We start from the raw sequence: 461,373 nt of genomic DNA, 5'->3' as shown, positions 1-461,373 counted from the left end.
ATGTTAATACTGTCACCGAAACTTTAGAAGCCTGTGACGATGATTTAAACAATTACTCCTTTTTCGATTTAACGGCTTTCGAAAATTTATTTACTTCAGAAATTGGAGCCGCTTTTAGATATTTCAATACCAGAATAGATGCTAATTTGGAGCAAAACCAAATTCCTAATCCAACAGTACATCAAAATGTAAATCCAAATTCGCAAACTATTTTTGTTCGAGTGTCTGTTCCCGATAAATGTGATAATATTACGACTTTCAATATTGAGACTATTCATATTACACCACCAACATTAACAAAAGCAACTTTTTGCGCGGGTACTTCTCTGGTTTTAGATATGGGGCCAAATTACTCAACATATACCTGGAACACGACAGAAACCACGCAATCCATTGAAGTTTCCGTTGCAGGAACGTACAGCATAACTTTAGAAGACAGCGATGGCTGTATTGGCACATTTGATGTTGAAGTTGAAGAGTTACCTCTACCAAACGTAATTGCAACCTCTATTACAGAATGCGATTATACAGGTGTTGCCGATGGGTTAATGCAATTTAATCTTCATGATTATGACAATCAAGTTACAGGCAACAACAGCAACGTTACAACTCACTTCTACTTATCACAAAGTGCATTAGACAATGATTCCAACGAACAAAGCGCAACGTTTACAAACACAACAAATCCGCAAACCATTTACGTAAAAGTTATTGATAATACTACCGGTTGTTTCGATTCTACAACGCTAACCTTAAATAGTAGTTTTATAGAATTAACGCCAAATACATACCAAATTTGCGATACTGATTTCGATGGTAATTACAACTTTAACCTTAGTGAATTAAACACTTTAGTAGTTGCAAACACCACTGACCTAGCTTTTGAATATTACAATTCGCAAACCAATGCCGAAAACCAAAACGGAGCACTTTCCAGTATTTACACCATCCCTAATAATAACCATGATGTTTATGTTCGTGTGCAAAACAGTTTAGGTTGTGCTTATATCACTTCCGTTGAAATACAACACAGAGCAGACACTTCCGTGGAAACGGTTACTGAAATACTAGAATCTTGTGATGATGATTTAGATGATTATGCCATATTTGATTTAACGGCTTTCGAAAACTTATTCACTACCGAAGTTGGAGCTACTTTTAGATATTTCAATACCAAAATGGATGCTAATTTGGAGCAAAACCAAATTCCAAACCCAACAGTACATCAAAATGTAAATCCAAATTCGCAAACTGTTTTTGTTCGAGTGTCTGTAGCTGATAAATGTGATAATATCACGAGTTTCAATATTGAGACTATTCATATTACACCACCAACATTAACAAAAGCAGCCTTTTGCGCAGGCACTTCTGTGGTTTTAGATATGGGGCCAAATTACTCAACATATACCTGGAGCACAACAGAAACCACGCAATCCATTGAGGTTTCCGTTGCAGGAACGTACAACGTAACTTTAGAAGACAGCGATGGCTGTATTGGCACCTTTGATGTTGAAGTTGAAGAGTTACCTCTACCAAACGTAATTGCAACATCAATTACAGAATGTGATTATGCAGATGTTGCCGATGGATTAATGCAATTTAATCTTCATGATTATGACAATCATGTTACAGGAAACAACAGCAACGTTACAACTCACTTTTACTTATCACAAAGTGAATTAGACAATGATTCCAATGAACGAAGCGCAACGTTTACAAACACAACAAATCCGCAAACCGTTTACGTTAAAGTTGTTGATAACACTACCGGTTGTTTCGATTCTACAACGCTAACCTTAAATAGTAGTTTTATAGAATTAACGCCAGCCATATTATATGTTTGTGATGAATTAAATTCTGAAGACGGATTAAACACCTTCGATTTAAGCTTAGCGTCTCCTCAAATTTTAATAAATTCAACTGAAAATTTTGACGTCGCTTATTATGACACCTATCAAAATGCAGAACAGCAACTAGATATATTAGCAAATAATTATCAAAATACAGAAGCTTATTCTCAAACCATTTATGCTCGTGCTGAAAATAACGAAGGATGTTATTATATTGAAGAAGTTCTACTAGTTGTAAATAGCTTACCAAATATTGAAGTTGCTCATGAAACTATTTATTGTCTAAACACCTACCCTGAAACCATTATCTTAGATGCTGGTTTAATTACGGGTTCTACAAATAGTTTCACTTATTTATGGAACACTAATGAGACAACTCCTGAAATTGAAATTAACGAAGTTGGAGCATATAGCGTAACTGTAACATCTTTAGAAGGCTGTTCGAAAACAAGAGAAATTATTGTTTTACCTTCAACTATACCAACTATAGATCGTGTAGATATTATGGATGCTATGGACATACAAACCGTTAACGTTTATCTTAACGAGAATAGTATTGGAGACAATGAATATGCTATAGACAGCGAATTTGGACCATACCAAGACAGTAATATATTTAATAATGTAGAAGGCGGATTGCACACCATTTACGTTAGAGATAAAAATGGTTGTGGTATAGATTCTGAAAAAATTTCGGTTATAAATATACCTAAATTCTTTACACCAAATGGAGATGGTTTTAATGATACATGGCAGCCTTTGGGCATATCTAGAGAATTCCAAACAGATGTTTCTATTTACATTTATGATAGGTATGGAAAACTATTAAATATTTTAGATCCCTTTGGTCCAGGATGGGATGGCACTTTTAAAGGAAACGTAATGCCTTCTTCAGATTATTGGTACGCTGTTGCTTTTCAAGAAATTTTTAGCGACAAACATCGTCAATTTAAAGGTCACTTCACTTTAAAACGATAAAAATCAATCATTTAAATCCTTCTTAAAATATAAAAAAAATAATTTTTAAAATATTTCATTCACAATAAAATTCACAGCTACATATTAAAGCAATTATTGCTTACATTTGTAGTACAATAAAAAAAACACTTCAGTTAAATATAGTGTGGTATTCCATAAGAATTTAGAAAGATTAGCATAATGATTTATACCGTAATTGATGTTGAAACCGCTGGACCAGGAAATAAACTTACTGAGATTTCTATTTTTAGATATGAAGACGATGAGTTAATAGATGAATTTACATCGCTTGTAGATCCTCAACAGTTAATCCCGGAATACATTACCGATTTGACAGGCATTGACGATTTGATGGTTGCTAAAGCACCAACATTCGCAGAAATTGCAGAAGATATTTTATCGATTACCCAAAACGCCATTTTTATAGCGCATAATGTGAGTTTCGATTATAACGCTATACAAAATGAATTTGCAGCAATAGATATAAAATTTATTAGAAAGAAACTCTGCACCGTTAGACTTTCTAGAAAATTATTACCAGGCCACAAAACCTATAGTTTGGGTAAACTGTGTGCTAAATTAGATATTCCCATAGTAGGCAGACACCGCGCAAGAGGCGATGCTGAAGCTACAGTTATCCTATTTAAAATACTACTAAACCAGCCAACGGCAGCCGAAGTTATTGAGTCCTTTTTAAAGAAAGCCACTAAGGAAACTAAAGTACCAAAACATCTTAAACAAGAAACTTTTAATCAGCTACCAAGCACTACCGGAATCTATTATTTTAAAGATGAAAATGATGCTATTATCTACGTAGGCCGAGCAAAAGACATTAAAAAACGCGTACTAAGCCATTTTACGAGTAAAGCAGAAAAAGAGATTAATTTATCTAAAGAATTAACCGATGTAGATTACGAGCTTTCAGGTAGTGAAACCATTGCATTACTTATGGAAGATGCGGCATTAAAGGAGCATCAGCCAAAATACAATCAAGCACCAAAACGCGCTCCTAAAGCGTATGCTATATTCAGTTATCAAGATAGAAATGGCATAATACATTTAGCTTATAATACACTAAAATCAACACCAAATGCCATACAAATACTATACAGTATTCAAGAATGTCGTAATTATTTAGAAGTGCTTTGTAAACAGTTTAACTTATGTCCAAAATACACGCATCTACATGAAAGCACTCCAAATTGTTCGCTCTACCCTATTCAATCTTGCAAAGGTATTTGTGATAAAAAAGAATCGATGGCTTTATATAATCTTCGTGTTAAACAAGCTATAGATTATCTTAAAAACATGTCTAAAAATGTGATTGTAAAACAAAAAGGACGATATGAAAATGAAGAAGCTTTTATTTTAATTGAAAACAGCAGCTACAAAGGTTACGGTTTTATTGATAAGTACGAGCAAATTAATACTTCGGAAGATTTAGAATCTTTTCTAATCCCTCAACAAGACAACATAAATATTCAAAGAGTTTTGAATAAAATATTGATTAGTCCTGACCAGAGTGTGATTCAAACTAATTAACATTTTTTAATCTACAGAAAACAAAAAAGCAACCTATCTATATAGGTTGCTTTTTTGTTTTTATTATATGATACCGAATTTACTAACTAACAGCTTTCTTCAATTTAATAATATGTAGTTTATCTAAAACAACCATAATACAATACGTAATATCAACCTCAAACCAACGCACTCCAAAATTTGCACGTCCACTGTGAGAATGATGATTATTATGATAGCCTTCACCCATCATTAAAAAATCGAATGGTAATAAGTTTTTAGACGTATCGGCAACTTTAAAATTTCTATACCCATAAATATGAGCAAACCAATTTATAATTACGCCGTGTATTGGTGCCATTAAAAAAGCTACAGGTAAAAATAACCATTGCCACCAAGCAGTTGCAAAGAAAATAAAAAACACAGTGTATAAAGCAGCCCAAACTAATCGAGACACTCTAGAACTTGCAAACTTATCGAAAGACTCCCATTGTGGAACGTTTTTAGTAAACTTATCGGCAACCTCAATTCGTTTTTGATTTATATCTTGATAAATGTTCTTTGTACGCCACATCATAGAAAACACATTGGCATCATATTTAGGCGAATGCGGATCTTTTTCTGTATCGGCATAAGCATGGTGCATTCTATGCATAACGCCATAGCCATAAGCACTTAAATAATTAGAACCTTGAAAAACCCAAGTTAAAAAGAAACATATACGCTCTGCTATTTTAGACATGGTAAAGGTTTGATGCGCCGCATAACGATGCAAAAAGAACGTTTGAAAAAACAAACCTGTATACCATAAAATGATAATAAAAATAAGAATACTCATAATCTTTGTTTAAATAACAAAGGTCATATTACTTTATGGAAATTACAATGAACCTAGGTTAAGAAATTCGTTTCCTAATTCGGCTTAAAGCCTGGGCTGTAACCCCGATATACGAAGCAATATATTTTAAAGGTACTTCTTTAATTAAGTTCGGTCGCTCTGTAAATAATTTAAGGTAACGCTCTTCTGCAGTTTCATTTAAAAGCGATTGTTCTCGTTTAGATTTTATTAAAAATAGACGCTCTGACGACATGCGCCCAATAACATTACCAACAAAACTTTTTTCATATACCTCTTGTAAATCTTTATAAGAAATGCTCCAGATAACCATATTGGTAAGCGCCTCTATTTGGTAGAGCGATGGTTTGTGTGTTAAAAACGAATCGTAAGCGCTTATAAATTCATTTTCAAAACAAAATCCGAAAGTGATTTCTTTCTCTTTATCTTCCTTAGGAATTAAAAAACGTGCTATACCAGATTCTATAAAAGAGATGTAGTTTTCCACCTGACCAACATCGGTAAGTTTATCTTTTTTATTAAACTCACGCTTAATTAATTTAGATGAAAACAACGTCCAATCGGTATCATTTACCGTTATGGTCTCTTCTATATAGGCTCTAATATTTTTCATTTAAAACTATTCTAGTTCTCGAAAAACTCTGGATAAAATATGAATTAAAATTATTTTATATACACATTAAGTAACTCTTTCAAAAGTAATATATCTTGTTCTTTATTACGTACTAAACGATTTTCTTTATCATTTTCAAAAGCAGCATAATCAATCTCAACTAAATGAATTTTCTTCTTTTGAAGGACGTCTCTACGTCTTTTATTATATTTTTTTATTTGTTCAGCTCTAGTTATACCACTAACCGTCATTACGTTCAGTTTCTCTTCATCTTGATCAGCTTCACTTTCCTTTTCTAAAAACTCAATAACTAAATTAGCTTCTTTATAAAAAGCTGCTAATGGCAATTTAGTTCTCGTTTTTCCTCTTTTATGCATATCTCCTAGTAAAAAAGGAAAGGTATGTTTACGCGATGCTTTTTCGCTAAGCACCTCATCACATAGGTCTAAAACATAAAACTCATCACTATTTTCTCTTGTTTCTTGTGCTTTTTCTTTTTTAGAAACCGCACCAATAGCTTCATTCGGTACAAACTCTGCTCCTTCTCTTAATAAATACCAATAAACAGCTGTTTCTGTACGTTCTGCATGTACAGCAGGAATTTTATCTAATGCTTTTTCTTTATCTAAAGCTCTAAAAACTTTACGAAGCGGTAACCCTTTTTTTGTGTCTTTTGTAAAAACTCCTGCCTCTATTAAATCGGACATAATATCCTTAGCCGGAATCGAGTTTTTTTCCGTATTTGTATTAAAATAATTCTCTATTACTTTATTAATTTGAGCGACTTGATCTTCGCTAATATTACTATTCTTCATGATTATAACTTTTATGCTAATTGTAGCAACTACAATTAAAACGGCCGCAAGATAAGCCATTATAATTATACTACCCGTTTAATTAATTTTTGAGGTATTATTTTAACATCTATTAGGCTAAGCATATTGCTCAACAGACTAAAAAACTACAAATAAAAAAGCTCAACACCTAAAACAGGTGTTGAGCTTTTTGTAAACAACTTTGCGGTTACTATTTATAAATTATTATTCCCAACCTGGGTTTTGTATTAGGTTAGGGTTAAGTTGTAATTGATCTAAAGGTATTGGTGATAAATAAGCTCTAGATTCATCAAAGTTATAATTACCAAAGTTTGAAAAAGGTAATAAGAATCCTTCTGCATCTAATGGTGTTGCCAATGGTAAAGTGTTTACTACACCATCGTTATAAAAAGCGCCTCTTGGTTGATCTCCATCAATTAAAGCATGTGCTCTCCATCTGTTTAAATCATCAGTTCTAAATCCTTCAGCCATAAGCTCAACAGAACGTTCTCTACGAACCTCGTATATAATAGATGTTAAAGTATAACCATAGTTTGGCCAATTAGGATCTGTTGTAATGGCTCCTAGAGTAATTCCCGGCATACCAACACGAGTACGTAATAAATTTACAGATTTATCTAAATCTGACTGTGTAATTGAGCCTAATTCTGCTTTAGCCTCAGCAAATATTAGTAGTACTTCAGCATAACGCATAATGATTCTAGATGTGTTTAAAGTAAAATTACTGAAAGCAGCATCATAATTTACATTTCTATATTTTTGGCTTTCATAACCTGTATTACCCGTGTTGGCATCCGTCCAGTCTGGGAATTCCCATACAGAGGTTACACCATCTCGTATTTCTACTTCGTCTCCTGGTACCATTATTAAGGCCGCTAACCTAGGATCTCTACCAATTTCAATAGTATTTAAGTCTGTACTACTTCCATCAAGAGTACTAACTGCAGTAGGTAAACCATCTGCAGCTAAATAGCTATCAACAGCAAACTTAGTATACCCACAACGATTAGGCCAAGATATTTGTATTACATTGTCGTTTGAGAATTGTATTGCGTCATAATCTCTCCAAAGCATCACCTCTGTATTATCACTTAATCCAACTTGGTTAAATAATGTACTGTAATCATCATGTAAAGAAAATACTCCACTATTCATTACAGCTTCAGCGGCATTGGCAGCTATTTGTAAATACGTTGAACCATCAGAACCAGCTACACCAAAGTCAGTACCACTATGGTACTTTTCCCAAGTTCCTTCATATAAGGCTACTCTTGCTTTGAAAAGCTGAGCAGCTTCTTTACTAATTCTTGGGTGACTAGAAATTTCTGGATAAGATTGCATTAAACTTATAGCTGTATCTAAATCTGAAAGCATAAAATCAACAACTTCATTTCTAGGATCTCTAGCTTTATAAAGCAATTCCGTATCAGTATTATCAAAATACTCAGGATATATCGGCAAATCACCGTAGCTGTTTAATAAATTAAAATAATAGTAAGCTCTGAAAAAATAAGCTTCACCTGAATATTGATCAACTAAAATTTGATCTCCTTCACTACTTGCTACTGCTTGATCTAAATGATCAATAAGCCAGTTTGCCTCTCTTACTTCATCCCAGCTCCATATGCTGTTAGTTGCCGCAGAGGGAACTTCTAAACTTAGCCCGCTTAGTCTATTACTTGGGTTTTCGGTTAATCCCATATCGGTATTACTATCCGGCAAAGTGTTAAATCCAACTCCAGTACTTGCCCAACCAGGTAAATCATTATAAAAGCCATTAACGGCTGCTTGAAGGTCTGATGAATTTTGATAAAACGACGCTTCAGAAACTGTGTCCAAAGGAATTTTTTCTAAAAAATCTTCACAAGATGTCAAAGAAAATATTGAACTCAGAATAAGTAATTTTAATATATTTTTCATAATTATTCTTTTTTTAAAGTGATACATTAACTCCAAATGAAACTATTTTTGATAGTGGATAAGATGATGCGCTACCTAATAAATCATTGCTTCCTCTTACTGTTTCTGGATCGAAAAAGATTAAGTCAGTTGCAGTAAATAGGTTTTCACCTGTAACGTACATTCTAATATTATTGATGTTTAGCTTGTTTGTTACAACCTTAGGTATTGTATATCCTATCTGTATACTTTTAAGTCTAGCATAAGCACCGCTTTGTATAAAGTGTGTTGTGTTTTGACTATAGTTTTTGTTTGTTCTACCTCCACCATTTAAATATGGTTTAGGAAAATAAGCATCTGTGTTAGCTCCTAACGGGCTAGTAGTATCATCTGGTCTAAAATAATCTAAATGACCTTCCCAAACAAAGGCATGAAATGGTCCGTTAGATGGACCTCTAAATCCTTGAGAATTTCCTTGAACTAAATTTACATCACGTTTTCCAACACCTTGTATAAAAGCGTTAAAATCGAAGTTTTTATAATTCATACCAAGTGTAATACCATATTGGTATCGTGGCGTATTGTTACCTATAACCATAAGATCGCCACTTTCATCAGCAGTACCATCTCCATTATTAATTACACCATCTCCATTTTGATCTACATATCTTAAATCTCCAGCCTCATAAGTAAAGCCATTAATAGCAGTTTGATTTACTTCTGCAGTATAAGCATCAGCTTCTTCATTGGTTTGAAATAAACCATCAGTTTCATAACCATAAATATCTCCTAAATCTAATCCTACGAAATTACTAGTAAGTAAATTAGTTTCATTTGGAAATTCTGTAACCGTACGTTTGTAATCATTTAATACACCTCTCACACTATAACCAAAATCTCCTAATTGTTGTCTCCAATTTATTTCAAGATCAAAACCTTGAACTCTAACGGTTCCAACATTTCGTAAAGGAGGAGATGCTCCTAATGTTGCAGGTAACTCCAAACCTTGTCCAATAACATCTTCAGTATCTATTCTATACCAAGAAAATGCCATAGTTAACTTATTATTAAAAGCACCTAAATCAAAACCAATATCTGTTGTTTTAACTGTTTCCCAAGTTAAACTTTCTGTTGTAAAACCTGGTGTTTGAGCAAAATTACCTTGTTGGCCATCAAATAAAAATCCTGTTTGATTATCCGTGTCTATTAGCGATAGGTAACCGTAATTTGGTGCAACTTGTTGACTACCCAAAGAACCATAAGAACCTCTTAATTTAAAAGTGTTAATACTCTCAAAAGGCCAAAAATCTTCTCTAGCAACATTATAACCAGCAGAGAAACTTGGTAATCCTACCCATCTGTCTTCTGGAGCAAATCGAGAAGCAGCATCCCTTCTGTATGTAAACTCTAGCAAATATTTTTCATCATAATTATATCTAAATCTACCAAAATACCCCATAGTAGACCAGTTTGTTATAGATTCATTAACCGTTTGGTCATCATCTAACGATGCATTTAAGGACACTATGTTGTTTGTAATTAAATAATCTGTGGTTGCCCCAAGCGAATAAAAGTTGTTTAACTCACTAGTAATACCTGAAGTTACATTAACATTATGCTTGTTAAAAGATTTATCGTATGTGGCATAAAAATTTGGCGAAAAATATTCTGTTCTACTTACAGTTGGTGAATACGACGATTGTTCTTGACTTCTTCTATCAACAAGTCCATTTGGAACAATTTGTTGATGAGCTAACACTGTCTCTTCTCTAAAAACGTTCGTTTTTCTATAATTTAAATCTAAGTTTAATTTCAGGTTCTTAGACGCTTGAATAATAAATTTAGGTGATAGTATTACCTGATCTGTTCTAACTTTTAAACGTTGAAATTCCCAAAATGGATAATACGCGTGTTGCAGCAGTTCTTCACCATAAATAGGATCAAATTGAGGTAAGGTTGGTTTTATTTTAGTAATTAGATCTAATACTCTAGTTTTGTTACGAATGTCACTACCTTGACCTGTTTCTGACGGGAAATCTGTATAACTTTTTAAGAATTTACTGTACAATTCAACAGTTAGCCATTTATTAGCTTGTGCACTAAATTTTGCGTCTAAATTATACCTTTGGAAAGACTCATCGCCAACAGCTAATAATCCATCCTCATCATAGGCACCAGCAGAAAGGTAGTAGTTCATTTTTTGATCTCCACCAGATATGCTTAAATCGTGTTTTGTTCTTAATGCTGTTTTTTTCAAAATAATCTCATCCCAATTTGTAGCGCCAGTACCCTGAATACCAATTGTTCCATAGTTCCAACCATTTCCAGAAGCATTACTCTCAATAGAAGGTGCGCTACCAGGGTTTGCCATGTTAGATATAATATTAGCTAAATCAGTTTCATCATAATAAACGCCTTGACGGTTATTAGTACGCGCATCGTTAATAGCATAAGCAAAATTTATAGGGCTTGCAGCATCCGGATACGTTGTTGGTGATGTAAAGGATACATTACTTCTATAACTTACCCTAGCTTTTCCATTTGAATTTTTACCGCTTTTAGTAGTAATTAAAATAGCACCCGCCGAAGCGTTAGAACCATAAATAGCAGCAGCAGCAGCATCTTTAAGCACAGATACAGATTCGATATCTTCTGGGTTAATATCGCTTAAGCTCATACGAATACCATCAATTAATACTAATGGGGGGTTATCTTGAATACCACCATTACTTGTTATGTAACCACGAATGTTAATGCTAGAGTCAGCACCAGGTTCACCACCAGCTGTTGAGTTAGAAACAACTAAACCTGGAACGGTACCTTGTAAAGAACGAGCCGCATTTGCTGTAGGTCTATCAGCAAAAACTTCCGTTCCTACTACAGAAACAGCAGCTGTTAAATTCACTTTTTTCTGTGTACCATAACCAACAACAACAACCTCATCTAATTGAGAAATATCTTCATCTAAAACAATTTTAAGGTTAGTTTGGTTACCAATAGGAACTTCTTTTGTAACAAAACCAACAAATGAAAATACTAACACTGCATTTGCATTGGATGGTGTTATCGAGAAACCTCCATCAAAATCAGATTGAGCTCCATTAGCTGTGCCTTTTTCAACAATATTAACACCGGGTATTGGTTGACCGTTAATATCGGTAATTGTTCCTTTTACTTGTTGTTGTAAATAGTTAGTAGTTTTTTTAAATTCTACACTCGTAATAGGTTCCAAACCATAACTGGTAGAAACGCACGAAAAAACTAAAACGCTCAAGAAAAAACTTAAGTGCTCTTTTTTTCGATAGAAAGAGAAATTTTTTAATTTAATTTTCATAGAAATGTGAGTTAATTAATAATTAAAATTTTAGTAATTAGTTATTATTCTTAACAATATGTATGTTCTAAAAATGAATCTTAGATAACAATTGGAGATTTTAACGTTTATGTTAAAAAAATTCAAAATATATGTTAATAACAGAATAAACTTATATATTCTTAATGTTAATTAGATAGAAATTTCGACCAACAACCTCTAGGAATCGATAAATAATTATAAATGAATTAAAATAAAACCATTAAATCTCGAAAAGCGTGTTTATCCTAATACTTATAAATCCAGTTTTATTTTGCTCTTACCTGTTATAAATAAAAATTACCATATATATATATTGCCTTACATAGGTTCAACTAATATACGATTACCCACTTGCAAAAAATCAGATAAAATTATAAATAAATGAATTTCAATTACACTCATCTATTAATCAACTAACAACTTAACATTACATAGCCCAGATAAAATTAATTCTTAATATTCATCCTAAATATTATAAATCATATACATTCGCTTATAATATCATCTTCAAAAGCAAAACAACATTAAAGAAAACACTACCTTAATCTTTACTAGAAGGTTATTGGTCGAAATTATAGCTAAAGAAATCTTAATAAGCATATTTTTATCCCCATCATTACTTACAATCACTATATTACTTTTCCTATATTCTAGCTTAAGATTGAACAAATTTTTAAATCATTAACCAAAACATGAGTACCCTTTTTAGAAAGATAAAAAGCACATTAACCCCCTACTTATTATGTTTCTTATTAACACTTACATCATGCGATAAAAAAGAACTTAAAGTAGGAAAAACTGCAATTATCCCGTTACCGGCAGAATTAATAGAGGGCGACGGCCATTTTATTATTAACGAGAAAACAACTGTATCGGTTAATAATGAAGAGCAAAAAATTATTGCAACCAATTTTTTCAAAACATTTGAAATGGCATCCGGATGGATCCCAGAAATAAGTATAAATAATGAACAAGCAGATATTGTTTTTTATAATAAAAAATCCCTCAACCCTGAAGCTTACGAATTAGTCATTAATACAGGGGGCATAAATGTAAAATCGGCCACACCAGCCGGTTTTTTCTATGCTATGGAAACCATTGGTCAATTACTCCCAACAACATTTTATTCCAAAGAAAAACAAACAAATACTATTTGGGGTATTCCATCTGTTATTATTAAAGACGAACCGGCTTTTAAATGGCGTGGTTATATGCTCGATGTTTCTCGTCATTTTTTCACAAAAGAAGAAGTAAAAGATGCTATCGATTTTATGGCAGAGGTAAAACTAAACCGTTTTCACTGGCATTTATCAGACGATAATGGATGGCGCATAGAAATTAAAAAATATCCAAAATTAACAGAAGTTGGCGCTTGGCGTGTAAACCAAAATGAGAAAGACGAAAGCACCTCTAATTGGTGGGGACGCCCAACGCAGCAACCTGGCGAAAAAGCAACATACGGCGGTTTTTACACACAAGACGATATTAAAGAAATTGTTGCTTACGCTAAAGCGCGTTATATTGAAATAATTCCGGAAATAGATATGCCTGGTCACTCACTGGCAGCTATAGCATCTTATCCAGAAATCTCATGTTCTACAGGTCCTTTTTACGTCGGCACTGGCGGTGTGGTTAGAAATAACACCTATTGCCCAGGAAAAGAAATCACCTTTGAGTTTGTTGAAAATGTACTAGGTGAAGTTATGGATTTATTCCCATTCGATTATATGCATATTGGTGGCGATGAGTGTAATAAAGAAGCTTGGGAAGTGGACCCAGATTGCCAACTCCGCATGAAAGAAGAAAATCTTGCCGATACACACGAGCTACAAAGCTATTTTGTTAAACGTGTAGAAAAAATAGTAAATGCTCATGGTAAAAACATGATTGGCTGGGACGAAATTCTAGAAGGCGGTTTAGCTCCAAACGCAACAGTTATGTCTTGGCGCGGAGAAAAAGGAGGCATTGCAGCAGCCAGACAAGGCCACGATGTAATTATGACGCCTTCACGCTACTGCTATTTCGATTTAAAACAAGGTGACGACGATTTAGAGCCCAACCTTGGCTACTCCTACTCTTTTTTAAAAGATACCTACAACTATAAAATAATTTCCGATAGTTTAACTACCGAGCAAGGCAAACATGTCTTAGGTCTTCAAGGTAATTTATGGACAGAGTCGCTTAGAAATTGGAGCCAAATTACATACATGACTTTTCCACGTTTATACGCTGTGGCGGAAAATGGATGGACCAGTCAATCCAACAAAAACTGGAATGATTTTACAAACCGTTTACTCAACCAATTTAAGCGTTTAGATCAAAAAGGCGAGCGTTATGCAACAAGTGCTTATAATGCCAGAATATATCATACAGGACAAAACAATGGCAGTATAGAAATTGCTCTTAAAACCGAAGTTAATGGTATGGATATTTACTACACATTAGATGGCACAGAACCTTCGCTAGCCTCTACAAAATATGAGAATCCTTTTACTATCCAAAACACAACTACTTTAAAAGCAACCACGTTTTACAAAGAGGAACAAATAGGCAATATTTCAGAAAAAACCTTCCTTATACATAAAGCTGTTGGAGCAAAAGTTATTTATCATGCACCAAAAATTACCGATACACAAGAAACAAACAAGTTAATAGATTTAAACTTCGGAAAATTAAACCGTGGCGATCGTAATTGGCAAAACATTAAAGGTGATTTAGATGTCGATTTAATCTTCGAAGAACTTACAGACATTCAATCTCTAGAAATTACTAGCCTTAGGTTTACAAACTCTAGTGTTTATGTTCCTGAATATATCGAGATTTACGGTTCTAAAGACGGTAAAAACTTTACCAAACTTGGCGAAACTAAACAACTAGAAGCCAGCCATACTCAAGGCAGAAACAAAGTAAAATCTACCATAGCATTCAAAAAAACAAAAGTAAAATCTATAAAAGTAAAAGCTAAAAGCGTTAACCCTATTCCAGAAGGTCACCGCAGAGCTGGTAATGCTTCGCTAATTCTAATCGACGAACTTATTGTTTTTTAAACATTTAAAACTAACAACACACTCATAATGAAAAACACTCTACTAATTGCGCTGTGCATCATCGTTTCAGCCTGCTCAAACAAGTATGCTAAGGTTATTAATACCAAAGCCGATTATCTCATTATTCCAAAACCAACGTCATTACAAATTTCCGATGGCCGTTTTTTGTTGGATGAAAACACAACGATTACCGCAGAAACCACTTTAGAAAACGAAGGACAATACCTTTCTGAAATACTAAGTACTGTTTCTGGTAAACGCATTCCTTTTTCAAAAGAAACCGAAGGCAACATTCTATTAAAACTAGATGATACCATAGAGAATAACGAAGGATATACGCTTTCCGTAAGCTACAATCAAATTACAATTACCGGTAAAACAAGCGCTGGTGTGTTTTATGGTATTCAAACCTTAAGTCAGTTAATTCCCTCACCAGCAACTGCTAGCAACACTCAAGCGGAAGTTTCAATTCCTGCAACAAGCATTACTGACAGTCCAAAATTTGTTTATAGAGGCATGCACTTAGATGTTGCTCGTCATTTTTTCCCAGTGTCGTTCGTAAAAAAATACATCGACATATTGGCCATGCACAAAATGAACACTTTTCATTGGCATCTAACCGAAGATCAAGGATGGCGTATAGAAATTAAAAAATATCCAAAACTTACATCTATTGGTAGCATTAGAAAAGAAACTATTGTTGGTCATGGTAACACATGGAACAAACCCGAGGTAGAATACGATGGTAAACCCTACGGTGGTTTTTACACCCAAGAAGATATTAAGGAGGTTGTCGCTTACGCGGAAACAAGACACATTACCATAATTCCAGAAATTGAATTACCCGGACACTCTCTTGCTGCCATTACGGCTTACCCAGAACTTGGAAACACAGGCGAACAATATGAAGTTGGTAAAAGATGGGGCGTATTTCCAGAAATATATGCACCAAGCGAAGAAACTTTTAAATTTTTAGAAGATGTTTTAACTGAAGTTATTTCACTTTTCCCTAGTAAATTAATACATATTGGAGGCGATGAAGCTCCGAAAACACAATGGAAAACAAGCAAATTAGCTCAAGACATTATAAAAAAAGAGGGCTTAAAAGACGAGCATGAATTACAGAGTTACTTTATTAGACGTATTGAAAAGTTCTTAAACTCAAAAGGTAGAAATATTATTGGTTGGGACGAAATTCTAGAAGGTGGTTTAGCCCCTAACGCTGCGGTAATGTCTTGGCGAGGTGAAAAAGGAGGTATTCAAGCAGCAAAAATGCACCATAATGTAGTTATGACGCCAACAGGGTTTTGTTACTTCGATTTTTATCAAACTAAAGATAGAAAAAACGAACCACTTGCCATAGGAGGTTACACACCCGTAGAAAAAGTGTATAGCTATAATCCGCTTCCAAAAGAACTAACTAAAGAAGAGCAAAAGTATATTTTAGGAGCCCAAGCTAATGTTTGGAGTGAATATATGAAAACACCAGAGCATGTAGAATATATGGTTTTACCAAGGCTAACAGCACTATCTGAGGTGGTTTGGTCTACTTATGAAACCAAAGACTGGGGAGATTTCCAAACACGCCTAATTCACTTAGCAAAAAGGTATGAAGCTTTAGGGTTCAATTACGCAAAACATAGCTTAGAGATTACATCAGAAGATTAAACTCGTTTTTATAAAACATGTCACTTAACTGTTTTTTTTGTCTATGACCTGAAGTTACTGGTCGAAATTATAAGGTAAAAAAGCAATAAAAAGATAGTTTTGAGTCACTAAGCACAAATTACAAGTAATATGCAAACAGAACTTATTAAATACAAAGAAGCCGGTAAATTTGAAGAAACACGTTTTGAAAAAATACACAACGTAATTTTCGAATCATCACAAGAAGCCTCAATTATTGTAGCACAAGAAATAGCGACTTTAATTAAAGAAAAAAGCGCCGCAAACAAACCTTGCGTTTTAGGTCTTGCAACAGGATCTTCACCAATAAAAGTTTACGAAGAACTAGTAAGAATGCACAAAGAAGATGGCCTAAGTTTTGCTAACGTGGTATCTTTTAATTTGGATGAATATTATCCTATGGATAAAAACAACATTCAAAGTTATTACTACTTCATGCATGAACACTTATTTAATCATGTTGATATTCTTCCTGAAAATGTTAACGTACCAAACGGTACTGTAAGCCCAGACGATTTACACCAATATTGCATTGATTACGAAAATAAAATTACAGAATTAGGAGGCTTAGACTTTCAATTATTAGGTATAGGTCGAACAGGACATGTGGGCTTTAATGAACCTGGATCTCACTTTAATTCTAGAACACGTAGCATTATACTCGATCATATTACAAGAGCAGATGCTGCACCTTCTTTTTTAGGGATAGATAACGTGCCTAGAAAAGCAATAACAATGGGTGTTGGCACCGTAAGAAGCGCTAAACGAATTGTTTTACTTGGGTGGGGTTTAAACAAAGCTAGTATTCTAAAAGATACTATTGAAGGAGACGTTACTGGTCAAGTTCCTGCAACGTATTTACAAGAACACAACAACACAACATTTGTATTAGATCAAGGCGCATCGGCAGAACTTACTCGTGTTAAAACACCATGGTTGGTAGCTTCATGCAAATGGACCGAAGAATTAGAACTTAAAGCTGTTGTTTGGTTAAGCCAATTAACAGAGAAGCCTTTCCTTAAATTAACAGACAAAGATTATAATGATAATGGCATGTCTGATTTAATAGCTGAAGAAGGCTCTGCATATGATTTAAACATCAAAATGTTTAACAAGATGCAAAAAACCATTACTGGTTGGCCAGGAGGAAAACCAAATGCAGACGACTCTAGCCGTCCAGAACGCGCTACACCAGAAAGAAAACGCGTTATTATATTTAGTCCACACCCAGATGATGATGTTATTTCTATGGGAGGTACTTTTGATAGACTAGTTCAACAAGGACATGATGTACATATTGCATACCAAACCTCGGGAAACATTGCGGTTTCTGATGAAGAGGCTATGAAGTTTGCCGAAATAGCAAAATCGTTTAATGCGGATTCCAAAGAACCTCAAGCTATTATAGATTACCTAAACAACAAAACAGGTAACGAAATAGACTCTCTTGAAGTAAGAAAGCTGAAAGGGCGTATTAGAAGAAGTGAATCTCTTGGTGCAACACGTTATTTCGGATTAGACGATGATCATGTTCACTTTTTAGACCTTCCGTTTTACGAAACTGGAACCATAAAAAAGAATAATTTATCAGAAGATGATTTTACCATTGTAGCTAACCTAATAGACAACATAAAACCTCACCAAATATATGCTGCTGGCGATTTAGCCGATCCGCATGGTACTCACAAGGTTTGTTTAGACGCTATATTTATAGCTTTAAAAACATTAAAACCTAATAGCTATATGGACGATTGTTGGGTTTGGTTATACCGTGGTGCATGGCACGAATGGGAATCTTACGAAATAGAAATGGCTGTACCAATGAGTCCAGATCAAGTTTTAAGAAAAAGACATGCGATATTCTATCATCAATCTCAAAAAGATGGTGTTATGTTTCAAGGAGATGATAACAGAGAGTTTTGGGTAAGAGTTGAAGATAGAAATAGACTAACAGCAAAAAAATACAACGATTTAGGATTAGCTGATTATGCAGCAATTGAAGCCTTTAAACGTTATCATTTTTAGGATTTATTAATAGCAAATAAAACCAACCAAGGTCTTATATAGAGGAGTTCAATATTTTTTGTTTAACTTCTTCAATATAAGACCTTCCTATTACATACCTAAGGCCTTCTATCTCTACACTATTACCTTCTACAGCATCAATTTTATCTAAAGCCACTGTGTACGATCTATGGATACGCAGAAAATCGTTTGATGGTAGTAAATTTGTAAAATCCGATAATGTACTGTGTATAATATATTTCCCCGTAAGGGTGTTTATTTTCAGATAATCTTTTAACGATTCCACAGTTAAAATTTCATCTAAAAAGATTTTTTTCATTTTCTTCTTATCAATTTTAACAAAAATATAAGGTCTATCCTTAGAAGTATCTACTATCACTTTATTGTTCTCTAACCTCCTATTCACCTTGTTTAAGGCCTTCATAAACCTCGGGAATTCAATAGGTTTAATTAAGTAATCTAAAACATCAAGTTCATAGGTTTCTACAGCAAACTCATCGTAAGCACTTGTAATAATTAAAAGCGGCGGGTTCTCTAAACTCTTAATAAAGTTTAAACCATCGAGTACAGGCATATTAATATCCAAAAAGATAACATCTACAGTGTTACTTTTTAAAAAATTTAAACCATCTATAGCATTATTAAACGTACTAATAAGTTCAAAATCTTCTATTTGCTCCAAATAGTTTTTAATAACATTTATTGCGAGAGGTTCATCGTCTATTATTAAGCATTTTATTTTCATGGAGGTTGTATTCGTTTTTAAGAGACTCTTATTTTAAGCTGAACAACAAACTTGTCGTTATCACTATTAATATCTAATTTATAATCATTTTTTTGATAGCCTAATGCTAACCTTTTTTTCACGTTTTCCAAACCAATCCCACTAGATTCGCTAAACGTTTCCTGATACTCCGTTATCAACGGCATAGGATTAGAAATTGTAAAATACAGAAAATCTTCTTTAATAGATAAATCAATTTCAATTTTAACTTCTCCTATATTTTTATGTACACCATGCTTAAATGCATTTTCTATAAAAGACAGAAGAATTATTGGAGCAATTTCTTTATCTGAAATATCACCAGAAATAGACATATCTATCTCTAATTCATCATTATGCCTTACGCGCTCGAGGTCTAAATAATTTTGAATGCAAAGTATTTCGGCTTCTAAAGATTGTCGCTTATTTTTTGTTTCATAAAGTAGATAACGCATTAATTCTGCCAACTTCAGAATAATTTTTGGGGTTTTCTTTGAATTTTCTACCGATAAAGAATAAATATTATTTAATGTATTAAAAAAGAAATGAGGAGAAATTTGCGTTTTTAAAAACAATAACTCGGTTTCTAATTGCGTTTTTTCCAAATCGGCAACACGTCTATGTTCTTCTAAAAAATCTAAAGTTACTTTAATTGCCGTAACAAACGTAACAACATAAAGCTCGCCAAACATCATGTCTATAGTATAATTAAGCGATAGGTTCGTTATGGTCTCTGGTCCCTCTGGCCATACATTTTGACTCACCATAAAATAGGTTAAATTAAATTTTATAACCACCATAATAAAAATAGCAGACAGCATAAGCACGATATAGGAAACATACTTTTTCTTAAAAGCCAGCTTAGGCATAAGTACATAAATATTGAGATAACATAATATCATATGTATCGGGAATCCCAAAGTATTTGTTTTTAATGAATACCAGTAAGGAAACTTTAAAACACCTTCAAAAGAGACATCATCAAAGTAACTGCCCCAGCGTAACGTGTTTAGAGTAAAATATACTAACCAAAAAAGAATATGGTGTTTTAAGGATACTTTATAGAGGTGATTTGATATAAAATCCACGAGAGTAAAAAAAATTATAGGTATTTTTTGATGTTTACCTGAGTTAATACGTTATCCGTCTAAATAACTTTTAATATTGGCTAAATTTATGAAAATTTAAATAATTAAACCGCTTAAATCATTTTATGAAAAACTTTACACTACTTTTTTTCTCTATCCTTTTAATCACAAGTTGCAACAAAAGTATCGAAAAAAAGCATCCTAAAAATGATTCTATTACCAAACATGTAAATCCTTTTATAGGTACTGGTGGTCATGGACATACTTACCCAGGTGCAACAGTACCATTTGGAATGTTACAAGTAAGCCCAGTAAACGGAAAAAGCAGTTGGGACTGGTGTTCTGGTTACCATTACTCCGATTCTATAGCTGTTGGTTTTAGTCATTTAAGCTTAAGTGGCACAGGTATTGGGGACTTAGCCGATGTGTTATTTATGCCTGTAAATAAAGCTGTAGATATATCTACAACACCAAAATCGCGAGATTCTCTTAGCTATAAATCTACATATAGCCATAGTAACGAAAAAGCAACTCCGGGTTATTATCAAGTTTTTCTTGAAGACCATAATATTAATGTTGAATTAACAACATCACTACGCACAGCATACCACAAATACACATTTAAACCAGCAGACATTCAAACCATAGTTGTGAATTTAGGTTTTGGAATTAATTGGGATAAAGCCACGCAAACCTCTATAGAAATTGAAGACGAGTATACCATAAGTGGTTACCGACACAGTACAGGTTGGGCAAAAAATCAAAAAGTGTTTTTTGTTGCTAAATTCTCCAAGCCTATCACAAAACAAACTTTAGTTTCTGATACAAAGACTATTGAAAGTAATATTGCCAAAGGCATACAAACAGCTACACAACTATTTTTTAAAACAGATGATAATAATGAGCTTCTTGCCAAAGTAGCCTTATCATCCGTTAGTGTAGATAACGCTAAAGGCAATTTAGAAGCTAATGATTTTAATTTCGAAACTGTAAAAACACAAGCAGAATCTACATGGGAAACTGCTTTAGCTAAAATAAAAGTAGAAACCGATATAGATTCTTTAAAAACCATTTTTTACACCGCTATGTATCATGCTCAATTAGCACCTGTTACTTTTAGCGATAAAAATGGGCAATTTAGAAAAGAAAATGATAGTGTTGTAACTGCCTTAGATTATACAGCGTATTCCACGCTCTCACTATGGGATACGTTTAGGGCAGAACACCCTCTACTTACACTAATAGCTCCGGAAAAAGTATCAGATATAACCAACACCATGTTGGCCTATTACGACACTAAAAAGATTTTACCTGTTTGGACGCTTTACGGCAATGAAACAAACACCATGACAGGTTACCACTCTATTCCGGTAATTGTTGAAGCCTATTTAAAAGGTATTCGAGGTTTTGATGCTGAAAAAGTATACGAAGCCATGAAAACCACTATGATGCAAGATGAACGTGGTTTGAAATTCTATAAAGAATATGGATATATTCCTTATAATTTATTAGACGAATCGGTTACCATAACACTAGAATATGCTTATGATGATTGGTGTGTAGCACAAATGGCTGAGGCTTTAGGAAAAACCGAAGATTACAATTATTTCTCAAAACGCTCACAAGCTTATAAATTTTTATTTGATAATACAACAGGCTTTATGAGAGGAAAAGCAGAAGATGGAACATCTTGGCACACACCCTTCGACCCCAAGTATTCAAACCATAGAGAACATACCGATTATACCGAAGGTAATGCTTGGCAACACAGTTGGTTTGTACCACACAACGTTGAAAATTTTATTGAATTACACGGTAGTAACGATATATTCACCGACCGCTTGGAGCAATTATTCACCGAAAGTTCTGAAATTACAGGTACAAATACCTCGGCAGATATTTCGGGATTAATTGGCCAATATGCGCATGGAAATGAACCTAGTCACCATATTGCATATATGTTTAATCATGCCGATAAACCTTGGCGCACACAGTATTGGTCTCGCTATATCCTGGATACACAATACAACACCACCCCTAATGGATTAAGTGGCAATGAGGATTGTGGACAAATGAGTGCTTGGTACGCTTTAAGTTCTATTGGTTTATACCCCATGAACCCCGCATCTACCGAATATGAAATTGGCAGTCCTATTTTTGATACAGCCACTATTAACATTTCAGAAAATAAAAGTTTTACAATTGAAGCAGAAAACGTTTCAGCAGAAAACATTTACATACAATCTGCCAAACTTAATGGTAGCCCTTTCAATCAATCATTTATTTCTCATCAAACTATTTTAGAAGGAGGAACACTTCATTTCACAATGGGAAATACGCCAAACAAATCTTGGGGAATTAACAAAAACAGCGGAAAATAATGCACAGTATAGATGTAATAATAATTGTACTCTATATCCTTTTAACCCTCGGTGTTGGTATTTGGATATCTAAACGTGCATCAAAAGGCTTAGACTCTTATTTTTTAGGAGGCAAAAGTATAAAATGGTATTACCTAGGGCTTAGTAATGGCTCCGGAATGTTTGATGTTTCGGGTACCGCTTGGATGGTTGGCCTACTCTTTTTATATGGTGCAAAAAGTTTCATGTTTATGTGGATGTGGCCTATATGGAATCAAATTTTCATTATGGTTTTTCTAGCCGTATGGATTAGACGTTCTAACATCATGACTGGTTCCGAATGGATTTTAACGCGCTTTGGAGATGATAGAGCTGGCAGGGCCTCGCACCTTATTGTGGCTATTTTTGCCATTGTAGCTTCAGTAGGTTTTATTGCTTATTTCTTTGAAGGTGTTGGCAAATTTATGTCGGTTATTCTTCCTTGGGATATCGCCTTAATAATAAATGATGCCATCCTACTAACTTCAAGCCAGAGTTACGCCTTAATCATAATATTTTTAACCACCATTTACACCATTAAAGGTGGTATGTTTTCTGTAGTTGCTACCGAAGTACTCCAATACGGCATCATGGTTTTATCGGGTGTATTAGTTGCTATTTATGCCTTTATCGCAGTTTCAGATGCTGAGATAAACAATATCATTTCAACAGAATGGAGTACTATTTTCTTCGGAAATTCTATTGAAGGCTCTTGGACGGGTAAACTCACAGCTTTTAATAACCTCGTAGATACGCAAGGCTACAAAATGTTTGGCGCTTTTATTGGCATGTGCTTATTTAAAGGCTTTTTTGCAAGTATTGCAGGACCAACCCCAAGTTATGATATGCAACGTATTTTATCGACACGCTCGGTAAAAGAGGCGGCTTACATGAGTGGTTTTACAAATCTTATTTTATTTATACCACGCTATTTACTTATTGGTGGTATTGTGGTTTTAGCCTTAGTGTATTTAGCTCCATCTATGGCAGCTTCGCCAACATTAAGTCTTAACGATTTAGAAATTATACTTCCCACAGTTATTAACAATCATGTACCTGTTGGTATAAAAGGACTATTACTCGCTGGGCTTTTAGCTGCTTTTATGTCTACATTTTCTGCCTTTGTTAATTCTGGGCCAGCCTATGTTGTAAATGATATTTATAAAAAATATTATAAACCAGAAGAAGAAGAGTCTCATTACATAAAAGCTAGTCATATCACATCATTTATTATTGTAATTCTTGGTGTTATCATGGGCTTCTTTGCGGAATCTATTAACGCCATAACACTTTGGATCACTAGTGCGCTTTATGGTGGTTATGTAGCATCTAATTTCTTAAAATGGATTTGGTGGCGTTTTAATGGGTGGGGATACTTTTGGGGAATGACTTCTGGATTAATTATCGCAACCCTCCAGTTTTTATTAGACATGAATAAGGCAAATTTTGAAGTAGGCTCTTGGTTGTACCATTGTGCAAACATTGAAGTTATTTATATATTTCCAATTATATTTGCAGTATCATTATTAGGTTCTTTTTTAGGCACCTATTTAACAGCACCAACCAATATGGAAACCCTAAAAGCGTTTTACAACAACGTTCGCCCTTGGGGTTGGTGGCATCCTGTCTACAAAGCATTAAAACAAGATAAACCGGAAGTTATTAAAAACACTGATTTTAAAGCCGATATGCTAAATTGCTTAGTTGGCATTATCTGGCAATCGAGTATGGTTTTATTACCTATTTATTTTATGATTAGGGATTATCCAAAAACATTAATAGCTCTTCTAGTTTTTGTAGTAACTTCGGTTATTCTAAAATTTACTTGGCTAGATAAAGTTCGAAAACTTCCAGACACAGAAGAAGTATTAGACGTATAAAATTAATTTTAAAGTTATAAAGAATGAAACAAATACCTTGGCAAGATAAACCAAGTAACAGTAACGATGTTATGTGGAGATATAGCGAAAATCCTATTATAGATAGGTATGCTATTCCATCGTCTAATAGTATTTTTAATAGCGCTATTGTGCCTTTTAAAGATGGTTTTGCTGGTGTTTTTCGCTGCGACAATAAAGCAGTGCAAATGAATATTTTTGCAGGTTTTAGTAAAGATGGTATTAACTGGGATATTGAGCACGAACCTATCCAATTTCAGGCTGGAAATACTGAAATGATAGACTCTGACTATAAATACGACCCGCGTGTTGTTTTTATCGAAGACCGCTATTGGATTACTTGGTGTAATGGTTACAATGGTCCAACCATTGGTATTGGTTATACTTTCGATTTTAAAGAGTTTTTTCAATGTGAAAATGCTTTTTTACCCTTCAACAGAAATGGTGTTTTGTTTCCGAAGAAAATAAACGGGAAATTTGCTATGTTAAGCAGACCAAGTGATAATGGCCATACCCCTTTTGGAGATATTTATATTAGTTACAGCCCAGATATGAAATACTGGGGTGAACACCGTTGTGTTATGAAAGCTACAAACTTTGAAGATAGTGCTTGGCAATGTACCAAAATAGGCGCTGGCCCAATCCCTATTTTAACTAATGAAGGTTGGCTTATGCTCTATCATGGCGTTATAAATACGTGCAACGGCTTTAGATATGCTATGGGCTCTGCACTTTTAGAAGAAGATGCTCCAGACCAAGTAAAATACAGAACACAACCTTATTTATTAGGTCCTGCTGAAATTTACGAGCAAGTAGGTGATGTACCAAACGTGGTGTTCCCATGTGCCGCTTTACATGATATTGAAGAAGACAAATTGGCTGTATATTATGGTGCAGCAGATACTGTTATTGCTTTAGCATTTGGTAAACTTAGCGAGGTAGTAGAATTCACTAAAAACAATAGTTTATAAACCGAGATAGATGCAGTTAAAGCTCACATTTTTATTGTTATTAAGTTGTAGTATTTCAACTTTAAGTTGTGCTCAGGAAGAAACAACCATTATTCCCGAAACGTATACCGCTTATAAAACTTCGGATGCTATAACTATTGATGGTGAATATAATGAAGATGCCTGGAATAAAGTCGCTTGGACAAACCCATTTATAGATATTGAAGGCAAAAAACAGCCTAAGTACAAAACGGAAGTTAAAATGCTTTGGGATGATACTTATTTCTATGTTTTAGCAAAAATATACGAGCCACATGTTTGGGGCGATATCACGAAGCGCGATGCTATTATTTTTCATAATAATGACTTTGAAATTTTTGTAGACCCAACCGGAGACACTCATAATTACTACGAGCTTGAGATCAACGCATTAAACACCGCTTGGGATTTATTTGTAAGCAAACCATATAGAAATTCCAATGTGGCATTAAACGATTGGAATATTACCGGCTTAAAATCGGCTGTAAAAGTTAATGGCACCATCAATAACCCAAACGATATTGATACAGGTTGGGTTTTAGAAGTTGCTATTCCTTGGGCGGCATACAAAACAGGTTACTTTCATAAAAACGTACCGACTGATAAATTTTGGAGAGTGAATTTTTCTCGCGTAAATTGGGATTATCAAATAACAGAAGATGGCAAATACGAAAGAAAAAAAGATGCCAACGGAAAGCGTTTACATGAGTATAACTGGGTTTGGTCCCCTATGGGCGTTATAAACATGCACGAACCTGAAAAATGGGGTTATGTATTTTTCTCTTCCGAAGCACCTCAAAAAGAAAATAATTTCACAATTCCTCAAGACGATAAAATAAAGTGGGAATTGTATAAAATGTATCGTATTCAAACTGCGCATTTTAAAGAAAATAAAACCTACTTTACTTCCGTAGAAAATTTAAAAACATCAGAAATTAAAATAGAAGGAAAAATAATAGAACCGAAATTAGAAACCCACAGCATGGGATGGAACATATCAGTAAAAAGTCCATTCACAAATAAAATGCTAACGGTTAAAGAAGACGGAAAATTTATATCTAAATAACAATTAATATGAAATTAAGAATAGCAATAATTACCCTTGTATTAGGTTTTATATCTTGTAACAATGCATCAAAACAAAACACAATTGTTGATTCTAAAGTGATAACAGAAAAAACTGAAGGAAAATATAAATATTGGAAATGGATTGCTGTAGGAGATAAAGAATCAGAGTCTAGTATAGAAAAGAGATTTAGTATTTTAAAAGAAAACGGTATTGATGCTATTTTAATCAATACAAATGCAGATCCTAAAACATTATCTAAGGCAGCGCCAATAGCAAATAAGTTAGGTTTAGAGGTGCATGCTTGGATGTTTACCACAAATAGACCAGGAGATTCTATAGCGCAACAACACCCAGATTGGTATATGGTTAGCCGTAGCGGAAAGTCTTGTTTTGTAAAAGAAGAAAGACCGTATGTAGGATATTATCAATGGTTATCTCCAAGTCACCCAGAAGCAAGAAAACACATTTTAAGTTTGGTAGAAGGTTTAGCTAAGGTAGAAGGAGTGACAAGTGTACACTTAGATTATATACGTTACCCAGATGTTTATTTACCAATTGGATTACTTCCAAAATACGATTTAAAACAAGAGGAAGAATTAGCAGATTACGATTTTGATTATTCTGATGCGAGTATAGAAAAATTTATGGCACTTCACCACAAAGATCCTCGTAAAATGGAAAACCCTGCAATTGATATTGAATGGAAAAACTTCCGTTTAAATGAAATAAGATCTCTTGTAAACGAAGCATATGAAGTTGTACACAAACATGATAAAAAATTAAGTGCCGCCGTATTTCCTTACCCAGAAATGGCAGACCATATGGTGCGTCAACGTTGGGATAAATGGAATGTAGATATGGTTTTACCAATGATATATTACAATTTTTACAACGAAGAGTTAGATTGGATTGCTTATGCAACCAAACAAGGCGTTCAAGATTTGGAAGGAAAAGCGACTCAACTACATACCGGATTGTATACACCTAAATTAACGCCAGAAGATTTAAAAAAGGCTATTCAAATGGCAAAAGATAACGGTGCAAATGGAATTGCATTTTTTGATGATGGAAAAATGACAGAAGAGCAATTTGAAATTATTAAAAATTCTAAAGAATAAATACATGAATAAAAGTATTTACATTACGTTACTAATAATTTGTTGCTTATCATGTAAAAAAGAAAAAGCAGCAGAAACTAACCCCTTAGCGTTAACAACTTTTGTAAATACCTTTATTGGTACTGATGGCCCGGGAAATACATATCCCGGAGCTACAGTGCCTTTTGGAATGGTGCAATTAAGTCCAGATCATGGTATTCCGGGTTGGGATAGAATTGCTGGATATTTTTACCAAGATTCTATTATTTCGGGATTTTCACACACACATTTAAGTGGTACTGGCGCCGGCGATATGTACGATATTTTAATAATGCCAACCAACACTAAATCTTCTAAAAGAATAAAAGATAATAATTTCAAACCCTTTTCTAGCTTTTCTCACGACAGTGAAACGGCTTCTCCTGGCTACTATAGCGTAATGCTATCTGACTTTGGGATAAAAGCTGAAGTTACCGCAACACGCAGAACAGGAATTCATCAATACACATTTCCTAAAGATAGTTTGTCTCAAATTCATATCGATTTAGGGTATTCTTTAAATTGGGATAAACCAATTGAAACCTATTTTAATATTGTTGACGATAAAACCATAGAAGGCTATAGAATGTCTAAAGGTTGGGCTAGAGACCAACGATTGTATTTTGTTATTAATCTATCTAAACCATTTAAATCTTACACGTTATTAAGTGAAGGAGAACAAGTAGATTCACCTGTAAAAGGTGTAAACACAAAACTTATTCTTGATTTTAGCACTTTAGAAAACGAGAAAATCATTCTAAAAACAGGCTTATCAACGGGTAGTATTGATGGTGCATACAAATCGATTAAAACAGAAGCTCCAGATTTTAATTTTGAAACGATAAAAGCACAAGCAGATGTTATTTGGAACAAACAATTACAGAAAATAAAGATTGAAACCGATGATGTAGAAAAGAAAACAATTTTCTATACTATGATGTATCAATCTATGCTAGCTCCTACCCTACTAAGTGATTTAAATGGGGATTACAAAGGCGCAAACGATAGTATAATGAATGTAAAAGATTACGATCGTTACGATACTTTTTCTTTATGGGACACGTACAGAGCTGCTCACCCTTTACACACCATTTTACATCCAGAGCGTGTATCTAGCATGATAAATTCGCTTTTAGCACATTATAATGAAACAGGCTTACTTCCTGTCTGGTCTATGCAAGGGAACGAAACTAATATGATGATTGGTTACCACGCAGTTCCTGTTATTGTAGATGCTTATTTTAAAGGTATTAAAAACTTCGATGCTGAATTGGCATTTGAAGCATGTAAACAAAGTGCCATGGATAAAAGCAGGCAAATTGATGATTATATTACATATGGTTACGTACCTATAGATGAACATCACGAAAACTGGTCCGTATCTAAAACGCTCGAATACGCTTACGATGATTGGTGTATTGCGCAATTCGCTAAAGATTTAGGAAAAGAAGAAGACTATAAATACTTTTCGAAACGTGCAAACAACTGGAAAAATCTTTACGATTACAAAAGTACATTTATGCGCCCAAAGTATAAAGACGGTAAGTTTATTGAGCATTTTATTCCTAAAGAATATACACCTTATTTTTGCGAAAGTAACGCATGGCAATATGTATGGTCAGTACCCCAAGATGTTGAAGGTTTAATTGATACTATTGGAAGAGAAAGTGGTTTTGAGAAAAAACTGGATTCTATGTTTTCTTATTATCCTTTAGCTGAAGATAAACTACCTATTTTTAGTACAGGAATGATTGGGCAATACGCTCATGGTAATGAGCCAAGTCACCATGTAGGGTATTTATACAACTACATTGGTAAGCCATGGAAAACACAAGAAAGAATAAGAGAAATTTTAGAAACTCAATATAAAAATAAACCAAATGGGCATTGTGGCAATGAAGATTGCGGACAAATGTCGTCTTGGTATATTTTTAGTAGTTTAGGGTTTTATCCCGTTAATCCAGCTCAAGGTATTTATAGCTTTGGTTCTCCCCTCTTTAATAAAGCAACGCTAAATTTAGAAAATGGAAATACGTTTACAGTTTTAGCTAAAAACAATAGTAAAACTAATAAGTATATTCAATCTATTACTTTAAACGGAAAAGCCATTAAACAAAGTTATATTACACATAAAACCATTCTGGAAGGAGGAAAAATAGTTTTTACTATGGGAGATAAACCTAATAAAAATGATACCTTTATAATGGCTCCATCTGGGCAAGTATTTAATTAAAGATTTCGATGTTATGTCAGGTAGAAGAAAATTTATAAAAACAGCAGCTTTAGGCTCTGTAGGCCTTAGTACATTTAGTGCTTGTGCTACTCAAGCTGCAGAAGTTTTAAAAACAACAGCAGATAAGACTATAAAAAAGCCTGTAATAATTTCTACTTGGAACCATGGCTTAGCAGCTAATCAAGCGGCATGGGATACCTTAAAGAATGGTGAATCTGGCCTTTCTGCTATAGAAACAGGTTTAAAAATATCCGAAGCCGATCCAAAAGTAAGAAGTGTTGGTTATGGAGGTCTTCCTGATCGTGAAGGTAAAGTAACCCTCGATGCTTGTATTATGGATAAAAATAGCGATTGTGGTTCTGTATCTTTTTTACAAGGTATAAAACACCCTATTTCTGTCGCAAGAAAAGTTTTAGAAAAAACTCCACATGTTATGCTAACTGGTAAAGGCGCATTAAATTTTGCCTTATCTCAAGGTTTTAAAGAAGAAAACTTACTAACTCCAGAATCTGAAAAAGCCTGGAAAAACTGGTTAGAAAAATCTAAATATCAACCGGTAATCAATATCGAAAACCACGATACTATTAGCATGCTACTCGTAGATAGCGATGGCAATCTTACAGGCGGATGTACCACAAGTGGTGCCGCTTGGAAAATGCATGGTCGCGTTGGCGACTCGCCCATTATAGGTGCTGGATTATTTCTAGATAATGAAGTAGGCGGAGCAGCTGCTACAGGTCTAGGTGAGGCTGTTATTAGAACAGCAGGTAGCGCTATGGTTGTAGAACTTATGCGTCAAGGAAAATCGCCCAACGAAGCCTGTAAAATTATTGTAGAGCGTATTTATAACAAACACAAAAACCATAAAGACATGCCCCACTTACAAGTAGGCTTTATTGCTGTAAATAAACAAGGCGAATATGGTGGATACAGTTTAAGATCTGGTTTCAACTTCGCTGTTTGCGACGCAAAAAATGGCAATAGAATGGAAAAACCTGATTTTAAAATGACTTGGAAAGATTAAAATAACATCTTAATTAAATTAATATTTCTTGTTAATAAATAAAACAACATAATTAAACATTTAGATGTTGTAAAATATATCTACAAACATCATTATACTATGATAAAAAAGCTTTTTATTATATCGCTTCTCATAACTTCTTTTAGTACCCAGGCTCAAGAATTCACAAAATATGTAAATCCGTTTATAGGTACCTCTAACTTTGGGGCCACTAATCCTGGAGCCATTGCACCACGAGGTATGGTAAGTGTATCTCCGTTTAACGTGGCGGGAACTCAAAATACGTTAGAAAAAGATAGTCGATGGTTATCCAACCCTTATGTAAACGAAAACACATTTCTAACAGGTTATTCTCATGTTAATTTAAGTGGTGTTGGTTGTCCAGATTTAGGCGTTATCCTTTTAATGCCAACCACAGGCGATGTTGAAACCAATCATTTAAAATACGGAAGTACCTACACCAACGAGACTGCTAAAGCGGGCTACTACTCCAACGTTTTAACAAAATATAATATAAAAGTTGAAACCACAACAACAACCAGAACAGGTATATCTAGATATACTTTTCCTAAAGGGCAATCGAATATTTTATTAAATTTAGGATTAGGCTTAACCAATGAAGAAGGCGCTGCAATAAAAATAGTATCGCCTACCGAAATTGAAGGTATCCGAACTGTTGGGTCTTTTTGTTATTACAAACCCGAAGAAGCCTATCCCGTATATTTTGTTGCAAAATTTAGTAAACCTGCTACCAAGTATGGCGTTTGGAAGACACCCAAAACGTATAAAGGAGCTGAAGCAGAATGGATGCCTTATAATGGAAAACCAAGACTTATGGAAGGCTATAGTAAAGAGGTTATAGGCGATAGTATTGGCAGCTACTTCACTTATCATTTTGAAAAACCAACACAAGTTGAAGTAAAAATTGGAGTTTCATACGTGAGTATTGAAAATGCACGCGAAAATTTAGAGCAAGAAACACAAGATTTCAGTTTTGAAGCCATACACCAACAAGCTGAAGCGCATTGGGAACAGCAACTTTCCAAAATCAAGGTTGAAGGTGGTACTGAAGATGATAAAACCATTTTTTACACTGCACTTTATCACACTTTAATTCATCCCAATATTTTAAATGATTTTAACGGCGAATATCCAAAAATGGCAACTCGAGAAACTTTGAAAACAGAAGACACACGATTTACTGTATTTTCTTTTTGGGATACTTACCGAAACCTTCATGCTTTAATGTCTTTGGTTTACCCTAAGCAACAATCGGATATGGTTAAAAGTATGCTTGATATTTATGATGAAAGTGGCTGGTTACCAAAATGGGAACTCAACGCTACCGAAACTACCACTATGGTAGGCGATCCTGCAGGTATTATTTTAACGGACACCTATTTAAAAGGCATTACAGATTTCAATATTGAAAAAGCCTATGAAGCTATGGTAAAAAGTGCTGATGCTTTAGAAAATAATCCGTTGCGACCTGGTATTAAACCTTACATTGAAAATGGCTATTTAAATACCAATCAAATTGGTTCTGTTTCTACAACACAAGAGTATAACGCCACCGATTATTCTATTGCGTTATTAGCTAAAGCACTTAATAAAAAAGACGATTATAAACGTTTCTCTAAACGTTCCATTTCATATAGAAAATTATTCGACAAAAATTTAAAACTCTTACGTCCGCGTAATTCTGATGGTACTTGGCATGAACCATTCAATCCTTTAGCAGGCGCTAATTTCACCAAAAACATTGGTTTTATTGAAGGTAACGCTTGGCAGTACGCCTTTATGGTATCGCATGACATCGAAGGCTTAATGAAATTAATGGGAGGAAAAAAAAGCTTTAGTAAGCAACTTCAGAACGTATTTAGCAACAACCAATTCGATATGGCTAATGAACCTGATATTGCGTACCCATATTTATTCAATTATGTAAAAGGTGAAGAGTGGCGCACGCAACAATTAGTGCATAATTTAATGCGTGAATATTTTCAAAACAAACCTGCAGGCTTACCAGGTAATGATGATACAGGCACCATGTCGGCTTGGTTAATTTATAGCATGATGGGTATTTATCCTGTGTCTCCTGGAGACCCTATTTATACAATATCAACGCCTGTTTTCGATAAAATAACCATTGATTTAGATACCAACTATTACAAAGGTAAAACTCTAGTTATCGAAAAATCAGGTATAAAAAAGGGCATAATAAACACGATTCAACTGGATGGTAAGACACACAAAAGTTATTTCATAAACCATTCCGATTTAATAAAAGGTTCAAAATTAAAAATCAATTTAAAATGATATTAAGATTCTTAGCACTAAGCATTCTTCTAATTAGTAGTTCTCAAATTTTTTCACAAAACAAAATAGAAAAAGTAATATTTCAAGATCAACAACTTAATTTTGGAAAGCCAACAGTTGAAAATCCTGATATTATCAGACTCCAAGGCGGGAGAGTTATTATAAAAAAAGTAACGGTTCCAAAATTTAAAAAAGGTACCGATGTTAATATCAAATTATCACTACGTTCTAATGGTGACAAATGGGACAAATCGGGTTCTTGTTTTGTAATTACAAATCCAGATGATATTTCATTTTTAAATATAGCACAAGGTAAAGCTGAGTTTCCGAAACCATCTTATACTAGCGAAAAACATGGAGGCGTAAAAGCAACTAAAAATTACAAACCCGTAGTTGAATTATTGCGTTTTATGACCCCATTTGGTGTTGGACATTACAGTACAGATGAAGTAAAACACAGAAAACCCGTATATGTGCCACATTGGGAAAAAGAAGTAGTTTGGAATCAAGATATTTCAGACCTTGAAAGTATTGTGAGTGATACTTTTTATGTGGGCGTTTGGATTGATACCTGGACCAAAGTTGGGTATAAAGTCGATTTAAGCCTAATCTATTCTGGCAGACCAAAACAACAACGTGAAGTATTACCTTTAGTGAATGCGGTAAACTATGTTAAAGGGCAAGCTTTGCCTGACTTCTTTGCTAATAAATCTTTAGAACATACTTTCGTTTTAGATAAAAATATTAAAAACGCTAAACTACATTACATTACCACAGGACACGGTGGACATAGTGGTGGTGATGAATTTATAAAAATAAAAAACACGGTTTTAGTTAACGGCAAAACAGTAATAGATACTATCCCGTGGAGAGACGATTGCGCATCTTTTAGACGTTTTAATCCAACTTCTGGAGTTTGGTTACGTAAAGACTCTACTTATTACAGAGATAGAAAAACAAAAACATATAAGATTAAGGAAATTGAAGAGCGTTTAGCGTCTTCAGATCTTTCTCGCTCAAATTGGTGTCCTGGTTCTAAGGTAGAACCTTTTGTTACAGAACTAGGTGACCTAAAATCTGGCGAGCAATCTTTAACTATTACAATACCCGCTACAGCAGCCGGAAAAGATAAATCTAACCATTGGTTAGTGTCTGCTTATATCACCTACGACAAATAATTTTGTTGAATTAAATTCTTTTTAACCAACACCTTTTCAAACCTGTTATTCGTCGAACTAATTTTCTAATAATCTTTTATGTCACTTACTTTAGGGTAAGTTTATTTGAAGTTTAGTTTTGTTTTATTTTAAGTCTAAGGGAGGATCCTCATAACGTCCTCCCTTACTTAAAACAATAATATAGTTTCCTGCTAACTTAGTATTTGTTTCACTACATTATAACATCTAATTTAGTCAACAATTAAAACTATCTGCAAAATTCAAAAAAACAATTAATCGACTAAAGAATTAGAATGGGAACCAACCATTAGATTTTTTGTATTTTTTTTATTTATTCAGATTTAATAATAAAAATCAAAAAAAATATGCAATCACAAAAAAAAAGTAATTTAGTTCCAATCGTTATTATAGCGAGTTTGTTTTTCATTTTTGGATTCGTTACCTGGATCAACGGGGCGTTAATTCCTTTTATGAAAACCATAAACGAATTAACAGATGCGCAATCTTATTTAGTCGCTTCTGCATCATACATCTCTTTTGTTTTAATGGCATTACCAGCATCTTATATATTAAATAAGATAGGTTATAAAAAAGGTATGTCTTTAGGGTTAATCATTATGGGTATAGGTGCTTTACTTTTTATACCTGCAGCCGAAGCAAGAACTTATTGGTTATTTTTAACAGGTATTTTTATTCAAGGTGTTGGTATGACGCTTTTGCAAACAGCTGCCAACCCATACATCACAATTTTAGGCCCAATGGAAAGTGGAGCTAAACGTATTGCTATTATGGGAATAGCAAACAAAACAGCGGGAGCTTTAGGGTCTTTAATTTTTGGCGCATTACTACTGTCGGGTATAGATGAAGTTAAAGATAAATTAGGAAGCGTTTCTTTAGAAGAGAAAAATGTACTTTTAGATACCATGGCCGATAGCGTATTTATACCTTATTTAATTATGGCTATCGTTCTTTTTGTATTAGGTGTTCTAATTAGAATGGCTCCATTACCAAATGTTGAAGCAGAAGACTCAGAGGATACAATAGACGGTAAAAGCACTAAAACTAGTATCTTTCAATTTCCACATTTATGGTTAGGTGTTTTAGCCTTATTTGTATATGTAGGCGCAGAAGTAATAGCTGGAGATACTATTATATCTTACGGAATCTCATTAGGCTTTACAGGAGAAGAAGCTAAGTATTTTACAACATACACCCTTATGGCTATGGTAGCAACTTATGCATTAGGTGTGTTTTTAATTCCAAAATACGTTAAACAAAAAACAGCTTTGATAGTAAGTGCCATACTTGGTATTGTATTTAGTTTATGCATTTTATTCACTACAGGTTTAACTTCTATTCTGTTTGTAGCCGCTTTAGGTATCGCAAATGCCTTAGTTTGGCCAGCTATTTGGCCCTTAACATTGGAAGGTTTAGGTAAATTTACAAAAACCGCTTCTGCCCTATTAATTATGGCAATTTCAGGTGGTGCAATTATTCCACCACTATACGGAAGAATTGTAGATGCTAATAAAAACGAACTCATATTAAGTGGTATAGATCAAGTACAAGCAACTTCAAGCGCTGCAACAAGTAGTTATTGGATATTAATTCCTTGCTACGCTCTTATTTTGTTCTTTGCTGTATGGGGACATAAAATTGGAAAGAAATAAACATCTCATAGAATAAAAAAACACTAACAATTCAATTGATAAAAATGGCAAAACAAATTCTAAATACAACAAAACTGAATAATTCCTACTTGGTAGTTTTATCGGTTTTCATGTTATGCTTTAGCTGTAAAGATGAAGCTAAAGTTGAAGTTGAAACTCCTCAAAAACCAAATATTGTTTTTATAATGAGTGATGATCATGCTTACCAAGCCATTAGCGCTTACGGTCATGGATTAAACAACACGCCGAATATTGATAGAATTGGTAAAGAAGGTGCTATTTTTAATAAAGGTTTTGTAAATAATTCAATTTGCGCACCAAGTAGAGCAGCAATGCTTACCGGGAAACATAGCTTTAAAAATGGTAAGGTTGATAATATTCGCCCTTTTAATTGGGATCAAGATAACTTCGCTAAAGCATTGCAAAAAAACGGATATGAAACAGCTTTAGTAGGCAAAATTCACTTAGATGGTTTACCACAAGGATTCGATTATTCTAATGTACTTCCTGGTCAAGGTCAGTACTACTCGCCAGATTTTATCGAGAATGGTGTTAAGAAAACATATCCCGGTTACATTACCCATGTAACTACAGATATTGCTTTAGATTGGTTAGATACTAAGCGTAAAAAAGACAAGCCGTTTTTGTTAATGTATCATCAAAAAGCACCACATAGAACATGGATGCCAGAAGAAAAATACTTGACATTAATGGATAGCGTCACCTTTAATCCGCCTGCGAACTTCTTTGATGATTATGAGGATAGACCAGCTGCTGCTACTCAAGAAATGAGTATTTACAAAGATATGGACTTGGTTTACGACCTTAAAATGCTTGATAAGGAAGGTGAGCTTAAAACGAAATATAGAGGTATGTTTCAAAAGAGGTACGATAGAATGACAGATGAGCAAAAAGTCGCTTGGGATGCTTATTACGATCCTATTATTGCCGATTTTAAATCAAGAAACTTAGAAGGTAAAGATTTAGCTATTTGGAAATATAACCGATACATGCACGACTACCTTAGAACAATACAATCTGTAGACGACGGTGTTGGTCAAGTTTTAGATTATTTAAAAGAAAACGGTTTAGAAGAAAATACAATTGTTGTGTATACCTCTGATCAAGGTTTCTATTTAGGTGAACACGGTTGGTTCGATAAGCGCTTTATGTATGAAGAGTCTTTTAGAACACCTATTTTAATGAAATACCCAAAAGAAATAAAAGCGGGTACAGTAATTGATGAGTTAGTACAAAATATTGATTTTGCTCCAACATTTTTAGATTTTGCAGGAGTAGATATTGATAAAAACATACAAGGCGAATCGTTAAGAAAATTAGTAAATGGAGAAGCAAGTGAATGGCGAGATGCTATTTACTACACCTTTTACGAGTACCCTTCAGAACACAAAGTAAAGCGTCATTATGGAGTAAGAACAGATCGCTACAAGTTAATTCATTTCTATTATGATATTGATAAATGGGAGCTGTACGATTTAGAAAAAGATCCAACAGAAATGCATAATGCTTATAACGATGTTGAATATACCTCTGTAAGAGAAGATATGCACAAGCAACTTGAGAAAATGAGAATAAAATATGGTGATAGCGATGCTTTAAATGAAGAAAATTTAGAACGCTATTTAAGCGTAAAAAACATAAAACACTAATAAATTTTGATAAAAAAACACACCATTTTATTTACACTTCTATTATTAATAACCTTTGGCTTTGCCCAGGAGCCGGTTAATTATTTAGAAGAGTCTGAAGCCGATTTCACCAAAAGGATGCAATGGTTTACAGATGCTAAATATGGTATGTTCATTCATTTTGGATTGTACAGTCAATTAGGAGGAATATACAAAGGCAATGAAGAAGGTCGATATGCAGAATGGATACAAGGCAATCAGGATATTTCTGCAGATGAATACGCTCAATTAATTGATACCTGGAACCCCAAAGATTTTAACGCTAAAAAAATAGTAAAATTAGCGAAAAAAGCTGGTATGAAATATTTAGTAATTACCACAAAACACCACGAAGGTTTTTGTTTATGGGATTCTGAATATACAGATTTTGATATCTCATCATCTCCAATGAAGGGGCGTGATTTTATAAAAGAATTATCTGATGCTTGTAAAAAAGAAGGCCTTCATTTTGGAACATATTATAGTATCATCGATTGGCACCACCCAAGTCAGGTTGTGAAAATTAACGAAAAAACTAAAAAACATAATTGGGGACAAATTAGCATGAAAGAAGGCAGAAAAGCCGAATATGTTAATTACATGAAAAATCAAATTAAAGAGCTTATTGAGAATTACGATAGCGAAATTATTTGGTTTGATGCAGACTGGGTAGACTGGTGGACTTTAGAAGATGGTAAAGATTTGTATCAATATATAAGAACCTTAAAACCTAGTATTATTATTAATAACAGAGTTGCTAAAAGAAAGCTATTTAAAAAAGATTTCGGAACTCCAGAGCAGTTTCACCTAGAAGATAAAGTAAATTATAATTGGGAAGCCTGTTATACTTTAAATGATTCTTGGGGATATAAAATTAAAGATACAGATTGGAAAACTCCAGAAGTAGTATATGCTAAATTAAAAGATATTAATGGTAAGGGCGGTAACTTGTTATTAAATATTGGTCCTAATGGTGATGGAAATGTGCCAAAAGAATCTGTAAATATTTTAGTAGAAGTCGGGAAAATGTTAAAAAAAGAAGCGAAGTAATACATAAAACCTGGTATTTAGCAATAAGTAAAAAAGACACATAAATATGAAATTTAAAATCACATCTATATTAATCTGTCTATGTTTGGTATCAATTAAGTTGTATAGCCAAAGCATATCTGTAGATGAATACAACGTTTCTTGGACAGAGAAAAGTAAAATAGCTTCTGATGCCATGCCACTTGGTAATGGAACAACAGGTGCTTTAGTTTCTGTTTTGGAAGATGGCCATATTTGGATTTCTGTTAGACATATCGATGCTTGGTCTGAAGCGCACCGACTTTTAAAATTAGGAGATGTAGAAGTTGAAGTTACTCCAAATCCGTTTAACACTACATTCAAACAAGAACTTATTTTAAGTGATGGTGTTATTTATTTAGAAGGAAAAGACGGCTTTAAATCTAAAATCTGGATAGATAAAAATAACAGCGTTATTCATGTTGAAAACGATTCAGATTTAAAATTTAAGCTTAATATAAAACTTCATAATTGGAGAGATGAAGCTCAAGTTATTAACGAGACTAACCTTAAAGGCATTCCTGGAGGAGTAACCGAATCTGCAGATGTTATTATTCCAAATAATACAAACGCAATTACTTGGTATCATAGAAACAATACTACTAAAGCTTTCGATTGGACTATAAAAGCTCTAGAAATTCCGAAGCCCGAAAATTTAGATAACGTTTTAGAAAACCGAACTTTCGGGGCTATGATTGTTGGTGATAAAATGTCGAATATTTCAGATACGACAATGACATCAAAACCAAGAAAATGCAATCATTTAAAAATTTACACACTTAACAAGCGTACCAAAACTGTTGATAATTGGTTAGACGAAATAAAGGCTTCTTCTTCTAAAAAAGAAAATATAAAAACCAATTGGAAGGCCCACGCATCTTGGTGGAATACCTTTTGGAAAAGTAGTTACATTCACTTAACAGGTTTTAAAGAAGCAAAACAAACTAGCGCAGGTTACGCTTACACCATGTATTTAAATGCAATGGCTGGCGAAGGTGAGTTCCCTATAATTTGGAATGGTTCGATGTTTGCTCCAGATTTAAATGAGGTTTTACAAAGAAATCACACTGGCATAAAACATTTTAAAGATAAAGACCATCGTTCTTGGGGTAATTTAATGTTACATCAAAATGTGCGTTTACCCTTTTATTCCATGAATGCCGCTGGGCAATTTAAATATGCCAATTCTTTTATCAACCTATACATAAGAGGTTTTGATTTAATGAAAGAACACTCCAATACTGTTTTTGGTCATGAAGGTACGGTAATTAGAGAATCAACCACACTTTGGGGCGTTATTGCACCTGGCGTCTACGGTGTTGATAGAGAAGGATTAGAACCTGGACAACAACAATCGAGATGGCACAGAACCCATTGGAATGCAGGCTTAGAAGTAGCTTGGTATTTATCGGAACGTTTTGATTATACACAAAATGAAACTTTTGCTAAAGAAGAGTTTATCCCTTTTGCTTCAGAAATTGTAAAGTTTTTCGATTTACATTGGCCACATAAAGACGGGAAATTATACTTCCCAGATGTTCATGTACTAGAATCGTTTCGCGATGCAGATAACCCAATGCCGTTTATTGCAGGTTTACATTCGGTATTAAATAGCTTGCTTAAATTACCAAATCATTTAACTACAGAAACCGATAGAACGTACTGGAAAGCGTTATTAACTCGTGTGCCAGAAGTACCAACAAGAGATAGAAACGGAACTAAAATTTTAGCAAATGCTGAGGTTATAAAATCTAAAAAAGCAAATGTAGAAGTAGCAGAATTGTATTCTGTTTTCCCATATCACCTGTACGGTGTTGGTTTACCAGATTTAAAAATGGCACAAGACACCTATAAAAACAGAACCACTTTAGTAAACGATGTTGGTGGAGAAAACCCAAAATGGGCACCAGGTTACATTCGTGGTGGCTGGCACCCAGAAGCTATTATGGCTGCAATGGTTGGCTTAACAGATTCTGTTCAAAAAGAAGTTGTTTGGGCATTACATCGACCTGTTCCAGAACAGCGTTATCCAGGTTTTTTCATGTCTACGCATGATGGAACGCCAGATGTACAACATTCATCAGTAGCAGCAACAGCGTTGCAACGCATGATTTTACAAAATGTAGAAAATAAAATTGTCCTTTTACCAGCCTTTCCCTCAAACTGGAACTGTGAATTTAAATTGTATGCAAAACAAAACACCATAGTTGAAGGTAAAGTAGTAAATGGAGAAATTAAAAAACTTAAAATAACACCTTTCAATAGAAAAAAAGATGTTTTTATTGGTCAGAAATTAAAAACACCCAAACCAGAGATTTGGAATTAATACTAAAAGAACAGAAACATTATTTAATTAATAAAGGTTTAAAAACAAAAAATATGAGTAATTCCAAAAACCTAATGACATTAGTAGCTTTACTGCTGTTAGTAAGTATTTCATCTTGTAAAGAGAGTGTAAAAAAAGAAGTAGTAAAAGAAGAAAATAAAAGACCAAACATACTTTTCTTATTTACAGATGATCAAAGAGGTGGAACAATTGGAGCAATGGATAAGTACGATGTTCAAACACCAAACATGGATCAATTGGTTGATAATGGAACCTCATTCACAAATTCTTATATTTTAGGTGCTACTACTGCTGCTGTTTGTTCGCCAAGTAGAGCGATGTTAATGACGGGGCGTCATTATTTTAATATAGAACCAAATGTATACGCTCAATTTGCTTTTAACAAAGAGGATAAAGGAAAAAGTGATAAACTAACTTTTCCTGAATATTTCAAATCTAATGGTTATGAAACTTATGCAACAGGAAAACAACACAATGGTGAAATTTGGTTAGAGCGTGGTTTTGATAAAATTAAGTCTGCCTTTTTAGGAGGTATGACGAGACATTTTGGTACCAAAGTTAAAGATTATACACCTGAGACAGGATGGTCTGCCGGATATCAAAATAATGAGAAATTCAGTAGTGAGGTATTTGCTGATGCTGCTGTTGGTTTTTTAGACTCTTATAAAGAAGATAAGGAGAAGCCATTTTTAATATATGTTGCTTTTACAGCACCGCATGATCCTCGTACAGCACCACAGGAATTTCATGATATGTATCCTTCAGAAAATATAGCGTTACCTGAAAATTATAAGCCTCAACATCCTTTTGAAATTGCTGATGATCGCATTAGAGATGAAGTTTTAGCTCCATTTCCAAGAACTGAAGCTATTGTCCAAAAAGAAATTTCAGATTATTACGCCATGATTACTGCTACAGATACTCAAATTGGCAGAATTTTAAAAGCATTGGAAACTTCAGGTGAAGCAAATAATACAATTATTGTTTTAGCAGGTGATAACGGGTTGGCTCTAGGGCAACATGGTTTATTAGGAAAGCAAAATGTATATGAGCATAGTGTTAGTGTGCCATTAGTATTTGTAGGACCAAATATTCCTAAAAATAAAAAGACAGATGCATTGGCTTATCTACATGACGTTTTTCCAACATTATGTGGTTTAACAGGTTTAGAAATTCCTGAATCTGTGCAAACAGAAAATTTAACTCCTGTAATAGAAGGAACAGATACAAAAGTAAGAGAAAGTATGCTATACGCTTACAATTCATGGCCAGGAGATTTATTAAATAAAAACAGAAAACACAATCCAGGTGGAGGCCATAGAGCAGTTCGTAAAGGTGATTTTAAATTGATTGTTAGTGCAAAGCACGATGTGTTTACGTATCAATTATTTAATATTAAAAACGACCCTTGGGAATTAGTTAATTTAATTGAAGATGAAAACTATAATAATGTTAAAGAAGATTTAATATTAGAGTTAGAAAAATTAATAAAAGAAACAGGTGATCCAGCTGATTTGACTAAAAAAGAATTTGGACTTTTTGATCATCCTGAAGATTATAACTTCAAAGATAAAAAATAATGATTTTTAATAATTCATTAAAAAATAACCTTCAAAAAACAGTTGTATCTAACTTGTTTTTTGTGGGTTTATTAATGCTTCTAAATATCAATTTTGCTACAGCTCAAGAACAGGAATTATCTTGGGATGAACTTGCTGGCCAATATGAGTGCCCAGAGTGGTTCAGAGATGCAAAGTTCGGTATTTGGTTTCATTGGGGCCCACAAGCTGTACCAGAACAAGGTGGCGGTTGGTATGCACGCCACATGTATATGCAAGATGTAGGTAAGCAGAAGTTTGGTAAAATGGCAAATCCGTATCATTTACAAACTTACGGACACCCTTCAGAATTTGGGTTTAAAGATGTTATAAATGAGTGGAAAGCTGAAAAATTTGACGCTCAAGAATTAATTAAATTCTCAAAAGAAAATGGTGCTAAATATATTGTTGCCTTAGCCAATCATCATGATCATTTCGATTTATTTAACTCTACATATCACGAATGGAATTCTGTAAATGTAGGCCCCAAAAAAGACATTATTGGCGAGTTTGAAAAAGCAACACGTAACGCAGGTTTAAAATTTGGAGTTACAAGTCATGATGATCGTTTTTTAAACTGGTGGAAACCAGCTTTTGGTGCAGATAAAGAAGGAATTTACCAAGGTATACCTTATGATGCTCGTTTAACAAAAGAAGATGGTAAAGGCCTTTGGTGGGAAGGTTTAGATCCTAAAAAATTATATGGTCCTGCACCAGAAGATCGAACACCAGAAATTATAGAAGATATTAAGAAAAACTGGTTAAAACGCCACATTGAATTAGTTACTAATTACAAGCCAGACTTGTTGTATAATGATGGTTTTAATTTTACGTATGGCAATTATGGTAAAGAAGTTACTCGTACACTTTACAACAATAGTTTAAAAGAAAATGGTAAAATAGATGCTGTTATGCTCTTAAAAAGAAAAGCAGCAGGTACCGTTAATGAAGTAGAGTCTGGAGGTAGTAATACGTTGAGAGAATACCCTTGGCAGTCAGAAATCACTTTTACCGATTGGTTTTATAAAAAAGATCGTCATCTAACGCATAATGCACGTACCATTTTAGAAATGCTAATTGAAGCCGTTAGTAAAAACGGAAATTTGCTTTTAAGTATGGAGTTGAATCCCGATGGCACCATTCCGAATGAAATTAAAAAGAGTGTGAAAATTGTTGGAGATTGGCTTAAAATTAATGGTGAAGCTATTTACGGGACTAGACCATGGACTGTTTATGGGGATGGTAAAAGTGTTCGAGGAGAAGATGTTGAAATGGTTGAAGGAGAATTACGTAATGCTACAGAGTCTCAAAAACACGGCGAGCATTTTAACCAACGTACTACAGCAACACCTGCTTTCAATCATGATGAAGTACGTTATACAACCAAAGGAGACAATTTTTATATAACAGTAATGAATCCAAAAGGCGGTGAATTCATAATTCCTTCATTTGCAAAATCAAGTAAATTAAGTCCTGGTAGCTTAAAAAGCTTAACACAACTATACGACGGTAGAAAAATAACTTTTAAGCAAACCAATAAGGGTTTAACTATTAATATGCCGGCTGTTAATGGAGATAGTTATCCCGTAGTTTTGAAAGCTAAATTTAAAAAGAAACATTACAAAGCATAGAGGCAACAAAAGTATCGGTTAAGGTTAAAAATGTAGGAGACTTGGAAGGTGAAGAAGTTGTACAATTGTATATAAAAGATTTAGAGAGTTCTGTGAAACGCCCTTTAAAAAGTTTAAGGAAAATTGAAAGGATTTCTTTAAAACCAAGAAAATCTGTAATAGGAACTTTCAATATTATATTAAAAAATTTACAATGCTTTGATACCGATTTAGATAAGAAAGTTGTGGAGGCAGAAATGCTCGAAATTGGAATCGCTTTAACATTAAACAATTTCAATGTCGTAAAATTAGAGGTTACAAATTAAATTATTAAATAATGAAAAAATTACTTCAAATAGGTGCTTTAACTCTACTATCTATAATAGTAGTAACAGGCTGTAAAGGCAAACCAAAAGAAGAAAAAGCAGAAGTTAAGCCAGAAAGACCTAATATCTTGTTCATCATGTCCGATGATAACACAGCGCAAGCTTGGGGTGTTTATGGCGGTATTTTAAAAGATTACGTTCATACACCAAATATTGCACGTTTGGCCGATGAAGGAACGCTTTTGGAAAACTGTCTAGTTTCAAATTCTATTTGCACACCAAGTAGAGCAACTATCTTAACAGGTCAATATAGTCATGTTAATGGTGTTAAAATTTTAGATGCCGGTCTATCTCCTGCATATAATAACATTGCTAAAGAAATGCAAAAAGGAGGTTACCAAACATCTATAGTTGGTAAGTGGCACCTTAAACAAGAGCCTGCAGGTTTCGACTATTATGCCGTACTTCCTGGTCAAGGTGAATACCATAATCCTATTATTAAAACAGCAGATAATTGGCAAGATTATTACGAAGGTGGTAAACAATATGATGGGTATAGTACCGATGTTATTGCAGATATGACCATTGATTGGATAGAAAATCGTGATGAAAACAAACCGTTTATGGCCATGTGCCACTTTAAGGCAACTCACGAACCTTACGATTATCCAGAACGCTATGCTGATTTATATAAAGATCAAGAAATTCCTGCTCCAGACTCTTTTTACGATAGTAGTGCCTCTACAACAGGGCGCTCGTTTTTAGGTCAATCTATGGATAATCTCAAGCAACGATATTTAGATGCGACAGCACACCCAGAGTTACGTAAAGATTTTATGAACTATCCTGGTTTACCATTTTCAGTAGCGGGTTTAACCAACGAGGAAGCACGATATAAAACGTATCAAAAAATGATAAAAGATTTTATGCGTTCTACAGCTGGTGTTGATGATAATATTGGAAAGCTTTTAGATTATTTAGAAGAATCTGGCCTAGCAGAAAATACGGTTGTAATTTATACTGCAGATCAAGGTTACTTTTTAGGCGAACACGGATGGTTCGATAAACGATTAATTTTTGAAGAGTCTATGCACATGCCATTTGTTATTCGTTACCCTAAAGAAGTTAAGGCTGGCGCAAGAAATAAAGATTTAATTGAAAATGTAGATTTTTCAGCTTTGTTCGCTGATTATGCAGGTATAGAATATCCTAAAGATATGCAAGGCCGCAGTTTCCGTGAAAACTTAAAAGGAAATACACCTAGTGATTGGAGAGATTACGGGTATTACAGATATTGGGATCACTCAAAAGATAGACCTGGACATTTCGGAATACGAGGTAAACGTTACAAACTTGCTTTTTTCTACGGTAATGGATTTGAAGGTGCAGCACAAGATCAATTCTGGGATTTTTACGATTTACAAGAAGATCCAAAAGAATTGCATAACGCATACAACGATCCTAAATACAAAGACATTATAACAGAACTTAAAGCTCAAATTTTAAAGAAAAAAGAAGCTGTTGCCGATACTGATGCTGACACACCTGAAGTTCTTGATATTATAAAAAAACACTGGAACGACTAATTTTAACGAAAAAGTTGTTTAACAAAATTATACATGATTAATAAACTATTTACCATATTTTTTGTCGCTGCAAGCTTAACAAGTTGTAAGGCTCAAAGGCAAAATAAACCCAACGTCATCATTATTATGGCCGATGATATGGGTTATGGAGATTTATCATGTTATGGTAGTACCTTAATCAATACGCCTCACCTAGATAAAATGGCTGCCGAAGGTATTAAGTTTACCGATTTTCACTCTAATGGTTCCGTTTGTAGCCCAACACGTGCCGCAATCCTCACAGGTAAATACCAACAACGCGTTGGTATTGATGGTGTTGTAACTGCAAAACAACATCGTGATGTAGGACTAGCAACTAGCGAAAAAACATTTGCAGAAGCGATTAAAGGCGCAGGCTATGTTACGGGAATGTTTGGTAAATGGCATGTAGGTTATAAAACAGAATTCAACCCTATAAATCAAGGTTTCGATGAGTATATTGGTTACGTTTCAGGAAATGTAGATTACCATTCACATATAGATCAAGTGGGATATTTAGATTGGTGGGATGGGGATAAAATTAAAAATGAAGAAGGTTATTCTACAGATTTAATTACCGAACATTCGGTTAATTTTATTAAACGTCACAAAGATGAACCTTTCTTACTTTATATTCCTCATGAAGCGCCACACGGTCCTTTTCAAGGTCGTTTATCTAAAGAAGAACGCACTCTAGGCTGGAAAGATGGTGCTAAGCAAAAGGATAAAATGTCTGAGGAAGAGCTTAACAACATTTATAAAGAAATGGTTGAGGTTATGGATGAAGGCGTTGGTAAAGTAATGGCAACGTTAAAAGAATTGAATTTAGATAAGAGCACTTTAATTTTCTTCTGTTCAGATAATGGAGCTTCAAGAAAAGTTGGAAGCAATGCTGGTTTAAGAGGTTACAAATCTACCTTATGGGAAGGTGGGCATCGTGTATCTGCCATGGCTTGGTATCCTGGTAAAATTGAACCAAATCAGGTAAACAATGAAACCATTTTAACTATGGATTTGTTCCCAACAATTATGAGTTTTGTTGGTGCTGACACGCCAAAAGGATTAGATGGTGTTAACCTTAAAAACAATCTTACTACAGGAAAAGCTTTACAAGAAAGAGATGTCTTCTGGGGCTATTCGGGCAGAAAAGCCATGCGCCAAGGCGATTGGAAATTAATTCTAACCAGTAAAAATGCAGAGCCTTTATTATATAATTTAAAAGAAGATATTGAAGAGAGTAACAACCTTGCCAGTCAACATCAAGAAATGGTAAAGACCATGCTGAAAAAATTAGAAATTTGGAGTGATGATGTGAATTTAACTTCAAAAAAACAAAAAAGTTAGAGGCTTAATTCTATGAAAAAACAAAACAATAATTTAATTAAAAACATCTCATTACTAGGTTTATGCTTGGTACTAACTTTTTGCGCTAAACCTAAAGAAGAAGTATTACAGCAGGAAGAAGATTATAAACTTCAATACACAACGCCTGCCGAAAAATGGACAGAAGCTTTACCTATTGGTAACGGAAGCCTTGGCGCCATGATTTTTGGAGGTGTGAGTCAAGAACATATTCAGTTTAACGAAGAAACACTTTGGCGCGGAAAACCACATAACTATGCAAACGCAGGTGCTGGTGATTCTTTAGATGAAATTAGAAAATTATTAGCTACAGGCGAGCAACGAAAAGCTCAAAAATTAGCTCAAGATAATTTCATGAGCGACCCAATAAAGCAAATACATTACCAACCATTTGGTGATCTATATATCGATTTTATAAATCATGATAATTATACAAATTATAAACGCGAGATAAACTTAAATGATGCCATTAGTTCGGTATCATATACGGTTGACGGTGTCGATTATTCACGCGAGGTGTTATCGAGTTTTCCAGATCAAATTATAGCTATAAACTTAACAGCAAGTAAAAACAAAGCTCTTAATTTCGATTTATGGTTAGATGCTATTCATGAAGATAAATCGGTGATGACATCAAACAATTCTCAAACTTTAGTAGTAAAAGTAAAAGATGGAGTTTTGCATGGTATTTCAACTTTAAAAATTAATACTAACGGAAACATTTCCCATGCAAATGGTAAACTTGAAATTACAGAAGCTTCAAAAGCAACCATTTATTTAACGGCAGCAACAAATTATATTGATTTTGAAGATGTTTCTGGTCAACCGGAAAAAATAGTGCCGGAAACCTTATCAAAAGTTTCAAATTCAAACTACGAAGAGGTTAAATTAAAGCATATAACAGATTATCAATCACTATACAACCGCTTTAAAATAAGTTTTGGAGACAACGGTAAATCTGGAAATCCTACAGATCAAAGAATTCAAGATTTTTCAGAAACACCGAGTGATCCTCAGTTACTCGCTTTATATGTAGAATACGCACGTTATTTAACCATTTCTAGCAGTAGACCAGGTACCAAAGCCGCCACATTGCAAGGTATTTGGAATGATAAATTAACACCACCATGGTTTAGTAGTTATACTACTAATATCAATTTAGAAATGAATTATTGGCCGGTAGAAATGTATAATTTAAGTGAATGCCATGAGCCTTTATTCGATTTAATAGAAGATCTTTCTGTAACGGGTGCTAAAGTAGCTAAAGCACACTATAATACTGATGGTTGGATTGTACACCATAATGTTGATATTTGGCGAGGAGCAGCTCCAGTAAATGCATCGCATCATGGTATATGGCTAGGAGGAGCTGCATGGTTATCAACACACCTTTGGGAGCATTATTTATTTACTCAGGATAAAGATTTTTTAGAGAAAAAATATCCTTTAATGCGCAATGCTGCTTTGTTTTATTCTCAATTTTTATATAAGGATCCAAATACGGGCTATTTAATAAGTTCACCTTCAAACTCACCAGAAATTGGAGGTTTAGTTGCGGGCCCTACTATGGATCATCAACTAATACGAGCTTTGTTTAGAAATACTATTGAAGCTTCAAAAGTTTTAAATATAGATCTAGATTTCACATCCTCTTTAAAACCGATGATCGCTAAAATTGCTCCAAACAAAATAGGTAAGCACGGACAACTGCAAGAATGGATGCAAGATAAAGATGATCCAGAAAGTCATCACAGACATGTATCTCATCTATGGGCTGTTCATCCAGGAAAAGAAATTAATTATGAAGACACACCTGAATTGATGAAAGCGGCAAAGCAATCATTAGAGTACAGAGGTGATAATGGAACTGGTTGGAGTTTAGCATGGAAAATTAATTTTTGGTCTAGATTTAGAGACGGAGATCACGCCTATAAATTGTTACACAAATTATTGAGTCCAGCAGAAAGGCCTAACGGAAAAGTTGGCGGTGGCTCCTACCCTAACCTATTCGATGCTCATCCTCCATTTCAAATTGATGGAAATTTCGGTGGAGCTTCAGGTATTTTAGAAATGCTATTGCAAAGCCAGTTAGATAAAATTGAATTGTTACCAGCACTACCAAGCGCATTACCAGAAGGACATGTTTCCGGTATGGTAGCTAGAGGTGGTTTTGAAGTAAGTTTTACTTGGAAAGATGCAACGTTACAAAGTGTAGAGGTATTATCTAAAGTAGGTAATAAATGTATTTTAACCTATAAAGATAAATTGATAGAATTTGAAACCACCAAAGGACAAACATATCAATTCGATGGTACTTTAAACCAACAATAAAGAAACTAAACATGAATAAATTAGCATTAGTAATCATCATAATCTTTAGTTGGAGTAATTCTATTAAAGCACAAAGCAAATCAGACAAACCTAACGTAATTATCATTTTTACCGACGATCAAGGTTATAATGATGTTGGAGTCTTTGGTTCGCCACTAATTAGTACGCCAAACCTTGATAATATGGCTAAAAACGGTATGAAATTCACCGATTTTTACTCAGCTTCACCAGTTTGTTCTCCATCTAGAGCAGCGTTACTAACAGGTTCTTATCCTGCAAGAGTTGGTGTAAATGGTGTGCTTTGGCCTAATATACCAGGAGGATTACCAAATACGGAATTAACTATTGCTGATATGCTAAAAACCCAAAACTATGCTACGGGTTGTATTGGTAAATGGCACTTAGGAGATAAGGATCAATATATGCCAACGGCTCAAGGCTTCGATATGTATTACGGCATTCCTTATAGTAACGATATGTCGGTTTACCCACAAGCCAAAGTTTCTGAAAACATTTTGTTTAGAGAAGGTATGACTATCGACAGCTTAAGACAAGATAAATGGCGTGGCGGTGTTGTACCATTAACGGAACAAAACGAAATTATTGAGTATCCTGTAGATCAAACTACCTTAACACAACGCTACACAAGAAAGGCGTTAGATTTTATTGAAACTAATAAAGAAGAACCTTTCTTTTTATACTTAGCCCACTCAATGCCTCATATTCCATTATATGCATCAGAAGCCTTTAAAGGAAAAAGTAAACGTGGTTTATATGGTGATGTTATTGAAGAAATTGACTGGAGCGTTGGTGAAATTTTAAAAACATTAGAAGCACTTAATCTAGATAAAAACACATTAGTCATTTTTACTTCAGACAACGGTCCTTGGGATTTAAAAAACGGACATGGTGGTAGTGCATATCCACTTAGAGGATTTAAATTCGATACTTATGAAGGTGGTATGCGCGAACCAATGATAGCACAATGGAAAGGAGAAATACCTGCAAATACGGTTTGTTCTGAGATTACTTCAACCATAGACATCTTACCAACCTTAGCCTATTTAACCAATAGCGACTTACCTAAGAAACCCATAGATGGTAAAAATATTTGGAAATTACTATCAGGTAAAAAAAGTAAATCTCCACATAAAAAAGAAGGCTTTTATTACCACAATAAAAAATCGGTATTAGAAGGTGTAAGAGTAGACCATTGGAAACTTAGAGTTGTAAAAGAACAAATTGAACTATATAATTTAAAAGAAGATATTTCTGAAAGTAATAATGTGGCATCGCAAAACCCTAAAATTGTAAAGAAGTTACAAAAAATGATGCAAAACTTTGATGCAGATTTAAAAGCAAATACGCATTAAAAACTTCAAAAAAGATAATAGCCAAACCAAAATGACTAAGAACACATTTATTCTTTTAATAACCGGTTTTACTGTTTTTATGTCTTGTAAAGAGAACGAAAAAACAGTTGAAACATCCGTTTCAGGAAAACCAAATATTATTTACATTCTAGCAGATGATTTAGGCTACGGCGATGTTTCTATTTATAACCAGAACTCAAAAATACAAACACCAAACATCGACAATTTAGCTATAAACGGAGTGATGTATACAGATGCACATACCAGCTCTGCGGTTTGTACACCAACACGATATAGTATTTTAACAGGACGCTATAATTGGCGTACGCGTTTAAAAGAAGGTGTTGTTAGCGGTTACTCAAAATCTTTAATTAAACAAAACCGTACTACTGTTGCCGATTTAGTAAAAGAAAATGGCTACAACACCGCCTTTATTGGTAAATGGCACCTGGGATGGGATTGGGAAATTACACAATCTGATTCACTTGGTTTAGATATTGACAACCTAAAAGCAAGACCCCAAGTAGATTTTAGCAAACCTATTAAAAACGGGCCAAACGCACATGGTTTTGATTATAGTTACGGCTTTTGTGGCTCATTAGATATGCCTCCTTACGTTTGGGTAGAAAATAATATACCAACTAGTATACCAACAAAACTAACCAAAGGCAAAACTAAACAAGGTACTTGGAGAAAAGGTTTAACGGCCGATAATTTTGAGCATGCACAAGCTTTACCAGAAATTACAAAACGTACGGTAAGCTATATTAACGAAAATGCAAACCAAGACAAGCCGTTTTTTGTGTATATGCCACTTCCCGCACCGCATACACCAATTTTACCAACTAAAGAATTTCAAGGAAAAAGTAATTTAGATAATCCGTATGCCGATTTTGTAATTATGGTGGATTGGGTGGTTGGTGAAGTCACAAAAACTTTGGATGCCAACGGGATTACTGAAAACACTTTAATTGTATTTACGAGCGATAACGGGTGTTCTCCAACAGCAAACTTTAAACAATTAAAATCTAAAGGTCATAACCCAAGTTACGAATACAGGGGCTATAAATCTGATATTTTTGAAGGCGGACACCGCGTACCGTACATCATGACTTGGAAAAATAATATTAAACCAACAAAAACTAATCAGTTAGTTTGCACTACAGACTTTTTTGCCACGGTGGCCGATGTACTTAATATTGATATAGATGATAATGTTGCTGAAGATAGTTTCAGTCATTTAATTGAAACAGATGCGCTTAAACGTGAAAGTATTATACATCATTCTGTGCATGGTGAGTTTGCCTATAGAGAAGGAGATTATAAAGTAAATTTCTGTGTTGGTTCTGGCGGATGGAGTTTTCCAAATATTCATACAAAAAAAGCCATTTACGATACACTTCCTAAAGTGCAACTCTACAATATTAAAAATGATGTGGCTGAAACAAATAATTTACAAGCGGTACACCCGGAAATTGTAACGGCATTTAAAGCCGATTTATTGAAAATTATAAATGAGGGTAGAAGTACTAAAGGAACAATACAAGCAAATGATGGCGCAAGCGCATGGGCACAATTAGAAAAAATTAAGGACATAAAATTATAGTATAATGATGATGAGTAAATTAAAAATAAAACAGTGCTTTACACTGTTGGTTTTAGGAGTAATAGTAACGATTTCTTTATCGTTTACCGTAAAAAAAGATCCACCATATAAAAACCCAAAACTTCCTATTGAAGAGCGTGTACACGACTTGTTAGGTAGAATGACTTTAGAAGAAAAGTTCTGGCAAATGTTCATGATTCCGGGCGATTTAAGCCTTGGAAAAGATAAATTAAAACATGGTATTTTTGGTTTTCAAATATCATCAAAAGGATTAAATGATAATGCTGCAGAGCAAATTATGGACTACGGTTCTACAGGAACTGCAGAAAACATGGCCAATGAAATTAACGGACTTCAAAAATACTTTTTAGAAGAAACACGTTTAGGAATTCCCATTATACCTTTCAACGAGGCTCTACATGGTTTAGCCCGTGATGGTGCAACAACCTTCCCACAAGCCATTGCTTTAGCATCTACTTGGGATACCAATTTAGTGACTGATGTGGCTAGTGCCATTACAAAAGAAACAAAAACGAGAGGTATTCGTCAAATACTATCTCCAGTATTAAATATTGCTCGCGATGTACGTTGGGGTCGTGTTGAAGAAACCTATGGTGAAGATCCCTATTTAACAACTCAAATGGGCGTTTCATTCATAAGTCAATTTGAAAAAGCTGGTATAATTACCACGCCAAAACACTTTGTTGCCAATGTTGGCGCCGGTGGCCGTGATAGCTACCCTATTAGTTTTAACGAGCGTTTGTTAGAGGAAATTTACTTTCCTGCATTTAAGGCTGTCTTTAAAAAAGCTGGCGCACGTTCAGTAATGACTTCTTATAACTCACTAGATGGCACACCATGTACATCAAATGAATGGTTATTACGCACAAAACTTAAAGAAGAATGGGGTTTTAATGGCTTTGTAATTTCAGATGCAGGAGCAACTGGAGGCGCCAATGTTTTACACTTTACAGCGGCAAACTATGCTGAAGCTACAGAAGATGCCGTTGAAGCAGGTTTAGATGTTATGTTTCAAACCAACTACAATCACTATCCATTATTTTGGGAAGCCTACGAAAAAGGTATGGTCGATATTAAAGCAATCGATGAAGCTGTAAGCAGAATTCTAACAGCAAAATTTGAGCTAGGGTTATTTGAAAATCCTTATGTAGACGCGAAAGAAGCAACAATATGGAACGGACATAAATCACATCGTGAGTTGGCCAAAAAAGCAGCTTCAAAATCAATGGTTTTATTAAAGAACGAGAATAAAACCTTACCAGTTAATAAAGCAACTAAAAAAGTAGCACTTATTGGCCACGATGTAAAAACTGTAAGATTAGGTGGTTATAGTGGCCCAGGAAATAACTTAGTTTCTATGTACGATGGTGTTGCTAACAAAATAGGAAAAGAAAATATTAATTATGCACCAGGTGTTGCCCTTACAGAAGTAAAATATAAACCTATTGCATCTGCTAACTTATCTACAAAGAATGAAGGTAAAACAGTTGCAGGTTTAAAAGCAAATTACTTTGATAATATTACGTTAAGCGGAACACCAAAAGTAGAACGCATCGATAAGAAAGTAAGCTTTGGTTGGACTCTTTTTTCGCCACATGAAGATTTACCATACGATTGGTTTTCGGTACGTTGGACAGGACAAATTAAAGCGCCAAAAACAGGAAAAATTAATATCGGTATTGAAGGTAACGATGGTTACCGTATGTATTTGGATGGAAAGTTACTCATTGACAACTGGCAAAAACAATCATACAATACCATTTTAAAAGAATTTTATTTTGAAGAAGGAAAAGATTATGATGTAAAAATTGAGTTTTACGAATCTGCTGGAAATGCTAAATTTAAATTAGTTTGGGATGCAGAAATCCAAGATCAATGGGAACAAGAAATAGCAGAAGCTGTCGCTGTAGCAGAACAAAGCGAGGTCGCTGTAGTATTTGCTGGTATTCACGAAGGTGAGTTTAGAGACCGCGCCTTATTGGCATTACCTGGCCATCAGGAAGCACTTATTAAAGCAGTCGCCAAAACAGGTAAACCTACAGTGGTTGTTTTAGTTGGCGGTAGCGCAATTACAATGGCCAACTGGATTAACGATGTCGATGGCATTATCATGGCTTGGTATGCCGGTGAAAACGGTGGAAATGGCTTTGCAGATATTCTTTTTGGTGACGAAAACCCAGCAGGGCGTTTACCTATTACTTTTCCGGTAGATGAGGCACAATGCCCATTGTATTATAATAACAAACCAACTGGAAGAGGTGATAATTACCATAACTTAACGGGACAACCTTTATTCCCTTTTGGTTATGGATTAAGTTACACATCTTTTGAATATTCGAATATAAGTTTTAGTAAAAATAATATCAATCCAGACGATACTGTAAAAGTAACTTGTGATATTAAAAATATAGGAACCATTGATGGCGAAGAAGTCGTACAATTATACATCCGAGATGAATTATCATCTGTATCAAGACCAATAAAAGAATTAAAAGGTTTTACACGTATGGCGCTAAAAGCAGGAGAAACTAAGAGCGTAACTTTTGAATTGGGTCCAGATGAACTTTCTATGCTAGATAAAGATTTAAAGCGATTGGTTGAAGCTGGAGATTTTAGAATCATGATTGGCGCATCATCTAAAGATATTAAATTAAGAAAAATTCTAACGGTTAAATAAAAGAGTAATGAAAATATTTAAAAGTATTCTGGTATTAAGTTTAGTTGCTTTTTCTGCATGTAAAGAGGAAGAAAAAAGTTTAAACGTATCTTGGGTAAGCAGTACTGAAAATAATGTATGGGTAGAAAAAACATACACAACACCTTCAGAAAGTGCTACAACTCCCCTATCCATTAATATCAATACAGAAAATCAGGACCAAGAAATAACGGGTTTTGGCGGCTGCTTTAATGAGTTAGGTTGGGACGCTTTAGAAATGGTAACACCGCAAGAAAAACAACAAATTTTAAACGATTTGTTTAGTCAGGAAGTGGGGTGTAAATTTAGTTTATGCAGAATGCCAATTGGCGCCAACGACTATGCTGTAGATTGGTATAGCCATAATGAAACCGAAGGCGACTTTGCTATGGAAAATTTTTCTATTGATAGAGATAAAAAACGCTTAATTCCATATATACAAGAAGCCCAAAAAATAAATCCGGATGTAGCGGTTTGGGGCTCGCCTTGGTGCCCACCGTCTTGGATGAAACATAGTAAACATTATGCTTGTAAAGCTAATCCTGAATTTAATGATTTACCAGAAGAATGGAGTTCTACAGAAGAGTTAGTGTCTCGCTTTATAACAGAACCACAATATTTTGAAGCGTACGCATTATATTTTGCAAAGTTTGTTCAAGCTTACGCTGAAGAAGGTATAGATATTAGCGCTGTACATGTTCAAAACGAATACAACTCTGCTCAAAATTTTCCATCATGTGTATGGAGACCTGAAGATTTAGGGATTTTTATTGCAGATTATTTAGGTCCAAAATTTAAAGCTGAAAAGTTAGATACCGAAATTTGGTTAGGTACCGTTGAGCGTCCTCAAATAGAGCGCGTTTCTGATGTTGTGGAGTACAAAGATGCAAAAGATTATATTCAAGGCATTGGTTTTCAATGGGCTGGTAAAGGTGCTATTGAAGCCGTACATGACACATACCCGGAAATGCAGCTAATGCAAACAGAAACAGAATGTGGAGATGGTTCTAACGACTGGAAAGCGGCCGAATACACATTCAATTTAATGAAACATTACTTTGAAAATGGAGCCAACTCGTACATGTATTGGAATATGGTTTTAGATGAAACCGGAAAAAGCCAATGGGGTTGGAAACAAAACTCTATGATCTCTATTGACAGTAATTCTAAAGCAATAACCTATAATCCAGAGTTTTATTTAATGAAGCATTTAAGTGCTTTTGTAGCTCCTGGATCAGTTAAAATTGATACCGACGGAAATGATGAAAATGCTATTGTATTTTATAATAAAGCAGAAAACAAAGTAGTTGTTTTAGCTTATAACGATGCATCTGAAGATAAAGAAATTCAATTTAATATTAACGCCAAGCCAGTTAAAACGATGCTAGAAGCAAAATCTTTTAATACCCTAACTATTACTTTGTAAAAAATACATTATGAATAGAAGAAATTTCGTGAAATATTTAGGAGCCACTACCATTTTTGTTGGGGCGTCTTCCTGTGCTTCTATAAAGCTTTTTGGAAATTCTTATAATGATGAGGTATCGCGAGCAGCTTGGAAAAACCTAGCCAATAACGGGGAAGCTTTTAAATATGTAAGTCCTAATAAAAAATTACCAAATGTTTTTATTTACGGCGATTCCATTTCAATTGGATACACACCAACAGTAAGAAAAGCATTAGAAGGAAAGGCAAATGTATACCGAATTCAAAAAAATGGTGGATCAAGCGATACATTTATTCCTAAAATGGAAAAATTAAAGACTACCATGTTTCAACCACACTTAAAAGGTGGTTGGGACTTTGATTGGGATGTTATTCATTTCAACGTGGGGTTACACGATTTAAAATACCTAAAAGACGGTAAGTTAAATATTGAACATGGAAAACAAGTAAGTAGCATAAATGTTTACAAAACTAACCTAGACAATATTTGTAAATATCTTATAAAGGAATATCCTCAAGCTAAACTCATTTTTGCTACAACAACAGCAGTTCCTCAAGAAGGTGCCGATGGCAGAATATCAGGCGATAGCATAATTTATAATAAAGCCGCTAGAGAAGTTTTAACAAACTACCCTTCCATTCAAATTAACGATTTGTACGCCTTTACAAAGCCAAATGAAAAAGAATGGTACATAAAACCACAAAATGTGCATTATAACGAAACAGGAAAAGCAGCACAAGGTAAACAGGTAACAAAAGTTATCAGTCAAAATATATAATCATGAATAAAACACTATTTTTTATTGTCGCTATACTCTTTTCTCTTTCAGGAAAAACACAAGAGAATACGTTTATTCCGCAACCAGAATCTGTGATAATATCTTCTGGAGGTTTTAAACTAGATAAAGACACCAAAATTTTTATACCTAAAAAGTATCAGACAGATTTAGGATCGCTCGTAGTTGCAGAACTTAAAAAAGACACGCAACTAAATATTTCTATGCAAACGGGAAGCGTATCAGTATCTTCAAACTTCATACTTTTTCAAAAGGTTAAAGAATCATCAATAGATTCAGAAGGTTATATATTAGAAATTTCACCTTCAAAAATTATTATAAAAGCAACAGACTATGCAGGTATGTTCAACGGGTTTCAAACGTTAAGGCAAGCCATTCCTGTGGGAACAAACATGGAAACAGCTATTCCGAGTATGGTAATAACTGATAATCCAAGGTTTCATTGGCGTGGTGTTTTACTAGATGTGTCGCGTCATTTTCAAACTAAAGCCTTTGTTTTAAAACAAATTGAGGTCTTATCATCTTATAAAATAAATAAGTTTCATTTACATTTAACGGACGATCAAGGGTGGAGAATTGAAATAAAAAAATACCCAAATTTAACTAAAAAAGGTGCTTGGAGAGCCGACAGAACAGGTATTGCTTGGTGGTCTAGAGAAGCAGCTACGGCTGAAGAATCTAAAACTATTGGAGGCTTTTACACCCAAAACGATATCAAAGACATTATAGCATATGCTAAAACTAGAAATGTTGAAATTATTCCTGAGATTGATGTGCCAGCGCACAGTAAAGCCTTAATAGCATCTTACCCACATTTATTTTGTTATGACGAAGTTCCGGAAGGCGTGAATTTTGAAGTTGCTGTTGGTGGCAAAGCTCCAGATAACGCTTTATGTGCTGGAAAAGAAACTACCTATGATTTTTTAGAAGATATTATTGAAGAAATCGCAGATTTATTCCCAACCAAGTATTTCCATATTGGTGGTGATGAATGCAACAAAAGCAATTGGAAAAAATGTCCACATTGTCAAAAAGTAAAAGCAGATCATAACTTAAAAGATGAAGAAGAGCTTCAAAGTTATTTTATTCAAAGAATGCATAAAATAGTAACTGCTCAAAACAAAATAATGATTGGTTGGGATGAAGTTTTAAGCGGTAATGGCGTAAAAGGTGCAACTATTATGGCATGGAGAAGAGGTCGGCATACCCCCGAACTACAAGCTCCTAGAGAAGGATATCCTACAATAATGACATCATATTTACACTCATACATTAGCAGAGTGCAAGGTCCCACATTTATAGAGCCAGAAGGTCCAAATTCAGTTTTACCCTTATCCGTTGTTTACAATCATGAGCCTATTCCTGAAGAATTAACTCCAGAACAAGCTAGCCTAGTATTAGGTAATCAAGCTAGTTTATGGGGCGAATTTACACCTACAGAAGAACATTTTGAATACATGCTATACCCGAGAACTTTAGCTAGCGCGGAAGTATCATGGAGTAATCCAAAAGTAAAAAACTGGAAACGTTTTCAACATGCTTTAGAAAACGATCATTTCGAAAGACTAAAACAAAATAAAGTAAATGTAGCTAAAAGTTTATTTACAGTGTATCCTGTGTTTGGGATAGACCAATTACATAGCAAAGCTATTGTTTATTTAGAAACAGAAACTGTTGGTTACGACATATATTACACCACTAATGGTGACACTCCAACAATAGAAGCAAATAAATATAAAGGTAATTTTAAAACGACACCAAAATCACTTCTAAAAGCAGGGCTTTTTAATAAAGCAGGCGAATTACTAGGAGAAATAACAGAAGTAAGATTAAAATAATGAATATGAAAATCTCAAAATTAATAGCAATGTTTATGCTGATTGCGACTTATGCAACAGCGCAACAAAAACCAAATATTCTATACATCATTTGTGACGATTTAGGTTATGGAGATGTTCAAGCTTTGAACCCTAAAAAAGGAAAAATTTTAACACCGAAGATTGATGCTTTTGCAAAAGAATCTATGACGTTTACCGATGCGCATTCAGCTTCAGCTGTATGTACACCTTCGAGATACGCCATTTTAACAGGTCGATATTCTTGGCGTTCTAGATTGCAACAAGGTGTTTTAGGAACCGGTGATGAACTAGAACCTTTAATAGCTGAAGACCGAATGACGGTTCCAAAAATGCTAAAAGAAGCAGGTTATAAAACTGCGGCTATTGGTAAATGGCACCTTGGATTTAAGTTTGTTGACGATAAAGGTAATGCTGTACCTGTTTATGATGGTAAAAAAGTTATAGGCCCAGCCATTGGTTCAACAGTACCAAACGGACCAATTTCACGCGGCTTCGATTCTTACATTGGTTTTCACCACTCCAGAGTTATGAAAACAGTAATTAAAGATGATAAAGTTGTAGATAAAATGGAACCTATAAAAATGTTACAATTTTTAGGAGATCATGCCGAAGATTACATTGCAAACTCATCTAAAACAGAAGAGCCTTTCTTTATGTATTTAGCTTTAAATTCTCCACACAGCCCTGTAGTACCATCTAAAGCATGGCAAGGAAAAAGTGGTATGGGTGCCTATGCGGATTTTGTTATGGAAACAGATGATGTAGTTGGTCGTGTACTTGAGGCTTTAGAAAAAAATGGCATTGCAGATAATACAATTGTCTTCTTTACTAGCGATAATGGTTGCTCTGCTCCTGTTGCAAAAGCGGCAAAGTTAGAGAAAGAGTTTGGCCATTACCCAAGCGCCGATTTTAGAGGTTATAAATCAGACATTTGGGAAGGTGCACACCGTATCCCGTTTATAGTAAAATGGCCAGGTAAAATAGAAGCAAATACTACTAATGATAAATTAATTTGCCAAACTAGTTTAATGGCAACTTGTGCAGAAATAACAGGCTTAAGTTTAAATGATACATCTGGTGTAGACTCTTATAGTATTTTGCCAATGTTAGAAAACAAAAAAGCAAAAACCGATTATAACCTTGTAGTACATCATTCTATTAACGGAAAATTTTCCATCAGAAATAAAAAATGGAAACTAGAATTAACACCAGGTTCTGGCGGTTGGTCTAGCCCAAATGATAATAAAGCTATTAAAGAAAACTATCCAGACATTCAGTTGTATAACATGAAAAAGGATGCTCAAGAAACCACAAATGTTTATGATAATCATCCTAGATTAGTAAAAAAAATGACTGCAAAATTAGAACAAATTGTTAAAAATGGCAGAACAACTTCCGGGCAGTTACTACAAAACGATGTTACTGTAGATATTTACAAAAAAGGAGTCACTAAAAAAGCATCAGCACATTAATTTTTTAAAAGAAAACGAAGGCTCTATGAAAATTGAAAAAATGAAAATATCGATTTATTTCTGCTTAATACTTTCTGTATTAATTGCAATTTCCTGTACGTCTTCAAATAAAAACACTGAAGTTGGAGAAAACGGAAAACAAGCTGTAGATTACATAGACCCAATAATTGGAGCGGTAACTTATGGAGAAAAGTCTAAAGACGCGCATGGTTTTGGAAAAACATTTCCGGGTTCGGCAACACCATTTGGTTTGGTGCAACTAAGTCCAGATACGGTTTCGGATGGAGATAATGGTCCCGGCTACTCTTATGCACACACAACACTAGAAGGTTTTAGTTTTACCCACATGAGTGGTATTGGCTGGTTTGGCGATCTTGGTAACTTTTTAGTGACGCCAACCGTGGGTAAACTACAAACCAACAGAGGAATACCTAAAGAGCCAGAAAGTGGCTACCGCTCACGTTTTTCTCATAATACCGAAGTAACTCAAGCAGGATATTACTCAGTAGTTTCAGAAGATTATAAAGTAAAAACAGAACTAACATCGGCACCAAGAGCTGGTATTATTCGGTTTACATATCCTGAAAGCGATAGTTCACGTGTTCAGATCGATTTAGCGCGTCGTGTTGGTGGAACATCAACAGAACAATACATAAAAGTAGTAAATGAAAATACAATTGAAGGTTGGATGAAGTGCCCTCCAGAAGGCGGTGGCTGGGGAGCCGGTGCAGGTAATGCAGATTATGTGGTTTATTTCTATTGCCAATTTAGTAAGCCTTTAAAAGACTATGGAATTTGGAGTGCAGATATTCCTGATGTCCCTAGAAAAATGCGTTTTATTCGAAGAGATAATTATCAAGATGCCGTAAAAAATGCCGAAATATTTAAAGGCAAAAACGAAATGCAAGGCAAGCACTTGGGCTTCTACACTAACTTTGATACTAAAGCTGGAGAAGAAGTTTTATTAAAAAGCGGAATTTCTTTTGTTAGTATTGAAGGTGCTAAAGAGAATTTAGAGCACGATATTAACCATTGGGATTTTGACAAAACAAGGCAAGAAGCTCGTAATTTATGGAGTGAAGCCATTTCAAACATAACCGTTGCTGGAGCAACCGATGTCGAAAAGACTGTTTTTTACACATCGCTTTACCATACTTTAATAGACCCACGTGCTTTTTCTGATGTGAATGGAAATTACATGGGAGCCGATAAAAAAGTACATCAATCAAGCCATTTTACATACCGAACTATATTTAGTGGCTGGGATGTATTTAGGTCGCAATTTCCGCTACAAACAATTATTAACCCAAGTTTAGTAAACGACGAAATAAATTCGTTGTTACAAATGGCAGAGTTGAGTGGTCGAGAATATTTACCACGCTGGGAAATGTTAAATTCTTACTCTGGAGTTATGCTGGGTAATCCTGCTGTTTCAGTTATTAATGATGCTTATCAAAAAGGCATCCGTAATTATGATGTAGAAAAAGCATTTCAATATTCATTAAACACAGTAAATAACACAGGAAACGGTGAATTAGGCTATTCACATAAGCATATTTCAAAAACATTAGAATATGCTTATTCTGATTGGGCTTTAGCAACTATGGCAGAATCTTTAGATAAAAAAGAAATTGCAACAGAATATTTTAAACGTAGCAAAAACTACAAAAACATATGGAACGAAGAGGTCAATTGGTTTCGAGCCAAAGATAGTTCTGGCACATGGTTACCTTGGGAAGGAAAAACCAAACATGGCCAAGGATGTATTGAAAGTAATCCTTATCAACAAGGTTGGTTTGTACCACATGACATTGATGGTTTAAAGGAACTTATGGGCGGTGAAGAAGCTTTTAAAAATGAATTAATTTCTTTCTTTGAGAATACACCAGACGATTTTCTTTGGAATAACTATTATAACCATCCAAACGAACCTGTACACCATGTTCCGTTTATGTTAAACGAAGCCGGTGTACCGCATTTAACGCAAAAAACAACACGTACAATTTGTAGCGATGCCTATGGAATAGATGCTTATGGCTTATGCGGTAATGAAGATGTTGGGCAAATGTCTGCTTGGTACGTTTTAGCTTCAATAGGCATCCACCCTATTGCCCCTGGCGATAACAAATATCAAATAACAAGTCCCGTTTTTAGTACTGTTGAAATTAAATTAGATCAAGATTATTATTCTGGTAAAACATTTAAAATTATTGCCACTAACAATTCCCGAGAAAACATTTATATCCAATCCATTAAATTAAATGGTAAAACTTTAGATAGATATTGGATTTCTCACGAAGAAATTACTCAAGGAGGAACTTTAGAGATGAATATGGGGCCTGAACCAGCCAAGGGGTAATTAAAAAAACTAAAAGCTTTAATTGAAAATCTTTAATGAAGTATTAAAATGTAACTTCTATTATGACAAAATATAACATTCTTTACCTTTTAGTTTTTATTAGCTTTTTTTCTTGCAATGAAATTAAAACAGAAAAAAAACAACCCAACTTTATTTTTATATTAGTAGATGATCTAGGTAAAGAATGGTTTTCTAGCTATGGTGCAACCGAGGTAAATATGCCAAATATTGATGCTTTAGTTAATACAAGTATAAAGTTTAATAATGTGTATTCTATGCCGCAATGTACGCCTAGTCGCGTGGCATTAATTACAGGGCAATATCCATATAACAATGGATGGGTAAACCATTATGATGTGCCACGATGGGGACACGGTGCCAATTTCGACGCAGAAAGAAATCCAAGTTTTGCGAAATCATTACAGCAGGCGGGATACAAAACGTGCATTGCTGGTAAATGGCAAATTAACGATTTCCGTATCGAACCTAATGCCATGAAAAAAGCTGGTTTTGATGAATTCTGTATGTGGACAGGTTACGAATCTGGTATTGCTGAAAGTGATAAGCGCTATTGGGATCCTTATATTTTTACAGAAGAAGGTAGCAAGACTTATAAAGGTAAATTTGGACCTGATTTATTTTCTGATTTCATTATAGATTTTATGAATGAAAATAAAGAAAACCCATTTTGCATCTACTACCCTATGGTCTTAACCCATAGTCCCTTTGTTCATACGCCTCTAGAACCTGAAGTTAAAACAAAATATGAAAAGCACTTAGCTATGGTGCGCTATACCGATTTTATAATTGGTAAAATTCTCGATAATTTAGAAAAATCGGGATTAGCGGATAACACTTATTTGGTTTTAACAACCGATAATGGTACATCGCCTTCAATAATAGGAAAAAGAAATGGTGAATATATACGTGGTGGAAAGGCCTACCTTACTGAAAATGGTATTAATTCACCATTTATAGTTAAAACTCCAAACAACAAACATTTTATAACCAATGCATTAGTCGATTTCACAGATATACTGCCAACATTTTTAGATTTAGCTGGAGTTGATAAACCATCAAACATAAAGCTTGATGGACATTCGTTCGCTAAAGTATTAACGGGAAAAAATGATAAGAGTGAGCGTGATTATATACTTTCCATGGGTGGTTTACCTAGCCATATAAACAAAGATGGTTGGCTAGAAAACCCAATACTATTTAGAGATCGTGTGCTTAGAAATGAAAAGTATAAAATCTACATCGATACGCTTCAGCAAATTCATCGATTGTTTGACATGGAAAACGACCCATACGAAACCCACAATTTAATTGAAAATAAAGAAATGGAAACTGTTTTAAACTTATTCAAAACAAAAGTAGAGGCGCTTCCAACTTTAGATAATAACCCTGTATATACAAAAACGAAAGGCTTACCAACCGATGTAAATCCTGAATTTTTAAATAAAGCAGCCGAACGTACAAAACATCGTAAAAACAATATGATGGGCTTGGCAACCGAAGCTCAATTTTTAAAACTAAAAAATCAGCAAGTCATAAAATAAAATAACCATTGAAAAAACACAAACACATATTATACCTTTTAAGTTTAGTGTGCATGGGCCTAAATGCGCAACACAAATTATATGTTTCTACAAAAGGTAACGATGCCAACATTGGCAGTAAAAATGAACCTTTAGCTACTTTAACCGCAGCTCGAGATGCCATTAGAAAACAAAAGAGTGATCCTTCATTTCAAGATCAATCATTTTGGGTCATTGTAGAAGATGGTCGCTATTTTATGAAATCTCCACTAGTACTTTTACCAGAAGATAGCGGTACTGAAAACCACCCTGTAATTTACAAGGCTGAAGAAGGTGCAAACCCTATATTTAGTGGCGGAAAAATAATATCCGGTTTTGTAACAAATAAGTCCGGCTTTTGGGAAACTAATATTTCTGAAACCGCATATTATGGATGGAAATTCGATCAACTCTATGTTAATAATACTCGAGCAACTTTAGCCAGAACACCTAACAAAGGCTTTATAAAGATTGATACAGTAACACAAAATATTTGGAAACAAGGAGCCTCGAAAGTGGCAGAAAAAGCAGAACAACATATATTTTTAAAGGCCGAGGATTACAAAATACTATCACAAATAAAAAAGGCAGAGTTACGCAACGCCCGTTTTAAAGCTTACCATAAATGGGATTATACTTTAAGGCATATCGATGCTTTAGATCCAGACAGCCTAAAGATTGTAACATCAGGAAAAGGCATGAAACCATGGAACCCTTTAAAAAAAGATAGACGTTTAATTTTTGAAAATTACGAAAACGCTTTAGATGTTTCAGGCGAATGGTTTCTAAAAGACAATGGAACACTATTATACAAACCTTTCGAAAATGAAAGTATAGAAAATGCTGAAATAATAGCTCCTGTTTTAGAAAACCTGATTACAATTTCTGGTGATGCAGCGTTAAATAATTACGCAGAGCATATTTATTTTAAAGGTTTAAGCTTTAAACATTGTCATTATAAAATACCTTTAACTGGTTATGAGCCGAGCCAAGCCGCAGCTAAACTTAATGCTGCAATTCTAATTGAGGAAGCTAAAAATATTAAAATTACTAATTGTGAAGTTTCAGAAATAGGACAACATGCGGTTTGGTTCGGAAAAGGATGTAGCAATGCTTTAATAGAACACACTTACATTCATAATATTGGCGGTGGCGGTGTATACTTGGGAGATTTTAAACCTTTAGAAGGAAATTTGCATACGCATCATATTTCAGTAAATAATAACATTATACAAACTGGCGGACAAATATTCCCTACGGCAGTTGGTGTTTGGGTTGGCCATAGCTCGGATAATACGGTATCCCATAACGATATTGGCAACTTTTACTATACAGGGGTTTCTTTAGGTTGGGTTTGGGGATATAAACCCAGTTTAGCAAAACGCAATACCATTTCTTATAATCATATTCATCATATTGGATGGGATTTGCTTAGCGATATGGCAGGCATTTATACACTTGGCGCTTCCGAAGGAACGCAGGTTAAAAATAACGTTATTAATAATGTTCATGCCTATTCTTATGGTGGATGGGGTATGTATGCCGACGAAGGTTCTTCAGGAATTACCTTTAAAGACAACTTAGTTTATAATACTAAAACTGGCGGATTTCAGCAGAATTACGGAAAAAACAACGTAGTTGAAAACAACATCTTAGCCTTTGCTAAAAAGTATCAATTACAATGTACTATTTCTGAAAATCACAAGTCATTCACCTTTAGAAATAATATTACCATTTTTAAAGAAGGGCTTGTTGCTAAAGGCGCTTGGGATGATGTAAACGCCGAAATAGATAATAATATCTATTGGAATATTAATGGCAGTGATTACAACTTTAACAATCACGATTTTAAAGAGTGGCAAAAGTTAGGTTTCGATAAAAACAGCTTTATTTCTAATCCCTATTTTAAAGATGCTGAAGGCTTCAATTTTAACTTCAAAAGAAAAAAAACGTATCAAAAAATAAGTTTTAAACCATTCAACTATTCTGAAGCTGGAGTTTATGGCAGTCGTAATTGGATTGAAAAATCTAAATTACCTCAATCTATAACAAATGCCTTTGATAATGCTGTTGAAACTAACATGAAAATGAATATAAAAAGATAATTATGAAAAAATATATCACCCTTCTATTTTTAGCTTTGTTGTTTGCATCCTGCACACAACCCAAACCTTCATTTAAGCAAGAAGATATTTCTTTAATACCAAAGCCAACAAGCTTTAAATTAAACGAGAGTTCGTTTCGTTTTGATTCTAATACAGTAATGGTTGTACAAGATAAAAGCCAACAAAAGGCAGCAAATTACCTTAAAGGCTTATTTAGCAAAGCCGCAGGTTACAATTTGGCTCAAGTAACTTCAACTACAAATGAAGCCGTAATTTTCGAAACTATAGACGGCTTAAAAAATGGAGCTTATCATTTAATAATTACACCTACTTCAATAAACATAAAAGCAACCGAAGAAAGCGGTTTTTTTAATGCCGTTCAAACCATTCGCCAACTACTTCCAGTAAGTATAGAAAGTGAAATTGTAATTTCAGTAAATTGGGATGTACCATGTGTAGTTATTGAAGATGAACCTCGCTTTGAATGGCGTGGTATGCATAATGATTTTAGTCGTCATTTTATTGGTATAGATGAAGTTAAAAATTTCTTAGACTACATGGCGCTTTATAAGTTGAATACATACCATATGCATTTAACAGACGATCAAGGTTGGAGAATTGAAATAAAAAAGTATCCGTTACTAACTGAAAAAGGTGCTTGGAGAACTCCAAACAATCAAGATACTATCTGTATAGAAAGAGCCCAAGAAAATAAGCTATATACTATTGATGAAGCCAAGTTTAAAACCATTGATGGCGAACGTAAATACGGTGGTTTTTTTACACAAGAACAAATAAAAGAAATAGTTGCCTATGCTGATGATAGATGTATTACGGTAATTCCTGAAGTGGATATACCTGGTCACTTTAAGGCTGCCATTGATAATTATCCGTTTTTATCTTGTAATGAAGAATCTGGTTGGGATACCGTTTTTACTTACCCTACTTGTTTAGGAAAAGACACCACATACGAATTCATGAAAAATGTGCTAAGCGAAGTGGTAGAATTATTTCCTACGGAATATATACATATTGGAGGTGACGAGGTTAATATAAAATCTTGGGAAACATGCCCGCATTGCCAAAAAGTTATTACAGATAATAAATTAAAAGATGAGCACGAGTTACAATCGTTTTTCAACAGAGATATAGAACAGTTTTTACATAACAAGGGCAAAAAACTCCTTGGTTGGGATGAAATTGTTGAAGGTGGATTAACCAAAGATGCTACCGTAATGTGGTGGAGAGGTTGGAGACCTGAAGCTCCTAAAAAAGCTGCCGAAAATGGCAATAGTGTGATAATAACACCTACAGACGCTTATTATTTCGATTATTTAAATGAAGGCAACACCCTAGAAAAAGTTTATAATTACGAGCCTATTCCTAAAGATTTCACTACTGAAGAAGCTAATAATGTTTTAGGAATTCAAGCAAATCTTTGGTCAGAATGGATTCCAAGTTTCATAAGGTTACAATACCAAGCGTTCCCAAGAATGTTAGCTGTGGCCGAAAATGCTTGGGTAAATCAAGAACGCGATTTTAAGGCCTTTAATGGCAGAGTGGAAAAACAATATAATAGGTTGGATGTTTTAGGTATTTATTACTACATCCCCACAGTAAAAGGTTTAGATAAAACCATAGCTATGGTAGACAGCACAGAAGTAACATTAAGTTTGGCATATCCTCTAGATGGTGTAGAAATTTATTATACCACCGATGGCTCCATACCAACAAATAAAACCAACTTATACACAAAACCGTTTACTGTTAATGATACCATTGAAATAAAAGCAAGAGCTTACAAAGGTGACATTTTTAACGATATCAAGAAAACTAAAATCGAGAAAAAGGAATATACCGAAGCTATTAGTATAACTCCTAAAGAAAAAGGTTTAAAGCGTTTTTTAATATCAGGCAAACTTAAAAAAGTTGAAGATATTAACCTCAAAAAAGTAACAAAATGGGAAGCAGTAGATCGTGTTGATCTCGCAGAGTTTATAGATAAAAACCCTGTTAACATGATTTTTTCTGGATATTTTCATGCCGAAAAAGATGGTATTTATCAATTTGAAACCCGTTCTGATGGAGGCGACCATTTATTTATAGGAGATATACTTGTAGTTGATAATAGCGGATGGCACGGACCAAGAAAACGTTATGGCCATGTAGCTTTAAAAGCAGGTTGGCACCCAATAACCATAAAATACAGACCAAGCGATAAGCCAAGAGTAATAAATGCTTGGTATGGTTTACAAGGCGAAGTACTAAAGCCTATTAATAGTTCTGTTACAAGTTTTTAATTGAATAAAAATATAAAAATGAAACAATCTCGTTTTAAAATAACCATATGCTTTTTAGTGCTTTTTAGTTCGTTAGGAGCAAAAGTAGTCGCTCAAAAAACACCTTTAATTTTAGATATGGTACATCACAACCCTGGTGAATCTCCATATGAAACTAAATATAATAATCCGGCTGTAATTAAAGATATGGGGTATAATGGGAAAGTCTATTTTCTATTTGAATCTCCTGCTCTAGCCATTAATTGGGAATCTGTAGATCCGGATATTTTACCCAAAGGAACGGAAGACCGTAAATGGGTAGATAAAAAAGCCGAACAAATAAACCAAATGCATGCGAAATGTAAAGCAGAAGGAATGGCTATTTATGCCATGTCCGATTTGGTTTTGTTTCCTAAACGATTAATTCAAAAATTTGATATTAAAGACACTTTTGGAAATCCAAATGATCCATTAACTGAAAAATTGATACGCGCCCAAATTAATGAAATGTTTGATCAATTTCCAGATCTTGATGGTTTAGTAGTTCGTATAGGGGAAACATATTTGCATGACGCACCTTATCATCTTGGTTCTATTGAAGATAAAAAAAATCCCGAAAAAACAATTATTCCTCTCATCAATATATTAAAAGAGGAGATTTGCGAAAAAAGAGATAAACAACTTATTTTTAGAACTTGGGGTGCTTTTGATGTTGATTTAAAGGCGTACATGAAAGTAAGTAAAGCTGTAGAACCACATAAAAATTTAATAATAAGTGTTAAACACTGCGAAGGCGATTTTCACAGAGCTAATGCATTTAGTAAAGTTATTGGTCAAGGGCGTCATCGTCAAATTATTGAAGTACAATCTGCTCGAGAGTATGAAGGTAAAGGCGCGTATCCTAACTATATTGCTAATGGCGTTATAGACGGTTTTGAAGAACACGCTAGAATGCCTGAAGAACGTATTACTAGCATTCAAGAATTTGTAGATACAAAACCAGAACTATATGCTGGTGTTTGGACATGGTCTCGTGGTGGTGGATGGGATGGTCCGTACGTTAAAGATGAGTTATGGTGCGATATAAACTCTTGGGTGATGGCGCAATGGGGACAACATACAAATAATACAGAAGAATTTATTTTCAATAGATATGCCACTGAACGTTTAAACTTAAAAGATAATGATGTTGCCAAATTTAGAAAACTCTGTTTACTTTCGGCTGAGGCAGTTGTTAGAGGACGAAACAGCACATATAGAGATATGAATCCTTGGTGGACAAGAGATCAAGGGATTGCATGGCCTATGGTAGCTAAAGGTGATTTACAACAGAAGCGAAATTTACTTCAAAAAGATGAAGCCATAGATAAATGGAATGAAATAGTTAAATTGGCTAAATCTATAAATTGGCAAAATGAAGAGACTAAAAATCATGCAATAGGATCTGCTGAGTACGGTTTAGAACTCTACACAATATATAGAACACTTGTTTACATGAAATATGCAGACGATAATGGAAATAAAAAAGACGTTCAAAAGTGGATTAAAGCTTATGACAAAGCTTGGAGTAAATATAAGAAGTTAGCAACAGAGTATGCTACAATAGCAACACTTTATACTCAAGATTATGAGCGGCATACATCTAATAATGCAAATAAAAGAGTAGATAAATTAAGAAAAAAATAGAATCAATTACTAAAGTATACTACCCGAAAACGTTTGTAAGTTTTAAAAAAAGGCGTCTAAAAATACATTTTTAGACGCCTTTTTAATCTATACTTGAGCTGTTATTTTCTGTTTGCTTTTTTCGCCAACTTTGCAGCTTTCTTTTCTTTAGGCGTTAATGTTGCCTCTTTTTTTACATTCTTTTTTGAATCTTGTGATTTAGCCATAACGTATTTTATTAGGATTTTTTATTGTGGATTAAATGTAGTAAAAAGGATGCTATGAAAATTTTATTACCTCATTCTTTTATAAAGAATAATAGTAACGATTACTGCCTAGTAAAACCATTAACACAAATATTTATTTATTTTATTATTGAATGAGCGCTAAATTTAAAGGGCTTCTAGAAAACTTATTCTTCCCTCCTATTTTTTGATTTAAGTCGAATTGTTTTTATCATAGTGTTGTTAAACATTGAAAAAACATTATTACGAAAACATATCTATTCATTCAAAAATCAATATGCACAAAAACAAGCAAGTCCTCTTAAAATGAAAACAAGATTTAATAAACTCGAAAATTAAATAAAACTTATATAATTAAATTAATAATTTTTATTTACATTTATGCCTCAACAAGCTATAATCAAGCTTGTTACACATCCTCCCTATTTACTTTCAAAATTTTAAGCATATGCCAATTTTAGTATTTAATACTAAATATTGATGTAGAGCTGTTTTTGTTACTGCTCTAGAAACGAGAAATCGAACTTGGTTAAAAACAATTAATAAAACCACTTAAACGGCTATTAATAACGTTAATTATGAAAAAAACAACCAATCATCTTTCTTTAATTGCATTGCTTGTTGTAATAACTTTTACAACTCAAAGTTGCGAGCAAAAGAAAACTAACAAAGAAATTAAAAACGAAGTATTTATTGAATCTATAAAACCTGAATACTTTTTACTTCGACCAGAAGTAGAAAAAGCATATGGATATTCGCACGCTGTGAAAATTGGAAATGATATTAAAATTTCTGGTGCTGTGAGTATGGATGATCAAGGAAATCCAACTGCGATGGGCGATTTAGGACAACAAATGAAAAATTGTTATACCGACTTGGAAAAAATACTGAAATACTATGGTTGCACATTTGACGACGTAATTGTAGAAAACATTTTCACAACTAATATGGCATTATTTCTGGAAAATGCAGCTTACAGAAATAAAATTTACACGAAACAATTTCCAACAGGTTCTTGGCTTGGAGTAAAAGAATTGGCAATACCAGAGTTTATGATTGAAATAGAATTAGAAGTACATAAATCTAAATAATAGTACAAATGCAAAAAAACTATAAGCACATGCTTATCCTTATTGATTTTTAGTTAAGGAAGCCGACGAAGAACAAAATTCGTTAAGTGCTTTTTTCAAAGCTTTTGCTAAACTATACAAACTAACGACACTTTTTTACGAACCACTTAAAAAAACCATTAAATGTTAATTTCTATAAAAAACAAAAACACGATTATCATGAAAATCAAAATTTTAGTATTCTGTTTAACATTAATCATATTTTCTTGTAAAAAAGACAAAACAAGCCAAGTGGCAATCGACCGCGAAATTAAGCAATATACCATTGAGCAGTTTATGGATAATGAAGCTGTTTATGGCGGAAGCTTTTCTTCTGATAATAGTAATTTATTAATATCAAGCAACCGTTCTGGTATTTATAATGTTTACACAATTCCTATAAAAGGAGGAGAAATCACTGCTATTACAACATCTGATAGCACATCGATTTTCGCGGACTCATACTTCCCTAATGACAATAGAATGTTACTTAGTGCAGATGGAAATGGTGATGAAATTGATCATCTATTTGTACGAGAACTAGATGGTACAATTAAAGACATTACACCAACTGCAGATGCAAAATCCAGTTTCTACGGATGGTCTAAAGATCATAAATATTTGTACTATGAATCTAATAAAAGAGATCCTCGGTATTTTGATGTTTATAAACTTTCTATAGATAATTATGGTTCAGAACTCTTGTATCAAAATAATGATGGTTTAGATTTTATTCTAATGTCTGATGATGAGAACTTTTTTGCTTTATCAAAAAGCTTAAATACCAATGATTCTGATTTGTTTCTTTATAATGTAAAGACTGAAGAAATGATTAAAATTAATGATAATATGAGTGCTAATTCTGCTCAAGATTTTTCTGAAGATAATTCTGCGTTGTATTACACAACAGATGATGGTGGTGAATTTTCATACTTAATGTCTTATGATTTAAATTCAAAAGAAAAGAAAAAAGTTATTGAGAAATCCTGGGATATAGTGGGTAGCAGTCTTACATCCAACGGAAAATATATGGTAGTTTATACTAACGAAGATGGAAAAAATGCTGTTGAAGTATTAGATTCTAATACAATGGCACCTATAAACTTGCCCAATTTCGGAAATAAGAGCATTACCAGTGTAACCTTAAGTGACAATGAAAAGTGGATGAGAATGTATGTTGGAGGTTCTAATTCTCCTTCAGATTTGTACACGTACAATTTAGAAACTACAGAGCAACATAAATTAACTAGCGTTTTAAATAATGATATAGATGTTGAAGATTTAGTAACGGCAAAAGTAATTCGGTTTAAATCTTTCGATGGCACCGAAATTCCAGCCATTTATTATTTACCTCATCAAGCTTCAACAGATAATAAAGTACCCGCACTAGTATTGGTACATGGTGGTCCAGGAGGTCAAACTCGTCAAAATTTTAATTCTTTCACACAATATATTGTAAATCATGGCTATGCTGTTTTGGCAGTTAATAATCGAGGTAGTAGTGGTTATGGAAAAACCTTTTTTAAAATGGATGATAAAAACCATGGAGAGAAAGATTTACAAGATTGTGTTGAAGGTAAAAACTGGTTAGCAGAGCAAAATGAAATTGATGGCTCCAAAATTGGAATTGCCGGAGGATCTTATGGAGGTTACATGACGATGGCCGCATTAACCTTTACTCCAGAAGAATTTAATGTAGGTGTTAACCTATATGGTGTTACTAATTGGCTGCGCACAATGAAAAGTATTCCTCCTTATTGGGAATCGTTTAGAGAGTCATTATATTTAGAATTAGGTGATCCATTTTCAGCAGACTCTGTTCGTTTAAAACGTATTTCTCCTTTATTTCATACAGAAAAAGTAACCAAACCATTAATTGTTTTACAGGGTTCTCAAGATCCAAGAGTATTACAAATAGAATCTGATGAAATTGTTGCAGGAGTAAGAAAAAATAATGTTCCTGTAGAATATGTTTTATTTGAAGATGAAGGTCATGGTTTTATAAAAAAAGAAAATCAAATAGAAGCTTACAGCAGAATTTTAAAATTTTTAGATAAATATCTTAAAAATGAAACTTTACCTGTTGACGGTAAAACTACTAACATCGAAATTCCAGTAGTACAAAAAGAATAAAGCAGCACTATTAACTATAACATTGTCTCATGCTGAAGTTTAGGAACAACTATATATAATTGTTATTGATTAATAATAAAACATTCTCACATGAAAAATGTTTTTGGTAAATGCTTACACGATTAAAACAAACAATTTTCAATACTAATATCAAAGCTGTTAGGCTTCGTTATAATGAACACAGCTCTATTTAGAAATAAAAATTAAAGAACATATAATTATGAAAACTAAAAAAACATTGAAGTTATTGATGCTTTATACAATGCCTTTTCAACTGGAGATATGCCAACCGTTCTAGGATTTATGCATTCTAAAATTACATGGAACGAAGCCGAAAGTAATTCACTTGCAGATGGCAATCCATATATTGGTCCAAATGAAATTTTAGAAGGTGTATTCGCTTGTCTTGGAGCCAATCAAGATCACTTTACCCTGCAAAATAAGTTCACGGCATGATCGATAACATGGTGCTGGCCACTCTAAGATATGACGGTAAAGTAAAAGCAACAGGAAAGACATCTAATGCGCAAGCCTCACATTTATAAACGCTTAATGATGAAAATAAAATTATTGCCTTTCAGCAATATATTGATGCTAAAAAGTTGGCGGTAATAAGAAAAAACCATAGAACTAATTAAGAACATATGAAAATATTTAAGAAAACAGGAAAATGGTTTTTAATTTTACTGGGAGCAATTGTTGCGTTTATTTTAGTTGTATTGCTAATAATCCGAATCAATAGTTCTGGAAATGAAGAACCTTTTTTAGACGAAAAGGGTAATGTCCTTCCGAATAGTATCGCTACGCACGAGGATATGACAATAAATGGAGTACCACAAAGGATTACCATTAGAGGAAAAGACAAGAATAATCCCGTGCTACTAATAGTCCACGGAGGACCAGGAGCACCAATTTTACCCGTAATTTACAAACTCACAGGAGTTGATTTAGAAGATATATTTACAGTTTGTTATTGGGAACAAAGAGGCTCTGGACTAGCTTATAATGACAGCATACCTGATTCATCCATTACCTTAACCCATATAGTAGATGATGGTTTGGAACTATCAAATCACTTAAAAAAGACTTTCAAAAAAGATAAAATTTACATCGAAGGTTTATCGTGGGGAACTGCTGTAGCTGCTTATATGGTTCAAAAAAAACCTGAATTATATCACGCCTATATTGGTAGTGGTTTGATGGCTAACCTATCGCTTTCAGAAGAATTATCTTATGAATTTGCTATGTCAGAATCCCAAAAACATAATGATAGCATTTCAATCAATCAATTAAAACAAATTGGAAAACCACCTTATATTGAAAATTCAAAAAACACAGTATCTGAAGCCTTTGAAATAGAACGACAGATTGTAATGAAGTATGCACCAATAAAATTAGACACCGATTTTAATTTTATTAAAAATATGTTTTTAGATAATGGGTTGACGTTTAAGGAAAAATTTACTGATATGATAAATAGTCCTGAATCTTACTATCCTGCATCAAAGATTTTAGAATCTACTGCCATCGATATGAATCTAATGCGTGATATACCGGAATTTAAAGTGCCCGTTTATATATTACAAGGAGACAACGACCATTTTACCGAAACACCTGTAGCAAAAGCGTATTTTGATTCCATTGTTGCACCGTCTAAAAAATGGTTTTTATTTGAAAATGGAACACACGGTGTGCAAATTGAATATCCCGAAAAATATCGTTCAATATATATCAATGAAATACTTAAAAAATAATTACTACAGCCAACCATGCCTATAAGTAATTGCTTGTTATGGCCTACTTCTAAAAATCCTCGCGGATTTACAGTTCGGCGTGTACTTGCAAAGTTAAGAGCAAATCCAAGCAACTACTCATAGCCGAGATCGCTACACACTATTTAAAACACCTAGAAAATGACAGCTAAAAGATTTTTACTCATACTCTTTTTACTTTTGACCTATCAATTCGGTTTCCCGCAAGCAGATAATTTTAAGTCCTATTACATACCTGCCGTCAATGGAACCAAATTGGCCATGGACGTTTACTTTCCAGAAGATTATAACCATCAAAAACTTCCCGTACTCTTTGAGTTTACACGATACTGGAGAGGCAAGGAAGACCCGAAAACAGGAAAGCCAATTGCTTCACTCAACAAATTAGACAAGTATTTTCTTGACCATGATTACATCCTTGCAAAAGTTGATGTTAGAGGGACGGGTGCCTCATATGGAGTTCGTACAGCAGAATACTCGCCTACGGAGGTGAAAGATGCTTGGTACATTGTTGATTGGGTCGTAAACCAATCATGGTCCGATGGAAAAGTTGGAGCCTATGGCACCTCTTACTCTGGAACAACTGCAGAGCTTTTATGTGCTACCGAACACCCAGCCATTAAAGCTGTAATTCCAGGATGGTCCGATTTTGACGTATATGAAAGCCCTACACGTCCTTATGGAATGATCGCAACTAGTTTTATAGCGACATGGAGTCAATTTGTTGATTGGTTGGACCAAAATTCCGTGGAGAATCTGAGGGCAAGTGTGAGGCGTGTGAGTGAAGATTTTCCAACAGATGCCATCAAAGAACATAAAAACAACCCAATCGTATTAGAAACTGTTGCTAAAGCACCTTACAAGGATTCCAAATTTGGGGGTTTTAAATTCGAAGAAATTGATCCTTTGCATTGGAAAAAGGAAATTTCAGAATCAAATGTACCCATGCTTGTTCTTACGAGTTGGCTTGATGCTGGAACCGCTGAAGGCACTTTATTAAGATTACAGCACTTTACTAATCCGCAGAAAGTTGTATTGATGCCTACTTCACATGGCGGGAGGTCTCATGCCAGCCCATTTCTTGTTTCTGACAGTATTGTTGCCCCTGTTCCTTCGGTGACTGAACAACTTAGACTGCAACTGGACTTCTTTGACCATTATATAAAGGGGAATGATAAAGGAGTTGACGATTGGCCAACCATCAAGTACTATAATTTTGGGGAAGAATCATTTAAACAATCCGATATTTGGCCACCAAAGGGACAAGAAAGAATTAAATACTATTTAGATGCCAACGGAGAATTAAAAGCTTCAACCCCTAATGAACCTCAGGGTATGGATGAATATATCGTTGACTTTTCGGTAAGTACTGGTACAAATAATAGGTGGACAACCCAAATGGGAAAACCCATTCTTAACCTTGATAATCGCAATGCCTCCGATTCTTTAATGCTAACGTATACCACCGCACCTCTTGCAGAGCCCCTTCAAATTACAGGAACATCGGTAATCTCGCTCAGTTTGTCGTCCACACACGAAGAAGGGGGTATTTTTGTCTACTTGGAAGATGTTGACCCAACTGGAAAAAGCAGATATATCACTGAAGGAGGGCTTTTGCTTGAACATCGAAAATTATCCAAAAATGATATGTTCAAGGAGATACCGTATCATTCATTTAGAAAATCAGATGCATCACCAATGCCCATTAATAAAATTGAAGAAGTTAGTTTTAAATTACATCCAACATCTATTCTCATCAAAAAAGGACACGCTATAAGAATTGCTATTTCTGGGGCGGATAAGGACACATTTGATATAGTACCGACCGAAGGAACACCAACTTTAAACATCTACAGGAATAAAACAAACAAATCTTTTTTAGAATTACCAATAATAAAATAAAACATATGCATAACAATGGTTATAGGTAATTGCTTGTTCTCAAATACTTTAGAAAGTTAATCACTAAACCACGCAACTACTCATAGTCGAGACTGTTACCTTTTATTTAAACCGTTAATCAAAAATAAACTTCGTTTCTAAACTCTATATAATTATGTCTTTTAAAACGCCTATTGATCCAAATAAAAGAATTGCAATTATAGATATTCTTCGTGGATTTGCACTACTCGGAATCATTTTCATGAATATGAGCTTTTTTAGTGGTTACATGTTTATTCCTTTTGAAGAGCTAAAACAGATATCGAATTTTGGGTTAGATGAAAAGTTATATAATCTTTTGGCAATTGCGGTTACAGGAAAATTTTACACTATATTTTCAATATTGTTTGCTGTTGGTTTTTATATACAATTCAACAAAAACAGAGATAGTACTATCCATTTTCTAAAAACGTATCGGAGAAGATTGTTCATTTTGTTAATCATCGGGATCCTACACACTCTATTTTGGTATGGAGATATATTACTTACATATTCAGTATTTGGGTTTATTCTTATTTTATTTCGTAATGTAAAATCCAAAAATTTACTTCGATGGTCTTTATTTTTTCTGTGTGTACCATTTTTCTTGGATTTTGCTCTTTTGCCATTTACTGAAGCCTTGCTGAAAATTAATCCTCCAAGCACAGCACCATCTATAGCTCACGTCTCCTATCCGGACATATCCAATTCAGATGTTATTAATACTTTTAGAGAAGGTTCTATTGTTGAAATTTTCATGTTAAATATTCATAATTTTATATGGAAGAATTTAGCTTATATTCCATCAGGAGGCTATTTTAAATTTCTTGGTATTTTTCTTTTGGGCTACTATTTAGCATCAGTGGATTTCTTTAAGAAAGCATCGAAACCTACAGGGCTAATATTGGCCATATTAATCAGTGGGATTATGATTACCATTGCCTCAAAACTTTTAGGAGGCAATCCATATGGGGTACCAACTTTGCAAAACATTCGGTACAAATTCTTAACACTAGTTGCGCAACTGCTTATGAGTATTTCTTATATTATGACAATAATTAAAATTGCTCAAAATGTAATTGGTAAAAGAATACTTGAATATTTGATACCTGTGGGCAGAATGGCCTTGAGTAACTATATTATTCAAACAGTTTTAATGGTTGTCATTTACTATAATTTAGGATTTGGTCTGTTTGGTAAAACAGGATTAATCTCAACGTTTATTATTGCTATTATAATCGTTGTTTTTCAAATAATTCTGAGTAATATGTGGTTGAAATACTATCGATTTGGGCCTCTTGAATGGGTTTGGCGAAGCCTAACCTATAAAAAGTGGATAAAAATTCGCCATGAAAGAAACATATGAATTGAATTAAATAACGTCAAGCACAATTGAAATACCTTTAACAAAACTTTAAACAAGTCTAATAATCTTGGACTCCAAAATAAACCCACAATGAAACAGACACAATTAATTATTTTCTTTTTACTTATCACCGTAATCTCAAAAGCACAAACTAGTGAACTTGGCACATTTGCAGATCAAATTTATTTTAATGGAGAGATTTATACCATGAACGATAAAAGCCCAATAGTGGAAGCTGTGGCCGTAAGAGCCGATTCAATTCTATCTGTAGGAAGTAAAGAACTTGTCATGAAGTTAAAAGGGGATACAACCCAACTCTTTGATTTAAAGGGCAAGACCATGGTTCCTGGTTTAATAGAGGGGCATGCCCATTTGTATGGTATTGGAAATAATTTATTGGAAGTTGACTTGGGTGGAACTAAGAGTTATGAGGAGGCTATTGAGAAAGTGGCTAAAAAAGCAAAAAACACGCCGAAAGGAGAATGGATTATAGCTAATGGATGGCATCATGATAAGTGGGATACGCAACCTACATTAATCAAAGGGTATCCTACAAATAAGATGTTATCTGCTGCTATACCAGATCATCCTGTTATTCTTGTACATGCTTCTGGACATATTATAATTATAAACCATAAAGCGATGGATATTGCAGGAATCAATTCAAAGACGCCTCAACCAGATGGCGGGCAAATAGTTTTAGATTCAAATGGTGAACCAACCGGAATTCTTAATGAAACTGCAGGAGATTTAGTGTTCAAGTTTTTACCCGAACCTACAAAGGAAGATGTAAAAGAGACAATAATTCTGGCTTTAGAAGAGTGTTTTAAAAATGGTATCACCGGATTTCATGATGCTGGTTCAGGTGGCTACATGGTAAACCTTTTTGAAGAAATGGCCGCGCAAAACCTAATTAAACTAAGGCTTTATGTTATGCTTCGCGGAACACACCCTGAACTTCTAAAATATTATTTTAAGAAAGGTATTCAATTGAACTTATACGACAATCAACTAACCATTAGATCTATTAAACTAATGGCAGATGGGGCTTTAGGCTCAAGAGGCGCCTGGTTATTGGAAGAATATACGGATGCACCCGGAAAACATGGTCATAATGTTACTCCAATGGAGGATATTAATAGAATTGTTAAAAACGCCTACAAAAATGGTTTTCAAGTTGGTATACATGCCATAGGCGACAGAGCAAATCGTGAGGTTTTGGATATTTATGAGAGCACATTTAAGACTAAATCTACAAATAGTTCACAAGACCCAAGATTTAGAATAGAACATGCCCAACATTTCGACCCAGCAGACATTCTTAGGGTTGCTGAATTGGATGTTATTCTAGCAATGCAGGCTATTCATATGTCATCAGATAGACCTTGGGCCATTGATCGTCTAGGAGAGAAACGTATTACCGAAGGTGCCTATATATGGCAGACCTTATTAAAGTCTGGAGCAAAGATTGTGAACGGAACCGATGCACCTGTAGAACCCCTTAATCCTATGGCTGGCTTCTATGCGTCAGTATCCAGAAAAACCCTAAAAGGGTTGCCAGATGGTGGTTACGAACCTCTGCAAAAAATGACAAGGAATCAAGCGCTCAGATCTTATACATTGGACGCTGCCTATGCGGCATTTCAAGAAAATGACAAAGGAAGTATTGAAGTTGGAAAATGGGCAGATTTCACCATACTTGACAGAAATATTATGACAATTCCAGAAAATCGAATACTAGAAACTAAGGTCGCTATGACGATTATTGGAGGAGAAGTAGTTTTTAACAGTAAAAAAAATTGATTAAACATTCTCTAATCGATATAGGAAGTTGATTATTATAGATTGGTTTGAAAGTAGATACCTAAAATAATGTAAATTCGAAATCGATATTTTCAAATTATACTCAATGAAAACTTAACTAAACATTTTTCTTGAGAAACGTAAAACGATAGGGCTATTTAAAAAAATGAAATTATTAAGTCTACCTTCAAAACAAATATCAAAAGTTTCAGCAAAGGCATAGAGCTTATACTTAAACTTGTTTATATCATAGCTGAATTTTGTCCAATCTTTTTGTTGCTAATTATAAGTCATGAGCCGATTGCATTATTTAATTGGCTCAAAAACACACAAAATAATGAGCCGATTATCTAAATTAATCGGCTCATTATTAAACTATGCCTTCTTAAAACACAGTATTATTTTTACTATAAACTAAATATATAACAGACAAACCCCTTCTTACCTCCTATTAATTTAAACGAAGCTATTGAGTATTTATAAATTTTTCTGAATTAATAAACTCGCATTCATAATAGAATCGGAATCCTATTATTAGGATTATAAATTTTTTAATAAAAAACTAAAAAATCTTTACAGTTTATTTTTTTTATTTATATTTAAACTCCAATAAGTTGTAAGCAAGCTTATTACCCTCTCCCCCTATTTATTTTCATAATTATAAGCACAAGTCAATTTTAGTAATTAACGCTAAATATTGTCGATGAGTTATGTGTTTTTTACAGGCTCTTTGATTAATGTTTAGATTAAGGTAAATAGAATTATTTTATTCTGTTAAAAAGTAAAAATATCGTTTAACATAAAACCAATAACATGAAGCATTTTACTTATAAAGTATTTTTAATTTTCGCAATATTTGTAGTTTACCAACCTCTTTTCTCTCAAGACAGAACTATCATAATGGGGACCGCAACAATAAAAAACATTTGTAAGGATGGGAAAGTTTCTGGTGAAGGCGGTAAATGCGTTTTTGAAGTAAAATTTTACCCTCAGGATAATTTAACTCTAGATCAAGCTAAAGCTAAAGCTGCAGAATTTGGTTTGTCTTTAGCAACCCCAGAAGAACTAACCGAAGCTTATACATATTTAAAGTTAAATCAACATTCATATGGTCTATTAGCAAATGGCCAAATGGCAGTTCCAATTCAAGCTGATATCAGCACCTTTAAGAAAGGACCGAATATTGGCATTACAGGTGGTAATCAAGGTTTCTTTTATACTATGAAACCAGGTACGCCTATTGTGGCGCCTCCAAAACCAATTACAACTACAAATTCTGGATCTAATGTAATAAAACTTAGCGGAGACGCAGGTACCCCGGTAGTTATAGACCAAAGTAAAGATGGTTATTATAACCGTGAGTTTTTTAAATTAAATGGTATTAACTATAGTGATAGTCAAGCAGCAGTTTATGATGCATACGAAAAAAAATATGCAAATGGTGTAGGTAATATTATGCAAGATAAATGGGATGATGCAAATTATCAGCATATTTTGAACCGTTCGCTAGATCAATATATAAATGAAAAATTCCCTAACCGCTATAAAAACAACACGACTCACTTAAAAAGTTACCTAAAATATTTAATTACCAATAAAGATAACACCTGTAAATCGTGTAAATTAACACGATATGAGTTTGTTGGTTTTTTTGTTCCTGAATATTTAAAAACCCTAAGAACTGGAGCAAACCCAGTACTTAGCAAGCAATTTTCAGAATATGTAAGTTTTCATTTAGCTAAAGCAAATAGATATACGCTAGAATCTTGGAAATACTACTCTAGAAGTACAACTGCAGAATTAAATGATACTCCATTTATTCCGGGTTTACGTTTTAATGACGGTCCTACTCTTATAGATAGAGAAGATATAGAGCCTATTGTTTATGATGACACTGGCAGAGGAAGGTTTATAAAATCAGGAATTCCCTTAGGAGATAAAACAGTAAATGAGTTTAAGAGTAAAGGTATGCATGGTAGTCCTATGTATTTTACCCATAAGCAAAATATGACAATATTAGATTTTTCAATGCCACTTGTAGCCCAGTCATTTCCTGATGATCCTGAAGTGAGTGAGTTATTAAGTGTCCCAAATTACCTATCAAAAAATTTGAGTGCAGAAGCACAAGCCTTAAATATAGTATCAAGTCATGCTCAGAAAGCAGGAATTAGTTTTGCAACAGGAGCGGCAGTATTATTTTCAGCTCAGGCATTAAATGCCTTTTCAGTAGCATTAACTGCAGCAACGAATATATCAGGAGCTACTATAAATGGTGTTGTCATGACTTATACTATTCAAAGTGCTTCATTAGGAAGCAAAGCCATAGGGCCAGCATTATCATCGGCAATAGGGCCAGTTGCTGTAGGCGTAAGTGTTTTTATGGTAGGTTTTATGCCCACTGGCGGAAAGGCTATTGAAATTGCAATTTTTGAAAACAGTTTAAAAGAAGGTTGCTATATAAAACCTCGAAATGAAAATTGGCAAACAATGAGTGATCAAGAAAAAATTGAAAATTTTACTTTCTTATTCAAAATGCTTGTTCTTGATGCTAACGACTTTACTTATTTAATTCCTGATCATACTGCTAGTATAAGTGAGCAACGCAAACTAGAAACTGAAGCTGCAAATATGGTAAATAATGCTCAGCTTAAAAGTCAAATACTAGCGAGCATGGATACTCGATATAATACCCCTAACATGTACTATTATAGAGAAGCAAACCTTACATTAGAACAAGCTATAAACAAAGCAAACTTTAATCGTTGGCAATTAGCAAAAGAAGATGAAGTAAGAGAAGCTTGGATTTCTGGTTTCGACGCTTATGCGTTTCTACGCATGGCAGATGGTCGTTTTGCTGTACCTGCTCAATCTGATCACAGTAACTTTAAAAGAGGCGCTAATATAGACGCAAAAGGTGGTAATCAAGGTTTTTTGTATACTGTAAACAGAAAAGACTATAAGCGAATACAAAGCAGATTTAAAAAGCATTTATACATTGCAAGTCAAAATAATTCTCCTCTGGAAGTAATTAAATCAAATGAAGACGAGCAACTATGGAAAGTTATACCTGCTGGCAATGGCTGGGTAAGAATACAAAACCTAAAAAACCCAGAATTGTATTTAAACTTCAGCGGTCATAAATTAGAAATTGTTAAAATCTTACCTAACTGGGCAAGTGCTTTGTGGAAATTTCAACCTGGTTATGGTGAATATATTAGAATACAAAATAATTGGTATCCTGATAAATATATTCACAATGAAAATGGAAAATTAGAGGTAGGTCCAATAACAGATAATATGTGGAGTGCGATGTGGAAATTTGAATAACTAAATTATTTTATTTATAAATATTATCAAAAAATGATAATGAGCCGATCAACAAAATTAATCGGCTCATTATTAAACTATCCCTTCTTAAAACACAGTATTATTTTTACTCTAAACTAAATAAATAACAGACAAGCCCCTTCTTAACTCATATTAATTTAAACGAAGTTATTGAGTATTTAGAAATTTTTCTGAGTTAATAAACTCGCATTCTTTATAGAATCGGAATTATATGTTTTTTTAATAAAAAGAATAAAAAATCTTTACAGTTTATTTTTTTTATCTATATTTAAACTCCAATAAGCTATAAGCAAGCTTATTACACACTTTCCCTATTTATTTTCATAATTATAAGCACAAATCAATTTTAGTAATTAACGCTAAATATTGTCGATGAGTTATGTGTTTTTTACAGGCTCTTTGATTAATGTTTGGTGTTGTTACGAGAATAGAATTAACATGAACCAGCTATTATGAAAAACATTATTCTCGCATTTTTTTCGCTCTTATCAATCAATATTATAGCACAGGAAATTAATATTAACAAATCGCTTAAAGGTTTTGATAAGTATATGTCTAATGTTTTGACTGACTGGAATGAACCAGGTGCAGGTGTTGCAATCATTCATAATGGAGAACTTGTATTCGTAAAAGGATATGGCTATAGAGATTATGGAAATAAACTTCCTGTTACAAAAAACACGCTATTTCAAATAGCCTCTAACACTAAGCTCTTTACTACAATAGCTGCTGGTATGTTAGTAGAAAAAGGAGTTTTTAATTGGGATAAACCTCTTACAGAATCTGTTCCAGAACTTCAGTTTTACAATGATTTCTTAAACAGTAATGTTACACTTAGAGATATGTTGGGGCATAAAACCGGTATTTCTAGGCATGATATGATTTGGTTTCAATCCGATTTTTCACGTAAAGAACTTTTTGAACGTATTAAATACCTAGAACCATCTATCCCCTTACGCCAAGACTTTATATACAATAATCTCATGTATACAGCCGTGGGTTATTCAATAGAACTCAGAACCGGAAAGACATGGGAAGAATATGTCAAAGAAAATATTTTCACTCCACTTGAAATGAATAACACTGTTTTTTCCATTGACGAAATGCAAAAATCAAGTGATCATGGAGTTCCTTATAATGAGATAAAAGACACTACGCTTCTATATAAAATTCCTCTTAAAGAAGATGGTGCAGGTGTAGGACCCGCAGGAGCTATTATAACAAGTTTAGATGATCTTTCTCATTGGGTAATTGCACTTATGAAAGATGGAAAGTATAAAAACAAAGAGGTAATACCCGCCTCCATAATTAATGAAACCTTGAAACCAGGTATTGCGTTTAGAAATTCAGATCTAGAAGAAAAAGGCTATAAAGAAAAGCTAAATTCCACTTATGGTATGGCAAGAGAAATTGAGATTTATAAAGGCAATGTATTAACAAAGCACGGTGGGGCAATGCCAGGATTTCACTCGCAAGTAATAATACTTCCTTATGATGATATAGGAATTATAACGTTTTCAATAGGTGATCATGGGGCAAGTTTAGGCAATACAATTATAGCATATAACCTCGTAGATAGGCTTTTAGGATTGAAGCAAACAGATTGGAATGGTCGATTGTTGGCTGATCACCTTAAAAGGAAAGAAATGGGTAAAAAAGCCAGAGCTCAAGTTGGGTTTGATAATGTTAAAGGAACCTCTCCAACACATAATATAAATGACTATTTAGGCACTTATGTTAACGAGGTCTATGGTGAGTTCATTATTGGAAAAGAAAATGACTCCCTTTATTTCAATTTTAGGAGAACAATTTTACCTCTGCAACATTATCACTACAACCGATTCGACACGCCAAATGATGAAATTCTAGGAAAATGGAGTATTAATTTTAGCGTTAGTCCACAAGGTGAAATATCTACAGCCGTAATTTCAATTGATGAAGGCCAAGTTACATTCAATAAAAAAACAGATGAATCTCTATCTAGCCCAGAAATATTAAACCTATATACTGGCACATACGAATATGCTGGCTCCGAGTTTGAATTAAAAATAAAAGATAACAAGCTAACCATGCTAGGAACTACAGACGAGGTACTTATCCCTTATAAAAAACACATATTTAAAGTGGAAAAATTCGACGATATGCAAATTGAATTCACAGAAAAAAACAATAAGATTTCTGGTTTGAAATATAAAGCACCATCTGGAATATTTGAGTGTAAGAAGATAAAATAACTTTAATAATATCATGAAAAAGTAGTATAACCCTTAATAGATATATAGTTAAAACTAACTATTTACAATTGTTACCAATAATTAACCAAAAATCGAAGAAATATGAAAACCACTAACCAACTATTACTTGCATTACTATTTATTTCCTTTTCTAATTTTACTTTTGCACAAAAGCCTGGAGATATAATAAAATTAACAACTTACAATAAAGTATTAAAATTTGAGAATATTATTGGAACGAATAAAGATACTGTAAGATTTTTAGCCCCAAATATTTTATTCAGAGTTAACAAAGTTCTCAATGATTCTATTCAGTTAAAGGCTTTGAATTTTACAAACAATGAGGAAAAGAAAAAATTATATAATGATAAAATTTATTACATAGATAAAAATGACTTTGAAAGAAGTTATGAGGAATACGTGCCTGAAGATAAATTATCAGTTGGATTATTAACATTACCATTTAAAGCAAGACCACAAGATGACTTTTCTTTCGATACAGAATTTAATTTAAGTACAACCTTAAATTATAATTTTCACAAAATATATAACGCAAAATTAAATGCACAAATAGGAGCTGGAATTGGAAGCGTAAATTTGAATTCTAGCAACGCTTCTGGAATAACAGATGATAAAGCACAAGATGTAGCTACTTTGAATTTTTTTGGTGGTCTAATGCTTGAATACAAAAAAGTACAAGCTGGAATTTATGTAGGAGTTGACCAAATAAACAATCAAAGTGAATATAAATGGAATTCAAATGGTAATTTATGGTTTGGATTTGGAATAGGATTTAATGTATTTAAAATTTCGCTTGGGGAAGAAGACGAACAATAACTATTGGCAATAACGTATAAAAATAATAGGGCAATTATAGTAAAACCGAATGGTTTGGGCGCATTTGCAAAGTCGCCAAATTTTTAAATTTGGCTTATTGAGAAAAGAAAAATAATAAGAAAAATTTAAAAATTCGACTTGTGTTTCATCCGAATGGTTAGCGTGCAAATCAGCCCTACTATTCTTATACTAAACGTTATAAAAAATAATCAAATAGACCCATGAAAAATATAATATTTGTAATCTTCATTTTCACATCTGCGTTATGTAATGCTCAAAACTACTCGTTTGTACCAGATAGTTTGCGACTAATATCTTATGAGGAATTAATGAAAAATCCACCGTCTAATGTGGGATTGGTATATTACGAAAACGGAACACCTACAACATTTAAGGAGGTTATTCCATTAGTGATGCAGAAAAAATTGACACCTCAAATGTTTGTTGACAAGGATGGAAATCATAAGATACTTGTAGTTGTTAAAGCTGAAGTAAAAACAGAAAATATAACCATAGCCTATGAAGGCATGCCAGAAAAGTTGAAGAAATTAGGATATTCGTTTGGGAACTCAAAAAGTGATACAATAGTACTTATTACACAAGGAGGTCCTTTCCCTGGATTGTTTACGGATGAAGTGAAAGCTATTTTTAAAGATAATGGAGGAATTGATGAAAACAAATACTTCATTATAAACAGTCATCAAGCTCAGACTATTGAACCTCAAATGATGCTTGAAGAAGAAATGTCGTTTGAACAAGCCAAAATGTTGGGAATAAAAACTTCCGAAATGTTGAATGAGCTTGTTAGTTATTTTAAGTCCGAAAATAAAAAGGTTTTTATTGTGGGCATTTCGTATGGTTGTTTTGCAGGGCAAGACTATATTTCCAAGTTTGGTAATATTGCCGACGGTTATTTACTGATGGTAGGCAGATTAGACATTGCGGAAGAAGTTTGGATGGCATATTCTGAAGGTATAGACGCTGCTTTCGAAGAAGATGCTGTTAGTACAAAGGTAGAACAGAAAGCTGAGGATTTAATGATGATTAATTCACACAAGATTGCTGCTGCTTATGGTTATAAGCGATATTCCGAATTGTTGAAAAACACCGACCTATCCAATCTTATTTATTATCATGCCTTGAAGGATTCAAATGTTGGAAAACTAACTACAGACGAAATTGATTTCCTTAAGACTAAAGGTGCTAATGTTGTTGCATTTGATGATGTGCATACAGCTTGGAGGAAACATTTAAAGGAAGCTTTGGAATTGCTATTAGCTAAATAATTATAATCAATATTACTCTTTACAACAATTTATATTGTGCATAGCTTCCTATCGATAGTTACGACACTATATACTAATCGTAAATAATCAATATATTGCCCCCTAAATAAAGCTATATAACATGAAAACAGCACACTTTATAATAATACTTTTTTTCATTAGAGTTAATAACATTAATGCTCAAAACCCTGATACCGAAAACAACTCTAACAACGAAAAATTAGCATCAAAAATTTAATCATTAGGTTATGGTTCATGGAGCAATACTAATCCAACTGATGAGTTTGACACAGCAATTTTAAGAGAGGTTAGAAGTGATTTAAACGACCCTAAAAGAAAGAAAAAAGTGTCTGATTATTTAAATAAATATAGTCATATACTAATCTGTGGCGATGATGGTGTTGAAGGCATACGCGAAAGAGAACAATTACTTAAACGATCTGTTTCTAGTGGTTTGTATGGATATTTACAACAATTAGCAATCGACGAGGAGTATTCAGTTGATTTTAATAAATATGAAATTATTGATGGAAAAAAAGAAACCCTTCTAGATTTTATTTATCTCATTATAAGCGATGAAGAGTTAGCTGAAGATTATAATGTATACGAACTTGAAGGTTTAGCACGAAGTATAGTGAAGCGTGGTGGAAAAAGAGGAAAAGGATAATAGAATAACCTTGCACAACCAAATACCAAGGTAAAAGACAAAGGACATTTACACTAAATCGAAAGATCTGTTAATATTAATAAAGTCCGCTAAATTTGAAATTTAGCATTTATAATACAAAAGTCTCAAGACAGTCTGTAATGCATTTTCATTGCCATAATATTTCCCTTCTACAAATTTAAACAGCCATATTTTCTATTTACTTTCCGATACAGAAATAAACTTTTCTTTATTTACAAGGCTCAAGGAGAAATGAGGTACAAAAAGACACGGAAAGTCACCGGAAATTAGCACCTCGATTTCAAAGGTAATAATTAGTGCTATTTTTTATGATTAAAATGACTAAAAAAATTAATATTTCTATACCACATGAAATATATCATGAGAATTAGAAAAAGTTTACAACCTCAATTTTCACTACTAAAAATTAAAAGAGAAAAATTGACTCTAAAATTTCAGCGGAACTAAGTATAATAATTATATAACAACTATCAGTTTATATAGCTAAACGACTTCAAAACATGATAATTTGAGTTCGGTTTCGTCTAATCTTTATAATTTCTTAACTTTTAGAAAATAGTATGTTTTCAGATTTAATATAATTTTGATTGCAAAATTAATAGACTCCTAAATTGCATACTATCTCTGATAATTATTTACTTGATCGTATAAAACAGGATGACTACGATGCCTTTAATCAACTTTACAATACATATTGGGAAGAACTATATCTTTATGCTTATCGCTTAACAGGAGATAAAGAAAATGCCTTTTTAATTATACAAGATTTATTTGTAATGCTATGGGACAAAAGACAAACACACAAAATAACGTCATTAAAAAGCTATCTATTTCAATGTGTTAAATATCAATTTTTTAAACAATACAAAAAGGCTCGGGTAAATTTAGAAACACTTACCAATGAACTAGAAAATTTTGTATTTAACAACTTTGAAGAAACCAACCCTGAAATACTAGATTTACTAGGAAAAGGGTTAGATGAGTTACCTGAAAAACGAAGAGAAATTTTGATAATGAATAAATATCAAAACATGTCGGCTCAAGAAATATCAGACACATTAAATATTTCGATACAAACCGTACGAAACCAACTATCCTCTGCTCTTATTCAATTAAGATCTTTTTTTTCTAAGAACATCAAAGATATAGAATTAGTGATTTTTTTATTATTCTATTTCAAGTAATTTTAGACTTAACAATTAGGTAACCTTTCCTTAATTTTCAAACATAGTATAAATTTCTTTTCTGAACACTTATAGGTGAAAAGAAACATTATATGAAAAATAAAAACCCAAATTTTTTCTCGAATATATTAATAAAATATATTAATAATTCATCCTCCAAATCGGAAAAAAACATTGTTGATGATTTATTTAATTCGCTTAAGAAAGACTTAATTTGGGACGATAGTAAGTTAGGAAATAAAGTATTTTTAAAAGACCGATTAAAACATAGTATTCTAAGAGAAACCAAAACCACTAAACGACATTCAAATAGATTTGTATACTTTGCTGCAGCTGCTTGCATAACTATTCTGTTTGGAGTATTTAATCTAACACATTCTACTCCTCCCCCTAAAGTATTTGCTACAAATAAAACAATCGATAGTATATTATTGAAAGATGGTTCTAAAATAATTTTAGGTCCTAATTCAAGTATTGAATATCCAGAATCTTTTGCAAACACCCACAGAACAGTATCACTAAAAAAAGGTAATGCTTATTTTAAAGTCGCTAGAGATACCTCAAAACCTTTTACTGTGCAACACGATAAATTGAACACACAAGTTCTAGGCACTTCATTCAATATTAATTCAACATCAGATGATATTTGCGTATATGTTATAACAGGTAAAGTATCCGTTAAATCTCACCGTAACCAATCTATTACTTTGTTACCCACTGAGTCCGCAGACTTCAACTTTCAATCAAAAGCCTTAATCAAAAAGGCACAGGTTAATCATTTACCATGGTATAATAAAGAGCTTAATTTAAAACAAGTTTCCTTAGGGAAATTATCCTATATCATAAATAATAGATTTGGATATAAACTCAACTTCAATAACTCTGAACTTAAACATGATTTGGTAACCGTAACCATTAGTGCCCAAGATACCGTCGAAAGTTTAATGAACCAATTATCATATATAACCAATTTAAAAACAAAAATTAATGCCAATGATATAGATATCCAGAAATAAAAAAACTCGAAGTTGTTAGAGCAACTCCGAGCTTATATGTATAAGTATTGAAATAGTTAATATAAAAATTACAACACCTAAAAATGAATTACAAAAATACAAATTTTCTAACAATTATTTGTTTGTGTCTTGCATTCGTCACGGCAAATCTAAATGCTAAACCAGCAAATACTCTCAACTTTGAAAAAAGTACAGTAAGAGTAATATCATCAAACATTACATTAAACAAATTATTTGAAACTCTTGAAACTCAAATTTTATATAATTTTAGCTTAGGAGAAGAAATTATACACCATTCAAAAAAGTTTAATGTAAACTACAAAGATTGGAACTTAGAAGATGTTTTAAATGACATATCAATTCGAGCGAATTTAGAATACAAAATTGATGCTAATCTAATTCTAATAAGGCCAAACCCAAATTTCAAACAAGAACAATTAAATACGCAAGTTATAATTAACGGGACTGTTATCGATGAATTAGGAATACCTCTTCCCGGCGCCAATGTTTTGGAAAAAGGAACTTTAAATGGAGTATATACAGACTTCGACGGAAAATTCACCTTAAATTTATCTACAACTAACCCTGAATTAATAATATCATTCGTTGGGTTTAATTCCAAAACAGTTCCTGTAAATAATAATTCTGTTTTAAATATTACTTTAACTGCAGACACTAATGCTTTAGATGAAGTAGTAATTATTGGATACGGAGAGCAATCAAGAGCTAAAAACATTGGAGCTGTTGGAAAAATTAAAGAAGAGGAATTATCGAGAGTTGCATCATCTTCTTTTGAAGGTCAAATAGCGGGTAAAATGTCTGGTGTTGTTGTAAACCAATCAAGTGGACAACCAGGAGCTGCTTCTCAAATAGTAATTAGAGGAACTGGAACATTAACAGCCGGAACTAATCCATTAATTGTAGTTGATGGCTATCCTCTTACCGAGGGAAGTTCTCTTAATGACTTAAATCCTAACGATATTTCTGATATCAATATTTTAAAAGATGCAGCCTCTGCCTCTATTTATGGGTCAAGAGCTGCAAATGGTGTTATTTTGGTAACCACTAAAAAAGGTAATAAAAAATCTGAAACAGTAATTACTCTTGATACTTATGGTGGTATTCAAGAAAAATCTACTGGTGTGGAACTCGTCGATGCTTATCAATTTGCACAATTTATTACCGAAGCAAGAAACTGGGGTTATGTCTCTAAGGATCCTTCAAACAGAAATGAAAATGATCCAAATTATGTAAGAGTCACTAAAACAGTAAACGGACAAGGAATAGATGGAAGAGAACTTTATTTAGATTTTTTACAGCCGTACTTAGATGGTGAAGCAGGATTAACTAACACAGACTGGATGGATGTGGCTTTTCGTACTGCAAAAATCACAAATTATAATTTATCTGCCACTGGAGGAAATGATAAGACGAAGTATTATAGTTCTATAGGGTATTTTAATCAGGAAGGTATTGTAATTGGCACTGATATGGAGCGATATTCTTTTGCGACCAATTTAGAAACTCAATTAACTAAAAAAGTTAAAATGGGCTCTAATATAAAAACGACTTATATTGATCAAAATGAATTTAATCAAAGCAGTCGTAGTTCTGGAGCTATTGCTTTGGTTCCTCTTAACCTACCGTATTATAGTGCATATAATGCAGATGGCACAATAAACATTAGTGATCAAATTATAAATGAACAACGTGAAATCGAAGGAGTAAGAATAAACGGAACACCCGTGGAAAACTTACTAGCTACAGCTTCTAAAGTAAAAGATAACAGAACAAATTTTAGAACTTTTGGTAATGCTTATGTTGAGGCAGAAATATTTAAAAACTTAAATTACAAACTGTCTTTGGGTGGTGATTATGATAACTATACCCGTAATTATTACTATCCTTCTGATGTAGGCTCTTACAGAACCCCTGCTCCAAGATCTGATGCCAACGCATCTCAAACAAAACGAACGCGTTTAAACTACATCATAGAAAACACATTAATTTATGATAACACGTTTAACAAACACCACATTAATCTTTTGGGAGGTCATACTTTTCAAAAAGAAAAAATTAGTACTACTGTAGTCGATGGAACTGGTTTTGCCGACAATAATATTCAAAACATAGCTGGGGCAAGTGCAAATACTTCAACATACGACTTAGGTATTTGGACTTTAGAATCTTATTTTGCAAGATTAATTTATGACTATGATTCTAAATATTTGTTTTCTGCTGCAATAAGAAAAGATGGTTCTTCTAGATTTGGAAGTAATAACAGATGGGGTAATTTCCCATCTATATCTGGAGGATGGATATTTAGCAATGAGGACTTTTTATCAAATCAAAATGTTTTAACCTTTGGTAAAATTTCTGCAAGTTGGGGAAAAACGGGAAATAACCAAATAGGTAATTACGGATCTCAAGCGCTTGTAACCGAATCAAATTATGTCTACGAAAGCTCCTTAGCTCCTGGTTATATTACCACCTCATCACCAAACCCTAATTTAGGTTGGGAAATCGCTTCCTCAAACAATTATGGTTTAGAATTAGGTTTTTTTAATAAGCTAAACATAAGTGCTGCTTACTACAAAACAAACACAAAAGACCTTTTACTAGAAGTCCCTGTACCTCAACAAACTGGATATACTAATGTATTAGCAAATATAGGGGAAATGGAAAATAAAGGTTTCGAGCTAGAGTTAAGCTTATACAATTTAAGTTTAGGAGATGTTAATATTGGGTTTAATGCAAACATGACAACTTACCAAAATAAAGTTTTAGCCCTAGGACCTGGACAAGAACAAATAGCTACGGGTACCGATCAATTGTTTATTACCAAAGTTGGTGGCTCTATTGCTGAAATTTATGGTTACGAAGTAAATGGTGTTTATAAAACTCAAGCCGAAATCGACAATTCACCTCACCTATCAGGAACGTTAACTGGCGATTATATTGTAAAGGATATTAATAGTGATGGAGTTATAAACGATAATGATAAGGTTTCTAAAGGTACTTATACTCCAGACTTTACATATGGATTTGGTTCTACTATTACGTATAAAGGATTTGATTTTAGTTTTAATTTCACAGGCGTTTCTGGTCGTACAATGATGGATGGTGATATGGCTTCTTTAACAGAATCAGGCGAAGGATTTGCTGTACCAACTACATATTATTTTGAGAATAGATATCATCCGGACAACAACCCTAACGGATTTTTAGGTCAACCTAATTTCGGTAACTTTTCTAACTCTAGAAAACTTCTAAATTCTTCTGTTGTTGTAAAAGAAAATAATGGAGATTATATCCGTCTTAGAGACACAAGGTTAGCTTACAACTTTCAACCTTTATTATTAAGTAGACTAAAGCTAAAAGCATTACAAATTTACCTTTCAGGTAATAATGTATTTACTAAAACTAAATATAGAGGATGGAATCCCGATGGTACCTCTTCAAATATTCTTACCTCAGGGTACAACAATGGATCTAATTACCCTGTAGCGAAAACCTACCTGGTTGGATTAAAAATTTCTTATTAAATCATTAAAATAAATAATAATGAAAAAAATAATATATACAGTACTTGCTCTGACCTTAGTTATAACGTCATGCGAAGACCAATTAATACAAGAACCAAATACAAATAAAGTTTCGGAAGGGTTTTACACTAATGAAGCAGAACTGGAAGAGGCCATAAACTCTGCATATGCGGCTTTACAATTTAGTGGAAATTATGATATTGGTATCCCTTCTATAGGTGAAATTCCAGGTGAAGATGCCTATGATGAAACTCCTGCAAATGACGGTGGAAATTATGGAGAACTTGATCAATACTCTGTAATTGCCCAAAATTCAATTATTGCAAATATTTGGAATCATTCCTATCAAGGTATACAAAGAACTAATATCGTTTTAAACAGAATATCAGACATAAGTTTTGATGACGAAAATGTAAAAAATTCTCGCATGGGTGAAATGCTATTTATAAGAGCTCTTTTACATTTCAACTTAGTAAGGGTTTATGGAGATGTGCCGTTAGTGACTGAAGAAGTTAATAACCCTCAAGAATATTTTGGACAGACTAGAACGCCACAAAGCGAAGTTTACAATCAAATTATTAGTGATTTAATCTCTGCTATTGATTTATTACCAGTTAGAACTCAAACCAATAAAATGCGTATTGTAAAAACTGCTGGACAAACATTATTGGGCAAGGTGCAATTAACATTAGGTAATTACAATGAGGCTAAAGCACAACTACTTTCTGTAGTAAACTCTGGATCTCATAAGTTGTTACCTGTAGAAGATGTTTTTGCAGCGGATAATGAACTAAATGATGAAATTATATTCGCTGTACAATTTGCTTCCGGCATTAATGGAAATAGTGAAGGTACCGATGCTTATAGAATGTTCAACCCTACAGGAAGAATCGAAGGTAACATGACAGGAACTAAAGGTCACGGTGTTTTAAAACCAGATTTCTACACTTTGTATAGTGAAAATGATGGTAGAAAAGGTGTATATGTTGATGTTTTAGATTCAGGAATTGCATATAATAATAAAATTGCAATTCCATCTACCGTAATTGGAGATTCCGAAAGTGATTGGGTCGTATTACGCTATGCTGATGTTATTTTAATGCTTGCAGAAATAGATAACAACTTAGGAAACACAACAGAATCAATAAGCTACTTAAACCAAATAAGAACGCGTGCCAATCTTGCTAATTATGCAGGAGCAACAAGCTCCACAGAAATTTTTAACGATATAGATTTACAGCGTCGATTAGAACTTGTTTGGGAAGGTCATCGTTGGTTTGATTTAAAGAGACAAGGAAGAGCCTTAGATATTTTAGAGCTATCTGATGTAAATAGATTATTAATGCCATTACCTGCTAGCCAAATAGCAACAGATAATGCATTAGAACAAAATCCAGGATATTAACTATAAGCACATGAATATAAAATTTAAAATTTTAGGAATAGTAACAACAATGTTACTATTCCTAAACTGTAAAGAGGATACTAAAGCACCTTTAATAAGTGTTTCTAAAAATATAAAACCTGAAGAAATAGAAGGTACTAGAATCGAAAAATTAATAGCTAATTTAGAAGATTCTGAAAACAAAGACATCATAGTGATTGCTCATCGTGGAGATTGGAGACATGCTCCAGAAAACTCTCTTCAGGCTATTCAAAACTGCATAGATATGGGACTTGATATGGTTGAAATCGATATTAGAGAAACTAAAGATGGAAAACTTGTTTTAATGCATGACACTACTATAGAAAGAACTACAAAGGCCTCTGGCTTAGTGAAAGATTGGACTTTGGATAGTTTAAGAACCTTAAAACTAGTCGATGGTTTAGGTGTAGAAACCATGCACAAAATCCCTACTCTTGAAGAAGCTCTTTTACTTTGCAAAGGAAAAATATTAGTTAACCTAGATAAAAGTTATGAGATTTTTGATAAGTGCTTTGAAGTTGCCAAACGTACAGAAACCTTAAAACAGGTTATAATAAAAGGGGATAAAACAAAGGCTGAAGTCAAAAAAGAATTTGGAGCCTACTTAGATCAAGTCTATTTTATGCCTATAGTTAGATTGAATAACCCTAATGCAAACCAAATTATTCAAGAATATTTAGCAGAAGAAGCTCCTGTAGCATTTGAATTTACAGTGCCACAAGACACTATTGCGATTATAGACCAATTTGATGATTTTAGAAAATTAGGATCCGGGGTTTGGGTTAATTCGCTATGGACACAACATAATGGTGGTCATGATGATGAAAAAGCAGCCATAGATACTTCAATTTATGATTGGTTTATCGATAATAATATTGATATGATTCAAACTGATAGACCTGCGCTACTACTTGATTACCTTAGAAAAAAAGGCTTACACGATTAAAATCACAAAATAACAATATGAAAACACCAAAACTATTAATCCTAATAATAATACAATGTATTTGCGTACTAGGGTTTTCGCAATCACCTAAAGAATTAAAGACAAGAGCAGATTCTATCCTTAATCAATTACATCATCCATCAAAAAGCAAGGTACTTGCTGTTTCACACCGTGGCGCATGGAATTATGCTCCAGAAAACAGTCTTCTTGCCGTAAAAAGATGTATTGACTTAGGAATCGACATTGTAGAAATTGATGTAAGATTAACAAAAGATAGTCAACTGGTTTTAATGCATGACAAAACTATAGACAGAACAACTAATGGAACAGGAAAAGTATCGGATTATACTCTAGAAGAATTAAAAACGTTCAGACTTAAAAACGCCTGTGGAGTTCGTGGATCTCGACAACAGATTCCAACATTAGAAGAAGTTATGATTTTAAGTAAAGATAAAATAATGATTAATCTAGATAAAGTTGAAGGCGAAACGGTAAAAGAAGCTTATGCTGTTTTAAAGAAAACAGGTACTGTTAAGCAAGCCATTTTTAAAGGTAGAGAAAACGTAGCCACAATGATGAAAAAATATGGAGATATTATGAATGCTATAATTTATATGCCGATTGTTATAGATAATGTAAACGATCCATCTCAGTACGTTCAAGATTACAATAGCATCTTAAAACCGTTTGCTTACGAAGTAACGTTTGAATCGGTTGATTCTAAAAAATTCGAATTAATTAAAACTTTGAATAATGAGAATATTACTGTATTAACAATTCCACTATGGGATGCTTTAACAGCCGGTCACACCGACGAATTAGCCATGATTGAAGGCCCCGATGCAGCTTGGGGATGGTTAATAGACAATGGAGCTAATGCCATTATGACCGATAATCCTGATCAATTATTAAATTATTTAAGAGCCAAAGACTTGCATGATTAACTCATTAATCAGAGCCAAACGTTAGTTTATTTTTAGTTATATTATTTCTTTTATATAGGGTACGGAACTAAGTTCCGTACCCTATATTATTATCTTAATTTTAATCTATTTGAATAGATATCTCAAAAATAAATAGGAAATAATAGTAGAATGCTACAAAAATTGAAATGCTTTTACCATCAAACTCATTTACAACCAATACCCCCAGCAATAACCAGATCTATTTTAGCTAAATCATGATCTACTTTAAACTATACTAGGTTATTAAAAATTAATGTGATAAGATGTACTACGTCCATCTCCTTCAACTTTAAATATTTGTAAATCTACTAATTTTTGTAAATCTCTTGTAGCTGTTGGTTTAGATGTTTGACTAATTCGCATATACTTTTTAGCAGTCATACCTCCTTCAAATCCTTTTGGCCCTTCTTTAAGCATACGTTTAACCGCTTTTAATTGCCTATCATTTAATTGGCTCTCATAGCGGTCAAAAAGTTTAACTTTTTTCAAGGTAAAATCAATCAAGGATTCTGCTTCATCTTGTGCTTTCAATATAACATCTATAAAATACTCAAGCCAACCAGTAATTTCATTACTACTTTGCCCCTCTTTCAATGCATTATAATACGCTTGTTTATTTCCTTCTATAGTTGCAGAAAGACTCAATAGAAGTGGGTAGCCTATAGACTGTGATAATGCTTTTTCTGCTATAGAACGTCCAATACGCCCATTGCCATCTTCAAATGGATGAATAGTTTCAAAATAAAGATGAGAGATAGCACATCTTATAGCGGCATGTTTAATCATTTTAGCCCCATTAGGCGCCGTTTCATTAAACCAAAAGATAAAGTTATCCATCTCTAATGATACCTGCTTAGAAGGTGGTGCTTCAAAATGAACAACCGGTTTATCTATTCTTCCAGACACAACTTGCATAGGATCTTCATGTACCCTCCATCTGCCTACATGAATATTCGAAGCTGTGGGGAATATCATTTTATGCCAATCAAAAAGTTTCTCTTTGGTCAGTTTTTCTGCATAGCTATTTTGTACATCTGTTATGAGCGTTGCCATACCCTCTGCATTTTTGTCTTTAATATATTCTGGGTTAACATTAAGACCTAGATTATTACGGATTGAGGATAACACATCTATTCGACTTAAATACTCACCTTCAATTTCGGAAGTTTTAATGGCTTCAGAAACCATAATATTTATCATAGCCTGCACATGATCTTCTCTTGTCATGGCTTTTAAAATACCACTGATACGTCCTGATTTTTCAATAAAGGTATAGAGCTTATCCTCCAGCTTGTTTATATCATAGCTAAATTTTGTCCAATCTTTTTGTTGCCAATTATAAGTCATGAGCCGATTATATTACGTAATTGGCTCAAAAATACATAAAATAATGAGCCGATTAACAAAATTAATCGGCTCATTATTAAACTATGCCTTCTTAAAACACAGTATTATTTTTACTGTAAACTAGATATATAAAAGATAAAACCAATCTTACCTCCTATTAATTTAAACGAAGCTAATGAGTATTTAGAAATTTTTCTGAATTAATAAACTCGCAATTAAAATAGAATTGAAATTCTATGTTTTTTTAATAAAAAGACTAAAAAATCTTTACAGGTTATTTTTTTTATTTATATTTAAACCCCAATAAGCTATAAGCGAGCTTATTACACTCTCTCCCTGTTTTTTTTCATAATTATTAGCACAAGTCAATTTTAGCAATTAACGCTAAATATTGTCGATGAGTTATGTGTTTTTTACTGGCTCTTTGATTAATGTTTGGTGTTGATAAGATAATAGAATTAACAATAACGAATTTATTATGAAAATCAATATTCTAGTCACTCTATCTCTAATAATTTCCAAGAATAGTTCATTTGCAAAAAAAGAATTATGCACATTAGTTTAGATACCTATTATTATTTGGAAATCCCAACTTTCATCAGCAGGCCAAATTTAGTGCCATCTATAATGAATAATGTCATGATTAATTTTTCTTCTAAAGAACTTTCTTTGATAATAAATAAAGGATATCGAGATTTATTAGAATTAAATGAGTGTTTAGAGCGATTATATAAACAAGTTGTAAGTAATTTAAAAACAACCATTAATATAAATTTAAAACCAAGAAAAGATGAGCGACATTGACAAAAAAATTCAAGAAAAAATCAAAAAAAAAGAAGCTCTATTAAAAGAAAAAATTGAAGCACTACAAAAATCAGCAAAGAGCAGAATAGATGATTTAGAAGAACCAAATCCAAATGACTTTGAAGCTACAGTTGATTTACAATTTGATATTAAATGGAAAATCACTTCTATTAAATTTGATATTCCTAAATTCTCAATGGAGCTTGAAAAAATAAGCTTTGACGTTCCAGAAGTAAAAATGGAAACCGAAAAAATAAGTTTTGATGTTCCTGCGGTAAGAATGAAAAGAACTTGCCTTTTCAAAAAACCAGAATTCCACGGTTTCCCGCCAAAAGTTTATATGAAATGTGTCTATGGCGATAAACCAGAAGTTTACACAAAAAGAGTTGAATTTAAAACAGATATTCCAAAATTTAGCTCAAAGAGAGTTGAAATAAAATTTGACAAACCAGTCGTGAAAATGGAAACGATTGAAATAAAAATGCATTTACCACAATTTTATTTGACATCTGTTGAAGGAGAAATTAATAATTATTCTGAAGATGTCCAAGAAATAGGAAATGATATGAATTCTGAAGTTAAAAAACTATCTGATAATTTCAGTAGCGAAATAAATAAAGAATTAAAACAAGACATTAAAGACCTATTTGACGAAATTCAAAAACAATTAATTCAATCAAGAGATGAAATTTCAGCTAATTATAATAACGGGATTGCAAACATAAAAACATCAATCAAAAGGCTAAAAGAAGCTAACGCTACCGATAAAGTAAAAGAACTCGAATCACAACTTTCTCAATTGATTACTGAATTTGATAATGCTCTTAAAATGATAGATGCAAATTTAGAAGATTTAGCAAAGGAAGAATCAGAAGTATTTATGAATTTTAACGCAAGTATGTAAAAAAACCACTTACACCACTGTGTATAATTAATTGCTTTTTAGGCTTACTTACGAAAGTCCTCACGGACTTTCGTGGTTAGTTTTTATTTGCTAAATTATCTGATTAACCACGCAACTAATCATACACAAACACGTTATGTGTTATTTCAACAAACGAAAAATATGTCAGAAAACACTAATCATTTAAGATATATAGAGACCCAAATCCGACTGGGCAACTATCATGATGCGCTTGAGTCCTGTAGTAAAGCTCTTGGTGTGCTAAATGATATAAAATTAGAAGACAAAAAACCTACTACATATAAGCAACCTTGGTTATTAAAAGCTTTAGGACATAAGGATATTGAATCTGTTAATACTCAAAGAAACGACAGCTTAATTCTTGAGAAATTTAAAACGAAAATTTTTGAATCCTTATGCTTATTCTATTTGCATAAAACTGAGGCAGGAGTAAAAAAACTAGATAATACATTCAACGAGATAGAAAAAATAAAAAATCAATTATATCCAAATTACAAAGAAGATTTAATCAAGTTTATTGATAAAATTAACGAAGAGATTCAGGAATTATATCTTTTAAGTAATTATGTTAATACTTCAAGAAATAAACAAAAAAATGAAAATGAAAATATAAATATTAAAAAGTATTTGAACTTATCAGAAGATGAACTCTACATTAAAATAGGTGATTTAATAACTAAAGAAGTAAGAGATAGTTCAAAAATATTAAATAGTAGGATTTTGTTATTAAAATCAAATAATAGCATTTTACTTCCTCAATCATCTGATATAAAAAATGACAAGTTAGTTGAAAGTCATACATTCGGAAAGAAACTAACAAGTGCGTTAAAAAAGAGTTTGTATAATATTTTATGTAACCCTAAAGACAGAGTTGGTAAAAAATACGTAACAGTTGATAGTATTAAGACACTAGTTTCTGGAGCCTTAATTTCAATTGGACTAAAATATAATGCAGTGATAACACCTTTTGCTGCACTTATTTTGATGTTCGGAATAGAGACATATTGTGAAATGTCAAAACCAAAAGAAATAAACAACACATAACAATGGCTATAAGTAATTGCTTGTTCTCGCCTACTTCTGAAAATCCTCTCGGATTTTTAGTTTGGTGTGTACTTGCAAAGTTATGTGTTAAACCACGCAACTACTAATATCCGAGACCGTTAGGGTGTATTAAAACGAACATCTTTTCACCTTTATTAACTAAATTTAAGTTACATATTAAGTGAACAAATAATTAATTAGCTATTAATAAAGTTAAACTCTTTCTTCTATGAAAATCAAATATTACTTATTCTTTTTTATCTTATTGTTTACTTTAAACGGTTATGCTCAAAAGCCAAGCTATAAAAACATAAATATTAGATATGTCCAACCACCAAAAGAACCACTTCCTGTAAACGTTAAAACTTATTATACCCAAATTCTAAATGAAATTCCTGAAATAGTAGATATTAACAATTTTACTATGACAAAAATCACTCATACAGATGTTACTCTTGCTGGCTACAAAAAAACAACTGAAACAACTAAAGCACACATTCTCTTAAAAATGAATTTTCATTCAGCCAATTTTGTATCTAAAATTCATAAAACTACTACAAGGATAAAAAAAGATGGCAAACGTGTGGAAGTACCAGCAGAACAGTTAGTTATTACTGCATCCATTAAATCTGATATTTTAATGCGCGATGTTCTAAATAATAAAGATATAGTTATTCAAGATAATTTTGTTTTAGAACAAGTTTATGACTCAGGCGCTATTGAAGAAATTGGTTTAGCGTCTAAAATATTAAAACGTGATGGAAAACGTAAAGCATATGGAATGTATCGTAATATGTTAGATAAAAGGGTGCGTGAATTTTCAAATATGATTGACGAAAAATATGGTTATCCTATTAAATCAACAAAAATGAAAATTACAATAGGTAAAGGTAAAAAATATGATTATTCAGATTTAGAACAAGCCTATGATTCAATTAAAAAATTAATAAAAAATAACCCTAATAGTTTTCGCAGATATCAATATAATGAACAAATACAGACTTTAAATTATTGTATTAAAATTTGGAAAAACGCTATAAAAGAATATCAACCAAATTCCAAAAAAGCAAGAATAAATGATAAAATTGTTGGTGGTTTGTATAATAACATTGCTTGGGCAAATTTTCTTTTACGGGATTGGGACAATATATATAAAAGTACAGGGCAGAGCCTGTTATTTAAAGAATCTAAAAAAAATTCTGAAAGTATATCAAAATTCTTTAGGAGAATTCAAAAGTTAAGAGCCTTGAGTCCAACACGGTACGAAAAAAATTAGAAGTTTTGTAGAAATTAGCATTTGACAACTAAACGGGAAAAAGCGGAATTGAAATTTTTGCTCAATTAGCCGAATAAATTAAATAAGAATATAAAATAACGCACCCTAACATCGATTCTATTCAAATGTTATTGATTCTGAAATTAGAGTTCTAATTCAAAAATTAGCAAATAACTACTATTATGATTCATTAGTCAATTTAGATAGGTATAAACCCAGTGAAAAAGAACTTAAGAATACTAACGGTCCATTCTCAATGTATTTCAGAAATATTTCTGGAACTGGTGTCGATGATGAAAGATGGAAGTTTTATAAAGAACATATAGAAACAATTAAGCAAATTAAAATATTAAATGACAAAACAATCGCTAAATATAAATAAAGACATTGCGCTAACATTGCAGAAAAAAAAGCACATATTTTACTACTCGATTGATAATATATGCCCTTTTGTTAACTTCCGATGTTTTTATCAGAAGCTCCTTTCATAGAAAACAACATATAACATTGAAAGAACAAGTTTTAGTATATTTGAGAAAGCAAAAGAAATGACACAATTTCAAATAAACGATCCTAGTTTAGAGTCTCAATGGAGAGCTTTAATTCTATTTGGAAAAAATAGTGCTACATATAAATTTGCTTTTGCCAAAAGTTTACTAGAATTAGTAGATAAAGAAACCACAAACATTTCTTTAAGTAAATTATCTCAACCATTTTCTAAAAATATCGTTGAGCACTTAAAACAAAATGATAAACAAGGAAATGCAAAATCAAGTAGTTTTTTAAATGTATGTAGAAATCATATCAATGGGGAAATTTCAGATGAGGAGTTATGGTTAAAAACCGAAAAATTAGGTTTTGTGAATGTAGTAGATGCTTTTCAAAACCTTAACGGATCTCAAATTCCTAATATTTTTTATGAGAAAAATTATCAATCAGGTAAAAAAGAAATAGTTATTAAAGACAATCTCTTAAAATTGAAAGAATCTTTTCATTTTCAAAACTTTAATCAGGAAGTTGAGGCTCGTTGGAATTTAGTAGAAACCGCATGGAATCTTAATATAAACCCGAACCTACTTGAGGTTAAATACGACGAAAATAAATCCTTATTCTTCTTAGAAAATAATTTTATGAGAAGAACGGATATAACATCTGTTAGAGATTCTCTAAATGGATACCAGAAAGGTAAATGTTTTTTCAGTTTTAAAGACATTTCTGTTGTAAAAGGAGCTCCTAACTTATGTGAAGTAGACCATTTCTTCCCTCACACAAATAAAACGTTACACAATAGTTTTGGTGCAAATATAGACGGTGTATGGAATCTTGTGTTAGCAGATAAAGACGTTAATAGAAATAAGTCTGCTAGAATTCCAGAGAAAAGATTTTTACAAAGGTTATTTAACCGAAACGAATTTTACATTCAGAGTAAACACCCTTTAGCAGAAACAATAATTAATCAAACAGGTAAAACAACACAAAAAAGAATCGAATTTTTAAATAAACAATATCAATTAGCCTTAAATTCTACAATTATAACTTGGAAACCAGAATTTGAATTAAACGGAAATTTTTAATGAGTGTATTTAGCAATATCAAAGAAGACAAAACTATATATCAAGGAAATTACTTTTTCCTAATAGAAGATGGATACCCAGTTTCACCTGGGCATATTTTAATTATTTCAAATGCAGAAAAGATAGATTATTTTGAATTAAATAAGGATGAACGTATTGAGTTAACAGAACTAATTGAAAAGGCAAAAGAAATAATAGAATCCAAATACAAACCTGATGGTTATAATATAGGGATGAATTGTGGAGAAGTTGCCGGACAGTCTGTAATGCATTTTCATTGTCATATTATTCCAAGGTTTAAAGGCGATATGAAAAATCCAAAAGGAGGAATAAGACACTGTGTAGAAGGAAAAGGAAATTATTAAGTTACCTACCCAATTAAAAAACAAATTATAGCTTTTCCCCAAAAAACAAATATCAAAAGTTTCAGCAAAGACATAAAGCTTATCCTCAAGATTGTTTATATCATAGCTGAATTTTGTCCATTCTTTTATTGCCAATTAAAAGTCATGAGTCGATTAAATAATGTAATCAGCTCATGACTAAAAAATCCACCTAAAAATATATTAAATTTGCAACTGGAGAACTCATTCCTCACTCCGGTAAAACTAATAAAGCTATTTGTTGTTTATCAATTTTCACCTTAAGCTAAACTTATATACAATACTATAAATATCATATTATTTAGATTATTTTTTAAATAAAAAGACTACAAAACTCAAGGAGCTCAAATATTTTAACTATATTTAAATCCTTGTAATAGAAACTATTACATATCCTCCCTACGCATTTTTACAATTATTAGCAGAAGTCAATTTTAGTAGTTAATACTAAAAATTTTTAATGAGTTCTATTATTGAAACATGGACTCTTTAACATAGATACGATTTTATTTCAAAAAAAACCAACAATTATATAGAACAATAAACTTATTTTTATGAAAGTAAAAAAAATTAATATTCGAGATTTTATTTTTTTGATTTTTTTGTTTTCGGCTGTTCCCTTACAAAGTCAAAATAGTATTAAACAATTAGAATTAGAAACGCAAAAAACAATAAGAAAAGTCATCTTAAAAAATAAGAACCTGACAGAAGAAAACAGCGAATTGAAATCTAGTTTGGGTCTTTTATCAAAAACAACTACAGAGTTATATAAAAAACTAAAGCATGCAGATAGTTTAAAATTCGAAACAGACTCTTTGTTATTCCAATCTTTAGAAAACTCGCAAAAAACACTCGAAAATCTACTTACTCATTGGGAATCAAATTCCAAATCAAAAATCGTAATAGATCTAATTCAAAAAGACTATTTTTTAAAAACTTCAGCATCACCTTTAGGTATAAACTCGGGATTATTAAGCGTAGTACATGTATCTGTATTCACAAAAAATAAAGGTAGAGATTATGATGGCTATGATGTAAAATGTAATTACATATGGGACTATTCTCTTGAAAATGCCAAGTTTTCATTTAACAATCAAACAAATAATGCTTCCATGAATCTATCTCCTGGTTACTATACAATTTGGATTGAAAAAAAAGGTAATATAATTCAAAAAAAAGATAAAGTAGAAATTGGAAATCTTCAAGAAGAAAAAGAATCTATAATATTTCATCTATGAATACTATTCAAAAAAAAATCAATTTATTACAAAATTCTTGGAACCAAATAGCAGCATTGGGTGCTTGGTTAGGTACAATTGCTGGAGCAATACTTATTCCATTACCTGAGTGGGGAGATAGTGACCAATATTCTTCTCAAATTAAGTTCATATTATTTATCTCAACAGTTATAGCTGGTTTCATTTTAATATTAACATATTATTTTAAAAAAAAGCGTACATGGTTAATCATTTCAATTTCTCTTTTGTTTAGTTTAATATGTTCGTACTGTCTCTATAGTGAGAATATTGATAAAAGAACTATGAAATACTACAATTCAACAATTGTAATTGGAAACAAATTGAAAGAGCCAAACAAACTTGAATCAAAAATGAAAATATTGAATATAGATAAAAGTGAGCTTCTTAAGGCTGTCGGTGGAAATGCATCCAAAATTTGGACAGATCAAAGCATTAAAACTAATAAAAATTATTTAATATTTCTTCTCGCCTTTAACTACTGTCTATTTGCAATTTTTCTAGTTAGTTTTACGAATATGATTAAGCTATACACGTCAATAAATGAATAAATTATTTATATACTTTCTTTTTTTAGTAAACTCTTTGTTTTCTCAAAACGACTCAATCGTAGCCATAAATGAGCTTAATAAGCTCAACCAGACGTATGGCCACCGAATAAAGATGGATATAACTAAATCTGGGAATATAATCTCATTACCTAATAAGACCATTCGGCTAAATATAGATAAGATTAACAGCATTGTTAAATCTAGTAATTCCATTGTTAAAGAATATATCATTCGCTTCATAGTAGCACATGAATTCGCACATCAAATGCAATATCAAGCTTATAAAGATCATCCCAATTATATGAATAATGATTTAGTTTCAAGAACAATTATTGAAACTCAAGCAGATATATTAGCAAGTCTAATGTTACTTTATATTAATTTTGAATTGTTTGATTTCATTAAACAAAAACCTTTACTTATTAATGAAATATTTGAAGAGTTGCTAAATGTAGCTATTGAAATCGGTTCAAATGAGCATACAATTGGAACACATCCTAATAAACGCGACCGCGCACTTGCTTTTAGACTTGGATTTACAAATGGACTAGGATATATATATGACCAAAGAGTGAAAGCAAATCCCGCATTAAATATTAAAATGGGATTAACTCCTGAAATTTTTAAGAAGCAGATGGATTATATTTTAAATTTTGTTGATAATAAGAATGATGAAGAGTTATTTGCTTGGTCATATAGACAAGCTAAAAAAATCTTAAATTATGATAGAAAGGTATCGAATAATTTAGTTTTAATAACTCCTCCAAATCAAAGAATTACTTTTCACACCGGTAAATCTCACCCATATGTAGACTATGATTTAACATATAAAAATATTGGAAACAAAAGTATTATTATTGAAATGGAAGTTTTTGTTTCATTAATTAACCGAATTAACCCAAAATCAGCAAAATCATTTAGAAAACTAAATGTTAATCATTACTCATTTTACTTACCTCCCCAAGGAACTTACAGAATTCAAGATAAACTAAGATGGGATAAAGGCGAAAATGATCCTCATGGAATACTTGAAATATCTAAAGATCAAATGCCTTCAATTATTTACCCTAATATAAACACTCCTGATGCTATATACTCATGTAGTTATGTTAGTAAAGATTCTTTAAACAAGGTGCATCAAGAAAGCATTAAATATTTAAACCTACTAGAAAAAGAAGATATATCCTTAGATTTTATGATTTATATAAATTCAATTTTAAACACATGCTTAGTTGAAAATGAAGATATTATACAAGGACTGGGTGAGAAAAATTTCTTTCTTAAGAACACTCTGCTCTATGATTCCTCTATACAATATGGTCAAAACACAAAAACTACAGTTATAACAGATTTACAAAAACAAATTTTAAAGGTAGAATTGGACTTCCCTCATTACTCTTCTCAAAATAATCATGTGAAAAATTTTTATCAAAATTTAAAGAATACATTAGATACTGAATTCTCTGATTGTAATAAAACAGAAGGTCAAGATAGCTATAGCTTTTGGGTCACGTACAGATGTGACTCTTATGAACTTTTTCTTCAAGGAAAAAATAATAAAAAAGAAGATTATCCATTATATTTTAGCATTAATTTAAAATAGTAATAACAAGCAAAAAACATTATTATCTAGTGCTAAAACGGAAGTTTTTTTTGTGGGTTTTCAAAGTTATCGAGTCTTAACCGCACATAGAGCTTTTTTAATGTTACTTCTCTAGCTCTAGACGCTATTCTCGAAATGACGAACAACTAGAACAAAGAACAACAAGAAAACTAAAAACAGATTAAACTAAGCACCTAAAATCAGCACAGGTAAAAAAACTAAAGTAATCGAGTTCATTATTAAATACGACGACTATTAAATTTGATAAATGAAAACGTCTATCTCAGAAAGTAATTCTTAATACAGTTTATTAAATTATGGTAAGTAGTAAAGACAATGACTGTAAAACAGTATATTTATAACTTTAGAATAATAAGTGCTATTGCGACCTTTCAAAAACATTTTTTCATTATACCAATAAACCATATCAAATTTAAACAATACTCATCATCCTAAAAAACATAACAGTCTCAATTTATTGCGTATGAATGTAACATTTTTAAAAGCCTTTAATGGTGATTCGATATGGGTTTCTTTCAAGAATAATGAAAGTCATAAAAACATTTTAATTGATGGAGGAGTTGGCGACACATATAAGAGTACATCAAATGTAAAAGGTGAACTCTTTAACGTAATTGAACAAATCAGAAGAGATAAGCAATTCGTTGACCTCTTGGTTTTAACTCATTTTGATGATGATCACATTGGAGGGGTTTTGAGATGGCTAAATAAAGACAAAGAGGCTTCAAAACTTATAAAAAAAGTCTGGTTTAATTCAGGAAAAGAAATAGCAAAAAAGTTTGACATCGAAGAAAACAAAGATTTAGATATTGAAATAATCGATGGAGTAGACGATTTTAACACAAGTGCTAGACAAGGAATTAAATTTGAAAAATATCTTAGAGACAATAATTTATGGGAAGGGAAAATTATTGAACAAGGTGCAGAATTAGACTTATTTGGGTTACAATTCAAAATTTTGTCTCCAAACAACGAAAAATTAGATAGGCTTTTAAAATTATACAAGAAGCAAAAAGATTATTTTACAAGTGGTACTAAAAAAGATTTCAATACTTTATTAAAAAAATTTATTGATGAAGAGAATCAACCTGATTTTAAATTTAAAGAAGACACAAGTGTTGCCAATGGTAGTTCTATAGCTTTTATAGTGGAGTATGCAGATAAAAACTATCTTTTCTTGGGTGATGCTCATCCATCGGTTGTCATAGAAGGCTTAAACAAATTTGGTTATAATAAATTTAATGTATTAAATACAGAGTTTATGAAAGTGTCTCATCATGGAAGTATGTATAACACTAATAAAGAACTTTTGGAAATTGTAAAAACGAATAATTACGTGATAAGTTCAAATGCAACTAAACACGGATTACCTAATAAAAGGACTATTGCAAGAATTATTAATAACAATTCTGATGCTTTTATATACTTTAATTATAATTTAAAGGATGACATTTTTTCTGAGCAAGATTGGACAGATTACCCTTCTTTTAAATCTAAAATGCAAAATGATTTTTAATGGACGAAACCGACTTAAAAAAATACACTATCATTTTAGAAGGAGGTAGTGGTGTTTTATTTCAACCTTTAGATAAAACTAAAACATACATACTTTCTGCTAAGCATGTTTTTTATACGGATGTTCCTAATGATAGTGGGACAAACGAAAAGAAATTAAAAGAGAAAATTAGTTATTCTTTCTCAAATAAACAAAATGAACCAAATGAAGTTGAAATTATAAATAGCAAAAATTATTTTGAGCATTCTGATCCGAATGTAGATGCTGCTATTTTAATTTTAAATAAAAACTTAGGCTTCAATCAGATTTTTATTGATAATGACTGTATTACCTTTAATGAATGTTTGTTATGTGGTTACCCTAGTAAAATAGATGCTAATAAAAATGATCGATACAGTAATCATCAAATTAATCGTAAAATCGATAATACTAATAATGGGTACTTTAGATTAGAGACGAACTTTGGAAATCTAAATCACGAGGATATTAAAGGCTTTTCTGGAGGAGGTATTTTGAGGTTAAATAGAGGAAGCATAAATGTTATAGGAATTCAATCATCAAGCATTACTGATTACGCAAACGGTCAGATAGATATTGTTCCTATTCATAAGTTTATAGAAATAGTTGAGAAAAATAATTTATCGGAAATGATACCTTCTTTTTTAACAAGCTTTAATTTCTTAAAAGACAAAGCCTTTGATTTAGATGCGGGGATATTAGATCAAAACATTTCTTTTACAAAAAAGTTTCTTAAGGATAAAACAATCGAAGTTATTAATAGTAACATTACTCCACTTTTCATCAAAGATCTTTTTAATGATAGATTATTAATCAATGAAAAGAATCATGCTATACTTAATGACGAGTTAATTTATATTACTTGGTTAGAGTTCTTAACATTAATAAATATTGCTAAAGAAATTAGTTGTAATCAGGATGATCTTGAAGATATTTTTTCAATGACAAGATTGTTATATAAGAACACAAGTGATGATTGGCAAAGTGGTGATTTTTTAGGAGACTGCATGTCATCAAATTATTTGGGATTAACTGAAAATGGAACGGTCTTTATAAAGACAAAAAGCAATCCTATTGCTGGTAACATTGCTTATTATAAGTTAGAAAAAGGTAGTTTAGTACCGAGAATTAATACCATCAGAAACGAGTATGAAAATGGAACTTTAGAAGTTAACAATATTGGGAGTGCTGAATCAGAAATAGAGGAATTTGTTTTTGATAAGTATAATTTTATACATTTTGAATATTTAAAAAAATATATGCTCATTGAGAATAGTGAAGATTTTAAAACCTTTAAAAAATCTAATGAGGAAGAATTACTAATTAAACTAAAAGAAGAATATGGAAAAGTATTTGAAATATAGTAGTGACCTTATAGATCAATTAAAAGAAAAGCATACTACTTGTGATTTTGAATTTCATTTAGCAAGCTTCAATGTAAATATATCAGTGTTTTTTGTATTCGCTAATAGTTTGACTCTCTCTGAAGAAAATCTATGGAAAAATATTTCAAAAGAAATTGCATTAAAATATCAGTCAAAATTAGAAACAGTATATGATAAATGGAATCTCTATATTATATATGTTACTAGCGATGAAGTTCCTAAAGATGTCAAAAAACAAATTGAGAATGATAAATTTTCAAGTAGAAAAATTGTTGAAGATTCTTATGATAAACAATTTAATGAAGACGAAGCAAATCGTTTAATTGTAGAGCATATTACAAATACCGACCTAAAAGAAATTGTAGATGCAACTAAGCAAGCACCTATCTCAAAATACACTCCTAAAAATGCAGAACTATGGAAATTACTTATCAAAGAAGAAAAAGTAATTAGAGATAGAGAAGTACAAAAAGAAATCATTCAGAAAATAAATGCATTATGAAAATAAAAAGTGTTAAAATCACAGGATTCAGAGCATTTGAAAAAGAAGAAAACTCAACTTTTGATTTTACAAAAAATGGAGAGATAATGAATTTTGCTTCAATTTATGCTCCAAACGGTTTTGGGAAAACTTCATTTTATGATGCTGTAGAATGGGGCATTACCCATAAAATTCAACGCTTTGATAAAATGATTGATTTTGATAAAGTAAGGAAAGATAATAAAGCACCATTATTATTGAATAAGGATTCTAAAAATGGAAAAGTTATAGTTCAAACAAGTGAAAAATCTTTTGAAAACATAATAAATTTACGTAAAGTATACAGTGATAAAACGGAGATTGAGAATGAATATTTTAAGGATCAAATATTAACACAAGATTTAATAGATACATTTCTAAAAGAAGAGAAAGCGGAAGATAGATATGCTAAATTCCTCAAAATAGATGATGATTTAGAAAAAAAAGATTCTGCGTATAAGAAGATTATCCATTTGTTAAAATACATAAAAGACGAACGTAAATTTTTAACTGATCAAAAAGGAGAAGAACAAAATAAATTGCAAGGGGAGATTGATTTTGAACAAGAATTTCAAAAATTTGATGAAATTAATGAAGTAATTAGTTCACTTAACCAAGAAAATGAAAACTTAAAATTAATCGATCAAAAAATATTTAATGATGCTTCTTATGATAATTTATCTACAAATATTGATGTAAGATTATCTTCATTAGAAGATGAATTAATCAAAGCTAAATTACGTATTGAAACAATAAGTTTAGCAAGGGATGGAGAAGAATCTGAAGATGGTAAGTTAAAAGGAGGTGTGTTATTCTATCTTGAAAATAAAAGTAAAATTAATAAACTAGATGACCAGTTAAAAGAATTAGATCAAGTAGTAAAATGGTTTAATGAAAAAGAAAAGCTTACTAACGAGTCTAATGGCAATGATATAAATATAAAAAATAAGCAAAATAGATTAGAGAGAGCTCTAAAAATTGAAAGACAGTTTCAATCATTCCTAAACATACAAAAAGAGATAGAAAGTTTAAGTAACAATCTTGCAGAGTATAAGGATACATTACTTAAGGTTGAACATGATAAACTTAATGCGGAAAAGGAGAAAAATGATACATCAATAAAACTTAATGAAATAAAAACCTTACAAGAGGATAATAGATTTAAGCTTAATAATATTTCAGCTCAACAAAAGGAATTTGAATTAACTTCTCAAATTGTTTCAAATGCTCAAAAAACTCTTGAAAATTTATCAAAATCAATTGATAAAGAAGAAAAGAAAAAGAATGATTTAAAAATAATTTTAGATGAATTTGGATATTATGAAAATAAGATTAATGATGACATTGTAATTTTATCAGAATTTAAATTATTTGAAGAATATAAAGACTTAATCACAAACTATATTCTTAAGGAAAAAAATCTAGATGAATTAAAAAAAGATATTGAAGAAATTCAATTAAAGATTAATGATCAAAACCAGTTAAATAAAGAACTGAGTGAGTTTGTGAATTCAGGGTTAGAATTAGTAAATAAATCAAAAGAACCAGATTGTCCTCTATGTAAGCACAACTACTCTTCGTTTGAAGAATTATCTAAGAATATTTTATCTAATAAATTATTAGGTAGTCAGATACAAAGATTTTTAAAAGAAAAGACTACAAAAGAATCAGAAGTGAAAAATCTAATACTTGATTTGGCTATTGATAAAGAAGATATTAAAAAAAATATTTTTAGAGTTAAAGATCCGTATTCATTAGAATATAAAAACACACTAAATAGAATAGAAAAACTAAATTCTGAGAAAAATAACAATTTAGAAAAATTAAAAAAGAATCAAACGGTTTTAAACGATCTTAATTTATTATTAGGTAATTTAAAATCATTTGATGAATTGGCAACCAAAATAGAAAATGATTTAAAAAAAACAGAAAAGGAGGAATTAGAGTTATCTAATCAAATGAAAGAAAAAGAAAGGTCTTTTAAAGAGAAAGAAGCATTAATTAAATCAATTAAAGAAAAAATAGAAATTTCTGGACGTGAAATTTTAAAATATCAATCTTCTAGTGATTATAAGGAAATTAAAGAATATTTTATTAGCGAGCTAAATTCTAATGTATTTGAAAAACCTACATTGTCTAAATACATATCTAGTAACCAGTTAGATGTTTTTAATCTAAAAAAGGCTAAAGAAAACCTAATAAATTCATTAAATAAGTTAAATATAAAATTATCTAATTATACTTTATCCAAAGATTATTACGTCAAGAAAACTGAAGTCCTGAATAATGCTAAAAATTTAGTATTGAGAATTTATGACAAGTATGAAAACTATGTTCAATCAGAATTTAACTTAATACTAAAAGATAAAGATAAATCTCAAATTGAAAAAGAATTTGCCAATTTAATAGATGCTCAGAAAAAAACAGAAAAACAAGCTGAAATAAAAATAAAAAAATATAATACCGTTAGAATTTTAAATGATGCTTGTATAAAAGCTACAGAATCTAAAAAAATACAAGACCAAATTGATAAAATCAATGAAAAGTTAAAAGAACTAGCTAAGGGAGAAAAACTGTTATGTACTGAAAGAGATAATCTGAGTTTACACTTAAAAACTTCAATTGAAGCTTATTTTTACACGCCTTTAATTAATGCTATTTATAGAAAAATTGATCCTCATCCTGATTATAAAGAGATTTATTTTGAATGTGGTTTTTCTAAAGATAATAAACCTAGATTACAGATTTATACAATTTCTCATGATGAAGATGGTAAAAAAGTAAAATCAGTGCCTTCATTATATTTTAGTACAGCTCAAATAAACATTTTAAGTTTAAGTATTTTCTTAGCTCGTGCATTGAAAACCAAGAACCCTAAAACAGGTGATTCTGTAGATTGTATATTTATTGATGATCCAATTCAATCAATGGATAGTATCAATATTTTATCGTTTATTGATTTATTTAGGGGAATAACATTATCGTTAAATAAGCAGTTGATTATTTCAACTCATGAAGAAAATTTTCACCTTTTATTGCAAAAGAAAATTCCTTCTGAGTTGTTTAAATCAACATTTATAGAATTTGAAACCTTTGGAAAAGTAAAACTAATTGAGCCCTCAAGTTAACACCTCTCTTTGCTAATAATATATTAAACGAGTAATTATATAAAAACAGCAAACAAAGGACAGATAGCTTCAAACTCTTCATTGTATAATATATTAAATGTGTTTAATATTCTCATGAGATTAATAATTAATTTATAAATTCTTCCCTCCATATTTTAGCTCAAACATTAAACGTTTAATTTGTTTCATCTCTTCATTTAAGAGTAAAATATCATTTTTAGTTGCTGGTAGCGTATTTGGCATAAATGTTTTTTTTAATCCGTAAGCTATACTATCTGCTGCTGCCGTGCCAATCATAGTATTTTTAATGGAATCTAAATTTATACCACTTATTCTTTTTTCAATAGCAGCTAATTTCTCTTCAAGAACAACAGAATTATTAAGAGTATTTTCATCTGGTATTTTTAGTCCTGTTTCTTTTTTTTGATAATGACCTGATATATATTTATAATCATTTCGTTTATAACTCGCTTTTGTTTTGCAACTATTTGTGCAATACACATGGTTACTTCTTCTTGCTTCAAATTGCTCATGGCAATGTTTGCAGTTTTTTATCTTTTTCATAGGTTTTTGTGTAGTTTTTGGTGATTTAATGTGGCTAAAACGTTAAATAACATGTTATTTAACGTTTTAGCACTTCTTTATCTTCTTAAAAAAAATCAATTTAGTTCTGTAATTTGCCTTTATTGAACAATGCCTAAGTAGCTTGCATGTATTTAGATCCCTATACCACTCCCACTCTACAAGTGTTCGAAATAGCTTAACAAAGCCACCTTGTTCTATATTTACCATATCTTATGCTAATCTATTGTTTAAAAGATATTGATCGGCTTTGTTTTCTAGAGACGACCTTGTCTCTGCCTTCCCAGATTTTATCCAATCTAAAAGTTCTGATTTTTGGAAATAAAGGCGCTTTCCTTTTTTACTATAAGGAATCGACTTTTTGTGCACCAAACCATAAAGTGTTGGTTTGGATAACTTGACTAATTTTGCTGCTTCATCAATTGTTAAAAATTCGTTTTCTTGAATACGATTTTGAGATTCGTAACTCTTTTTTAAATTGTTTGTAATACGCTCTACTAGGTTTTCTATTTCGTCCTCTGTAAGCATAAAGAATTGTTTCTTCATTTATCATTTGTATTATAGTTAATAATACTGCAAACTTACTCCCGAAATCAGCTTTTGTCTAGAGACTGCGGAAGACCCGCGGAAGAACTACGGAAGAACTAAACCACTAAAAAACAATTACTTAAAAAACACAAAACGAACAAAAACAACACAAAACAACTATAAAGATTGATAAGAAAATATTAAATCAACTAACTTATTCTTCGTTTTTGTAGGTGTTTTGTTTTCATACGTTCTAATTCTGCGATTAAAATATCTATTTTAAAAGCTTGAAGTTTTAAAATTGTAGACTCTAGAAGTTCAAGCCGTTTACTAACACCATAATAACTTATTCCCTTTGCAACCTTACTGTAAGAAGTGTTACTTTTAGAATCTTGAGAAAAGATACTATTATCATTAAATGTACCAGCTAACCTTATTATCTTCATCATATTTGCACCTGTAATGTTGGTATACTGCACTTCCTCGTCTTTAACATCATTATTAATCAATTTATATAAAACATGAATAATTAATAAACGCTCATTGTCAGAAAATTGATTTATTAGCGACTCAACATTTGTCTGCTTTTCAGATTTTAATTTATCATCTTTAATTTCCTTATTACTATTAGGTTCTACTATTGGCTTTTTTATTGGCTCTAAATATTGTCCATTTACAAACTCTCCGATTAAATGATTAATATCAATATTGTACTGAGATTTATAATCCTTATTTTTTAAGACCTGCAAATCATTATCATTTTTCAAGCTTTCCTGATGATTCTTGAAGCCTACGGAAGACATGGACTTATACTCCTGAGAACTTTCAAAGCTGCAGTCAACAAAGTCCTTTAAATAAAAATAATGATAACAACCGTGCTTATAAATCAACTGGTAATAATTATAATAATTGCTAAAGTGCCTTCCAACTTCATTTAAACATTCACGTATAGCTAAGTCTTCTATAAAAGAACTATAAGGGTATTTAACCGTTTTAGAAAAAGCCTTTAAAGCTTCATCTTCCAATACCCAAGATATAACCTCACTTTTTTCTCCTTCATAAAGAGAATATCGATCTAAAAACACTAAGTAAGACTTTACTGCATACTCTTTTATACGAGCTTCAAACTTTTGGTCTCGAAAATGATTTAACTGCCGAAGGATATTATTAGCCATTGGGAGAAATGGTCTGTTTTTAGCTTTAGCCTTTTTAAACTCATCTATAAAAATAGATTTAACAGCATAAAATGTTATGTTATAATGATAATTATATACTTTAAGATAACCCATCTAAATCTAAATTTATTCTGTTAGCTGCTTCTACTTTATTCCTATCCATTACCTTGGTGTATATTTGAGTTGTGGATACATTTTTGTGTCCAAGTAATTTAGACACTGTGTAAATATCTGTTCCGTTAGCTAATTGCAACGTGGCATAACTATGTCTAAAATTATGGAAAGATATTTTTTTATTTATTTCAGCATCTTCTATCCACTTTTTTAAAGGTCTGCCTATTTGCGTATACTTTATACCTGCAAAAACAAAGCCTTCTATAGTTGGTTGAAGTTTTAAAATAGCATAAGCTGACGCTGATATGGGATGATTATTTATATTTCCTGTTTTTTGCTCTTTCAATTGCACATAATCGCCAAGATGCTTGTCTTTATAAATTTTCTCCCAGGTTAAATTTTTAATATCAACGAACCGTAAACCTGTTAAAGCAGAAAAAACAGCCATATGTTTTATTATATCGTGTTTAATATCTGTTTTCCACAAAAGTCCTAATTCTTCTTCTGTTAAATAAGCACGATGGGTTTCTTCTTCTTTTATATAATCGGCATGCAAAGCTAAGTTTGTAGTTGTTAAGTTTTGCTTATAAGCCTCTTTTAAAACGTAAACAAATTTTTTATAATAAGATGAAGCCGTATTTATTGCTAGATTACCTTTATTCGTTCTCAGGTTTTTAGTTGATAGTAAAAAAGCACGGTACTTTTTTAAATGCAAAAGACTTAATTGATGTGTACTTATTTTATTACCAGCAAAAGCTTTAAAGTAATTAAGTGAAGCTTTCCATGATAAATAATTATTATGGCTTCCTTTGTTTAAGTAGCCGTCAATGATAGTATCATAAAACGCTATAAAATTTACACTGAAATTAATGTTTTCTTTAAATCCGTATTCCTTATCTCTAATTTGAATTAATCGTTTAGATCTAATTAATTCTGCAAACTCTATGGTTTCTTTATTATGAGCTTTCTCTAATTCATTTTTAGGAGCTGCATGAATTTGAAGTTTTAAAAACTCCCTTCGTGTTTCTTTACCCGTAGTTGGGTTTATGATTGCAGGATAATAATCTAAGTATAAACTTAACTTACCATTTGCAATCGCTTTATGTCTTAATGTTACATTAGCCATTTAGTTCTTTATATTTGGTGCTCCGTATAATTTTCGAATATCGCTTTTTAGCACATAATTAAAACGACCTTTCTTTATTTTCTTTATTCCTTTTAATTTTAAATGCCGTTCCACGGTTCTCTGAGAAATTTTATAATAATTTGAAATTTCTCCCATAAAATAATAGTTCTTCTCATCAAACTCTTTTTCCTTTTTAGCTACCTTTTTCACTGTAGTTTTATTTATACTTTTTTTACATAGGGCATCTAAATCTTTTCGAGAAACCAATACGCGACCGAGTATTTTAAAACTTAATAAATCACCCTTCGAAATTAATCGCTTTATTGTTGAAGGACTAACATTTAATAAAATAGCACAATCATTTATACTCAAAAACTCTTTGATTTTAATGAGCTCTAAACGCTCAGAAAAGGGATGTCTCTCCGTAATTTCATCGGTTTTGGCGAGATGTTGTCGTGCTTTTTTCTCCTTATGCTTGTAATGCTTTTGGTTACAAGAATGGCTGCAATACTTAGTACTTACAGACTTTGCTTGAAATTTATCTCCACAATATGTACATCTTTTATTTACTAACATACGACACAATTTCACTTTTATTTTTAATTCTATTCGATTCTAACAAATTACAAAAAACCTCTATATGAGTCAAAAATATACGACATACGACAACTTTTAGACAAACATAACAAAAAAACAAAAACGAGGTACAAAATAGGTACAAAAAACAAGTAAAAACCACCTATTTTAACAAAACAACGAAAAACAAAAAACCCTTATAAAATAAGGGTTTTGTTTGTTTTATTATGTTTTGTTTTGTGTGATTATTTGCCGATACAGAAATTAGCAAAAATATTACCCAGCAAATCATCATTTGTAATTTCTCCGGTTATTTCACCAAAATAATAAAGTGCTTGCCTAATATCTATAGCCATTAAATCTCCAGATAAACCAGTTTCCAAACCTTCTTTCACCTTGCCTATTTCTTCAAAAGCTTTTAGAAGTGAATCGTAATGTCTTGTATTAGTAACAATAGTATCGTTATTTCTCAATGCGCCTGTATTTACGAAGCTTAAAAGTTTATCCTTTAAATCTTCGACACCTGTACCTGTTTTAGCCGAAAGTAGATGGATGTTTTCAATTTCTGCCTTAACGATATCCACTTGCTTTTCATCAAGCTTATCTACTTTGTTTGCAACAATCAATAATGGTTTTAGCGGATATTTATTTTTAATTTTTTCTATTTCAATTTTAAAAGATTTTAGAAAAGAAGTCTCTTTAAAGTTGCTACTATCAGCAAGAAAAACAACAACTTGAGCCTGATCTATTTTTTCAAAAGTCTTTTTAATACCAATACTCTCAACAACATCGGTTGTTTCTCGAATACCAGCGGTGTCGATAAAACGGAAACCAATACCACCTATCGAAATTTCATCTTCAATGGTATCCCTTGTGGTTCCTGCAATTTCGGACACTATGGCGCGTTCTTCATTTAAAAGGGCGTTTAAAAGCGTAGATTTACCTACGTTTGGCTCTCCAACAATCGCGACCGGAATTCCATTTTTAATCACGTTACCAACCGCAAAGGAATCAATCAATCGTTTTAATACAAACGTAATACGCTCGGTTAAATCTTTAAATTGTCCTCTATCAGCAAACTCAACATCTTCCTCTGCAAAATCGAGTTCTAATTCTATTAACGATGCAAAATTTAAAAGCTCCTCTCGTAACTTTGCTATTTCCGAAGAAAAACCACCACGCATTTGCTGCATCGCTATTTGGTGAGACGCTTCATTATCACTTGAAATTAAATCGGCCACAGCTTCTGCCTGACTTAAATCTAACTTTCCATTTAAAAAAGCACGTAATGTAAACTCACCAGGCGATGCTGTACGGCAACCTTTCCTGATAAATAATTGAATAATTTCTTGCTGAATATAATTAGATCCATGACACGATATTTCTACAACATTCTCTCCTGTGTAAGAATTTGGGTTTTTAAAAACAGATACCAAAACCTCATCTATAGTGCGCTTATTATCTATAATATGACCTAAATGTATGGTATGCGTTTTTTGAGTTAAAAGCGACTTGTTACTTTTAACAGATCTAAAAGCTTTATCAGCCATGGTAATGGCATCTTTTCCGGATAACCGAATTACAGCAATGGCTCCTGCACCAGATGGTGTTGCTAATGCTACTATAGTATCGTCATGTATCATTCAGCAAAAATACTAAAATTGTAAAGCTTACTGATATAACTTTATGCTCAAATTAATACACCTTCAACTTTTAATTTTTTTAATTAATGGGCTTTAACTCAATAAATTAAAAACCAACTTTAAAACTTAACTAAAAAATGTGACTTATCGCATATATAAGTGTCTCAATAATAAGTCCCTACAACTTAATAGTAAAACTTAATCCATTAAAAGTATGAAAATTATTGAATCTGATTTCTCTCAGCATATTGTAAAATCTGATAAATTACCTTTAGGTGACATCCATTTTTTTAACCACATCGCTGTTATTGAATTTAACGAAGGTGTGCACATAGATATTAATAATATATCCGAAATTTTTAAAAAACTTATATCGTATTTCGGAATTTCGAGACCTTTTGGCATTATTGCAAATCGTGTAAACTCCTACTCTATTAACTTATTAGATATCAATAGTTTTAAAGAAAAAATGAACAATTTATGTGCATACGGTGTAGTAAGCCATAATTCAGCTAGCGCCATGAATGCTGAAATAGAAAGCAAATTTTGCTCACGTGAAAATATACATTTCAAAAACATAAATTCCGGTGTGAATTTTGTTTACAGACGAGTTAAAAACAAAATTTCGGTCTCTTTAAACTAAATAAATACCGTCTGGTTTAATTTCGATTTGGCGTTGCTTGTAAAGTGTGCCAACGGCCTTTTTAAAATTCTTTTTACTCATTTGGAGCTGCTCTTTAATTGCTTCTGGACTAGACTTATCGGTTAAATTGATAAAGCCACTATTATCATGCAATTCATGCATGATTTTTTCGGCATTTGGCTCTATATTTCGATAGCCTATTTGACCTAAAGCAATATCTAATTTATTACCAGGGCGTATCTTTTTAACGATTCCTTTTAATCTATCGCCAATACTTAAATCTTTAAAAATTTGATCTTTGTAAATTAAACCAATATGCGTTTTATTTACAATAACATTCATTCCAATATCCGATGGATGAGAAACAATTAAATCTACCTCATCAAACTCACCAACGGTTAATTCACTATTATCTAAAAAACGCATCGTTTTACTAGAAGCTACTAATCTTTCGGTTTTTTCATCTAAATAGCAATGCACCAAGTACCAACCACCTGGTTTCATTTTAAAAGCTTGCTCTTGAAACGGACAAAACAATTCTTTCACTAACCCCCAATCTAGAAAGGCACCGTATTCGGTAACTTGATTACAACGCAAAAGTGCAAAACCGTCTTTCATGATATAAGGCATATCGGTCGTTGCAACCGGCCGCTCGTCATTGTCTAAATACACAAAAACCTCTAGCTTGTCGTAGATTTTAAACTCCTGCGGAACATATCTATTTGGTAACAAAACTTGGTTATCTTCATTATCTATTAAATAAGCACCATGCTCACTTTCACGAAGAATTTCTAATGTATTTACTTGTCCTAAATGTATCATGCTGCAAAGGTAATGATATTAGAAAAAAGAAACGAGGTTAAAATTATCAGAAAACAAAAAAAATATAAATGCAAAAAGGCGCTACACATATGTAACGCCTTTAATATCATAGAGAGATTTATACTGTAATATTAATATACAGATTCTTTGCTAAAATGCTTTGTTAATAGGTAATAAACAACAGCTCTGTATTTACTTCGGTTAGATTTTCCGTATTGTTCCAATACTGACTCAATGGCAGCATCTAAGCTAGCATCATCAGCTAATCCTAATTTTTTAATTAAGAAATTGTTTTTTACAGTAGCTAATTCAGACGCATCTGAACCAGAAACCGTAGAAGAGTCTTTGTTATAAATTGAAGGACCACAACCAATAGTTACTTTTTTCAATAAATCCATGTCTGCTTCTACACCACATTTCTCTTTTAAATCGGCTGCATACTTTACAATTAATTCGTCTCTTTTACTCATGTTTAGAATGTTTTTAAAAAGGGTTTATAAATTAAGTTATTAAGATAACTATTTTTAAGACACAAAATAAATCGATAGGTCACATTCTTATTTTAATTTTTTAAAATAATTAAGTAAAATCTCATCATTAATCGCTTTAGGCGTAAACACTTCCAATATTTTTGGTTGCTCACTTACTTCATAAAAAGTAGACAAGGTTTCTTTCAATTCTATTTTATTTGAAGCCGTTATATAGTCTAAACCATACATTTTAGCTAAATGTTCGGCCGTAAGATTATGTTTTGTTTCAAAATACGTATCGAAATTTTCTGTGTTTTTATGTCCTGGTAAAATTCTAAAAATACCTCCACCCTGATTATTAACAATAATAATTCTAAAATTTTTAGGAATATAATTATTCCAAAGCGCATTGCTATCGTACAGAAAGCTTAAATCGCCCGTAATAAAAACCGTTTGTTTTTCATTAGCCACGGCAGAACCAATAGCAGTACTAGTACTTCCATCAATCCCGCTTGTACCGCGGTTACAAAATACCTCTAAGCTTTTATTTAAATTGAATAATTGCGTGTAACGAATAGCCGAGCTGTTCCCTACTTGTAAAACAGTGTCATCTGGAATAGATTTTAAAACCTTATGAAACACTGTAAAATCGGAAAAAGGAATCTCCTTTAAATACTGTTTATGCTTTACCAATCGGTCTTGCCTTACAGCACTCCAAACGGCACTATAATTACTCTTTACGTAATGTGTTACTTTGGGTAAAAATTCCGAGAAAAACTGATTTGGAGCAGCTTTAACATGATTGTTTAAACAGAAAAAAGTGTCGTTAGCATCCTTTTCATCAATATGCCAATGTTGTTTTGGTTTATACTTTCGTAGGAATTGTTTAATTTTTTTAGATACAATTAAGCCTCCAAAAGTAATTAATATATCAGGTTGAAGTTGCTTTTGCTCCTCTTCTGATAAAGGCGCAATTAATTGATCGATGCTATTGAAAAAACTTGCTTGATGCAAATTTGAAGTGCTCTCTGTTAAAACAATAACACTATCATCTTCCGATAATTCATCTAGCCATTTTTGCTCAATACTATTCGGTTGATTTACACCAACCAAAATCATTTTTTTCGAAGCCGAATTCCAATCCTCAAAACACGATTTTAAAATATGCTCTTCAATTTCTGTTTCTTTAAAAGGAATTTCAATAACTTTTGGTGTAACACTCAATACTTCAACCATATTGTAAAGCGGCTCATCAAAAGGAATATTAATATGAACAGGTCCTTGTTTTAATTTTGCGATATTTATAGCTGTATTAATCTCCTCTTCATTAAAAGTCTGAATACCTTTTTGCAAACCTAATAAACGTTCAAATTTATCTTCTAAATTTTTAAAAATCGGCAACTCCTCATGGTTAGGCACATTCTTTTCATCTTTTAAATCGAGCTTTAAATTAGCTGAATATAAAATATGATTTTCAAATACATTCTTCTGGTTAATAGTTTGTCCGTCACCAATACCAATTAAATGTTTTGGTCTATCGGCCGATAACACAACCAACGGAATATTACTATAAAAAGCCTCTGAAACCGCAGGATAATAATTAAGCAACGCACTACCCGATGTACATACTACAGCAGTTGGCTCTTGCGTTCTTTGAGCAATACCTAATGCAAAAAAGGCTGCACAACGCTCATCAACAATACTGTAACTCTCAAAAAACGGGTCGTGAGTAAAACCAATAGTTAACGGAGCATTTCTGCTACCTGGAGATAATATAATATGTTTAATTCCTTTCGCTTTACACAACTGAATAACCGTTTGCGCAAGCGGAATTTTTGGATACATCATAAAACTTATAAATATCCTCAAAAATAAGAATTACTGCAATAAAATATGTGGTTACAGAACCTTTTTAATTACCAAAGATTTAGATACGGTTTCCTCCCATTCATTTTCAGGGTTAGAACTCTCTGTAATACCGCCACCAACATAAACCATGGCTTTGTTTTCTTTAAGCTGCATACAACGCAAGTTTACGTATAATTGCGTACTTTTTTTAGTAATAGCGTAGGCTCTATTTTCTATATTTCTTTTTCCGGAGCGTGGTGCCGAAGTAATTTCTAAATTTAATTCACCTAAAAAACCCGTGTAAAATTCACGGTTATAATGTTCTTCTTCTAAAATAAACTGTTTTGCAACCTCTTTAGGTAAACCACATACGGCTGGCGTTGGGTGCAAACTATATAGTAAATCTTTTAGGCTAATAGCATTGGATTTTAAAACGCCCCAAATTCTTGTTTTTAGATGCAGTAAATTACCAGCCTTTACGGTTTCTATTTTCGATACATTAATATTTTCGATGGTAGTCGCTATACTATCTAAAATAAAATCGGTTACATATTGCTGTTCTTGTAATTCTTTAGCCTGCCAAGTTACATCTAAACTCCCTCTATAATTTTGCGTACCTGCCAAAGCCATAATTGAAAAACGTTGTCCTTCAATTTTAACCAAAGTTTCGGGTGTTGCGCCTAACCATAAACCAACTTTTGGATGATACCAACAATACACAAATGCCGAGGCATAGTTTTGTAATAAATTATTAAAAATAGCAATAGGATTGTTTTCTGAAAGCGAAACAGATTCCGCTCGAGATAGTACTACTTTTTTAAACTGATTATTCTTTATAGCCTCTACGCCTCTTTCAACAAGCTTGATGTGTTTTTCCTTTTCAAGTGTGTTATCAATGTTAGAACGATTTTCAATACTATCAATAGCCTTGGATTCTGGAACAGTACTTTTTAATATCTCCGAAAGCTCCAAAGGCATTAAAACCGATTTTTCTGTGTTATCAAAAGGAGAAAACACAAAACCTTTTTCTGTAAAATTTTCGGTAAATATTAAATCGTTTGTTTCTTGCAGTAATCCATTAACAGCACTTTCATTTGGTTTTCTATAAATTACAAATGGTAACTGTGCGTTGTATTGCGTATCAATACGTTCTAAAAACTCGTTAAATGTCATCCTTATCTTTTAGGTAACGATATGGTTGACAGACGACAAACAGAAATTAAATTTTCATCATCATCCGTTACTTTAATATCTAATAATTGCGTTGTTCTACCTTTATGCAAAAAAGTTGCTTTAGCATAAACAAAACCACTCTTTACACTTTTTAGATGGTTGGCCGTAATTTCTAAACCACGTACAAATAATTTTTCGGTATCTACAAATACATGCGTAGCAAAACTCCCCACACTTTCTGCTAAAGCTGCGGTAGCGCCACCATGCAACACACCATCGGGTTGATGCACTCTAGAATCTACAGGCATTCTGGCTGTTAAGTAATCTTTACCAAAATCTACCATTTCAATTCTTAATGTTTCCATTAATGTATTTTTACAAGCTAAATTAGCTTTTTCTAAAACTGCTTTTTTAGATAATTCCATAAGAAATTGTATTTTTAATCGCGATTGCAAAAGTACAAAATTATAAGGGCATTTGGCTTTAGATGGCGAGAGCTTTTTATTACAACCACATCCCTATTAACACCCAATATTTTAAACGTTTTAATTATTTTATGAATACTCCAACTTTAGAAAATAACCGTGTAAAGCTTAGTCTTTTAACTTTAAATAATTATTCTGAAATTCTTAAAATTGGACAACAAGAAAACCTAGTACTTTATTCACCAAGTAAAATTGCAACACCCGAAGATTTAAAAAATTACACCGAAACAGCTGTTGCTGGTTACCAAAATCAAACCGTAATTCCGTTTATAGTTTTCGACAAACAAACCAATGCTTACGCAGGAACAACTCGCTTTGCGCATATAGATTGGCACAACAAAGTTTTACATATTGGTTGGACCTGGATTGGCCATGAGTTCCAAGGCACAGGTTTAAATATGAATATGAAATTTTTAATGCTTCAATATGCTTTTGAAGTCTTAAAGTTTGATAAAGTAGAATTCCGTGCCGATGAGCGCAACATAGCATCCCGAAAAGCCATTGAAAAAATTGGAGGCACTCTTGAGGGACTTCTACGAAAAGATATGCTGATGCTCGATGGTTTTAAAAGAAGTTCTTGCTGTTATGGTATTTTAAATGAAGAATGGCCTGTAATAAAAACAACCATTTTTAAAGATTTTGAATAATAATATAAACAAAAAAACTCAGAAAATATCTGAGTTTTTTATGTTCAAAATTATATTTTAACCGCTTAACGGCTACTTCATATATTTTCCTTTTTTACTGCCTTCATACATTACGTATTTAACTAAACGTGATTCCAATTTAGCATTAAATAAATGTATTTTTCTTGACGGACGTAAACCAACATGCTTTAAAGCATCGAGATTTGAAGTAATAAACCACGCATCGGTTCCTGGATAGTTTTGCTTAAGTGTATCTCCTATATTAGCGTAAAACTCTTCCATATCGATATTTAAACGTTCGCCGTATGGCGGATTAAACACCATGTGTAGTTTTTCGTCGCCACCTTTTTGGGTTTTAAAGAAATCTTCGTGTTTTATCTCAATAAAATCGTCTAGCTGAGCGTTTTTTACATTCTCTTTAGCTTTAGTAACTGCACTTGGTGCTTTATCAAAACCAATTATTTTATGATGAAAATCGCGCGTTTTTTTAAGTAACGATTCTTCAATTTTTTCGAACAACTCGACATCCCAATCTGGCCAACGCTCGAAAGCAAATTCTTTACGCATTAAGTTTGGTGGAATGTTACAAGCAATCATGGCCGCTTCTATAAGCATAGTTCCTGAACCACACATAGGGTCCATAAAATCCGTTTGTCCGTCCCAACCAGAAAGCATAATAAGTCCGGCAGCTAATACCTCGTTTATTGGTGCAATATTGGTTGCTGTTTTATAACCACGCTTGTGCAGAGAATCTCCAGAAGAATCTAAAGAGATAGTACACTTACGACGATCGATATGCACGTTTATTTTTATATCTGGAAATTTTAAATCAACATTAGGACGCACACCTTCTGTATCTCTAAATTTATCGACAACGGCATCTTTTGTTTTTTGTGCAATGTAGAGCGAGTGCGTAAATAAATCGGAATGGATGGTAGCATCTACAGCTAAAGTACCTGTAGCTTTAAGATATTTTGCCCAATCCATGGCATAAATTTTATCGTAAAGCTCTTTTTCGCTGTTTACATTAAAACTATGTATGGGTTTCAAAATTTTTACAGCAGTACGTAAACCTAAGTTACATTTATACATAAAACCTTTATCGCCTGAAAAAGAGACATTTCTAACGCCTTTTTTCACGTACAATGCGCCTAATTGTGTGAGTTCGTCTGCTAATAAATCTTCAAAGCCAAATAAGGTTTTGGCAACCATGTTGAAATTTTCTTCCATTTTTTTCGTCTACGTCTAATAGATTGCAAAAATAACTTAATTTTGCAGAAAGCAAGAGATATTAGCGGATAATGGGTTAGGGATTGCAGCGGCATCCTTTTTGCAAAGGTTTTAAAGCCTATTTTTAGGTAAAACCTGATGTTTAATTGGTGTTTGATTCTTAAAAATAATTAAAGAAGGCTTTGTAAAAAGATATAGCGGAAAGCCCGACCTCGCCCTAAGGCGTGGTAACCCCCAAAAAACAATATGGAAAAACAAGAAGAGGAATGGTTTACATCGTGGTTTGACACGCCGTATTACCATATTTTATACAAAGACAGGGATGATACAGAGGCGCATGCGTTTATGGACACCCTTAGTGATTATTTGAATATGCCTGAGGGCGGGAAAATTTTGGATTTGGCCTGCGGAAAAGGAAGGCACTCGGTATATTTAAACAAAATTGGTTATAATGTTACTGGTGTTGATTTAAGTGAAAACAGCATTAATTATGCTAAACAATTTGAAAACGATAGCTTGAAATTTGAGGTTCACGATATGTGCAACCCTTACTCTGAAACCTTTGATGGCGTTTTTAACTTGTTTACAAGTTTTGGGTATTTTGATGATGAAGCCGATAATTTAAGAACCATAAAGGCTATAAAAGCCAATTTAAACGATTATGGTTTTGGTGTTATTGATTTTATGAATTCGGATTATGTCATTGATAATTTAGTGCCAGAGGAAGTAAAAACGGTTGATGGTATCGATTTTTATTTGAAGCGCTACGTGGAAGATGGCTATATTATTAAGGATATTGCATTTAAAGACGATGGTAAGGATTTTAAATATCAGGAGCGCGTACGTGGTTTTACTTTAACCGATTTTGAAACGCTTTTTGAACAAGCCGACGTGCATTTACTTGATGTTTTTGGAGATTATAAATTGGGCCAATTTAGAAAAGCCTTCTCGGAACGTTTAGTAATGATTTTTAAATAAATAATTGCAACGTTTTTTGATCTAGAAAAACTTAAACACTCATTTTTTGAGCTTATTTTTAAATGAATAAATTTATATTTCCTGTAATTGCTGTTATTTTAGGCGTGCTAATAGCGACTATTACCAAGAATAAAAAGTCTTGGAACATGAAGCTTATGCTCTCTTTTAGTGGGGCTTTTTTATTGGCTTTAACCTTATTTGAATTATTGCCTGAAGTCTATGCGCATCTCGATTCTAAACAAACGGGATTGTTTATTATGATCGGGATTTTACTGCAAATTATTTTGGAGTTGTTCTCTAAAGGTGCTGAGCATGGGCATGTACACATACATAAAAACGAAACGCTTTTTCCTTGGTGGTTATTTGTAAGTTTGTGTTTGCACAGTTTATTGGAAGGTTTCCCGATACACGAGCATAACGATATGGTTTATGGTGTTTTAATACATAAAATACCAATTGCGACGCTTATAAGCATGTTTTTATTTCAGTCGAGTTTTAGTAAAACTAAAATTGCTGTGTTTTTAGTGATTTTTGCTTTAATGACACCGTTAGGAACTTTAATTTCGAATACAGCTAATTTAACAGAAACCTTTGCTCACGGTATTAACGCTGTGGTTATTGGTATGTTTTTCCATATATCGACTACTATTCTATTTGAAAGTAGCGACGGACATAAGTTTAACCTTAGTAAATTTGTGGCTATTATTTTAGGCGTTGGAATTGCTTATTTGATTTAGAATCTAAATCAAATAAGCATTCTGATTTTTATAGCATTCTGCCTAAGGCTTTGCAGAAATTGGGATAGATGTATATTTCTTAAAATGTCCAAGCTAGAATACGAGACACTTTATTTCCTTGTCCCATATTAATCACTTTAACTTCTGTAGCGCCTAGTTTTTTAAGCGATTTTTGCATTCCTTTTACTAAATCTTTTTTAGACACTAAGGTTGTAAACCATTTACAGCTTTCTTTATGCAATGAGCTTTCATATAAGTAAGTATGTAAAAAAGCTTTCTCGCCACCTTTATAACAAAGCTCATTATTGGTACCCGAAAAATTACGGACTATTTTATCTGTCTTTTTACCTAAATTCTTTAATTTTCTAGTGGTTGCTTCGTCAGCTTCTTCTTCAGAATTAAAAAACGGAGGATTACATATGGACACTGCAAAAGTCTCACCCTCATCTAAAATACCATTAAAAATTTCGGCACTATCTTCTTGATGGCGCAGCTTAATAGCATTACCCATCTTGTTTTTATCTATTATTCTTTGCGCATTTTTTAACGAAGCGCCATCAATATCTGTAGCCACAAACTCCCAGTTATATTCTGCATGGCCCAAAAGTGGATAAATACAACTTGCACCGGTACCAATATCTAATATTTTAACGCCGTTTTCTGTGTTTGCTTTTTTAACTAAATGTGCTATATGGTGCAAATAATCTACGCGGCCAGGAATTGGTGGACATAAATTCTCCTCAGGAAACTCCCAAAACTTAATACCGTAATCTTTTAGTAATAAAGCCGTATTAAGCGCTTTTACAGCCTTAGGTTTAGCAAAATCTATAGTTACCGTTTGGTGTCTATTTTCGAAAACAAAGGGCTTTAATTCTGGATATACATTACATAAAGCCTCTAAATCGTAACCCGATTTATGCTTATTTTTTGGATGAAAATTTGGAGTTGTTTTGATAATTTCTAGTTTAAAATTTCTATTATAATGCCAACACTACTAATAACTAAACACAACGGTGCATAATAGGTTGTATCCATGGTGCCAAAAGTAGTCTGTTTTACGTTCTTAAAAAAGCCAACATATTTAAAATCGCCAATAGCACGAATAAAAAACAACAATGCTATAATCCAGCCAGTGTACTCCATAACCCAATGGGGTAAATAAACCCTTACTACGCCCGACTTATAAAAGTAAAAACAACAAAATGATAATAGTGCAAAGCCAACAATAGCACTATCCATTTTTTTAGGATTTAAAACTCGCTCACCGTTTTCTTTCGTGGGTAGTGATACTTCAAAACCAAATGTTCCGCCAGAAAACCAATTAAAATGAATAACCGTAAGTACAAGAAATACAACACTTAATAATAGAGATAAAACAGCAACCATAATAATTAACGGAGTTTATACTACAAATTTAATAATTTGAACCTCGTTTTAGATATTGAAACGATTTCTTTTATCTTAGCTCCTAAATAAACTAGTTGAGATGTTAAAAGCTGTAATTTTCGATATGGATGGTGTAATAATAGATAGCGAACCACTGCACCACGCTGCGTATCACAAAATGTTTAGTGATGTTGGTGCAAATGTTTCTAATGAACTATACGAATCTTACACTGGGCAGTCTACACTTAACGTGTGCAAACAAGTTAAAGATCATTTTAATTTAGATGAAACCCCAGAAGCTCTCGTAGCGATAAAAAGAAAACATTACGAATACATTTTTGAAAACGATAAAGATTTCGATTTAATAGATGGCGTTTTAGATTTAATTAAAAACTATCATGCTAATGGGCTTACTCTGGTTTTAGCATCATCGGCATCTATGCCAAGTATTGAACGAATTTTTAAACGTTTCGATTTAAACCAATATTTTAAGGCCAAATTAAGTGGTGCCGATTTAAAAGCATCTAAACCACACCCAGAAATTTTTGTAAAAGCAGCCGAATCATCAGGCTTTAAAGCATCGGAATGTATGGTTATTGAAGACTCTACCAACGGTATTAAAGCTGCAAACGATGCGCATATATTTTGCGTAGGTTTTGATAGTGTACATTCAAAAAACCAGGATTATACCAATGCTAACCTAAAAATTGAAGATTTTAAAACTATTACCTTCGATAAAATTACGACGCATTTCTAGAACCTAATACCTAAATAATAGATTTCCTCTACCCTACACATTATAGATTTGTATGTTGCTATTATATGTTCTAATTTTAAATTTAGAGCTTTAATCTTCTTCTATTTTCAACTCCATTTTACTCGAATTTTCAATTAAATTTAAATTTACACAACCTAATATTTAAATTCGACACCCTATTTTATCTTAAAAAATAAAAATAACAACCTAATTATCAAAGCACTAACACTCACTTCCGTTTTTTGGCACGCTGTTTGTAATTACCTAACTGTATAACATTAAAACATACAGATATGAAAAAGTATATATTCTTATTAGCCGGATTGGTCCTTGCAGGATTCACCGCTAGTGCAGACACAACAACCGCCAACCAAACAAACGAAGCATCAAATATTAACAGAGGTTATGGCAGCTCTTTCATATTTGTTGAAAACGGAATAGAATTTTCGGTATTTGCTGATGGTCAATTCGACTTCAATTTACAACGTCAAACATCAAACGTAAATGTATCATTACATTCTAGAAATCTAGATTTAAGTTTTAACTCTGGGTACGATTATAATGCATATGTGCAGTACGATGAGTATGGTGCAATTATTCAAATAGAAAACACACCTATTTATTACGATTATTACGGTAGAATTTCTCAAGCCGGAAACGTAAACATAAACTACAACAACAATGGTTACATATCTAGAGTTGGTGGACTATATGTACACTACGATCGCTATAACAGATATTCTCATTATACTGGGTTTATCAACGTGTATAACCGTGGTTACATTTACCACCCATGGCACAATTATTACCGCACGCCATCAGTTAATTTCCGTGTAGTATTTAATCGTCCTTACCGTCAACATTATGCTCCAGTGCGTTATGTGTACAACCGTCCGTTTTACAATAACCACCGTCCATCATCAGCTATATATAGCCGTCGCGGAAACACTGTTGCCAGAAACCGTAATTACGCTACAGTAAATAGAAGTTCTAGAAACGTTACAAAAATTAACCGTAACGCACAAACCAGACGTAATGTAACAACTAATAATAACCGTCGTTACACTACAACATCACCAAATAGAAGTTCTAATACAAAAAGCACAAACCGTAATTATACACAACGTGATAATAGTCGTGTGGCAAGAACAACACCAAACAGAACGGTTACTAAAACAACAACTACTAGATCCACTAGACCTAATGCAAAGAGCACAAATACTAGAAATACAACTCGTACGAAAATAAATACGACATCTAAAAATCCAAATACAACTAAGGCTCGTACATATACTAGAAACAGCAATAATACTAGAAGCACTAAACGTGTAGCTACCGTTACTAAAGCACCAAGAACAAGCAATAGTAAAGCCACACAAAGTAGTCGTAAATCTAGCAACAATACAAGATCGACAACCACTACGCGTAGACGATCATAAAAATTTTGGTTGGTTAGTACGAAAATCCCTGTGAACAGTTTGCCTCAAAGCAACATCACGGGGTTTTTCATTTTTAATAGTTTGGGCGTTACCACAAGGGTCGGGCTTTACACTATATCTTTTTTTAGCTCGGGCTACTTTAAATAAATTTAGACTTCTAATTAAAACAAAAGCAAAACCAATACTATTTTCTTAATTCTTAAAAAAAGGATGCCGTTGCAATCCCTAACGCGGGATACGGCTGTGGTGACATATTTTAGAAAGATTACATTATATCCACCACACTCACTCCATTATTCTTTTTAGTAATTTGAATTTGGGTAGAAATACGCTCTTTTAAATTTTCAACGTGAGATATTATACCAATCATTTTACCTTGCGATTGCAAAGTTTCTAAAGTAGAAATAACCGTTTCCAAAGTATTTTTATCCAAGGTTCCGAAACCTTCATCAATAAACAACGAATCGATTTTTACATTTTTACTAGCCAAATCAGACAATCCTAAAGCTAAAGCCAAACTAATAATAAACTTCTCACCACCACTAGATGTGTCTACCAATCTGGCCTGATCTGTTTGGTAATGGTCTATTAAATTAAAATTAAGTTCCTCTTTAGGTTTGTAAGCCTCTTCCATTTTTAAAGAATAACGTTTATTCAATTTATACAAATGGACATTGGCAAGGTCTAATAAATGCTTTAAAGTTAGGCGTTGCACATATACGTTAAAGGCATCTTTAGAATTTCCTATAATTTTAAATAGCTCTCTCCAAACATTGCAAACCGTTTCTTGAGCATCTATTTTTTTATAGATTTCTTTATTTCTATCTCTAATTTCCTTATCCTTTTTAAAGGCTTGTATAATCTCACCTTTTGCCGATAGCAACGTTTTATTAGCTTTATTTAAGTGTTCTAAAGCCAATTTACTCTCGGCCTCAGTAATTTCAAATGTTTTAGATTTTTCTAAATCTACTTTAGCTTTTTCGTTAGATTCTCTGTAAGCTTTTAAACGAAGTTGCTTTTCTTTTATCGCTTCTTTGTGTTTAGTGAACCTCACCAAATCGGCATCTAGAAGTATTGCTTTCTGTACCAATTCTCTTGTATCAAAATCGCTAACTTTTAATTGAGTATTAAAAATAGAATTTAACGTGTCTAGCTTTTCTTTTAAAACTAATACTTCCTTATTCGTTTCTATTTTTAAAGCTTCTTTTTTGTTTTGTAAATCTAAAAACTCCTGGTGTTTCTGTTTACTGAACTCTACCTTTTTAGACAAAGCCATTCGTTCTGTTTGTAAAAGTTCTCGCTTCTGTTCTACAGAAATAGCAATAGGTAAAATAGCTTCACGCTGTTTTTTTAATTGTTCTATTTTAACAGTAGATACTGTAATCGTTTTAGAACAAGTTTCTTCTGCCTTAAGTTGTATTTCTAACTTCTCTTTGTTGTTTTCTAACTTAGTGTTTACAACCGATACACTCGATTTTAATAAGTCTAAATTCTTCTCCTTTTTATTAAAACCAGTAATTGACGTTTTAAGGTTTTCAATAAACTCATTACTCTTTTCTGTTGAAGGTAATTGGTAATTAAATTTAGATAATTTTGCTTCTAACGCGGTCTCTAAATTATTACAGATTTCTTTTAAATCAACAATTAGTTTTTGCTTTTCTGCAATATCCTTATTGCTATTTTTATTCTTTTCAACAAGCGTAGCTACACCATTTTTAATCTTATTAAACCTCTCACTTTGTATTTTAAAAGTATCGTTTAATTTATTACTATCCTTTTGTAATTGTTGAGCTACTTTCAACTTTTCATCTAATAATAAAATATCCTGCGTTATTTGTTTAACCTCAATTTCAATTTGAGCTGTATTCGATAACTCGCAATCTATATTTAATTGTTTCGTCTTTAATTTTAATGCTTTTACTTCATCATTAATTAGACCGTTACGTTGCGTTAAACCATCGATGGTTGTGTTCGCTACAACTTCTTTTTTCTCTAATTCGTTTTTTGAAACAATTAACGCTTGGAGCTTTTCTTTGCGTTTATTAAGTTCTAATTCCGATTTTGAAACACCTACCGAAACCAAATTTTCGGTAAACGGATGCTCTAATGAACCACACAATCCACAAGGTATTCCTTCAGTTAAACTCTGACGATCAGCTTCATATTTAGAAATACTTTTCTCTAAATTTAAAATTTTATCCGCATCTGCAACCGACTTTTCTTTAACTTCAATTTGCTGCTTAACCGCTTGTATTTCCTTTTTACTAACCTCTAATGCCTTTGTAAGCGCTTTTTGTTTCGTTAATAAATCAGTTTGTTCTTTTTCAATTTTAAGTATTTGCTCAGAAAGCGTTTTGAACTGTTTCCAGTTTGTTTCTTTAGTAGCTAATTTCGTTTTAGTAGCTAGTAAATCGGTTAAATTATTTTTAGATAATTTTAAAGTAATTTCAGCTAATAATTTTTCTGTTTTTTCAATTTCGTCAGTTTCAACTTTTAGTAATTTGTTACCATCTTTTAAGCGCGCTTCTGTTTTTTCTACCTCTTCTTTTTTTACAGAAACAAAATCTTGAACTTCTTTTAAACTTTCTTTTTTAGCTTTTAAAGCAGTTAATTCACTTGCCCAATTGGATATTTGTAAATCAACATCCTTCAATAATTTATGCTCAGAAATAAAGCTTTGATCTATTTTTATTTTAGCTTCAGTATCCGCTAAATCTTTATTCAATTTGGTTTGCTCTTCTCTTAAAAGCTTAATTTGGTTGGCTAACGCTTCTAATTCTAAAATTGATTTTTGCTTTTTTTCAGCTTCATTTTTAAGTTTACCATCTAAGCTATTTATAGCATCAAATTTAGGTAACCAATCCGCGAACGTTTTGTCTGCTACATTTAACAAATCCGTTTCTTTTTGAGTTTGTAAACTTAATTTTTCAATCTCTGGTTTTAAGGTTTTAAGCTCAGACTCTAAACGTTCTAATTGTTTAGATTTATCAACAAAATCTTGCTCTGTTCTCTTTAAATTACCAAGTAGCTCCTTAAAAGGTGCTGCTTTTTCATTTAAATCTAACTGTTCTAGCTCTTCTTTATGTTTTTCGATGAATAGATCAAGCTCCTTAGATTCTATTTCTAACTTTTCCGATTCATCAAGTATTTTCTGGAATTTCTTATACCATTCTACAATACTTTGAGTGGTTTTTATCTCCTTTTCAATCTTTAAAATTTCGGTATCGAGTGCTTTATCTGTTTGAGTTAACTCAACCTTAGCTTCTTCTGATAAAACATCATCAGAATTAATTCTAGACTGAATATCTTTAAGCGCATTTTCTTCTTTAGCTTTTCGTTCTTGAATGCTCTGCCCTATCTTTTTATAAATTTCTTCGCCGGTAATTTGTTCTAGCAGCTTTCCTTTCTCCGGGCCTTTAGCTGTTAAAAATGAAGCGAATTCGCCTTGGGCAAGCATTACAGAACGTAAAAACTGATTGTAATCTAATTGAGTCACTCGAACCACTTCTGATATTAAACTCCGTTTCTGACTCGCCAAAATAGCGCCTGTTGTTAAGTTCTTTAAACTAACTTCTTCCTTTGGGTTTTTATACTTTTTACCAGATTTATCGGCAACCTTCATACCCCAAAAGGCATCGTAAATTACATTATCATTTTCAAAAGTGACTCTACTAAAAGCATCATCGGCACCATGGCTAACCACATCTATCAAAGTGCCCTTAGAACCATTAAATCTTGGTACATTATGATATAACGCAATAGTAATAGCATCTAAAATAGTAGTTTTACCAGCTCCTGTAGAACCTGTAATAGCGTACAACCCCACATCTTTAAAATGTTCACTTTCAAAATCTATAACAATAGAAGTATCGGAGCGTAAAGAATTTATATTTTGTAATTCTATTTTTAAAATTTTCATAGTCCTCTACGCTTACTGATTTTTAACAGATTGTAAAATTTCATTAAAAGCATCTTCCACCTCTGGCCGGCTCTCTAAATCAAAACCAATTTCTTTACATTTCAATTTAAAAACTTCAGCTGGTAATAACTCTTTTATCGATTTTGTTTCTTCTAATAACTCCTCAATACCTTTTTGCCTACGCTGCGTTTTCAAAGCCATTTTTAATATTTCAAACGGATACTTTTCTGCTGCTTTTTTTAAATCATCAGTATTTATGGTATGTGTCTCATTAAGCACAATTTCTACCCATGGTGTTAATTGAAATGTATTAGAAACTATCTCTGGAAATGCATCTATACACTCTGCCATGGTGCCTGCCAACTTATAAAACTCTCTAAAACGCGGAACAACAACATCGTCGATGGTGCTTATTTTATTATCTTCAACGGTTAAAACAATAATGTTTTTATCATAAGTTATTTCACTGAAACTCAAAATATTTGGTGAACCTGAATAGCGTACTTTATCATTTTCTCCAATTATTTGAGGTCGATGCAAATGTCCTAAAGCAATATAATCGAAGTACTCAGGGAAATCTTCGGCACCAATATGGCCCAATGTTCCTACATAAATATTTTGCTCACTATCTGAAACAGAGCCTCCTGTTGCAAACAAATGCCCCATAGCGATGACGGGAGCATCGGTGGTATTTACTAGCTTACATTGCACGGCAGCTGCTTGATAATGATTAATTAATGCTGTTTTATATTTATCAATAAGTTCGTCGAAAGATTCTCCTGCAACGGCTCGTCTAATATCACCATCACGCAAGTATGGAACTGCAGCAACAACTACTTTTTCACCTTCGATATCAATTTCAAAAACTTCATCTTCTATCTCTTCAGTTGCTTTACCAACCACTTTAATAGATAAAGCATCCAGAATGTGTTTTGGTGCATTTAAAGTTCCTGCAGAATCGTGATTTCCTCCGGTAATAATAATGGATTTGCAACTTGTGCCTTTCAACTTGACCAAAAAACTATAGTACATTTCTAAACTTTGATTGGAAGGCGAACCCGTATCAAATACATCGCCTGAAATTAAGAGGACGTCTATTTTTTCGGTACTGATATACGTTTCAATCCAACTCAAAAATAAAGTTTGTTCGGCTACTTGAGATTGCTCGTGTAATCTATGTCCTAAATGCCAATCGGCTGTATGAAGTATTTTCAAGTGATGTATGTTTTGTGCTATTTTGGAAAACTCTAAAAAAAATAAGGTAGACAGTCTAAACCATCTTATTCAACGAATTTAGACAAATAAAACCTCAAAATCAAGTTTGAATTAAAGCTTCAAATACTTCTGAAGTAACTTAGAAATATCATCTGAAAATTTAAATTTGAAAACAATAAAACCATAGAGGGCCGCTATTATAATAGACTTTAATGCAATGTTTAAAATAGGGTGAAATGGAAAGTCCCAAAAGTAAAAAAGAACAGCAAAACCTGCAATAAACAAACCTATCTGCAAGGTTTTTGGCGAAAATGGTGAGATTTTAAATTTTGTATGAACAAAATATAACTTAATAGAATTGTATAAAAATACAGCTAAAAACGTAGCTAAACCGGCACCATTGATACCAAGAATAGGAATAAATAAAATATTAAAAGCTACCATAACAATAACTAGAACAACACCTAAAACAAGTACCATTCGGTAATAATCACTATTAAAAAGAATAGCATTGTTACTTCCTAAAAGTGAATCGTATAATTTAACAACACTAATCATAAATACCACGTAAAGACCAACATTAAACTCTTCGGGAATGATTAAATAAAGCTGATTAATATTTAAAACAATCAATAAAAAAATAAAACCACCAACAATAAACAAGTTCAATGAGCTCTTCTTATATAAATCTTCCAAAGCATCATAATCATGTTCGTTTAAAAACTTAGCCGTCATAGGCATGAGTAATTGATGCATAGCACGTTGCGGCACCGCAATAACCGCCGTGATAAATATAGCCACATTGTAATATGCAATTTCTTTAATTGGTATGTAATGCCCAAGCATTACTTTATCCACATCTAAAAGCGACGTGGCTATAGCTCCGGCAATAATTATGAGTCCTGAGTATTTTAAAATTCTACTTAAATCATTAATCTTTTTAAAAGTAAACTTTGGAAACTTTAAGGTAAAAGCATACACTTTCATAATCAACATTCTCACAAAGTAGACAGCAGCCAAACCCGCCATAAATGCTTCTAAATCTATGTAATTAAAATGAAAAGCAAATAACAACAGCATAGTACCAACACGGTGAAAAACTTCTTTCATGAAGTTACCAAAAACCGTTTGCATTTGCACTTTTGCCCAAGAAAAAAACAGCTCGAAATACGCCAAAGAAATCGCTATAACCACTGTATGCCATAAGTATTGTTTAATTATAGGATTTTTATTTGATAATAAATCGCCTATAAAACCATAACCAAAATACGTAAGTAAAACAATAGGAATAATAACGACAATTGGCATTAATAACATAAGTGTTAAAAAGCCATTTAGTGATTCGCGTGTTTTGAATGTTGTATAAAATTTAACTAAAGTATTATGCGCTCCAAAAGCCATTAACGGCATAATAACATAAGCTAAAGAAAGCATATAGCCTACCATACCGTAGTAATCATCACTTAAAAATTTAGTGTAAAGAAATAGCGTATTTATTGCCCCAATTAAAAACCCCAAATACGTAGAGATTATATTTTTAAAAGATTGAGAAGCAACTATGCCCATTATTTTTGATTCAATTTCATTATTAGTACTACGAAGTAAACGCGCAAAATGATAGATTATTAGGGCTTTTTTATAACCGAAGCTAATTTAGAAGTCAAGTTTTTTCTACTATATTTTTGCAAACCAATAACATGTACTTCTAAATTTTTATTTTGATAGCTCTTATAATGCGCCAAGATAGTCGATTTTAACGATTTATAATCTGTGTAGTTAAAGTAGTTTCCGGTATTGGTTTCTTTTATAATATTTTCCACATCGGAATCTTTAGGACCTAAAGCCAAAATAGGACGGTTAGACACCATATATTCAAACAACTTTCCAGGAATAATACATCGAGTTTCTTTAGAATCTATCTCGACTAACAATAAAACCTGCGAGCTTTTTTGATAAATAATAGATTCTTTATGCGATACGTATCCTACGTTATTAACATGCTTGATTAACCCTACTTGCTCTATTGATTTTAAAACGGTCTCACTTACGGCTCCCACAAAATTTAACTGTAAATCTTCCGAGAAATCTTTATTTTCCTGAACGAGTTCCGAGAGTACTTGCCACAGAATTTCAGGATTTCTTTTTGATAATAACGAACCAATATGAGCTATTGTAAATTTAATATCTAGTGGTTTAGCTTCTACCAATTCATAATCGTAGCCATTTGTAATAACCTCAATTGGCTTTTTGGTAATAGCTTCAAATTCTATTTTTGTTACAGAACTAGTAACAACAATATCGTCGGCAGTATTTAAAACCTGCTTTTCTAAAGCTTTGTGCTTTTGTTTAGATTTTTCAGTTAATTTTAACTGCTTATGGTAACCAATAGTAGTCCAAGGGTCTCTAAAATCTGCAATCCATTTTACACCTAATTTTTCTTTAAGCTTTAAACCAATAAGATGCAAACTATGCGGAGGCCCGGTGGTTATAATAGTTGAAATATTTTCCTGTTCTATATAATTTGAAAGATAAGCTACCGATGGTTTTACCCAACTTTTACGCGCATCTGGAATAAAAAAATTTCCACGAATATAAAGCATGGCTTTTTCAATAAAACTTTGCGTTTTCTGTTCGGGAATAATGCCTTTACTAATAGTGCTTGATGATTTTTTTGAAAACAAACTAGCCACCTTATAAGGTTCACTTATAGGCTGTTTTATAATGGTAACATCTTTTGAAACTTCTGAGATTAAACTCGCATCAATTAAAGGATAGTTAGGGTTTTCGGGAATATAAACAATAGGTTCAACATTAAAGTCGGGTAAATATTTTACGAATTTTAACCAACGCTGCACGCCTGGACCTCCTGCAGGTGGCCAGTAATAACTTATTATAAGTACTTTTAGTGCCTTCATTAAAAAAATTTCGATATGCGTAGAAATAAAAAACTATTTCTTTTGAAATCCGTAGAAAAGTCCGCCTAGTAATAAAAGTCCGAATAAAACAGAACTAGCAAGTGCAATTGAGCTTCCTGTTTTCACTACATCTGGATCAAACTTAAACACAATTTCATGTTTTCCTTCCGGGATTTCTAAACCACGTAGCGTATAATTAACACGTATATGCTCGGTCTCTTCACCATCGATAAACGTTTTCCAGCCGTTTCCGTAATACACTTCAGAAAACACTGCAAAACCTTTATTTGCGTTGCTAGAAGCGTATTTTAAATAGTTTGGTTTGTGCTCAACAATTTTTATACTTGCTAAAGAATCAACATTAAACTTTTTTGTTTCCGTTGGAATTATGTCATCTTTTCCTTTAGCAAAAACAGCAACATGCTTATTATCTAAACTATCCAAAGCTTTAATTTCTTCGTTAGCAGAATCTACCTTTTTAAGTTCGCTAATAAACCAAGCCGCACCATTCGCATCTCTATTGGTGTATGGAAAGGTTTCTCCTTTTTCACCTTGAGCAATAATATATTTGGTATTAAACATATTAAGCACATTCATATTATTTTGAGAAATATAAAAATCGAAAACCTCACGATAGCGCTTTAACTCAGCGGCATTATAACCATTTAAAGAATTATGAAAATATGATGGTTTTGATCGTCCTGAAACTAAATCGTAAACGCGATAATAACTTTTATCTTGTAAAATAGCTTTATCAACCTCGTTAGCTTCAAAAGGCTTGTTCATTTTAATAGAAGATACAAAATCGTCACTATTTACATATCTTTTATCCACTCCAATTAAATCGAACATTAATAGCACAGCAAAGCCTATAATCAGTAAGTTTTCTTTTAATTTTCCTTTTAAATAGTTCCAAATTAAACCAGCCGATAGCAGTACTAAAATTAAACTTCTAAGTGTATCTGTTGTAAAAACACTTTTTCTATCTTCTCTTATGGCATCTACAAAATCTTGTCCGTAATTCTGACGGTAAAAACCATCGTTAACGCCAACAAAATCAAATAAAGACGATTTCATTACTAAAAATAAAAGCGCTAAACCACCAGTAATTATTGTAGCATACTTTAACGCATTTAGCTTTTCTTCTTCTTTTTCAAAAGTATTGAACAAACGCACCAAACCAAAAATCCCTAATACTGGTATACATAACTCCAATAAAACTTGTATGGAAGTTACCGCTCTAAATTTGTTATACATTGGTACGTAATCGATAAAAAAGTTGGTTAAAAACCCTAAGTTTTTACCGTAAGACAATAATAAAGAAAATAGCGTGCCGCCAACAAGCCACCATTTTAAACGCCCTTTTACTAAAAATAAAGCAAATACAAACAGAAATAAAATAACAGCTCCTACATATGCCGGTGCTTCTACAATGGGTTGATCACCCCAATACAAGGGTGCTCGTTTTGCCTCCTCGGCGGCCTGAGTTGTTGTAGCTCCTAATTTTCTAAAAGCTTCATAAGTAGCAGAATCTTTACCAACATTTTCACCATTACCACCTCCCATAAATCGAGGTATAAATAGGTTAAAAGTTTCAGCAAAACCATAACTAAATTGCGTGATATAGTCTTTATCTAATCCGTTTGAAACTACTTTTGGAGATCCATCGGCATTAATGGTTAGTTCCGTTTTACCACGTGTACTTTCTTTTACATACTCTTGCGTAGCCATTACACCTGTTGCATTTAAAGCAATAGCCAAAATAACTGCTGCGAATAAAATACCAACCGATTTAAAAAAATGAGGTAAAACTTGCTTTTTATAGGCATCGACTAAATAAGCTATTCCTAAAATAAGCACGAGTAACATCAAATAGTAAGTCATTTGGAAGTGGTTCGATACAATTTCTAAACCCATTGCCAAAACGGTTAGTAAAAAACCAGCTATATATTTCCGCCTAAAAGTGAGTATTATTCCGCTTAAAACTAACGGCATATACGCAATAGCATGCGCTTTACTGTTGTGGCCTACACCTAAGATAATAATTAAATATGTTGAAAACCCAAAGGCTAAGGCACCCAAAGCTGCGAGTTTATAATCCACTTTAAGCACTAATAGCAGTACATAAAAACTCATTAAATATAAAAATAAATAATCTGCAGGACGAGGTAAAAATCGTAGTGCAGCATCAACTTTTTTAATGTAATTATGAGGATATCTTGCGCCTAATTGATAGGTTGGCATTCCCGCAAAAGCCCCATTGGTCCAATAGGTTTCTACGCCAGTTTCAGCTTTAAAATCCTTTTGCTGCTTGCTCATGCCTATAAACTGAACAATATCACTTTGATAAATTTCTTTTCCTTGTAAAACGGGGCTAAAATAAGCCAAAGACAATATTACAAACCCTAGAAGTACCAAGATATGCGGAAGTATGCGTTTAATTGAAAATTGCATAAAAGTAGTTTAAAACAATGAATGTGAAAATTAGTAATTATTTTCTTAGCATAGAAGTTCAACTCTAATTTTAAGAACATTATGCTTTCGCGGAAATAAAAAAAGAATTTGCCTTAATCTACTTCTTCGTAATCCACATAGTCACCAACATCTTTATTAGACGTTCGTGTATTCGGGATTTTATCGATAGTCACTTCTCCTTCTTTCTTTGCAGGCTGTTGTTGTTGTTTTTGAAACTGACCACCAAAACGCTCTTCTGCTTTTTTTACAGCAAACTTCATTAAAAAAGGTGCAAAGATTCTAGAAAGCACTTTAAATAAATAATAGACTAAAACAATTATAAATATGGTTCTTAATAAACCCATAAGTCAAACTTTTGATTAAAACTAACAACAAAAATACAATTCTATACGTTTAAAAAACATTGAAAAATGATAAAAAATATATAAAATATCTATATTTGAAAACCCTTAATCATTAGTACTTAAAATTATAAAATCTGCGCGTGTGCACAACGCGTTAAAAATTTCAACTATGAAAGCTATCAAATCGATTTTAATTCTCCTACTCACATTTTTTTCAACCCAAGCATTTTGCCAATATACCGATGTTATAAACTCTAACAGACCGGGTGTTTCCAGAAGTGCGTTTTCTGTAGGAACCAATGTAGCTCAATTTGAAGTTGGCCCCTATATAATTGAAGAAGAGCGCACGCCAGCCATAGGATATAAAGTCTCAGGATTTGGTGCCGATTTTGCTGTACGTTACGGGTTATTATGGGAACAATTAGAATTAAATTTTGAAGGAAACTACCAAAGTGACAATAAATCTTATTTTTCAAATTTAGATAACAAAGATCGTCGTTCTAATTTTAAATATTTAACTCTTGGAGCTAAATATTTAGTTTACGACCCTTACAAAAACGCAGAAGATGATAAACCGAACCTTTACAGTTGGAAAGCAAACCACACCTTTAAATGGAAATCGTTAATTCCTGCCATAGCAATTTATGCTGGTGCAAACTTTGATACACCAGATAATCCATATACTGCAGATGCTATAGAAGGTTTCAGCCCTAAAGTAATGATTGCTACACAAAACAACTTTTCTGGAGGCTGGGTTTTTGTAATGAATTTAATAAAAGACCGCATAGGCACAGATCAATCGGACTTTTCATACATCCTAACCTTAACGCATTCTTTTAGTCCACAATGGGTTGTTTTCGGAGAAACACAAGGTATTCAAAGTGATTATTACGCCGATAATTTGTTTAGATTTGGTGGCGCTTATTTATGGGGTAAAGATTTTCAGCTAGATACCGCTTTAACATTCAATACAAAAGATACACCATCTGTTTTTAGTGTAAATTTCGGAATGTCTTACCGATTAGATTTCCATAAAGATAAAGAAATTGATAATGGAAACTCAATTGAAGATACCGCTAAAAGATCAGGAAATAAAAAGAAAAAAAGCGGCAAAAAAGCAGCAAAAAAAACTACAAAAAAACCAAAAAGAGACGCTATAGATTTTGAAGATTAATTAAGATAAATCTATCATAAAAGTATTATGATTACACTAAAAGAAGTAAAAACTAAAAAAGACTTAAAGGTATTTGTAAAATTTCCTTTCACACTTTATAAAGACTGTAAATATTGGACACCTCCTATTATTAGTCAGGAGATGAACACCTTTGATAAAAATGAAAACCCCGTTTTTAAAGACGCCGAAGCACAGTTATTTTTAGCTTATAAAAATAATATTATTGTTGGGCGAATTGCAGCTATTACTAACAATTTAGAGATTGACAATCAAAACATAAAAAAAATGCGTTTTGGCTGGTTCGATTTTATAGACGATTTAGAAGTTTCTAAAACTTTACTTGATAAGGTTTCAGAAATCGGAAAAAGTAAAAACCTAGAATTTACAGAAGGCCCTGTTGGATTCTCTAACCTTGATAAGGTTGGTGTTATGACGGAAGGTTTTGATAGCATTGCACCCATGGTTACCTGGTACAATCATGCCTACTATATCAAGCATTATGAAGCGGCTGGATACGAGATTGAAAAATCTTATTCAGAAAGTCGTTTTCCTTTTGAAAATGTAAAACCAGAATTTTTTAAAAAGGCACAAGAACTAATAAAAAGACGCTACCAACTAAAAGCTTTAAAATTCACTAAAACGAGTGAAGTAATGCCTTATGTCGATAAGATGTTCGATTTATTTAACGCAAGCTATGCTTCGTTATCATCATTTGTAGCTATAAATGATATTCAAAAAGCATATTTTAAAAAGAAATTTATCAGTTTCGTAAATCCTGAATACATCAAATTTGTTGTAGATAAAAATGATGAACTGGTAGGTTTTGCTATTGTTATGCCTGCATTTGCCGAAGCTTTAAAAAAGATGAATGGAAAACTCTTTCCTTTCGGCTTTAGGCATATTTTGAGTGCTAAAAAAAATAGTAAAGATGTTATTTTCTATTTAATAGGAATTCATCCAGACTACCAAAACAAAGGTGTACATGCCGTAATTTTTAATGAGTACTACGAGACTTTTAAAGAAAAAGGTATACAAACCTGCTTTAGAACTCCAGAGCTTGAAGATAACCACGCCATACACCAAATATGGAAACATTTTGATCCGGTAGTTTATAAAAGAAGAAAAACTTATAAAAAGCTACTTTAGATTTATAATAAAACTAAAAAACCGATTCAATTAAAATTGAATCGGTTTTTTTATAATCTATTTTATTTGTGAAACTACTCACCCATTGCTGCCATAACTGAAGCAGATAAACGTTTGTAAGTTCCATTTTCTAAACGCTCTCTAATAGCATCAAATGCATTTAAAGTTTCAGAAACATCTTCTAATGTATGTGTTGCAGTAGGAATTAATCTTAATAAAATTAAACCTTTTGGAATTACAGGGTAAACAACTATTGAACAGAAAATACCGTAGTTCTCTCTTAAATCTTTTACTAAAGCCATAGCCTCAGGAATAGACCCTTTTAAATATACTGGTGTTACGCAACTTTGCGTTGTACCAATATCAAAACCACGCTCTTTTAATCCAGATTGTAATGCATTTACGTTTTCCCATAATTTTGCTTTTAATTCTGGCATAGTTCTAAGCATATCTAAACGCTTAAGAGCTCCAGCAACTAATTGCATTTGCAAAGATTTTGCAAACATTTGAGAACGTAAATTATATTTTAAATAATCGATTATTTCTTTATCACCAGCAATAAAAGCACCTGTACTTGCTAAAGACTTAGCGAAAGTTGCAAAATATACATCAATATCATCTTGCACGCCTTGCTCTTCTCCAGCTCCTGCTCCTGTTGCTCCCAAAGTTCCAAAACCGTGTGCATCATCAACAAATAATCTGAAAGTAAATTTCTTTTTAAGCTCAACTATTTCTTTTAAACGTCCTTGCTCTCCACGCATTCCAAAAACACCTTCAGAAATCACTAAAATCCCTCCTCCAGTTTGTTCTGCCATTTTAGTAGCACGCTCCAAGTTTTTCTCTAAACTTTCAATGTCATTATGTTTATAAGTAAAACGCTTACCCATGTGTAAACGCACACCATCAATAATACAAGCGTGAGCATCTACATCGTAAACAATAATATCATCTTTAGAAACTAAAGCATCAATGGTAGATACCATACCTTGGTATCCAAAGTTTAATAAATAAGCAGCTTCTTTACTTACAAAAGACGCTAATTCATTTTGAAGTTGTTCGTGTAAATCTGTATGACCAGACATCATTCTTGCCCCCATTGGGTAAGCAGAACCATATTGTGCTGCAGCTTCCGCATCTACTTTACGAACTTCTGGATGATTGGCTAAACCTAAGTAGTCATTAATACTCCATGTGATTACGTCTTTTCCTTGAAACTTCATTCTATTAGAAATTTCGCCTTCCAATTTTGGGAATACAAAATAACCTTCAGCCTGAGACGCCCACTTTCCTAGTGGTCCTTTGTCTTTATAAATCTTTTCAAATAAATCCTTCATCTATTATAAATGGTATTGCTATTAAACTTTAGATATAACTATAACCTATTAAACAACTTTTCAGGAACACAAACAGAACGAGTTGTTTATGAAAGAATCAAGAATGTTTTGGTTTTAGTCAGTCCGTGCAAAATTAAATATTTATATGGTTTGAACATAATTTTTTACCATGCATTTACGAAATATAGACAATAAAGTTAAAAAAATGAGCTATATCGATTTTTTAAAGCATAAAAAAAGTCCATATTTTACAAATTTGTAAATTATGGACCGGTATTATATTCTGTATTTAATTATTTTATGTATTGAATACTTTGCGCTGCTGCTTCATTTTGAGAATCAAAGAAACCTTGATCGCTCATCCATTTATCACTATAAACTTTGCTCATATAACGAGAACCGTGATCTGGATAAATTACAACAATTTTATCTCCCTTTTTAAACTCACCTAGTTCTCCAAGTTGTTTAATAGCTTGTGTTGCTGCACCAGACGTATAACCAACAAACATGCCTTCTGTTCTTGCAATTTCTCTAGCCGTATGCGCACTTTCTTCATCGGTAACTTTTACAAATTGATCTATTATATCAAAATCTGTAGCACCGGGAATCAAATTTTTACCTAAGCCTTCTATTCTATATGGATAAATTTCTTTTTCGTCGAATTCTCTAGTTTCATGATATTTTTTAATAACCGAACCAAAAGCATCAACACCAATTACTTTTATATTTGGGTTTTGTTCTTTTAAATATTTTGCTGTTCCAGAAATGGTTCCTCCAGTACCACTACACGCTACTAAATGCGTTATTTGCCCTTCTGTTTGTTTCCAAATTTCTGGCCCTGTAGAATTGTAATGTGCATCAATATTTAACTGATTGAAATACTGATTGATATAAACTGAACCTTTTAACTCCTCATGAATACGTTTTGCTACTTGGTAGTACGATCTTGGATCGTCTGCACTAACATGAGCAGGACAAACATAAACTTTAGCCCCCATAGTACGCAACATATCAATTTTATCTGGAGAAGATTTTGAACTTACTGCTAACACACACTCGTATCCTTTAATAATACTCACCATTGCAATACTAAAACCAGTGTTACCAGAAGTAGTTTCTACAATTGTATCACCAGGTTTTAAAATGCCTTTCTTTTCGGCTTCTTCTATAATATAAAGTGCTATTCTATCTTTTGATGATTGTCCTGGATTAAAACATTCTACTTTAGCGTAAAAATCTCCTTCGAACTTAGAGGTAATTCTATTTAGCTTTACTAAAGGTGTATTGCCAACTAACTCTAATACATTATCAAATACTTGATTTCTGTGTTTCATAAATTCAATTTACAAGTTGCACGATATAAAAAATCTATGCTTCTTAAAACTTGACAAAAATAAGACATTTTTTTTTATTAGCGCTTAATTCCCTCTAAATCTAGTAAAAATGCGTATTCTAGCGCAACTTCCTTAAGACTTTCAAAACGTCCGGAAGCGCCACCATGACCCGATTCCATATCGGTTTGCAACATTAATATATTACTATCTGTTTTCAATTCTCTAAGTTTTGCAACCCACTTTGCAGGTTCCCAATATTGCACTTGAGAATCATGTAGACCTGTTGTAACTAGCATATTGGGGTAGTCTTTAGCCTCTACATTATCGTAAGGTGAATACGATTTCATGTAATGGTAATACTCCTCATTATTTGGATTTCCCCACTCATCGTACTCGCCTGTCGTTAAAGGAATTGTATCGTCTAACATGGTAGTAACCACATCTACAAATGGTACGGCTGCCAAAACTCCATTGTACAATTCCGGATTCATATTAATTATAGCGCCCATTAATAAACCTCCTGCCGAACCGCCATAAGCATATAAATGTTTATTTGAAGTATAATTTTCTTCAATTAAAAACTGAGAGCAATCTATGAAGTCGGTAAAAGTATTTTTCTTGGTTAATAGTTTTCCAGTTTCATACCAATGGCGTCCTAAATATTCTCCGCCACGAATATGGGCAATGGCATAAACAAAACCACGGTCTAGTAAACTTAAACGAATTGTAGAAAACGAAGGGTCTGTTGTTGAGCCATAAGAACCATATGCATATTGCAATAATGGATTAGTACCATCTAACTTTATTCCTTTTTTATAAACTAAAGACATTGGCACTTTTACACCATCGCGTGCTGTTGCCCAAACACGCTTAGATTCGTAATTTTCTTTATTAAATTTCCCTCCTAAAACCTCTTGTTCCTTTTTAACTTCGCTCGTTTTAGTTTTAAAATTATAATCCATTACCGAACTTGGGTTGGTTAACGAATTAAACCCATAACGCATAACATCGCTATCAAAATCAGGATTATTACCAATGTAAGATGTATAGGTCTCTGAGTTGAAAGGTAGGTAATAATCTTCGCTCCCATCCCAACTTATTATTCTTATGTTATTTAATCCATTTTCACGCTCATTAACAACTAAATAATCTTTAAAAATCTCGATATCTTCTAATAAAACAGCTTCTCTATGTGGTAATAAATCTTTCCAATTTTCTTTCTCTGTAGCTGTTTCACTTGTTTTTAACAGTTTAAAGTTAGTAGCGCCATCACAATTAGAAATAACGTAAAACGCATCATCATAATGTGCGATACTATATTCCATATCATCAGTTCTTTCTTGAAACATTTTAAAGTCGGCATCCGGAGTATCTGCACTTAAAATTTGATACTCTGAAGACAATGTACTCGAAGAGCCTATAACAATATATTTTTTAGATTTTGTTTTGTAAACAAAGGTATTAAAGGTTTCATCGGCTTCCTGATAAACCTCAATATCTGCTTTAGAATCGCTATGTAGTTTATGCTTAAAAATTTTATGAGAACGCAATGTAACAGCATCCTTCATGGTGTAAAATAATGTTTTATTATCGTTTGCCCATGTGGCACTTCCGGTAGTATTTAAAATTTTATCGCTTAAAACTTCGCCTGTTTCTAAATTTTTAATTTGAACCGTATATTGCCTTCTGCTTACAGTATCTGTAGAAAAAGCTGCCATTTTGTTATCAGGACTTATAGAAATCCCTCCTAAACTAAAATAAGATTCGTTTTTAGCCATTTCATTACAATCGAATAAAATTTCCTCTTCAGCTTCTAAACTTTCTTTTTTACGAAGGTATATAGGATAATCTTTCCCCGTTTCATAACGTGTAATATACCAATACCCGTTTAACTTATAAGGTAAGGACGAATCGTCCTCCTTAATTCTACCCTTCATTTCTTCAAATAAATCTTTCTGAAAACCTTCGGTATGCTCCATCATAGCTTTAGTATAGGCATTTTCAGCATTTAAATACTCTATAACCTCAGGGTTCTCACGATTGTTTAACCAATAATAATTATCGATTCTAACATCATTGTGAATTTCTAATGTTTTTGATATTTTTTTAGCTGAAGGCATAGCGACTTCATTTGTAGATTTACTCATATTTATATTTTTACACGAAGCGGCAAAAGTAAAACTTAAGCATAAAAGAATAGTCGAAATTTTCATTTTTCATTTAAAATACAACAATTTGGCTTAGTATTTGATAAATTTGCATCACCAACCCCCTTAAAAAAAAATTAAAATATGTTTGGAGACATGATGGGCATGATGAGTAAACTCAAAGAAGCCAAGAAAAAAGTAGAAGAAACAAAAGCGCGTTTAAACACGGTTTTAGTAGATGAAGCCAGTAACGACAACAAGCTTAAAATTACATTAACAGCCAATAGAACTATTAAATCTATTGACATCGATGATGCTTTATTAGAAGATAAAGATCAACTCGAAGATTACCTTATTCTAACGCTTAACAAGGCTATTGAAAAAGCAACTGAGATTAGCGAAGCTGAACTTGCTGCCGCTGCCAAAGACGGCATGCCAAACATACCTGGTATGGATATGTTTAAATAATCTTGCGTATTAAAGTTTTACCAATTCACTCAAAAGTTTGTCGTGCATAGTATTAGTGTAATCTAAATGCGTTACCATACGCAACTTATTACCGCCCATACTTATAATGTGTATATTTTTATCGGCTAATTTTTGAGTGAATTCTTTTTCATTAACATTGCTATTTAATTCGAAAATAACAATATTAGTTTCTATAGGTTCTACAGATTTAATAATAGAAAGCGCACTTAAAACATTTCCAATTTCTTTTGCTTTCTGGTGATCCTCAGTCAATCTCTCTAAATTATTATCCAAAGCATATAAACCGGCTGCCGCTAAATACCCAACTTGGCGCATATTACCACCAAATATTTTACGGATTCTAATCGCATTTTTCATGATGGCTTTATCACCTACCAAAACAGAACCAACTGGGCAACCTAATCCCTTACTTAAACATACCGAAATGGTATCAAAAGCTTTTCCATACTGTTCCGTAGTTTCATTTTTTGCAACCAAAGCATGCCATAAACGCGCGCCATCTAAATGAAATCCCAAATTATTATCATCGCAAACGGTTTTAATTTTAAGTATTTCATTATAATCCCAACAGGAACCTCCTCGTCTATTTGCCGTGTTTTCAATTTCAACTAAACTCGTTTTACTGTAATAATAGGCATCTGGATTAATTGCATTTTTGACATCTTTAGCCGAAAAAATACCATTATTAACATCTAGCAAATTACAAGACACGCCACTATTAAAAGATGCGCCACCAGATTCGTAATTAAAAATATGTGCATATTTATCGCAAATAACCTGATCTCCAGGATTTGTATGTAATTTAATAGCGGTTTGGTTAGCCATCGTTCCACTAGGGAAAAACAATGCCATTTCTTTTCCAAACATAGTAGCAATTCGGCTTTCCAATGCGTTAACCGTTGGGTCTTCTCTAAACACATCATCGCCAACTTCTGCTTGCATCATCGCTTTTAACATGTCTTTAGATGGTTTGGTAACAGTATCGCTTCTTAAATCAATAATCATATCTTCAATTTGTGGATAAAGCTATAAAATTATATTCAGATTTGTTTTCTGCTGGGATAAAGAAATCTTATTTTTGTTCTAAATACATGATACATGATAACTTCCGATCAAATTAAAGATCTTAATACCCGCCTCGATAAACTTAGGCACTATCTTTGACATAGACGCCAAACTGATAGAGATACAAAACGAAGAAGAACAAACTTTTGACCCCAATTTCTGGAACGATTCTAAAGCTGCAGAAATTATAATGAAATCACTACGTGTGAAGAAAAAATGGGTAGAAGATTATAAAACAGCAAAAACCAGATTTGAAGATCTTGAAGTTCTCTATGAATTTTTTAAGGAAGATGAAGCCACAGCTGAAGACGTAGAAACACAATACAACATTTTAGCAACGCAGCTAGAAGATATTGAGTTTAAAAATATGCTCTCGGAAGAAGGTGATAGCTTAAGCGCCGTGCTACAAATTACAGCTGGTGCAGGCGGAACAGAAAGTTGCGATTGGGCAAATATGCTTATGCGTATGTACTTAATGTTTGCTGAAAAAAGTGGGTTTAAGGTAAAGGAACTCAACTTTCAAGAAGGTGATGTTGCTGGTATAAAAACCGTAACGCTAGAAATTGAAGGCGATTTTGCTTTTGGTTGGCTAAAAGGTGAAAATGGCGTGCATAGATTAGTACGTATTTCTCCTTTTGATAGTAATGCCAAACGCCATACTAGTTTTGCTTCGGTTTATGTATATCCGCTTGTCGATGATACCATTGAAGTGGAAATAAATCCTGCTGATATCGAGATTACAACTGCGCGATCTAGTGGTGCTGGTGGACAAAATGTAAATAAAGTTGAAACCAAAGTACAGCTTACGCACAAACCTACAGGTATTCAAATATCATGTTCGGAAACACGATCTCAACATGATAACCGATCGCGCGCTATGCAAATGCTAAAGTCGCAGTTATATGAAATTGAACTGCAAAAACAATTGGCACAACGTGATGATATTGAAGCAGGTAAAATGAAAATTGAATGGGGAAGCCAGATTAGAAATTATGTTATGCACCCTTATAAATTAGTTAAAGATGTCCGTACTGCCCACGAAACGGGTAATGTGGATGCCGTTATGGATGGTAATATTGACAGTTTTTTAAAGGCCTATTTAATGATGATGGGACAGAAAGTTGAAGACGACGGACAATTATAACAAACAATATAAATACAGCACGAGCTTTAAAACTCATGCTGTAGAATAACATATAAATAGCATGATTAAAATTTATCATAACCCACGTTGCTCAAAATCAAGACAAGGGCTAACTATTTTAGAAGAATCGGGAAAACCTTTCGAAATTGTAAAATATTTGGACGATAACCTTTCCGCGAAAGCATTAGAAGAAATAATAAGTCTTTTAAAAATAAAACCTTTAGAATTGGTTAGAAAAAACGAAGCCATTTGGAAAAGTAATTTTAAAGGTAAAGACTTAACTGACCTGGAAATTATTGAGGCCATGGTGCAAAACCCGAAGCTTATTGAACGCCCAATTGTGGTGAACGAAAATAAAGCTGTTATTGGAAGGCCACCTAGCTTGATTGTTGATATTGTTTAAATAGGATTCGTTAAGGATTATATATGAAAATATAATAAAAACTAATTTGGAAATCATAGAAGTTCATAATAACGAATACACTATTTCGACCGATAAGAATAAACTTGATGTTGCTGCAATTCACACTTTTCTTGCAAATGAAACCGACTGGAGTAACGGGATTCCACTAAACACGCTAAAAACATCTATTGAAAACTCTTTAAATTTTGGGCTTTATTACAAAAATAAGCAAATAGGATATGCTCGAATAATTTCAGACTATGCAACTATTGCATATTTAGGCGATGTTTTTGTACTAAAGGAGTATAGAGGGAAAGGGCTGAGTAAATGGCTAATAAATGAAATCATGAATCACCCTAATCTTCAAGGGTTAAGGCGCTGGATTTTACTAACAGATACGGCAGAATGGCTTTATAAAAAATTTGGCTTTACAGAATTACCTAATCCTGAATTTTATATGGAAAAACACATTCCGAATATTTATAACGTAATAAAAAAAATATAACTATTAGAAGCTTATGATAATTATAGGTGCGTCTAAAAGCTTCATTGAAGGCCTTTACACTTCCCTATCTACAAACGTTAATTTCGGTCATGTTAATTAACAAAGCTTTAACTGAAACACGCTCTATCAAGCCATAAATTTGCAGTCTAAAATTTTCAACCAAAATTATATAGACCTCCATGGTAAAACAACTATTTTTATTTTTTTTATTCAGCACATTCTCAACCATTGTTACCGCTCAAAAAGAAGTTACAATAAGCGGAAAAGTAATAGATAAAGAAACCAATCAACCTTTAGAATACGCTACAATTGCATTTTTCAACAAAACGGAGAATAAAATAGAAACTGGCGGCATTACAGATTTAAAAGGAAACTTCTCTATCCCTGTTCCTGTAGGTTTTTACAATATTACCATTGAGTACATCTCGTTTAAAACCATAACAATAGCTGATAAAAAAATAACTAAATCGGAAAATATTGGATCTTATTCTTTAGAAATTGATACCGAATCTTTAGGTGAAGTTGAAATTATTGCAGAGCGTACCACTGTTGAAATTAAACTTGATAAAAAAATCTATAACGTTGGTAAAGATTTAACCGTAAGCGGAGGATCAGTAAGTGATGTTTTAGATAATGTACCATCGGTTTCTGTAGATGCAGAAGGAGGTGTCGCTTTACGCGGAAATGACAATGTACGTATTTTAATAAATGGAAAACCATCTGGATTAGTTGGTTTAAATTCGGCAGAAGCCTTACAACAATTACCTGCTGATGCTATAGAAAAAGTTGAAGTTATTACTTCACCATCCGCACGATATGAAGCTGAAGGAACGGGAGGAATTATTAACATTATACTGCGTAGAAGCAAATTATTAGGATTTAACGGTTCTATAACAGCTAATGTGGGTCACCCTGATGCAGCAGGATTATCTGGAAATATTAATTATAGAACAGGAAACGTAAATATTTTTAATACAACCTCATACAGATACAGAGAAAGTATTGGTAAGTGGTATAACGATGTTAAATATTTTGATGATAATACACCAGATTTAGATGAAAAGCGAAACTGGACAGATACTCGAAAAGGTATTACAACTAATACTGGAGTGGAATGGTACATTACAGATTCGGCATCTTTAACAAACTCTGTTGTTTACAGCGATAATAATAGCCAAAACAACTCGGTGAATAACCTAGTGCAATTTAATAAACTTACCAACGAAACTAATACAAGTGTTCGTAAAGATCCTGAAAACGGTGACAGTAACACATTTCAATATTCTTTGAATTTCACCAAAGATTTTAAAACTTCTGGACATAAATTCTCTTTCGATTTTCAGTTTGAAAATTCGAATGATGATGAGTATTCATTAATTAATGTTGATGATATTGATACAGATATTTTGCAAACCTTAGAAGACGAGCAGCAAGTTTTATTACAGTCTGACTATGTATTACCATTAGGTGATAATAGCCAGATTGAAGTGGGATATAGGGGTGATTTTAGTACCACCGAAACAGATTATGAGGTTTCCTTACTTAATGAAGATACAGGAGCTTTTGAAATTAGCAGTGACTTATCAAACCTATTTAATTTTAAACAATATTTAAATGCAGCTTACTTTCAGTTTGGGAGTAAAATTGACAAATTCTCATACCTCTTAGGTGTTCGTTTAGAAAATACTAAAACCACTATAGACCAACCAACGACAGGAGAGTTTAAAAGGAAAAATTTAACCGGACTATTTCCTACTGTAAATGTAAGCTATAAATTTACAGAAGACGAAAGTATGACTATTGGCTACAATAGAAGGCTAAGAAGACCTCGTGGTTTTCAATTAAACCCATTCCCATCACGTTCTAGTTTAACCAATGTTTTTCAAGGAAATCCAGATTTAGACCCAACTTACTCTAGTGTTTTTGATATAGGGTACTTAAATCGTTTTGGAAAATTCACACTTAGCTCATCTGTTTACTACTCACACTCTACCGATGTTATTTCTTTTGTGAGTAGAAACAATGGAGATATAGTTACTATAAATGGTGAAGAATTTCCAGTAATAGAGCGTGGCCCAGTAAACCTAGCAACCGATGACAGGTATGGTTTTGAGTTTAATTTAAACTTTAGTCCTTCAAGAAAATGGCGTGTAAATACAGATTTTAATATTTACAAATTAGAGCGAGATGGGCGTTTTGAAGATATTGATTTAACCGCTAATAATTTAACTTGGAACGCACGTTTAACAAACAAACTTACACTTCCATATGCTATGGATTGGCAAACAAATCTAAACTATCGTGGTGCAAGTGAAGACTCTCAAAACGACAGACAAGGTAGCGGAACTGTAAATACAGCACTGAGCAAGGATATTATGAAAGATCAAGCATCAATAGCCTTTAATGTTAGAGATGTTTTCAATACAGGGGTGTATAGAAATGATATCACTGCAGATACGTTTACAGCATACCAAGAAATTCAATATAGAGGTGGCACAACCTATAACTTATCATTTACGTACCGATTTAACCAACAAAAGAAACAAGAACGCCAAGGTGGCTATGGAGAAGGTGGTGATAGTATGGAAATGTAAATCGACTTTATATAACACATTAAAAAAAGCGTTAAAGTATATACTTCAACGCTTTTTTTTAATTCTTAACGAAGGGTCTACCAACTTTAAGCAAAATAAAAAAGGAAACTCAATGAGTTTCCTTTTTATTATATTTTCAATTAAGTTTTAAGCATTTAATCGTTTTGCTTTCTTCTCTTCTTTAATCTCTTTTAATCTTTCAATTAAAGCACCTCCAACCCAGTAAGGAATTATAAAGGTTACTAAGAAAATCATTAACCAAAATCCTAAAGTTAATATACCTAAAAATGCTAAAAAGCCTAAATATTGATCAAAATCAAACATAATTGTTGGTGTCTTTTATAAATGTGCCACAAATATAGTATAAACCATTTTGTTTTCCAATAACAATATTAAGATTTATCAACAGGTTATTCACTAATCTAAATTAGGTTGTGGCGTCATGCGTAAATAAGGTTTTACTTCTTTAAATCCTTTTGGAAAAATTGCAGGAATATCTGCCGTTGCAATTGCTGGTACTACCACACAATCGTCACCATTCTGCCAGTTTGCAGGTGTTGCTACTTTATGATATGCTGTTAATTGTAGAGAATCTACAACACGTAATAACTCATCAAAATTTCTACCTGTAGAAGCTGGATAAGTAATCATTAATTTCACTTTCTTATTATTATCAATTACAAAAACAGAACGCACGGTAAGTTTGCTATCTGCATTTGGGTGTATCATATCATAAAGTTCAGAAACCTTTCCGTCTTCATCTGCAATAATTGGGAAATTTACTGTGGTATTCTGTGTTTCGTTAATATCTTTTATCCAACCGTGGTGAGATTCTACACCATCTACACTCAATGCTACAACTTTTACGTTACGTTTTTTAAACTCATCGGTATATCTAGCTACGGTTCCTAACTCAGTAGTACAAACAGGCGTATAATCTGCCGGGTGTGAAAATAGTATTCCCCAACTATCACCTAACCATTCATGAAAGTTAATTGTTCCTTCCGATGTTTCTGCTGTAAAATTCGGAGCTTCATCTCCTAATCTAATTGTTGCCATTTTTATATTTAGTTTAAAATTAATTACTATTTAAATTCATTATAAAGATAATTCATTTTTAACAGGGCAAATAATTTTAAATCTTATGAATTTGTTAAAAAATTTACGAGAAAAACTACGACATTCCTCATAATAAAACAGACTAAAACGATTAACTTTGTAACTTATAATTAAACCATTAATGTTATGAGTTACAGAATAGAAAAAGATACTATGGGTGAGGTAAAAGTACCTGCCGATAAACTTTGGGGCGCACAAACAGAGCGTTCAAGAAATAACTTTAAAATAGGACCGGTTGCATCTATGCCGTTAGAAATTGTTTACGGTTTTGCTTACTTAAAAAAGGCAGCCGCTTATACAAATTGCGAATTGGGTGTTTTAGATATTGAAAAAAGAGATTTAATTGCACAGGTTTGTGATGAAATTTTAGCTGGTAAACACGACGACCAATTTCCTTTAGTTATTTGGCAAACAGGTTCTGGCACACAGAGTAACATGAACGTTAATGAAGTGGTTGCTAATAGAGCACACCAATTGGCAGGAAAAGTTGTTGGCGAAGGCGATAAAACTATTCAGCCTAACGATGATGTAAACAAATCGCAATCATCAAACGATACGTTCCCTACCGGAATGCATATTGCAGCTTATAAAAAAATAGTTGAAACCACAATTCCTGGTGTAAAACAACTTAGAGAAACATTAAAGAAAAAATCTGAAGCTTTTAAAAATGTTGTAAAAATTGGACGTACGCATTTAATGGATGCTACGCCTTTAACATTAGGACAAGAGATTTCAGGTTATGTTGCACAGTTAGATCATGGCTTAAAAGCTTTAGACAATACTTTGGCTCACTTAAGCGAATTAGCTTTAGGTGGTACAGCTGTTGGTACAGGTTTAAATACACCTAAGGGTTACAGCAAACGTGTTGCTGAATATATCGCAGAATTTACAGGATTACCATTTGTAACGGCTCCTAATAAATTTGAAGCACTTGCTGCTCACGATGCTTTTGTAGAAACGCATGGTGCATTGAAACAACTTGCTGTATCATTAAACAAAATAGCTAACGATATTAGAATGATGGCCTCTGGACCACGTTCTGGTATTGGTGAAATTATAATTCCGGCAAACGAGCCAGGAAGTTCTATTATGCCAGGTAAAGTAAACCCAACACAATGTGAGGCTTTAACTATGGTTTGCGCTCAAGTTATGGGTAACGATGTTGCAGTATCTGTTGGAGGCATGCAAGGACATTACGAACTAAACGTATTTAAACCAGTTATGGCTGCTAATGTTTTACAATCGGCACAACTAATTGGTGATGCATGTGCTAGTTTTGAAGAAAATTGCGCTGTTGGTATTGAGCCAAACCAAGAAGTAATTACAAAGCTACTTAACAACTCGTTAATGCTTGTAACAGCTTTAAATACAAAAATTGGTTACTATAAAGCTGCTGAAATTGCAAATACAGCACATAAAAACGGAACAACTTTAAAAGAAGAAGCTGTTCGTTTAGGTTATGTAACTCCAGAAGATTATGATGCCTGGGTAAAACCAGAAGATATGGTTGGTGCTTTAAAATAGTGAACAATCTTTTTATATATTAGAAAAGCCGATAACATTTGTTATCGGCTTTTTTGTTACCGTAAATCTAAGGCTATTAAATTGTACAACTAAGTTCTTTTAGAATCACTTTAAAGCGCTTAATAGCTCTTTCTTATCACTTAATACAAGTCTTCTTGACATTCTACCATAACAGCAAATTCGGGACTTTATAATTGCAGCATTAGAATACTTCCTTTTTTAATTTTAATGCATAAAAAAAGCCCCTCATTTCTGAGGAGCTTTTAATTTTATAAATAGATTTCCGTTTTCACAGAAATTGAAAACTCATAATAAATTATGCTTTTCCGTCCATTTTATCTTTAAGCGCTTGTAAAGCATCATTAGCATCACCTAAAGTTGGTTTAGATTCTGCTGCTTGAGATTCTGCTTTTCTTACTGCTTGCTTAACCATTTTAGCTTCTTCTGCTCTAAATACAGCAGTGTGAGATGCTACAACTCTTTTGAATTCTTTGTTGAATTCAATAATTTTAAAGTCTGCAGCTTCACCTTTCTTAAGCTTAGTTCCATCTTCTTTCTCTAAGTGACGAGATGGTACAAATGCAACGATATCTTCGTTAAACTCGATAGTAGCTCCTTTATCAACAATCTCAGTGATTGCAGCGTTGTGAACTGTTTCTAAAGCAAACTCAGTTTCGTATTTATCCCAAGGATTAACAGTTGTTTGTTTGTGTCCTAAAGATAATTTACGACCTTCAACATCTAACTCTAATACAACCACATCCAATTTATCGCCTACAGCGCAGAATTCAGATGGGTGTTTAATTTTCTTAGTCCAAGATAAATCAGAGATATAAATTAATCCGTCAATTCCTTCTTCTAATTCAACAAAAACACCAAAGTTTGTAAAGTTACGTACAATACCTGTGTGCTTAGAAGCTAATGGGTATTTAGACGTAATATCTGTCCATGGATCTGCAGATAATTGCTTGATACCAAGAGACATTTTACGATCTTCTCTATCTAAAGTTAAGATTACTGCTTCAACCTCATCTCCTACAGAAACGAAATCTTGAGCAGAACGTAAATGTGTAGACCAAGACATTTCAGAAACGTGAATTAATCCTTCAACACCATCAGCAACTTCGATAAATGCACCGTAATCAGCGATTACAACAACTTTACCTTTTACTTTATCACCTACTTTCACCTCTTCTGCAAGAGCTTCCCATGGGTGTTTAGATAATTGTTTAAGACCTAATTGGATTCTAGATTTGTTTTCATCAAAGTCAAGAATTACAACATTTAATTTTTGATCTAACTCAACAATCTCATTTGGATGGTTGATTCTAGACCAAGATAAATCTGTAATGTGAACTAATCCGTCAACACCACCAAGATCGATGAATACACCGTAAGAAGTAATGTTTTTAACAACACCTTCTAATACTTGACCTTTTTCTAATTGACCAATAATTTCTTTCTTTTGGATTTCAATATCAGCTTCAATAAGAGCTTTATGAGAAACGACAACGTTTTTAAACTCATGGTTGATTTTCACAACTTTGAATTCCATTGTTTTGTTTACATACTGATCGTAATCTCTAATTGGCTTAACATCAATTTGAGATCCTGGTAAGAATGCTTCAATTCCGAAAACATCTACAATCATACCACCTTTAGTTCTGCATTTTACAAAACCGTTAACGATTTCTCCAGTTTCGTGTGCTTTATTTACACGATCCCATGCTTGGATTACACGAGCTTTTCTGTGAGATAATACTAATTGACCAGTTGCATCTTCACGCACATCAATTAATACTTCAACTTTATCTCCTACAGATAAACCTGGGTTGTAACGAAATTCGTTTAAAGAAATAACACCTTCAGATTTTGCGTTAATGTCAATAATAGCATCTCTATCAGAAATGTGTACTACTGTACCTTCAACAACCTCATCGTTTAATGTGTCAACGAAATTTTCAGCTACTAATTTTTCAAATTCTTCTAATTGTTGGCTATCAACTTCATCAATTCCTTCTTCGTAATTGTGCCAGTTAAAATCCGCTAAGAATTTTTCAGGGTTTGCTTTTGCTTCAGATACAACTGGAGCTTCAACATTGTTTGCTTCAGTTGCTTCAACTTCAGCTGGGTTTGCGTTTTCCGCCATTTAATTAAATTTAATAATGTGTTTTAAATACATCGCTTTCGCGGAAATAAAACAGCACTATGTTTTTGTATTCTATATGTTTTGGAAGATTTAAGCGAGTAACACACAGAAGTGTTATTTTTATATAAAGTTTCATTCCTTTTATCTGTTCCAATAAATCGCTAAAAGGAGTGCAAAAATACATATTTTCAATCAATTAGCCTAATTTCAATAAAAAATTTTAAACCACTGATTCTTAGCCAAATAATAAATATATAATATTTCTTCCAATTTGGCACCCGTTTTGCTATATTGAACCTGTAAAACAAACATAAAATCTACACTTATGACAATGAAAGCAAAGTACCAACCTGTATTAGATTTAGGCGAGGCCTTAAACATTCAAAATGGTGATGTTAAGGAAGAAAACGGACAACTAAAAGTTTACGGAACTGCCAATACGCCTTATGAAAAGAACCTAATTTGGGATAAAATAAAAGAAATAGGTGGTGAAAACCCATCGGATATTATGGCAGATATTAAGGTTGCCGACGAAACTGTTTTCCATAGACATACTGTAAAAAGTGGTGAAACTTTAGGAAAAATAGCGATTCAGTATTATGGTAAAGCTGCAAAATATCAAGATATTTTTAAAGCAAACTCTGATATTTTAAAGAATCCAGATGTAATTCACCCAGACCAAGAGTTAATTATTCCTAATTTATAAGGAAAACAAAAACGTTATAATAATAAAAAACGCCTCTCTAAATAATTTAGAGAGGCGTTTTTTATGTTTTATTTAAACTTTTATTTACGCGAGTTCGATTAATATAAATTATTGGTACTGTTTTTACGCTTATAGAATTTGGTATTAAGTATAAAAAAAAGGATTAATCCAATTTCTGAACACCTATTTTTTCAATATCAATAGGCACAATTCCCATTTTAAAAGCTGGAGACTCTTTTTTTAATCTAAAATCGTTTGTTTCAACATTATAAAATTCAGGATTAGCATACACATTGTGCTTTGCAAACTTATTGTTAAACTCTTTTTGCCAATCACTCGCACTTAATATTATTTTTTCACTTCTATAATTATAGGTCCCTACTTCACTAAATATTAAATTATAATCACATTCGGCTAATTTGGTGCTATTCCAAGTTCCAAAACTATAGATGTCTGCTTCACCTTTCATATAAATAATATTTCTTTTGTAAATATGAGATTTAACTTCCTCGCTATATTGAGTCACATTTCTTATTGCTGCTCTATTTGATTTTTCACAAATAATATAATTGTTTATTACAGTATTGTGAATGCCTTTGGCAAGTATTGGGTAAATCCAAGATCCTGAATTTATATTGTAAATAATATTATTTTCAACTTGCACAAAATCGGTAGCATCATCTAAATAAATAGCCATAGTTCCTCCTTCAACAGCTCTGTTTGTAATATCATGAAGCTTATTATTATATACAACGTTATCTTTTCCGCAGCCCCAAAAAGAAATAATGCCATTATCTTCAGAGTCTTCACTCACTTGGTAAATATCATTATATGCAATAAAATTTTCTCGTGAGTGAATAAAATCCCATTTATTATCTTTTGTAACAATCTCTCCTGTATTAATTTTTATAGGAGACTCGTCACCAAATTTGCCTCCCCAACGATGCCCTTTTACACAAATACCATAACGTGGCATATCATGTATTTCGTTATTGGTTAATTTATTTTGTCCACTAGCCCAAACAAATATGCCCGCACCATGACCAACAAGATCACCACAATGATGCAAATGGTTATTTGTTATTACATTTTTTTTATTAAAATCCGCTTTCGAACCAAATTCAGCTCTATAACCAGACAATAAAACAGCATGGAAACCACAATTTTTAATTTCAGAATTTTTAATGATGTTGTTTTGAGCATTCCAAACCATACTTACACCATTATAACCTGCATTACTTACAAGACAATTATCTAAACTACAGCTATTAACATTTTCAAAATAGATTAAGCCTTCTTTATTTGCGGGCTCGTTCCAGCCATTCGTTCCATGGGTTCCCTTTTTTGTTTCTGTAAAGAAAGCACCAAAACGTGATATGGTAAATTCTATACCACTAAATGTTATATTTTTAACAGGCGTATTTTTACCTACAAGCCTAATAACTGATTTAACAAGCGGAATAATAATTTCGCTATCATTAATGTTTTCAGAAATGGGACGGTAAAACAACTCCTTGTTTTCATTGTCATAATAAAATTCACCCGGCACATCTAAAGCTTCTTTAATTCCGGTAAGGTAATAACGTCTCGGGCTTCTCTTGTTAATATCCGTAACATGTAAAGTATCACTAACACTGATAATTCCTTCATTTTTATCAACTGCTGCTATAGGTACAAATGCAGAAAACCAATCGTTACCTGGCCATAAATAAATTCTACTTCGGTTATTAAAAGTAAAATCAGGTTTTATATCTTCTGGATTAACTGACAAATCGAGAGCATTATTTTTTACTTCTTTCTTAGTTCCTAAAAGATATCCTTTATTAGGATATCGCGCCTCAAAAGCTCTTTTTCCATTTTCGTAAATATGAAAAAATGCATCATCATTAATATCAACTGTGGTTTTAAAAAGTCCGTCGCTTACTTTTTCCCAATTGCTTAACGGTTTACCTCCTATAATTACTGGTTTTTCGCCTCCATAGGCTTTATATGTTACTTTAAACCCATCTTTAGCAGAATCTAATTCATCAAAAACAATAGGTTTATCCATATAATAGCGTCCGCCACGTATGTAAACAACAATATCTTTATCTTTTTTGCTAAGGCCACGAATAGCCATTTTCGCTCTATTAATAGTTGCAAAAGGCCTTTTTTTAGTTCCAGGATTTGTATCACTTCCGTTAGTAGCTACAAAAAAATGCATCGTTGAAAGTTCATAAGCTTCACCTGCAGTAAAGCACAAAAAACACAAAATAAATAATACGGCTTTTCTCATTTCTATAATTGAGTTAGAATTTGATTATTACTCCGAATTTCTAAAATAAATTGTTAAGAAAATTGTTTTTTAGATGAGTAACAGCTATTTTAATATAAATAACCATTTTAGAAAGTAAGCAAGAATATGAATAAATTGGGTATTGCTTTGTGTAGTAATTAAAAAACGCCTCAATTAGTTATAAAGTCTTTTTATTCGTGTTTTTTTTTAATGCTTAGTACTTTTTTACCACAGTCACTAGCCGAACGCTAACTGTAACGCGTAGATATAGTTGCTTAAATTTTTGTTGGCGTATATTGATTTTATGACTTAAATATCTAATATTAATCGAACTCTGCTTATTTCATCCTAATACTGTAATTGAAAATTTTATTTAGAGTCCTGAATCACTTTTTTAGTAATCGCCAAAATTTTATCGAATTGTTCTTCCAAACTCATATCCGAATTATCAATTTCAATAGCATCAGCAGCTTTAACTAAAGGTGAATCTTCGCGAGTAGAATCTATATGGTCGCGTTCTTGAACGTTTTTCAAAACATCTTCATACAAAACTTGATCGCCACGTTCAATAAGTTCGTCGAAACGACGGATAGCCCTTTTTTCCGCGGAAGCGATCATGTATAATTTAAGTTCAGCATCTTTAAAAACTACGGTCCCAATATCTCGACCATCCATAACCACGCCTTTATCTTGCCCCATTTTTTGTTGTTGCTCAACTAGTTTTTGTCTCACCTCCGAAATGGCAGCCACTTTACTTACAAAACTAGAAACCTCTAATGTTCTAATAGCTCTTTCTATATTCTCGTTATTTAAATATACTTCAGCAAAACCTAATTTATCATTAAATTTGAAGGATATATTGATGTTATTAAGCTGATAAATTAAAGCTTCAACATTAAAATCTTTTTTAGAAATTAATCCGTTTTGCATGGCATAATAAGTCACCGCACGATACATGGCACCAGAATCGACATAAACGTAACCCAAATATTTTGCTAGTTGCTTGGCTACGGTACTTTTTCCGGTTGAAGAAAATCCGTCGATGGCTATGGTAATTTTGTTCATGTATTTTTTTAAGTTGAAACGTGACTATTATAATGTACTTTGAATGGCTTTATTTTCAATTTTCAAAAATACTTAAAGAAATATAAAGCGAAAAGTAAAACGGTTTAAATTAAATAGAAAGTGAATGGCTATTGCAAATCTATTTGTAAACCAAAAAAGTTAGCATTTGCAGCACTAGTGTATTTGGCGTGGGTATAACTGAAACGCATTTTATTCATTTTAATAGAAATACCCGCCGAAATGCCCGAGAAATTTCGCTGATCCACAATACGCAACTCTTCACCTCTTCTAAAATTGTATCCTAAACGAATGTTAAAACCACTTTCGGGAAAAAGCTCGGCTCCTAAAATAGTATGCCTAATAACCTGACCTACAAAACCTATTTTTTCTGAAGAGCTTACTCCACTTAAATCACTTGTTTCTCTTGCTGGATTTGGTCTCCCAATGGGCCATTCTTGTAAATTCTCAAAAGTAACATGCCAACGTATAGGCACATGTTCTAACTTTTGAGATAAACCTAAACTAACCTCAAATGGCAACGACTCATTTAAGCCTGCATACGTGGTAATTTGCGACCCAAAATTCCGAACTACCAAGGCGGCAGTAAAATCCAAATCTTCGTCTATGTAAATCAAGCCCAAATCTACGGCCGCACCAAGTGAGCTATATTGCTCTAACTTAGAAGTTATTAATTTTAGGTTACCCCCAAAATAAAAATCTGAATATCCAATTTGCGTAGCATAACCAACAGATAGAGCTGTTTCACTTCCGCTGAAGGTTCCTGTAGAATTCCCTTCTTCATCATAACCATCAAACTGTCCATAATTTACATAAGTGATTCCTGCATGTACAGTTTGTGTGCGTCTATCTATAGTGTAAGCATAAGCCGCCGTTCCATAACCAATGCCTCCTAAATAACTTACGTAATTTAAAGCTAATTGATTATCCATTTCTATATTTATAGTTGCCGGATTATAAAGCCCTTGGGTTACATCGTAATCTACATTTGTTAATACCTTACCTCCTAATGCAGCTTGGCGAGGAGAAGATATTAAATTTAGAAATTGATATGTAGACTCGCCTCCTACTTGAGCGCTAGTTACAACACTAAATAACAAACAAAAAAGTGCAATAATTTTTCTTAACATATAGCGTACAAAGTAACTAAATCTATCTTAAAACGCTGGTATATATTATTTATTTTATTGCACTTTTAAATGTATAAATGAAAATATAATAATTCTAGTCTACATCTAGTACTTCTAAAATTTTATGAAATACTTGATTGTTTTCGTAAACACCTGTAAAATTTAGAGATCGTGCTCCATAAGCAAAAACAGGCACCATAACACCTGTATGATCGTGAGTAGAAAAATCGCCTTCAATAGTATGATTCGCAACATCACCATTAGGCATACTAAACCCTGAGGTTTCATGGTCGGCTGTAACTATTACCAACGTATCTTCATTTTCTTCAGCAAATTTTATAGCTTCAGTAATGGCTCTATCAAAATCTATAGTTTCAGAAATAACTCCTGCCGCATTATTTTCGTGCCCAAAAGAATCTATTTGCGCAGACTCTATCATTATAAAAAACGGTTTTTGTTGATGCTTAAAATATGCTAAACTCTTTTTAGTAGCTTCTGCTAATAAATTACCGCGTCCTGCTAAAACAGATAAAGGCTTCTCTTTAGAAATAAAAACCCCTACTTTTTTATTTGTATCGCTATTAAAAGTGTTTAAATCTGAGTGCAACTCAAACTTGGCATCTAGCTTTACCGATTCAAAATCGTTTGCACCACCACCAATAAATAAAGATAGCTTTGATTCTAATAACTCTTGAGCAATGGCACTACTATAATCTCTATCTTTTTGATGTGCATAAAAAGCAGAAGGCGTTGCTCCCGTCATTTTATCGGTTGTAATACATCCTGTTAAAAAACCTTTAGTACCTAAAACCTCCGTAATGTTTTTAATAGCGTTTCCATTTACATCTACACCAATGGCTCTGTTATTTGTTTTCTCTCCTGTTGCTAGCGCTGTGCCTGCTGCTGCAGAATCGGTTACAAAATCGTCTGCCGATTGGGTTTTTATTAAACCAATGTGCTTTAACTGCGTTACCGTCAAACCTCCTGAATTGGCCAAAACTGCTGAGGATATTTGAGATAAGCCATTACCATCTCCAATCATTAAAATTACATTTTTAATTGAAGATTCACTGCCGTCTTTTTTAAATGATGGCTTATATACTTCCGAAAAAACCTTTGAAGTATAAGTACGGCTTGATAACGTTTTTAAGTAGGCATGACACTCGAAAGGCATATCTGTGTTAATAAAATCTACCCCCATATCTGTAAAAAGTTTCCAGGCTGTTTTAGAATCTGGTGTTCCCCAAAAACGAAATGGTTTTTGTAAAACTTTGGCTTTTGCTATAACTGCTTTAACACGTTTCTCATCTTCGTGTGTTAATCGCCCTTTACCATTCCATACCGAATAGGATTTAAAATCTACACTTGTAAGTGCTACTTTACTTAAAACTTCATTTGTAAATGTTTCGTTTATATTTTGATTATCAAAATAAATATAATCGGGATAATCTACATATTGATTAACATTGGGTCTATTTCCCGAGATTACAATTTTTATATTTTTATTCTGAATAATACTTCGATACTCTTTTAATAGTTTAATTAAGTTTTTTAAAGTTGAAGTAGCCTCCGATTTAATATCGAACATTAAATAGAACTCATTAAACTTATTACTACTTAGATGTAAAGCATTTTCTAAAGGTTTTAAATATAGGGTTTCGACGGTTCTATCTTTTACTATTTCATCTAGAGTATGACAAACAAAAAGCTCATTATCTTTAAAAAAAACATCAATTTCTATTGAACGCGAACCACTCGAAAAAGCGGTCCAAAATGGGGTGTTTTGTAAATAATCGTTATGTGAGTGTATAATATAATTAGACTCATTTTGAGAAAAACTAAGTTGAAAAAATATAAGTGATATATAAAATATTATGATTCTGTGTGACATAAATAATAACTAATTAAAAAAGGTGCTGTACAAACACAGCACCTTTTAAGACTAAACTAAATAAAAAACTACCAATTTTGGTTTTGTGGAATCCCCGAAGACTCTATCGATCTGTTCGGTATTGGCCAAACATGCATAACATTGGGGTTAAATGTTCTCGCCGGCCAAATCTCTTCTACAGTGTATGGTGAATCTGGGTTCGATCTATCTGCATGTATTCTACCGTGTAAAGGTTTTGCATAGGTTGCTTGTGCATCTCCCCATCTTACTAAATCGAAATGTCTATTTGCAAATTCTCCAGCCAACTCTACACGTCTCTCGTGCTTTAAGTCGGCCATTGTAGCATTTGTAATAGGCGATAAACCTGCTCTATCCCTAACTAAATTTAAAGGTGCATCTCCATTTTTACCCTGCATAATTAAAGCTTCTGATTTTATTAAAAGAATCTCTGCATAACGTAATAATGGTACATTATAATCTGTAGTTGGGTTATCTCCGTTAGAGTTTACAAGGCTTCCTATAGCATCTTCAAACTGAAACTCGTACATGTATTTGTTAAATTGAAATCCAGATAAAGAATTCTCTGATTGATACCTTCTAGTTTCTCCGAAAAACTGAAATTCATCTCCAAATTTTAAAACAGTTACTGCACGTCTTGCATCAGCTTCTTCAAACTCATCATATAGTTCTGCAGTTGGCTGAAAATAGCCCCAACCGTTGTATTTACCCCAACCTTTGTTTTCTAACATTACGCCAGATAAAATGCTTCCGCCTTCCTCGCTTGAGTTAACAGACCAAAGATATTCGCTACCCCATTCGTTTACAGAGCTATGTAACATTCTGTAATCTGTACTTGGGTTATCTGTATCTAATAATGCTCTACCAGATCCCGAGTTTGTAACTGCATCTGCGTAAATAACTGCATCTGCATATTTAGTATTATCGTATTGTGCCCAATATAAATAGGTTTTTGCTAAGTATGCCAAAGCAGCATCTTTATGCGCTCTACCATACTCTGCTGCATCAAGATTTGTAAATAATGATAACAAATCTGCAGCCATTTTTAAATCTGCTGCTATTTGCGCATAATTTTCTGTTACGCTTGTAGGTCGAGAAAAACTACCAGCAGGATTGTTCATGTTGTCTACAGTAATAATTGGTACACCTCCATTTTCTCCATCATCTCCATAAGTGTGTGCCACCCAAAACGCACTAAAACCACGCATAAAATAAGCTTCGCCTAAAACTTTATTTTTTACAGTTTCAGAAATATCCATATTTGGAACATTTGCTAAAATGGCATTTGCTCTTCTAATTACTTTGTAGTTATCTACATACATGGCGTTAAATGCACCTTCGTCTCCTGTTAGGTTAAAATTCTTTGCATTATCTGCATAAGATTTTATTCTTCCTGTAATCATATCATCTGATGCATTCATGTACCAGAAAAAACCACGACCAAACACATTTTGAGATTTCATCTCTACATATAAGCTATTTGCAGCCTCTTCTGCATCTTGTTCTGAGCTCCAAAAGTTACCTGAAGACACGCTACCTATTGGTTCTAAATTTGTAAAATCATCAGAGCAAGAAACCACTACTAAACTTGTCACTAAAGTAAATAGTGAAACCATTGCTGATTTTATTATTGTATTTTTCATTTTATATTCTCTTTAAATGGTTTTTTATAATTTTAATGATAATCCTGCTGTTAATGTTCGAGACAACGGATAATTTGCAACATCTAATCCTTTTCCTCCTACTTCTGGATCTATCCCAGAATAATCTGTTATTGTAAATAAATTTTCTGCTGAGAAATAAACACGCAAAGACGAACCTTCTATGAATTTATCCATTGTTTTTACAGGAAGATTATAACCAATTGTTACGTTTTTAAGTCTTAAATACGATGCATCTTCTAAATACCAACTCGAGTTTCTACCAAAGTTATTATTGTTATCGCTTCTAGAAATTCTAGGAATATCTGTATTTGTATTTGTTGGTGTCCATGCGTTTAAAACTCTACTATCTAGATTATAACCTTGTAAAGCTGTATTATAAGTTGTGTATTTATAACCGTTAAAAGCTTCTGCTCCACTTACACCCTGAAGAATCATACTCATATCGAACGCTTTATAATCTAGGTTTAAGCCAAAACTATATGTAAAGTCTGGTTGGTAGCTTCCCATATACTTTCTGTCGTTACCATCAATACGCCCGTCGTTATTTGTATCTTCAAATTTAAAATCTCCAGGAACCGCTTCTGGCTGAATTAAGTTACCATCTTTTGTATAAGCATCAATCTCTGCTTGGTTTTGAAAAATACTTTGGTAAGGAATTAAAAAATAAGAGAACAACTCTTCGCCAACTCCTGATCTATATGGTCTTAAAACCCCACCTCTTACTTCTTCTTCATCATGAAGTACAAACGCAGTACCACTCTCACTAAACCCTTTAAGGTTTAACAACTTATTTTCTAATAAAGAGAAGGCATTTGCACTAACTCTAAAGTTTAAATCGCCAATATTATTACTGTAATTAATAGCAAACTCTAAACCTTTATTTATAACCTCACCACCATTAACTTTACCTGCTGTTATACCTAAATGGTCGTCTCCATCGCCATTTAAAATCATATCTTTTGTGCGTTTCTCAAAATAATCTATTACAAAAGACAAAGAATTGTTAAGTAAAGATGCATCTAAACCAAAATCTATAGACTCTGAGCGCTCCCAACCTAAACCTTCGTTAGACTGTATTTCTTGATAAAGTGCTCTATTATTATCTGTAGCTCCATCTCCTAAAAGCACTGTGTTACTTCTTAAAGGCACGTTAAAAGAATATCTATTTACAGAGTTTACGTTACCAATTTGTCCCCAAGATGCTCTTATTTTTAAATCGTCTATTAAATCGCTCTTAAAAAAATCTTCGTTAGATATTTTCCAACCTAAGGTTGCTGAATAAAAAACATCTGATTGGTTTTCTATAAATAATCTAGATGTTTCGTCTCGCCTTACACTACCACTAACAAAATACTTGCTATCGTAATTATACATTACCCTACCAATTGAAGATGTCAAAGCTTCCTCGTAAGCTGAAGAAATTGGTGTTTTAAAAATAGTTGCATTTCCTAAATACTGGTTAAAAGGAGCCTCATTACTAAACTCTTCCCCACGCTGACTTAAAGATTCGAATTTTTCTAATTGAGCTGAATAAATTGCGGTTAAATTCAAATTATTTTTACCAAAAGATTTTACATAAGATATTTGATTATCCCAAACCCATCTATTAGTTTCAGATTCGCTTTGCACTAAAGAATTACTTAAACTTGTTCTTCCTAACTCTGGTCTTCTAGGATTAAAAGATTTAGAATTAGAATTTGTTGAAGCATACGAATACGTTGTTTTAAAGTTTAAACCTTTAACTATTTCGTAATCTAAATATACATTCGCATTAATATACGTTGATGGTCTTTCGTTTACTGGCCTTAGTAATAATGCTAAAGGATTATAAACATCGCCATAGGCCCCAGCAAATTGAGATAAACTGTATGGTGCTACACCATGAAACTCGCCAAACTCATCGTAAGCAGGCGCAGCAGAAGGCATATATATAGCGTTAATAATAGTACCAGAATAACCGTTTTTAGTATCTGTACCTAAAGCTTCGTACTCTGAAAAGTAAACATTTTCTCCAATGGTAATTTTATCAGTTAAATCAAAATCAGATTTTACTCTAAAAGAATAACGTTCTGAATCTGTTCCTTTTAAAACACCTTCGGTAGAATTATACCCAAAAGATGTTAAATAATTAAAACTATCTCCTGCACCACTTATGTTTGCATTTAAATTTGTTGTGCTTGCATCTCTAAAAATAGTATCTACCCAGTTTGTTCTTGTTACTTGTCCCCAAGGGTTTTGAGCAGCATCGTGAGCAGATTGTCTTGGCGCCCCTGCTGCATCTGTTGCCATATTATAAACATCTGCCTGTTGCTTTGCATTTAAAGCTGTTGGCAAATTGGTAGCAGACCTAATACCTGTATAAGTATCAATACTAACTCTTGGCTTTCCTTTTTTTCCTTTTTTAGTTTGAATTACAATAACACCAGAACTTGCTAAAGCGCCATAAATAGAAGCTGCTGCTGCATCTTTTAATACAGATACAGATGCAATATCGTTGGGGTTAATTGCTGGTCCATAATAAGGTACACCATCTACAACTGTTAAAACACTTTCTGATCCTGAGTTTACAGAACCTAGACCTCTAATAACAACTTTACCACTAGAAGACGGATCGCCACCAGATTGTAAAACAGTTACACCAGGTACATTACCTTGAATAAAATCTGTTAAGTTAGAAACTGGTCTACTAGCAATACTTTCTATATTTTCAACTTTAGAAATAGCTGAAGTCAAATCTCCCTTTTTAGTAGAACCGTAACCAATTAATACAACCTCGTCTAAAAGGCTTGCTGATTCTTTCAAGATAATATTTAAAGCCTGATTCCCTTTATAATTTACCTCTTTGCTCTCGTATGTCATTGAGGAAACTTTTAAAACCCCTTCAATTTCATTTGTTTCTATTATAAACTTTCCATCAAAATCTGTAGCAACACCACTAAGTGTGTTTCCGTTTGCTATTATAGATGCTCCCGGAATAGGCATGCCATCGACTCCAACAACAGTACCCGTAACGGTTGCTTGCCCATAACCTATAACGGATATTAAAATTGTAATAATAAATAAATAAAGTTTTTTCATTTTTGATTTTCGTTTTAAATTCAGTCCAAAACTATCTTAACGGAAAACATAAAAGGGGTACAATTGTTTCAGAAAAAGGTGCAAATATTTCAAAATACGTGGGTAATTGCGTCCAATTCTACTACTATTGTTTCAATAATATTTAGGTAACACTGGGTTAATCTAGACGTAATATTTTTTATTGCATTTCTTTAATATAAGCCTTAGGCGTAATACCTTTATGCTTCTTAAAAGTCTTACTGAAATATTTAGGGTCATTAAAACCGCACTCAAAACCAACTTCAGAAATATTTAGTTTCTTTTCTCGTAATAAATACTCAGCCTTCTCTATTCTTAAACTCAATATAATTTCAGAGGGTGCTTGCTTAAGTGTATCTTTAAAAACGCGATAACATTTAATTCTAGAAATATCTAATAACTCAACCAAACGCTCAACATTAAAAGCTGCGTCACTTAAATTATCTTTTATAAAAAGTAGACCTTTTTTTACTAACTTTTCGTTTACACTTAAAAATTCATTATTCACGTTTATATGTTCATACAAACTTTCTTTTTCCTGCTTTTGATTAATTTTTTCTTGTTTTGCAAAAACTTTTTTCATCTTTTTTTGAAACACGTCTTCAGGAATAGGCATAGTTAATTTTAAATCTAAGTCTAACTCATTAAATTGCTGATCTTGAATAAGGCTAATTTGCTCAGATACATAAACTATAGGTATATACAGCTTATCTCTATTTTTATTCAAATTACTTAACAACGATACTAAACCATTAGTTAAACTAGTATTATAAAGAAAAAGCATAGACACTTTTAGATGACTAATAGCTGAAATTAATGCACGTTCTTCGCTTTCAAAAATTAATTTGTTATTACTATTATCAAGAAGTTGTTGAACAACATTAAAATCAGAATTATCAGAAAAAACCAAAATATTCTTTTTATTGATGGGCAATTCCTCATCTAATTTCATGTGTTTCCATAAAACAACTTCGGGTACTTTTTTTTCAGTAGATAAAGCCTTTACAGGAATTTTTAATTGTAAATCGAATCCGCTAGCCAAATCTAAATCTACAATAGCATCAATATCTACCATTAAAATTTTAGACGCCTTAAAGTATGGGCTGTAATGCGCTATTATATCCCAATTATCTATTAAAACACGACTGTTACTTTCTATTTTCAAGATTAAACTATCGTCTTTAAAATCAACGTTTAGATTTAATTCACTTTGGGACTCTGAATACTTAAAAATATCGTGAAATAAGTACTGAAACAAAAGTTTAAAACGTAAAGTATCTATTTCTATATAAGAAACCGACGATGTTTTTATTCGGTAATTAAAATTAATATCTGTTTTTTTAAGTTTAACGTGTAGAGCATTTATTACGTTGCTTAAAAGTTCCTTCAATAAAACGGAGGTTGCTCTAGAAGCAGCCAAATCTTTGGTATGATCTAGATAAAACCATTCATTTATTATATTAATAAATTTTTTAGACTCGCTGCTTATTACATCTTTTAACAAATTAACATCTTCAAGCTTATTTGCTGCTTTTTGAATTTTAGATATAGGTTCTTGAAACTCAGCAAAAGCAAAGGTTTTAAATTTTTCTAATTCGAACTCTTCAGTTTTTAAATTATTATGTACCGCTAAAAGTTGCTCTTTCTGCTTCAAAATTTCTTTATTCTTTTCATCTAGCTTAGCATTAGTTTTTTGAAGTGATTCTTTTTGCTTACTTATAAAATTTGTACGCTCTAAAATTTGCTCTTCTAAGTCTTTCTGCCTTTTTTGATGATTTATATTTTTTCTGTAAATAAAAATACCAAGCACCAAAACCAAAAACGCTGCAGAAGATAGGTAAAACCAAACCGTGCTATAATAGGGGTTGTTTATAGTTAAAACCAATTTAATTTGGGAAGAAGAATTCGCTTCTCCTTTATTTTTAATTTTAAATTGATAAGACCCTGAAGGTATATTGGTGTAATTAATTTCGGCAAAATCGGATGTTTCTTTCCATGTAGAATCTAAACCTTCTAATTTATACAGAATCTTCAAATTATGATCGCCAGAAAAATAAATTGGAGTGATTTCAATTTTTAATTTATTATTTGAATATGGCTTTACTAATTGGTCTTCAAATTTATCTTTTCCATCAATATTTAACTTTAATCTTGTTTTTTTTTTCGATAAATCCATAGCACTAGGCTGAAAATAACTAAAGCCATTTATACCTCCATAATAAATAAAACCTTTAGAATCTTGAAAATATGCTCCCTCAGAAAACTCTGCTGCTTGCCAACCTTCATGAGCAGGAAATCGTTTTACAGAATAATCATTTTTATCAATTGTAGCTATACCTTTTGAGGTGCTTATCCAAAATGTAGAATTATTTAATATTAAACTAAAAACAACATGACTTGGAAGCCCATCTTCCTCAGTAATATTTTTAACTACACCTTCCTGTTTATTAAAAACACTTATACCTCCAGAAGTTGCTATCCAATAATTATTAGTTAAATAATCTTTATAAACATAATAAACACTATCGGCCAAAATATTATCCGAGACTGAAATATGTTGTGTATCTCCCGTAATTGTATTTAAAAGAAAAACACCATGTAATTCTGTAGACACAATAACTTCATCTTCAAAAAAGCTAACGTGGCGTACATTGTATTCTAAAAACTGATTTTGTCCCTTAAAACTTTCAAACCGATTTGTTCTAAGGTTGAATTTAGCCAAGCCACTCCAACAAGCCACCCAAAGGTTTTCAGCATTATCTTCTACAATACTATAATTTCTATTATTAATAAAGTAAGCATGATTAGAGGCTGGAAATAATTGATACGTTTTATTAGAAATATTAATTAACCCAGCATATGTACCAATCCAAATAGTACCGTGGGAATCCAAAAACATACTTCTAATTCTATACCAATCGCTATTGACTTCGGCCTCTTTGATAGAAAACTGTTTGTATGCGTTTTTTAAATTATCAAAATAATAGATACCCTTTGTGTAATAACCAAGCCAAAGCGAATTATCGTTACTCTTTACTATTGCACGAACAGTTTCGTTAGGTAAAATTTTATTTTTTATGGGGTGTGGAGTAACTGTAGTAATTTTATCAGAATTAGCAAAAGCCATACTCAAACCTCCATCTTTATGAGCCAACCACACATGCCCCGTGTTATCTTCAAAAAGCTTTTGTATTTCGTTACTTTTAAAAGAATATGGGTTATAGGGATCGTGAACAAAGTTTTGCAAATTTTCTTTGTTGTTGGCATTTAGCTCAGTATTAATATAAAATAACCCGTGGTTTCTGGTAGCATACCAAATATTCCCTCTACTATCCTTTAAAACGTCATTTATAAGAACATCTGGTCGGTTTTCATTAAGTATTTTACGAAGCACTAAATCCCTACTAACGTAATAGCTACTAACCTTCTCAACTGGTATAAACTTGACACCATTGTATTCGTAATACTCGTTTTCACATACAACAGTAACTTTCTTGTTCTTAGAAATAAATATATCACTAGGAACACTTTTAAATTCAAAATTTTCAAATTTACCATTGCCAATATATTTACTGACTGACTTTTGTTTATTTTTAAGCCATATAAAACCATCGTGATCACGTAAAACATTCAAAATAAAATTACCAGATAACGATGAGCTATCGCCTTTTACATGTTTAAAAACTTTAAAAGTTGAACCATCATAATAATTTAAGCCATCGTTTGTGGCAATCCATAAACCACCATCGACATCATTCACTAAATCTCCTACCGTGTTATTAGATAAACCTTCGGAAGTTGTAAGCGTTTTAAATTTTATTTGCTGAGAGAAAATAGTATTACATAAAAACATGCAAAAACTTAATACAAAAAACCTAACCATTCAATTTTAAATTAATCTACTATAATACGACTAATCAATTATTGGAATGTTATCACTAGATTATGTAATTGTTGTAATTCTTTAACCTTAAAAACTACCTCAGAAAAATATATTCTATAACAAACAAAAAAAAGCCCCGACTAAGTCGAGGCTTTTTAGTATAAGCTATATTTTAACTATAACACTTTCGCATTTTTAACTTTTTCATCGGTAATCGCGTACTTAATAACGTCACTCATTTCTGTAACATAATGAAAGGTTAAACCTTTTAAATATTCAGGTTTAATATCTTCTATATCACGACGATTTTCTTCACACAATAAAATTTCTTTAATTCTAGCTCGTTTTGCTGCTAAAATTTTCTCTTTAATACCTCCTACAGGTAAAACCTTTCCACGTAGTGTAATCTCACCCGTCATAGCTAAACTTTTCTTTACTTTTCTCTGAGTAAATAAAGAGACTAATGATGTTAACATCGTTACACCTGCACTTGGTCCATCTTTTGGCGTTGCACCTTCTGGCACGTGAATATGTACATTATACTTATCGAAAACCGCAGGATCGATTCCAAACTCATCAGCATAAGATTTTATATATTCCATAGCAATGGTAGACGATTCCTTCATGACCTTACCAAGGTTTCCGGTAATAGTCATAACGCCCTTTCCTTTAGAAATTATAGATTCTATAAATAGAATATCTCCACCAACACTTGTCCATGCTAAACCTGTTACTACACCAGCAACATTATTATTTTCGTATTTATCACGTTCCATTTTAGGGCCACCTAATACTTCAATAATATCTTCGTTAGAAACTTTTACATTATAATCTTCTTCCATGGCAATGTTTTTGGCCGCATAACGAACCATTTTTGCCACTTGCTTGTCTAAACCACGTACACCCGATTCACGTGTATAACCTTCAACTATTTTTTCTAATTGAGGTTTTCCTATTTTTAAATTATCGGTAGTTAAACCATGCTCTTTTAATTGCTTTGGAAGTAAATGGCGCTTACCAATTTCTACCTTTTCTTCAATAGTATAACCTGTAACGTTTATAATTTCCATACGGTCGCGCAAGGCAGGCTGTATAGTGTTTAAACTATTTGAAGTTGCAATAAACATAACTTTAGAAAGATCGTAACCCATTTCTAAAAAGTTATCATGAAATTCACTGTTTTGTTCAGGGTCTAAAACTTCTAGCATAGCCGAAGATGGATCGCCTTGATTAGAATTTGATAACTTATCAATTTCATCTAAAACAAAAACAGGATTTGATGTTCCGGCTTTTTTTAAACTCTGGATAATACGGCCTGGCATAGCACCAATGTAGGTTTTTCGATGTCCGCGAATTTCAGCTTCGTCTCTTAAACCACCTAGTGAAATACGCACATACTCGCGCCCTAAGGCTTCAGCAATAGATTTACCTAAAGATGTTTTACCAACTCCAGGAGGTCCGTATAAGCATAGAATAGGCGATTTCATATCGTTACGAAGTTTTAAAACGGCTAAATATTCTATAATTCGGCGTTTAACATCTTCTAAACCAAAATGATCGCGGTCTAAAATTTTCATGGCACGCTTTAGGTCGAATTTATCTTTACTAAACTCGTTCCATGGTAAATCTAAAAACAGCTCTAAATAGTTGCGTTGTATAGAATACTCGGCTACTTGCGGATTCATACGTTGCATTTTAGCCAATTCTTTAGTAAAATGCTTACCTATTTTTTTATCCCATTTTTTTGTTTTAGCCTTCACTTTCATTTCGTCAATTTCCTCATCATGACTTACACCACCCAATTCTTCTTGGATCGTTTTCATTTGTTGATGAAGAAAATATTCACGTTGCTGTTGGCTCATATCCATTTGAACTTTGGACTGAATATCATTCTTAAGTTCTAATTTTTGAAATTCAACATTCATGAATTTCAAGGTTGCCAATGCACGAGATTTGAGATCGTCCATTTCTAAAAGTGACTGCTTCTCGGCCACCGACAGATTCATGTTAGACGACACGAAATTTATTAAAAACGAATTGCTTTCAATATTTTTTATAGCAAAAGACGCCTCACTAGGTATGTTCGGACTTTCTTTTATAATTTCTAAAGCTAACTCTTTTATAGATTCTATAATTGCAGAAAACTCTTTGTTTTTAATCGCAGGTTTAGCCTCTGCCATGTCGCGAATAGTCGCATTCATGTATGGCTCCTCAGTTAAAACCTCCGCCACTTTAAAGCGTTTTTTACCTTGAATAATAACCGTTACGTTGCCATCAGGCATTTTTAAAACACGTAAAATACGAGCTACAGTTCCTGTTTCGTGAATTTCACTTGCAGATGGATTTTCTACCGACTCATCTTTTTGAGCAACCACACCAATAACTTTTCCGCCTTTATTGGCATCATTTATTAGTTTAATCGATTTATCACGCCCTGCAGTAATTGGAATTACTACACCAGGAAACAAAACGGTGTTTCGTAATGATAGAATAGGAAGTGTTTCCGGCAATTCTTCATTATTTATAGCTTCCTCATCTTCAGGCGTCATTAAAGGAATTAATTCTGAGTTCTCATCGAATTCCTGTAGTGACAAACTGTCAAGAGTTGTAAATTTTGATTTTTTCATATATAATTTTGAGTCAATCTGTCATAAAAACACATTGAACTTTAAGTTTAACAATTTACATAAAATATTAAGCAACTAAAAATCAAGTTATTAAAACCGAACCTTTCCGCTCAACATTCATATAAATTCAATAGCTATGCCAATAATGATTTTATGAATTATTAGATTTTACCCATTTTTTTCATTACAAACAATAAAACAATTGGTAATGCCAATAAAACAACCATTAGCAGATTAGTCTGAAATATAGCAGGAACTAATAGTAAAGTAATAACATAACCGCCAATAGCACCCCCAAAATGGGCATCGTGACCAATGTTACCAATTTTATTTTTCATCCCATAAATAGAATATAACAAATAACCAATACCGAAAAGATAAGCCGGAATTGGAATTGGAATCATAAACATATATAGGCTCATATCTGGACGAAATAAAATAGCAGAATAAATAATACCACTTACCGCTCCACTTGCACCTACAGCACTATAATGATATTCGTTTTTATGAAAATAAAGAGACAATAAGTTACCAAACATAAGGCTACCAATATAAACCGCTAAAAACCCTACAATACCCAAAGCACTAGCTACACTACCTGCAAAAAAGTAAAGCGATACCATATTAAACAATAAATGCTGCATATCTACATGTAAGAATCCAGCACTGAAAAACCTTATTTTTTCTCCACGCTGTATACCACCAACATTGAATTTGTATTTCTCGAAAAAAGTATAATCGTTAAAACCCTTATAAGAGATTATTACATTTGCCGCAATAATAACCATGGTTATTAAATCTAATTTCCCCATACTCACTTTAATGTTTAAAATTGATTAACATATATTTGCAAATCTAAAATTATTTCATGCAATTAATAGCTTATATTATTCTTTATCCGTTTTTATGGTTAATTTCGATGTTGCCTTTTAAATTGCTTTACTTGGTTTCCGATGCGGTTTATGTTTTAATTTACCATATCATTGGCTACAGAAAAAAAGTTGTAACTAGTAATTTAAAGCTCGCGTTCCCTGAAAAATCTACAAAAGAAATTGCTTTAATTCAAAAAAAATTCTATCATCATTTATGTGATATGATTTTAGAGGCGGTTAAATCGATAACTATCTCTGAGGCCGAAATAAAAAAACGTTATATTTTCACTAATCTCGAAGAAATACATGAATTAGAAAAAGCAAATAAAAGTATTATACTTTTAATGGGACATTATGCAAGTTGGGAATGGATTTTTATTCTACAGGCGCACGTAAACCATAAAGGGTATGCTGTTTATAAGCAACTAAGCAATAAGTATTTTGACGCTCTAGTAAAACGTATTCGAGCAAAATATAACAGTCACTTAATTACCACAAAGGAAACTGTCCCAACACTTTTAAGAGCTAAAGTAAACAAAGAATTAACTTTAAACGGTTTTGTTTTCGATCAGTCTCCAAGATTAAGCAGCGCTTTACATTGGCAAGATTTTATGGGAGTAAATGTACCTGTACACGTTGGCGCAGAGGTTTTAGCTAAGCGGTTAGACATGGCCACTCTTTTTTTAAAAGTAAAAAAAATTAAACGTGGCTATTATGAAGCCACGTTTATGGATATCATTGAAGACACAAAATCAATAGAAAATTATGCCATAATCGATGCTGCCCTAAAGCGTGTAGAAGAACAAATTTACGAAGCGCCAGAATATTATTTATGGACGCATAAACGTTGGAAACATCGTAATAAAAAACCTGCTTAAAATAAAACAGGCCTTTTTACTGAACTTTCTTTTTTTTACTCTTTAAAATCAGGATTGACTAATACCTTCCCTTCTTTTTGAGCTTGCATATATACCGCTTTAGACGGTCTAGGACGAATACGATACTTTGTTGGTAAACCAGTAGCTCTAAAAAAATCGTCTGGAGTTCGTTGTTTAGGCATATAATCTTTAGTACTTGTTCTTATAGTTTCTAATCTTGAGCGCATGTTGTTTAACACATCAAAATAATCTTTATTTTGAGCGAGATTATTTAATTCATTAGGATCTGCTATAACGTCAAAAAGTTCTTCTTCTGGTCTTGGCATTTCAAAACAACGCATTTGAGCTTCGTTTAAGTTTCCTTTTTTATGTTCTTCCACCATACTCTTCCATGTTCTATCTCTTAAAACATCTGCAGACGGTGTATTTGGTAAATCTGGATAATAGTTTTTTATATATTTAAACTGTTGTGTTCTAACAGCCCGTGTATAATCTTCAAAATCATGAAAATGATCTTCTGCATAAATCTCACTATGCAATGCTTTGTTACCACCTAGCAACAAAGGCATAATATCCTCACCATCAAATTCTTCCAAAGGTTTTAAGCCTGCAGCACTCATGAACGTTGAAGCAATATCTGCGGAACTTACTAAATTATTATTTACACTACCTGCTTTAATTTTAGCTGGCCACTTAACAATCCAAGGTGTTTTAATTCCTCCATCGTAGAGTGTTGTTTTATCTCTTGGGAAAGCTCTACCGTTATCGGATATAAATAAAATCAATGTGTTTTCCGTTACACCCTGTTCATCCAATTCTGCAATAACCTGACCTATATAACTATCCATTCTAGAAATCTCATCATAATAAAGTGAAAAATCTTCTTTAACTTTATCCGTTTTAGGCATGTAAGGTGGTATGATGACATCTTTAGGCCCATAAGGATTATCTGATATCCCCGTATAAAAGGGTCTATGCGCATCAAAAGAAGCCAACCATGTAAAAAACGGTTTTCCTTTAGGTCTGTCTTTTAATAATTTAATCCATTCATCGCAACCGCTTCCATCTCCCACAAGTCTTCTATCTAATCCTATTGGTGCATCTTTCCACTGCATTTCTAATAATTCATCAAAATCATCTTTTGCAGGTTCTCCCATATGATATTTACCCGCTAAACCCGTCCAGTATCCAGCATTTTTTAATTGTTGTACAAATGTTTTTTTCCCTTCTGGCAATGGCCATGAGAGTTGTTCGGCATCTGTATTATGCGGATATAATCCAGAAATAATACTGGTTCGACTTGGACTACAAGAGCTTGTGGTTAAAAAGGCTTGATTAAATAACATGCCCGCTTTTGCCATTTTATTAAGATTTGGTGTTTTAATATTGGGATGTCCGTAAGGTTCTATATCGTTCCAACTAACGTCATCCGCAATAATTAAAACAATATTTGGTTTTTCATTGGTGTTTTTTTTCGGGACTACTTTTTCTTTTTTTGATTGACAAGACACCGTGAATATCAAGAGAAATAATAACGTAATTCGCGTATAGTTTTTTAAGTTCATAACCTTATTAAAATGTTTAGTTAATATAAAACTAGCAATTTCAAACCAAATCTTCTTTTGTTTTACCTCAATTGACCATTAGTTACATGGATTTGAACATAGATTACCTATTTAATCTAATACTGAGATAAAACCCTACTTTTTGAAACAAAAAAAAGCGCAAATAAATTGCGCTTTTGTAAACTTTTCAATGTTTTTAAATATTAAGTATTTGCTATAGCTCCAATCTCTTCAATAAATTTATCGGCTAAAGTATCTGCTTCATTTTGCGATTTTGCTTCAGTATAAATTCTAATTATTGGCTCCGTATTACTTTTACGTAAATGTGCCCAACTTTCTGCAAAGTCAATTTTTACACCGTCAATAGTTGTTAATTGCTCATTTTGGTAACGTGTTTCAATTTCCTTTAAAATACCATCAACATCTAAACCTGGAGTTAACTGAATTTTCTTTTTACTCATAAAGTAATCAGGATATGTCGCTCTAAGTGCACTAACAGACATTTGCCTTTCTGCTAATAAACTTAAAAATAATGCAACGCCAACAAGCGCATCGCGACCATAGTGAGAGTCTGGGTAAATAATACCTCCATTACCTTCACCTCCGATAACTACTTTATTCTTCTTCATTAAATTAACCACGTTCACTTCGCCTACTGCGCTTGCTTCGTAAGTTCCACCATATTTTTCGGTAACATCGCGTAAAGCACGAGTAGAACTCATATTACTTACCGTGTTTCCTGGAGTTTTACTTAGCACGTAATCTGCACAAGCAACCAAAGTGTACTCTTCACCAAACATGTTTCCGTTTTCGTCCATAAAGGCCAAGCGGTCTACATCAGGATCTACAACAATTCCAAAATCGGCATTATGCTTTTTAACTTCTTCAGATAAATCTGTTAAATGTTCTTTTAAAGGTTCTGGGTTATGAGGAAACTCACCGTTTGGCTCACAGTAAAGCTTAACGACTTCAACACCTAAACGCTCCAAAAGTAAAGGGATTGCAATACCTCCGGTAGAATTAACACCATCTACAACCACTTTAAATTTAGCGTCTTCAATATTATTAACATTAACTAAATCTAAATCGAGAACTTCAATAATATGTAAATCTATGTAAGCCTTATTTTTAGTGATTTTCCCTAAATCATCTACTTCAGCAAAATTCATGCTATCGCTTTCTGCAATATTCAATATTTTCTCACCTTCAATGGCATCTAAAAACTCGCCTTTTCCATTTAATAACTTTAAGGCATTCCATTGCTTTGGATTATGACTTGCAGTTAGAATAATACCACCATCGGCATGCTCTAAAGTTACAGCAACTTCAACAGTTGGAGTTGTAGAAAGCCCAAGATCTACTACATCAATACCTAAGCCTATAAGGGTATTCATCACTAAATTTTGCATCATTTTACCCGAAATACGAGCATCTCGACCAACAACAACTTTATAATTTTCTTTTTTACGGTTTTCTTTAAGCCAAACGCCATAAGCCGATGCAAATTTAACAGCATCTATTGGTGTTAAATTATCACCTACTTGTCCGCCAATGGTACCTCGAATCCCTGAAATTGATTTTATTAGTGTCATAGTTTTGTTTAATTTTAAACGACAAATATAGTATTTCAAATTCGGAATTCGTAAATTTCCACCATGAACTATTTAGCACATATTTATCTTTCAGGGGATAACGAATTAGTAACTGTAGGAAATTTTATTGCCGATGGTATTAAAGGAAAAAATTATAAAAAATACCCGAGAGACCTTCAAATTGGTATTTTATTACACCGCAATATAGATACTTACACCGATGCTCACAAAACAGTAAGGATAAGCACTAAAAGACTTCATGAAAATTACGGCCATTATTCTGGTGTAATTGTCGATATACTTTACGATCACTTTTTAGCTAAAAATTGGAGCACTTATAGCGATATACCTTTAGCCGATTATGTTGATACTTTTTACGATTCTTTAGAAGATAATTACAGCGTACTTCCTTCCCGAATTCAAAAAATGATGCATTACATGGTGAGTGATAATTGGCTACTAAGCTATGCTTCTATCGAAGGTATTGCTCGTGTTTTAGAGGGTATGAACCGGCGAACAAAAAACAGATCAGGAATGGATAAAGCCGTAAACGAACTCGAATTTTTTTATAAAGAATTTGAAACAGAATTTTCTTCGTTCTTTGATGAGCTTATTGTTTTCTCAAAGGAAAAATTAAAAGAACTTAACCAAACTATTTTATGAAGCATATTGTATACGCGGCACTTTTGTTATTATTTTTTATCTCCTGTAAAAAAGCAGTTAAAACTCCTAAATCAGAGAAACAAATAGGATTAATAACTAAAAATGCGATGGTTGTTTCCGCTCGAATTGAAGCTTCGAAAATAGGAACCGACATTCTAAAAAAAGGAGGTAACGCCTTTGATGCCATGGCGGCAACCGAGCTTGCTTTAGCCGTTGCATATCCATACGCTGGTAATTTAGGTGGCGGCGGATTTATGGTTTACCGCAAAGCCAGCGGAGAAACGGGGGCCATAGATTATCGTGAAAAAGCACCAATGGCAGCTACTAAAAACATGTATTTAGATGAAAAAGGAGATTTGATCGCTGAAAAAAGCACACTCGGTGCGATGGCCGTAGGTGTTCCTGGCACGGTTGCAGGTGTGTTTGAAGTACATAAAAAACTAGGCAGCTTACCTATTGAAGATATTTTAAATCCTGTAATTGCTTTAGCTAAACAAGGTGTTATAGTTACCGAAAAACAAGAAAAACGCATTGCACATTACCAACCTTTCTTTAAAAAAACCAATAAAGATTCCATTCTTTTTGATAAGGCATGGAAAGCAAACGACACCATTAAATACCACAATCTAGGCGAGACTTTAGAACGCATATTAAAGTATGGGAAAGATGGGTTTTACAAAGGGGAAACGGCAAAAAAACTTGCTAATTTCCTTCAGGATAATGGAGGTATACTTACCGAAGAAGACTTAGCAAGCTATGAAGCCAAATGGCGTACCCCAATTAGTTTTTTTTATGATGATTTAAAAATTATTTCCATGTCACCTCCTTCTAGTGGAGGCGTGTGTTTGGCACAAATAATGAAAATGATTGAACCTTTTCATTTGGATGAATATGGACATAATACAGAAAAAACAATTCAAGTGATCACAGAAGCCGAACGTCGCGCTTATGCCGATAGAAGTTTTTATTTAGGTGATCCTGATTTTGTTGAAATCCCTATTGAAACACTAATTAACGAAGCATATTTAGGAGGTAGAATGGACAATTTTTCATTTGAAAAAGCAACTTCTTCCAAAGATGTATCACATGGAAACATTGCCATCATTGAAAGTGATGAAACTACGCATTATTCTATTGTAGATCAATTTGGAAATGCTATTTCTGCAACTACAACGCTAAATGGTGCTTACGGTTCTAAATTGTACTGTTCTGAACTTGGCTTTTTCTTAAATAACGAAATGGACGATTTTAGTAGCAAACCTGGAGAACCTAATATGTTTGGACTTATTGGTGCTGAAGCCAATAGTATTGTACCTCAAAAACGTATGTTAAGCTCTATGACACCAACAATTGTTGAAAAAAACGGCGAGTTATTTATGTCTGTAGGCACACCAGGAGGTGCCACTATAATTACATCGGTTTTACAAACTATTTTAAATGTTCACGAATTCAAAATGACCATGCAAGAAGCAGTAAACGCGCCACGTTTTCATCACCAATGGTTACCAGATGAAATTAACATGGAACCTAATTCATTCAATAAAACCGTAATTGAAAACCTTAAAAAACTAGGTTATTCAATCAATGAAAAAGATTCACCTGTTATCGGAAAAGTAGATGGAATTCTTGTTTTAGACAATAATACTTTAGAAGGAGGCGCAGATTATCGTGGAGATGATACAGCCGTCGGATTTTAAGTGCTAAATCTCAATAAAACTTTTAACTTAGCGTTATAAAACAACAAAATTTTTCGAAATTGAAAACAAAAAAAATAACAAAAATCGTTTTAGGTATCATTGTGTTCCTAACACTACCAAGTCTTTTGCTTTTTAGTTTTGTTTATTTTAAATATAACGAAGACCTTCCAAAAGGAATTCAGGGAGAGCAAGCAGATGTATTAGCCGAAGATATGCTAAAAGCTCTAGATTTTGAAGCATACAAAAATACAGATTATATTGAATGGACTTTTAAAAACAGACACCATTACCAATGGCAAAAAAGCGAAAACAAATGTGATGTATTTTGGAAAGATTATAGAGTAGCTCTAGATTTAAACAACCACAATTTAAGCAAAGCCTATGTTCATGGTTTTATTTCAGATAGTGACATTGCCGACGAACTTAAAAACAAAGCACTCAGCTATTTTAATAATGACTCCTTTTGGCTTGTTGCTCCCTATAAAGTGTTTGATTCCGGAACCGAACGTCGCCTTGTAAAATTGGCAAATAACAAAGCTGCACTTTTAATTACCTATACCTCAGGAGGCTCCACACCTGGAGATTCTTATTTATGGATTTTAGATGATAATTATAAACCTTTATCATTTAAAATGTGGACTTCCATATTACCAATAGACGGCTTAGAAGCCACTTGGAGCGATTGGAAAACTACTGAAACCGGAGCATTATTACCAAATTTTCATAAACTTATGGTTTTGGGTCTAGAAATAGACCACCTTAAAACTTCAAACTAATACACCTTAACCTAGATTAACAAACTATTAATTTTAAGATTATTACAAGAGTTTTAAATTAAAATATGTAATTTTATTACACCCTAAACTGGAAGTTCAGGTTTCAATAAATCCAACAACTTCGATAATTATTAGCCAACTAATTAATAAAACCGATTTACAATGGCACATAAATTTGTAGGCTTATCGAAGGATCACAAAAAAATATACCTCTACGAGCTTAATACCAATACTGGCAAACTAAAAAAAGAGCGCCAAGTGCTTTGGGGAGATTGGCTTTCTATAAAAGACAATCACGATTTTAGTGAAATTGGTACAGGTTGGCTTGCTATAAATTGGTCGCCAAACACACCAAATGCAAAAACACTTTTTATAAAAGAAACCGACACTACCGATACACGACCATTAGAAATTATTTTTGTAGATGTAGGTCAAGGTGATGGAGCCGTATTAATTACGCCAGAACGCAATGAAGAAGAACGCATTATGGTTATTGATGCTGGTGAAGGTAAAAATATGAAAACCTTTTTAGAAGGTAGGTTTGCTCACCGTGGTTTTCAATTTGAAGCTGCTATCATAACGCATCCTGACATGGATCATTACTATGGATTTAAATCTATTTTTGAAAATAAAACCGTTGGCTTTAACACCATTTTCCATAACGGATTGGTAGAACGCCCAGTAAGCGGAACTTTTGACAAGGTAGGAGGCTATTTTGAAGATCCGTCCACCGGAAAAAAATATATTAAAAATTTAGCGATAAGCAAAACTGAAATAGAGGAACATTTTAGCGACACATCAACCTTTGGAAGATATGTTTTTCCAAGTGTAATAAATGCCGCGCTTACTAATCCTAAAATAAAGGATTTTAAAATGCTTTCGGTAGATTCTAGTCAAAGCACACATGAAAACAACAGAACTTACATGCCTGGCTTTGCACCTTCAGATGGAAAAAATTACAGCATCGAAGTTCTTGGTCCAGTAACTAATAAAGATGAAGATGGCAACTTACGCTTAGAAAAAATAAGTAGTTACGGCAAAACTAAAAATGGCCATTCCATAATATTAAGGCTCCACTATGGTAAATTTAAAGTGCTTTTTGGAGGCGACTTAAATAAGGCGGCTGAAAAATTTCTGTTAAAGCATTATACTCAAAGAAAATCTTTCCCAAAATCTGGAACCGAAGCTTCGAAAACTATGATTAACGAGGCTAAAAATTGGTTTAATGCAGAAGTAATGAAGGTTTGTCACCACGGTGCGGCCGATGTTACAGACGAATTTATGCTAGCCGTAAATCCTGCTTGTTTTGTAATTTCCTCTGGAGATCAAGAAGGACACGTACACCCAAGACCCGATTTATTGGGCCGATTAGGAAAACACGGCCGAGGAGATTCGCCTGTTTTACTTTCAACGGAATTACAGCGTTCTACACGAGAGCATGAAGATGAAAACATCATTACTACCTTAAAGAAAAATATTGCTAAAATGGTGGCCAAACCTACTGATAAACTTAACAAATTAATAGAAGAAGGCATTAATCATTTAGCAAAAACCAATGTAGATGTTTACGGTGCTATTTATCTAAAAACAGATGGCGATCGCTTAATAACGGCTTTTAAAATTGAAGAAAAATCGAAATTAAAAAAATGGTTTTATTTTGAATATAAAATTGACGATTCCGGAGAACTTACTTTAATAAGTTAAACTTATTTACTTCGCTGTCCAACAAAATTATTTGCCTTCGATTTAAACAAAATATTGAAACTGGTTAAACTGCCATAGATTCTAGTAATGTACTGTTGTAAATCTATCTTACCTTGTTCATCCATATCACTAGCATTAATCCGTTGCTCCATAACACGCAAACGATCACGAACCATAGTTATTTTATGAAAAAACTTATCAATAGGCAACTCATAAGGTCTCATACTTGTATCTGCAGGTTCTAAAATTAGTTTACCACCTTTATACTTATCCGCAATAGGCACAATTTCACTTACATCGCTCCATTGCTTTAAAATTTTAACCAAGCTACTTTCCACTTCAAAAAAGCTTACCGTATCCACATCACCATCGGCCGCCTCAATAACATCAAATTCACTATCTAAATCTATAGTTTCTAATCCATTTTCTATAAATGTTACCCAATAATGCTGTGACGTTACATTCGTTACAACACCTTTTCCATAAGTTGCGTGATTAATTCGAGAACCTATACCTAATAATTTCATCTAAAGTTGTTTTTTTATTTCCAACACAATAATACTAAAACAAAATAAATTTTACATCAAATATTTACATCAGAAATTCAGTAAAATATGCATTAAATCCAAAAAAAATCTAGCTTCAAACTAAAAATCTATTTAACAGAATAGACAATTAATCTTCACAAGATTTTAACATCAAAAATCGTAACTTTGCACTTTTGCCTATTTATGAGCCAATTTGATGATTTTATTGAAGTAAAAGGAGCGCGAGTTCACAACTTAAAAAATATAGATGTTTCTATTCCTCGAGAAAAGCTTGTAGTTATTACAGGTTTGTCGGGAAGTGGAAAATCGTCTTTAGCTTTTGATACAATTTATGCTGAAGGCCAACGCCGATATATTGAAACTTTTTCGGCTTATGCCCGACAATTCTTAGGTGGGCTAGAACGTCCGGATGTTGACAAAATAGACGGTCTCTCGCCTGTAATAGCCATAGAACAGAAAACAACAAGTAAATCACCAAGATCTACGGTTGGTACAATCACAGAGATTTACGATTTTATGCGCTTGCTTTTTGCGCGTGCCAGCGATGCCTATAGCTATAATACTGGTGATAAAATGGTGAGCTATAGTGATGATCAAATAAAAGCGCTTATTCTCAAAGATTTTAAAGGAAAACGTATTAATGTTTTAGCACCAGTGGTACGTTCTAGAAAAGGACATTATCGCGAACTTTTTGAGCAAATTGCTAAACAAGGCTTCGTAAAAGTCCGTACAGATGGCGAAATAAAAGACCTTGTAAAAGGGATGAAATTAGATCGTTATAAAAATCACGATATCGAAATTGTAATTGATAGATTAAAAATTGACGACACTGCAGATAACGATAAACGCCTTACCGAAACCATTAATACAGCTATGTATCATGGTGAAGATGTACTTTTGGTTATAGATCAAGACACCCAAGAAGCAAGATACTTTAGTAGAAGTCTCATGTGTCCTACATCAGGAATTTCATATCCAAATCCTGAACCTAACAATTTCTCGTTTAACTCACCTAAGGGCGCTTGCGATAACTGTAATGGTATTGGAGAATTGTATCAGGTTAACGAAAGTAAAATTGTTCCAGACGATAGTATTTCTATAAAAAACGGAGCATTAGCGCCACATGGTCCAGAAAAAAACTCATGGATTTTTAAACAGTTTGAAACTATTGCGCAACGCTTTAATTTTAAACTAACCGATGCTTACAAAGATATTCCCAAAGAAGCCAAACAAATTATTATGTATGGTGGTAACGATAAGTTTTCTGTAGAAAGTAAAACCTTAGGTGTAACTCGTGATTATAAAATTGATTTTGAAGGAGTAGCTAATTTTATTGACAACCAGTACAAAACGGCAGAATCCACCTCCTTAAAACGTTGGGCAAAAGATTATATGGACAAAATTACTTGTCCGGTTTGCGAAGGTTCACGATTAAAAAAAGAATCGCTTTATTTTAAAATAAACGAAAAAAACATAGCCGAATTAGCCAACAGTGATATTGTAGAATTGGCCGAGTGGTTTAAAAATTTAAATGAACATCTTTCTGAAAAACAATTAAAAATTGCAGAAGAAGTTATCAAAGAAATTAAATCTAGACTGCAGTTTCTGCTTGATGTTGGACTTAATTATTTATCTCTCAACCGAAGTTCTAAATCTCTGTCTGGTGGCGAAGCCCAACGTATTAGATTGGCAACTCAAATTGGCTCGCAATTAGTTGGTGTACTTTACATTTTAGACGAACCCAGTATTGGTTTGCACCAACGTGATAACGAAAAACTAATAAATTCTTTAGTCGCTTTAAGAGATATAGGGAACTCTGTAATTGTAGTTGAGCATGATAAAGACATGATTGAGCGTGCCGATTATGTTATTGATATTGGCCCGAAGGCTGGAAAACATGGTGGTAGCATTATAAGTATTGGCACCCCAGAAGAATTAAAAACGCACGATACTTTAACTGCCGATTACCTTAATGGTAAAAAAGAAATAGAAATTCCGAAAAAACGTAGACAAGGAAATGGTAAATTCATAGAGCTTAAAGGCTGTACGGGTAATAACTTAAAAAACGTATCCGTTAAACTTCCGTTAGGTAAAATGATTGGAGTAACTGGAGTTTCCGGTAGTGGAAAGTCTACTTTAATTAACGAAACCCTCTACCCTATTTTAAACGCTCATTACTTTAATGGTGTAAAAAAACCTATGCCATACAAAAGCATAAAAGGATTAGAGCATATTGATAAAGTTATTGATATTAACCAATCGCCAATTGGTAGAACACCAAGAAGTAACCCTGTTACTTATACAGGAACGTTTAGTGAAATTAGAGCTTTATTTGCTAAAATCCCCGAAGCCATGATTCGTGGTTACAAAGCAGGCCGTTTTAGTTTTAATGTAAAAGGGGGACGCTGTGAAACCTGCCAAGGCGGCGGTTTACGAGTTATTGAAATGAATTTCCTTCCGGATGTTTATGTGGAGTGCGAAACCTGCCAAGGGAAACGTTTTAATAGAGAAACCTTAGAAATTCGTTACAAAGGAAAGTCAATCAGTGATGTCTTGAATATGACCATTGATGAGGCCGTAGATTTCTTTGAGCACATACCAAAAATATACAGAAAAGTAAAAACTATACAAGATGTTGGCTTAGGATATATTACTTTGGGCCAGCAAAGCACAACACTTTCAGGTGGTGAGGCACAACGTATAAAATTAGCCACAGAACTTTCTAAAAGAGATACTGGCAACACATTTTATATTCTAGATGAACCTACAACGGGTTTACATTTTGAGGATATTAGGGTATTAATGATTGTTTTGAACAAATTAGCAGATAAAGGAAATACCGTATTGATTATAGAGCATAATTTAGATGTTATAAAAACTGTGGATCACGTTATTGATATAGGTTACGAAGGTGGTAAAGGTGGTGGCAAGGTTATTGTAGAAGGTACTCCCGAGGTTGTGGCTAAACACAAAAAGAGTCATACAGCGCGCTTTTTAAAACTAGAGCTCGAAAATGGAAAATAAAATTTAAAAAACTTTTAAAACAGAATAATATATATGAAAAAAGAACAACACCCAAAGGGTTGGAATGAGAATAAAACAAACGATTCATGGGCCATTTTTAAAATAATGGGCGAGTTTGTTAATGGTTTTGAAAAAATGAGTAAAATAGGACCTTGTGTTTCTATTTTTGGATCGGCACGTACTAAGCCAGATCACAAATATTATAAATTAGCAGAAAAGGTAGCTGGCAAAATTGTTGAGCATGGCTATGGCGTTATTACTGGCGGCGGACCAGGAATCATGGAAGCAGGTAACAAAGGTGCGCATTTAGGAGGCGGAACTTCGGTTGGACTAAACATTGAATTGCCTTTTGAACAACATGACAACCCTTATATTGACAATGATAAAAGTCTAGATTTCGATTACTTTTTTGTTAGAAAAGTAATGTTTGTAAAATACTCTCAAGGTTTTGTTGTTATGCCAGGTGGTTTTGGAACTTTGGATGAATTATTTGAAGCGATCACACTTATACAAACACATAAAATAGGGAAATTCCCGATAATTCTTGTTGGCACAGATTTCTGGAAAGGATTGATTGAATGGATAAAAACAACACTTTTAGACAGTTTTGAAAATATTAGCCCCAAAGATTTAGACTTAATACACTTAGTAGATACGGAAGATGAAGTTATTGATATACTCGATGCTTTTTACAAAGAATCTAGACTAACACCTAACTTTTAATATACACAGGTAAAGCTTCTAAAACAGCTGTAAATACTGGTTTTAGAAGCTAGCCCTGCGTTAGGGATTGAGGCTTTGTTGAAGCTCTTTTTGTGTGGTTGCACCTATGCAACACAAAAAAGCGACTGCCGAAAGCCCGACCCTTTTCGGGTAACGCCCAAACATAGGTTTTAGAGGTAACCTCTCTCAATGTTAGTTAAAGTTAAAACTAATATTTTTAAGCCACCTTATTTTATTATATTGCAGCGCCTTAAGCACTATAAACCTTATTAATGTTAAAATAATTTGAAGCTACATTTTTTATTTATTTTCGTGTTTTCTTCCATATGCCTTTCTGGTTTTAGTCAGAATAAAATTGACTTAAAGGCCAAGTTTGATATTGAAAATAAATCTATTGAAATTGTACAAACTATTACCTACCATAACGCAACCAAAGACACTTTAAAGACTATTTATTTAAGTGATTGGAACAATAGTTATTCTACAAAAAAAACAGCATTAGCAACACGAATTGCAGATGAGTATAAAAATGATTTTCACTTAGCTAAAAATGAGGACCGTGGCTTTTCGGTAGTAACATTAGTCAAGCAAAATGATGCAGTTTTAACCTTTTCACCTTTACAAGGCCAAATGGATATTTTACAGGTTAATTTAGTAAAGGCCGTTAATCCAAACAATAGTTATACCATTACACTTCAATACCGCGTACAGGTACCAAATAGTAAATTTACAAGTTATGGAATAACTGATTATGGGGATTTAAACTTGCGTTATTGGTATTTTACTCCCGCAATTTACGATGGTGAATGGCAGTATTACAGTAACAAAGATCTAGATGATTTGTACATTCCGTTGGCAGATGTAACCCTGGATATTGAATACCCAAAAGGCTACAGTATAACTTCGGAATTAAATATTACTGAAAGAAAAGAATTAGATAGTACGCAAACTATTAAATTAGAAGGAAAAGATAGAATTAACACTAAGTTATTTTTAAGTAAGCACTCTGATTTTAATACAATTAAGGGAGAAAATTTCACGATAGTTTCCAATATAGATGATGGCGGCTTAGAGGTTATTGATAAGGTTTTATTAACCGAAAAAATCTCTAAATTCTTATTAAAAACCTTTGATAAATATCCGCATGAAAAACTGTTACTTACTAAAATAGATTACGCAAAAGACCCTGTTTATGGGCTTAATTTTTTGCCTAATTTTATAAAACCTTATCCTGATAATTTTGAGTACGAACTTAAATTATTGAAGATTGCTTTGCACAATTATTTAGAAAACACACTGCTGCTAAATCCTAGAAAAGAGCAATGGTTAATGGATGGTATTCAAATTTATTACACCATTAATTATGTGAATGAGTTTTATCCAAACATGAAGTTTTTAGGCAGCATTAGTGATTATTGGGCTGTTCGCCCGTTTCATGCTGCAGACATGAAATTTAACGACAAATACACCTTAGCGTACATGTTAATGGCTCGAACTAATAGAGACCAACCTTTAACAATGGCCAAAGACTCTCTGTTGAAGTTTAACAAAAATATTGCCAATAAATACAAGGCAGGCGTTGGCCTTAAGTATTTAGATGAATTTGTAAATGGAGATGTAGTTGAAAATACTATAGAATCTTTTTTGAAGACAAATAAGCTAAAACCAACAAGTACAAAAGCTTTTGAAAAACTTATAAAATCTAACACAGATAAAGATATTGATTGGTTTTTTTCTGAATACATAGCGACTCGAAAAAAGATAGATTTTAAAATACAAAACGTTACAAAAACCGAAGATTCTATTACGCTTACCGTTAAAAATAAAAGAAACAATAGCATGCCTGTTTCGTTATATACTTTAAATAACGATAGTATAATTTCTAAAACTTGGTTAGAAGATATTTCGGGAAGTAAAACGTTTACTTTGCCACGAAACGGTGCTAATAAATTAGCTTTAAACTACGAAAACAGTATTCCTGAAAACAACTTAAGAGACAATTGGAAGTCGCTTAAAGGCTTCTTTTTTAATAACAAACCACTGCAGCTTAGAGTATTTCAAGATATTGAAGACCCACATTACAACCAGGTGTTTTTTATGCCAATTGTAGAATTTAATAACATTTACGATGGGCTTACACTTGGAGTAAGAGCTTATAATAAAACCGTTTTAAGAAAACTTTTTAATTATAGAATAGAGCCACAATACGCTGTAAAATCGAGAACTTTTACAGGTGGTATTTCTGCTTTTAAAACGCATTATTTTGAAAACAACGATCTATATGCTATAAATTATGGTATATCTGGAAGCTATAAATCTTATGCGGAAGATTTATTTGTCAGAAAAATTCAGCCGTCTATTTCTCTAAGCTTTAGAGAAGATTCTGATTTTAGATCTAATAGACGAGAATCATTAAGTTTAAGATATTTAGATATTCATAGAGACCAAGATCAAAATAGTATTTTAACAAATACTGAGCCTAATTATGCCGTTTTTAATGCGCGTTACACAAATTCTAATAATAACCTAATTAAGTATAGTAGTTGGTATTCTGATTTTCAGGCCGCTAAAAACTTTAGTAAGCTAGCATTCAACTATGAGTATAGAAGGTTATTTGAAAGTAATAGACAATTAAATATCCGTTTTTACACAGGAGCCTTTATAAAAAATAATTTACCGAGTAGCTCAAGCTATTTTAGTTTTGCTCTAGATCGCCCATCGGATTATTTATTCGATTATTCTTACTTGGGAAGGTCTGAAGCTTCGGGTATATTTAGCCAACAATATATAGAAGCTGAAGGTGGTTTTAAATCTAAATTAGATACGCCTTTTGCAAACCAATGGATTTCAACCGTAAATACAAGTACAACCCTTTGGAACTACATCTTACTATATGGAGATATTGGTTTGGTTAAAAATAAGCATCGTGATCCTCATTTCGTTTACGATTCCGGTATTCGAATTAATTTAGTAACCGATTATTTCGAAATTTATTTGCCTCTTTATTCCAACCAAGGATGGGAAATAGGCCAAGAAAATTATGACCAAAAAATCAGGTTTAAATTCACTTTAGACCCACAAGCACTACTTGGTTTGTTTAGGCGTCGATGGTTTTGATTTCTTATTGAATTATCAATATTTAATAGATATTAATACGAAAAATTCAATAGAAATAAACTTAATCATTATTTCATCAAATTAGCAACAATATTTTAACGACTCGAAATATTGTAAAAATCGTTAATATTAACTACTTTTGCAAAAAGGATAACATACAATATGCAGACAATTCCAGACGTGACAAACGACCTCTCTTTCGAAGATTTTAAAACAGAAGTTTTAAATGATTATAAAATCGCTATGGTTAGTCGAGAGTGCAGTTTATTGGGACGACGAGAAGTTTTAACCGGAAAAGCCAAGTTTGGCATTTTTGGAGACGGAAAAGAAGTACCGCAATTAGCTATGGCTAAAGCCTTTTTAAAAGGTGATTGGAGATCTGGTTATTATCGGGATCAAACTTTTATGATGGCTATTGGCGAATTAACCACCGAACAATTCTTTGCTGGTTTATACGCTAACACAAATTTAGAATTAGAACCTATGTCGGCCGGGCGCCAAATGGGAGGACACTTTGTAACCCACAGTTTAAACGACAATGGAAGTTGGAAAAATTTAACAGAACAATATAATTCTAGTGCCGATATATCGCCTACTGCAGGGCAAATGCCACGTTTATTAGGATTAGCGCAAGCGTCTAAAATTTTTAGAAACGTTGAAGATATAAATACTACAAATTTCTCTAAAAAAGGAAACGAAGTTGCCTGGGGAACTATTGGTAATGCCAGTACAAGTGAAGGTTTATTTTTTGAAACTATAAATGCCGCAGGAGTTTTACAAGTACCTATGGTTATAAGTGTTTGGGATGATGAGTACGGTATTTCTGTACACGCCAGACACCAAACTACTAAAGAAAATATTTCTGAAATTTTAAAAGGATTTCAACGTAATAAAAATGAAAAAGGATTCGAAATACTGAGAGTTAAAGGTTGGGATTATCCAAATTTAATGGAAACCTACCAGGAAGCTGCAAAAATTGCAAGAGAAGAGCATGTGCCGGTATTAATTCATGTTGTAGAATTAACACAACCGCAAGGTCACTCTACATCCGGATCTCACGAACGTTACAAAAATGCAGAACGTTTAGAATGGGAAAGCGACCACGATTGTAATACTAAAATGCGCCAATGGATTATTGAAAGCGGCATTGCAACCAACGAAGCCTTAGTAGAAATTGAGCGTACAGCTAAACGAAATGTTCGCGATGCTAAAAAGAATGCATGGAATACTTTTTTAAGACCCATAAAAAAAGAGCAATTAGAGATTGTTAGTATTTTAAAAAAAGTAGCCTCAAAGAGCGCTAACCGTGTTTTTATATCGAAATTAGCTAGTGATTTAGAGGCTATTGATGAACCGACTAGAAAAGATATTTTATCTACGTCTAGAAAAGTACTTCGCCACACACTTGCAGAAACTCATACAGAAAAAAACACTCTAGCTAATTGGATAAACGCAAATATTTCAAAAACACAACACAGCTTTAGTTCACACTTATATTCTGAAACACAACATGCCAACGTAAGGATTAAGGAAATAAAACCTACCTATGCAGACGATGCTGAATTGGTTGATGGCCGAATTATACTCCGTGATAATTTCGATAATATCTTTAGCAGTCATCCTGAAGTTTTAGTTTTTGGTGAAGACACAGGGAAAATTGGTGATGTTAACCAAGGCTTAGAAGGTTTACAAGAAAAATTTGGAGAATTACGAGTGGCAGATACTGGTATTCGTGAAGCAACTATTGTTGGCCAGGGTATTGGTATGGCATTAAGAGGCCTACGCCCTATTGCTGAAATACAATATTTAGATTATATTTTATACGCACTACAAATAATAAGTGACGATTTAGCAACGCTGCATTACCGAACTAAAGGTAAACAAAAAGCACCGCTAATTATAAGAACCCGTGGACATAGACTAGAAGGTATTTGGCATTCTGGATCACAAATGGGTGGTATTCTAAACTTAGTTAAAGGTGTACACCTTTTGGTACCAAGAAACATGACTAAAGCAGCAGGTTTCTATAACACCTTACTTAACGGAGACGACCCTGCTATTGTTGTAGAATGCTTAAATGGTTACCGATTGAAGGAAAAAATGCCAAACAACCTAAGTGCAATTAAAACACCTATTGGCGTTGTTGAAACTGTTAAAGAAGGTACCGATATCACCTTAGTGTCTTACGGATCTACTTTACGTATAGTAGAGCAAACAGCTAAAGATCTTTTAGCACTTGGTATTGATGCCGAAATTATCGATGTGCAATCCCTAATACCTTTTGATTTAAATCATGATATTGTAAAGAGTATTGCTAAAACAAACCGAGTTATGATTATAGATGAAGATGTACCTGGTGGTGCATCGGCATATATTTTAGATGAAATATTAAATAAACAAAATGCGTTTCAGTATTTAGATAGTGCGCCAAAAACACTTGCAGCAAAAGCTCACAGACCGGCTTATGGTAATGATGGCGATTATTTCTCCAAACCATCGGCTGAAGATATTTTTGAAGCAATTTATGCTGTAATGCATGAAACAAACCCAACAAAATATCCTAAATTGAGATAGTTAAAATCTTATTAGGAAACTTAACATACAAAAGGCTTTATCGGATTCATTCTGTTAGAGCCTTTTTTTTATTAGCTCCTTGTATACTACGAGCTGAAATATAATTCGGTTATACTTTCTATATTGAATCCCGTATTATTTTATTAAATTTAAAATCTAATGTATTTATAAATGAAAGCAGTTTCGGCCGTCGCTATTAAAAAAGAATTACAACACCAATCGCAAAGTGAATTAATAGCACTGTGCCTGCGCCTTTCCCGATTTAAAAAAGAAAATAAGGAACTTCTTACCTATTTACTATTTGAATCTGCTCACGAAGACGATTACATTCAATCGGTAAAAACATATATTGACGATGAGTTTGAAACGATAAATAGAGATAGCTTTTTTTATATTAGAAAATCGGTTCGAAAAATTTTAAGAAATGTAAAAAAGTTTGCTCGTTACTCTCAAAAAAAGGAAACTGAAGCCGAACTACTTATCCATTTCTGTAAAACATTAAAAAACTTTTCGCCAAGTATTAAACGTAGTACGCAATTGGTAAACTTGTATGATCGTCAATTACTGATGATAAAAAAAATAATTTCGGGTTTACATGAAGATTTACAATATGATTATAACGAAATGATTGAAGGCTTGTAAATAAATCTACTTTCAATGAAGTTGAACAATACACATACTCCAGTCTTAAAAAATAGTTTTATGTAAACGGTCTCATGTCTTTTTAACCAAACCATAGTTAATAGCCCCGCGTTAGGGATTGATGCGGCATCCTTTTTTATGTTATTAACTAGAATATTATTAATAACATAAAATTAATTACTAAAACTTATCCTTTTTAAAACGAGACCATCTAAAAAAAGATATAGCGGAAAGCCCGACCCTTTTCGGGTAACGCCCAAAATAATACGCATAAAAAAAGTCCAACCTTTCAGTTGAACTTTAATTTTATAATTCTGTTTGTATTACCTTGAATAGTTTGGTGATTCTTTAGTAATGGTTACATCGTGCGGATGACTTTCGTTAATTCCACTTGCAGTAATTTTAACAAACTGTCCTGTTTCTTTTAGCGTTTCAATATCTTTAGCACCACAGTAACCCATACCTGCGCGTAAACCACCGATAAATTGGTGAATACTTTCATAAAGATCTCCTTTGTAAGGCACACGACCAACAATACCTTCTGGTACTAATTTTTTAATATCGTCTTCTACATCTTGGAAATAACGGTCTTTACTACCTTCTTTCATAGCCTCAACAGAACCCATACCACGGTAAGATTTAAACTTACGCCCTTCGTATATAATAGTTTCTCCAGGAGATTCTTTTGTTCCTGCTAAAAGTGAGCCTAACATAACCGTATCTGCTCCTGCTGCAATAGCTTTTGGGATATCGCCTGTATAACGAATACCTCCATCGGCAATTACCGGTACTCCGCTGCCTTTAATAGCTGCTGCTACTTCTAGAACTGCAGAAAACTGAGGAAAACCTACACCTGCTACAACACGTGTTGTACAAATAGATCCTGGTCCAATACCAACTTTTACAGCATCGGCTCCGGCTTCTACTAAATATTTAGCAGCTGCACCAGTTGCAATATTACCTACAATAACATCTAGATCTGGAAATTTTTCTTTTATAGTTTTTAATACTGAAACCACACCTTTTGTATGCCCGTGCGCAGTATCTATAACTACAGCATCGACTCCAGCATTAACTAATGCTTCGGCACGTTCTACAGCATCAGCTGTAACACCTAAGGCAGCAGCAACACGCAAACGACCATATTGATCTTTGTTTGCATTTGGTTTCTGACTTAATTTTGTAATATCTCTAAAGGTTATTAATCCCGATAATTTAAAATTATCGTCTACAATTAATAACTTTTCAATTTTATGTTCTTGAAGTATAAGTTCGGCATCTTTTAAAGAGGTTCCTACAGATGCTGTTACTAAATTCTCACTTGTCATGACTTCACTAATAGCGCGCTTACCATTGTGCTCGAAACGTAAATCTCGATTAGTTACAATACCTTTTAAAGTACCATCTTCTGCAACAATTGGTATACCGCCAATACTGTACTCTGCCATGTATTTTTTAGCATCGCTAACTATAGCAGTTACTGGCAAGGTTACCGGATCGATAATCATACCGCTTTCTGCACGTTTTACACGACGCACCTTTAAGGCTTGTGCCTCTATAGACATGTTTTTGTGTAATACACCAATACCACCTTCTTGTGCCATGGCAATTGCCATTTTACTTTCGGTAACGGTATCCATTGCAGCCGAAATAATAGGGACGTTAATGGTGATGTTACGTGTAAATTTTGTTTGAATACTAACTTCTCTAGGGAGTACTTCGGAGAACGCTGGAACTAAAAGGACATCGTCGTAAGTTAACCCTTCTCCTACTATTTTATTTTCGTGTGCAGTCATGTTGCAATTACTGTTATAATTGCGTGCAAATCTAAGCATTTTTTTTGGTTTAAATTAGCTTTATTAAGATGAAATCCTTAATAAAGCCAATTCTTAACGTTTAGCTCATATAGTACACGATTTATTCAAAAAAAGGGGATATTATCTTCTGCGTCTTCCACCTCCATAACCACCTCTACCACTTGGACCATCTGGTCTTACATTCATATTCTGACCTGCAATTCTACCAAATTTATAAGAGAACGTTAACATAAAATACTGCTCTAAAATTTTGTTTTCTATATCTTGAATATAGGTTTCGGTAACCGAACGTCTGTATCCATTATTCTTGCCTAAAATATCGTATCCTACAAGGGTTAATGTACCTTTATTGTTCCAAAGTTGCACACCCAAACCAGCATTCCAAAATACAGCATCGCCATCAAAAGCATCTCCTACTCTACTATTATATTGGTATGCTATTTTATTAGAGAAAAAAGCATTTTTGAAGAAAAAGATAGAGGTGTCTAATTTTAAATTCTGAACAAAATATTCGTTATCATTAAAAGCATCCGTATCATACAAAGTTTCATTTACAGAATAGCTATAATTAATTCCGAAATCGAATCTATTATTATAAGAATACTTAAAACCTACAGAAGGCTTATAAACAGTATTTTTTCCAGAAAATTTTACTCCATTCTGAATAGAAATATTGTTATCGTATGATGCCGCAAACTTAGCACTCATATTAATATTTGTATTTTGACTGAAATACGATTTAGAAATAGAAGCATTACCACTAAGCGAATAATCGCCGTTGATATTATCATAGGTAGTGTACTTAATTAAATCGGCATCTGTAATGGTCGAGTTAATAATTTTATCTTCTACAAACTCTGCTTTTGTTTCTGCATTAATAGTAATATTATTAAAGGCAATATTGTTTTGATATCGGAATCTTAAATTATGACTTAAACCTGGTTCTAAATCTGGATTTCCGGTGTAAATATGTGTTTGATTACTTACATTAGCAACCGGTTGTAATTGTGTTGATGATGGCAAATCTACATTTTGATTATAATCTAACGAGATATTTTTATAGCCTTTATCATCACGATAACGAATTCTACTTGAATAGGTTATATAATCGAATTCTGCATTAAAATTTCTTTCAGTAATTAAATCATCGGTATATTTTCTAAAAGTATTTGTATACGCCCCTTCTACTTCAAACCTAAAATCTTTGTACTCGTATCTAAATCTTAATGCAGGTTTTAAGGTGGTAGTTACATATTTACTATCAAAACTTTGTTGCTCATTAAAATCGGTGTAATCATTATCAATTTCATTAAAATCGAAAACGTTTTTCTCATTTTTATTATGGTAAATGGTAGCACTATATTTTGGTATAATTCTGAAATTAGTAAATAGCTCCTTAAACCAATACCCATTAAAATTAATGTTTGAGGTTGAATTATCTGTGCTTCTAACCTGATCTTGAATTTCTGTTGTATTTCTTTGGTACAATATATTCTCTGAGTAATTTTTAGAATCACTCTCTGAGTTATCAAAATTGGTGCTTAATTTAAGATTGAAAAAATCGCGTCCTTTTCCTGTTCTTACAATAGCACCTATGGTATTATCGATGCTATTACTAATAGAAGTCGATTCACTATTAGCATTATAATCACTAATATCTTCGCCATCGTCAGATTTTGATTCTGTAGCAGAATCGGAAAAAGAATCGCTAGTATCTCTATTAAAATTAAGCTCGTTAGATAGCTGTATTTTATTGTTAGATGATTTATTTTTTGATGGAATAATAAATTTTAAATCCAAATCCCCACTATGGTTATCACTATCTGTAGTACTATTACTTGCCGTTTCGGTGGTGTAATTTAAGTCTGGTAAAAAGTTATCTCTAAAACTAAAACTACTATTATCTACATTATTCGCGCTGTATTTATAATTTGCGTTTACACGAGTTTCGTTCCATTTTCCTTTGGAGTAATTGGCTCCTACAAAATCAGATTCTACATAACCAGTGCTCGATTTGGCATCGGGCAAGGCCGTAAAACCACGGCGCATATTTATATTATTGGTTCCGGAAATAAACCCAATTTGTTTACCATCTATCATTTGGAATAAATTGGCATTGGCCTGATACTTATCATCGCTCCCTACTCCTCCATTTAAATCACCAAAAAAAGCTGTATTCTTACCTTTTTTAATTTTAATGTTAATCTCCTTGGTTCCCGAGTCGGACTCTTCACCTGTAAACTTTTGTAAATTTGTTTTATAATCGGTAACCTGAACTTTACTAATTACGTTACTTGGTAAATTTTTAAGAGCAATATCTCCCATTTTTTCACCAAAAAACTCCATACCATCTACATTAATAGCTTCTACAGCCACACCGTTTACAGTAATATTTCCGTCTATATCAAACTCTACGCCTGGCAGTTTTTTTAGTAAATCTTCTGCACGATCATTAGCCAACGTTTTAAAACTATCGGCATTATATTCAATAGTATCTTTTTTAATAACAATTGGTGGTGCCTTACCTATAATAGAAACTACATTTAATTGTTCTATTTGATCAGATAAGGTAACAGTACCCATATCAAATTTATTTTCCGTAGGCACATCAATATCTTTAGAATACGGTTGGTAGCCTAAATAAGCAACATTAAATAAAAGCTTTGTTTCTTCTTCCGCATTAATATTTATGGAAAACTGTCCGGTTTTATTAGTAATACCATAAGCCATGGTAATACTATCTTTAAGGCTTTGTACATAAACTGTTGCGCCCTCTAAGGTAATGGCGTCTGGATCTTTTACTTGACCTTCTAAAGTAAAACGTTGAGCAAATAGCGAGGTACTACAAGCTAAAAAAAGTAATAGAAATGAATGTTTCAAACTGATTGGTTTATTAGTGTGAAACTTAGACTTACCCTATATTCGAAGGTTTAGTCCTCAAATTATAAAAAAATGTTAAAATTTAATCTGTAATGTGGTATACCAATTTCTTGGTGATGAAGGAATAATTCCGGGTCCTGGATAACCCGTAGCTCTACGCGTAAAGTATGCGTTATCTAAAACATTATTAATGCCTGTTTCTAGTTTGAAATTTTTATAGCTATAAGAAAGCGATACATCTAAAATATCGTACTCAGGAATTTCACCTACAACACCGCTTTCACTAGCCTCTATAGAGTTTGTAGCATCGGTAAATTGGCTTCCTAAATAGCTATATTGAATATTAGCCAATAGGTTTTTATAACCACCGTTAAGTCCCATTTTTAAATTTAAATCAGGAACAAACTCTACTTTATTTCCTTTAACACCAGCTTTTTCAGAAGCTGTATATTCCGAATTAATAACCGATGTATTTATAAAATAATTAAGCTTAATATTATTATTTAAGTTGAAAATTTTCTTCAAATTAAAATCGAATAAAGATTCTACACCATACATTACAGCATCTCCAATATTACCACGTTCATTTTTAATACTTCCATCGGTATCTACAATGGTTACAAAACCGATTCTTTTTTTATAGAACAGTCCAAAAACACCCAAATCGTAAGACACCATATTATTGAAATTTCCACGAATACCTAAATCGGTTGTAAACCCTTCTTCGTCAGTAATATCTGGACTAATTAAAAACGCAGGATTATCAATATTTATATCCGAAAATGTCACCGAACGGTAGTTTTGAGAAACATTTCCATAAGCTTCAAAGTTTGTGTTAGGCTTATAACTAAGCCCCAAGCCTAATAAAATAAACGAACGCTCGAAGTTTTGGTTATCTTCAACCGTTTCTTCAAAAATAACATTCCCAGCAGCATCGGTATTTATGTTTTTATAAAATCCTTCACTTTGTGTTTTAATATATTCGAATCTAAAACCTGGTGTTACCGAGAACTCATCTGATACATAGAAAATATTTTCACCAAAAACAGAAACATTTAAGTTAGGTAAATCGAATTGAGATTGGTTTGGATAATTAGGGTATTCGTCGTTGGTAAAATCAAAATCTGGACCAATACCATCACTAGCCGGACCTTGTTCTTGATAGTTATCGGCTTTATAAAATTTAGAACCAATTAAAAACGTAGCATCTTTATTAAACGCTTTATATTTGGTAAGCAAACGCGACTCAAAACCAAAGTTTTTAAAATCACCTTTAATTAAATCGCGTTCTTGGTTAGAATCTACTTGACTCACACGGTTGGTTCTAAAACCTAAAGCATCACGAGAAGCATTCAATCCAAAAAAGTTAAATGTAAAATTTGTTTTATCAGAAAATTTATGATCTAATTTTAAATTATAAAGTATCCAATCTACCTGAAACCAGTTTCTAGCACGGTTACTTTGGTACGGATCTTCATTAAACATCGCATCGGTTAATCCACCAGCTTGTTGGGCTAAATAACGCATATAGGTTACCTCGCCTGTTAACTTTGTTTTTTTGTTAAATTGATACCCTAAATTTGCGAATACGTTTTTAGATTCAAACTCCGAATTTGGACGAAATCCATCTCCTTTCTTATAGTTGAAATAACTGTAATAACTCCATTTGTTTTTGGTACCGCTAACACTTGTAAAATTGGTATACAACCCATAACTCCCTAAAGTATTTCTAGTAATCACTTCTAGAGGTTTATTAGGGTTTGGTTCTTTCATTTTAAAATTAATTAAACCTCCAAACTGCGTTCCATATTGTAATGAAGCCGCACCTCGAATCACCTGAATTTCTGACAAACCCTCCGAAGCCGGTGTGTAATAACTTTCTGGATATCCTAAAACATCAGCACTAATATCGTAACCATTTTGTCTAGTATTAAAGTTAGCTGTACGGTTTGGGTCTAAACCACGACCACCAATGTTTAATTGCAATCCGGCGTCGTCATTTTGATAAATATTTAAACCTGCTACTTGACTATAAATTTGTCTTGCATTGTTAGATGCTAAATTCGCCATAGACTGCTCTACCAATACCACTTCCGTTTTTTTACCGGCATAAATAGCAGTTCCCTCAACATCATTTAAACGTTTTAATTCGAAAATGCGTTGCTTACGTGCTGTAATTTCAACTTCAGATAAATTCTGAGTTAAATCTTTTAAAGTAATATTTAAGGTTGAAGCGTTTTCGGTTTCAATAGTAACTTCTTCCACAGCATATTCAAAAGAGAAAAACACTAAAGTTAATTCTTTTTTAGACGTTTCAAATTTAAAAAACCCCGAATTATCAGTAGTTGCAAGAACTCCCGATGTTTTATCGTAAACTTTTACATCGGCCACTGGTGTATTTGTTTTTGAAAAAGTAACCGTTCCTGAAACGTTATGCTGTGCAAAACCGAACGCACTAATTAAAAATGCGAGTATAATTTTAAAGTCCTTTAATGTCATCCTTAAATGGTAAAATCCAATGCTTTGGTTTAAATGATTCTTTTTCCGCATACAAATCTACGGTTTTATTGATATATGGAGCGCTTAATCTGCCATTTAATGCCACATAGCTTTCAACAAAAACCTGAACATTTTTGTGTCCTTGCTCCGTAAAGTGATCGCCTAAATAATGTGCGTATTCCAAAATAAAATCAGGTTGAAAACTCATTTGTTTTTCCTGAAAAGGGGTTAAAAAATCTTTATTATTCACGTAAAAAAATCGTCCTGTATCGGCATCGACAATCTTAAACGTTGCGATACCCATTTTTTCCATAAGCATAACGCGCCATGAAAAACGATACCCTTCTTCCGTCCAAAACAACTCGTTTGGGTATAATAAATAACGAAACGGAAATACCAATTGAATACTAAAAAACAGCACAAATAATGGAATAATGAGCGATTTAGCTTTAAGTTGAAACTGGGAATAAACATTTAATTTGCTTGCTTGCAATGACGGCTTCCGCAGAGATAACGCATTTAATAGGCGTTTTAAAAGCCTTATAATATTCTGATGAAAACTAGCATCAAAAAATATTAAAGTTGAAACAATCATAATAAATGGAAACATACCAATAGGAAATAAAACCCGAGTAAACACATGAAAAACAACCACTAAAATAAAGGCAAACCAGCGTGTTTTTTTGTACAATAATAAAAACGGAATAAACAAATCGTATAGCATACCGCTCCAGCTCATCGCGAAATGAAACCAATTTTGCTGCATAAGGTTTTCGCCAATAAACGGTAAATCGTATTTTGAAGGCAACCAAATTTTTAAAGGCATCGCTTTAAATAACCAATCGCTATTAAGCTTCGCCAAACCTGCATAAAAATAAACAATACCTAATAGAAGTTTTATGCTATCAATAGTCCACTTAGGGATGTTTTGATATGTTTTTCTTCGGAATATATTATCTACAGAAAAATGCACATTGGCAGGTAAAAAAATCATTATAAAACTCAATAAAGTAATAAAGTAGTAATGATTTAAATAGGTGGTTTTATCCATTAATTCAATGTAAGTAAAACTTAAAAAGAATGTAATAATGGCTATCCTATATTTAAAACCCAAAGCCACAAAAATGGCTGCGATACCGCAAATTGCAAACAATACATAGGTATAAACGCCTAGTGGTTTTATAAATTCAAATCCGAAATACGTAAAGTGAAACTTGGGTTGTATATACAGTAAATCGATCCAGTCGTTATACCAAAATCGCACAATACTTAAACACATCATGATACCAAAGAAAACACGAAACACAGCCAATGGGGCTGCGCTTGTAGTTTTATTTAAATATGTGCTTATACTCAGTTTCATTAAAAAGTTTTTCTATTCAATTTAGTGATACGCAAAAAAGGTTGCCTTTTTATTAGACAACCTTTTTAGTAATATTTATATGTTTTTAATCGCCATCGGCATCAACATAATCGACGCTCACATTGAAAGCCTGTAGCATATCTACTTTTAATGATACTACTACTAATTGTAAAGCATCATAAGCTTCTGTCATTTTAACATTATCGCTATTTACTTGTGAGTAAAAATTATCATCTAAAAGATTAATTTTTGCTCTTGCTGCATCTATTCTTGTATTTAATAAAGTACTTAAATCGGTACGTTCCAATTCAGTTAAATAGGTTTTAAAACTTTCGCCAGTAGCACTAGAATTATAATAAGTACCGTTTAATGTATTTTGAAAAGCTGTTAAAGCTTCTAAAGCTAATGTTTTTGAAACTTCTTGATTATAGAAAGCTTCTACCTTTTCTGGTAAAGGATCTGTTGAAAAAACACCTCCTGGAATTCCAAACTTATTCGCTCTTAAACTTTTTTCGAAGTAAAAGATATAATCGTTTACAAACTTATTTAAAGAACTCGTTACTGTATTGGAAGTCGAGCTAACAAAAGTTGCACGGTAATTAGAAGTCCAATCTGTTAAAACAGTTTCGGTTAAGCTTTCCATTTGGTTTACTAAATCTGATAAATAAGCTTTATACTTATCATCTTCATACTTAGTTAAAATAGCAGCATCACTGTCTGCAACACCGTAAAGCATATAATCTACAGCAGGGAAACCAACGGCATCGTTATTATTAACGTGCGTTAAATCGGCATTTCCAGCAGAAATATTCGCTTCAACATCTGTTGTAGAAACCGGATAGATATTCATTTGAAAACTATAGGTTAACTCTTCAGCTTTACCAATATTGAACATTTCAACATGTTGCCAAACTTTATAAGCTTCTAACCAAGATGCTCTTAAGTTATCTAAATTAGTTTGATTTGCATCAGCTACGAAAGCATCTTTATCTGCTGTTAAAGTTTCTAATTTAGCCGATAAATCTTGATATGCAGGAATAATGATATTATCTGCCAAATTGGTTAATAAGGCGCCTCTGTCAAAATTATCGGGACTTACCGATGGACTATCATCTGATGATGATGAACTACATGCCACTATAAATGTTAAGGCTATTACTGCTAAAAAAATCTTTTTAATCATACTACACATTGTTTTAATTCTAAAAGGGCTTCTAAAAACTAAAGTTCTTAGTTAGAGGCTTCTTCTGTTGTGAAACCAAATTTAGCCGAAATCTCATCTGAAATTTCATCTAAAGTATTAGTCGTAACATCCCAGAAACCATTACCTTCCATAAGTTCTGCTAAATAAGCATCTACTTCTGTTTTTGTTAAATAAGGTGATGTTGAATTTGGTTGTCTTGTAAATTGAAGGCTGTAAATAAATCCGTAAGCTTCAGATAAACCATGGAATGCTGATGCATTATCCACACCTAAATTATTTTTTCCTGATTGTAAATAGTATACCGCTCTAACTGCTGGTATTACTGAAATATTTTCTTTAATAATTTCTGCTTGTGCATCACGAATTGCATACTCATTCGCAACAATTGCAGCACGACCTAACTTAAAAGCATTGTAAATTTTAGAAGCTATACCTGCAAAATCTTCGTCTGCTTCAACGCGGTCTAAATATTCACTTAAAAACTGATCTACATCTAATACAGGATTAGCAGCATCTGCTTCGCTACCGTATAAATATCCAAAAGCTTCATCCCATTTATGTTCCATAGAAGTGTATGTTTTACCTTCTTCTAAAACCACATTGTTATTGTCTTCAACATTTGTACCTGCATCTAAAACTGCTGGGCTTAAGTAGTTATTAAGGATTTGATCGATCATTAACCCACCAATTAAACCTTTAGCAAAAGCTTGGTTGTATTCTAATCCCTTTTCGTTTAAGTAACGAGTTGTACCACCACCAGCTTGTTGTAAAGCGCCTGCCTCTCCAGCTGCTGCTGTAAAGCTCCAGTTTGGAAAAACATCATTTACTTGCGATGCAATCCATCCGTCAAAATCAGCTTTAATTTCGTTAGCTTCTGTAGTGTTTGCTGAGAAAAAATCTGTTGAAGCTGCTACTTTACTACGCACACTTTTATCTGATGCGTTTAAATCTGCATCACTAAAATCACTTGCTCCTTCTACGTGAGCAAACATAGCATCTAAAGTCGCTTCTGTATTTGTTTCAACTTTTAATCCAGAAACTAATTCTTCTGCCATTAAAATTCTTGTGGTTTGTCCGCTATAACTTACCGACGAATTTCCATCTCTTAAAAAGGTATATGTTGTTGGTGCTTCTACTTGAGAGCTTCCACCTCCATCGTCGTCACTTGAACAAGATTGAAATAATGCCGATGCTACAAAAAGACTGAATACTATTTTTTTCATTATAAGTTATTATTTTATTTAGACTTATTACAAATAATTTTTAATTTGAAGTTGCAAATATAAAACACATAATAACTTCAACAAAGTTTATTTAGAACAAATTAAAATAAAGAAATAATTAATTTTTAATAAACCTTCATTAACTCATATAAATAAAGACTTAACAAAGATTATAGTAAATGAAATAAAAACCAATTAATTATAATATGAGTTATAGCAGACCATAATAACAGCCTATTTTAAAATACTATTATTAAGATTTAACTCACTATTTACAAACTGAAAACTAGAATTAATGATAAACTTTGAAGATTTTTGAAGCTTCATTATAAGCACTTTCAAAACTAAGCGCATTTAAATCATTATTCTTTTGTGAAGTAAAATACGATAGTAATTTTTCGGTTGGCATATTTCCTGTTAATTCATCTTTTGCCATTGGGCAACCACCAAAACCTTGTATAGCACCATCAAATCGGTAACATCCTGCTTTGTAGGCCGCATCGACCTTTTCAAACCAACTTGTTGGCGTGGTATGTAAATGTGCACCAAACTCAATTTCTGGATATTTAGGAATTAAATTTGAAAACAAGTAATTAATGCTTTCTGGATCTGATGTGCCAACAGTATCGCTTAAAGAAAGTATTTTAACACCCATATTGGCTAATTTCTCTGTCCACTCGCCTACTATATCTACATTCCAAGGATCACCATACGGATTTCCAAACCCCATAGAAATATAGACTACAACTTCCTTACTAGCTTTATCTGCATGCTCTAAAATTTCAGAAAGTGTTACCACAGATTCTGCTATGGTTTTGTGAGTATTACGCATTTGGAAATTTTCTGAAATCGAAAACGGGTATCCTAAATAATCTATAACATCTTCCTGACAAGCATCTATAGCGCCACGAGTATTAGCAATAATGGCTAATAATTTACTAGTAGTTTTACTTAAATCTAACTGCTCTAAAACCTGTGACGTATCGACCATTTGTGGAATAGCTTTGGGAGATACAAAACTTCCCACATCAATAGTATCGAAACCTACCCGCAAAAGCGACTGAATGTATTGCACCTTTTTTTCCGTTGGAATAAAAGCCTTAATACCTTGCATAGCATCTCGAGGGCACTCAATAATTTTTACGGGTTTTTGCATAAACAGTTAAAAATATAGTTGTTAAAAATACTATTATTTTCTGAAAAAAGAATGGATAAAACTATTGATTTAAATTAACTCATTGTCAACGAGCTACAACCAATTTTATGGAAGTATTAAAAAGCACATTATATCTCAAACGCTACTATTTGGCACCTAGGAGGCCTTTCATGAATATAGTACTGGAATTTCAAAACTTTTTAAACCCCAATAAAACCTATTGTTTTCATTTTTAAACCATTACAATGAAAAAATAAAGTTAAAATTTAACACTTTTAAACCCAAAAACCAATCACTTAGTACGCTAAACGAGTATAATATCAACTACAACGTTTTTTTTCTTACAAATACGAATTTTGAAATACATTTGATCAAATGTTTGCCCCCAAAATGAATATTTTCTTTAAAAAAACAACTTTACTATTTCTCTTCATTGTTACATTTTTTGTTAGCATAGATAGCTATGGACAAAGCGAAGTGGTACAAGAGTGCCAAACGGTAAGCTCTCCAGAAACTTTAAATTATTTTAAAACTCATAAAGCTGAATTAGCTACCTTTAAACAGAGCATGCTACAACAACGTTCTGCTAAGGTTAAGGGAGATATTACGGTAGCCCAAGATATCCAAATAAAAGTGCACGCGATTAGATATTCTAATGGTTCTGGTGGTTTACATGCATACGATTTAGAAAAGGCTTTTAGAAACTTAAACAATATGTTTGACGCTGCTGATGTAAACTTTATACTTTATGAAGGTATAGATTATATTGACGATAGTGAATTAATGCAATTTGAAAAAGGAGATGAAAAAACCTTACTAGAAAGTCATTACACACCCGGTATTTTAAATGTTTATTTTGCTGAGTATTTATATAATACATCAAAATCTTCCATTTGTGGTTACAGTGATAATGCAGATAACAGAGATATTATAGTCGTAAAAAACAGCTGTTCTATTAACGATTCTACTTTAGCTCACGAAATTGGACATATTTTATCTTTAGTACACACACATGGTATTAGCAACACGCAATTAACTACGGAGTTGGTTGATGGTAGCAACTGCGACACCGATGGAGATGGTATATGCGATACACCTGCCGATCCCGGATTATCTAGCGATAACGTAGATAATTTTTGCAACTACACCGGTAATGCTACCGATGCCAATGGAGATACTTTTAATCCAGACACTAGCAACATGATGTCGTATTCTTTAAAAGCATGTAGAACTTACTTTTCTACAGAGCAAATAATACGCATGTATGCTTATTTTACTTTAGAAAAAAACAGATTTACACAACCCGGAATTATTCCTGAAATTGCGACAGAAGAAGAAGCTGAAATAGCAACTTTAAATGCTGTTAAACTTTATCCTAATCCTGTGCAAAATGGTAACATTTACTTGTCTTCTACTTCGATAGATACACCAATAACTTTCAGGGTAATAAATCTACAAGGACAAGCCTTGATAGAAGGTTATGTTGAAAATAATGAAATTAATGTAAATAGATTATCTGCTGGAACTTATATTTTACAACTACAAAACGGAAACGCGACAGTATCTAGAAAGTTTATTAAATAATTAAAACTTAGCTAATATTGCTTTATTAATTTGTTTCACCAAACTTGGACCTTCGTAAATAAACCCGGTATAAATTTGAACTAGATCGGCTCCCGCATCAATTTTCTCTAAAGCATCTTTAGCAGAATGTACACCACCTACTCCAATAATAGGAAAGGCTTTATTACTCTTTTCAGATAAATATTTAATAACAGCCGTACTTTTCTCCTTTACAGGTTGTCCGCTCAAACCACCATTACCAATACTTTCCAAACGCTCTTGCGAAGCTTTTAAACCACTTCTATCCATAGACGTGTTACTAGCAATAACACCATCTAAATTCGTATCTTTTACCAATTCAATAATTTCGTCTAACTGCGCATTGTTTAAATCTGGTGCAATTTTTAAAACTATAGGTTTTTGCTTTGTAAACGTACGATTGGCTTTTTGAACTGCTCCAATTAATTCTTCTAAATAATCTTTATCATTCAACTTAGCATGCGATCCTACATTTGGGCAACTTACATTAAGTACAAAATAGTCCACATAAGGATGCAAGGCGTTAAAACATTCTAAATAATCCTTTGTATAATCTTCGGGTTTTGTTTGGGTGTTTTTACCAATATTTCCACCAATAATAAGTTTTCCCTTATTCTTTTTAAGTTGAACAATAGCAGCTTGTAAGCCTTCATTATTAAACCCCATTCGGTTAATAATACCTTGATCATGTTTTAAACGAAACAAACGTTTTTTAGGATTTCCCTCTTGCGCTTTCGGAGTTACAGTACCTATTTCAATAAAACCAAATCCAAAGTTTGCCAATTCATTATATAGCACGGCATTTTTATCAAAACCTGCAGCTAATCCCACTGGGTTTTTAAAAGTTAACCCCAATACATTTCGCTCTAATTTAGGGTTATCTATAACATATAAACTTCTATATATAGACTTAAAACCAGGGATTTTAGAAGTTAATTTTACTAATGAAAATGTAAAATGGTGAATTTTTTCGGGATCGAAAGAAAAAAATATCGGGCGCAGTAATTGTTTGTACATCAGGATTATTTGTGCAAAAATAGGTTTAATTAAAAAATTGAACAATTCTAACGCCTGAAAATTTAAATATTTGAATCTTGTATCCTAATTATTTGAATGAAAACATTCGCGAATTCATGGTTAAAAATCGTATTTTTGAAGTATTAAAATCAAGAACATTTTTTCCCTCAAATACATTAAAATTTTTCTAAAATGATTTCAAAAGAACATATCATAAAACGCTTTGTAGGTTACGTAACTGTCGATACCGAATCTGATCCAGAATCTCAAACTACACCAAGTACAAAAAAACAGTGGGATTTGGCTAACAAACTTGCCGAAGAACTTAAACAAATTGGTTTAGAAGATGTTAGCATCGACGAAAATGCATACATCATGGCTACATTGCCTAGCAACGTAGATCACAATGTACCAACTATTGGGTTTATTTCTCATTTTGATACGTCGCCAGATTTTACAGGAAAAAACGTAAAACCTCAAATTATCGAAAATTACGATGGAAAAGATATTGTTTTAAATGAAGCTGAAAACATTATTCTATCTCCAGATTATTTTGAAGATTTATTGCAATATAAAGGACAAACGATAATTACCACAGATGGCACAACACTTTTAGGCGCCGATGATAAAGCTGGAATTTGCGAAATTGTTTCTGCTATGGAGTACTTAGTGCAACACCCAGAAATTAAACATGGAAAAATTCGAGTTGGATTTACTCCAGATGAAGAAATAGGACGAGGTGCTCATAAATTTGATGTTGAAAAATTTGGAGCAGAATGGGCCTACACCATGGACGGAAGCCAGATTGGTGAACTAGAATACGAAAACTTTAATGCCGCTGGAGCTGTTGTAAAAATTAAAGGAAAAATTGTGCATCCCGGCTATGCTAAAGGTAAAATGATAAACTCCATGTACATTGCTACCGAGTTTATTAATTCTCTACCACGGATGGAAACACCAGAGCACACCACAGATTATCAAGGTTTTTTCCATTTACATAACATGGAAGGTGATGTTGAAGAAACCACTCTAAAATACATTATTCGCGATCACGATCGTGGCCATTTTGAAGCAAGAAAAGAAGTAATGCTAAAACTTACTGCTGAACTTAATTCGCAATACGGAAACGAGGTGATTACTACAGAAATTAAGGATCAGTATTTTAACATGCGTGAAAAAATTGAACCTGTAATGCATATTGTTGATATTGCAGAAAAAGCGATGAAAACTCTAGATATTGAACCATTAATTAAAGCTATTCGCGGCGGAACAGATGGATCGCAATTAAGCTATATGGGCTTACCTTGCCCTAATATATTTGCCGGTGGACATAACTTTCACGGTCGTTACGAATATGTACCTGTAGAAAGCATTATAAAAGCTACTGAAGTAATTTGTAAAATAGCAGAATTAACAGCAGAAGAAGCTCAAAACTAAAAACTTAAATACATATACTTATTTATACAAATAGCGCTAAAACCTTCAGGTTCTAGCGCTATTTTAGTTTATAAAAAAAGAGTTACTACTCCAAAAGATATAATAAATATATGCTACAGCAAGCCGCGTGCTTTAATTTCTAAATATTTATTTATTGTATCAATGGTTAAGTTTTCTGGTGTTGTTAAAATAGAATAAATACCGTATTTCTTTAATTCATTTACAATAAGTCGCTTTTCAAAAGCAAATTTTTCCGCAATTACCTTATCATACGCCTGTTGCACCGTTTCTGCGTTCTCATCAATTATACTATCTAGTTCTGTGTTTTTAAAGAAAATCACGACTAATAAATGACTTTTAGCAATTCCTTTTAAATAAGGTAATTGGCGATGCAAACCATCTAAGGTTTCAAAATTAGTATATAATAAAACAAGACTTCTTTGCGTAATATTACGTTTTACATCGGCATATAATCGACCAAAATCACTTTCGTAATAATCGGTGTTCACATTATAAAGCGCCTCTAAAATTAAATTCATTTGAGATGTTCTGCGCTCCGCAACGACTCTATTTTCTACTTTTTTAGAAAATGAAAAAATACCGGCTTTATCTTGTTTCTTTAAAGCCACATTAGATATTACCAAAGCCGCATTTATAGCATAATCTAGTAAAGTTAAGCCATCAAAAGGCATTTTCATAACACGTCCTTTATCAATTACAGAATATATAGGCTGAGATTTTTCATCTTGAAACTGATTTACCATTAACTGGTTTTTCTTGGCAGTAGCCTTCCAATTTATAGTGCGTAAATCATCACCTAAAACATAATCTTTAATCTGCTCAAATTCCATGGTGTGCCCTAACTTCCTTACTTTTTTAACTCCATACTGCAATAAATTATTACTTATGGCAAGCAAATTATATTTACGCAATTGAATAAAACTTGGGTACGTAGCAATCATTTGGTCATCATCAAACCAAAAGCGTCTTGCAATTAATCCAAAAACCGATGTGGCATAAATATTAAGTTTTCCGAATTGATACTCTCCACGCTCAGTTGGGCGCAGCTTATATTCTAATTCCGTTAAGCTAGAGGCATCTAACTTTCTATCTATTTTAAAACCCCGTACTTGGAACTGCAAAGGAATTTCATCAATAATTTGAATAAAAACAGGAAATGTATAGAAGTTTTCAATAGAAATACCAATAGCATTTTGATCTCCATTTGAGAATTTTTCGGGTAAATTTCGAGTTCCCTTTATTCCCTTTTTTGCTGCAAACAATAAAATAGCATCTAAAATGGTTAAAACAAATAGGCATAACAACAGTAGCTTCACCAAATTAAAAAGCCTAGGGAACACAAAACTTAACACAAACAAGACAATTACGGCCAAGCATGTGTAAAAAAATCTATTTTGTATATAAAATGGTTTAAGACGTTTCAATTTTTTGATTATTGGTTACTACTTGTTGTTGGTTACTAGATATTAATTATTTTTTTATTGAATACTTAGTACTTAAATCCTTACCTCGGAATCTCTACGGCTTCTATAATTTGCTTAATTATTTGTTTTGAAGTCACCCCTTCCATTTCGCGCTCTGGTGTTACAATAACACGATGTTGCAGTACTGGAATGGCTGCTTGCTTAATATCTTCAGGCGTTACAAAATCTCTACCGTTCATGGCTGCAAAGGCTTTACTTGCTTTTAATATTGCAATCGACGCACGTGGCGAAGCGCCTAAATATAAAAACGGATTACTACGCGTATTTACAATAATATCTGCTATATATTTTACTAAGTGGGCTTCGATAAGGATTTGACTTACTAAAACCTGAAATTTAGAAATATCTGCTTTACTTAAATGCGTCGTAATTTTATCGGTTTTGGCACCTCCTTGCAACGCTTGTTCTCTGTTTATAATTTCTATCTCTTCTTCTAAATTTGGATAATCTACATCTATTTTAAACAAAAAACGGTCTAGTTGGGCTTCTGGTAAACGGTAAGTTCCTTCTTGTTCCACCGGGTTTTGTGTTGCTAAAACAATAAAAGGTAAATCCATAACAAACTTATTACCATCGATGGTAATTTGGCGCTCTTCCATAACTTCAAACAAAGCTGCCTGTGTTTTTGCTGGGGCACGATTTATTTCATCAATAAGAATCATATTTGAAAAAATAGGGCCTTTTTTGAATTCAAATTCAGAAGATTTCATATCGAAAACAGAGGTTCCTAAAATATCGCTTGGCATTAAATCTGGTGTAAATTGAATACGGCTAAAACCAACATCTAATGATTTTGCCAGTAACTTAGCCGAAATTGTTTTTGCCACTCCGGGCACACCCTCTATTAATGAATGCCCGTTTGCCAAAATAGAAGCTATTAGCATATCTATCATCCCTTTTTGGCCAACAATTACTTTTCCTATTTCATTTTTTATGAGTGCGATACCGTTTTGAAGCTCACTTAAATCTATTCGACTTTTAAAATCTAAATTAGATTCTTCTGTGGCCTCTTTTCCCGAAAGGGTGTTTTCAAAACTTTGTTGTTCTGCTCCTAAATCTAAATTATCGTTATTTGGCGTGTTGTTTTCGTCCATAATTATTTATTATAAAAAGCTTCAATAGCTTTGTTTAATCTTAACAAATCGGCTTCTTCCAAATGGCGTTTGGCCTTTAATTGTAAAATTAAATTAATTAATCGTTTTATAGTATCTTCTTTTTTGTTCGATTTAAGACTCAAGTTTTTAATAAATCTTTCATCTAAAATCTGTGTGTCCAAAAAATATTCACGTCTTAAATATTCTAAAAAATAAGTGATTTTTTTATCAATAATAGTATCGTGCTCCTTAGTTTCGTAATACAAATTACCAATGGTTTTAGTGAATGCCACGGTTGTATTCTCATTCGGTTTTATAATTTTTACAATACGTTGCCTACGCTTTGCATTAAAAATCATAAAACAAACTAAAGCGAACAAAGCCAAATACCAAGCCCAGCGTAAGGCCGGAGTTTTTAGAATAAACCTTAAAGGTGAACTCCCCAAATCACTACCAATTTTATTAACCGAATCGAAATGTATGGTATCATTAGCGATATAAGATAGCGCTGCCTCGGCATATTTTTTATTGTTTTTTTTAAGTAAATGATAATTGGTAAAAACAACTGGTTGAAGGTGTAAATAGAAATTTCCTGCACCATATTCTACCTTTACATAATTAATATGCCTTATAGAATCGAATTTTTGGTAACCTAAAACTGTTGTTGATGCAGAATCTAACTCGGTAAAATAGTAATTACCCAATCCTTTTTCAATAGTGATAGAATCTTTTTTAAACCCAGAATTAGCAAAACTTAAAAGCGCTTTTCCTTTAAAACTGTAATCGTTTTTGATATCAACACCTAGTGAATCTTGAATGTTTTTAGATGGAAAATTAGAAGATATAAAAACATCATTCCCATGTGCCGCAAAATCTAATAATTCTTGAGCAGAAACATCATCTAAACCAGAAAAATTATTAACGGCCATATACGTACCGCTGGTGTTATAAATACTATCATCAAAATTGTAAAGCGCATCAAAATACTCGTAAGGTGTGGCGTGTATAGTTTTTATATGGCTTTCAGGAAACAGATTGTTTAGCTGCTCATAAAAAATAAAAGTACCATACGGAATTTTATCTGTTTCATTAAACGTTCTATTCCAGTTTATAGGTTGCTCCCTAGAGAATTCGATAGCTATTGCTCCTGCAAATAAAAACACGAGCAAAGCAATATATATTTTTATGGTTTTATTCATGCTTCTATCGATTTTATAAATTGAATAAAAGCATTTTTGGCCTTAGTAAACTCCTGCTCATTAACGTCAAACTCACCGTACCAAATGTAATTGTATAGGTATGATGTATATGAAAAGTTTTCTTTTAAATCTATAGAAGTAATCTCGTTTTGATAGTCGCTATTGGTTTTTTCAACATCATATTCAATAATTTCAGATGTAGTTAACCCCTTTAAAAGCCACAAATAGTAATAACGGATTGCTAACCTATAATTCTGTTCTGCTTCCGCGGAAGCGATAAGTGTTTTAAAATCTACAGCATGAATATTGGCTTCGATATCGCTAACAGGTATAATACTTTTATCAGATCCTTTCCCGAAAACCCACTTGCCTTCGCTATTCATCACAGCTTTAAAAATAAAGAAAATGACTAATAGAATAATGATTACTGCTCCTAGTTTAATTGCTATATCTGTAAATACAGAAGCCTCCTTTTCCCCTTTCATTTGGAAAAAATCCTTAAAGAGTTCATTCAACCATTCCTTAAATCGCGTCCACCAACCCGAGCTTTCCACGGTTCTATCGTAAACAAAATCTTCGCTAGTATAAATGGTTTTTAAGTTTTCAAAAAATCGCTTCTTACCATTAGTGGTATCAATCTGCAAACTATCATGCTCTACCAAAACAATCTCTAAAGTTGTAATGCTTTTAGCAGAAATAGTTTCAGTAGAAAAAATTAATCCGAAAATTAAAAAAACGATATGTAGAAATTGCTTTTTATTCACCCAAACCTATTTGATCGATAACACTCTTGGTATTAATATTTTCTTTTTCTTCCTTTAAACTATAAAATACAACACCTTGATTGAGTTGAACAATGTTACCCAAAATAGCACTTCCCAAAAAGCTTAAAAAGAAAACTACGAGCATTACAACCGTCATGGTAGAGCTAATATCTTCGTTAGAAGGTCCGTCTTGCACTGTAGCAAACATGCTTGCCATACCAAAAAAGTAAGGTATAATTGAAATTATATTTTGTATAATATAAATAATTAAGTAAAATAAACCCACGCTCCCAACTGCTGCCCAAAATTTAGATTTAAGCAAATCCCAAGAATACACAAAACACTCCCAAATTCCTTTTTTATTTTCTAAATACTCCATTAAAGCCATGCCATAAAAAAGCATAAAAGCACCAACTAAAAGCGGAAGCGCCATAATACCAACAATAGTAACGGTTAAAATCATTGCACCAATAAAAAAGACGATAAGCATAGGTATAGCGATAGCCAAACAACAAAGTATAAATATGGCTAATTTACCTACGCTTTCCTTGTAGCTTTTTAAAATATGGCGAGTTTCAAAATTGGCACCTCCATTATAATTATATATTTTCAAATAAATAAATGGAAAGGCGTAAGATACAATTCCGGCTACCATAGCAACAATTAAAAATACAACTAGCATAGCCAAGAAAAGCACAAAATTATCGTTCATATACTCATCTAAAAGTGTTGTACTCTTACTGTTTAAAATATCACCAAAAACTAAATCGGTATAAAATGTTGTGAAGAAATACCCTAAAACTGCCAATACCAATAAAAAGATACCGTTAACAATAAAATATTCTCTAAAAAAGTGTTTTCCGTTTAGTTTGATAAACGCGAACGTATCTTGAAAAAACTCACTAAAACCCCTTGATTTATATAATTCCATATGTTTTTTTAAGTTTTTTATTTACCATGAAGGGATAAACTAAATAGTAAAATGAAATAACGCCCAGTGTTACTAAAATAATACCAACCGATAACCAATTAGGCATTATATTAGAATATCGCGTTACAAAACCTTCTAAAAAGCCAGCTGAAATAGTAAAAGGAAATGTGCTAATTAATATTTTAACACCATCTTTCATACCTCTCTTAAAGCTTGTAACTCTAGAATATGTTTTAGGAAACAAAATACTCGCTCCTAAAATTAACCCTGCCGCACCTTCGATAACAATGGCGAAAATTTCCATAGCGCCATGAATCCATATACCACGAACACTCTCCCAAAGCACGCCATGTTTTTGGAACATAAATTGAAATGCGCCAAGCATGATACCATTTTGCAACAAAACATAACCTGTTCCAAGTCCGCCGAAAACTCCAAATATAAAAGACTTAATACCCACGTATAGATTATTGAGTGTAATACCAATAAAACTCCCCCAATTACTACCACTTTTATAAACTGCCACAGGATCGCCTTTTTCGATATTTTCGAGTGTCATGTTAACATAATGATCGCCTAAAATAAGACGCACAAAAGAATCGTCGAAAGCAGCAGATAAAACTCCAATAGCTACAAAAGTTAAAAAAATGGCAAAGGCATAAAGTACATATCGCCTACTTTGATAAACAATTAAAGGCACTTCTACTTTCCAAAATTGCACAAATCTATTGCTATCTTCCCGCTTAGTTTTATAAATTTTCTGAAAAGCTTTGGCCGCTAAGTTGTTTAAATAAAGAATTGTTTTACTTTTGGGATAATAGGTTTGAGCGTAAGATAAATCGTTTACCAAATGAATATAAAGAGAAGCCAATTCATCTGGATTTTTTAAAGTTTTTCCAAAAATAGCTTTTTCAAAATCTAGCCATTTTTCTTTATTTTGTTTAATAAATGCTACTTCTCTCATGTGTAACCAAATTAAAACAATTCATGGTAGAGTTACAAATAAATACTACACAAAATGTTAATATAAATTTTACAGCAGCAAGTGTTGGGGAGCGCATTTTAGCATATGGTATAGATTGGATTATAAAAATAGCCTACATTATTGTTGTATACCAACTGCTTTTTAACCTTTTTAATATCCCTGCCTTAATTGCAGACATGGACAATTGGTCCAAAGGCGCCATATACGTCACCTGTTATTTTCCTGTTATTTTTTACACCCTAATTTTGGAAACCCTTATGGACGGACAAACCTTAGGTAAACGCATTTTAAAAATAAAAGTGGTAAAAATAGATGGTTACCAAGCCACACTAGCCGATTTTTTAATACGCTGGCTTTTCCGTATTGTAGATTTAAATATGCTAAGCGGTGTAGTTGCCTTAATCGCCATTATTACAAGTAGTAAAAACCAAAGATTGGGCGATATTACTGCGGGAACATCGGTAATTACATTAAAAAATAATGTAAATATTAGTCATACCATATTAGAAAATTTACGAGAAAATTATAAACCTACCTATCCGAATGTGATAAAATTATCGGATAATGATGCCAGAATTATAAAAGAAACATTTACCACCGCAAAAGCATCACGAGATTATCCTACCTTAATAAAACTGCGTGAAAAGCTTATACAAGTTGTTGACATCAAAGAAGTAAAACAAAAAACGGATATGGAATTTATTGACGTTATTATGAAAGATTACAACTATTATACCCAAAATATGTAAGCGTTTTGGTTTTAATTTTGTAGTGATATTTTACAGTGTTATTACAACATAAAATCGAGCTCATGAAACTTAAAAACCATCCAAAAAAGCTTTATTTTTGCAACTAATGAGAGGTGTTGTTTAAAACATTAATTACAAGGGTAAATTAACCCATATCGCTATGCTCAACTTATTAAAAAAAAGATTTTCCATATATAAGTTATTAGAAGCTTTAAGAGAATCTCGAGTTAAAAATATCAGATAAAAAAAACCCGTTTTACAACCGCAATGTTAGACAGTAGCAGCTTTGCTACATGATAAAAAACACAATGAAAAAAAGTAATAGTCAACATAGCTTAAAGACATACAATATTTTAAACACTTCATCCTTACCATTATTAATTTTGGTTTTTATGTTTGTTAGCTGTTCATCTAAAAGCGCCTATCAAAATTACGAATCTGTTGTTTATCAAACATCACAGGCTGGAGACAACCTTAAATTAATAACCAGTAATGACGCTAAACCAACTTCGACAGAGATAAAAAAAGTAGCTTTACAACTTCTTCCTAACGAAGAATTTCAGAAATACTATGGTTTTGGAGCTTCTTTCACAGAATCTTCGGCATGGAACCTAGCCACAATTCCTGTTGACTTACGCAAAAACGTATTAACAAAACTTTTCAGCCCAACAGAAGGTGCTGGATTTACACTTACGCGAACTCATATTAATAGCAGCGATTATTCTAACACCCATTACACATACATTGAAGATGGCGATGAAGACCTTTCAACCTTCAGTATAAACGAAGATTTAAAAGGGTTTACTGGTGAAGAAAACGAACAAGTACAAGGAGTTGAGCTTATAGAACCTAGTTACGACCTAATCCCCATGATTTTAGAGGCTTCTAGCATTCCTGGTGCAGACATTAAAATCATAGCTTCGCCCTGGAGTCCTCCATCGTGGATGAAAACAGGAGAAACTTTGGAAATGACTAACGGAACCTTACAACCTAAATATTATGGACTTTGGGCAAAATATTTATCAAAATACGTAAGCGCTTACGCGGAAAAAGGAATTAAACTTTGGGGAATTACACCTCAAAACGAACCTCTTCATTATCATGATGCACGTTGGGATAGCAACGGGTTTACGCCAGAACAAGGCCGTGATTTTTTAAGAGATTATCTTGGACCACAACTTGTTAAAGATGGTCATCTAGATCTTAATGATTTAGATTCTGGCCTACATGTATTAATTTATGATCACAATAAGTCAACCATGAACGACTACGTAGCACCAACTTACCAAGATCCTGAAGCAGCAAAATATGTTTGGGGAACCGCTTTCCATTGGTATGCAAATTCTGAACTAAAAGAAAACAACTGGTATGCAGAAGAGCTAAGTAAATTGCAAAAAAACTGGCCAAACAAAGGTATTATTCATTCAGAATCTAGTATTGATCTTGATGCCAGTGCGCCTATTGCCCAATATTGGAGAGAAAGCACCGATTATGCGGGTACTTTTATACCTTTTGAAACCTATGCTTACGATATTATTACAGATTTAAATCACGGAACTCAAGGATACGTTGAGTGGTGTAGCATTCTAAGCGATAAAGGCCAACCGAACCCTTATGATAATTTTAATAGTGCTCCCATACTTATTAATCCTGTTACTGATGAAGTAATTTATACGCCACTCTATTATTTATTAAGTCACTTTAGTAAGTTCATTCGGCCTGGAGCTTATAGAATTACTTTGAAAGGTGAAGAATTAAAAGGACTTATTTACACTGCGGCAAAAAACCCCGATGGCTCAATTGCTATTGTTGTTTACAACAATAATGAAGAAGGTTATGAAGTATCCATAAAACTAGAAACTAAAACCTATACCTCCGAAATTGCGGCCAAAGCAATTGAAACTATCATTTTACAAGATAAATAAGATTTGGATCATCTAAACCTAGAATAAACGTTTAAGTTAATTGCTTTTTAATGAAGATTATGCATTACAAATAACGCAACCTAATGTATATTCTCAAAAAAATGCTCAGCATCAATTTATCTAATAAATTAGGTTAAGACCTAGCTTATCCCTTAAAATTTTAAAAAACTAAAAATTAAATTAATATGTTTTACATCGATATTTTAGGTATTGTTGCTTTCTCCATTTCGGGTGTTTTAATTGCACTAGAAAAAAAAATGGATATTTTCGGTATTTTAATCATTGCCTTTGTAACCGCTGTTGGCGGTGGTACATTACGCGATTTACTTATTGGCCACACACCCGTAAGTTGGATGAAAAACATCACGATTTCTTATATTATTTTAGGATCGACCATTATAGCTATACTTTTTAGAAGTAAAATTAATTACCTGCGCACCTCTCTATTTTTATTTGACACCATTGGTATAAGTATTTACACTATGGCTGGTATTGAGCTTGGCATTGAAGCTGGTTTACACCCATTAATTTGTATTGCCTTAGGCACAATAACGGCAAGTTTTGGTGGTGTAATCCGTGATATTTTATGTAATGAAATTCCTGTTATTTTTCGAAAAGAGATTTATGCTACAGCCTGTATTTTGGGCGGAATCACTTATTTTGTATTACGAGAATTCCCTATCCAAGAAAATTGGATTTTTATAATTTCCGCAGTAGTTGTTATTTTAATACGCTTACTTGCCGTAAAATTCAAAATATCGTTACCACGCCTTTACAAAGAAGAATTTGAGAATTAATTCTATAGCATCGAGAATGAGAGTTAATTAGTTTGGTACTAACTCACCCCACTCGGTCCATGAGCCATCATAAACCGATAAATTTTTATAACCAGAAATATCGGCAGCCAAAGCTAAAACACAAGCTGTTAAACCTGATCCGCATGAAAAGATAATATCGTCGTTTTTATCAGCTAGCATGTAAAATGCTTTTTCTAAATCAACTTTAGGTTTTAAAACACCATGGTCTAACAAATCCGTAAAAGGCAAATTCACAGAGTTTGGGATAGTTCCCATTCGTAAACCTTCTCGAGGTTCCGGTATTTCGCAGTTAAATCGTCCAGCGGAACGTGCATCTATAATAGTATGTGTTTTATTTGCTGAAGCTGTTTTTACATCATCAAAAAACTGCATGAATTGAGGTTGAAGCTTAGCTGAAAAATTGCCTTTATCGCCTTCGTAATTCGTCATAGCTTCTGTTTCGTTACTAGACTTTAGCCACTCGGGAAATCCACCATTTAAAACAGAGACGTTATTATAGCCAAACGCCTTAAACATCCACCAAACGCGAGCGCTAGAATAAATCCCTTTATCATCATAAACTACAATGGCACTATTGTTATTTACACCTAAAAGTCGAGCTTCTCTTTGGAACTGTTCTTTAGATGGAAAAGCACTAGGAAACGGATTCGATACATCGCTAAATTTCTTTTTAATATCGAAAAGTCGCGTACCGGGTATTTGTTTTTGAGACGCATTAAAAACCTTGTTTATGGTGCCATCTAGAACAATGACATTTTCAGTATTTAAATGCTCTTGAAGCCATTTTACTGAAACAATTGGAGTAGGTAAACTAATAGAAGTGCTCATGTTACTTTTGTGGTTTAATCAAATATAAAAAAAATTACTCAGTTTTTGGAGCTAAGATTTACAGGAGCTTAAACACATAAACTTATACTGAGCCCAAACTAAAACAATAACCAAATACAATTAGTTAATTTTTATTCTACTAGAATTTTGTAGATTCCTGTAGTGGTATCTAGCTCAAATTCAGAATTAGATACGGTAATTGCGTTGTATTCAGTATAACTACAACAATCACCAGTTTTTCTTTGAGCATCAACATAAAAATCAAAAATGCTCGTATTAGAAACACTAATATTTAAATCTACAATTTCTGTTTTCCAACCAATGGAACTAATATCAATGAGGTTAATATTATTTTCTGCAATGAATTTAAACCCAATGGGTTCATTATTATTTAAATTATCTGTTATTTTAATATTCACAGCATCATATGTGCCATTTGTGAATAAATTTTCTCCACTTAATTTATCTAGAATTTCAAAACTAAAACTTTGAGCAGGCGTAAAACATGCTCCACAATCATCGTGGTTACAATTTTGAAAAAGTAGTGTAAATAAAACTAATAGTAAGCCGATTTTTTTCATTTGTTTTTTTTACTTGGATCAAATCACCTTTATAAGGTTGCATTAAACACTAAAATTTAAACAAGTTATTCAATCTAAAATTTAACTTTTACTAAAAACACAACCGGATTAAAAATATAATCAATAGCATGGTCCGTTTCTGTTGTTTCAGGCTCATTTAATTCTGGAAGAACTTCAGACCACTGAGATGATGTTTTTTCTTCTTTTAAATTAAAAATAGTAAAATTACTTTCTAAGCCAATAAAAACATTTTTATGAATTTTATACTGTATTCCAACTGTTGGAGATAATCCTATACCGCTAGTTTTGCTTTCTATTTCGTTATAAAGTGCTGTAATTCCGCCTCCAGAAAATCGAGAAGATGTCGATTTTAAATAGCTAATATCTAATGCCAAATAAGGTGTTATCGCTTTTTGTTTAAAAACATATTCATAGCCCAATTTAAAAACCTGTTCTTTATAATCGCTATTATCATTCCAATTATCAAAAGACTTTTCGTTAGATTTATTAACGGGTCTGTAGTAAGTAAATCTAATAGCACTTTGTTTATTTAAAAACCTTTTGAACGTTAAATGACTAAAAGGAACGAAGTAATATGAATTTTCAAATAAGATATCTTGATTTTTAGGAGATTCCGCTAAGTTGATTAGTCCAACAGATATTTCATTCTTTTTAAAATCTGAATTTTGACTAAACCCTAAGTTTAGGATAAATAAAAAACTTAAAAACGCTAAAATGTTTTTCATAATTACTTTATTTCAAGATGAGCAATTAACCAAATGGTTGCGTTAAATATTTTAGAACAAGTATTTAAACCCCAACTCTACCCTTCCAAACTATTTAAATGATTAGCCAAAGCGACACCCATACTAAAACACCCCTGTAATAAATATCCACCAGTGGGCGCATACCAATCTAGCATTTCGCCAATAGCATAGGTGTTTTGTATTTTTTTACATTGAAAATTGGCATCAACTTCATCTAAAGCTATACCGCCTAAAGACGAAATAGCTTCATCTAAAGGACCTGCCGAGGTAATAACCACCGGAACCGCTTTAATAGTTTGCACCAACACATCGGGATTCGAAAAAGTGTGTTTATCTGTAAATTGTTTTAATAAACCTATAGCGGTTCTATCGAGATTTAAATCGTTTTTAAGAATATCGGTAACTTTAGAACGTCGAGCATTTTTATACTTACTACGTATTTGATTAACCGTCATTTTAGGTTTTAAATCTAAGTAGATAATCACTTCTTTTTCTGTAAGTAATCGATCTTGTATTTTTTGACTAAGCGCATAAATAGCGTTGCCTTCCAACCCGAATTTAGAAATTACCAACTCACCTTTTGCTAATACATTATTAAAAGTAAGTGCTATATTTTTTAAAGGTTTCCCTGCATGAATGCTTATAAAATCGGTTTGCCAATTAACACCAAAAGCACAATTTGCAGCTCTAAAAGGTAGAACATTTATATGGCGTTTTTCAAATTTAGATTTCCATGAACCTGTGGAACCTGTTACTTTCCAACTTGCGCCTCCTAATGCAAAAACTACAACATCTGAAGTTAGTGCATCTTCATTTTCAAAAGTTAAATCGCCTTGTGTATTCCAGCCCGTCCATTTTGTATTAAATTTAAATTGAACACCTCGTGCTACAACATAATCTACAATGGTTTTAAGCACTTCTATGGGTTTTACGCCTTGCTTTGGAAACACTCGATTACTAGAGCCTACAAAGGTTGAAATACCGAGTTGACTGAGCCAATTTATAAAATCGTGATTATTAAATTCACTAATAATGGGCGCCATAAATGCACTAGGGTGATATTGCTGTATTAACGCGTCTGCCGAAGTACTAAACGTGAGGTTTAAGCCGCCTTCTCCGGCTACAAGAAACTTACGTCCGGCAGTTTTTTTCTTTTCGTAAATAGTTACGCCATATTTTGCTGTATCTATTTGTGCCGCAAACATAAGTGCTGCTGGACCTCCGCCAATAATGGATACCTGTTTCATCTAAAAAAAGTAAAAGGTTTTAAATGAAATGCCCCGTTTGGGAATATGGTGTTATGCTGTGTCATATTTCGAAAATCTCAAGCTGAAAGCCGAAACTTAAGCATATAAATTGACTCTTAAAAATTTAGATAGTCGAATCATGTATTAATTTCAGATTTAGCGATAATTACTCATCTCTAGTTCTCTTCAAATTCATAAAAAAAGCAAAGCTCAAAAACAATGCCGCTTTTGAGCTTTTACAATATTATTTTTATACTTACGTGTAAACGTAAACAAACAAATCTACTATATTCTCTACAACTGAAATATTTTTTCCATAAGCATCCACTTCTCGCCTTCTTTGGCCATTGGTAGTGCTTGTTGGTAGTTCCACATCAATGTTTCCCATTCTTGAACTTTAGGATTATTAGCATCCATAGCGTTCTTCTGTTCGAATGAAAAACTATCGTTTACCACCATAATCATGAATAAACGATTTCCTACTAAATAAATCTCTAAATCTTCTATACCAGAATCTTTAATACTCTCTATAATTTCTGGCCATACCTTTTGATGGGCCACTTTATAATCTTCTATTAATTTAGCATCATCCACTAAATCTAAAGCAAAACAATGTTTTTCCATAATATAACTTTTCAACTCAATTTAAGCAACAGTTCCCTCGTGGTTCTTAAAAACATGCATACCATACCAAGCAATGTAAACAAAGCATAAAAGAGGCAGTACAAATGAGAAATTAACCTCGGCAACACCCATAATTTTAGTATCGGCAACACCGCTTCCGCCAGCATCGATAATCATACCTTGTAACATTGGTAATAAAGCACCACCAACAATGGCCATTACTAATCCTGCAGAACCTACTTTAGATTGCTCTTCGGTTAAATCGTTTAATGCAATACCATAAATAGTCGGGAACATTAAAGACATACAAAATGAAATACCTACTACACAATACAAACCAAAAATGCCTTCTACAAACATGCCGCCTGCAACACATGTCATGGCTAAGAGTGCAAATGTCATTAATAATTTACCCGGACTCATAACCCGTAACATGGCGGTCCCCACAATTCTACCAACTGTAAACAACACAAAGGCTATAAACTGATAAGCAAATACATCTATTTTCTCGAAACCAGGAACATCGGCATTCGATAAATCGATAGCTTCTGCATATTGGTAAATGTACGTCCAGGTCATAATTTGTGCACCAACATATAATATTTGTGCTATAACGCCTAAAACATATTTACTGTTAGACCCTAATTTTTTAAAGGTATGTCCTAAACTTGGCATAACACCTTCTTCTTTAGACTGTGGCATTTTGCTCACTAAAAACAACACAAATACAGCCGAAATCACTAAACCTAAAACTACATAAGGATCGCGAATAACTGCTAAATCGGCTACTTTTATCATGGCTCTTTTAGCATCGTCTAATGCGCTAAAATCAGCAATATCATCAGATTGAAGTTTATCGTAAACAAAATACTTTGCTACTAATAAACCTGCTATTAATCCTACCGGGTTTACCGATTGTGCTAAATTTAAACGTTGGGTTGCAGTTTCTCTAGCTCCCATTGCTAAAATGTATGGATTAGCAGCTGTTTCTAAAAAAGCTAAACCAAAAGTTAACACATATAAACCTAAGCAGAAAAACCAAAATTGCTCTGTAATAGCAGCTGGATAAAACAATAAGGCACCACCAGCATATAAACCTAAACCTATTAAAACCCCAACTTTATACGAGTATTTACGCATAAACATAGCTGCCGGTAAGGCCATACAAAAGTACCCCCCGTAAAATGCCATTTGTACCCAAGAGGCTTGTGTATTGGTTAATTCTAATACTTTTTTAAAGGCATTTACCATAGGATCGGTAACGGCATTTGCAAATCCCCAAAGGGCAAATAATGACGTTACAAGTATAAATGGAATAAGTACTTTTTTTGATACTACAGGTATTTTTGGTGTGGTATTCATATAAATTAGTTAGGATAGCTTATTAATTTTTAATTGAAAAAATGACGAATTATATAGAACGATCGAGGTGTGTGTAACCGCCGTCTACATAAAGTAATTGCCCCGTGGTATGGCTAGATTTACTAGATAATAAAAAAGCGACTGTATCGCCAATTTCTTCAGCCGTTGTCATACGATTTTCAAAAGGAATATTTTTTGTAATGGCTTCTAGCTTTTCTTCTTTATCTGGGAATGTGCTAATCCATTTTTCGTATAACGGTGTGTAACATTCGGCAACAATTAATGCGTTTACACGAATGCTATATGGCAATAACTCTACGGCCCATTCTCTGGTTAAAGCATTTCGCCCACCGTTTGATGCGGCATATCCCGAAGTACCACCTTGGCCTGTATCGGCTGTTTTAGAACCAATATTTACAATAGCGCCTTTACTCTTTTTAAGCTCTGGTAATGCATAATGTGCCATTAAGTAATAATGTACAACATTACGTTTTAAAGACTCCATGAAACCTTCGTAATTACCGCTTTCTAAGCCAACACCATCGTTAACGCCTGCGTTATTTACTAAGCCATCAATTTGGCCATATTTTTCTACTACAGCTGCCACTGCTTTTTCGCATTGTACAGGATCAGTAAGTTCTGCTAGTGCATAAAATATATCGATACCTTGTTTAGAAAATACGTCGATAACCTCGTCTACACTGGCTTTATTTCTAGTTATAATTACAGGTTTAGCACCTTCACGAATTAAGGATTCTACAATCCCTAAGCCGATACCTTTGGAGCCTCCGGTAACTATAATAACTTTATCTTTTAAATTTAAATCCATAATTTGAATTTTAGTTTTAGTTGTAGTTCTACGTTTATAAATTGTAAATCTTTATGGCATTTTCGCCCATAATTTGGCGTTGTTCTTCTTCCGAGAAATCGATAAAATATTTTTCAATAATGTGTAAAACACTTTTATATTCCGCAGCTAAAAGACATACAGGCCAATCAGATCCAAATAGTAATCTATCGGTTCCAAAAGCATCAATCATTGTATCTAAAAATGGTGTAAAATCTTCTGATTGAAAATTAAAATCTTCCGTTTCGGTAACCATACCCGAAATTTTGCAAGCTACATTTTTGAATGTGCCTAATTTCTTGATATGCTTTACCCAATCGGAATCTAATCCTTTTGAAATTTGTGGTTTTGCGATATGGTCGATCACAAATTGCTGTTTCGGAAATTTTTCGACCAACTTGACCACATTTGCCAAATGTTTTGGAAAAATTAAAACATCGTAAGCTAAGTTGAATTGACTTAGTTTACTAATACCTTCCTGAAAATCTTCGCGTAAAACAAAGTCTTCGTTTTCTACTTGTAATAAATAGCGAACGCCTTTAAACATCTTATTTTCAGAAAAATGCTTTAAGCGCGCTTCCACATTATCTGCACATAAATCGACCCAACCAACAACACCTTTTATAAAAGGATTTTTATCGGCTAAATCTAATAAAAATTGGGTTTCAGCTTCCGACGGATTGGCTTCTACCACAATGCACCCATCAATAGCATTGGCATCTAAAATAGGTTTTAAATCCTTCGGAAGAAAATCTTTTCTTATCACTTCCATAGAAGCATCAATCCAGCTATCTCTAACTGGATTGTAACTCCAAAAATGCTGATGCGCATCTATTTTCATTATTTTTTGTATGCTTTTACCGATTGCTTAGAAACCCCTAAACCTTCAATACCTAATTCCATAACATCGCCAGGTTTTAAGTATGTTGGAGGTGTTAAACCTAAACCAACACCAAATGGCGTACCTGTAGAAATAATATCTCCAGGAAGTAAGGTCATGAATTGACTAATATGACTTACCACGTGTTGTACGTTAAAAATAAAATCGGATGTTGAGCTATTTTGCATCATTTCTCCGTTAATTTTCAACCAAAGGTTTAAATTATTCGGATCTTTAATTTCGTCTGTTGTAGCAATAAAAGGTCCTACTGGCGCGAATGTATCACAACCTTTACCTTTACACCATTGTCCAGATTTTTCTATTTGAAAAGCACGCTCACTTACATCGTTATGCAATACATAACCTGCAATATGATCAATAGCATCTGCCTCTTCTACATAAGATGCTTTTTTCCCAATAACGATAGCTAATTCTACTTCCCAATCAGATTTTTCACTGTTCTTAGGAATAATAACATCATCATTTGGGCCTACTAAAGCAGTAGTCGATTTAAAAAATAACACTGGTTCTTTTGGGATATCCATACCAGCTTCTGCCGCGTGTTGTGCATAGTTTAAGCCCACACAAACAATTTTTGATGGTCTTGTTAATGGCACTCCTAAGCGCACATCGTCTGCCACGGTTGGGCAACTATCTTGGTTATCTTTTAACCATGCTTTTAGTTTTCCAATACCATCGTTTCCAAAAAATTCTTCATTATAATCTGTTCCAAATGCCGATACATCGATTATAGTTCCATCTTCTAATTGAACACCTGGTTGTTCGCTTCCTACTGCTCCAAATCTTATTAATTTCATCTGTATAAGTTATTTTTATGTTTGTAAATATATATTTTAATTACCGTTTAATGTTACAAAACCACCATCGATAGCATAGTTAGACCCCGTGATAAAGCCAGCTTCATCTGAGCATAAAAACAGTACTAAATCTGCCATTTCCTGAGGTTTACCCATTCGCCCGATAGGTTGAGTTGCCGATAATTTTTCGAACATCTCATCTTCTTTGCCTGGGTAGTTGTTTTTAATAAACCCATCTACAAAAGGTGTATGTACACGTCCTGGTGCAATACAATTACAACGAATTCCATCTTTTATAAAATCTTTCGCTATAGAATACGTCATGGTTAATACGGCTCCTTTTGTCATAGAATATGCAAAGCGATCGTTAATACCAACTGTAGATGCAATAGATGCTAGATTTAAAATTACACCGTTTCCAGTTTTCTTTAAAGCCGGTAAACATGCCCTAATACAGTTGTAAACTCCTTTAATATTTACGTTGTAAAGGCGATCTAAATCAGCTTCTTCACATCCTTCAATATTACCAATATGAGCAATACCTGCATTGTTAATTAAAATATCAATCGTTCCGCTTTCCGAAATCGTTTGTACAATACTTTCAACATTAGCTTGGTTTGCAACATCACATTTATGAGCTGCTGCTTTTTCACCTAAAGCTTCAATTTCTTTCACTGTTTGTTCTGCAGCTTCAAGATTAAAATCTAGAATATGTACTTCTGCACCTTGCTCAGCAAACGTTAAAGATATGGCTTTACCAATTCCGCTACCTCCTCCTGTTACAAGAGCTACTTTATTTTTTAAACTGAATTTTGTCATTTCTATATGCTTAATTTATGTTTTATAATTATTAGAGAGACATACCACGTTTCCACGGAATAAAATCGTCTTGTCTTAATTGTCTTGCTTTTGTTTGTTTACCACTAGCCACCTCGATAACAAAGTCTAAAAGTTCTTCGCCAGCTTGTTCTATGGTTTTAGAACCTTCGATTATTGATCCCGTATTGAAATCGATAATATCTCCCATTTTATTAAAAAGAGATGAATTGGTTGATACTTTTACAACCGGTGTTATTGGGTTTCCTGTTGGCGTACCTAAACCTGTAGTAAACAGAATAACGTTACAGCCAGACCCAGCCAAACCCGTTGTAGACTCTACATCGTTCCCTGGTGTACATAATAAATTTAAACCAGAAGTTACAACCTGCTCCGTGTAATCTAAAACATCTCGTACTGGCGATGAACCGCCTTTTTTAGCAGCTCCCGCAGATTTTATAGCATCGGTAATTAAACCATCTTTTATATTTCCGGGCGAAGGATTCATTGAAAATGCCGCTCCTAGAGCTTCTGCTTTTGAGTTGTAAGTAGACATAATATGCGAGAATTTTTTAGCCTTTTCTGTACTTGTACAACGGTTAATTAACTCCTGCTCTACGCCATTAAGTTCTGGAAATTCAGATAAAACCGTTGCTCCGCCTAATCCTACAATTAAATCGGAAACATAACCTAAAGTTGGGTTTGCAGAGATTCCTGAAAACCCATCTGATCCACCACATTCTAAACCAATTACTAATTTAGATAGATTTGCTGGTTTACGTTCTATTTTATTAGCTTCCATTAAACCAACAAAAGTTTTCTTAACAGCTTCTGCCAATAATTCTTTTTCAGATACACTTTGTTGTTGCTCTAAAATATAAACAGGCTTGTTATTAGCATCGGCCATTTTACCTAAAGCATCTTGTAATATACTTGCTTGTGCATGTTGGCAACCTAAACTCAAAACCGTTGCTCCTGCAACATTCGGGTTATTAATATAACCTGCTAAAAGATTACAAAGGGTTATCGCATCGGATGTTGCACCGCCACACCCACCATCGTGAGTTAAAAACTTAACACCATCTACATTCGGGAATAACAAGTTTTTGCTTGTGTCTTCACCGTCTGTCAATATATTTTTCTCTAGCATCGCTTCCGCGGAAACCCCAGATTTATAATCATTAATTAAGGCATCTACATCTAATCCTAAATGTTGCTTTTTACCATATCCTAATTTTTCAACTAGAGCTTGTTTTAAAACTTCTACATTTCTGTTTTGGCAAAATACCAAAGGAATAATTAACCAATTATTCTCAGTCCCCACTTTACCATCGGCTCTGTGATAACCATTAAATGTTTTATTTACAAATTTTGATACATCTGGAGCTTGCCAAACTTCTTTATCTTCGGAAGAGTTAACGCCGTACTTTTCAGTATCATGAATAAGGTTAGTAGTACTAATAATATCTCCTTTTATAATCTCCTTTTTAGCCTTTCCCACTAAAACACCATACATATAAACAGGATCGCCTTCTGCTAAAGTTTCAGTAACAAATTTGTGCTTCGCAGAAATATCGTTTTGAAGTTGATACACGTTATTCTCAAAGGTAATTTTATCTCCCTTTTTTAAATCCGTTAGCGCGACAATTACATTGTCTTTCTCGTGTATTTTAAGTACATTTTGTTTTGTTTCCATAAATACTGGTAAAATAAATTTCAGGTTTTACTGTGGTAAAAAATTGTGCATACAATAGTACTATAAGTAACCTATGAAATCTTCCAAAAATTTGACCAACACTAATACTATTATTGCATTTGAAACAGAATAAAGTTTCAAAATGCAATTTTAAAACCTAATTAACTCTTTTTTACTGATTCAGAATATGTTTAAAACTTACAACATCTCTATTTTAAAAATAATGTTAATCATTTACAGGTTCTACTTTAAAAGTTTCTTTCAATTTAATATCTACTGAAGAAGCTCCAATTAAAACCTCAAAATCTCCTGGTTCTACCGTCCAATTCAGGTCTATATCAAGCAGTTCCAAATCACTTGGTGTTAAAGTAAAATGAATGGTTTTAGTTTCATTTGGTTTTAAATGCACTCGATCAAAACCACGTAACATAGACTCGTAAGTCGTTACACTGCTCACCTTGTCTTTCAAATACATTTGCACCACCTCATCACCTTCGCGTTTTCCTGTATTTTCTATTTTAAAAGACACCTCAATATTCGCCTGAGCTTTTAAAGATGTTCTAGAAATAACCAAATCGCTATATTCAAAAGAAGTATAACTTAAACCGTAACCAAACGGATATAAAGGCCCTAAAACACGCGTATTTCCGTAACCATTTGGTCCTGCTCCCGGTTGCCCTGCTTGAGAACCTGGTTTGTAAGGAAAGTTTAAAGGAATTTGCCCTACCGATTTTGGGAAAGTTACCGATAGTTTCCCTCCCGGATTATAATCGCCAAACAAGGTTTCGGCAATAACTTCGCCGGCTGCTGTACTCGGGAACCATGCTTCTAAAATGGCTGGTAAAAATTTATTTTCCCAATTAATAGTTAGTGGTTGTCCGTTAATTAAAACTAAAACCACGGGTTTACCTGTTGCATAAAGCGCTTGTACAAGTTGAAACTGACGCCCAGGAAGTCCTAAACTTGTTCTCGATTTGGTTTCGCCAACACGTTTTTCATCTTCGCCAACTACGGCAATAATAATATCAGATTTTTTAGCTTGTTCTACAGCAGCATCAATATCTGCTTGTTCTTTTGCAGATAATGGCGTTGGAATAATTTCACTTCCTGGCCAATCGGGATCTACAATATCGCAACCTTTTACAAAACTAACATTAGCCTTATTTCCTGCATAATCTTTCACTCCTTTAAACACCGACGTAGACGGATTAAAAGCCGGACCATATCTACTAAAAGTAAAACTAAACTCATCGGCTAATGGACCTGTCACTAAAATATTATCGATTTTATCGACATCTAAAGGCAATAGGTTATTTTCATTCTTCAAAAGCACTAAAGACTCTCTATTTATTTGTTTTGAAAACGCCTCGTCTGCAGCTGTATGTACTGTTTTATCAGCCTCTTCAGGATTTTCAACATAAGGACTATCAAAAAGGCCTAATCTAAATTTCACTCTTAAAACATCAGCAACTCTAGAATCAATAGTTTGCATTGAAATTTTTCCTTCTGCAATTAATTCTCTTAAAGGTTCTACAAAAGATTCTGGAGTTCTAAACGTGGTTCTAACATTTAAACCAGCTTCTATAACTTGGCGTACTGCTTCTTTATAATCTACTGCAACATGATGCTTTTCCGAAACATATTCTACCGCTTCACTATCTGAAACCACATAACCGTTAAAACCAAATTGCTCACGAAGTAATTCGGTTAAAAAATAAGGACTAGCCGTAACTGGAACACCATCGTAATCATTATAACTACTCATAATTCCCATAGGCGCTGCTTCTTTTATAACTTTTTTGAAAGGGTATAAATGCAGTTGAAACATTTCGCGAGGCGCCACATGCGGATCCGTTCTCGCATCTCCATCTCTGGCGCCTTTTGGTACACTGTAAACAGCAAAATGTTTTAAAGTTGATGCTACACCTTCCGATTGAATACCTAAAACCATTTGTTTTCCCATTTCTGAAATATGAAACGGTTCTTCACCGTAACATTCCAAAACGCGTCCCCAACGCTGATCGCGAGCTACATCTAAAATAGGTGCGTAAACATTGGTATAGCCCAAAGCTTTTGCCTCACGGCCCACAATAGTTCCGGCTTTGTAAACCAAATCTTTATTCCATGTACTACCAATACCAATAGGTGCTGGCAGTGGCGTTGCTTTTTCGTGACATAAACCATGTACACCTTCATTTGTGAAATCTACAGGAATTCCCATTCTGGTTTCTTCAATAAACCACTTTTGAACGGTATTTATGGCTTCTGCATGCGTGCTGTATGGAAATGCATATTTGGTATGTGTTTTTTCTTGATTCCAAATGGTATTTAAATGTTCATCGATATTCGCAATTCCATCTTTCCAGACTCTCTGTTTCCATTTTGCATTTGGCATTTCGTCCTCCAAAACACGAGAATAACCATATAATGTAACTAATTGACAGGTTTTCTCATTAACATTCATCAATGAAATTAAGTTATTAACACGAGCTTCTAATGGGGCTTTGGAGTCCTCAAAAATATCCTTGGTGCCATTTTTATTAAAATCAATCCAATCTTTATGATAAATATTTTTATTCTCTGTTTTCATTCCTATAAAAAGAAATGACAAAGCAAATACTAGCGCTATTTTGGAGTACTTCATTCTTAAATAATCACTTATTCTAATATTAATTGATATACTCTAAAATTATCTGCAGTCATATGGTTTTTTACCGTTCTAAAGCCGAAATATCCCGAAGTATATGGATTAGCATCTACAAAATCAGATACCAATTGATTATCTCTATAATATTGAACAACACCGCTGTTCGAAATTATTTTTATGTGATACGTTTTGTTAGGTTCAAGCATAAATTTAGAATCGCTTAAGTCATGTTCTGGTAATAAAGGTCGCTCTCCATTTCCCAAATAACGTCTAAATCTTGTGGTTTTATTATGATTGCCACCTAGCCCCATATAGTATAATTTTAAACTATCGTAATTCGAAAATTTTCCACCACGCTTATCTGAGTTTGCAAATAAATCTGCTGGGTTTTCAGGATCGTTTGCCATCCAAAAACAATTAAGATCTGAAACGCGATCGTTTGCTCCACCATCTTGAATTACAAAAACATCATATTCTATAACTATTGGACCTTCAAACTTTTGCTTTAACCAAACAGTGCAACCTGAAACATCGTTAATTTCTAGTTTACTATTATCAACCTTAACAATACCTTCTGGCATTTGCTCTACTTGCCAGTTTTCCAAACCTTTATCAAAATTTTCCTTAAAGATTAATTTCTTTTTAAACGTTTCTCCTTTAATCTCAATACTTTTATTAATATTGAAACATGACACCAACACTAATAATAAAAATATTACTAATCCAACAGAAAGGATACTTTTGCTATATTTAGAGTTCTTCATATTTTTTTAATTAACCTGTTTGATTAAGACTAAGCTCCAAGGTGTAATCACGTGATTAATAATTAAAACCCCATTTTTATCAGCTTTTACAGATTCTGTTTTCATAGTATTTGCATAAGCTTTCATCACTTTAATTTCTTCGCGTGTTGGAGGTTCTGGTTTACCCATAGATTCCCAAAAGTTATGAATATTGCCATGATCTCTATCTAAAATTTCAATTTCAAACAAGGTATTGGCCTTTAAACCTGTTAGAGTAAAATCTAATTTTTTAGAGGTTCCTGACTCTCTTTTATCTGCACCAAACGGCACTGCATTTTCATATTCTAGTGGATAATTATATGCCAAAGCAACTACGTTTCCTGTTGAAGTTTCTTTACTAACAAAGAGATAATCATCTTTATATAGTTTTTTATCTCCTAATTCATGTAACATTCTGTAGGCATGATATGATGGTTTTACAAGTCCTTGAAAATTGATCATTCCAAAACCTCCATGGAAGATACTAGATGCGCCTCCTTTTTCCTCAAAAATATCCGTAAATGTCCAAAAGGCTAAGGAGTTTGTTAGACCAATACAATCTAAATTAGATTTAACAATATAAGCAGCCGCTGGCAAACGATCGTGCATTTCATCGCGACTACTCGGGCTAGTATTCCATTCTGTTAAATGAATTTCAACATCTGGATAATGACTTTTTTTAATAGTTCTATTCAACCATTCCAAATCTAATTTAAGCGACTTAGTAAAACGCGTTAAACCTTTACCCTTACCTGTTTCTGGATTAAAAGCATAATCGGTTGGGTAAGGATGTGTGGTTACAAAATCTACAGGCAATTTCTCTTTATGGCAATAGGTTAAAAAATCTTCAATCCATACGCCATGCCATTGCAAACCATTAATATCTTTGGTATTAAAAACTGCTTCTGAAGCTTCATCGTCAGTAGTTTCTCCATCAAAACGGGTGTCTGGAACAAAATTACTTGTGGATGGTCCGCCTACTTTTAAACGTTGGTCTACAGATTTTACCGCTAAAGCAGATTGCTTATACAATTCAAAATACTGCGATTTAGTACCATCCCAAAATAATGGATATAAGTTTGGCTCATTCCATACTTCAAAATACCAAGTAAGCACCTCTTCGGTTCCATAACGATCTACACAATGCTGAGTAAAGGCTTTTATTAGATCGTGCCATTTCTCGAAAGAATCTTCGGCCGGTGTAATATTAGCTTTCCACCAAAATACGGTTTTGGAGTTTTCGGCTGCCATACTTGTTGGCAAAAAAGCTAATTCTACAAATGGCTTTACGTTTAAATCTAACATACGATCGAATAAATCGTCGATATATTGCCAGTTATAAACCGTTTTACCTTTTTCAATAATCACAGGAAACATATCATCATGAAACAATCCGTGAAAACGCACATATTCAAATCCGCAATTTTCTTGAACTTGCCCTAACTGCTCTAACCATCCGGCTCTTAAACCTTCGTTAGCACGACCAGCGCCTACCATTTTACTCCAATAATGATCGAATTGTTCGCCAGTATCAGTTACATTCACCGAAATATTTTGCTGTGCATTAAGTGTTAAAACACCTCCTAAAATAAGTGCGAGTATGGCTTGTTTTAATTTTTTCATTTTATATAAATTATCTTTTTTTCAATTACAAAAGCAGCAGTACGAGCTTATACTTTTTTTTTATTTGTACTATTATCTTCAGGATTATTCCGTTAAAAACACAGCAGCCGGAAGCCCTTCTTTATTATATAAATTAGCCCCTTCTGGATTGCCAGACCAAGCGTAACGCACTTGGGTTGGATGCGCTATACGTTTATTCCAAACCTCAACAGTGTTATTAGATAAAATTTTTGCACGGGCTTTTTTCCAAATACCATTTGCTCCTTTAATTTCAAACCATTTTAAAGGTCTGTTCACCGAAACTGCATCTTCTAAAAGTGTTTTTTTACCCACCATTAAACCGGAACCTGTTTCTTCAAATTCAATTTCAATTTTATTAGACTTCACTTTCATAGATTTATACAAAGGACCACTTACCGCTGGAATTTCTATATTATAATCATTCTTTAAAGCCCATAAAGCCAAGCGTTTTCCAGCATCCATTTTATTGTGTGGATGAATATCTTTAGGTTCTCCAATGTCATACAAAACAGCCATACCTGTATTTGGTAGTTTTAAAGTGCGACGTAATTCATCGTTTACAGTTGCCCACCCCTTATCAGCTTCATCATCACCTCGATTACAAGCAGCTAATTGTACCCAATAAAACGGAAAATTGCCTCGCCCCCATTCTGCTCTCCAGCTGTTTATCATGGCAGTAAAATAAGTTTCATATTCGTTAGGCATAAATACCGCATTACTTTCTCCTTGATACCAAATACCTCCTTTTATAGCGTATGGAATTATGGCTGAAAGCATCGCATTGTAATCCGATGCTGGCAACTGTCTATCTTCTCTTGGGTCTATCGTTGGTTTTGGCTTTTTACCTTTTCTACCTTTTGCATTCCATTTAGCTAATTGCTCGTTATAAACCGTATCGACATAGTCTTCGGCATCCATAATATTTATGGTTTCTTTAGATTCTTTTCGGCTAGCTTCAAAATAAGCTTTCATATTCGGATCGGACATATAAGTTTCTTCTGAAATCCATGGTTGAATTTTTGTTCCACCCCAAGAGCATTCTAATAACCCGATAGGTACTTTTACATGGTTACGTACTTCTTTTGCAAAAAAGTAGCCGGTTGCCGAAATTTCGCCAATTTGTTCTGGGTTTGCACTTCGCCAATGATCTTCAAAGTTTAATTTCTTTTCGAATAAAGATGTGGCTTGAGGTACTTCAATATGTCGAATCCAATCATCGTTAGCCGTTGCAACTTCATTTCTAATATATTCTACTAAAGGTTGATGTTTTGGGTCTCTGGAGTCTCTAACAAATTTAGACATAGAAAAATCCATATTACTCTGTCCTGTGCAAATCCAAACATCGCCAGATAAAACATCTGTAATTTCGATTGTGTTTTTTCCGGAAACGGTAATTTTATGAGGCCCACCTGCTTGAGGTGTTTTTATATCTGCGCGCCACGTTCCATCTAAGCTTGTAAATACCAATACACTTTCTCCCCAACTTGTAGAAATTTCTATTTTTTCACTTGGATCTGCCCAGCCCCATATAGGTACATTAGCATCTCTTTGTATTACCATGTGATCAGAAAATAAAGCATTTAGTTTTACATCAGCAAAACTATTTTTTGGTAACCAAACAATTAAGAATACTAATATTTTAATACTGAATTTCATTTGTGGTTTTATTTAATTTAAACAATATAAAGCATACTGCAATTTGGTTAAAAAAACGTTATTAGAGTATAACTAGATACTCTTACACTATAAACAATGATTCATATTGCATATTTACACCTTAAAAGCCAATATTTTAATTGTAATTCACCAAAATATATTATTGAATTTCTAACATAACTACTAGCGCTATTTCTAAACTAACATCTCTAAAAAGCATCTTTATCAAACTAAAAATAGACTAATAAAATAGCCTATCTAGAATTAAAGTGCTCTTTAAATTCTTCTATTGCACACTTAACAAACCGACATTAATAATTACTAGATCTATATTTAGCTAAATTATTTATATGGCTTTTTATTTCATAAAAAGCACCTTTGTTCGATGTAAATTCTAGTTCATTTGCCATTAAAGCATAAAAACAACATTAAGAGTTATCTTAATGCTGTTTTTTTTTAATAAATATAACAAGACAAAACTTCGCTATAAACGTTGTTATTGTTTTACAATACGCTTAATAAACTCGTTGTTTGCTACTTTAAATTTAAGTAAATAAATTCCACAGGAAAGTTCTGAAATATCAATTTCTGATGATGTTCCATTAATACTATTCGTTGATAGAATTCTTCCATTTAAGTCATAAATACTAACGCTTGCATCGTTAAGTTGTTTGCTTTTTATTGACACCACCCCACTTGTTGGGTTAGGAAAAATGTTTAAATCTAACTCTCGATCAAAATTACTTGTACTTAATGTTATGGAGACCATGATATTTCCAAATTCCTTCCAAACATCAGCCGCTTCATAAGCCGTTTTAGCTTCTTCATTAGGCACAAATAATGTCGCATTAGCAAGATTGACACCTGAAAATTCAGAAGCTGTTATTGCAGCTGGAACTGGGTTTAAAACTTTCACTGTGCTTAAATTATTAAGATTTAAAAATGCACTAGCACCAATAGAAGTTACATTTTCTGGAAGAATTATAGATGTTATACCTGTGGCATCTCTAAAAGTTTGCGATGGAATTTCGGTTAACAAAATTGAAGCCGATAAATCTACTATTTTTAAATTTGTCATCCCTCTAAAAACACTTGTACCCATAGTTGATAATGTATTGGGTGTTGTTAGAGATGTTACACTTGAATTACCATTAAACGCTCCGCTACCTAAAGATTCTGTTTTACTTATAATATCGGTTATCTCGAGAAGTGCAGTAGCAACAAAAAAGCCTCTACCATCAATTACCGTGATACCGTTTGTTGTGGTAAATGTTACCGCTTTTAAACTTCCTCCTCTAAACGCTTGATAGCCTATTGATGTTACTGTAGTTGGTAATTCAATAGTTTCTGTACTACCACCGTTGAAGGCATTATCTCCTATTCTGGTAACCGTAAAAGGCGTATCTGTTTCTGGGCTTGTTGCTGTACTTGGCACAACCACATTAACTAATGAGCTAGATATAACTTCTGCCTCGTAAGGATCTAAATTTGTTACTTTATATTCTATATCTTCAACTGTAAATGTATCACCAATACTATTTTGCTCTGGTTCTACAACAACAATATTATCACAATCGGATACCGTATTAATAATATTTCCTGTTCCATTATCCGTAACTGTTCCGGTGGTATTAATAATGCAAGAGCTCACTGTAGATAAAATTTCAACAGGCATATCTGTACAAGTATTTAAAATGGTTCCAGAAGTTGATGTACTTCCTAATGGTGAAAACGGATTAGCTCCCGATGGTCTAGTAGCTCCTAATAAAATAGGATGTACTTGTGGCCGAGTTACATCGTTCCATTTTTTTAATGTTACGTTATGACTATTTCCACCAATAGTTGCAATAGCATGTAACGTAGTTGTTGCAATATTTTCCATTAACGAAAGTTCTACGGTTGAAGCGCCTCCGTTAAGATATAGTAATGGTCCATTAACAGCATCTCCTCTACTGTTTTCAATAGTTACTTCTTCAACTTGATAACCTGCTTCGCAACCTGTAGCTTCACAGTTTTGCATTAATACATCGCCACCATAACGCGTAAAAGCAAAACCTGAACGTGTGTTTTTTGCAACGCAATTAATAAGTGTAATAGCGCCTGTAGTATGGCCATCAACTCCACCTGCACCGTATGAGCGATAACCAACTTCACTTAACGACTTAGTATAACCTGGGGTGATGACTTTATTTCCTTCATAATTAGTATAAACTGCTGCAAAATCTCTATCGAAAGCAGGCCCTGATGTCTCAGCTAGCATATCATCAGTTGTTCTTGTTGCTGATTCCGCATGGCAATCTTCAAAAACCACATTTCTTCCGCCTTGTATAAAGAATAAATGCCCAAATGCCTGCGAATAAATAGAGCAACCTTTAATAGTTATATTTAATCCTTCGACCAGTAAACCACTATGTTTACGTAATGTAACTAGGTTACCGTCTCCTTTCCCTAAAAGATCTCCATAACCATAAGGGTAAGAACCGTTTATGTTTAGCGTTACATCTTCCATTGTGTTATTTTCTCCTGCAATAGTAACAGATTGCATTCCAGGACTCGAAGGTGCAGAATTCCCAATATCGGTTAATGTTAAGCCTTTAATGTTGACAAAATTCCCTGTAACATATAACTCGATAATACGCGTACCATAATCATTTAAAAGTTCTGAGTTTATTTCAATAGTAACACCTGTTAAATCGAAGTTGTTATTACTTCCGCTAAATTCAAGCATAGCGTGTCTATTGTTAGCATCAGGAATCGTATTGCTAATAATCTCCGGAGTTAAATAATCTTCCATTTGATAAACACCAGGTTCCATAACTATATTTTGGTTTGAATTGCCAGCCGCAGCAGCTAATTCGACAACACTAGTGATATTGGTTTGACCTATTACTCCAAAAGTAGTTAAGAGTGATAATGAAAAAAGGAGTAATGTTTTATTCATTTTAAATAATTGTAATTTTGTTTTCATATGTTTAGTTTATGGTTATTTAGTTAACAGTAATATTACTATTAACCACTCATTTTTTGTATAAATTATAACTTCATCACTTTAAATCATTACCTATTAAAGGTTTGTAATCTTGGTTAATCAGATAAAATTCTAAATAAAAAAGTTCTACCAAATAAATTTGATAGAACTTCTCACTTTAAATAATGATTGAATTGGTTGGTTAATTTGAATTACAACTTCACTATTTTTCTTGTTATATTTTTCGATGTATCGGAAATCATAAGCATATAAATCCCGCTGTTTAATTGAGACATATCTAGTTTTACTTGATTAGAACTCGGTTTTGTTTCCATAACTTTCTGACCACTTAGAGCAAATACCTCAATATGTGTTTCATTTAAATTCAAGCTTGATGAAGCCAATGATATATTAAGTTTATTTGATACCGGATTTGGATACATTTCTAATTGAAAATCTTCTGACTCATTGCTTAATGGAATACTTGCATATTCGATAACCAATACTGGTGTAAAATCACCAGAATCAAACTCTTTAGAATAAAAATCAACACCTTTTGCACTAGCTTCAGGGTCTATTGGATCTTTAACAACAGCTGTTATTATTTTGTCATTATTATATTCTTGAGCGGCGTATGAAGAAATATCCCATTCATTCCAAGTTGAATTTGTTGTAATACGAGCACGTTCATTCTCAAACGCTGGTTTAGTGTTCCAAGTAATTTCTGTTTCTTCCCAATTATCATCAGCAACATCATAAATACTACGATTATATTTAAAACCTGTTCTTTGATATATCCTTAACTTAGCAGATATTATTGGCCCAGGAATAGAGCTTAAATCAAACTTTAAATACCCGTAACGTCCAGACGCAACGGTTACTATTACTCCATCTGTGCCATAATTTCTATTAGCATTCCCTGCATCTCTAACATAGCTATCGTCAATTACTTCTAAACTCAGAGTACCTGCAACATTACTTACAACACGTAATTCTTGAGAAACACTGGCAGCAGCATTATAATAAGTATCACCATCTTGTGTAGCCGTAATTGTAGCAACTCCTACACCAACAATATGTACCATACCGTTTACAATAGTTGCAATTTCTTCGTTTGAACTTGTGTAACTTACTGGTAATAGAGCACTAGCTTTTGCTTCTGGATCAAAATCATCGCTGCCTATTACTTTGTTTGATATTGTGAAAAACTGAATGGTTTGATCTTCTTTTACAATGCCCGTTTGTTCTAAAGAAATATTATCTAATTTAAAAGCATTAGACACTCCAGAAAATGCAATTTTTAAACTTTGAACACCTTTTTCTAAAACTACATTATCTGCAATAATATAATTTTTCCAATCGGAATCACTAGTAGAGTTAGGAGTTCCAAAAGGCACCGTTTCGTCACCTGTTTTATCCACCCCGCCAAAGCTAAACTTTACGGCTCCGCCAGCTTGCAACGCTGCATACTTAATATTAATACTGTATTTAGCTGTTTCTGGAATAGACACTGTATACGTAAGCCATTCACCCGATTCTATAGAAGTTAAATTATAACCTCCATCTACAATAGCTTCAATATCTACATTATCCATGGCACGATATGCACCGCCCATGTTACTTGAGCTTAAGTCGTGATAAACGCGACCTTCTCCATTATTCAAGGGATCGTAATCAAAATTTTCGGCTTCAATTATGTTTTCTGCATCAGGATTATTTGTAATCACATGCATATTATAGACAGGTAAATTATTAGAATCGAAGCCAGTTATGGGATCACCGTAACAAAAAGCTGGTCTACGTGCTGTAAGTCCACCCCAACCAATAGCGTCATTGGTCCATCCGGCTTTTTCATAACCACTTAGCTCAATAGATTTATCGCGTGCGCGTAAGGTCCATTTTGCCTCTTCTTCTGTTTTAAAACCTCTACCAATATAATGAGCGACTGGCATTTCGAAAACGGTTCTAATTCCAGAGAACTCGCCAGCTCCAACCGGGCTCATTGCTTTTGAATACCAACGCCCTGTTCTATCAAACTTTTGAATAAATTCTTCTCCTGTTGGAACCCATGGAGTCGGTTGGTCTGCGTAGGTTTCTATAGCCGAAACATTATATCTCATATTATACTCTAAGCCAAGTAGCAATCTATAGTCTGCATGACTATATAGATCATCTCCTTGATTCCATGCCATTTCTGCCATAGACGTAAGTAAACCAATACCAAAAGCTGTATGCTGTTGGTCTCTTGAACTTTCTTGGCATTGTCCATTTTCCCAAATATAATTGGTCATAACTTCATTATAGCCATAATTAGGAATAGTATAACCTCTTGAAACATTATAATCGTCTGCATATTCATTAGAAGATGCTTCTTTTATGGATGTACTTGTATTTGGACCTGCGGGATAGGCTATATCATCTAGGTGAAGATCCAATTCTCCTGTTATATAACGATAAGCGCGGTCGTACATTTTTTCATTATCTAAAAATATTCCCATAGCCATAACCGTACGTAAACCAGATAAACCTTGATTGCCATGACGTATAGGATCTCCTTGGAAGGCCATCCAATAGAAAGTAACTTCTCCTGTTGGCTCGGTAGTAGTAGAATATCCTGGATACACCAACATGTCTTGAAAAGCTTGCAAATCGCTAGATTCCCAACCGGCGTAAGTACTTTTAATAATTTCGGCAGCTTCAATCATAATATAACCAATACCACCGCTTAAAGCATCTGTTCCTCCACTAGTAACCGATGTTAAATTAGACCAAGCTTTAAATATTTCGATAGCTTTTTCAGCGTGTCTGGCATCTCCCGTAATGTACCAACCAATAGCGTTGTAATAAGCGGCTCTAATATCACTATTCCATGCGCCCTCATTAACACCAGAATCTCTGCCAAGCTCAGTAAAGGTTTCATCTCCTTGTACAACATAATTGTAACTCGATTTAGTATCGGCAACCATATCCTGATACGATGTATACCAAGGCTCCTTTTCGGCTTCAACCATATATTTCATACGGTCTAAATCAGATTTTTTGTGTGTAATTCCGGGGTGAATAAATTGTGCCTGAGCAGCTGTCGCAAATAATAAAAGGAAAAACAACATATTTATTGCTTTCTTTTGTTTTAAGGGATTGGTTAATTCCTTTTGAGTAATGTTTTTGTTCATTTCTTCTAGTTTAGTTATAAAGTTATACCCTGATAATTATATTTTATTTCATCTAACCCAAGGCCTCTATAATGATAATGATTTAATAACAAGCTACTTATAAATTATAGGTCTTTACCTATAAATCAAAGTTCTTTTTTAGAAATTAATTCTTACAACAACTGATATTAACAAAAAAAAGCCCACTTATAGAAAGTAGACTTTAACATTTGATTTTTTTTGAGAATTTTATTTTTGAAAATCAGTCGTTTTTTAAACGACATTATTTTGGGTTTCACTAAGTTTAATCCTGCTCTATTTTATATTCGTAGAATTCGTAAAAGTAACTCCAACTATATGTTTCACCTGGAGCTACTTTTATATCAATATAAGTTTCCGGACATATCGTTGTTGCCGTTCCCCAAAGTCGGAATCGAGAAAGTGGTTGATTTCCACTAATTTTTACGCCTGCTCCCGTTTTAGCATTATGTATTCTAACATCAAAATTATCGACATTGTTATTTAATCCTTCCAAGTGTTTAATAGCGATAGATTCATCACCAACAATATCTCGCTTAAACACTAGACGTTTGTCTACAATGTCAAAAACATCACCTGAACCACGTCCTGTTCCAGTAACTTTAACAGGAAAAACCATTTCAAAATCTTTACCTATTCTTTGATTATCGATTACCAAAAAATTATGATTGAAACCGAAAGTTTTAATTTGCATCTTCCCAGTGTTTTTTAAAACATGAGAAATTACCATTTTTTGTTCATGTTCTATAAGCCGAATGGTTTTGGTGTATTGATACGATACCTTGTCGGTATTTAGCATATGTGTAAATTTAACTTCGTTGCCTTTAACTTTTACGCTGCGTTTTCCTGGATTTACAATCTCGTAATTTTTAAAATCACTGTAATTTTCATTTGATGCTTTTCTAAGTGCACCAACTCCTATTTTCACAAAGCTTTCGCCAACTGGAGCATTATTATAATTTACTGGAGCATAAGCTTCAACAGGCCCCATAATTGTAGCAAAAGGTGGCGCTTTATCTGTATCGAACCATTGTCCGAAATAAGTATGCTCATTAAATTCTAAGTTAGAAATAACGCCAGACCAATCAAACCGAGTGCCTTTGTAATAACCATTTTCAGCATCAGGTAAATATAAATTGGCTTTAATAATTCCGTTGCTAATTTCAACCTCTGGGTATTTTATATCCTGACTATTTCCGTGGAAAACACCGAATAATATAGCAAAAAGAATATGAAGACCTTTCATTTAAAAATACCTCGTTTAATTTCTATCTTTTAAATATTTCTTTTATTCCAAATTATATATAGCCTAATGGGTCTCTCCTAAATGAGAAAGCATAAAACTACTGCAACGCTCTGCAATCCCCTCGAAAGATGGAGATATATTTTTACCAGACATGCTATGCCCTGCATTTTTAACGGCTAACAATTGCGCATCGGCATTTTTTTCTTTAGCAACTTGCATCATATAAATTGAATTAATAATAGGAAGCGTAGTATCTTTTTCGCCGTGTACTAATAAAATAGGCAAACTGTTTTCATCTAAAAACTCAGTTGGACTAAGCAAACGAGCCAACTCTGGTTTTTCTTCTAAAGTTCCACCTAATAAACGATTAAATAGTTTACCATCTTCAAAAATAGAATTTGGTCTAATATCAGGATTTAAGCATGATGTAAACGGGAAAAAGGAAGTTACAAATTTATATTCCGGATGCATATCTGCTAAACTCGGTTCACCGGGAAAAGGTGCATCGGGAGCTAATGCCGTAACTAAACTCAGGTGCCCTCCTGCAGAACCTCCCCAAATACCATATTGCTCTTTATCTAGTTTAAATATATCAGCATTTTTTAAAAGAAATCTAGCTGCATCTTTACAATCTACCACAGACTCGTAGGATGTTACGGGTTTTCTTGCTAATCGATAATCTATAGTTGCACAAACCACACCGTTTTCTAAAAGCGTTTTTAGTGTCCCTAAAAAAGAATCTCTAAAAATATTCTCTTTAACACCGCCGGCCCAACCACCACCGTGCACAAAAACAACCCATGGGTTTTCATTTTGAAGCACATCGGCATTAGGATATAGAATATCCATAATTAAGGGTTTACCATCTACATTTTTATAAACCACATCTTTTTTATAATTCTCCCCTTCTACAAAACCAAAATCGCTAGCTACCTGAGCATGAAGCATAGACATAATTGAAAGAAAAAAAGAAAGAAGAATAGATATTTTTATTGATTTCATATCATTTGAGTTAAAGTAAAAAAAGTCTCAACTTTATTTATGTTGAGATTTTTATAAATATTATGATTTTTGATTCCAAAGACGGTAAGGATCATCATTAGCAACCATTTGCTCTAGTAATAAAGCTTCCATTTCGGCTAATTTCTCAGCATATTTTGGGTTTTCGGCTAAATCCGTTTCCATTTTACCTGTTTTTTTATGTTCAGGTAAATATTCGTTTGGATTTTCAGCTAAGTTAAAAAGTTGAGTTTCTCTAACTTTACCATCCATTACGTCGTACTTAATTAATTTCCAATCACCTTTTTTAACAGATCTCATACCTGGTTTTGTTCCGCCTGCATAAACACCGTACATCACGTCGCGAACCGTTTCTTTTTCTCCTTTAAAAACAGGTACCATACTTTTACCTTCTGCAGTTTCTGGAGCGGTAATTCCTGCTAAATCGCATAACGTTGGTAATACATCTAAAAGATACATATTCCCTGTTACACGTTTTCCTGAAGGAATCCCAGGGCCTTTAACGATAAATGGCACTCTCCAAGTATGCTCGTATAAGTTTTGTTTTCCTTGTAAACCATGACGACCAATAGCCATACCGTGATCTGAAGTATAAACAATATAAGTATTATCTAGTTCGCCCATAGCTTCTAATTTAGCTAAAACTTTCTCTAATTGATTGTCTACATTCTCTGAACAAGCATATTCTCTACCTAATTCATTTCTTATCGTTCTTTCATCTCTATTTTTCCAAACACCACTTACACGTTCCTCATCTCTAAGTTGTGGATGTCCATGAAAAAATGGGTGTGCCGCTAAATAATTATCCTGAAGTTCTGGTTGCTTATCATTTGCAGCAGGCAATGAATTTTGATCTTTATGATTGGTTGCTCCATACTTTTCTAACAATTCCGGCGTACCATTTCGAGTATCATGTGGGTGAGAAAATCCGAAATAGATAAAAAATGGATCTTCTTCTTTCGCAACTTCTCTATCTCCTAAATATTCTAGCACTTGCTTTGCATGCCAAGCACTTCCTGTTTCTTCTGTTCCGCCACGTTTTGTTGCATCGTGAACCACAGTAAATTGCTTATTTGCTCCTGGATAAGAGTTTCCTTTTTTACAAGTTCTCATGGTTTTATAACCCGCACGATTAAAAACAGCACCAATAGTTTGGTCGTCAATCTCGTTTGGATCGGTTTGCTTTTGAAATTCTGCACTTGGCGGTAAATGCCATACCGTTCTTCCAGACATAATCATGTGGCGAGATGGCGTACACACCGCTCCATTCATAGATCCCATGTGGCGTGCTTGCTCAACAACAACACCTTGGCTAGCTAACTTACTAATGGTTGGCGTTTCTAAAATTGAATTAGGATCGTAGGTTTGTAAATCAAATGGAGATTGATCGTCTACCAATACAAATAGAAAATTTGGTCGTTTTGGAGCTTCTGCAACTTCCGATTTTGTTTCTGCTTTATCTTTACAACTTGTAAAAGCTAAGACTAAAACTCCAGCTAAAAGGGTGTGTTTAAAAAATTTGTGCATATTAGTTATTGTTTGGTTTTTTAATTTTTTGATATTTCTATTTAAATGATTATTCAGATATATTTTTTTTGTTTTTCAACTTAACGAAAATGCAGTCAATTCGTCTATTAATGAAAGTATTTTTTATAAAACCTCATCAATAATTCGAGCCACCTCTTCACCTTGTTTATTAAAACCTATAGCTTTATAATGCACATTTCCGGGTGCTTGCTCCCAAGCTTCGCGATGTGGCTTGGTAAAAGTGTACAAATCGTTAATTATAATATCCGGATGATTTACTAAAACTTCTAAAGCTGCTTTATTGTACTTAATACTATCGCCTTTAAAGCGCCCTTTTGCATTTTCGGGAACCGGTGTTGTGGTTGCAAAAATTAATTTTGCCTTCGGAAATTTCGTTTTTAGATATTGACAAATACCCTCTAAATTTTCTTTGTATGTTTTAATGGACGCCACTTGCTTACCACCTTTTTTACTTAGATGCTTTCCTTTTAGGTACTTTAAATCGTGCAAACCAACATTGAAATGAATAACATCCCAATTGAATTTCCAACCTTCCTCTAAGCCGGGTTGAAACATACTTTCTTGAAGCTTTTCCATGTTTGGAATGAACTGATCGCTAGAACCACCATTCTTGAACAAGCGATATACATTCGCTTTTTCTCGTAAAAGCTTCATGACTGTAGATGAATACGCTATGGATATAGAATCTCCATAAATAAACACATTTGGTATTCTGTTTTTAGGGTGAACATACACAAATGCATCAGTTTTATAGATTTCACCTATTTTACCACACAAGGTATCCCAAGTGAGTTTACAAATGGCTTCGTTTGTTTTCTTATAAGTATTTTTAGCAAAAGCTAATGGAGCTATCCCCATGCCTAAAGTGCCAAAACCTATAATTTTTAAAAACTTTTTACGTCTCATAATTTCAATCCTTCAAACTTAATTACTCCAAACTTTAATTCTATTCTCTCCTATTTTTAAATTCTGAAATGGGCCCACTAATGGCTTTTCTGTAGTTCTTTCGCTTCCAAAATAATCTTCATTGATGATGAGTGCAGAGCCATCAGGATTTTCATATGGTGTCTCAGATTGAAAAGCAGCACCTAAAATAGCCGTATTTATAAATTGGGTTTTAACTTGCCTAAAACTCGCGTCTGCGGTAATATTTAAGTAATAACCATCGGCCGATTTAGTTAAACGAATAGCCGGATTTAAGGTTTTATTTTCAACAAGATTTGTTTCTATATTGGATGGTTTAGCTCTATTTAAATACAAATTAGCATCTATAAAAACGGGGAACTTCTGTGCATTATAGTTATTTAAACTACCAGGTGATTTCCATTGGTATGAAGCCGAAGGAAAATCGTTGTAAGCATCCAAACCATAATATTGACTCTTCTCTAATGACTCATTATTGGCCGCAAAAATATTATTATAAAAACGATCGTCACCAAGTATAACCGTCATCATTCCTAAAACTTCCGTAGAATGTGGGAAATGATAATGTGTAAACCTATTTGTTGCCGTTCTCATGTGTATATTTCCTGCAATTAAATTATTTACAAACGCTGTGCCTTGAGACGCATTAAGAATCCCTCTTTCTGAAAGTAAAATATTGTTATCAATTATCATAGGCCCGTGATTCACTTCTACAAACAAATCTTGATCTTCATTATTAAATAAAAGATTACCCGATACCCGAGCACCTTGTGCTTGCCAATCGAGCCAAATACCTCTGTGGTTATCGTGTATAAAATTGTTTTTTATAAGAACATCAATAGCTGCGTGCAGTTTAATTCCGGCAATTTCCCAACCATCAAACTGCTTTTTTACATTTATATTATAAATATGATTGTTCGAGATTTTACTAAAAACACAACCTAGATGACCTATTATTCCGCCCTGTTCACAATCTTTTATGGTATTGTTTCTAATGATATGAGAACCAATTGTTTCCTTAGACCATCCCATTTGTAGGGCTTTGAAAACAACTTCGCGCTCTCGTTGTGTACCATGCTTCTTTTTATCGCGACGCCAAGCATTTTGACCAGAACCCCGTTCTTTTCCTATAACAATTCCTGCACATTTAGAGTCTGTGATGAGGTTATTTTCAATAACCCATCCCTTGCTCCAGTTTGGACCTATTAAACCTTGTTGTTCTGCTGTTGGTGGAGCCCATTGCGTTGCTGCGTGTGCCATTTTAAATCCACGAACGGTGATATAGTTAATTCCTGTTTTCTTCGGAAAAAAGACAGTAGACCTCACGTTGATTTCTACGAGCTCTTTATTTGGGTTTTTATCGTGAAAATTGGCATATATCGTCGTCGTTTCGTTATTAGTTTCACAATACCACTTATATTTAGAACCTTCAACATCCGTTGCTCTTTTTAAAGGATTTAAAGACGCTACTTTAGATAAACTATCAATCTCATACAAAGCCTTTCCATTTACGTAAACCTCCCCTAAATGATGATCTCTGCCGTAAGTTTTTGTTAGCCAATCGCCATAAAGAATTTCTTGATACGGATTAAAATCTCCGAAGAAACTATTATCAATCACGACTTTCCAAACAGAGCCTTTATGCTTTTTCCAAGTACTGATAACTTCGGAACCTTTAATCCAAACCTCTTCGTTTTCGGCCGCCTGATAAACAATTCTGTCCCTTTCGTTTCTTCCTCCATAAAACGGATCTATGCGCTCCCTATAAACACCTTTGTGAACGATAATAAAATCGCCTGGTTGTGCTAATTTAGCTGCTTTGGAAATAGTTTTAAACGGAGCGCTCTGGCTTCCTTCATTAAAATCATTTCCTTTTTTTGATACATGAAAATCTTTTGCTTGAACCATAAAAGAACAAACAAAAAATAAGACTCTGAAAATGCTGACTTTTGCTCTCATTCTATTTATTTATTAGAATCAAATTCTATTATTATTTTAGAAATAATTTTATTCGCCAACATCACTAACTTCAATTTAAAAATTTCAATATAAGCTTACTTAATTTAAGCTCATCCATGTTAATTGTTCCCAATTTTCTTTTACAAAAGGTTGTGCTTCACCTTCAGTAGATCTTCCGCTTTCGATTATATGAGTGATTTTGGCTTTTAATCGTTCTACAACTTCTGGTTGTTCAAAATATAAATTTGTAGTTTCCCCAGGGTCGTTTTCTATATCGTATAGTTCAAACGGTGCTTCGCCTTCTTTTGGTTCTATAATTACAGGTTTTAAAGAACCACCAGAACCTCTAAGCATGTTTAACTTCCATTTCCCTTCGCGAATAGCGAAATGTCCTGTGAATGAATGGTGAATCACTGGTCTATCTGCTTTTTGTTTAACAGCTTCATCCTTAATCATTGGCCATAAACTATAACTGTCTTCTCCTGCATTATCAGGTATTTTAGCCCCAACAATATCAGCAATAGTAGCTAAATAATCGGTTTGACAAACCGGATCGTTTACTTGTGTTCCTGCTTTAATGGCATTTGGCCAACGCATTAAAAACGGTACCCGGTGCCCACCTTCATAAATATCACGTTTTCCCCCTTTAAAATTCATACAACTGTAATGTTCGTAGGTGTCTCTCTGATATTCGTAATTAGACTCGGCTCCATTATCCGATGAAAAAATAACCAAAGTATTTTCATCTAAACCATTTGCTTTTAAAGCTTCCAAAACTTGCCCGATGCGATAATCTGTTTCTTCCATAAAATCGCCATAATTTCCGCAATTACTTTTCCCTTGAAAATCAGGATGTGTACAATGCGGTAAATGGGGACTTGTAAGTGGTAAGTATAAAAAGAAAGGTTTTCCCGATTTGGATTCATCGGCAGCATTACCAATATATTCAACAGCCTTATCTGCAAACGTTTTAATTACCAATTCATCATTAAAAGAAGGTGCTACCTCAACATAACCTTTAGCTTTTTCTTCTTGATATGGCGGTGTCATTCTATAAGTTCGTGGTGTGACATCCATTTTCTTTTTTGTGAACAACGTTGGTGGATCTAGAACACGATTGTTTTCTAAGAATGTTAATATACCATAATTCATGGAGGCAGCAATTCCAAAGAAATAATCGAAACCTTTTTCAATGGGACCATCTGTAAAAGGTTTAGACCAATCGCGACCACCTGTTTTTACATCACCTTCAAATTCCATTTGAAGATGCCATTTACCAATCATAGCAGTACTATAACCTTGCTCACGAAGTAACGAAGCAATCGTCATTCTATCTTTTTCAATTAAACATGGGCCATCTGCACGTAACACATTTTTTTTCAAACTCGTTCTCCAACTGTAGCGTCCTGTTAACAAACTGTATCTAGACGGCGTACAAACCGCATCGCTACTGTGGCCATCGGTAAAAGTAACACCTTCGTTCGCTAACTTATCCATATTTGGGGTTCTAAATTTCGCTTCTGGATTAAGCGCACCGACATCGCCGTAACCTTGATCGTCGGTATAAATAATGACTATGTTTGGTTTTGTTTCAACATGTTTAGTTTGTTGTGTTCTACAGCCTACTAGTCCTAAAAAAGTTACTAAAACAATACAGCTTACTATTAACTTAATATTGACTTTTTTAAATCTTGATTCGATGTGCTTCATTGCTTTATACTTCAATTTCATCTTTATTAATACGCTTAATGTTATTATTTAAAACCTAAATTAACAGCTGGCATTTCTGCATTAACTTCTTTTTGCCATTTTTTTAGATTGGCCGCTAGTTCTTGTACTTTTATAGGATGTTTACTAAGCAAGTTATGTTGTTCTGCCATATCCTCTTTTAAATTGTACAGAAACTCTTTTTCTGTTTCAAACTCAACAATATACTTCCATTTTCCTTTTCGGATAGCTGCTCCCATTGACAACCCTTCCTTTCTATGATGTGGAAAATGCCAGTATAAAGATCTTTCTGTAAAAAAATTTTCACTATTAAATAAAGGTAACATACTAATCCCTTCTAATTTAGAGTGTGCAGTTGGATTTGCTCCTGCTAATGCTAGAAATGTTGGAAAAAAGTCCACACTACTTACAGGTGTATTACACACGCTCCCAGCTATAATTTTACCTTGCCAATTGACAATCATAGGCACACGAATACCGCCTTCATTTAACGTACCCTTTTTTCCTTTTAAAGGTGGATTGCCCCATAGACCTCCATTGTCTGAATAGAAGATAACCACAGTGTTTTCTAACAAATTTAGGGTTTCTAATTTGTTCATTACTTTGCCAACATTCTGATCTAATTTTTCAATCATAGCGAAATACTTATTGCCATCATGTCTTTCAACAAATTTATCAGGAGCTGCCAAAGGTGTGTGCACGGTATATGTTGCCAAATTCAATAAAAAAGGTTTATCCTTATTTTGTTCTATAAAAGTAACAGCTTCATCCCCCAATCTGTCTGTAAGGTATTCTCCAGTTGGTCCATCGCTAATAGTTCCATTTTTATAAGGGGAAAAATAACTATCAGGTTGACCATAAGCACAACCTCCAATGTTTAAATCAAAACCATGATAATCTGGATTAAACTTTGGATTAACTATTCCGTCTTCTGTATAAATAGACCCTTCTCCTCCTAAATGCCATTTCCCAATATACCCTGTAGAATACCCATGTGTTTTTAAAGCTTCAGCAATGGTGATTTCTTCTTGTGGTAAATGATCTAGAAAGAAAGCTTCTTTCAACTTTTTACCTTTGTTTAATTTCTCCAAATATTTATCCATTCCCATTCCTGGAATATGACATGTAATTTTAATGGCTGCAGGAGATTTCCCTGTAACAATACTCGCTCTGGTAGGAGAACAAACTGGTGCCGCTGCATAAGCGTCTGTAAACAGCATTCCCGTTTGAGTTAACTTATTAATATTTGGTGTTTTAACACCTACTTTTTGATTCATATATTCTACATCAGAATAGCCTAAATCATCCACTATAATGAAAACAATATTAGGTTTTCTTTCTATCGATTGAGAAACTTGTGACGAACAAATCGAAGAATAAAATAACAAGACTAATACAGTCTGTATGGATAAAAAAACACGTATTTTATACATATTTATTCGTTCATTTTTTTTATTAAAACACTTTTTTATTTCTAAAAACTAATTGATAACAGGTCTAATCCATATCGCATGTCCGCCACCTGGTGCCATCTTAATATTTAAAATATCTCCTTTTTTTACGATAAATTTTCTTATTTGATAAGCTTCCGGATTGGTTTCGCAATGTGTATCTTTGGTATCTTCATAAAAAGTGGCATCATACATTTGGTTCTCTTTTAGAAACTCTAAATTAATATCTAGTGCTCCTCCTTTTTGATTATAGACTGAGCCAACAAACCAATCATCACCATGTCTTCTAGCTGTTGAGATATATTCGCCTATTTTAGCATGTAACACCTTACTATCATCCCATTTGCCTACTGGCATTTTTTCTATAAATTCAAACAAATCCGCTTTTTTTGCATAGGCCTCAGGGGCATCTGGGATACACACTAATCCGCTATGAATAATTAATGTTCGCGCTACTTCTGAAGCTACTGTAGAAAAATAAGAATGTGTTTTTCTCGGGCCCTTTTGCCTGTTACCATTATTAATGTCTACTAGTGAAAAGTTACCGTTATTCATATCCAATGGTCCTTGCACAGCGTTAATTAGTGCCATTTTGATAAAAGTTTCAGGCGTAAAAGCTCTTCTAGAATCTTGCTGAGCATGGCAGTACTCTTTAGTTATTGCATTTGGCAATGTGCGCTCTATACCAGTGAAAGGAACTGGTCCGTCATGAAAATCGACTAACAGATGGTTTTCTGCGCTTTTTTCTATCGCATTACGCGTAAATAACACTTTACTACCCATAAAACCATATTTTATGCCACTCATACCAAGTGATTTGTAATACGGAAACAAGTTATCATCACCAAAATCACCTTTATGCCTATCATAATATAATATCAACTTTACATCTTTTGTTTTAGCATAAGCAGAAACTTTTTCTATATCAAGATTTTCTGTAATTTCAAGATGCCCACTAGTTGCTTTGGTGAACCAAAAATCGTCTATTAGAAAATACTCAATACCTTTTTCAGCTGCAAAATCTATAAAGCGCATATAACTTTTGGTGTCTATACCATAGGTAAAGCCGTCTTCTGCTTTATACCCATGAACTCGCCAATCCCAAAGGGTTTTACCGGGTTTTATCCAAGAAGTATCTTCTAATTGATTTGGTGTTGCTAGATTGAGAGGCATGGTATTAGTAACCAAGTCTCCTACCTTATCATTAACCAAAATAACGCGCCATGGGGTTGTTGTAAATGTGCCTTTTAGCTTGGTTTTGTTTGAAGAAACTAAAGTATTTTTGTTTTTATTAAAATTGAAATTTATAACTCCAAATTCTGGAGATGAATATAAATCTGACTCTAAAAGAGATAAAAATGTATTTTCAGAATTCTCAACAACCATGGGCATTACTAATTTAGGAGCTTTATCTATACTAGATAATTCTTTAATAGTAATTGGACCCAAAGGGACACCTTCCCCAGCTGGAAAATACAAAATATCTTTCTGACTTAAATTATATTCACAATAAAGCTCAGCTTCGGTTCCCTCATTATAACCATCTAATGTATATCTAAAACCAAGCCCTTCATTAAATACACGTACATAAAGTTTTGCTTGAATACCTTCAATATCTAAATCTAAAACAAGTTCATTGTATTGATTGTCAATCTCACTAAACTGCCCCCAAACTGGTTGCCACGTCGAATTTTGAGAATTTATTTTAGACCCTTTAACTTTCAGTCGGGCTCCACTTGATAAAATAGAAATTTGAGATGAAGTAATTAGCTCTTTTCCTTCTTTTAAGAGTGAATAACTTAAAACATTATTCGCTTCATTTATTAAAACTGATATTTTTCCTGTTGGCGAATTAACTTCAAATACCGTATTTGCAAAAGCACAAGAATTTGTTAAGCCAAATAACAATATAACACTAAAAATAGTTTGAAAACTTAATCTCATTCTTGATTAACACTTTATATTAATATAAATTATTTACAATTTCTCAACATAAACATAGTAAGCAGGATGCACTCTACCTCCTTCATCTATTAATTGCGCCTCCATATCGTATTTTCCAGCAGGTATTTTCCCTTTAAAGGTTACTTCATCTTCATTTGCTTTGATATCTAAAGTTTTAGAAATATTAGCAACGTATAAGAAAGCTTCTTTAAAATCCGATTTTACGCTAGCTGGCGATGTTTTATCGTACTCAATAGCTCCTTCTTGAGCCGGAAATGTCGCATTTATACCTAAGTTACTTTCTCTTGGAAACCTGCGCAAACTAATGCTGTACTCACCATCTTCTACGAATTCAATTTTCCATTTACCGCCTGCACGAGTTCCAGTAATAGCGCCATTTTGATGCCATGAACCACTATATTTTCCAACAATCATGTCGTGTGCAGAAATACGACTTGGGTTATCTTTTGAAGAGCCTACTTTAATATAGGCATAACGTTCATTTACTTCTTCATCTACAAAAGATTTCCACCATTTCTCATAGCCTACACTTAGCCGTGCTGCAACTTCCGGATGGCCCGAAATTATATTATTTTCTTGACCTAAATCTTTATCTATGTCATACAATTCTTTACCATCAACCAATCTCCAATTGGCATCCATAACGGTATATTTTTTATACTTTATAAGGTTCTGTTCTCTTTGGGTATCCATATATAAAATACGATTTTCCCAGGTAGCATGTCTATTTTCTAACAAAGGTGTTAAACTTTTACCATCCAATTTCTTGACAGGATTGAAGTCTAAACCTAACAAATCTACAAACGTTGGTAGTAAATCGTAATGTGCCACAAGCTCATCAATATCTTTTCCTCCAGTAAGTTTTCCATCTGGCCATCTAATATAAAGTGGTACACGGTGTCCTCCTTCATATTGACTCCCTTTGCCCCCTTTTAAGCCAGCATTGTAAACACTTCTTCCTGCTGCTGTTCCATTATCTGTAGTGAAAATAACGATGGTATTATCAGCGATACCTAAATCTTCTAATTTATCTTCTAACTTTTTAAAATTATCATCAATATTGGTAATCATTCCATAAAAACGCAAGGTTCTTTCATTGATATCCTTATACTTTTTACCCTGATATAAATCGAAATAATCTTTTGGAAGATTATAAGGTGAATGCGGAGCATTGGTAGAAATATAACAGAAAAAAGGCTTGTCTTTATTCGTTTCAATAAAATCTAAAGCACCTTTAAAAAACACATCTGAGCAATAGCCGTTGTACTTTTCCATTTTGCTATTATGCCAATAGGTATCATCAAAATAATCGTTACCCCAATAATCAGGACCTTGCCCTATACCGCCACCGCCATGACGAATAACTTCATGAAAACCTCTATCTTCAGGACGATAGGGATAATTATCACCCAAGTGCCATTTTCCAAACATGGCGTTGGTATATCCATTTTGAGCAAAAATTTGGGGTAAAGTCACTTCATCTTCAAAAAGAATAGAGCGTCCATTAATGGTATGAAACACATTAACTCGATTACTATGGCGCCCCGTCATTATAGCTCCTCTTGTTGGCGCACATGTTGTAGATACGTGGTAATTGGTAAAACGAACCGCATCGGAATAGAACTTATCGATGTTTGGTGTTTTAATAAACTGGTTACCTTCACAGGCTAAATCGCCTTTACCTTGATCATCGGTAATTAAAATAATGACATTTGGTTTTTGTTTTAATTGTGCAAAAACGTCATTAAAACAAGTAACTATGGCAACTAAAAGGAATAATACTGTTCTTTTTCTCATTATGGTAAAAATTAGTTTTTCAGTACTTAAAATTAAGAACTTATACCGTTTTACTTACATTTTTTCGACGAGCGTATAATACGCACCTAATTCTTTTCCAGAATCTAAAGTAAACCAAGTTTGAAGTTGTGTTTCTCCTGCTTTAAGATTTACTGTGAACTCTACAAATTCCGCATTAGGATCTACAGCTACAGACTGCTCTTCATCTTGAATTTTAATTCTAGCATTTTTAATAGTTAAAGCTTTACTTTTTACACTTTCTCTTACTGTTGTGCCTTCTAAAGTTGGGCGCACAGGAGCAATTCCGTTTAACGGCAAACCTGTTTCTATTGGCCAACGACGTAATTTTAAATTGTACGTTCCGCTTTCTGCAACCTTTACTAACCAGTAGCCATTGTCGATATAACCTTGTCTGATGTGACGTTGGTGCCACGGACTCGCCACAGCTGTAGTGTGCCAATCGTGACCATGCAAAGTGGTTGGGTTATCCATTGACGAACCAACAATAATATAGGGTTGATCTATATAACCTGGCGAGATTTCTTTCCACCAAGCATCATATTCTGCTTTAAAAGCTGTCATCTTTTCTGGAAACTGATCGGCAACATTGGTACGTTGTTCTGGATCTTTACTTACATCGTACAATTCAGTACCATTTACAAGTCTCCAATCTCCTTTCATAAAAGCGGTTCTTCTCCAAGGTTCTGGCATTTCAATTCTTTGAGAATTCGTTATAACTGCACGATCTACAAATTCTGCATTCTCACCATCAATTAATGGTCTTAAACTTTTTCCGTCGAATTTTAAATCTTCTTTAACTTCCAAACCACATAAATCGACCAAAGTTGGTGCAATATCATAATGTGCTGTAAGTTCGTTAATATCTTTTCCTGTAGTAATACCACCATCTTTCCAGTGAATGAATAATGGCACACGGTGCCCACCTTCATACATACTTGCTTTAATACCGCGCATGCCAGCATTGAATCCTTTATCGGTAAAACCATCTAAACGATCGCCTCCTTTTTCAATTTTCGCACCTGCTGAAGTTCCGTTATCCGTAGAAAAAATCAAAATGGTGTTATCCATTAAATCGATTTCTTTTAAATATTCTACTAATTTTCCAAGATTTTCATCAACGTTAGAAATTAAACCATAAAAAGCTGCGTTTGGTATATTTTCATTATCCTTATATGGATCTGAATATTTATTTTCTACAAAATATGGTGTGTGGGCAGCATTGGTAGATAAATAGCAAAAGAAAGGCTTATTATTCTTTTGATTTTCTTCCATATATTTTTTAGCATTATTGAACCAGATATCGGTACAAAACCCTTCGAATTTCTCTAGTTTCCCATTGTGCATATAGGTGTCATTAAAATAATCATTATCCCAATAATCCATAGTTTGCTCGATTCCGCCACCACCATGCACTAAAACTTCCTCAAAGCCTTTATCTTGTGGACGAAATGGGTAATTATCTCCTAAGTGCCATTTTCCAAAAATTCCAGTAGCATAACCATTATCTTTAAACACCTGAGCTATTGTTGTCTCTCTCTCTAAAATTAACGAACGTCCATTTACAGTATGCCAAACCCCTGCTCGATTAGAATGATGTCCGGTCATTAAAGCTGCACGTGTTGGTGCACAAGTTGGAGACACATGATATTGCGTAAATCGCGCACTTTTGTCGTAAAGATTATCGATATTAGGTGTTTTTATCTCCTTATTACCAAGGCGTCCAATATCACCATAACCTTGATCATCGACAACAAGTAAAATAACATTTGGTTTTTCTTGTAGTACTAATTGTTCTTCCTTCTTTTCTCTAGAACCACAACTAAAAGTTAGTAAAACAAAGCCTTGTAATAAAGCGTAATGAAATATTTGTTTGAAATTAATTTTCATTTAATTAAGTAAATTTTAATGAGAAAATATTTAAAAATGTATTACTTACGAAAATACCTTTTCGACAGAAATTATGCTATAACTTATAGTTCTTTAAGTATAAACTATCAACGGTTTTATATATTACAAGACTTTAAACTATTTTAGAGAGGTTATAAAAGTGGTTTAAATGAGATGAAACACGTCTAAATACTTAATAATTTATTTGACTGTTATGTATATTATAAAGAGTGAAAAATCTTTTATAATCTCAATATTTTTGAAAATGATAAAAGAACAGACTTAAAATAGAAACCCATGTAAAACAAAAAATCCAGCTCGAAAGCTGGATTTTTAATATTTATAATTTTAGAAAACTATGCTCCATTTTCTTTTTTAATCAGGTTTAAAGCCGAACCTTCGTTATACCATGCAATTTGTGCGTCGTTATAGGTATGGTTCAATTTAATAACATCTTTACTTCCATCGACATGAACAACCTCTAAAGTTAATAGTTTGTCTGGCGCGAATGTATCTATATCTAAGAAATTGAAGGTATCATCTTCTTGAATTAAATCATAATCAGTTTCGTTGGCAAATGTTAAACCTAACATACCTTGCTTTTTAAGGTTTGTTTCGTGAATACGTGCAAACGATTTTACTATTACGGCAGCAACACCTAAATGTCTAGGTTCCATAGCAGCATGCTCACGAGAAGATCCCTCTCCATAATTATGGTCTCCCACAACAATAGTTTTAATTCCCGCTGCTTTGTAAGCACGCGCTGTATCAGGCACACCTCCAAAATCCCCAGTTAATTGGTTTTTAACAAAATTAGTTTTTTCACCAAATGCATTAACGGCACCAATTAAACAGTTGTTTGAAATATTATCCAAATGCCCACGAAAGCGCAACCAAGGTCCCGCCATAGAAATATGGTCGGTAGTACATTTACCTAAGGCTTTTATCAATAGTTTAGCACCTGTAATATCATTACCAAGCGGAGTAAACGGTGTTAGCAATTGTAAACGCTCCGAATCTTCAGCAACTTTTACTTGCACGTGGCTACCATCGGCTTCTGGCGCAAGGTATCCATTATCTTTAACTTCAAATCCTTTTGGAGGTAGTTCCCACCCAGTTGGCTCATCGAACATTACTTCTTCACCATTTTCATTAATTAACTTATCTGTCATTGGATTGAAGTCTAAACGACCTGCAATAGCAATGGCTGCTGTTATTTCTGGAGAGGCAACAAAAGCATGTGTATTTGGATTTCCATCAGCTCGTTTCGCAAAATTTCGGTTAAACGAGTGTACAATACTATTTTTTGGTGCGTTCTTTGGGTCGCTATATCTTGCCCATTGTCCAATACATGGCCCACAGGCATTTGTAAATATTTTTGCATCTAATTTTTCAAAAATACCAAGAATTCCATCGCGATCTGCTGTATAACGCACTTGCTCTGATCCTGGGTTAATTCCTAATTCAGATTTCATTTTTAAACCTTTATCTAAGGCTTGTTGCGCTATGGATGATGCACGAGACAAATCTTCATAAGATGAATTGGTACACGAACCAATTAAACCCCATTCTACTTTTAGAGGCCACTCGTTAGCGGTAGCTTTTTCATTCATATCCTTACCAACTTGTGTCGATAAATCTGGTGTAAACGGCCCGTTTAACAAGGGGCCTAATTCTGTTAAGTTTATTTCTATAAGTTCATCAAAATATTGTTCAGGATTTGCATAGACTTCATCATCTCCTGTAAGGTAATCTTTAACCGCGTTTGCAGCATCTGCAACATCGCTTCTATCGGTAGCACGTAAATAACGCTCCATAGACTCATCATACCCGAAAGTAGATGTAGTCGCTCCAATTTCGGCTCCCATATTACAAATGGTTCCTTTACCTGTACAAGACATTGATGTTGCTCCAGGCCCAAAATATTCTACAATTGCTCCGGTACCGCCTTTTGCAGTAAGAATTTCGGCTACTTTTAAAATAACATCCTTGGGTGCTGTCCAACCAGATAATTTACCTGTTAACTTAACACCTATTAATTTTGGAAATTTAAGCTCCCATGCCATTCCGGCCATAACATCTACTGCATCTGCCCCACCAACACCAATAGCTACCATACCTAAACCACCAGCGTTTACTGTGTGAGAATCGGTACCAATCATCATTCCTCCCGGAAATGCATAATTTTCTAAAACAACTTGGTGAATAATACCTGCACCTGGTTTCCAGAATCCAATACCATATTTATTTGATACAGATTCTAAAAAATTAAAAACCTCACTACTTACACTATTAGCATGTTTTAAATCTTTTGCTGCTCCTTCTTTAGCCTGAATTAAGTGATCGCAATGTACGGTAGTTGGCACTGCTACTTTGGATTTTCCGGCTTGCATAAATTGCAATAAAGCCATTTGTGCTGTTGCATCTTGGCAAGCAATTCTATCTGGTGCGAAATCTACATAATCCTTACCTCTCTCGAAAGCCTTTGTTGGGTTTCCGTCCCAAAGGTGAGAATATAAAATCTTTTCAGAAAGTGTCAATGGTTTATTTACAATGCTTCGTGCTTTGTCTACACGCTCTGCCATTTTTGTATAAACCTCCTTAATCATGTCGATGTCAAATGCCATAAAATATTTGTTTTTTTGTTATTTGAAATTTAATTACTACAATGTACAAAATATAGAATTATTACAATCATATTTTCACATTTTGATAACGTTAAATAATTATACTACAGCACGTGCCGTTGTTAATATTCAACTTCAAAAATTAATAAAATAAAGGCATACTATGCCTTTTGCTTTAATGTCGAAATTAAACTATCTATGGTGATTTTTTTACCTTGAAAAAAAATATAATTAACTGTATTAAACAAAAAAATCCCGAGCCTAAGACCCGGGATTTTTAATAATTATAATTTAACCTTTTTTATTAGCTTACTAATTGTTTTTGAGAAGGCTTAAATTTTGTTAATACAATACCATCAACCGCAGCTTCATATTCTGCCATAGTTGGTGTTCTACCTAAAATTGTAGACAATACTACTACTGGTGTAGAAGATAATAAAGATTCTCCTTTTTTACCATCCTTATCTCTTACAACTCTTCCTTGGAATAAACGTGTAGAAGTAGCCATTACTGTATCTCCCGGTTCAGCTTTTTCTTGGTTACCCATACATAAATTACAACCTGGACGTTCTAAATATAACATATTCTCATATTTAGTACGTGCTAATCCTTTTGGTGCGCTATCATCAAATTCGAAACCTGAATATTTTACTAAAATATCCCAATCTCCTTCTGCTTTTAACTCATCAACAATGTTGTAGGTTGGAGGAGCAACAACTAAAGGCGCCTTAAACTCTACCTTCCCATATTGCGCTTCAATGTTCTTTAGCATTTGAGCTAAGATTTGCATATCTCCTTTATGGATCATACAAGATCCAACAAAACCTAAATCAACTTGTTTTGTACCTCCGTAGTATGACAATGGACGAATATTATCGTGCGTATAACGCTTTGATACATCTTCATTATTTACATCTGGATCAGCAATCATTGGTTCGATAATCTTATCTAAATCAATAACAACATCTGCGTAATATTTAGCATCTGAATCTGGCTTTAATGCCGATTTAGTTCCTGTTTTAATTTCTGTGATACGATTATTTGCTTTATCAACTAATCCTTTAAGATCTTGCTTTGGATTATCCATCCCCTTATCAATCATAATTTGAATACGATCTCTAGAGATTTCTAATGACTCAATTAAAGTTTCATCTTCAGAAATACAGATAGATGCTTTTGCTTTCATTTCAGCCGTCCAATCTGTAAAAGTAAAGGCTTGATCGGAAGTTAATGTTCCAATGTGTACTTCAATAATTTTTCCTTGAAAAACATTCTCTCCATCAAATTGATTTAGCATTTGCTCTTGAGTAGCATGTACCACATCACGGAAATCCATATAAGGTTTCATTTCCCCTTTAAAAGTAACTTTAACAGACTCTGGAATTGGCATTGTAGCCTCACCTGTAGCTAAAGCTAAAGCAACTGTTCCTGAATCTGCTCCAAAGGCAACTCCTTTTGCCATACGTGTATGAGAATCTCCACCAATAATTACATCCCAATCATCAACTGCAAGATCATTTAATACTTTATGAATTACATCGGTCATGGCGTGATATTTCCCTTTAGGGTCACGCGCAGTAACTAATCCGAAGTCGTTCATAAACTTCATTAGTCTTGGAATATTAGCTTTAGACTTATCATCCCAAACAGAAGCTGTATGACATCCTGATTGATAACCTGTATCAACAATTGGAGAAATAACTGTAGCAGCCATCATTTCTAATTCTTGAGAAGTCATTAAACCTGTAGTATCTTGAGAGCCTACAATGTTTACCTCAACTCTAACATTAGAACCTGCATGTAAAGTTTTACCTGGAGTAGTACCTACTGCATTTCTGTTAAAAATCTTTTCAACTGCAGTTAAACCTTGTCCTTCAATAGAAACTTCTTTTGAAGTTGCATATACCTGAGGAATCTCTATATCTAGAATCTTACAAGCTAGTGTTTGTAATTTTTTACCAAATACAACAGCATAAGAACCACCTGCCTTAATAAACTCCATTTTTGGTGGCGTTAATGCTGCAGAGATATCTTTTAATTCTTTGTCTCCGTTATATAATTTTTTTGTTTTTGTATTGATAGTAAGAACTGTACCTGTAGCTACAGAATACTCTTCTTTTAAAATTGCTTCTCCATCTTCATCAACAATAGTATTTCCGTCAGCATCTTTTTGCTTAACCCAGTTTTTTAAGTCAATACCAATACCTCCAGTTACCCCAACAGTTGTTAAGAAAATTGGAGCAATACCATTTGTACCAGCAATTACTGGTGCAAAATTAATAAATGGCACATACTTACTAAAAGGAACACCTGTCCATAATGCCACGTTATTTACACCTGACATTCTTGAAGATCCAACTCCCATGGTTCCTTTATCGGCAATTAACATCACACGTTTATCAGGGTGTTGTTCTTTTAAAGCTAATAACTCATTCTGCATATCTTTGTTATGCTCAAACATACATTGGCCATGTAATTCACGATCTGATCTAGAGTGTGCATCTGCACCCGGAGATAATAAATCTGTAGAGATATCACCAACACCTGCAATATAAGTTACCACTTCAATTTTTTCTTCAACTTCTGGAAGTTTAGTGAAAAACTCTGCTTGCGCATAACTTTCTAACAATTCTTTAGCGATAGTGTTTCCTGCTTTAAAAGCATTTTCTAAAAGCTCCATATCTGCCTCGTACAAAAACACTTGTGTTTTTAAAACTTTTGCAGCCTCTGCAGCAATTGCAACATCTTCTCCTAAAGCCAAATCAAGCAAAACTTCAATAGAAGGTCCACCTTTCATGTGCGACAATTGTTCAAATGCAAAAGCTGGAGTAATTTCTTTTACTTCAGATTCACCAAGAATAATTTCTTTTAAAAACTTAGATTTTACTCCAGCAGCGCTTGTGGTTCCTGGTAAAACATTATAGATAAAGAAATTAAGAGATTCTTCTCTATATTCATTATCCAAGTCTTTAATTTGCTCAATGATTTCGCTTAATAACTCAGCGCCATCAATTGGCTGCGGATGAAGTCCTTGATCTTTTCTTTCTTCAATCTGCTTGATGTAATCTTTATAAGTGGTCATAAATAATAATTTTCAATTTAGTTTATGCAAGTTTACTAAATAACTATAAACAAGGAAAACAAAAGAAACGAAATCGATATAGTTATTTGCTTAAAAACGTGTTTTTAGACTATAACCTGACAAAGCTTTTGTGTTTTTCTTTAAAATAGTTCGATATTTTAAAAACTTGTATGTTGCGCTAATTTGTTACACTGCTTTGAAATAAATAAACTTTACCAAAACAACAAAAAACTGTTTTTTTAACGTTCTACAAACATAAAAAATATAAAGCAAAGTTTTAAAAAGAATTGATGCAATACAATAAGCAGTGATAACAAATTATTATAGTATCATTAGATTTTAATATCATTAGGATTATATCAGTATTTTACAACAATCACTGAACTATTCTTAAAATATTTCAAAAATATTTCACTATAAACGAAGCTTCTCGGTATTTAGTTAAAGGCTTCTCATAAAACTTATATAATAAGAAGGACAAAATGAACGAAATAGCCCAAAAACCAATCAATATGATAAATTTAATAGAACTAGACTCCAATTCTACATCGATAAAATACTGAATGGATAATAATACTATTGAATAATTTATTAGATATAAACTATAAGACCATAAGCTAATATTTGTAATAGTTTTGGATAAAACAACTTTAGAATTCCAACTAGAAAGAACAGGAAACAGTAACAGTAAACTTATAGAAATAAGAGGTAAATAAAATACATTAAAAAATAACGATGTGGTTTCTGGCTGAATAGATTTCATAAAAATTACCCCATGCATCCCAAAGAATATAAAAAGACCTAAAGCGAAGGCTTGCACCTTATATTTTCTCCAATACAGATTAAAGTGAAATGCCATATAAGCCCCTATGAAACCATAATAAATAGAGTCTATACGATAAACCACTACTTTTCGAACTAACTTACTCCAATCTTGATTTACTTGTGAATAATGACCTAAATGAAATTTATAACGTAATAAAGCAGTAACTAAAACGATAAAACCTGTAATTCCCATAAAAACTAATTGCTTATTAATACGTTTAAAAGAAATACTAAGTAAAAACACCAAAAAAGGACCTATAATATAGGCATATTCTTCTATGGATAAACTCCAAGCTTCAGTAAAGAAATTAGGATGCGGTGATGAGAAATTTTGAAGAAAAACAAAAAACAAACCAACTCCATCAATAATTTCGTTGTAAAAAACATAGAACAAAATAATATTGATAATTAACACCAAGAAATAATTAGGAAGCGTTCTAAACCAACGTCTAATCCAAAAATGAAATAATTGCTTAAAACTTAAACAATCTTGATTAATTTCCTTTAAAAGCAAACCGCCGATTAAAAAGCCACTTAAAACAAAAAATAAATCGACACCTATGGTACCGAAAAACTGAAAAATGGTGATTACAATATGATGCGTATTTGGAAAAAGTAATAGTGTAGAATGCGAACATAACACCATTATTATAGCTAATGCCCTAACAAAATCTAATCCAAAAATTCTATGTTTTTTATTACTATACATCGATTGGTTTCAATGTACAATAATTTAGAATAAACTTTTAATAATATCGGTTTCCGAAATACCTTCGGCCTCAGCCTTGTAGTTTTTAATAATACGGTGTCTCAAAATACCTTCTGCAACAGCTTGAACGTTTTCAATATCTGGAGAAAATTTACCATTTACTGCCGCGTGTGTTTTAGCTGCCAAAATTAAATTTTGAGAGGCTCTTGGACCAGCTCCCCAGTCTAAATAATTTTTAACAATTTCTGGAGCTTGATCGCTATTTGGTCTTGTTTTACCAACCATAGCAACTGCATATTCTATAACATTATCTGCAACAGGTATACGACGAATTAAATGTTGAAAATCGACAATTTGCTGAGCAGAAAACAAAGCGTTAACCGTTACCTTATTATCATTTGTAGTTGATTTAACTACTTCTACTTCTTCTTTAAAGGTTGGGTAGTCTAAATTAATAGCAAACATAAAACGGTCTAACTGAGCCTCTGGCAAAGGGTAAGTTCCCTCCTGCTCTATTGGATTTTGGGTTGCTAAAACAAAATAAGGTAAATCTAATTTATAATGGTGGCCTGCAACCGTAACAGCACGTTCTTGCATGGCTTCTAAAAGTGCGGCTTGTGTTTTTGGTGGTGTTCTATTTATCTCATCTGCCAAAATAATATTAGCAAAAATTGGACCTTTAATAAATTTAAAATGGCGGTCTTCATCAAGAATTTCACTTCCTAAAATATCACTAGGCATTAAATCTGGTGTAAACTGAATGCGTTTAAAATCGAGACCTAAAGCTTGTGCTATAGTGTTTACCATTAATGTTTTTGCTAATCCTGGCACACCTATAAGTAAGGCATGTCCTCCGGAAAAAACAGAAATTAAAATCTGATTTACAACAGCTTCCTGACCAATAATTACTTTGGCAACTTCAGTTTTTAATGCTTTAAATTGTTTTACAAATTGTTCAATGGCAGCTACATCAGACATGGACTTACTTTTTTAACCAGTTACTAGAAAACTCACAATCTCTATACTTAGATCCAATCTTTATATAGGTATCGGCTATTTTCTCTTTTTGCCAATCTTCGATGGCTTTAATTTTCTTTTCGTCTAGTGCAAGTTCTCTAATTTTTAAGTAATCTCTAGCATAATTAGCTTCATGCTCATTTATTCTATCGGTTACGCGTAAAATTTTAAACTTAACATTTCCTGTTCTGTCTTGCTCAGTGAGCACTAAACTTACTTCTCCTTCTTTTAAATCTTGAATTTGAGAATATAATTCCGGATCCATTTTAGTTAATTCGAAGTTATAATCTTGTGTTGCTGGGTTAATTAACTGCCCACCATCATTTCTAGTTTCTTTCTCGTCACTAGCTTCTCTAGCAGCCTCTGCAAAAGTTATTGAACCACTTTCAATACGTTCTCTAACTTTTTCAAGACGTGCTTTAGCCTCTGCTATAGCTTCACTCGAAACTTTTGGTGTTAATAGAATATGACTAACATCGTACTCTTGACCCCTAATTTTATCTACCGTTATAATGTGGTAACCAAAATCGGATTTAAAAGGCTCAGAAATCTCACCTTCTTGAAGGGCGAAAGCAACTTGCCTAAATTCCTTTACCATTCTCGGTTTTTTCTTGTTTAGAGTATATTTACCACCACGACTAGCAGAACCAGGATCTTCTGAATATAAAACTGCTTTAGAACGGAAACTTGCTCCTTTCTCAATAATATCGGCTTTAAATTGCTTTAATCTGTTTATAACATCTTGCTCCTCTTCGGCAGACACTTGAGGCTCCGAAACAATTTGAGCCACTTTAAGTTCTGTACCAAACGTTGGACGTTCCTCTTTAGGTATTTTGGTAAAAAATAAACGAACTTCTTCTGGAGTTACTTCTATTTCAGAAACAATTTTAGCTTGCATGTCTTTAGCTAACTTGTTCTTCTTATTAATTTCAAACATTTCTTCTCGAACCGCTTTTTCTGTATCTTTTTCATAAAGCGCCAATAAACGTTTCATATCACCATTTAATTCAGCTAAAAACTGCTCCATTTGGTAATCTACCATACTGCGTATTTCAGCATCAGAAACTACAATACTATCTTGGATAGCATGGTGTGCATACAACTTATCTTCTAGCAACTTACCAAACAACTGGCAAGCCTCAATATCTTTTACATTAACCCCTTGTGCCTCTAATTGCAAATACGTTTTGTCAACATCAGACTCTAAAACAATAAAATCACCAACCACAGCTGCTACCGCATCTACTTTTTTCTTTTTATAATCGCTTGGCACAGCACTTTTAACGTTTTCCGCTAAGCTTGTGGAGTCTACTTTTGCAACAACATCATCTTCAATAATTTCTTGTGCAAATACTGCGTTTCCTATACATAGTAAAGCAACAGTAATAAATTTTAAGTTATTTATAAATTTCAAATTCTTTATTTTTAATAGCATCCTTTGTAATGTCTTTTTCTAATTTTTTAATAAGTTCTAATTTACGTCTATTTCTAACAATTTGATTAATTGTTGGCGTAACAAATTCTAGCGGCGCTGTATCATTTCGTAATAAAACATCATTAATTTGCATCAAATATACTCCTAATGAATCTTTGAGCTGTACAAAATTAGATTTTTTTAACAGTTGATTTTTATTTTCTGGTGTAATCGCAGGAATTTTACTAATAACCTGGCTTACTTTTATCCAAATAGAGTCGTTTAATGAATACGATTTAAACTGAATAGATATAGAGTCGAGTTCCCTTTTGTCCGTTTCATTAAATCTTTTAAATTTCTTCTCAATACCACTGTAGTCTATAATATTTTCATCTACATGAATGTATCTAAATTTAACCAACTCTTCATTCAATTTAAAAACATCCTTATTTTGATCGTAATACATTTCTGCCATGCTTCTATTTACAACCGTATCCAGACTTCTACTAACTAAAGCCTCAATGTAAGCTTTGGTGTATAAATCTGTTTTATATTGTTTTACCAATTTATCGAATGCCACCTGTTTTTCTTCACTTAAATTAAGTAAAGCTCCATCCAAAAACAACTGCTTTGTAGCCCAATTATTGATATAGTTTTGTACTAAAACGGCGCTATCTTCTTTTGAACTAGCATCAGAAACTAATGCCGAAACATCGTCTTTATATAAATATGAATTATTTACTCTAGCAATAGGCTCGCGACTATCTTCTTCTTTTAATGAAAAATCGCAAGACACCATAAACGATGCTAAAATGACTAAAATTATTATTTTCTGCATCTGTTATTTTTCTATTTCAGATTTCACCTTTTTCAAAACATCCTTATGAACAATTACTGGATATTTTTTAGCTAGTGCTTCTACCCATTTAGCTTCCTTTTCATTTTGATAGTCGGATATAACTGCCCCTTTTGCTTCTTCCAAAGTTTTTTCTGTTTTTGAAAGAATTTCTTTTACCTGAACAACTGCAAAAGCATCATGGTGTTTAAAAATCTTAGAAATACCTTTTTTAAATTTAAATCCTTTTGGAAGGGCCTGATGCTCGGCATCCATAATACCAGATGTAAAAATAACTTCTACGGCATCATTACTATTTACCAAGTTTTTTATGCGATCTAAAGACATATTCTCTTCAAGTAATTTAGATACTTTTTTCAAGGTTTTTTGTTTAGTCGAAGAAGCCACAACGGCATCTATACGTTCTGGTAAAATGTAATTCTTTTTATTAGAATTATAGAACTCTTGAATATCTAAAGAATCAGTTTTTGATGCATTCCATATGGTATTTTCCATTAAATCGAAAAGTAACAAACCATCGCGATACTCGTTAATAACATTTGCAAATTCCGGATTAACTTGATCTAAATGCGCTTCGTGATATTCTACTAAACTCTTATTGAAAAACTCTGTATATTTTGTTGAAACTATATTTATAAATGGTGTATTTTCGCGAAGATTACGCTGTGTTTTTACCATGTAATTTCCAAAATCTTTATAAGTAAAGTCCTTTTCACCTATAGTAAACAATATTTTTGTCGCTTGAAAATCTGATGGTAATTTCCATTTACGCTTGTAATAGTCTTCATTTAAAACCGAAACAAAATAATCGAGATTTGGTTGCACACCGCTCAGGTTATAGGTTGCTTTAAGTTTGTTATACAAAGCATTATCGATGCGCTTAGAACGCTCATCCCGCTTTACCTTCTGAACCAATTCTGTTTTAACATCCTCAAAATTTTCAACTGGTTTTTTATTGTATAGCTTAACAATATGCCAACCGTATTGCGTTTTAAATGGTTCTGAAACCGCTCCTACATCTTCTAGACCAAAAGCAACGTCTTCAAATTCTGATGCACTTAACTGCCCGCCAGAAAACGGAGGCATCAACCCTCCTTTTGATGCCGAACTTTTATCATCTGAGAATTGCTTAGCTAATGCCTCAAAATCTTCACCTTGATTTATTTTTTTATAAATATCCTGAATTCTAGTTTCAGGATTTTCAGTATTCGCTTCCCCTTCCTTGTTAACCACCATTATATGAGCTACTGTGCGTTCGCCACGAGATTTACGCTTCTCTTGTACATTAACAATATGATAACCAAAACGCGTTCTAAAAGGTTGAGATGTCTCGCCTACTGCTGTATTAAAAGCTGCATTCTCAAAAGCATAAACCATTTTAAAACCGTTAAACCACCCAAGTTGCTCTGCTATTACAGTTTTTCCATCGGCTTTTTTTGTCATTACATTTCCAAAACCATCAGCTAAAGTCGCTTCGCGTAGCTTGGTGATTTTATTATAAGCTGCTAAAGTATCTAATGGCGCAGCATCTTCAGATAATAGCACAAGGATATGCTGTGCTTTTACATCGTTAGAAATTCTATTATACGCTTCTTCAACTAAAGCTTCAGTCACCGTATTATCTGTCATAAAGTTTTTGGCAAGCTGTTTTCTGTAAGTTAATAATTCGCGTTTATAAGATGGTTTTTCGTTTAGACCAAGAGTTTTAGCTTCCTTTAACTTAAGCTTATAATTTGTAAAAAGTTTTAAATAGGCATCTACATCTTTTTGAGATTCGTCTTGAACTAAATCTAAATTTTTATTGTAAACATTCATAAATTCCGACACATAAACCGGGTCGCCATCAACCTCAAGTAACACCTCTTTATCTATGGTTTGAGCATTCAACAAACAACAAAAAAAGAACGGAATTTGGATAAAAAAATATTTAAACTTCATTTGAAAATATAAATTTTTAGTAAAAACAAAAATAGTAATATAAAGCTATAAAGCAAGTTGCTTTAACAAACGTTTAAAAATCATAGATATTACACTTTTTAAAGTATATTTGAAACCATAAAAACACAAAAATAAACATGCGTAAACTTAAACTTATTTGGGATTTTCGTGGACCTAATAGTCAAAGAACAGCAGAACACCACGTTATACATTTAAAAGAATATATTACCCTAGAAAAACTAGATATAAACATTACTGGTATTGAAGTTTTAAGCGAAATGCACGCCATTGCTTATTTAGTTGTCGATGAGGCTAATATGAAACCACTTAGAGATGCATTAAAACCACACCGAGGACAAGTTTATACCGCCTAACTACATTTTTACTTATCGTAAAAACCTTTAGGGTTTACATTCTCATAATTGTGGGTTAAAAACCTTAGCGTATTCTTAAGGATGTCTCCCATGTTTTTACACCTTTTAAACTCTATATCCTGAGTGTAATCGAATATTTTAGACTTTAATAAACTAATATTTTCCTCTGTAGAAATAGTATCGTCGTTCATACAAGACAATAATTCATCTATTCGATCTCTATAACTTTTTAATCGTTTTACTAAAATAGAACGCTCTTCAATTTTATATTGATCTATAGAAAATTTTTGCACCCGCTCGGTAACTAATTCTACCATTTTAAAATTTTCTTTAAAAAACTGAGGCCTATATATATTGAGTTTTCCTTCGTAAGATTGCTGATCGAAATCTATAGCACGAATTTTATAAACTACATGATCAAAATCGTGAGTAGGCACAATAACGTAGTTGTACGATCGCATATCGCCCAAAAGTCTAATCATGCAACGCTCATTAAACTTCACAAACTCTTTAGCTATTTGTGTTTTTTCAGATTTACTACATTTTGGTAAAAAGTTTTTTATAAACTCATCACCCGGAATACCTGCAATATGCTCTTCAATTAATGTGTTTTCATAAATTAAAAAATTCAAATTATAAGGAGAAAGCATGTTCTCTAATTCTAGTCCGTATACACGAGATGCATCGGCCGTTTTGATATAAAAATAAGTGTAATTATCGTTTAATACATTACGTATTTTAATACGAAAAGGTTTGGAGTTTCCGAAGGTGCAAAAATCTATGGCATCAACACTTAAAAACTGAAAAATATTCTCGTTACCATCAGAATGGAGAATTGTGTAAACCTTTTTTAAAGACTTCTCAATTTCTTGACGTTCGAACTCATTGTAATAAACGCGAATCCAAAGCGTATCATTATCGTCCTTATCATAAACCACTATCGAACCTTGAAAGCGCAACAAATCGTCATAAAAAATCGGGATTTTTGTGTTTCTATTATATTCTAAGAGGTAGTTATGTAACTTTTCTGTAATAGGAAACGATGGTTTCCTTTTAGATATTTTTAAATCTTCCATAGCTTGTAAATATATCTAAAAATAAAATATTTTCAGCGAATTAAAATAATCTACTCACTTTATTGTTCAATCTTGTTAAAAGATTAAATTCATAATGATTCTACAATTACATATATTTCTATCTTTTATTCCTTTTCTTGTAACAAATTAGAAAACGGGTCGTCGTACTAAAAAACTAACATACGCTGGCGAAAAAATGCCAGCTTTAAAAACTACATAGTTTGGAATCTATACTAACCATCAAGAATCTCACAAAAAAATTCGGTTATTTAACGGCCGTTAAAGATTTATCTTTCACCATTAACAAAGGCAATGTTTACGGCATTTTAGGTCCTAATGGCAGTGGGAAATCAACCACATTAGGTATTGTTTTAAATGTAGTAAATAAAACAGAAGGAAGCTTTCATTGGTTCGATGGCAACACCTCAACTCACGATGCTCTAAAAAAAGTGGGCGCCATTATAGAACGGCCTAATTTTTATCCGTACATGACGGCTGCACAAAACCTTAAACTTGTTTGCAAAATAAAAGGTGTTGGCTTAAATAAAATTGAAGAAAAGCTAGAAGTTGTTGGCCTCTTAGATAGAAAAGACCATAAATTCAGCACCTATTCTTTAGGTATGAAACAACGCTTAGCCATTGCTTCTGCTCTCCTAAACGATCCTGAAATATTAATATTAGACGAACCTACAAATGGTTTAGACCCACAAGGTATTCACCAAATTAGAGAAATCATTAAGCAAATTGCTGCAAAAGGCACTACTATTTTATTGGCTTCGCATTTATTAGATGAAGTTGAAAAAGTGTGCTCGCACGTTGTGGTTTTGCGTAAAGGTGTAAAATTGTATTCTGGCCGTGTAGATGAAATGATTTCGAGTCATGGCTTTTTTGAATTGAAATGTAACAGAGAAGACGATTTACTTGCTTTTATTGAGCAACATCCATCGTTTGCAAATACAAAAACAGATGGAACATTAATTACTGCTTTTCTAAAAGAACCGCTGAGTTCTGAAGATTTCAATAAACAACTTTTTGAAAAAGGTATTATTCTAACTCATTTAGTACAGCGTAAAGAAAGTTTAGAAGAACAATTTTTACAATTAACCGATAACAACTAATACAAGCAAAACACATGTTCCGACTTTTAAACCTAGAATTACAAAAGCTTTTATTAAACCGAACTAGCAAAGTTTTAATTTTTGTATCGTTTATTTTACCTTTTTTCGTTATTCTTTTATCATCTATAAAAATAAATGTTTTTGGATTTTTCACATTAGAACTTGGTGAATTAGGCGTTTTTAACTTCCCAATAATTTGGCATTTAACCACTTTTTTTGCTTCACAATTTAAATTCTTTTTTGCTATTGTGGTAGTAAGCATGATTGGTAATGAATATAGCAACAAAACCATAAAACAAAACCTTATTGATGGCTTAAGCAAAAAGGAGTTTATTTTATCTAAATTCTACGCTATTGCTTTCTTTTCGCTTATTTCAACGGTGTTAATTGGGCTTATTTCATTATGTATTGGTTTGTATTACTCAAGTTATAACGAGTTCGGTATCATTATAAGAGAAACAAACTTCTTGTTAGCTTATTTTGTAAAACTATTAGGCTTTTTTAGTTTATGCTTATTTCTAGGCATGTTAGTAAAACGTTCAGCATTTGCTCTAGCATTCTTGTTTATTTTATTTATTTCTGAATGGATTATTTTCGGGTTAATCACCTGGCAATTCGATCACCATATTGCAACTAATATTCAGAATTTCTTTCCGTTACAATCTATGTACAACTTAATAGAACAACCTTTTCAACGTGTAGCTATGTCTAAATTCCCAGAAAAGGCAGAACTAGCCTATGATTATTTAGTGCATTGGTATGAAATCGCTATAGTTCTAGGCTGGACCGCTCTATTTGTATTTTTATCGTTTAAATTATTAAAAAAGCGCGATTTATAATATATTTGGTAGCTATTGCTATTAATTAGATGAAAAAAAATATATTATTCGCTTTATTTTGTTTAGCAGGATTTAGTATCTATGCTCAAAGTGAGGCCTCTACATGGTATTTTGGCTATAACAGTGGTGTTAAATTTGATTTAGCATCTAACAACGTAACTACATTGACCAATGGAGAACTAAACACCTTTGAAGGTTGTGCAACCATATCAGATGAGTTTGGCGATTTACTATTCTATACCGATGGCACAACCGTTTGGAATAAAAACCACGCTATCATGAACAATGGTAGTGGCTTATTTGGAGATCCATCCAGTACGCAGTCGGCGATTATTGTTCCAAAACCAAATAATGATGATATTTATTATATTTTTACCGTAGACGACCACAATAATAACGAAGCACATTTTGGTTTAAATTACTCTGAAGTTGATATAACACTAAATGGCGGTTTAGGTAGAGTAACCAACAAAAACGTAAATTTATTAAATGATTGTTCCGAGAAAATTACCGCAGTTTTAAAAGATTGCATTACAAATTCTATTTGGGTAATTGCTTTTGCTCCAGAAGATGGAAACCTAGGGGTGTTAGATACATTTTATGCTTATGAAGTTGACGCTACTGGGGTATTAAATGCCCCAATTAAGTCTACATTTACACTCCCAACCCCTTTATTTATAGATTATCGTGGCTATTTAAAACTTTCGCCAGATGGTACAAAAGTGGCGTGTAGTAGTGTTCAAAACGGACTATACCTTTACGATTTCGATGTTGCTACGGGCATAGTTAGTAACCAAATGCGCATCCCTATAACTGGTGCTGCAGACAAAGCTTACGGGTTAGAATTTTCGCCAAATAGCGAGTTACTTTATGCTAGTACGTACAACGATTTTTCAGACAACAACAACCAAGCAGCTAATGAAGACCCTAATAATCACGAATCTAAATTAATTCAATATAACTTACTTGCTCCAGATATTGTAAACTCTGCCATTACCTTAGACGATAGGCGTCTTTATAGAGGTGGTTTACAACTTGCTCCAAACGGAAAAATCTATAGAGCGCTAAGTGCCACTTATAGACAAGGGCTTCCTTATTTAGGAGTAATAAACAATCCAAATAGCATAGGAACAGCCAGTAATTATCAACACAACGCTGTTAACTTATCGCCCAACTTATCCTCTCAAGGTTTACCTCCATTTATTCAATCTTTTTTCAACACAAAAATTGATATTATTAAGAATTCAAAAAGCACTGTTAACCTAGACTTGTGCGAAAACGACACCTATACCCTAGCTGCCGATGATATTGCTGGGGCTACTTATACTTGGTCTATCAATGGTTTACCACTTACTGAAACCAGTGCTAGTCTCTTTATTGATGCAAGCGGACATTATGAAGTTTATATCGATCCAAATAACGGAGACTGTGCCTTAGAAGGTGAAGCTTATGTAAACTTTAACGAAAACCCAGAGGCTTTTAATTACATCCTGCTACAATGCGATGAAGATGGCCTAAAAGATAACAGAACCACATTTGTTTTAAACGAAGCCAACGAGGTTTTAACAGGAAATGTATCAGGATTAGCAACACGTTTCTATACAGATAGCGCCAGAACTATGGAAGTAGATGGCGCAGCTTATAATAACATATCTAACCCGCAAATTATTTATGTTGAAGTTTATAACACAGAAACATCTTGTTTTGATTATTCTGAATTAACCATTGCGGTAAGCTCAACAGATTCGAAAGATGCTGAATTAATTTTATGCGATGATGATGGTAACGAAGATGGTTTCCAAACCTTTAATTTAAACGATGCTGATGTACAATTAACGGATGGCTTGCCTTCTGGGTTAACCATTTTATATTTTGAAAATTATAATGATGCGCTATTAGAAGAAAACAATTTAAATAGCACTTACACCAATACAACAGTATACAATCAAACTATTTATGCCCGTATTGAAAATGCTAATAACTGTTACGGAATTAGCGAAATAGAACTCACAGTTAACAAACTACCGGAAATAGAGACCGAAGCTTTATTCTATTACTGCTTAAATAAATTCCCAGAAACATTGGCTATTAATGCGGGTGTACTAAATGGCTCTTCAAATAATTTCACTTACAATTGGTCTAACTCAGAGAATACATATTCTATAAATATTAATGAAGCAGGCATATATAATGTTACTGTAACAAACGCTGTTGGCTGTTCTAAAAGCAGAACAATTACTGTTGAAGGCGCTAATATTGCTAGCATAAATAATATTGAAGTTAAAGATGTTTCAAAAAACAACAGTATAACCGTTATAGCTTCTGGAGAAGGCGATTACGAGTATAGATTATTAGATAGTAATAATGTTGTAATTGCTCCATACCAAAGTGACCCCGTTTTCGAAAATGTATTTCCTGGTGTTTATACCGTATCTGTAAACGATACAAAAAACGATTGTGGTACTGTTAGCGAAAAAGCGTATGTTATTGGTTTTCCAAAGTTTTTTACACCAAACAACGACGGTTTTAATGATACTTGGAGAATTTATGGAATCTCTCGAGACAACCAACCAAACTCAAAAATTTTAATTTATAATCGCTACGGTAAATTAGTAAAAACATTAAGTCCAAAAGATACTGGTTGGAATGGCCGCTTTAATGGCTCATTATTACCTGCTGATGATTATTGGTTTGTTATTCAATTGGAAGATGGCCGTATACATAAAGATCATTTTTCATTAAAATATTAACTTTTGAAAATAAAAACACTCTCCCTCTCTATCTTGATGAGCCTTGCTTTTCAACTAGATTTTTTTGCCCAAAATCCTACAGATTGTAGCGATGCCGTAATAGTATGCGGAAACTCAAACATTAACTTAGACGTTAATGGTATTGGTAAACAAGAACTAGGTTTAGGACAAAACTGTAGCAGTCAAGAAAACCAGAGTGTTTGGCTAAAGGTAACCCCCGTAACCGATGGAACACTAGGTTTTACACTAAAACCTTCTAGTAGTTCTATAAACGAAGATTACGACTTTTTTGTATTTGGCCCTAATGCTGATTGTACTAATTTAAATTTCGCGATTAGATGCTCTACCACTAACCCTTCCTCTTCTGGAGCGAGCAATAATTTCACAGGTATGAATGCCACAGAAAGCGACACCTCTGAGGGTCCAGGCGCAAATGGTAATAGCTTTGTGAGCTGGCTTAATGTAAAAGCTGGAGATACTTATTTTATTGTTATAGATAGACCAATTGGCAATAGCCCCTTTAATTTGGAATGGACAGGAACTGCAGAATTTTCAGAACCACCAACCGATGCTTCAACAGTAAGTTCTGTTTCTAAAAATCTAGAAAACTGCGATATCACAGTACCTTACAACGATGGTTTTACAGCATTCAACTTAGAAGAAAACACACCAATTATTACAGGAACACAAACCGATGCGGCAATTACTTATCACGATTCTGAAAGTGATGCAATAATAGGTATTAACCAAATTAGTTCGCCATATACAAACACTGCAAGTCCGCAAACCATATACGCCAGAATTACAAACAATTCTACAGGGTGTTTCGAAATATCAGAATTTGACCTTATTGTAAACACAGGCCCAAATTTTATAAAACCTACGGATTATGTGCTTTGCGATAATCTAGATGATGGTAATGATAAAAATGGACGAACAACTTTCACATTGTCTTCAAAAAACAGTGAAATTCTAGATGGCCAAGAGCCTAATAATTTCAATATTACTTACTATGAATCTTCTTTGGATGCTGAAACAAAAAATGCACCACACCCCAATTCATATTATAACAAAACCGCATTTAATGAAGACGTTTTTGTTCGTATTGAAGATAAAGCTAATCCGCTATGTAGAAGTATTACTTCGTTCAGTTTAATCACAAATGCCAATCCAGAAGCTTTTAATGCTTCTTTACTTCAATGTGATGAAGATGGTGTAAGTGATGGTTTCACAATCTTCAATTTAAACCAATCTGAAGCAGATTTAACAGGTAATGCCCCCGACAGATCCGTACGCTTTTTTACAGATAGCGGCAGAACTTCAGAAGTAAATGGAGACACTTTTTTAAACACCAAAAACCCGCAAATTATTTATGTAGAAGTTACAAATACAGTAACCGGGTGTTTTAGTTACAGCGAGTTAACATTAGCAGTAAGCATAACAAACTCAAACAATGCCACACTTTCATTGTGTGATAATGATGGCGTCGAAGATGGCTTTGAATCTTTTAATTTAAACGATGCAGATAACCAAGTTATTAACGGCCTTCCTACTGGGTTAAATATTTTTTATTATGAAACCTATAACGATGCCTTACTCGAAACAAATGAATTAAACAGCAATTTCACCAACACGTTAGCCTACAACCAAACTATTTTTGCCCGAGTAGAAAATGCGAACAATTGTTATGGTATTAGCGAGGTTGCACTTACCGTTTCTAAATTACCCGAAATTGATTCTGAGGATTTACTATATTATTGCTTGAACACATACCCCGAAAACATCGAAATTAATGCAGGGTTAAAAAACGACTCCCCTGATAATTACAGCTATAGTTGGTCTACCGGAGAAATAACTTACGCTATAAACATTAACCAAGTTGGCACTTACAACGTTACCGTAACAAACGCTACGGGATGCTCTAAAAGTAAAGCAATAACTATTGAAGCTTCTAATATTGCAACTATTAACGATATAAAAGTCGAGGATGTTTCTAAAAACAACACGATTACCGTATTAACTTCTGGAGAAGGTAGTTACGAATATCGTTTACTAAACAGTAATAATGTAGTTGTGGCGCCGTACCAAAGTGAGATTGTATTTGAAAACGTCCGCCCTGGAGATTATACCGTATCTGTTAAAGACACTAAAAGCGATTGCGGTGTTATAAATGAAACAGTATATGTAATAGGTTTTCCAAAATTTTTCACACCAAACAATGACGGGTTTAATGATACTTGGCAAGTTTATGGTATATCGAGCAGCAACCAACCAAACTCCGAGATTACAATATATAACCGGTTTGGTAAGTTAATTAAGACACTAAAACCGACAGAAAACGGTTGGAATGGACGCTTTAATGGTTTTAAATTACCAAGCGACGATTATTGGTTTTTAATTAAACTTGAAGATGGTAGAATATTTAAAGATCATTTTACGTTAAAGTATTAATCTAGTAGCGCTAAAACCTTATTAAATTGTAGTTTACCTTAATTTTTTAAATTTCAATTGAAAAACAAATACTTTTAGCACATTAATAGCAACAATTCAAAACCCTGATAATAGCCTACCCAACCATGAGATCTCTCTACGCCTTTTTTATTATACTCTTATGTTGTAGCCAATTTACTAACGCACAAAAAATATCTGTAGATAGCGGGATGCCATTGCAATCTCTAGTTGAAGATAATCTAGTAGATGGTTGTGTGGATATTTCTAATGTGCAGTCGGCCATAAATGGGTCGCCATATGGTTTTAATAGTTATGGATATTTTGAGCGTGCAAGCTCTAATTTCCCTTTTGAACGGGGTATTATGCTTTCAACGGGAGCAGCAAATTCCGGAGGAAACTCTCTTGTTACACCTACATTAAGCGAAGGTTCTTCCATCTGGGGTACCGATCCCGATTTAGAAGCAGCATTAGGCACTACAAATACATTAAACGCAACATCAATTGAATTCGATATTGTGTCAATTTCAGGACAATTTCAATTTAATTATTTATTTGCATCAGAAGATTACGATGGTATAAACCCATGTCAGGTTTCCGATGGTTTTGTATTTCTTATTAAAGAAACAGGAAGCGCTGCCCCTTATGAAAATATAGCCATTCTTCCTGGGACAACAACACCCGTAAATACAAGTACCGTACACCCCAATTTATTACCTGCCTGCGCTGCCGAAAACGAGCAATATTTTGCAGGTTATAACATTGGAGATACAAACTACGTAGGTCGAACCACAGTGCTAACTGCTTCTACAACAATTACACCTTATGTATCTTATCACGTAAAGTTAATTATTGCGGACCAAACAGATGGTACTTTTGATTCTGCCGTATTTATTGAAGGTGATAGTTTTAAAATATTAGATTTAGGTGAAGATATTACAAGTTGTGAAAGTTCAGCGCTTCTAGATGGCGATATCGATAACCCTTTTGCCACATACAAATGGTTTAAGAATAATATTGAAATTCCAGGAGCTTTAGCAACTACATATACCGCTATTGAAAGTGGAACCTATAAAATTGAGGTAAGTGTTTCGTTAAATGGAAGCACGTGTATTGAAGAAGATGAAATTGTTGTGGTACTAAATACCGAAGAACAAATAACACCAATTACAGATTACGAGCTCTGCGATGACAGCAGCGGTGACGAAATAGAAACTTTCGATTTATCAACAAAAACGGCGGAGTTAGTTGCAAATATTCCGTTTACAAACTTTACCTTCTCTTATCACTATTCTGAAACAGAAGCACGAACCAACGTCAATAGAATATTAACACCAATACCAAATACATTATCAAATCCGCAAAATATTTTTGTACGAATTGAAGATTCAGATTCTGGTTGTTTCGCGTACACTAATTTCGATTTAGTAGTTAATCCGCTACCTGTTATAAATACACCTTCTACTTTAGAAGTGTGTGATACAGATAATTTATCTGATGGTTATGCCATAATAGATTTAACGCAAAAAGATGCTGAAATTAGTGCAGGAGACAGCACGCTTTTAGTAACTTACCATTACAGCCAAGCCGATGCAGATACTGGTGCAAACCCAATACCTACGCCATATCAAAACCTGAATACGCCCAACGAACGCGTCTATGTACGAGTTATTAATCCGGTTACAGGCTGTATAAATCAAACTGTACTGAATGTTGAAATTACAATTAGTCCTATTGTTAATCGTGACACTCAATATATTGATGCCTGCGACGGCGATCAAGATGGCTCTGCAAATTTCGATTTAACCCAAGCTTTAGATGATGTTCTAGAGGGCTTAACTGGCGTAACGGCTACTTTTCACGAAAGTATTGATGATGCCCAAACAGGAAGCAATCCGGTAGCAGACGAAACAAACTATCAATACACCAATGCTGATGCTGAGCCAGGATACCGCATTCTTTATATCCGTATTGTAGACGATTCTACGGGCTGCCCGACCATTGTTCCTCTCGAAGTGCATACCAATTTACTTTTAACAGGTACAGATACTGGTTTTTTTGCGCTTTGTGATACCAATGAAGATCCAGACGATTTATTACAATTCAACCTAAACTCTGTACAAACCTTCATTGCTAACGAACTCCCAAACCCAATTAGTGTAAACTTTTTTGAAGAAGAGTCAGATAGAGATGCCAACATCAACATGCTTGATAAAACGGTTTTATATACAGCAGAAAATCCAACAACATTATTTATCACTATAGAAGATACTGATAGTGGATGTTCTGAGTTTTCAGATATTACATTAGTAATTAACCCAGTTTTATTGTTCAACCCAACCATACCACTTCCTTATTGCGATTCTGATGATGACGGATTTGTTAGTATCGATTTACACTCATTAGACAGCACGGTTCTAGACGGCAACCCTGATTTTGAAGTAACCTATTTTGGAGAACTTACACACGCAGAAAATAACACCAACCAATTACCTCCATTTTATACCAACACCAATAGTTTAGAAACTATTTATGCGCGTATAGAACATATAGCAACCGGTTGTGCTACAATTAATCCTTTTGAAATTGAAATTCTTTTAGCACCAGCTGCTACAGCGCCTTCTGCTTTTATGATTTGTGATAATGATGATGATGGCTTTTCTATTATTAATTTAGAAGATAAAATGTCGGAAATTGTCGCAGACCCTTCGGTTACCGTATTTAATTATTACACCACTTTAGACGATGCTAATAATTTCACAAATCCAATAGATACACCTACGGCATATAATACCAACACTCAAACCGTTTATGTAAGAGTAGAAAGTAGTGCCAGCACCACAGGCTGCTACAACATTATTGAACAAGAAATTATTGTAAATACCCTACCTAACCCACCTACCATTACAAATTACCAAATATGTGAAGTTGATGGAGACCGAACAGCAGATTTTTTATTGGTTGAAAAGGATACTGAAATTTTAAACGGGCAATTAGGAAAAGAAGTTTTCTATTATGAAGATGCTGCACTATCTATGCCAATCGATAAAAATAGCATTTACAATAATATAACACCATCGCAAACTATATATGTTCGTGTTGAAAATATAACAGATGCCAATTGTTTTACCGACACCTCTTTCACTATACAAGTGGCGCCAGAACCGGTTTACAATGCGCCAGCGCAATATTTAATTTGCGATGATATTAGCAACGATGAAATTGCAGTTTTCTATTTAAATACAAAAACACAAGAAATTACAAACGGATCGCCAGATGTGTTGAACATTTCCTATCACACCACGCAACTCGATGCACAAGAAAATACCAACGCGTTAACAAGCTCTAATTATACCAACGTTGTAAATCCACAAACCTTGTTTGTACGTATTGAAAGTGACGACTCGTTATGTTTTGTGGTTGAAACTTTAAGTTTAAACATTATTTCGGCACCCGATATATCGGAAGTTGCAAATGTTTTAACAAGTTGTGATAATGACTATGATGGTATTACTACTTTTAATTTAGAAGATGCTGAATTTGAATTATACGACAGAATTCAATCCAACTTAGAAATAAACTACTTTGAAAACCTTGATGATATAAGTGACAACGGTTTCGATAACACCAATGAAATTACAAATCCAACAGCGTTCAATTCTGCTGCACAAACCGTATATATAAAAGTCACCAATACACTAACGGGTTGTTTTAGTGTAATACCTCAAGAATTAGAAGTAAACTTACCACCAGCTACATTAACGGTAGGTACCATTGCTATATGTGATAATGATACGGATACTTATGATTTGTCGCAAGTAGACGTGCGTTTAGTAGATGATGTAAACGCTGTAACAATTTCTTATCATGAAACAGAAATTGATGCTACTACCAATACAGCACCTCTAGCCCCTATGTATACTTACAGCAACCTAAATCAAACATTCTATGCACGAGTAACAGATATTGATAATACTTGTTACATTGTAACTTCATTCAACTTAAGAGTTTATATTAATCCACGTGCCTCTAATACGCCCGCAGATTTAACAGAATGTGATGATAATTACGATGGCTTCTTAGAATTCGATTTAACCAACGCTAACCCAATTATTTTAGGTAGCCAAAACCCAAGTACACATAGCATTACATATTACAATACGGTTACAGATGCCGATGAAAAGATAAATGCTTTAAGTAATTTTTACGTCGCAGAGAATGGGGAAACTATTTATGCGAGATTAGAATCTACCTTAACTACTTGTTACGATATTACTCAGTTTACCACTTACGTTAATCCTTTACCTGTTATTGAGTTAGATGACATAATTCCAATTTGTAATGGAACACCTATTACTGTTAGTGCAGAAACAGGACAAGCTGGAGACACCTATTTATGGTCCACAGGAGAAACAACGCCTGAAATTACAATTCAACCAGAAAATCCAGGGAATTATAATGTAACGGTCACTAGACCTTACACCTCAGGAAATTCATGCTCTAGCTCCGCAGATTTTGTTGTTGCTCAATCGGATGCTGCAATAATTGATATTGCGCCTCCAACAACTAACTTTACAGATCCAAATAGTATAATTGTAAATATTCGTTCAGGTGGCATAGGAGATTATGTATATATTTTAGATGATGGTGAACCACAAACTTCCAACATTTTTTCTAACGTACCTTATGGAGAGCACTTGGTGACTGTTAGAGATTTAAATGGCTGTATGGACGAAACTCGACCAGTTTTTATATTTGATATTCCAAAGTACTTTACACCAAATAATGACTTGTATAACGATACCTGGCATGTTGTTGGCGCCAACCAATTACCAGGAACTGTAGTATTTATTTATAATAGATACGGAAAACTATTAAAAACGTTAACACACGACTCAGACGGTTGGGACGGTACTTTTAACGGACAACACCTACCTGCCGATGATTATTGGTATTTAGCACAAATTGTTCAAGATGGAAACGCCTTCGATTTAAGAGGTCACTTCGCTTTGAAGCGCTAAAAGGAAGACATTTTCAACTTAAATATTTAATTTCTTTAGGGTTTTATTATTAACTAATAACCTTCAGGTTTTTACCCACTTTAATAAAAGCATTAACGGCTTTATCAATGTGCGCTTTAGTATGCGCAGCAGATAGTTGCACTCTAATTCGGGCCTTATCTTTTGGTACTACAGGATAGAAGAAACCAATAACATAAATACCTTCATCTAAAAGTTGATTTGCCATATCTTGAGAAAGCTTAGCATCATACAACATAACCGGAACAATTGCGGCATCTGCTCCTACTAAATCGAAACCTGCCGCCTCCATTTTACTTCTAAAATATTTTGTATTCTCTTCTAATTTATCGCGAAATGAAGTGTCTTTTTCTAACATTTCAAACACTTTTAATGAAGCACCTACAATTGCTGGAGCTAAAGAGTTTGAAAACAAATATGGACGTGAACGCTGACGTAACATAGCGATAATTTCTTTTTTACCAGTTGTAAAACCACCCATAGCTCCTCCTAAAGCTTTACCAAGCGTACCCGTGATAATATCTACACGGCCTAATACATTTTTAAGCTCAATAGTACCTCTACCTGTTTTACCAATAAAACCAGAAGCATGACATTCATCAACCATAACTAAGGCATCATACTTATCTGCCAAATCACAAATTTTATCTAGTTCTGCAACTACGCCATCCATAGAAAACACACCATCGGTTACAATAATTTTAAAACGATGATTTTGTTTATTAGCTTCAATAAGTTTAGCTTCTAAATCACTCATGTTATTATTAGCATATCGGTATCTCGCCGCTTTACATAAACGTACACCATCAATAATAGAAGCATGATTTAATGAGTCGGAAATAATAGCGTCTTCATGATTTAAAAGCGGTTCAAAAACACCACCATTTGCATCAAAAGCGGCAGCATATAAAATGGTATCTTCACAATGAAAAAACTCAGCTATTTTAGACTCTAATTCTTTATGAATATCTTGAGTTCCACAAATAAAACGAACAGAAGACATACCAAACCCATGCGTATCCAAAGTATCCTTAGCCGCTTGAATAACTTCTTTATTATTTGATAATCCTAAATAATTATTGGCACAGAAATTAATAACATCGTCGCCTGTTGATACTTTAATAACAGCATCTTGAGAACTTGTGATAATACGCTCTTCTTTGTACAAACCTTCATTTTTGATGGCTTGCAATTCTTCTTTTAATTTATCTTTTATGCTTCCGTACATGGTTTTATTTTTATGCTATTAATTTACTATTGTAATACAACTCTAACTTTTCAATCATAACTTTAGTCATGTTTTCTAAGTTATAATTAGGTTGCCAGTTCCAGTCTTTTTTGGCCTGACTATCATCTATACTATTTGGCCATGAATTTGCAATATCTTGTCTAAAATCAGGTTTATAAGTTATTTCAAAATTAGGCATTGTTTTTTTAATGACTTCAAAAACATCCTTTGGAGCAAAGCTCATTCCTGATAAATTATAAGATGTTCTTACTGATATTTTCTCTGCAGGTGCATCCATTAATTCTAAAGTTGCTTTAATAGCATCATCTATAAAAATCATTGGTAAATGAGTTGAAGCCTCCAAAAAACAATCAAATGTTTCATGTTTTACTGCCTTATGAAAAATATCTACAGCATAATCTGTAGTGCCTCCTCCTGGCATAGATTGATAACCAATAACACCTGGATATCTTAAAGAACGAACATCCAAATCATATTTTTTATGATAATAATTCGCCCAATTTTCTCCGGCTACTTTACTCATTCCGTAAACGGTTAAAGGCACTAAATTAGAATCCTGAGGCGTGTTATCCATATCAACATCTTCACCAAAAACGGCAATAGAACTCGGGTAGAACACTTTTTTAATACCGTGTAACCTCGAAACTTCTAAAACATTAAAAAATGATTTCATGTTAACATCCCAAGTATTCATTGGGTCTTTCTCACCATTAGCAGATAAAATAGCAACCAAATGAAATATTTGAGTAATCTCATATTCCAAAACCACTCTTTTAAGCGCATCAAAATCTGTTGCATCTAAAACTTCAAAATGCCCAATAAAATCCGGATTTACTCTCAAATCTGAAGCGATAACATTTTCTGCTCCATATTTTTTCTTGAGCTCAACGGTTAAAACGGTACCAAGTTGGCCACCTGCTCCAGTAATTAAAATTCTTTCGTGTTTCATAACCAAATCTATTACAGAACAAAATTACCAAAAACAACAATTACACAATTAATTAAATGCTATATAAACAATAAATAAGTATTTTTATCTTTTAAAACGAAACAGCACCATATTATTAACTAAACCAATTCGTTTTAATCTTTTTAAACAGGAAAATTATCTGCACAAATGGAAAAATTAGACGACATAGACCTTCATATTTTAAGAATTTTACAAAAAGATTCTAAAAAAACAACAAAGGAAATTGCCAAAATATTGCATTTAACGGCTTCACCAGTGTACGAGCGTATTAGACGTTTGGAAAACAAGGGCTATATAAAAAAATATGTGGCTTTGCTTAACAAAACACAACTAAACAAAGCGGTAACAGCCGTTTGCATGGTATCGCTACGGTACCATAACGAAGGTTTTATAGAAAAATTCGAAAGTCAAATTAAGGCTCTTAAAGAAGTACAAGAATGCTACCATATGGCTGGAAAAGTAGATTTTTTCTTAAAAATTAATCTAGAAAGCCTTACCGACTATCATGAGTTTGTCCGTCTTAAATTATCCAAAATTGAAAATATTGGTGTCTTAGAAAGTTATTTCGTTTTAAAAGAAATACATTCGACTACTGAGTTTTATATATAAACTGATTTAAGAAAAGATAAAGCCTCTGATTATCTCAAAGGCTCTACTAACACAATAACTAAAAAAATTAACATCAAACTACTGATGTATAGTTAAAACGGGATTGTTATGTATGTTCTCAAGTATTGAAATAACTCTAGATTTACACAACCCAATTTTTCTAAGTAGATCTGGTTTTTTGTCTACCACACACATAATGCTACTTAAATGAGATATAGCATAAGTTTTTAAATTCTCAGATTTTGCTGTAAATTCTAAGATTACAGTTTTGTCTGTTTGATTTTCTAAATGATTGCAAAGCAAACTTATGTGTCTACTAGTTTTGTTTGGCATGTCTTTCTCGTTTGTAAGTGCCAAGACAGTAATGATATAATTGGTATTTTTAAAGGTTTCTAAAAAGCTGTCAATTTCATTAGTTCTTACTTCTTCAGTAAAATTTGATGCTATGGTTAAATTTATTTTTTTGTTCCTCGAAGCATATGGCGGAACAATTAAAACGGGGCAAGTTCTAATTTTCCCAACAATGGATTCTATGTTTTTACTAATTTTAGCATTGCCCTTTAGCACAATTAAATCAACATTGATACGCTCTATATGTTTTTCCATAGCCTTTACCAGACTTAAACCTTCCGAAATAACATGATATTCGTGCTTTTCATTATTTTTTTTTACAGCAAACTCATTCAGTAGATTGCCCAAATGAAGTAGAGATTCATCTTTTGGTTCTTCAAACCATTCATCATCGGCCTGTAACATTTCTATAGCACTTAAACCTCCTGTGCCATAATTATAAACATTAAGAAAGTAAAACGCACAGACCTCATTTTTGAAGAGTTCTGTAATATAATCTATAGCCTTGTAACTATTTGTAGAGAAGTCTGTGGGAATTAAAATCTTTTTCATGTTTTCTAATTATTTAAGTTTATACCGCATTAATAATTTATAAATATGCGTTTCAAAAGCAGTAAACTCCTGCAGCAGCAGTTTATATTGTTCTCGCTTTTTTTCATGCATTTTAGATCGTGCTTCATTATACTCTGTTTTACCGTATTCAAATTCAATTTTTAAATCCTGACTATACTTGCAGAAAGTGCCCATAACTAAAACATTTTTTCGCCTTAGTGCTTTTATTAAATTTTCAACCGATGGGCTTTTAATTAGCCGTTTTTCTAAAACACTAAAGCAATCTAACTTGTTATTAAATTGCTCTAATGTATAGAGCCAAAGATTTAATTCTTTTAAATCTTTTTGAATGCAAAGTCGCCTCTGATTGTCTATTCTATATAATAAAATATGGTCCAATAATTTATATAAATTAATTACTATTACTTTTTTTACAATGTTAGTTTAGCATGTATAGCTCCAAACACCTCATCTTTTAATCGTCTGTATTTATCGATGTGGTATAGATAACTTCTTCTATAACTTTCGTGCTCGGTGATGTACACCATATCACATTGCATATCATCACATTCAATTAAATTAGAGCGTAATAACACATATTTATTAAGCGCAGTAAGCAAGGTTTGGTTTTCTATTTGTTTTTTAGATAGTTTATTTAAAACCCCATCCGCTTCTGCGTTCTGACTTATAGCACGGTAAATAGCAATTAAATTATTCAGTTCTGTTTGAATATATTTAATATGATTTATCCAATTATCGAGTTCCGTTGTATTGATTTTATGTGTAATATCCACATCGGAATCATGATCATAAATTTCTAAATGTTCTGCTTTCATTATTAAAAATTTTTAAATGATTAGGTTTAAAACTTCAGTGATTTCTTCTTGATTCACTTGGGCTATTTTTAAATGATGTCTTCCTCCAGGAAAATCCCAAATAAGAGTATCACCTTCGGCATAACCAATTAAAGCCGCACCCATAGGCGCTAAAATTGAAATTTTATTCTTGCTTACATCGCGATCGGTTGGAGTAACTAATTGCAATGTTTTCTCTAAGCCATTTTCAAAAATTAAAGTTGCCTTACTATTAAATCGAATAATATCGCTTGGCATGTTTTCATGATCTACTATTTGGGCTTCCCTTAGCTCTTCACTCAATTTTTGTAGAGAATTTTGAACTTCAAAATCTCCAGCATAACCAGACACATTTAGTATGCGCTTTAAATACACGTACTCTTTTTTTTCTAAAATTAAGCTTCCGTATTTCATTACTATATGCCTTTAAATTTTAACCAGATTGAGCATTATATTTTTATTTCGTTGGCCTCTAAAGCTTTTTCTAAACTTATAGACACATTGGATACCGTGTTAAAAAACCGTCTGCCGTCCTTACGCTTTACGCTAATTCTCGTTTCTCCATTATCAATTTTTTCTACATCTGTAATTACAACTTCCTCTCCTAAGGCCTTCTTATAGTCTGCAACTCCATTTCTTTTTATTATAAAATTTGCCCGCGGAAATTTAATGTGTTTATACTTGCTTGTTGAAGGGTGCCCAATCTCAATAACATCACCTACTTTTAGCGCTGTCGATTTACTTCCATCATCTTGAGCATTAATTGCTAAACTTCCTAAAACCATAAAACTTGCTAATACATACTTTTTCATAAATACTTCCTTTTAAAATTAATTTTTCTCTTTTTTTAATAATTACTTTATAATAGGCAACGTTTGTGCCATGAGAATTATTAGCAAGTCTAGAAATGCAAAAACCCTTTACGTATAAAGGGCTTAGCTAATATTTTAAACAAAACATATGAATTTTAAAATCGGTACAAAATTACCCAGTTGAGGAGAAACGCACCAGTAAAAAGATATTATTCTGTTAGTTTTTGACGAATAGTTTTTCTATCTATTTGAAGAATTTTTGCAGCCTTGGTTTTATTATTACCCGTTGACCGCAATACTTTTTCTATGTATTTTTTTTCAATCACTTTAAGTGGTTCAAACTCGTTATCGCTAAACTCTAAAGTGTATTTTAAATGCTCTGGCAAATGTACCACATCAATAATTTTATCGCACATAATTACAGCACGCTGTATTACATTCTCTAACTCCCTAATATTCCCTGGCCAATTATATCTATTTAAAATAGCTAAAGCTTCGGGTGTTATAGTTACATATCGATCCTTATATTCAACACCGTATTTAAACAAAAACTTATCAACTAATACAGGAATATCGTCCTTACGCTCTCGTAACGGTGCAACATGTATTTCTACAACAGTTAATCTATAAAACAAATCTTCTCGAAAGTTTTGCTTCTTAATCATATCGCGCAAATCACTATTTGTCGCTGCAATAATTCTAATATCAATTTTTTCTGCTTTTTGTGCACCAACTTTAATCACTTCTTTTTCTTGTAAAACACGTAACAAACGAAGTTGAACTGCTACCGAAGCATTGCCTATTTCATCCAAAAAAATAGTACCACCATGAGCCGCTTGAAAAAAGCCATCTCGATTAGTATCGGCTCCTGTAAATGCACCTTTTACATAACCAAAAAGTTCAGCTTCCAATAAATTTTCGGGAATAGCACCGCAGTTTACCACAATAAATGGTGCTCGAGCAAATTTACCTTGGTAATGTATAGCACGAGCCACAAGTTCTTTTCCGGTGCCACTTTCACCGTTTATAAAAACAGTAGCTTTATTATTTTTAATACGTTCAATTATTTGAATAACATCTTGTATTTTTTCAGAATGACCAATAATATCTCCATAGGCTTTATTTTTTTCTTCGGAAGGTTTAATCGCTTTAAAATCCTTTTCGTTAGAAATGGCCATCGATTTATTAATTGCGGCTTTAAGTTCCGCTCTCGTGAATGGTTTGGTTAAATAATCGACCACACGAGATTTGATAAATTTAAGAGAATCTTGAACCGACGGATAGCCCGTCACCACCAATTTCGGCAATTTAGGATAATGTTCTGATACAAATTTAATGAGTTCCGCTCCATCAATTTCGGGCATTTTTAAATCTGTAATTAGCAAATCTATTTTAGTATCACGCAAAATAGTAACGGCCTCTTTTACGGAAACCGCTTTGTAAGTATGATAATTCCAAGACTGTAAATGCCTTTGCAATAGTTCTAGAATATCGACATCATCATCAACAATTAATATGTTTTCTTTACGTAATAGCATGCCTTAATTTTTTGGTAAAGTCATTGTAAATATAGCACCTTTTTGTGGTCTGTTTTCTGCTTTTATAGTGCCTTTGTGAGATGCCACAATACCATGCACAACGCTTAAACCAAGACCAGAACCATCTTCCATGGGTTTTGTGGTAAAAAAGGGCTGAAACACTTTTTCCAAAGCTTCGGGTGTAAAACCCGAGCCTTCATCCAATATTTTTAATATAATATTATTATCTGTTTGAAATGCTTCTATAGTGACTAAACCATCTTTTGGCGAGAAGTAAATAGCATTCATAAGTAAATTGAATATTATTTGAGTCAATTGAATAGGATCTGCCTTTAACCAAAGCGTTTCATCTACTATTTTTACTTCGTATTTAACTTGCTCTTTTCTAAAGGAAGCATCGAGCAATTCGATAGCACTTTTTATAATGGGCACGAGATTAACCCGTTTCATTTCTTGAGGCATTTCGCAGGCAAAAAACATTAATTTTTTTAATACTTCTCTAGAAAAAATGGCATTATCTATAATTTTACTTAAATCGCCTGATACTTTTTTATCACCCGAAAAATCAGATTGTAGCAATTCGGCAAACCCTAAAATATTCGCTAAAGGTGTATTGAGTTCGTGAGCAATTCCAGCGGTTATTTCGCCCAGTATCGCTAGCCTATCGGCATGTTCTACTCGCCTTTTTAAAGCAGCTTCACTATTTTGAATTTCGATACGCTCGAATAAATCACCAACTTTTAAAGCCACATTATCTATCAGTAATTGTTCTTCAGTTAAAAAATCTTCAGCTTTAAAATTAGCTGCGTTTAAACTACAAACAATATGGCCTTTAACCTTGTTAAAAATTTTAATATTCGATTGAATTGAAACAACCTCTTCGCTATGGTTGCCCGTCTGCATCGTTAAACTATTCACTGTAATATGAACACCCGTTTTATTGGGATACAAAAATGCTTTTTGAAGACTTTTAGCAATAGCCTCCATAGTAGCTTCAATATATTCCGGATTAGCATTACTTATGCTCGATGATACCTCATAAAGGCAAGTGAGCTCTTTTATGCGTTCTTTTAATGCTTCGGCGGTTACTTTACTCATCTTTCATTTTTACTTTAGAAACCTTTATAATTACATGTGTTTACAAACTTCATTTTAATGTATTAAAATACAATATTTAAATGCTTTCCTAAAATAATATCGACTTGAAATTTTCTTTAAATATTACTCTTCAATCAAAAGTATTCAAACACATCTTCAATTTATTAAGTGAAAACTTAGCCTTGTTATTAAACAAAAAAAAAGACCGCTTTTTCAAGCAGTCTTTCTTCATATTAAAAAAAATATTTTAAAATACTCTTAGTTATAATTTGATGTGCTTACCTCAAAAGTAGCATCTTTAGCCGCTAAGTAACGCTCTGCATCTAAAGCAGCCATACATCCTGTACCTGCAGCTGTAACAGCTTGGCGGTACACGTGATCTGCAGCATCTCCACAAACAAATACACCTTCAACATTTGTTAAAGCACGACCTGGTACATTTTTAATATATCCTGTTTCGTCCATATCAATAAAATCTTTAAAGATATCTGTATTTGGTTTATGCCCAATAGCTACAAAAAATCCTGTTGCAGGAATTTCATGAGTTTCTTTTGTTTTGTTATTTGAAACTCTTACGCCAGTAACAACTTGACCGTCACCTAAAACTTCTTCTGTTTCCGTATTGAATAAAATTTCAATATTTTCTGTGTTTTTAACACGAGTAGCCATAATTTTAGACGCTCTAAATTCGTCACGACGCACTAACATTGTCACTTTTTTACAAAGTTTAGATAAATAGTGAGCTTCTTCACAAGCAGAATCTCCTGCACCTACAATAACAACCTCATGGTTTCTATAGAAAAATCCATCACAAACTGCACAAGCAGAAACACCTCCACCTAACTTTAAATATTTTTGTTCAGATTCTATACCTAGATATTTAGCCGAAGCTCCTGTTGAAATAATTACGGTATCACAGTGTATTTCTTTGGTATCATTCACCCAAACTTTATGTACATCTCCAGAGAAATCAACTTTAGTAATCCAACCATCACGTACATCAGTTTCAAAACGTTCTGCTTGTTTTTGTAATTCCATCATCATTTGAGGTCCCGTAACTCCTTCTGGATAACCTGGGAAATTCTCAACTTCATTAGTGGTTGTTAATTGTCCGCCTGGTTGTATTCCTTGATATAAAACAGGACTCATATTGGCTCTTGCTGCATAAATTGCTGCTGTATAACCTGCAGGTCCAGATCCTATAATTAAGCATTTTACTTTTTCAATTGTATCAGACATAATTGCTATTAAATTTTGGTTAAGACCAATTTAAATATGAAATCGGTATAACAAAAGTAGAATTTTTGATTGAATCCTTACGTAGAAGTTATCAACAGTTTTTATAGCACAATAGTTAGTCACTATAAAACCACTTTCGGCATTATCTTTAAAAGTACACAGGCAAACGCCTCTATGATTTAATTATTGTCAATAATAAGAATGTTTAACGGCATAATAAACAAACTAAGATCACCGCTTAAAAATCACAATTAACAAAACAATAGCAATATTATTTTTGCCGTATTAAACCTTTTGCGTTATTTTAGGTCTATTAACTACCAACTGTATGAACTTGAAATGAAACTACACCTTTTAGATCGAAGCAACCTTACTAACAGTTCGTTTACCACAAAAATTAACGAATACCCATATTTTTTAAAAATATGGCATTACCATCCTGAACTAGAACTTGTTGTGGTTTTAAAAAGTGAAGGCACCTGCTTTATTGGTGATAGTGTTGAAAAGTTTGGTATTGGTGACGTTGTACTTATCGGAAAGAATTTACCACACATGTGGCTTAATGACGATGGCTATTTCGAGCAAACTTCCGAGCAAACAGCCAAAGCGATTGCTATTCATTTTAAAGAAAATTATTTAGGTCCCAAATTCTTCGAAACGCCCGAAATGATTCATATTTTAGAATTGTTTAAACGCGCAAGCTACGGACTCAAGTTTTTGAATGTTAATAAAAAACTCCTTAACGACATTAAAAGCATGCTCGAGCTAGAAGGTTTCGAAAAAACTATGGCATTTTTAAACATTTTGCATGCTTTAGCAAAACATACCGACACCAAAAAGCTATCCAGTCAAGGTTTTATAAATTCCTTTAATTCCTCTAAAAGTGATACACAAGATAACGTACAAGCGTATATCTTTAAAAATTTCAACTTAGAGATTTCACTTAATAAAGCCGCTGAAATTGCACACATGAATCCTTCGGCCTTTAGTCGCTACTTTAAGCGTGTTAACAAAAAAACATTTTCTAGATACGTTACCGAAATCCGTATTGGCTATGCCTGCAAGTTACTTTTAGAGAACAGGTTCAACATTTCAAAAATATGCTATGAGTCTGGTTTTAATAACATTTCTAATTTTAACAGGCAGTTTAAAATAGTGATGAACTACACACCTTCCGAATACCTAGAAAAGCACAAAACAAAGCATGATTAATTGCACTTTTTAAGCAAACAATCAATACAAGGCAAAAAAAGTATTACATACGATCAAAAATTAGGCAGACTGGTATACTATTTCCTGCTAATTTTGTGCTGCGCTATAAAACGGTTTTAATACTTCATTTTAAAACATTTTAGAAGCCAACGTCATTTAAATTAGAAATTTTATGAAAGTAGGTTTATTTATTCCCTGTTACATTAATCAACTATATCCACAAGTTGGTAAAGCAACTTTAGAACTTTTAGAAAAACTAAAAGTCGATGTGGCTTATCCATCAGGACAAACCTGCTGCGGGCAACCCATGGCCAATTCTGGTTACGAGTACGAATCGGTTGGTGCTTGCAATAATTTTGTAGATAATTTTAAAGACTTCGATTATGTGGTTACGCCTTCTGGAAGTTGTGCTTACCATGTAAAAAAGCATTACGATATTATTCCACAAACCGACGATGTTACTAAAGTTAGAAACAATGTTTACGAGTTGTGCGATTTTATATTAAATATTCTAAAAGTTAAAGATTTAGGCGCATCGTTTCCCTTTAAGGTTGGTGTACATAAAAGCTGTCACGGTTTACGAGGCCTACGTTTAGGTTCTTGTTCTGAAGTGGTAGGACCGCGTTTTTCTTACATTGAAGAATTACTACAAGAAGTAAAAGGCGTAGAATTAATGCCTGTAAAACGAAGTGATGAATGTTGCGGATTTGGTGGCACATTTGCCGTTACCGAAGAGGCCATTTCTGTAAAAATGGGAAAAGACAAAATTAAAGACCATTTAGAAAGTGGTGTTGAAGTTATAACGGCTACCGACACATCTTGCCTCATGCATTTAGAAGGTTTGGTTAACCGAAACCAACAGCCTTTAAAAATCTTGCATATTGCCGAAATTTTAAACAGTAGTCTTTAATCTAAACCGCCAACAGTTTCATAAAACAAAACATTATGAGTCATCCAAAACTAGCTAGTATATTTAATAAAGACGAAAAAAAAGTCGATTGGCATGATAAGGCCTTATGGTTTGTGCGTCACAAAAGAGACAAATCCGTACACCATGTGCAAGGTTGGGAAGAACTAAGAAATTTAGGGCACGGTATTAAAGCGCACATGCTTTCTAATCTCGATATTTACTTACGTGAGTTTGAAGCCAATGCTAATAAAAACGGTGTAGAAGTACACTGGGCTGCCAATGCTGAAGAACACAACCAAATAGTACACAAAATTTTAAAGGATAACAACGCTAAAAAAGTTGTAAAAAGTAAGTCGATGTTAACCGAAGAATGCCATTTAAATCCATATTTGGAAGCCGACGGAATAGAAGTTATCGATACCGATTTAGGTGAACGCATTGTGCAGTTGGCCAAAGAGCCGCCTAGCCATATTGTACTGCCAGCCATACATAAAAACAAACATGAGGTAGACGAGTTGTTTCAAGAACATTTAGGCACTAAACCTTGTGATGGCGATCCGCAATATTTAACTGGAGAAGCGAGAAAACATTTAAGACAAAAATTTATTGAAGCCGATGCTGCAATTACCGGTGTAAATTTCGCCATTGCAGAAACTGGCGGCTTTGTAGTTTGCACCAATGAAGGTAATGCCGATATGGGTGCACACATAGCTCCTGTACATATTGCCTGTATGGGTGTTGAAAAAATTATACCAAGGCAAGAGCATTTAGGTGTGTTTTTACGCTTATTGGCTCGCTCGGCTACTGGGCAACCGGTAACCACTTACTCATCGCATTTTAAAAAACCTAGCGATGGCAGAAAAATGCACATTGTAATTGTAGATAATGGAAGATCGGAGCAATTAAGTCGTCCGGATTTTAGAGCCTCTTTACACTGTATTCGTTGTGGCGCTTGTATGAATACTTGCCCAATTTACAGACGTAGTGGTGGCCATAGTTACGATGCTACCATTCCAGGACCAATTGGTTCTATACTATCGCCAGGTAAAGATTTAACAAAACACAGCAGCTTACCCTTTGCCTCTACCCTTTGCGGATCTTGTTCGGATGTGTGTCCGGTGAAAATCGACATCCATGCGCAACTTTATAAATGGCGACAAATTATTACTAAAGAAACGCCACAGCCTTTTATAAAAAAGAAGTCTATGCAAGTTATGGGAAGCATTTTTGCTAAACCTAAACAGTTTGAAAAGGTTGGAAAAATAGCGCGTTGGAGTTTAAGAACCTTACCAAAAGCGGTAATAAACTCGAAACCCAATGCCTGGGGAAAAGCCCGTGATTTACCAACAGGTCCAAAAGAAAGTTTTGACGATTGGTACAAAAAAAGAGAAGAAAATAAAGGTAAAAACAACTAAGCTATGAGCAGTAGAGATAAAATATTAAGCCGAATAGAAGCTAATAAACCAGACGCTTTGCCGTTACCAAACATAGATTTAGCGCTGTTTGATGAAGGTTTAGATTTAGTACAGGAATTTACCAAGAAAGCCGAAGTTGTTGGAGCAAACGTTATTGAAATAGCCTCTAACGATGTTGTTTCGCAAGTTGAAAACTTGTTTCCGGATGCTAAAATTAAATATTCGGCCATAGCCAACACCAATGCCTTTAACACTATAGATTTAGCAAACATTGAAAAACCACAAGGTTTAGAAGATTTAGATATTTTAATTCTTGAAAGTGATTTGGCTGTAGCCGAAAACGGATCGGTTTGGGTAACCGATAAGCAATTACCAATGCGTGTTTTACCGTTTATTACAAAACACCTCGTTATTGTTACCAGTAAAGACAACATTGTACCTTACATGCACCAAGCATATCAAAAAATACATGCTGGCACTGCTAACGATTTTGGAGTATTTATTGCTGGCCCATCTAAAACAGCCGATATCGAGCAATCGCTTGTTATTGGTGCACATGGCGCTTTAAGTTTAACCTTATTATTGAAATAAAATAAAAAAGCTCAAAAGATTTAACCTTTTGAGCTTTTTAAATATACCTTTTACCAAGTTACTACCTCGGCTTGTAAATAGCGCCTGTTGCAAAATCTACAATTAAACTAGGTGCAAAAATTATAATATCGGCTATTAATGCCACAACTCTTACTTGGCGTTGTTGTTCGCCTCCAGCTGGTTTTCTTTTTTGAGATGCCGTTACTGGACCTCCAAAAACGGTGGCACAACTAGACATCATAATCGCTACTAATACTAAAGCTACTACATTTTTCATTTTCTTCATCGTGTGAATTATTAGGGAATTAAAAAAACAATTTAAGCAATATTTATTTAAAAGCAAATTTTTAAACATAAGCTTTAATTAGCTTGTGCTTTATTATAAAGCTCAATACCTACTCTAACCCAATTTCATCGATCATTACGTCGGTATTAGGTTTGTTCTTCTCCCACGTTTTCTCTAAATATTTATACAGTAAATAAGCGCTTAAAAGTCCAAAAGGAAGCATTATAATACCTAACAACGTGTCGTTAACACCATCTATAGCACCTGGTGCTACAAGTTCTGCTATTATACCTAAAGCGAACGCAAAAATGACGATACCTGCGTAATACACCACGATGCCTAAAATAGCAAAACCCCATTGGCTTTTATTGTAGACTTCTGCCAATTTGTAAAAATACTTGCCTATCCAATACAGTAATACTAATCCTAACATGTTTTTCGGTTTTAATTGATTTGGTTAATGGTTTTAATATTTTAACAATTTAGGTAAAATATTTATTTTAGATATCGCAAACACGCAACTATCTTTAATTAAGCACTAAACCGCAATTTTTCATATACAATATTGGCAATAGTGCTTTTATTTTCGGTTAAAATGGCCATCCATTTATCAGTTTATAATTCGTTTTTGGGTCAAATAAAATTCCAATTTCTTTATTCGGACTCCATTGTTGATTTATAAATTTCGCGGGATTTTTAATGATGTCAGTCCAATTTATATTTGGGAAAACATATAGTGTCCAATGGTCAGAATCCCAAGTTCCATACATTTTTTCATTTGGTAAGTAAAGTAGAATGAATTCAGGGTCATAATATTCACATCTATCAGTCAGATTAATGGCTGGAATTTCATAATATGATTTTCCGCTTGTTTTTCCTTCTATCCAAACTTTTCCAAGTTCTAATTTCTCAAAGTCAATAATTCCGACAAAGTCAGGTTCCACAGATTTGTGGTCATAATTCAATTCCGATTTTGATTTTAAAAATTCAGTTAAATCTTCGGGTAAATTCATATTCTGTCCAAATATTGGTAAAGCAAATATTAATACTATAAATTTCAAAATTTTCACGGGTTTTCCAAATTATTGCCGACGGTCTCGTATAACGTTTTTGTGTTTAATCTAATTATATCAATAAAATCTTCTGGGATTATATTTAAAGTGGTTAAATCTATTTCAACAATTCCTTTAGTTATTGTCCCAACAATTATTATTCCTGGATTAAATCGGCCACCTTCAGTTCGGACAATGCCATAATCGACAATATTGTTCCAGTTTAGATGTTTTCCATAATATTCAATTCCTTTTTTAGTCGTTGATATTTTTGTTTTGAAATTCATAAAATATGCACGGTAGAAAAACACACAAATAAGAACTCCTAAAACACCAAAACCAGCTAAAACTCCGTTTTCTAGAGTTGAGTTTTTAATATCATTGTAATTTACAAAGAAAATATAAATCAGAGTGAAAATCATAAAAATCAATATTGCTTTGTCATAGGCAACATTATTTTTGAATTTTAAATTATGGGTTTTTTCAATTGATTTGTATTTCGGATTTCTCGATTTTGATGGCTTAGTAAATGATGATTCACTTAAGATTTTCTCAAATCCGTTTGTTGCATATTTGTCATTTACTTCGTCCTCAAATCTTTTCTTGAATTTTTGAAGTTCACTTGAGTCCAATTCAAATGTTAGACAACTTTCTGTAAAATCAGCTACATCGTTTGTTAAAGAACAAACTAATCCTTTACTTAAATTGTTTTTGCGATTATTGCAAATTTTACAAAAAGACAGATGATATTCTCTGTTCATAGATTAGGTTAAATGTTTTAAAACCCTCATTACAAGAAACTTAGAGCAATAAATAAGCGCTTTCGTTTCAGTTTTCACTTAGCTAAATATAATATTTTGCTTTTATCTTTTCTACTATAAATGCCATATTTTATATTTAGCGGACTTTGTAAATAAACACAAAACTTTGGATTTCGCACAAAAGTCCTATGTTTTTTTTATATATTGCTGTGCGTAGGCCTTTTTTTTATTTCAGTAAATAGGTTTTTATAAGTTATTCCGTATGTGTTTAATGTTTTAGTTGTAAAGTCGTTTTTATTTCTTAAAATACCTAAGAGAATAGTATATGGCGTTACCTCTTTTTCTTTTGTTAATTTCACTTCTAAAAATGAAGTATCAATTGCTCTAAGAGTTTTTAATGTAAAAAGAGGATGCTCCTTGCTTGCTATATCATCTTTAATTGATGAATTTTTTAAATCATTTTTTAAATCATTAATTTCAACACCTAATTTTAAGAAAATATCAGATAATTCGCTATTTCCATTATTAAGAATACTAAGAGTTAAATCTTTAGTAAAAATTAATGCGTTTTCTTTATTTATAGATTTTAAAACCTTTTTTGATTCATTTGAAAAGTTTACTTTTGAGACTTGTTGTTCTTTAATATGTAAAGGTTTTTTAATAGCATTTTTATTACCTTTTAATAATTCTAATTGAGTTTCAATTTCTTTTTCGTAATCCCTAAATTTTGAAACTTTTTCATAATCTTTCAATTCAACGAATTCTGATTTTATCGAAATTATGGCTTTAAGATGTCTTGTTAAAATTTCAATAATTTCTTTAAAATTTATTTCTTTATTCATTGACTATTTATATTTGAGATTTTACACAAATTTCTTTGAGTTTGTTCGTAAAATGTGCTCTATCTTTAACTGTAAAATCTCTTCCTCGACTGTAACCGATTATATGCGTATTATTTATATTATCGTATAAATACCCATATTTATTTGAGTTCCAAACTTTTTTACCATAGCATTGTTCAACAATATTGTCAAAAACGGATTTTCCTTCTAAAATTAAAATTTTGGGTTTTAATAAGTTAATTAATTGTATTGAAAATTCTGCGCTTTTCTTGAAATATTCTTCTCTGTGATTAATATCATTTAAGATGGTAGTTAAATCACTTACATTTTCAGTGGCTAAATGATAAAAGTTTGTTTTAACAACTTCTTTTTTAAAGGTGTTTTTTATTTTCTCATCGTTCCATCCTATTAGTTTAAAAAAGTTAATTGTCTTTTCTGCTAAATGGTATCTATAATCTTCATCAAAAAAATCTAAGTAAGATATTCTATCTGTTTCAAAAATATTTTTTCCTTTTTTACCATCTCCTTTTCCTGGGTTTATTCCAATAAATAATATTTTAGGTTGTTTAATAATCTTTCCATCTAAAACCTCAAAACCGTAATACAATTCTTTGTTATTTGAACTAATTTTTAATTTCTCATTTAATTCTGAATTGTATTTTTTCACTTCAGTTTTCCACTCTTCAATATTTGTCATCACTTTTTCTTTTTTTTATTGTTAATATGTACACAAGGGTTTCAGTCCCAATTTCCCGCCTCAAGTATAGAAAATAGATTGTATAACATATGTTTTCAGGACGCTATTTTTTTTAATGCAACTTTATGTATAAGAATAGTTGCGTGTTTGTGTGCGAGGATTTTCCGAAGGAAAATCAGAAGCTAGCAAACAAGCAACAAACTTTGGTTTAGCTAAAACTAGCAATTTTTTATATACTTTGTTAGCTACCGTTTTTGTTTTATTTTTTTGATATAACTTTGGTTAATTTGTATTTGTTTTCTATAAAATTTGTTTCTTAAACTTATTTCTTTTTTATCCAACAATTCAAAAGATGGTTGTAATTCACTAAGGCAAAAAATCTGATATTCTAAAGTCTGTATTGTCAGTTTCTTTAGTGTTAATGACCTTTTCGTTTCAACAGGTTTTCCGACATCCAAAATATCTTCTAAAAAGCCATATTCTTTTGTGAAATCATTTTCACAATAAATATGTGAAACGTTATTATCCATATAATCATTATAATATTTTCCACGATATTCTATAGGAATTATACCAGATACAGGCTTTTGTATCGACTGATATAATCTTATGGAATCTTTTAAGATAGGTTTTCGAATTATTGGATTCATTATCCGTTCGTTACCTTTTTTAAATTCATCAATTCTAACCATTGTTTCATTTGGTACAACAAGTTTTTTTTCTGGAAATGGAAACCCCATTCTTCGTGATAAGGCAAACTCCATTGAAAAATTAAATAGTGAAATATTATTAATAGTTAATATAAAACAACTAGGAGATATCTTAAAGGCAGGGAATTCAGTACAAGAGTATCCAATTCCTAATGCAGAATCATTTAAATAATGTATTGATACCATTCTATCACTAACACCTAGTCTTTGTTTAATATGAAAATTTGGCTTAAAACCAATTGCTTTATCAAGCATTAAATATCCTAGCCAAAGCCCAATTCTAACTTTATCTAACCAATCGAGGAGAATATTAATTTGTTCTGTGGCTATTTTTTTCTTGTCCAATAAATTAATGAACACTAGCTTTGCTTTACCTTCTAATTCAGCAAATTCCTGATTACATTTATTACAAGCGGGAAATGTAAAATTTTGCCAAGGAAATTTTCTTAAGGTGTCCTTGTATTTCCCAATAAAAGTTGTTCGATTTGGTTCACCAGTCATTTCTATTAACCATCTAGGAATAACATGTTCTTTAGTTTTTTTATCTGGCTTTTTTCCGCAAAATATACAGGTTTTCATCTAATGGTAGCTAACGTGCTTGTGTATGGCTAGTTGCGTTGGCGAGAACTAAGTTAGCAAAAAGAAAACGAACCGGTAGGAAAATCCGCAGGATTTTCCGAGTACACACAAACTAGCAATTAGTTATACACGTTGTTGGCAATAGTTTTTTAAATTTCTATCATAAAATCATCATCATCTAAATCTTTGTTCAAATTTTCTTCAAGTTGTTTATCCATTGACTTTTTTAATTCAGCCATTGGGTTATGATTAGCCACATTAGTCATTGCATTTAGACCTTCTCTAATTTTGTCTAAATCATTGTCTTGCAAACCAGCATCTACGACATCACTAGCCTTATCCATAGACTGTTTTTGCTTGCCATACTCTTCTGTAATAACTCTATTTACCTGTTGATGATTAGTTTGAATTTTTTTTAATTCAATTTCCGTAATAGCTTGAATTTTCTGTGATTCTATAAATGTGTCTTTAATTCCATTTACACTTTGAGCTAAATTATTTGCACTATTTAAAGTGTTTTGTATTCCGGTAGTAATATTAGTTATGGCTTCTGCTCCTTGTTTAGCATTGTCAACAACATCTTTCCCTTTTGCAATTGTTTTATCAATTTTATTTTGAACTTGTTCTAATTTATTATTTATTTTCTCTTCTTTATTATCCATATTTTTATTTTTTAATATTTGTTTTTACTTGTTTTAGTACTTCGTTAAACTTAACAACAGTTTTATAATTATTAACGTAAGCAGGTATTTTTTTCAATTTATTTCTGTGTTCTTTTTCAAACTCTATAAAAGCCTCTAAAGAGTTTGTTTCATATAATTTCTTAGCTTTTAAAGAACTATGCTTTTTTTCTTTCAACTTATCATTTAATAAGTTGTAGTCTTCAAATGAATCTATTTGTTGTAATCTTTCCTTTAAGTATTTATTGAAATTTGATTTAGCAGTTGAAAGGAGGCAACTCCAAAATGATATTTGCACGTTTACATTTAGAGCTTGGTTTTCAATCTCTATTTTATTTTGTTTTTGTAAAAATGGGATTCTCTCATTTTCATAAAGAATATATGTTTGGTCTTTTTTCAACTCTTCAACAACAGGTTTAAGAATATTAATGTAACAAGTATCAATGATGGCGTCTGATTTATCAAATAGTTGTTTGTTTTTATTAATTTCCTGTTCTTCAATTCTTAGCGAAGAATAGACATTACTAATGTGGCTTAACTTTTCATTTAAATTACTATCTGCCATTCTTACGTTTCGAATAGCATCACTATTTTGCGAAACCATATTTGTTATGCCTTTTATAACTTCTCCAGCAATTGCAGCACCAACTTCTGTTTTTACCTTTTTAAGGTCAGAATCTGTAATTTTATCTTTATCAGCTAATTCTAAAAATGAGCCATTATGTAAAGTGTCACTTATAGAGTTAAAAACATCTATACCTATTGTTTCAAAATTTGTAGTTTGTATATCGTCTAATTCAATATTGTAGTCGTGCATTACTTTAGACAACTCATATTTGCTAAAATCTCTGTACTCTTCAAATATTTGAAAATCATTATTCTTCACTCTAAATTGTCCAAAATAATCATTAATAATAAATTCTGTAATACCAAGAATTCGACCATAAAGCTCTACTTTATCTTTAGCTAAAATTGTGTCAGCTTCTTGTACAATGTTTTTCCATTCTGTAATTTGAGGAATTAAATTATCTTTTATGAATTCAACTTTAGTTTTATAATCTCGTTTTGCTGAACTTCCTTTATAATATTTTTTATCTAAAGTATATTCAGGAATTTTTTTAAGTGCATTACTTACTGCATTTTTAGGACTTTTAGTAATTAATTTAAACGATTCAATTTTAGAAAATTTATCTGAAATTCCATTTTTTTCTGACAAACTCATTTTATTACCACACTTACAAGTTTCATCACTTAATTTTGAAGGGGAACCACAATTAGAACAAAATATTAAGTTTAACATATCTGAAATCATTTAAAATTAGGAATTATATTTAAAAAATATATTGTTAAAAATATAATCGTTAATACTATTGGCAAAACCCAAATTAGTGGGTCTTTTGATATTTCAAATTCTCCTCCAATTTGATTAATTGCTTTTTTATTTGCTAAAGGTTTAAGAATAAAAAACGATGTTGCAACATAAATTAAATAAAAGGAAATTAATATTGCAAAAAGGATATTTCTATTACTGTTGTTGTTTATTAATAATAAAACATCATTTTTCTTAGTTTTTATGTTTTCATTATCTGGATTTAATTTTAATACCTGTTCGTAATCTTGAATAGATTTTTCGTAGTCTCCATTTTTAAAATATAAATCTGCTCTCTTTGTTAAAAGAGAAATATCATTCTTGTTTTTATTAATAGCGAGATTATATTCATTTATCGCTTCATCATAATCTTCTTTGTTCTCTAAATAATCTCTCTTTAAAGTTAAAGCTTCTTCATCATTTGGGTAATTCTCAATGTGAAAATTTATATCATCAAGAAAATCACTATCACCCATTTTTAAGTAAACTTTCGCTCTGTCTTTATATGTTTTTGACTTTTCTCCTTCCATTTCAATTGCTTTAGTAAAATTTTTTTCAGCATCGTCCAAACGATCTAATTTATAAGAAACGAAACCTTTTAAGTAAATGGCTATTGGAATTGTATCAGTTATTTTAATAGCAGAATTAATGTAGCTCATAGCTTCATTATAATTTTTTTGCTCTATTAAGGAATCTGATTTTTTTATATAAAAATTATAGTTTGTAACTTGTTGTTCGTAGCTTAAATCTGAACCACAACTAAAAAATATTAAAGCAGGTAATATGTATAGTATTTTCGGTAATTTCATAACTTAGATAGTTGAATATGTTAAATATCCCATATTCAAATAGCCAGTAGATTTTAAATCTAATCCGTGAACTCTCATAAATGCTTTGTGAATTTTCTCAACATCGTCAAATGGATTTGAATTCATTGTACTGATTTGTATAGACAATCCTTTATCTGCAAATTCTCCATTAACATTCATTTTTTCTTTTGTTTTAATTTCAAATGTTGCCATAGCTTTTTTAATTTCTAAATTTAGTTCAGTTAGTTGTTTTTTTTCAACGGAAAACCGTAATTCGTTTGTTTTGTGTAATTAGTTGGCTGTTCGCACAAATTATTGCCAACCAAGGAATATGAATAGTCATCATAAACTAAAACACATTTCCCTCCTAATTGACCTCTAATTTAATACATCGATTTTACATAGCATTACGGTTTTCCGTAAAAGCAAAAATTTATTTCTCTCGTTTCAGTTTCACCCATTGTATTATTTGCCAAGTAAGTCCCCAAATTACGAGTATAAGTATCATGCCATTTACAATAATATGCCATACAAAGTTAGAGGTGCTAAGTTGTAATTGGTTTTCGGTTGCGTATCTATCTTGTAGTTTGCTATGGTGCCAGATATAGATAGAATCGTTTTTGGGCAGATAAAATGGTGTGGCATCGTAGATTGTATTAAAGTGTTTAAAATCGGCTGCCTCCTGCTTAGATACTATAATATTCTTTTCGGGAGAAATAACCGTAACCCTATCTCGAAAGTTGTTATAGTGCAGGTGATAGCCATAAAACGAGCTGCTTCCCGTATTATGAGTTCCGGTTTCGATTACCTCTACGGAATCTACTTTTACTTTTTGTTTTACAAACTCTGTTTTATGTTTTAGGTACAGAAATTTATCTTTTGCAGAAAAAAAGGCAAATGGTGCATACACGAATAATAACAGAAATAGAAATACTAAAACAACGCTTAGAACTTTATTTATGCCACTTTTAGGCTTGTTGACTCCCATGTATTTTCTATTCTTTTAAGCTTAATTAAAAACGGAATTAACAATGCCAACTCCAAACGAAATGTGATGTTGAAACCGTTTTGAAAAAAGGGCAAAACAATCATTGAAATTAAGCATAAAACGATACCGATTATAGCATCTATTTTTCCAAGTTTTATGGCATAATCTTTTTCAAACCAAAGCGAGAACGCTGTAAAACCTTTTAAAACACCTATGAAAACTACTAATAAACCTAACGGAGAAAAGGGTTCGTTTGTTTCAAATCCATAAAATGCTAAATTTGGTTTTATATCTGTGAAGCCTAACATTAAACACACAACAGCCATAAACCCGAATAACATAAAAATCCAACAGAATACTTTAATCCACCATGGCAGTAGTTTTCGTCTTCGTTCTGTAATAGTTTCGAATTCCTCGAATGCGCTGTTGTTTAAATTAGCTTCTACTTCTTTCAATTTCAAATTTGTTTAAATTACCTACAACTAAAATATAACAAACATACCAACCGAACTAAAAATAGATTTATAAAATGCTGAGTTTATTAATATTTCTCAAGAAAAAAGGAATTACTTCGTTCTATTCTTCTCTATAATTTTTACAATACGACCGTACAAAATTTGCGATAAATTCCAATTATAACCATTAAAATCGGTAGTGTTTGTAAACTGAACAACCACCGTATCGATATCGTGATGATATTCAGCAAGACTTTGATACCCGGGCACTAAACCACTATGCTTGTACTCGTAAATTGAGGAATAAATATCTTGTTCGCCATCTTTAAATACAGAACCATCATTCAATGCGCGTAAAAATATGCCAACATCTTCTGCCGTTGCTAACATGCCCTGATCTACGGTTTTAAAATCGGTGGCTTCTCCAACATAATAACCACTCATAACACGCTCTAAATTGACATCGTTAACCGAACCAAAAGTGTTTTTTAAGCCTAGTGGTGTTAAAATTTCTTCTTCAAAATATTGCTGACGGCTATAGCCTACTACTTGCTCTATAATTCTAGAAAGTAATAAATAATTGGTATTGGAGTAGCCATAATCTTGATCTGGTTGAAAGTTTGCTGGCAAATCGATTGCGTAATCTAGGGCTTCGTCACTGCTTCCAGGTGGTCGTGACCAAAAATCTGGATTGTCGGTAAAATTAGGAATGCCACTGCGGTGTTGCACCATTAACTTGATGCTTATTTTTTCTGCATTTTCAATCCGACCTTTAAGCTCAGGAAAGAAATCGGTAAGCTTATCATTTAAAGAAAGGCGTTCGGCTTTTACCAATTTTGTTATGGCCACCGCAACATACAATTTACTAATGCTGGCTATTTTAAATAAAGCATGCGGATTGGCTGGTATTTTCTTCTCCCGATTGTGCCAACCTGCTGCGTAAAATGCTGGTGGTTGCCCTCCTTGATCGACATAAACGATGCTACCATCAAAACCGTAATTTAAGGCATCGTTAACTTGCTCTTGGACCGTATTGGGTAATGGCAGAATCCATGCTTTTACTAAAATCCATGGTACAAAGGCCAAAGAACCAATGCTTACCAAAATAAATGCGACTCTAAGCGTATTTTTTAATAGTTTGTTTTTCATTTGGTTAATAGGTTGTTGGTTTTTCTAAAATTACCCACAACTTAAAAATTACAAACCATTTATGCAATATTAAATTACTTTACTTCCTCGTAATTATCATCCCATTCCTTAGGCTTTGGGTCGTGCAATTTCCCTAAAGACTTCGCAACTATCATGGATACCGTAGCATCTCCTGTTACGTTTACAACCGTTCTGCACATATCTAAAGGTCTATCTACTGCAAAAATTAAAGCTAGGCCAATTGGTAATAATTCGGCTGGAAAACCAATAGATTCTAAAACAATAACGAGCATAACCATACCTGCACTTGGTACAGCAGCACTACCTATTGAGGCCAATAAAGCGGTGGCTACAATAACCAATTGGTTTGTAAACGTTAAACCTTCGGGCCAAATAACTTGCATGATAAAAACCGCAGCAATACCTTGGTATAGACTTGTTCCATCCATATTTACTGTAGCTCCAACAGGTAAAACAAAACCTGCTACTTCGCCATCTACGCCTAAATGTTCTTCTACGCGCTCCATGGTTACTGGCAATGTTGCCGCACTACTACTTGTAGAAAAGGCTAATAATTGCGCCGGACTTATTTGCTTTAAAAACCATAATGGTGATTTTTTTGTATACACGCTTACTAAAATCATGTAGAAACCAATCATTAAAATTAAGCCTCCAACTACACAAAATGCATAGTATAATAGTTTTATTAAAATTTCGGTATCATCGAAAGCGATAATAACATTGGCTAATAATGCAAATACGGCATAAGGCGCGAAAAGCATTATTAAATCTACCATTTTCATGACCACCTCGTTTAAAGAATCGAAGAAATCTACTAATGGTTTTGCTTTTTTATCACCTATTAAGAGCAAACAGATACCAACAAAAAGCGCAAAGAAAATAACTTGTAACATAGATGCTTCTACAAAAGATTGAAATATGTTACTTGGAAAAATATCGACTAGAGATTGTAATGGTCCGGCATCTTTTTGAACCGAAGCTTTCATTAATTTATCGGCAACACCAGCATCGTTAGCGTATCTTAATTTAATTTTCTCGATAGTTTCCTCAGGCATTCCAACCCCAGGTTTTACAATATTTACAATGCTTAAACCTATGATAATGGCAACAACCGTAGTTGCTACGTAAATACCAATGGTACGTAAGCCCATATTTTTTATTTTAGAAATATCTTTTAAATCGGTAACACCTTTTATTAATGAAGCGAGTATTAATGGAACCGCAATAAGTTTTAAAAGATTGATAAATATTTTTCCGAAAGGTGCAATCCAGTCGCCTACAAAACCTCTCCCGCCATCTATACTGTTCATAATAAAACCAAAAATGATTCCGAGAATCATTCCTATAATAATCTTCCAGTGCATTGCGAGTTTCTTCATACGTTTTAGGGATACTTTTTTGGTGTTTTAAAATTTTGACACAATATAAGTATTTTTGGTATGAAAAAAAGCAGATTACCTATGAGTTTACTGCAAAAAAATGAAGATAAATTAGATTTTTAATTACAAATACGAATATTTGCACATAATAAAAGAACAAAAAGCGACTTAAACTGATATTTTAATAATTGAAAGAAGCGGTTTTTTAAAGAATTGAAATGCTAAGTATAAGCCATAATTTGGCAGATAAGTTTAGCCCCGATTGCAACGGCATCCTTTTTATGTGCTTAATAACTAAGTTACTAAACAAGAAAAACGGGTACGAATTAAACTCTAATTTTTTAACAAATAGCACGGCTTTCCTGCACATAAAAAGATATAGCGGAAAGCGGGAAATAGCTTCTAAAAAAGATTTTAACTGTAAAGCTTATTTATTAATTGAAAATCGGCTATTACGAGTGCTGCCATAGCTTCTACAATAGGCACGGCGCGTGGTACAACACATGGATCGTGACGTCCTTTACCTTGCATTTCTACAAAATTACCGTCTTTGTCGATGGTTTCGTATTTTTGAATTAGTGTAGCCACGGGCTTAAATGCTACGCTAAAGTAGATATCCATACCGTTACTTATTCCGCCTTGAATTCCGCCAGAATAGTTAGTTTTTGTAGTACCATCGCTATTAAAAGCATCGTTATGGTCGCTACCGTACATGGTGCTTCCGTGGAATCCGCTTCCGTACTCAAAGCCTTTTACGGCATTTATAGATAGCATGGCTTTACCAAGTTCGGCATGTAATTTATCGAAAACAGGCTCGCCTAAACCAACTGGTACATTTTTTATAACACAGCTAACAATACCACCAACGGTATCGCCTTTACCACGTACTTCTTTGATGTAAGTTTCCATGTTTGCTGCCATCTCTTGATCTGGGCAACGTACTATGTTAGATTCTACTAAACTTAAGTCTAATTGGTTATATGGCTTCTCTAACTTCATGGTACCAACACCAGAAACATATGCCGTAATTTCAATACCTTTTAGCATTTGTTTGGCAATGGCTCCTGCAACGACACGACATGCTGTTTCGCGTGCCGAGCTACGTCCTCCACCACGATAATCGCGAACACCGTATTTTTTATCGTAAGTATAATCGGCGTGGCTTGGTCTATAACTATCTTTTATATGACTGTAATCGTGAGATTTTTGGTTGGTATTTTCTATTACAAAACCAATAGAAGTTCCGGTGGTTACACCCTCAAAAATACCAGAATGAAACTTTACAGTATCTGGCTCTTTACGTTGGGTAACAATAGCAGATTGTCCTGGTTTTCTTCGGTTTAATTCGTTTTGAATTTCGTCTAAATCTAACTCAATTCCTGATGGACAACCATCTATAACACCGCCTAATGCTGGGCCATGAGATTCGCCATAAGTTGATAAAGTAAAAAGTTTTCCGAAGGAGTTACCTGCCATGATTTATTTTTTTGGCTAAAATAAACTATAGTCATGAATTTGACGAATTTAGTTGCATAAAATGTTTAACTCAGCGTGATTTTTGGCTAATTATTATGCATTTGCTCTTTTGCTTATTTAAATGTGAAAACTAAGTTTATTTCGGCTAATTTATTTGAAAAGATCTTTGGTTAAAAATATCTCGTATGTATGCGGATCTATTGTCTTATTTCCTACAAATAGCCTGTAAAACGTAACATTGAATTAACAATTAACTTATAATAAGTTAATTATATGGTAAAGATTAAATAATACAACTCTGACCCAAATATTAGAAATTTACATTGAATAACACCCCATAATTTTGAAAATAAAACGTAAAATAGAAATTGCTGTAATATCTGATGTGCATTTAGGAACCTATGGTTGCCATGCTAAACATTTACTCACGTATTTAAATAGTATTGAGCCTAAAAAGCTTATTTTAAATGGTGATATTATTGATATATGGCAGTTTAGTAAACGTTATTTTCCGAAGTCGCACCTAAAGGTTATTAAGAAAATAATGACCATGGCTTCTAACGGTGTGGAAGTGATTTACATTACCGGGAACCATGATGAAATGCTTCGAAAATTTAGTGATACCACTATTGGAAACATTTCTATTGTGGACAAAATAGTTTTAGATTTAGATGGATTGAAAGCTTGGTTTTTTCATGGTGATGTTTTTGATGTCTCCATACAAAACGCCAAATGGTTGGCAAAACTTGGTGGTTATGGATACGACTTGCTAACCCTAATTAATCGTGGTGTAAACTGGTATTTAGATAAACGCGGAAAGGAACGTTACTCGCTTTCTAAAAAAGTAAAAAACGGTGTTAAAGGTGCCGTAAAATATATAAACGACTATGAAAAAGTAATAGCGGAACTGGCTATTGAAAAAGGTTATGATTATGTAGTTTGTGGCCATATACACCAACCCAAAATGGAGTATATTGAAAACAAACACGGCAGAACCATGTATTTAAACTCTGGTGATTGGGTAGAAAACTTTACCGCTCTAGAATACCAATTTAAACGTTGGAAAATTTACAACTTTAGTAAAGACAAATTAGCACCTTTTATTGTTGATGAGGATTTTGAGGAAATGAAAATTAACGATTTAATTGCTGCTATTACCATTGTAGATCGCGCTGAAAAGAAATCAAAAAAGTAATTTTTATATAATTTTACAGTTCAGCATTAAGATTCTACGGTTCGGTAAACTGTATTATAGAATATTCTGGTTATGTTAGATATTTGAAGTGTTAATCAAATAAAACAACACACTTATGAAAACTTTATCTTTTATTTTCGTTCTACTTTTTTCAATCACTTTTGCATCATCTCAAAGCATTGAAAACACACAAAACATTACCGTTAAAATAGACAAACTCTCATCTAGCAATGGCCACGTTATTTTAACACTACACAATGCAGATACTTTTATGAAGGCTGAGGGTGTAAAAACTATAAAAGCAGAAATTAATGATGGTAAAATTGATGTTAAATTCGAAAATATTGCTTCTGGAACTTACGCGATCTTAGTGCTTCATGATGCCAACGATAATAACAAAATGGATTTTGAAGATACAGGAAGACCTAAAGAGGCTTATGGCACATCTAACAACGCGATGAGTTATGGACCTCCACAATTTTCTAATGCTAAATTTGAAGTTTCAAATGAAGATGTAGAAATGAACATTATACTATAAAAATCTCTATACTAAACAAAAAAAAGGCGACCCAATTGGGTCGCCTTTTTGCTATTAATCTGTAGGTTTATTTTTAAACTGTTTCGTTCAACCAAGCTTTCATCATCCAAACTGTTTTTTCTTGTTCGGTAATTAAATCACCCATCATTGAGCCAGTACCTTCATCACTAGCATCTCCAGCTTTATCAAGTATTCCTCTTTCAATTTTTAATAATTGACCTAATGAATCTACTACTAATCTTACAGCCAAATCATCTTGCGAAATATTTTTACCTACTGGCACTTCCGCTTTTGCTGCATAATCTTCAAATGTATGCAATGGCGTAGCTCCTAAAGTTAGAATACGCTCTGCTATTTCATCAACCGATTCGTTAGCACCCGTATATAATTCTTCAAATTTTTCGTGTAAACCGAAAAAACGTTTCCCTTTAATATTCCAGTGAATACCTCTTAAATTTTGGTAATATATTTGAAAATTGGCTAAAAGATGATTTAAATCTGTTGCTATATCTTGTGTTTTTACTGTATCTAATCCTATTGCATTTAAAGTCATAATGATGTGTTTTTTATGTTCATACAAATTTAAACCATAAAAAAGCATTTTTAATATAAGTTTTATTGATAGTTTTTATATTTTTATAGTCAAAATTGATTCTTATGACAATTACCCAATTATCTTATGTTTTGGCCGTTGCCGAAAACCAAAACTTCACGAAAGCTGCAGAAAAGTGTTTTGTTACTCAACCTACTTTAAGTATGCAAATTCAGAAATTAGAAGACCAACTCGATATTTTAATTTTTGACAGAAGTAAAAAACCGATTGAACTTACTGATGTTGGGCGAAAAATTGTAACACAAGCTCGAAATATTGTAAACGAATCTTACAGAATTCAAGATATTGTAGATCAACAAAAAGGGTTTATTGGAGGCGAATTTAAATTAGGAATTATACCTACTGTAATGCCTACTCTACTACCTATGTTTTTGAGGAATTTCATTAAAAAACATCCAAAAGTAAAACTTAAAATTGAAGAGTTAACTACAGAAGAAATTATGGCACGTATAAAAGATGGCCATTTAGATGCTGCTATTGCTGCAACACCTCTAGAAGACGACAGTATAAAAGAACGTGTACTTTATTTTGAACCTTTTGTAAGTTATATTCCAAAAGGCCATAGACTTCACCATAACAAAAAGATTGATGTATCGGATCTAGAAGTAGACGACATGTTACTTCTAGAAGATGGGCACTGTTTTCGCGATGGCGTTATAAACCTATGTAAAGCGTTTAAAAATCAAACTGATGAAACGTTTCAATTAGAAAGTGGTAGTATAGAAACTTTAATAAGGCTATCTAATGAAGGTTTAGGCATGACCTTACTTCCTTATTTACATACCTTAGAAATAAATGATAAGGAAAAAGAGAATCTTCATTATTTTAATGAGCCAACTCCAGCCCGAGAGGTTAGCTTAATTTATCATAAAAGTGAATTAAAAATGCAAATTATAGAAGCCTTGCAAGATGTTATTTCTGGTGTTGTTAGAGGTGCAATTGCATTTCAGAATGTAAAAATCATTAGTCCTTTACCAAAGTAAAATTTACTGCTACACCATCGATATAAAAGGGAAAAGATTGATAGAGAAATTAAACTCTCTATCAATCTTTTTTTATGAGCAAACTCTTGGTTTACTTCTATTTTAATAAAATCTATTAAAGTGCGAAGTTCACATAAATAGAAAAACGGTTTTTAGACTTAACATTCCCGCCAAATAAATCCTGACTTAATGGTGTAGTATAATTTGCTCCGAAAATAAATTTTTCAATAGCAAACTCAGACCCTATAGTACCACTTAATATCTTTCCATCGGTATCTGCTAAGGTTTCACCGTACTGCGTAATTTTATCATAAACATCCCCAGACACGCCTATAAATGGCATAATATTATAGGTTTCCTTAGGAAAGGTTGTGAAAAAATTAGCCGAATAGCTAAACTGATTCCCAAATTGATAATCGTTTTTATTTTCGCCTTTCACATAGTACGTCATAAGCGTATTTACTCCAAATTTATTAGTACCATAATTATAGCCAACAGCAAAAACACCATCTACACTACCTGTACCTACTTGAAATCCAGGGTTAACATTATCTGCAAGAGCTTCTTCAAACTTACCTGTTGGTAATTTTGCTCCAACACCAAATTGTAATGAGTGTCCCGATGCGATACGCTCGGTATTAAATGTTAAGGAATCACTTTCTTTTTTATAAAACTGCAATTTATACCAGCCCATAACACTACTGTCACCTAAACCGTTTAGGTTCTCATTATTTCCCTCTGAATATTCTCTATTTAAATCTTGATAAGGGACATTCACACTTACATAAAAAGCATCATTTATAGGTAATTGCGCCCATAACTGATAGGTATTAAAGGTTTCTTTAGTAATGGGAGAATTGGAAAATATGCCGTCTCTAGATTCAAAGTTTTGATAGATATAGCGTATCCCTACAAAATTAGCATTACTTAGTGTTCCAAAACCAAAACTTCCTGAACTCGTAGAACAGCCACATAAATCGCACATAACGCTTAACGGCTCAAATACGTGCTCGTGTACACCAAATGGTGGATCTATCTCTTTTGCCTCCATTGCCACCATGTTTAACACAAAAGCAATAACTAAAAGGCTTGTTTTTTTAAAATTCTGAAAATCGATCATCGGTTAAAAATTCATTATCTGTTAATGTATAAAGAAATGCTATTATACTTTCTTTTTCGTAATCGGAAAGCGTGATTCCTAAACTTCCATCTTCTCTAGTAAATACCTCATCTACATTACCATTATCGGTCATGCCTGAATCGTAAAAATCTAAAACGGCTTCTAAAGTCGAAAAACGCCCATCGTGCATATACGGCAATGATAACTCGATGTTACGTAAACTGGGCACTTTAAATTTGTATAAATCGGTTGGATCTTCAAAAATAACATAACGCCCTTTATCATCTAGCTTCGGGTTTATTGACAAGCCATTGTTGCGGTAACTATGGTCTGTAAATAAATCGGTAGCATGGCATGTTGCGCATTTATTTTGAAAACTATTTAAACCGTCTAATTCAATTTCGGTTAATACCACAGTATCTTCACTCCTTACGTATTTATCGTATTTTGAGTTTGATGAGACCATCATGAGCATAAATTGTGAAAGTGCTTTTAGCATATTTTCGCTATTTATCTCACCATCTTCAAAAGCTTTTGGAAATTGTGTTTGGTAATAAGCATCTGCACTAAGTTTACTTAGTACATTGCTTAAAGTTTCTCCCATTTCAACCTCACTCGTTAGTGGAATTATAGGTTGAAAATCTAAATGTGTTGCTGCGCCATCCCACATAAACTCCGACTGATATGCTAAATTTTGAATGGGTTGCGCATTACGCGTTCCTATACCACCATTTACGCCATGGCTAACGGTATGTTCGTGATGTGTAAAAGCAAAGGCTTGCTCATGGCAAAAGGCACAAGGAATAGCATTGTTAGCCGATAATTTACCATCGTAAAACAAACTTTTCCCTAACTCGAAACCTGCTTCGGTTACCGGATTATTATCTAGATTATAAACCATTTCTGGGAAGTTAGCCGGTTGTTCTACATTTAAATAGACCGGAACGTAAACTTCTGTATCTGATGATTTGGAACAAGACAGCACGCTTATTATTGCGAATGCAATAAGAACTATTTTTTTCATTTAATGAAGTGTTAAACCAGAGAAATACACTGCATCTCTTTGGGATTAATAATGACACTTTTTTGTTTGTAAAAACAAATAAGTTTCCTCGGTAAATTATACCGAGGAAATTATTATTTAAAAAAAATTAGTCGTTATGTACGTGGTGTACAGAAAACATACCACTTACGTTTGTTGCAATAACACCTGTTGTAGCTTCATCGGTATGCACTTGCGCATAACCATCATCAAAACTTACAGACGTTGCACCATCGAAAACCTGAGCAATATCTGCCTTAATGTGCACAGATGGCTCGTTACCTTCTCTTACCAAAACTTCGTTTGGAAAAGTTAACGTTGTTTCTTTGTAGTTATCTACAGCGGTACCAACACTTCCCATGTGGATGTTCAATGCTGCATCTATTTCTGCTGTAGATGTGTACGTTCCATCGAATCTCATAAATCTATATCCAGTTGCCCAAGACCACATCATGCCTTCATCTTGCGCTGTAGTAAGAAAATCGCCTTGACCATCTGCGCCAGAAGCATAACGCTCTTGGTCGATACCAATTCCGAAAGTTACTTGCGTATAGTTTGCTGCATCTACATCTTCTAAAGTAATATAGATTTCGCCTGCATTGTTTCCGTTTGCTTCACTTACAATAAAGATATTATCTTCTGCTGGATATGTGTAAACATTACCGTCGCTATCTGTTAAGCTAACATTAGATATTAAGTATTTTAATGTTTCTAATTGGTAAGTTTCACCGTTATCTTTAGTGTAAGTTGTTCCGAAAATAAAATCTTGATCGCCAACACCGTTATCGAATTTAAGGATTAAATCTCCTGTTTGTCCTGTTAAATCTTCTGTATTATTATCGTCGTCTGATGAACATGAAGCGATTGTTACACATAATAAAAGTGCGAATGTATATTTTAAAATTTTCATTAATAATGGTATAAGTGCATAACAGCCTTTTCGTCATTATTTGGACGGCTGCTATATTATTGTAAAATTGATTTTAATAAGTATGTTTAAGGCTGGTTTGCCTTTCTAAGAAATCAATTTACACCATTGGTGGGCGAAAATGGTTATGCTCGTAGAGATAAGCATAACTGCTATTACATATAGTATTTACTATTTTATTTAAAGGAATTTGGGTCTCTTTAAAATTGAAATTTTCGTTTTCTTGAAAGTATAAAGCAAATAAATACTCGGTTAGTAACACTACTGTTTTACTATCGTCTTGTGGATTTGTATCGGTTTGTAATTGTTGTGCTAAATGGCATTTACCGTTACAGGCAAGTTCTACTTTTTCTTTATTTATACAAAAGACTTCGGTAATATAATCCACATTAATTTCGTAATAAGCCAAATAACTCAAGTTATATAGAGGCTTTATTACAAAAGCGGTTAGTAATATGAATACAAAAATCTTTTTCAACAGTAATTTTATAGTGTGGCAAATGTAAAAAAGTTTAGATTATTCTTATAAGAAAAACTTGTGTTAGTTTAAAACTTTAACGTTTTTCTATTTTTAAGAACTGTTCTTGCCTTGATGCCCCGCGTTAAGGATTGAACGGCTTGTTTGAGCTCCCCGACCAACGGAAGGGAGCGAGTAGTGAAAGCCTGCCCCTTACTGTGCCATTAAAGCACAGTAAGGGAAACGCTATAAATTTTATTACAAAAAAAAAAGCGACCAAATTAATTGATCGCTTTATACTTTAATGGTTTAAATAAACCATACATTGATTTAATTCTGGGTTTTGCTGAACGAGCGATTGAATAAAAATTTTTAATTCTTCTATCTCGTAAGGTAATAATCGGCTTAGTGCCTTTTTTACCTCTTTGCAAAACAACGTTGTGTCGAAACTAACTTTATTCAGCACAGTTTTAGTGTAATCAAGCATTGCTCTTGCCATAATATTTGGTTTGGTTTAGGTTTGTAATGATAAAGTAAATTTACACTATAAGCTTGGGAGTATTAGATTATAAATTTAGTGAAAAAATATTCAATTTATAATATTTTAGATAACATTAACATATCGAAACTATTTAACAAAGTAATTACGAGTATGAAAATTATACCTGTATTATTTTTAGAAATAGGCAATTTATATAACAAACTACTTGAGTTGCCAATTTATAGTTATAAAAAAAAGAGCCTCGAATAACCGAGGCTCTTTTTAATTATTATGCACTAACTGTTTATTTAACTAAAACTTTTTGTGTGTACATTTTATCATCACTTATCAGTCTTAAAATATAAGTTCCTGCTGCTTTATCTTTTAAAGATATTACAGAATTTGAAACATCTAAAGTACCTTTAAGCACTTGCTCTCCAAGTAAGTTATATAAATAGTAAACGTAATTACTATCTGTATTTACTAATTTCACATTTAAAACTCCGTTAGAAACTGGGTTTGGATATAAAATTGGTGCGCTAGAGGTTAAACTTGTTACTTCATCTGTACCTAAAGTTACTAATGGATCTGTACCTAAAGTTGCTTGCCAGCTTCCTCTTCCATAAGTTGCTGCTCTAAGAATTCCAGTAGTTTCTGTTGGATAGAATATCTCTAAATCCTGAACGGCACACTTTGGTAAATCTGTTAAAAATGGCACTGCAGATGACACTAAATTATCGATAGCATAAACACCTAAATCGGCACCTACATAAACCTCATCGTAAAGACTGTTTTTTCTATAAACAATAGTATTCATTGGAATATTAGGAAGTCCATTGGATACGTTAATCCAAGTAGCACCTCCATCGGTTGTTTTGTATACTTTTTCTCCAGCCACATAACCAGAAAATACAACCCACACTTTATTAGCGTCTATATTAGAAACTGTTAAGTTTTTTAACTTCGCAGATGCAACTGGTAATGTTCCTGTTACATTTGCCCAAGTTTCTCCATAATCGCCAGATTTAGAAAGCCTATCATCAGTAATAGCATAGATCGTTTTAGAATCACTTGGAGCTATTTCAAAACTCAAAATATTTTTACCTGGTTGTGGTGTTCCAAGTTCCGTCCAGGTTGGGTTTACATCATCAGCATTTGTAAAAATATCATCACTTCCATATAGTGCAGGTCTTCCACCTAAATACACATAATAATCATCCACTGGATCTTGTTTAATTGGGCTAAACCATTCACTATTAAGAGAGGGATAGAAAGAAACATTACCCGTTGTTGTGTTTTTGCGTTGAAACTCACCATTTGTAGTAGATGACAAAATCATTGGATATCCACGTGCTATAAATCCATCTTCACCATCTCCACCGCCTAAAATAGACCAGCCTCCAGTAGCAGTATGTATTATTGTACCTATATCTTGCAAACCTGCAAAATACGTATCCACATCTGTGGGTGAAAGCGCTATATTCGTTTGCTGCCCGACCGCTATATTTGCAGTAATATTCTCCCAAGTTGATTGCCCATCAGAAATTCCTTTATAAATTCCCCCATCACAAGCTGTATATAAAGCGGTATTATCATGTGGAGAATACGCTATATATATAATATCTGCATGAATATAAGGTTCTGGTTGCATATAATCTGGATCATAAGGATAACCATCTCGAGTCCCTAACCAATACGTAATACGCGTCCAGTTTGCACCACCATCCGTTGTTTGCCATTGGTTAATTCCTCCAATAGTTACTAAATCCTCATTTTTAGGAGAAACTGCTATGGCTAAATCATGATCTGCTTGACCACCAACTGAGGAAGCCATTGGTGCTGCACTTGCATGCAAAATGTTTGGTGTTGAAGCTGTTGATTGTTTGGTATAAGTAACTCCACTATCAGTAGAACGGTAAAAACCTTCTAATCCTTGGTCTGTGTTGCCAACAATAGCATATACATAATCCGCATCAGCAGGAGTAACAGCCAATTCAATTCTCGTAACGGCACTAGCAGCAGGTAAATTTCCTGAAATGTTAGCATTTACTGTCCAACTCAATCCGCCATCGGTTGATTTGTACAATTCCGTACTAGCAGCATAAATTACAGTCGAGCTAGCTGGCTTATACTCAATATCGTAAAATGTTTCAATTGGGGTTGTAGGAAATGAATAATTATTCCAACCATCAGTAGTAGTAAAAATTCCACCATCAGTTGCAACCATCATGGTATCCGGATCGTTTGGATCCATAACAATTTTAGTAATTTTATAATGATCTAATGCTGTCCAAGTTAATGCGGTAGTGTTCCAGTTTGCACCCCCATCTGTGGTTTTTAAGACTCCAATACTTCTTCTATCACTTTCTCTATCGCCTGTAGCCAAATACATTATATCTGGATTAGTAGGATGGATAACCAAACCAGAACAACCAATTATAGGAAGATAATCTGAATTTGTAGTCCATGACACCCCTGCGTCTACAGTTTTCCATAGTCCACCATCAGGAGCACCAACATACATTATGGAAGCATTAGTAGGGTGAAAAGTCACAAAATTTAAACGACCAGAGCCAGAATCGTATCCAGAAGCAATAGTATTTTGATTTAAAGACACCCACTGAGAAGATGTTAATGTGGCCTTCATTTTACTATTAGCATTTCGAGCTAATTTGTTATTGTATTTTTGTTGCCATTCAATAAAGTTTGGATACGTGTGCGAAGGCAAAGACATATCTCCAGATGGGTAAATTTTATCTGCAATTTGGTTCTCCCAACGTTTAAATATTTTATAACCTTGTCCTTTTTCTGGTGTTTTATTTTCCCAGTATTTGTTAAATTTTGCTTGAACATCATAAAATGTTTCATTTTGAATAGATGCCATTTTCGCCCAACTTTTATCGTTTTGCCCAAACGATAATATTGAAAAGCATACAGTTAATACAAATGCGTAAAGTTTTCTCATTTCTTCAGTGAATTAATTAAGTTTAAATATTTTTCTTACTTACCTAACTTTTTTAGGGTTAAATAATTAACACACAAATATCCATACACTGCCGATAATTAAATAATTTTACACTACTCACTCACTACACACTTTAGTGAATACAAGCCTTAAAGCCACTTTGTAAGAATAAAAAACAAATAACTTAGAAATTCACACTTTCAAAAAAATAATTATGAGACTCAAATTACAGAAAGATAAAACGAGATTTAATCAATAAAAAAACGATTACTTAATTGAATAAATAACCGTTTTTGGAGAATGCTATGTTCTACTTTCCTTTTATTATAGATTGCTTTATTTTGAGTTTAATGAAATTATTATATTTTTTCCTTTTACGAATATAAACGACGACTACTTTTCAACTTTTTTTAAATTTTTACATAAATCATTAAGAAACTCAACTAATGTAAATTCGCTTTTTTGAAGATCCATTTTTTTTGTTATTCTATAACGCTTGCCTTCTATAGCGCGAGTCGAGGTATTTAAAAACACTGCAATTTCTTTGCTTTTAAAACCAACAAAGAGGTAGTAGCATATTATAATTTCGGAATCACTTAATTGAGGGTAGTCATTTTTAATTTTTGCAAAGAAATCAATATTAAATTCATTTACTAATTCTAAATGGTTTTCGGTTTTATCTAGAAGCATAGACGAATCTAAATGAAGATTTTTTAACAGTTCCTTTATTTTTTTTCGCTGTTCATCTCCATTACCCATAGTAGATATTGCCTTAATTTCTTTTTTAACCTCAACAATATAATCTTCTAAGCCATGGACCTTTACTTTAAGTTTTTCGTGGGTAGATTTTAAATAAGTAAATTCATCATTACTTTTTTCAAAACTATTTATTACTTTTTTAGTCTTCCTGTTTTTTAAAGTGTAAAGTACAATCAATAAAATTATGAGTAAAGCTAAACCTATAAGCCATTTTAACAAATATCCTTTTTTTTCTTTCTCAACTCGAAGTTCCGACTCAGAACTCATTAATGTATCTCCAAAATGCAAACTTGCATCCATGGTTTTGTTTAACACATGTTTTTCAAAAACCTTTAAAGAATCTATATAGTTATTTTTGTTCTCGTAGTCTTCATTATGATCGTAATAATCAATATATAAATTATAAAAATTTCTTTTATCATTATCATTCATAGCTGCTCTAACACTCTCGGATTTTGCTAAGTAATGATACGTTGAATCTATAGCTTTTTCATTAAAATGAAACCTTCCAAAACAACCATAAATAGAAGCTAAATGTACATCGTGTAAAAGTGGTGTGATTGTGGGATTATCTTTTAAACTTTTTAAGGAAGTAAAATGTTTATGAGCCTCTGCTATATTGTTTAAATCAATGTAATTGGTTGTTAATAAAAACAACGCATACATATAATAATAAGCATCATCTTTAATTAACTTATAACTGTTTAAGTTTTTTAAAATTAAATCATTGCCCTTGCTATACTCCTTATTAATCATTGCTACTAGCGCATGCATTTGAGTAACCTCGGCTAGGCCCTTTTTATTACTATTGAGTGCATAAAACTTTTGCGCATCATCTATATATTTAAAAGCTGTGGTATCCTTTTCTTTTATATAACTATTGTAAAAAATTTCTAAGGAAGCCCATCCTGCAATATCATAATTCTTTTCTAACTCCGCATATTTTAAGGCTAACACTGTGTTTTTAAATTGCTTTGCCAACTCATTATTTCTGTCATTAATGAGTACCTTTAATTCGTAATATTCTGCGAGATGCCCTTTTATACTTTTGTTTAATGGTTTTGGAATTGAATCTAAGTAAAGTGCTCCTTTAATTGGATCTTCAGCAAATACATCATCTGCTAAATCTAAAAATTTTAAATATTTATTTTGAGTATTTTTTTGAGGAAAGGCGACACTAATAAAAAAGAATGGGATTAATAGTAAAAACCTATTTAAAAATTGAAAATTCAAAATATTTCGAGGGGTTAATTAAAGAATTAGTTGGTGAAACAAAAATAACTAATTAATAAAAAAAGCCATGTTAAAACATGGCTTTTTTAAAACTAATTAATCTATTAAAAATTAAAACCGATTATCTCCATCTAATAAATCACCCAAACCGCCTAAAACACTTCCTTCACCTTTTGAATTACCTGATTTTGGTGCAGATGCTAAAACACGACCTGCTAACCTGCTAAAAGGTAAAGATTGTACAAATACCGTCCCTGGACCTTGCAATTTTGCAAAAAACAAGCCTTCGCCTCCAAAAACTGTGTTTTTTATACCGCCAATAAATTCAATATCGTAGTTTACCGTTTGATCGAAACCAACAATACAACCTGTATCTACCCTTAAAGTTTCTCCTGCTCGTAATTCCTTTTTAGCCATGGTTCCGCCGGCATGTACAAAGGCCATTCCATCGCCTTCTAACTTTTGCATTATAAAACCTTCGCCTCCAAAAAGACCTCTACCAAGTTTTTTAGAAAACTCGATACCAACACTCACTCCTTTGGCAGCACAGAGAAAAGCATCTTTCTGGCAAATGAATTTACCTCCAAATTCCGATAAATCTATTGGTATTATTTTTCCAGGATATGGTGATGCGAAAGAGACATTACGCTTTCCTATTAAATTATTATAAAACGCAGTCATAAATAGGCTTTCGCCAGTTAATATACGCTTCCCTGCACCTAAAATTTTACCAAGAAATCCAGAATCTTTTTGAGATCCATCGCCAAAAATAGTTTCCATTTTTATACCGTCGTCCATCATCATGAAACTACCGGCTTCGGCAATTACACCTTCTTGTGGATCAAGTTCTATTTCTACATATTGCATTTCTTCGCCGTAGATTCTATAGTCAATTTCGTGTGCTGTCATTTTTAATAGGTTTTTATTGATTTACTTATATGTTGCTATATTTTTTAAAATGTTACAAACATTATCAATATTAAACATAATTTTTTTTAGCTTTTTACCTTAATACTCCACTCAAATTTAAAGGTAGATACAGCAACTCCATCTTGATTGAGACCTATAGACTCCATCCAAAGGGTTTGCCCCTCACCTGTTGCAATAGCTTTTTTTAAAGCCTCATCTATTAAATGTCCATCTTTACAACTAAATATAATGCGTCCGGTGGCTTTTTTTGTAAAGCTCGCGGTTTGAGAAGTTACTAACATAGATACGCGTTTACCAGAATCTTGAATTTTACCAATCATTAAAGCTCCTGTAGAAAACTCAGCTGCCATACCTTGCACAGCCCAAAACATCGACTTAAATGGGTTTTGGTTTATCCACTTATGTTTTACCGTTACCAAGCACTTATCGTTATCTATATGCTTTGTTCTAACGCCGCAAAAGTAAGCAGCAGGAAGCTTAAACATGGTATAAGCATTTAGTTTTCTGGGTGTTAATGTCATATTAATCTATTTTAGTTTTCACGAAGTTATGAAAAATATTTATGACGTCTATTTGTTAATTTTATGTTAAATTTCAGTACTATGCGTTACAAAGTACCTTCTTTTAGATATATATTTGCATAAGAAACTATTATATGTTTTAATATTATGCTAGACAACCATCAAAAAAACATCGCTACATTTATTCATTTATCGACATTTAGCCGGTTCTTTTTTCCTTTAGGAAACTTTATAGGCCCAATTATTTTATGGGCTGCCAATAAAGATAAATCGGCTTTTATAGATCGACATGGTAAGCAAGCCATCAATTTTCAAATTAGCATTTTACTTTACGCTATAATCTTGGGGACGCTAACGGTTCCGTTTTTTATTTTCAAAATATTTAATGGTTTCGATTTTATAGATTTTAATGGTTTTCAAAATTTTCATATTAACGTTGGCAAACCATCGGCTTTACTCTACATAGGTGGTGTACTAGGTGCCTTTGCTATTATTGGTTTTATTATGGAACTCGTTTTAATTGTAATTGCAAGTTTAAAAGCGAGGGACGGCGAGATATATAATTACCCGTTAACCATTCAGTTTTTAAAATAAAACATAAGCTTATGTGGAAACATTAACTAACAAACATGCCCGCGTTAGGGATTGCAGTGAAAAGCCCACAGTGCTCCCGATGGTAATCGGGTGCGCGAGGACTTGTAACGGAAAGCCCGACCCTGTTCCTGAACTTTTTTCAGGATAAAGGGGAACGCTCAAAATAAAAAATTAAATTTCATCAATAATTAATCATCAAAATCAATCAAAAAATGAACAGTTTCACAAAATTAAAATGCTTTAGAATATGAAGATAGAAAACACAAAAGCACAAATGCGTAAAGGCGTTTTAGAATTCTGCATACTCTCGGTTTTAAAAGACGAGGATGCTTATGTTGCCGAAATTCTAAGCACCTTAAAAGATGCAAAGTTGCTGGTTGTGGAAGGTACCATTTATCCGTTGCTTACGCGACTTAAAAATGCGGGACTTTTAAACTACAGATGGGAAGAATCGACCTCTGGACCACCACGGAAATATTATGGCTTAACCGAAACGGGCAAGCTATTTTTAAAAGAATTAGACACTACTTGGAGTGAATTACACCATGCAGTAACTATAGTAACTAGCCAAAAACCACCAAAAAAATGAATAAAACAGTAAATATAAATTTAGCAGGTATATTTTTTCATATCGATGAAGATGCTTACTTAAAACTGCAACGCTATTTGGAGGCTATAAAGAGGTCGTTTACAGACTCCCAAGGGCGATCGGAAATAATAGCAGATATTGAAGCGCGAATTGCCGAGCTTTTTAACGAGCGTGTGCAAATGGACCGCCAAGTTATTAGAGTTAAAGAGGTGGATGAAGTAATCTCTATTATGGGACAACCTGAAGATTACTTAGTGGACGATGAGATTTTTGAAGATGAACCACAACATACACCTAGAAAGAAAAAAACGAGTTCTAGAAAATTATTTCGTGATACGAACAACTCTTATATTGGTGGTGTATCTTCTGGGTTAGCACATTATTTAGGTATTGATGCTATTTGGATTCGTTTGGTTTGGGTTTTATTATTTTTTGGATTTGGAACGGGAATTCTACTCTATATTTTGCTTTGGGTTTTAGTACCCGAAGCTAAAACAACGGCAGAGAAAATAATGATGACTGGCGAACCGGTTAACATTAGTAACATTGAAAAAAAAATTAAAGACGGCTTTGAAAACGTATCGGAAACGGTTACGGATGTTGCTAAAAATGTTTCAGATTCGGTATCTAACGCTACAAAAAATATCGATTTTGAAAAACAAGGTGGTAAAATAAAATCGACTTCTAGATCGTTTTTTGAAGCTATTGGAGACATTATTATGTTCTTCTTTAAAGTAATTGCAAAATTTATTGGGGTGCTACTTATTTTTATTGGTGCCGCTGCTTTAATTGCTTTAATTATTGGCCTATTCTCAGTTGGTGTTGCCAATTTTGTACATATACCAGGTTTGGATTTGGTAGATATTGCTAATGCCGGCGAAACTCCCATTTGGTTTGTTTCTCTACTTACGCTATTTGCTGTTGGTATTCCTTTCTTTTTTCTATTCTATTTAGGGTTAAAAATTTTAGTAAACAACTTAAAATCTATTGGTAATGTTGCTAAATTCACTTTGCTAGGCTTATGGATTATATCTGTTATTGGTTTAATTGTTATTGGTATTCGCCAAGCTAGTGAGCATGCTTTTGATGAAACTTACATTGAGAAAACAGAGTTACCCATTACAGCTATTGATACGCTAAGTATAAAAATGGTAGGTAACGATAATTTCAGTTCAAGTTTTTACCGCGACCATAGTAATTTTAAATTGGCGCATGACGATGAAGGCAATAAAATTATTTATTCTTCGGATATTGATATTAGAGTAAAATCTACCACAGATACTGTTATTACTGTTGCTTTAGAAAAAAGTGCCGATGGCCGAGATTACCAGAAAGCCAGAGGTCGTGCTAAAAATATTAATTACAGCTTCGAGCTTAAAAATAATGTTTTACTGTTAGACTCTTATTTTACAACCGATCCAAAAAACAAGTTTAGTGATCAAGAAGTAGATGTTGTTCTCTACATTCCGGAAAACATGATTGTAAACTTTAAGAAAAACACAGAGTCTTATATTTATTACAGAAATTACGATGGTAACCTAATTAGAAGGCAACATGTAAACCACAATATTAAAATTCTTGATAACGACATTGAATGTTTAGATTGCCCTATTGAGGAGAATGAAGACATGGAAATTGAAATCAATATACCTAACGTTAAAATAAACGAGAATGGTATTGAAGTAAGATCTGACCAGAACCATCTAAAAATAGACGAAAATGGTATTAAAGCAGAATCGGACGAAGTTAAACTGAACATTAATAAAAACGGAATACAAATTAACACAGAAGATTAACGGTTGAAGCATTAACAACTCATCCCGAAAAAATAACAATTCAGGTATTTATAGTTTTCATCAATACTATTTTAAAAGATATTTGAACGATAACTAAAACTTTCATCAATCAAAAAACGAATAATTATGACAACACTAACAAAAATTATAATTACAACACTTTTAAGCTTATGCTTATTCTCTTGTAATTTTGACATCAACCTTAACTCTGGAGTTAAAGGAAACGGAAAATTACAAACAGAAACTCGCACAGTTACGGAACCATTTTCAACCATTAAAGCTACCGAAGGTTTAGATGTTTATCTCACACAAAGTGACAACCAAAGCATTGTTGTTGAAACCGACGAGAATTTACAAGAACTTATTCTTACAGAAGTAAAAGATGGAGTTTTAAAAATCCATGCTAAAGAGAATATTGGTAGATGTTCTGCAAAAAAAATAACAGTAAGTTTCAAAACAATTTCTAGCATTATAGCAACTAGTGGTAGTGACGTAATATCTACAAACACTATTGTTGCAGATGTTTTAGATTTAAAAACAACAAGCGGTAGTGATATGTCTATAAAACTAAATACTAAAATTTTAAGCTGCTCCTCTACTAGCGGAAGTGATTTAAATATTTCTGGAATAACAGAAAAATTTAATGCCGAAGCCACTAGCGGAAGTGATATTGAAGCTAAAGACCTTATAGCACAATATAGCAATGTAAAAGCTACAAGCGGTGCTGATATTATTGTAAATACCGAAAAAATATTAGTTGCTAAAGCTACTAGTGGTGGTGATATAAAATATTATGGAGATCCGGAAAAGGTAGACAAATCGAATAACTCATCTGGAAGTGTAATTAAAAGATAATTTATCCCTTATTTACCTTTAAAATAAAGCCATCGCAGACTAAATACGAGTTTGGGATGGTTTTTGTTTTATATTTGTACTAATTATTTAATTCATATAAAATGAAACAAAAATTCCCTATCCTACTTATAGCAATAAGTTTTTGCTTTTTTGGCCAAGCCCAAAGTGTAGAAAAAGTTAAAGGTAATAGAAATGTAACTATAGAACAGACTCCTTTAAGTTCCTTTAAAACTATTATTATTGATGAAGGCTTTGAGATAGATTTAGTTTATGCCAAAGACCCATCGGTTGAAATAGAAACGGATGAAAATTTACACGAGTTTTTTGTACTCAATGTTCGAGATAGTATTCTTAATTTAGACTTAACAAAACGAATAACATCCAAAAAACGTCTTAAAATCAAAGTGGCTTACGACGATTTTTTAACAACTATAGAAACTCGAGATGATGCCGAAGTATACGGCCTATCTACAATTAACGCTGATAATATCACATTAATAACATCTGGAAATTCTGAAGCTGGATTAACAATAAAAACGGAGAATTTTAATTTTGAAGGATTAGATAAATCTAAAACTAAATTGAATTTAACCGCAAAAAATTCTAAAGTTATTTTAAATGGTAATAGTAGATTAGAAGCTTTAATTAATTCTCCTATTTTAAAAGCTGATCTTTACCAAAGAGCAAATGCTGAAATTGAAGGTAGTTGTGACGATTTAACACTTAGAACAGATAATAATGCCCAATTTACGGGTAAAAACTTTACAGCTAAAAAGTGTAGTTTAATTTCAGAAATTGCTAGTGAAGCTATTTTGGAAGTTACAGATACTTTAACGGTAGAAATTTCGGGAACAAGTGCGCTATACCTTTATAATGATCCTCAAATTATTGTAAATAAACTAGCCAACACATCAAAAATTCAGAAAAAAGAAAAATAATTTAATAGATTTCTACTAAAAGGTAGCTTCCTAAGGGAATGCTACCTTTTTTTGTTTTAGACAAATTCAAAAACCATCAACTCCTTATAAAACAAACAAATACATTTTAAGACACGAAAAAATGTGTGCTTTACAATTAAAACAAAAATGTTATCAGGGCCTAGGCTTTAATAATTTCTTCAAAAAAAAGAATAAACCAAACTATATTTTTTCAGTCTAACAATATTTAAAGCTATATTTAGGCTTTCAAGACTTATAAAATACAAGATTAACATTAACCTCTGCAGCTGTAAATGAATAAATTGGCGTTTTTAAAAAAAGTATCATTTTTATTTGTATTATTTTTTTGCTTACAAGGTTTTGCACAATTAAGCAAATTACATTTTATCCCACCATTGACAAGTGCAGATGCTACCAACTCACAACCACAAGACCAATATATTTACTTATCTACGCCATCAGCAACAAATGTAACCTACGTTATAACACCTATTGGCCAACCTGCGTCGGCAGCTATTACAGGAGAAGTTTCTAATACATCCCCTCAAATTATTTCTATAGCTACCGGAGATGGGCAGCTATTTATTCCTTCTTCGCAAACAAGTACAGTTGTAAATAACCGTGGCTATATTGTAGAAGCCAAAGGCTCAATTTATGTTTCTGTAAGAATGAATGCGGGTAACAATGCTCAAGCTGGCGCTCTCGTAAGCAAAGGGTTAGCAGCCTTTGGGCAAACTTTTAGAGTGGGTACTTATACCAATCAAAATCCTCAGGATAATTATTTAAATTTTGTTTCGGTAATGGCTACCGAAGATAATACCTCGGTTACATTTAGTAATTTACCAGCTGGTTTAGTTATTAAAAATTATACAGGTACAACGCCTATAACAACAACATTAAATAAAGGAGAAAGTTATACTATTGCAACAAATAGTGAAGAGAGCGTTACAAATAGAGATGGCTTGGTAGGCGCTTTAATTAATTCTGATAGACCTATTGTTGTAAACTGTGGCTCCGCAAACGGTAGTTTTCACGACGGAAACGGAAGAGACTACGGAATAGACCAAATTGTAGGTTTGGATAAAGTAGGTACCGAATACATTTTTGTAAAAGGTGATGGGTATGATGGATGGGAAAACGCACTTATTGTAGCTCATTATGATAACACATCTATTAGCATAAATGGAAATCCTGCAGTTGCAAGTATTAATGCAGGAGATTACTATTTAATAGAAGGAGATCAATATACAAACGGAAATATGTATGTAGAAACATCGCAACCTGTTTTTGCTTACCAAGGTATTGGAGCTACACCAAGTGAGGCTAACCAAGGTATGTATTTTGTACCACCTTTAAGTTGTGAAACACGTGGCGACTTAGATAATATTGCGGCTATTCAATCTATCGGAAGTACTACTTTTACTGGTGGAATATCAATAGTTACAAAAGCGGGAGCCACTGTTACCGTGAACGATAGCCCTATAAGTAGTTTTTTTACCACTGGACCTACAGTGGTTGCTGGAAAAACAGATTATGTTACGTATAAAATTATAGATCTAACCGGAGACATATCTGTAAAAAGTAATGACGAGCTATACTGTGCCTATTTTAATTACAACGGAGCTGCAACATCAGGAAGTTTTTACTCTGGCTTCCCTACGCCTCCGGAAATTAATTTCAATACAGCATTTGAAACTTTAGGAAACTGTATTCCTAATGTAACTTTAGAGGTCGCTAATGTCGGCATCTTTGATAGTTTTGAATGGTTTTTTGATGATGGATCTGGCAGCGGGTTTATTACTACAGGAGTAACATCTCCATCTTTTACGCCTACTATTGCCGGAAATTATAAATTAATAGGGGAGTTATTATGCTCTGGTTTAAAACTAGAATCCTTGGATGTTCCGGTAAGTATTTGCCCAGACGACGTAGATAATGATGGTATTTTAGATAATATTGATATTGATAACGACAACGATGGTATTTTAAATTGTACAGAATCTTATGGGAATCAAATTATAGATTTATCGAATATAAATAGTGGTAATATCATTGCTGGAGGTTATACTTATGTAGGAAATACAACTTTAATCGATAACACAGCTACCAGCCCGTTTACAGGAAGTAGTACTGGTGTATTTATGAGTGAAACCACAGCAAAAACGGGAAGTATAAAAAGTAGTGTAACCTACCAATTAAGCTTCAATAAACCGTTAAATCTACTTTTAAATTACCCCAACAGCTCTCCTTTTGGTAGTGGTACTATTAATACAGATCAAGAATTTATAATTCGTGTGCCAAGTTCCCGAACTATAACACTTTTGGACCCTGATGACCAACTTCTAATTGACACTAATTTTGATGATGTTTACGAGCCAGGTATAACTCAAATTTCTGCATTTGAAATTCGATTTAAACCTAAAAACCCTTTAGCCTTTGGTAGTGCTACATTTAGTTTTTCGGCGCATAATGTTAGTAATATAATCTATACACATCAAAACACTTCAGATTTAACAGATAATCAAGCTACCTTTCAAATTACGGCAACCTGTGTACCTAAAGATAGTGATGCTGATGGCATGGAAGATAGTTTAGACTATGACAGCGACAACGACGGTATTCCAGATTTAATAGAAAATCAAGGTTTATTGACTATACTATCTAACATAGATGCCGATTATAATGGCTTAGATGATGTTTATAATATTACGACAGCCCCAATAGATACAGATTACGATGGCGTATTTGACTACCTTGATTTAGATAGCGACAATGATGGTATTTATGATTTAATTGAAACAGGCCAATTAGGAACCTTATCGGATACTGATTTAAACGGCGTTGTTGATGGAAATTTCGGTTTTAATGGATGGGCAGATGCAGGAGAAACAGCACCAGACAGTAGCGTAATAGGATATGTACTTAGTGATTTTGATAATGATACTATTTTTGATTATCTTGATTTTGATACTGACGGAGACAGCTGCTCCGACGTTATTGAAGCTGGTTTTTCGGATGCAAATACGGATAATTATCTTGGAGATACTGCGACTATTACTGTAGATACTAATGGTTTAGTTACAAATGCTTCAGATGGCTATACGCTTCCAAATTTTGGCTATTTAACCAGCGCACCAATATCTATAACAACACAACCGGCCGATGTAATAGCTTGTAACACTTATAATGCTTCTATTACAATAATTTCAGATGAGGCTGAAACATTTCAATGGGAAATAAGCACAGATGGCACAACATGGAATGCCGTTATTGACGATACAAATTACAGCAACTCGCAAACAGCAACACTAGTTATATCTAATACACCAATTACGTTTAATAACTACCAATATCGCGTAAAGCTAGACAGAAGTGGAAACAGTTGTGGATTATACTCCACAAGCATGACGCTTACTGTAAATCCAATACCTGCTGTAAATACACCCGTTATTTTAATTCAATGTGACGATGAAGATTTATCTACTTTAGGTTATAGCGACTTTAATTTAACAGAGGTTAACGCCGAAATTTCATCAAATTCAGAGAATGAAACATTTAGTTATTATTTAACTCAAGCCGCCGCTCAATTAGGTGATGAAACCAGTACTGATTTCATTGCGAATCCAACGACTTTTACAAATAGAACCATTAGTAGCGATGTTGTTTGGGCACGAATTGAAAATACACTTACCTGTGCAGGTACTGCTGAAATTCAATTAAATGTTTCAACTACCGTAATTCCCTCTAGTCTTTTAGTCACCTTTAGTCAATGTGATGATTTTCTAGATATTGATGGAAATGATACTGTAAATAACAACCATAGAGATGGAATTGCAACATTCGATTTTAGCAGTGTAAATACAACTTTACTCAGTTTAATTCCTTCAGGACAGAATCCCTTACCTCCAAAATACTACAGAAATGAAACTGATGCCTTAGCTGAAATAAATGAAATTGTAGATATTTCGAACTATAGAAACATTGGTTATCCAAACTCACAAACTATTTATGTACGCGTGGATAGCGATATCTCTAACGATTGCCTAGGCTTAGGAGGGCATATATTATTAACCGTTGAATCGTTACCAATTGCAAACCCTGTTACAATAAACCGAGCTTGCGACGATGATTCTGATGGAGCCTACCCTTTCGATACCTCAAACTTAGAGAGTGATATTTTAGGAACGCAAAGTCCTACAGATATAGATATTTCTTATTTTGATGCAGCAGGAGATCCTCTATTATATGCTGATGGTACTGCGGTTGTGAGCCCAATTGCATCTACATTTCTAACAAGTAATCAAACCATAACAGTTAAAGTTACAAATACTAATACTTCGGCCACAGATGGTCCTTGTTTTGACGATACAACACTTGAATTTAAAGTAGACGTAAGCCCTACAGCAAATCCAATAAATCCAATTGCTGTGTGCGATGGCGACGCAGGAGATATTGATAATGATGGATTATTCGCTTTCGATACATCTACCTTTTCTAACACTATTTTAGGATCGCAAACAGGTATGGATATCAATTATACCTACATAGACGAATCTGGAAATATGGTGACGAATACAGCATTACCTAATCCTTTTAATTCGGAGTCTCAAAATGTTTTAGTTGAAGTCACTAATCCAGATAACACTGCTTGTGTAGCCTCAACAACTATAGAATTAATTGTAAATCCACTTCCAGATTTCACTGTAAATTCTCCTCTAGTTGTTTGTACCTCCGATCCAACTTTCAGCGTAAGCTTAGATCCTATTGAAGCCAATGTAATAGAACGTTTTACTTACGAGTGGTATTTTGAAGATGGAACATTTTTATCCAATGAGCCCACTTTAGAGAATGTTTCCATTGACGGAACTTACTCTGTAACACTTACCAAAACAGACGGAACAGGATGCGCACGCACCCGAGATATTATAGTTACAGCCTCGGAGTCCGCAAATATTACCCAAGAAGATGTTACTATTGTAGATGTTTCTGATAACAACTCAGTTACCATAGACCCAACAAATTTAGGTTCTGGAGACTACGAGTATGCTATACGAGAGGAAGGCTCTAACTTCATTACATACCAAGCAGAACCTGTATTTGAAAATGTGCGTCCAGGTTTTTACACCATTTATGTGAAAGACGACATTTGCGGAACAGCAGAATTAAACATTTCAGTAATTGGATATGCTAAATTCTTTACTCCCAACGGAGATCGCTATAATGATTATTGGCAGGTAAAGGGCTTAAACTCCCAAGTGCAACCCAACTCTTTAATTTTTATTTATGATCGCTACGGAAAACTGCTGAAACAATTCTTGGCAGGATCAATAGGTTGGGATGGTACATTTAATGGAACTCCTTTGGCATCCGACGATTATTGGTTTAATGTACAACTTGAAGACGGACGAACTTTTAGTGGACATTTTACTCTAAAACGATAGACCAAATCAATATTTAACTTTATCAATCAACTTCAAACTCTTGCAAATTTGAATATCAATTCATTTCTGTAATTAATTTTACGTGTAAAAAATTTAATGCAAAACAACTTTATGAGTTAAAAAGGTAGACCATCTCTAGTCAAAAGTTAAAAAAACATGTATTTCATCGTGTTTTTGTGCTTTTTATCTATATTTATTCTATATTTGCGTCAGATATTACAGTCTAATAAACAAAACCAACAAGCCTGTTTTATAACCCAAATAATTACCTAGCATGAATAAAGCACCTACTTTGTTATGTTTTGTTGCCTTTTTAATAAGTAACATTATATTTTCTCAACAAATTACTGTAGACAACAGTCTTTCAGTAACATCTTTAATTGAAAGTAATTTAGTTGAAGGTTGTGTTGAACTTTCGGATATAAAATCTGAAGTAAACGGCTCGGTTAACAACATTGGTAGCTTTGGTTATTTTGAAAAAGGCAACTCAAACTTTCCATTCGCTAATGGCATTATGCTGTCGACTGGGGATGCAAGTGCAGCAGGAAACTCAGAAAACACAAAAACTCTTAATGACGGAGAAACAAATTGGGGTACAGATATCGATTTAGAAACAGCTTTAGGCATCTCAAACACTTTAAACGCAACATCAATTGTTTTCAATTTTATTTCGGCATCCAATCAAATTCAATTTAATTACATTTTAGCATCCGAAGAATATTACGCTAATTTCCCTTGTGATTATTCCGATGGATTTGCCTTTCTCATTCGCGAAGCTAATTCTGGTAAAGCTTTCAAAAACATAGCCGTAATTCCAGGAACTTCTACTCCTGTAAATACAAACTCCGTTCATAAAGAAATTGTAGGTTTTTGCGAGGCCCAAAACGAACAATATTTTGATGGTAATAACGTTGGTGACACTAATTTTAATGGCCGAACCAATGTATTATCGGCATCTGCACAAATTACTCCAAATGTTCTTTATGAAATAAAACTAGTAATTGCAGATTACAATGATAAAAATTATGATTCAGCAGTATTTATAGAAGGAAACAGCTTTAGTTCTTCTGTAGAACTAGGAGACGATATTCAAACCTGTGCAAGTTCACATATGCTAAATGCAGATATTGAAAATGCGGAAGCCATATACTCTTGGTATTTAAATAACACGATAATAGACAACGAATTTCAATCAACCTTAAACGTTACCCAATCTGGAAATTATAAAGTTGTTATCGAAATTCCCTTTTCTAATTCAACATGTACCGTAGAAGATGGCCTTAACGTAACATTAAGTAGCACGCAACACGTGAACCCCATTAACAACTATAGCATGTGTGATGATTTTAGCGGCGATGGTATTGAAACCTTCAGCCTTTCAACAAAAAACACAGAGATATTAGCTGCCTTACCTGCAGGAAATTACGATATAAGCTACCACTATACACAAAGCGATGCCGAAAACAATAATGCCTCAATAACAGCCAATATTGAAAACAAAACAAACCCAGAAACCATTTTTGTTAGAACCTTAAATACAGATACAGGCTGCTTGGGTTATACCAACTTTAACCTAATTGTAAACCCACTTCCGATAGCAACAAAACCTATTGATTTAGAAGTTTGTGACGATGGATTTTCCGATCGAAGAACAGCCGTAGATTTATCTATTATGGATAATGATATTATAGGTTCGCAAACCGATTTAGCAATCACTTATCACCAAACGCAAGAAGAAGCAGATTTGGGAGCAAATGTTTTATCTCTACCACATACCAATTCTAGCAATACTGAAACTATTTACGCTCGAGTTACCAACATAAACACCAACTGTTTTAGCACGACTAGCTTTAAGCTTACTGTATTTGAAAACCCACAAATAAATACAGCAGATTTTCATTACATAGACGCTTGTGACAAAGATTATGATGGCTATGCTTATTTCGATTTAACAAGTATAATTCCTGAAGTTATACAAGGGTTAACTAATGTTAACGTAACATTTCATGAAACCTTAGACGAAGCTCAATTAAACGAAAATTCTATAATTAACGAGACTAATTTTCAAAACACCGTTTTTGAACAGCAAATAATTTATATAAGAGTAGAGAATGCAACAACCAGCTGTGCTTCTTTTGTTCCTGTAGAATTGCACCCTAACTTACTTTTAACAGCTACAAACAATGAGGTTATTGTAGTTTGTGATATTGCTAACGACGAAGAAGAAACCTTCGACCTATCTACCATTGCAACATCTATAGCAGGTGACTTACGTGATATTTCGGTCGCTTTTTACGAGAAAGAAACCGATAGAGACAATAACATTAACGCATTAGACTCAAATGTGCCTTACAATGCAAACGGACTCAATGTAAGCTTATTTATCACCATTTCTAGCCCAACATGTTCAGAGCCTGAATCTATAGAATTAATACTTGTTCCTATAGATGAATTCGACTCTATAGGTACTGTAGATTATTGCGATACAAACCAAGATGGCTTTACAAATATTAATTTAAGAACTTATGATGCCGATATAAAAAACAACGATCCAAATTTTGCAGTAAGTTATTTTTTAACAGCAGACGATGCAGTGAACAACATAAATAATCTAGGAAACAGCCATACAAACACTCAAAATCCGCAACTATTTTTTACTAGAATAACAAATACAACTACAGGTTGTTTTGACACAAACACTTTTAATGTTCAGGTTTTACCAGCCCCAATGTCTAATGAACCGAGCGCGATAATTGTTTGTAATGATAGCCAAGTAACAACGGCTATTGTTGATCTTACTAGTAAATCTTCAGAAATTATTAACGATAATACAGATAGAAGTATTGCTTATTATAACAATCTAAGCGATGCTCAAGAAGCTAATAACCCTATTGAGAATCCTAACGCTATAAACACAGCATCTAAAACTTTTTATGCAAGAATAAACAATACACTTTCGGGTTGTTTTAGCACAGAACCTATAGAAGTTATAATCAACGGAACTCCAGTTTTTACAGATATTAGTAATTATAAAGTCTGCGAAAATGCAAGCGACGGTTTTGCTGATTTTACACTAAACACAAAAGACAGCGAAATTTTAAACGGTCAACAAGGTAAAACGGTTTCATATTACTTAAATGAAGACGATGCAATTGCCAGAACTAATGAAATTGATAAAAACTCGAATTTTGAGAACTTAACCAATCCTCAAACTTTATTTACACGTATTGAAAACCAAAGCGACCCCAATTGTTTTGCAACCGGTTCTTTTATAATTGAAGTTGGTACTAACCCACTATTTAACGAGCCTACCGATTGGTTTATATGTGATGATATTAGTAACGATGCCATAGACACCTTCGATCTTACTACTAAAATTGAAGAAATATCAAACGGTATCAATGACACTTTAGAAGTTACGTTTTATACCACTAGAGACAATGCTGAAAACAAAACAAATGCAGTTTCAAACAGGTTTACCAATACCGCTAACCCGCAAACGGTTTATGCCGTAATAGATAATGGTACCATTTGTAATTCTATTACATCGTTTACCATTAATATTATTCAAGTTCCAGAAGTTAGCGAGCCACAACCTATAATACTTTGCGATACAAATTATGATGGTTTTACAACGTTTGATTTAACGGAGTCTTCATTAGATATTTTGGATGTTCGTCAAGATAATATTGAAGTACATTATTTTGAAACTGCTGAAGAATTAGAGCAACACACAAACCCAATTAGCCAACCAGAAAATTACACGAACCTTAGCACCTCACAAACGGTATTTGTAAAAATAACCAATACTATTTCTAATTGTTATGTATTTGTACCTCTAGAACTTATTGTAAACACTCCACCTAAACCCAATAATTTCATTACTTATGAAACTTGTGATAATGGCTCGGTAAACCTAAATGAAATTGACGATCTTATTATTGCAGCCAATAATGAAATTCAAATAAACTATTTCGGTAGCCAAAATGATGCTTTACATAACCAAAACAAGCTAAACAATACTTACAATTATCAAAGCTCGCAAGATACAATTTATGCAAAACTAACCAATATAACATCTGGATGTGTAACCATTCATCCGTTTGAAATACAAGTAAACAGCTTACCTACAGCTAATAAGCCAAATAATTTAGAAGCTTGTGACGATGATTTCGATGGCATTCTAGACATAGACTTATCGCAACAAAACCCATCTATTTTGGGCACTCAAAACTCAAGCGAATTTGATATAACGTTTTACGCAACATTAGTTTCTGCAGAAAATAAAATAGATAAGATCGCTAATAATTATTTAGCCATAAATAACGAAACCATATTTGCGAGAATCGAAAATAAAAAAACCGGATGTTTCAGTGTTACAGATTTTACTATTATCATTCACGCAAGACCTGAAGTTAATATAGAAGACCAAGTAATTTGTTTAGAGAATTTGCCGCTATTAGTTTCGGCGAATACAAACTCCTCAACCCATAGTTATTTATGGTCCACCGGAGCAACAACTCCAGAAATCGAAATAACAGAAACCGGCATTTATTCGGTAACCGTTACCACAGAAAATGGTTGCGAAACTTATCAAGAATTTAACGTTTCCGTTTCGGAGCAAGCCACCATTGAAACTACGGAAACTGTAGATTTCTCCGACCCAAATAACGTTACCGTTACCGTAAGCGGTATTGGTAATTATACTTATGCTATAGACGGTAATGAACCACAAACCGATAATATTTTTAGAAATGTTGGTATTGGTTATCATACCCTAACCATTATAGATTTAAACGGCTGTTTAGAAACCACAAAAGAAGTGATGGTTATTGACACACCTAAATTTATGACACCAAACAACGACGGCTATTTCGATACATGGCATATCACTGGTGTAAAAAACTTAGTAGGCACTACTATTTCTATCTATGACCGTTACGGTAAACTACTAAAAACACTATCGCACACCTCTTCTGGTTGGGATGGCAGATATAATGGTGTTCTTATGCCTACAGGCGATTACTGGTATTTAGCCAATGTAAAATATAACGGTAAAGACATGCAATTAAAAGGGCATTTTACTTTGAAACGATAACACATTTATTTTGCGTAATTTTGTAAAATGAAGTTTAAAATTGAATCAGAATTTAAGCCAACAGGCGATCAACCTAACGCAATAAAACAATTAGCGGCAGGTTTAAATGCCGATGAAAAATATCAAACTTTATTAGGTGTTACAGGATCTGGTAAAACGTTCACTATTGCTAATGTTATAGAAGAGGTACAACGACCAACTCTAATTTTAGCACATAACAAAACCTTAGCTGCGCAATTATACTCAGAATTTAAACAGTTTTTTCCGAATAATGCTGTGGAGTATTTTGTATCCTACTACGACTATTACCAACCCGAAGCTTATATTCCTGTTTCTGGTGTTTACATCGAAAAAGATTTATCTATAAATGAAGAAATAGAGAAAATGCGTTTAAGCGCAACCTCTTCCCTACTTTCTGGCCGTCGCGATGTAATCGTTATTGCATCGGTATCTTGTATTTACGGTATTGGTAACCCTGTAGAATTTCAGAAAAACGTAATTTCTTTAAAGCAAGACCAAGAAATTTCACGAACTAAACTCCTCCATACTTTAGTACAAAGTCTATATTCGAGAACCGAAGCAGATTTTAGACATGGTAATTTCAGAATAAAAGGTGATACAGTAGATATTTTCCCAAGTTATGCTGATGATGCCTTTAGGATCCACTTTTTTGGAGACGAAATTGAAGAAATCGAGTCTTTCAATATTCAAACGAATGAAATTATTGAAAAATACGAGCAAATTACTATTTATCCTGCAAATATGTTTGTAACATCTCCCGATGTTTTACAAAATGCCATTTCGGAAATTCAGGACGATTTAGTAAAACAACACGATTATTTTAAAGAAATAGGCAAACATCTTGAAGCCAAACGCTTAAAAGAACGTACAGAATTCGATTTAGAAATGATACGTGAACTTGGTTATTGTTCAGGTATTGAAAACTATTCGCGTTATTTAGATCGCAGACAACCAGGCACAAGACCTTTCTGTTTACTCGATTATTTTCCAGACGATTATTTAATGGTTGTAGACGAAAGTCATGTTACTGTTTCGCAGGTTCACGCCATGTATGGTGGTGATAGAAGTCGAAAAGAGAATTTAGTAGAATATGGGTTTAGATTACCTGCCGCTATGGACAACAGACCTTTAAAATTTGAAGAGTTTGAGGCCATACAAAACCAAGTAATATACGTAAGTGCTACACCAGCTGATTACGAATTACAAAAAACTGACGGTGTCTATGTTGAGCAAGTTATTAGACCTACCGGACTTTTGGACCCTATTATTGAAATTAGACCAAGTTTAAATCAAATTGATGATTTAATTGAAGAAATACAAATACGTGTAGAAAAAGACGAGCGTACCTTAGTGACAACTCTTACGAAACGTATGGCAGAAGAATTGACTAAATATTTAGATCGCATTCAAATTCGCTGTCGCTATATCCATAGCGATGTTGATACTTTGGAACGTGTTGAAATTATGCAAGATTTGCGTAAAGGTTTGTTTGATGTCTTGGTTGGTGTAAACTTACTTCGTGAAGGTTTAGATTTACCAGAAGTGTCTCTAGTCGCTATTTTAGATGCTGATAAAGAAGGTTTCTTGCGTTCTGCAAGATCTTTAACGCAAACGGTTGGGCGTGCAGCTAGAAACCTTAATGGAAGAGCCATAATGTATGCCGATAAAATTACTAAAAGCATGCAAAAAACCATGGACGAAACCGAGTATCGCCGTGAAAAGCAAATTGCTTACAATACAAAATTCAATATCACACCTACGGCATTAAACAAAAGCTTAGACAATGTATTAACCAAAAATTCGGTAAGTACATATAGTTATGAGCTAGAAGCTGCTAAAGCTGCCGAACCAGAGAGCGAATACTTAACCAAAGGCGAATTAGAAAAGAAAATTAGAGAAAAACGAAAAATGATGGAAGAAGCTGCAAAAGCCTTAGACTTCTTAGTTGCAGCCAAACTACGTGACGAAATTAAAATATCTCAAGATAAACTAGAAAAGCTAAAGCGTTAGGCCTTTAGCTTTTCTTTATTCCTGTACATTTTTCTACTAAAATTAACACTTAATAGCTTTTCTAAACGAAAAAAGAATTAGTTACAGGATATTATTATCGAAAGTATAACGTGTTTCTAATTATACTGTGTTTCTAATTATACTGTGTTTTAAAAATATCTATCAATACATCTGGAGGAACAATTTTATTGGGAAAACTCTCCATTAGATATAAAACTTTAGTTATCGACTCATGACTTAAACCCATACGTAAACCAAAGTTGTACAGCTTTATTACCCCTGAGGAGTTATTTCCACCTCCATGTTCTTGTTCTATATTCATTAACAATACAAGCCTATGAAACTGAACTATACGTTCGCTATGAGACTTTAAATGTGTATAGTTAATTGGATTTTTAATTAAATATTCAAAATCCTCACGTTCTATCTCTAATTGTTTGGCAACACCTAACAAAAAGTTATACTCAATATTCTTTATATCCTTATCATGCTTTGCAAAAGCGATCATTTCGGACAAGAGGTGCAATTTTTGTGCTCTATTAATCATTTTAAACTAGTTTTGAGGGTTATACTATAAATTTACATAGAAAGACTAAAAACTAATCGTAGATATAATGTAACTTATCGAAAAGGCATTGGTATTTTATCGTGATTTTTATCAACTTCATCAAGGTTAAAAAAAATTTCATCTAAAAAAACTGCGGTTTATCATTTGAGAGTTTTATTAGCTTAAAAGTACAAAACTCTCAAAACACCTTATAAATCAAGTATTCACACAAATCCATCTACATATAATTAGCATCATTTCAATACTTTACAGAAATTACTACCTCAGAGAAATGAAAAACATCAGTTCATATTATTCCAAAATGAAAAATCGATGAACTACATACTACTGCTAGGTTTATCCCTTAAAAAGAAGCATTTTTTAATTCAAGTAAGAAATCCTAACAAAAATTCTATTTAAAATATTAAGTTAACTTAAATTTTAATATCTTAAATTCGCATTTCTCGATAAAAGGACGGTTTTAAAACCTATTTCAAACTATAAAAGCAGCAGTTGCTACTCAAAATATGACAAATAATGACATTTTAAAAAAGTTACGCGTGGCATTGAAATTGCGTGACGACGAAATTGTAAAAATTTTGGAACTTGTAGATTTCAGAATTTCAAAAAGTGAGTTGGGCGCATTCTTTAGAAGAGAAGACCACCCTAAATACATGGAATGTGGCGATCAGGTTTTACGTAATTTCCTTAACGGATTAGTAATTCATTTACGAGGGCCAATGCCTAAAAAAGGGGAAAAGAAAGTACAAAAAAAGGAGTAGCGATTAACTACTCCTTTTTTTTTATTTACAGTAAATATCTAATTAATCCAAATTAGATTCTGTTTCCGTTGAGTCTAAATATTTAGCAATACCGTTAGCTCCAATATCATTTGCAGGGTTACCATCTTCATCTATATCTTCGTACACAGAGAAAACACCATCATCATCATCATCCGTATCAGCATAATCAGGCGTTCCATCACCGTCGGTATCATCATCAGTCGCATCTTCTAAATCATCATAGTTTACAATAAACTCGCCATCACCATTTAAATCTTCAAGGTAAGAAGGTACACCATCTAAATCATGATCGTTTACAGTAGTTTGTAATAAATCGAATTTAAAAATTAAAGGTGAATATGCGGTAATTGAAGTTGTACTAGAAGAAAAATAACCTAAGCCAGAAGGAAGAAACATAACACCGGCTCCATGGTTAGAAAAAGATATAGTTCCATCTGTACCGTCCGTAATAGTTTCGGCTGTATTAAACTCTGTTAAAACCTTTCTCCATGCCGGAATTAAAGATATTAAATCTAAATTTACAGGTGTAACAGCACTATCAAAAACAGAACCATCTAATAATGATCCCTCATATCTTACTCTAACATTATCACAAAAATTTGGAGATTGATCTCCTCCACCTTCATTTAAATATAAAATATAGATAATATAGTCTGTTTCTGCGTAAACCACTTCTTTTGCTTGTAAAACAAAAGCAGGACTATCATCTTCTAATAATGCATTTAACAAAGTATGCCCCTCTGGAACAGTTTCACCTTCTAATAATTCAGTTATCTCTAAACTACTAATTTTAGGATTTGCATTTTCACTTCCAAAATCGCTTGAATTAAAGTAATGGTTTTTAAAATAAGCCACGATCTCATCATTATCTTCAATCTGCTGTTCTGTTCTATCATTTTCTTCGATAGTAACCACCTCATCGGCATCGTCATCCTTCTTACAGGCCGAAAAAACTAAAACTAAACTTAATATTAAAAAACTTATTTTTCTTAAACTCATTATTGCGTATTTTTGACGCGCAAGATACACTTTTATCAAGAATATTTAATCTTGCACAACAACATTAACGAAGTTTTTACAATAATTGTATGCGGATTGACAAGTATTTATGGTGTATTAGATATTATAAAACAAGAACCTTAGCTACAACAGCTTGCAAAAAGGGGCAGGTTAAAATAAATAAAGACCAAGTAAAACCAAGTAGAGAGGTATATCCACAAGATATTGTTGAACTTCGGAAAAACCAAATTAACTACAGATTAAAGGTTAACGATATTCCGGAAAGCCGTGTTGGAGCTAAACTTGTGGATCTTTATAGAACAGACACCACACCAAAAGAAGAGTTTGAAGCTCAAGAATTATTAAAATACTCTAAAGACTATTATCGAAAAAAAGGTGTTGGCCGACCGACTAAAAAAGACCGTCGAGATATTGATGGTTATACTGAGGATCCTCTTTTTGATGAAGAAGAATAATAACTTTCTTTAGAACAAGGTAAAATGAAAGTGCCATGCCATCAACTTTGATTGATATAAAACCTTTAAAACAAATAAAAAAACTTAATTTTATACTTTAAAATTTAGCTTAAATATGACTGCTACAAGTAACATTATCTTAAATCACGCCGAAATAAACCATAAAATACGCCGTATTGCTTTCCAGATATATGAAAGTAACATGGACGAAACTGAAGTGATTTTAGCAGGTATAGATAGTAATGGCTATATTTTTGCAAAAAAATTAAAATTAGTGTTGCAAAAAATTTCTGAAATTAATGTGTCGCTATGTAAAGTAAGCATTGATAAAAAAAATCCGTGGCAAGACATTAAAACCTCTATGGATCCCGAGAATTATAAAAACAAATCTGTTGTTTTGGTTGATGATGTTTTAAACTCAGGAACCACTTTAATATACGGTGTTAAACACTTTTTAAACGTGCCTCTAAAGCAATTTAAAACCGCCGTATTAGTAAACAGAAACCATAAAAAATACCCAGTAAAGGCAGATTATAAAGGCATTTCACTGTCCACTTCATTACACGAACATGTAAATGTGGTTTTAGACGGCAAAAACTTTCAAGCCATTTTAGAATAGACTGCTTAGCACATCCTGAGCAACCTCCTTTTTAGTTTTATTATCTATAACCACCTTTATGTTGGCTTGGTTATAATAATGTGCACGTTCAAAAAGATGCTTTCCTATAAATTCTGCCATAGCCTCCTCAGTTTCTATGTGAGCAATTAGCGGTCGTGTTGCTTTCTTCTTCATTAATTTTTCAATTAAAGTCGGTATAGACGCCTTTAAATACACGCTTTTTGCATCCTCAGCATTTAAAATGGCTTCCATATTATTGCTGTAGCAAGGTGTTCCTCCTCCAACAGATAAAATAATATCATCTTCGCTTTGAAGTTGCTCTCGTAAATACAAAGCTTCCTGCTTTCTAAAATAAATTTCGCCTTTAGATTTAAAAACTTCGGAAACTGAAGCATTTTCTTTAGATTCAATTAAATCATCTAAATCAATAAAATTATAATTTAGTTTTTTTGCTAATCTCTTTCCTATTGTTGACTTTCCGGAAGCCATATACCCCATTAAAACTATTATCATTTTTTTGTTAAGAATTGATTTTTAAAAACATACGATTTACAGATGCAAAAAAACGAAATTTATTTAAAAAAAGTGTTGTTTTATTAAAGAAAGGTTTTATATTTGCACCCGCTAACAGCAATGTTAACAACTTTGAAATAATGACCTGGTAGCTCAGTTGGTAGAGCATCTCCCTTTTAAGGAGAGGGTCCTGGGTTCGAGCCCCAGCCCGGTCACTAAAACCTATAAATTGAAAGATTTGTAGGTTTTTTTATTAGACTTTTTTAATAAAAACTTAAGTTTAATTACAAATTAAATTGTTTTTTTAATTAAAGATGTTATATTTGCACCCGCTAACAATTACTGTTAGCATTTATTTTGAAATAAGGACCTGGTAGCTCAGTTGGTAGAGCATCTCCCTTTTAAGGAGAGGGTCCTGGGTTCGAGCCCCAGCCCGGTCACAAAAAAAACCTTTAAATCTAATGATTTAAAGGTTTTTTTCTTTTTAGAGGTTTGTAGTATTTCGTTTTAAACTCAATATAATAAAATTAAAAACAAAAAAATGAGATTCCGAACTCGTTCAGAATCTCATAAAATTTTATTCGTACGCTTTTTTAAGCATGTAAGTTATTTGCTTACATATTTCGACGGTACTGACCTCCTACCTCGAATAATGCATTTGTAATTTGACCTAAAGAACATACTTTACAAACTTCCATTAAGGCTTCAAATATGTTTTCATTATTAATCGCTTTATGCTGCAATTCCTTCAATAATTTTTCGGTATCCTGAGCATGATGTAGATTTTTTAATGTTTTAATTTGAAATTGTTTTTCTTCTTCGGTAGCCCGAATAACCTCTGCTGGTAAAACCGTTGGAGAACCTTGACTGCTTAAAAAGGTGTTTACTCCTATTATTGGAAAATCTCCATTATGCTTTAAAGTTTCATAATACAAACTCTCTTCTTGTATTTTACTACGCTGATACATGGTTTCCATAGCTCCCAAAACACCACCACGCTCTGTAATTCTATCAAACTCTAATAATACAGCTTCCTCTACTAAATCGGTTAATTCTTCAATAATAAAAGAGCCTTGTATTGGATTTTCATTTTTATTTAAACCTAGTTCTTTATTTATAATAAGTTGAATAGCCATTGCACGACGCACAGACTCCTCTGTGGGCGTTGTAATCGCTTCATCGTAAGCATTTGTATGTAGAGAATTACAGTTGTCGTAAATGGCGTATAAGGCTTGAAGCGTTGTGCGGATATCATTAAAATCAATTTCTTGAGCATGCAAGCTTCGTCCAGACGTTTGAATATGATATTTAAGCATTTGTGCCCTTGCATTGGCGCCATACTTATGCTTCATCGCTTTTGCCCAAATTTTACGAGCAACCCGACCAATTACGGCATATTCGGGATCGATTCCATTAGAAAAGAAAAATGATAAATTAGGGCCAAACTTATTAATATCCATGCCACGGCTTAAATAATATTCCACGTAAGTAAAACCATTAGATAAGGTTAATGCCAATTGGGTAATTGGGTTCGCACCAGCTTCTGCAATATGATATCCAGAAATAGAAACTGAGTAAAAATTCCTAACATTATTATCTATAAAATATTCCTGAACATCACCCATAAGGCGTAATGCAAACTCTGTTGAAAAAATACAGGTGTTTTGTGCTTGATCTTCTTTTAAAATATCGGCTTGTACAGTACCGCGAACTTGAGCAATGGTATTTGTTTTGATTTCTGTATAAACATCTGCTGGTAATACCTGATCTCCAGTTACACCCAAAAGCATTAAACCTAAACCATTATTACTCTCCGGCAAATCACCATTGTATTTAGGCCGCTCCTTACCTTTATAAATTTCAACTATTTTAGCCTCTGCTTCAGCTTCTAAATTATTTTCTTTAATATATATTTCGCATTGCTGATCGATTGCTGCATTCATAAAAAAGCCAAGCAACATTGGTGCAGGCCCATTAATCGTCATGCTAACCGAAGTCATTACGTGTGCCAAATCGAAACCAGAATATAGTTTTTTAGCATCATCTAAACAGCAAATAGAAACTCCTGCATTTCCTATTTTACCATAAATATCTGGTCGTAAATCGGGATCGTTTCCATACAGTGTTACACTATCAAAGGCCGTAGATAATCTTTTTGCTGGCAGTCCGGCACTAACATAATGAAACCGTTTATTGGTGCGTTCTGGTCCACCTTCGCCTGCAAACATTCTTGCGGGATCTTCTCCTGTTCTTTTAAATGGATATAGACCCGATGTATATGGAAATTCACCAGGAACATTTTCTTGCAAACACCATTTTAGTATATCTCCCCAAGCTTGATATTTTGGTAAAGCTATTTTCGGGATTTGTATATGCGATAAAGACTCAGAGTGTGTTTCAATCTTAATCTCCTTATCTCTTACTTCAAAACTATATATAGGATCTTTATATTTATTCACTTTCTGGTCCCAAGTGGTTAAAATTTCCCAATTATAAGGATCTAAATTCAATTTTACTCGATCGAATTCTGCTACCAATAATTTTACAAAGTCCTCATTATCATTTTGAACATGGTTTAAAATAACTTCATTATTTAACCCATGTTTTTCTAAAAGCGACTTCTCATTTTCTATTGATACTTCTGCTACAGAACAAATGGTTTTAAATATGCCATATAATTTTTGAGCCACCTCAAACTGATCTAAAGCCTTTTTATCGTAAGCACGATTACTTTCGGCTATTTCCGATAAATAGCGTGTTCTATTTGGTGGAATAACAAAAATCTTTTCACTCATTTCATTAGAAATAGTAAAAGTTGATTTTAAATTGGCGCTCGCTTTTTCAACTAAAGTATCCATAATAGCCTTGTAAAGCGTATTCATACCAGGGTCATTAAATTGAGATGCAATGGTACCAAACACAGGTAAATCATCCTGATGTGTATCCCACAAATTATTATTACGCATGTATTGTTTTTTTACATCACGTAAAGCATCTAACGAACCTCGCTTATCAAATTTATTTATAGCAACTAAATCGGCAAAATCTAGCATATCAATTTTTTCGAGCTGGGTAGCTGCTCCAAATTCTGGAGTCATCACATATAAGGATACATCAGAATGTTCAATAATTTCGGTATCACTTTGCCCTATTCCCGAAGTTTCCAATATAATAAGGTCAAACTCTGCCGCTTTTAAAACTTCTACTGCTTCGTTTACATATTTTGACAGTGCTAAATTAGATTGTCTGGTTGCCAAACTTCGCATATAAACACGTGAGTTATTAATAGCATTCATACGTATTCTATCACCTAGAAGCGCACCACCTGTTTTGCGTTTAGATGGATCTACAGAAACAATCCCAACCGTTTTCTCTGGAAAATCTATTAAAAATCTACGAACAAGCTCATCTACCAAACTCGATTTTCCTGCACCACCAGTTCCTGTAATTCCCAAAACGGGTGTTTTGGAATTTTTGTTTTTACTATGAATTTTATCTAAAGTAGGCTTTGAAATCTCCGGGAAATTCTCGGCCGAAGAAATCACTCTAGCTATCATTTTATTATTCTTACTCTTTAATAAATCAAGATCTATATCTAATTGATCGCCAATTGCAAAATCCGATTGTTTCACCAAATCGTTAATCATACCTTGCAACCCCATTTCGCGACCATCATCTGGCGAATAGATTCTAGAAATACCATAATCCATCAAATCTTTTATTTCTGAAGGCAAAATAACACCGCCACCGCCGCCAAAAATCTTAATATGTTCTGCGCCATGCTCCTTTAACAAATCGAACATATATTTAAAATACTCATTGTGTCCACCCTGGTAAGATGTTAAACAAATAGCATTAACATCTTCTTGAATCGCTGTATTTACAACCTCTTCCACACTTCTGTCATGTCCTAAATGGATGACTTCTACACCTGTAGACTGAATAATTCTTCGCATAATATTGATAGAAGCGTCGTGACCATCAAATAATGATGCTGCAGTAACGATTCTTACTTTATATGTAGGTTTATATGGAGAGCTTTGTTTCATTCTTAAAAATTGTTAAAATTACATTAGCAAATTTACGGATTATTCAAAAAAACACACTGTTTTCAAATAAAAATCTAATTTTAAAATCCAACCCTTCATTCAGCTAATTTTAACTTACTTTTAACAAAAATTTAGAAGTACGTTTTAATGAATAAAATCACCATACTAATTCACTGTAAAGACTTACCTGGCATAATAGCCTCGGTAACTAACTTTATTACTGAAAAACAAGGTAATGTTATTTACTTAGATCAGCATGTAGATCGAGAACAGAACATATTTTTCATGCGTTTAGAAAGTGAATTTGAAGACATTAACTTTTCAACTGAAACTTTTAAAGAATGCTTTAAAACTAATTTAGCAGAGAAGTTCAATATGAAATGGCGCATATACTCTTCGGAAAAGAAACCGAAAATGGCGCTTTTTGTCTCTAAATACGACCATTGTCTTTATGATTTATTAGGACGTTATAATTCTGGTGAACTTAATTTAGAAATTCCTTTTATAATAAGTAACCATAACGACCTAAAACCTATTGCCGATAGTTTTAAAATACCTTTTTACCATATTCCGGTTACCAAAGGCACAAAAGCCGAAGCCGAAGCAAAACAACTAGAGCTACTAGAAGCGCATAATATTGATTTTATTGTGCTAGCACGGTACATGCAAATAGTTTCTGGTACCTTAATTAACAAGTACCCTAATAAAATAATAAATATACATCACTCTTTTTTACCTGCCTTTGTAGGAGCCAAACCTTATCACTCTGCATACAAGCGCGGTGTTAAAATTATTGGAGCCACAAGTCACTACGTAACTGAAGAGTTAGATGCTGGACCTATAATTGAGCAAGATGTTGCACACGTATCTCATACATATACTATAGATGCACTTATTGCCAAAGGACGCGATTTGGAAAAAATAGTACTAGCCAACGCGATAAAATCTCATTCAAACAGAAAAGTTATGGTATATAACAATAAAACCGTAATTTTTTCTTAAATTCATAATTCGCTCAAAATCAATATATATATGAACTTAAAACCCCTCGAAAAAGCAGAATTAACTAACGCTTTTTAAATTTTCTATATATAATTTGTGACTTATCAGTTTTTCATGTGTCTTAATAATGTGGAAAATAACCATTAACTAAATTTTAATTTTTTATGAAAACAAATTTATTTTTAAGCCTAGCTTTAATTTTCGGTATCGGACTTACTCAAGCTCAAAACTTACCAGCTAATCCAGATCCAGGGAAATGCTACGTAAAATGTATTACAAAAGATGAGTTCAAAGACATCGAAGAAACTATCGAAGTATATCCAGCATATACTGTGTTAGAAGTTGTTCCAGCAACTTACAGAACTGTAGAAGACCGTGTATTGGTTAAAGAGGCAGCTAAAAAGTACGTATATGTACCTGCTACTTACGAAACAGTAGAAGTTCCTTACGTAAAGAAAGAAGGAAGAACAGATTTAAACATTAATCCTGCAACTTTTGGTTCTAGTTCAAGAACTTTTGAAACATACCCAAAAACTTCAGGATGGGAATACAAGGAAACTGCTTGTGACTCTCCTAATAAAGAGGATTGTGTTGTAGCTTGTTTCGTTGAATATCCAGCTCAATCTAGAGATGTAAGCTTTACAACTTTAGCTACAGATGCTTCAACTAGCCAAGTACCTGTTACAGAAGTAAACACTGTATACAAGAAACGTGTTATCAAAACTCCAGCAAGAATGGATGAAATTGAAGTTCCTGCAGAATATTCAACTATCAAACGTCAAGTTGTTCAAACTCCAGCATCTACAAGAAGCGTAACTGTACCTGCAAAAATGCAAACTGTTACAAGAACTGTATTAGCTAAGAAAGGTGGAATTACTACTTGGGAAGAAGTTGATTGTGGATTATTAAAATCTAACGTATTACCAATTTTTTACGAAACAGGTAGCGCACGTATCACTCCAGCATCAAAGAAAACTATCGACGAAACTTTATTACCTTTATTAAACAGCAAACCAGTAAGCATTGAATTAATGTCTCATACTGATGCAAGAGGAAATGATGATTTCAACATGTCTTTATCACAACAACGTGCTAACTCTGTAGTTAACTACTTAGTATCTAAAGGAATCTCTAGAAGCCGTTTAACTGCAAAAGGATATGGTGAAAGCAGATTAGTAAACAAATGTGCTAACGGTGTAGAATGCTCTGACGCTCAACACCAACAAAACAGACGTACAGAATTTAGAGTTATTCAATAAAAGAATAAATTTCTATTACAATTTTAAACTGAGGGGTTAGTTTAATTATCGAAAAGGGCATCTTTTAATTAAGGTGCCTTTTTTATTTTATAATATTTTGGGCGTTACCGCAAGGGTCGGGCTTTCCGTTACAAATCCTCTCGCCACCGATTTCCATCGGCACCGCTGCGGGTTTTTCTCTGCAATCCCTAACGCAACTCCTTGCAACACCAATTATTAATAAAATCAACATTGGTACTTAGCTAAACTAGTTCTCCACTATTACTCAAATAAAAACATATTCGTATTAATAGACTAACGGTAAAGTTTCAATTAAATTAATAAAAAACTTCAATTCCTATTTTTTAAACTAAGGTATCTTTCTATATTTATTCCTTAATTCAACAAAAAACACTCAAATAAAACGGAATGAAAAAAGTAATTTTTGCAGCAACACTATTGTTTTTATCCATTATCAACACCTCTTGCGATAATAATGATGATAATGATAAAACCTCTGAAAATCAATACCCCATAACAGTAAAATTTTCTCATGTAGAAGAAAGTTTCTCTTTTTTTAAAAATGGAGAAGAAACAGATGTTCCTGATGATGTATTAGCCGCTTATTACGAAAACACAGGAATAGGATTCAACAAAGCCGAAATAGAAGAAGAAAATAAAGACGATTATTTTCAATTTCTAAGTGATACAGAAGTAATCGTTGCACAATATGGCGAAATATATACCGTAGATTACGTATTTGAAGACGGTTTTCTATACATTAATTATATAGATGAAGACGATGGAGAAACCACTAAACTGTTACTAGGTAAGGGCGACCTTAATAAATTAGAATACCTATACTCTTCTATAGTACTCAAAGAAGAAAACTCACGAAGTGGATCTGCTAGTGCTTATGAGGATGCGGGAGATATACCATATTTTCCAACAACTTTTGAAAACTCTATAAACTTCCATAATTATGAGAACATTACAGACCTACAAGGTGATGAAACCTATTTATTAATTCATAACGTAGCCGATGTATATATAAAAGAATAAACCATATTTACTTTATTAAAACAAAAAAGCTCAAGATCTAAATCCTGAGCTTTTTTGTTTTAATTACCGAGTTAACTAACGCTTATTGTAAACATATTCCGGATAACTCATTACTTTTTTTTCAACCTTAATACCATATTCTCCTAAGTTAGACGACATAAATTCGAAATATTTATAATGTATTTGCCAATCATGTAACTCTTCATTTTTAAATTTCTTATCAAACACGATTGGTGTTTCTAATAAAAAAGATAATTGATAAGCAATATCACTTATAGATGTATTATCCGCCTGAATATCAGAATCTCCAATTAAATATTTAGGGTTATTTATTCCCCAATCTATTTGATTTGTATCCCAAAACTGAGCATTATCAATATTAAACACCAAAACATCTCCTTCTTTTTCGTATTCCTTTCTACGTAGTTTTAAGGCTTTAGATATATAACTTTCTTTATTTTCAAAAGCTTTAGAGCCCTCTTCAAAATACATTTTATAGTATTTATTATCTTCTTCCGAAATTTTTATTTGTCCTTTATTACTATGCAAGGCATACGCCATAATATCTTGCAATCGCCCTTCAATCTCTAAATACCCATTTTTATTTACAGCCTGAATTCCAGAATTAATCCCGGGATCTACATCCATTTCTATAAATCCAAAGTCCTTTTTTCTTTTTACAGGGCTTTCTACAATAATCTCTTGCTTATATTCTTCGAGCTTGAAAAATTCGTCCACAGCTATCGTTTTTTGATTTCTAGCCAAAAAGCCACCAATATTATAAGCCTTTAAGTCTGCTGCATGACCTTCCCATAGCTTTTTACCATCGGCATTAAACAAAATGCCATAAGGTAAACTTGTAATATTATATTGAGAAAAAGTTTCCCCTTCATAATCTGTAGCAACAGCCAATCCCGTATTATGCTTAAGCATAAACTTATTTACAACCTGAGCACTTTCTTGTGTTAAGGATACAATGTAAAAGTTATTAGGGAACTGTTGTTGCAAAGATTCTAAATATTTTGAAACATGTATACATGGGCCACACCAAGTAGCCCAGAAATCGACAAAATATAGGGCATTTTGATCTGTTGTTGATATCGAAGATTTTTTTATATTCTTTGAAATATGTACTTGCCCAAAAAACAATGCAGGACTTAATGTACATAATAAACAAAGTACTAATTTTCTTATTTTCATTATAATACAGCTTAATATAGAGTCAATTTAATAATATATTTTAATACATAACAATAATTGTGCTAAAATAGTATTTTAAAAAAAGAGAATGGTTTTCATTTGTAAAATATATCTTTGTATTTTAATTTAAAACCCAAATACTATGATTCGCAAATGTATCGTTTTCTTGCTAATATTCAATCTTACGGCTTGTGCAGAGCTTCAACAAGTAGTAAATCAATTACCGCAAACAGGTGGTGTTTTAGGAAATACTGATATTGCTGCAGGGCTAAGAGAAGCTTTAGACTTAGGTATAGACAAACAAGTTACTAAATTAACACAAACCGATGGTTTTTTTAAAAATGATTTGGTTAAAATTTTATTACCTGAAGAATTACAAAAAGTAGATAAAGCCCTTAGAGATATTGGGTTAAGTAGCTTAGCAGACGAAGGTTTAAAAGTACTTAACAGAGCTGCTGAAGATGCCGTGAAAGAAGCAACACCCATTTTTATTGACGCTGTAAAAGATATTACTTTTGCTGATGCTAAAGATATTTTATTAGGAAATAATGATGCTGCAACGCAATACCTAACATCTAAAACTCAAACAGCGCTTTACGCTAAATTTAACCCGGTAATTAAAAGCTCTTTTGATAAAGTTGGTGCAGATAAAATTTGGAGTAACTTAATTAATAAATACAACACGCTACCTTTTACAAGTGATGTAAACCCAGATTTAACAGATTACGTAACTGAAGAAGCTTTAAAAGGTGTTTTTACTATGATTGCTGTTGAAGAAACAGAAATTAGAACTCAAGTATCATCAAGAACTACAGATTTATTAAAGAAAGTTTTTGCTATGCAAGACTAAGTCTTTTAAATATATTAAAAAAAAGCGGTATATCATTTAACATGATGTACCGCTTTTTTTTGACATTATTTTCTTTCAAAATAAAATCTATACAACTGAAAATCAATACAAAACATAAAGATAATTAAATAAAAAAATGTATATTTATATTCTCCTAAATCTTTTACACTATCGAAATGAACCAAATTGATAACATAAAAATTAACCAAAACAGACTAAATCTGCGCTATAAGGAGCTTATAGAACAGGCTTATAATTTTCGCCAAACCGATTCTGCTTTAAGTGATATTTCGGAATATAGAGCCATTAAACTTTTAAATAAGCTAAATAGGTTAAAGTATCTCGTTAGAGAAAATCACACCACTAAATAAGTTTAGATAACATATTTAATTCATAATTACTTAAAACGTTACTGTTCTTAAAGTGAGAGTAACTTAATTTTATTTTCTATGCCTCAATTCAAAATTGGAGTATAAATAATTTCAATTTGTCCTTCTTTAATAGGCGTTACAAAGTCTACACCTATTCGTATTGCTCCTTTACCCTCACGTAAATGTTCTACCGGAACAATTTCGGGTTCAATAGAAACTTCGCCTCCTTTGCTTTTAACTTCTACTTTTACTTTTTGGTTTTTACCTTTTAAAATCAAAGTATTATTATTTAATATTTCATACTTAGAAAATGTCATGATTGCTGTACCAAAAGTTACCGCTTCTAAAGATTTAAAACTATCTAAAATAGTGATAGTACCCTGACCAGATTTATTATTTATCATTGTTCTTGTTAAGTGTTCGAGAACTGGTAACTCATATGCATTACTAATATCCATTACCACCTTATCCTGCGTACTAGAAAATTTAGTATCTGTTATCTTACCGTAAAACTGGCGTCCATTAGACTGTAAGGTATTATTAATTCTAGGCACTGGGTGCCCCCAAGAACTTCGCGCTTTATTAGTGGGAGAAAAAGAGCCTGCCCTGTAAGATGGAGCACCAATATCTCCCGAAATTAAATCTTCATTTAAGACAACAATATAAGTTCCAACATCGCTGTGGTTATGATTTTCAGCATTGTGTCCTGCTTTAATGGCTATTGAAAACGGTGTTTGTTGTTTACCCCGAGAAATAACCATCCCGAAATCATTAAAATATGTATGTTCGTTTAAATTAGATTTCTGTGTTTCATTGAAAGTACTCACGCCAAACATTTCAGGATTATTCCAAGCAATAAGTTGTTCTACAGCTTCCTCCATTCTAATTTCTATGGGCATTTTTGCTCCATAATAAGTTGAAGACAATACCTCTGCAAAATTACTACCACTACTTGAAGTATGCGAAACACCATCGGCAAATGGCGCACACGTGCCTTTTTGTATTTCAAAATGTTCAGGAAAGTTCCCTACCCGCTTTAATTTTTCAGGATTATCAAAATTAAATAAATTTATTTTTCCTTCAGAATAATCGGATAGCATCTGAGCCAAATACAAAAAGTGATTAAACCCATAACCCCAATAACCTAAACCTTCGGAACAATATCCATCATCTCCAAAGCCACTTATATAATGTTTCATACTATTTATTGAAGAACCGATGGCTGCCAAACGCTTGTCTGGGTTTTCAGAATTTATAATAGAAACCAATACTGCACCGCTTGTACAAACAGAATTCCAGTTACTTGTTCCATCTATCCAATGGTTATTTTTATCACCTATTTCACAACTTGTTAAATAGGTATCTGTAATGCGCCACTGCAATTGCTTTTTAATGTCGTTACTCATTTTTCCCGAAAGAGAATCGCCTAAAAGAGATTCTACCAAAGCTAGAACTCCTCCAAATTTACGTGCTCCCAAATCTATAGATACTCTTTTTCCTTCTAAAACAGTATTATTACTATCATCATGATTAGGATGTAACCACGATTTCATGTCCATAATAGCTTGTGAATAGGTTTTTATTTGAGGTAAAAATCGACCTTTATTCTCAATGCACTCTGCGAGAACAAAACGCTCTAACCTATCCATTGTTCGGTAATAACGTGGTTTATAAATACCGCGATTTCCTTCTTTATTGGCTCTTCTATAAATTTCATCAGAAATAGGAACTTCAGGTTCTTTATTTAATAAAGTATTCGCTTTTTCCAGATAAGATTGCCCCGATTCAGTAGCCGCTATTTTATCCCAATACACCCTATTAGATATATTTGGAGCTGGTTGATAGGCTTGCGCAGGCATCACTGCTTTTAACATATCTATTTGCTTTTGAGACGGATAAATTTTATCACTATCTGCTACTTCCAAATATTTACCAATATCTAAAGCTAGAGTTTGTGCGACTAAATTTTGTCCCAGAAACAGAATAAAAGATAGGCATGTCATGTATTTTACAAGACTTTTTAATATTTTCATATTATTTTTTAAACTTAAATTAATTCATAAATTTTTCCACAGGAACTACCTTATCAAACTCCTTAATTTCTATATTTTTATAATAAATCTCGGCGGTTTCCGATTGAAACCCGATAATGCCTTCGCTCGGAGTGGTGTTAAAAGCCATATTTACAATATCCCCATTTAGTTTATGTATGGTGTACTCTCCACCCATAACTATAATTTCACAAGTATTCCACTCATCATTTAAAGCATTAAAATTAGTTGTAGGTGTTGCTAAATGCATCCAATCGCGCTTAACCTCGGCTATACCACCATCTTTAGGATTTAAATAACTTTTACCATCTTTTGTGGAAAACCATTTATAATCTGCGCCTTTTGGACGAATTAAATCTCCTGTATGATTTAAGCCTGTTTCTTGATTATAACGTATTTGATATTCAATACCAACAGGCCAAACTTTATCATCTATAACATGATAATACACACCAGCATCATACTGCCATCTCTCGAAATTGTTCGTGATTTTTTTACCCCATTTATATTCAAATCTTAAAATATACTTACTATATTTTTTATTGGTATAAAAAAGGCCATGTGTAGCGTTTTCTCCAGTTCCTAAATTTAAACTATCTGGCATATCTTTAAAAACATGAACCATTCCGTCTTCTATGGCAAATACTTTTTTAGCCATTTCGGCATCTCCGTTTCTTAATTTGAGATGCCAACCATCCCAATTCTCACCATTAAAAACCTTATGAAACCCTTTTTTAGATGACGCTTTGGTTTGCGCCATTCCAACTGAAATGTTTATAAAAATTACTACTACTAGCAAATAAATTTTTCTGGCTTTATTCATTTTAAATATATTTTACTGTTTAGTATAAGCACTAATTAAACTTGTAAGTATTCCTGGGTAAGCATCTGCTTTATCTTTTACCCCACTGCCGTTTGTTATGGAATCGCCAAAACAAACTATTTTGTTATTACGATCTAAAAGCTTGTTATTTTTTAAATATTGAAATACTAATTCACCTATAAAACGATACCCTAACGCTGTAGGATGCACTCCATCTCTAGCATTACTATTCATGGCATTTCTAATGAATAAATCTTCATTATGCTTAGGTAAATTTAAATCACTAAATGCTTGATAAATATCTAAAAAGTGCACTTTCTTTTTTCTAGCTATTTTAGAAACAATTTCGCGCGTTTTATTTAATTTTTCGTTTGGAGCATGAGTAAATAACGCTTTATTGTGACGCTCATAAAGATAAACTGAATCGACTCGCGGTGACGACATTAAAAGCATATCACTTCCGTTTTTTTTAATGGATTTAACCAGTTTTTTCAGATTCTTCCGATACGTTTTGTACGAAATCATTTTTCTTGAATTCACCATATCATTAGTCCCCACCATTAAAATCACTAAATCTGGTTTTTCACTTAAAACATCTTTTTCTAAACGCGATAGCAGGTTTACTGTTGTATTACCACCAACTCCTGCATTAATAACTTGACCGGAAACATTTAGTGTTCCTATAAAAAAAAGAACAAAAAATATTTTAAGCGTAAAACATTTCATATTTACAATTAGTAACTTAATACTTGTCCGTCTGCACGTAGTTTTTCTTTCAATACTTCGTAAGACACCTCATGAATATCTTTATTATCTTCAACGGCTAATGCCGCTAAAGTTCCTGCACTCTGACCTAAAATCATAAACACAGGTTCCATACGGATAGAGCCAAAAGCAATATGCGAACTAGATACTGCTAAGGGTACAATTAGATTTTTACATTCTGTTTGCTTAGGAAGAATAGTTCCTAAATGAATTTGATAAGGTTCATCAGCATCAACGCCTAAATCACCTTCGTTTTGAACGTAACCCTCTTTAGTAATATAGCGCTGCACATTATGAGAATCCATAGTATAAGACCCCATACCTATTGGTTTATCTACTTTACTTTTTCCTAAAATTTCATTTTCAGTCATTACAAAATCACCAATCATACGTCTTGCTTCACGCACATAAATTTGATATGGCCAGTGGTTATTATCTTGAAATTCATCTTTTGCAAGTCCCCATTTACTAATGCTTTTTCTAAATCGTTCTGGTACACTTTCATCATGTCCCCAAAAGTAAAGCAACCCTTTATGGTAGTTGATGTGTTCTTCCAAAATAACCTTACGTTCTTCATAAGATGCTTCTGGGTATTCATAGTTCATGCCAATATTATCGGAGCTAAAAGGTCCTACATTATTAACGTCTCTTTTCTTGTTTGGAATCTTACCACCGCCAAACATAGAATAGCGACCACCTTTAAATACGCGCCTTAACAGTTCGTATTCGGCAGGATCGTAATTCTCTGGTTTTTCAAACGGTACAACATTTCCTTCTGCATTTGTTGTACATAATCTATAATTGTATGCTTGTAAACGGTTATCTCCAGAACCTTGTTCTCCTGGAGGAGTTGTTGAAATACGGGGTAAAACACCACTTGTTGAATCTCCCGGAATAATATACGGACTAATGTTTAACTCTTGAAAATTATGACTGTGATGGTAAATACCTTTCTGCACACCATTCCAAGTTTCATTATAAACACTATTTGCCTCACGACCAACATGATAATTTACATAGGCAGCTGCCATTAAATCACCCTCGTAGGTACCATCTACAAATATTTTACCGGTATACGTTTCACCACTTAACATTGTAATTGACACTATTTTTCCATCTTTAAGCACGACACCTTTTTCACGATCTAACCACTTATCTCGAACAATTGTTATACCATGATCGGTTACCATTTTCTCGAAGATATTTTCAGCTACGTGAGGCTCAAATGTCCACATAGTTTTTAAATCATCATCAATAGCTGTAGTGCCTTGGCCTTCATTTCCATATTGATCTCTAGGTTGCCAATTCCATGCATCTTCATCTTGATAGTGGTTATAAACACTTGTATAAAATTCTTTTGAAATACCACCTATCACTTCTTTATTTCCCAGATCTGTAAAACCCAAACCACTTGAAGACAATCCGCCAATATGAGTTTCCGGACAAACAATGAGCACAGATTTATTCATCCGTTTTAACTGAACAGCTGTTGTTATTGCTGCCGAAGTTCCTCCATAAATAACAACATCAGCATCGTATTTAGGTTTTTCTTCTGAAGAACCACAACTTACCTGAAATATAGTAATTAAAAATGCCACTGTAAGCATCCTTTTATTATTCATCTTTAAAATAAAATTGACCATATTTTTTATTTATTATTTCTTATTAATAATTGAATCATTTTTTCTGAAGCATTATAAACTCCACTTTTAACAGCCTTATTCAAGTTAACAGTATCATTTTTTTTGGGACTATAAAGGTTAATTGTAGCATTTGGTTGCCCTTCAAAAGTAACATGAGGCGTGTTTCCAAAATTTTCTACTAAAGCTGTGTATTTAGATAAAGCATGCATTAACACCTGTCCTTCACGACGCAAATAACTACCATGACCAATGAACAATTCATTTATATTATTAATATCCGTTTTATCTGTACCCTCATCAAATTTTAAAACGGTAATGTAAGCATCGGTTTCCCAACCATTAATATTTACCAAACTATTTCTGTGTTTTAATCGGCCATCGGCTAGTAAATTAAAATACACTTCGGTTGTTTCTCCTTTTTGAGTTATTGAGACTTTTAGATAATCTTTATGCTCATCTCTAGTAATAACTGGAAGATTCTTTTCATTTTCATCGTCTTCCAAAATAATAGCCGAAATAAACTTAGTTCTTGCCGTTTTTTCAAAATGACTAATGGACCAAAACGGCTTATCTTCTTCTGGATGATGATCCTCATGCCCTATTTTTTCGGAAAGTAGCATGTGCTCCGGAAAATCGTGTGGGCGCTCGCCACCTGGAGGAAATGTATTTGGAAAAAGTGGGCGTACTCTAATTTTAGCACCTTCATCTTGAATAGTTAAATCGATTCCACCTTTTAAAGTAGACTCGCCATTATAATGCAAATACCATTCAAATTTACCTGGCTCAAAAGCCAATAAATCATCAATAACCAAAATCACATCGCCTACCCAAATAAAGTTACGGTAGTTACGAGCCAAAATATGTGAATATGGCCCGGTGGCATTGGCTAATAAATATTTAAAATTATCGCCTTCAATCAGGTTATGTAAAGATCCAGAATTAACACTTCCAAAATATGGATCATTTCTATTTTGCGCTTGGCCATCGAAAAACACAACATTATGTGCCTCACTTTGGCAATAGAACTCGGTGTATAAGGGACTCATGTAACTAGCTCCGCCAGAATCTATTATTAAATTTTTTCCATTATGAAATAAAATATACGATCCAGCATCTGCATGAGCATGATTCCATGTAAAACCAGATTTTACGGCAAGCATAGTAGCATTATTATCCCAAGAGTTTCTCATAGTAGCCCAACCCATATCTTTATAAAGATGGGACTTCTCTCGATTTGACTCAAAACTAGAAACATCTTTTTTAAAATCCGGATTTAAAGCTAAAGCTTCGGCAGAACTAGAATCTCTATTTTCTCCGTTAGAGACATGATTCATGTAATGTTGATAATCTTCTTTTTGGTATCCTAAATTCCAAAGTAAACGCACAATTCTATCTCCGGTAGCTGTAAGTCCGGAATCTCCAAAATTAACAGCAAGATCTTTTCCATCTTTAACATAATACGTTGTGTTTATAAAAAAATCGCCAATATTATCAAGAATTGGAGACTTATACATAGGCTCATTTGGCCAAACATTAGCATAAGCATATAAAAACAATAAGTACTGAGAGGTTGCATAAGATGCGTAATTTATACTTTCGTAGAAACCACCATCCTGATCGAAAGTTGGAGGTTTATTTTGTAATACGCTTCCTGTATAATTAATCCACTCTATAGCGGATTCTTGAATTTCCTTGGCCCATTTTGTTGCCTCGGGAATTTCATCTCTTAAAGCTAAAGATGCTAAACCCGACATGTAAACACAGGCACTCCACCAGTTATGCCCCATGGTATCGTAGGTATGCATATTTTTTCCTGGCTCCAACCAATCTTCTCGTGCAGGAATTATTCCAAGGCGCACAATATCTTTTGCGATGTCTAAACGTTCTTGTTCTGATAAATAATTATAAATACAATCATACCCAATAGCAATATCATAACTAGTATGCGAGGTGCGTAAACCTCCTTTCCAAGCTGGGGTTCTTTTTAAGAGTGTTGCCCCTTCCCAAGTACTTTTTGAAGTGTAATTTAACAATATCTCTTTTAATTTGCTCGCAAATTTTTCTTCACCAGTCATTCTATAAACCAACCCCAATAAGAGGCCGTCCTTTGAACTTAACTTCTTTTTTTTGAGTAAATCCTTAGCTTGCTTATATTGATTATTCCAGTTATTCTTTACCGATTCATTTGTTGAAATTTGACTTTTCAGCTTTGCAATATTACTATCTGTATATAACAAATAACTTCTATCTTGAGAAAATACATTAAGTACGGATAAACAACAAATTATAAGTAAAATTCTATTTTTCATATATTTAATTTTATAAACTTTAATACTTGTTAAACAAAAAAATAACATTGCAAAAAACATAGAATGCTTTTACAATGTTATTTTTTTTTATTGAAACTTCTTTTAAATCATGATTCATTTACTATAAACTATGATTTATAAAATGGTTTTCTAATATTTATGTAAAAGGACGACTTCCTTTTGCATTCTATTTCAAAAAAAATATTAATAAGGTTTGAATACATTTGATTACCAAATTATCAATATAATGACTACAACTTAATTATTTTTTTTACAGTTGTTCTTTTGTCACTTGTAAATTTGAGAAAATAAATACCAGAATTAAGGTTTTCAATAGAAACGACCTGTTTACTTTCTGGAATAATAAATTTTGACTCTAGAATCCCATGAATATTATAAATTTCTAAAGAAAGATTAAGTCCATTAATTATTGTTATTTCATGTAATGCAGGGTTTGGATATAACTTTATTTCATTTATTAAAACATTAGTAGTACTCAAAGTCGTTGTTCCATAAACCTCAACCTCTGCTAAAGACAATCCTCGATCTGATGTTTTTGATATTTTTATAATTCGTCCTACTTTATTATCAACATCTATAGTTAATGGTCGCGAAGATGGATAGTTTTCATAAAATTGTGTAAACGTAACATCCCCATTATTGTTTAAAATTTCTACAGTAAAATTGTTCAAATCATTAACATAATTACTACCTGTTCTACCATAAATTACAATTTCCCAAATGACATTATTGGCGCCTAAATCTACTTGCCACCATTTAGATGTATTAGACCCAGTACTTCCGTGTTCGGTATGTGTTACGGAACTACTTCCATAATTACCATTGGTATTTCCATCGTTACCGCGAGTAGCATCTCCATCGTATGCCGTGGTAGATTGTGAAGCAATGCCTCCATTTGAAGCTAAAGCTAGGTTAACTAATTCAGGTGCTTCTTGATGAAACTCAAACCAATCTAAATTGAAAGCGCCATTTCCAAAATATAAATAAACCTCGTGGATACCCGTAATATTTTGAAGTAAAGATTCTGTAACCTGCTCCCAAACTTCCCACCCGCCTGTTTTTGGAACGGTAGTTTGAGCTATTAAAGTACCTTCTGTTGGGTGTCCTAGCATAACATTTATAAATCCGTTTTCTACAGTTTCCTCGGTAGGATAACCTGCTACATTAAATGTAATTTGTGCAGGGGCTTCCGAAGTAAAATCTACACTACCATATCGAATCCATTCATTATCGTTTATACCTCCTAGGTATTCATTATTTATTGGAACCACTCCAAACATATCACAATATGTTAATGCATCTATTTGAGAATATGCATTGTAATTTACACCGCTACATTCATCATTATTAAAAAAGAAGTTATCCATATTTAAAAAAGAAGACCCCGTCCCTTTAAAAACAAAGTATAAATCGTGTGTTCCTGTTATTTCAGAAGTCGTATAGCTAGAAAATATTTCATAATTATCATTGCTTCCTGTATTTCCTACTACTACACTTGTTATTAATGTACCGTCTACTGCTCCACTTCTAACTTCAATAATACCCCCACTGGTAGAGGATGCTAAAACTTCAATTTCATTGTAAACATCGTCATTTCCAAAATGAACATTATTAAATCTTATATAATCGTCGTTATCAATATCTCCAATTGATTTATTAAAGATAGACAAATCATACACTGCTATTCCTGATGAAGCACAGAAATTCTCGGCACTTATTGGAAGAAACGGATTGTATGAAGCCTGAGAACAAGCGTCTTTATTAAAAGATAATTTATCCAAATTAAATAACCATCCTGTTTGGTTCACACTGGTGAATACAAAACAGATATCGGTTTCCCCGTTAACAACTTGATTTAAGTTTGCAGAAAACTCTAAATAATTAGATTCGATACTGGTACTAGTTATGGGGATTGTAGCGAGTAAAGTTCCGGTATTACTACCTGTTCTAACTTCTATAGACACATCATTATGTATACTAGATACTATGGCTTCAACTGAAGTCATATCAGTTAAATCAATAGCATTAAAATTTATCCAATCTCCTGTATGTATACCATAGACCTCTTTTATATTTGGATTACCATTTATTTCTCTAGTGCCTATACCAGACATGGTATCATAGCATTCAGCTTCAAGTTTGTTTACCGTATTATTACAAGGCTTTGTTGTAATACAATCGGTTAACTGAGTAATTGTATTATTAGATCCATTATCTTCAACTGGTCCACAAGAAAAAATATTACAATCTGTAGCACTCTCTAAAATCAAAGGATAAGGTGTATTGTTTGTAAATGTAATATTGTTAGCGTTTCTAGAAGGTATTGGCTCTACAGAACCTGCTAAAAACCTATTTGCAGGTCTTGTACCTCCTAACACAATTTTAATATCTGGATTATAGTAAGTTGTACCATCGTGTATTGTAATATTATGATTGGTTCCTCCTGCATAAAAATAAGGTGTATCTCCAATTTTAGGAATATAATTATCTAGGATAGTAACTTCATAAGAAGCGTTAGAACGAGAAATATCTTCTGATAGAATTGGCCCTACTGATGCATCTGCACGACAATTAATAACATCACCATCATTACCTAACCAAAAACCACCTTCACAAGCAAGTGCTGTACAGTTTTCAATTCGTTTATTATCTCCACCTTCAGCTCCTGTATTTACACCTACGCGCATTTTAACAATGGTGCAATCTATAACTGTTGTATTTTCAGTACCTCTACCTACACCTGTAGAATCCCCATTAGAATTGTGTATAACTCCGGTAGAATAAGCTCTAATACCAGCTTCTTGAAGACTGAAGGTATAATCACTTGTATGATCTTTTAAATTAAAACCCCAAACGGTTTCAAAATCTACATTATCCGCAGGAGAATCTGTACCTTCTTCTTGTAGCATTTCTCCAACGGTACGTAATTCTCCCTCAACATAACAACCTTCTATTATTGCATTATGAGAACCTTGTACAAATATACCATGGCCGTAAGCTCTCATAATAACACTACAATTTTTTATATGGTTTCTGTCTCCTCTAACCAAAATACCTGCATGTTTTTGATGAGCGATAACAGAACCTCCTCCTTTACCAAAAGTATCGCCATATCCATAAGGAAAAGAACCTCTTACGGTTGTTTTAAAACCTTCTATTAAATTATCTGCACCATCAAGATGTATTGAACCTGCTCCTTTAGAAGGTACAGTCATCCCAATATCTTCCATGGTTAAATTCAAGTAAACATTATCATTTCCGGCTGCCCAAAACTCAATAATATCAGTGTTTCCGTATAATTTGAATATTTTAGTATCAATTTCAAATTTCACATCGGTAAAGTCAAATTTACAGTCATTTCCAGTAAACAGGAGTAATTTTGGATTTGAAAATAATTTATCTGGTCCGCAATTAGTTTCATTAAAGTAATATGTCCCGGGAGTCATTACAAAATCTCCATCATTGTCTCCTAAGTGACTCCTTAACTCCGCAAGCGTATTTATTGTTGTTTGGGCTTCTAAGTGTCCAACCCATAAAAACATGACTGGGAGAATTATTAATTGTATATATTTTTTCATTATTTGATGTTTTTTGTTGAAATTAAAGCATGACAAAAAGTGTTTACTTAACACATAAACAACACAATATCAATACTTTTAAAATGAATTTATTTTGACAGACATTTAGATTAAAAACAAAAAGCCTCCTTATTCAATATATTGCCTAAGGAGACTTCAAGTTTTAACCAATTACTAATACTTATATTTTTTCTGGAAAAACCCCTTCTGTAGAGTTACTTTCAAATAAATAAGGAGAATCTACTACGGCTTTGTAAAACGTAGTGTAAGTATAAGTCCCTTCTGAAATAAAATCTGGAATAATTGTTTCATCCTCAGATTCATCAATTACTATAGTCTTTATAGCCCCATCTGTACTACTAATGTAAGTTAGTTCGGTTTTAACTAATAAATTATCAATAACCTCTCCATCAGTATCCGGAACTTTATTTGACACCCAAGTAATAATAGCTTCGGAATCAGAATAAGCGCTAGCTCCGGAATTTTGCCGAGCTTGTAGCGACTCCTTATATTCATCACCTAGAACTGTACCAAAAACATCATACTTTATAGATTTTCGGCCTTCCAGACCTTCTATATGAACAAAATACTCATTTCCTCCTTCTGGCAACTCTGCTTCCAGTTCATAAATTTCTGGTTCATAAACCGTTCTATTTATATCTAAAGTTTTAAGTATTTTTTCATCGTTATCTGTTAAATCATCATCAAATAAAGCAATAACGACTTTCTTTATTTTTGGATCTGAGTTAACAAACACTCTAAATAACAACTTATTATGTCCACTAGATATTGTAGACACAGAATCTGGCATAGCCAAACTTACTACGTTTTCAGGAACATACTGTTTATATGTTTCAACCAAATCTGTATCCTCACAAGAAAAACACAGTAATACAGCTGTAAACACACCAATTCCTATAAAATTAGTGGTTTTATTCTTAAAATTATTAATCATAATTTTTATAATATTTTATTTTATTAAATTTTTATCGATTATCACCGTAGAACTCCATTTCACTAATGTGTAATAGTGAATTAGTTCTGTTCTGCGCTACTTTCTGAACAAATCTGATATAACGAACCTTCGGCATATCAGGAGAAATATCAAAATTAAATCCCGCTTCTGCAGCTTCAATATCTTCAGCTGTATTGTCATTATCTGGCTGTCCAGAAGGCTTTATAACCATAGCATCTTCTAATAAAAGTGTCCAACCATCAAAACTTCCGTCTGCATTTAAATGATCGCTACCCCAAAGATCAAATAACCAAGGATTTCCATGACGGTACATATAATTACCTAGTCTTGGCCAAAATTTAAATCTGTATACTTGAGATATAGAGCCTATATCTAATGTAATCATTGCAGGCGTAATAGGAACTCCATTGTAAGACCAGTCTATATATTCTGGTAAAACTCCATCCGGATCTTTCCAGTTTGGAGGTGAGTGATATCCATTATCTCCTTTTGTTCCATCATAAACTCTTGGTAGTATCCAACCATAATCTGAAGGTGTGTCATGCGTTTGATAAACAGCTTGATAGTTAACCCTATCAAATAACTCTATATATAACGGGGTTATTGTTGCCTTAATTTGACCACATTTATTATTAAACCTATCTCTAATTATAAATACGAAATTGGTTTCTACAGCTTCTAATCCTAAGACTAAACGTTCTCCATCTTGAGCTGATGAATATACAGCATCCTTAAAAATTAAACCTCCAGACTCATTTTCAGAATAAATTTCGATAGTAACGTCGCCTTCCTCTGGGTTTTCCCACTTCAATCTAATTCCACCATAATCTGGTGCATAGGTTAATGTTCCACAAACAGATTTGTAAGGAGGTTCTTCTGGATTTATAACAACAGAAGCTCCTACAGATTTATTTCCTGATTGATCAACAGCATATAACGTTACATTATATTCTGAAGCTTCAGAAAAGCCTTCAACCGTTAAACTACTATTAAAGACTGATGATTTTACACTAGATATTTCTTCATTAGCTCCTCTCTGATATTCTGCAACTACATATAACAAATCTTCATCATCAGGAAGATTATATGTTATTTTTGATGCTCCCGCTAAATTTTCAACAGAACTTGCATCTACAACCACAGGACCGGGAGCGATACCATCGTCAGTAATTAACGATGACATCTTATCTTCTTCGCAACTAAATACAGTTGCTATGCACAGAAGCACTATAAATGACTTTAAATTTTTCATCATAATTTTATTTAATTGTTAATACTAATTTTTAATTACCAACCAAAAGCCTGATCTAAATTAGGGTTTGCTAGTATGTCATCTTCAGCTATAGGCCAAAAATAATCTCTTATTGAAAATTCTGTAACACCGTATTCTACTTGGTTATAAAAAGTTTCTGCCGTTGCTTTTTCATAACTCCAACCTCTCATTGATGTACTATTTAATAAAACGTGAGCTTTAAACCATCTTCTTAAGTCCCAAAAACGGTGTCCTTCAAAAGCTAGTTCTATTGAACGTTCTTGATGAATAATTTCTCTCAAACCTTCTTTTGTACTTGGCTTTGTTGGATTATTTGAAGACGCTGTCCAAGAAGCTTGAACTCCCTCTAAACCAGATCTTTCTCTTACATCATCAACATATTGAAAAACTTCTGCAGCAGGCCCTGATACTTCATTTAAACATTCTGCATACAATAAATATAAGTCTGCTAATCTATATACTGGCCATGAATAATTTTCAGCAGTAAAACTATTATTTCCTATTGCTGATTTATAGTGCACTAATTTTTTTGGCCAATATCCTGTTTGGTTAAATTGCCTTTCATTAAGGTAACCTGCCATACCACCATTCTTGGCATCTACAACAAATAAACTAGTGTCATCTGCCTCATTATTTACATCATAAGATAGAATACCATCTCCCGCTAAAGAGGCATAAAACCTAGATTCTCTATCTAAATGCAAACCAATTGTTTCATACCCTTGTTTTACATAAAACTTATTAGCTTCATCTCCAGTTTTTAAGTCGAATCTACTACTATAATCATAAGAACTATCTTCTTCTATAGGCACTCCATTTTTAGAATAAAATATTTCTGCCATATGCAATGGTATAGAATAATAAGAGTTGACTTGCCCTGAACTTGAACCTGAAAATTCATCGTCAATCCTTGCAAAACTATTATTTTGAATTGTATTTGTGGTTGGGTTAGCTTGCCCCCAAATAATCTCATTATTCCATCTATCTGTGATGGCGCCTCTAAGATTCATTTTTGTTATTGTCTCCTCTGATAAATTATATGCTGTTGAAAATTTATATAAATTATTACCTGCTTCGTGTGCTAAGTCTATCGCTTCTCTGCAAGCATCTGCGGCTAATGTCCATTTATTAGCATTATAAGTTTGATTTATATATGGTGTTCCTGAATTATTAGTCCATGATGAGTATACAGAATTACCGTTTACCAAAGGACTAGCACTAAAAGCCAAAACTTTAGCTTTTAACATCGCAGCAATTGGTTTAGTGGCTCTACCAAGTTCTTCACCTTCCAAAGTTATACGTGGTGGTAAATTTTCTATTGCTTCATCTAAAACAGATACAATATAATCTACTACCTCATCGACCCCATCTCTTTCTATACGCACCGAAATAACATCTTCACTTACCTCAATATTTTCATCGATAATGGGAATAGGACCATACATTTTTAATAAATAAAAATGATAATAAGCCTTTAAAAATTTAACCTCCGCAATCCATCTTGTTTTTTCATCTTCAGTCATATCCCTAACATCGCTAATTCTATTTAAGAAAATATTACAATCTCTCAAAGCTACATGCGGCTCTAAACGCCCCCCGTTTCCCCATAGATTATATATTGGATTTGCTTTTGATTGTTCTCCGATAGAAAGTCGCATTCCATCCCAAGTTTGATGTGTCCAAACCTCATCACCCCCTACTAATCCAATATTACTATTTACATCAGAAAAATGTGGTAAATAACCATATAATGTATAAAAGAATTTCTTAGCATTTGCTCTATTATTAAAAACCAAATCGAAAGTAGCTACGTTATCTGGTACTATATCAATATAAGAATCACATGACATTATACATATGAATATTATAGAATATATAATTTTATTCGTTTTCTTCATTTTCTTTTTTTTTATAAATTAACTCTAGCTCCAATGTTTACCGTTTTCTGTAAAGGATAATTTAATCCATTCCCTCTTAACTCTGGGTCCCAAAGTTTGAATTTACTCCAATGCACTAAATTTGTTCCACTGAGATATAGACGCACACTTGCCTGTCCGAATACAGCTCCATTTTCTGGCTTAAAATTATACCCGATCTCTAAAGATTTTAATCTCATAAATGCTCCATCTCTCATCCACCAACTACTTGTTTGGTTATTGTTCTGCACAGCATAAGTAGACAAACGCGGCCATAAGGCATAAAGATCTTGGTTCTCTTCAGACCAGTGACTCTCAGCAAAAGCTTGTAAAATTTGATTTTCAGAAATAGCATCTGGTAAATAATCTCCATTAGCATCAGTATCCGCAAATGGTGTTATTCCTGCTGAATCAATAAAAAAAGATACATTATCTAAACCTGCAAAAAATGCTGATATATCAAGGTTCTTGTACCCTACAGAGAACCCAAAACCATAACTTACTTCAGCTTGAGTAGGCTCTCCAATTGGAACTATATCTAAATTAGACACAATACCATCACCATTGATATCTGTATATTTTATATCTCCGGGCATAACTTCACCAAATTGCTGTTCTGGTGAATTAGCCACATCCGCATCATCGATAAATAAACGCTCTGCTACTAAACCATAAGCCTGATTGAAAGGGTTTCCTAATTTAGACAACCATGGTGTTGCAGATAAATCAGACTCCTCATATACAGTATATTCACTACTCGTTTTCACAAAATTCGCAGTCGCTTGCAACCACCAATCTTTATTAAAATTATGGTTTACCAATAATGTAAACTCAAAACCACTAGATTGTCCTTCACCTAAATTAGCTACAGGAGATGCTTGTAAACCTAAAAAAGAAGGTATATCTGAACGCGTTTGTAAAATATCAGTTGTTGTTTGTTTAAAATACTCTGCTTGCAATTGAATAGCATCCTTAAGTAAATTTATTTCTAAACCATAATTTTGTTTATAGGCTCTTTCCCAAGAAATGTGAGGATTCTCATATCTACTGATACTAACACCTGCACTAGATTCTTGACCAAACGTTCCAAACTGGGCTCCTGCTCCTGAATCGTTTAAATTAACATTAGATAAATAGAAAAACCTATCATTACGATTTCCAATATTAGCATTACCAACTACACCATAAGACCCTCTTAATTTAAGCCTACTTATTAAATCTACATTATCAAAAAAGTTCTCATTAGATATTACCCATGCGGCTCCAACAGACGGAAAGAAACCATACCTGTTTTTTTCAGCAAAACGTTCTGATCCATTATAACCAAAATTCCCTTCTATAAAATATCTTCTATCAAAACTATAAGTAAAACGGCCAGATAAACCGACGTTTCTACTAGGAAGTGACGCCTGCAAATCATCCGCATTTCCATCAACAGATTCTCTTAAAATACCAACTAGCAAGCCACTAACAGCATGTTTATCGTTAAAAGTTCTATCATAGTTTAATGCAGACTCAAAATAGATATTTCTATTAACAACTCTAGAGTCTTCATTCTCCGTAAAATTTAAATACTCTGTTCCCGAATCTGGGTTAAGACTAGTTAATGCGTATGTATTATTCGCTCTATTATAATCAGTATCTCCAATAGCATAATAATAAGGCTCATATTCCCTTGTAATATTATAAGAAGAAGTACTCGTAATATTACCCAAAGCTCTCCATTTAAGTCCTTCCACAATACCTCCTAAATCTTGTTTTACTTGTAAACTTAAAACATTTACAGATCTACTATAATCACGATATCCTCTTACTAATTCTGCATATGGATTTAAATAGCCGGCTAATTCTCCATCTCCAGTATCTACATTACCAAACAAAAGATGCTCTGTAAATTGGTTAGCCTCATCAGCCTCATAATAAGCTGGGTACCTTACAGGATTAGTTCTATTAATCATGTTATATACTTGGTTCCCTGTAGGCACAGGACCTCTATAATCATCAACAGTAGCATTTAAATTCACTATCAATTCTGTGCTTGAAGTTAAATCTATATTAACATTAGATCTTAAATTATAAACTTTATTATCAATGTTATTGTTATAATTTGCTTGATTATCAACTTTTAGTATACCATTATCTTGAGCAACAGAACCTGATACATAATACCTAGCTACTTTTCCTCCACCAGAAACACTAAAATTTAATCTTTGATTTTTAGTAAAATCTTGCAACAACTCATCTTGCCAATTTGTAACAGGGTAAACAAAAGGATTAATGTTACCAGCAAGAGTATTGTCTATCTTGTTTTGCAAATATGGCAACCTATCATTTCTATTTGGCGATACATTTCTGGTATTAACAGCGTCCATATGTAATCTTAAATATTCAAGCGGGTCTGCTATTTCTAAATTCTGAGTAGCCTGAGAATAAGTAGTTTCATACCTAACAGATACTCTTGGCTTTCCCAGTTCACCTGTTTTTGTTTTAACAGCTATAACTCCATTAGCCCCTCTAGCCCCATAAATAGCAGTAGCTGTCGCATCTTTAAATACAGAAAAACTTTCAATATCATCTGGTGATATTCTAGCCAAATCGTCTGCTGTTAATTCTATATTATCTATTAATATTAACGGAGAAGAATAAGCTCCAAAAGTAGTTGCACCCCTAATAAAAAACTCTGCATTATCAGATCCGCCACCAGGTTCACCAGAACTTTGAAAAGCAATAACTCCTGGAACCCGACCAGCAAAAGAGGCCGTTAAATTACTCGATGGTATTTTTAAATCTTCAGGTTTAACAGTAGATACAGCTCCCACCAAGGCTTCTTTTGTTTGTGTTCCAAAACCTACAACAACAACTTCATCTAAACCAGTAAGGTCTTCTATCATTGTAATGTTTAAACTTGCAAAATTTCCTATTTTAATTTCTTGAGTTTTAAAGCCTATTGAAGAAACAACTAGAACTTCTCCTTTTTTTGCTATTAATTTAAAATTGCCATCAAAATCGGTTTGTGTACCTCTGTTTGTACCTTGAACGAGTATATTAACTCCAGGTATTGGTATCCCTTTTTCGTCAAGAACGATTCCTGACACTTCAATTTGTTGATAATCTTTAAGATCTATTTTATCTTCTTTTTTGGTTAGCCCTGATGTAGTGGTTAGAAATGGAGTTTTTGCGTTAGCATAACCACTGACAATAAATGAAGTACATATTAAAATTGATTTAATCACCTTAATCCCCCTGTATTTAAAAGGACGAAATAGATGAATTAAAGAATAAATTTTATTCATATTGTTTTGTTTAATAAAGTTAGTTGAATACTTTTTTGGTTTTGTATTAGTTGGTTTGTTTTTAGTTGTTGTTCTTTCTCATATAGTATTTTTTTGTTGGTTAATAATTAATTCAGATAAAGGGTAAACCTACACTTATTAAAAATACGCAAGTATTAATTATCGCTTTTTTAATATAAATTACAGTCGTTTTACCAACACAAACCCCTAATTATTAGATAAATAATACTTTTAAACAACAAAAAACAAGAATATTATATTTATTGTCAAAATAAAAAAAAGACGTTATCAAAAATAAATTTCTTACTTAGAGTAGTAATTACTTTACTAAAATCTATTTTATGTAGTTTTTTAAGCAAAAAAAAAAAGACATTATAGTTACAAATATTGTAACTATAATGTCTTCTTAATAAAACTAACATAAACTATTAGCTTAAACTACTGTTTTGATAATACTCCTATTATAAAATTTTATCAATAGCCCCTTGTACCAAAGGTTCCATAATATCGTAACCCGCTGCATTTGGATGAACAGTATCACGACCTAAATCTTTTTTTAAACCTTTATTTTCATTAACCATAGGCGAATAATAATCTAAATACAAGACTTTATTTTCTTTAGCATAAGCTTTCAGCAATTCATTTAATTGAATAATTTTGTCCGCAGGCTCGACTGAGGGACTCCAAGAATAACTAGATGCTGGTAATACAGAAGCTAAAATCACTTTTATATTGTTTGCTTTCGCAAGTTCTATCATTGAAAAAATATTTCCAGCAATACGCTCTAGACTAATAGCGCCTCTATTTCCTGCAATATCATTTGTACCAGCCGAAATAATTACTGCTTTAGGCTTTAATTCGATAACATCTGGCCTAAACCTCAGTAACATTTGTGCACTAGTTTGGCCGCTAATACCTCTATTTACATAAGATGGATTTGCCTCAAAAAACTGTCCATGATCTCTAGTCCAGTTATCCGTTATGGAGTTACCAATAAAAACCACACGTTGTTCTTGTTTAGTTGGTACTTTTAATTGCGCATTGGCTTTTCTGTAGCGCTTTAAATTTGCCCAATCTTCTGTGGGGGTTAATTGAATTTTTATAACTGTGGCTATTTTATTTGGAGCTTCTTCGGGAACAAAAACCGTTAAATTGCCATCGACTAATTCTGTTTTTAACTTTTTCTCACCATAATTTAAATAAGCTGTTCTAACTTTCATTTCTCTATCAATAATGAGTCTCCCGTCATTAGGCCAATCAAAAACATGGGCATAAACAACATCATCTTTTTTAGTATAATGTCCCCAATTTGGTTTTTCAAAAGGACTTTCTGAGATACCATTGAACGCCTCATCATTCGCCTTCTTCCACTTAGCATGTTGCTCACTTTCTAGTTTTTTAGTATTTACTGGATTTTCCTGTGCATAACCAGCAGTTAAATTTCCTACTGTAAATACTGCTAGTAGTATTGTTTTTTTAAACATTTTCATCACTATAATTTTAAATCGTTCAGCTAATAAACAAAATAACATTGTAGTTCACATAAAAGTTTTCTACAATGTTATTTTTATTCTTATGAAGTTACTTTAATATTCTTAAAAGAACACCTTATTTAGCTAACTCTATTTTAACAACAGAAACCGTAGCATCTGGCGCCAACATTGGCACATCTAAAAGAACTTCTCTAGAGGTTGTTAATGCATTTAACTCGGTATTAGGACTTGCTAATAAAGTTGCTTTTTTAACTTTAACATCTTTATGAAGCTTTAATACACCATCTTTTGGCCATTCGAAAACATGGGCATAAAGTACATTATCCTTAATAGTGTATCGTCCCCATTTTGGTTTTTCATATGGGCTAGAAGAAGCTCCATAAAGCGATTCTCCATTTATTTTTGTCCATTGTCCCATAGCGTTTAAACGACGGATACTTTCTGCTGGAAATCTTCCGAAACCATCAGGACCGATATTTAATAAAAAGTTACCGCCTTTAGAAACAATATCTACCAATTTATGAATTAAATCTTCGCTACTTTTCCATTTATTATCGGAAGGCTTGTAACCCCAAGTTCCATTCATGGTCATACATGCTTCCCAATCAGAATCGATACCTGTATCAGGAATTTCCTGTTCGGGAGTACCGAAGTCTCCAGCAAACTGGCCTGGCTTATTATTCATACCATCCATTCCTGTTCTTCCTTTGTCAACTCTATTATTTACAATAGTATTTGGTTGAATGTCGCGTATAAAACTATAAAGTTCCTTACCCATTTCTGTGGTATAATCTGAAATCCAATCACCATCAAACCAAACCACACCTATATCTCCGTATTTGGTTAATAACTCTTTTACTTGAGGTTTCATGTAATTTTTAAAATACTGCGGAAATTCTGGATTTACAACCGAAGGATCATCATGCTGTGCAATATTATAATTTGGATACAAGTTACCTTGTGCTTGGGGATGATGCCAATCTACAATAGAATAGTATAAACAAAACTTAATATCTTGCTTTTTACAAGCTTCGGATAGCTCTTTTACGATATCACGCTTAAAAGGTGATGTATCCATAACATCATAATCTGATACTTTAGAATCCCATAATCCAAAACCTTCATGATGTTTAGAGGTTAGTACAATATACTTCATCCCTGCATTTTTAGCCATACTTACCCAAGCATCAGCATCAAACAAAACAGGATTAAACATTTCTGGAAATTTCTCATAATCCTCAACGGTATAATCTAATTTATCCATGGCCCATTCGGCACCACCACCAGCAATTTTAGTTCCGCGTTCGCCACCAATTATAGAATATGCTCCCCAGTGGATAAACATTCCAAATTTAGAATCGCGCCACCATTCCATACGTTCATCATCGGACAGTTTTTTCTTGCTAGAGCTCTGTGCAAAACCTACATTAGCGTTTAAAGCAACCACCAAGGCCACTAATATTATTTTCTTTAAAGTTTTCATTTTTTATTTATTTAGCGTTAATTGTTATTTTTTTTCTGATTTATATGCATTTAAACTGTTTTGCATTTCATTTACAATTTTTGGATATTGGTTATACAAATTATGAGTCTGTGAAATATCTTCTTCAAGGTTATAAAGTTGTCCTATTGGTGCATCCTTCTTTATTTTACCATTTTTAATATCACTATTAATTTCTCCGGCAAAAGTTATTGCGGCGGGGCCTCCAAAACCATGTGCACTTTGTTTATTCGAAGTAAAACCACCACCACCTTGTGCTCCAATATATAGCCATTTACCTCTGCGTAAAGTAAGGTGTGATTTTCTTTTTGCCGCTAGCAACAATTCATTTCTTAATTGTTTATCGGTTTGACCGGTAATTGCTGCCAACATATTTTTACTATCCTTCCCTTGGCCATCTTCAAGTTCTTGTCCTGTAAGCCCTGAAAAAGTGGCTAACATATCAACATTACAAATCAACTGATTAGAAACTTGGGATGCTTTTATTTTATTTGGCCAATGTGCAATAAATGGAATACGATGGCCTCCTTCCCAAGCATCAAACTTAAAACCTAATAAATCACCATTCAATCGGTGTCCGTCTTTCCATGCTTCTTGCCCTGTGGCATTAAACATACCTCCATTATCACTAGTAAATATTACTAAGGTGTTTTCTGCTACTCCCATGTCTTCAAGCGTTTGCATAACTTCTCCAACAATCCAATCTAATTCATGAACAAAATCACCATACAAACCACTATCACTTGTTCCTATAAATTGTGGAGCTGGTGTAAAAGGATGGTGAATATTGGTTGCGGCAAAATACATAAAGAAAGGAGTTTCTTTTTGCGATTTCATCCAACTCAGAGCTTTATCTTTTAAATGAGTTCCTACTTGATCATCCACATATAAGGCATGTGCTTTTTCTGCGCCTCCAATAGCACCTAAATGCATTTTTTCAAAAATCTCTTTAGTTTTTGCTTTTTGTCCATATACAAACGGATCATCTTCTGCAAACCCCACAACATTATGGTTTTCAACATATACAAAAGGCGGATGACTATTTACAACAGGTACACCATAATAGTAATCAAAACCAAGTTCGTTAGGTCCAGGAGTTAATGGTTTATTCCAATCTACAGGCTCAGTTTCCCCAAAACCAAGATGCCACTTTCCAACACAAGCCGTGGCATAACCGGCTTTTTTTAGTACGGAAGCTATTGTTTCTTTTTGAGTATCAATGACTAACTTATTTTTGAGAAATATAGGGCTACTTAAATTTCCGTGTCTTGCAGGATACTCTCCAGTAAGTAATGCATAACGCGATGGTGTACAAACTGCCGATGCAGCATGTGCATCAGTAAACATTCTCCCCTCTTTAGCTAATTTATCGATATTTGGGGTATGAAGCTTTGTAGCCCCGTAACAGCTTAAATCTCCATAACCAAGATCATCTGCATTAATTAAAACAATGTTAGGAAACTCTTGTTTTTCTTGACAAGAAATAGACGATTGGCTCAAAAGTGAGATTAAGCAAATTAGTGTAGAAAAAATCTTTTGAAACATAATTATTCTTCTTAATGATTCTTATTCTCTTATATAGTGTGGACTCCCTTTAAGCCATTAGTAGTCTTTATATTGATATTTTTTGATAATTCTTCTTTATTGGTCAGTGGGTTCCAAAGTGCTGGTTGACTGGTTTTATTTAACTCTTTCCAACGCGCTAACATGCTTTGCACACGTGCTGATTCGGTCATAGATAAATCATATATATTTGGAGTAAGGATATCTTTACAACCATTATACCCAACATCAGCATAACCCAAATCGTCTGCCATGATTACTATGATATTAGGTCTCTCAATTTGTTTAAAATTCTGAGAATAGCTATTTGCAACAAAGGCAAAAGAAACAACAAACCATAAAAATATTCTTGTATTTTTGTACATCATTTATTTTGTATGAATAGTTATTTTCTTTTCTGATTGATTTCTCATAATTAACAAATCCATTTTATCAGATTTATTTTCGACATTTACTTTAAAAAAGTCTTTAACCGTTTTTATTTTTTTACCTGCAGCTTTAAGAATAACATCTCCTTTTTTAAGGCCGTTATTTTTAACAGCCGGACTATTATTCCACACACGTAATAAAATAACACCTTCTGCTGTGTTTAACCCATAAGCCGATTGCTCTTGTTCCGACTCCACATTTTTAAGTTCATTACGCAACCAAGCAACTGTGGCATTTTTATTTTCTTCGGAAGGACTCTTTATTTTTGGGATTTCTGGTGTTTTAGCAAGTTTTTTAAGTGCTTCTTTTTGAACTCCAAATTTATCCATCTGGAAATTTTTAAAACCAATTTTTAAAGCAGGAGAATCTTCAGAAACTGAAAAATCCAAAGTCTCAGGACTTTTAAACATAGGATTACCAAAATCACTATGCATGTCTCTATTATAAATTTGAGATTTCATCATAGATTCTTCATTAGGAAAAAAGTTATAATCTAATTCTTTTCCCCAACCTAACAAACCAACATCTTGATACGCTTTTTGTACAATATTATGCTTAAAAACATCTTCACTTTTCTCGAACCAAACGTGCGGATGTAATGAGTTGTTTACCATAATATTATTCTCTGCAACACGATTAAAACCTTCTCGTAACTTCAATCCACTATTTAAAAGTAAATTATTATAAATATGATAATTCGATGAGCCATCGTCTAAATCGATATCCCAACCATGATCACAACGAAAACGATTATTTCTAATAATGGTTGTTTTAATAGCATCCCACTTATACATATCCGGAATAGCTGTAGTAAGACTATCCATTTTACCACGCTTTGGCAACCAAAAACGATCGCGACCCCATGAGTTAAACGAGCCATGATCGCTAGTTTCTAAAACGGTATTGAAGACATCGTTAAACTCTAAAATATGGCCACCCCAAGTACCATCGCCAATATTAATGCCAGCTCTTGGTACATCGTAAATACTGTTTCGACTTACAGTAATATCCATAGCCATAGAAATTTGCACACCAGCTGTTTGCTTTTCAATACGTCCAATTCTATGTATTAGGTTATTATCTACTAAACATTCTCGAGGATACAATTCGCCTTTTGGACCTATAACCGTATCCATATCTTTAAAATGTACAAATTGTCCATAATTAAATGATGGTGATCTTACTGCCGACGGATCTCCAACAAAAGACACAGCACTACCGCCGCAATTATAAATATGATTCCCTTCGACTACCAATTCTTTGTTATACTTGCTAGCCATAATAGCGTTACCTCCTAAATTAGTGAATACGCTATTTGTAACAGTACAATTTTCAGTGCCTTCAAAAAACACAACAGCACCTCTATAAATAGTCCAATCACTACGCAATAAAGGTTCGAATTCCTCCATGAATGTGCGTTGGGTGTTTTCAAAAGTAATATTACTAATACTTACGTTTTTTACTGGATTATCTAAACTACCAACAACCTGAATTAAGTCTTTTAACACAGCAACCTCTATATAATCTTTCTCTAAATCCACACCTTCCAAAGGCCAATAGTAGAGCTTATGAGTTTCTTTATCTAAAAACCATTCCCCTGGGCTATCTAACTCCTCAAATACGTTTTCTACCATTCGATATTCTTTGTGGTAACTAGAGCCTCTATTATTTTGTTGCCCACCTTTTAGAATAGCTTCTCCGTTAGCATCAACACCTATGATTTCGTAATGAAACCCTCCCCATCGGCCTTTATGCAGTGCATGAAAAAAGCCTCCTTTTGGATTTTTCCAAGATGCAACACGTGCTTTAGAAATTGCATCTGCAGCATAGCCTTGCCAATAATGTCCTTCTTCATTATAGTTAGGGTAGCGGGCTAAAATTTGAGAGTCTCTGTTAATAATTAATTGATCAAAATCTAATGCTTCGTCAACAAGAGTTACAAGAATATTTTCGTTGAATTTTTCCCATTTTGAATCTAAAACTACCGAACCTTTTATATGCACTTCCGAAGCATCACTACCAACAATTGATATTCCACTTAATTCAGAAGAAATCTCAATAGCTTTGCTTAAATAATAATCCCCAGGTAAAACGTTGATTATTATTTCTGAATTTGAATTTTCAGATTTTAATGTCTTTGCTTTATTAATAGCCTGACTAATACCTAAAAATGGTTGTGCTTTAGACCCATCATTACCAGAAGCACCATTAACTGATACATATAATTCAATAGGCCTAGAGATTGTAGTACAAGACAAGACAAGCGTTAATAGAAATGAAAGTGAAATGATTTTTTTCATAATTTATTTAAGTATTTTCAACACTAATATTGGTTGAAATTTGTTTTAATAGTTTTAGTTTTTATCAAAAATTATTTCGGCATTTTGATACCCTTTTTCTAATTTAAAAACCAACTGATCGTCTCGATTTCTATTTGTTGTTCCTTTTCTAGTGGTTACTAATTTACCATTTTTATAAAGGCGCAATTTTGCAGGCTTAGTACCTTTCACAAAAGGCATATTAATAGTTATAGCCTGATCGGTTTGAAATTTAAAACCAGTAGCTGTTTTTTCAATAGATAGCGTAAATGGCTTTCCAGCTGCAATAATATCCCAACCTTTATTTTCATATTTAATCATGCCTGAGAGAAACATAAAGTCTAACTTTTCTTCGGAATATCGCTCTATAGACAACAACCCTCTTTGAAAAAAATCGCCCTTTTCAATCACATCACCATCAAACGCATTTAAAACAATTTTATCAGTTATATTATGAGCTTGTTGAACGGTTATAACTTGAGTATTCGGATAGTTTTCTAATGAATCATAAGATACATTTTCGATAACATTATTATCACCATCCATATAAGGATTAAACACTACAGCAAACGGATTATCCCAAGCCGCTTCATTACGTTTCAAAATTAAAGTTGGCAAAGGCTTATCTAAAACTTCGGTTGGCGCCGTACCTTTTGACAAAGCATTCGATTTTGGCGATTTCAAACTATAAAACGTTTGGTTCTCGCTTCCTTTTATCCAGAGTTTCATGTAATTATTTGGCTGTTTTTCACTTTTTAATGTAAATAAACCCATAACATCATTTGATGTTTGAGTTTTAAACTTCTTAGTAAAAAAATCATAGGCTTTTAAATCGCCATTATCGGAACTCAAGTCACTAGTAGAACTTAGCTTTAAAGCACTACCTTTTTTATTAAAAAGGTCTAAAGACTGACCCAGGTTATGATATATGTATTCGTGCTTTTGTTTACCAGCATTTTGTTTTTTCGATCTAAACACATCTAGAATATATTTTTGCGAGGTATTCGATTTTATAATAGCTGTAAAACGTTGCTGATCGGACTTTGTTTTAGGCTCTACAAATGACACCTTAGAGAAGGTGATTTTATCGAAATTGGCGGCTTGTCCAGATTCAGGATAAGCATTATCTAAAACATATGGATTGTACGACCGCATATTATGGTAATCAGATTGTCCATCTACAACCACCGTGTTATGCGCAGGCATTCTAGCATAGTAATTCCTAAAAGTGGGATGCCAATAACTCGGGCCTTTACCAGAATCTGGTCCTAAAACATAATTATTGGCAAATAACTCAATAGAAATACCGTTAGCATGCGTGTGATTACCATAAGATGCCACTGTAGAAACCATTACTGCATCGTTGCCCTCACCCATTCTTTGATTAAACATGCTCACGTTTGGAGCGTAAAATGTTGACGAGGTTAAACCTTTTATACTCACATTTCCGGTACTTTCTTGTTTCAATTCATCGACATAGAAAAATAGCTCAAAAAAATCATTGGCTTCACGTTTATATAACTTCTCAGCAATCATTTGATTTAATAAACCAGAAATTAAAGCCTCTTTTTCTTTTAAGTTATACTTTCTGTAATTAGCTATTAAAAGCTCAAAATTTTCTGGAGGTAATATTTTATGATTTGCATCTCCAAAACCTACAGTATATCCAGAAGGAAATAAATATTGAAAGGATGCTAAAGCGGCTTTTTCAACTATAGGATAATTTAAAAACTCATTCTTATTGGTAGCCTGATCTAAAAGTGTAAATATGCGCTGCAGTGTTGTAATAACATGTACTGAATACGATGATGATTCTGGCCAAATTCCATTTTCATGATCGTAAACTAAAAGCGATTCTTTAATAGCCAATTGTCTATCTGTAGAGGTATTGAAGGTATGATCTAGAAAATACTCTTGCCCTTTCCCGTTGCTATAATTAGAATCACTTTCTAAAACTAAAGCTATGTAAGTTAAAAAACGAGCTTGAAATAAATTCCAGTTATTATCGGGAATACCCTTCTCTATTATTTGATCGCCCCATTTTTGAAATACAGACACCGAATGCTCTAAACTGGTATTATTTTCTTGAAAATAAGCATATAAAAAGTCGTAAGCAGTTACTAAGGACACAACAATTCCTTCATGAATCACCTCAAAAGTTGCTAGACCCGAAATATGTTGCTGAGTTGTTTTATTCAAATCGATAGGCGCATCACGATAATACATTCCATCCATATAGGTTAAAAACACTGGCGCAGCAAAATCGGCATATTTTTTATCGTTAGTAAGCCAGTATAAAAAAGCAGCATCTTGAGCTAAGTTCATTATTTGCTCATTCAACTTCTCTATAGCAAAACCGGCTTTCGATGGATGAATCCATTCTTTTTTTCCCGTTTCTTTATGCTCTAAATATAAACCTCGTGGATCATCAAAATAAGGTGTAACATCTTCTAATTTTGGACGCTTATAATCGGTTGCCCAATCGCGAGTACCCGAATAACGAACCGTAGCCACCGGAGCAGAACCTTCAGAGTGTGAAAAATCGCCAGCTTTTAAATAGACTTTATCATGCTTGGTATTCCAATTCATTTGTAGTCGAGATACTAACCAAGTTGGATCTTCTTCTACGTATTTAAGATACTTTTCAAGGTTATTCTTTTTCTTCTCTACTAAACTCTTTTTCCAACTTACAGTTTCTAAAGTATTTAAAAAATCAGCTTTTGCTTCGTTGTTAATATAAATTCTTGGATGCTCAGCAACTTGCGCCATTGCAGTAAGCGTTGCCGATAAAAAACAAATCGATATATATATTTTAATTACGCCTTTTTTCATTATTTATTTTATTTCAATGTGATATCCTGCAGGAAATTGTTTTTTCTTTATGGTTTTAGTTTGAATAAGTACCGGTTTATCTGAAGAGTAGAAATAGCTTCCATTTTCAAATTTCAAGTTAGCTGAAACTGGTTCGTTTACCGCTTCAATACTATAATCACTATTTTGAAGCAATTTACCTTTTCCTAAATATAAATATTCAAACGTTCCATTTTTTTCTGAAGCTATGGCAAAAGTTCCTTGAAATGTTAATGCTTTTGAAGGTTTAAAAACTTTGTGCTCCGTAGTACTCAAAATATATTGCGTGCTGTTTTTAGATACTACTTTTAAACTAACCAAATCTGTAAACTCGCCTACTTCTGAAATAGATTCGATAGATTTTTTATTGGTTTCATACGATTCAAAAACAGACACAAATGGATATTCTTTTCCATTAATTCCGTTTTGACGAATAATTAATGTTGGCGTAGTTTCTGGACTTTTATTGACTTGTCCTGGAGTAATATCGCTTCTTAAAGTGGTTGGTGGCGCATCTACAGCGTACAAAGTTCTCTTCTCTTGCCCCATCATCCACATATTAACATGTAAAGCAGGCGAAACATTATAAATGTCCCAAGTAGCATTAAAATCTTCTGTGAAATCTATCTTTTTTTGATTTTTGAAGAAGCTATAATTTTTATCGTATGCTGTACCTAAATCGTTAACCGATTTTAATTCTAAAGGCGAATTTGAAGCGTTTTTAAGTGTAACACGATTCCCTAAATTATGATGAATATAATCGTTGTCTTGTTGATTTGAACGAAACACATCCACATAATATCCTGTTGTTTCCGAAGTACGAATCATGGCAACTAAACGACGTTTTTCTTCAGCTGAAACATCGGAAAACGATACCTTACTGGAAGTTATATAACTGTTATACAAACTAGCTTCCGTATCTACCGATGGATCCATAGCATTGATAGTAATATCTCCAGAATTGTAACCAGGAACAATGGTATTAGACCCTGTGATACCACGATGATAACCAGCATCGGGAGACCAATACGATTCGTAAGCCGAAGCATCGGGTGATAATACCCAACCTTTGCCATAAAATTGCATCGCTAGTCCGTTTTTTGCTAAGTGCGACTGATAACGACCACCGTAAAGTGTAAACATTAATGCGTTATCTTCATCGTTTCCATTTTTCATGATAATATGTCTGTGAAATGGTGAATATGCGGTTTGATTAAAAGGTAAATCGCTTCCGGATTCTGGTAAAGGCTGATTGAAAACAATACCTGTCCAATCGGATGCCGTTCGATCATATTGCCCAGAAGCTATATTTTTTCGAATTACCGTTGCCATTTTTTTAGCCGTTTCAGTATCGCCTTCCCAAGTGGAATACGTTAACAAAGACTCAAAAGCCGACATGTTTGCAGGACCGCCACGCATATCTCCAAAAAGAACCAAATTACCACGCGCATCCAACCAGCCTAAATTAGCTAACGATGCTTTGCTAATTATTGGGTTATCTCCTAAGGTATTAATTCCCGATTTATACAGTTTAATTCCCATGTCTAAAACATAAGGAATCATTCCTGATGCATAGCCTGGAGATTCTGGCCATAAGCCGGTTGTTTTGTTATAATTTGCCATAATTTCTGGTAAACCTGCATAGTGGTCTCCAGATTTTTCAGTGTAAAACGGAATATAATAATCTCGCCCTTTGCCGTCTTCATAAAAGTTATTTGGCTCTAAAACAAGCATACTTCCTAATATGTTTTTATAGCGATTTACATTCCAATTTCCTTTTTTCCCACCTCTTACTAAACCAATTTCTATAAAACGTTTAAAAACAGTTCCTGCAACATCTACCGGTTTTTTATTAATGGTTTTTAAATGGGCATGCGGATGCTCATTTAAATAATCATAAAGAAAATCGTAAGTAATTGCCATAGGTATTTGCCTATCATCATGAATCACTTCATAATCGTAATACCCCATAATGCCTCCAGGTTCGTAACCTCCAGGTCCTTTTGTTGATTTTTCAGGATCTAAAGGTGGTTGCATGTAATACGTTCCTAACATCCAAGTCCAAAAAATATCAGATGAAAATTTTGCATATTTCTCCTCCTGAGTCAGATAATAAGCAAAAGCAGATTTTTCAGCTAGTTTTAATATTTCCATATTGTTTTGACGCACCATATGTCCTGTTTCTTTATATGGAATAAGAACAGGTGTTTTGTCTGCGCTAGAACGACTAATTCCTAACATATCACCTGTTTCATTGTAAGGCAGTCTGTCCTCTAATGGAACATTTAAATAGTCATTCCATCTTCGCATACCTGGTAAGCGTACCGTTGGAAGTGGTGCATTCCCTTCTCCATAATCCCAATCTTGACCTTTAATATAACATTGCGTATAATGTTGACCATCTTTCCAGTACATGGCCAGACGAGACACAATCCACTCTGGATCTGTAACATGACGATCTACATGAACATCAATTTCACTTAAAAGATTATTCCATGATGCTTTTGCCCAAGCTTCCGTTTCAATTTTCTTTAATAACTGTTCACGATCATTTTTATCAGCATATAATCTCGGGTGCTTTTCAGAATTTTGAGCACGTGTAAAAAACGTTACTAAAAGTAACCCTATTATAAATATTCGTTGTTTTTTAAAACTCATTTTAGTTTAAAACTTTTATTAGTGAAGTGGCACAGTTTCAATATCTGGGTTGTTTTTAGCTTCAAGGTATTTCTTTAATATCTCTTGATCTAATTGAGAGCTATCACCGTAATACTCGCGCATATCTTTAAGTTGTTGTTTTAATTTTACAACCACATCAGCATAAGCAGGATCGTCAATAACATTAGTCATTTCTTGAGGATCTTTTTTACGATCATACAGTTCCCATTCATCAACATCATAATAAAAATGCGCCAATTTGTAATCTTGAGTAATAATAGCATAATGCCTTTTTACCATATGAATTCCTGGGTATTCGTAATAGTGGTAATACACAGCATCTCTAGTCCATTCTTCATCGTTTCCTAATAACAAAGGAATTAAACTTTCACCTTGCATATCAGAAGGCGGAACAATGTGCGCTGCTTCTAAAATAGTTTGAGCAAAATCTAAATTCTGAACCATTTCGGTATTAGTCGTTCCCGGTGTAATTACGTTTGGCCATTTAATTAATAATGGTGTTTTAAAAGATTCATCGTAAACAAAACGTTTATCGAACCAACCGTGTTCTCCTAAGTAAAACCCTTGATCTGAGGTGTAAATAATAATGGTATTTTCATCTAAACCAGTATCCTCTAAATAATCTAACAAACGTCCCACATTTTCATCAACAGCCGCAATACATCCTAAATAATCTTGCATGTATCTTTGGTAGCGCCATTTCATTAATTCAGTATCGTTCATTTTTGGATATTGCTTTTTAAAGTCTTCCATCATTGGTCTGTAAACAGAATCCCAAACAGCTCTCTGCTCAGCATTCATAGCTCCAACTTCCCGCTCAAAAGCTTCCAAATCCCATCCAGACATATCTTTAATACCCAACTCTTTCATTATTTCTGGGTACATTTTAGAATCTCCAGCCCAGTTCATATGGGTTAATAAATTCATCTCTGCCGTTTTTGCTGCCGTTCCACGTCCTTCATAATCATCAAATAAGGTTTCTGGCTCTACAAAAGTTTTCTTGGTATATTCTTTAAAATGACGAGGTGCAGGCAACCACTCTCTATGTGGTGCTTTTTGCATAGAAAACATCAAAAATGGTTGTTCACTATCTTTATTCTCCTCTAGCCATTCTAAAGTCATATCCATAATAATATCGGTGACATAACCTTCAACCGTAATTTGACCATCATTGGTGTTAAAAATAGGATTGTAATAGCGGCCTTGACCTGGTAAAATCTTAAATTCATCAACGCCTTTTGGGTTGTTTCCGAAGTGTAATTTCCCAAACATGGCTGTTTTATAGCCAGCTTGTTGCATAATCTGTGGAAACGTTACTTGAGACTCATCAAACGGAAATACGTTATCCACTTTTCCATGAATATGCGTGTGCTTACCAGTTAAAATAGTTGCTCTAGACGGTGCACAAATGGAATTAGATACACAGGCATTAGTAAATTTAATACCTTCGTTTGCAATACGATCTATGTTTGGAGTTTGAATTAAACGATCGCTGTATGCACTAATAGCTTGATAGGCATGATCATCGGACATCATAAAAATAATGTTCGGACGTTTTGCTGGCAATTCTTTTTTAACGATAGCAACTTCTTTGTTTTCTTTCGATTTACAGGACACTATGCCTACTAAAAAGAAAACAGTTAAAAATTTTAAAATAGTTAGATTTTTCATAATTATATTATAATGATAATTTTTAATTAGATATTTAAAATAACAACGGCTAATGAATTACTTAGAATTTCAACTTTTATACCTTCGCCATTTTCTATTTGACACTCATAAGCCTGTGCTTTATCTTTAGTATTTTGAATAAGTATATAAATTTTTCCTTCGTACTTTATTGAAATTAAATCTGCTCTAGAAAAGTTAGCAATTCGTTTAGCTCCTGGCACCAAATACTGACTCATAAAACCAATAACAGCATAATCTGGATTATAAGTTACTTGTTTTGTATTTCGATCTATATTAATTAATGAATTTTGTTTCCAATCCCAACCGCTTTCGGTAGTTTCATTTAAAATCATATTCCAATAACAATAATTTGGTACACCTCTATTAATATAGTTAGCAATCTCTCTTAATCTGTTTGATGCTTGCCCCCAATTGTTTTTTCCATCATCACAGTTTCCTTCGGTATGCATTAAGTTGACTTCTGGAAAAACATCTTTGGTTTGCTGAATGTAAATTCCGCTGGTATATTGAATACCTATGCCATCATACAAGTTTCTATAATCTTCATTAGCTGCAATTTCAAGAGCATCTAATCGTCCATAAGATCTAAAGGTTCCTGCCCAAATTTCAGTGTCGATATTATCTTTTTCAAACTGTGGACGTAAATAAGATTTTACTAATGTATTCATTTGAGCTACCGACATATCATTTGAAGGATATTTAGTGTTGGCATCATTTTCATTTTGAATAATTAAGCGATCAATATCAATTCCTTTTTTAGCATAGGCTTGGATATATTTTGAAAAGTATAAGGCATAAGCTTCATAAATTTTAGGATCATCTTTTAATTGGTTCTTCTCAGGAAATTCTTCACCTCTATCCATTAAACCTGAATACTTCATCCATGCCGGTGGACTCCAAGGCGAGGCAAATAATTTCAAATCTGGATTGGCTTTAAATGCTTTTTGAAGATATGGAATAACCGTAGTTTCCTCACGTTTAATTGAAAAATGCTTCATTTTAAAATCGTCTGCTTTTTCAGCATAACTATACGCATCAATTCCAAAATCACTAGCTCCTACCGCTGTTCTATTGAAAACAAGTGCAGCACCTTGGTTTAAACCAAAAAGATTCGTAATAACTTGATCTTGTAATTCTTGCGGAAGCGACATCAAGGCTTCTCCTCCAATTTCGTTAAAAGCACCACCAAAACCTTCCAATGTTTGAAACTCAACATTTGGATATAATTTTATTTTATTCTTTCGATGGATAGATGCTTCTATATCCTGTTCTACTGTTTTATTTATAATAATTTTCCCATTTGGTACATCTCCCGATAGTTTAATAGCATGTACTTCTACATTATTTTGAGACCATACGATACCCATTGATAACAAACAGAAAAGAAGTATTAATGACTTTTTCATAATTGCTTATTTTTTAATTATTTGAACAGCAAAACCATTGTTACTATTAAGTTTTATATTAAGTTTTGAGGTATTTGTAATTTGAATAGTTTCAATTTTAACTTGGGTTCTTGTTTTCACGGTTTCATCATCTGTATATACTTTAGCTGTATATTTAGTATCTGGCTCTAAAAACTCAAAGTCGACTTGCACTTCGCGTTCTGTAGTTCCGTTAATACCACCAACAAACCAATCGGCACCACTTTTTCTAGCAATAACACCTAATTCTCCAATTTCAGCAACCAATACTTTAGTTTCATCCCAAGTAGTTGGCACATTGCTAAAGAACTCTAATTCTGGCTCGTTACCAATGGTATTGGTATTTCCCCAAAGACCATCTTCTTTTATTGGAGCAGCAGGAGCTTTATCGTACCAGTATAAAAATTGCAACGGACTAAAAATACACACCGTTTTTGCTAATTGAGAAGCATGTGAGCCCATTCTATCTACGCGTTTATTATAATAACACACTGTATTATCAGCAGCTCCAGCCAACATTCTTGTAAACATGGTTATTAAGGTATGTTGGTTAGGTACCGTTTCTTCATCACCACGAATTCCTTCTTGGGTAAGTAAATTTGGGTACGTTCTAGAAAATCCAGTTGGCCTGTATTCATCATGAATATCTATAACCAAATTATACTTTGCTGCTTTTTTTACGGCTTCGTGCATCCAAGCAGTGGCATCTTGATCACCCACTCTTACAAAACCATATTTTACACCAGAAACACCCCATTTTTTAAGTATAGGAAATACCTCACCAACCTTACCTTCTAAGGCTCTTCGGTTTATATACAGCATCACTTTTACACCTTTTTCTTTGGCATATTTACAAATCGCTTCAATATCAAAAGGACCTTTGGAACGTTTAGGATCTAGAGTAACGGTAGTAGCATTAGAAGCATTATCCATTTCGTTACCATACCAACCAGCATCAAAATGCACGTACTGCATATTATGGCTCGCTACAAAATCAATGGCCGCAAAACCGCCCTTAGTTGTTAAGGTTGTTTCTCGTAGCACTTTCCCTGGTTCGACCCAAGAATCCTCAATTGCTGAAGGCGGATTTAAGTTTTGAATGATGTAATTATTTTCCAATAATTCACCATAACTTTCACCCATCATAACCACGCGCCATGGTGATTGAAACGGTAGTGTTTTATTTACTTTTGCTCCTTTTATTTTTCTTTCGGCAATTACAGCGCCAGTTATGGTATCTTGTTTTTGCTCTCCCGTTTTTCCATCCAAAGATGATACAATACTGTATTTTGAAGCATGGCCTTTATTAAAGCTCAAACGTGCATAATCTACTAATTGCGCTTCGGCTAATGCTATTTTAATGCTATCACTAATTTCTATTAATAACGGACGTTCTGCGCCTTTTTGTAAAGCGGTAATAGATTTTTTTTTGTATTCACCTTGAGCGGTTAACACACCTTTTTCGCGTTTTGGAGTTGACCAAACTGGGTAATCTTCAGAAAAATTATAATGAATATTTTCACTTAAACCAATATCCTTTATATTGTTTTGTTCTGGCACTTCATAAGCAAAAGCAACGCCTTCATTATAAGCTCTAGCAATTATATTTAGTTTAGCTTCACCTTGCGTTAAATAAATTTTTATTTGATTGTAATGATCTGGAATGGTGCTTAACTCGCTAAACCTTGAAGTCCATTTTGAATTATTCGAAGTATTTTCAACCTTTTCTACTAAAACTTTGCCCGAAAAATTAAGTTCTTCTGAAAGTAATTCTAAAACCGATGTTTGAATAACTTCCTGATTATTATAAAAAACTGAAAAACTTATATCGTTTTGATTTTCACCTTGCAAAAACATTATTTTTTTAGACGCATCTGGTGATGATAATTGGATAGTTTCATTTTGTTTACAGCCATTAAATAGCAACAAAACGACGACTAAACTATATGTTTGAAAAAAACGTTTCATATTTATTCTTTAGTTCTGATTGAAATATTTTGAAAATCGGTTGGCAACACTTTAAACTGAACCACTTTTTTATCATTTACTGTAAGCCTATTTCCTTGTACTTGTTGAAAACCCATATTTAAAACTACATCACCATTTTTATAAACATCTGGAACGCTCAGTAAGATAGGGTCATTACAAGTTAGCTTGAACTGCTCACCAGTAACCAAAGTAGCTGAACTTGATTGTTTTCCTAATATTTCGATGCTATACCCTTTATAGCTTATGTCTTGTCCTGCACCAATAAAAAGTGTGGTTTGCTGCGTGGTTTGGATTAATACACCATAAGTACCCGTAAAATCAATATTATTATGACTAAAAGAATCTTTAATGTCTGATGAAAAAACAAAATCAGTTCTATCCCCTTTACTTTCAATTTGTATACCAACAAAACTTGTTGTTTTATCTTCAACTTCAAATGTTTTTATTGAAGTAATTATCTCTGGTCTCTCTCTTGTTGAGGGTTCGTAAACTGCCACAAAAGGCTTATTCCATGCTTCTCCATATTGCCTCACTACGGTGGTTAGCAATGGAGCTTTTTCAATAGCTTCAGGAAGTATTTTTCGGAACGCTTCGGAATGCGGCGATTTCACCTTAAAAAGTTCTCGATTTTCATTCCCATTCATCCACATATTCATAATTACTTTTTCATTATCGATTGATAAAGTATACCTGCCTCTAAATGGTGTTTTTATTTTAGTTGAGGTTTCATCGAACAAAAAATCGTAAGCCTTTATGTTTCCCGATTTCGAAGTTAATTTTGATGACGTTTGAAATTTTAAAGGTTGGTTATTGCTTATTTCAAAATCTAATTCTTGTCCTAAATTATGATAGAAATAATCGTGATATTTAGCTTTTCCTTCTTTCTGTTTCGATCTAAAAATATCGATATAATAGCCTGAAGTTTCCCCCGTTCGAATAATACTCATTATCCTATTTTGGTCTGAATCTGTGCTAGGTTCATGAAAATACACATCGGAAAAATTGATATTTGGGTAAAATCCTGATTTTTTTTCTGAAGCTGGATACAGTGTATTTACTTGAAACGGGTAATAACTGCGCATTTTATTATACTGCGATTTCCCGTTTACCGAAACCGTGTTGTGTGCTGGAAATTGCGAATAATAATTACGATAATCGTCTCGATAATAACTAGAACCACGACCACCTTCGGGTGCTAAAACATAACCTTTTCCGTAAAGTTCCATAGCAATTCCGTTGGAATGTGCATGGTTACCAACAGACCCCACCTGCGAAATCATAAGCCCGTTTTCCTTATCCATGCCGTTTCTCATTGCTACCCAGCTCACGTTTGGTGCATAGAATGAGGCCGTAGTATAATCCGTAATATTGGCCGCTTTAATACTAGTGTCTAAATTTACTTTTGTATTATAAAGCAATGCTCTAAAAGCATCTTTAGGTTTACTCGGTTTTAATAATTGGTCTTTATTTTTCAGCATATAAAGCATGCCTGTAAATTCTTCTTCTTGTACTTTTTTATTAAACTTTTGAGCATTACTAATTAAATCTAAAAACGGTTGTGTTTTTAATTCGCCATAATGCGAATCGCCAAAAGCAACAATAAGCTTATTTGGGTAAACATATTGCGGCATCACTTTAACAGCTTTTGGAATAACTGGCATATTTGGCATAATATCGACTTCTAAAGCTTCTTGAATTACACCTGCCAAATGTGTAAACCCCTCGGCAACACTTAAGGCATATCCAGAACTTTCGTTCCAAATACCATTTTGTTGGTCGTAACCATAATTCAAGACATCGTTAACCGACCACTGTCTCGCTTCCGATTGATTAAAAACACGATTTAGATAATATTGACATCCTTTTCCGTCTTGATAAGCTTGGTCTTCATCTAATGCTAAAGCAATTTCAATAACTTTATTAGCTTGGTGTAAATTCCAGTTATTGTCTGGCACACCGTTTTTAATAATAATTTCGGCTAGTTTCTTAAAAGACGTCGTGTAAATTGTGTTTTTATTTTGATGTTTACTTTGAATATAATGGTATAAAAAGTCGTAACACTCTGCCAATTCATCTACTATATTTTCTTTAATAACTTGAAAAGACGTTAACCCAATAACATTCTGGCCATTACCATGTTCTAAATCTATAGGCTCGTTTCTATAATATAAACCATGCATATACACGTCAAATAGATGATGTGCTAATATGGCGTAATCTTCATCCTCTTCAATGTAATAAACCAAAGCCGCATCACGAGCAATTTTCATAATATTTTCATTGGTATTCTCAATTACACGACCCGTTTTGGATGGTTTCACCCACTCCCAATTATTGGTGATTTTATTCTGAAGAAAAAGCCCGCGTTTATCTTCTAAATACGGTTTTACATCTTCTAACTTAGGTGTTTTATAATCGGTTACATAATCACGCTGGCCAGTAAAACGAACCGTTGGCACAGGCGCTTTTCCCTTGGCATGAGAATAAAATGCTCCTTTTACAAAAATATCGCTGGCATGACTTTCCCAATACATTTGAAAACGTGACGACAACCATTCTGGATCTGTTTTATATTGATTAACATATTTTAAAACGTTGCTTTTAAAGGCTTCATAAGATACTTTTACATCACCCGAAGTTTCTATTTGAAACAACATATCTTCACGACTTACTTCCGAAGAAATTAAACGCGGATGTGCTTTTATAATTTCTTCTGGAAATATAAATTGAGCATAAGCATCTTTACTAAAAAAAATGGTGATGCAAAAAAATAATAAAGACACTTTTTTAATCATAATCTATTCTTCTCTTACCCAAATATGACTTTCGTCTAGCAAGTTCTTATATTCTATTTCTAAGGCTTTTTTCATAATTTGAAAAACCTCAGCTTTGGTTGAAGATAAATCCTCAGATTCATTAATATCTTGCTTCAAATTGAACAACACATGATTGATTAATTTTGCATTTTTAACTAATGCTTCATTACCATCGTATAAGTTATGTATGTTTGGTAATGCTTTTCCATCGGCCTCTATACTTGCCAAAATTTTCCAATCGCCTTTACGCATAGCTACTTTTCTTTCATTTAAAGCATCATAAAATGCCCATATTAATGGTTTATCTCTATCGAAATCACCATTTTCCAAAAGTGCTGTAAACGATTCTCCATCAAGTTTTCTATTCGGTAATTTTGCTCCAGAAAGTTCTGCAAATGTTGGCAAGTAGTCTAATGCTGAAACTACTTTGTCGGTTGTTCCTGTAAATGTTTTTTTGCCAATCCAATTAATTATTCCAGGCACTCTAAAACCGGCTTCGTTAGTCCAAAGTTTCATTCCTCTTAATTCTCCTGGCGAACCATAAGATTTTTTTGCTCTAGAATATCTCATAAAAGTTTCCGGACCATTATCAGAGCTAAAAACTATGAGTGTATTATCCATATTGTTCTTTTCGAAATGCTCAACTAAACGTCCAACAGCGAGATCTACATTTTCTACATTAGCAAAATACTCTGCTTGCTGTAAATTATCTGCCAGTGGTAAATATTTTTGCACCAAATCTTTTGGTGACGCAATAGGCTCATGTGGTTCGTGAAAAGTAACTTCTAAAAAAAATGGCTGGTCGCCCTTCTTATTATCCAACCAATTAATAGCTTCATCAACTATAATTTGGCTACTAAAACCTTGTATTACTCCAACTTTTTCACCATTTCGAACAAAGTTATTTGGATTTTCATGACTAGGTGAGGCATTATTGTGTGTTGCAAACCAATGATCGAAACCAAAATCATTGGGTTGTGGTTGCTTATCAGAATTAAACTGTGAACTACAATGCCATTTACCAACTAAGCAAGTGGTATAACCAACAGATTTTAACATAGCCGGAATAGTTTGTTCGTGTGCTTGGAGATGCACTAAATCTCTATTATCTGGGCTTTTCTTTAAGCCAGGAATAAAATCGTAAATACCAGCTTTATTTGGACTTCTACCTGTTAGTAAACCGGCACGCGACGGAGAACAAACCGGAGCTGTTGAGTAAAAATTGGTTAATTTAATTCCAGTATTGGCTAATTTATCTAAATTTTCAGTTTTGATTATAGGATGTCCAAATGACGACAAATCGCCGTAACCCAAATCGTCACAAAGTAATACCACAATATTCGGTTTGCTATTTACAAAAGTTGAAATGGCTGTTTCTACCTCTTTTGCTTCGGTATTTGTACCTGTGTGTTTTTTACAAGACAAACAAAATAAAGTAATTAATGAAAAAAGATAAACTGTTTTAAAGTTCATTAGTTTTATTTATTTTAATTATTAAAAAAATCGTTAAAAAACACCATATGATATTTGATGGAATTGGCCCAATATGCATTGGTATGCCCACCAGGACGCTCAATATAATCGTGCGGAATATTGCGTTCTACAAGTTTTTTATGAAGCCTTACATTAGCATCGTAGAAAAAATCGTCTACACCACAATCAAACAAAAATTTTAAATTCTTCCCATTTAGTAAGTGCACCAAATTAATTACGGTGTTTTGTTCCCAATTCTGCGGATTCTGTGCGTATGTGCCTAATCTTTCAGAAATACTCCATCTTAAGGGAAACGGTCTAATATCTAAACCTCCACTCATACTTCCTGCAACGCCCCAAATATCAGAATGCTTAAAAGCCAAATACAGTGCTCCATGACCGCCCATACTTAATCCAGAAATAGCGCGATGATTTTTATCTGCTATGGTATTATATTTATTATCTATTTGGGTTACAAGTTCTCTAGAAATATAAGTTTCATATTGCATACTATTATCCACGGGACTATCAAAATACCAACTCGTTTTATGGCCATCGGGACACACAATAATTACGTTATATAAATCGGCATATACTTTAATTTTAGGAGCTTTTCTCAACCATGCCGTGTGGTTTCCTCCTGCTCCGTGAAGCAAATAAACAACAGCCAATCGCTTTCCATTTTTTTGATATGAATCTGGCGTAATCACCACGTTTTTTATGTCTTTATTCATCGTTGTACTATGCACAACCAACGTATCAATCTTTGAAGCATATAGCGATAATGATGCACAAAAAACGAATAAAAACCCAACTAACTTTTTCATATAAATAACTTTTTATTTTTTCTTTAAGATGATATCTTCTAGCTCTTCTAAAGTTTTACCTTTAGTCTCTGGCATCATGAAAGCTACAAACAATAATTGCAATACCATCATACCTGCGAATACTAAAAATACCACGCCAGCACCAATCATGGGATGATTAAATAAAAATGGAATTAATGATGGAATTAAAGCCGCTAAAACCCAGTGTGTTGAACTTCCAAAAGATTGTCCGGAAGCACGTAAATGATTAGGGAAAATTTCAGAAATAAATACCCAAATTACTGCGCCTTGTCCAATAGCATGTGCTGCAATAAATAAAAACAAAAAAATGGGTACAGCCATACCCGTCCAGCCTAAGAAGAACGCCGCAGATACCAAGCCTAATGAAATTATATATCCAACAGAACCAATATACATTAAGGTTTTCCTTCCTAATTTATCAATTAAAAACACACCTAACAATGTGAATACCAAATTTGTAACACCAATACCAACACTGCTTAAAAGTGCCGTACTCTCCCCTAAACCTGCTTCTTCAAAAATTCGTGGTGCATAGTATAAAAATGCATTAATCCCCGATAATTGATTAAAAAAGGCTATCAAAAACGCTAGAGTTAATGGGAATCTATATTTTTTAATAAAAATAGTTTCCGTTTTATCACTAGCATCAGAATGTGATGTAAACTCTTTTATTTGCTCATCTACATCTGCATCTGGGTCTATCATTTTTAATACAGACTTTGCTTCTGCTACTCTTGATTGAGACAATAACCAACGTGGACTTTTAGGTACTTTTAACGCGAATAAAATATAAAAAACAGCAGGGATGGCTTCTACACCAAGCATCCATCGCCAAGCATTTTCACCAATACCACTTAATAAGTAATTAGATAAAAAAGCTACTAAAATACCAAACACAATATTGAATTGATACAAGGCTACTAAACGTCCTCTATCCTTTGCTGGTGCGATTTCAGAGATATAAGCAGGCGCTGCGATGGTTGAAGCACCAACTCCAATACCACCAATAAATCGAGCAAAGGCAAATATATAAGGATCGTTTGATAATGCAGACCCTATAGCTGAAACTGCAAATAAAACACCAATAGCTATTAAGGTATTTTTACGTCCGTATTTATTAGTTGGAAAACCACCAAAAATAGCTCCAATTACGGTACCCCAAAGAGCCATACCCATAACAACCCAACCATGAAAAGCATCGGATGATTCCCATAGAGCTTGTAATTTTTTATCGGCACCCGATATTACTACCACGTCAAAGCCGAATAAAAATCCCGCAAGAGCTGCAGTAATTGACCATAATAATATTTTTTTGTCCATGTTATATCTGTATTTATTGTATTAAAATATTTAGTTAGTTATATTAATTTTTGAGAGGAATAACCATATTCCAAGTTTTTGTACCATTTCCAAATCCACCAGGTCCATCCATAGTAGCGAAGAAAATATGTGTAGGTTTTCCGTTTTCTACAAAAACAAAAGGTCGCTCCAACTGCCCTTGCTTAATAGTTTTTCCGTTGTTCCATTTTACAGTTTTTGTATAAGCTCTTGGATTTTCATCTATTATCCAGTCGATACCGTTTTCAGAATGCGCTACCAATCCGTCACCTTTTCCTCTGGTAATTAAACCTCTTTGGTCTTTTGCTATCATGTGATAACCATAATCATCACTCCATAAATGAGGATCTTCCACTTCTCCAAAGCGTTCCATAGAAAATAAAGGTTTATCGCCAATAACAGTATATTCACCATCAAAACTTGGTGCTGTAGCCACGCCGATACTCATATCGCTTTGCGAAACCTCATCTTCCTTATAACTTCTTCCTTTAAAAAGTAAAACTACCGATCCATCTTCTTTAATTAAGGGCGAAGGATTAGAGGTTAAAAAGCTGTAATATGAATTTGGCTTAACCTCTAAAATTGGTGCATTTTGACGTTTCCATGGACCATTTGGACTTTTAGAAGTTGCTATACCAATGCGTTTTCCCCAACGTGCAGCAATACACCATTTACTAGATAAATTGAAATCGCTAACATTAGCTTCCGTAACTGCCTCAAAAGGATGTGTAGATCCCATGTAGTAAAGAATGTAAGTGTCTTTATATTTTACAATTTTCGGGTTATGGCACGATTTACCATCCCAATATTGAGTACCACGATCGCCTAAAGCGACATCTTGAAATTGATAAGGTCCTTGTGGAGTTTTTGATGTAGCATGTACAATTTCTGAAGCGACCATCCAACCCGGATGAAAAGGCAACATTTTTGGCCAGCGTGAAGCGTACATGTGGTACAAACCATCGTCTCCCTTAATAACAGAACTGCCCCAAACCCAATAATCGTCCATTTGCAAGCCGCCATCAATAGGTGCTTCATCTAAATTATTATATAGACTATTTTGTGCACCGCAAGAGAACAAACATCCAATAAACAAAAGAAAAATATACTTCATCATTTTACAAATTCAATTAAACGGTGATTATTTTTTTACGGGTTGAAGTTTAATGTCCTTCAAATTAATGGCATTCCATTTTCCGGGTACAGGCATTAAGGACAACTCATATTTACCAGGTTTATCCACTGTAAATTGTCCTAAGTCTGCTTTTTTAAATCGTTTTGGATTACTTCCTGTTGCGGCAACGTTTACATTTTTAGAAGTTCCTGCAAGTGCTACTGTAATTTCAGTAGATTTACTTCCTGAATAACCAAGCTCAACATTAAATGTGCCTGGTTTATCAATTTCGAAAGACCAATATACTCGAGCCGTTTCGCTATCCCAATGGCTAACGCAATCCCACTCTTCTTTGTATAGGGCGCCTGGTCCTTGTAAGTTTTCATATTGCGCTCTGTATGCTGTAAGTAGAGCTAATCCGTTTTCATCTTGACTTAAAGCTTTTATAGGTAATGCATTAGGCATTTCTTTCAACTTTAAAACAATAACAGAAGCTACGCTATCTGTCTCTTTTCCAGTTAATTTCACCTGAATTCCATGATCTAAAGTTTCGGTTTTAAACGTTCTCCTTTCATCTGTAAGTAAATAACAGGATTCTACATTATTTTTTAATCGAATTGGCAACGCTGCTCCATCTTCCCAGTTGTAAACATGAAGATAAAGTAATGCTTTATCGTCAATAGTTTTCATGGTAATACGTCCCCAATCGGGTTCGGTAGAAGTTGGACTTGCTTGTGTACCGTAAATCGCTTCGGAATTTGCATTCATCCAAGCACCAATGGCTTTCATGCGCTCAACGGCTTCCGTTCTTAAAATGCCTTCTCGGGTTGGGCTTACATTCAATAAATAATTTCCGCCTTTACTACTCTGGTCTATTAAATTATGAATTAAAGTTGGTATCGATTTAAAATTATCATCGTCGCTACGATAACCCCAACTACCACTAACGGGTTGGCATAATTCCCAATATTTAGCTTCGGGTTGATGTCTTGGCCCATTTCTTTCAAAAGTTTTATGATCTCCAGGATAATCGTCCCCCAAACGGTCGTTTGTAATAATCCATGGTTGCAATGCCGTAGTAATGTGATGCAGGCTATCGACAACAGATTTTGTCATTTCACGAGGTGTATCCCACCAAAAATTTGATATCGGGCCATATTCTGTAAGTAACTGTTTTACTTCTGGAAGTGCCTTTTCGTAAACATACTCGTCGCTACTTACACGCTTAAAAGATTTATCCCAGCTATTCCCTAAACCACCCGGATGGTGCCAATCTTGAGCTTGCGAGTAGTAAAAACCGAATTTAAGACCTTGCTCTTGGCAGGCAATAGATAATTCTTTTAAAATATCACGTTTAAAAGGCGTGGCATCTACAATGTTGTAATCTGTGGCTTTAGAATCGAACATCGAGAATCCATCGTGATGTTTAGCCGTGATAATCATGTATTTCATTCCGGCTTGTTTGGCTAAAGCCACAAACTCGTCGGCATTAAATTTTGTTGGATTAAATTCGTCTGCAAATTTCTCATATTCAGCAACCGGAATTTTGCCTTTATTCATAATCCACTCGGCACTATTTGTTTGTGCTTCGCCGTTATAAAAACCAGCAGGAACCGTATAAATACCCCAGTGAATAAACATACCAAATCGGGCGTCTTGCCACCATTCCATACGCGCTTCATCTGTTATATTTTCCGGATTGATATTCGCCTCGGCAACTACAGCTTTTTCTACTTTAGAACCACATGCTGTTCCTAAAAGAAAAGCAAACAACATTGCACAAATACCTGATTTTTTCATCCTTGAATTTTTTATTATTTATTCTAAAAAAACATAATAGATACAATAATAAAAATAATAGACTTTTTACGGTATAAATCATGAACCTATCCATATAAACTATAGCTTATTTATATGTTATATTAATGAAATAGGCTACTAACAAGCCGTTGAACGATTTTAAACAAAAATAAAACGTTACATTTTACATGGAATTAAGTAAACTTTTTCAGGGATTTTATACACAAAAAGAATCCAATAAAATTAAGGATTAGTTGCCTTCAAAATAAAATCTACAATAGATTTTGGATCTTTTAAAGAATGTGGATGGTGCCCTACTTCAGGTTTATGAATCATGCTTAACTCCCAACCTAAACCATTTAAACGCTGCTCTAATAAAGCACTGTTTTCTGCTACAGGAACAACCTTATCTGCATCGCCAACAACAATTAAAATTGGCACCTTTTGAACAGCAATATACTCCATATGATTTATAGGATTTCCAGAAAATTGAGACGCTACTTCTTCAGTAAAACCATAAACATTCAAACAAGTTTGCCAAGCTTTTTTAGAGCCATCACCAGTGCCTTGTCCAGCAGGCCAACTTTTAAAATCGCAAACCGGTGCATCGGCATAAATGCAAGCTACTTTTTCGGCGTTACGGTTAGCCCAATTAAAAACAATTAATCCGCCTCTGCTCATGCCTTCTAGCACGACTTTAGGGTTTAATTTATATTTTTTTATAATGAAATCGTAAAAATCATTCCAAATATTAACAGCCTTCGGACTTCCGAATAAATTAGCAACTTCAATATACAACACATGAAACCCCGCGTTTAAAAGCGCTATATCAGTTTGTGGCTCATGACCCCAAAATCTAGCACGCCATATCCAATTTTTATTTTTATTTGCTTTTTTTGGAAACACCACTTTATAAGCCAGGCCGTTTAACGTTGCTTCCTTTATTTTAAAACCATTCCACTCCTTTTTTACGACTTCATTTTCTTCGGAATTATTTCTAATTGAAGTTTCAAAATTAGATTTTTCTTCCGTAGTCCTTATTTCAGAAGAAAAACAATGAAAACTGATAAATATGATGATAAATAGGCTGAAATTTCTTTTCATTTTTGAATTTGGTTTAATGTACTGGATTTTCGATAATTACTCTTGCATCATCAGGACTTGTTTTTTGTTTTCCGGTTAACAGATAGATAATCATACCAGCATCCGACGGATCGAAATCTCCCTTTTTAACACAAGTTAATTGCCTTTGATATAACCAATCTAATTGTTTTTTCGCTTCTTCCGAAGTATTTCTTATTGGTGAAGTATTTATCCAATCGAACATGGCTTTTGGCGCTTTCATCCCTTCATAATCTTTCCCGCCATTTTGATCGGATATTCTATCACAAATCAATCCGAAAGACTCAAAATTCGCTTTAATTTCGTTCCAAGTCCAACCAGAATGCTCTTCCCAATCATAAGGTTTATCAGAGTGTCTATCGTTCCAATTCGAATGAGAAATAATTCTTACATATTTTAATTTTGCTTTTTTTGATTGTGAAATAGCAGATCCCACAACATGCATAGGCCCAGCAGCCACAATAGTTAACGGGTTGCTCGCCTTAGATTTATTAATTTCTTTTACAATGGCATTAATGGCTTTGGTAGAATCGGCAACCGCTTCTAAGAAATTACTTTTTTTAAAATTATATATTTTTTGACCTTCAAAAGCACTTATTAACATTTCGGCTTTTCCTTTTTTCTTTTGATAATCGCTCCCCCAAATATGATCACTAAACGTGTAAACTGTAAGTTTATCTTGAAGTCCTTTTGCTGCCAACAGCGCTAGTGTAAAGGGTGTAGCAGCCCAATCATCATGATCGTGCTCATTGCCATCAGAACTTACCACAATACGACCAATAGAATACGGTACAGTTTGTGCGAAAATATTAGAACTAAAAGTTAGTGTGATACAAATAAGAATAAAAGCAAGCTTTTTCATTTTAAAATGCGATGTTTATTAAATATTTTCAAGTTTCTTTAAACGTAATAAGGCTTCCATGTAATAATAATCGGCGTAAATAATTGGTACGTCCATTTCTTTATTTTTAGGGTGATTTCCTGTGGAATGTAATAGCAAGGCATCATTTTTAGCATGACTCAAATAAGCACTAGATGATAGTATTTCAACGAGTTTTTTGCCTGCGTTGAAATATTTAGATTTTAACTTTTCATCTTGAACCAAACCTGACAATTCCATTAAACCACATGCTGCAACCGCTGCCGCAGAAGCATCTTTTGGTGCATTTGGAATTTTAGGATCGTCGAAATCCCAAAACGGAATACCATCTTCCGGTAAACGCTCTAAAAATTTATCTGAAAGTTTTATGGCAGTATTCAAAAAATTAGAATCACCAGTTTCACGATATGCCATTGCAAAACCATAAATTCCCCAACCTTGCCCTCGCGCCCACATAGACTCGTTAGCATAACCTTGATGTGTATAGCCTTGTAAAAACGCTCCTGTTTCTATATCAAAAGATCCAACATGAAATGCAGAACCGTCTTCCCTAACCAAATACTTCATAGTTTGCTCTGCATGACTTTTAGCTATATCGTACAAACTTTTATCTCCACCATTTTTAGATGCCCAAAAAAGCAACTCTAAATTCATCATATTATCTATAATGGTGTTGTGGTTATATCGTTTAATTTGTGAAGGCCAAGATAAAATGCTTCCAACTTTCGGGCTGTATAATGTTGCTAATGTATCGGCTGCTGCCAATAAAATTTCTTTGTAATTTTGTTTTCCAGTTAACCTATAACCATTACCATAACTACAATATAATTGAAAACCGATATCGTGATTTCTCGCAGGACTGTAGGCTATGGGTTTTAATGTTTCGGTGAATTTAATGGCTTTATTTTTAAGAACCTCATCTCCCGACTCTTCATAAGCATACCATAAAATCCCGGGATAAAAACCGCTACACCAATCTTTAGGTTTAACAAAACTCCATTGTTTTTTGTTCGTGTTAATATGTCTAGGAAAACTATCGTAAAAAGTAAGCTGTTGAGATACCGCTTTAATTTTTTCAATATTTTGATTTAGAGCCGCATTTACACTAAGTGTAGACGATTGATTTATGGACGATTCTTTCTTTGCTGAGTTACACGAAAAACATACAAATACCAACAAGAAAAACAAAAACTTACCTGAACTCATTCTTTTTAATTTTTAAATATTCTTCTTAAATATAGAACTAACCAAATTTACTTTTAATAATAATGCAATTTAAAAATTACTCCAACCTATACCTTTAAATCATCATTCGAAAGCTATAAATTATAGCTTAAAACTGCCATTTATGATAAAAGACTCAAACTCTGCACCATCAATTTACATCGTTGTAAAAAACAAGTACACACATCCCACACTCCAACATCAAAAAACTAACTAAATCATACAAAAAGAGCCACTTACTAAAAACAACATGTAAGCCACATCTGTTTTTCAATCATTCAAAATGTCCAATTCGAGCAAAAAGAATCATAATTTATATTGATAAATCTATAAGTTACAAGTATAAACTAAAAAATAAAATATTATTGTAAAACTAAAACTAGATTATAATCGCTCCTAAATTTCTGTGAGATTTAACAGTAAATAATCACTTTAATCTCTACAAAAAATTAAAGGAGTATCTAAACAAACAAACTAATTTTTATGATGAAAACAATCAAAAATCAGATCAGTCTGAAAAAACCACTAAGCCTATTTTGGATAATGGCCTTTATGTTTTTTAGCATGACTAATGTTGGGTACGCAACCACAACCCCAACAAATGAACAAAACAAAACCGTTACAGGAACCGTTGTTGGAGCAGAAGACAACATGGGTATTCCCGGTGTAAATGTTATTGTAAAAGGTACAAATACAGGAGCTGTAACAGACTTTGATGGAAATTACAGTATTACAGTACCTTCAAACAGTGCAGTTATTTCGTTTTCTTACATAGGTTATGTAACAAAAGAAATTACTGTTGGGAGTAAATCAAAAATAGATGTAACATTAGAATCTGACGTTGCTGCCTTAGACGAAGTTATAGTAGTTGGGTATGGCTCAGCAAAAAAGGAAACATTAACAGGTGCTGTAGAGCAAATTAAAGCTGAAGCTTTTGAAGATTTAGCTGTTGGTAGCCCTGCTCTTGCATTACAAGGTAGAACACCTGGATTGGTAGTTACACGTACTTCCTCTAGGCCAGGTAATGAAGATGTTAACTTTCTTATTAGAGGATCATCATCAGTTAACGGGATTGCCCCGCTGATAGTAATTGATGGTGTTCCTGCCATAAATTCATCATCATTTAATGATATGAATCCAAACGATATCGAAAGTATTAGTGTCTTAAAAGGTGGATCAGCCTCAGTTTATGGTTCTAGAGCTGCTGGAGGTGTTGTTTTAGTTACAACAAAAAAAGGTAAAGGAGATGTTAAGGTTGATTTTAGTACAGTATTGAGAATGGGTACTATTGGAATTAGACCTCCAACACCTACAATGACGGAATATGGAGATATTTATCTTGCTGCGGTGGACTCAGATATTGCAGCTGGAAAAGCACCGAGATATTTCTTTTGGGATAATAGAGAGATTTTAGAAAGAATAGCTGCTGGTGAAGAAGGTTACTACGATTTACCAATTAACGGTAGAGTATGGCTAGCCGAAGGGAATAGATTTGATGACCTTTTCGGAAACTCATTTTCGAGCCAACATAACTTTAGTGTGTCTGGTGGTTCAGAAAAAAGTAACTTCCGAATTTCTGCCGGGTATGATGAAAATGTAGGTGGACTAAAAGTGGCAGATGACTCTTCAGATAGATACAATTTTGCTGCTAGTTACAATGTAGATGTAAGCGATAGGCTAAGTTTAAATACAAACATTACTTATTTTCATAGACACTTTTCAGGGCCCGTTGGCGGTCTAGCAAGAGATGCCGCGGCATATGATGCACCTTTATTTCCTGCTTATAATGATCAAGGACAATACTACTCTGTTTTTGGTGGTGTTGATATTGCAGGTCAAAGAAATGCTGTTGCACAGGTTATAGATGGAGGACGTCAAAATTTTATAGATGAGCAAATGAAGATTTTTGCACAAGCGACTTATAAACTTACAGACAACCTAAATTTAGCAGGTTCTTACGCATTTAGTAAACAAAACAGTGAAGATCAAGAATATGTATTATCAGTTCCTCTTCATAGCTGGCAAGGAGATTTTGCAACCTATATAAATGCTCCAAGCAACACGTATATTGAGGAAGAAACTAGCAATGTTATCTACAAGAACTATAAAGCTTCTTTAAATTACAGCAACACATTTGGAGATCATAATGTATCAGGACTATTAGCTGTTGAAGCTGAGAAAAATGAAAACAACGGTCTTAGAGCTAAAAGATTTGGCTTTGTAGATTATGGTGTTTATGATTTAAATTTAGGTGCTACAGATCAGAATATTGAAACAGCAGGTGGTGGAAATACCTGGGGTGCTTTTGGCTACATTGGGCGTGTAAATTACGATTATAAATCTAAATATTTATTCGAACTTCAAGGAAGAAGAGATGGGTCTTCTAGATTCGCCGAAGGTCAAAAATGGTCTAACTACTTCAGTGTTTCTGGAGGATGGGTTCTAACCGCAGAAGATTTTCTAAGCGACAGTAACACACTTTCATTCTTGAAATTACGCGGTGGTTATGGAGAATTAGGTAGTACATCTGGCTTTGGAAACTTTGGTTACTTATCAACAGTAGGGTTTGGAAACACTGTTTTTGGGCAAACCAACGCTGGACAACAAGTAACTTCTATAGCAAGTAGTCTATTTAGTAACACTACAACTTGGGAACGTATATTAACTAAAGAAATAGGTGTAGATTTTAAACTATTCAACAACTCAGTATTTGGATCTGTTGACCTTTATCAAAAAGACAATAAAGACATGCTTATTAGCTTGGTATATCCAGATATTTTAGGAGCATCTGCTCCACTTACAAACTCTGGAGATTTACAAACAAAAGGTTGGGAAGTTCAATTAGGTTGGAGAGGTCAACTTGGGGATTTTGATGTAAGCGTAGCTGCCAATTTAAGCGACTCAAGAAATAAAGTTGTAAGTTATGATGGTGCAGACGCTTTTGTTGCTGGATTAAATCTAGTAGATACTAGCGACAATACTGATGAAAGAGTGGTTGAAGGTAAACCTATTAACTCTTTTTACCTTTATAATACCGATGGATATTTCGCTAACCAAGCCGAAGTAGACGCCTACTATGCCGAATATTCTGGCGGTATATTACCTGCTCAAGGTACAACTGCAGGTTTAGTACCTGGAGATACAAGAATTGTAGATACAAATGAAGATGGCGTTATTGATACTGAAGATTTAAAATATCATGGAGATTCTGCCGCACATCATGTGTTTGGGTTTAATTTCGATGTTAAATACAAAAATTGGGATATGAGTGCCTTTTTCCAAGGAACATTAAACCAAAATATTGTAAGAACAGGATATTTCTCAGCACCATTTCAACAAATATGGCAAAATCAATCTGCAACTTGGTTAGGTAAAACATGGACCGAAGATAATCCAAATGCGGAATTCCCAAGACTATCTACACAAAGAAATGTTGCCAACTGGAACTATATCAATAAAGATTTCATGAAACAAAACAATAAATATGTAAGATTAAAATCTTTAATCGTTGGATACAATGTAAAAGGACTTAAAATAGGAAATACACCTATTGATACATTTAGAGTTTATTTCTCAGGTAATGATTTATTTGAATTGACAAGTGTAAAGGATGGATACGATCCTGAATCACAAGCAGGAGCAAACAATGCTACATATCCATTTATGCGAACTTGGGCATTAGGTTTAAAAGTTTCTCTTTAATGAATAAAATACAAATACAAATGAAAAAGATATTATATACAATAGTACCATGCATAATGGTGTTTTTTACATCTTGTGAAGATGAGTTTATAAACTTAACACCACCCGCTTCAATCACCGACGACGTGTATTACAATGAAGCCGAACATTTTCTAACAGGTTCAAACAGGTTTTACACCTATTTAATGGGATGGGGTGATCAAGGTATTTTCTCAGATCACGGTTCAGATTTAGTTGGCTTTTTTGAAGGTGGCGATATGCAAGAATATGCGAGAGGAGAAACTTTAGCTCCAGTAGATGATGACTACTATACAGATACTTACGAATATATTCGTGATATAAACCTGCTCATAGAAAGAGCTGAAACATACAATGGAGATGAAAGTATTGTTCCGTATGTAGCAGCTTCCAAATTCCATAGAGCTTATCAATATTTCTTTTTAGTACAGCGTTATGGCGGTGTAACCTTAGTAACATCTTCTTTAGATGTAAACTCACCAGAATTATATGGTCCTAGAAATAGTAGATATGAAGTAGTTGCCCAAATTATAACAGATTTGGATGATGCTATTGCTGGTCTACCAAATGAAACCAGTATAGGTGGAGAAGATAAAGGAAAAATTAGTAAAGAAGCCGCTATGGCCTTTAAAGCCGAAGTTTTATTGCACGAAGCTACTTGGATGAAATATGTAGGAACATCTACAGATGGTGACGGTATAAACTCTGGAGCCGGAAGTGCTGGTTTCGAAGCTACAAATATAAACACTTACTTAGAGGAGGTTGTTACACTGAGTCAGGCAGTAATGAATTCTGGAGCTTATGAATTATGGGACTATAATGGTGCCCTTGACAATTTAAGTTCAAACTTTCTATTTAATTTAGAAGACGGCGGATCTAACCCTGCAGGGTTAGATAAAGCAACAAATAAAGAATATATTTTATACGGTAAGTACGACTTTACATTTAGACAAGCCAATACGCTTGTAAGTCATGTTTATGAAGGCAGGTTGAAACCGAGTAGAAAAATGATGGATTTATTTTTATGTGACGATGGCTTACCAATTGACCAATCTGATAAATTCTTAGGCTACGCCAATACACCAGATGAATTTCAAAATAGAGATTATAGAATGAGAGCTTATTTCACTTACCACAGAAACCTTGGAGAAATACCGCAAAATGGCGATGTTGTTTTAAGCGGAACAGGAAATAACGGCTACTTTAACTCTAAATTTATGAGTTGGAATTGGGGTACAGAAAATGCCTATAGAGTAACAGAAACAGAAGCTTACGACATTCCTTTACTACGTTTAGCTGAAGTGTATTTAATGTATGCAGAAGCGCTTTACGAATTAAATGGAAGCTTAACTGATGCTCAAATGAACGAATCGATTAACTTAATTAAGGCTAGAGCAGGTTTACCAGCCCTTACAAATGCTTTCTTGAGTGCAAATGGTATGGATATAAAAACTGAAATTAGAAGAGAGCGTGCTATTGAGCTTTATGCCGAGGGAGGTTCTAGATATAGTGATTTAAGACGATGGGGAATTGCAGAGCAAGAATTAGGCGAAGCTGTTTATGGTGCCGTTATTGAAGGCACTATCTATGAAGGTAATGACACATTATACACTCCTAGCTCTTACAGCCACAGTCCGGAGAGCACAACAACGGGAGTAGGAATGAGAGAATGTCTTGTTATACAACCCGCTTCAACGCGTAACTTTTCTATAGACAACTATTTATTCCCTTTACCAACAACTCAACTAGGTCTTAATGATAACCTACTACAAAACCCTGGTTACTAGTAGATTTTAGTTAAGATTGTTTATCTAAAAGCGACAAATCGAAAATTCGATTTGTCGCTTTTACTTTATATTCTAATCAACTTAAAATAATAAGTTATTACTGAAACAAACTTAATGCCTCTATAATTTCAAATATTATTGTACCCATCAGTAAAAACCCTTAAAATAACTGATATTTTATACATATTGAATCATAAATTATAGCCAAAACCTTAATAATGAGATATTATTGTAAAAGGAAGTCGTTATTATATCGTTTAAAGTTTAGTAGATATCAAACAACAACCTAAATAAGTTTTGAGAGAAAATATTATTATAGTTTGAGTTAGTTTTTTTTTAATTGAAAATGAGCAGTTATATTTTATAGCTGCTTTTTTTTTATGAACAATACTAAAAACCCTGAAACAAAAAAGCCACCAATTAAGGCAGCTTTTTTTTTAGAGTGACTAACTCAAAATAATTATGTATGCTAATAATTATTTTTTCTTTTTCGAGGCTAATGTTTCTTCTATTATTAAAGCAGCATCTGAAGCGCCATGAATTTCAGCATATTTAGCAGCTGTCATTTTTTTAGAATTCTTAGCTTTCAAATCTGCCCCATGTATTATTAAAAGTTCCAGAATTTCAGTTCTGTTAAACTTTGCGGCGTACATAGCCGGCGTCATGCCATTAGAAATTTGATTTACGTCTTCACCTAAAGATAACAACTTCATAACGGTATCTATATCACCTAAAGCGATAGAGACACAAAAAGAGTTCACTTTAAAATAGCGTACACTTTCTAAAGTATTAGGAGTTGAATTTAAAGGTGTTGCATTTACGGTTCCTAAAGAAAAGCATAATGCGATTGCGGAAATAATGATTGATTTTTTCATGATGAAAGATTTTTGATTTGATTAAATTGATTATGTTTTTTGATATACTTAAAAGACGACGCAAACTTTAAAGTGTTACATAAAAATTAAATAATATTGAGTTTTATTCATTTAATTTCGATATAATTAAGCAAAACCTCCATTTTTAAACATATCTACAAACCCCAATTAAACACGCTATTTTCAAGCTATATTTAATGGTCACTTAGGTCAAGTTATGTATCTTTGTAGTGTTTCATAAAATTCTCAAATAAAATGAATAAAAAAGTAATCTTAATGATTCTAGACGGTTGGGGAAACTCTCCAGACCCAAAAGTTTCAGCTATCGATAATGCCAACACACCGTTCATAGATTCTCTATATAAAAAATATCCCTTTGCTACTTTAAGGACCGATGGTCTAAATGTAGGTTTACCAGAAGGCCAAATGGGAAATAGTGAAGTTGGCCATATGAATTTAGGAGCAGGTAGAATTGTGTATCAAGATTTAGCTAAAATTAATCTAGCTATAGAACAAGATACACTTAAAGATGAAAAAGTATTAATAGATGCTTTAAAATACGCTGCTGATAATAACAAAAATGTTCACTTTTTAGGATTATTGAGCGATGGTGGTGTACATGCACATACTAGCCATTTACGTGGTTTTATAGACGCAGCCAATAAAGCAGGTGTAAACTCTTATGTTCATGCTTTTACAGATGGTAGAGATGTCGATCCAAAATCTGGTAAAGGTTATGTTGAAGATTTACAAAAATATACTGAAGGTACAAAAGCAAAAATAGCAACTATTACAGGGCGTTACTATGCAATGGATAGAGATAAACGTTGGGAACGTGTTAAACTAGCTTACGATGCTATTGTAAACAATGTTGGAACTAAAACCAATAATCCTGCTGCGGAAATACAAGCTAATTATGATAATGATGTTACCGATGAGTTTATCAAACCATTAATTATTACTGAAAATAATGAGGCTGTAGCTAAAGTAGAAAAGGATGATGTGGTTATCTTCTTTAATTTTAGAACAGATAGAGGTCGTGAGTTAACCGAAATGTTAAACCAACAAGATTTCCCAGAATACGACACAAAAAAATTAGATTTATACTATGTAACCATCACTAACTATAACGATGCTTTTAAAGGTATAAAAGTAATTTTCAATAAAGATAACATTACAGAAACTCTTGGTGAGGTTTTATCCAAAAATGGAAAAAAGCAAATTAGAATAGCCGAGACTGAAAAATACCCACACGTTACTTTTTTCTTTTCAGGTGGACAAGAAACTCCTTTCGAAGGCGAATCTCGAATTTTAAAAAACTCGCCAAAAGTAGCGACTTACGATTTACAACCAGAAATGAGTGCTTTTGAGCTTACCGATGCCTTAGTTCCTGAATTACAAAAAGGAGAAGCCGATTTTGTTTGCTTAAATTTTGCAAATGGTGATATGGTTGGACACACTGGTGTTATGGAAGCTGCAATAAAAGCGTGCGAAGCCGTTGATACTTGTGTAAACAAAGTAGTAACAACAGGTTTAGAAAACGGGTACACTACCCTATTAATTGCCGACCACGGTAATTGTGAAACCATGATTAACCCAGATGGTTCTCCAAATACAGCACATACAACAAACCCTGTACCTGTTATTTTAATAGACAACGACTTAAAGAGTATTAAAGATGGAGTTTTAGGTGATATGGCTCCAACGATTTTAAAACTTATAGGTGTAGAACAACCAAAAGCAATGACACGACATGCTTTAATTTAAACATCAAATACAGAAATTATAGTATTTGCAACCCTCCGCTAATAATATGAATTTTAATAACACAAAAATAATTGCTGTCGATTTTGATGGTACTGTAGTTGAAGATGCTTATCCTAAAATAGGAAAGCCCATGATATTTGCTTTCGAAACTTTAAAAAAGTTACAACAAGATGGGCATCGTTTAGTTCTATGGACTTACAGATGTGGTAAAAGATTAGATGAAGCCGTTGCTTTCTGTGAAGCAAACGGCATCAGCTTTTATGCTATAAACAACAGTTTTGCTGGAGAAGAATACACCAATGATATTAGTAGAAAAATTAATGCTGATATTTTTATTGACGATAGAAATATTGGTGGTTTTATTGGTTGGGGTGAAGTTTATCAAATACTGACGAATGAAACACCAGTAATTCCTAAACAGAAAAAAGGTTTTTTTAGCTTCTTGAAATAGTTTGAAGGTTGAGTATCTGCATTTCAAACACATTTAAGTAGTAGCAATTTAAGTATCTTTGCCATTATTTTTTAAAATATGATAGTAATAAAAACAAAAGAAGAAATTGAATTAATGCGCGAAAGCGCCTTAATTGTCTCTAAAACATTAGGCGAAGTTGCCAAGGCATTAAAGCCAGGTGTAACAACGCTTCAACTAGATAAAATTGCCGAAGAACACATTAGAGACCATGGTGCTATACCTGGTTTTTTAGGACTTTACGATTTTCCAAATACACTTTGTATGAGTCCAAACACACAAGTAGTACATGGTATTCCTAATAATACACCTTTAGTTGAAGGCGATATTATTTCGATAGATTGTGGTGCTTTAAAAAATGGTTTTTATGGTGATCACGCTTATACTTTTGCGGTTGGAGAAATTGATCCTGAAACAGAAAAATTACTTCAAGTTACTAAAGAATCTTTATACGTTGGTATTCGCGAATTTAAAGCTAATAATCGTGTGGGAGATGTTGGTTATGCCATTCAAAAATATTGTGAAGATCATGGTTATGGCGTAGTTCGAGAATTAGTTGGTCATGGCTTAGGCTCAAAAATGCATGAAGATCCAGAAATGCCTAACTACGGAAAACGTGGTAGAGGAAAGAAATTTATTGATGGTATGGTGGTTGCTATCGAGCCTATGATTAACTTAGGAACGCATCGTATAAAACAACATAGAGATGGTTGGACTATTACAACACAAGATAATAAACCTTCTGCACACTTTGAGCATGATGTGGCTCTAGTAGATGGAAAACCAGAATTACTTTCAACCTTCGCGTACATCTACGATGCATTAGGTATTACAAGCAATGAGGAAGATGAGTTTCGCCAAAACGCATTAGTACTGTAAAATAACATATGAACATAACTATTGAATCTGTAGAAAACGCGTTAAAACCATTACGCGAAGCACTTAATTCACATAAACTATATAGTAATTTAGCATCAGTTAATGATATAAAAACCTTTATGGAACAGCATGTATTTGCCGTTTGGGATTTTATGAGTTTACTAAAAGCGTTGCAAAACCATTTAACCAATACATCAGTACCTTGGACCCCAGTAAAACATCCGTCTACGGCACGTTTTATAAACGAAATTGTTTTAGGAGAGGAAAGTGATATTAACGAATTTGGAGAACCAAAAAGTCATTTCGAAATGTATTTGGATGCCATGCAACAAATTGGTGCAAGCACAACTAATATTGAAGCATTCATAAAAAAAATAGATCAAGGTATTGCTGTATCAAAAGCTATTGAAGTTTTAAATTTACCTAAAGGCACTAAAGATTTTGTGGCTTTTTCCTTTAAAGCTATTGCTACTAAAGCTCCGCATAAAATTGCCGCTGCTTTTACTTTTGGCAGAGAAGATGTTATTCCTGATATGTTTTTTCAAATCATTAACCAATCGGAACAACAACACAAAGCCTCTTACAGTAAATTAACCTATTATTTGGAACGCCATATTGAATTGGATGGCGACGAGCATGGTCCGCTATCATTAAAAATGATTGAGGAATTATGTGGTAACAATCAAATAAAATGGACAGAAGCTTTAGAAACAGCCCAAGATGCATTAAGATATAGAATTGCGCTTTGGGATGGTATTTCAGCATTAATTACATCAAACAAAGCATTAGCTTAATATCACTTGAAGAAGCTCTTTAAACTTATATTAAATATTATTCCTAGGCCTTTGTTAATAAGGCTAAGCTATGTTGCGCGCCCTATTTTGGCTTTCTTTTTAAAAGGAAACAGATACACAGACCCGATAGATGGTAAAAGTTTTAAAAGCTTTTTATCTTATGGTTACGAAAAACAACGTGACAATGTGCTATCACCTTCTACCCTTTCGCTAGAAAGGCATAGATTATTATGGCTATATTTAAAAAATGAAACAGATTTCTTTTCTGAAACTATAAAGAGAAAAAGTGTACTTCATTTTGCACCAGAACAGTGCTTTTTAAAACGATTTAGAGCTCTTAAAAACATAAATTACACCACAACAGATTTGCTTTCGCCTATTGCTGATGTAAAAGCAGATATTTGCAATTTACCTTTCGAAGACAATAGTTACGATGTTATTTTATGCAATCATGTTTTAGAACATATCCCAGATGATACTAAAGCTATGCAAGAACTGTATCGTGTTCTAAGACCAGGTGGTATGGGTATTTTTCAAATTCCTCAAGATTTATTAAGAACTCATACTTTTGAAGATGATACCATTACTGATAAAGCAGAACGTGCTAATATATTTGGCCAATATGATCATGTTCGTGTTTATGGCCAAGATTATTTCGATAAACTACGCAGCATAGGTTTTACTGTAAAAGAAGTTGATTATACTGCCACTCTTTCCGCGGAAGCCATAAAAAAATATTGCCTAGCTAAAGGAGAAATTATTCCAGTGGTTTATAAATAAAAAAATACACTTAAATATTTACTGAATTATGACACAACAAATTATAATTGCAACCGGAGCTATTTTTGGCATGTTATCAGTAATTTTTGGTGCTTTTGGAGCACATGCTTTAAAAAAAATTTTATCTGAAGATCAATTACACAGTTTTGAAGTTGGTGTAAAATATCAAATGTATCATGCTATTGTTCTTTTGTGTTTGGGCTTAAACGCTAATTATGGAACATCTGAAATTTACTGGTGTTTTACAATAGGAATTATTTTATTCTCATTCAGTATTTATGGTTTAATTTTATCTGACGCAAAAGAAAAAAAACTTCGTTTTTTAGGGCCAATTACTCCCATTGGTGGACTGCTTCTGGTTAGTGGCTGGTTGTTACTTTTAATTAATGCTTTTTAAGCATCTGCAAAACCATTTAAACTCAAAGTTTCAAACTCCTTATTCTCATTCTCAAAAATCAAAAACACTTTTAATTCTGGGTGAGTTGCTAAAAATGCTTTTACTTTTTCTATGCCCATAGCTTTAAATGCTGTAGCATAAGCATCTGCCGTCATACAATTTTCTGCTATTACAGATATACTTAATAGATTAGTTTTACTTGGGTAGCCCGTTTTTGTATCGATAATATGGGCGTAACGATTTCCTTTTTCATCTACTTTAAATTTTCGATATGTTCCTGATGTTGCCATCGCCTTGTCTTTTAGAAAAAGTACCTTATTTATAGATTGAGAGCCGTTAAAATTTGGGTTCTCTACACCTACCGTCCAAACCTTACCACTCGCTTTATTAATACCTCTTGCTCGAAGTTCTCCTCCTATATTTATTAAATAATTTTTCACATGGTTACTTTCCAAAAATTGCCCTACAACATCCACCCCATAACCTTTTGCTATCGCGTTAAAGTCTAAAAAAGCGCCTATAGGTTTAATAATTTTAGAATGAACCAATTGAACTTTACTTAAACCAACAGATTGCATTAAATTATTGATTTTAAGGCTGTCTAAATCTACTATTTTCCCCTCTGGGCCAAAATCCCAGGCGTTAACAACTGCGCCAATTGTGGGGTCGAAAGCACCATTAGTTGCTTTGTATATAACTTCAGAAGTTTCAAAAACAGTTTTAAAATGGGTATCAATATCAATAGATTCATTTCTATTTAATTTAGAAATATCGGAATCATCGATATAAGTTGACATAGATTTATTAATTACAAAAAACAGACTATCTAGTTGTTTTTGATAATTTACATCGGCATCGTAAGTTACCTGATAAAACGTACCAAAAACAGAACCTTCCAATCTTGTGTTTTCAAAACCTACAGTTTTTTTTGGAGGATTGGTTTGCTTGCACCCAAAAAAAAATGCAATGCAAAGTAGCAGTAGTACTTTATTCATTTAATTTAAGTTAGTTTCCAAAACTTGTATTCCGTTGTATTCAAGCAAATACTCTTCATTAAGGTAAAGGGGTTCTTTTTCGCCATTAATACTTCCTATACCTACTCCAGCATAAAGCACTTTAGCATCGTTTTCTCTCGCATGCTTTTTAAAACTCTCCATCCAAACTACATCGTAATTATTTGGATTTTCTGGCAAAATAACAGCCCTAACAATAACAAAAAAGTATTGTTTAGTTTTATCCATACAAACAAATTGAGGATGTTTTTTAAGTTTACTATTTACAGCGATAAACTCGAAACCGCGATTTTCTAAATCTTTTCCAACATGGTTCATGGCCAAGTTGTGAAGTTCTTGTTTTGTTAATGGTTTACTCATACCACAAAAATAGGTAACCCCATTTAAACTGCACAAATTTAAAGTGAAGAAATATATAATATTATGCACTCATAGGCAGCGAAAAACAGAATGTAGTCCCCATACCTTTTTCTGAAGTAAACCATATTTTTCCTGAATGCGATTCTACAATTTTTTTACAATGTGCCAAACCAATTCCGGACCCTTCATATTCTAATCTAGAATGTAACCTCTGAAAGATTGCAAACACTCGATCATGGTACTCTGTAGCTATACCTATACCATTATCGGTTACCGAGAATTTCCAGTATTTCTCTACGCCATTAATAGCATCTTCAATCTCTGAAATTTCGGTGCATTCAATATTAATTCTTGGTTTTACATTAGGGTCTCTAAATTTTATACCATTTGTAATTAGATTTTGAAAGAGTAATCGTAATTCAACTTCGTTTCCTTTTATAACAGGCAAATCTTTATAACTAATTTCTGCTTCACTATTTTTTATTGTGCTCTGTAAATCTGCCGTTAAAACATCTAACAATGGCATGCAATTCACATCCTCAAAAACTTTAGTTCTACCTAACCGAGAATATTGCAAAAGGGCGTCTATTAGTTTTTTCATGCGCACACTACCTTCTTTTATAAAACCTAAAATTTGCTTCCCATCTTCATCAAACTGTCTATAATAATCTTCACTTAAAACATCTATAAAACTAGAAACGGTATTTAAAGGCTCTTGTAAATCGTGACTTGCGATATAAGCAAATTGCTCTAATTCTTTATTTTTTGAAGTTAATAATACAGATTGTTTTTTAATTTCCTTGTGCTGACCATTTAGCACAATATTTAATTTTTTATTCTTGATATAGGCAAATAGTAACGACAAACACGCTATAAATAGCAAACTAGATAATATTGATAATATAATATTATGTTTTCGTTGTGTATCAATAATAATGTTTTTCTCTTTAAGTATAGCCGTTTTTTCTTTGATATTACTTGTCTGAATTTCTAATATTTTTTTATGATTTAATATTTCATTATTTACAGAATCAATTTCGTTTTGCTGAATATTTATTTGGCTAATTTGTTCGTTTAGTTTCTTTTCTAATTCCCTCTCTAAATTTAAGTTTTCAGCTAATTGCCTCGCTTTTAACTCACTATCCGCTGCCAATGTTTTTAATGAATAATCTTTAGTATAAATAACTTCGTCTTTTTTACTAATTGCATTGATTTGATTTCCAATTGTTTTTATTTGGTTTTCAATAATTTTCTTCTGTTCCTTATTTTCTCTATTAGCAATGTAAAGTTTTTGTTCAGCTTTTTTATAAAGAGATTCTTTAATTTCTTTAGAAGTTACGGCATGTCCTGCCAATATGGGTGTAATTTTAAGCTTGGCCTCCCTAATATACTGTCGGTTAATATCATATTTATACCCATCTCCTACTTGCACCATATTAATCATTGACGAATTTGTAGGGTAACCTTCGGTAATGATAAGTACCTCTAACCCCTTACTTTCTTCCAAAATAGATTTTAATAAATACTCGTAAGTGCTGTTTACATAAACAACATTATAGTTTTTTATATCTTCTAAATTATTTATGCGGTCTACTTGAATAAGTTTTTCAAAAATTCTCCTATTTTTTGAAATTTTAGATAGACTATTTTTAATATTATCCGGTCCCATTACACCTATTTTAAAGGTTGTAATTCGAGATATTTTAGACCATTTAACTTCTTCTGTTAAGTTAAAAACCATAACAGCGCGTTGCTCTTCTACAGAAGCAACTTGATTGTTTTTAACATCTTGTCCATAAGATAGTGAGGTAAACAAAACAATACACAGTAATAGGCCAACATACTTTGGAAATCCAATAGCAGTACCTTCAAAATTGCGCATAGTAAAACATATGTCGCTATATAAATATTTAAAATAATTGTTAAGCATTCTTTTTTTACTCCATTCAAAAAACACCTTTAAAAGAAACTTAAAAAGGGTATTATTAACATGATATTATAAAGCCTAATATCAGTATCTGTTATTTATTAATTTTGAGGGAACAAACGGAATAACTAACTATATTCTTAACTTTTTAACTTCAGCAAAACATCATTAAATAGTTTTGAATCTAATGGTTTCTTAACAAAGTCTAATAATGTATCATGAGTTTCAAATTTGTTTAAATCATTAGGATCATCTGATGATGAAAGAATAACAATTTCTATATCTCTAATTAATCCTGACTCAATATTATAAAATACATCTAAAAACTCCCAACCATTCATAGCTGGCATATTAATATCTAAGAATATAATATCAGGTTTATCCAACGGATTTATTACTTGCTTTTCAAGATAATTTATCGCTTCAAAAGCGCTATCTAATAACACAGTAGAGCCAACTTTAGCGTTTTTTTTAGCTATATGCTTATTTAAAAAATTGGTCGCCTTATCATCGTCAATGAATAAAATTCTCAATTGTTTATCTACACTACTCATATTTATTTATAGAAAATGTTATTATTAGTAAAGAATCATAGATGAATTCCTACGTGCTAATATAATCATTTTATCGACTATACACGTTTATTTTCGATGAAATGCATAATTAATAATTATTCAACTTTATAAAGACCAAGAAAACGAAGCAAAAAACACCTCAAAATCAGAGATTAAGAATAACTTCACTCTTAAATTAAACATACTCATATTTTTTCAAAACATATTGTTTACCAATTTTTAGGCCATCAAAACTTTATTCAATGGCATATAATTTTTTTTTTGTAATTTAATATCAAAATTCCTGCATATGAAAACTACACCTCGGTTAGAAACCGCTATAAACAAACTTTATATTGCTTTCAATAATAACACACTAAACCCTGAATGCTGTAAACATTGTGCTGTTGGAAATATTTTGGATAACAAAGATAGCTGGAAACACCTATCGGACGAACATGGCTCTTTGGCACTAAATTACATAGGTCAAGTCCATGAAAGTTTTGGCCGAAAATTTAACGGCTACTCACCTTCAGAATTATTAAAAATAGAAGCTACATTTTTAAGTGAAATTGGCTATAAACTTCCCCTACATCATAAAAACGACAAGCCAGTAAACCCTACAAATAAAGACAATTTGTTTAAGGGTTTAGTAGGCGTAATTACCGTTTTATGCCAACTCGATCATGTTACTAATTTTATGGATTATACAAGCTTGTTTGAATACCCAAAACAAAACTTCTTAAAAGAAAGATATATCCTTAAAAACAAATACGATTCTTCAACACCAAATAACTCTTTACCTAATTAAACAACACTTTAAACCCTATTCCTTTAATTAATTTGTTATATTTAGAAATAAAAACAGATTATTTAATAATGCCATATTCTACTAAATCAATATCACAAACCACATCAGATGGTCATTATTTAAACTTTATACAAAAATCGGTCTCTATTGGTATATGGGAATATGATTTAAATCCATCCATTCTCCATTGGGATATAGAAACAAAAAAAATACACGAAGTAGACAAAGATTTTGTACCCAATGTTGATACCGCTATTAATTTCTATAAAGCCGGGTATAGCCGAGATACCATAACTAAGTTATTTAATGAATGCATAGTAGAATTAAAAGAATATGATGTTGAACTTCAGATTACAACTCCAAAAGGACTTACTAAATGGGTGAGGGCTATTGGCAATCCCATTGTAGAAAATGGCGAATTAATAAAGGTAATTGGTTTATTTCAGGATATTGATGAAAAAACAAGATTATCAAAAAATTTAGCAGATAAAGAATCTTTATTAAGGAAAAGCTTTGAATACGCCGTAATAGGTAAAGCAACAACAGACTTAAAAGGGAACTGGTTAACAGTAAACAAAAGCCTTTGTAAAACCTTTGGATATTCTGAAAAAGAACTTAGACAATTTTCCTTTAGAGATCTTACACACCCCGATGACATAAACATAGGTGCAAAATCTATAAAAGCCATGTTGGAAGGTAAGAAAGATAATCTTAAAACAGAAAAACGGTATATAAACAAAAAAGGAGAAACGATTTGGGCCTTATTGTCAACATCCATAGTTAGGGATAATAATAACGTTCCGCAGTTTTTTATTACACAAATTAATGATTTAACTTTAATAAAAAAAGCCAGTCGTGAAATAGAAAAATTACTTATTACCACTGGTAACCAAAACAAACGTTTATTAAATTTTGCGCACATAGTATCGCATAATTTGAGGTCGCATTCTGGAAATTTAAAAATGTTATTAGATATAATAAAAACTGATATGCCAGAAATTTTAGATAACGAAGCTTTTGAGTTATTAGACCATGCCGTAAACCAATTACAAGAGACCGTAGAGAATTTAAATGAAGTCGCCACCATCAATGTAAAAAACCATATTGAAACAGAACCTCAAAATTTATTAAAAAGCTTTGAAAACGTATTCGCAATAATTAACGCACAAATTAAAGAAAGTAATGCCGAAATTAAACTTGATGTCGATTCTAAAATATACGTGAGTGCAATTCCGGCATATTTAGACAGCATATTATTAAATGTTCTTACAAATGCTATAAAATATAGAAGACCTAATGCTAATTTGAAAATAAACTTAAAGGCAACCATCAAAAAAAGCTATGTTGTAATCAAAGTAAAAGATAATGGTGTTGGCATTGATTTAAACAAACATGGAGCCAAATTATTTGGCATGTATAAAACATTTCATCAACATAAAGACGCACGTGGTATAGGTTTATTTATCACAAAAAATCAAATAGAATCTATGGGTGGAAAAATTGAAGTAAAAAGTAAAGTCAATATTGGCACAACATTCTATATCTATTTAAAACACCATGAAGCAAATTGATTTAGCTTGTATTATCGATGATGACCGAGTTTACATTTTCGCCATAAAAAGAATGATGAAATTATCGAACTTTTGTAAAGCTTTTATGATTTATAATAATGGTGCAGAAGCCTTAGATAACTTAAAAGCGATAATTGCCTCGGGCAAAAGTATACCAGATGTTATTTTACTTGACGTGAATATGCCCATTATGGATGGTTGGCAGTTTTTAGATGAATTTATAAAGATTGAGAGTCACAAACTCATTACAGTTTATGTTGTAAGCTCATCAATAGATCCAGTAGACATCAACAAAGTAAAAGAATACGAAAACGTAAAAAACTATATTGTAAAACCCATAACCATTGAAATGCTCAACCAAATAGCTACCGAAGTAAATGACACTGAATAAAAAAAACCAACTCTAAGAGAGTTGGTTTTTTTATTTATATCAACTGAACTAAATTCAGTGTAAATTTCAGTCTTTTATTTAATTATGGTCTACCCACCAAAATCATCAAATCTAATATGCTCGTCAGGGATTCCAAAATCTTCTCCCATTTTTTGAACCGCTTTATTCATTAATGGCGGTCCACAGAAATATAGTTCAATATCTTCTGGCGACTCATGTAATGATAAATAGTTATCAATTACACAGTTGTGAATAAATCCTACGAAACCGTCACCTGGAGCATCAATATTCTCTTTAACTTTCCAATTATCTTCTTCCATTGGTTCAGATAATGCTAAGTAAAACTTAAAGTTAGGGAACTCTTTCTCTAACTCATAGAAGTGCTCTAAATAGAACAACTCACGTTTAGAACGACCACCATACCAATACGTTACTTTACGACCTGTTTTTAAAGTTTTAAATAAGTGATATAAGTGAGAACGCATTGGAGCCATACCTGCACCACCACCAACATAAAGCATTTCACTTTCAGACTCATTAATGAAGAATTCACCGTAAGGTCCAGAAATGGTAACTTTATCTCCTGGTTTTTGATTAAATATAAAAGAAGAAGCAATTCCTGGATTTACATCCATCCAGCCACCTTTCGCACGATCAAACGGCGGACAAGCAACACGTACATTTAACATGATTTCTCTTCCTTCTGCAGGATAAGAAGCCATAGAATAAGCACGCTCTATTGTTTCTGTATTTTTCATAACTAATGGCCAAAGTTTAAACTTATCCCATTCTGCTTGAAATTTGTCTGGAGTTTCGTGTTCTTCAGGATGTGCTGTAATATCCATATCAGAATATTTAACTTCGCATGGAGGAATTTCAATTTGAATATATCCACCAGCTTTATACCCCATATCTTCAGGGATTTCAACAACGAATTCTTTAATGAAAGATGCTACGTTATAATTACGAACAACTACAGCTTCCCATTTCTTAATTCCAAATACTTCCTCCGGAATCGTGATATCCATATCTTGTTTCACTTTAACTTGACAAGCTAAACGTGCACCATGCTGTAATTCCTTTCTTGTAAAGTGAGGCACCTCAGTAGGTAGAGCTTCACCCCCACCAGAATTTACGTGACATTCACATTGAATACAAGTTCCACCACCACCACAGGCAGATGGTAAAAATATTTTAGAATTTCCTAAAGTAGAAAGTAAACTTGCTCCTGAAGCAACTTCTATTTCTTTTTCACCATTAATTGTAATTTTTACCGGTCCTGATGGTGATAATTTTTGTTTTACAACTAATAATAAACCAACTAGTAAAAGTAAAATAATTAAAAAAGCAATTACTGTTACTCCTATTGTTCCTGTTGTACTTGCGGCTAATATCATATTACTCATTTACTTTTATGTTGTTAGCTAACACTTCTTTGTTATCCTTTGCAGAATCTAATTTTGCAGTTTTTTCTTCTTTTGGTGCTTCTTCATCACCTCCAGTTAACATACCACCGAAACTCATAAATCCAATCGCCATTAAACCAGTAATGATGAATGTAATACCTAAACCTCTTAATGCAGGTGGCACATTTGAATATCTGATTTTTTCACGAATAGCTGCTATAGCTAAAATTGCTAAAAACCATCCAATTCCAGAACCAACACCGTAAACAGTAGCCAAACCTAAAGTTGGTATTTCACGAGATTGCATAAATAACGATCCTCCTAAAATAGCACAGTTTACTGCAATTAATGGTAAAAATATACCTAAGGAATTGTATAATGATGGTGAAAACTTCTCTACCACTATTTCTACTAATTGTACCATGGTTGCAATAGTTGCAATAAACATGATAAATGATAAGAAACTTAAATCGTAACTCGCATAATCTTCACCTAACCAAGATAAAGCACCTGGTTGTAATAAATACTGATCTAACAACCAGTTTAAAGGCACGGTAATCGCCAATACAAAAATTACGGCTGCTCCTAAACCAACAGCTGTACTTACTTTTTTAGATACCGCAAGGTAAGAACACATCCCTAAGAATGTAGCAAAGACCATGTTGTCGATAAATATTGATTTGAAAAATAACTCTATATATTCCATTTTTTTTATAGTATTCAGTTTTCAGTTTTTTAATTTTTAATAGCTTGAAATCTATATCAAATTAATTTTACTGCTCACTAATTAATGATCTTCTACTAATGCTGTATTTCGGCTACGTTGTATCCAGATTATAATTCCAACTACTATTAATGCCATTGGTGATAATAACATGAAACCATTATTCTCATAACCTATAGCGTATAATCCTGTTTTTTCAATTGGATCACCCAAAACTTTAAATCCTAATAAGGTACCAGATCCCAAAAGTTCTCTAAAGAATCCCACAATAATTAAAATTAAACCATAACCAGCAGCATTACCAATACCATCTAGAAAAGATCTCCAAGGTTTATTTGCTAACGCAAAAGCCTCAAAACGTCCCATGATAATACAGTTAGTAATAATTAAACCTACAAATACAGAAAGTGTTTTACTTAACTCATAAGCAAAAGCTTTTAGTACTTGATCAACTATAATTACCAAAGCAGCAACCACAACTAATTGTACAATAATTCTAATTTTAGAGGGAATAATATTTCTCATTAAAGAAATAACAACATTCCCTATCGCTAATACGGCCATTACTGAAACAGCCATTACAATTGATGCTTTTAACTCAGCAGTAATTGCTAAAGCAGAACAAATACCAAGTACTTGAATAGTAATTGGGTTATTATCCGCTAATGGATCTGTGATTAACTTGGCGTCTTTTTTTGATAAAAGTCCCATAAATTAATTATTTTTTTAAGTTTTTAAAGAACGGCTCGTAAAGCTTTAAATCGCTTTTAATCATTGCTGCAACACCATTACCAGTAATGGTAGCTCCTGCAATAGCATCGACTTCGTTATCTGTTTTATCCTCATTTTTTGGATCGGCATTACTTTTAGAAACCTCAATACCTTTAAATTTATCGGCATAATCTAATAAATGTTCTCCAATAAAATCATCCATAAAGAAACGTTGCTTAATATTAGCCCCTAAACCAGGCGTTTCTCCTTTGTGATCAAAATAAGCACCTTGTATTACCATGTTTTCGTCCATAGCAATATAAGCCCAAATAGCATCCCAAAGTCCTTTACCACGAATTGGAGCAATGTAGAATGTTTTACCATCCTTTTCTCCTTTTAATAAAGGTAAACGTCTTGCAATACCAGCTTTCGCATTAGCTTGTTCCTTTTTAATATCAATCAAATACGCTTGATCATCTTCGGTAACTTTACCATCCTGAATAACCAATTGTTCTTTAATATATTCTTTGAATAATTCTGGTGCTTTATCTGTAGATACAAAGTTAGCACTAGTTTCGTCATTCTCGTTTACGCCCATAGCATACAAAATATTTTGTTGCTTTTCTAGACGTTTATTTTCATCAATACTAGGTTTCAATGATGAAGCTGTAAAGGCTAATAATGAACCTACAACCAACACCATAACAACAGCGAAAATTATAGTATATGAATTTTTATCTGTTCTACTTTCCATCGTTATGCAACTTTAGCTTTTAAACGTTTCATTCTTTTCTTCACATTTCCTTGTACCACATAATGGTCAATTGTTGGAGCAAACACATTCATTAATAGAATAGCTAGCATGACACCTTCTGGATATGCTGGGTTGAATACACGAATCATAATAGAAAGAAATCCTATTAAGAAACCATAAATCCATTTCCCTTTATTGGTTTGCGACGCCGTAACTGGGTCGGTAGCCATAAACACGGTACCAAAAGCAAAACCACCAATAAGTAAGTGTTGCCAAAATTCAGTACTCATTAATCCGTAGAATTTACTTGTTTCAGTAATCCATCCAGAACTAACAACACTATTAAATATTAAGCCCATTACTAATGCACCAACACAAGATGATAACATGATTCTCCAACTTCCAATTTTAGAAAAAACTAAAAATAAACCACCTAAAATAATAAGTAATGTTGAAGTCTCTCCTACAGATCCAGGAATAAACCCTAAGAACATATCGGCAACAGAATGTGTTACTGCTTTTCCTTGTGCTAAAGTACCTAAAATAGTTTCACCAGAAATGGCATCTAAATTAGCACCCGCTGCAATTTCATTTGTTCTTTCAACGGCACCTTCTACCCAAACTTTATCTCCAGACATCCAAGTTGGATATGCAAAGAATAAAAAGGCTCTAATAGTTAATGCTGGGTTTAAGATATTCATTCCCGTTCCACCAAAAACTTCTTTACCGATAACAACACCAAATACAACAGCTACTGCTAACATCCATAAAGGAATATCTACAGGCACAATTAATGGCACTAACATTCCAGTTACTAAATAACCTTCCTCTACTTCATGACTTTTAATTACAGCGAATAAGAATTCAATTCCTAAACCTACACCGTAAGAAACGATTACTAAAGGAATTATTTTCCAAAAACCAATCATGAAGTTATCTAAGGACCAAAATTCTGGACTAAAGAAACCTGCTGTTACAGCTTGAATTTCTCCTACCTGTAAATTATGTTGGTAACCTGCGTTAAACATACCAAACAATAAACATGGCACCATAGCCATAATTACTGTATTCATGGTACGCTTTAAATCGTCGGCCGCTTTTATATGAGTTCCGTTATGTGTAGTCTCATCTGGTAAGTATAAAAAGGTATGGATTGCATTAAATGCAGGAGCCATTTTTGTCCCTTTATACTTTAATTTTAATTTATGTAAATTATTTTTTAAACCCATTATCCTATTTCTTTAAGCATTAAGTCTAAACCTTCTCTAATAATTTTTTGATGTGGTTGTTTAGATACACATACAAACTCGGTTAAAGCAAAATCTTCTGGTGCAACTTCGTACATTCCTAAAGCTTCCATTTCATCTAAATCTTTATACATACAAGCTTTTAAAATTTGCATTGGATAAATATCTAAAGGAAAAACTTCTTCATAAACTCCAGTAGTCACAAAAGCACGATGTTCACCATTAGTGTTGGTATTCAAATCGTATTTTTTAGATTTACTTAACCATGAAAACGTCATGGCTCTAGATGTAGAAATTTTATTAAACACAGGCTTGTTCCATCCAAAAAGCTCGTAATCATCACCTTCTGGAATTACAGATACTACATTGCTATAATAATCTAAATTACCATCTGGTTGTATTTGCTTTCCAGATAATACATTTCCAGAAATAACACGATCATTACCTCCTTTAGAAACACCTTTATCGTAAATAATAGTAGAGATTTCGCTACCAATAATAGTTTTAAAATATCTTGGTTTTTCAACCGAAGATCCAACTAAAGCTACAATACGCTCAGCATTAAACTTACCAGTTAACAAAAGTTCACCAATAACAACTAAGTCTTGCGCATTTACTGTCCAAACAACTTCACCTTTATTTACTGGGTTCACTTTATTAATTAGTGTACCAACATTCCCTGATGGGTGTGGTCCAGAAACTTTATGTGTTGTTGCCCCTGTTAAACCTGCAAGTGGCGAGTTAGAAGTCCCAACAGAAATATGCACAGCACCTTCGGTTAGTTTTCCTAAAGCAGTTACTGCTGCTTGTAATTCAGCCTCTTTACCTTTTAAAGTAAAGTCTAAATCGGCAGCCAATGGTGCACTTGCATACCCTGAAATAAAAATCGCTTTTGGCGATTTGTTTGGATTTGCAATCACATCATACGGGCGTTGTTTTACAAACGGCCAGCATCCTGAGGCTAACAAATGTGCTTTTACAGATTCCGCTGTGGCACTGTTTAAATCAAATGCTGCTAAATCTGCAAAAACTTGAGATTTATCGGCTTCAATTTTAATAGCGTCTATGCGTCGTTTTGGTCCACGTTGTACTTCAATCACTTTCCCTGAAACTGGCGATGCGAACATAACCGATTCCTGAGATTTATCGAAAAACAAAGTATCTCCAGCCTTTACCGAAGTACCTTCTTTTGCAACAAGTTTTGGAATTACGCCGTGAAAATCCTCTGGCCTTATAGTGTAGTAGTTACTGATAACTGCTTGTTCAACAGTTTTATCAGCTTCACCTATAAGTTTAATGTCCAGACCTTTTTTGATACGGATGTCGTTTGACATATTTATTTTTATTGAAATTAGTTGTCTAAAAATCGGTGCAAAAATACAAATAAATACCTAAATTATTCGTCCTAAAAAATGCTTATCATTTATTTATATCAATTCTAAATAACTAAATTTATTTAGGCATAGATTTTGTTTATATTTACACATAAAACTATAATGAATATGCATTCTAAGATAATAAAAATAATTCTTATCGCGCTCCTTCCTGCTCTTGTTTTTTCTCAAGCTGTAGAAGTAAACCCGCCAGATTTCATAAAAACTATAAATTTTAAAAGTAACACTCCTGAAACCCAACTACCTATATTGCAATTGGGTGAATATGTGGTTTTAGAATTCGATGCATTAAATGGTGAAGAAGACGACTATTACTATAAAATCGAACATTTTAACTCCGACTGGACGCCTTCCAATCTTATAAAATCCGAGTTTTTAAACGGCTTTGATAATCAACGTATTCGCGATTACGAAAACTCATTCAATACCTATCAAATATTTTCCCACTATAAACTTACTATTCCTAACCAATTTACAAAAGGCTTACTTGTTTCAGGTAATTACATGATTTCGATTTTTAATGACGATGACGAACTTGTTTTTTCAAGAAAATTTATGATTTATGAAAATAAAACAGCCGTTGGCGTGAGCGTAAAGCGATCCAGAAACATTGAGTTTATAGAACAAAAACAACGCATAGAACTCGTTATTACATCAAACAATATTCAATTAAATAACCCAACTCAAACGGTAAAAGCTGTTATTATTCAAAACAATAATTTAAACAACGTCATTACCAATATAAAACCCCAATACACTATTGGTAGTCAGCTTATTTACAAATACGACAGTGAAACAAGCTTTTGGGCAGGTAACGAATTTCTTTTTTTCGAAAATAAAGATGTTCGCGCCGCAAATACAGGTATCCAATTTATAGACCTCAAAGAACTATACCATAATTACCTCTTTACCAATACGCAACGCGCCAACAAACCTTACACATACAATCCGGATATTAACGGAAACTACCTTATCACGAACGTAGATGCAGACGACCCTAGTATTGAAGCCGATTACGTTTGGATGCATTTTTCTCTATTAGGCGACGACTTTTTAGCCAATAAGAACGTACATATATATGGAAACTTTAATAATTATGCCATAAACGATGGCACTCGCATGATTTTTGATGAAGCCAACAATCGCTTTATTAATACTATGCTATTAAAACAAGGATTCTATAACTACAAATATATTGTAGTAAACGACGATGGAACGATAGATGATGGTGCGGTAAGTGGTAATTTCTGGCAAACCGAAAACAATTACAAAGTACTCGTGTATTATCGCCATTTAGGCGCACGATACGATAAAATTATAGGTTTAGGAGAAGCCAGCTCAGTAAACATCACAAATTAACGGGCTAATTTTAAAAAATCGACAAAATATAGGGTAAGAAATGCATTTCAGCTAATTTATCAGTCAAAGCTGTTAAAATCAGACACTAACTCTTTAATATTTATTATTTTAGCAAAGTAAATTGCTTAATCAATCATGGTACAACAAGTTACATGCGGCATAAAAATTTCGGTAGTTACAAACTTCGAAGGCTCATTTTATAAAAACTATAAAATGCAATATGCCTTTGGCTATACAGTAACCATAGAAAACCAAAGTAAAGATTCCGTGCAGCTTTTTGGCCGTCATTGGGAAATTCTAGACGCCCTAAACAACGTTGAAACCGTTATCGGTGAAGGTGTTGTTGGTAAAAAACCTGTTTTAAAACCAGGAGAATCGCATACGTACACATCGGGCTGCTTACTTACTTCACCTTTTGGCGCCATGCAAGGTCATTACAAAATGGTTAATTTCACAACAACCAAAAAATTTCAAGTCACCATCCCTACATTTAAATTGAGTGCTACTTTTGCAATCAATTAATTTCTGAATATATTTTATTTTAGCGTTACCCAAAGGGTCGGGCTTTCCACTATATCTTTATTTGTGCAATATTATTTCCGCACACAAATACTTTATAGTCAATTTTAAATTTTGCAGCTTTCAATCAAATAAAAAGCTTGCACAAAAAAGGATGCCGCATCAATCCCTAACGCAATTATCCGCTAACATTTTCTCTATACAAAGCTATTCACACCCGCGTATTAATTAATACTTTCAAAAAATAGATTACTTCATCTCAACAAATAAACACCACTACTAATTGTAACATTTCTAACCAAATCCATACTTATATATAAAGCAGCTACTTTTAATATTCTTAAGGTTATTAACCAATAATCTTAAGCACACTTGTTGAATATCTCAATAGTGTTTCACTTTAAAATATAAAATTATGGGAGGCGAAGGATCAATGATGGCTGCAAACCAGTCGTTAAAAAACAATAGAAATTTAACAGCAAAACGCAAAGAAAAAGGAGTTTTATCCGGCAGTTATGCCAACATAGAGTTAAAGGAATTCCCAAAAGCTACTCAAGAACAACTCGATACTATAAAAGAACAAACAATAAAGAATAACAAAAAAGCCCTTATAACAAACATTGTGTTTTTTATAATAACAAGTCTAGGCTTGCTTATTGCAATACATTACTTGTTCTAAAAAAAAGACCTGCTAGATTAAAATCCAGCAGGTCTTATAATAATATTATAAAATCTTTAATAGTATTAGCTAACCACTTCTTTAATACGCTTAATAGCTTCAATAATTTGTTCTTGTGAAGCTGCGTAAGAAATACGAATGCAATTTGGGTTACCAAAAGCATCACCAGTTACAGTAGCCACTAAAGCTTCTTCTAATAAATATAAAGAAAAATCGGTAGCATTGTTTATTGTTTTTCCTCTTAAAGTTTTTCCAAAGTAATAAGATACATCTGGAAATACGTAAAACGCACCCTCTGGAGTGTTTGAGTTAAAACCTTTAACATCGCTCAATAAGTTTAAAACTAAATCACGACGCACTTTAAACTCGTCTATCATGTACTTTACAGCACTTGGATCTGCGTTTAAAGCAGTAATTACAGCACGCTGTGCAATACAGTTAGCACCACTAGTAATTTGACCTTGCATCTTATTACATGCACGAGCAATTTTTTCTGGAGCACCAATAAAACCAATACGCCATCCCGTCATAGCGAAAGCTTTCGATACACCGTTTACAGTTATGGTATTATTATACATATCATCAAATTCTGCTATACTTGCGTGACCAGAACCGTAGTTAATATGCTCATAGATTTCATCTGAAACCACATAGATATTTGGATATTTAACCAATACATCGGCCAAACCTCTTAACTCTTCTTTACTGTAAACCGATCCACTTGGGTTACAAGGCGAACTAAACCACATCATTTTGGTTTTTGGCGTAATAGCCGCTTCCAATTGTGCAGGAGTCATTTTAAAATCTGTATCTAGAGATGTTGCAACCTCAACAGGAACACCACCATTTAACTTCACAATATCAGAATAACTAACCCAATAAGGACAAGGTAAAATAACCTCATCACCATCATTCAACATCACACTTGCAATATTTGCCAAACATTGTTTAGCTCCCGTAGAAACAACAATTTGAGGTAAAGTATACGTTAAATTATTATCGCGTTTAAACTTTGTAATAACCGCTTCTTTTAAATCTACATAACCATCTACAGGCGAGTAAGAATTGTAATTATCATTAACAGCTTGTATCGCTGCTTCTTTAATAAAATCTGGCGTATTAAAATCCGGTTCCCCAAGACTTAAACCAATAATGTCTTTGCCTTCGCCTCTCAATTCTCGCGCTTTGGCAGCCATAGCTAACGTTGCAGAAGTAGCCATGTTTAAAATTCTTTCAGATAATAATTGCATGAAATGTGTTTATAAAGTAAATATAAAATTTAGGCTAAATTAGGATTTTTCCCTAACACCTTTAATTGATTATAATGTTCTGAAACAGCTTTCCAAAATGTGTTATACTCATTATATGGTAAACTGAATTCATTTGCTGTTTCTTTAACTATTTTGGCAATTTTGCTATAATGCACGTGGCTAATATTCGCAAATAAATGATGTTCTACTTGCCTGTTTAATCCACCGGTATAAAACTCGGCCAACCAACTTTTAGGCGAAAAATTACAAGTTGTAAATAATTGGTGAATAGCCCAAGTATTTTTCATGTTACCATCTTCATCAGGTAATGGCATAACTGTACTTGGTACAACGTGAGCCAATTGAAAAACAACACTTAAAATAATCCCTGCTGTATAGTGCATAATTAAAAAGCCAATTAATACTTGCCACCAAGTAAAACCAACTACTAAAGGTAATGCTACCCAAATAGAATAATATACAATTTTACCAATAATAAGTTTAGTCCATTGTGTTGCAGGACTTGGTAACTTACCGTAAGCTAATTTGCGTTTTAAGTATTTATACGTTTGTATAAAATCTGTTGTAATGGCCCAGTTTGCAGTAAGCAAACCATATAAGAAAAACGCATAGTACTTTTGGTATTGATGAATTTTAAACCATTTTGAATGTTTCGAAAAACGGATTATTCTACCAGCATCGATATCTTCATCATGCCCTTGGATGTTTGTGTAAGTATGGTGTAACACGTTATGTTGTACTTTCCAGTTGTAATCATTACCAGCTAGAATATAAATACTACTTCCCATTAATTTATTAACCCACTTTTTACTAGAAAAAGAACCATGATTTGCATCATGCATTACATTCATCCCTACACCTGCCATACCAATACCTACAACTACCATGCATAAAGCTTGTAGCCAACCAGACATTGGAACAGTTAAAATTAATACAGCTGGTACAATTAATAAAGCAAACATTACTATTGCTTTTGTATATAATTCCCAGTTTCCTGTACGTTTAATATCATTTTCCTTGAAGTAATCGTTAACACGTTTATTTAACGTTTTAAAAAACTTCGCAGGATCTTTTCTCGAGAACGAGACGGTTTGTTTAGTCATGCTGATAATTTTAATATGATTTCTAAAATATTTTTTTGATCATACCTATCTGCAAAGATATGAATAAAGCTATTTAAGTAATCCCAATTTTTTGTAAAATTATGTACTTAAAAAGTATATTTTTGTTGAAAATTTAACACAAATGAAACTGCTTTCAAAATATTTCCCAGATTTAACCGAAGACCAAATTGAAAAATTCACACTATTAGAATCTCTATATCAAGATTGGAATTTAAAGATAAATGTAGTTTCACGTAAGGATATCGATGAACTCTATTTACGCCATGTATTACACTCTTTAGGCATTGCCAAAGTAATAGAATTTAAAGATGGTAGCCAAATTTTAGATGTTGGTACAGGTGGTGGATTTCCTGGAATCCCTTTAGCCATAATGTTTCCTGAATGTTCTTTTCATTTAGTTGATAGTATTGCAAAAAAACTTAAAGTAGTAAATGAAGTGGTCGAAGGCTTAGGCTTAACCAACGTTAAAACTACACACAGCCGTGTGGAAGAGATTAAAGGGAACTATGATTTTATTGTAAGTCGCGCGGTTGCCGCCATGCCTACTTTTGTACATTGGGTAAAAGGTAAAATTGCAAAAGAGCAAAAACACGATTTGAAAAATGGTATTATATATTTAAAAGGTGGTGATCTATCGGAAGAATTAAAAGATTACCAAACCACTACTATTTATAATTTAAGTGACTTTTTTGAGGAAGATTTTTACGAAACAAAAAAAGTAGTGCACTTACCTTTAAAGTACCGTGGATAGATTTATAAAAACTAGATTAATAAAAAAGGCTAGTAAAAACAGATGTTTTTACTAGCCTTTTTTATTAAATCTTTCACTAAATTTTGACAAACCGAAAGCAATTGCTCTATGCAACCTAAGCTTTCTTTGGTATTTGTTTCAAAATTTCGAGTACAAAATTCCAATATTTTTGAGTCGATGAAATTTGAGCACGTTCATCTGGAGAGTGTGCTCCTTTTATAGTTGGCCCAAAACTAATCATGTCCATTTCAGGGTAATTTGTTCCAAGAATACCACATTCTAAACCTGCATGACATGCCGCAACATGTGGTTTTTCGTTATTTAACTCTTCATATAATTTCCTCATGACCTTTAAGATAGCCGAATCCATGTTTGGCGTCCACCCAGGATAATCACCATTGCACTCTACTTCACATCCCGTTAACTCAAAAGTTGAGCGTAGGGTATTTGCTAAATCCCATTTAGAACTTTCAACCGAAGAACGGGTTAAGCAACCAATTTTAACAGCGCCATCTTTTACAATAACTCTGGCAATGTTGTTTGATGTTTCTACCAATTCCGGAATATCAGCACTCATACGGTATACGCCATTCCAGGCGGCATAGATAGCACGTGTTAAACCTTCTTGAACACCTAAGTCCATAATTTTTTCTGGAGTTTCAACTTTAGAAATTATAATTTCTAAATTAGGCTCCATTGTTTTTAGTTCCGTTTTTAAAATTTCTTCCTGCTGTTTCATTTCAAGAAGAAAAGCTTCTTCATGTATAGCATCTATTGCTACAACAGCATTACTCTCACGAGGAATTGCGTTGCGTAAACTACCTCCATCAATTTCCGAGATACGTAAACCAAAATTCTCAAAACCATCAAATAATACACGGTTCATTATTTTGTTAGCATTACCTAAACCTTCGTGAATTTGCATTCCGGAATGGCCACCTTGCAACCCTTTTACAGTTATTTTATAACCTATTTTAAATTCTGGCGTTTCCTCTTCCTCGTAAGTTCTTGTAGCAGTAACATCAATGCCTCCTGCACAACCTACACCAATTTCATCATCTTCTTCGGTATCCAGGTTTAAAAGAATGCTACCAGTCAGTAAACCACCTTTTAATCCTTGAGCTCCTGTCATTCCGGTTTCTTCATCTATAGTAAACAAAGCCTCAATTGCTGGATGCGGAATATCTTTACTTTCTAAAATAGCCATAATGGTGGCAACTCCTAATCCATTATCGGCTCCTAAAGTAGTACCTTTTGCACGAACCCAATCTCCATCAACATACATCTCTATACCTTGTGTATCGAAATCGAATTCTGTATCGTTATTTTTTTGGTGAACCATATCTAAGTGCGATTGCATCACAATTGTTGTTCGATCCTCCATTCCTGCCGTAGCTGGCTTTTTGATAATAACATTACCAACCTCATCCTCTATAGTTTCTAAACCAAGGTTTTTACCAAAGTCTTTCATAAAAGCGATAACACGTTCTTCTTTTTTAGAAGGGCGTGGTACTGCATTTAAATCGGCAAATTTATTCCAAAGCTGTTTCGGTTCTAAATTTCTTATTTCTGAGCTCATTTTGTTTACATTTTAATGCAAAGTTAGCAAAAATACACAGATATTGGTAGCTACTCCTTATTGATCTGGCATCCTTTTTTTTGAATACCAAATAGTTCACCAAAAATGCCTTGTTTTAAAAATTTTAAATTGATGTTACCGCATAGAGAACACGTGCTTTAAAAAAAAGTATAACAGAAAGCAGGAAGAAACCTTTATAGATATGTTTTAGCCTTTGGGTACAAAATTTTACTATTTTTGATTTATGCTGAAAGAAAAAAAAACAATTATTGCGCTACTGCTGATTCCGCAGTACTTTTTAGTAAAAATTTTGGGAAACTACCCCAATTTTGTTGAAACTTATTACAGTAACAACCTTTACGTGTATATATCCAAAATGTTTCGGTTTAGCTTGGGTTGGTTACCATTTTCCTTTGGCGATTTATTTTATGCCGCAGGTATTATTTATATTTTAAGATGGTTTGTTAAAAACTGGAAACGGATTAAAACCGACACAAAACATTGGTTTACTGATGTGTTTTCGGCGGTATCAATGCTATATTTTGCATTTCATTTATTTTGGGGCTTTAATTATTACCGATTACCACTGCATACAAGTTTGAATTTAAATTACGAATACACCACAGAACAATTAATAAAAGTAACGGAACAGCTTATTTTAAAAGCTAATGCGTTACATTTAGAAATAGCCAAAAACGACTCTACACAAGTAGATATCCCGCTAACTAAAACTGAAATTTTAAAGCTAGCGCCAGATGGCTATTTAAAACTAAAGCAAATATTTCCAGACTTAGAGTATTCGCCACGGAGCGTAAAAAAATCGCTTTTTAGCTATCCGCTTACTTATATGGGGTTTAGTGGCTATTTAAATCCTTTAACCAATGAAGCGCAAGTCGATGGTTTAATACCAACATTTAAGTTTGCAACAACTACAACCCACGAAATTGCACACCAACTTGGGTATGCCGCTGAAAATGAAGCTAATTTTATTGGGTGCTTGGCCGCTATAAATCACGATAATATTTATTTTAGATATTGTGGTTATACATTCGGTCTACGCTATTGCTTGAATGAAATTTACCGCAGAGACGAATTACTTTATAAATCTATTTCTAAAAACCTGAACGTAGGTATTTTGAAAAATTATGAAGAAGTTAGGTTATTTTGGGAAGCTCACCAAAATCCTGCTGAACCCTTTTTCAAAAGTTTTTACAGTGGCTTTCTAAAAGCGAATAAACAAAGCAAAGGGATGAAAAGCTACAGTTATGTTGTTGCACTATTGGTTAATTTTTTTGAAGAAAAATAAGAAATTCTTAAAGATTACAACTTTATATGCAAAGGAACTTTGATTCTAGATAGATATCCTTATTTTTAGCCTAAACTAATAACCTCTATCTATGATTAAAAAATGTATTGGAATTTTAAGCTTCTTTTGCTACAGTTGCTTATTTGCCCAAGATTACTTTCCAAAAAATGATGGTGTTAAAAATACAAACACCAATTACACAGCATTTACAAATGCAAAAATCCACATTTCCAGCAATCAAATTATCGACAAAGGCACGTTGTTAATACATAATGGCAAAGTAATTTCTACTGGAACAGACGTTTCAATTCCTAAAAACACTAAAGTAATCGACATTGAGGGGAAAAGTATCTACCCTTCTTTTATCGATATGTATTCAAATTTTGGAATTGAAAAACCAAAAGCCCAACCAAGAAGCAGAAGTCAAGCCCCACAATACGACGCTAGCAGAACGGGATATTATTGGAACGACCATGTTATGCCAGAAAACGAGGCCCTTTCTAAATTTAGCTACGATTCTAAAACAGCCAAAGAATTACTAAATGCTGGTTTTGGTGTTGTAAACACACATATTCAAGATGGTATCCATAGAGGTACTGGTGCTTTAATAGCACTTAATAATAAGGAAGGTAATGAAAAACGTATACTAAAAGAGAACTCGGCACAATACCTATCTTTTGATAGAAGCGCCACGTCTCGACAAGCATACCCAAATTCTATAATGGGCAGTATTGCTTTGCTACGTCAATTGTATAACGATGCAGCATGGTATAAAAAAGGCCTTAGTAAAACGAAAGATTTATCTATTGAAGCCTTAAATAGAAACACAAGTTTAATTCAAATTTTTGAAGCCGGAAGTAAAGCCAATGCTTTAAGAGCCGATAAAATTGGAGATCAGTTTGGTATTCAATATGTAATTTTAGGTGGTGGTGATGAATATGAGCGTATTGATGAAATCAAAAGCACCAATGCATCGTTTATACTTCCCATTAACTTTCGAGATGCCTATGATGTTGAAAATACTTTTTTAACAAGTTCATTAGCACTTAGCGACATGCGCGCATGGAGCCAAGAACCTACAAACCCTAAAGTTTTAGCCGATAACAATATTAATTTTGCTTTAACAACACACGATTTAAAATCACCAAGTGAGTTTAAAGACAAATTAATGCAAGCCATTAAAAACGGACTTTCTAAAAAGAAAGCACTAGAAGCTTTAACGCTTATTCCTGCACAATTATTAGGACAATCTACAGCAATAGGAACACTTAAAGATGGCGCTTATGCTAACTTTTTAATTACTTCAGGTGATATTTTTGAAAAGAAAACAAAGCTTTACGAAAACTGGGTGCAAGGCCAGCAACACATTGTTACCGACATGAATACAAAAGATATTCTTGGTGATTATCAGTTTAGTTTGGATAACACCGCGTATAAAATGACTGTACAAGGTGATCTTAAAAAACTAAAATCCAAAATTACAAGTGAAGACAAAACTTTAGGTTCAAAAATTGGTTATACCAATGACTGGGTTCAAATTTCGATGACAACAAAAGATTCTACATCGCAAGATTTTATTCGTATTGTAGCCCATGTTGAAAACGATGCGGCTTTAAAAGGAAAAGCTATTTTACCTAATGGCAATGAAATTCCATTTTCAGCCAAAAAGAGTACAAAAGCCGAAGATGATTCCGAAGAAAAAGATAAAAAGGACGATGATTCTAAAAACAACATAGCATCCATCTCCTACCCTAACACTGCTTACGGATTTAAAACTCTACCAAAACAAGAAACGCTTTTGTTTAAAAATGCAACAGTTTGGACTAACGAAGCCGATGGTATTTTAAAAAATACCGATGTGCTTATTAAAAATGGCAAAATAATAAAAATCGGTAAAAACCTAAGTGACGGAAAAGCTAAAATTATTGATGCTACTGGCAAGCATTTAACTGCTGGTATTATCGACGAGCATTCTCATATTGCAACAGCTTCTGTTAACGAAGGCGGCCAAAATTCGTCTGCAGAAGTAAGCATCGAAGATGTTATCGATAATGAGGATATTGGCATTTATCGCAACCTTGCTGGTGGTGTAACCTCTATACAAGTATTGCACGGTTCGGCCAACCCAATTGGTGGACGTTCGGCTATTATAAAATTAAAATGGGGCGAATCTGCCGATAATTTAATTTATAACGATTCACCTAAATTTATAAAATTCGCTTTAGGAGAAAATGTAAAACAAACTAGATATTCTAATGGTGTACGTTTTCCACAGACTAGAATGGGTGTCGAGCAAGTTTATATTGATTATTTTACACGCGCAAAAGAATATGAAGCCTTAAAGAAAAGCGGCAAACCTTATAGAAAAGATGTAGAAATGGATGTGCTTGCTGAGATTTTAAATAAAGAGCGTTTTATTTCTTGCCACTCTTACGTACAAAGTGAAATTAATATGCTTATGAAGGTTGCAGAACAATTCGACTTCAATATTAATACATTCACTCACATTTTAGAAGGTTATAAAGTAGCCGATAAAATGGTTGAACATGGTGTTGGTGGTTCTACTTTTAGCGATTGGTGGGCTTACAAATATGAGGTTAACGATGCCATTCCATACAATGCCGCCATTATGCACAATGCAGGTGTTACGGTTGCTATTAATAGTGACGATCCAGAAATGTCTAGACGGTTAAACCAAGAAGCTGCAAAAACCATTAAATATGGTGGTATGACAGAAGAAGAGGCTTGGAAGTTTGTTACCTTAAACCCTGCCAAACTATTGCATATCGATAACCGCGTTGGTAGCATAAAAGTTGGTAAAGATGCCGATGTTGTTTTATGGACCGACCACCCGATGTCTATTTATGCCAAAGCAGAAAAAACAATTATTGAAGGGGTTACTTATTTCGATTTAGATCGCGATATCAAGATTCGTTCGGAAATTAAAAAAGAGAAAAACGAGCTTATCAACCTAATGTTACAAGCTAAAAACAAAGGGCTAAAAACGCAACCCATCAAGAAAAAGGAAAAAGTAGAGATGCATTGCGATTTTATAGGCAATCAAATTAACTAAAACATAGAAAATGAAATATTTCAATTTATATATAGCGTGTGCCTATCTCCTATTTTTCGGGTCCATACACGCCCAACAAACACCAGCGAAAAAACAAAGCAAAGCTATATCTATAGAAGGTGCCACTGCACATTTAGGTACAGGTGAAGTTATTGAAAACGCCCTTATTATGTTTAATGACGGTAAAATTACTTTCGTAGGAAGTGCCAATATGAAAATTGCTCGCATTGGTGAGATTATCAACGGCAAAGGCAAACACGTCTACCCTGGCTTTATAATTCCGAATTCAACATTAGGTTTAGTAGAAATTGATGCCGTAAAAGCAACCGATGACGAGTCTGAAATAGGCACATGGAATCCAAACATTAGAAGTATTATTGCCTATAACTCAGAGTCTAAAATTGTAGAATCCATGAGACCTAATGGTGTTTTACTCGGGCAAATTACGCCACGTGGTGGTCGCATTTCTGGAACTTCATCGGTAGTACAATTCGATGCTTGGAACTGGGAAGATGCTGCCGTTAAAACAGACGATGGCATCCACATAAACTGGCCAAGCAACTTCAAAAGAGGACGCTACTGGTTAGGCGAAGATCCTGCATTAAAGGTGAACAAAGAATACGGAAACCAAATTACAGAAATTGAAGATTATTTTAATAATGCTAAAGCCTATTTAAAAGCGAGTCCTTCTATTACCAATTTATCGTATAAAGCGTTAGAAGGTATTTTCGATGGTTCTAAAAAACTATACATTAATGTAGATGATGAAAAAGGCATTATTGATGCTGTTAATTTTATAAAGAAAAACACCATTCCAAATATGGTTATTGTTGGCGGAGCAGAGGCTTATAAAGTAACCGATATATTAAAATCGAATAACATAGCCGTAATTTTAAACCGTGTACACTCACAACCTAGTCAAACCGATGATGATTATGACTTACCATATAAATCGGCTAAATTATTAGTAGACCATGGCATTACTGTAGCCTTACAAGCCAACGGCCAAATGGAACGTATGAATTCTAGAAACCTTCCATTCTACGCAGGTACAACCGTAGCTCACGGATTAACAAAGGCACAAGCGTTACAATTAATTACGTTAAACCCAGCAAAAATATTAGGTATAGATACTAATTACGGTTCTTTAGAAACTGGTAAAAGCGCCACCCTTTTTATAAGTGAAGGTGACGCCTTAGATATGCGTACCAACATAATTTCGCATGCATTTATAGACGGCCGCTTAATTAGTCTAGAAACGCACCAAACAGAATTATGGAAACGTTATTCCAAAAAATATCAAGAAAACTAATACCAATAAAAAAAGCAAGCTGATCAGCTTGCTTTTTTTATATTTGATATTATGCTATGTATTGTCTAAAACTTACTCTGCAACCTTAGCTGTTTCAGGAACTTCAAACAAATTACTATCAGGAGCTTCATTAGATATTTTTACGTTTGCAAATTTATCTTCGCGACCTGCTTCAGTTGGCACATTCTTTTCAGATTTATATCCAACCATAGCTTCTGTTAACTCTAAACCATTAATATTCTGCCAAGCAGTGTAACGTCTAAAGTGTAATTCACTACTTTTTTCATTTGAGAAAAATGTTACTGTATAACCTAACCATTCCATTTTATACGTTTCAGGATTATAATAAAGCACATAATCGTCTCCCGATGATTCCCCTACTCCGTTTTGATACGAAATTTTTATTCCTGGATACGTAACTCCTTCAAAAGTTAATGGATCCGCATCGCCATAAATAATACCATCATCAGCTAGAACAAAAGGCATCGCGTAGAAATAGAACATTAAGTTATAGAAAAAACGAGGTTTCCCTTTAAAGGCTTTATCATTTTTACTATTCAGCCATACATCGCTACCGTTATAACCAATAGTATGGTCTGGCATATCTACAACAATATTTCTATTCTTTAGATTGGTAATTGTAGAAACATCACCACCCTCTTTAATTTGTGTATATGCTAGTGATTGCATACTATTCCATGTGTCTAGTCCGCCATGAGCATCAAAAACCTTAACTAAAGCCTCTGGATAATTTTTAGCTGGTGTTATAACCATTTTTTCAGAAATAATTTCTGGGTTTACAGTGTCTTTTTTTGCTTCATTTTTGCATGAAAACATTGAAATGGCAAGTAATAATAAAAAAGTGTACTTCATCGTGATTCTTAAATTTGGTGGTAAGTCGCAAATAATAACTATTAATTACATTAAATAAATTATTTTTGTTCTAATTATGATAAAAGCTATTACAAGTATCCAGAACACCTATATTAAACAACTCGTTCAACTCAAAGAGAAATCTAGAGAACGTAAAAAATTAGGTTTGTTTTTAATTGAAGGGGTTCGCGAAATAGAATTAGCCATAAAAGGTGGTTATGAGTTAGATACCGTGCTGTTTTACCCAGAGCTTTTTTCGGAAAGAGCATTAAAAACACTCAGTTCAAATCAGAATTCTACTATTGAAATTTCTAAAGAAGTTTACGAAAAACTAGCTTACAGAAGTACTACAGAAGGTGTTTTAGCGGTTGCTAAACCCAAAAGTCATAATATCAGCGATTTAAAATTCAACACAACATCGCCATTAATACTTATTGCCGAAGCTCCAGAAAAACCAGGAAATATTGGTGCTATTTTACGCACAGCCGATGCCGCAAATGCCGACGCTGTTATTATTGCGAATCCAAAAGGCGACCTATACAACCCTAATATTATTCGCTCTAGTGTAGGTTGTGTGTTTACAAATACCATTGCAACGGGTGCCACCTCAGAGATTATAGAATTTCTAAAAGCCCATAACATTAATATTTACTGTGCCGCGTTACAAGCCTCTGTAAACTACCACACACAAGATTTCACAAAAGCCACAGCACTGGTTGTTGGTACCGAAGCTACAGGCTTAAGCGATGAATGGCGTGTAAACTCAACTCAAAATATTATAATCCCCATGCAGGGTGAAATCGATTCTATGAATGTTTCGGTTGCCGCGGGTATTCTTATTTTTGAAGCTAAACGCCAACGCAATTTCAAATAATTATATTTAAAACTTATAAAAACCCTTAATATTAATCCATTTTAAATTTAAAACTATGCAAAAAACTTTACTCTCTTTTTTTATTCTACTAAGCTATTTTGGTTTTGCTCAAAACCCGAATTTAGTTTACAATGGTGATATGGAGTTATTCTCCTCACCAACAAGCAGCCCAAATGGTTGGTCTTCCAGTAGTGATTTTGGTAATTTCAACCAAAACACCACCGATTTCCTGGAAGGCGCTAGCAGTGTTCAATTTAATCCAAGTTTTACTGATTTATCAATGTTCAGCACTGTTGATTTCACTCTTGAGGCGGGAAAAACATACCAAATAAAATACAGTTACAAGTACCTTGGAGAAACGTTTGACTCAGATAACAATATTAAATTTCAAATATATTTAACCTCTACTGAGAAGTTTGAAAATTACGTAAATGTTGCTGATAATAACTGGAATACTGTTGAGGCGCAATACACCCCAACAATAACAGACATGGCGGCAGAAGTTAGTCTTACGGTTTACCCTGGTTTTGCATCGGAATATCAATTTCTATTCGACGATGTCCAAATTACAGAAATTACCGTTTTATCGAACACCGAACTTTCAAAGGAAAAAAGCATCAATTTAGTAACGCTTGGTAATAATGAATATCAAATAAAAACAACAGCAGGCACGCAAGTGACTAACGTTTCGTTATACTCCATTTTAGGAACTAAACAAAAGCTTTCACCTGCATCGAAAAGTGATCAAAAATATAATTTAAACCATCTTTCGGCTGGTATTTATGTTTTTCATATTTCAACCAATAGCGGACAAATTGCCGAAAAAATATTGGTTAAATAATACCATAATTTAAATTACGAACTATAGCGTTAATGAATTCAATAACCTTATTTTACATTATAATCGCAATAATCATTATCAATTTTATAGTTGATAAAGTTTTAGACGCCTTAAATGCAAAACACTTTAATGACAAGCTTCCGGAAGATTTACAAGATGTTTACGATGATGTGGAATATAAAAAATCGCAACAATACAAAGCAACCAATTACAAATTTGGCTTGCTAACATCTACCTTTTCCGTTATGCTAACTTTAGGGTTTTTATGGTTTGATGGTTTTGAATTCATTGACAATATAGCGCGTAGCTACAGTACAAACCCCATACTCATTGCCCTCATATTCTTTGGCATTATTAGTATTGGTAGCGATATATTAACCACACCATTTTCGTACTACAGTACCTTTGTTATTGAAGAAAAATTTGGATTCAACAAAACTAGCGTTAAAACCTTTTTTCTAGATAAAATAAAAGGCTGGTTCATGCTAGCGCTTGTTGGTGGTGGTATTCTGGCTTTAATTATTTGGTTTTATCAATTGGTTGGCGATAGTTTTTGGCTTTATGCTTGGGGATTAGTTGCCGTTTTCAGCTTGTTTACCAACATGTTTTACTCCAAACTTATTGTACCCCTTTTTAATAAGCAAACGCCTTTAGAAGCAGGTAGTTTAAGGGATAAAATATCGGCTTATGCCAACACGGTTGGTTTTAAACTCGATAAAATTTTTGTTATCGATGGCTCGAAACGCAGCACAAAAGCCAATGCCTATTTTTCTGGTTTTGGAAGTGAAAAACGTGTAACACTTTACGATACTTTAATTAATGACTTAGACGACGATGAAATTGTTGCTGTGCTAGCCCACGAGGTTGGCCATTACAAAAAGAAACACATAATTTTCAACTTATTTACTTCAATTTTATTAACTGGTTTTACGCTTTTTATTTTATCACTGTTTATTTCTAATCCGTTATTATCGGCAGCTTTAGGTGTACAAATTCCAAGTTTTCATATTGGGTTAATTGCTTTTGGCATGCTTTACGCGCCCATATCAGAAATTACAGGTTTAATCATGAACATGTTTTCTAGAAAATTTGAATACCAAGCCGACGATTACGCGAAAAACACCTATAAAGCCGGACCATTAATTACCTCGTTAAAGAAGCTTTCTAAAAATAGCTTAAGCAATTTAACGCCGCACCCGGCTTATGTGTTTATGCATTACTCGCACCCTACTCTTTTGGAGCGTATTGGTAATTTAAAAAAATAAGTTACTCTCTTTTTTTTGGTGTTTTGATGCTAGGAGAGACTGGATCATTCGCGTTAAATTAAGTTACTGACTATCACGTCTTTCATTTTGGTTATTATTGAATTTGTGAAAGTTTTTAATTACTTTCGTTAGTCTTAGTATCAATCAATCATAAATAAATGAAGCTTACAGAATTCTTTAATGATGACTTCTTTAGTTTACCTAGAACTCAAGGCCCCAAGGAAGATTACAAAACTTTTGTAAATAGGGTATTAAATGAATTTCTAAAAAAAATAGATAATGTAGAAAACTTTGAAGATGTTCCTTTTAATAAATTTTTGCTAAACGAACGTCAAAATTTTTTAGTTAATCAGTTAAAGTCAACAATCTCCATTTATTATGATGGCAAACCTGCTCAAGCACTTAAAGAAATTAAACCTGCTTTAGATAGCAATATCAAGGACTTTGAAGATTTTTTAAATGTTAGAGAATTCGAACCAAGTTCTAATTTTTTTAGAATTAGAATTCATAAACATAACTACCCCCTAAAGTCTGAAAATTTTTTTCATATTCCTTTTGATTTAAGAGGAAAAATAAAAACACAAAGATTTAGTATTCCTGGTTTTCCTTCTCTTTATCTCGGGAATTCGGCTTATGTGTGTTGGGAAGAATTAAACAGACCGAATCTTAATGATTTTCAAATTGTAAGATTAAAATCCACTAAACATCTAAAAGTTATTGATTTGGCACCACCAAAAGGAGATAATATTGAACCTTATGAGTATTACAAGTATTTAATGATTTGGCCTATAGTTTTTGCTTGTTCCGTTCGCGTTAGAAATTATGACGATTTTTTTAAACCTGAATATATAATACCTCAATTATTATTGCAATGGGTACGTGAAGACAATAGAATAGATGGCATTTCATACCAAACTACACATATAAACTTTACTGAATCATTATCTGAAGGTGAGTTTCTAAATATTGTTTTACCTGTAAAAGAAAATAAAACTAAAGGTTTATGTGCTGTATTAGAAAGTAAATTTCAAATGACTGAAGCAACCTCTGTTCAATTAAATCAATGTTCTACCCACGGTATAATAGGTGGTGGAGGTGCTTTTCAATATAACAATGATAAAATAAAGAAGATTGAATTAATAAAGGGTATACCTACAGATTATAATATTTCAGTTTTTGGTGGATTAGAAGACGTTCTGTCAAAAATGGAGTGTAATAAAATTACTAAACCCTAATACTAAGGTTTACTTAAACTATATCTATTGTAAGAATATTTGAAAAACTTTATGAATATCTCTTTAATTTTATTTTACTAAATTTTACATAACAATACAATAAGCATCAAACAGACTTTCAAAACCACACCCCCCAGCCCAATCCCGCGTTAACGATTGAACGGTATGTTTGAAATCCTTTTTGCCTTTTTCAGCAAAAAGATTGAGTAGTGAAAGCGTGTTAAAACGCCCAAAAAATTGAATATCCAAAAAATTGATTACCTTTGCAGCTTGAAACTCAGAAAATAATGAGTTTATATTCCTCAGAGAGAGGATGTGTTACTGGAAGTTTAAGGTTAAGTATGTCGATTCGCTTTCTTATGTAACACCACATAACAAAATCGAATACTTATACAAGAATGAGCACATTCCAAGAGTTAGGTCTTAATGAAGACCTATTGCATGCAATTACAGATTTAGGATTTGAAAAGCCTAGTGAAGTTCAAGAAAAAGCAATCCCAATTTTATTAAATTCTGAAACCGATTTAGTGGCACTTGCCCAGACCGGAACAGGAAAAACAGCTGCATTTGGCTTCCCTATGTTAGCTAAAATAGATGTAAACAGCCGCACAACGCAAGGTTTAATTTTAAGCCCTACGCGTGAACTTTGTTTACAAATTACCAACGAGATGAAACAATACGGTAAGTATTGTAAAGGTTTAAATGTGGTTGCCATTTATGGTGGATCTAGCATTACAGACCAAGCCCGTGAGGTAAAACGTGGTGCACAAATTATTGTGGCAACACCAGGTAGAATGAAAGATATGATTAGCCGTAGATTGGTTGATATTTCTAAAATTCAATATTCGGTTTTAGATGAGGCCGATGAGATGTTAAACATGGGTTTTAAAGAGGATATTACCGATATTTTATCGCATACTCCTGAAGAGAAAAACACATGGTTATTTTCTGCAACTATGCCTCGTGAAGTAGCTAGAATTGCGAAAAAATTTATGGACAACCCACAAGAAATTACGGTTGGAAATAAAAATGAGAGTACAAGTAATGTAACTCACGAGTACTATTTAGTAAATTCTAGAGACCGTTACCAAGCGCTAAAACGTTTGGCTGATGCAAATCCTGATATTTTTTCGGTAGTATTTTGTAGAACAAAACGTGATACTCAAAAAGTAGCCGAAAACCTAATTGAAGATGGTTATAGCGCTGGTGCTTTGCACGGTGATTTAAGCCAGAACCAACGTGATTTGGTAATGCAATCGTTTAGAAAAAACCAAATACAAATGCTTGTTGCAACAGATGTTGCGGCTCGTGGTATTGATGTTGACGATATTACTCACGTAATAAACTACCAATTACCTGATGAAATTGAAACGTATACACACCGTTCAGGTCGTACCGGACGTGCTGGTAAAAACGGTATTTCTATGGTTATTGTTTCGAAAAGTGAGGTTAGAAAAATAAAAAGTATAGAACGTATCATTAAACGTGAATTCGAGAAAAAAGAAATTCCTGATGGAATGGAAATTTGCGAAGTACAGTTAATGTCGTTAGCTAATAAAATTCATAATACAGAGGTTAATCATGAAATTGATAAATACCTGAGTAGTATTAATGAAATGTTTGAAGAAACAAGCAAAGAGGAATTAATCAAGAAATTTTTCTCTGTAGAGTTTACTCGTTTCTTTGACTACTATCAAAAATCTAAAAACTTAAACGTTGCTGAAGGCTCTAGAGATGGTGGTCGCGAAGGTGGACGTGGTCGTGATTTTGGTGGAAAATCTAACTCAACAAGATACTTTATTAATGTTGGTGAGAAAGATGGTTTTGATTGGATGAAATTGAAAGATTTCTTAAAAGACCAATTACAACTTGGTAGAGATGATGTATTTAAAGTGGAAGTTAAAGATAGTTTCTCTTTCTTTAATACTGAAAACGAAACAAAAGATAAAGTATTAGCATTCTTTACAGACTTTAAACACGAAGGTCGTTTTGTAAATGTTGAAGTTTCGGAAAACCGTGGTGGCGGAAGACGTAACGACCGACGTGGTGGTGGCGGAAGACGTGACGACAAACGTGGTGGCGGAAGACGCAGCGACGACAGAAGAGGTGGTTCTGGAGGAAGCAGAAGCGACAGACGAAGAAGTAACGAAGGTGGAGGAAGCTCTAGACGTTCAGATTCTGATTCTGGTGGCGGAAAGTTTTCTGGAGCAAGACGTTCTAGAAGGTAATACGTAATTCTATAAAATATAAAAGCTGACTGAAAGTAAATTTACTTTTAGTCAGCTTTTTTTTATACTTAAATTTAAAAAGAATAAACACTGCTAAGTTTACAGAACAAATAAAAACCGACTTTCGTGTTCTATTAACGCTTTAACGTAAAATGTCCGTGGTATTGTCGGTTTTTACTTGGCCTATTCACTACAAACCAATAATCGGATGTGGCGAGTAAGTGCCCATTTAGCGTGCCATCCCAACCTTTAGAATATGGGTTAAGTTGAATAATTAATTTACCGTAGCGATCAAAAATATTTATTTCTAAATCGGGCTCAGATTCTGCGAATTCTATTCTCCAATAATCGTGATAGCCATCATTATTAGGCGTAAAAAATTTAGGGTAATTTAGCAAGTAAATATCTTTCGTGTAAACAATACAGTCGTTTTCGTTTCGAATATAAACGGTATAATCTCCCGCATCTAAGTTATCAAAGCTATTACTACTTGTATAGATATTGCCATCTAGCGAATATTTAAACTCGCCCTCGCCTGCCGCTTCTATAACCACAGAATTGCTATTTGTTGTCCAATCGTTAACCTCAACATTTACAGACTGTGGTACGTGGGCAGCTACTACCTTAACCGTTTTGCTGATATCACATTTAGAGTTATAGCGATCCACATTATAAACCGTAACTGTATAATCCCCTGCTTCATCTACTATAATATCAGAACCACTTTCTCCCGTGCTCCAAACATACTCATCATGAAGTGAGTTTACATATAATTGTATAGTTTCGCCTGGACACAAATACCAAATAGCATCCATATCAATGATTGGTTGGTTATTTAAACGAATAAAAAACGAAGTCACTGCGTAACATTGGGTATTAGATAAAAGTTCCACACGAGCAAAAATCTCTTCCGAAGGGTTTTGATTCTCGTAATTTTCGGGAAGTTTATTAGCATTAGAATCGGCTTCTGCCTGAGATGCATGATAAGTAACTCTTCCGGTTTGACCGTTTAAAATAGCATCCGTTTGATTTCCTAAATTGAAAAAAGCCTTACCATTATTGGAGGAATCGTCGCAGATAAATAAATCTTGAACCGGATATGCTGTTGGCATAGCATTAATTATAATTTTGAAACTAGATGTTGTAAAACAGCCTGTTGTTATATTTTCTAATCTCGCAAAAACCTCTTGATCATTGCTTGACGTTTCAAAACTTGTTGCGTTTAAACCAGTGCCGCCAAAATCTGCTTCGGCTTGCGAGGTATAATAAGTTACTTGATGTTCTGTTTGCGAGGCGCCATTAAAAATAGCTGCATTGAACTGCGTTAAATCGACGGTTGCTTTTCCATCGTTAGAAGCATCATCACACAAAATTAAATCTCCTGCTGTGCCTGCTATTGGCAACTTATTAAGTTGAATTTTGAAAGAAGTCACTGCGTAGCATGCGGTATTGATTACACTTTCCACACGGGCAAAAATTTCTTCTGAAGGGTTTTGATTCTCGTAATTCTCAGGAAGTTTATTAGCGTTAGAATCGGCTTCTGCCTGAGATGCATGATAAGTAACTCTTCCGGTTTGACCGTTTAAAATAGCATCCGTTTGATTTCCTAAATTGAAAAAAGCCTTACCATTGTTGGAGGAATCGTCGCAGAGAAATAAATCTTGAACCCGATATGCCGTTGGCATGGCATTAATTATAATTTTGAAACTAGATGTTGTAAAACAGCCTGTTGTTATATTTTCTAATCTCGCAAAAACTTCTTGATTAGTGCTTGACGTTTCAAAACTTGTTGGATTTAAACCAGTGCCGCCAAAATCTGCTTCGCCTTGCGAGGTATAATAAGTTACTTGATGTTCTGTTTGCGAGGCGCCATTAAAAATAGCTGCATTGAACTGCGTTAAATCGACGGTTGCTTTTCCATCGTTAGAAGCATCATCACACAAAATTAAATCTCCTGCTGTGCCTGCTATTGGTAACTTATTAG

General features: G+C 33.2%; 331 protein-coding genes and 2 tRNA genes (1 of these 333 only partly in view). 151 read left to right on the top strand and 182 right to left on the bottom strand.

Annotated features, from left to right (window positions below; genetic code table 11):
* Both ACJJV4_RS18475 and ACJJV4_RS18470 read left to right on the top strand, forming a co-directional pair.
* Positions 1-2,828: the 3' end of a T9SS type B sorting domain-containing protein gene (locus tag ACJJV4_RS18475; RefSeq protein ID WP_405296877.1), read on the top strand. It extends 4,084 nt beyond the left edge of the window; the window shows 2,828 of its 6,912 coding nt (coding positions 4,085-6,912); its start codon lies beyond the left edge, outside the window; its stop codon occupies positions 2,826-2,828.
* 180 nt (positions 2,829-3,008) lie between these two features.
* Complete coding sequence (locus ACJJV4_RS18470) at positions 3,009-4,370, top strand: exonuclease domain-containing protein (protein ID WP_405296876.1); 1,362 nt, start codon at positions 3,009-3,011, stop codon at positions 4,368-4,370.
* An 82-nt stretch (positions 4,371-4,452) separates the two neighbouring features.
* Here ACJJV4_RS18470 and ACJJV4_RS18465 read toward each other — a convergent pair whose 3' ends face one another.
* The 5 genes from ACJJV4_RS18465 to ACJJV4_RS18445 all read right to left on the bottom strand — a co-directional run bounded on the left by ACJJV4_RS18465 (position 4,453) and on the right by ACJJV4_RS18445 (position 11,887).
* Positions 4,453-5,187 carry an acyl-CoA desaturase gene (locus ACJJV4_RS18465; RefSeq protein WP_042500276.1) on the bottom strand — a complete coding sequence of 245 codons (735 nt, stop codon included), beginning with the start codon at positions 5,185-5,187 and terminating at the stop codon, positions 4,453-4,455.
* Between the two features lie 58 nt (positions 5,188-5,245).
* The gene (locus tag ACJJV4_RS18460; RefSeq protein ID WP_405296875.1) at positions 5,246-5,818 is read right to left on the bottom strand and encodes a Crp/Fnr family transcriptional regulator; all 573 of its coding nucleotides are present in this window, start codon (positions 5,816-5,818) and stop codon (positions 5,246-5,248) included.
* Positions 5,819-5,868: 50 nt separating this feature from the next.
* Positions 5,869-6,633 (bottom strand): hypothetical protein, encoded by a 765-nt coding sequence (locus tag ACJJV4_RS18455; RefSeq protein ID WP_405296874.1) that lies wholly within the window; start codon positions 6,631-6,633, stop codon positions 5,869-5,871.
* A gap of 225 nt (positions 6,634-6,858) precedes the next feature.
* Positions 6,859-8,574 (bottom strand): RagB/SusD family nutrient uptake outer membrane protein, encoded by a 1,716-nt coding sequence (locus tag ACJJV4_RS18450; protein ID WP_405296873.1) that lies wholly within the window; start codon positions 8,572-8,574, stop codon positions 6,859-6,861.
* 13 nt (positions 8,575-8,587) lie between these two features.
* Entirely contained in the window at positions 8,588-11,887 is a 3,300-nt protein-coding gene (locus ACJJV4_RS18445; protein WP_405296872.1) for a SusC/RagA family TonB-linked outer membrane protein, read from the bottom strand.
* Positions 11,888-12,600: 713 nt separating this feature from the next.
* Between ACJJV4_RS18445 and ACJJV4_RS18440 the strand changes: the two genes are divergently transcribed.
* The 3 genes from ACJJV4_RS18440 (at position 12,601) to nagB (ending at position 18,666) form a co-directional block, all read left to right on the top strand.
* On the top strand, positions 12,601-14,955 hold the full coding sequence (locus tag ACJJV4_RS18440; RefSeq protein WP_405296871.1) for a beta-N-acetylhexosaminidase: 2,355 nt from the start codon (positions 12,601-12,603) through the stop codon (positions 14,953-14,955).
* Positions 14,956-14,982: 27 nt separating this feature from the next.
* Positions 14,983-16,623 (top strand): beta-N-acetylhexosaminidase, encoded by a 1,641-nt coding sequence (locus ACJJV4_RS18435; RefSeq protein WP_405296870.1) that lies wholly within the window; start codon positions 14,983-14,985, stop codon positions 16,621-16,623.
* A 129-nt stretch (positions 16,624-16,752) separates the two neighbouring features.
* The gene (gene nagB / locus ACJJV4_RS18430; protein WP_405296869.1) at positions 16,753-18,666 is read left to right on the top strand and encodes a glucosamine-6-phosphate deaminase; all 1,914 of its coding nucleotides are present in this window, start codon (positions 16,753-16,755) and stop codon (positions 18,664-18,666) included.
* Positions 18,667-18,700: 34 nt separating this feature from the next.
* On the opposite strand, the gene ACJJV4_RS18425 is transcribed toward nagB, so the two are convergent.
* Complete coding sequence (locus tag ACJJV4_RS18425; RefSeq protein ID WP_405296868.1) at positions 18,701-19,411, bottom strand: LytR/AlgR family response regulator transcription factor; 711 nt, start codon at positions 19,409-19,411, stop codon at positions 18,701-18,703.
* A 17-nt stretch (positions 19,412-19,428) separates the two neighbouring features.
* Positions 19,429-20,517 (bottom strand): sensor histidine kinase, encoded by a 1,089-nt coding sequence (locus ACJJV4_RS18420; protein WP_405296867.1) that lies wholly within the window; start codon positions 20,515-20,517, stop codon positions 19,429-19,431.
* Between the two features lie 125 nt (positions 20,518-20,642).
* Between ACJJV4_RS18420 and ACJJV4_RS18415 the strand changes: the two genes are divergently transcribed.
* From ACJJV4_RS18415 to ACJJV4_RS18175, 49 genes are all read left to right on the top strand, one after another.
* Entirely contained in the window at positions 20,643-22,898 is a 2,256-nt protein-coding gene (locus tag ACJJV4_RS18415; RefSeq protein WP_405296866.1) for a GH92 family glycosyl hydrolase, read from the top strand.
* The gene (locus ACJJV4_RS18410; protein ID WP_405296865.1) at positions 22,898-24,796 is read left to right on the top strand and encodes a sodium:solute symporter family protein; all 1,899 of its coding nucleotides are present in this window, start codon (positions 22,898-22,900) and stop codon (positions 24,794-24,796) included. Before ACJJV4_RS18415 ends, ACJJV4_RS18410 begins: the two co-directional genes overlap by 1 nt.
* A 23-nt stretch (positions 24,797-24,819) precedes the next feature.
* Entirely contained in the window at positions 24,820-25,785 is a 966-nt protein-coding gene (locus tag ACJJV4_RS18405; RefSeq protein ID WP_405296864.1) for a glycosidase, read from the top strand.
* 10 nt (positions 25,786-25,795) lie between these two features.
* Positions 25,796-26,869 (top strand): carbohydrate-binding family 9-like protein, encoded by a 1,074-nt coding sequence (locus ACJJV4_RS18400; protein WP_405296863.1) that lies wholly within the window; start codon positions 25,796-25,798, stop codon positions 26,867-26,869.
* Between the two features lie 8 nt (positions 26,870-26,877).
* On the top strand, positions 26,878-27,990 hold the full coding sequence (locus tag ACJJV4_RS18395) for a putative glycoside hydrolase (protein ID WP_405296862.1): 1,113 nt from the start codon (positions 26,878-26,880) through the stop codon (positions 27,988-27,990).
* A gap of 4 nt (positions 27,991-27,994) precedes the next feature.
* Complete coding sequence (locus ACJJV4_RS18390; protein WP_405296861.1) at positions 27,995-30,241, top strand: GH92 family glycosyl hydrolase; 2,247 nt, start codon at positions 27,995-27,997, stop codon at positions 30,239-30,241.
* Positions 30,242-30,254: 13 nt separating this feature from the next.
* Positions 30,255-31,265 carry a N(4)-(beta-N-acetylglucosaminyl)-L-asparaginase gene (locus ACJJV4_RS18385; RefSeq protein ID WP_405296860.1) on the top strand — a complete coding sequence of 337 codons (1,011 nt, stop codon included), beginning with the start codon at positions 30,255-30,257 and terminating at the stop codon, positions 31,263-31,265.
* A gap of 99 nt (positions 31,266-31,364) precedes the next feature.
* On the top strand, positions 31,365-33,584 hold the full coding sequence (locus tag ACJJV4_RS18380) for a GH92 family glycosyl hydrolase (RefSeq protein ID WP_405296859.1): 2,220 nt from the start codon (positions 31,365-31,367) through the stop codon (positions 33,582-33,584).
* Entirely contained in the window at positions 33,581-34,762 is a 1,182-nt protein-coding gene (locus tag ACJJV4_RS18375; RefSeq protein ID WP_405296858.1) for a PNGase F N-terminal domain-containing protein, read from the top strand. The genes ACJJV4_RS18380 and ACJJV4_RS18375 overlap by 4 nt, the downstream gene beginning before the upstream one ends.
* A gap of 365 nt (positions 34,763-35,127) precedes the next feature.
* A complete protein-coding gene (locus ACJJV4_RS18370) occupies positions 35,128-36,432 on the top strand; it encodes a sugar MFS transporter (RefSeq protein ID WP_405296857.1) in 1,305 nt (434 codons plus the stop codon).
* A gap of 44 nt (positions 36,433-36,476) precedes the next feature.
* Positions 36,477-38,102, top strand: a complete 1,626-nt coding sequence (locus ACJJV4_RS18365; protein WP_405296856.1) for a sulfatase — start codon at positions 36,477-36,479, stop codon at positions 38,100-38,102.
* Between the two features lie 6 nt (positions 38,103-38,108).
* Positions 38,109-39,170, top strand: a complete 1,062-nt coding sequence (locus tag ACJJV4_RS18360) for an alpha-L-fucosidase (protein ID WP_405296855.1) — start codon at positions 38,109-38,111, stop codon at positions 39,168-39,170.
* A 46-nt stretch (positions 39,171-39,216) separates the two neighbouring features.
* The gene (locus ACJJV4_RS18355; protein ID WP_405296854.1) at positions 39,217-41,514 is read left to right on the top strand and encodes a DUF5703 domain-containing protein; all 2,298 of its coding nucleotides are present in this window, start codon (positions 39,217-39,219) and stop codon (positions 41,512-41,514) included.
* A 53-nt stretch (positions 41,515-41,567) separates the two neighbouring features.
* Positions 41,568-43,115 (top strand): sulfatase-like hydrolase/transferase, encoded by a 1,548-nt coding sequence (locus tag ACJJV4_RS18350; RefSeq protein ID WP_405296853.1) that lies wholly within the window; start codon positions 41,568-41,570, stop codon positions 43,113-43,115.
* The gene (locus ACJJV4_RS18345) at positions 43,115-44,764 is read left to right on the top strand and encodes an alpha-L-fucosidase (RefSeq protein WP_405296852.1); all 1,650 of its coding nucleotides are present in this window, start codon (positions 43,115-43,117) and stop codon (positions 44,762-44,764) included. Before ACJJV4_RS18350 ends, ACJJV4_RS18345 begins: the two co-directional genes overlap by 1 nt.
* Positions 44,765-44,805: 41 nt before the next feature.
* On the top strand, positions 44,806-45,069 hold the full coding sequence (locus ACJJV4_RS18340; RefSeq protein ID WP_405296851.1) for a fibronectin type III-like domain-contianing protein: 264 nt from the start codon (positions 44,806-44,808) through the stop codon (positions 45,067-45,069).
* Between the two features lie 11 nt (positions 45,070-45,080).
* Complete coding sequence (locus ACJJV4_RS18335) at positions 45,081-46,655, top strand: sulfatase (RefSeq protein WP_405296850.1); 1,575 nt, start codon at positions 45,081-45,083, stop codon at positions 46,653-46,655.
* A 33-nt stretch (positions 46,656-46,688) separates the two neighbouring features.
* Positions 46,689-48,017, top strand: coding sequence for a sulfatase (locus ACJJV4_RS18330; protein ID WP_405296849.1), 1,329 nt, complete (start codon positions 46,689-46,691; stop codon positions 48,015-48,017).
* Positions 48,018-48,029: 12 nt separating this feature from the next.
* Positions 48,030-50,366 carry a glycosyl hydrolase family 95 catalytic domain-containing protein gene (locus ACJJV4_RS18325; protein ID WP_405296848.1) on the top strand — a complete coding sequence of 779 codons (2,337 nt, stop codon included), beginning with the start codon at positions 48,030-48,032 and terminating at the stop codon, positions 50,364-50,366.
* Positions 50,367-50,377: 11 nt separating this feature from the next.
* Positions 50,378-51,739: a sulfatase gene (locus tag ACJJV4_RS18320; protein ID WP_405296847.1), complete on the top strand. Its 1,362-nt coding sequence runs from the start codon at positions 50,378-50,380 to the stop codon at positions 51,737-51,739.
* 31 nt (positions 51,740-51,770) lie between these two features.
* Positions 51,771-53,345, top strand: a complete 1,575-nt coding sequence (locus ACJJV4_RS18315) for an arylsulfatase (protein ID WP_405296846.1) — start codon at positions 51,771-51,773, stop codon at positions 53,343-53,345.
* Between the two features lie 4 nt (positions 53,346-53,349).
* Positions 53,350-56,043: a glycoside hydrolase family 3 C-terminal domain-containing protein gene (locus tag ACJJV4_RS18310; protein WP_405296845.1), complete on the top strand. Its 2,694-nt coding sequence runs from the start codon at positions 53,350-53,352 to the stop codon at positions 56,041-56,043.
* Between the two features lie 7 nt (positions 56,044-56,050).
* Positions 56,051-57,487: a glycoside hydrolase family 30 protein gene (locus tag ACJJV4_RS18305; RefSeq protein WP_405296844.1), complete on the top strand. Its 1,437-nt coding sequence runs from the start codon at positions 56,051-56,053 to the stop codon at positions 57,485-57,487.
* A 10-nt stretch (positions 57,488-57,497) separates the two neighbouring features.
* The gene (locus ACJJV4_RS18300) at positions 57,498-58,286 is read left to right on the top strand and encodes an SGNH/GDSL hydrolase family protein (protein WP_405296843.1); all 789 of its coding nucleotides are present in this window, start codon (positions 57,498-57,500) and stop codon (positions 58,284-58,286) included.
* Positions 58,287-58,288: 2 nt separating this feature from the next.
* Positions 58,289-60,142 carry a beta-N-acetylhexosaminidase gene (locus ACJJV4_RS18295; protein ID WP_405296842.1) on the top strand — a complete coding sequence of 618 codons (1,854 nt, stop codon included), beginning with the start codon at positions 58,289-58,291 and terminating at the stop codon, positions 60,140-60,142.
* 5 nt (positions 60,143-60,147) lie between these two features.
* Complete coding sequence (locus ACJJV4_RS18290) at positions 60,148-61,635, top strand: arylsulfatase (RefSeq protein WP_405296841.1); 1,488 nt, start codon at positions 60,148-60,150, stop codon at positions 61,633-61,635.
* A gap of 25 nt (positions 61,636-61,660) precedes the next feature.
* Entirely contained in the window at positions 61,661-63,994 is a 2,334-nt protein-coding gene (locus ACJJV4_RS18285) for a GH92 family glycosyl hydrolase (RefSeq protein ID WP_405296840.1), read from the top strand.
* Between the two features lie 62 nt (positions 63,995-64,056).
* Entirely contained in the window at positions 64,057-65,556 is a 1,500-nt protein-coding gene (locus tag ACJJV4_RS18280; protein WP_405296839.1) for a sulfatase-like hydrolase/transferase, read from the top strand.
* Between the two features lie 8 nt (positions 65,557-65,564).
* Positions 65,565-67,679: a right-handed parallel beta-helix repeat-containing protein gene (locus ACJJV4_RS18275; protein WP_405296837.1), complete on the top strand. Its 2,115-nt coding sequence runs from the start codon at positions 65,565-65,567 to the stop codon at positions 67,677-67,679.
* A 2-nt stretch (positions 67,680-67,681) separates the two neighbouring features.
* Positions 67,682-69,979, top strand: a complete 2,298-nt coding sequence (locus ACJJV4_RS18270) for a family 20 glycosylhydrolase (RefSeq protein ID WP_405296836.1) — start codon at positions 67,682-67,684, stop codon at positions 69,977-69,979.
* Positions 69,980-69,997: 18 nt separating this feature from the next.
* Complete coding sequence (locus tag ACJJV4_RS18265) at positions 69,998-71,644, top strand: hypothetical protein (protein WP_405296835.1); 1,647 nt, start codon at positions 69,998-70,000, stop codon at positions 71,642-71,644.
* Between the two features lie 802 nt (positions 71,645-72,446).
* On the top strand, positions 72,447-72,959 hold the full coding sequence (locus ACJJV4_RS18260) for a RidA family protein (protein WP_405296834.1): 513 nt from the start codon (positions 72,447-72,449) through the stop codon (positions 72,957-72,959).
* A gap of 198 nt (positions 72,960-73,157) precedes the next feature.
* The gene (locus ACJJV4_RS18255) at positions 73,158-75,110 is read left to right on the top strand and encodes a S9 family peptidase (protein ID WP_405296833.1); all 1,953 of its coding nucleotides are present in this window, start codon (positions 73,158-73,160) and stop codon (positions 75,108-75,110) included.
* Positions 75,111-75,392: 282 nt separating this feature from the next.
* Positions 75,393-75,566, top strand: coding sequence for a hypothetical protein (locus ACJJV4_RS18250; protein WP_405296832.1), 174 nt, complete (start codon positions 75,393-75,395; stop codon positions 75,564-75,566).
* A gap of 263 nt (positions 75,567-75,829) precedes the next feature.
* Positions 75,830-76,864, top strand: a complete 1,035-nt coding sequence (locus ACJJV4_RS18245; protein WP_405296831.1) for a hypothetical protein — start codon at positions 75,830-75,832, stop codon at positions 76,862-76,864.
* A 159-nt stretch (positions 76,865-77,023) separates the two neighbouring features.
* Entirely contained in the window at positions 77,024-78,784 is a 1,761-nt protein-coding gene (locus ACJJV4_RS18240) for a CocE/NonD family hydrolase (protein ID WP_405296830.1), read from the top strand.
* A gap of 154 nt (positions 78,785-78,938) precedes the next feature.
* Entirely contained in the window at positions 78,939-80,168 is a 1,230-nt protein-coding gene (locus ACJJV4_RS18235) for a DUF418 domain-containing protein (RefSeq protein WP_405296828.1), read from the top strand.
* A gap of 90 nt (positions 80,169-80,258) precedes the next feature.
* Positions 80,259-81,971 carry an amidohydrolase gene (locus tag ACJJV4_RS18230; protein ID WP_405296827.1) on the top strand — a complete coding sequence of 571 codons (1,713 nt, stop codon included), beginning with the start codon at positions 80,259-80,261 and terminating at the stop codon, positions 81,969-81,971.
* Positions 81,972-82,784: 813 nt separating this feature from the next.
* The gene (locus tag ACJJV4_RS18225) at positions 82,785-85,298 is read left to right on the top strand and encodes an RICIN domain-containing protein (RefSeq protein WP_405296826.1); all 2,514 of its coding nucleotides are present in this window, start codon (positions 82,785-82,787) and stop codon (positions 85,296-85,298) included.
* 473 nt (positions 85,299-85,771) lie between these two features.
* Positions 85,772-87,553, top strand: a complete 1,782-nt coding sequence (locus ACJJV4_RS18220; protein ID WP_405296825.1) for a serine hydrolase — start codon at positions 85,772-85,774, stop codon at positions 87,551-87,553.
* Positions 87,554-87,655: 102 nt separating this feature from the next.
* Positions 87,656-88,390 carry a hypothetical protein gene (locus ACJJV4_RS18215; protein ID WP_405296824.1) on the top strand — a complete coding sequence of 245 codons (735 nt, stop codon included), beginning with the start codon at positions 87,656-87,658 and terminating at the stop codon, positions 88,388-88,390.
* A 221-nt stretch (positions 88,391-88,611) separates the two neighbouring features.
* A complete protein-coding gene (locus ACJJV4_RS18210) occupies positions 88,612-89,676 on the top strand; it encodes a hypothetical protein (protein WP_405296823.1) in 1,065 nt (354 codons plus the stop codon).
* A gap of 346 nt (positions 89,677-90,022) precedes the next feature.
* Positions 90,023-90,343, top strand: a complete 321-nt coding sequence (locus ACJJV4_RS18205) for a hypothetical protein (protein ID WP_405296822.1) — start codon at positions 90,023-90,025, stop codon at positions 90,341-90,343.
* A gap of 632 nt (positions 90,344-90,975) precedes the next feature.
* A complete protein-coding gene (locus ACJJV4_RS18200) occupies positions 90,976-91,548 on the top strand; it encodes an RNA polymerase sigma factor (protein ID WP_405296821.1) in 573 nt (190 codons plus the stop codon).
* Positions 91,549-91,640: 92 nt separating this feature from the next.
* A complete protein-coding gene (locus ACJJV4_RS18195) occupies positions 91,641-92,564 on the top strand; it encodes a FecR family protein (RefSeq protein ID WP_405296820.1) in 924 nt (307 codons plus the stop codon).
* A gap of 83 nt (positions 92,565-92,647) precedes the next feature.
* The gene (locus ACJJV4_RS18190) at positions 92,648-96,109 is read left to right on the top strand and encodes a SusC/RagA family TonB-linked outer membrane protein (protein ID WP_405296819.1); all 3,462 of its coding nucleotides are present in this window, start codon (positions 92,648-92,650) and stop codon (positions 96,107-96,109) included.
* A 19-nt stretch (positions 96,110-96,128) separates the two neighbouring features.
* The gene (locus ACJJV4_RS18185; RefSeq protein WP_405296818.1) at positions 96,129-97,514 is read left to right on the top strand and encodes a RagB/SusD family nutrient uptake outer membrane protein; all 1,386 of its coding nucleotides are present in this window, start codon (positions 96,129-96,131) and stop codon (positions 97,512-97,514) included.
* A gap of 10 nt (positions 97,515-97,524) precedes the next feature.
* Positions 97,525-98,481, top strand: a complete 957-nt coding sequence (locus tag ACJJV4_RS18180; RefSeq protein WP_405296817.1) for a glycerophosphodiester phosphodiesterase family protein — start codon at positions 97,525-97,527, stop codon at positions 98,479-98,481.
* Between the two features lie 17 nt (positions 98,482-98,498).
* On the top strand, positions 98,499-99,425 hold the full coding sequence (locus ACJJV4_RS18175; protein WP_405296816.1) for a glycerophosphodiester phosphodiesterase family protein: 927 nt from the start codon (positions 98,499-98,501) through the stop codon (positions 99,423-99,425).
* 264 nt (positions 99,426-99,689) lie between these two features.
* Here ACJJV4_RS18175 and ACJJV4_RS18170 read toward each other — a convergent pair whose 3' ends face one another.
* Positions 99,690-100,793: a Fic family protein gene (locus tag ACJJV4_RS18170; protein ID WP_405296815.1), complete on the bottom strand. Its 1,104-nt coding sequence runs from the start codon at positions 100,791-100,793 to the stop codon at positions 99,690-99,692.
* A 790-nt stretch (positions 100,794-101,583) separates the two neighbouring features.
* Between ACJJV4_RS18170 and ACJJV4_RS18165 the strand changes: the two genes are divergently transcribed.
* From ACJJV4_RS18165 to ACJJV4_RS18110, 12 genes are all read left to right on the top strand, one after another.
* On the top strand, positions 101,584-102,501 hold the full coding sequence (locus ACJJV4_RS18165; RefSeq protein ID WP_405296814.1) for a coiled-coil domain-containing protein: 918 nt from the start codon (positions 101,584-101,586) through the stop codon (positions 102,499-102,501).
* Between the two features lie 162 nt (positions 102,502-102,663).
* Positions 102,664-103,566 carry a hypothetical protein gene (locus tag ACJJV4_RS18160; RefSeq protein ID WP_405296813.1) on the top strand — a complete coding sequence of 301 codons (903 nt, stop codon included), beginning with the start codon at positions 102,664-102,666 and terminating at the stop codon, positions 103,564-103,566.
* A 229-nt stretch (positions 103,567-103,795) separates the two neighbouring features.
* Positions 103,796-104,842 (top strand): hypothetical protein, encoded by a 1,047-nt coding sequence (locus ACJJV4_RS18155; RefSeq protein WP_405296812.1) that lies wholly within the window; start codon positions 103,796-103,798, stop codon positions 104,840-104,842.
* Positions 104,843-105,390: 548 nt separating this feature from the next.
* The gene (locus ACJJV4_RS18150) at positions 105,391-106,416 is read left to right on the top strand and encodes an HNH endonuclease domain-containing protein (RefSeq protein WP_405296811.1); all 1,026 of its coding nucleotides are present in this window, start codon (positions 105,391-105,393) and stop codon (positions 106,414-106,416) included.
* Positions 106,416-106,781, top strand: coding sequence for an HIT family protein (locus ACJJV4_RS18145; protein WP_405296810.1), 366 nt, complete (start codon positions 106,416-106,418; stop codon positions 106,779-106,781). The genes ACJJV4_RS18150 and ACJJV4_RS18145 overlap by 1 nt, the downstream gene beginning before the upstream one ends.
* 572 nt (positions 106,782-107,353) lie before the next feature.
* On the top strand, positions 107,354-108,037 hold the full coding sequence (locus tag ACJJV4_RS18140) for a hypothetical protein (protein WP_405296809.1): 684 nt from the start codon (positions 107,354-107,356) through the stop codon (positions 108,035-108,037).
* Positions 108,034-108,606 (top strand): hypothetical protein, encoded by a 573-nt coding sequence (locus tag ACJJV4_RS18135; protein WP_405296808.1) that lies wholly within the window; start codon positions 108,034-108,036, stop codon positions 108,604-108,606. The genes ACJJV4_RS18140 and ACJJV4_RS18135 overlap by 4 nt, the downstream gene beginning before the upstream one ends.
* 112 nt (positions 108,607-108,718) lie before the next feature.
* The gene (locus ACJJV4_RS18130; protein WP_405296807.1) at positions 108,719-110,209 is read left to right on the top strand and encodes an ImmA/IrrE family metallo-endopeptidase; all 1,491 of its coding nucleotides are present in this window, start codon (positions 108,719-108,721) and stop codon (positions 110,207-110,209) included.
* Positions 110,210-110,693: 484 nt separating this feature from the next.
* On the top strand, positions 110,694-111,746 hold the full coding sequence (locus ACJJV4_RS18125; RefSeq protein WP_405296806.1) for a ComEC/Rec2 family competence protein: 1,053 nt from the start codon (positions 110,694-110,696) through the stop codon (positions 111,744-111,746).
* Positions 111,746-113,128, top strand: a complete 1,383-nt coding sequence (locus ACJJV4_RS18120; protein WP_405296805.1) for an ABC-three component system protein — start codon at positions 111,746-111,748, stop codon at positions 113,126-113,128. The genes ACJJV4_RS18125 and ACJJV4_RS18120 overlap by 1 nt, the downstream gene beginning before the upstream one ends.
* Positions 113,106-113,651 carry an ABC-three component system middle component 1 gene (locus ACJJV4_RS18115; protein ID WP_405296804.1) on the top strand — a complete coding sequence of 182 codons (546 nt, stop codon included), beginning with the start codon at positions 113,106-113,108 and terminating at the stop codon, positions 113,649-113,651. The genes ACJJV4_RS18120 and ACJJV4_RS18115 overlap by 23 nt, the downstream gene beginning before the upstream one ends.
* Positions 113,648-116,797, top strand: a complete 3,150-nt coding sequence (locus ACJJV4_RS18110; protein ID WP_405296803.1) for a hypothetical protein — start codon at positions 113,648-113,650, stop codon at positions 116,795-116,797. Before ACJJV4_RS18115 ends, ACJJV4_RS18110 begins: the two co-directional genes overlap by 4 nt.
* Before the next feature lie 132 nt (positions 116,798-116,929).
* Here the strand turns inward: ACJJV4_RS18110 and ACJJV4_RS18105 are convergent, their stop codons facing one another.
* The 6 genes from ACJJV4_RS18105 to mnmE all read right to left on the bottom strand — a co-directional run bounded on the left by ACJJV4_RS18105 (position 116,930) and on the right by mnmE (position 122,541).
* The gene (locus tag ACJJV4_RS18105) at positions 116,930-117,361 is read right to left on the bottom strand and encodes a hypothetical protein (protein ID WP_405296802.1); all 432 of its coding nucleotides are present in this window, start codon (positions 117,359-117,361) and stop codon (positions 116,930-116,932) included.
* Positions 117,362-117,592: 231 nt separating this feature from the next.
* A complete protein-coding gene (locus ACJJV4_RS18100) occupies positions 117,593-117,925 on the bottom strand; it encodes a helix-turn-helix domain-containing protein (RefSeq protein WP_405296801.1) in 333 nt (110 codons plus the stop codon).
* Positions 117,926-118,116: 191 nt separating this feature from the next.
* Complete coding sequence (locus ACJJV4_RS18095) at positions 118,117-119,196, bottom strand: hypothetical protein (RefSeq protein WP_405296800.1); 1,080 nt, start codon at positions 119,194-119,196, stop codon at positions 118,117-118,119.
* Complete coding sequence (locus tag ACJJV4_RS18090; protein WP_405296799.1) at positions 119,183-120,322, bottom strand: site-specific integrase; 1,140 nt, start codon at positions 120,320-120,322, stop codon at positions 119,183-119,185. The genes ACJJV4_RS18095 and ACJJV4_RS18090 overlap by 14 nt, the downstream gene beginning before the upstream one ends.
* Complete coding sequence (locus ACJJV4_RS18085; RefSeq protein ID WP_405296798.1) at positions 120,323-120,898, bottom strand: helix-turn-helix domain-containing protein; 576 nt, start codon at positions 120,896-120,898, stop codon at positions 120,323-120,325. It abuts the gene before it with no gap.
* Between the two features lie 245 nt (positions 120,899-121,143).
* Positions 121,144-122,541: a tRNA uridine-5-carboxymethylaminomethyl(34) synthesis GTPase MnmE gene (gene mnmE, locus ACJJV4_RS18080; RefSeq protein WP_405296797.1), complete on the bottom strand. Its 1,398-nt coding sequence runs from the start codon at positions 122,539-122,541 to the stop codon at positions 121,144-121,146.
* Between the two features lie 214 nt (positions 122,542-122,755).
* Here mnmE and ACJJV4_RS18075 point away from each other — a divergent pair, with 214 nt between their 5' ends.
* The gene (locus ACJJV4_RS18075) at positions 122,756-123,184 is read left to right on the top strand and encodes a hypothetical protein (RefSeq protein WP_405296796.1); all 429 of its coding nucleotides are present in this window, start codon (positions 122,756-122,758) and stop codon (positions 123,182-123,184) included.
* Here ACJJV4_RS18075 and ACJJV4_RS18070 read toward each other — a convergent pair.
* The 5 genes from ACJJV4_RS18070 to ACJJV4_RS18050 form a co-directional block, all read right to left on the bottom strand.
* Positions 123,176-124,006, bottom strand: a complete 831-nt coding sequence (locus ACJJV4_RS18070; protein ID WP_405296795.1) for a S1 RNA-binding domain-containing protein — start codon at positions 124,004-124,006, stop codon at positions 123,176-123,178. The two genes, ACJJV4_RS18075 and ACJJV4_RS18070, sit on opposite strands and share 9 nt — an antisense overlap.
* A gap of 131 nt (positions 124,007-124,137) precedes the next feature.
* Complete coding sequence (locus ACJJV4_RS18065) at positions 124,138-124,476, bottom strand: DUF2853 family protein (protein WP_405296794.1); 339 nt, start codon at positions 124,474-124,476, stop codon at positions 124,138-124,140.
* An 87-nt stretch (positions 124,477-124,563) separates the two neighbouring features.
* On the bottom strand, positions 124,564-126,324 hold the full coding sequence (gene menD, locus ACJJV4_RS18060; protein WP_405296793.1) for a 2-succinyl-5-enolpyruvyl-6-hydroxy-3-cyclohexene-1-carboxylic-acid synthase: 1,761 nt from the start codon (positions 126,322-126,324) through the stop codon (positions 124,564-124,566).
* A 51-nt stretch (positions 126,325-126,375) separates the two neighbouring features.
* Complete coding sequence (locus ACJJV4_RS18055) at positions 126,376-127,497, bottom strand: chorismate-binding protein (RefSeq protein ID WP_405296792.1); 1,122 nt, start codon at positions 127,495-127,497, stop codon at positions 126,376-126,378.
* A 2-nt stretch (positions 127,498-127,499) separates the two neighbouring features.
* The gene (locus ACJJV4_RS18050) at positions 127,500-127,922 is read right to left on the bottom strand and encodes a PaaI family thioesterase (RefSeq protein WP_405296791.1); all 423 of its coding nucleotides are present in this window, start codon (positions 127,920-127,922) and stop codon (positions 127,500-127,502) included.
* Between the two features lie 131 nt (positions 127,923-128,053).
* Between ACJJV4_RS18050 and ACJJV4_RS18045 the strand changes: the two genes are divergently transcribed.
* Positions 128,054-128,629: a GNAT family N-acetyltransferase gene (locus ACJJV4_RS18045; protein WP_405296790.1), complete on the top strand. Its 576-nt coding sequence runs from the start codon at positions 128,054-128,056 to the stop codon at positions 128,627-128,629.
* Between the two features lie 72 nt (positions 128,630-128,701).
* Here ACJJV4_RS18045 and ACJJV4_RS18040 read toward each other — a convergent pair whose 3' ends face one another.
* Positions 128,702-129,859 (bottom strand): class I SAM-dependent RNA methyltransferase, encoded by a 1,158-nt coding sequence (locus ACJJV4_RS18040; protein ID WP_405296789.1) that lies wholly within the window; start codon positions 129,857-129,859, stop codon positions 128,702-128,704.
* Between the two features lie 246 nt (positions 129,860-130,105).
* Here ACJJV4_RS18040 and ACJJV4_RS18035 point away from each other — a divergent pair, with 246 nt between their 5' ends.
* Both ACJJV4_RS18035 and ACJJV4_RS18030 read left to right on the top strand, forming a co-directional pair.
* Positions 130,106-130,837, top strand: a complete 732-nt coding sequence (locus ACJJV4_RS18035) for a class I SAM-dependent methyltransferase (RefSeq protein WP_405296788.1) — start codon at positions 130,106-130,108, stop codon at positions 130,835-130,837.
* A 62-nt stretch (positions 130,838-130,899) separates the two neighbouring features.
* Positions 130,900-131,574 (top strand): ZIP family metal transporter, encoded by a 675-nt coding sequence (locus ACJJV4_RS18030; protein WP_405296787.1) that lies wholly within the window; start codon positions 130,900-130,902, stop codon positions 131,572-131,574.
* 79 nt (positions 131,575-131,653) lie between these two features.
* Here ACJJV4_RS18030 and rlmF read toward each other — a convergent pair whose 3' ends face one another.
* Positions 131,654-132,529, bottom strand: coding sequence for a 23S rRNA (adenine(1618)-N(6))-methyltransferase RlmF (gene rlmF / locus ACJJV4_RS18025; protein WP_405297066.1), 876 nt, complete (start codon positions 132,527-132,529; stop codon positions 131,654-131,656).
* A 5-nt stretch (positions 132,530-132,534) separates the two neighbouring features.
* On the bottom strand, positions 132,535-132,960 hold the full coding sequence (locus ACJJV4_RS18020; protein ID WP_405296786.1) for a DUF3995 domain-containing protein: 426 nt from the start codon (positions 132,958-132,960) through the stop codon (positions 132,535-132,537).
* A gap of 100 nt (positions 132,961-133,060) precedes the next feature.
* Here ACJJV4_RS18020 and ACJJV4_RS18015 point away from each other — a divergent pair, with 100 nt between their 5' ends.
* Both ACJJV4_RS18015 and ACJJV4_RS18010 read left to right on the top strand, forming a co-directional pair.
* Entirely contained in the window at positions 133,061-133,717 is a 657-nt protein-coding gene (locus tag ACJJV4_RS18015) for an HAD family hydrolase (protein WP_405296785.1), read from the top strand.
* A gap of 293 nt (positions 133,718-134,010) precedes the next feature.
* Positions 134,011-135,156 (top strand): hypothetical protein, encoded by a 1,146-nt coding sequence (locus ACJJV4_RS18010; RefSeq protein ID WP_405296784.1) that lies wholly within the window; start codon positions 134,011-134,013, stop codon positions 135,154-135,156.
* Between the two features lie 265 nt (positions 135,157-135,421).
* Here ACJJV4_RS18010 and ACJJV4_RS18005 read toward each other — a convergent pair whose 3' ends face one another.
* The 6 genes from ACJJV4_RS18005 to ACJJV4_RS17980 all read right to left on the bottom strand — a co-directional run bounded on the left by ACJJV4_RS18005 (position 135,422) and on the right by ACJJV4_RS17980 (position 146,024).
* On the bottom strand, positions 135,422-139,075 hold the full coding sequence (locus ACJJV4_RS18005) for an AAA family ATPase (protein WP_405296783.1): 3,654 nt from the start codon (positions 139,073-139,075) through the stop codon (positions 135,422-135,424).
* A gap of 12 nt (positions 139,076-139,087) precedes the next feature.
* Positions 139,088-140,290 (bottom strand): exonuclease subunit SbcD, encoded by a 1,203-nt coding sequence (gene sbcD, locus ACJJV4_RS18000; RefSeq protein ID WP_405296782.1) that lies wholly within the window; start codon positions 140,288-140,290, stop codon positions 139,088-139,090.
* A 111-nt stretch (positions 140,291-140,401) separates the two neighbouring features.
* Positions 140,402-141,856 carry a polysaccharide biosynthesis C-terminal domain-containing protein gene (locus tag ACJJV4_RS17995; protein WP_405296781.1) on the bottom strand — a complete coding sequence of 485 codons (1,455 nt, stop codon included), beginning with the start codon at positions 141,854-141,856 and terminating at the stop codon, positions 140,402-140,404.
* A 59-nt stretch (positions 141,857-141,915) separates the two neighbouring features.
* Entirely contained in the window at positions 141,916-143,205 is a 1,290-nt protein-coding gene (locus ACJJV4_RS17990) for a glycosyltransferase family 4 protein (RefSeq protein WP_405296780.1), read from the bottom strand.
* A 33-nt stretch (positions 143,206-143,238) separates the two neighbouring features.
* Complete coding sequence (locus ACJJV4_RS17985) at positions 143,239-145,659, bottom strand: YfhO family protein (protein WP_405296779.1); 2,421 nt, start codon at positions 145,657-145,659, stop codon at positions 143,239-143,241.
* A gap of 113 nt (positions 145,660-145,772) precedes the next feature.
* Positions 145,773-146,024 (bottom strand): DUF4834 family protein, encoded by a 252-nt coding sequence (locus ACJJV4_RS17980; RefSeq protein WP_405296778.1) that lies wholly within the window; start codon positions 146,022-146,024, stop codon positions 145,773-145,775.
* 169 nt (positions 146,025-146,193) lie between these two features.
* Here ACJJV4_RS17980 and ACJJV4_RS17975 point away from each other — a divergent pair, with 169 nt between their 5' ends.
* Together ACJJV4_RS17975 and ACJJV4_RS17970 are read left to right on the top strand one after the other, a co-directional pair.
* Positions 146,194-147,198 carry a transporter gene (locus ACJJV4_RS17975; protein WP_405296777.1) on the top strand — a complete coding sequence of 335 codons (1,005 nt, stop codon included), beginning with the start codon at positions 146,194-146,196 and terminating at the stop codon, positions 147,196-147,198.
* 27 nt (positions 147,199-147,225) lie between these two features.
* Positions 147,226-148,344, top strand: a complete 1,119-nt coding sequence (locus tag ACJJV4_RS17970) for a GTP cyclohydrolase (protein WP_405296776.1) — start codon at positions 147,226-147,228, stop codon at positions 148,342-148,344.
* A gap of 74 nt (positions 148,345-148,418) precedes the next feature.
* Here the strand turns inward: ACJJV4_RS17970 and ACJJV4_RS17965 are convergent, their stop codons facing one another.
* The 3 genes from ACJJV4_RS17965 to ACJJV4_RS17955 form a co-directional block, all read right to left on the bottom strand.
* Positions 148,419-149,678: an aminotransferase class I/II-fold pyridoxal phosphate-dependent enzyme gene (locus tag ACJJV4_RS17965; protein WP_405296775.1), complete on the bottom strand. Its 1,260-nt coding sequence runs from the start codon at positions 149,676-149,678 to the stop codon at positions 148,419-148,421.
* A 293-nt stretch (positions 149,679-149,971) separates the two neighbouring features.
* Positions 149,972-151,012, bottom strand: a complete 1,041-nt coding sequence (locus ACJJV4_RS17960) for a PLP-dependent cysteine synthase family protein (RefSeq protein WP_405296774.1) — start codon at positions 151,010-151,012, stop codon at positions 149,972-149,974.
* A gap of 77 nt (positions 151,013-151,089) precedes the next feature.
* Positions 151,090-153,159: a S9 family peptidase gene (locus ACJJV4_RS17955; protein WP_405296773.1), complete on the bottom strand. Its 2,070-nt coding sequence runs from the start codon at positions 153,157-153,159 to the stop codon at positions 151,090-151,092.
* Positions 153,160-153,303: 144 nt separating this feature from the next.
* Between ACJJV4_RS17955 and ACJJV4_RS17950 the strand changes: the two genes are divergently transcribed.
* Positions 153,304-153,627 carry a YbaB/EbfC family nucleoid-associated protein gene (locus ACJJV4_RS17950; RefSeq protein ID WP_405296772.1) on the top strand — a complete coding sequence of 108 codons (324 nt, stop codon included), beginning with the start codon at positions 153,304-153,306 and terminating at the stop codon, positions 153,625-153,627.
* Positions 153,628-153,636: 9 nt separating this feature from the next.
* On the opposite strand, the gene ACJJV4_RS17945 is transcribed toward ACJJV4_RS17950, so the two are convergent.
* The gene (locus ACJJV4_RS17945) at positions 153,637-154,653 is read right to left on the bottom strand and encodes a threonine aldolase family protein (RefSeq protein WP_405296771.1); all 1,017 of its coding nucleotides are present in this window, start codon (positions 154,651-154,653) and stop codon (positions 153,637-153,639) included.
* Positions 154,654-154,746: 93 nt separating this feature from the next.
* Here ACJJV4_RS17945 and prfB point away from each other — a divergent pair.
* From prfB to ACJJV4_RS17925, 4 genes are all read left to right on the top strand, one after another.
* Positions 154,747-155,857, top strand: a protein-coding gene (gene prfB, locus ACJJV4_RS17940) for a peptide chain release factor 2 (RefSeq protein ID WP_405296770.1) whose coding sequence is annotated in 2 segments (ribosomal slippage) — positions 154,747-154,809 and positions 154,811-155,857 — 1,110 coding nt in all. Because the reading frame shifts where the segments join, the coding sequence is not laid out codon by codon here.
* Between the two features lie 61 nt (positions 155,858-155,918).
* Positions 155,919-156,260, top strand: coding sequence for an arsenate reductase (glutaredoxin) (gene arsC / locus ACJJV4_RS17935; RefSeq protein ID WP_405296769.1), 342 nt, complete (start codon positions 155,919-155,921; stop codon positions 156,258-156,260).
* A 46-nt stretch (positions 156,261-156,306) separates the two neighbouring features.
* A complete protein-coding gene (locus ACJJV4_RS17930; protein ID WP_405296768.1) occupies positions 156,307-156,765 on the top strand; it encodes a GNAT family N-acetyltransferase in 459 nt (152 codons plus the stop codon).
* A 179-nt stretch (positions 156,766-156,944) separates the two neighbouring features.
* Positions 156,945-159,359, top strand: coding sequence for a TonB-dependent receptor domain-containing protein (locus ACJJV4_RS17925; RefSeq protein ID WP_405296767.1), 2,415 nt, complete (start codon positions 156,945-156,947; stop codon positions 159,357-159,359).
* Between the two features lie 147 nt (positions 159,360-159,506).
* Here the strand turns inward: ACJJV4_RS17925 and ACJJV4_RS17920 are convergent, their stop codons facing one another.
* On the bottom strand, positions 159,507-159,683 hold the full coding sequence (locus ACJJV4_RS17920) for a hypothetical protein (RefSeq protein WP_405296766.1): 177 nt from the start codon (positions 159,681-159,683) through the stop codon (positions 159,507-159,509).
* Between the two features lie 93 nt (positions 159,684-159,776).
* Positions 159,777-160,418, bottom strand: a complete 642-nt coding sequence (locus ACJJV4_RS17915; RefSeq protein WP_133968539.1) for a peroxiredoxin — start codon at positions 160,416-160,418, stop codon at positions 159,777-159,779.
* Between the two features lie 186 nt (positions 160,419-160,604).
* On the opposite strand from ACJJV4_RS17915, the gene fumC reads away from it, so the two are divergent.
* A complete protein-coding gene (fumC, locus tag ACJJV4_RS17910) occupies positions 160,605-162,002 on the top strand; it encodes a class II fumarate hydratase (RefSeq protein ID WP_405296765.1) in 1,398 nt (465 codons plus the stop codon).
* Positions 162,003-162,318: 316 nt separating this feature from the next.
* Here the strand turns inward: fumC and rpsA are convergent, their stop codons facing one another.
* Positions 162,319-164,151 carry a 30S ribosomal protein S1 gene (rpsA, locus tag ACJJV4_RS17905; RefSeq protein ID WP_304406245.1) on the bottom strand — a complete coding sequence of 611 codons (1,833 nt, stop codon included), beginning with the start codon at positions 164,149-164,151 and terminating at the stop codon, positions 162,319-162,321.
* Between the two features lie 325 nt (positions 164,152-164,476).
* Between rpsA and ACJJV4_RS17900 the strand changes: the two genes are divergently transcribed.
* Positions 164,477-164,857, top strand: a complete 381-nt coding sequence (locus ACJJV4_RS17900) for a LysM peptidoglycan-binding domain-containing protein (RefSeq protein WP_304406246.1) — start codon at positions 164,477-164,479, stop codon at positions 164,855-164,857.
* Between the two features lie 163 nt (positions 164,858-165,020).
* On the opposite strand, the gene ACJJV4_RS17895 is transcribed toward ACJJV4_RS17900, so the two are convergent.
* From ACJJV4_RS17895 to ACJJV4_RS17855, 9 genes are all read right to left on the bottom strand, one after another.
* The gene (locus tag ACJJV4_RS17895) at positions 165,021-167,132 is read right to left on the bottom strand and encodes a right-handed parallel beta-helix repeat-containing protein (protein ID WP_405296764.1); all 2,112 of its coding nucleotides are present in this window, start codon (positions 167,130-167,132) and stop codon (positions 165,021-165,023) included.
* Between the two features lie 369 nt (positions 167,133-167,501).
* Complete coding sequence (gene cmk, locus ACJJV4_RS17890) at positions 167,502-168,197, bottom strand: (d)CMP kinase (RefSeq protein ID WP_405296763.1); 696 nt, start codon at positions 168,195-168,197, stop codon at positions 167,502-167,504.
* A gap of 128 nt (positions 168,198-168,325) precedes the next feature.
* The gene (gene porQ / locus ACJJV4_RS17885) at positions 168,326-169,345 is read right to left on the bottom strand and encodes a type IX secretion system protein PorQ (protein WP_405296762.1); all 1,020 of its coding nucleotides are present in this window, start codon (positions 169,343-169,345) and stop codon (positions 168,326-168,328) included.
* Between the two features lie 94 nt (positions 169,346-169,439).
* Entirely contained in the window at positions 169,440-171,236 is a 1,797-nt protein-coding gene (locus ACJJV4_RS17880) for an alkaline phosphatase (RefSeq protein WP_405296761.1), read from the bottom strand.
* 68 nt (positions 171,237-171,304) lie between these two features.
* Positions 171,305-172,897, bottom strand: coding sequence for a RagB/SusD family nutrient uptake outer membrane protein (locus ACJJV4_RS17875; protein WP_405296760.1), 1,593 nt, complete (start codon positions 172,895-172,897; stop codon positions 171,305-171,307).
* A 24-nt stretch (positions 172,898-172,921) separates the two neighbouring features.
* Complete coding sequence (locus tag ACJJV4_RS17870; protein WP_405296759.1) at positions 172,922-175,996, bottom strand: SusC/RagA family TonB-linked outer membrane protein; 3,075 nt, start codon at positions 175,994-175,996, stop codon at positions 172,922-172,924.
* 178 nt (positions 175,997-176,174) lie between these two features.
* On the bottom strand, positions 176,175-179,867 hold the full coding sequence (locus ACJJV4_RS17865; protein ID WP_405296758.1) for a two-component regulator propeller domain-containing protein: 3,693 nt from the start codon (positions 179,865-179,867) through the stop codon (positions 176,175-176,177).
* Between the two features lie 206 nt (positions 179,868-180,073).
* On the bottom strand, positions 180,074-182,524 hold the full coding sequence (lon, locus tag ACJJV4_RS17860; RefSeq protein WP_405296757.1) for an endopeptidase La: 2,451 nt from the start codon (positions 182,522-182,524) through the stop codon (positions 180,074-180,076).
* A 161-nt stretch (positions 182,525-182,685) separates the two neighbouring features.
* Positions 182,686-183,336 carry a rhomboid family intramembrane serine protease gene (locus tag ACJJV4_RS17855; protein ID WP_405296756.1) on the bottom strand — a complete coding sequence of 217 codons (651 nt, stop codon included), beginning with the start codon at positions 183,334-183,336 and terminating at the stop codon, positions 182,686-182,688.
* Between the two features lie 56 nt (positions 183,337-183,392).
* Here ACJJV4_RS17855 and ACJJV4_RS17850 point away from each other — a divergent pair, with 56 nt between their 5' ends.
* Positions 183,393-184,274, top strand: coding sequence for a lysophospholipid acyltransferase family protein (locus ACJJV4_RS17850; protein ID WP_405296755.1), 882 nt, complete (start codon positions 183,393-183,395; stop codon positions 184,272-184,274).
* A gap of 35 nt (positions 184,275-184,309) precedes the next feature.
* Here the strand turns inward: ACJJV4_RS17850 and ACJJV4_RS17845 are convergent, their stop codons facing one another.
* Entirely contained in the window at positions 184,310-185,839 is a 1,530-nt protein-coding gene (locus ACJJV4_RS17845; RefSeq protein ID WP_405296754.1) for a sulfatase, read from the bottom strand.
* A gap of 203 nt (positions 185,840-186,042) precedes the next feature.
* Positions 186,043-187,431, bottom strand: a complete 1,389-nt coding sequence (gene glmM / locus ACJJV4_RS17840) for a phosphoglucosamine mutase (protein WP_405296753.1) — start codon at positions 187,429-187,431, stop codon at positions 186,043-186,045.
* 63 nt (positions 187,432-187,494) lie between these two features.
* On the opposite strand from glmM, the gene ACJJV4_RS17835 reads away from it, so the two are divergent.
* The 4 genes from ACJJV4_RS17835 (at position 187,495) to ACJJV4_RS17820 (ending at position 192,271) form a co-directional block, all read left to right on the top strand.
* Entirely contained in the window at positions 187,495-188,094 is a 600-nt protein-coding gene (locus ACJJV4_RS17835) for an ACP phosphodiesterase (RefSeq protein ID WP_405296752.1), read from the top strand.
* Positions 188,091-189,791 (top strand): gamma-glutamyltransferase, encoded by a 1,701-nt coding sequence (gene ggt / locus ACJJV4_RS17830; protein ID WP_405296751.1) that lies wholly within the window; start codon positions 188,091-188,093, stop codon positions 189,789-189,791. The genes ACJJV4_RS17835 and ggt overlap by 4 nt, the downstream gene beginning before the upstream one ends.
* Before the next feature lie 59 nt (positions 189,792-189,850).
* On the top strand, positions 189,851-190,567 hold the full coding sequence (locus ACJJV4_RS17825; RefSeq protein ID WP_405296750.1) for a hypothetical protein: 717 nt from the start codon (positions 189,851-189,853) through the stop codon (positions 190,565-190,567).
* Between the two features lie 162 nt (positions 190,568-190,729).
* A complete protein-coding gene (locus tag ACJJV4_RS17820; RefSeq protein ID WP_405296749.1) occupies positions 190,730-192,271 on the top strand; it encodes a ComEC/Rec2 family competence protein in 1,542 nt (513 codons plus the stop codon).
* Positions 192,272-192,273: 2 nt separating this feature from the next.
* Here the strand turns inward: ACJJV4_RS17820 and ACJJV4_RS17815 are convergent, their stop codons facing one another.
* Positions 192,274-192,798, bottom strand: a complete 525-nt coding sequence (locus ACJJV4_RS17815; protein ID WP_405296748.1) for a hypothetical protein — start codon at positions 192,796-192,798, stop codon at positions 192,274-192,276.
* A gap of 204 nt (positions 192,799-193,002) precedes the next feature.
* Here ACJJV4_RS17815 and uvrA point away from each other — a divergent pair, with 204 nt between their 5' ends.
* The 5 genes from uvrA (at position 193,003) to ACJJV4_RS17790 (ending at position 202,899) form a co-directional block, all read left to right on the top strand.
* A complete protein-coding gene (gene uvrA / locus ACJJV4_RS17810; RefSeq protein ID WP_405296747.1) occupies positions 193,003-195,843 on the top strand; it encodes an excinuclease ABC subunit UvrA in 2,841 nt (946 codons plus the stop codon).
* A gap of 33 nt (positions 195,844-195,876) precedes the next feature.
* Positions 195,877-196,566, top strand: a complete 690-nt coding sequence (locus ACJJV4_RS17805; protein ID WP_405296746.1) for a TIGR00730 family Rossman fold protein — start codon at positions 195,877-195,879, stop codon at positions 196,564-196,566.
* A gap of 285 nt (positions 196,567-196,851) precedes the next feature.
* Complete coding sequence (locus ACJJV4_RS17800; RefSeq protein WP_405296745.1) at positions 196,852-199,683, top strand: metalloprotease; 2,832 nt, start codon at positions 196,852-196,854, stop codon at positions 199,681-199,683.
* A gap of 162 nt (positions 199,684-199,845) precedes the next feature.
* Positions 199,846-202,257, top strand: a complete 2,412-nt coding sequence (locus ACJJV4_RS17795) for a thiamine pyrophosphate-dependent enzyme (protein ID WP_405296744.1) — start codon at positions 199,846-199,848, stop codon at positions 202,255-202,257.
* Between the two features lie 171 nt (positions 202,258-202,428).
* Positions 202,429-202,899: a hypothetical protein gene (locus ACJJV4_RS17790; protein ID WP_405296743.1), complete on the top strand. Its 471-nt coding sequence runs from the start codon at positions 202,429-202,431 to the stop codon at positions 202,897-202,899.
* Positions 202,900-203,222: 323 nt separating this feature from the next.
* Here the strand turns inward: ACJJV4_RS17790 and guaB are convergent, their stop codons facing one another.
* The 7 genes from guaB to ACJJV4_RS17755 all read right to left on the bottom strand — a co-directional run bounded on the left by guaB (position 203,223) and on the right by ACJJV4_RS17755 (position 215,041).
* Positions 203,223-204,695 carry an IMP dehydrogenase gene (guaB, locus tag ACJJV4_RS17785; RefSeq protein ID WP_405297065.1) on the bottom strand — a complete coding sequence of 491 codons (1,473 nt, stop codon included), beginning with the start codon at positions 204,693-204,695 and terminating at the stop codon, positions 203,223-203,225.
* 141 nt (positions 204,696-204,836) lie between these two features.
* Entirely contained in the window at positions 204,837-207,596 is a 2,760-nt protein-coding gene (locus tag ACJJV4_RS17780) for an outer membrane beta-barrel protein (RefSeq protein ID WP_405296742.1), read from the bottom strand.
* A gap of 75 nt (positions 207,597-207,671) precedes the next feature.
* A complete protein-coding gene (locus ACJJV4_RS17775) occupies positions 207,672-210,095 on the bottom strand; it encodes a TonB-dependent receptor domain-containing protein (RefSeq protein WP_405296741.1) in 2,424 nt (807 codons plus the stop codon).
* Positions 210,076-211,458, bottom strand: coding sequence for an HTTM domain-containing protein (locus ACJJV4_RS17770; protein WP_405296740.1), 1,383 nt, complete (start codon positions 211,456-211,458; stop codon positions 210,076-210,078). The genes ACJJV4_RS17775 and ACJJV4_RS17770 overlap by 20 nt, the downstream gene beginning before the upstream one ends.
* A gap of 85 nt (positions 211,459-211,543) precedes the next feature.
* Complete coding sequence (locus ACJJV4_RS17765) at positions 211,544-212,641, bottom strand: imelysin family protein (protein WP_405296739.1); 1,098 nt, start codon at positions 212,639-212,641, stop codon at positions 211,544-211,546.
* A 47-nt stretch (positions 212,642-212,688) separates the two neighbouring features.
* A complete protein-coding gene (locus ACJJV4_RS17760) occupies positions 212,689-213,885 on the bottom strand; it encodes a DUF4856 domain-containing protein (protein ID WP_405296738.1) in 1,197 nt (398 codons plus the stop codon).
* 292 nt (positions 213,886-214,177) lie between these two features.
* Positions 214,178-215,041 (bottom strand): hydroxymethylglutaryl-CoA lyase, encoded by an 864-nt coding sequence (locus ACJJV4_RS17755; RefSeq protein ID WP_405296737.1) that lies wholly within the window; start codon positions 215,039-215,041, stop codon positions 214,178-214,180.
* Positions 215,042-215,431: 390 nt separating this feature from the next.
* Between ACJJV4_RS17755 and ACJJV4_RS17750 the strand changes: the two genes are divergently transcribed.
* On the top strand, positions 215,432-216,625 hold the full coding sequence (locus ACJJV4_RS17750) for a zinc-dependent metalloprotease (protein ID WP_405296736.1): 1,194 nt from the start codon (positions 215,432-215,434) through the stop codon (positions 216,623-216,625).
* Here the strand turns inward: ACJJV4_RS17750 and ACJJV4_RS17745 are convergent, their stop codons facing one another.
* Entirely contained in the window at positions 216,626-217,660 is a 1,035-nt protein-coding gene (locus tag ACJJV4_RS17745; RefSeq protein ID WP_405296735.1) for a quinone-dependent dihydroorotate dehydrogenase, read from the bottom strand. It abuts the gene before it with no gap.
* Between the two features lie 192 nt (positions 217,661-217,852).
* Here ACJJV4_RS17745 and pepT point away from each other — a divergent pair, with 192 nt between their 5' ends.
* The gene (pepT, locus tag ACJJV4_RS17740; protein ID WP_405296734.1) at positions 217,853-219,097 is read left to right on the top strand and encodes a peptidase T; all 1,245 of its coding nucleotides are present in this window, start codon (positions 217,853-217,855) and stop codon (positions 219,095-219,097) included.
* A gap of 113 nt (positions 219,098-219,210) precedes the next feature.
* On the opposite strand, the gene ACJJV4_RS17735 is transcribed toward pepT, so the two are convergent.
* The 6 genes from ACJJV4_RS17735 to ACJJV4_RS17710 all read right to left on the bottom strand — a co-directional run bounded on the left by ACJJV4_RS17735 (position 219,211) and on the right by ACJJV4_RS17710 (position 225,554).
* Positions 219,211-220,542: a DUF58 domain-containing protein gene (locus ACJJV4_RS17735; protein WP_405296733.1), complete on the bottom strand. Its 1,332-nt coding sequence runs from the start codon at positions 220,540-220,542 to the stop codon at positions 219,211-219,213.
* Between the two features lie 80 nt (positions 220,543-220,622).
* Entirely contained in the window at positions 220,623-221,696 is a 1,074-nt protein-coding gene (locus ACJJV4_RS17730; RefSeq protein WP_405296732.1) for an AAA family ATPase, read from the bottom strand.
* 2 nt (positions 221,697-221,698) lie between these two features.
* Positions 221,699-222,895 (bottom strand): DUF4350 domain-containing protein, encoded by a 1,197-nt coding sequence (locus ACJJV4_RS17725; protein WP_405296731.1) that lies wholly within the window; start codon positions 222,893-222,895, stop codon positions 221,699-221,701.
* Complete coding sequence (locus tag ACJJV4_RS17720) at positions 222,892-223,659, bottom strand: DUF4129 domain-containing protein (RefSeq protein ID WP_405296730.1); 768 nt, start codon at positions 223,657-223,659, stop codon at positions 222,892-222,894. The genes ACJJV4_RS17725 and ACJJV4_RS17720 overlap by 4 nt, the downstream gene beginning before the upstream one ends.
* Positions 223,652-224,590, bottom strand: coding sequence for a hypothetical protein (locus ACJJV4_RS17715; protein ID WP_405296729.1), 939 nt, complete (start codon positions 224,588-224,590; stop codon positions 223,652-223,654). Before ACJJV4_RS17715 ends, ACJJV4_RS17720 begins: the two co-directional genes overlap by 8 nt.
* The gene (locus ACJJV4_RS17710; RefSeq protein WP_405296728.1) at positions 224,577-225,554 is read right to left on the bottom strand and encodes a stage II sporulation protein M; all 978 of its coding nucleotides are present in this window, start codon (positions 225,552-225,554) and stop codon (positions 224,577-224,579) included. Before ACJJV4_RS17710 ends, ACJJV4_RS17715 begins: the two co-directional genes overlap by 14 nt.
* 23 nt (positions 225,555-225,577) lie before the next feature.
* On the opposite strand from ACJJV4_RS17710, the gene ACJJV4_RS17705 reads away from it, so the two are divergent.
* The 3 genes from ACJJV4_RS17705 to ACJJV4_RS17695 all read left to right on the top strand — a co-directional run bounded on the left by ACJJV4_RS17705 (position 225,578) and on the right by ACJJV4_RS17695 (position 229,046).
* Positions 225,578-226,324: an RDD family protein gene (locus tag ACJJV4_RS17705; RefSeq protein ID WP_405296727.1), complete on the top strand. Its 747-nt coding sequence runs from the start codon at positions 225,578-225,580 to the stop codon at positions 226,322-226,324.
* A 308-nt stretch (positions 226,325-226,632) separates the two neighbouring features.
* Positions 226,633-228,249: a glycoside hydrolase family 30 protein gene (locus tag ACJJV4_RS17700; RefSeq protein WP_405296726.1), complete on the top strand. Its 1,617-nt coding sequence runs from the start codon at positions 226,633-226,635 to the stop codon at positions 228,247-228,249.
* A gap of 185 nt (positions 228,250-228,434) precedes the next feature.
* Positions 228,435-229,046: a trimeric intracellular cation channel family protein gene (locus tag ACJJV4_RS17695; RefSeq protein ID WP_405296725.1), complete on the top strand. Its 612-nt coding sequence runs from the start codon at positions 228,435-228,437 to the stop codon at positions 229,044-229,046.
* Positions 229,047-229,073: 27 nt separating this feature from the next.
* Here the strand turns inward: ACJJV4_RS17695 and ACJJV4_RS17690 are convergent, their stop codons facing one another.
* The 34 genes from ACJJV4_RS17690 to ACJJV4_RS17525 form a co-directional block, all read right to left on the bottom strand.
* Complete coding sequence (locus ACJJV4_RS17690) at positions 229,074-229,895, bottom strand: sulfurtransferase (protein ID WP_405296724.1); 822 nt, start codon at positions 229,893-229,895, stop codon at positions 229,074-229,076.
* Positions 229,896-230,026: 131 nt separating this feature from the next.
* Positions 230,027-230,476 (bottom strand): hypothetical protein, encoded by a 450-nt coding sequence (locus ACJJV4_RS17685; protein WP_405296723.1) that lies wholly within the window; start codon positions 230,474-230,476, stop codon positions 230,027-230,029.
* A 74-nt stretch (positions 230,477-230,550) separates the two neighbouring features.
* Positions 230,551-231,222: a hypothetical protein gene (locus ACJJV4_RS17680; RefSeq protein ID WP_405296722.1), complete on the bottom strand. Its 672-nt coding sequence runs from the start codon at positions 231,220-231,222 to the stop codon at positions 230,551-230,553.
* Between the two features lie 77 nt (positions 231,223-231,299).
* The gene (locus ACJJV4_RS17675; protein ID WP_405296721.1) at positions 231,300-232,490 is read right to left on the bottom strand and encodes an NAD(P)/FAD-dependent oxidoreductase; all 1,191 of its coding nucleotides are present in this window, start codon (positions 232,488-232,490) and stop codon (positions 231,300-231,302) included.
* Between the two features lie 294 nt (positions 232,491-232,784).
* The gene (locus ACJJV4_RS17670; protein WP_405296720.1) at positions 232,785-233,114 is read right to left on the bottom strand and encodes an L-rhamnose mutarotase; all 330 of its coding nucleotides are present in this window, start codon (positions 233,112-233,114) and stop codon (positions 232,785-232,787) included.
* Between the two features lie 21 nt (positions 233,115-233,135).
* A complete protein-coding gene (gene fucP / locus ACJJV4_RS17665; protein ID WP_405296719.1) occupies positions 233,136-234,476 on the bottom strand; it encodes an L-fucose:H+ symporter permease in 1,341 nt (446 codons plus the stop codon).
* A gap of 49 nt (positions 234,477-234,525) precedes the next feature.
* Positions 234,526-235,305: an SDR family oxidoreductase gene (locus ACJJV4_RS17660; protein ID WP_042502995.1), complete on the bottom strand. Its 780-nt coding sequence runs from the start codon at positions 235,303-235,305 to the stop codon at positions 234,526-234,528.
* A 34-nt stretch (positions 235,306-235,339) separates the two neighbouring features.
* Positions 235,340-236,164, bottom strand: coding sequence for an amidohydrolase family protein (locus ACJJV4_RS17655; protein WP_405296718.1), 825 nt, complete (start codon positions 236,162-236,164; stop codon positions 235,340-235,342).
* Positions 236,164-237,021 (bottom strand): fumarylacetoacetate hydrolase family protein, encoded by an 858-nt coding sequence (locus ACJJV4_RS17650; RefSeq protein ID WP_405296717.1) that lies wholly within the window; start codon positions 237,019-237,021, stop codon positions 236,164-236,166. The genes ACJJV4_RS17655 and ACJJV4_RS17650 overlap by 1 nt, the downstream gene beginning before the upstream one ends.
* Positions 237,022-237,057: 36 nt before the next feature.
* Positions 237,058-237,840 carry an SDR family NAD(P)-dependent oxidoreductase gene (locus ACJJV4_RS17645; RefSeq protein ID WP_405296716.1) on the bottom strand — a complete coding sequence of 261 codons (783 nt, stop codon included), beginning with the start codon at positions 237,838-237,840 and terminating at the stop codon, positions 237,058-237,060.
* Between the two features lie 31 nt (positions 237,841-237,871).
* A complete protein-coding gene (locus ACJJV4_RS17640; protein ID WP_405296715.1) occupies positions 237,872-239,533 on the bottom strand; it encodes a UxaA family hydrolase in 1,662 nt (553 codons plus the stop codon).
* 226 nt (positions 239,534-239,759) lie between these two features.
* Complete coding sequence (locus ACJJV4_RS17635) at positions 239,760-242,177, bottom strand: glycoside hydrolase family 3 N-terminal domain-containing protein (RefSeq protein WP_405296714.1); 2,418 nt, start codon at positions 242,175-242,177, stop codon at positions 239,760-239,762.
* A gap of 14 nt (positions 242,178-242,191) precedes the next feature.
* Entirely contained in the window at positions 242,192-242,944 is a 753-nt protein-coding gene (locus ACJJV4_RS17630; protein WP_405296713.1) for a DUF6250 domain-containing protein, read from the bottom strand.
* 6 nt (positions 242,945-242,950) lie between these two features.
* Positions 242,951-244,585 (bottom strand): GH39 family glycosyl hydrolase, encoded by a 1,635-nt coding sequence (locus ACJJV4_RS17625; RefSeq protein WP_405296712.1) that lies wholly within the window; start codon positions 244,583-244,585, stop codon positions 242,951-242,953.
* Positions 244,586-244,669: 84 nt separating this feature from the next.
* Positions 244,670-246,262: a sialate O-acetylesterase gene (locus ACJJV4_RS17620; RefSeq protein ID WP_405296711.1), complete on the bottom strand. Its 1,593-nt coding sequence runs from the start codon at positions 246,260-246,262 to the stop codon at positions 244,670-244,672.
* Between the two features lie 496 nt (positions 246,263-246,758).
* The gene (locus tag ACJJV4_RS17615; protein ID WP_405296710.1) at positions 246,759-249,230 is read right to left on the bottom strand and encodes a leucine-rich repeat domain-containing protein; all 2,472 of its coding nucleotides are present in this window, start codon (positions 249,228-249,230) and stop codon (positions 246,759-246,761) included.
* Positions 249,231-249,442: 212 nt separating this feature from the next.
* Complete coding sequence (locus tag ACJJV4_RS17610; RefSeq protein WP_405296709.1) at positions 249,443-252,403, bottom strand: DNRLRE domain-containing protein; 2,961 nt, start codon at positions 252,401-252,403, stop codon at positions 249,443-249,445.
* Between the two features lie 283 nt (positions 252,404-252,686).
* Entirely contained in the window at positions 252,687-253,667 is a 981-nt protein-coding gene (locus ACJJV4_RS17605) for a hypothetical protein (RefSeq protein ID WP_405296708.1), read from the bottom strand.
* 63 nt (positions 253,668-253,730) lie between these two features.
* Positions 253,731-254,669 (bottom strand): alpha/beta fold hydrolase, encoded by a 939-nt coding sequence (locus tag ACJJV4_RS17600; protein ID WP_405296707.1) that lies wholly within the window; start codon positions 254,667-254,669, stop codon positions 253,731-253,733.
* Positions 254,670-254,729: 60 nt separating this feature from the next.
* Positions 254,730-256,214: a sulfatase-like hydrolase/transferase gene (locus ACJJV4_RS17595; RefSeq protein WP_405296706.1), complete on the bottom strand. Its 1,485-nt coding sequence runs from the start codon at positions 256,212-256,214 to the stop codon at positions 254,730-254,732.
* A gap of 123 nt (positions 256,215-256,337) precedes the next feature.
* Positions 256,338-257,141, bottom strand: a complete 804-nt coding sequence (locus tag ACJJV4_RS17590; RefSeq protein ID WP_405296705.1) for an SGNH/GDSL hydrolase family protein — start codon at positions 257,139-257,141, stop codon at positions 256,338-256,340.
* A gap of 18 nt (positions 257,142-257,159) precedes the next feature.
* Entirely contained in the window at positions 257,160-259,118 is a 1,959-nt protein-coding gene (locus tag ACJJV4_RS17585) for a DUF1565 domain-containing protein (protein WP_405296704.1), read from the bottom strand.
* Positions 259,119-259,217: 99 nt separating this feature from the next.
* On the bottom strand, positions 259,218-260,828 hold the full coding sequence (locus tag ACJJV4_RS17580; protein ID WP_405296703.1) for an arylsulfatase: 1,611 nt from the start codon (positions 260,826-260,828) through the stop codon (positions 259,218-259,220).
* Positions 260,829-260,872: 44 nt separating this feature from the next.
* A complete protein-coding gene (locus tag ACJJV4_RS17575; RefSeq protein ID WP_405296702.1) occupies positions 260,873-262,279 on the bottom strand; it encodes a sulfatase in 1,407 nt (468 codons plus the stop codon).
* Positions 262,280-262,327: 48 nt separating this feature from the next.
* Complete coding sequence (locus tag ACJJV4_RS17570) at positions 262,328-264,241, bottom strand: glycoside hydrolase family 97 catalytic domain-containing protein (protein WP_405296701.1); 1,914 nt, start codon at positions 264,239-264,241, stop codon at positions 262,328-262,330.
* A gap of 33 nt (positions 264,242-264,274) precedes the next feature.
* Entirely contained in the window at positions 264,275-266,059 is a 1,785-nt protein-coding gene (locus ACJJV4_RS17565; protein WP_405296700.1) for an arylsulfatase, read from the bottom strand.
* Positions 266,060-266,113: 54 nt separating this feature from the next.
* Entirely contained in the window at positions 266,114-267,967 is a 1,854-nt protein-coding gene (locus tag ACJJV4_RS17560) for an arylsulfatase (protein WP_405296699.1), read from the bottom strand.
* Positions 267,968-268,323: 356 nt separating this feature from the next.
* A complete protein-coding gene (locus tag ACJJV4_RS17555; protein ID WP_405296698.1) occupies positions 268,324-270,594 on the bottom strand; it encodes an aconitate hydratase in 2,271 nt (756 codons plus the stop codon).
* Between the two features lie 304 nt (positions 270,595-270,898).
* The gene (locus ACJJV4_RS17550) at positions 270,899-273,676 is read right to left on the bottom strand and encodes a bifunctional aconitate hydratase 2/2-methylisocitrate dehydratase (RefSeq protein WP_405296697.1); all 2,778 of its coding nucleotides are present in this window, start codon (positions 273,674-273,676) and stop codon (positions 270,899-270,901) included.
* A 400-nt stretch (positions 273,677-274,076) separates the two neighbouring features.
* Positions 274,077-275,210 carry an acyltransferase family protein gene (locus ACJJV4_RS17545; protein WP_405296696.1) on the bottom strand — a complete coding sequence of 378 codons (1,134 nt, stop codon included), beginning with the start codon at positions 275,208-275,210 and terminating at the stop codon, positions 274,077-274,079.
* Positions 275,211-275,234: 24 nt separating this feature from the next.
* Positions 275,235-276,188: an AAA family ATPase gene (locus ACJJV4_RS17540; RefSeq protein WP_405296695.1), complete on the bottom strand. Its 954-nt coding sequence runs from the start codon at positions 276,186-276,188 to the stop codon at positions 275,235-275,237.
* A gap of 4 nt (positions 276,189-276,192) precedes the next feature.
* The gene (locus tag ACJJV4_RS17535; protein ID WP_405296694.1) at positions 276,193-277,641 is read right to left on the bottom strand and encodes a peptidylprolyl isomerase; all 1,449 of its coding nucleotides are present in this window, start codon (positions 277,639-277,641) and stop codon (positions 276,193-276,195) included.
* Complete coding sequence (locus ACJJV4_RS17530) at positions 277,625-278,479, bottom strand: peptidyl-prolyl cis-trans isomerase (protein WP_405296693.1); 855 nt, start codon at positions 278,477-278,479, stop codon at positions 277,625-277,627. Before ACJJV4_RS17530 ends, ACJJV4_RS17535 begins: the two co-directional genes overlap by 17 nt.
* Positions 278,480-278,482: 3 nt before the next feature.
* The gene (locus tag ACJJV4_RS17525) at positions 278,483-280,435 is read right to left on the bottom strand and encodes a peptidylprolyl isomerase (RefSeq protein WP_405296692.1); all 1,953 of its coding nucleotides are present in this window, start codon (positions 280,433-280,435) and stop codon (positions 278,483-278,485) included.
* Between the two features lie 137 nt (positions 280,436-280,572).
* Here ACJJV4_RS17525 and ACJJV4_RS17520 point away from each other — a divergent pair, with 137 nt between their 5' ends.
* Positions 280,573-280,809, top strand: coding sequence for a hypothetical protein (locus tag ACJJV4_RS17520; protein WP_405296691.1), 237 nt, complete (start codon positions 280,573-280,575; stop codon positions 280,807-280,809).
* 8 nt (positions 280,810-280,817) lie between these two features.
* Here the strand turns inward: ACJJV4_RS17520 and ACJJV4_RS17515 are convergent, their stop codons facing one another.
* Positions 280,818-281,885, bottom strand: coding sequence for a hypothetical protein (locus ACJJV4_RS17515; RefSeq protein ID WP_405296690.1), 1,068 nt, complete (start codon positions 281,883-281,885; stop codon positions 280,818-280,820).
* 221 nt (positions 281,886-282,106) lie between these two features.
* Between ACJJV4_RS17515 and ACJJV4_RS17510 the strand changes: the two genes are divergently transcribed.
* From ACJJV4_RS17510 to ACJJV4_RS17490, 5 genes are all read left to right on the top strand, one after another.
* Entirely contained in the window at positions 282,107-283,003 is an 897-nt protein-coding gene (locus ACJJV4_RS17510) for an ABC transporter ATP-binding protein (RefSeq protein ID WP_405296689.1), read from the top strand.
* Positions 283,004-283,017: 14 nt separating this feature from the next.
* Entirely contained in the window at positions 283,018-283,842 is an 825-nt protein-coding gene (locus tag ACJJV4_RS17505) for an ABC transporter permease (protein ID WP_405296688.1), read from the top strand.
* A gap of 29 nt (positions 283,843-283,871) precedes the next feature.
* Positions 283,872-286,592, top strand: coding sequence for a T9SS type B sorting domain-containing protein (locus ACJJV4_RS17500; protein WP_405296687.1), 2,721 nt, complete (start codon positions 283,872-283,874; stop codon positions 286,590-286,592).
* A 3-nt stretch (positions 286,593-286,595) separates the two neighbouring features.
* Positions 286,596-289,043, top strand: a complete 2,448-nt coding sequence (locus ACJJV4_RS17495) for a T9SS type B sorting domain-containing protein (RefSeq protein ID WP_405296686.1) — start codon at positions 286,596-286,598, stop codon at positions 289,041-289,043.
* A 125-nt stretch (positions 289,044-289,168) separates the two neighbouring features.
* Positions 289,169-294,061, top strand: coding sequence for a choice-of-anchor L domain-containing protein (locus tag ACJJV4_RS17490; protein ID WP_405296685.1), 4,893 nt, complete (start codon positions 289,169-289,171; stop codon positions 294,059-294,061).
* Between the two features lie 49 nt (positions 294,062-294,110).
* On the opposite strand, the gene kbl is transcribed toward ACJJV4_RS17490, so the two are convergent.
* Together kbl and ACJJV4_RS17480 are read right to left on the bottom strand one after the other, a co-directional pair.
* A complete protein-coding gene (kbl, locus tag ACJJV4_RS17485) occupies positions 294,111-295,307 on the bottom strand; it encodes a glycine C-acetyltransferase (protein WP_405296684.1) in 1,197 nt (398 codons plus the stop codon).
* A 10-nt stretch (positions 295,308-295,317) separates the two neighbouring features.
* The gene (locus tag ACJJV4_RS17480; RefSeq protein WP_405296683.1) at positions 295,318-296,277 is read right to left on the bottom strand and encodes an NAD-dependent epimerase/dehydratase family protein; all 960 of its coding nucleotides are present in this window, start codon (positions 296,275-296,277) and stop codon (positions 295,318-295,320) included.
* Positions 296,278-296,445: 168 nt separating this feature from the next.
* Between ACJJV4_RS17480 and ACJJV4_RS17475 the strand changes: the two genes are divergently transcribed.
* Positions 296,446-296,907 carry an Lrp/AsnC family transcriptional regulator gene (locus ACJJV4_RS17475; protein ID WP_405296682.1) on the top strand — a complete coding sequence of 154 codons (462 nt, stop codon included), beginning with the start codon at positions 296,446-296,448 and terminating at the stop codon, positions 296,905-296,907.
* A gap of 78 nt (positions 296,908-296,985) precedes the next feature.
* On the opposite strand, the gene ACJJV4_RS17470 is transcribed toward ACJJV4_RS17475, so the two are convergent.
* From ACJJV4_RS17470 to trxB, 8 genes are all read right to left on the bottom strand, one after another.
* Positions 296,986-297,810, bottom strand: a complete 825-nt coding sequence (locus tag ACJJV4_RS17470) for a universal stress protein (protein ID WP_405296681.1) — start codon at positions 297,808-297,810, stop codon at positions 296,986-296,988.
* A 9-nt stretch (positions 297,811-297,819) separates the two neighbouring features.
* Positions 297,820-298,005 carry a hypothetical protein gene (locus ACJJV4_RS17465; protein WP_405296680.1) on the bottom strand — a complete coding sequence of 62 codons (186 nt, stop codon included), beginning with the start codon at positions 298,003-298,005 and terminating at the stop codon, positions 297,820-297,822.
* Between the two features lie 236 nt (positions 298,006-298,241).
* On the bottom strand, positions 298,242-298,646 hold the full coding sequence (locus ACJJV4_RS17460; protein WP_405296679.1) for a hypothetical protein: 405 nt from the start codon (positions 298,644-298,646) through the stop codon (positions 298,242-298,244).
* A 12-nt stretch (positions 298,647-298,658) separates the two neighbouring features.
* Positions 298,659-299,078, bottom strand: coding sequence for a GreA/GreB family elongation factor (locus tag ACJJV4_RS17455; RefSeq protein WP_405296678.1), 420 nt, complete (start codon positions 299,076-299,078; stop codon positions 298,659-298,661).
* A gap of 35 nt (positions 299,079-299,113) precedes the next feature.
* A complete protein-coding gene (locus ACJJV4_RS17450; RefSeq protein ID WP_405296677.1) occupies positions 299,114-299,476 on the bottom strand; it encodes a hypothetical protein in 363 nt (120 codons plus the stop codon).
* Between the two features lie 209 nt (positions 299,477-299,685).
* Positions 299,686-301,014, bottom strand: coding sequence for a sigma-54-dependent transcriptional regulator (locus ACJJV4_RS17445; protein ID WP_405296676.1), 1,329 nt, complete (start codon positions 301,012-301,014; stop codon positions 299,686-299,688).
* A 3-nt stretch (positions 301,015-301,017) separates the two neighbouring features.
* Entirely contained in the window at positions 301,018-302,112 is a 1,095-nt protein-coding gene (locus tag ACJJV4_RS17440) for a sensor histidine kinase (RefSeq protein ID WP_405296675.1), read from the bottom strand.
* Positions 302,113-302,370: 258 nt separating this feature from the next.
* On the bottom strand, positions 302,371-303,351 hold the full coding sequence (gene trxB, locus ACJJV4_RS17435) for a thioredoxin-disulfide reductase (RefSeq protein WP_405296674.1): 981 nt from the start codon (positions 303,349-303,351) through the stop codon (positions 302,371-302,373).
* Between the two features lie 339 nt (positions 303,352-303,690).
* On the opposite strand from trxB, the gene ACJJV4_RS17430 reads away from it, so the two are divergent.
* From ACJJV4_RS17430 to ACJJV4_RS17415, 4 genes are all read left to right on the top strand, one after another.
* Complete coding sequence (locus tag ACJJV4_RS17430) at positions 303,691-304,563, top strand: AraC family transcriptional regulator (protein WP_405296673.1); 873 nt, start codon at positions 303,691-303,693, stop codon at positions 304,561-304,563.
* Positions 304,564-304,735: 172 nt separating this feature from the next.
* Entirely contained in the window at positions 304,736-305,473 is a 738-nt protein-coding gene (locus ACJJV4_RS17425) for a (Fe-S)-binding protein (protein WP_405296672.1), read from the top strand.
* A 35-nt stretch (positions 305,474-305,508) separates the two neighbouring features.
* Positions 305,509-306,888: a lactate utilization protein B gene (locus ACJJV4_RS17420; RefSeq protein WP_405296671.1), complete on the top strand. Its 1,380-nt coding sequence runs from the start codon at positions 305,509-305,511 to the stop codon at positions 306,886-306,888.
* 3 nt (positions 306,889-306,891) lie between these two features.
* Positions 306,892-307,479 carry a lactate utilization protein C gene (locus ACJJV4_RS17415; RefSeq protein ID WP_405296670.1) on the top strand — a complete coding sequence of 196 codons (588 nt, stop codon included), beginning with the start codon at positions 306,892-306,894 and terminating at the stop codon, positions 307,477-307,479.
* Positions 307,480-307,540: 61 nt separating this feature from the next.
* Here ACJJV4_RS17415 and ACJJV4_RS17410 read toward each other — a convergent pair whose 3' ends face one another.
* From ACJJV4_RS17410 to aroC, 16 genes are all read right to left on the bottom strand, one after another.
* Positions 307,541-307,756 (bottom strand): hypothetical protein, encoded by a 216-nt coding sequence (locus ACJJV4_RS17410; protein ID WP_405296669.1) that lies wholly within the window; start codon positions 307,754-307,756, stop codon positions 307,541-307,543.
* Positions 307,757-307,874: 118 nt separating this feature from the next.
* The gene (locus ACJJV4_RS17405) at positions 307,875-308,198 is read right to left on the bottom strand and encodes a hypothetical protein (RefSeq protein WP_405296668.1); all 324 of its coding nucleotides are present in this window, start codon (positions 308,196-308,198) and stop codon (positions 307,875-307,877) included.
* Positions 308,199-308,355: 157 nt separating this feature from the next.
* Positions 308,356-308,826 (bottom strand): hypothetical protein, encoded by a 471-nt coding sequence (locus tag ACJJV4_RS17400; protein ID WP_405296667.1) that lies wholly within the window; start codon positions 308,824-308,826, stop codon positions 308,356-308,358.
* Positions 308,827-308,831: 5 nt separating this feature from the next.
* The gene (locus tag ACJJV4_RS17395) at positions 308,832-309,578 is read right to left on the bottom strand and encodes a hypothetical protein (RefSeq protein ID WP_405296666.1); all 747 of its coding nucleotides are present in this window, start codon (positions 309,576-309,578) and stop codon (positions 308,832-308,834) included.
* A gap of 197 nt (positions 309,579-309,775) precedes the next feature.
* Positions 309,776-310,420, bottom strand: a complete 645-nt coding sequence (locus ACJJV4_RS17390) for a Clp protease N-terminal domain-containing protein (RefSeq protein WP_405296665.1) — start codon at positions 310,418-310,420, stop codon at positions 309,776-309,778.
* Positions 310,421-310,427: 7 nt separating this feature from the next.
* Positions 310,428-311,120 (bottom strand): hypothetical protein, encoded by a 693-nt coding sequence (locus ACJJV4_RS17385; protein ID WP_405296664.1) that lies wholly within the window; start codon positions 311,118-311,120, stop codon positions 310,428-310,430.
* A 242-nt stretch (positions 311,121-311,362) separates the two neighbouring features.
* On the bottom strand, positions 311,363-312,406 hold the full coding sequence (locus ACJJV4_RS17380; protein ID WP_405296663.1) for a hypothetical protein: 1,044 nt from the start codon (positions 312,404-312,406) through the stop codon (positions 311,363-311,365).
* A gap of 149 nt (positions 312,407-312,555) precedes the next feature.
* Entirely contained in the window at positions 312,556-313,068 is a 513-nt protein-coding gene (locus ACJJV4_RS17375; RefSeq protein ID WP_405296662.1) for a hypothetical protein, read from the bottom strand.
* 4 nt (positions 313,069-313,072) lie between these two features.
* Positions 313,073-314,386 carry a hypothetical protein gene (locus tag ACJJV4_RS17370; RefSeq protein ID WP_405296661.1) on the bottom strand — a complete coding sequence of 438 codons (1,314 nt, stop codon included), beginning with the start codon at positions 314,384-314,386 and terminating at the stop codon, positions 313,073-313,075.
* An 8-nt stretch (positions 314,387-314,394) separates the two neighbouring features.
* The gene (locus ACJJV4_RS17365) at positions 314,395-315,264 is read right to left on the bottom strand and encodes a tetratricopeptide repeat protein (RefSeq protein WP_405296660.1); all 870 of its coding nucleotides are present in this window, start codon (positions 315,262-315,264) and stop codon (positions 314,395-314,397) included.
* A gap of 3 nt (positions 315,265-315,267) precedes the next feature.
* The gene (locus ACJJV4_RS17360; protein ID WP_405296659.1) at positions 315,268-315,477 is read right to left on the bottom strand and encodes a DUF6140 family protein; all 210 of its coding nucleotides are present in this window, start codon (positions 315,475-315,477) and stop codon (positions 315,268-315,270) included.
* 220 nt (positions 315,478-315,697) lie between these two features.
* Positions 315,698-316,252, bottom strand: a complete 555-nt coding sequence (locus ACJJV4_RS17355) for a hypothetical protein (protein WP_405296658.1) — start codon at positions 316,250-316,252, stop codon at positions 315,698-315,700.
* Positions 316,222-316,707, bottom strand: a complete 486-nt coding sequence (locus tag ACJJV4_RS17350) for a hypothetical protein (protein WP_405296657.1) — start codon at positions 316,705-316,707, stop codon at positions 316,222-316,224. Before ACJJV4_RS17350 ends, ACJJV4_RS17355 begins: the two co-directional genes overlap by 31 nt.
* 111 nt (positions 316,708-316,818) lie before the next feature.
* On the bottom strand, positions 316,819-317,856 hold the full coding sequence (locus tag ACJJV4_RS17345; RefSeq protein WP_405296656.1) for a serine hydrolase domain-containing protein: 1,038 nt from the start codon (positions 317,854-317,856) through the stop codon (positions 316,819-316,821).
* A gap of 74 nt (positions 317,857-317,930) precedes the next feature.
* On the bottom strand, positions 317,931-319,256 hold the full coding sequence (locus ACJJV4_RS17340; protein WP_405296655.1) for a dicarboxylate/amino acid:cation symporter: 1,326 nt from the start codon (positions 319,254-319,256) through the stop codon (positions 317,931-317,933).
* 414 nt (positions 319,257-319,670) lie between these two features.
* On the bottom strand, positions 319,671-320,732 hold the full coding sequence (gene aroC / locus ACJJV4_RS17335; protein ID WP_405296654.1) for a chorismate synthase: 1,062 nt from the start codon (positions 320,730-320,732) through the stop codon (positions 319,671-319,673).
* A 343-nt stretch (positions 320,733-321,075) separates the two neighbouring features.
* Between aroC and ACJJV4_RS17330 the strand changes: the two genes are divergently transcribed.
* Complete coding sequence (locus ACJJV4_RS17330) at positions 321,076-321,927, top strand: UDP-2,3-diacylglucosamine diphosphatase (RefSeq protein ID WP_159019697.1); 852 nt, start codon at positions 321,076-321,078, stop codon at positions 321,925-321,927.
* Positions 321,928-322,042: 115 nt separating this feature from the next.
* The gene (locus tag ACJJV4_RS17325; RefSeq protein WP_405296653.1) at positions 322,043-322,465 is read left to right on the top strand and encodes a DUF2141 domain-containing protein; all 423 of its coding nucleotides are present in this window, start codon (positions 322,043-322,045) and stop codon (positions 322,463-322,465) included.
* Positions 322,466-322,538: 73 nt separating this feature from the next.
* On the opposite strand, the gene ACJJV4_RS17320 is transcribed toward ACJJV4_RS17325, so the two are convergent.
* A complete protein-coding gene (locus tag ACJJV4_RS17320) occupies positions 322,539-323,018 on the bottom strand; it encodes a Dps family protein (RefSeq protein ID WP_405296651.1) in 480 nt (159 codons plus the stop codon).
* Between the two features lie 104 nt (positions 323,019-323,122).
* On the opposite strand from ACJJV4_RS17320, the gene ACJJV4_RS17315 reads away from it, so the two are divergent.
* Positions 323,123-324,061: a LysR substrate-binding domain-containing protein gene (locus ACJJV4_RS17315; protein WP_405296650.1), complete on the top strand. Its 939-nt coding sequence runs from the start codon at positions 323,123-323,125 to the stop codon at positions 324,059-324,061.
* A gap of 115 nt (positions 324,062-324,176) precedes the next feature.
* On the opposite strand, the gene ACJJV4_RS17310 is transcribed toward ACJJV4_RS17315, so the two are convergent.
* From ACJJV4_RS17310 to ACJJV4_RS17270, 9 genes are all read right to left on the bottom strand, one after another.
* Entirely contained in the window at positions 324,177-325,112 is a 936-nt protein-coding gene (locus tag ACJJV4_RS17310) for a hypothetical protein (protein WP_405296649.1), read from the bottom strand.
* 46 nt (positions 325,113-325,158) lie between these two features.
* Positions 325,159-326,205 carry a cytochrome-c peroxidase gene (locus tag ACJJV4_RS17305; protein WP_405296648.1) on the bottom strand — a complete coding sequence of 349 codons (1,047 nt, stop codon included), beginning with the start codon at positions 326,203-326,205 and terminating at the stop codon, positions 325,159-325,161.
* A 127-nt stretch (positions 326,206-326,332) separates the two neighbouring features.
* Positions 326,333-327,133, bottom strand: a complete 801-nt coding sequence (locus ACJJV4_RS17300; RefSeq protein WP_405296647.1) for an MbnP family protein — start codon at positions 327,131-327,133, stop codon at positions 326,333-326,335.
* Between the two features lie 118 nt (positions 327,134-327,251).
* On the bottom strand, positions 327,252-327,560 hold the full coding sequence (locus ACJJV4_RS17295; protein ID WP_405296646.1) for a hypothetical protein: 309 nt from the start codon (positions 327,558-327,560) through the stop codon (positions 327,252-327,254).
* A gap of 349 nt (positions 327,561-327,909) precedes the next feature.
* Entirely contained in the window at positions 327,910-328,107 is a 198-nt protein-coding gene (locus ACJJV4_RS17290; RefSeq protein ID WP_405296645.1) for a hypothetical protein, read from the bottom strand.
* A gap of 286 nt (positions 328,108-328,393) precedes the next feature.
* Complete coding sequence (locus ACJJV4_RS17285) at positions 328,394-331,054, bottom strand: T9SS type A sorting domain-containing protein (RefSeq protein ID WP_405296644.1); 2,661 nt, start codon at positions 331,052-331,054, stop codon at positions 328,394-328,396.
* Positions 331,055-331,447: 393 nt separating this feature from the next.
* Positions 331,448-333,046: a helix-turn-helix transcriptional regulator gene (locus ACJJV4_RS17280; RefSeq protein WP_405296643.1), complete on the bottom strand. Its 1,599-nt coding sequence runs from the start codon at positions 333,044-333,046 to the stop codon at positions 331,448-331,450.
* 111 nt (positions 333,047-333,157) lie between these two features.
* Complete coding sequence (locus ACJJV4_RS17275; RefSeq protein ID WP_405296642.1) at positions 333,158-333,955, bottom strand: TIGR00266 family protein; 798 nt, start codon at positions 333,953-333,955, stop codon at positions 333,158-333,160.
* Between the two features lie 86 nt (positions 333,956-334,041).
* The gene (locus ACJJV4_RS17270; RefSeq protein ID WP_405296641.1) at positions 334,042-334,497 is read right to left on the bottom strand and encodes a DUF4442 domain-containing protein; all 456 of its coding nucleotides are present in this window, start codon (positions 334,495-334,497) and stop codon (positions 334,042-334,044) included.
* A gap of 147 nt (positions 334,498-334,644) precedes the next feature.
* Between ACJJV4_RS17270 and ACJJV4_RS17265 the strand changes: the two genes are divergently transcribed.
* From ACJJV4_RS17265 to uvrB, 8 genes are all read left to right on the top strand, one after another.
* Positions 334,645-335,091: a DUF4870 domain-containing protein gene (locus tag ACJJV4_RS17265; protein WP_405296640.1), complete on the top strand. Its 447-nt coding sequence runs from the start codon at positions 334,645-334,647 to the stop codon at positions 335,089-335,091.
* Positions 335,092-335,338: 247 nt separating this feature from the next.
* A complete protein-coding gene (locus ACJJV4_RS17260; RefSeq protein ID WP_042504808.1) occupies positions 335,339-335,680 on the top strand; it encodes a PadR family transcriptional regulator in 342 nt (113 codons plus the stop codon).
* On the top strand, positions 335,677-337,476 hold the full coding sequence (locus ACJJV4_RS17255; protein ID WP_405296639.1) for a PspC domain-containing protein: 1,800 nt from the start codon (positions 335,677-335,679) through the stop codon (positions 337,474-337,476). The genes ACJJV4_RS17260 and ACJJV4_RS17255 overlap by 4 nt, the downstream gene beginning before the upstream one ends.
* A gap of 126 nt (positions 337,477-337,602) precedes the next feature.
* On the top strand, positions 337,603-338,331 hold the full coding sequence (locus ACJJV4_RS17250) for a head GIN domain-containing protein (RefSeq protein WP_405296638.1): 729 nt from the start codon (positions 337,603-337,605) through the stop codon (positions 338,329-338,331).
* Between the two features lie 101 nt (positions 338,332-338,432).
* Positions 338,433-339,269, top strand: coding sequence for a GIN domain-containing protein (locus ACJJV4_RS17245; protein WP_405296636.1), 837 nt, complete (start codon positions 338,433-338,435; stop codon positions 339,267-339,269).
* Between the two features lie 293 nt (positions 339,270-339,562).
* Positions 339,563-344,710, top strand: coding sequence for a T9SS type B sorting domain-containing protein (locus ACJJV4_RS17240; protein WP_405296635.1), 5,148 nt, complete (start codon positions 339,563-339,565; stop codon positions 344,708-344,710).
* Between the two features lie 274 nt (positions 344,711-344,984).
* Positions 344,985-349,808 (top strand): choice-of-anchor L domain-containing protein, encoded by a 4,824-nt coding sequence (locus tag ACJJV4_RS17235; RefSeq protein WP_405296634.1) that lies wholly within the window; start codon positions 344,985-344,987, stop codon positions 349,806-349,808.
* A 27-nt stretch (positions 349,809-349,835) separates the two neighbouring features.
* The gene (gene uvrB / locus ACJJV4_RS17230) at positions 349,836-351,839 is read left to right on the top strand and encodes an excinuclease ABC subunit UvrB (protein WP_405296633.1); all 2,004 of its coding nucleotides are present in this window, start codon (positions 349,836-349,838) and stop codon (positions 351,837-351,839) included.
* A 133-nt stretch (positions 351,840-351,972) separates the two neighbouring features.
* Here the strand turns inward: uvrB and ACJJV4_RS17225 are convergent, their stop codons facing one another.
* A complete protein-coding gene (locus ACJJV4_RS17225) occupies positions 351,973-352,386 on the bottom strand; it encodes a TerB family tellurite resistance protein (RefSeq protein ID WP_405296632.1) in 414 nt (137 codons plus the stop codon).
* A gap of 527 nt (positions 352,387-352,913) precedes the next feature.
* On the opposite strand from ACJJV4_RS17225, the gene ACJJV4_RS17220 reads away from it, so the two are divergent.
* Complete coding sequence (locus ACJJV4_RS17220; protein ID WP_405296631.1) at positions 352,914-353,168, top strand: DUF1456 family protein; 255 nt, start codon at positions 352,914-352,916, stop codon at positions 353,166-353,168.
* A 42-nt stretch (positions 353,169-353,210) separates the two neighbouring features.
* Here the strand turns inward: ACJJV4_RS17220 and ACJJV4_RS17215 are convergent, their stop codons facing one another.
* Complete coding sequence (locus ACJJV4_RS17215) at positions 353,211-354,188, bottom strand: FKBP-type peptidyl-prolyl cis-trans isomerase (protein WP_405296630.1); 978 nt, start codon at positions 354,186-354,188, stop codon at positions 353,211-353,213.
* Between the two features lie 89 nt (positions 354,189-354,277).
* Here ACJJV4_RS17215 and ACJJV4_RS17210 point away from each other — a divergent pair, with 89 nt between their 5' ends.
* Both ACJJV4_RS17210 and ACJJV4_RS17205 read left to right on the top strand, forming a co-directional pair.
* Positions 354,278-354,664 (top strand): RNA-binding S4 domain-containing protein, encoded by a 387-nt coding sequence (locus tag ACJJV4_RS17210; RefSeq protein WP_405296629.1) that lies wholly within the window; start codon positions 354,278-354,280, stop codon positions 354,662-354,664.
* Between the two features lie 115 nt (positions 354,665-354,779).
* Positions 354,780-355,283, top strand: a complete 504-nt coding sequence (locus tag ACJJV4_RS17205; protein WP_405296628.1) for a phosphoribosyltransferase domain-containing protein — start codon at positions 354,780-354,782, stop codon at positions 355,281-355,283.
* Here ACJJV4_RS17205 and ACJJV4_RS17200 read toward each other — a convergent pair.
* Positions 355,275-355,796, bottom strand: a complete 522-nt coding sequence (locus tag ACJJV4_RS17200; RefSeq protein WP_405296627.1) for a shikimate kinase — start codon at positions 355,794-355,796, stop codon at positions 355,275-355,277. The genes ACJJV4_RS17205 and ACJJV4_RS17200 overlap by 9 nt on opposite strands.
* Positions 355,797-355,938: 142 nt before the next feature.
* Here ACJJV4_RS17200 and ACJJV4_RS17195 point away from each other — a divergent pair.
* Together ACJJV4_RS17195 and ACJJV4_RS17190 are read left to right on the top strand one after the other, a co-directional pair.
* Positions 355,939-356,011, top strand: a tRNA-Lys gene (locus tag ACJJV4_RS17195).
* 152 nt (positions 356,012-356,163) lie between these two features.
* Positions 356,164-356,236, top strand: a tRNA-Lys gene (locus tag ACJJV4_RS17190).
* 174 nt (positions 356,237-356,410) lie between these two features.
* Here the strand turns inward: ACJJV4_RS17190 and ACJJV4_RS17185 are convergent.
* On the bottom strand, positions 356,411-359,845 hold the full coding sequence (locus tag ACJJV4_RS17185; RefSeq protein WP_405296626.1) for a methylmalonyl-CoA mutase family protein: 3,435 nt from the start codon (positions 359,843-359,845) through the stop codon (positions 356,411-356,413).
* A 147-nt stretch (positions 359,846-359,992) separates the two neighbouring features.
* On the opposite strand from ACJJV4_RS17185, the gene purU reads away from it, so the two are divergent.
* The 3 genes from purU to ACJJV4_RS17170 all read left to right on the top strand — a co-directional run bounded on the left by purU (position 359,993) and on the right by ACJJV4_RS17170 (position 363,147).
* Positions 359,993-360,847 (top strand): formyltetrahydrofolate deformylase, encoded by an 855-nt coding sequence (gene purU / locus ACJJV4_RS17180; protein WP_405296625.1) that lies wholly within the window; start codon positions 359,993-359,995, stop codon positions 360,845-360,847.
* 164 nt (positions 360,848-361,011) lie between these two features.
* A complete protein-coding gene (locus ACJJV4_RS17175; protein WP_405296624.1) occupies positions 361,012-362,106 on the top strand; it encodes an OmpA family protein in 1,095 nt (364 codons plus the stop codon).
* 408 nt (positions 362,107-362,514) lie between these two features.
* Positions 362,515-363,147 (top strand): hypothetical protein, encoded by a 633-nt coding sequence (locus ACJJV4_RS17170; RefSeq protein WP_405296623.1) that lies wholly within the window; start codon positions 362,515-362,517, stop codon positions 363,145-363,147.
* A 75-nt stretch (positions 363,148-363,222) separates the two neighbouring features.
* On the opposite strand, the gene ACJJV4_RS17165 is transcribed toward ACJJV4_RS17170, so the two are convergent.
* Complete coding sequence (locus ACJJV4_RS17165; RefSeq protein WP_405296622.1) at positions 363,223-364,347, bottom strand: TlpA family protein disulfide reductase; 1,125 nt, start codon at positions 364,345-364,347, stop codon at positions 363,223-363,225.
* Between the two features lie 142 nt (positions 364,348-364,489).
* Here ACJJV4_RS17165 and ACJJV4_RS17160 point away from each other — a divergent pair, with 142 nt between their 5' ends.
* Together ACJJV4_RS17160 and ACJJV4_RS17155 are read left to right on the top strand one after the other, a co-directional pair.
* On the top strand, positions 364,490-365,197 hold the full coding sequence (locus tag ACJJV4_RS17160; protein WP_405296621.1) for a DUF4197 domain-containing protein: 708 nt from the start codon (positions 364,490-364,492) through the stop codon (positions 365,195-365,197).
* Between the two features lie 176 nt (positions 365,198-365,373).
* The gene (locus ACJJV4_RS17155; RefSeq protein WP_405296620.1) at positions 365,374-365,568 is read left to right on the top strand and encodes a Lacal_2735 family protein; all 195 of its coding nucleotides are present in this window, start codon (positions 365,374-365,376) and stop codon (positions 365,566-365,568) included.
* Positions 365,569-365,651: 83 nt separating this feature from the next.
* Here ACJJV4_RS17155 and ACJJV4_RS17150 read toward each other — a convergent pair whose 3' ends face one another.
* The 29 genes from ACJJV4_RS17150 to ACJJV4_RS17010 all read right to left on the bottom strand — a co-directional run bounded on the left by ACJJV4_RS17150 (position 365,652) and on the right by ACJJV4_RS17010 (position 414,751).
* On the bottom strand, positions 365,652-367,601 hold the full coding sequence (locus tag ACJJV4_RS17150) for a hypothetical protein (RefSeq protein ID WP_405296619.1): 1,950 nt from the start codon (positions 367,599-367,601) through the stop codon (positions 365,652-365,654).
* Positions 367,602-367,620: 19 nt separating this feature from the next.
* A complete protein-coding gene (locus ACJJV4_RS17145) occupies positions 367,621-368,442 on the bottom strand; it encodes a DUF1080 domain-containing protein (RefSeq protein ID WP_405296618.1) in 822 nt (273 codons plus the stop codon).
* Positions 368,443-368,454: 12 nt separating this feature from the next.
* Positions 368,455-369,168 (bottom strand): GDSL-type esterase/lipase family protein, encoded by a 714-nt coding sequence (locus tag ACJJV4_RS17140; RefSeq protein ID WP_405296617.1) that lies wholly within the window; start codon positions 369,166-369,168, stop codon positions 368,455-368,457.
* Positions 369,169-369,176: 8 nt separating this feature from the next.
* On the bottom strand, positions 369,177-370,829 hold the full coding sequence (locus ACJJV4_RS17135) for an FAD-dependent oxidoreductase (RefSeq protein WP_405296616.1): 1,653 nt from the start codon (positions 370,827-370,829) through the stop codon (positions 369,177-369,179).
* Between the two features lie 26 nt (positions 370,830-370,855).
* On the bottom strand, positions 370,856-373,159 hold the full coding sequence (locus ACJJV4_RS17130; protein ID WP_405296615.1) for a heparinase II/III-family protein: 2,304 nt from the start codon (positions 373,157-373,159) through the stop codon (positions 370,856-370,858).
* Between the two features lie 251 nt (positions 373,160-373,410).
* Positions 373,411-376,758, bottom strand: coding sequence for a carbohydrate-binding protein (locus ACJJV4_RS17125; RefSeq protein ID WP_405296614.1), 3,348 nt, complete (start codon positions 376,756-376,758; stop codon positions 373,411-373,413).
* Positions 376,759-376,939: 181 nt separating this feature from the next.
* Positions 376,940-377,713: a DUF4998 domain-containing protein gene (locus ACJJV4_RS17120; protein ID WP_405296613.1), complete on the bottom strand. Its 774-nt coding sequence runs from the start codon at positions 377,711-377,713 to the stop codon at positions 376,940-376,942.
* Between the two features lie 31 nt (positions 377,714-377,744).
* On the bottom strand, positions 377,745-378,989 hold the full coding sequence (locus tag ACJJV4_RS17115; protein WP_405296612.1) for a DUF5000 domain-containing lipoprotein: 1,245 nt from the start codon (positions 378,987-378,989) through the stop codon (positions 377,745-377,747).
* A gap of 32 nt (positions 378,990-379,021) precedes the next feature.
* On the bottom strand, positions 379,022-380,905 hold the full coding sequence (locus ACJJV4_RS17110; protein WP_405296611.1) for a RagB/SusD family nutrient uptake outer membrane protein: 1,884 nt from the start codon (positions 380,903-380,905) through the stop codon (positions 379,022-379,024).
* A gap of 11 nt (positions 380,906-380,916) precedes the next feature.
* Positions 380,917-384,216: a SusC/RagA family TonB-linked outer membrane protein gene (locus ACJJV4_RS17105; protein WP_405296610.1), complete on the bottom strand. Its 3,300-nt coding sequence runs from the start codon at positions 384,214-384,216 to the stop codon at positions 380,917-380,919.
* Positions 384,217-384,677: 461 nt separating this feature from the next.
* Positions 384,678-385,700 carry a GDSL-type esterase/lipase family protein gene (locus ACJJV4_RS17100; RefSeq protein ID WP_405296609.1) on the bottom strand — a complete coding sequence of 341 codons (1,023 nt, stop codon included), beginning with the start codon at positions 385,698-385,700 and terminating at the stop codon, positions 384,678-384,680.
* Between the two features lie 124 nt (positions 385,701-385,824).
* Positions 385,825-387,192, bottom strand: coding sequence for an alpha-L-fucosidase (locus ACJJV4_RS17095; protein WP_405296608.1), 1,368 nt, complete (start codon positions 387,190-387,192; stop codon positions 385,825-385,827).
* A gap of 24 nt (positions 387,193-387,216) precedes the next feature.
* Entirely contained in the window at positions 387,217-388,755 is a 1,539-nt protein-coding gene (locus ACJJV4_RS17090; protein ID WP_405296607.1) for an arylsulfatase, read from the bottom strand.
* Positions 388,756-388,784: 29 nt separating this feature from the next.
* Complete coding sequence (locus ACJJV4_RS17085; RefSeq protein WP_405296606.1) at positions 388,785-389,141, bottom strand: hypothetical protein; 357 nt, start codon at positions 389,139-389,141, stop codon at positions 388,785-388,787.
* Positions 389,142-391,502, bottom strand: coding sequence for a PDZ domain-containing protein (locus ACJJV4_RS17080; protein ID WP_405296605.1), 2,361 nt, complete (start codon positions 391,500-391,502; stop codon positions 389,142-389,144).
* A 54-nt stretch (positions 391,503-391,556) separates the two neighbouring features.
* Positions 391,557-394,352, bottom strand: coding sequence for a heparinase II/III family protein (locus tag ACJJV4_RS17075; RefSeq protein WP_405296604.1), 2,796 nt, complete (start codon positions 394,350-394,352; stop codon positions 391,557-391,559).
* 3 nt (positions 394,353-394,355) lie between these two features.
* Entirely contained in the window at positions 394,356-397,028 is a 2,673-nt protein-coding gene (locus ACJJV4_RS17070; protein ID WP_405296603.1) for a hypothetical protein, read from the bottom strand.
* An 18-nt stretch (positions 397,029-397,046) separates the two neighbouring features.
* Positions 397,047-398,720 carry a sulfatase gene (locus ACJJV4_RS17065; protein WP_405296602.1) on the bottom strand — a complete coding sequence of 558 codons (1,674 nt, stop codon included), beginning with the start codon at positions 398,718-398,720 and terminating at the stop codon, positions 397,047-397,049.
* 26 nt (positions 398,721-398,746) lie between these two features.
* Positions 398,747-400,147: a glycoside hydrolase family 30 protein gene (locus ACJJV4_RS17060; protein ID WP_405296601.1), complete on the bottom strand. Its 1,401-nt coding sequence runs from the start codon at positions 400,145-400,147 to the stop codon at positions 398,747-398,749.
* Positions 400,148-400,153: 6 nt separating this feature from the next.
* Entirely contained in the window at positions 400,154-402,133 is a 1,980-nt protein-coding gene (locus ACJJV4_RS17055) for a glycoside hydrolase family 97 N-terminal domain-containing protein (RefSeq protein WP_405296600.1), read from the bottom strand.
* Positions 402,134-402,135: 2 nt separating this feature from the next.
* The gene (locus tag ACJJV4_RS17050; RefSeq protein WP_405296599.1) at positions 402,136-404,937 is read right to left on the bottom strand and encodes a heparinase II/III family protein; all 2,802 of its coding nucleotides are present in this window, start codon (positions 404,935-404,937) and stop codon (positions 402,136-402,138) included.
* 15 nt (positions 404,938-404,952) lie between these two features.
* Complete coding sequence (locus ACJJV4_RS17045) at positions 404,953-406,443, bottom strand: sulfatase-like hydrolase/transferase (protein WP_405296598.1); 1,491 nt, start codon at positions 406,441-406,443, stop codon at positions 404,953-404,955.
* Between the two features lie 14 nt (positions 406,444-406,457).
* Positions 406,458-407,270 carry an alpha/beta hydrolase gene (locus tag ACJJV4_RS17040; RefSeq protein ID WP_405296597.1) on the bottom strand — a complete coding sequence of 271 codons (813 nt, stop codon included), beginning with the start codon at positions 407,268-407,270 and terminating at the stop codon, positions 406,458-406,460.
* Positions 407,271-407,282: 12 nt separating this feature from the next.
* Positions 407,283-408,611: a sugar porter family MFS transporter gene (locus ACJJV4_RS17035; RefSeq protein ID WP_405296596.1), complete on the bottom strand. Its 1,329-nt coding sequence runs from the start codon at positions 408,609-408,611 to the stop codon at positions 407,283-407,285.
* Between the two features lie 43 nt (positions 408,612-408,654).
* Positions 408,655-409,746 (bottom strand): glycoside hydrolase family protein, encoded by a 1,092-nt coding sequence (locus ACJJV4_RS17030; RefSeq protein WP_405296595.1) that lies wholly within the window; start codon positions 409,744-409,746, stop codon positions 408,655-408,657.
* 24 nt (positions 409,747-409,770) lie between these two features.
* The gene (locus ACJJV4_RS17025) at positions 409,771-411,543 is read right to left on the bottom strand and encodes an alpha-L-fucosidase (RefSeq protein ID WP_405296594.1); all 1,773 of its coding nucleotides are present in this window, start codon (positions 411,541-411,543) and stop codon (positions 409,771-409,773) included.
* Positions 411,544-411,786: 243 nt separating this feature from the next.
* Positions 411,787-412,647: an alpha/beta hydrolase family protein gene (locus tag ACJJV4_RS17020; RefSeq protein WP_405296593.1), complete on the bottom strand. Its 861-nt coding sequence runs from the start codon at positions 412,645-412,647 to the stop codon at positions 411,787-411,789.
* Positions 412,648-412,660: 13 nt separating this feature from the next.
* Positions 412,661-413,527, bottom strand: coding sequence for a hypothetical protein (locus tag ACJJV4_RS17015; RefSeq protein WP_405296592.1), 867 nt, complete (start codon positions 413,525-413,527; stop codon positions 412,661-412,663).
* Positions 413,528-413,545: 18 nt separating this feature from the next.
* A complete protein-coding gene (locus ACJJV4_RS17010; RefSeq protein WP_405296591.1) occupies positions 413,546-414,751 on the bottom strand; it encodes a glycoside hydrolase family 88 protein in 1,206 nt (401 codons plus the stop codon).
* A gap of 501 nt (positions 414,752-415,252) precedes the next feature.
* On the opposite strand from ACJJV4_RS17010, the gene ACJJV4_RS17005 reads away from it, so the two are divergent.
* Together ACJJV4_RS17005 and ACJJV4_RS17000 are read left to right on the top strand one after the other, a co-directional pair.
* Positions 415,253-418,471 carry a SusC/RagA family TonB-linked outer membrane protein gene (locus tag ACJJV4_RS17005; protein ID WP_405296590.1) on the top strand — a complete coding sequence of 1,073 codons (3,219 nt, stop codon included), beginning with the start codon at positions 415,253-415,255 and terminating at the stop codon, positions 418,469-418,471.
* 20 nt (positions 418,472-418,491) lie between these two features.
* Complete coding sequence (locus ACJJV4_RS17000; RefSeq protein ID WP_405296589.1) at positions 418,492-420,276, top strand: RagB/SusD family nutrient uptake outer membrane protein; 1,785 nt, start codon at positions 418,492-418,494, stop codon at positions 420,274-420,276.
* Between the two features lie 476 nt (positions 420,277-420,752).
* Here the strand turns inward: ACJJV4_RS17000 and ACJJV4_RS16995 are convergent, their stop codons facing one another.
* Positions 420,753-421,151, bottom strand: coding sequence for an ankyrin repeat domain-containing protein (locus ACJJV4_RS16995; protein WP_405296588.1), 399 nt, complete (start codon positions 421,149-421,151; stop codon positions 420,753-420,755).
* 255 nt (positions 421,152-421,406) lie between these two features.
* Between ACJJV4_RS16995 and gpmI the strand changes: the two genes are divergently transcribed.
* The 6 genes from gpmI (at position 421,407) to ACJJV4_RS16965 (ending at position 426,237) form a co-directional block, all read left to right on the top strand.
* On the top strand, positions 421,407-422,918 hold the full coding sequence (gpmI, locus tag ACJJV4_RS16990; protein WP_405296587.1) for a 2,3-bisphosphoglycerate-independent phosphoglycerate mutase: 1,512 nt from the start codon (positions 421,407-421,409) through the stop codon (positions 422,916-422,918).
* Positions 422,919-422,964: 46 nt separating this feature from the next.
* Positions 422,965-423,369 (top strand): BT0820 family HAD-type phosphatase, encoded by a 405-nt coding sequence (locus tag ACJJV4_RS16985; protein WP_405296586.1) that lies wholly within the window; start codon positions 422,965-422,967, stop codon positions 423,367-423,369.
* A 78-nt stretch (positions 423,370-423,447) separates the two neighbouring features.
* The gene (gene map / locus ACJJV4_RS16980; RefSeq protein WP_405296585.1) at positions 423,448-424,266 is read left to right on the top strand and encodes a type I methionyl aminopeptidase; all 819 of its coding nucleotides are present in this window, start codon (positions 423,448-423,450) and stop codon (positions 424,264-424,266) included.
* Positions 424,267-424,274: 8 nt separating this feature from the next.
* On the top strand, positions 424,275-425,060 hold the full coding sequence (locus ACJJV4_RS16975; protein WP_405296584.1) for a DUF3050 domain-containing protein: 786 nt from the start codon (positions 424,275-424,277) through the stop codon (positions 425,058-425,060).
* A gap of 6 nt (positions 425,061-425,066) precedes the next feature.
* A complete protein-coding gene (locus tag ACJJV4_RS16970; protein WP_405296583.1) occupies positions 425,067-425,840 on the top strand; it encodes a class I SAM-dependent methyltransferase in 774 nt (257 codons plus the stop codon).
* 28 nt (positions 425,841-425,868) lie between these two features.
* Positions 425,869-426,237, top strand: coding sequence for a DUF423 domain-containing protein (locus ACJJV4_RS16965; RefSeq protein WP_405296582.1), 369 nt, complete (start codon positions 425,869-425,871; stop codon positions 426,235-426,237).
* Here the strand turns inward: ACJJV4_RS16965 and ACJJV4_RS16960 are convergent.
* From ACJJV4_RS16960 to ACJJV4_RS16945, 4 genes are all read right to left on the bottom strand, one after another.
* Complete coding sequence (locus ACJJV4_RS16960) at positions 426,234-427,232, bottom strand: FAD:protein FMN transferase (protein ID WP_405296581.1); 999 nt, start codon at positions 427,230-427,232, stop codon at positions 426,234-426,236. The two genes, ACJJV4_RS16965 and ACJJV4_RS16960, sit on opposite strands and share 4 nt — an antisense overlap.
* The gene (locus tag ACJJV4_RS16955; RefSeq protein ID WP_405296580.1) at positions 427,233-427,610 is read right to left on the bottom strand and encodes a Na(+)-translocating NADH-quinone reductase subunit F; all 378 of its coding nucleotides are present in this window, start codon (positions 427,608-427,610) and stop codon (positions 427,233-427,235) included.
* Positions 427,611-427,671: 61 nt separating this feature from the next.
* Positions 427,672-429,492, bottom strand: a complete 1,821-nt coding sequence (locus ACJJV4_RS16950) for a YfiR/HmsC family protein (RefSeq protein WP_405296579.1) — start codon at positions 429,490-429,492, stop codon at positions 427,672-427,674.
* Positions 429,493-429,677: 185 nt separating this feature from the next.
* Positions 429,678-430,091, bottom strand: a complete 414-nt coding sequence (locus ACJJV4_RS16945; RefSeq protein ID WP_405296578.1) for a response regulator — start codon at positions 430,089-430,091, stop codon at positions 429,678-429,680.
* 310 nt (positions 430,092-430,401) lie between these two features.
* Between ACJJV4_RS16945 and ACJJV4_RS16940 the strand changes: the two genes are divergently transcribed.
* The 3 genes from ACJJV4_RS16940 to ACJJV4_RS16930 all read left to right on the top strand — a co-directional run bounded on the left by ACJJV4_RS16940 (position 430,402) and on the right by ACJJV4_RS16930 (position 432,864).
* Positions 430,402-430,902, top strand: coding sequence for a Na(+)-translocating NADH-quinone reductase subunit F (locus tag ACJJV4_RS16940; RefSeq protein ID WP_405296577.1), 501 nt, complete (start codon positions 430,402-430,404; stop codon positions 430,900-430,902).
* A 68-nt stretch (positions 430,903-430,970) separates the two neighbouring features.
* On the top strand, positions 430,971-432,473 hold the full coding sequence (locus ACJJV4_RS16935; RefSeq protein ID WP_405296576.1) for a PAS domain S-box protein: 1,503 nt from the start codon (positions 430,971-430,973) through the stop codon (positions 432,471-432,473).
* Positions 432,460-432,864 carry a response regulator gene (locus ACJJV4_RS16930; protein WP_405296575.1) on the top strand — a complete coding sequence of 135 codons (405 nt, stop codon included), beginning with the start codon at positions 432,460-432,462 and terminating at the stop codon, positions 432,862-432,864. The genes ACJJV4_RS16935 and ACJJV4_RS16930 overlap by 14 nt, the downstream gene beginning before the upstream one ends.
* Before the next feature lie 89 nt (positions 432,865-432,953).
* Here ACJJV4_RS16930 and nqrF read toward each other — a convergent pair whose 3' ends face one another.
* From nqrF to ACJJV4_RS16900, 6 genes are all read right to left on the bottom strand, one after another.
* Positions 432,954-434,261, bottom strand: a complete 1,308-nt coding sequence (gene nqrF / locus ACJJV4_RS16925; RefSeq protein ID WP_405297064.1) for an NADH:ubiquinone reductase (Na(+)-transporting) subunit F — start codon at positions 434,259-434,261, stop codon at positions 432,954-432,956.
* 1 nt (position 434,262) lies between these two features.
* Positions 434,263-434,976: an NADH:ubiquinone reductase (Na(+)-transporting) subunit E gene (nqrE, locus tag ACJJV4_RS16920; protein ID WP_405296574.1), complete on the bottom strand. Its 714-nt coding sequence runs from the start codon at positions 434,974-434,976 to the stop codon at positions 434,263-434,265.
* 81 nt (positions 434,977-435,057) lie between these two features.
* Positions 435,058-435,705, bottom strand: a complete 648-nt coding sequence (locus ACJJV4_RS16915; RefSeq protein WP_042495691.1) for an NADH:ubiquinone reductase (Na(+)-transporting) subunit D — start codon at positions 435,703-435,705, stop codon at positions 435,058-435,060.
* Positions 435,706-435,712: 7 nt separating this feature from the next.
* On the bottom strand, positions 435,713-436,459 hold the full coding sequence (locus ACJJV4_RS16910) for a Na(+)-translocating NADH-quinone reductase subunit C (RefSeq protein ID WP_405296572.1): 747 nt from the start codon (positions 436,457-436,459) through the stop codon (positions 435,713-435,715).
* Positions 436,460-436,461: 2 nt separating this feature from the next.
* Positions 436,462-437,688 carry an NADH:ubiquinone reductase (Na(+)-transporting) subunit B gene (locus tag ACJJV4_RS16905; RefSeq protein ID WP_405296571.1) on the bottom strand — a complete coding sequence of 409 codons (1,227 nt, stop codon included), beginning with the start codon at positions 437,686-437,688 and terminating at the stop codon, positions 436,462-436,464.
* Entirely contained in the window at positions 437,688-439,040 is a 1,353-nt protein-coding gene (locus ACJJV4_RS16900; RefSeq protein ID WP_405296570.1) for a Na(+)-translocating NADH-quinone reductase subunit A, read from the bottom strand. Before ACJJV4_RS16900 ends, ACJJV4_RS16905 begins: the two co-directional genes overlap by 1 nt.
* Positions 439,041-439,208: 168 nt before the next feature.
* Between ACJJV4_RS16900 and ACJJV4_RS16895 the strand changes: the two genes are divergently transcribed.
* The 3 genes from ACJJV4_RS16895 (at position 439,209) to ACJJV4_RS16885 (ending at position 441,657) form a co-directional block, all read left to right on the top strand.
* The gene (locus tag ACJJV4_RS16895; RefSeq protein WP_405296569.1) at positions 439,209-440,459 is read left to right on the top strand and encodes a DUF5103 domain-containing protein; all 1,251 of its coding nucleotides are present in this window, start codon (positions 439,209-439,211) and stop codon (positions 440,457-440,459) included.
* 135 nt (positions 440,460-440,594) lie between these two features.
* The gene (gene apaG, locus ACJJV4_RS16890; RefSeq protein ID WP_405296568.1) at positions 440,595-440,981 is read left to right on the top strand and encodes a Co2+/Mg2+ efflux protein ApaG; all 387 of its coding nucleotides are present in this window, start codon (positions 440,595-440,597) and stop codon (positions 440,979-440,981) included.
* A 412-nt stretch (positions 440,982-441,393) separates the two neighbouring features.
* A complete protein-coding gene (locus ACJJV4_RS16885; RefSeq protein WP_405296567.1) occupies positions 441,394-441,657 on the top strand; it encodes a hypothetical protein in 264 nt (87 codons plus the stop codon).
* A 65-nt stretch (positions 441,658-441,722) separates the two neighbouring features.
* Here ACJJV4_RS16885 and ACJJV4_RS16880 read toward each other — a convergent pair whose 3' ends face one another.
* On the bottom strand, positions 441,723-442,907 hold the full coding sequence (locus ACJJV4_RS16880; protein ID WP_405296566.1) for a pyridoxal phosphate-dependent aminotransferase: 1,185 nt from the start codon (positions 442,905-442,907) through the stop codon (positions 441,723-441,725).
* A gap of 29 nt (positions 442,908-442,936) precedes the next feature.
* Entirely contained in the window at positions 442,937-444,031 is a 1,095-nt protein-coding gene (locus tag ACJJV4_RS16875; protein ID WP_405296565.1) for a fatty acid desaturase family protein, read from the bottom strand.
* A gap of 142 nt (positions 444,032-444,173) precedes the next feature.
* Here ACJJV4_RS16875 and rsmG point away from each other — a divergent pair, with 142 nt between their 5' ends.
* The gene (rsmG, locus tag ACJJV4_RS16870) at positions 444,174-444,803 is read left to right on the top strand and encodes a 16S rRNA (guanine(527)-N(7))-methyltransferase RsmG (protein ID WP_405296564.1); all 630 of its coding nucleotides are present in this window, start codon (positions 444,174-444,176) and stop codon (positions 444,801-444,803) included.
* 115 nt (positions 444,804-444,918) lie between these two features.
* Here rsmG and ACJJV4_RS16865 read toward each other — a convergent pair whose 3' ends face one another.
* Positions 444,919-446,382 (bottom strand): aminoacyl-histidine dipeptidase, encoded by a 1,464-nt coding sequence (locus ACJJV4_RS16865; protein WP_405296563.1) that lies wholly within the window; start codon positions 446,380-446,382, stop codon positions 444,919-444,921.
* A 244-nt stretch (positions 446,383-446,626) separates the two neighbouring features.
* On the opposite strand from ACJJV4_RS16865, the gene ACJJV4_RS16860 reads away from it, so the two are divergent.
* The 3 genes from ACJJV4_RS16860 to ACJJV4_RS16850 all read left to right on the top strand — a co-directional run bounded on the left by ACJJV4_RS16860 (position 446,627) and on the right by ACJJV4_RS16850 (position 452,073).
* Positions 446,627-447,688 (top strand): DUF3810 domain-containing protein, encoded by a 1,062-nt coding sequence (locus ACJJV4_RS16860; RefSeq protein ID WP_405296562.1) that lies wholly within the window; start codon positions 446,627-446,629, stop codon positions 447,686-447,688.
* A 91-nt stretch (positions 447,689-447,779) separates the two neighbouring features.
* A complete protein-coding gene (locus ACJJV4_RS16855) occupies positions 447,780-450,761 on the top strand; it encodes an amidohydrolase family protein (RefSeq protein ID WP_405296561.1) in 2,982 nt (993 codons plus the stop codon).
* A 10-nt stretch (positions 450,762-450,771) separates the two neighbouring features.
* Positions 450,772-452,073 (top strand): amidohydrolase family protein, encoded by a 1,302-nt coding sequence (locus ACJJV4_RS16850; protein ID WP_405296560.1) that lies wholly within the window; start codon positions 450,772-450,774, stop codon positions 452,071-452,073.
* Positions 452,074-452,145: 72 nt separating this feature from the next.
* Here ACJJV4_RS16850 and ACJJV4_RS16845 read toward each other — a convergent pair whose 3' ends face one another.
* Positions 452,146-452,946, bottom strand: coding sequence for a DUF6503 family protein (locus tag ACJJV4_RS16845; RefSeq protein WP_405296559.1), 801 nt, complete (start codon positions 452,944-452,946; stop codon positions 452,146-452,148).
* Between the two features lie 76 nt (positions 452,947-453,022).
* Between ACJJV4_RS16845 and ACJJV4_RS16840 the strand changes: the two genes are divergently transcribed.
* From ACJJV4_RS16840 to ACJJV4_RS16820, 5 genes are all read left to right on the top strand, one after another.
* A complete protein-coding gene (locus ACJJV4_RS16840) occupies positions 453,023-453,820 on the top strand; it encodes a TrmH family RNA methyltransferase (protein ID WP_405296558.1) in 798 nt (265 codons plus the stop codon).
* Positions 453,821-453,875: 55 nt separating this feature from the next.
* The gene (locus ACJJV4_RS16835) at positions 453,876-454,661 is read left to right on the top strand and encodes a T9SS type A sorting domain-containing protein (protein WP_405296557.1); all 786 of its coding nucleotides are present in this window, start codon (positions 453,876-453,878) and stop codon (positions 454,659-454,661) included.
* Between the two features lie 32 nt (positions 454,662-454,693).
* The gene (locus ACJJV4_RS16830; protein WP_405296556.1) at positions 454,694-455,926 is read left to right on the top strand and encodes a M48 family metallopeptidase; all 1,233 of its coding nucleotides are present in this window, start codon (positions 454,694-454,696) and stop codon (positions 455,924-455,926) included.
* A gap of 158 nt (positions 455,927-456,084) precedes the next feature.
* The gene (locus tag ACJJV4_RS16825) at positions 456,085-457,161 is read left to right on the top strand and encodes a hypothetical protein (RefSeq protein ID WP_405296555.1); all 1,077 of its coding nucleotides are present in this window, start codon (positions 456,085-456,087) and stop codon (positions 457,159-457,161) included.
* A 398-nt stretch (positions 457,162-457,559) separates the two neighbouring features.
* Positions 457,560-459,389 (top strand): DEAD/DEAH box helicase, encoded by a 1,830-nt coding sequence (locus ACJJV4_RS16820; protein WP_405296554.1) that lies wholly within the window; start codon positions 457,560-457,562, stop codon positions 459,387-459,389.
* 134 nt (positions 459,390-459,523) lie between these two features.
* Here the strand turns inward: ACJJV4_RS16820 and ACJJV4_RS16815 are convergent.
* On the bottom strand, positions 459,524-461,373 hold a 1,850-nt coding region (locus ACJJV4_RS16815), incomplete at its 5' end, for a T9SS type B sorting domain-containing protein (RefSeq protein WP_405296553.1).

The sequence above is a fragment of the Algibacter sp. Ld11 genome (assembly GCF_045066735.1).
Lineage (GTDB): Bacteria > Bacteroidota > Bacteroidia > Flavobacteriales > Flavobacteriaceae > Algibacter.
The sequence above is the reverse complement of the archived record's forward strand: the minus strand, read 5'-3'. Positions and strand labels throughout refer to the sequence as shown.

What these genes read in the sequence shown, in the direction of transcription:
- ACJJV4_RS18470 (WP_405296876.1), top strand. Translation starts at nt 3,009, where the DNA reads ATGATTTATACCGTAATTGATGTTGAAACCGCTGGACCAGGAAATAAA.
- ACJJV4_RS18465 (WP_042500276.1), bottom strand. Translation starts at nt 5,187, where the DNA reads ATGAGTATTCTTATTTTTATTATCATTTTATGGTATACAGGTTTGTTT.
- ACJJV4_RS18460 (WP_405296875.1), bottom strand. Translation starts at nt 5,818, where the DNA reads ATGAAAAATATTAGAGCCTATATAGAAGAGACCATAACGGTAAATGAT.
- ACJJV4_RS18455 (WP_405296874.1), bottom strand. Translation starts at nt 6,633, where the DNA reads ATGAAGAATAGTAATATTAGCGAAGATCAAGTCGCTCAAATTAATAAA.
- ACJJV4_RS18450 (WP_405296873.1), bottom strand. Translation starts at nt 8,574, where the DNA reads ATGAAAAATATATTAAAATTACTTATTCTGAGTTCAATATTTTCTTTG.
- ACJJV4_RS18445 (WP_405296872.1), bottom strand. Translation starts at nt 11,887, where the DNA reads ATGAAAATTAAATTAAAAAATTTCTCTTTCTATCGAAAAAAAGAGCAC.
- ACJJV4_RS18440 (WP_405296871.1), top strand. Translation starts at nt 12,601, where the DNA reads ATGAGTACCCTTTTTAGAAAGATAAAAAGCACATTAACCCCCTACTTA.
- ACJJV4_RS18435 (WP_405296870.1), top strand. Translation starts at nt 14,983, where the DNA reads ATGAAAAACACTCTACTAATTGCGCTGTGCATCATCGTTTCAGCCTGC.
- nagB (WP_405296869.1), top strand. Translation starts at nt 16,753, where the DNA reads ATGCAAACAGAACTTATTAAATACAAAGAAGCCGGTAAATTTGAAGAA.
- ACJJV4_RS18425 (WP_405296868.1), bottom strand. Translation starts at nt 19,411, where the DNA reads ATGAAAATAAAATGCTTAATAATAGACGATGAACCTCTCGCAATAAAT.
- ACJJV4_RS18415 (WP_405296866.1), top strand. Translation starts at nt 20,643, where the DNA reads ATGAAAAACTTTACACTACTTTTTTTCTCTATCCTTTTAATCACAAGT.
- ACJJV4_RS18410 (WP_405296865.1), top strand. Translation starts at nt 22,898, where the DNA reads ATGCACAGTATAGATGTAATAATAATTGTACTCTATATCCTTTTAACC.
- ACJJV4_RS18405 (WP_405296864.1), top strand. Translation starts at nt 24,820, where the DNA reads ATGAAACAAATACCTTGGCAAGATAAACCAAGTAACAGTAACGATGTT.
- ACJJV4_RS18400 (WP_405296863.1), top strand. Translation starts at nt 25,796, where the DNA reads ATGCAGTTAAAGCTCACATTTTTATTGTTATTAAGTTGTAGTATTTCA.
- ACJJV4_RS18395 (WP_405296862.1), top strand. Translation starts at nt 26,878, where the DNA reads ATGAAATTAAGAATAGCAATAATTACCCTTGTATTAGGTTTTATATCT.
- ACJJV4_RS18390 (WP_405296861.1), top strand. Translation starts at nt 27,995, where the DNA reads ATGAATAAAAGTATTTACATTACGTTACTAATAATTTGTTGCTTATCA.
- ACJJV4_RS18385 (WP_405296860.1), top strand. Translation starts at nt 30,255, where the DNA reads ATGTCAGGTAGAAGAAAATTTATAAAAACAGCAGCTTTAGGCTCTGTA.
- ACJJV4_RS18380 (WP_405296859.1), top strand. Translation starts at nt 31,365, where the DNA reads ATGATAAAAAAGCTTTTTATTATATCGCTTCTCATAACTTCTTTTAGT.
- ACJJV4_RS18375 (WP_405296858.1), top strand. Translation starts at nt 33,581, where the DNA reads ATGATATTAAGATTCTTAGCACTAAGCATTCTTCTAATTAGTAGTTCT.
- ACJJV4_RS18370 (WP_405296857.1), top strand. Translation starts at nt 35,128, where the DNA reads ATGCAATCACAAAAAAAAAGTAATTTAGTTCCAATCGTTATTATAGCG.
- ACJJV4_RS18365 (WP_405296856.1), top strand. Translation starts at nt 36,477, where the DNA reads ATGGCAAAACAAATTCTAAATACAACAAAACTGAATAATTCCTACTTG.
- ACJJV4_RS18355 (WP_405296854.1), top strand. Translation starts at nt 39,217, where the DNA reads ATGAAATTTAAAATCACATCTATATTAATCTGTCTATGTTTGGTATCA.
- ACJJV4_RS18350 (WP_405296853.1), top strand. Translation starts at nt 41,568, where the DNA reads ATGAGTAATTCCAAAAACCTAATGACATTAGTAGCTTTACTGCTGTTA.
- ACJJV4_RS18345 (WP_405296852.1), top strand. Translation starts at nt 43,115, where the DNA reads ATGATTTTTAATAATTCATTAAAAAATAACCTTCAAAAAACAGTTGTA.
- ACJJV4_RS18335 (WP_405296850.1), top strand. Translation starts at nt 45,081, where the DNA reads ATGAAAAAATTACTTCAAATAGGTGCTTTAACTCTACTATCTATAATA.
- ACJJV4_RS18330 (WP_405296849.1), top strand. Translation starts at nt 46,689, where the DNA reads ATGATTAATAAACTATTTACCATATTTTTTGTCGCTGCAAGCTTAACA.
- ACJJV4_RS18325 (WP_405296848.1), top strand. Translation starts at nt 48,030, where the DNA reads ATGAAAAAACAAAACAATAATTTAATTAAAAACATCTCATTACTAGGT.
- ACJJV4_RS18320 (WP_405296847.1), top strand. Translation starts at nt 50,378, where the DNA reads ATGAATAAATTAGCATTAGTAATCATCATAATCTTTAGTTGGAGTAAT.
- ACJJV4_RS18315 (WP_405296846.1), top strand. Translation starts at nt 51,771, where the DNA reads ATGACTAAGAACACATTTATTCTTTTAATAACCGGTTTTACTGTTTTT.
- ACJJV4_RS18310 (WP_405296845.1), top strand. Translation starts at nt 53,350, where the DNA reads ATGATGATGAGTAAATTAAAAATAAAACAGTGCTTTACACTGTTGGTT.
- ACJJV4_RS18305 (WP_405296844.1), top strand. Translation starts at nt 56,051, where the DNA reads ATGAAAATATTTAAAAGTATTCTGGTATTAAGTTTAGTTGCTTTTTCT.
- ACJJV4_RS18300 (WP_405296843.1), top strand. Translation starts at nt 57,498, where the DNA reads ATGAATAGAAGAAATTTCGTGAAATATTTAGGAGCCACTACCATTTTT.
- ACJJV4_RS18295 (WP_405296842.1), top strand. Translation starts at nt 58,289, where the DNA reads ATGAATAAAACACTATTTTTTATTGTCGCTATACTCTTTTCTCTTTCA.
- ACJJV4_RS18290 (WP_405296841.1), top strand. Translation starts at nt 60,148, where the DNA reads ATGAAAATCTCAAAATTAATAGCAATGTTTATGCTGATTGCGACTTAT.
- ACJJV4_RS18285 (WP_405296840.1), top strand. Translation starts at nt 61,661, where the DNA reads ATGAAAATTGAAAAAATGAAAATATCGATTTATTTCTGCTTAATACTT.
- ACJJV4_RS18280 (WP_405296839.1), top strand. Translation starts at nt 64,057, where the DNA reads ATGACAAAATATAACATTCTTTACCTTTTAGTTTTTATTAGCTTTTTT.
- ACJJV4_RS18270 (WP_405296836.1), top strand. Translation starts at nt 67,682, where the DNA reads ATGAAAAAATATATCACCCTTCTATTTTTAGCTTTGTTGTTTGCATCC.
- ACJJV4_RS18265 (WP_405296835.1), top strand. Translation starts at nt 69,998, where the DNA reads ATGAAACAATCTCGTTTTAAAATAACCATATGCTTTTTAGTGCTTTTT.
- ACJJV4_RS18260 (WP_405296834.1), top strand. Translation starts at nt 72,447, where the DNA reads ATGAAAAAAACAACCAATCATCTTTCTTTAATTGCATTGCTTGTTGTA.
- ACJJV4_RS18255 (WP_405296833.1), top strand. Translation starts at nt 73,158, where the DNA reads ATGAAAATCAAAATTTTAGTATTCTGTTTAACATTAATCATATTTTCT.
- ACJJV4_RS18250 (WP_405296832.1), top strand. Translation starts at nt 75,393, where the DNA reads ATGCCAACCGTTCTAGGATTTATGCATTCTAAAATTACATGGAACGAA.
- ACJJV4_RS18240 (WP_405296830.1), top strand. Translation starts at nt 77,024, where the DNA reads ATGACAGCTAAAAGATTTTTACTCATACTCTTTTTACTTTTGACCTAT.
- ACJJV4_RS18235 (WP_405296828.1), top strand. Translation starts at nt 78,939, where the DNA reads ATGTCTTTTAAAACGCCTATTGATCCAAATAAAAGAATTGCAATTATA.
- ACJJV4_RS18230 (WP_405296827.1), top strand. Translation starts at nt 80,259, where the DNA reads ATGAAACAGACACAATTAATTATTTTCTTTTTACTTATCACCGTAATC.
- ACJJV4_RS18225 (WP_405296826.1), top strand. Translation starts at nt 82,785, where the DNA reads ATGAAGCATTTTACTTATAAAGTATTTTTAATTTTCGCAATATTTGTA.
- ACJJV4_RS18220 (WP_405296825.1), top strand. Translation starts at nt 85,772, where the DNA reads ATGAAAAACATTATTCTCGCATTTTTTTCGCTCTTATCAATCAATATT.
- ACJJV4_RS18215 (WP_405296824.1), top strand. Translation starts at nt 87,656, where the DNA reads ATGAAAACCACTAACCAACTATTACTTGCATTACTATTTATTTCCTTT.
- ACJJV4_RS18210 (WP_405296823.1), top strand. Translation starts at nt 88,612, where the DNA reads ATGAAAAATATAATATTTGTAATCTTCATTTTCACATCTGCGTTATGT.
- ACJJV4_RS18195 (WP_405296820.1), top strand. Translation starts at nt 91,641, where the DNA reads ATGAAAAATAAAAACCCAAATTTTTTCTCGAATATATTAATAAAATAT.
- ACJJV4_RS18190 (WP_405296819.1), top strand. Translation starts at nt 92,648, where the DNA reads ATGAATTACAAAAATACAAATTTTCTAACAATTATTTGTTTGTGTCTT.
- ACJJV4_RS18185 (WP_405296818.1), top strand. Translation starts at nt 96,129, where the DNA reads ATGAAAAAAATAATATATACAGTACTTGCTCTGACCTTAGTTATAACG.
- ACJJV4_RS18180 (WP_405296817.1), top strand. Translation starts at nt 97,525, where the DNA reads ATGAATATAAAATTTAAAATTTTAGGAATAGTAACAACAATGTTACTA.
- ACJJV4_RS18175 (WP_405296816.1), top strand. Translation starts at nt 98,499, where the DNA reads ATGAAAACACCAAAACTATTAATCCTAATAATAATACAATGTATTTGC.
- ACJJV4_RS18170 (WP_405296815.1), bottom strand. Translation starts at nt 100,793, where the DNA reads ATGACTTATAATTGGCAACAAAAAGATTGGACAAAATTTAGCTATGAT.
- ACJJV4_RS18165 (WP_405296814.1), top strand. Translation starts at nt 101,584, where the DNA reads ATGAGCGACATTGACAAAAAAATTCAAGAAAAAATCAAAAAAAAAGAA.
- ACJJV4_RS18160 (WP_405296813.1), top strand. Translation starts at nt 102,664, where the DNA reads ATGTCAGAAAACACTAATCATTTAAGATATATAGAGACCCAAATCCGA.
- ACJJV4_RS18155 (WP_405296812.1), top strand. Translation starts at nt 103,796, where the DNA reads ATGAAAATCAAATATTACTTATTCTTTTTTATCTTATTGTTTACTTTA.
- ACJJV4_RS18150 (WP_405296811.1), top strand. Translation starts at nt 105,391, where the DNA reads ATGACACAATTTCAAATAAACGATCCTAGTTTAGAGTCTCAATGGAGA.
- ACJJV4_RS18145 (WP_405296810.1), top strand. Translation starts at nt 106,416, where the DNA reads ATGAGTGTATTTAGCAATATCAAAGAAGACAAAACTATATATCAAGGA.
- ACJJV4_RS18140 (WP_405296809.1), top strand. Translation starts at nt 107,354, where the DNA reads ATGAAAGTAAAAAAAATTAATATTCGAGATTTTATTTTTTTGATTTTT.
- ACJJV4_RS18135 (WP_405296808.1), top strand. Translation starts at nt 108,034, where the DNA reads ATGAATACTATTCAAAAAAAAATCAATTTATTACAAAATTCTTGGAAC.
- ACJJV4_RS18130 (WP_405296807.1), top strand. Translation starts at nt 108,719, where the DNA reads ATGGATATAACTAAATCTGGGAATATAATCTCATTACCTAATAAGACC.
- ACJJV4_RS18125 (WP_405296806.1), top strand. Translation starts at nt 110,694, where the DNA reads ATGAATGTAACATTTTTAAAAGCCTTTAATGGTGATTCGATATGGGTT.
- ACJJV4_RS18120 (WP_405296805.1), top strand. Translation starts at nt 111,746, where the DNA reads ATGGACGAAACCGACTTAAAAAAATACACTATCATTTTAGAAGGAGGT.
- ACJJV4_RS18115 (WP_405296804.1), top strand. Translation starts at nt 113,106, where the DNA reads ATGGAAAAGTATTTGAAATATAGTAGTGACCTTATAGATCAATTAAAA.
- ACJJV4_RS18110 (WP_405296803.1), top strand. Translation starts at nt 113,648, where the DNA reads ATGAAAATAAAAAGTGTTAAAATCACAGGATTCAGAGCATTTGAAAAA.
- ACJJV4_RS18105 (WP_405296802.1), bottom strand. Translation starts at nt 117,361, where the DNA reads ATGAAAAAGATAAAAAACTGCAAACATTGCCATGAGCAATTTGAAGCA.
- ACJJV4_RS18100 (WP_405296801.1), bottom strand. Translation starts at nt 117,925, where the DNA reads ATGAAGAAACAATTCTTTATGCTTACAGAGGACGAAATAGAAAACCTA.
- ACJJV4_RS18095 (WP_405296800.1), bottom strand. Translation starts at nt 119,196, where the DNA reads ATGGGTTATCTTAAAGTATATAATTATCATTATAACATAACATTTTAT.
- ACJJV4_RS18090 (WP_405296799.1), bottom strand. Translation starts at nt 120,322, where the DNA reads ATGGCTAATGTAACATTAAGACATAAAGCGATTGCAAATGGTAAGTTA.
- ACJJV4_RS18085 (WP_405296798.1), bottom strand. Translation starts at nt 120,898, where the DNA reads ATGTTAGTAAATAAAAGATGTACATATTGTGGAGATAAATTTCAAGCA.
- mnmE (WP_405296797.1), bottom strand. Translation starts at nt 122,541, where the DNA reads ATGATACATGACGATACTATAGTAGCATTAGCAACACCATCTGGTGCA.
- ACJJV4_RS18075 (WP_405296796.1), top strand. Translation starts at nt 122,756, where the DNA reads ATGAAAATTATTGAATCTGATTTCTCTCAGCATATTGTAAAATCTGAT.
- ACJJV4_RS18070 (WP_405296795.1), bottom strand. Translation starts at nt 124,006, where the DNA reads ATGATACATTTAGGACAAGTAAATACATTAGAAATTCTTCGTGAAAGT.
- ACJJV4_RS18065 (WP_405296794.1), bottom strand. Translation starts at nt 124,476, where the DNA reads ATGAGTAAAAGAGACGAATTAATTGTAAAGTATGCAGCCGATTTAAAA.
- menD (WP_405296793.1), bottom strand. Translation starts at nt 126,324, where the DNA reads ATGATGTATCCAAAAATTCCGCTTGCGCAAACGGTTATTCAGTTGTGT.
- ACJJV4_RS18055 (WP_405296792.1), bottom strand. Translation starts at nt 127,497, where the DNA reads ATGACATTTAACGAGTTTTTAGAACGTATTGATACGCAATACAACGCA.
- ACJJV4_RS18050 (WP_405296791.1), bottom strand. Translation starts at nt 127,922, where the DNA reads ATGGAATTATCTAAAAAAGCAGTTTTAGAAAAAGCTAATTTAGCTTGT.
- ACJJV4_RS18045 (WP_405296790.1), top strand. Translation starts at nt 128,054, where the DNA reads ATGAATACTCCAACTTTAGAAAATAACCGTGTAAAGCTTAGTCTTTTA.
- ACJJV4_RS18040 (WP_405296789.1), bottom strand. Translation starts at nt 129,859, where the DNA reads ATGGAAGAAAATTTCAACATGGTTGCCAAAACCTTATTTGGCTTTGAA.
- ACJJV4_RS18035 (WP_405296788.1), top strand. Translation starts at nt 130,106, where the DNA reads ATGGAAAAACAAGAAGAGGAATGGTTTACATCGTGGTTTGACACGCCG.
- ACJJV4_RS18030 (WP_405296787.1), top strand. Translation starts at nt 130,900, where the DNA reads ATGAATAAATTTATATTTCCTGTAATTGCTGTTATTTTAGGCGTGCTA.
- ACJJV4_RS18020 (WP_405296786.1), bottom strand. Translation starts at nt 132,960, where the DNA reads ATGGTTGCTGTTTTATCTCTATTATTAAGTGTTGTATTTCTTGTACTT.
- ACJJV4_RS18015 (WP_405296785.1), top strand. Translation starts at nt 133,061, where the DNA reads ATGTTAAAAGCTGTAATTTTCGATATGGATGGTGTAATAATAGATAGC.
- ACJJV4_RS18010 (WP_405296784.1), top strand. Translation starts at nt 134,011, where the DNA reads ATGAAAAAGTATATATTCTTATTAGCCGGATTGGTCCTTGCAGGATTC.
- ACJJV4_RS18005 (WP_405296783.1), bottom strand. Translation starts at nt 139,075, where the DNA reads ATGAAAATTTTAAAAATAGAATTACAAAATATAAATTCTTTACGCTCC.
- ACJJV4_RS17995 (WP_405296781.1), bottom strand. Translation starts at nt 141,856, where the DNA reads ATGGGCATAGTTGCTTCTCAATCTTTTAAAAATATAATCTCTACGTAT.
- ACJJV4_RS17990 (WP_405296780.1), bottom strand. Translation starts at nt 143,205, where the DNA reads ATGAAGGCACTAAAAGTACTTATAATAAGTTATTACTGGCCACCTGCA.
- ACJJV4_RS17985 (WP_405296779.1), bottom strand. Translation starts at nt 145,659, where the DNA reads ATGCAATTTTCAATTAAACGCATACTTCCGCATATCTTGGTACTTCTA.
- ACJJV4_RS17980 (WP_405296778.1), bottom strand. Translation starts at nt 146,024, where the DNA reads ATGGGTTTATTAAGAACCATATTTATAATTGTTTTAGTCTATTATTTA.
- ACJJV4_RS17975 (WP_405296777.1), top strand. Translation starts at nt 146,194, where the DNA reads ATGAAAGCTATCAAATCGATTTTAATTCTCCTACTCACATTTTTTTCA.
- ACJJV4_RS17970 (WP_405296776.1), top strand. Translation starts at nt 147,226, where the DNA reads ATGATTACACTAAAAGAAGTAAAAACTAAAAAAGACTTAAAGGTATTT.
- ACJJV4_RS17965 (WP_405296775.1), bottom strand. Translation starts at nt 149,678, where the DNA reads ATGAAGGATTTATTTGAAAAGATTTATAAAGACAAAGGACCACTAGGA.
- ACJJV4_RS17960 (WP_405296774.1), bottom strand. Translation starts at nt 151,012, where the DNA reads ATGAAACACAGAAATCAAGTATTTGATAATGTATTAGAGTTAGTTGGC.
- ACJJV4_RS17955 (WP_405296773.1), bottom strand. Translation starts at nt 153,159, where the DNA reads ATGAGTAAATCTACAAATGAAGTCGCTATGCCTTCAGCTAAAAAAATA.
- ACJJV4_RS17950 (WP_405296772.1), top strand. Translation starts at nt 153,304, where the DNA reads ATGTTTGGAGACATGATGGGCATGATGAGTAAACTCAAAGAAGCCAAG.
- ACJJV4_RS17945 (WP_405296771.1), bottom strand. Translation starts at nt 154,653, where the DNA reads ATGATTATTGATTTAAGAAGCGATACTGTTACCAAACCATCTAAAGAC.
- arsC (WP_405296769.1), top strand. Translation starts at nt 155,919, where the DNA reads ATGATTAAAATTTATCATAACCCACGTTGCTCAAAATCAAGACAAGGG.
- ACJJV4_RS17925 (WP_405296767.1), top strand. Translation starts at nt 156,945, where the DNA reads ATGGTAAAACAACTATTTTTATTTTTTTTATTCAGCACATTCTCAACC.
- ACJJV4_RS17920 (WP_405296766.1), bottom strand. Translation starts at nt 159,683, where the DNA reads ATGTTTGATTTTGATCAATATTTAGGCTTTTTAGCATTTTTAGGTATA.
- ACJJV4_RS17915 (WP_133968539.1), bottom strand. Translation starts at nt 160,418, where the DNA reads ATGGCAACAATTAGATTAGGAGATGAAGCTCCGAATTTTACAGCAGAA.
- fumC (WP_405296765.1), top strand. Translation starts at nt 160,605, where the DNA reads ATGAGTTACAGAATAGAAAAAGATACTATGGGTGAGGTAAAAGTACCT.
- rpsA (WP_304406245.1), bottom strand. Translation starts at nt 164,151, where the DNA reads ATGGCGGAAAACGCAAACCCAGCTGAAGTTGAAGCAACTGAAGCAAAC.
- ACJJV4_RS17900 (WP_304406246.1), top strand. Translation starts at nt 164,477, where the DNA reads ATGACAATGAAAGCAAAGTACCAACCTGTATTAGATTTAGGCGAGGCC.
- ACJJV4_RS17895 (WP_405296764.1), bottom strand. Translation starts at nt 167,132, where the DNA reads ATGAGAAAAGCCGTATTATTTATTTTGTGTTTTTTGTGCTTTACTGCA.
- cmk (WP_405296763.1), bottom strand. Translation starts at nt 168,197, where the DNA reads ATGAACAAAATTACCATAGCCATCGACGGATTTTCTTCAACCGGAAAA.
- porQ (WP_405296762.1), bottom strand. Translation starts at nt 169,345, where the DNA reads ATGTTAAGAAAAATTATTGCACTTTTTTGTTTGTTATTTAGTGTTGTA.
- ACJJV4_RS17880 (WP_405296761.1), bottom strand. Translation starts at nt 171,236, where the DNA reads ATGTCACACAGAATCATAATATTTTATATATCACTTATATTTTTTCAA.
- ACJJV4_RS17875 (WP_405296760.1), bottom strand. Translation starts at nt 172,897, where the DNA reads ATGAAAAATACAATAATAAAATCAGCAATGGTTTCACTATTTACTTTA.
- ACJJV4_RS17870 (WP_405296759.1), bottom strand. Translation starts at nt 175,996, where the DNA reads ATGAAAAAACTTTATTTATTTATTATTACAATTTTAATATCCGTTATA.
- ACJJV4_RS17865 (WP_405296758.1), bottom strand. Translation starts at nt 179,867, where the DNA reads ATGTTTTTATGTAATACTATTTTCTCTCAGCAAATAAAATTTAAAACG.
- lon (WP_405296757.1), bottom strand. Translation starts at nt 182,524, where the DNA reads ATGAAAAAATCAAAATTTACAACTCTTGACAGTTTGTCACTACAGGAA.
- ACJJV4_RS17855 (WP_405296756.1), bottom strand. Translation starts at nt 183,336, where the DNA reads ATGGGGAAATTAGATTTAATAACCATGGTTATTATTGCGGCAAATGTA.
- ACJJV4_RS17850 (WP_405296755.1), top strand. Translation starts at nt 183,393, where the DNA reads ATGCAATTAATAGCTTATATTATTCTTTATCCGTTTTTATGGTTAATT.
- ACJJV4_RS17845 (WP_405296754.1), bottom strand. Translation starts at nt 185,839, where the DNA reads ATGAACTTAAAAAACTATACGCGAATTACGTTATTATTTCTCTTGATA.
- glmM (WP_405296753.1), bottom strand. Translation starts at nt 187,431, where the DNA reads ATGACACTAATAAAATCAATTTCAGGGATTCGAGGTACCATTGGCGGA.
- ACJJV4_RS17835 (WP_405296752.1), top strand. Translation starts at nt 187,495, where the DNA reads ATGAACTATTTAGCACATATTTATCTTTCAGGGGATAACGAATTAGTA.
- ggt (WP_405296751.1), top strand. Translation starts at nt 188,091, where the DNA reads ATGAAGCATATTGTATACGCGGCACTTTTGTTATTATTTTTTATCTCC.
- ACJJV4_RS17820 (WP_405296749.1), top strand. Translation starts at nt 190,730, where the DNA reads ATGGCACATAAATTTGTAGGCTTATCGAAGGATCACAAAAAAATATAC.
- ACJJV4_RS17815 (WP_405296748.1), bottom strand. Translation starts at nt 192,798, where the DNA reads ATGAAATTATTAGGTATAGGTTCTCGAATTAATCACGCAACTTATGGA.
- uvrA (WP_405296747.1), top strand. Translation starts at nt 193,003, where the DNA reads ATGAGCCAATTTGATGATTTTATTGAAGTAAAAGGAGCGCGAGTTCAC.
- ACJJV4_RS17805 (WP_405296746.1), top strand. Translation starts at nt 195,877, where the DNA reads ATGAAAAAAGAACAACACCCAAAGGGTTGGAATGAGAATAAAACAAAC.
- ACJJV4_RS17795 (WP_405296744.1), top strand. Translation starts at nt 199,846, where the DNA reads ATGCAGACAATTCCAGACGTGACAAACGACCTCTCTTTCGAAGATTTT.
- ACJJV4_RS17790 (WP_405296743.1), top strand. Translation starts at nt 202,429, where the DNA reads ATGAAAGCAGTTTCGGCCGTCGCTATTAAAAAAGAATTACAACACCAA.
- guaB (WP_405297065.1), bottom strand. Translation starts at nt 204,695, where the DNA reads ATGACTGCACACGAAAATAAAATAGTAGGAGAAGGGTTAACTTACGAC.
- ACJJV4_RS17775 (WP_405296741.1), bottom strand. Translation starts at nt 210,095, where the DNA reads ATGACATTAAAGGACTTTAAAATTATACTCGCATTTTTAATTAGTGCG.
- ACJJV4_RS17770 (WP_405296740.1), bottom strand. Translation starts at nt 211,458, where the DNA reads ATGAAACTGAGTATAAGCACATATTTAAATAAAACTACAAGCGCAGCC.
- ACJJV4_RS17765 (WP_405296739.1), bottom strand. Translation starts at nt 212,641, where the DNA reads ATGATTAAAAAGATTTTTTTAGCAGTAATAGCCTTAACATTTATAGTG.
- ACJJV4_RS17760 (WP_405296738.1), bottom strand. Translation starts at nt 213,885, where the DNA reads ATGAAAAAAATAGTATTCAGTCTTTTTGTAGCATCGGCATTATTTCAA.
- ACJJV4_RS17755 (WP_405296737.1), bottom strand. Translation starts at nt 215,041, where the DNA reads ATGCAAAAACCCGTAAAAATTATTGAGTGCCCTCGAGATGCTATGCAA.
- ACJJV4_RS17750 (WP_405296736.1), top strand. Translation starts at nt 215,432, where the DNA reads ATGAATATTTTCTTTAAAAAAACAACTTTACTATTTCTCTTCATTGTT.
- ACJJV4_RS17745 (WP_405296735.1), bottom strand. Translation starts at nt 217,660, where the DNA reads ATGTACAAACAATTACTGCGCCCGATATTTTTTTCTTTCGATCCCGAA.
- pepT (WP_405296734.1), top strand. Translation starts at nt 217,853, where the DNA reads ATGATTTCAAAAGAACATATCATAAAACGCTTTGTAGGTTACGTAACT.
- ACJJV4_RS17730 (WP_405296732.1), bottom strand. Translation starts at nt 221,696, where the DNA reads ATGGACGAAAACAACACGCCAAATAACGATAATTTAGATTTAGGAGCA.
- ACJJV4_RS17725 (WP_405296731.1), bottom strand. Translation starts at nt 222,895, where the DNA reads ATGAATAAAACCATAAAAATATATATTGCTTTGCTCGTGTTTTTATTT.
- ACJJV4_RS17715 (WP_405296729.1), bottom strand. Translation starts at nt 224,590, where the DNA reads ATGGAATTATATAAATCAAGGGGTTTTAGTGAGTTTTTTCAAGATACG.
- ACJJV4_RS17710 (WP_405296728.1), bottom strand. Translation starts at nt 225,554, where the DNA reads ATGAGAGAAGTAGCATTTATTAAACAAAATAAAGAAAAATGGCTAGAT.
- ACJJV4_RS17705 (WP_405296727.1), top strand. Translation starts at nt 225,578, where the DNA reads ATGGTAGAGTTACAAATAAATACTACACAAAATGTTAATATAAATTTT.
- ACJJV4_RS17700 (WP_405296726.1), top strand. Translation starts at nt 226,633, where the DNA reads ATGAAAAAAAGTAATAGTCAACATAGCTTAAAGACATACAATATTTTA.
- ACJJV4_RS17695 (WP_405296725.1), top strand. Translation starts at nt 228,435, where the DNA reads ATGTTTTACATCGATATTTTAGGTATTGTTGCTTTCTCCATTTCGGGT.
- ACJJV4_RS17690 (WP_405296724.1), bottom strand. Translation starts at nt 229,895, where the DNA reads ATGAGCACTTCTATTAGTTTACCTACTCCAATTGTTTCAGTAAAATGG.
- ACJJV4_RS17685 (WP_405296723.1), bottom strand. Translation starts at nt 230,476, where the DNA reads ATGAAAAAAATCGGCTTACTATTAGTTTTATTTACACTACTTTTTCAA.
- ACJJV4_RS17680 (WP_405296722.1), bottom strand. Translation starts at nt 231,222, where the DNA reads ATGAAAAACATTTTAGCGTTTTTAAGTTTTTTATTTATCCTAAACTTA.
- ACJJV4_RS17675 (WP_405296721.1), bottom strand. Translation starts at nt 232,490, where the DNA reads ATGAAACAGGTATCCATTATTGGCGGAGGTCCAGCAGCACTTATGTTT.
- ACJJV4_RS17670 (WP_405296720.1), bottom strand. Translation starts at nt 233,114, where the DNA reads ATGGAAAAACATTGTTTTGCTTTAGATTTAGTGGATGATGCTAAATTA.
- fucP (WP_405296719.1), bottom strand. Translation starts at nt 234,476, where the DNA reads ATGAATACCACACCAAAAATACCTGTAGTATCAAAAAAAGTACTTATT.
- ACJJV4_RS17660 (WP_042502995.1), bottom strand. Translation starts at nt 235,305, where the DNA reads ATGGATTTAAATTTAAAAGATAAAGTTATTATAGTTACCGGAGGCTCC.
- ACJJV4_RS17655 (WP_405296718.1), bottom strand. Translation starts at nt 236,164, where the DNA reads ATGAAAATAGATGCGCATCAGCATTTTTGGAGTTACAATCCAGTTAGA.
- ACJJV4_RS17650 (WP_405296717.1), bottom strand. Translation starts at nt 237,021, where the DNA reads ATGAAATTAATAAGATTTGGAGCAGTAGGAAGCGAACAACCAGGTGTT.
- ACJJV4_RS17645 (WP_405296716.1), bottom strand. Translation starts at nt 237,840, where the DNA reads ATGACAAAATTCAGTTTAAAAAATAAAGTAGCTCTTGTAACAGGAGGA.
- ACJJV4_RS17640 (WP_405296715.1), bottom strand. Translation starts at nt 239,533, where the DNA reads ATGGAAACAAAACAAAATGTACTTAAAATACACGAGAAAGACAATGTA.
- ACJJV4_RS17635 (WP_405296714.1), bottom strand. Translation starts at nt 242,177, where the DNA reads ATGAAGTACTCCAAAATAGCGCTAGTATTTGCTTTGTCATTTCTTTTT.
- ACJJV4_RS17630 (WP_405296713.1), bottom strand. Translation starts at nt 242,944, where the DNA reads ATGAAGAACTCTAAATATAGCAAAAGTATCCTTTCTGTTGGATTAGTA.
- ACJJV4_RS17625 (WP_405296712.1), bottom strand. Translation starts at nt 244,585, where the DNA reads ATGAAAAAATTAAAACAAGCCATACTCGCACTTATTTTAGGAGGTGTT.
- ACJJV4_RS17620 (WP_405296711.1), bottom strand. Translation starts at nt 246,262, where the DNA reads ATGAAATTCAGTATTAAAATATTAGTATTCTTAATTGTTTGGTTACCA.
- ACJJV4_RS17615 (WP_405296710.1), bottom strand. Translation starts at nt 249,230, where the DNA reads ATGAAAACAAAATTACAATTATTTAAAATGAATAAAACATTACTCCTT.
- ACJJV4_RS17610 (WP_405296709.1), bottom strand. Translation starts at nt 252,403, where the DNA reads ATGAACAAAAACATTACTCAAAAGGAATTAACCAATCCCTTAAAACAA.
- ACJJV4_RS17605 (WP_405296708.1), bottom strand. Translation starts at nt 253,667, where the DNA reads ATGAAAGGTCTTCATATTCTTTTTGCTATATTATTCGGTGTTTTCCAC.
- ACJJV4_RS17600 (WP_405296707.1), bottom strand. Translation starts at nt 254,669, where the DNA reads ATGAAATCAATAAAAATATCTATTCTTCTTTCTTTTTTTCTTTCAATT.
- ACJJV4_RS17595 (WP_405296706.1), bottom strand. Translation starts at nt 256,214, where the DNA reads ATGCACAAATTTTTTAAACACACCCTTTTAGCTGGAGTTTTAGTCTTA.
- ACJJV4_RS17590 (WP_405296705.1), bottom strand. Translation starts at nt 257,141, where the DNA reads ATGAGACGTAAAAAGTTTTTAAAAATTATAGGTTTTGGCACTTTAGGC.
- ACJJV4_RS17585 (WP_405296704.1), bottom strand. Translation starts at nt 259,118, where the DNA reads ATGAGAGCAAAAGTCAGCATTTTCAGAGTCTTATTTTTTGTTTGTTCT.
- ACJJV4_RS17580 (WP_405296703.1), bottom strand. Translation starts at nt 260,828, where the DNA reads ATGAAGCACATCGAATCAAGATTTAAAAAAGTCAATATTAAGTTAATA.
- ACJJV4_RS17575 (WP_405296702.1), bottom strand. Translation starts at nt 262,279, where the DNA reads ATGTATAAAATACGTGTTTTTTTATCCATACAGACTGTATTAGTCTTG.
- ACJJV4_RS17570 (WP_405296701.1), bottom strand. Translation starts at nt 264,241, where the DNA reads ATGAGATTAAGTTTTCAAACTATTTTTAGTGTTATATTGTTATTTGGC.
- ACJJV4_RS17565 (WP_405296700.1), bottom strand. Translation starts at nt 266,059, where the DNA reads ATGAGAAAAAGAACAGTATTATTCCTTTTAGTTGCCATAGTTACTTGT.
- ACJJV4_RS17560 (WP_405296699.1), bottom strand. Translation starts at nt 267,967, where the DNA reads ATGAAAATTAATTTCAAACAAATATTTCATTACGCTTTATTACAAGGC.
- ACJJV4_RS17555 (WP_405296698.1), bottom strand. Translation starts at nt 270,594, where the DNA reads ATGGCATTTGACATCGACATGATTAAGGAGGTTTATACAAAAATGGCA.
- ACJJV4_RS17550 (WP_405296697.1), bottom strand. Translation starts at nt 273,676, where the DNA reads ATGACCACTTATAAAGATTACATCAAGCAGATTGAAGAAAGAAAAGAT.
- ACJJV4_RS17545 (WP_405296696.1), bottom strand. Translation starts at nt 275,210, where the DNA reads ATGTATAGTAATAAAAAACATAGAATTTTTGGATTAGATTTTGTTAGG.
- ACJJV4_RS17540 (WP_405296695.1), bottom strand. Translation starts at nt 276,188, where the DNA reads ATGTCTGATGTAGCTGCCATTGAACAATTTGTAAAACAATTTAAAGCA.
- ACJJV4_RS17530 (WP_405296693.1), bottom strand. Translation starts at nt 278,479, where the DNA reads ATGCAGAAAATAATAATTTTAGTCATTTTAGCATCGTTTATGGTGTCT.
- ACJJV4_RS17525 (WP_405296692.1), bottom strand. Translation starts at nt 280,435, where the DNA reads ATGAAGTTTAAATATTTTTTTATCCAAATTCCGTTCTTTTTTTGTTGT.
- ACJJV4_RS17520 (WP_405296691.1), top strand. Translation starts at nt 280,573, where the DNA reads ATGCGTAAACTTAAACTTATTTGGGATTTTCGTGGACCTAATAGTCAA.
- ACJJV4_RS17515 (WP_405296690.1), bottom strand. Translation starts at nt 281,885, where the DNA reads ATGGAAGATTTAAAAATATCTAAAAGGAAACCATCGTTTCCTATTACA.
- ACJJV4_RS17505 (WP_405296688.1), top strand. Translation starts at nt 283,018, where the DNA reads ATGTTCCGACTTTTAAACCTAGAATTACAAAAGCTTTTATTAAACCGA.
- ACJJV4_RS17500 (WP_405296687.1), top strand. Translation starts at nt 283,872, where the DNA reads ATGAAAAAAAATATATTATTCGCTTTATTTTGTTTAGCAGGATTTAGT.
- ACJJV4_RS17490 (WP_405296685.1), top strand. Translation starts at nt 289,169, where the DNA reads ATGAGATCTCTCTACGCCTTTTTTATTATACTCTTATGTTGTAGCCAA.
- kbl (WP_405296684.1), bottom strand. Translation starts at nt 295,307, where the DNA reads ATGTACGGAAGCATAAAAGATAAATTAAAAGAAGAATTGCAAGCCATC.
- ACJJV4_RS17480 (WP_405296683.1), bottom strand. Translation starts at nt 296,277, where the DNA reads ATGAAACACGAAAGAATTTTAATTACTGGAGCAGGTGGCCAACTTGGT.
- ACJJV4_RS17475 (WP_405296682.1), top strand. Translation starts at nt 296,446, where the DNA reads ATGGAAAAATTAGACGACATAGACCTTCATATTTTAAGAATTTTACAA.
- ACJJV4_RS17470 (WP_405296681.1), bottom strand. Translation starts at nt 297,810, where the DNA reads ATGAAAAAGATTTTAATTCCCACAGACTTCTCTACAAATAGTTACAAG.
- ACJJV4_RS17465 (WP_405296680.1), bottom strand. Translation starts at nt 298,005, where the DNA reads ATGGGCACTTTCTGCAAGTATAGTCAGGATTTAAAAATTGAATTTGAA.
- ACJJV4_RS17460 (WP_405296679.1), bottom strand. Translation starts at nt 298,646, where the DNA reads ATGAAAGCAGAACATTTAGAAATTTATGATCATGATTCCGATGTGGAT.
- ACJJV4_RS17455 (WP_405296678.1), bottom strand. Translation starts at nt 299,078, where the DNA reads ATGAAATACGGAAGCTTAATTTTAGAAAAAAAAGAGTACGTGTATTTA.
- ACJJV4_RS17450 (WP_405296677.1), bottom strand. Translation starts at nt 299,476, where the DNA reads ATGAAAAAGTATGTATTAGCAAGTTTTATGGTTTTAGGAAGTTTAGCA.
- ACJJV4_RS17445 (WP_405296676.1), bottom strand. Translation starts at nt 301,014, where the DNA reads ATGCTATTACGTAAAGAAAACATATTAATTGTTGATGATGATGTCGAT.
- ACJJV4_RS17440 (WP_405296675.1), bottom strand. Translation starts at nt 302,112, where the DNA reads ATGAGTAAAGTAACCGCCGAAGCATTAAAAGAACGCATAAAAGAGCTC.
- trxB (WP_405296674.1), bottom strand. Translation starts at nt 303,351, where the DNA reads ATGTCTGATACAATTGAAAAAGTAAAATGCTTAATTATAGGATCTGGA.
- ACJJV4_RS17430 (WP_405296673.1), top strand. Translation starts at nt 303,691, where the DNA reads ATGAAACTACACCTTTTAGATCGAAGCAACCTTACTAACAGTTCGTTT.
- ACJJV4_RS17425 (WP_405296672.1), top strand. Translation starts at nt 304,736, where the DNA reads ATGAAAGTAGGTTTATTTATTCCCTGTTACATTAATCAACTATATCCA.
- ACJJV4_RS17420 (WP_405296671.1), top strand. Translation starts at nt 305,509, where the DNA reads ATGAGTCATCCAAAACTAGCTAGTATATTTAATAAAGACGAAAAAAAA.
- ACJJV4_RS17415 (WP_405296670.1), top strand. Translation starts at nt 306,892, where the DNA reads ATGAGCAGTAGAGATAAAATATTAAGCCGAATAGAAGCTAATAAACCA.
- ACJJV4_RS17410 (WP_405296669.1), bottom strand. Translation starts at nt 307,756, where the DNA reads ATGAAAAATGTAGTAGCTTTAGTATTAGTAGCGATTATGATGTCTAGT.
- ACJJV4_RS17405 (WP_405296668.1), bottom strand. Translation starts at nt 308,198, where the DNA reads ATGTTAGGATTAGTATTACTGTATTGGATAGGCAAGTATTTTTACAAA.
- ACJJV4_RS17395 (WP_405296666.1), bottom strand. Translation starts at nt 309,578, where the DNA reads ATGAACAGAGAATATCATCTGTCTTTTTGTAAAATTTGCAATAATCGC.
- ACJJV4_RS17390 (WP_405296665.1), bottom strand. Translation starts at nt 310,420, where the DNA reads ATGAATAAAGAAATAAATTTTAAAGAAATTATTGAAATTTTAACAAGA.
- ACJJV4_RS17380 (WP_405296663.1), bottom strand. Translation starts at nt 312,406, where the DNA reads ATGAAAACCTGTATATTTTGCGGAAAAAAGCCAGATAAAAAAACTAAA.
- ACJJV4_RS17375 (WP_405296662.1), bottom strand. Translation starts at nt 313,068, where the DNA reads ATGGATAATAAAGAAGAGAAAATAAATAATAAATTAGAACAAGTTCAA.
- ACJJV4_RS17370 (WP_405296661.1), bottom strand. Translation starts at nt 314,386, where the DNA reads ATGTTAAACTTAATATTTTGTTCTAATTGTGGTTCCCCTTCAAAATTA.
- ACJJV4_RS17365 (WP_405296660.1), bottom strand. Translation starts at nt 315,264, where the DNA reads ATGAAATTACCGAAAATACTATACATATTACCTGCTTTAATATTTTTT.
- ACJJV4_RS17360 (WP_405296659.1), bottom strand. Translation starts at nt 315,477, where the DNA reads ATGGCAACATTTGAAATTAAAACAAAAGAAAAAATGAATGTTAATGGA.
- ACJJV4_RS17355 (WP_405296658.1), bottom strand. Translation starts at nt 316,252, where the DNA reads ATGGGAGTCAACAAGCCTAAAAGTGGCATAAATAAAGTTCTAAGCGTT.
- ACJJV4_RS17345 (WP_405296656.1), bottom strand. Translation starts at nt 317,856, where the DNA reads ATGAAAAACAAACTATTAAAAAATACGCTTAGAGTCGCATTTATTTTG.
- ACJJV4_RS17340 (WP_405296655.1), bottom strand. Translation starts at nt 319,256, where the DNA reads ATGAAGAAACTCGCAATGCACTGGAAGATTATTATAGGAATGATTCTC.
- aroC (WP_405296654.1), bottom strand. Translation starts at nt 320,732, where the DNA reads ATGGCAGGTAACTCCTTCGGAAAACTTTTTACTTTATCAACTTATGGC.
- ACJJV4_RS17325 (WP_405296653.1), top strand. Translation starts at nt 322,043, where the DNA reads ATGAAAACTTTATCTTTTATTTTCGTTCTACTTTTTTCAATCACTTTT.
- ACJJV4_RS17320 (WP_405296651.1), bottom strand. Translation starts at nt 323,018, where the DNA reads ATGACTTTAAATGCAATAGGATTAGATACAGTAAAAACACAAGATATA.
- ACJJV4_RS17315 (WP_405296650.1), top strand. Translation starts at nt 323,123, where the DNA reads ATGACAATTACCCAATTATCTTATGTTTTGGCCGTTGCCGAAAACCAA.
- ACJJV4_RS17310 (WP_405296649.1), bottom strand. Translation starts at nt 325,112, where the DNA reads ATGGAGGCAAAAGAGATAGATCCACCATTTGGTGTACACGAGCACGTA.
- ACJJV4_RS17305 (WP_405296648.1), bottom strand. Translation starts at nt 326,205, where the DNA reads ATGAAAAAAATAGTTCTTATTGCATTCGCAATAATAAGCGTGCTGTCT.
- ACJJV4_RS17300 (WP_405296647.1), bottom strand. Translation starts at nt 327,133, where the DNA reads ATGAAAATTTTAAAATATACATTCGCACTTTTATTATGTGTAACAATC.
- ACJJV4_RS17290 (WP_405296645.1), bottom strand. Translation starts at nt 328,107, where the DNA reads ATGGCAAGAGCAATGCTTGATTACACTAAAACTGTGCTGAATAAAGTT.
- ACJJV4_RS17285 (WP_405296644.1), bottom strand. Translation starts at nt 331,054, where the DNA reads ATGAGAAAACTTTACGCATTTGTATTAACTGTATGCTTTTCAATATTA.
- ACJJV4_RS17275 (WP_405296642.1), bottom strand. Translation starts at nt 333,955, where the DNA reads ATGACAGCACACGAAATTGACTATAGAATCTACGGCGAAGAAATGCAA.
- ACJJV4_RS17270 (WP_405296641.1), bottom strand. Translation starts at nt 334,497, where the DNA reads ATGACATTAACACCCAGAAAACTAAATGCTTATACCATGTTTAAGCTT.
- ACJJV4_RS17265 (WP_405296640.1), top strand. Translation starts at nt 334,645, where the DNA reads ATGCTAGACAACCATCAAAAAAACATCGCTACATTTATTCATTTATCG.
- ACJJV4_RS17260 (WP_042504808.1), top strand. Translation starts at nt 335,339, where the DNA reads ATGAAGATAGAAAACACAAAAGCACAAATGCGTAAAGGCGTTTTAGAA.
- ACJJV4_RS17255 (WP_405296639.1), top strand. Translation starts at nt 335,677, where the DNA reads ATGAATAAAACAGTAAATATAAATTTAGCAGGTATATTTTTTCATATC.
- ACJJV4_RS17250 (WP_405296638.1), top strand. Translation starts at nt 337,603, where the DNA reads ATGACAACACTAACAAAAATTATAATTACAACACTTTTAAGCTTATGC.
- ACJJV4_RS17245 (WP_405296636.1), top strand. Translation starts at nt 338,433, where the DNA reads ATGAAACAAAAATTCCCTATCCTACTTATAGCAATAAGTTTTTGCTTT.
- ACJJV4_RS17240 (WP_405296635.1), top strand. Translation starts at nt 339,563, where the DNA reads ATGAATAAATTGGCGTTTTTAAAAAAAGTATCATTTTTATTTGTATTA.
- ACJJV4_RS17235 (WP_405296634.1), top strand. Translation starts at nt 344,985, where the DNA reads ATGAATAAAGCACCTACTTTGTTATGTTTTGTTGCCTTTTTAATAAGT.
- uvrB (WP_405296633.1), top strand. Translation starts at nt 349,836, where the DNA reads ATGAAGTTTAAAATTGAATCAGAATTTAAGCCAACAGGCGATCAACCT.
- ACJJV4_RS17225 (WP_405296632.1), bottom strand. Translation starts at nt 352,386, where the DNA reads ATGATTAATAGAGCACAAAAATTGCACCTCTTGTCCGAAATGATCGCT.
- ACJJV4_RS17220 (WP_405296631.1), top strand. Translation starts at nt 352,914, where the DNA reads ATGACAAATAATGACATTTTAAAAAAGTTACGCGTGGCATTGAAATTG.
- ACJJV4_RS17215 (WP_405296630.1), bottom strand. Translation starts at nt 354,188, where the DNA reads ATGAGTTTAAGAAAAATAAGTTTTTTAATATTAAGTTTAGTTTTAGTT.
- ACJJV4_RS17210 (WP_405296629.1), top strand. Translation starts at nt 354,278, where the DNA reads ATGCGGATTGACAAGTATTTATGGTGTATTAGATATTATAAAACAAGA.
- ACJJV4_RS17205 (WP_405296628.1), top strand. Translation starts at nt 354,780, where the DNA reads ATGACTGCTACAAGTAACATTATCTTAAATCACGCCGAAATAAACCAT.
- ACJJV4_RS17200 (WP_405296627.1), bottom strand. Translation starts at nt 355,796, where the DNA reads ATGATAATAGTTTTAATGGGGTATATGGCTTCCGGAAAGTCAACAATA.
- ACJJV4_RS17185 (WP_405296626.1), bottom strand. Translation starts at nt 359,845, where the DNA reads ATGAAACAAAGCTCTCCATATAAACCTACATATAAAGTAAGAATCGTT.
- purU (WP_405296625.1), top strand. Translation starts at nt 359,993, where the DNA reads ATGAATAAAATCACCATACTAATTCACTGTAAAGACTTACCTGGCATA.
- ACJJV4_RS17175 (WP_405296624.1), top strand. Translation starts at nt 361,012, where the DNA reads ATGAAAACAAATTTATTTTTAAGCCTAGCTTTAATTTTCGGTATCGGA.
- ACJJV4_RS17170 (WP_405296623.1), top strand. Translation starts at nt 362,515, where the DNA reads ATGAAAAAAGTAATTTTTGCAGCAACACTATTGTTTTTATCCATTATC.
- ACJJV4_RS17165 (WP_405296622.1), bottom strand. Translation starts at nt 364,347, where the DNA reads ATGAAAATAAGAAAATTAGTACTTTGTTTATTATGTACATTAAGTCCT.
- ACJJV4_RS17160 (WP_405296621.1), top strand. Translation starts at nt 364,490, where the DNA reads ATGATTCGCAAATGTATCGTTTTCTTGCTAATATTCAATCTTACGGCT.
- ACJJV4_RS17155 (WP_405296620.1), top strand. Translation starts at nt 365,374, where the DNA reads ATGAACCAAATTGATAACATAAAAATTAACCAAAACAGACTAAATCTG.
- ACJJV4_RS17150 (WP_405296619.1), bottom strand. Translation starts at nt 367,601, where the DNA reads ATGAAAATATTAAAAAGTCTTGTAAAATACATGACATGCCTATCTTTT.
- ACJJV4_RS17145 (WP_405296618.1), bottom strand. Translation starts at nt 368,442, where the DNA reads ATGAATAAAGCCAGAAAAATTTATTTGCTAGTAGTAGTAATTTTTATA.
- ACJJV4_RS17140 (WP_405296617.1), bottom strand. Translation starts at nt 369,168, where the DNA reads ATGAAATGTTTTACGCTTAAAATATTTTTTGTTCTTTTTTTTATAGGA.
- ACJJV4_RS17135 (WP_405296616.1), bottom strand. Translation starts at nt 370,829, where the DNA reads ATGAATAATAAAAGGATGCTTACAGTGGCATTTTTAATTACTATATTT.
- ACJJV4_RS17130 (WP_405296615.1), bottom strand. Translation starts at nt 373,159, where the DNA reads ATGAAAAATAGAATTTTACTTATAATTTGTTGTTTATCCGTACTTAAT.
- ACJJV4_RS17125 (WP_405296614.1), bottom strand. Translation starts at nt 376,758, where the DNA reads ATGAAAAAATATATACAATTAATAATTCTCCCAGTCATGTTTTTATGG.
- ACJJV4_RS17120 (WP_405296613.1), bottom strand. Translation starts at nt 377,713, where the DNA reads ATGATTAATAATTTTAAGAATAAAACCACTAATTTTATAGGAATTGGT.
- ACJJV4_RS17115 (WP_405296612.1), bottom strand. Translation starts at nt 378,989, where the DNA reads ATGATGAAAAATTTAAAGTCATTTATAGTGCTTCTGTGCATAGCAACT.
- ACJJV4_RS17110 (WP_405296611.1), bottom strand. Translation starts at nt 380,905, where the DNA reads ATGAAGAAAACGAATAAAATTATATATTCTATAATATTCATATGTATA.
- ACJJV4_RS17105 (WP_405296610.1), bottom strand. Translation starts at nt 384,216, where the DNA reads ATGAATAAAATTTATTCTTTAATTCATCTATTTCGTCCTTTTAAATAC.
- ACJJV4_RS17100 (WP_405296609.1), bottom strand. Translation starts at nt 385,700, where the DNA reads ATGTTTAAAAAAACAATACTACTAGCAGTATTTACAGTAGGAAATTTA.
- ACJJV4_RS17095 (WP_405296608.1), bottom strand. Translation starts at nt 387,192, where the DNA reads ATGAAAACTTTAAAGAAAATAATATTAGTGGCCTTGGTGGTTGCTTTA.
- ACJJV4_RS17090 (WP_405296607.1), bottom strand. Translation starts at nt 388,755, where the DNA reads ATGTTTCAAAAGATTTTTTCTACACTAATTTGCTTAATCTCACTTTTG.
- ACJJV4_RS17085 (WP_405296606.1), bottom strand. Translation starts at nt 389,141, where the DNA reads ATGATGTACAAAAATACAAGAATATTTTTATGGTTTGTTGTTTCTTTT.
- ACJJV4_RS17080 (WP_405296605.1), bottom strand. Translation starts at nt 391,502, where the DNA reads ATGAAAAAAATCATTTCACTTTCATTTCTATTAACGCTTGTCTTGTCT.
- ACJJV4_RS17075 (WP_405296604.1), bottom strand. Translation starts at nt 394,352, where the DNA reads ATGAAAAAAGGCGTAATTAAAATATATATATCGATTTGTTTTTTATCG.
- ACJJV4_RS17070 (WP_405296603.1), bottom strand. Translation starts at nt 397,028, where the DNA reads ATGAGTTTTAAAAAACAACGAATATTTATAATAGGGTTACTTTTAGTA.
- ACJJV4_RS17065 (WP_405296602.1), bottom strand. Translation starts at nt 398,720, where the DNA reads ATGAAAAATCTAACTATTTTAAAATTTTTAACTGTTTTCTTTTTAGTA.
- ACJJV4_RS17060 (WP_405296601.1), bottom strand. Translation starts at nt 400,147, where the DNA reads ATGAAAAAGTCATTAATACTTCTTTTCTGTTTGTTATCAATGGGTATC.
- ACJJV4_RS17055 (WP_405296600.1), bottom strand. Translation starts at nt 402,133, where the DNA reads ATGAAACGTTTTTTTCAAACATATAGTTTAGTCGTCGTTTTGTTGCTA.
- ACJJV4_RS17045 (WP_405296598.1), bottom strand. Translation starts at nt 406,443, where the DNA reads ATGAACTTTAAAACAGTTTATCTTTTTTCATTAATTACTTTATTTTGT.
- ACJJV4_RS17040 (WP_405296597.1), bottom strand. Translation starts at nt 407,270, where the DNA reads ATGAAAAAGTTAGTTGGGTTTTTATTCGTTTTTTGTGCATCATTATCG.
- ACJJV4_RS17035 (WP_405296596.1), bottom strand. Translation starts at nt 408,611, where the DNA reads ATGGACAAAAAAATATTATTATGGTCAATTACTGCAGCTCTTGCGGGA.
- ACJJV4_RS17030 (WP_405296595.1), bottom strand. Translation starts at nt 409,746, where the DNA reads ATGATGAAGTATATTTTTCTTTTGTTTATTGGATGTTTGTTCTCTTGC.
- ACJJV4_RS17025 (WP_405296594.1), bottom strand. Translation starts at nt 411,543, where the DNA reads ATGAAAAAATCAGGTATTTGTGCAATGTTGTTTGCTTTTCTTTTAGGA.
- ACJJV4_RS17020 (WP_405296593.1), bottom strand. Translation starts at nt 412,647, where the DNA reads ATGAAAAGAAATTTCAGCCTATTTATCATCATATTTATCAGTTTTCAT.
- ACJJV4_RS17015 (WP_405296592.1), bottom strand. Translation starts at nt 413,527, where the DNA reads ATGAAAAAGCTTGCTTTTATTCTTATTTGTATCACACTAACTTTTAGT.
- ACJJV4_RS17010 (WP_405296591.1), bottom strand. Translation starts at nt 414,751, where the DNA reads ATGAGTTCAGGTAAGTTTTTGTTTTTCTTGTTGGTATTTGTATGTTTT.
- ACJJV4_RS17005 (WP_405296590.1), top strand. Translation starts at nt 415,253, where the DNA reads ATGATGAAAACAATCAAAAATCAGATCAGTCTGAAAAAACCACTAAGC.
- ACJJV4_RS17000 (WP_405296589.1), top strand. Translation starts at nt 418,492, where the DNA reads ATGAAAAAGATATTATATACAATAGTACCATGCATAATGGTGTTTTTT.
- ACJJV4_RS16995 (WP_405296588.1), bottom strand. Translation starts at nt 421,151, where the DNA reads ATGAAAAAATCAATCATTATTTCCGCAATCGCATTATGCTTTTCTTTA.
- gpmI (WP_405296587.1), top strand. Translation starts at nt 421,407, where the DNA reads ATGAATAAAAAAGTAATCTTAATGATTCTAGACGGTTGGGGAAACTCT.
- ACJJV4_RS16985 (WP_405296586.1), top strand. Translation starts at nt 422,965, where the DNA reads ATGAATTTTAATAACACAAAAATAATTGCTGTCGATTTTGATGGTACT.
- map (WP_405296585.1), top strand. Translation starts at nt 423,448, where the DNA reads ATGATAGTAATAAAAACAAAAGAAGAAATTGAATTAATGCGCGAAAGC.
- ACJJV4_RS16975 (WP_405296584.1), top strand. Translation starts at nt 424,275, where the DNA reads ATGAACATAACTATTGAATCTGTAGAAAACGCGTTAAAACCATTACGC.
- ACJJV4_RS16965 (WP_405296582.1), top strand. Translation starts at nt 425,869, where the DNA reads ATGACACAACAAATTATAATTGCAACCGGAGCTATTTTTGGCATGTTA.
- ACJJV4_RS16960 (WP_405296581.1), bottom strand. Translation starts at nt 427,232, where the DNA reads ATGAATAAAGTACTACTGCTACTTTGCATTGCATTTTTTTTTGGGTGC.
- ACJJV4_RS16955 (WP_405296580.1), bottom strand. Translation starts at nt 427,610, where the DNA reads ATGAGTAAACCATTAACAAAACAAGAACTTCACAACTTGGCCATGAAC.
- ACJJV4_RS16950 (WP_405296579.1), bottom strand. Translation starts at nt 429,492, where the DNA reads ATGCGCAATTTTGAAGGTACTGCTATTGGATTTCCAAAGTATGTTGGC.
- ACJJV4_RS16945 (WP_405296578.1), bottom strand. Translation starts at nt 430,091, where the DNA reads ATGAGTAGTGTAGATAAACAATTGAGAATTTTATTCATTGACGATGAT.
- ACJJV4_RS16940 (WP_405296577.1), top strand. Translation starts at nt 430,402, where the DNA reads ATGAAAACTACACCTCGGTTAGAAACCGCTATAAACAAACTTTATATT.
- ACJJV4_RS16935 (WP_405296576.1), top strand. Translation starts at nt 430,971, where the DNA reads ATGCCATATTCTACTAAATCAATATCACAAACCACATCAGATGGTCAT.
- ACJJV4_RS16930 (WP_405296575.1), top strand. Translation starts at nt 432,460, where the DNA reads ATGAAGCAAATTGATTTAGCTTGTATTATCGATGATGACCGAGTTTAC.
- nqrF (WP_405297064.1), bottom strand. Translation starts at nt 434,261, where the DNA reads ATGATATTAGCCGCAAGTACAACAGGAACAATAGGAGTAACAGTAATT.
- nqrE (WP_405296574.1), bottom strand. Translation starts at nt 434,976, where the DNA reads ATGGAATATATAGAGTTATTTTTCAAATCAATATTTATCGACAACATG.
- ACJJV4_RS16915 (WP_042495691.1), bottom strand. Translation starts at nt 435,705, where the DNA reads ATGGGACTTTTATCAAAAAAAGACGCCAAGTTAATCACAGATCCATTA.
- ACJJV4_RS16910 (WP_405296572.1), bottom strand. Translation starts at nt 436,459, where the DNA reads ATGGAAAGTAGAACAGATAAAAATTCATATACTATAATTTTCGCTGTT.
- ACJJV4_RS16905 (WP_405296571.1), bottom strand. Translation starts at nt 437,688, where the DNA reads ATGGGTTTAAAAAATAATTTACATAAATTAAAATTAAAGTATAAAGGG.
- ACJJV4_RS16900 (WP_405296570.1), bottom strand. Translation starts at nt 439,040, where the DNA reads ATGTCAAACGACATCCGTATCAAAAAAGGTCTGGACATTAAACTTATA.
- ACJJV4_RS16895 (WP_405296569.1), top strand. Translation starts at nt 439,209, where the DNA reads ATGCATTCTAAGATAATAAAAATAATTCTTATCGCGCTCCTTCCTGCT.
- apaG (WP_405296568.1), top strand. Translation starts at nt 440,595, where the DNA reads ATGGTACAACAAGTTACATGCGGCATAAAAATTTCGGTAGTTACAAAC.
- ACJJV4_RS16885 (WP_405296567.1), top strand. Translation starts at nt 441,394, where the DNA reads ATGGGAGGCGAAGGATCAATGATGGCTGCAAACCAGTCGTTAAAAAAC.
- ACJJV4_RS16880 (WP_405296566.1), bottom strand. Translation starts at nt 442,907, where the DNA reads ATGCAATTATTATCTGAAAGAATTTTAAACATGGCTACTTCTGCAACG.
- ACJJV4_RS16875 (WP_405296565.1), bottom strand. Translation starts at nt 444,031, where the DNA reads ATGACTAAACAAACCGTCTCGTTCTCGAGAAAAGATCCTGCGAAGTTT.
- rsmG (WP_405296564.1), top strand. Translation starts at nt 444,174, where the DNA reads ATGAAACTGCTTTCAAAATATTTCCCAGATTTAACCGAAGACCAAATT.
- ACJJV4_RS16865 (WP_405296563.1), bottom strand. Translation starts at nt 446,382, where the DNA reads ATGAGCTCAGAAATAAGAAATTTAGAACCGAAACAGCTTTGGAATAAA.
- ACJJV4_RS16860 (WP_405296562.1), top strand. Translation starts at nt 446,627, where the DNA reads ATGCTGAAAGAAAAAAAAACAATTATTGCGCTACTGCTGATTCCGCAG.
- ACJJV4_RS16855 (WP_405296561.1), top strand. Translation starts at nt 447,780, where the DNA reads ATGATTAAAAAATGTATTGGAATTTTAAGCTTCTTTTGCTACAGTTGC.
- ACJJV4_RS16850 (WP_405296560.1), top strand. Translation starts at nt 450,772, where the DNA reads ATGAAATATTTCAATTTATATATAGCGTGTGCCTATCTCCTATTTTTC.
- ACJJV4_RS16845 (WP_405296559.1), bottom strand. Translation starts at nt 452,946, where the DNA reads ATGAAGTACACTTTTTTATTATTACTTGCCATTTCAATGTTTTCATGC.
- ACJJV4_RS16840 (WP_405296558.1), top strand. Translation starts at nt 453,023, where the DNA reads ATGATAAAAGCTATTACAAGTATCCAGAACACCTATATTAAACAACTC.
- ACJJV4_RS16835 (WP_405296557.1), top strand. Translation starts at nt 453,876, where the DNA reads ATGCAAAAAACTTTACTCTCTTTTTTTATTCTACTAAGCTATTTTGGT.
- ACJJV4_RS16830 (WP_405296556.1), top strand. Translation starts at nt 454,694, where the DNA reads ATGAATTCAATAACCTTATTTTACATTATAATCGCAATAATCATTATC.
- ACJJV4_RS16825 (WP_405296555.1), top strand. Translation starts at nt 456,085, where the DNA reads ATGAAGCTTACAGAATTCTTTAATGATGACTTCTTTAGTTTACCTAGA.
- ACJJV4_RS16820 (WP_405296554.1), top strand. Translation starts at nt 457,560, where the DNA reads ATGAGCACATTCCAAGAGTTAGGTCTTAATGAAGACCTATTGCATGCA.